The organism is Alteriqipengyuania flavescens, from assembly GCF_030406725.1.
Lineage (GTDB): Bacteria > Pseudomonadota > Alphaproteobacteria > Sphingomonadales > Sphingomonadaceae > Alteriqipengyuania_B > Alteriqipengyuania_B flavescens.
In genome coordinates this window covers 387,899-829,137 of record NZ_CP129107.1, presented here as the reverse complement: position 1 = coordinate 829,137, position 441,239 = coordinate 387,899, and the positions used below count along the sequence as shown (strand labels likewise).

The following is a 441,239-nucleotide window of genomic DNA, read 5'->3' as shown; positions in this document are numbered from 1 at the left end:
GCGCAGCGTTCGCCGATCATGATGCTGGGCGCGTTGGTGTTGCCGCTGACGAGGCGGGGCATGATGCTGGCATCGGCAATCCACAGCCCGTCGACTCCGCGCGCCTTGAGCCGGGGATCGACGACCGAAGCCTCGTCGGCGCCCATGCGGCAGGTGCCGACCGGGTGGTAGACCGTGTCGGCGCGGCTCCGGATGAGATCGTCGAGCTGCCCGTCGTCGTCGAGGTCGATGGGATAGCGGTCCTTCGGCGCATAGTCCGACAGCGGCGGGGCGGACGCGATCCGGTGCGACAGGCGCACGCCTGCGCGCAGCGTCGCGATGTCGCGCTCGTCGTCGAGGAAATTGGGGTCGATCCGGGGCGCGTCGGCGGCGTTGCGACTTCCCAGCCGCACCGTGCCGCGGCTTTCCGGGCGCAGCACGCAGGCGTGGAGCGAGAAACCGTGGCCTTTCACCTTTTCACGCCCGTGATCCTCCAGCATCGCTGGCACGAAATGCCACTGGACGTCGGGAGCGGGCGCATCGGGCATCACGGTCCAGAAGCCGCCGCTTTCGGCATAGGGGGTGGTCATGATCCCGGTGCGCTGGCGGCGGTGCTCGATCATCGCCTTCACCATGCGGATGCTGCCGGCGATGCTGTCGCCGATAGGCTCCTTCGACTCGGTCTCCCAGCTGGAGACGTAGTCGATATGGTCCTGCAGGTCGCTACCAACGGCGGCACGGTCGTCGACCACGTCGATGCCGTGTTCGTGCAGGTGCGCGCCCGGCCCGATGCCCGACAGCATGAGGATTTGCGGCGAATTGAAGGCGCCTGCGCTCAGGATCACGCCGCCGCGCGCCGTGACCGTGCGCTCCTTCTTGCCGACGGAGTAGGTCACGCCGGTGACGCGGCCGTCCGCGATCTCCAGCCGCTGGACCGTCACGCCGATGCGCACGTCGAGATTCTTCCGATTCCGTAGCGGCTCGATATAGGCGCGGCTGGCCGACCATCGCTCGCCGTCTTTCTGGGTCACCTGGTACATGCCGAAACCGGCCTGTTTCTCGCCGTTGAAGTCAGTGTTGCGCGGCAGCTGGAGCGAGGCTGCACTTTCGACGAAAGCCTTGCTGGCGGGGTTCGCGTATTTCTGGTCGCTCACCCACAGCGGCCCGTCGCCGCCATGGTATTCGCTCTGCCCGCGCACGTTGCATTCGGCTTTCTTGAAATAGGGCAAGACATCGTCATAGGCCCAGCCGTCGCAGCCGAGCTCGGCCCACTGGTCGTAATCGAAACGGTTGCCGCGGATATAGAGCATCGCGTTGATCGCGCTCGACCCGCCGAGGCCGCGCCCGCGCGGCTGGTAGCCGATGCGGCCCTTCAGCCCCCTCTGCGGGACCGTGTCGTAGCGATAGTTGGAGCTGTCGCGCAGGAAGGGCATGAAGCCCGGCGTCTTGATCAGGAAATTGTCGTTCCGGCCGCCGGCCTCCAGCAGGCAAACGCTCTTGCCCGCTGCTGCCAACCGCCCGGCCGCCGCACTGCCCGCACTGCCGCCGCCGACGACGATGACGTCGAATTCATCCATGCTCGCTCTCCTCGGCCACAAGGATTAAGCGAGCGATTAAAGGGGCGCAACGATTTAAGCTTGCGGGGAATTTCCGGGTCCGGAGCCTTCGCCCCTCCGTTCCAGCCAGCGCGCGCGGATCGTGTCGCTGGTCTGGCGGCTGCCGTCATGGCTCCAGCCGGGTTCGCGCAGCAGGTAGGATAGCTTGTGCCGCCACGGCGCGCGCCACATGTCCTGCGCGATGCCGACCCATTCGTGGAAGACGGACCACAGGAGGTTGAACGTGCCGAGCTGCCTGACGATGCCGTAGCGGATCGGCTCGTCCGCATCGTCCACCTCGGGCTGGAATGTGCCGAACATCCGGTCCCACACGATGAAGACCCCTGCATAATTGCGGTCGAGATAGCGCGGATTGGTGGCGTGGTGGACGCGGTGGTGGCTGGGTGTGTTCATCACCGCTTCGAACCAGCGCGGCATCCGACCTATCGATTCGGTGTGGATCCAGAACTGGTAGATCAGGTTGAAGCCGCCGCAGATCGCGATCATCACCGGGTGGAAGCCGAGCAGCACCAGCGGCAGCTTGAATGCAAAACCCAGCGTCAGGAACCCGGTCCAGCTTTGACGCAGGGCGGTGGACAGATTGTAATGCTGGCTCGAATGGCGGTTCACGTGGCTCGCCCAGAACCAGCGGATCCGGTGGCCGGCCCGGTGAATCCAGTAATAGGCAAGGTCGTCCAGCACGAAGCACAGCGCCCAGGCCCACCACGCCCAGCCGATATCGAACAGCCGGTATTCCCACAGCGCAAGGTAGAGGAGGAGGAAGAGGCCGCCGAACAGCAACCCCGAAACGGTGCTGCCGAGTCCGAAGACGAGGCTGGTCAGCGTGTCGCGCGGTTCGTAGGCCTCGGGCCGCCGCAGCCGGGCCCAGACCATTTCGGCCAGCACGAGCAGGACGAAGCCGGGCACGGCGTATTCGGTGGGTGAGAAATCGGGCACGGCGTTAGTTTAGAGCGCGAAGCCGCGCGAACCAAGCCTCCGCCTCTTGGTCGTCGAGAGCGAGCCCGACCGAACGGTGCAGCCGCTCGCCGCTGTGCACGGATAGCCCTTCGTCCGTCCGCTCGACCCGGGCAGCCGGGCCGAGCACGCGGCCGACAAACTTGTTGCCGTGCGGCATCAGCAGCATCACCGCCGCGCCGTCGGTCAGCAAAGCCGCGCGGCCTTCGCGATCCACGATCACGTCCCTCGGGGCGAAATGCAGGTCGACCTCGCTCGCCAGCACCATCGCATGCTCGGGACCGTCGATTTGCCCGACCCCGCCGAGCTTCAGCCAGCCCGCCAGGAGGAAAAGGGCCAGGATAGCCGCCAGCGAGCCGCCGAACTGAAGCAACAGGTCTGTCACGGAACGCTAGCCTGCCTCTTGCGCCAATCTGCGTCGCCGGTTCCGCTGGACAATGTTCAGGATTTCGACGCCGACGGAAAAGCCCATCGCAGCGTAGATATATCCCTTCGGCACATGGAACCCGAATCCGTCCGCGACCAAAACCAGGCCGATCATCACGAGGAACGCCAGCGCCAGCATGACCAGCGTCGGGTTCTTCTCGATGAACCTAGCGAGGGGATCGGCGGCGATCATCATGATACCGACGGTAATGACCACCGCAGTGACCATGATCGGGATTTCGTCGGTCATGCCTACTGCGGTCAGGATCGAATCGACGGAAAAGACGAGGTCGATCGCCACGATCTGCGCGATCACGGCGCCGAAGGTGGCAGTCACGGCCGTCTTGCCGGGTGTCTTGTCGAGCAGGTCGCCGGTGTTGTCTTCCGGCTCCATGGAATGGTGGATTTCCTTCGTGGCCTTCCACAGCAGGAACAGGCCGCCTGCCAACAGGATAAGGTCGCGGCCGGAAAAAGCCGTTTCGAAGGACGGCTCGCCATATTCGTTGGCAGCGCCGACCAGGCCGAGATCGAACAGCGGTTGCTGAAGTGTCACCAGCCAGCCGATCAGCATGAGCATCCCGATGCGCAGGACCAGCGCCAGAGCCAGGCCGATGCGGCGTGCACGCTGTTGCTGGTGCTCCGGCAACTTGTTCGACAGGATCGCGATGAAGATGAGATTGTCGACCCCCAGAATGACCTCGAGGACGATCAGGGTGAACAGCGCGGCCCAGGCGGCCGGATCGCTCAGAAGGCTCATGATTTCCATGCCCGCCCCATGGCGTGGGTGCGACTTCCCCACAACAGGTTTCGCCCTCTCCGCATGCGACTTTGGGCTTTTCAGCCAATTTTATTCGCGTGTGGCAACTTCTTGGGTTATGCACAGGCTCACAGCGTGCGTTGTATCGGGCCGGCTGGCCTGTCGTGCGTGACGATCCGGGGGGTTACCGTCTGCTTTCCGGACCGGCGAATCAAGCGGGCGGCGATTTGGGTGTTTGAAGTATTATGGGTTTTGACAGGGGCCGGCGCGGCCGCGGACGCGACAAGCGGGACAATATCGGCGAAGACAATTTCGATCCGTTCGGCGGGCCGTCCGATTTCGGTGGCGGCGACCGTTTTGGCGGTGGTGGTGACCGCTTCGGTGGCGGTGGCGGCGACCGTTTCGGTGGCGGCGACCGTTTCGGCGGCGGCGGCGGCGGCGGCTATCGCGGTGGCGGCGGAGGCGGTGGCTTCCGTGGCGGTGGCGGCGGTGGCGGCCAGCGCGGTGGCATGCCCGCACAGGTCGTCGGCACCGGTTCCGGCAAGGTGAAGTTCTTCAACGCCCAGAAGGGCTTCGGCTTCATCCAGCAGGATGCCGGCGGCGAGGACGTATTCGTCCACATCAGCGCAGTGGAACGCGCAGGCCTCGAAGGGCTCGCCGAAGGTCAGGAACTGCAGTTCAACCTCGTGGACCGCGGCGGCAAGGTGTCGGCAGCGGACCTGCAGGTTGTCGGCGAAGTCATCGCCGTGCAGAACAACGCTGCCCCGCGGCGCGAGCTGACCGGCGAGAAAGCCAGCGGCACCGTGAAGTTCTTCAACTCGATGAAGGGCTTCGGCTTCATCACCCGCGACGATGGCCAGCCGGATGCCTTCGTGCACATCAGCGCGGTGGAACGCTCGGGTCTCAGCGAGATCAACGAGGGCGACCGCTTCGAATTCGACCTCGAAGTCGACCGACGCGGCAAGTATTCGGCGGTCAATCTCGTCCCTGCGCAGGGCTGACCGTCTGCCGTTCCGGGCCGGAATTCCGGTCCAGGACTGCTGCAAGACAGCGCGAATGGCGGCCCGCATGGGGTCGCCATTTTGCGTTTGAAACAGAATTCGAAATGCAAGGATTAGCCCAAGACATGTCCATCACGCCCCTCATGCCCGTCTACCCGCGTTGCGACGTGCGCCCCGTACGGGGAGAGCACTGCCACCTGATCGACGAGGACGGCACACGCTATCTCGATTTCGCCAGCGGGATCGCGGTCAACCTGCTCGGCCACAGTCACGAGGGGCTGATCGGTGCCATCCAGCGCCAGGCCGCCGAACTCATGCATGTCTCGAACCTCTACGGCAGCCCGCAGGGAGAAGCGCTGGCCCAGCGGCTGGTCGACCTGACCTTTGCCGACACGGTGTTCTTCACGAACTCCGGTGCCGAAGCGGTGGAAACTGCGATCAAGACAGTGCGCGCCTATCACCAGCACGACGATGGCGATGCGAACCGGACGGAAATCATCACCTTCGCCAACGCATTCCACGGCCGCACCATGGCCACCATCAGCGCGTCCAACCAGGAAAAGATGCACAAGGGCTTCCAGCCGCTCCTCGGCGGGTTCCGCTATGTCGAATTCGACGATCTTGAGGCCGCGAAGGCAGCGGTCGGGCCGAAGACGGCCGGCTTCCTGGTCGAGCCGATCCAGGGCGAGGGCGGCATCCGCCCGGCCAGCATGGAATTCATGCAGGGCCTGCGTGCCCTGGCGGACGAGCATGACCTGATGCTGGCTCTCGACGAGGTGCAATGCGGCGTCGCGCGCACCGGGACGCTGTATGCCTACGAACAATACGGCATCACGCCCGACGTGGTCGCTACCGCCAAGGGCATTGGCGGCGGTTTCCCGTTCGGCGCCTGCATGGCGACCGAAAAAGCCGCGCGCGGAATGGGTTTCGGCACCCACGGTTCGACCTACGGCGGCAACCCGCTGGCGATGGCCGCGGGCATGGCCGTGCTCGATGCCGTGGCGAATGACGAATTTCTCGCCGAAGTCCGCGCCAAGGGGGAAAAGATCCGCAGCCGGCTCGAACAGTTCATCGGCAACTATCCCGACCTGTTCGACCATGTGCGCGGCATGGGCTTGATGCTGGGCCTGCGCATGAAGGTGGAGAGCCGCCCTTTCATGGTGCATCTGCGCGACAATCATGACCTGCTGACCGTGGCTGCCGGCGACCAGACGTTGCGTATCCTGCCGCCGCTGGTGATCGGCGATGCGGAAATCGACGAATTCTTCGAAAAGCTTTCGGCCGGGGCGGCGGATTTCGTCGTTCCCGCCGGCTAGGGGGTGCCATGACGGCGCGCAGCTTCCTCGACCTTGGCGATGCGGGCGGCGACGGGCTCGCCGCGATCCTCCGCGACGCGCAGGAGCGCAAGGCTGCGCGCGTCATCTTCCCGCGTGGCAGGCCGGACAAGGACGCGCCGCTCGCGGGCCATGTTCTGGGCATGATTTTCGAGAAGAGCTCGACCCGGACACGCGTCAGTTTCGATGTCGCGATGCGGCAGCTTGGCGGCAGCGCGCTGATCCTCGATGCGGGGACGAGCCAGCTCGGGCGCGGGGAGAGTATCGCCGATACGGCGAGGGTACTCAGCCGGATGGTCGATGCGATCATGATCCGGACGGACGATCACGCGAAAGCGGAGGAACTCGCTCGCCATGCCGACGTGCCGGTAATCAACGGCCTGACCGATCGGTCCCACCCGTGCCAGATCGTCGCCGACCTGATGACGCTGATCGAGCAGGGAAAGGCACTGCCGGGGCTTGAGCTCGCCTGGTTCGGGGATGGCAACAACGTGCTGCATTCGATCCTGGAGGCGGCAGGGATCTTCAAGTTCAATGTGCGCGTGGCGACCCCGGCCGGTTACGAGCCGGATGAGGAGTTCGTCGCCATGGCGCGCGCCAATGGCGCCGCGGTCACGCTGACACAGGATGCCGCCGCCGCTGCCCGCGGCGCGGACGTGCTGGTGACCGATACGTGGATTTCGATGGGGCAGGTACACGCCGATTCGAAGCTGGCAGCGATGGAGCCTTTCCGGGTCGATGCCGCGCTGATGGCCGAGGCGAAGGACGACGCGATCTTCCTCCACTGCCTGCCAGCCCATGTCGGCGACGAGGTGAGCGAAGGGGTGTTCGAGAGCGAAGCGTCGGTCGTGTTCGACGAAGCGGAAAACCGTCTGCACGCTCAGAAATCGATCCTGCGCTGGTGTTTCGCGCAAATCTGAACCGCTTTCCGGCCGGGACTTAAAAACGCGCGACGCCGCGCCCATATGCGCGGCATGAACGAACAATCCCCTTCGGCCGAACTGTTTATCGATCACACTCTGTCCTTCAGCCTGCCGGCGCGCAACGCACGTGGCCGTGCGGTGCGTATCGGGCCGGTGCTGGAACGCATCCTTTCGGCGCATAATTATCCGCCGCCCATCCGCCACCTGCTGGGCGAAGCGGTGACCGTGACGGCGCTCGTCGGCAGCCTGCTCAAGGACGAGGGCAGCCAGCTCACCCTGCAGGCGCAGGCGAAGTCGGGACCGGTGTCGCTGCTCGTTTGCGATTACCGTGATGGGGAGCTGCGCGGCTATGTCGACTACGACCCTGCCGCTGTCGCCGATCTGGGGGTCGACCGGTCGTTGGAGCGTTTATTCGGGGAAGGGTACCTCGCCGTGACGTTCGATCTTGCCGTCGCAGAGGAACGGTACCAGGGCATCGTGCCGCTGGAAGGCTCGTCGATTGCCGAGGCGTGCGAAACCTATTTCGACCAATCGGAACAAGTGCCCACCATGCTGCGGATCACCGTCGATTGCGACGGCGACAATTGCATGGCTGCGGGACTCCTGCTGCAGCATCTTGCCGAAGGGGAAGACGGCCGCGATCGCATTGCCACTCGCGAAGAGCACCGCGAGTGGGAGCATGTCTCGATCATGGGCGGCAGCGTGACGGGTGAGGAATTGCTCGACAGCAACCTGTCGCTGGAATCGGTGATCTGGCGGCTTTTTCACGAGGAGGAGCAAGTCCTGGTAGAGCAGGGACCGCTGCTGCATCGCGGCTGCCGCTGCACGGTCGAGCACTTCGAGTCCGTGATTGCGCGCTTCCCGAAAGACGAACAGGCAGAGATGCGTGACGAGGAGGGAACGATAACCGTCGATTGCGCCTTCTGTTCACGCAAGTTCGCGCTTGAAGCTTAAGGCGGAATTGAGGCGCAGACCGGCCAGTTGGTCGCGATTATTCGGCCTCGAGGAAAGGAGGCGATTATGTCCAGACTGACGGCGCTTGCCGCATTCGGCGCCTTGTCTTTCGCCGCGATGCCGGCGTCCGCGCAGGCGCCGGAACTGGCCATGCTGCGCTCGCTGGAAAAGGGCAGCTACGTCCTCAGGTTCCGCGATGGCGAACCGCCACAGCGCGTCTGCCTGCGAACCGGTAGCGAGTTGCTGCAAATCGGCCACCCGGGCCTCACGTGCAGCTATTTCACGGTCAAGGACGGCGCGAAGGAGGTGGATGTGAATTACACCTGCCAGGGACGCGGATACGGCCGCAATCTCGTGCGCAAGGAGACGGACGGCCTCGTCCAGATCGATACCCAGGGGATCCGTGGCGGCATGCCTTTCGCATGGGACGTGGAGGCGCGTCGGACCGGCAGCTGCCGTTGATCTGCCTACCGACGCTTGTCAGGCGCGCGCACCGGGTCTAGCCCAAGTGGCATGAGCAGCGGCCATTCCGAAACCACCGAAAGGCGCGGCGTGCTGCTGCTGTCCGGCGGGCTCGATTCCATGGTCGTCGCCGGGCTGATGCGCGAACGGGGCTATGCGATCCACGCCCTCTCGATCGACTACCACCAGCGCCACCGGCGCGAATTGGACGCGGCGCGGGAAGTCGCTTCAGCCATAGGCGTTGCACGCCATGTCGTCCTGCCGCTCGACCTGTCCAGGTTTGGCGGTTCTGCACTGACTGACGACATCGCGGTGCCTAAGGACGGAGTGGGCGAGGACATTCCCGTCACCTACGTGCCCGCCCGCAATCTGGTTTTCCTTTCGCTGACAATCGCTTTTGCCGAGGCAGCGGGCGCGCGCGACGTTTTCATCGGGGTCAACGCGCTAGATTATTCGGGTTATCCCGACTGCCGTCCGGAATTCATCGAAAGCTTCGCCCGGACCGCGCATCTTGCCACCAGGCAGGGCGTCGAAGGGGAAGGCTTCACCGTTCACGCCCCGCTCCAGTATATGGGCAAGGCCGACATCGCGGCGGAGGCGGCACGGCTTGGCCTGAATGCAGGCATGAGCTGGTCGTGTTACGATCCGCGTGACGACGGGCGCCCCTGCGGCGCCTGCGACAGCTGCCGGCTTCGCCGCGCCGGCTTTGCCAAGGCGGGGCTTGTCGACCCGCTGCCCTATCCGGCCGATGCGCCGCCAATCGGAGAGAACGCCTGATGTCAGCAATGCCCGGACAGGACAGCGAGCACACGCCTGCGACGTCTCCAGCCAATAACAAGGTGCCGACCTACAGCTGGTACGCTCTCAGCGTGCTAGTTCTGGTCTACGTGCTGAATTTCATCGATCGGCAGATCCTGTCCATCCTTGCAAACGACATCAAAGCGGATCTCGGGGTTGCCGACGATTACCTCGGTTTTCTCTACGGCACAGCCTTCGCCGTCTTCTACGCCCTTTTCGGAATTCCGCTGGGTAAGCTTGCCGATAGCTGGAAGCGTGTCCGACTGTTGAGCGTCGGCCTGTTCCTGTGGTCGACGATGACTGCACTGTCGGGCTTCGCAAAGAATGCCACCACGCTGACCATCGCACGGGTCGGTGTCGGCGTCGGGGAAGCGACGGCAAGCCCGTCGGCCTATTCGCTGATCGCCGACTGGTTCCCTGCCCGCCTGAGGGCCACAGCTCTCGCGATCTATTCCAGCGGCCTGTACATCGGCGGCGGTATTTCGCTGCTGATCGGCGGCTTGGTCGTCGAGAACTGGAACGAGGCTTATCCGGGCGGCGGGCCTCTCGGCCTGGCCGGTTGGCAGGCTGCATTTTTGTCTGTCGGCATCCCGGGGCTGCTTCTCGCTCTCTGGGTGGTTTCGCTGAAGGAACCTGTCCGCGGCGCGATCGACGGTCTTCCGACTCCCGAGAACCCCAAGCCCTTCAAGGGTTTCTTCGAAGAATTGCTCGCGGTCATTCCGCCGTTCACGATCTTCGGCGCGGCAAGGCAGGGCGCGGGCGCCCTTTTGCTCAACCTTGCAGGGCTCGCCGGCTTTGCGATCCTCGCCGTCGTTCTGTCCAAGCTGACCGCCGGCGCGACATCGTCGATCGTCCCGGGAATCAGCGACCAGTGGCTGTTCCTCGGTGTCGGCTATTACGCCGTCTTCAGCTGGGCCACTGCCTTGCGCGCCCGGGATTATCCGACCTTCAGCCTTACCTGGGGATCGCCCGCCTTCCTCACCGTGGTCCTCGGCTACGGCACGGTGGCGTTCATGGCCTACTCGGCATCGTACTGGGGTGCCCCCTTCGCCGAGCGCAACCTAGGCGCTGCCAAGACCGAACTGGGCTGGTTCCTCGGCGCGCCTTCCGCTGTCGCCGGTTTTCTCGGCGTGATCCTGGGCGGGCGGATGGCGGACTCCTTGCTCGAACGGTTTGCCAACGGGCGGGTGATGGTCATCATGTTCGGATTGGTGACGTCGCTGCCGCCGATCGTTATCGCATACACGACTACCGATCTGACGACCTTCTACATCGCCAGCTTCGTGGCGCAGATGACGTCCGCATCCGCGCTCGGCGCCGCCGCTGCAAGCAGCCAGGCGCTGGTCCTTCCGCGGATGCGCGGGATGGCGACGGCGATCTTCTTCCTTTCGACCACGCTAGTAGGCCTGGGCATCGGCCCGTTCATGGCCGGCTATGTCTCGGCCGTAACCCCGGGCGGCCTTAGCACCGGGATGCTTTCCACGTTGGTGGTGGCCCCACTCGGCTTCGTTCTGCTGCTGGCAGCACTGAAGCTCGTACCGGCGGCCGGTAACAGTGTCATCGAGCGGGCCCGAGCGGCCGGCGAGGAGATCGACTGAGATTCAGGAGAGCTGGCGCTCAGCGCCGGACGACCACGCCGCAGGCAATGCGGGATCCGGCATCGCCGGCCGGGTCGCTGGAATAGTCGTCTGCGCCTGCGTGGATCATTACGGCCGTGCCATCGCCATCGAAGATCGCTGCAAGCGCGGCGTCTGCATCGTCCGACACGACTGCGGTAATCCGGGCCGTGCCGTCGTCGGCGGCGATCAGGTTTGGCAGGTCGCCCAAATGCGCGCCGGCCGGGTTATCCGTGCCATGCTCCCGACTGTACGGATTGAGGTGGCCTCCGGCGCTCTGGAAGCCGGGCGCATCGCAGGAGCCGGTCGTGTGAAGGTGGAAGCCGTGCGGTCCATCGCTCAACCCCGCGAAGGCACCGGTGACGCGCAACTCCCCGGCGCCGGTCACATAGAACTGGGCTGTGCCAGCTGGTAGGCCGTTAGCATAGCTAAGCCGTGCTTCTGCCGCGCGATCGGTCGGCACTTCCGAGTAAGTGGCGCATGCGGCCGTACCCAGCAGGGCAAGACTGGCAAAACTGGCGGCAATGGTCTGGGGGCGCATGGTCGGCTCCTTGAGGCTGATGGTCATGCCACCAACGAAAAAGGGGCCGGATCGCTCCGGCCCCTTCTCGAATTTTTCGACGTGTCGAAGTGTTACATGCCCGAGTTGGGGCCGTACATGATTTCGACGCGACGGTTCTGCAGTTCGCGAACGCCGTCGGCGGTCGGAACGCGCAGGTTTTCTTCACCGAAGGCTTCGCTGGTGATCCGGCTTGCCGGGACCGAGCGGGCCGTCATGTATTCGCGGACCGAAGCGTTGCGACGGGCTGCGAGACCCATGTTGTATTGCTTCGAACCCGACGTGTCGGTGTAACCGGCGAGCATGATGCGGGCGGTGCCGCAGTTGCCGTAAGCCGCGATAGCCTGGTTCAGCGTCTGGGCCGCTTCCGGAGTGATGTCCGACCGATCCCAGTCGAAGAACACGATGTACGGGCCCGTTTCGCAAGGAGCCTGAACAACCGGCGGCGGCGGCGGCGGGGGCGGCGGGGGCGGGGGCGGCGGCGGCGGCGGCGGCGGCGGTGCGGTCGGCACGACCACCGGAGCCGGGGTCCCGCCGAAGTTCACCAGGAGCTGTGCCAGCACCGAGTGAGTCGAAACGTCGAAGCCAACGGCATCGCCCGCTTCTGTGGCGGTATCGATGTCTTCCACGTTGAAGTAACGATACTTGACCCCGAGATCGACACGATCGCTAAGCGGGAAGCGCAGGCCGGCGAGGAGCTGCCATGCGAATTCGTCGTAATCTTCCTGCACGATGTACGAACCTGCAGGACGATTGGTGAAATCGGTCTGAACTTCGGCGATACCGAGGCCGGCACCTGCGAAGAAGTTGACCCCATCATCGCTACCGAAGTCGACCAGGCCGTTCAGCATGGCGCTGAAGATCTGGAGATCGCCGTCACCGTCGAAGGTGCCTGGAGCAGAGCCCACGTTGGCGATGATCGTGTCGACGTTGGCTTTTTTCCACGAGCCTTCGCCCTCGATGCGGAAACCGCCGAAGTCGTAGCCGACGATACCGCCGACGTCGAAGCCCATGTCGTGGTCGATTTCGACTGCGTTGTCGATTCCGGCCGCTTCGTATTCGATATCGTCAGGGAACACGACGCCCCCTTCGATACCGGCATACGCGCCAGTGTCTTGCGCCATTGCGGGCGCGCCGACGATGGCGCCGAGTGCAACTGCACTCAACAAATACTGCCTCATGTCCAATTCCCCTTGTGATATTACGGACGGCCTTCAACGGTCGCCCTTGCGATTGGTTTCGGACGCGGGAAAAAATTTCCCGTTACGCCCCCTTACGCGAGAAGTCCTGCTTCCCGCAACAGTTGGCATATCTCGCCGATAGCCACCCGTGCTTCGTTGTCAACGCTCGTCCCGCCCGATGGGTCCGAGATATCGGTGGGCTGTTGCCAACCTGCATCGAATCGCCGGAAAATCGCCAAATTGGCGTCGAATACGACCAATCCCGGGGAAGCATCGAGGAAATGCCACGCGCCTGCGGCGTAGAAGGCGACTGCATCGTCACGCCCGGCGAATGCGCCGCCTGCTGCAGGGCCGACAATCCAGGCGTCCCCATCATTCGGATTCGCGGGGTCGGATAGGGCTTCCCCAAGAATGACGGGGTGGACGAGACAGTCGAGACGCACGATCGCTTCGTTGAGGGTCGCCTCCTTGGCCGCCTGGCCCGGGAACAATAGCGGCAGGCTATGCCGGCTCGTGAGGGATGCAAATGCAATGGGTTCGGTCATATCGGGTGTCCTCAGGCCAAAACTGTCAGAAGGGTGGGGGGAGACTGTCCAAAGGTGCCGAGTTGCCGCACCCATAGAGCCAGTCCGGCGTAATCGGTTCGGAAGCTGCCCCACTGATCGATCGAGATATTCAGCTTCGGGGTCTCCACGTCCCAGAACCGCAGCGGGGCGTCGATGTCGCCGATACCGACCCGGTAGGCTTCCCGGTCTTCGACGAGGGGTATTTCCACGGCACCCGACCAGTCCCAGCCTCCCCGCGCGCGCCGCATCCATGACAAGCTCATCTGACCGGTGCCGGACCTGACGATACGCGGATGGACCGGGGCGGGGGGCGCGAAGGAAGCGCCGCGATGGTCGATCTGGGCCAGCACGGGCTCCGCATCGCCGAGGCCGAGCGCGGCGAGTGCCACCGACCAGGATGGCAATGCCTCCTCCGTGATTTCGATTACATTCGCGTTTAGCAGGGCCACATCGGTGCCCGCGGTCGCGCCCGCCATGGCAGCGCCCTCCGTCCCACGCCTTCCGCGAAGCAGGCCGGTGAGGCGCCACACGGAGCCATCCATTCTTTCGGCGTGGACGAATTGCACGATTTCGCCACCGACCCTGAGCGTGTTGGCCCCGAGCATGAGCGATTCCGGCGTCGTGCTGTCGAGCGTGTGTACAGCGTTGGCGAGCTCGATCTCGAGCGTGGCTTGCGGTTCAAGCAGTAAGGATGGTGACGAGGGCAGGTCGGCAGCCAGAATCCCGAGCACCGATTGCCGTGGTCCGATGCCGCCGACGGGCACGAGGCTGTCGGCCACCACATTGTGAAGCGCGGCGCCGGGCCAGCCTGCGCCGGAAGCGCCGGCAGCGACGGTGACGCGGCGGCCCGCGCCGTTTGGAATGGTCGCCGGTGGCACTTCGAACGCCTGGAGGATTGTCGGCAGGGCCGCGAGGTCCTCTATCGGTTGGAATTTTCCAGGGTCTGCCGGCGTTGTCGCAAGCGCGGTTCGCGTCACCTGACGTGTCAGGGCCAGCTCCACCCCGCTGCCGATCCATTCCCAACCGTCGACGCGCCATGTGCCGCGCCGACCGGGAAGCGTGACGATCGCCCCCGGACCGATGGCAGGATCCAGCTCGGCGAGACGCCAGCTCAAGCGTTCGCGCGATTGACGCGCGCGGTCCGCGGCGGCAGCGATAAGTCCGCGCGCATCTTCCGCCGCGATGGTGGCGGGCAGTTCGATAGTCTGCGGGCGACCCGTTTCGCTGCGTCCGCCGGCGCGCTGCACGCCGGGCTGGTAATCGCGCGACGCATCGTAGTGCCTCAGCGCGGTCGGCACGGCTTCTTCGCCGCTTGCGCGCATCCGCGCGCTTCCGTTGCGGGGGGAAAAGCCGTCATCTTCGCCGGATAATGCAGCCGCCTCGGGAAGCTGGTGGACCGGCTGCCCTTCCGCATCCGCCGCAGCGAGGGAAAGCACATCCCCCGAGACATCCAGTGCGATGGGATAGACGCTGTCGAGAGTCTTTAGGATAGACGCGAAGCCCCCGCCGTCATCAGTCATCCCCGCCAGGCCGCTCAGGGGACGGCGGTCCTCGACGGGCCGGCCCAACTTCTCCAGCAACTGCGCGGCTGACACCTCGTCGCCGTCGGCGAGCACTTCGAACGTCAGGGCCGGGATCCGGCTGCCGAATTCCCGCAACTGGAGGTTTTCGAACACGACATAGGCGCAATCGCGGAACGAGGGGCAATGCGCGCCCATGGCGCTGGCGATCAGCGGATCCGGGCCCTGGTCGCCGCTGCCCGTATGAACGCGCATGGTGCCGCCGATCTTCAGGTCGCCCGCAGCGCCCCGCAGCAGATTGCCGTCGGCCCAGACGCGCCCGATCCCGCCGACCTGCCGGCTGGCGACGGCGACCGCGAAGCTGGCTGAATAGCTGTAGCTGGTGGTCGATGGGCTTCCCTTGCCGCCGCCGCTGGTTTCGCTGCTTTCGCGAATCTCGGTCGCCCAGATGATGGTGCCGGGTACCCGCACGCGCCCGAAAACGCGGGGGATAGGCATGCCGTAGCTGGACGTGGTCACCGCCAGTTCGTTGAGGCGCGGCCCTTGGCGCACCGGCGCCTTGAAGATCGCATTGTCGACCTGCTGGCCGAGGAGCGCGCCCAGCGCGCCGCCCACCGGGCCGCCGAGCGCGGTGCCGACCGCGCCGAAGACTACTGTTGCCATGACCGATTATCCTTCTTGCGGGAGCCGCCAGCGGGCCTCGACCGGCCAGGGCACGGGTCCGGGCGTTAGAACCGTTTGCCGCAACGCGGCATGGGCGTGAACGAAGCGGTCCCCGGCGACGTGTATGAGCAAGTGATGCTGGCCGGGGCCGGGCCGGCAAAGCGCGACATCGCCGGCCAGGATCGGCCCGACTGCCACTCGCAATCCTGCCTTGCCTGCGAATGGCAGCCAGCGGGCGATCGAAAGATTGCGCAGGGCATATCCATGCGGCGCCGCCACGGGGAAGCCGGCCCTGAGCAGGCTCTCGGCAACCAGTCCCACGCAGTCGAGACCGGTGGCCTGATCCCGTCCGCCGAGCCGGAAGGGCGTCCCGACCAGCCCAATGGCAGCCTCGGCCAGTCGCAGGCCGGGCGCCGCGTGAGCGATCACCCGCTTGCCGGCGGGCGGCGGACAAGCTGGTCGTTGCCCGGAAGGAAAGGTTCCCCGCGAAAGTTCACGGCATTGCCGAACCGGGTGGCGCATGTCGCCAGCGTATGATCGCAGCCTTCGCACAAGATCACCCGGTCGCCCGGCGCGGGCGGCGGATCGGGCATAACCCTCACAACTAAAGAGTCGCCTTGCACCGCCGCGACCTCAGTCCACAAACCGGCATGCGCGCCGTCGATCCAGCGCAACCTGCCAAGTGCGTAGCGACCCACGTCGGCAATCCCCTCGACTGTCAGCGCCTCGCCATCGGCATCGACGGAAGCGATTGCGGCCTCCTGCGAGAACCGCGCGGCGCTCAGCCCGCATTGCGGCCCGCAGAAAGCGGCGCGGCAGGTGGGGCTGGTACGCGGCACGACATCGCGCAGGAGGTCGTGCTTGGCAGAGCGCAGTTCGGCGGAAAAGCGCGTCCCCTCGCTGGCGATCCCGCCAATCGATCCGTGATAGAGCGCGGCATGGTCGCCTGTTTCCCAGTCGACCACGCCGACGACGATTCGCGCCCCGTCGAAGCGTCCGCTTTCGAGGTCGCTCGCGGTGATCGCGTCGTGAGTCAGCGCCGCCTCGATTTCGGCGCTGTCGCGGCTCAGGTCGGCGCGGCGGCTGATCGCGGTCGGGACCATGCCGGGGGCGGCGCGGTATTCCAGTCCATCGAGCCAGAGCGCTCGGTCGTGCGAGGTGAAGCCCAGCGCCACGCCGTCGCGCCGCTCGATCCGCCAGAAGGTGGCGACGCCTTCGAGCTCGTCGCGGAAGAACACGCGGCTCATCGCACTTCCCGCACTTCGACCAGCGGCACGCTCGGCGCCTCGCCCGCAGCGAAGCTGGTGCCGCTGACATCGAGCCGGTCTTCGGCAAAGCGGACCGGCACGTCGAACAGGAAGCCCGCGCGCACTTCCGCGCCATCCGCGGGCGCGCTGGCGAGCCGGACGATGCCGCCGGGTTCGAGCGTCCAGTCACCCACCACGACTCCGTCGACGCTGACGAGGACCGTGGCGGCGCGCGGGCGGGTGATCGGGCGCAGCTGCGGATCGTCCGCCTCGCCATAGGATTTCATGAGCGGGAAATCGGCGCGCAGTCCGTCACCGGTGCCGAGCAACTGGTCGAAAGCCGTCGGCGTCCCGGTCATGCCGTTGGAGGAGAAGTCGAACGGGTCGCCGAGGCGGAAGCCGCGCGCCGCGCCGCGCCGGGCGCGGAAGAAAGCGATCAGCGTGCCCAGCTCGTTTTCCGAACGGATGCCCGGCCCGACATCGAAATGCAGGCGGCTGTCGCTCCACAGACTTGACCGGCGCTCGTGGCCCGAAGCGGTGACCATGACATTCGTCGAGAATTCGGGCGCCACCGCCGTATCCCGGCCGAGCGCGAGCGGATAAAGCACATCGTCGAAGGCTTGCATGTCGTCTTCCCGTGATGGCGCAAGGCGGGTGTAGCCGTCGCGATTGACCTGCGGCAGCGCCCACACGAAGCGCCGCTCGATATTGCGGCTGCGGGCCTCGTCGAGCCCTGCATCGATCCGCCGCCAGTACGCGTCGGCATTGTCCGCCCTCAGCACGAAGCCGGCGAGATAGTCCTGCAAGTCCGGCGGGTAGCCGAGCCGCGCATCGACGAATGCATAGGCCTGGCGGCGCAAGGCATCGGCGCCCGCGGTCAGCCAGTCGTAATCTTCCAGTTGCAGGCGGGAAAATGCGGGCGAGGCCCAGCCTTCCGGCAGATTGAGGCGATATTGTTCGGGCGTAACCTTCGCGAGGACCGTGGGCGTGAACGCGAGAAGGCGGACATGTCCGGTCCAGCCGAAAATCTTTCGGACCCGGTCGCGGATCGACAGGGTGCTGGTCGCCAGAATCTGGCCTGCCCGATCGAGCAATTCCCTTTCGGATGCGGACAGATCGCGGCGCAACGTGTCGATTCGCGGAGCGGACGCGGCAATGCCCAACGCGGTTCTGGCCGCATCGTCATAGATGCATGGCGCGCCGTCCGGCATGATCCACCACCATGGCTCCCCGATCTGGAATTCCAGCTCCGCCCCGATGTCCCGCAGGATGATGGCAAACAACGCCGCCGTTCCGCGCAGGAAGTCCATCGCTTCGTCGTTGGCCGGAGAGAGCAGGGCGGAAGGGGGATCCCATCCGGTCAGGGCCGGATTGCCAGCCAGGTCGCGTTGCTGCCACGCTGAAGGACAGTGCATCGCCAACAGTTCGTAGGAGAGCGACACGACCGGCGTGTATCCTGCAGCGATTGCGTGCGTAAACAGGTCGCGATGCCAGGCTTCGGCCGGCGTTGCCAAAGCCGCGTTCTGTGTAACGACGAGATTGGTCTCTTCGAGCGTCTTGAGCCGGAAATAGTGGCTCATCCCGACGTAATGGACGAACTCGCCGCGATAGCCGAGACCGCGCATCTGGCGCAGCAGCCGCGCGGGCGTCTGGTTGTAGGCATCGTCGTAAGCGGTGCACATGCCGATATCGTGCGGCGGCAGCATGACGTCGCCGATTTCCAGCATCGCCCGCTCCCCGTCGCAGGCGATCTCGCTCAATTCGACCCAGGCGTTCGCGCGTGATGGCAGGAAGTCGGCCGCGCGCGGATCGTAACCGGTCACGGGCAGCGTAATGAACATGCGGTCGATGTCGCGCGGGTTCACCTGTTCCGACGGCGCATCGCCGGTCCAGCCCCCGAACAGCGCGCCGAAAGGCAAGGTGATGCGCGCATCGTGCGGCGTCCCGCTCGCGTAATTCCACAGCCGCACGAACCAGCTGCGCGCCGCCCCGCCCGCATCGCGCCCCTCGATCGTCAGCGTCGGCCCGTCGACCGCATCGAGCGGCAAGACGCCTTGCGAACGCCAGCGGAAGCTCAGCGTCGTGCGCTCGTAATTGCGGTCCGTGACATAGGCGAGGAGCGGGTGGTCGAGCGTATCCTCGCTCGCCCAGATCAGCCCGGCGAGTGCGTCCTTGTGATGGCATTCGAGATCGACGCGGAGCACATCGGGCGCGGTAGTGATGACGGATCCCATCATCGGGCGCGGGAAATCGACGGTCCAGAAACGCGGGTCGAAGCGCTGGATGAAGTCGGTCTCCTGCCCGTTCCTTTGCCGGGCAAGCCAATAGGCCATGGCGAATTCCTTAGTTGGCGAGGCTGCGCTGGACCGCGGCGGCGACTTGCCGGGCGGAACGCTTGAGGGCGGCAGGCGCGGCCGTCCCGCGCGGGGCGGCGAGGTTGATTGCAACGCGCACGTCGCGCGTCCCGCCTTGCCCTGCGATATCCGGCACCACGCGGCCGGCGGAGGTTGGCACGAACAGTTCCGGCCCCCGCTCGCCGACGAGGTAGGGCGCGCCGGGCGAAACCGGTCCGCCGGTGGCACGGCCGGGCAGGCCGAACAGGGCGCCGAGCGCGGTCCCCATCAGTCCGCCGACACTGCCCCCGCCGCCCTTGCCGGAGCTGCCGAACAGGTCGCCGAGGCCCGACTGCAGCGCCTGGGCGGCGATTTCCGACAGGGTCTGGAAAGCGATCCGCTTCAATTCGTCGAAACCGAGCGAACCCTTGCGGATCGCGCCCAGCAGGCCGCGTTCCAACACGGTCCCGGCCTTGGCGAAGCCGTCCACCAGCGTGGTATCGAGCGTTCCGCGCAACCCTTCCATCTCCGCCCGGAAGCCGGCGGTGTCGGCGCGCACGTCGATCACCAGGGTTTCGAATTCCTCATCCATCGCGCTCAAGCTCCATCAATCGTTCGAATTCGCGGCGGCCGAGCGGTTCGCCCGCTTCCCCCGTGCCGCTGTCGGCAATCGCGGCCAGCTCCGCGGGCGTGGCCTGCCAGAAGCTGTCGGGGCTCCAGCCCAGTTCGCGTGCCGTGATCCCGGCCAGCCGCCGGGCACTGTCGGCAAAGCGCATGGCGCTCAGGCGCGGCCCTGCAGGACTTGCCCGAGCAGGGTCCGCAGGGGTTTGGCTGCGGCGGCAAGGCCCATTGCCATCACCGCTTCGCCCACCGCCTCTCGGTCGGGCCGGTCCCCGGTCGGCAGGCAGTGCCAGAACAGGGTCGCCATTTCGGAGAGGGCCAGGCGGCCTTCACCCGCGCGTTCGACCAGCGCAAACAGCGAACCAAGCTCCTCTTCCGCAGCGACGAGCGCGGTGAAGCTCGGCCGCAAGACAAGTGTGCGCGCGCCGACCACGATTTCCGCCTCGCCGCGCACTTTGTTGGCGCTACCGCCTGCGGCTACTTGAGCGCGGGGATCTGTTTTTGCGCTACCGCCTGCGGCTACTTGAGCGCGGGGATCTTTTTGTGCGCTACCGCCTGCGGCTTCTTGAGCGCGGGGATCTGTCTGTGCGCTACCGCCTGCGGCTACTTGAGCGCGCGTCACGCCGGCACCACTGCGCCGGAGCTTTCCAGTTGCAGCGTGTAATTCCGCTCTCCGTTGAAATCGCCGGCATAGTCGAGGCGCTGGACGAGGAAGCGCCCGCGCAGTTTCTCGCCGCCTTCGAACGACAGTTCATAATCCGCGATAGTGCCTGCCAGCGCATGGGCGCGGATCGCGCTTTCGGCCGCGCTGCCGAGGAAGATCCCCGCCGCGCTGACCGACACCGATCGTGTGCCTGCACCCGACAGCAGGTCGCGCCAGCCGCCGCTTTCCTTGTGGGTGACGACGACCGTGTCGCCGTTGATCGACATCTGCGTGGTGCGCAGGCCGGCGACGGTTTCGAAAGCGGGCGGCTGCGCGCCGTCCGAGATCTTGAGCAGGAAGGCGGAGCCTTTTTGGGCGGTCATGGTGGTTCTCCGGTGATGTCAGGTGAAGCTGCGGCTGCCTTCAGTCGGCAAGGCAGCGGAAACGGTATTCGAGCAGGGTCGCCCGGGCGTTGCGCGGGCGGGCTTCAGTGCGGGCGCGCAGGAAGCGCATCGACACGATGCGGAAGTCCGGCTGGCCCGCCGGCAGCGCTTGCAAGCGCTGTTCGACGGCTCCGACCAGCTGCGCGCCGGTGTCCGCATCGTCGCCGCGCAGGTGCAATTCGATGGCGAAGCGGATTTCGCGCCCGGTCTGCGTCTTGGTGCTCCAGTCGGCAGACGCGCTGGCGACGATGCCCGCCCACGGGGCATGGGCTTCCCTCGGGGACTCCTCGGCGACGATGTTGAGTGTGGCAGCCAGCGCCGGGTCGGCGCGCAGCCAGTCCAGCACGATGCTGCGAAGGGCAATTTCCATCGCCTAGTCCTTTCCGAACAGGGGCCACAGGGCGCGGGCATCGCGCCAGTTGCGGCGGCGGGACGCGCGGGCGGCGGCAAGCTTGCGGGCCATTGCTTCGGCCCGGGCCGGCAGCCGGGATGCGGCGGCGCGGACCTTCATCATCGGCGTGCTCCGTTGCTGCCGAGGCCCATGCGCCGGTAAGGCTGCCACAGGGCGGCGACGGATGCGGGCAGGGCGGCAGGTGCCTCGGCCTCGTCGCGGGCGCGGAACATCGCGGCCGCCAGGCGCACGATACCGTGGCGGATGGCTGCGGGAAGGCCTGCCCAGTCCGGTGCCATCCCGGCACGGAAGTGGACCGCCACTGCTCCGACGCCCGGCTCACGCGCACGGACGCGTCCGACGGCCTCAAGATCGATGTCGATTTCGTACCGGCGCATGTCGAGAGCGCTGCCGACAGAGCCGTCCGACGCCAGGGCCTCCACGCGGTCGATACTGCGCAGTGGCCGGGTCAGGAGCGATTGCCACGTCCCGTCCGCCACCACGGTCTCGCGCATTTCGGCCTCGATCGGCCGCTGGCCGATAAAGGCCTCGCACATGTCGAGTGCGCTGTTCAGGAGGCCGCCGAGGGCCTCGTCCTGGGCGGGGGTGGAGATCGCCAGCCACTGTTTCAATTCGCCCAGAGCCGCGGCAGGCAGGGGCGCGGTGGAAATGACCTGTCGCATAGATAACCTCATCAAGATCCTGTCGGCACGATTGCGCCGCCTTGGCGGTGCCAGAGGCCGACCGGCCGACCGCAGGCACCCCGCAGCGGGAACGAAGTCCCCGCGAAGGGAGCAGTGCCGAGGAAACGCCCGCCAAAGCGGGCGCACAAAAAGGCGAAAACGGCGCGGCCCAAGGGGGCAAGGCCGCGCCGTTCCCCGCGCGGGTTTTGGGCTGCTTACGCTTCGATTCGCAGCAGCTTGATCGCGTTGGAATCCAGCAACTGTCCGCCCACGCGCTTGGTCGCGTAGAAGTGGACGAAGGGCTTGTTGGTGAAAGGATCGCGCAGGATCTGCGTTGCGGTGCGTTCCGTGATCAGATAGCCCGCACGGAAGTTGCCGAAAGCGATCGGGAATTCCCCGGCGCCGATGTCCGGCATGTCCTCGGCCTCGACCACGTTGTAGCCCAGCAGGCGATCCGGCTGGCCTTCCACCAGGCCCGGCTGCCACAGGAACGCGCCGTCGGCCGTCTTGAGCTTGCGGACCTCGGCCAGGGTGGCGGAGTTCATCACGAAGCTGGCCCCCTGGCGATGCCCGGCCTTCAGCGTGTGGACGAGGTCGATAAGCTTGGCATCCGCATTCGCGTCGAACCCGTCCGCATCGCCGCTGGCGACATACTGCAGCGCGCCGAAATTGCGCGTGGCATCCCCGTCGGTGGTGGCCGGCGCGTTGAGGAAGCCGCTCGGTCGGTCGAAGCCGCTGCCGCTGACGAAGGCGGCCCCTTCGGCGCGGGCGAATTCCATGGCGATCTCGCTCGCCAGCCAGCTTTCGAGGTCGAAGCCGGCATCGTCCAGCATCGCCTGGCTGGCCGCCGGGTTGGCGTAGAGCTCGCCCGTCGGCGGGGCGACTTCCTCGAAGCGGGGGCTGTCGGTTTCGGGGCGGCCGGCGGTTTCGGAGACCCAGCCCGACGCGGTGCCACCGGTGGTGACGAGCTTGCGATAGCCCGCGCTGCCGGTCTGGACGACCTGCGAGATGGCACGGATCGGGCTGATTTCCTTCAGCTCGGCGGCGATCATCGCATCGATTTCGCGCGGGACGGCATAACCGCCGTCGCCCGGCACCGCGCCGCTGATCGACTTGATCTCGTGGGTCGAGCCGCGCCGCAGGTAGCCGTCGACGAAGCCTTTCACTTCGGTCGTGACGGTCGAAGCGCCGGCGATGGCTGGGCGGGTCGCGGCGCGGCCGATGCGGTCGACGCGGGCCTTCACCTCGTCGACATCGCTGCGTAGCGCGGTGATGGCCGCATCCGCGCCCTTTTGATTTTCTTCGAGAATGGCCTGCCGCGCGACGATGTCGAAACTCTGTTCGATCGGGTCGGCAGCGATGTCTGCGGCGGGAGTCGTGGGGTTCATGTCCATGGCAATTCCTTCTTGTGGTGGTGGCAAGCAAAAGCCCTTCCCCGCGGGGAAGGGTTGGGATGGGGGTTCGAGGGTAATGGTGGGGAGCGCGTTCGCGGACGTGGAACCCCCACCCCCGGCCCCTCCCCACGGGGAGGGGAGAGGCGAGGCGGATTCCCCCCGCGCGGCCTCACGGTCAGCCGACGAAGTGGACCCGCGCCTGTGGGTGGAGCGGATGGGTGACGAGACTGACTTCGGCGAGGTCGAGCACGTCCAGCTCGCGGCCGTTCGCGGTCTTGCGGAAGGCACGGGCGCGGTAGCCGAAGCTGAGGCCGCGGGCGGCACCGGCGGCCAGCGCGGCTGCCCCGCGGCTTTCCGGCACGTCGATCGCGGCGATCACGCGCAGGCCCCTGTCGTCCTCTTCCGCCCGCTCGATCCAGCCGATCCGCTGGGTCGGGCGGTGTTGCCAGAACAGCGGGATCGGCGCGGTACGCGCGGCCAGCGTCCGGGCGAACGCGCCCTTGCGGATCACGTCGCCGACGCCGTCGGCCGTGTCGAACAGCGCGGCATAGCCGGCAAAGCGCAGGCCTGCCCGGACAGGGCCCGGCCCGTCACCCCGGGCTTGTTCCGGCCCGTCACCCCGGACTTGTTCCGGGGTCACTTGAGCATCTCCGGGACGCCGAGCCGCACGGCGATGCCGATCAGCAGCAAGGCCATGACCGCGCGCACGGCCCATTCGATGATGGCTTTCCACGCGCTCGCCTTGGCGTCGCGCCAGGCCGACAACAGCTCGCGCAACTCGTCGATGTCGTCCTGCGCGTTTGCATCGCCGAGGCCGAGCCGGTCGAGCACGCGCGCTGCGCCGAGCTCGCTCGATTCCTCCACGATGGCGCGCAGCGTCACCAGGTCGCCGCCATCCTGCATCCCATTTGGCAGGGAGGCCTGCGCGATCAGCCGCGCCAGCATGTCTTCACGGGTCATTGCGCCGTCTCCTTGGTAGTGGCGGGTTCGAGGCCGAGCATCGCGCGCTTTTCTTCGGCAGAGAGGAAGTCGGCCGCCGACAGCTGGCTCCACAAGCGCTCGCGATCTTCCGACAGGGCCGGCACGCGGTCGAGATCGACCGTCAGGGCCAGCCCGTTTGATTCTGGCCCTTCGAACCATGGCGAGAGGCCGTGGGCGATGCCGGACAGGATTTTCTCCGCCATCGGCAGCAGGGTCAGCCGCCACAGCGCACGGTTGGCCTCGCGGTAATTGGCATAGGTGTTGTCGCCCGGCAGGCCGAGCAGCATGGGCGGCACGCCGAAAGCGAGCGCGATGTCGCGGGCGGCGGCGGCTTTCAGCTCGGCAAAATCCATGTCGGCGGGCGACAGCGCCATCGACTGCCACTTGAGGCCGCCTTCCAGCAGCATCGGCCGCCCGGCATTCGCCTGCCCGCTGAACGCGGTGGCGAGTTCGGCCTTCAGCCGCTCGAACTGGTCGGGGGTGAGGGTGGATGCGTCCCCGCCGTCATAGACCAGTGCGCCGCTCGGCCGCGCGGCGTTTTCCAGCAGCGCGCGGTTCCAGGCGCTGGCCGCGTTGTGGATCGCCACTGCCTGTTCCGCCGCCGCCAGCGTTCCGGCGCCGTAATGGTCGTCGGTCGGGTGGAAGCTCTTGAGGTGGATGACGTTGGGCCAGCCGTTCTCGTCCTCGACCGCAAGGTCGATGTCGTGCTGGCCGACCGTATAGCGGAAGGCGGCGGGCCAGCCGTCCGGCCCGGGCTTCACCGTCATGCGGTCCGGGCGCAGGGCGAACAGCTCGCATGGGCGACCGCCGCCGTCCTTCATCACCTGCACGAAGGCGTTGCCATGGAGCAGGAGGTGCGCGCTGAGCGTCTCCAGCAGGGACTGCCCCGCGCTCGGCTGGACAAGCAGGGCCAGCGCCGCATCGTCGGACGCGGAGACCGGCGCGCCGCCGACCCCTTCCGCCACGATACGCACGCTGCGCTGCGCAACCGGGTTTTCTGCAAAGGAGCGCCGCACCGCCGCATCGTAATCGAACGGCGCACGCGGCCCGCCCGGCTCGAAGGCGTAAGCCCAGGGCGAAACGAAACTGCGCGCGATAGGCACGCGCGCTGGCCCGCCGCCCTTGAAGGCGGAGGCCAGGGATTGCAGGAATGACATGGGATTTCCTTTGGTTTTGAATTGGCGCGGCTAGCCAGCCAGATGGCTGTTTGCGTTGGCTAGACCTGTATAGGTCACCCCGGACATGTTCCGGGGTAGTGCTTCTTCGTCAGAGAGCCGGAAAACCCAGTCCCTCAGCCAGATCGCGCCAATCGGGATTGGCTTTCTCGATGACGTTGAATTTCCATTGCCGCGGCCAGCGCTTGATTGTTTTCTCTCGCGCGATCGCGACTTCGATGTCCGCATGCGGCTCGAACCAGGCAAGCCGCTTGATGTCCCTTCGTTCGGTATAGCCCCCGAATGTGCCTTTCCGATGCTGGTGGATCCTCGCCATCAGGTCGGAGGTCACGCCGGTGTAGAGTCGCCCGCGATAGTGGCTTGCGAGGATATAGACGACCGGCTCGAAAGTTAGCATCGGTTGACAGTGAATGCAGCGCCACTCGATGTCACCCCGGACTTGTTCCGGGGCGGTGCTGTTCTGCCTTTGGCGCGCGTGAAGGAAGCACTGGCCCGGAACAAGTCCGGGCTGACGACGAAAACTCAGAACCCCCGCACCCGCGGCCTCCCGGCTTTGCCCAGCATCAGTTCCGTGAGCGCCCAGACCAGCGCGTCGGCGCGGTCGGGCGATCTGCCTGATCCTTCGTACCCGCCGCCTGCCATCAGGCCGCACATCTCGTCTTCCAGCTGCGCGAACGTGCCGGCGTGGCGCACGCGGCCCGCTTCGTAGAGCGCGGCGACCGGCTCCGCCCGGGCTGCCTTGCCGCGGCTCGCATGGACCAGCTTCACCGGCAGCGAGACATCCGCTGCTCGCAGCACGCTGGCGACCATCGCGCCGCCCTGGTTCGCTTCCGCGACCACCCGGTCCGCGCTCCACGCCCGGGCCGTTTCCGCCACCGCGCGGGCCCAGCGCTCGGGGGTGGGCTTTTCGAGCGAACAATCGGCCAGCACCACCGCGCCGCCATCGTCCTCGCGCGCGGCCACCACGATGCCGCACGCATCGCCCCGGGCCGAGGCGGGCGGGTCCACGCCCACCACCACGCGGGTCAGCCTGCCTTCGGGCAGCCGGTCCGCCCGGCACCGTTCAAGCAGGCTGCGGCTCCACAGCGCGCCTTCGATATCTTCCAGTAGCTCGCCGTCCAGTTCCTGCCGGCCGAGCGCGCTGTTGCCGAGCTCGCCGCGCATGGCATCGATGAAGGCAGCGGGCAGGTTGCGGGCGTTGTCCTCCGTCCGGCCGCGGGTGATTGCGATCCCCTCGCTGGCGAGCAGCTTGCGCAGGAGCGGGACACTGCGCGGGGTCGTGGTGACGATCACCTGCTGGCGTTGTCCCAGCCGCAATCCCAGCTGCAAATTGCTCCACGCCGCCTCGGCCCGGCCGTGCGTGGAAGGCCATTTGGCCAGTTCGTCGCACCATGCATGGCTGTGCTGCGGCCCGCGCAGGCTTTCGGGCTCTGCTGCTGAATACAGCACCGCTTCGGGCCCGTGTGGCCAGCGCAGGCGCCGCAGCGAAGGTTCGAAAACCGGACGCCTCTCCGGCGGGCCGACCGACATGAGGCCGCTTTCGCCTTCCACCATCACCGCACGCACTTCGCCCAGCGATGCGCCGACCAGCGCGATGCGGGCGTGCTCGTCGGCCTCGGCAACGCTCCTGACCCACTCGGCACCCGCCCTCGTCTTGCCGAAACCGCGACCGGCCATGATCAGCCATATGCGCCAGTCGCCATCGGGCGGGAGCTGCCCGTCATGCGCACTGTGGCCGAAGTGCCAGTCGAATTCATCCCTGTCCGGCTGCGACAGGCTCTTCACGAAGCGGTCCAGTTCGTTCGGCAACGCTGCGGCATAGATTTTCGAGCGACTCATTGCTTTGCGCCGTCCCCGTTGCCGCGCTCGGCGCGCTGACGGGCAGCCACCTGCTTGCGCAGAGCCTCCACCTTGCGGTCGATCGAGGTGCGCACGTCTGCCGCGGTGACATGACTGCGCTTCGCCCCTTCGCGCGCCGCCGTTTCTCGATGCGCACACAGAAGGCGCAGGGCGTTGGCGACGTCCATCTTCCGGTCCGGATCGGGATCGCGCAGATGGCCGAGCACCTCCATTTCGAGGTTCAGGTACCCTTCGTAGAGGGCGGCCTGCCACGCAGCGGCAAAGGCGCGGTCGGTGCGGCGCGCCGCATAGGCCTCGCTCGCCAGCACATTCACGTGCCGGGCGGCTGCCGAAACATTGGAGGTTTCCGCGAGGGCGACCAGAAAGGCCTGCCGCCACTTGCGCAGCGTTGGCTTGCCCACCTGGCCTTGTGTTCCGCCACAAGCTCGCGCGGCGGTTGCTTCGGCTTTCGCCTCGTCCCAGCGTTGTGCGAAGCCGGGACAAGTTTCGCGCCGCTTGTAAGGCGTCGTCTCGGAAACGCCCGCTTCGCGGGCCGCCCGGGCGACAATTCCGGAGCGAGCAAGCGCGTCTATAAATGAGTCTTCCCAAGCCGGCTGGACAGTTTTCGTGCGCGCCATGGTGTGTTTCCTCCCGCCTGGCGACAGCGGACACGAAAAAGGCGGCTGCCCCTGCCGGAGCGCCGCCCAGACCCTTTCGGTCTCGAATCACACTATCGCGATGTTCCGTATCTCTAACCAAAGAGCGTGACGATGTCAATAAAAAAGTGCCAAATAGGTTATACGCTCGCGATTGCCAACGCGCGCTGCCTCGCCTAATCCGCAGCAGACGCTCCCGCCGCGCCGGCGGGCGGGAACACGGGATCGCTGCACATGATCAGCCGCTGGCTGCGCGCCTTGTACGACTGGGTGATGGAAAAGGCCTCGCACCCCCATGCGGAATGGTGGCTGGCCTTCTTCTGCTTCATCGAGGCGAGCTTCTTCCCCGTCCCGCCGCATCCGCTGCTGGGGCTGATGTGCCTGGCAGAGCCGAAAAAGGCGATCCGATTCGGCTTGATCGCCACCGCTGCCAGCGTGATCGGCGGCTTGTTCGGCTATGCGATCGGCTACCTGCTCTTCGATACGTTGGGCGTTCCGCTGCTGACCGCGATCGGGCTGATCGACAGCCTGCCGGCGGCGCAATGCACGTTCGACCAGTACGGCGTCATCGCGGTAATCATCGCGGCCGCGACGCCCGTTCCGTTCAAGCTGCTGACGATTACCGCCGGCTTCCTCGGCATGGCGCTGGTGCCGTTCATCCTCGCCAGCATCGCCGGGCGCGCGCTGATCTTCCTGACGGTGGGTATCCTGTTCCGCGTGTTCGGCCGCCCGATCAAGGCGTTCATCGAGAAGTATCTCGGCCTCGTCACCACCGCCTTCGTCGTGCTGGTGGTCGGCGGGGTGCTGGCCATCACCCAGCTGGGTGGCGGCGGCGAGGATGATCCATGCGCCGCCGCGCCCGCCGAAGTCTCGGGTTCGACGGCCGGCATGTCCGCTTGACCTTTTGTAACTTGACACCTTTGTAACCCTGAGGTTACATGTAACCCATGAGTTACAAACTTGGAGGTTGCAAACGTGTCCGATGATTTCGAAACAGCGGAATACTATTCCCGCACCCGCGCCGTGATGGCGCCGTTTCTGGGGCTGGGCGGCGCTTTCCTGGCCTACGGCATGGCGGAGCTCGCCAGCGATGCCGCCTGATCTGGAAAACGAAGTTCGCTGCTACCGCGAAGCACGTGGGTGGACGCAAGCTCAGCTGGCCGAAGCGATGGGGGTAAGCCGCAAGACCGTGAACACCGTGGAGAACGGAGTCTTCAATCCGTCGGTCGTGGTCGCCCTGAAATTTTCCGCGGCACTAGGTCAGCCGGTCGAAACGCTTTTCCGGCTGACCGGCACCGATTAGCCTTCGAATTTCGCGTCGAGCGTGATCTCGGCGTTCAGCAGCTTGGAGATGGGGCAATTGGCCTTTGCCTTCTCCGCCAGCTCCATGAATTTCGCCTCGTCCAGCCCGGGCACCTTGCCTTTCAGGCTGAGCGCGGACTTCGTCACGGTGAAGCCGTCCCCGTCCTTTTCCAGGCTGACTTGTGCGTCGGTGGTCAGCGTGCCGTCTTCGTGTCCCGTGTCGGCCAGCTGGAACGCCAGCGCCATCGTGAAGCAGCTGGCATGGGCCGCAGCGATCAGCTCTTCCGGGTTGGTGCCGTTGCCGTCTTCGAAGCGGGTGTTGAAGCCATAGGGCTGGGCGGACAGCGCGCCCGATTCCGTTGACACGTGGCCTTTGCCGCTTTTGCCGAGGCCTTCGTAGGTTGCGCTGCCGTGTTTCTTGATTGTCATCGTTTTCTCCTTCGGGGACGAGACGGGCGACGCGCCCTTGCGGTTCCGCGCGCTAAATCCCGAAGGCCTTCAGCGCCGCGTCGAAGGCGCCTTCCAGCCCGGCGCGCACGCCCTTGCGGCGGCCGGCCATCGGCGCTTCCTCGATCACCAGAATGCCGGGCTCGGCCCTGAACGAATCAGCGTCGACATCTGCCACCCGGTCGCGGAACAGCGGCTCCCGCCCGAAGAAATAGGGGAGGAAGGTCTCGCTGCGGGTGACGGTGTAGGCGGTGTGGGCGGAGAAGCCGACCAGCTGGTCCTGGCCGAAGCGGCGCCCGCCGGTCGCAGGCTCGATCCGCACCCCGCGCCCGCCTTTCACGATCAGCGCGCCCGGCCCGTGGAAGACGAGGTAGCGCAGCTGGAAGGTCAGCCAGGCGTGCAGGCTGAACAGCCGCCACCGGCTGCGGATCGGCATCGGCTGCCCTTCCGGCTGGACGATGGCCGCCAGCGCGCGCGGCTGCATGACAAGCGCGGAGCCGCGGGGCAGGTCGATTCGGGCGATCTCCGCAAAGGGATCGTCGCGCGCGGAGATGCCATAGGTGCCGCCCGCCCCGCGTGCCCGGGTGAGGAAGGCCATGCCGCTCGCAAGGCTGGTGAGGATGCTGCCCCAGCTGAGCAGCCACTGCGTGCGCATGTCCGCACCGGCAGGGCTCGATTGCAGATAGCTTTGGCGGACCAGTAATTCCTCGCCCTCCGCAAGCGTGACCGACAGCGTCGGCCGCGATCCGCCCTCGGCCTGCGGCACGATGCCAAGCCCACTCGGCAAGGCAAGCCGGATCGGCGCCCCGCGCGCAACGATGGGGGCGAACACATAGTAGAACAGCACCCTGATCGCGAACGGGATGAGCAGCACGGCAAGCAGCGCCAGCAAGGCGCGCAAGGCGATGTCGCGAAGGGTCGTGTCGGAGACTCCGGCGGCGGGATCGGGCAGCGGCGAAGCGACGATGTCCTGCGCCTCCGCCAGCCGGGCCCGCGCCTCGAACACCGCATCGCGCGCCGCCAGCCCGCGGTCGCGGGTCGTGGCCCGACTCTCCGCCAAATCGCATGTACGCCTGCGCTCGCTTTCGAGACGCGCCCGCTGGAGCAGGAAGATCTGCCGCGCGGCGCGGTCCAGCGCCTCCCGCTCGTCGAAGGCTTCCAGCTCGGCGGTCGCGTCGCGGCACAGCCGGCGCGAGATCGCGATCGCCCGTTCGGTCGGGATGCGGCGGTATTCCTGCAGTTCGGCTGTCGCCCGCGCGACCGCTACTTGCCGCGCGTCCTTTTCGCGCGCCAGGTCGATAGCGGCAAGCTCAGCTTCCACCGCCGCACGGCGCAATTGGAGACGCTTGCGCGCGAGGATGCGCGAGGGGCGAATGGAATCGAGCCAGCCGCCACCTTCGGCAAGTTCGCCGTCGATGGCGGCGCGCTCCTGCACCAGGGCGCCGCGCCGCTCGGCCAGGCTTTTGCTGCCGAGAGTGCCGGCCTCGGCAACCCGCGCTTCCAGCCCGGCCTGCGCCGCTTGCCGGTCTTCGGCCAGCTGTTCGCGCACCGCCTCCACGCTCATCGCGTCCTGACGCAGGCTCTCGCCCGACAGCCCCCCGCGCACGGCGGGCCACGCGAACACGAAGAATGCGATGCCGGCGAACAGCAACAGGTAAAGGAAGCCGGTCCGCCCCAGCCAGGCGAGGACCGCCCTCATCGCACCGGGCCTAAAGGATCCCCACCGCCTTGCCGGCGCGTTCGAACATGCCGAGGATCGTCGTGACTTCCTCTTCGGAATGTTCGGCGCACAGCGAACAGCGTAGCAGGGTCATGTTCGCGGGCGTTGCGGGCGGGCGGGCGAGATTGACGTAGAGGCCTTCCTTCAGCAGCGCCTCCCACATCATCGCGCCCTGCTGCAGGTCGGGCATGATTACCGCGATGATCGCGCTTTGCGGTTCTTCGGTGCCAAGTTGAAAGCCGAGTTCCTTCAGTCCGGCGTGCAGGCTGCGCGAATTATCCCACAGATGCGCACGCTTGTTGCTGCCATGCATCAGCTTGCGGATGCTGGTGGCGGCAGTGGCGACCACCGCGGGCGGCAGGCTGGCGGTGAAGACATAGGGGCGGCAGACCAGCCGCATGATTTCGAACTTCGGGTGGTTGGACACGCAGAAGCCGCCCACCGTGCCGACGCTTTTCGAAAACGTGCCGATGATGAAGTCGCAATCGTCCAACACGCCCTGCTCTTCGCAGACGCCGCGGCCGTTTTCGCCGATGAAGCCCATCGAATGCGCCTCGTCCACCAGCACCATCGCGCCGTTTTCCTTGGCGATGCGGACCATGTCCTTCAGCGGGGCGACGTCGCCCAGCATCGAATAGACGCCCTCCAGGATCACCAGCTTGCCGGCGCCTTCGGGAATGCGCTTCAGGCGCTTTTCCAGCGCTTCGATGTCGTTGTGCTTGAACGGCACGATCTCCGCATCGCCCAGCTTGCAGCCGTCGTAAATCGAGGCATGGCTGTCGATGTCGAGGACGATGTAATCGCCCTTGCCGGCGATGGTGGAGATGATGCCGAGATTGGCCTGGTACCCGGTCGAGAAGACCATGGCATGGTCCATGCCGTAGAATTCGCGCAGCGCGTCCTCGCATTCCTTGTGGCCCTGGTACGTGCCGTTGAGGACCCGGCTGCCGGTGGTGCCGCTTCCGAAATCGCGCAGGGCCTGTTCGCCCGCCTCGATCACTTGCGGATCGAAGGTCATGCCCATGTAATTATAGGTGCCGAGCAGGATCGTGTCGCGGCCGTTGCAGATCGCCCGGGTGGGGCTGAGCACCTTTTCCATCACGAGTGAGAAGGGATCTTCCAGCCCGGAATCGAGCAGGGCCCTGCGCTGTGCGATGATCGGGTCGAACTTGGAGAACAGGTCCTGCTCCCCGCCCTCCAGCTCCTGCGGCTGGTCGGCCTGCGAAACGCCTTCGCTCATGGCGTCAGTCCGCCTGCAGCTTGGTGACGGCGTCGACCAGCTGGCCCCAGGTCTCGATTTCGGCCTGCTGGTTCATCGAGATGAGGATGTCGAATTCGTCCTCGATCGCAGCGACGAAATCCATCACCGTCAGGCTGTCGAATTCGAGGTCGTTCTGGAAAGTGGTGTCTTCGGTGATCGCGATGCCCTTCTTGTTGAAGGGCTCCACCAACGTTCGGATCTTGGCGTCGACTTCGGCTCTGTCCATGGGGAGGATGCTCCTGAAACTGTCTGACCTCGCGCCAAAGCCCCGCCGGCGGCGCAAGTCAAGGAATCCGTCAGGCCGGGGCCGCGCTGAGCGTGGTGCCGGGCGCCGGTGCCAGCAGCGCGTTCACCGCCTGCATGAACGGCCCGATGCTGACCGGCTTGGCGAGGTAATTGTCCGCCCCGGCGTCGCGGATCTTTTCCTCGTCGCCCTTGCCGGCATAGGCGGTTACCGCCAGCACCGGCACAGCCTTCAATGCCGGATCGCGGCGGATTTCCGCAATCAGGTCAAGGCCGGAGATATTGGGCAGCTGGATGTCCATGATGACGAGATCGGGGCCGAAGCGGCGCATCGCCTCCAGCGCCTGGCTGCCGTCGGCGATGGGCATGACGTCGTGGCCGCCCGCCTTCAGCACGTCGCCGAACAGCTTGCGGTTGAGATCGTTGTCCTCGACAAGCAGGATACGCTTCGTCACTCGTGGGTTGCCTCCGGTGATGGGCCTCACCACCTAGCCCCCGAGACAGGAGCTGACAATTCTTCGCGACCGATCTTCACCGACTGCTGCGGACCCGCATGCCCTGGCCCTCGCCGTGCTCGGCTGGGTGCTGGGGGACGATGACCGCGCCCACCGGCTGCTCGCCCTGACCGGGCTGGAAGCTGCCGATTTGCGTGCCGGGCTGGGCGATCCTGCCGTGCTTGGCTCCGTGCTGGAATTCCTGTCGAACCACGAACCCGATCTCGTCGCCTGCGCCGATGCGCTGGGCGTCGATCCGCAGGCGATTGTCGCCGCGAAACAGGAGCTTTGCGCATGAGTCGCCCACTTATCGTTTCCGACTGCGACGAAGTCCTGCTGTTCATGGTCGGCCCGTTCCGCGACTGGCTGGACGAGACGCAGGGTGTCGACTTCACTGTCGGCAGCAACAATTTCGCCGAGGCGATGCGCTGGCGGGACAGCGGCGAGCCGGTCGGCGAAAAGGACATCTGGCGCCTGCTGCGCGCGTTCTTCGATACGGAGATGGGGCGCCAGACACCTATCCCCGGCGCGGTGGAGGCCCTGAATACGCTCAGCGAACACGCCGACATCGTGATCCTGACAAACCTGACGGACAACCACCGCGAGATGCGGGCGCAGCAGCTGGCCGCGCACGGGATCGAGGCGAAGGTCTATACCAACCAGGGTCCCAAGGGCCCGGCGCTGGCGGCCATCGTGGAAGAGCATGCGCCGAGCGAGGTCTATTTCATCGACGACCTGCCGCAGCACCATAAATCCGCGCGCGAGACCGTGCCGCACGTCACCACGCTGCACCTGTGCGGGGAGCCGGAGCTGGCACCGCATATCGATTGCGCGCACGAGGCGGGCCACGCCGATGCGCGGCTCGACAGCTGGGCGGAAGCGCTGCCGTGGTTGCTGGAGCGGGTGGTGAAGAACAGGGAGGCTGCTGCATGAGCATCGAAGACACACTGGCCGCGCGCGGCATCGTGCTGCCGAAGGCCGCGGCCCCGGTCGCCAGCTATCGCCCGGTGATGATCCACTGCGGGATCGCTTATGTTTCGGGCCAGTTGCCGTTCGTGAACGACCAGCTCGTCACCGGCACGCTGGGCAACGATGTCGGGCTCGACCAGGGTGTGGAGGCCGCGCGCGCCTGCGGCCTGATGATCCTCGCCCAGCTGAAAGAGACGCTGGGTTCGCTCGACCGGGTGGAACAGGTGCTCAAGCTCGGCGGCTTCGTCGCCAGCGACCCGCATTTCACCGACCAGCCCAAGGTGGTGAACGGGGCGAGCGACCTGATGGCGGATATTTTCGGCGAGGCCGGGCAGCATGCCCGCAGCGCCGTGGGCGTGCCTGCCCTCCCGCTCGGCGCCGCTGTGGAAGTGGACGCGATCGTTGCCGTCAAGCCTGCTTGATCGCCTGCTTTCCCCTGCGCCCAAGCCATCGCGGGTCGCGTGGCTGACGCAGCAGGAATACGCCCACCGGGGATTGCATGACGACGGGCGGATCGAGAATTCGCGCAGCGCCTTCGCCGCCGCGATCGAATGCGGGCTCGGCATCGAATGCGACGTCCAGCGCTCGGCAGACCGCGAAGTCGTGGTCTTCCATGACTGGACGCTGGAAAGGCTGACCGGCGCGGTGGGCGAGACCGCGAAATACAGCGCGAAAGTGCTCGCCGCCATGCCCCTGAAAGGCAGCAATGACACGATCCCGACGCTCGCTGCTTTCCTCGACCAGGTCGCCGGGCAAGTGCCCGTGCTGGTCGAGATCAAGTCCAAGGACGACCGCCGGGTCGTTACCCCCTGCATGGCCGTGCGCCGCGCGCTGGAGGGTTATCGCGGCAGGGCGGCGGTGATGAGCTTCGATCCGCGCGTGTGCCGCTGGTTCGCGGCGCATGCCCCCCATATCGTGCGCGGGCTGGTAGTGACGGAAGAAGGCCACCGCACGCTCATGGGTCGCCTGCGCCGCCATCTCGCCCTGTGGCACGCGCGGCCCGATTTTCTCGCCTACGACGTCCGCGACCTGCCCAGCCGCTTTGCCGAAAGCCAGCGGCGGCGCGGGCTGCCGCTGCTCAGCTGGACCGTGAAGACGCCCGACTTGCGCCGCGCCGCGCTGGACGCCGGCGCAACGCCGATCGCCGAAGCTCAAGGCTTCTGACCATCATGGCGGACCGCGAATGGACCGTCGAACTGGCGCCCGGCGTGTCGGCCTTCACGGCCGCCGAATGGGACGCGATGGCGGGCACCGCCAATCCTTTCGTGAAACATGGCTTCCTTTCCGCGCTCGAGGATTCGGGCAGTGTCGGCCCCGGGACCGGCTGGCAGGCCATCCCGCTGGTGGTGCGTAACGAAAACGGCGCGCCGCGCGCAGCGCTGCCGGCCTATGCCAAGGGGCACAGCCAGGGCGAATATGTGTTCGACCACGCCTGGGCCGACGCGTGGGAGCGGGCAGGGGGCGATTACTATCCCAAGCTGCAGATCAGCGTGCCGTTCACCCCCGCCACGGGTCCGCGCATCCTTGGCGACACCGACCTCGCCCCGGCACTGCTCGCCGCCGCCCGGCAAGTGGTCGCGCGGCACGACTGGTCGAGCGCGCATGCGACTTTCATCGAACCGGCACAGCAAGCCCTGTTCGAAGATGCCGGCTGGCTTTTGCGCAGCGATATCCAGTTCCACTGGCACAACCGCGACTATGCCGATTTCGACGGGTTCCTCGCCGACCTCGCCAGCCGCAAGCGCAAGGCGATCCGCAAGGAACGCGCCCGCGCTGTCGAGGGATTGGAGATCGTCCACCTCACCGGCGACGAGATAAAGGCCGGGCATTGGGACGCGTTCTGGGTGTTCTACCAGGATACCGGCGCGCGCAAATGGGGCACGCCTTACCTGACGCGCGCGGCCTTCGACCTGTTCGGCGAGCGGATGGGGGAGGATCTCGTCCTTATGCTGGCGCTGGCAGAGGGCGCGCCGGTGGCAGGGGCGCTCAATTTCATCGGCGAGGATGCGCTGTACGGGCGTTATTGGGGCTGCACCGAAGACCGCCCGTTCCTGCATTTCGAGCTATGCTATTACCAGGCGATCGACGTCGCCATCGCGCGCGGCCTCTCGCGGGTGGAGGCGGGGGCGCAGGGCGGACACAAGCTTGCCCGCGGCTATGAACCGGTCGAAACCGTGTCGGCGCACTGGATGCCCGATCCGGGCTTTCGTAGCGCCGTGGCCGATTTCCTCGAGCGCGAGCGCGCCGGGGTGGAAACCGACCGGATGTTCCTTGGCGAACGGACGCCGTTCAGGAAAGGCGGGTAGTCAGGCGGCGCGGCGGCTGGCGGACAGCCATTCGCGGGCGCGGCGCTGGGCTTCGGCAATCTCGCGGGCGGTCATCTCGTCGGAGATGTCGGCGCGGCATTGCGCGGCCTCTTCATGCCCGTCGACTGCGGCGAGGTTGAACCACTTGTGCGCTTCGACAAGGTCGCACGATGCGCCGTGGCTACCGGTCGAAAAGGCGATGCCGAGATCGTAATAGGCGCCCGGATCGCCGTCCCCTGCGGCTGCCAGGCAGCTGGCCACCAATGCGTCGGCGGCGATCTTGCTTTGCGTGTCACAGGCAGATGCGAAGTCCTGCTCGAATGCGATTTTCATGCCCCTGTTCCCCCGGTTCATGCGCGCCCTTTCGGGCTGGTGGCACGACAGTGGAAAGTTATGGTCAATAAATGGTTAACGCAGGTTCGGCTTTGGGTCCTGCCGCTCTCCGCACCCGCTGCGAGCATCCGTCTTGTGCGGCCTTGGCGCAATGCCTATAGGCGCGCCATCCGGGGGAGAACGGATGGCGATTCACCGGCTCACATGGCCGGTACGGGGATGAAACGGGACAGGCCGCCCGCGCGGCCGAAAGGATCGAAGTGGCAGGAAAACAAGCCGTTGCCGAAGACTACGTACCCAGCGAAAGCGAGGAGTACATGTCCGAGCGGCAGCTCGAATATTTTCGAGGCCTGCTGACCGACTGGAAGAAATCGATCCTGTCCGCTTCCGAAGGCACGCTGCAATCGCTCCAGTCCGGCCCCTTGCGCGAACCCGATCCCAACGATCGCGCATCCAGCGAAACCGACTGGTCGATCGAGCTCAGGACCCGCGATCGCCAGCGCAAGCTGATTTCCAAGATCGATTCCGCGCTGCGCCGCATCGACGAAGGCGAATACGGCTATTGCGAGGTAACCGGCGATCCCATCGGCCTCGGCCGCCTGATCGCACGCCCCATCGCCACGATGACCGTCGAAGCGCAGGAAGCGCACGAGCGGCGCGAACGCATTTCCCGCGACGACTGAAATCGCGCGAAGAATACCGCCCGGTTAACCCTTTATTCGATTCTGGCGGCGTAAATCCGCGAAGTGAAACGCTTTGCCGGACAGCCGGCGGAGTCAACGCCAGGACCGGAGATCCATGAGCAACGTCGGCACCCGCAACCTGTCCCGTGACAGCCTGTTCGTCCTCAGCGACCTGACTGTGGCCGGCAGCAGCGACGTGCACCGCGTGAAGGTCCGCAACCTGTCCGAAGGCGGGATGATGGCCGAAGGCTCCGCCCCGGTGCAGCGCGGCGAAAAAGTCAGCGTCGAATTGCGCAATGTCGGCAAGGTCGACGGGGTCGTCGCATGGCTGCAGGGCAACCGCTTCGGCATCGCTTTTACCGATAACATCGACCCCAAGCTGGTCCGTGCCCCGGTGGGGAATAGCGACCTTGCATCGCCGCGCTTCACCCGCCCCGTGCTGGACAGCGCGCGCGACCCTTCCTTGCTCCGCAAGATCTAGCCTGCCCTGGCCGGCCCAGTTTCCGGCTGACCGGCTCGCTCGCGCTTGCTAGCAGGGCGGGATGATCCGCCGGACCCAACGTTACAAAGCGATCGCCGCAGCATTGGCGGTGCTGGCGCTGGCCGCGTGTTCGGGCGGTGCTGACGAGGAAATCGCGGTCGGTATCGTCGGAACACCCGCCAGCGTTTTTGCCGGCGGCATCCGTCTGTCGCCCGCCGCGCAAACCTATCGTGCCGCAGTGGCCGACGGGCTGGTCGGGCTCGACGAGAACGCCAGTGCGGTGCCGGCGCTCGCCGAAAGCTGGATCGTCACCGATGACGGGCGCAGCTACATATTTCGCCTGCGCAACGGCCAGTTCGGCGATGGCGAGCCGGTGACCGCGCGCGCCGTCGCGGGTGCGCTGGAGCGCCGGATCATGGCGCTTTCCGGCACCTCGCTTGGACGCGACCTTGCTATCGTGGACGAGGTGCGCGCGATGGCGGGCAGGGTCGTCGAAATCCGGCTGAAGGCGCCGATGCCGCAATTCCTCGCCCTGTTGGCCCAGCCGGAGCTTGCCATTTCCGACGGCGATCCGCCGCGCGGCGCAATGACGGCGGAACGCAGCGGTGCCGAAGCGATGCTGGCGGCAACCGACCCGCAGCTCCTCGGCATGCCGTTGCCGCGCCGGTGGGAGGACATGGTGCGCCCCGTGCGGCTGGTGCCGGTAGACGCCGCACGCGGGGTGGAAATGTTTTCCGACGGCGCACTCGACGTCCTGCTGGGCGGCACGATCTCGACCTATCCGCTCGCACCGTCGGGCACCCTGTCGCGCGGCACCGTGCGCCTCGATGCGGCGCAGGGCCTCTTCGGCATCCGCGTGCTGCGCCCGACCGGGTTCCTGGCGCTGCCGCAGGGTCGCGAGGCGCTGTCGATGGCGATCGACCGCGACGGGCTGATCGAAGGGTTCAACCTGTCCGGCTGGACGCCGCGCGCCGTCCCGGTCCCGGCCGATCTTTCGCGGCTCGATGCCAGCCAGCAGCCGGGCTGGACCACGCTTACGCTGGACCAGCGGCGGGAAGTGGCCCGGCGGCGCCTGGCCCAGTGGCGTTCCGCCAACGGCGAAAGCACTATCGCCTTCACCATTGCCATGCCGCGCGGTCCGGGCGCGGAGCAGATCTTCAACGCGCTGGCGGGCGATTTCGCGGCCATCGGCGTGCCGCTGCGTCGCGCGGCGGAAGGGCAGACTGGCGACCTCGTGCTGGTCGACCGAGTGGCCCGCTATCCGGCGGCGCGGTGGTACCTCAACCAGCTGGCGTGCGGCGCGGGGCAGGGGGCGTGCTCCGGATATGCCGATTCGCTGGTGGAAGAGGCGCTGGCCGCCGAAACGGACGCGGAATACGAGCGCCTGCTGCGCGAGGCGGAAGCCGAGCTGACCGCAGCGGAGGTGTTCATCAACCTCGGCCAGCCGCTGCGCTGGTCGCTGGCGCGCGCCGCCGTGACGGGTTTCGCGCCCAACGCCGCAGGCTTCCATCCCTTGCCACCGCTGGGTGTCGTCCCCAACTAACACACATGAGCAACCCGCTGACCCCGATCCCCGACGACGACCGCCGCGACGGCTTCGAAAGCGGCCGCGCGCGCCCGATGGGCTTGGACCTGCCGGTCGGCAACGACCCGGCCTCCATCCGCCGCCGGATCGAGGCGATGGAAGCCTTGCTGGAGCGCAGCTTCGTCATCCCGGGCTGGAACCGCCCGGTCGGCCTCGACGCGGTGGCGGGCCTGATCCCGGTGGTCGGCGACTTCGTGACGATGGCGATGGGCGCCTATATCGTGTGGGAAGCGAAGAACCTCGGCATGCCGAAGTGGAAGCTGCTCCGCATGGCGGGCAATGTCGGCTTCGACAGCCTGCTCGGCGCCGTGCCCGTCGTGGGGGATGCGTTCGACTTCTTCTACCGGTCGAACACCAAGAACCTCAAGATCGTGAAGAAGCACCTCGACCGGCACCATCCGGCGGACCGCACGATAGACGGCTGACCGTGTCCGCGCCTATAGCGCGCCCATGGCAGAATCCGCAGACGACGTAACCTACTCCAGCTATCTCGATCTCGATCGGATCCTGAATGCGCAGCATCCCGCATCGGACGCGCATGACGAGCTGTTGTTCATCCTCATCCACCAGGTCAGCGAATTGTGGCTGAAGCTGTGCCTTGCCGAAATCGGCGGGGCGCGCGAGGAGATCGGCAAGGACCGGCTGCGGCCCGCGTTCAAGATGCTGAGCCGCGTAGCCCGCGCGCAGGGACAGCTGATTTCCAGCTGGGACGTGCTCGCCACGATGACGCCCGCCGATTACACCAAGCTGCGCCCGCATCTCGGCAGCTCCTCCGGCTTCCAGTCGGCGCAGTACCGCCTGATGGAATTCATGCTGGGCGGGCGCAATCCCGACCATGTCACGATGCACGAGGCGACACCAGACGTGGCGGCGAAACTGCGCGAGGAGTTGACCCGGCCGAGCCTTTATGACGTGTCGCTCGCCTTGCTCCGGCGGCGCGGGTTCGACATCCCCGACGCGGTACTGAACCGCAAGCTCGACGGGGCCTATGCGCACGACCCGTCGGTCGAGGCGGCATGGGCGGAAATCTATCGCAACGCGGAAGAACACTGGGATCTCTACGAGCTGGCCGAAAAGCTGGTCGATCTCGAATACCATTTCCAGCGCTGGCGGTTCGGGCACCTCAAGACGGTGGAGCGGATCATCGGCTTCAAGACCGGCACCGGCGGGACGCCCGGCGTGCCCTATCTCGCCAAGGTTCTGGAACGGGGCTTCTTCCCGGAGCTTCTTTCTGTGAGAACCGCCCTATGACCAGACGCGCAACCATCCGCGACATCAGCCAGACGTTGAGGCCCGGTCTGCCCGTCTGGCCGGGCGACACGGGTTTCGCGATCGAGCGCAGCTGGAAGATGGAGGACGGCAGCCCCGTCAACGTCGGCCGGATGACCATGAGCACCCATTCGGGCACCCACGGCGACGCGCCGCTCCACTACGCCGCCAGCGGCGTTGATATCGCGAGTGTCTCGCTCGACCCCTATATCGGCGAATGCATGGTGGTCGATGCGCGCGAGGTGAAGGGGCGCCAGATCGATGTCGGCGACCTGCCGCATCTCGAAAGCGCAGACCGCGTGCTTTTCCGCACCTTCGACAGCTTCCCGCACGATGCGTGGGACGAAGGGTTCACCGCCATCGCCGCCGATGCCATCGAATGGCTCGCGCTGCAGGGGGTCCGCCTGATCGGCACCGATGCGCCGAGCGTCGACCCGCAGGATTCCAAGACGATGGACGCGCACAGGGCCGTGCTGAAGCACGACATGCGCATCCTCGAAGGGCTGGTCCTCGATGGGGTCGAGGAAGGCCGCTACGAACTGATTGCCCTGCCGCTGAAGATCGCGGGCGGCGATGCCGGCCTGTGCCGCGCCATCCTGAGGGACCTGCCCGATGCCTGACGCCATGCTCCCCCGGGCCCGCGAACTGGACGAGGCGGATCCGCTCGCCGATTATCGCGACCGCTTCCTGCTGCCCGACGAGGTGATCTATCTCGACGGAAATTCCCTCGGCGCGCTGCCCAGGGCCACGCCGAAGCGGATTGCCGAGGTTGTCGGCACCGAGTGGGGCCACGGCCTGATCCGCAGCTGGAACTCCGCCGACTGGATCGGCCTGCCCCAGCGCGTGGGCGGCAAGATCGCCCCGCTGATCGGCGCCGCGCCGCATGAGGTGGTCGCCTGCGACAGCGTGAGCGTGAACCTTTTCAAGCTGATTTCCGCAGCGCTCGAATTGCGTCCGGGGCGCAACGTGGTGCTGAGCGAGCCCGGCAATTTCCCGACCGACCTCTACATGATCGAAGGCAGCCGGGCCGAGCAGCGGCTGGCGGACCGGGAATCGCTGGCGGGCGCACTGGACGGCGATGTGGCGCTGCTCCTGCTCACCCACGCCCATTACAAGACCGGCGCGTTGTTCGACATGGCCGCGCTGACGAAAGCGGCGCACGATGCGGGTGCGCTGGTGCTGTGGGACCTGTCGCATTCGGGCGGCGCGCTGCCGGTCGACCTGCGCAGCTGCGGAGCCGATTTCGCGGTCGGCTGCGGCTACAAGTATTTGAACGGCGGGCCGGGCGCGCCAGCCTATGCCTTCGTGGCGGAGCGGCATCACGACGCGCTGCGCCAGCCGCTGAGCGGGTGGATGGGCCATGCGCAGCCCTTCGCTTTCGACGACGCGTATCGGCCTGCGCCCGGGGTGGACCGCCTGCTCTGCGGCACGCCCCCGGTGATCCAGATGACCGCGCTGGAAGTGGGCGTCGACCTCGTTGCCGAAATGGGCGTCGAGCGCCTGTGGGCAAAGTCACGCGCGCTGTCGGAATTCCTCCGCGAATGCCTGGGTGAACTCGGGGGCGAGACCGAGTTGGAGCTTGTTTCTCCCACGGACGCGCAGGCGCGGTGCAGCCAGCTGAGCTATCGGCACGAAGAGGCCTATGCGCTGAGCCAGGCGCTGATTGCCCGCGGCATCATCGGCGATTTCCGCGCGCCCGACATCCTGCGCCTCGGTTTTGCGCCAGCGTACCTGACCTTCGAAGACATCGCCCGAGCCGCCGCCGCCCTGCGCGAAATCCTCGACACGGGCGCCTGGGACCGCGACGAGTTCAGGCAACGCGCGGCGGTGACCTGACGCCTCGTCATTGCGAGCGATTGCATAAGTCCGATTGTCCCGCCCCGTCCATTCGCTGACGAGCGCAGCGATTGGGGCGGCTGTCCTACATCCATGCGTTTGTGCCAGATCGCCTAAATGGATGAAATGCGGGCAGGGCCGATGGATTCGGGAAGTTTACAGGCAGTTGCGGCGATTTGGATCCAAGCCACTGCGGCGCAACGGGAATTTCGGCAGCAACCGTTTGTCAAAAACCCCCTGTCGGTGTTCCACCGGCAGCCCTTACTCCTCCAGCTCGATGTCCCAATAGAGCCAGTCGCGCCAGGTTTCGTGGAGGTAGCCGGGCGGGAAGCCGCGCCCCTGTTTCTGCAATTGCCAGCTGGTCGGGCGGATCGGTTCGTTCAGCACCGGCATCGCCGCCTGTTTCGGCGTGCGCCCGCCCTTCTTCATGTTGCACGGCGCGCAGGCGGCGACGATGTTCTCCCACGTCGTCTTGCCCCCCAGCCGTCGCGGCACGACATGGTCGAAGGTCAGGTTCTGCGGGCTACCGCAGTACTGGCAGGCGAAGCGATCGCGCAGGAACACGTTGAAGCGGGTAAAGGCGGGAAACTGGCTCGGCTTCACATATTGCCGCAGGGCGATCACGGACGGCACCTGCATGTCGAGCGATTGCGAATGCACCGCCCGGTCGTAGGTTTCGACGATATCGACCCGCTCCAGGAACACCGCCTTGATCGCCGTCTGCCACGGCCACAGGCTGAGCGGGTAATAGGACAGCGGCGTGTAGTCCGCATTCAGCACCAGCGCAGGGCAGCTTTCCAGCCGCCGGTCCGGATCCTCCGTGGCGCTGCGGAAATTCGCCGCGCGCTCCAGCAATTCGGCCTTGAACAATCCCGTTCTCCCCGATTGACACATGGAATCATGAGCATGGTTAAGCGTCAAGTTTATGACGCGGGTTTCCACAGTGTCGTCCACAGGGTGATCGTGGGGGCATGGGGAGGGCCACGGGGAGGGCCATGGGGAGGGAGAGCGACGCTTCGCATTATGGCGGGGCGCGGCTAGGAACGGGCGCGTGACCACCACCCGTTTCGCCCCCAGCCCCAATGGCCCGCTGCACCTCGGCCACGCGTTTTCCGCCATCGTGGCCCACGACCTTGCGAAGGCGGGCGGCGGGCGGTTCCTGCTGCGGATCGAGGACATCGACGGGCCCCGCTCCCGGCCCGAACTGGCGGATGAATTCCGCCGCGATCTCGAATGGCTGGGGCTAGAGTGGGCCGAGGTCCCGCCGCAGTCCGCGCGGCTTGGCCGCTATGCCGAAGCGGCGCAGGCCCTGCAGGATCGCGGGCTTCTCTACCGCTGCCGCTGCACCCGCGCGGATATCGCCGCGAATGCCACAGAAACCGGCCCCGACGGACCGGTGTATCCGGGCACCTGCAAGGCTGCAGCAATCCCGGAAGCGGAGCCTGCCGCGTCGCGGCTGGACGTGGCCGGGGCGCTCTCTGAAACCGGACCGCTCCAATGGACCGACACGCTTCACGGTGACCAGCCGACGCAGCCGCAGCTGCTCGGCGACGTGGTGCTGGTGCGCAAGGACCTGCCGGCGAGCTACCACCTTGCCGCCACGCTTGACGATGCGGCGGACGGGGTGACCCTCGTCACGCGCGGGGCCGACCTGTTCAATGCAACTCATATCCACCGGCTGCTCCAGGCCGTGCTCGGCCTGCCGGTGCCACAGTGGCATCACCATCCGCTGTTGCTGGGCGATGACGGGCGCAAGCTTGCCAAGCGGCGCGGCTCCCCCTCGCTCGCCGACCGACGGCTGGCGGGGGAGGACGGGCGCGCATTGGCCGACGACTTGCGGCAAGCGCGCTTTCCCGCTGGAATTACCCTGTCGCCTTTCCTATCTGGTGAACCATGAACACGATCTTCATCATCCTCCTCGTCATAGCCTGCGGGTTTGTCCTCTTCTCGCTGGTGAAAGGCATCATCGCCTTCCTGCAGACAACCAAGCTGGACCTGGAGGCGAACGACGACAGCCGGGTGAAGATGATGCAGATGCGCCAGAACCAGGCGATGTTCAGCCGCATCAAGTGGCAGGCTGCCGCCGTTGCGGTCGTGGCCGTCCTGCTGATGCTCAACAGCTGAGGACGCCGGCCCGGCAGGGCTGACAGGGGGCGGCGATGGTCAAGCTCAACAAGATCTACACCCGGACCGGCGACGACGGTTCGACCGGACTTGTCGACGGCAGCCGCACCGCGAAGCACGGCGCGCGCATCGCCGCCATCGGCTCGGTCGACGAGGCGAATTCCGCGATCGGCCACGCGCTGATCGCCGCGAGCGACCATGCCGCCGCGCTGACCCGCATCCAGAACGATTTGTTCGACCTTGGTGCCGACCTTGCGACGCCTGCTGGCGAAAGCGAGGACTTCGCGCCGTCCGAGATGGTGCTGCGCATCGTGCCGGCGCAAGTGACCTGGCTGGAAGATGCCATCGATACGCTCAACGAAACGCTCGAACCGCTGACCAGCTTCATCCTGCCCGGCGGGAGCGAGGCAGCAGCCCGGCTCCACGTTGCGCGCGCAACCGTCCGCCGGGCGGAGCGTGACGTTGTCGCATTGGCCGGTGATGAGCCAGTCAATCCCGCGGCGCTCGCCTATATCAACCGTCTGTCGGATTATCTGTTCACGCTCGCGCGGGCGGTGAACGGGGGCGAGGACCCGCTGTGGACGCCGGGGGCCAATCGCTAGGCCGTATTGCTGCAACTGCGAAGAGCGGCTAGGCCGCCGCCGAGCAATCCGGTATTTCAGGGCAAAGTTACATGAAAAAAGTGGCGGTAATCGGCGCAGGCCAGATGGGTTCAGGCATCGCGCAGGTGGTGGGCCAGCACGGCATCGACGTGCTGCTTTCCGATATCGACCTCGCCGTCGCCGAAAAGGCCAGGCAGGGCATCGAAAAGTCGCTCGGCAAGCTGGTCGGGCGCGGCAAGATCGATCCCGATGCTGCCGAGGCGGCACTCGCCCGGATCACCCCGGTCGCCGACTATGCGCCAATGGCCGAGGCCGACCTCATCATCGAAGCCGCGACCGAGCGCGAGGAAATCAAGAACCGCATCTTCGAGAGCGCCGGCAAGGTCCTCGGCCCCGATGCCATCCTCGCCAGCAACACCAGCTCCATCCCCATCACCCGCATGGCGAACCATTCGCCCGATCCGGCGCGCTTCATCGGCCTGCACTTCTTCAATCCGGTGCCGATCATGGGCCTGATCGAGGTCATCCCCGGCCTCGCCACCGCGAAGGACACGGTTGAGCGGACGCGCGCCTTTGCCGAGCACCTCGGCAAGCAGGTGGTGATGGCGGAGGACGAGCCCGGCTTCGTCGTCAATCGCATCCTGCTGCCGATGATCAACGAAGCGGTCTTCGTGCTGGGGCAGGGGACGGCCAACATCATCGATATCGACAAGGGCTGCCGCCTCGGCCTCAACCACCCGATGGGCCCGCTGGAGCTCGCCGATTTCGTCGGGCTCGACACCTGTCTCGACATCATCAACGTGCTCTACAAGACCACGCGCGACACCAAGTACCGGCCCGCGCCGCTGCTGGTGAAATATGTCGAAGCCGGCTGGCTTGGCCGCAAGACCGGCAAGGGCTTCTACGATTATTCGGGCGAGGAGCCTGTCGCCACGCGCTAGGGAACGCGCGCGGCACCTGTGTCGTTCATGGGGAAAGGAGTTTTCCCATGAGCGATAACAACAACGACAAACGCCCCAGCGATTTCGACGGCGAGCGCAAGCAGACCGACGAGCTCGCCCCTGAAAACGAGAACGCGGAACAGGTCGATGCCTATGCGCAGGCGCAGAACGTCGCCGACCAGGCGATGGACCGCGCGACCAGCGTGCTGGGCGCCGAAAGCGACCACGTGAAGAGCGCCGCCGGGGAGCCGGATGCGCAGGACACGGTCGACCACATGAAGCAGATGGACCGGTCGGGCGAAATCGACATGTCCGCCTACAAGGGCGAGCCGAACCACGACGACAATGTCGACAAATACGGTAAGCCGTCCAAGGTGGACGACCTGCGCGGCGACGGCACCTAACCGGGCGCCAGCGTATCGTTGCTGAGCACCCACAGGGCGACGATCAGCAACGCGGCCCCGGCGGAGATCGAATAGGCGATCAGCTTGATGTTGGGCAGTTTCGGCGCGTCCACCGAATGCGACGAAAGGCGCTCGAACGCGCGGCAAGCGCGCCGTTCCGCCCCTAGCGCGAAGACGATGGCGAGTGCGATGAACATCGTCGCGATCGCCCTCGCCAGCCACGGCGGGTCGAATTCGCCGAACAGCGCGCGGAAACCGATTCCGATGGCGATGGCGGCGAAGGCGGTGCGCATCCAGCCTGCAAAAGTGCGCTCAAGCGCCATCAGCGTGCGATCCTCGGCCCAGTCGGTCCGGTTCTCCGCCCATTTCGTGCTGCGATCGACCTCTTCGTCGTCGCCGGGTCCATCGATAGCCATGTGGCGACGCTAAAGCCTCGCGGCGAAAAGGTAAATCAGGCTTCGCCGGCCTCTCGCTTCAGTTCGTAGAGCTTTTCCAGCGCCTCGCGCGGGGAGAGGGCATCGATGTCGAGCGCGGAGAGCGTTTCGCGCAGCTGGTCGCATTCCTCTTCCTGCGCTTCCATCGCGGCGCTGAACAGCGGCAGGTCACCAAGGCCCGCGGCAAGCCCACCGGTTTCCGCACGGCCTTTCTCCAGCTTGCCGAGAACCGATTTCGCCCGCGCGACGACTTCGGGCGGCACGCCGGCAAGCTTGGCGACGGCGAGCCCGTAGCTGCGGTCCGCCGCGCCTTCCGCCAGTTCGTGCAGCAGCACGAGATCGCCTTTCCATTCCTTCGCGCGGACATGGTGCAGGCTCAGCGCCTCGCAGCTGTCGGCAAGGCGGGAAAGCTCGTGGTAATGGGTCGCGAACAGGCAGCGGCTGCGATTGGTTTCATGGATCGCCTCGGCCACCGCCCATGCCAGCGCGAGGCCGTCGTAAGTCGATGTGCCGCGCCCGACCTCGTCGAGGATCACGAAACTCCGCTCCGTCGCCTGGGCGAGGATGGCGGCAGTCTCGACCATCTCGACCATGAAGGTGGAGCGCCCGCGCGCAAGGTTGTCCGCTGCACCGACGCGGCTGAACAGCCGGTCGACCAACCCGATGCGCGCAGCGTCGGCAGGCACGTAGCCGCCTGCCTGCGCGAGCAGGACGATCAGCGCGTTCTGGCGCAGAAAGGTCGACTTGCCGCCCATGTTGGGCCCGCCGATGAGCCATAGCCGGTCCTGCCGCGACAAAGCACAATCGTTGGCGACGAAGCGTTCGCCCGCCGCATCGAGTGCAGCCTCGACCACCGGATGGCGACCGGCGATGATTTCGAGGCACGGTTCGCCCAGCAGCTCCGGCCGGGACCAGCCGCCTTCCGCCGCCCGTTCCGCCTGGCCCGTCGCAACATCGATCCGCGCCAGCGCCGCCGCGGTCGCGGCGATGGCTTCGCGCCGCGCGGCTACGGCTTCGCACAGCTCCTCGAAATGCGCGTCCTCCGCGGCCAGCGCGTGGCCGCCCGCCTCGGCAATGCGCGTCGCTTCCTCGTGCAGGCTGACCGAATTGAAGCGTACTGCTCCTGCCATCGTCTGGCGGTGGGTGAAGCCGCTGTCCGGTGCCATCAATGCATCGGCGTGCTTCGCCGGAACCTCGATGAAATAGCCGAGCACGCCGTTGTGCTTGATCTTCAGCCGGTCGATACCGGTTTCCTGCCGGTAGCGGGCCTCCATCGCGGCGATCGCGCGGCGCGCGTTGCCCGAGGTCGCGCGCAATTCGTCGAGCGCGGCGTCGTAGCCTTCGGCGATGAAGCCGCCCTTGGCCCGCTCGGTGGGCGGGGCGGGCACCAATGCGCGGTCGAGCAGGTCGGTCAGCGCGCCGTGCCCGCCAAGGTTCGGCAGCAAGCTTTCGAGCAATCCGGGCCGGTCGGGCGCGCTGGCAAGGTGATCGCGCAGCCGCCGCGCTTCGTTCAGCCCGTCGCGCACCTGGCCCAGATCGCGCGGGCTGCCGCGCCCTGCGACCACGCGGCCCAGCGCACGGCCGATGTCCGGCAGCGCCTTCAGCACGCTGCGCATGTCCGCGCGCAGGATCGGGTCGTCGTGGAAGAAGCTCACGAGGCCCTGCCGCGCCAGAATAGCCTCCCGGTCCGTCAGCGGTGCGGCGAGGTCTTCCGCCAGCTGCCGCGCCCCGGCACCGGTCGTGCAGCGGTCGACGGCGGCCAGCAGGCTCCCGGCCCGCGTTCCCTGCTGCGATTGCAACACTTCGAGACTGGCCAGCGTCGCTTCGTCCATGGCGAGGCGGGCGGACCCGCTCGCGGCGACCGGCGGCAGCAACAGGGGCAGCGTGCCGCGCCCGACATGGTCGAGATAGGCGATCAGGCCGCCGGCGGCCGCCAGCATCGCGCGGCTGAAATCGCCGAACCCGTCGAGCGTCGCGACGCCGTGGACCTTGCGCAGCCGATCCGCCCCGCCGTCGCTGCCGAAGTCGGTCTTGCCGCGTTCGATCGCGCCGTCGGGAGCCGCATCCCAGCCTTCCGGCACCACGACCTCGCTCGCCCCGATGCGCGCGAGCATGGCCGAAAGCGCGGCAGACTCGCCATCTTCCAGCATCATGCGCCCGGTGGAGATATCGACGCTCGCCAGCCCGATCCGCTCGCGCACTTCGCAAACCGCGGCGAGCACGTTGGCGCGGCGCGGTTCCAGCAGGGCTTCTTCGGTCAGCGTGCCTGCCGTCACAAAACGCACGATGTCGCGCGCCACCAGTGCCTTCGACACCGGCGTGCCTTCGCGCTTGGCGCGTTCCTTCGCCTCGGCCGGGGTTTCGACCTGTTCGGCAATCGCGACCCGGCGTCCTGCGCGGATCAGGCGGGCGAGATAGCTTTCCGCCGAATGTACCGGCACGCCGCACATCGGCACCGGCTCCCCGCCGTGTTCCCCGCGGGTGGTGAGCGCGATGTCGAGCACCTGCGCCGCGTCGCGCGCGTCATCGAAGAACAGCTCGAAGAAATCGCCCATGCGGTAGAACAGCAGGCAATCCCCGGCCTCGCGTTTCAGCGCCTGGTATTGTTGCATCATCGGGGTGGCGGATCCGGCCATGGCGGGATGCGTAGCGGGGCGCGAGGCGATTCGGGAAGCGGCCCCTTGCGGCTTTCCCCCGCGCGGCCCCGCTGTTAGGGCGAGGGCGCAGACTAAGAAAGGCGCCCCCTTGTCCGAAGACGATACCAACCGGTTCACCACGCGCGAGGCGCTGTTCTACCACGAGACGATCCGCCCCGGTAAGATCGAGATCGTGGCATCGAAGCCGATGGCGACGCAGCGCGACCTCAGCCTGGCCTATTCGCCCGGCGTGGCCGCCCCGGTGGAAGCGATCGCGGAAGACCCGGCCAACGCCGCGCGCTATACCGCGCGCTCCAACCTGGTGGCGGTGATTTCCAACGGCACGGCGATCCTGGGCCTCGGCAATTTGGGCGCGCTGGCTTCCAAGCCGGTGATGGAAGGCAAGGCGGTGCTGTTCAAGCGGTTTGCCGACGTGGATTCCATCGATATCGAGCTCGACACCGAAGACCCGGACAAGTTCATCGAGGCGGTAGCGCTGATGGAGCCGAGCTTCGGCGGCATCAACCTGGAAGACATCGCCGCGCCTGAATGCTTCATCATCGAGCAGGCCCTGCGCGAGCGGATGAACATCCCGATCATGCATGACGACCAGCACGGCACCGCGATCATCGCGGCGGCGGGCCTGATCAACGCCTGCCATTTGACGGACCGCAAGCTGGAAGACGTGAAGATGGTGGTGAACGGCGCCGGCGCCTCCGCGCTTGCCTGCACCGCGCTGCTGAAGGCCATGGGCATCCGGCACGAAAACGTGATCGTATGCGACCGCAGCGGGCCGATCACGCCGGGCCGCGACAACGTGGACCAGTGGAAAAGCGCGCATGCGGTGGAGACCGGGGCGAAGGACCTGCACGAGGCGTTGAAGGGCGCGGACATCTTCCTCGGCCTCAGCGCGGCGGGCGCCCTGAAGCCCGAATGGGTCGAAGAGATGGCCGATCGGCCGATCATCTTCGCGATGGCCAATCCCGTGCCCGAAATCATGCCGGACGAGGCGAAGCGTGTGCGCCCCGATGCGATCATCGCCACCGGGCGCAGCGACTATCCCAACCAGGTCAACAACGTCCTGGGCTTCCCCTTCATCTTCCGCGGCGCGCTCGACGTGCGGGCAACCGCGATCAACGAGGAGATGAAGATCGCGGCGGCGCAGGCGATTGCGGAGCTGGCCCGCCAGCGCGTGCCGGAAGAAGTCGCCGCGGCCTATGGCATCGACCACCAGTTCGGCACCGATTACATCATTCCCGCACCGTTCGATCCGCGGCTGATGGAAGTCGTCTCCAGCGCGGTGGCAAAGGCGGCGATGGATTCAGGCGTCGCGCAAAGTGCGATCGAGGATTTCGACGCTTACCGTCTCGCGCTCCGGTCGCGGCTCAACCCGACGACCTCGGTCCTCACCCGGGTTTACGAGAACGCGAAGGGCAATCCGAAGCGTATGGTGTTTGCGGAAGCGGAGGAAGACGTGGTGCTGCGCGCCGCGATCCAGTTCCGCGATTTCGGTTACGGCACGCCCATCCTCGTCGGGCGGACGGAAAAGGTGCAGGCCAAGCTGAAGGAATTGGCGGTGGACGACATCGACAGTTTCGAGATCGCCAATTCGCGCGTGCACGAGAGCGTGCCGCAAATGGTCGATTTCCTCTACAAGCGGCTGCAGCGGCGCGGCTATACCGAGCGCGACGTGCGCCGGATGGTCAACCAGGAACGCAACGTCTTCGCTGCCCTGCTGGTCGCGCTGGGCGAGGGCGACGGGCTGATTTCCGGCCTCACCCGCACTTTTGCGCAAACCGCGCGCGAGGTGAACCTGGTGCTCGACCCGAAGCCCGACGCGCTGCCTTTCGGCATCCACCTGATGATCGGCAAGAGCCACACGACCTTCATGGCCGACACGACCATCAACGAACGCCCGTCGAGCGAGGAACTGGCCTATATTGCCAGGGAAACCGCTGCCGTGGCCCGGCGGCTGGGCCACGAACCGCGCGTCGCCTTCCTGTCCTACTCAACCTTCGGCAACCCCAGCGGCAAGTGGCTGGAGAATATCCGCGAGGCGGTCCACATCCTCGACCGCGACGGGGTGGATTTCGAATATGAAGGCGAGATGGCGCCCGACGCCGCGCTCAATCACAAGGTGATGGAGCTCTACCCGTTCAGCCGCCTGTCCGCGCCGGCCAACGTCCTGATCATGCCGGGGCTGCAATCGGCCAATTTGTCGGCCAAGATCCTGCGCGAGCTGGGCGGCAATGCCACGATCGGGCCGATGCTGGTCGGCATGGAAAAGCCTGTCCAGATCGCGCCGATGACCGCCATCGCGCCCGACCTGCTGACGCTGGCCGTGTTGGCGAGCGCCGGGGTGGTCGGCTGAGGGCTAGAAGGGCAATTCCTTCCCGCTGTATTCGACGAAGCGGAAGCCCCCGCCGCCGGCCCGCTCGACCACGTCGGCAAGGCCGCTGACACTTTCCTCCACGGTCAGCTTGGCGCTGTGGCCGCCCATGTCGGTCTGCACCCAGCCGGGATGCAGCGCGAGCACCTCGATAGCGCGCGGTCCCGCGTCCTGCTCGGCAATGCCCTTCGCCAGCATGTTGAGCGCGGTCTTGCTGGTGCGGTAAAGCTCGTACCCGCCGGAACTTTCGGCGATCGACCCCATCAGCGAGGACATCACCGCCAGCGTGCCTCCATCCTTCAGCGCCGGCAGCAGCGCCTTGGCGGCGGCGGCCGGACCGAAGGCGTTGGTCATCATCACATCGGCCACCTCGTCACGGGTCGCCTGCTCGGCGGACTGGTGCTGCGCCCCGGTAATACCGGCGTTGATGACGATGGCATCGAGGCTAGCGTCGTCGAAGCCGAGGTCGGCGTATGTCCCCGTATCCGTCACGTCCGCCGTCACGATGCGCAGGCCATCCCCCTCCAGCGCGTGCAGTTCGTCACTGCGGTCGCGCTCGCTCGCGGTGACGTGCCAGCCGCGCTTCATGAATTCGCGCACGAGGCCGAGCCCGATCCCGCGCGAGGCGCCGAGGATGAATACCGATTTGTCTGCCATGAAAGTCTTCCGCTGCTTGAGGATGCGGCACAACAGCGGCTGGATGGCGCCGATGTTCCGAGACGGTCAGCGGCGGCGGTAGCGGAAGTACCAGACCTCGTGTCCGAACACGGTGCGCGCCTTGTGTTCGTAGCGCGTTTCGCACCAGCCGCCGGGCCGGTTTTCCCAGCTCGCGCGGTCCTCTGCCAGCCATTCGAATTCGCCGGTGAAGCGCTGCATCACCATCAGCGCGTGGCGCAGGTAGATGTCGTGATCGGTGCCGAAGCGGAATTCGCCGCCGGGCTTCAGCTTGTCGGCGATCATCCGCACCGGCCCGTCGTTCATCATCCGGCGCTTGGCATGGCGCGCCTTGGGCCAGGGATCAGGATGGAGGAGGTAGACGAAACTGAGCGATCCGTCGGGGATACGCTCCAGCACTTCCAGCGCGTCGCCGTGCTGCAGCCGGACGTTGGCGAGGCCCATGTCGCGGACATGGCCGAGTGCGCCTGCCACCCCGTTGAGGAAGGGCTCGGCCCCGATGAAGCCGTGATTGGGGAGCATGTCTGCGCGATAGGCCAAGTGCTCGCCCGCGCCAAAACCGATTTCGAAATGGAGCGGGCAATCCTCCCCGAACAGGCGGCGCGCGGTAATCTCGCCTTCGTCCGGCACCGCGATCTGCGGGAGCAGCCGGTCGACGAGGTCCTGCTGGGCCTTGCGCAGCGGCTTGCCCTGACTGCGGCCGTACAGCCTGCCGATGGTCGTCGGATCGCCTTCCTTGTGCGCGCTCATGGCAGCCCCTTTAGCGCGCTGGACACCACGCTCAAGCCGCGCATGCGAAAACGCCCCGGAGCATGGCTCCAGGGCGTCCTCGCTGTTCCCGTCCAGGAGAATGGCGGTAAGATTCGTGTCAGGCAGCTTCGGCCTGCTCGTCCGGGTCGCGCAGCACGTAGCCGCGACCCCATACGGTCTCGATGTAATTGTCGCCGCCGCATGCGTGGCTCAATTTCTTGCGCAGCTTGCAGATGAAAACGTCGATGATCTTCAGTTCGGGTTCGTCCATGCCGCCGTACAGGTGGTTGAGGAACATTTCCTTGGTGAGCGTGGTGCCCTTGCGGAGCGAAAGCAGCTCCAGCATCGCATATTCCTTGCCGGTCAGGTGAACGCGGGCGCCATCGACTTCGACGGTTTTCGCATCGAGGTTCACGGCCAGCTTGCCGGTGCGGATGACCGACTGGCTGTGGCCCTTCGAACGGCGCACCACGGCGTGGATGCGAGCGACCAGTTCTTCGCGGTGAAAGGGCTTGGTCACGTAATCGTCGGCACCGAAGCCGAAACTGCGGATCTTGGACTCCATTTCGGAAACGCCCGACAGGATCAGGACCGGCGTCTGCACCTTGGCGACGCGCAGTTTCTTCAGCACGTCATAGCCGTGCATGTCGGGCAGGTTCAGGTCGAGCAGGATGATATCGTAATCATACAGCTTGCCCAGATCGAGGCCTTCCTCGCCAAGATCGGTGGTATAGACATTGAAGCCTTCCGTCGTGAGCATGAGCTCGATCGCTTTCGCGGTCGTCGGCTCGTCCTCGATCAGCAGCACCCTCATATCCGGTCCCCTAATTCTCCCCGGCAACCGTGCCGGTAACCCCATGGCAAACAGTCTTGCCGCTTGTTAACCACACAAGGTGTGAAAGAAAAAGGTTAACAACGGGTAACCGGAGGCTGAGCTTTTACGCTGAGTCTTTCGGGTCACACCCGTGTTTCGGATTTCCTCGGCGCTGCTTCCTCCGCCGGGACTTCGTTCCGGCTGCGGGGCGCCTGCGGGCGGCCGCTTGGCCTTTGGCGGCGCCTTTGCGCCGCTAGGGGTAGCGACGTGCTTCCTTAACCCAGCTTCTTGGCGCGCCGGCGTTGCACGCTGCTGCCGATGCCGGCCGCCTCGCGATACTTGGCCACCGTGCGACGGGCGATGTCGAAGCCTTCGGCCTTTAAAAGCTCGACCAGCTTGTCGTCCGACAGGATCTTCTTCGGATCTTCCGCATCGGTCAGTGCCTGGATGCGCGCCTTCACCGCTTCCGCACTGGCGCCTTCGCCATCCGAGCTGGAGACGCCGCTGCTGAAAAAATACTTCAGTTCGAACGTGCCGCGGTCGCAATGCAGGTACTTGTTGCTGGTCACGCGGCTGACCGTGCTTTCGTGCATGTCGATCGCCTCGGCCACTTCGCGCAAGGTGAGGGGGCGCAGCTGGGACACGCCTTTGCGAAAAAAGCCTTCCTGCAGCTTCACGATCGCCTCGCTCACTTTCAGGATGGTCTTCTGCCGCTGGTCGAGCGCCTTGATGAGCCAGTTTGCGTCGGCCAGCTTCTCGCCCAGCCAGGCGCGGCTTTTCTTGTCGCTCGCGCCGTTTTTCAGGTCGAGGTAATAGTCCCGGTTGACCACCAGCCGGGGGAGCGTCGCGGCGTTCAGGCGAATACGCCAATTAGTACCTTGGCCGGCATCCTGCGCGGAAATCAACACGTCGGGCACCACCGCGCCTGCGGTGTTGTCGCCGAACTTCAGGCCCGGCTTCGGGTCGTATCCGCGGATTTCGGCGATCATGTCGGCGAAATCCTCGTCGTCGACGCCGCAGAACCGCTTTAGCCTGGCGATATCGCCCCGGGCGATCAGGTCGAGGTTTTCGAGCAGCGCCTCCATGCACGGGTCGAAGCGATCGGCCTCCTTCGCTTGCAGGGCGAGGCATTCGGCTAGGCTGCGCGCGCCGACACCCGTGGGATCGAGCGATTGCAGCACCTCCAGCGCCGCTTCCACCTCTTGCTCCTGCGCGCCCAGTTCGCCGGCGATGTGCCGCAGCGGGGTGGCAAGATAGCCCGCTTCGTCGAGCAGCCCGATCATGTGCACGGCGATGAAGGCGGTGCGCGCATCGGGCGATGCCGCGCCCACTTGCGCGTGCAAGTGTTCGGCCAGCGTCGGCCCGCCGTCGCCCTGTTCGGCGATGTCGGGGCCTTCCTCGCCATAGGATGCGCTCGCTGCGCCGAAGTCGCCCGTATCGCGGTCCCGGTCGAGACTGTCGGGATCGATGTCGAGCGCGCTGTCGCCCTCCATCGAATTGTCGGCGGCGGTTTCCTCTGCCGGGGGCACGTCGTCGACCCCATCTTCACGCCGGACCTCGCCTGCTTCGAGCAGCGGATTGCTTTCCAGCGCGTCGGAAATGAAAGTCTCGATCTCGAGGTTCGACAGCGCCAGCAGCTTGATCGCCTGCTGCAGCTGCGGCGTCATCACCAGCGATTGCGACTGGCGCAGGTCGAGCCGTGGGCCCAGTGCCATGATCAGCGCCCCGTTGGCAGGCTCACAGCGTGAACTCTTCGCCGAGGTAAAGGCGGCGCACGTTCTCGTCGGCGACAAGCTCGTGCGGCGTGCCCGCGAACAGCACTTCGCCACCATAAATGATGCAGGCGCGGTCGACGATTTCCAGCGTTTCTCGCACGTTGTGGTCGGTGATCAGCACGCCGATCCCGCGCGTCTTGAGGTCGACCACGAGATCGCGGATGTCGCTGATGGACAGCGGGTCGATCCCGGCGAAAGGTTCGTCCAGCAACATGATAGAAGGCTTGGCCGCCAGCGCCCGGGCGATTTCGCAGCGCCGCCGCTCGCCGCCCGAAAGTGCCATCGCGGCGCTGTCGCGCAGGCGTGTCAGGCCAAATTCGTCGAGCAGACGCTCCAGCTCCTTCTCGCGGAATTCGCGGTCGGGTTCGACCATTTCGAGGACGCTGGCGATGTTCTGTTCCACCGTCATGCCACGAAAGATGCTGGTTTCCTGCGGCAGGTAGCCGAGGCCCAGGATCGCGCGGCGATACATCGGCAGCTTCGTCACATCGACGCCGTCCATCAGGATGCGGCCGGCATCGGGGCGCACCAGGCCCATGATCGAATAGAAACAGGTCGTCTTGCCCGCGCCGTTGGGGCCGAGCAGGCCGAGCACCTCGCCCTTGCCCACGGTAAGGGAGATATCGGTGAGGACCTGCTTCTTGTCGTAGCTCTTGGCGATGGAGACGACTTCCAGCCCGCCCTGCGGAATGGGCGGGGCGGCGCTGGCCGGGATGTCGGCCATGGCCGGGCTGGCATCGGCGGGCGGGGCGTCGTCGAGAGCACTCATGCGAAGCGCCTTAGCACGCTCGGCGGCGCTGAAAAGCCTTGCCGGCGCGGATTGGCCCGAAACGTGCTTAACCGTCGTTGGCAGCGGCCCGAATGGCGGATCAGCCGCGGCCGCCCTGGTTGCGTTGCAGGTTGGCGAGGGCTTCACGCAGGGCGCGTTCGCTTTCCTCGAAATCCATTTTCGGGCGTGCCGGCTGCGCCGTTTCGGTGGGCTGGCGGGCGAAGGGCACCGTGTTGTCGGGCGTCTCGTCCTGCGGTTCGAACATTTCTTCCACGACAGGAGCCGGGCGTGCGGCGAAATCGCTCTGTCCCGGGAAAACGACCATCGGCTGATCGTCTTCATCTTCTTCCGGCAGGTCGATACGGATCGGCTCGGCCTTGGCGTCCGCGAACGGATTGCGCATCGCCAGCAGCGAGCTGTAGCCGCCGTCTTCCTCGTCCTCGGCGTATTCCTCGTCGAAATCCTCGGCGTCGAACGCGTGGCCGAAGTTCACCGGGATCATGGCGGCGGGCATTTTGGTGACGGCTGCTTGTGGTCGCTCGCTCGCCCTTGCTGCGGCATGCTGCGGCTCGTCGGCCCTGAAGTCGAGACGCGGCGAAAGATGCGCGGCTTCCACGGCGTGGAGCGGCAGCGAGAAATCGAGTGCGGAGAGGTCGATGTCGCCCTCTTCCTCGTCTTGGTGGCTTTCGGCAGCCATGCTGTCCGGCGCCGGCGCGGCAATGACAGGCTCTTCCTTTGCCACCTCGGCGCGCGGCGAGGGCCGATCGCGCAGGGCAGCGCCGAGGCGCTCGACGAGATCGCCCAGCGGCGCGTCGGCCAGGGTCTCGCGGGTTTCTTCCAGCCGTTCCTCGGCTGCGGCCTGCGCTTCCGCTGCGCGCGAGGCCTTCTCGGCCTCGCGTTCTTCACGGGCGAGGCGTTCGGCTTCCTCGCGTGCACGGGCTTCTGCCGCAGCGGCTTCGCGCTGTGCGGCGAGCGAAGGGGCGGCAAAGGCGAGGGGCGCGTCTTCGGCGCTGTCCTCGTCGTCTTCGTCACCCTGCTCGATCACTGCGGACAGCGGATCGGCGAGCACCGAGGGGGTCGGCGCGGCAAAGTCCTGCATCGGCGGCTCCGCGAAAGCGGCGCTAGCCGCTTCTGCGGGCGGTGCGAATGGCGCGGATGCCGGCGCTGCGAAATCGGACGGCGGCTCGCTGTCCGCTGCGCCGAATATCTGCCGCGTGTCTTCCTCGGCTTCCTCGGCGGGTTCTTCCTGCGCCGACATGACCGCGAAGTCCTGGATCGGCTCGGCCGGCGCAGCTGCGGCCGGTGCCTCGTTACGGAAGGGGGCCATGGGGTCCTCGTCGTGAGTGGGTTCGGGCGTGGGTTCGGGCATGGGTTCGCTCATGGCCTGGGGCTCGCTTTCGAATTCCTGCGGGGGCGCGAAGGCCCCGAGTTCCAGCGCATCGTCCTCGTAATCGTCCTCGTGCACATCGAGTTCGAAAGGCTCGTCCGCCGCCGCGCTCATGCCGACGGGAAGAGCGGGTGCCGGCTGGGGGCGGGCGAAGGCGCCGACCGGGTCGGCCATTGCCATTGGCGCGGCGGGTTCCGGATCGGAAGACACCATGGCCTCGACGATGTCCTGCGGTCCGGCAGGACCGGTCGCATCCTCGCCGAATTCGCCGCCCGGAACGGGTACGGTATAGAGGAATTCGCTCGGTGTGCTGCTCTCGTCCGTTACCGCGAGGGCCCGGCGGCGACCGGGCAGGGTCGCGCGGCCGAATTCCCTGGGATCGGTGCGTTCGGCGGGCTCATCGTCTGCCGGCGCGGGCGATTCGATGCGGTCGGCCTCAATCTCGTCGACATTGAGCGGCCGCGGCACGGCGAGGCCGCGGGTCTCTGCCACGCGGCGGACCTTGGGCGCTTTCGGCGCGGACTGCATGCCGGCGACCTTGCGGGCCAGCAGGAAGCCGAGGATCGCGCCGACCAGCGCAGCGGTCCCGCCCAGCAGCATGCGGGCCGTCAGCCCCAGCGGCGGCGCAGCTGCGGGCACGATGGCCGGCAGTCCGGTCGCGGCGATCACGCCTTCGAGCAACGCCGCGGGAAGCACGAGGAACCCGATGCCGAGCAGGGCGGCGAACCACAGTGCAACGATCGCCGGAAATGCAGGGTGCGTGGCAACCGACGGCCTTGCCGCCTTGCGCTCCGCTCCGTTCTTCGCAGTCTTGCCCACCAAACCAGCCTTTCGTCCAGGTGCGCGGCCTATGCGGCAGCGCTTGCGACCCCGGAATTCGGCCTCGGAGCTAGCAAGGCTTGGTAAACATCCTGATAACGCTGACTGTTGCGGGCCCAGTCGTGGCGCTCGGCGACATGGCGCCTGGCCGCAGCGCGAATGGCGGGCCAGCTGTCCTTGCGGTCGATCAGGGCGGCAAGGCTGGCGGCGAGCGCGGCGGGATCGTCGGGCGCGAACAGCACGCCGGTTTCGCCGTCCGTCATCAGTTCGCGGTGCCCGCCGATGTCGGAGGCTGCGACCAGCTTGTCCTGCGCCATCGCCTCCAGCGGCTTCAGCGGCGTGACCAGTTCGGTCAGCCGGCTGGCCTTGCGCGGATAGGCCATGATGTCGGCGAGCGCGTAATAGCGTGGCACTTCGCCATGCGGCACGCGGCCGGTGAAGACGATGCTGCCCGAGGCGGAGGATGCGGCGGCCTGCGCTTTGAGCGCTGCCTCTTCCTGCCCCCCACCGACCAGCAGCAGCTTCGAGTCGGGATGGGCTTCCACCAGCGCGGGCATGGCGGCGATCAGGTCGTCGATCCCCTCGTAGGGATAGAAGCTGCCGATGAAGGCGATGACCGGACCTTCGCCGAGGCCCAGTTCCTCTGCCAGCACATCGTCGCGCGGCGCCGCTTCGCCGAACAGCGCCAGGTCGACCCCGTTGGGCATGATGCCGATTTTGCCGCCGTTGTGCCCGCGCGCGACGAGGTCTTCGCGCAGGCCCTTGCAGATGGTGAAGACCGCATCGGCCCCGGCGACGGCGCGGTTCTCCAGCTCGCGCGTCAGGCGGTACTTGAGCGATTGGTCGCGCCCCGTCCCGTTTTCGACCGCGGCGTCTTCCCAGAAGGCGCGGATCTCGTAGACGACCGGGATGCCCAGCGTCCGGCCCGCGCGGATCGCGGCGAGACCGTTCAGCGCCGGGGAATGGGCGTGCAGCACGTCGGGCTTCCAGTCGCGGGCGACGCGCTCGATCGCGCGGGCGAGCGCGCCGATCTCGCGCCATTCGCGCAGACCCGGCGGACCCTTGGCGATGCCGTTCGCGCGATGGAAGGAGAGGCCGTCGACCTCCTCCTCGCGCGGGCCGGGCTCCGGATGGCGCAGGCCGGTAATCCCCGCCACGTCGAGTCCGCTCGCCGCCTGTGCGTGCATGATCGCCCGCGTGCGGAAGGTGTAGCCCGAATGGACGGGCAGCGAGTGGTCGAGGACATGGAGGATGCGAGGGAGGATGCGGGTCATGACCCGATGCGATCTGCCACAGTTTGCTTAACGCGCCGTCAACCGCCCGGTGGTAGGCCGCCCGGGTGATTGACAATCTCGCCATCGGTGTGAGCCATGCGCTCATCCTCTACGTCTGCTGGCAGCTGCTGCTGCGCGACGACCTGGACGATGGCACCGTCGTGCCCCCCGAAGCCGCGGGGGAAATGCCCACGAGGATGAGTGCCGGGGCCCGCCACAGGGCGGCGATGGCGGCACGCGACAAGGCGGACGGGGAGAGCAGAAGCGATGCTTGACCTCGCTCTGGTCCTGTTCGTGCTCGGCCTGATCGCGCTGGGCTTGCGGCGCCCCTTCATTTGGGTACTCGCCTATCTTTACGTCGACATCGTCGCGCCGCAGAAGATCGGCTGGACGCTGATGCCCTCGCTCAAGATCTCGCTGGTCACCTTCGTCCTGGCGTTCGGCGGCTGGCTGTTGTTCGACAACAAGCACGGCAGCCGCCTGTCGGTGCGCATGGGGCTGATGTTCGCGCTGCTGGCGTGGTGCGCTTTTACGACGAGCTTTGCCGATTTCCCCGAAGCAGCGGCGGAAAAATGGTCGTGGGTGTGGAAGTCGATGCTGTTCGCGCTGTTCCTGCCCTTGGCTCTTCGGACCAAGCTGCGGCTGGAGGCGGCGATAACCGTGCTCGTCCTGTCGATGAGCGCGATCGTGATTTCCGGCGGCATCAAGACGATCTTCGGTGGCGGCGGTTACGGCGTCCTCGTTACGCTGACGCAGGACAATTCGGGCATTTACGAAGGCAGTACGCTCTCGACCGCGGCCATCGCGGTGATCCCCCTGATCTGGTGGGTGGCGCGCCACACAACGCTGCTGCCCGCCCGCCACCGGCTGACCATGCTCTATGCCGCGGGCATGACCTTCGCCTGCCTGCTGATCCCGGTGGGCACCTCCACCCGCACGGGCCTGCTGTGCATCGCGGTTCTCGGCCTGCTGCTGCTGCGCACGGTCAGGCACCGGTTCCTCTATATCGGAGCGGCGGCGGCGCTGGGCCTGCTCTCGCTGCCTTTCCTGCCGAACAGCTTCCAGGAGCGGATGGGCACGATCACCAGCTACCAGGCAGACGAAAGCGCCTCCACCCGCGTGCAGGTGTGGAAGTGGACGCTCGATTTCGTGAGCGATAAGCCGCTCGGCGGCGGGTTCGACGCCTTCCTCGGCAACAGCTTCACTTACGAGACGGTGGAGAAGGTCGACGTCGGTGGCGGTGTGGTCGAGATGCAGCGGCAGGAAGTGACCGATGAAGGCCGCGCCTTCCATTCCGCCTATTTCGAGGTCCTGGGCGAGCAGGGCTTCGTCGGCTTCGGCCTGTGGGCGCTGCTCCACCTGACCGGGCTTGTCGGCATGGAGCGATTGCGGCGCAGGCTGCGCAAGTCGGGCGATCCGGCGATGGCGCGCTGGGCCGCGCTCGCCAATGCGCTGCAACAGGTGCAGGTCGTCTTCCTGTTCGGTTCGCTGTTCGTGGGCATCGCCTACCAGCCCTTCATCCTGATCGTCCTGTCGATGCAGATCGCGCTGGCACATGCGATCCGCAGCGACGATGCCCGGCTGGCTGAGGATGAGCGCAAGGCACGGCTGGCGCAGCACCGGGCGCGCAAGATGCCCGGGAAGGCTTTCGGCGGAGCGACCGCGTGATCGCGCCGCCCCTGCCGCAGGGCGGGCGACCCGCGATCCCGCAGTTGCACCAGCTGACGGGGCTGCGCGGTATCGCGGCGTGGTTCGTGGTGTTCTACCACATCCGCCTGGCAAGCCTGGACCTGTTTCCTGGCGATGTGATCGCCGTGTTCGCCCGCGGCTACCTCGCCGTGGACCTGTTCTTCATGCTGTCGGGCTTCGTCATGTGGCTCAATTACGGCGCGCGACTGCGCAGCGAGGGCTGGGGCGGCGCGCCGGCCTTCTGGTGGAAGCGGATCGCGCGCATCTGGCCGCTGCACATGGCGGTTCTCGCCGCGATGATAGCCTTCGTCGCGGTGCTGGTCGCAACCGGCAGGCCGACCGAAGGATACCCGATCGCGGAACTGCCGCTGCACATCCTGTTGCTGCAGAACTGGGGTTTCACGCACGAACTCAGCTGGAACGACCCGGCATGGTCGATCAGCACGGAACTGGCTGCCTATGTCGTATTCCCCGCACTCGTGCTCGTCGCACGGTGGGAGCGGCTGCGGCCCGGCGCGCTGTGTGCGTTGCTGGCCCTGCTGCTCGCTGCGCTGTGGGCCGTGTTCGAGGCGAATGGCCACGACCGGCTGGGGCAGGACATCGCCGGGCTCGGCCTGTGGCGGTGCCTGCTGGGTTTTGCCGCCGGGATGGTTTTGGCGCTTGTCTGGCAAGCAATGTCCGCGCGTGTCAGCGGCCCTGCGATCCCGGCCCTGGGCGCAATTGCAGCACTGGTAGCCGGGTTCGGGCTGGGCCTGCCGGAGACCGCCTTCGTCCCTGCCACCTTCGCTTGCATCCTGCTGGCGCTGGCGCTGGATCGCGGCATCGCCAGCCGGCTGCTCGGCAGCGCGCCGCTGCGCTGGCTGGGCGACGTATCGTACGCGACCTACCTCACGCATTTCTTCCTGTTCATCCTGTTCAAGATCGCCTTTGTCGATGATAGCGGCCAGCTGACCGCGGGCACGCTCGCTCTGTTCCTCGTGCTTGTGTTGGCGGTGTCGGCGGCGGCCTTCCACCTGTTCGAAAAGCCCGCCCAGCGCTGGATGAACGCGCGCCGCCCGCGCCTGTTCGGCGGAACGCCTGCCCGCCTGCCGAATTGATTCATCGATAGAAGCGCCGCCAGACGCCCGATGGGGCGCGCCAGCATGCCGTAACGTCGCCGCAAACGCATTTGCGTGGGCGGGCATGCTGGGCCATGAAGCGCGCAATCCCGCGCGACTCAGCGCAAGATCGGCAGGAAAAGGAGAGAGGCATGAGCCCCCAGGACATCGCAGCCAAGGTCGGCGAAAACATCGGCACCAGTGAATGGGTCGAAATGAGCCAGGAACGCATCAACCAGTTCGCCGAAGCGACCGGCGACCACCAGTTCATCCACGTGAACGAGGAAGCGGCCAAGATGACGCCTTTCGGCGGCACCATCGCCCACGGCTTCCTGACGCTGTCGATGATCCCGTACCTGACCGCGGAAAGCGACGTTCCCCGGCCAGACGGCATCAAGATGGCCGTCAACTACGGCGGCAACAAGACGCGCTTCATCAACCCGGTGCGCAGCGGCAAGAAGATCCGCGGCCACTGGAAGCTCACCGAAATGACCGAGAAGCGCCCCGGCCAGTGGCAGCAGGCATGCGAGATCACCATCGAGATCGAAGGCGAGGAAAAGCCCGCCCTGATCACCGAATGGATGACGATGTACTTCGTCTGATCGCCGCGAGCCGCGAAAACCTCAAAACCATAAAGGAATACCTCCATGTCACGTGACGCAGTCATCGTCTCCACCGCCCGCACCGCCATCGGCCGCGCCTACAAGGGCGGCTTCAACGACACGAAGGGCGCCACGCTCGGCGCCTATTCGCTGAAACCTGCGATGGAACGCGCCGGGATCGATCCGGGCGAGGTGGACGACGTGCTGTGGGGCGCCGCGTTGCAGCAGGGCGCGCAGGCCGGCAACCTAGGCCGCCAGGTCGCGCTGCGGGCGGGCTGCCCCATCGGCGTGTCCGGCATGACCATCGACCGCCAGTGTTCCAGCGGCCTGATGAGCATCGCTACCGCCGCCAAGCAGATCATTACCGACCGGATGGATATCGTCGCTGCCGGCGGCCAGGAATCGATCAGCCTGGTGCAGACGCCGGAAATGCGCGTCATGCCCGACCCCGAACTGATGGCGATGCACGGCGCGATCTACATGCCGATGCTCAACACCGCGGAAACCGTGGCCAAGCGCTATGGCATCAGCCGCGAGGCGCAGGACGAATATGCGCTGCAGAGCCAGCAGCGCACCGCCGCCGCGCAGGCTGCGGGCAAGTTCGATGACGAGATCGTCCCCGTCACCACCACGCACAAGGTGAAGGACCGCGAAACCGGCGAAGTCAGCGATGTCGAAGTCACCATCGACAAGGACGAAGGCAACCGCCCCGAGACCACGCTGGAAGGCCTGTCGAACCTGAAGCCGGTGATGGGCGAAGGCATGACCATCACCGCGGGCAACGCCAGCCAGCTGTCCGATGGCTCCAGCGCCAGCGTGCTGATGGAAGCAAAGGTTGCCGAAAAGCGCGGCCTGACCCCGCTCGGCCGCTATGTCGGCATGGCGGTCGCCGGGACGGAGCCGGACGAAATGGGCATCGGCCCGATCTTCGCCATTCCCAAGCTGCTCGAACGCTTCGACCTCAAGGTCGACGACATCGGCCTGTGGGAGCTGAACGAGGCCTTCGCGGTGCAGGTGATCTATTGCCGCGACAAGCTGGGCATCGACAACGATCTGCTCAACGTCAACGGCGGCTCAATCTCCATCGGCCACCCCTATGGCATGACCGGGGCGCGCTGCACCGGCCACGCGCTGATCGAAGGTAAACGTCGAGGGGCGAAATATGTCGTCGTGACCATGTGCGTCGGCGGCGGCATGGGCGCAGCGGGGCTGTTCGAAGTCCTCTAAGCTCCCCAAAAAGCGAAAAAATATGGCGGCCCGCGGGAAACCCGGGCCGTCTTTTTCGTAAATAACATATGTCAAAAACGCGCATTTCCGGCCGAATGGCAGGCCTTGCCCTTTCGCTGGCCGCACTGACTGCCGCTGCGTGCGACGCACCACCGGACGATCGCTCCGGCCCAGCAAAGACGGAGCGCGTGCAAGTGAGCGGCGCACCCGTTTCCGGCGACGAGGTGGTCGCAGCCCCCGGTGCCCGCCACTCCTCCGCCTACACCAGTCTCGATCTCGATGCGTGCAAGGTGACTGCTTTTGAAAGCGAAGAGGGCCAATGGGTCGAGCGGACCTGCCCCGGCTATCGCGGGATACCCCTGTTCGTCGATGACGGCGACGGTCGGTTCGACATCGATGCCGGCGTGCGTGGAGAAAGCTTCCAGACCCTCGGGGCCTTCAACAATCCACCCGAAACGATTGAGTGGCGGCTGGAAGATGGCGCGCCGTTTGCCATCATCTACCGCCTCTTCGATGCGACCGAACAGGCGCAGGGCCGCACGGTCCTGATGGTCGAGCGCATCGGGACGGAGGAGCAAGCGGGCTGCACGATCGGGCAAGTCGCGGGCAGTGTGGACAAGGCCAATCGCCGGGCACGCGAACTGGCCGATACGCTCGCTGTCGGTTTCGATTGCACCGGAGCCGAACCGCGTATGGTCGGAGATGACGCGCGTTAGACTTGCCATCACTTCGGTGCGGGCGCATCGTGCCGCGCCATGGGCATCATGGAAATCATCGGACTGGCCGGAAGCGTCAGCCTGCTCGCTGGTTGGCGTCTTTACCTTTGCGTGCTCGCCACCGGCCTCGCCATGCGGCTGGGGGCGATCCCATTGCCGGACCATCTCGCCTCGCTCGACGTGCTGGCAAATCCGTGGGTGATGGGCATCGCCGCCATCGGCGCGCTGGCGGAGTTCTTCGCCGACAAGGTCGTATGGCTCGACAGCGTGTGGGACACGATTCACACGCTGGTGCGGCCGGTGGGGGGCGCGCTGCTGGCGCTGGCCATCGTCGATCCCGCAGACCCCGCGATGCAGGTCATTGCCTTCCTGCTCGGCGGAGGCGGCGCCTTGCTGGCCCATGGCGGCAAGGCGAGCGCGCGGGCGGTCGTCAACACCAGCCCCGAGCCGGTCAGCAACGTCGCGGTCTCGACGATGGAAGACGTGGCGACGGCGGGCCTGCTGTATCTAGCCTACGAATACCCGGTCGCGGCGGGGATCATCGCGTTGGTGCTTCTTGCGCTGGTGATCTGGCTGCTGATCGTCGCGCGCCGGGTCATCCGCCGCATCTTCAGCTTCGGCAAGCCGCGGCAGCCTCCGCCAAGCGCGTGATCAGCCGCCCGTGGCAGGGTGTGACGCCATCCATTCCTCGACCACGGGCGCGATCTGTTCGCGCCACTTGCTGCCATTGAAGATGCCGTAATGGCCCGCGCCGGGCGCGAGGTGGTATTTCTTGTGCTTCATCGACAGGCCGGGCGTGATGTCGAGCGCGGCGCGGGTCTGGCCGATGCCGGAAATATCGTCACGCTCGCCCTCGATGGCCAGGATCGCGGTGTCGGTGATGGCGCCGAGGTCCACCAGTTCGCCGCGGTGCATGAATTCGCCCTTCGGCAGCGAGTGCTTCTGGAACACCTCCTCCACCGTCTGGAGGTAGAATTCCGCCGTCATGTCGCAGACGCTGCGGTATTCCTCGTAGAAATCCTTGGTCTTCTCCGCGCTCTCGTCGTCGCCGGCGCGCAGGTGTTTGAACATCTCGTAGTGGCTCATCATGTGCTCGCCCAGGTTCATGGTCATGAACCCGGCCAGCTGCAGGAAGCCCGGATAGACACGCCGTCCGGCGCCTTCGTATTGCAGCGGCACGGTGGTGATCACTTGCGTGCGGAACCACGCGAGCGGGCGCTGCATGGCAAGGTCGTTGACCGTGGTGGGCGACTGGCGCGTGTCGATCGGCCCGCCCATCATGGTGAGCGTCACGGGGCGGTTGGGATCGCCCGACTTGGCCATCACCGCCGTTGCCGCCAGCGCGGGGACGCTGGGCTGACACACGGCGAGCATGTGCGCATCCGGCCCGATCACGCCGAGGAAGTCGATCAGGTAATCAATGTAATCGTCGAGGTCGAAAGTGCCCTTATCGACATTGACGGTGCGCGCATCGGCCCAGTCGGTGACCCAGACTTCCGCGCTTTCCACCATCCGCGCAACCGTGCCGCGCAGCAGCGTGGCGTAATGACCGCTCATCGGGGCGACGATCAGCAGGCGGGGCGCATCTTCGGGCAGGCCGTCGCGCTTGAAATGCCTGAGATCGCCGAACGCGCGGCGCTCGACCACGGTTTCGGTGACCGCCATGTCTTTCCCGTCCACGGGCACGGTCTCGATCCCGAAGGCGGGCTTGCCGTAGCTTGCCGAAGCGTGGGAAAACACGTCGAGCGCGCTCGCCATCATCGGCGTGAAACCAAGGTACCCGAGCGGGTTGCGCGGATTGGTCAGCCACTGCGCGCTAACAGCCGCCCAGGCGCTAGCGCCGGACAGGAACTGCCGCTGCATCTCGTAAGCGTTATAAAGCACTGTAATCCCCTGCTGGCCGCGCGAACTGGCGCTCGCGGGCGGTTCGTAGCCGCTATGTGGCGCTTTGCGTTTTATTGTGCAATGCAGCAGCGCCCGATTTGCTCCGGCAAGCGTGGCTTGTATCGGCGGCGCGAGGCCCCAGCTTTGCAGCGGCCAACCGCTGATGTAAGGCGTCCGTAATGCCCGAAACCCAAGACCAGCCAGAGCCGGACGCCGGCGCCATCGATGCCGCTGCGGCCAAGCCTGCGCGCTCGATCGGGCCGTTGGCGATGGTGTGGAAGGCGGCGCTGGCCTATCCCTCCAAGCTGGCGCTGGCGGGCGCGGCGCTGCTGGTGACGGCCTCTGCCACTCTGGCAATCCCGGCGGGCTTCAAGCTGATCATCGACCGCGGCTTTGCCGAAGGCGGCGATCCCGCCGATATCGGGCGCTGGTTCGAATATCTGCTGCTGATCGTAGTGGTGCTGGCCATCGGCACGGCATTGCGGTTCTATTTCGTCAGCTGGCTGGGCGAGCGCGTGGTCGCCGACATCCGCACCGACGTGCAGAAGAACCTGCTGCGCCTCTCGCCCGGCTTCTTCGAGGAAAATTCGCCGAGCGAGATCGCCAGCCGCCTGACCGCCGATACCGCGCTTATCGAGCAGGTCGTGGGCACCACCGTGTCCGTGGCTCTCCGCAACGTCATCATGGGCATCGGCGGGACGATCTATCTGTTCACTCTGGCGCCGCAACTGACCCTCGGCCTCGTCATCGGTATTCCGCTGGTCGTGCTGCCCATCGCGTGGTTCGGGCGGCGCATCCGCTCCGTCTCGCGGTCGAGCCAGGACCGGATCGCCGATGTCGGCTCGATGGTGGCGGAAACGCTCGGCGCGATGAAGATCGTCCAGGGCTTCAACCAGGAAGCGCGCGAACAGGCCCGCTTCGCCGGCGCGGTGGAGCGCACCTTCGACACGGCCCGGCGGCGCATCCTGCTACGCAGCGCGATGACCGCGATCATCATCCTGTTCATTTTCGGCGCGATCACCCTGCTCATGTGGCGCGGCGCGATCGGCGTGGCCGAAGGCACGATCAGCGGCGGCACCATCGCCGCCTTCGTGCTGACCGGCGGGCTGGTGGCGGGGGCATTCGGCGCGCTGACCGAGGTCTATGGCGAGCTGCTGCGCGGGGCCGGCGCGGCCAGCCGCCTGAATGAGCTGATGAAGGAAGAACCGGCGATCAAGGCGCCGGCGCGCCCGCAAGCCCTGCCGCAGCCACCGCGCGGGTCATTGTCCTTCCGCAACGTCACGTTCCGTTATCCTACGCGGCCCGACACGCCCGCGCTGGCCGATTTCAGCCTGACGGTAGAGCCGGGTGAGACCGTGGCGCTGGTCGGCCCTTCGGGGGCGGGCAAGTCGACCGTGTTCCAGCTGGCCGAGCGGTTCTACGATCCGCAGGCGGGTACCGTCAGGCTCGACGGCATCCCGCTCACGGCCGCCGATCCCGCCGACATCCGCCGGCGCTTCGCGCTGGTGCCGCAGGATGGCCGCCTGTTCGCCGCCAGTGCGCGGGACAACCTGCGCTATGGCAACTGGGACGCGAGCGACGCCATGATCTGGGAAGCGGCGGAGGCAGCGCACGCCAGCCGCTTCTTGCGCGACCTGCCGGAAGGGCTGGATTCGCAGCTGGGTGAAGGCGGCGCGCGCCTTTCCGGCGGGCAGCGCCAGCGCATCGCCATCGCCCGGGCGCTGCTGCGCGATGCGCCAATCCTGCTGCTGGACGAGGCGACCAGCGCGCTCGATGCGGAAAGCGAACGCGCGGTGCAGGCCGCGCTCGACACGCTGATGCAGGACCGCACCACGCTGGTTATCGCCCACCGCCTCGCCACCGTGCGCGCCGCTGACCGGATCGTGGTGATGGACGAAGGCCGGATCGTGGAGCAGGGCACCCATGCGGAGCTCAATGCGGCAGGCGGGCTCTATGCGCGCCTCGCCTCGCTGCAATTCCAGGATGCTGCCTGAGCCCTCGCGTTCGGGCCGCTTCGACGAACAGTGCCGGTTCATCGACGAAGCGTTAGAGAATACGGCAGTTTGCCGCTATTCTTGCGCGCATGCGCGCCGGCGGGGGTCCGGCGCGAGAATTTTTAGGGACAAGGATATTTCTATGCTTCGTACAATGCTCGCCGCAGGCGCCTCGCTCGCCGCGCTGGCCATGGCCGCACCAGCGCTCGCCCAGGACGGCGAAAGCACCACGCCGGAAATGGATTTCGGTAGCTGGGGCGTGCAGCCCGAACTGCTCGACCAGTCGGTCGATCCGGGCGACGACTTCTTCGACTACGTCAATGGCAAGTGGATCGACGCTAACCCGATCCCGTCCGAATATTCGCGCTTCGGTGCCTTCACCCTGCTCGGCGAGAAGTCGCGCGACGATGTGAAGGCGCTGGTCGACGAGCTGGAAGACGGCGATTTCGCCGCCGGCAGCACCGAGGCCCGCATCGCCACCGCCTACAAGTCCTACCTCGACACCGATGCGATCGATGCCGCGGGCATGGCCCCGGCCTATCCGTATCTCGGCGAGATCTACGGCGCTTCGAACCTGACCGAGCTGGCTGCCGTGATGGCGAAGCCCGGCATGCCGTCCCTCATCAGCGGCGGCGTGACCGTGGATAGCAAGGACCCGGACACCTACATCGTGGGCGTCGGCTTCGACGGCATGGGCCTGCCGGACCGCGACTACTACCTCGTCGATAACGAGCGTAACACCGCGATCCGTGCCGCCTACATGGATTACCTCACCTTCCTGCTCGACAAGGCCGGTTACGCCGATGCGGCGACCACGGCGCAGGCCGTCTACGCCTTCGAAAAGCAGGTCGCGATGGTGGAATGGGACCGCACCATGCTGCGCAACGCGGACCTCACCTACAACAAGCTGACCCGCGCGGAACTGGACGCGGCGACGGAAGGCTTCCCGCTCGCCACCATGCTCAATGCGATGGACCTGGGCGACGTCGATGCCTTCGACGTCAGCCAGATGCCGCCGACCGCCGAAGAGATCGAGACGCTCGGCCTCACGGCAGAAGACCTCGCCAAGATTGGCGGCGGCCTGCCGGCAATGGCGAAGCTGATCGCAAGCACCGACCTGCCGGTACTGCAGGCCTATCTCGCCAAGTCCTTCCTTAACAGCAATTCTTCGGTCCTTCCGAGCGACATCGATGCGGCTAACTTCGCCTTTTACGGCAAGACGCTATCGGGTGCGCAGGACCAGCAGCCGCGCTGGAAGCGTGCGATCGCGGCCACGCAGGGCATGCTCGGCGAACAGCTGGGCAAGGTCTATGTCGAGCGATATTTCCCCGCTGCCAGCAAGGAAGCGATGGACGAACTGGTCGCCAACCTGCGGCTCGCCATGGCGGACAGCATCGAGGAAAATGACTGGATGACGGCGGAAACGAAGGCGCAGGCCCTCGCCAAGCTGAATTCGTTCAATCCCAAGATCGGCTATCCCGACAGCTTTGAAACCTATGACGGGCTGACGATCACGTCCGACCCGCTGGCCAACCGCATGGCGGCGGCCGAATGGGGCATGAAGGACAACCTCTCCAAGCTCGGCACCGAGGTCGACAAGACCGAATGGTTCATGCTGCCGCAGACGGTGAACGCCTATTACAACCCGGTCTTCAACGAGATCGTGTTCCCGGCCGCCATCCTGCAGCAGCCGTTCTTCGGCGCCAGCGCCGACCCGGCCGTGAACTATGGCGCCATCGGCGGCGTGATCGGCCACGAAATCGGCCACGGTTTCGACGATCAGGGCGCGAAATACGATGCCACCGGCACGCTGCGCGACTGGTGGCAGCCGGAAGACAAGGCCCGCTTCACCGAGCTCGGCGATGCGCTGGCGGCCCAATATGACGCCTATTGCCCCTATGACGACGGCGAGACCTGCGTGAACGGCCGCTTCACGTTGGGCGAGAACATCGGCGACGTCGGCGGGCTCAGCCTTGCCTACCGCGCCTACCAGCTGTCGCTGAACGGCGAAGAGGCACCGGTGATCGACGGCCTGACCGGCGACCAGCGCTTCTTCCTCGCCTGGGCGCAGGTGTGGCGTGCCATGCAGCGCGAGGAAATCGGTCGGCAGCGCCTGCAGGTCGATCCGCACAGCCCGGAAGAGTACCGCGTGAATGGCGTGGTCCGGAACATCGACGCCTGGTACGATGCCTTCGGTGTCACCCCGGATGATGAACTGTACCTGCCGCCGGAAGAGCGCGTGAAGATCTGGTAAGCCTTCGCTTTTCCGATTAATCGCCGTTTGCGGGCCCGGGTCGCTTGACTCGGGCCCGCTTCGCTTTGAGGGGGTGCGCCCATGAACACCACGCTGACCGCAATCCTCCTCGGCATCGTCGAGGGCCTGACCGAATTCGTGCCCGTTTCCTCGACCGGGCACCTGATCCTGGCCTCTGAACTGTTCGGCTACGATGCCGCGCAGTGGGCCATGTTCAACGTGGTCATCCAGCTGGGCGCGATCCTGGCGGTGGTCTACCAGTACTGGACCACCTTCTGGAATGCCGGGATGGGGGTGCTGAAGCTGGAAAGCGAAGGGCTGCGCTTCGCCCGAAACATCATCCTCGCCTTCGTGCCGTCGGCCATACTCGGCCTGGCGCTGAAGGATTATATCGACATCATGCTCGGCAGCCCGTCGATCGTGGCGTGGGCGCTGATCATCGGCGGCATCGCCATCCTGGGCATCGAGAAGGTCGCCAACCCGCGCGGCGACACCAAGGTGGCCGACCTCCCCATGAAGCAGGTGATCGGCGTGGGCCTTGCCCAGTGCCTGGCGATGGTGCCGGGCGTCAGCCGTAGCGGCGCGACGATCATGGGCGCGCTTGCCATGGGCATCAATCGAAAGACTGCGGCGGAGTTTTCCTTCTTCCTCGCGGTGCCGACGATGATCGGGGCAACCACCCTGGAACTGATCCAGAAGGGGGACGAACTGACTGCCGGCACGATGACCGTCGGCTGGTACGAAATCGCCATCGGTTTCGCGGTCAGTTTCGTGGTCGCGCTGGTCGTGATCCGGGCCTTCGTCGCCTATGTCTCCAAGCACGGTTTCGCGCCGTTTGCGTGGTACCGGATCGTGATCGGCGCCGCCGCCGTCGCCTGGCTGGCGCTTCGTTAGCAACGGGAACACCGCTGCGTGGAACCCATTGCCACCATTCGACGTTATGGAATCACGTAACGCAAGAAAGGTGTCATGGGCATAGCCGTCCTCATATTGCTGGGTGCCGCGATCGGGTGGGCGATGTCCATCGGGTTTGCGGTCGACCGCACCGAAGGCATCGGCCTGTACGCAGGGGCGGCCGCGGCGGGTGCGCTGGTCTTTCCGATCCTGTCGCACGCCGTTTTCGGCACCAGCAATGTCTTTGCGGGCATTGTCGGTCTGGGGGCACTGGCTGCGGCGACCATAGGCTCGGTCCTCGCTGTATTCGCCTTGCGCTTTGCGAAGAAACACACGCTCGCCTGAGCGGCAGGGCCCACTTCACTTTCCGCGAAATCGCGTTCACAACGCCGTCCTCATTTCGACGGGAGGATCGCACGTGACACGCAACTTCATTCCGGCAGCCGCCCTTGTGCTGACGCTGGCCGCATGCAGCGATAGCGGCGACGCCGAGATCGGTGCGGAAGAGACCGACACGAAAGCGGCAGCCGAGGCGGAGGCGATCGGCGATATCAGCCCTTCCAGCGAAGCGCTCGACGTGGCGACCGGTCAGAGCGAGGCCGAACTCGATGCCTTGCAGCAGGCGTCCGACCGGCTGGACGAGGACCCGTCCCCAGTGCCCGCGCCACCCACGGCAGAGCCGGCCACGTCGGCGCCGCCCATCGCTGCGGAATAAGCGGCCCGAAGGCCCTTTTCCCCTTTCCGCGTTGTGCTATCGACCGCGCGAGGGGAGACGGCGATGACCGACGAGACACAGGCCACGCAGCGCAAGACGCCGCTGCGCGTCCGCTCCTACGATGTCGCGGAGCTTGCCGGGGTCAGCCAGTCCACCGTCTCGCGCGCGCTTGCAGGCTCTGCCGCCATAACCGAGGCGACCCGCACCCGCGTGGTGGAGGCCGCTCGCAAGCTCGGCTACCAGATCGACGACCGCGCCGCACGGCTGCGTAGCGGGCGGACCGAGACCATCGCCGTGGTCGTCATCGGCCAAGCGGGGGCGCCGCCGAGTTCGGTCAACCCGTTCAACTTCGCCCTTCTCGGCAGCGTCTGCGCGGAAGCGGCCGACCGCGGCCTGCATTCGCTCGTCTCGTTCCAGTCGGAAGAAGAGCGCTTCTTCTCCCAATTCGTGGAGCGCGGGCAGGCCGACGCCGTCATCGTCATCGGCACCACCACCAATCAGCCCGCGTGGGACTATTTCCGCGCCGCCAACGACGGTCAGCCGCACATGGCGTTCTGGGGCTCTCCCTTCGACGACCACGCCGCGATCCGGTCCGACAACATGGCCGGCGGCCGGCTGGCGGTCGATGTGCTGCTGGGCGCAGGATACCGGCGCATCGCCTTTATCGGCGACACGACCTCCAGCCAGCGCCAGTTTGCCGAACGCTATGGCGGGTATTGCGCGGCCTTGGGTGAAAACGGCCTCGAACCGCTGGCCGCTGCCGCGGGGTCGGGCGAGACGCGGCAGGACCAGGGGCGGACGGCGATCGCGGACCTGCTGGACGGCGGCGAACCGCCCGATGCCGTGTTCGCGGCCTGCGACGCGATGGCATTCGGCGCGGTGGCGGAATTGCGCGCGCGCGGGGTGGCATTGCCGCAGGATTTCGGAATCATCGGTTTCGACGGGCTGGGCGGCGGCGCTTTGTGCGAACCGCCGCTCACCACGATCGAGCCCGATTTCAGCGCGGCGGCCAAGCTGCTGATCGACGCGGGGCTCGACCCCCGGGAAGACGCGCTCAGCGCCCGGGTGCCGGTGCGGCTGATCGAACGCGCCAGCGTGCGAAGGTAAGCCGCGCGCCCGGCGTCAGACCGGTTTCGCGCCCGATCCGCGCCCGCCCCGCAGCGAATATTCCAGCGTCCCGCGCGTGTGCACGTTGTCCACGTCGATCACCGCCGTGTTGGCATAGGTGAAACCGGGGCCGAGATTGCGATAGAGCCGGTCGAAATCGCGCTCCACCGTCTGGCGGAACAGGTCCTCGAAACTCTCGATCACGAAATAGGTTGGCTGCAGGTCGCTGATGACGTAATCGGTGCGCATCACGCGGTCGACATTCAGCATGATCCGGTTGGGGCTTTCCGCCTCTACCGCATAGACCGCCTCTGTCGGGCCGGAGAGGATGCCCGCCCCGTAGGCACGCAAATCCTTGCCGCCTTCCAGCACCAGCCCGAATTCGACAGTGTACCAGTACAGCGAGCCGAGGGCCTTCAGCCGGTTGTATTCCATCGCCCGCCAGCCGGCCTTGCCGTATTCCTGCATGTAATCGGCAAAAGTCGGGTCGGTCAGCATCGGCACGTGGCCGAACACGTCATGGAAGACGTCGGGCTCCTGGATATAGTCGAACGTCTCGCGCGTGCGGATGAAATTGCCCGCCGGGAAGCGCCGGTTGGCAAGGTGCCAGAAGAAGATGTGGTCCGGAATCAGCATCGGCACCGGCACCACGCTCCAGCCCGTCAGCTTGCCCAGCTCTTCAGACATCGCACCGAATTCGGGCACGCCTCCTTTGCCGAGGTCGAGCTTTTCGAGGCCTTCGAGAAACGCGGTTGCCGCGCGGCCCGGCAATATGTCCATCTGGCGCGCGAACAAGTCGTTCCAGATCGCGTCGTCCTCGCTGTCGTACTCGGTCTGCTTCGGCTCCAGCCAGTCTTCGCCCACGTGTTCCGGCCGCTTCAGCGGCGCGGTGAAGACGTCGTCCGGCATTTCGGGGATCGCGCTGTAGTCGCGGCTCAATTCGGGTGCGGTCGCCATAAATTTGCCTTAGCATTGCCAGCGTTGCCGAACAAATGTGCAGGAGACGCGCCGCGATGGGCAAGCTGAAGCGCCGGGACTACGAGAAACTGATCGAGCCGATGGAAGAGGAACTGGTCGGCATGGCCCGCTGGGCCCGCGTGACCGGACAGCGGATCGTCGTGATTTTCGAAGGGCGCGACACGGCGGGCAAGGGCGGCGCGATCCGTGCGGTGAGCGAGCGACTGAACCCGCGCCAGTGCCGCATCGTCGCGCTCGGCAAGCCGACCGAGGAAGAGCGCGGCCAGTGGTATTTCCAGCGCTACGTGAAGCACCTGCCGACCGCCGGCGAGATCGTGCTGTTCGACCGTAGCTGGTACAATCGCGCCGGGGTGGAAAAGGTGATGGGCTTCGCGTCGGACGACCAGGTCGCGCAGTTCCTGCGCCAGGCGCCGACGTTCGAAAAGATGCTGGTCGATGACGGCATCCTGCTGTTCAAGTACTGGCTGACTACCGACCAGGCACAGCAGGAAGAGCGGCTGCGCGAGCGGCTGGAGGATCCGCTCAAGCGCTGGAAGCTGTCGCCCATCGACCTCGCCGCGCGCGAGCAGTACGATGCCTATACCGACGCGCGCCGGACGATGCTGGAGGCGACGCATACGGAATATGCCCCGTGGACGCTGGTCGATTTCAACGATCAGAAGCGCGGGCGGCTGACGCTGGTGCGCGATTTGCTGGACCGGCTGCCGGACACCGATTGCGAGCCCGAGCCGATCACGATGGAACCGCTGGGGCGGGAGCCTGCGGCCGAAACCTATTCGGTGCTCAGGCCGATTGCGGATTATCCGGCAGGCTAGCTTCGGCTTTCGTCACTTGCCGCCCGTCTGCGGCGAATGCGCCCATCTCGATGCCGCTCTCGCCTTCGCGCATCGCAAGGTGGAGCGTCTCGCCCGCGATGGCGGGACTGAGCCCGCGAAAGGTGAACCGGCTCACCGGCTGCGGCAGCATCTGCAGGAGCAGCGAGGCGGTGAGCGGACCATGGACGACGAGGCCGCGATACCGCTCGACCTCCCGCGCATAGGGCGCGTCGTAATGGATCCGGTGCGTATTGAACGTCAGCGCGGAATAGCGGAACAGCAGCACCTCGGGCGGCGCGACCGCCCTGGCCGTGTCCCATGCGCGGTAATCGAAGCGCGCTTCGCCGGTCGGGGGCGGGGATAGCGGCGCATCCGGCGCAAGCGCCTCGAGATAGACGAGCGATTGCACTTCGCGCACCGCGAGGTCGCCATCGGCGCGGATCTCGTGGCCCACTTCGACGAACACCATCTCGCCGCGGCTGCCGCTCTTGGGCGTGATGCTCTCGATGCGGCTCGTCCGCTCGACTTGCGCGCCGATCGAAAGCGGGGCGTGGAAGGCGATGCTGCTGCCCGCCCACATGCGGCGGGGCAGGGGGACGGGCGGCAGGAAGCTGTCCGGCGCGTCGCTGCGCAGCGGGTGGCCGTCGTCGCCCAACATCGCAGTCGGGGCTTCGGGCGTGCAGAGGCAGAAGTGGATGCCCTGCGGCATGACGCCATCCGCGGGCACCTTGCGGTCGAACGTCGCGCACCAGCGCGCGGCGAGCGCTTCGTCCAGCCGGTCGGTCTGGCGCTGTTCGCGCCCGATCCAGTCGCTCCAGTCCCCCTCGCCGGTGTTGGTCACAGGGCGCGCTCGAAGATCGCGGCCATGCCCTGGCCGCCGCCGATACACATGGTTTCGAGGCCATAGCGCACGTCGCGCCGGTGCATTTCGTGCGCCATGTCGGCAAGGATGCGGATACCGGTCGCGCCGATGGGGTGGCCGAGCGAAATGCCCGATCCGTTGACGTTGACGATGTCGCGGCGGCTGTCGTCTTCGGCAAAGCCCCAGCCCGTCAGCACTGCAAGCGCTTGCGGCGCGAAGGCTTCGTTGAGCTCAATCAGGCCGATATCGTCCCAGCCCCTGCCGGTGCGCGCGAACAGCCTTTCGACCGCAAGCACCGGGCCGATGCCCATGCGGCTGGGGTCGCAGCCCGCCGCACTCCAGCAGTCGAACCACAGCATGGGCGTGAGGCCCAGCTCCTCCAGCCTGTCCTCTGCCACCACCAGGCAGGCGGCAGCGGCATCGTTCTGCTGGCTGGCATTGCCTGCGGTGACGATGGCGTCGGGATCGCGCTTGCCGTCGATGGGGCGCAGCGCGCCGAGCGATTCCATGTCCGCATCCTCGCGGAATCCCTCGTCCTTGGCAAAGATCACCGAGTCACCCTTGCGCTGCGGGATCGGGACGGGGACAAGCTGCGCGTCGAACTTGCCCGCCGCCCACGCGGCGGCGGCGTTCCGGTGGCTGCGGACGGCGAATTCGTCCGACGCCTCGCGCGAAATGGCATAATCCTTGGCAAGGTTCTCTGCGGTCTCGATCATGCCGGTGATGATGCCGAAGCGTTCGATCGGCTGGCTCATCAAGCGGCCGCGCGTCAGCCGGTCCCACAGAACCATGTCGCCCATCCGCGCCCCGTGCCGCGCCTTGGTGGTGTAATGCTCGACGTTCGACATGCTTTCCACGCCGCCCGCCAGCACGCAGTCGGCCACGCCCGTCTGGACCATCATCGCGGCGGTTGCGACCGCCTGCAGCCCGCTGCCGCAGCGGCGGTCGAGCTGGAAGCCGGGCACTTCGATGGGATAGCCTGCTGCAAGCCAGCTCCAGCGCCCGATGGCCGGGGCCTCGCCGCTGCCGTAGCCCTGGCTGAAGACCACGTCGTCGACGCGCGAGGGATCGACGCCGGTGCGCTCGACGAGCGCCTTGATGATGACCGCGCCGAGCGCACCTGCTTCGAGCGGGGCGAGGCTGCCGAGGAACTTGCCGACCGGCGTGCGGACGGGGTCGACGATGGCTACGCGGCGCATGGTGCTCATTGGGTTTCCTTGTCGCTGGTGCGGACCGTGCCCGCATCGATCAGTCTGGCAATCGCACCCGACGACAGGCCGAGCTTTTCCGCCAGCACTTCCTCGCTGTGCTGCCCCAGATACGGCGCGGGCAGCGGATCGCCGCGCTCCTCGCCGCCGAGATGGGCGAAGCTGCGGGCGGCGGGATAGTCGAAGCCGCTGGGGTTGTCCGGGGAAGGGCCGAACAGCGGGTTTTCGCCCACCAGCACCGGGTCGGTGGAGGCTTCGTACGGGGTGCGATAGCGTTCGAAGGTAGTGCCCGCCGCGCCCATGCGCCTTTCCAGTTCCGGCCAATCGAGCTGGCCGGCGACGGACTGGAACAGCGCGGCCAGCCGCTCGCGGTTCTCGAAGCGCGGCGTATCTCCGTCGGCGAAGCGGACGCCGAGCTCGGCTTCCAGTGCCGCGATCTCGCTTTCGACGTCGAATGCCTCGACCAGCCCGGCCCACTGCTTCGCCGTGAGGGCGGCGACCATAAAGCGGGTTCCGTCCCGGCTGCGGAAATCGGTGCCGAACGCGCCCCAGATGGCGTTGCCCAGCCGTTCCCGGTCGGCGCCGCGATAAAGCATTTCGGCCATCGTGCCGGAATTGGCGAGCGTGCCGATGGCGACATCGCCCAGCGGGATGCGGATTTCCGCGCCTTCGCCGCTCGCATCGCGGCGGCGCAGCGCGGCGAGCAGGGCGAAGGCGGAATAGGCGCCGGTCAGGAAATCCCAGGCGGGCATCAGCTGGTTGACCGGTGGGGCGCTGGCCTGTTCCCACTCTGCCGGCCCGGTCATCAGCGGGTAGCCGCTGGCGGCGTTGACGGTGAAATCCATCGCCTGCCGCCCATCGTGCCAGCCCATGATGCGCAGGGAGATCATGTCGCCGCGCTTCGCTGCCATGGCAGCGTGGGACAGGAAGCTGGTTTCCGGCACGTTGGTCACGCACTGGCCGACCTTTGCGGCGAGCGCCACGCACAGCTCGCGCCCTTCGCCGCTGCGCAAGTCGAGTGCGACCGATTTCTTCGTGCGGTTGAGGTTTTCCCACGCCAGGCTGCGGCCTTCGCCGGTCAGCAGGTAGCGGTCGTAATCCAGCCCGCCCGCGACATGGTCGACGCGGATGACCTCCGCGCCCATCTGCCCGCAATACAGCCCCACCGTGGGCGAAGCGACGAAGCTGGACACCTCGACGAGCGACAGGCCGGAAAGCAGGTCGTGCATGGGCGCTGTGTCAGAGCCCCGCCGCGTGTTCGCGCAGCATCCGCTTGGCGATCTGGAGCTGCAGGATCTGCGTCGTGCCTTCGTAGATTCGGTAGATGCGCGCATCACGGAAGAAGCGTTCGGCGTCGTATTCGGCAAGATAGCCCGCGCCGCCGTAAATCTGCACCACCCGGTCCACCACGCGGCCGCACATTTCGGATGCGAAGACCTTGAAGGCGGCGGCGTGCTTGACCGTATCCTCGCCCCGGTCGACGCGTGCGGTGACGTCCGCCATCATGCTCTCGGCGGCGTAGATTTCGGTCCAGCTTTCGGCGAGCATCTGCTGGATCAGCTGGAAGTTGGCGATGGGTTCGCCGAAGGCCTGCCGCTCGGTCGCGTACTTCGTCGCGCTGTCCAGCGCGCGGCAGGCGTAGCCCGTGCTGGCCGCACCCACGGAAATGCGTCCGTTGTCGAGGCTCATCATGGCGAAGCGGAAGCCCTGTCCGGTTTCCCCGCCCAGGAGCGCGTCGCCCGGCACGTGGACATCGTCGAGCATCACGTCGGAGATGTGGCTACCCGCCTGGCCCATCTTGTGGTCGGGCGACCCGGTCGAAACGCCGGGCGTATCCATCGGCACGATGAAGGCGGAAACGTGTGCGTTCTTGGGTAGCGCATCCTTTTCGGTGCGCGCCATGATCAGGCCGACATCGGCGTGCGGTGCGTTGGTGATGTAGCGCTTCGTACCGTTCAGGATCCACCCGTTCCCGTCCGGGTCGGGCCGCGCGGTCGTCTGCATCGCGGCGCTGTCGCTGCCGCTGCCGGGTTCGGTGAGGCCGAAGCAGGCGATCTTGCCGCCGGCAATGCGCGGCCACCACTCGGCCTTCTGTGCATCCGTGCCGCCGTTCTTGATGGCAGAGTTGAACATGCCGACGTTGATCGAAAAGATACTGCGGAAGGCGGGCGCAGCATAGGCCATCGTCTTCACCGTCTTCGCATACTGGGTGACATTGAGACCCGCGCCGCCGAATTCTTCCGGCACGGTGAGGCCGAACAGGCCCATGTCCTTCATCTCGGCAAGGATGTCTTCCGGCACGGCGTCGTTTTCGATGACGTCCTTTTCCGCCGGGATCAGCCGCTCGCGGACATAGCGTTCGAGCTGTTCGTGGAACTGTTCGAAGGTTTCGTCATCCATGCCCGAATTGGCGGCGACTGCATTGACAGGAGCGTTCATGGCTGGGTCCTCAAACGGGGTCGTAGGGGAAGACGTGGGCGCTGACTTCGTCGCCGCGCGCAAAGTCGGACTTGAAGGCCGGGACCAGCTCGTCCGCGATCGCCTGCGCGGTCCAGCCTTCGGTCTTGACCATGGAGCGGACCGGGCGGGGCTTCGAAAACAGCACTATCTCGTTGCGGCGTACGGCGAAGATCTGGTTGGTCACCTCCGCGCTCGCATCGCTGCACAGGTAGGCGGCGAGGGGGGCGATCTTTTCCGCGCCCATCGATTGGAGGCGCTTCACGCGTTCTTCGGCGCCTTCGCCGGTGGTGGGGATGCTCGCGGTCATCCGGCTCCACGCGAACGGCGCGATGCAGTTGGAGGTGACGCCATAACGCGCCGCATCGAGCGCGATGGACTGCGACAGGCCGACGATGCCGAGCTTGGCGGCGGAATAGTTCGCCTGGCCGATATTGCCGATCAGCCCGCTGGTGGAAGTGAAATGCACCAACCGCCCGCTGCCCTGGTCCTTGAAATAGGGCGTGGCGGCCTTGGACGTGTTGAAACAGCCGTGGAGGTGGACGTCGATCACCGCCTTCCAGTCCTCGTGGCTCATCTTGTGCCAGATCGTGTCGCGCAGGATCCCGGCGTTGTTCACCACTGCGTCGATCCGGCCGAACTGCTGCACGGCATCCTCGATGATGGATGCAGCACCCGCCGGGTCGGCCACGCTGGCGAGGTTGGCGTGTGCCTTGCCGCCGCCATCGCGAATGTCGCTGGCGGTCTGCTCGGCCGGGCCGGCCTCCCCGCCTTCGCCGCCGCCGCCCACGCCGGGATCGTTGACGATGACCGCCGCGCCTTCCTTCGCGCAGAGGAGCGCAATTTCCCGCCCGATGCCGCGCCCGCTGCCGGTTACTGCGACGACCTTGCCTTCCAGAATGCCCATGTGCCTGCCGACTCCTGCTGTTTTTAATCGCGCGGTTAAACCCTGCCTATGGCGGAGCGACGGGCGATTATCAAGGCGGCGCGGGCGACGGGCAAAGGTCCCCTATTCGCCCGGGTCCTGCCTGAGATCGGCGGGCAGGTCGTCCTCCTCTATCCGCTGGGCATCGACGATGGCCGCAGCCTCGTCCAGCTCGCGCGCCTCGCCTTCGGTCAGGCCGCCGGGGCCTGCCGCATCGTCCCCGCAGGCGGCGAGCACGAGGAGCGGGATAAGGGCGGCGGTCATGCGCATGACGCCATCGTATCCGCTCGCAGCTTATAAGAAAACGGGCGAGATGCGCCGTGCACCCCGCCCACTTTGCAATCAAATATCTAGCAAATTTATTCCATGGATTCTTCGGCGTTCTGCGTGGCCTGTTCGGCGGCGCGCATGGCGGCCTCGCGGGCGCGCGCGGCGACATCCTGCGCATTTTCACTGGCCACTTCGGCATCCACGCCGGCCGCGGTGTCCGCGTCGACCGTCTCTTCCGGGCCGGTGTCGGGCGCGGGGTCTTCGTCGCTCATTTCGACGGGGGTGGGGGTTTCCTCCACCTCCTCGACCGCTTCGTCGGCGGTGACTTCGACCGTATCGGCGGTCGTGTCTTCGGACGCGTCGTCGGACGATCCGCAGGCGGCGAGCGACAGGGCGAGGGCCGCGGTGGTGGCGGTGGCAATCAACTTCTTCATGGGCGGGGTCTCCGTTGAATTCTCGCCCCTGCATCTAGCGCGGCGTGCCGGTGCTGGCAATTCTCCCCAGCATGGCCCGCCGCCCGGTTTGCGCGCGCGATGCGATCTGGCACAGCGGCCCGATGGACGAGATGGTTGCCGATACGCCTGTCGAAGCGCTGGAGGATGCGCGCACCGCCCTGCGCGCCGTGTTCGGGTTCGAAGGGTTTCGCGGCAAGCAGGCCGATGTCGTCGCCCGCGTGCTGGCGGGGCAGCGGACGCTGGCGGTGATGCCGACGGGCGCGGGAAAGTCGCTCACCTACCAGCTGCCTGCCACGATGCTGCCCGGCTGCTGCATCGTCGTCTCCCCGCTCATCGCCCTGATGCACGACCAGCTGCGCAGCGCCCGCGCCAACGGCATCCGCGCCGCGACGCTGACCAGCGTCGACGGCGACTGGCGGGAAACGCAGGCGGCGTTCGAGGCGGGCGAACTCGACCTGCTCTACGTTGCGCCGGAACGTGCCAGCCAGCCCGGTTTCCGCAGCCTGCTGGAACGCGGCCGGGTGGCCCTGTTCGCCATCGACGAAGCGCATTGCGTGTCCGAATGGGGGCACGATTTCCGTCCCGACTACCGCCTGCTGCGTCCGCTGCTCGACGCGTTCCCCGAAGCGGGGCGGCTGGCGCTGACCGCCACGGCGGACGCGCACACTCGCGCCGACATCCTGGCCCAGCTCGGCATTCCGGCGGACGGACTGGTGCTGGCGGGGTTCGACCGGCCCAATATCCGCTATGCCATCGGCCCGCGCGACAACGTGGCGAACCAGCTTGCCCGGCTGCTGGACGCGCAGGCGGGGCCCGGCATCGTCTATGCGCAGACCCGCGCGCAGGTGGAGCGGCTGGCGCAGCAGCTGGGCGCGGGCGGGCGCAGTGTCTCGATCTATCACGCGGGCCTGCCGGCGGAGGAGCGCGCCGCGAACCAGGCGGCCTTCGTCGCCAGCGAGGACATGGTGATGGTCGCCACAATCGCCTTCGGCATGGGGATCGACAAGCCGGACGTGCGCTTCGTCGCCCATGCCGGCTTGCCGAAGTCGATCGAGGCCTATTACCAGGAAACGGGCCGCGCGGGGCGCGACGGCGATCCGGCCCACGCGCTGATGCTGTGGGGGGCGGACGATTTCGCCCGCGCGCGCCAGCGGCTGGCGGAGATCGAGCCGGAGCGGCGGGCCGGCGAGCAGGCGCGGCTGGAAGCGCTTGCCGGGCTGGTCGAGACGGCGGGCTGCCGCCGTGCGGTGCTGCTGCGGCATTTCGGCGAAGACCCGCCAGCCCAATGTGGCAATTGCGACAACTGCCTGGAGCCGCCGACCGTGATCGAGGCGACGGAGCTCGCCCGCAAACTGCTTTCCGGCGTCTACCGGACGGGGCAAAGCTTCGGCCTCGGCCATGTGCAGAAGGTGCTGACCGGGGTGGAGGACGAGCGGGTCCGTCAGCGCGGTCACGACAGGCTGTCCGTGTTCGGCATCGTCGATGCGAAGGAGGCCGCGCTGCTGCGCCCCCTGTCGCGCGCATTGCAAGCCCGCGGCGCGCTGGTGCCGACCGAGCACGGCGGCCTCGCCCTCGGCGGCGATGCGCCGGACATCCTGAAGGGCGAGGTGCCCATCGGCATCGTCGAGCCGCAGAAGAAGCAGCGTCGGCGCCGCGCGAACGCCACGCCCAACCCGGTCGGCGACCCGCTGTTCGAAGCCCTGCGCGACTTGCGCCGCACGCTGGCGGAAGAGGCGCAGGTGCCGCCCTACGTGGTCTTCCACGATGCCGTGCTGCGCGACATGGCGGCCTTCCGCCCCGCGAACCTCGACGAAATGTCGCGCATCGGCGGCGTCGGCGCCAAGAAGCTGGAAGCCTATGGGGAGGCGTTCCTGCGCGCGATCAGGGAGAATTAGGGTCCTGGCCCTCGCTTGGCGGTTTCGCTTGAACGAACACCTCTTCCGATATAAATATGATATCATAATTATATCGAAGGAGAATCGTCATGGTGGCCGAAAACAGGGGCGAGAAGCGCGGGATCAACATCAGCCGCGAGACGGAGGGCCGGGGGCATAACGGCTATGTGATGTTGCTCGTGCTACTGGCGATCGTCGCCATACCGGCGGTGCTCGGACTGTCGGGAATGCTTGCCGGCTCCGGCCCGCTCGGATTCATTTTCGGGCTGGCGCTGCCCTTCGTGCTCTTCCTGTTCGTCGCGGCCGGGTTCTACATGATCCAGCCGAACCAGGCCGCCGTGCTCACCCTGTTCGGCGAGTATCGAGGCAGCGACCGGACGGAGGGGCTGCGCTGGGTGTGGCCGTGGATCGTGCGCAAGAAGATCAGCGCCCGCGCCCACAACATCCATTCGGAGCGGGTGAAGATCAATGACCTGCGCGGCAATCCGATCGAGATCGCCTGCAACGTCGTGTGGCGCGTCGCCGACACCGCGCAGGCGAGCTTCGATGTCGACGATTACAAGGAGTTCGTGAACATCCAAATCGAGGCCGGCCTGCGCACCGTGGGCTCGCGCCATCCCTACGACGATTTCGAAGGCGAGGAAGTCACGCTGCGCGGCAGCGCCGACGTGGTCAACCGCGAGCTGCTGGAGGAGCTGAACGAGCGGCTCGCCGCCGCGGGCATCGTGGTGGACGAGGCCGGCCTTACCCACCTCGCCTATGCCAGCGAGATCGCCAGCGCGATGCTGAAGCGGCAGCAGGCCGACGCGATCATCGCGGCGCGTGCCAAGATCGTGCTGGGCGCGGTCGGCATGGTCGAAGATGCGCTGCTGAAGCTGTCGAGCGACAATATCGTCGACATGGACGACGAGCGCCGCGCGGCGATGGTGAGCAACCTGATGGTCGTGCTGTGCGGCGACCGAGAGGCGCATCCGGTCATCAACGCCGGATCGATCTACTGATCGGCTGCCCCGCCGTGTGAGCTGACCCCGTGGCCGCATCCAAAAAAGCCTTCGCCTTGCGCCTCGACCCGGCCGTGCACGCCGCGGTCGAGCGGCTGGCGGCAGGCGAGCTGCGCAGCGCCAATGCGCAGATCGAGATGCTGCTGCGCGAGGCGCTGGAAAAGCGGGGCATTCCGGTAAAAGCGGCGCAGCCCGCGCGGCGCGGCAGGCCCCCGAAAGACGGGGCCGACAAGTCTTAGCGGCTCGTTAACCCTTTTTCCCTAAGCCGGGCCTCATGCAGAAGTCCGCCCAGCATTCGCCCGCCCGCGTGCAGTTCCGCTTCATCGGAGTGATCGCCGCGCTGGCCGTCGCCGCCATCCCGATGGCCGCGCTCCTCGCGCAGCCCGCACCGCAGGCGTCCGGACCGTTCACCGTCGTGGAGACCGGGCAGGGCTTCCAGCGCTTGCAGGATGCCGTCGATGCCATCGGCGACAACACCGGCAGCATCGCCATCGCGCCGGGCGCCTATCGCCAGTGCGCGGTGCAGACGAAGGGCGACGTATCCTACCTGGCCGAAGAGCCAGGCCGCGCCGTGTTCGACGGGGAAACCTGCGAAGGCAAGGCGGCGCTTGTGCTGCGCGGACGCAGCGCCACCGTGTCCGGTCTTACCTTTGCCGGGATGCACGTGCGCGAATTCAACGGCGCCGGTATCCGGATCGAAAAGGGCAACCTGACCGTGGTGCAGAGCTGGTTCCGCGACAGCGACCAAGGCATCCTGTCCGCCCGCGATGCCAGCGGCACGATCGTGATCGACAAATCGACCTTCACCCGCCTCGGCACCTGCGACGGCGCGGGCGGCTGCGCGCATTCGATCTATATCGGCGATTACGGCGCGCTGCGTGTCACCCGGAGCCGTTTCGAGGAAGGGCGCGGCGGGCACTACGTCAAAAGCCGCACGCCGACCGTCCAGCTTGCCTCCAACAGTTTCGACGACAGCGCCGGGAAGGGCACCAATTACATGATCGACCTTCCCGCAGGTTCGCGCGGGCAGATCACCAACAACTGGTTCGTGCAGGGCGTGAACAAGGAGAACTACGGCGCGCTGATCGCCGTGGCCGCGGAAGGGCGCAAGAACAGCTCCGCCGGGCTGACCATCGCCGCCAACGATGCGCGGCTGGCCCCCGGTGCGCGCAAGACGCTGTTCGTGGCCGACTGGTCGGGCGACACGCTCGGCCTGGGCGAGAACACGCTCGGCGCGCAGATCGAGCGCTACGAACGCATCCGCTAGGGGGAACATTGCCTGCCGCTCGCCCGTTCGAACGGCGAGGAGCATATTATGGCAGGCGGATGGTCGCGCGACGGCGCAGTTCAGGAACAGATCGACGATACGGTCAGCGATGCGGTGGCCCGCGCCCGTGCGGGCCTCGCCTCTACGCGCGAGAGCGCAGAATATTGCGAGGACTGCGGCGAGGACATCCCCGGGCGGCGGCGCGAGGCCCTGCCCGGTGTGCAGACCTGCGTGACCTGCCAATCGCTGCGCGATAAGGCGTTCCGCGCCGCCGGGATCAACCGGCGCGGCAGCAAGGACAGCCAGCTCAGGTGAAGGGCAGGTGACAAGCCCCTTCATTCTCGCCCAGCACCTGGCTCCGCACCAGGGCCTGTCCCGCTTTGCCGGGCGAATCGCCCGCTCCACCCGCCCGTGGCTGAAGGACCGGCTGATCCGGCGCTTCATCGACACATACGATGTCGACATGGGAGAAGCCGAACGGCCGGCAGGCGATTACACCTGCTTCAACGACTTCTTCACCCGCGCGCTGAAGCCCGGTGCCCGGCCGCTCGCCGAGGCCGCAAGCCATGTGCTGTGCCCCGCCGACGGCGCGATCAGCCAGCTCGGCAGGATCACCGACGGGCGCATCGTGCAGGCCAAGCGGCGCGACTACACCGCGCAAGCCCTGTTGGGCGGCGATGCGGAATTGGCAAGCCGGTTCGCACAAGGCGACTTCGCCACGATCTACCTCTCGCCGCGCGACTACCACCGGGTCCACATGCCGGTGGATGGAACCTTGCGTCGCACGATCTACGTGCCGGGCGACCTTTTCAGCGTGAACACCGCGACCGCCGACAGGCTAGACCAGCTATTCGCCCGCAACGAGCGGCTCGTATGCATATTCGACACGCCGCTTGGCACCGTTGCCAGCGTGATGGTGGGCGCGATGATCGTCGCCAGTATCGAGACCGTATGGGGCGGGCTCGTTGAACCGCACGGCAAGCGGGTAGTGAGCCGGGACTACACCGGCATCGACGCCCCGACGCTGAAGGCAGGCGACGAGATGGGCCGCTTCCTCTTGGGCTCCACCGTCATCCTGCTGTTCGAGGAAGGCCGGGTACGCTTCGAAGACCGCTTCGAGGCCGGAACCCCCACCCGCATGGGCGAGGCGCTGGCAAGGAAACTCTAGCGCAGCAGGTGGCCGGACTTGTCGCGTTTGGTGGCGAGGTAGCGGGCGTTGTGCGGGTTGTCGGGCAGTTGGTGGGGCACGCGCTCGGTCACCTGCACCCCTGCGGCTTCCAGCGCCACGACCTTGCGCAAGTTGTTGGTCATCAGCCGCACCTCGCCGATGCCGAGCAGGTCGAGCATGCGCGCGGCGGTGGTGAAATCGCGCGCTTCGTCGGGCAGGCCCAGCCGCTGGTTCGCTTCCACCGTGTCGAAGCCCATGTCCTGCAGGCGGTAGGCGCGCAGCTTGTTGACGAGGCCGATGCCGCGTCCCTCTTGGCGCAGGTAAAGGAGCACGCCCCAGCCGCCCGCCCGCGCGGTATCCGCCATGGCGTGGAGGGCCGCGTCCAGCTGCGGCCCGCAATCGCATTTCAGGCTGGCAAGGACGTCGCCCGTCAGGCACTCCGAATGTAAGCGGACCAGCGGCGCCCGGCCGCTCGGCTCGCCGATCACCAGCGCCACGTGTTCGCGCATGTCGTCGGCCTTGCGGAAGGCGACGATCTCGGCATCCTCCGCCGCGCTCACGGGCAGGCGGGAGCGGGTCGCAATGAACAGGCGGCCGGCTTCGGCCAGCGCATCGAGGTCGCTGGCCGCCACCGGCTGGGCCTCGCCCGCACTTTCGGGATCGACCATGAAGGCGGGCAGGATGCCTGCAATCCGTGCCAGCTCCATCGCCGCGCGCGCATCCTCCCCCCATTCCATCGGCAGGGCGCGGAATGGGCCCTTCAGCGGGGCGGCAAGGTCGAGCGAGGGATCGGCGATCGGGAGCGCGCTGCGCAGATCGAAGCCGTCCGCACCCTCTATCAGCGCGGGGGCTTCAGGTGCGGCGGCCTCGCGCTGGTTGGCAAGCTTCAGCGTCACCGCCCGCGCGTGCGACACCAGCATCCGGGCGGAACGTGCGGCAGGGGCGACGGCGGTTTCCACGGGCAGCAACACCGGCCCGCCATTGAAAGCGATCGGCCACCCGTGGCGCAGCGCGTCGACCGCCTGCGCCGCCCGGCGCGAGGCCGAGGGGCCGCTGCCGGTCAGAGAGTGAACTCCGTGATCACCGGGATATGGTCGGACGGCTTTTCCCACGCACGCGCATCTTCGCGCAGGCGATGGCCGGTCGCCTGTTTCGCCAGATCCGGGCTCGCCCACATGTGATCGAGGCGGCGGCCGCGGTCGTTCGCCGTGTGGTCGCGATTGCGATAGCTCCACCAGGTATAATAGCGCTCCGGATCCAGGATGTGCTCGCGACCGACATCGGTCCAGCCGTGCGCATCCTTGAACCGTTGCAGCGTCTCCACCTCGATCGGCGTGTGGCTGACGACCTTGAGCAGCTGCTTGTGGTTCCAAACATCGCTTTCGAGCGGCGCGATGTTGAAATCGCCGACGATCAGCGTGGGTCTGTCGATGACATCGGCCCAGCGCGTCATGCGGCCGAGGAAGTCGAGCTTCTGGCCGAACTTGGGGTTCTTGTCGCGGTCCGGCTCGTCCCCGCCGGCGGGGATGTACACGTTCTCGATCACCACGCCCTTGGCCGAGCCTTCGGTCAGTTCCACGCCCACGTGGCGCGCTTCGCCGTTGTCCTGCCAGTCGTGGCGGGAGAATTCGGCCAGCGGGATTTTGCTGACCGTGGCGACGCCGTGGTATCCCTTCTGCCCGTGCACCGCCATGTGCTCGTAACCCGCAGCGCGGAAGGCGTCGTAAGGGAACAGGTGCTCCTCGCACTTGATCTCCTGCAGGCACAGCACGTCGGGCGCCTCCTCTTGCAGGAAGCGTTCGACGATGGGCATCCGCAGGCGGACGGAATTGATGTTCCAGGTAGCGACCGAGACCATGGGCGCGTGGTTAGGCAAGGCTGGCGAAAGGCACAACCACCTTCAAAAACAATAAACCCCCATCCCGGGGGCATTGGGATGGGGGTCCACTGTGCGTTCGTCACGCTTGTGCAAGACGGTACCGAAGATTGGCAGGCAACAGGGGGGAAACCCGCCAGGAATGCCGTCTTGAGTTTTGTAAATTAACGACGCGACGCTGACAGACGGATGAACGAAGCCTGCGGATTACCGCGTATTTCGTGCATCTGGCGGACGAAGCGAGTGCCCCTAGCGACGACCCGAGCGGCGCGGGTCGGTGTAGGTGAACGTACGGTCCGGCACGCTCATTCCGTAGCGCTGATTCGCCAGCCGCACGGTGGTGCGCTTGTTCTGCGAATCGAGCGCGACCCAGCTGACGAGTTCCAGCCCACCCGGCGCGCTTGCCTTCTTCACGAAGACCAGCGTGATGGTGCCGAATTCGGGCTTGCTCGAATCCTTGACCTCGACGCTCAGCACGTTCGGGTTGCCGGTCGGCTTCATGGTGCCATAGCGCTTCACGTCGCGGCTGGGGTCGAGCAGGGCGCCCAGCGGGCTGTCGCTTATCGGCCAGCGTTCGACCTGGCGGACTTCGTAATCGACCAGCGTCATCGCCTTGCCGTCGGACACGATCAGCAGCGGCACGCCTTCTTCGTACTGGAAGCGGATGCGGCCCGGGCGCTTCAGCGTGAGCACGCCGGACACGCGCTGGCCGTTGCGATCGGCCTGCGTGAAATTGGCCTTCATCGTGGTGATGCCGCGCAGGGCGGCGACCACCTGGTCGATCTGGGAGGCCTGCTGTGCATGGGCAGCCTGGGGCAGTGCCAGGTAGGCTGCGGGAGCGGATGCAACGCCGAAAGCCGCGAGAATCGCGGCCAGGCGGGTATTGCTGAAGAGTTTTCTGGTCATGCCCGTATCCTTAGGAATTCGGGCTTGAACTCGCACTGAACTGCCCGAGTTCCCACCGTTAATCTTGGCAGGCGATTCTGCCAACGAAAGGGTGGCTTACTTGATCTTCGCTTCCTTGAACTCGACGTGCTTGCGCACGACGGGGTCATACTTGCGGAAGGTCATCTTCTCGGTCGTGTTGCGCGGGTTCTTGCGCGTGACGTAGAAGAAGCCGGTGTCGGCGGTAGAGACCAGCTTGATCTTGACGGTTGCAGGCTTCGCCATGGCGTGTTCCTAAGTTTCCTGATGGGCCATCGCATTGGCCAAAAAACGACAGGCGGCGCGCGAGGGCACCGCCAGTTCGGGCGCGCAATTGGGTGATTCCGGCGCGAAAGTCAAGCGCGAAGGGAGGCCTGGAAGGCAGGTACGGCCCTACCAGTCCACCTTGCCCCGCCGCGCCTTGATCTCCCCGCGTTCCTTCTTCGCCTTCAGGCGCTGGGTCTTGCCGACCCGGTTGAGGCGGGTGCGTGCGCGCCGCCTGGGCGGGGTCATCGCCTCCGTCAGCAGGTCTTCCAGCTTCTCGCGCGCTTCGCCCCGGTTGGCATCCTGCGTCCGGTGGCTGCGTGCGGTGACGAGGATTTCGCCCGCATCGGTCAGCTTGCTTCCGGCAATGTTTTGCAGGCGGCGGAAGGCGAATTGCGGCAAGCGCAGCGCATAGGCGTTGACCCGCAACTGCACCGTGGTGGCGACCTTGTTGGCGTTCTGCCCCCCGGGACCGCTGCCGGCGAGGAAGGCTTCCTCCGCCAGCGTATGAGCGCGGGCGATGACGGCCTCTTTCTCCGCATCGGTCACGGCGGCGTCACACGTCGACGCCGAGCGCCGTGAAATCGGCGGGGAGCGGCGCGCGGGCAAGGATGGGCGCCTTGCCTTCGCGCGTCACTTCCAGCGATTCGGCGTGCAGCATCGTGCGCGGCGCGTCCTTGCCAATACCGTAGACGGGATCGCCGAGCAGCGCGGCACCGAGCCCGGCGAGTGCATGGATGCGAATCTGGTGCGTGCGCCCCGTCACCGGCCGGAAGCGCACGATCGAGAAGGGGCCGGCGGCGCTCTTGCCGCGTCCGATCCGCTCCCAATGGGTGATCGACGGCTTGCCTTTCTTCGCCGCGATCATGCGCCAGCCGCGCTCCGCCGAGCTTACCTTGGCCAGCGCCAGTTCGATCGTGCCTTCATCGTCCGCCAATTCCCCGGCGACAAGGCCGATATAGGTCTTGGCGACCTGCCGCTCTTCGAAAGCGCGGTTGAAGCGCTTCAGCGCCTTGTGATTGCGGGCCAGCAGCAGGCAGCCCGACGTATCCGTATCCAGCCTGTGGACCGCGACCGGCGGGCGTTGGAACCCCAGCTTCAGATCCTCGAGATAATCCTCGAGCGAGGCCCCGCCCTTGCGCGGACGTTCGATGGAAAGTCCGGCGGGCTTGTCGATGACCAGCGCCTCGCCGTCTTCATAAACGATGGTGGGCGCGGTCATACGCCGATCAGCCGGGCAGGCATCAGGCCGCGCAAGGCGTTGCCGAGGAAGAACCCTTCGGCAAGGTCGCCCAGCTTCACTTCGCCTTCTTCCGCCCGCCCGCTGTCAATGAAGGAGCGGCGCAGGACGCCCGGCAGGAGGCCGAGCTCCGCGCGGGGCGTAATCAGGGTGTCGCCGCGCTGCACGAACAGGCTGGTCCAGCTGCCTTCAGTCAGGAGGCCGTCGTCGCGCAGGAACAGCGCCTCGTGCGCCCCGGCATCGCGCGCCACTTCCAGCGCATCTTCGTAGAAGCCCCGGTCCGACGACTTGTGCCGCAGCCGCCAGTCCTCGCTCGCCACCGGCATGGGCAGGACCACGCACAGGGCAGGCTCCGGCAGGCTGTCGGGCAGGGGTCCGGCCTCCAGCGCGATGGAGCCGCGGCGCGAGGCGACGAGGCGCAGCTTCGCCGGGTCCTCCAGTTCGAAACACAGTGCCTGGATCTGGTTGCGCGCGGCATGGCGGTCGAACCCGAAGCCGAGCTGCTCCGCGCTCGCCTTGATCCGTTCGAGGTGAAGTTCGAGCAGCGGGATGCCCTTTTCGGGATCGAACCGCATGGTTTCGATCAGGTCGGCGCCGTTTGCGCCGCTTTCCGCCGAAACCTGCCTCACGAAATTCCCCTTCACCATGGCCTCGCGCCATTCCCCCTGCGCCTCGCTATCGGCCACGATCGCGCCGCCGACGCCGAGGACGGCGCGCCCGCTGCCATTTTCTTCCGGCGTCAGGCGCAGCGTGCGGATTGCCACATTGAACGCGGCGTTGCCATGCCCTTTGCCGTGCGCGGGTGCAATCCGCCCGATCGCCCCGCAATAGGGCCCGCGCGCATCGCGTTCGATATCCGCGAGCAGCTCCATCGCGCGGATTTTCGGCGCGCCGGTAATCGAGCCGCAGGGAAACAGTGCGCGCACGAGATCGGCGGGCGTGTGCCCTTCGGCCAGCGTGGCGGTGACCGTGCTCACCATCTGGTGGACGCTGGGATAGGTCTCGATCGCGAAGGGTGCGTCCACTTTCACGCTGCCCGGCTGAGCCACCCGCGACAGATCGTTTCGGAGCAGGTCGACGATCATCAGGTTCTCGGCCCGGTCCTTCTCGCTTTCCGCCAGGTCGCGGCGCAGGGCGGCATCGGCTTCGGGCGTCGTGCCGCGCGGCCGGGTGCCCTTCATCGGCTTCGTCCGCGCCTGTGCGCCTTTCAGCGACACGAACAGCTCGGGCGAGAAGCTGAGCAGCCAGTGCGACCCGTCGTATATCACCCCGCCATAACCCGCCCGCGCATTGGCGCGCAGTGCGGCGTAGAGCGCCAATGGCTCGCCCGAATAGCTGCCGGAAAGCGGCAGGGTCAGGTTGGCCTGGTAGATGTCGCCCGCGTGGATCGCCTCCTGCAGTGCGGCAAACGCTTCCTCGTAAGCGCCTTGCGACAGGGTCGGCTCCATCGGCCCGATGCGCGCCGGGCCGCAGCCGAGCCAGTCCGGCACCGTGTCCGCGGCGATACTCTCCGGCCCATCGAACGCGCCGAGCCACACCAGCGGGCCCGCAGCGCCCGTCAGGCGGTCGGCCAGCGGGGCAAGCCGCGGCTCCAGCGCAAGGCCCGCTTCGTAAGCGATATAGCCTGCCAGGAGCGCGCCTGCCTGCCGCGCCGCTTCCGCCTCTGCCAGCGCGTGATCCACATCGACCGCGCGCCGCGCCACGAAGATGCGGGACGGCGCGCGGTACAGCTGCGCATCCGCCGCGCCTGCTGCACGCGCATCGTCGAGAAGGACGAAAGGCTCCATGCGCGCCAGCCCTAGCGCCTTTGCTGCCCAAGTCTATCTTGACCCGCCGCGCGCGCTTCCCGAAACAGCGCCTTCATCAATCACGGGAAGGCGGCTGGAATGGGCGAGATTTTCATCGGGCTTGGCGCAAATGGAGAGCGGCAGGTCCTGCGCATGGGACAGGCGAACCGCCACGGCCTGATCGCCGGCGCGACCGGCACGGGCAAGACGGTGACGCTGCAGGGCCTGGCCGAGAGTTTTTCCGCCGCCGGCGTACCCGTCTTCGTCGCCGACGTGAAAGGTGACCTCGCCGGGATTTCCATGCCCGGCAGCCCGCAGTTCAAGCACGCCGACAAGCTGGAAAGCCGGGCGAGGGAACTGGGCATGGACGACTATGCCTATTCCGATAATCCGGCGGTGTTCTGGGACCTTTACGGAGAGAACGGTCACCCGATCCGCACCACAGTTTCGGAAATGGGACCGCTGCTGCTCGCCCGGCTGATGGATTTGAACGAGACGCAGGAAGGCGTGCTCAACATCGTTTTCCGCTTCGCCGACGACGAGGGGCTGCTGCTGCTCGACCTCGAAGATTTGCGCTCCATGCTCGTCTACACGGCGGAACATGCGAAGGAGTTGACGACCAAATACGGCAACGTGTCGAAGCAGAGCATCGGGGCGATCCAGCGCTCGCTGCTCAGCCTGGAAAGCCAGGGCGCGGACATGTTCTTCGGCGAGCCGGCGCTGGAAATCGACGATTTCATCAAGCTGGACGAGCAGGGGCGCGGCAACATCAATGTCCTCGCGGCGGAAAAGCTGATGCGCAGCCCCAAGCTTTACGCCACCTTCCTGCTGTGGCTGCTGGCCGAGCTGTTCGAGACGCTGCCCGAAGTGGGCGACCCCGAAAAGCCGAAGCTCGTGTTCTTCTTCGACGAGGCGCACTTGTTGTTCGACGACGCGCCCAAGGCGCTGGAGGAGAAGATCGAGCAGGTCGTGCGCCTGATCCGTTCGAAGGGGGTGGGCGTTTATTTCGTCACCCAGAACCCGATCGACATTCCCGAAGAAGTGGCCGGCCAGCTCGGCAACCGGGTCCAGCACGCGCTGCGGGCCTTCACGCCCAAGGACAAGAAGGCGATCAAGGCGGCCGCCGACACGTTCCGGATCAATCCCGACCTCGACGTGGAGCAGGCGATTACCGAACTGCGTGTCGGCGAGGCACTGGTCAGCACCTTGCAGGAGGATGGTGCGCCGTCGGTGGTGCAGCGGACGCTGGTGAAGCCGCCGCGCTCGCGCCTCGGCCCGGTGACGGCCAAGGAACGCGCGATCATCAAGTCGATCAGCCCGGTGGAAGGCAAGTACGACAGCGCGGTCGACCGCGAAAGCGCGGCCGAAGTGCTGGAACAGAAGGCCGCCGATGCCGCCGCGACCGCCGAACAGGTGGAAAAGGTCGGCAAGGCCGAAGTCGCCAAGGAAGCGCGCAAGTCGCCGACGATGTGGGAGAAGGCGGGCAAGAGCGCAGCTCGTGCGGCGGCCGGCTCGATGGCCTCTATCGCGGTGGCCACCGTGCTGGGCCGCAAGTCGAGCGCCGATCCGCTGCGGACCGGGGCGACCGCTTTCGTGCGAAATATCCTCGGCGGGCTGATGCGTTAGGGCTTCCCCCGCGGCATCGGCCCGCCGGATCGGATTACTGCGCCATCACCCACGCGGCCACTTCGGCGATCGCGCGCGGCTGGCCCGCCTGGCGCTCCGCAATCGCGTCGAGCGCCTGGTTCACCGGACGCTGCGCGTCGGAGGACAGCGAGTCGCGATAGGCCTCGATCCGGGCGATGGTGGCCGGATCGCGCGCGCCGTAGAACAGGCGGGCGTAGAAGCCGGAGCGCCCGCTGTTGTCGACCAGCGCGTCGATCGTCGCCCGGTTGTCGAGCACGAAGTTTGCGGCGAGGTCGCCGTTGCTCTGCGCCACCGATCCGGCGAGCTGCGCAGCCACCGTCAGCGGCACTTCACCGCTGAGCGCCAGTTGCAGCGTGCGCCGCGCCAGCGCCTCGTCCTCCGCCGCGCCGAGCAGGTTGTAGTAGGTGCGCTGCTCGGCGGTGTTGGTGCTTTCGCTCGCCAGCTTGAGCAGCAGTTCCCACTGCTCCGGCGTTGCCTTGCTGGCGACGATGCCCAGCCAGCGCGACTTGAGCGGGCCGTCGAGCGCGGCGGGGTCCGATGCGAGCAGGGCGAAGCGCCGGCTGGCTTCCGCCTGCACGCTTTCGTCGCCGGCCGCGGCCATGATCCCGAGCAGGGTGGAGCGCAGGTTCGATTCCGGGATCGTTTCATCGGGCGACGGTTCGTAACCGAGCGAATCGAGCACCGGGCGGAAACGGGTGCGGATCAGGCCCGCCAGCTTGGCAGCCGCTTCGTCCTGCCCGCCACTCTTGAGCAAGCCGTGATAGCCGCCCCAGTCGCCCGCCGTGGTCTGGAGAACGACCGGATTGGCATCGACCGGCATGGCGGCCAGCAGGTCGAGCGCGGGGGCGTAGCCCTGGTAACCGCCGACCCCCAGCGCCTGCGCATCGGCAATCATCCCGAGCTGGTCGATGGGTTCCTGCCGCCGCATCGAAGCCGCCAGCTTCGCCTGCTCGGCGGCGGGGTAGAGCGTGCGGAAATAGCCGAGCTGGCCGGCGTTGAGTTCCACCGTGCCGCACCCGTCGAGCGTGTAGGTCGCGCTTTGTTCGCCGAACACGCGGCGCTGCGGCGCGGCGCCGTCGATGGAAATCAGCAGCGGGATGCGCCAGTCCGGTGCAGCCTCGGTCACGCCCGACCAGTCGCCGCGGCGGTATTCGCCCTGGCTGACCGCCAGCGTGGTCTTGCCGCCGCTGCAGGTGGCGCTGTTCAGCGTCACCAGCGGAATGCCGGCCTTGGTGGTGAAATCGCGCGCGACATCGACCAGGCCGGTCGCGCCCGCTTCCTCCACCGCGCGCCACAGGTCCTCGCTCACCGTGTTGCCATACTGGTGGCGTGCCATGTAGCGGCGGATACCGTCGCGCCACACGTCCTCGCCGGCAAAGGCTTCGAACATGGAAATCACCGCCTCGCCCTTCGAATAGGTGATCTGGTCGAAGGCCTGGTTGGTCTGTTCGACCGTGCGGATTTCCTGGATCACCGGGTGGGTGGTGGGAAAGGCGTCGAGCCGCATGGCGCTTTCCCGCGCGCCGACCCGGCCCAGCAGCGGGTACCAGTCCGGATTGAAACGCGCCGTGGTCTTGGTTTCCATCCAGCTGGCGAAGCCTTCGTTCAGCCACAAATCGTCCCACCACGCCATGGTGACGATGTTGCCGAACCACTGGTGCGCGACCTCGTGCGCCTGGACGGCGTAGATCGACTGCCTGGTGGAGGCGGTGGAATTGGCCGGATCGAACAGCAGGATGCTTTCGAAGGTCAGGATGCTGCCCCAGTTCTCCATTGCGCCGAAGAACTGGCTGCTGCCGGGCGCGGCGACGTTATCGAGCTTGGGCAGCGGGTAGTCGACGCCGAAATAGTCGTTGAACCAGCCGTTGAGCGGGGTCAGCGATTCCAGGGCGTAGCGCGCCTGTTCGCCGCTGCCCGCAGGCGAAACGATGCCGGTGACGGTCCCGTCGGCGGCGGTGTCCGTGATCCGTTCGAAGTCGCCCAGCGCGAAGAACAGCAGGTAGCTCGACATCTTCGGGCTGGTGTCGAACGTGACGCGTTTCAGCGCGCCCATCGGTTCTTCCGATTTCACCGGCATGTTGCCGACCGCCATCATGTTCGCGGGCACATCGGCGGAGAGGTCGAACGTCGCCTTGTAGCTCGGCTCGTCGAACATCGGGGCGAAGCGGCGCGCGTCGGGCGCTTCGAACTGGGTGAACAGGCTGCGCGTCGGCTCGCCCGTCCGCTTGTCCGGGTAATCGAGCGCGAACAGGCCGTTCGCCTGCTGGTTGATCGTGCCGGTGTAAACCGTGTCGAAGCGATAGCGCCCCGGCTGGATTATCGTGCCGTCGGAGAAGCTGACGGTCTGCTTTTCGGCATCGAACGCTTGGCTGAAGTCCGACCGCGTGCCGCCCGCGTGGTTGTAAAGCCGAGCCTCGGTAATCTCGAGGTCGTTAGCGTGGAGGACCAGCGCGTCGATCGGCTCGAACACTTCCAGTTCGATCGAACCGCGCCCGGCAAAGGTCAGGTTGGCGATGTCGGGCACGATGTGGATGCGATAGTGGCTGGGCGCCGCGCCGCGCGGCAGGTCGCTGGGGATGCTGGCGGAAAGCGGCTGCGGGCCGGCCGCCTCGGGCATCGCCGGGGAGGCGGTTTGGGCGGGAACGGTGGCGCACGCCGACAGTGCCAGCGCGCTCGAAAGGGCGATCAAGGATATACGCATGTTTGGGCTCCCCCGGATATGGATGGCGGGCAATATCACCCACCGGGCGCGCGGGCGAGCGATTACAGCGGGATGCGAAGCCGTGCGTCGAGCCCGGACGGCATTTCGTCGGTCGCGGCGCGGTTGGCGAGCGTCAGCGTTCCGCCGTGCTGCTGCGCGATGGCACGCGCCAGGGTGAGGCCCAGGCCCGCGCCGCCCGTGTCGCGGTTGCGCGACATTTCGCCGCGGCGGAAGGGTTCCAGCATCGCGACCATGTCCTTATCGGGGATGCCGGGCCCGTCGTCGGACACGGTGAAGACTGCCTCGTTGCCTTCGCGGACGAGCGACAGCCGCACATTTTCGGCATAGCGCAGGCCATTGCCGACGAGGTTGCGCAGCGCCCGCCTGAGCCACGTGGCATGCGCCGGGGCGGCCATGCGCGCGGTTTCGCCCAGTGTCACGGGCTCGCCCATATCCTCATATTCCTCGACCAGCGCGGCGGCGAGGGCGGACAGTTCGATCCGCTCCGCCGCGTCGGTCGGCCGGCCCACGCGCGCCAGCGTCAGTATGTCGTCGAGCGACCGGGCGATATCCTCGATACTGGCGACCATCTTGGCGCGCGCAGCCTCGTTCTCGACGCTTTCGATGCGGACGCGCAGCGCGGCGAGCGGAGTCTTGAGGTCGTGGCCAATCGCGCCGAGCATCACGTCCTTCTCGTCGAGCAGGGCGACGATCCGGCTTTCCAGCGCATTATGCGCGGCGATCAGGCGGCGGCTCTCGTCCGGCCCGGCGGGTTCCAGCGGCGCGGCGGCGGACTGGCTACGGGCGAAATCCTCCACCCGGGCCGTGAGGCCGCGCAAGGGACCGACGATGCGGCGCAGGACCAGCCACAGGATACCGATGAGGACGAGGTAGAGGAGGAGGGTCTGGAGCAGGATCGCCCCCAGCGCGCCGTCCGGCCGTTCGGGCACGGGGACGCGGGCCTGCAGCCACATGGCGCTGCCCTGCGGCAGGATGGAAATGACAGCGAGCCGCCCGGGCAGCGGGCGCCGGGCGGCAAGGCGCGGGCGGTCCTGGAGGAACCGGCGCGCGAGCGGGTCGGCGGTGGTTTCAACGATCTGCGCGCGCAGCTCGGTGACGGCGATGGCCTGCCCGTCGAGACTGTCGCGGACGGCGTTTTCGAGGCGTGGCAGACGCGGCGCGTCGGGCAACTCCGGCGCGGCCGTTTCGATGATCGCGAACCGGCGCAACCCGCGATCCGATCCGCGCCCGCGGCGGCGTTCGAAACGCTGGGGGCGCTCGTCGCCGATCCGCTCGGACCCCACTCGCTCAGCCAGACGCACGGCCACGGTGGTGGCGACGAGGTCGGCGGCGCGCTCTTGCGCCGCGCGATACTGCAGGACGACCGAGATTGACTGCGCCACCAGCAGCGCCAGCGCCACGGCGAGCAGCATCTGGCCGAGCAGACTGCGGGGCCACAGGCGCACGACGTTCAGTCCTTCGGTCCAGCCACACGGCGGACTTCGGCGGCAAGTCGATAGCCGCCGCCCCACACCGTCTGGATCAGCTTCGGATCCTTCGGGTCTGCCTCGATCTTGCGGCGCAGGCGGCTGACCTGGTTGTCGACCGCGCGGTCGAAGGCATGGGCCTCGCGCCCTTTGACCATTTCGAGCAGCCGGTCGCGGTGCATGACCTGGCGCGGATGGTCGAGGAGGACGGTGAGGAGGCGGAATTCGGTCGTGCTGATCGGTACGGTCGCGCCGTCCGGATCGGTCAGGCGCTGTTTCAGCGGATCGAGCTGCCAGCCTTCGAATTCGTAACGCGCCGTCTCGCCGGGATAGGCATCCTCTGCGCTGCGCCCCGCGCGGCGGAGGACCGAGCGGATGCGGGCGACAAGCTCGCGCGGCTCGAACGGCTTGGTGACATAATCGTCCGCGCCGATTTCCAGCCCGACGATGCGGTCGGTCGCTTCGCCCTTGGCGGTCAGCAATATGGTCGGCAGGTCCTGCGCTTCGACCAGGTGCCGCGTCAGCGACAGACCGTCCTCGCCGGGCATCATGATATCGACCAGCGCGATGTCGGCGCGCCCTTCCAGCAGGCGCGAGCGGGCAGCGGCGGCGCTGTCCGCCTCGGTCACGACAAACCCCTGGCCGGTGAGATACTCGGCCAGGGGTTCGCGCAGGGTCCGCTCGTCATCGACGAGCAGGACCCGGACGGGTGCGTCTTCGCTCAATTGCCGCGGCGCTGCTGGCGCGTTTCGCGCATCGCGGCGCGGGCGGACTGCTTCTCGGCCGCGGTGACGACGCCATTGTTGTCGGCATCCGCGCGGTCGAAGCGGGCGAGGGCGGCGGCTTGGAATTCGGCCTGCGAGATCGCGCCGTTGCCGTCGGTGTCGGCGCGGCGCATCATCGCCATGTCGCCGCGATGGCCGCGGCCTCCGCGCCGACCCCATTCACGTTCCTGGCGCTCGCCACGTTCACCGCGACGTTCGGCGCGCTGTTCGCGGCGCTCCGCATGGTGCGTTTCGAACTCGGTGCGGCTGATCATGCCGTCGCCGTTCGCGTCGAGGCGGTCGAACATCTGTCCGGCGCGCGCTTCGCGGTCTTCGGCATCGAGCACGCCGTCATCGTTGGCGTCCATCTTGGCGAACCGTTCTGCGGTGCGCTCGATCGCTTCGGCGCGGGTCGTGTCGGCGTTGCGGTCTGCGCTCTGGGCGTAGGCGGCGCCGCCGGCCAGCAGGGCGGCGGTGGAGATTGCGATGGTCAGTCTCTTCATGGTTTCGGCTCCTTAGAACAAATCGGGGGAGCTGCGAAGCGCCGGACCTTCGGGGGGGGGAGGGAGAGGGGACCGGCCCGGCGACTTCGCAACTCACATTTGCCGTTCTAGGGGCGAGGTGTCGCATGAATTTGCCGGGTCGCTGCGAAAGTGTCGCAAAGTGTCGCAGCACGGGCGCGCCGTTCATGCGAGGGCCAATTTCGCGGCCAGCTACCGGGGCCGATGCTCCGTGCCGAGGCCGGAGGTGATGAAGATCGCCGTGGCGCTTTCGGCCACGTCGGCGGTGTGCCACACGCCGGGCTCGTTGATCGCGTATTCGCCGGCGGCCAGCGTAACCTGTCCGGTGCGTCCGTCGGGCCATTCCTGCGTCAGAACCATTGCGCCTTCGATGCAGATTACCACTTCGCTACCGGCGGGATGGACTTCCCAGCTGTCCCAATCCTCGGTGAAGCGATGCATTGAGACCAGCCTGCCTTCGGCCCCGTCCGCGCCATGCCGCTCGCCATAGGCCTCGTACCACTCCATCCCCGCGAAGGGTGACTGCGGCACGGCTGTGGCGCCAAGGCCGAGGTGGATGAATTCGTCCCTGAGCTTGTGCGTCTTGGCCATCGGTCAGTTCCTTTCCTTCGTCATACAGAACGCGTTGAGCTTGTTGCCGTCGCGGTCGCGGAAATAGGCGGCGTAGAAGAAATTCCCGCCCTCGTCCGCATCGCCGCGCGGACCCGGGGCACCTTCGTCCGTGCCGCCGGCGTTGAGCGCGATAGAGTGCAGTTTGCGCACCTGTTCCGGCCCGCTGCATTCCAGCGCCACCATCGTGCCGTTGCCGACGCTCGCCTCGTTTCCATCGAACGGCTGGGTCAGTGCGACGCCCGGTTTACCGTCCATGCCGCCCCAGGCGATGAACGTGTCGAAATCCATCATCCTTCCGACGCCCAGCTCTTTCGCAATGGCATCGTAAAAGGGCGCGCTACCCTGCAAATCGTTGGTGCCCAGTGTGACGTAACCGATCATCTGCTTGCTCCTGCCGACTCGCAAACCCTTGCGACTGGTTGGAACATTACGCGAACATCGGGCGAGCAGCAAGACGACCCTGCCCGGCAGAGCACGCTTGCGGTCAGATCGGCTGGCAGGCATCCTCCAGCCAAGCCAGCACATCGCCTTCGAGCTGGGGCGCGAGCAGCTCGCGGGTCCGCGCGTGATAGGCGTTCCACCAGTCACGCTCTTCCGAAGTGAGCATTTCTGCATCGACCAGCGTGCGGTCGATCGGGGCGAAGGTCGTGGTCTCGAATTCCAGGAAATCGCCGAAATCGCCGCTCTTGTCGCTCGGCTGGATGATGACGAGGTTTTCGATCCGGATGCCGTATTCGCCGGCCTTGTAGAAGCCGGGCTCGTTCGAACAGATCATGCCGCTGCGCAGCGGCTCGCCGGTTCCAGCCTGCCCGCCCGCGGGCTTGGCAATGCGCTGCGGCCCTTCGTGGACGGCGAGATAGGCGCCGACGCCGTGGCCGGTGCCGTGGGCATAGTCGAGGCCGGCCTGCCACAGGTGCATCCGGGCCAGCACGTCGAGCTGGCCGCCGGTCGTGCCATCGGGGAAGACCTGCCGGGCAAGCGCGATGTGCCCCTTGAGCACACGGGTGAAGCGGTCGACCACTTCGGCGGGCGGCGCATCGGGGCCGATCCACACGGTGCGGGTGATGTCGGTGGTGCCGTCCGGATACTGGCCGCCAGAATCGCACAGGAAGACGCTGTTCGGCTCGATCGGAAGGTTGGAATTCTCGTCCACCCGGTAATGCGGCAGGGCGGCGTGCGGTCCGGCGGCGGAGATCGTGTCGAAGCTGATGTCTTTTAGGTCCGGATATTCCTTGCGGAAGGCGAGCAGCTGCGCGGCGGCCTTCAGCTCGTCGAGCTCGCCCTTCGGACCCTCGACTGAAAGGTAATGGAGGTACTTGGCAATCGCCGCACCGTCGCGGATCTGCGCGTCGCGCTGGCCCTGCTGCTCGACGGCGTTCTTGCGCGCCTTGGGCACGATGGTTGGGTCGCGCTCCGCCACCACGACCGCGCCACCTTCTTCCAGCGCCTGCGGGATCGCGGCGACCGAGAGGGCGGGGTCCACGGCGACGCGCTTGCCCTTCATGTCTTTCAGCGCGCCTTCGAAATCCATCCGCTCGCGGATGCGCACAGCGTTGCCCAGGTGCTGGGTCAGTTCGGGCGAGACCTTCTCGCCGGCGATGAAGAAGTCCGCCGTGCCGTCCGCATGGGCGATGACGTAGGACAGGGTGACGGGCGTGTGCGTCACGTCCTCGCCGCGCAGGTTGAGCAGCCAGGCAACGCTGTCGAGCGCGGAGATGACGGTCGCATCCAGCTTCTCGGCTTTCAGCCATTCGGCGATCTCGGCGCGCTTTTCGGCGCTGGAGCGGCCGGCCAGCTCTGTCTCATAGGGCAGGGCCTTGGCCGGGGAGGGGGCGGGGCGATCGTCCCACACGGCGTCGATGGGATTGCCGTCCACTTCCACGATCTCGCCGCCCTTGGCCTGCAGCACGGCGTGCACCGCTTTCGCAAAGCCGCGGTCGTGCAGCCACGCGTCGTAGCCGATGCGCGCGCCGTCCTTCGCGTTTTCCTTAAGCCACTTCGCGATGCTGGTCTGCGGCACGCTTTCGTATTCCCAATGCGCGGGATCGACCTGCTCGCGCACCTGGATCGTGTAGCGGCCGTCGGTGAACATCACCGCGCGGTCCTGCATCACCAGCGCGCTGCCGGCGCTGCCCGCGAAGCCGGAAATCCATTCCAGCCGCTGGGCATAATCGCCGACGTATTCGCTCATGTGCTCGTCGGAAATGGGGACGATGAAGCCGTCGAGCCCGCGTTTCGCCAGCTCTTCGCGCAGGGCCTTGAGGCGGGCGGCGAGAGTCTGTTCGTCGGGGGTCTTCATCAGCATGGCAATCGGTCCGTGGGTCTCGAGTCTGTGGTTCTCACCAAAGCAGGTGGGCGCTCCCCGCTGCAGGTGCAAGCGGAGTCTGGACCCGGAACATAGCACATTGCGATGCAAACGCCTCCCTTTGCGCATCGCCTTTCAAACAGACGAAGGACGGTTGCAGCAACCCCTCGCCTGCCATAGAGCCTGCCGCACAATCCTCACCTGCGGAGCCGCACCATGCGCATCGCCTTTCCCGCCCTTTTCGCAATACTCGCCTGCGCCGCCATGCCGGCCCTGGCGCAAGAGACATCCATGGACGAACAGACCACCGCCCCCACCGCGCCTCCCGTTGCGGAGCAGCGCGCGCACAGCTTCACCCGCCACGGCGTGACGATCGAGGACCCGTACGACTGGCTGTACGACAAGTCCTATCCCGAGATCGACGATGCCGAGGTGCTGGAATACGTGAAGGCGGAAAACGCCTGGTTCGAAGCGCGGATGGCCCCGCGCGAGGCGCTGGTCGAGGAACTGTTCGAGGAGATGCGGGCGCGCATCAAGGAAGACGACAGCTCCGTGCCCCAGAAGGACGGCGACTGGCTTTACTGGTCCACGTTCGAGGAAGGCGCAGAATACCGCAAGCACTGGCGCCGCCCGGTCGGCGCGGCGGATGACGGCAGCGCCGACGTCCTGATCCTCGACGAAAACGCCCTTGCCGAAGGGAAGGAATATTTCCGCCTCGGGTCCACCTCCGTCAGCGAGGACGGCAATTTCCTCGCCTATAGTTTCGACGACAACGGTTCCGAACGCTTCACCGCGCGGATCAAGGACCTGCGCACCGGCGAATTGCTGGACGACGTGATCCCGGAAACCCTGTCTGGCCTGACCTGGGTCGCGAACGACACGGCGCTCGTTTATGGCAAGGCCAACGCCAACTGGCGCGTCGACAACGCGCGGCTCCACCGCATCGGCACGCCGGTGGAACAGGATGTCGAGCTTTACCGCGAGGAAGACGAGGGCTTTCGCGTCGGCGCGGGGCTGTCCAGCAACCGCGAATGGCTGGTGATCGGCACCGGCGACAACGAGACGAGCGAGGTCCGCTTCGTTTCCGCCGCCGATCCCACGGGCGAGCAGGTGCTGGTCCGCCCGCGGCAGAAGGGCACCGAATACTCCGTCGATATGAAGGGCGACACGCTCTACATCCACACCAACGATACGCATGTGAACTTCCGCCTCGCCAGCGCGAGCATCGACGCACCGGGCGAATGGACCGAAGTGCTGGCAGGATCGGACGAATTCTACCTCACCGATGTCGACCTGTTCGAAGGCTTCATGGTCACCGAAGGCCGCCTCGGCGGGCTCGACCAGGTGCAGATCCGCCGGTACGAAAATCCCGGCGAAGCGCTGCCCATCGCCTTTCCCGAAGCGAGCTACACCGCCGGGCTGTCGAACAATCCCGAATGGGACCAGGACGTGCTGCGCCTGTCGTACCAGAGCATGGTCACGCCCGGCACGGTGTTCGATTACCACCTCACCGACGGGCGGCTCGAAACGCTGAAGGTGCAGGAGATCCCGAGCGGCTACGACCGCGAGCTCTACGTGACCGAGCGGCTGGAGATCGAGGCGCGCGACGGCACGATGGTTCCGGTCAGCCTGGTCTATCGCAAGGACCGGCCCGAAGGTCCCGGCCCCCTCCACCTCTATGCGTACGGCGCATACGGCTATGCCGTGCCGCCGGGCTTTTCGACCTCGCGCCTCAGCCTTGTCGATCGCGGCTTCGTTTACGCCATCGCCCATATCCGCGGGGGGGACGACCTGGGCCGGAACTGGTACCTGCAGGGCAAGCTGATGGAGCGAGTAAACACGTTTACCGACTTCGTCGACGTGGCCCGCGGCCTTGCGGACCGCGGCTATACCGAAGCGGGCAAAATCAGCATTTCCGGCGGCAGCGCCGGGGGCGAGCTGATGGGCGTGGTCGCCAACACCGATCCCGACCTGTGGGGCGCGGTGGTGGCGCATGTGCCTTTCGTCGACGTTCTCAACACCATGCTGAACGAGGAGCTGCCGCTGACGCCGGGCGAGTGGCCCGAATGGGGCAACCCGATCACCGACAAGGCGGCGTTCGACTATATCCGCAGCTACAGCCCCTACGACAACGTGACCGCGCAGGATTATGCGCCGATGCTGGTCACCGCCGGGCTGAACGATCCACGCGTTACCTATTGGGAGCCGGCCAAGTGGGTCGCTCGCCTTCGCGCGACGAAGACGGACGGCAACGAACTGCTGCTGAAGACCAACATGGGCGCCGGCCACGGCGGCAAGTCGGGCCGCTTCCAGAGCCTCTACGAAACGGCGGAGGAATTCGCCTTCATCCTGTGGCAGCTCGGTTTGGAAGATTGAAAGGTTTGCCCGGCATGACGCTGCGACGAATTGGGGGCCTCTGACATGCGCAAATTGCTGCTCGTTCTGTTCATCCTGGTGGTCGTCGTCGGCGCCTGGTGGTGGGAAAGCCCCGTAATGGCGCTGAAGAACCTGCGCGACGCGGCGCAGGATCGCGATGCGGCCAAACTGTCGCGGTCTATCGACCTGCCCGCCTTCCGCGCCTCGCTGAAGAACGAGCTGGGCGAGATGGTTGAAAAGGAAGCCGCCGGCAACCCGATCGCGGGCGTCGCCGGGCGCGTCGCGGTGGACCGGGCGGTGGACCAGCTGATCACGGCTGACGGGATCGCTGCCGCCATGGCGGACGAGCCGCGCGACCCGCTGCTGCGCAACATCGCCGGCGCGCTGGGCGCAGTGGCCATGCAGCAGCAGAACGTCGAGAATTTCGATATCGACCGGGGCTTCAACACCTTTACCGTCTCGCGCGTGAATGGGGAGGGCGCGGCGCTTGCCACGCTGATCTTCCACCGTGACGGTCTGGGCTGGAAGCTGTCCGGGATCGACGTTCCGTGAGCAACAGCCACACGCGCAGCTTCACCGCGCAGGCAGGGCACATCGACGTCAACGGCCACGTCAACAACGCGGTCTGGCTGCAATGGGTGCAGGACATCGCGACCGAACACTGGTTCGCCGTGGCCGCACCCGAATTCCGCGACGATTACGTCTGGTTCGTGACGCGGCACGAAATCGACTATCGCGGCAATGTGGGTCTGGGCGAGACGGTGGAGGCGACGACCTGGATCCCCGACCCGCCGCGCGGCGCACGGTTCGACCGCGCCGTCACCTTTCGCGATGCGGCGGGCAAGGTGCTGGTCGACGTGCGCAGCACCTGGGCGATGATCGAGAAGGAAAGCGGGCGGCTGGTCCGGATCAGGCCCGAAGTCGCCGCGCCGTTCTTTCCCGAGGACTAGGCCAGAACATCCTCGACCGGGCGATAGTCGTAGCCGAGCTCGCTCGCCACGGCTTCGTAGGTCACCTCGCCCTTGTGCACATTGAGGCCCGCGGCAAGGTGCGGGTCCGCCCGCAGCGCTGCCTTCCAGCCGTCGCGCGCGATGCGCATGGCGTGCGGCAGGGTCACGTTGTTGAGCGCATAGGTGCTGGTGCGCGCCACCGCGCCCGGCATGTTGGCGACGCAGTAATGGACGATATCGTCCACGACGTAGGTCGGGTCGGCATGGGTCGTCGGCCGGGAAGTTTCGAAACAGCCGCCCTGGTCGATCGCCACGTCGACCAGCACGGCGCCCGGCTTCATCAGTCCGAGCATTTCGCGCGTCACCAGCTTGGGTGCCGCCGCGCCGGGGATCAGCACCGCGCCGATGACGAGGTCGGCCTGCCGGATCGCGTCTTCGAGGTTGGTCTTGTTGCTGAAGCGGGTGGACGCGCGCGCTTCGAAGAAGGTGCCGACCTTTTCCAGCACTTCTGGGTCGCGGTCGAGGATCTCGACATCGCCGCCGAGGCCCACGGCCATCTGCGCCGCGTTGAAGCCGACGACGCCGCCGCCGATCACCACGACCTTGGCCGGCAGCACGCCCGGCACGCCGCCGATCAGCACGCCGCGCCCGCCATGCGCCTTTTCGAGCGCGCTCGCGCCCGCCTGGATGCTCATGCGGCCGGCCACCTGGCTCATCGGGGTGAGCAGCGGCAGCCGCCCGCGCGGGCCGGTCACGGTTTCATAGGCGATTGCGGTCACGCCGCTTTCCACCAGGTCCTTCGTCTGCTCCGGATCGGGCGCGAGGTGGAGGTAAGTATAGAGGATCTGCCCTTCGCGCAGCTTGGCCCGTTCGACCGCCTGCGGTTCCTTGACCTTCACCACCATTTCGCATTCGGCGAAGATCGGATCCGGCCCGTCGACGATGGAGGCACCCGCATCGCGATATTCCGCGTCGGTCGCCCCGATCCCCAGGCCCGCGCCGCTTTCGATCCACACCTCGTTGCCGCGGCTGGCGAGCTCGCGCGCGCTTTCCGGCGTCAGGCCGACGCGGTATTCGTGATTCTTGATTTCTTTCGGGCAGCCGATCCGCATGGCGCTCTCCAACGGCGATTTCGATTGGAGAGGCCGTTACGGTTGAAACCAGTTGCCCGCAACCTCAATCGAATTCGCCCAGCAGCGCCATCGCCCCGCGCAGGCCCTGCAGAGTGGTGTTCTGGATTTCGATGCCGGGGTGGGCATTTACCTCGATCACCATTGGCCCGTGGTTCTTGTCGTGGACGATGTCGACACCGCAGTACCCCAGCCCGATGGCGGGGCCGGAACGGCCGGCGATGTCGAGCACCTTGTCCCAGTGCGGCACCTGGAAACCGATCAGATTGGCGCCGGTGTCGGGATGGTGGGTCAGCACCTTCGTGCCCTGCTTGGCGCGAAAGATAATCCCCGTGTCCAGCGCAACGCCCGCGCCGATCCCGCCCTGGTGCAGGTTGGCCTTGCCGTCGGATTCGTTGGTGGGAAACCGCATCATCGCCATGATCGGTTCGTTCTTCAGACAGATTACCCGCATGTCCGGCAGCCCGTCGTCGACCAGCGCGGCGATGGTCGGGTCGGCGATGATCAGCGGCTCGATCAGCGCCGCATCCTGCGGCTCGCTGTCGCCGGAAAACTGCCCGTCGACCACTTTCTGGACATGGTTGTAGACGTCCGCCGGGGTCATTTCCTTGCCCGAACCCTTCAGCCAGTTGCGCCCCTTCTTGCCCACGGCCAGCAGGATGCCGTCGCCCTGCGATCCGCGTGCGGGCTTGATCGCCCAGGCCGGCGGCAGGACCTTCTCGGGGTCGAAATTACCGAGTTCCCCATAGCTGGAGATAACGGCTATCGTACCGGTGGTGGCGATGCCGCGTTCGACCAGGGCCACTTTCGCGGCGACCTTGTCGCGGGCCCGCTCGATCGCTTGCCGGCCGTTGTATTTCGCGATGATCGCGTTTCGCAGGTTGATCCCCAGAATCTGGTCCGGTTGACGCACTTTCGGCGACGGTCGCTTCAGGAGCGCCGACGCCGTTATTGACGAGGAGGTCTGCGATGTCGCCGGGCGGCTGTGCTCCACCCGGGTCGAGCCCGGTGTTTTCCGTCCCAGAATCCTGTCCCGAAGCGAGCGGATTGGCGTTGGCATTGCGTCTTCCTTCCAGCCAGATAGGTGCGAAGCGGATAAGTTCGGACAGCCTCAGGCCGCGGTATCGGCCGAGGACTGCGATCGCGACCGCCATGAAGGCGGGCATGAGCAGCGGTGAGAAATTGATGACCGCGAGGGCCACGGGCGAAACCATCACATAGGTGATGATCAGCGAGACGAGGAACGTGCTGCCGGCGTGCCAGACGGAAGGCCACCAGCCGTCCTTCTCCCACGTCTTGCGCCAGCGTTCGACCACCAGCGCGCAGACGACGACGGGGAATGCGTCGACCTGCAGGTTCCGGTCGAGGATGGTCTGCAACGCGACGAGAATGAGCACCACGAGCGAAATCAGCACGCCGAGGAAACCGACGCGGGTCATTCGCAATTTGAGCAGGGCGGGGGCCATCATCATCCCGGCGAGCACCGAGGTGCCGAGCACCACGGGGCCGAAGACGGGGCCGATCTGCAGGAAGGCGAGGGCGATCAGCATCGGGGTGAACAGGCCGAACGCCTTCACGCCCACGAAGCTGCGGGCCAGCACCACCAGGAAGGCGCCGACCGGCAGGACCATCAGCAGGTTGGAAGGCTTCAGGCCCCAGACGGCCTGCGAAACGGCGATCCCGCCGAGCGCGGACGGCATGTCCGTCCAGCGGGAGGTATTCCAGAAACCGAGTACGGTGAGCACGAGCAAGACGGCCCCGACCGCACAGCCGATGTAGAACGGCCGGCGGACTTGGGGCGTCGCCCGCGCAATAATGCGCTTAAAGAGTTGGGCTTGCTTAGAAAACATATCCCGCGGCAATGGTCAGGCGGTAGCCTGCGCGGTCACGGCGTTCGTCGTTGGAATCGATGAAGATAGCCTTGGCCTCGGCCTCGATGCGCCACTGGCCGGGCCACCACAGCAGCTCGACTTCGGGGGCGATGCGGAAATCGCTGCGGACCTCGCCATCATCGCCGGTGCGGCCGCCGAAACGGGTGTGCATCGCTTCCACCCCCGGCCGCACCCGCAGGTCGCGGTTGAGCGGGCGGGTGTAGCTGACCGCGGCGGACTGGCGCGAATAGCGGCGGAACGCATCGTCCGACCCGATGCTCTCGGCGCGCAGGTCTGCCGCGATGTAGTGATAGCGACCCAGCCGGTGGCGGTATTCCGCATCGACACGGGGGCCACGGCCGGTGGTGGCGAAAGCGTCAGGTCCGTCTTCCGGGGAAGGATCGTATTCCCGCTCGCGCCAGCTTGCCGACAGGCGGAAGCGGTGGGCGCGTTCGGGCTCGTAAGTGAACCGCACGAGGCCGGACGTTTCGTCCGTGTCGTTCGCTTCGGCGGTGATGAAATCGTCGTAGCGGCAGGCCTGCAGCCGGATTTCCCAGTCGCTGTCCAGTTCCTGGTCCAGCGTGGCGGTGAAGCGGTCGCGCTGGTAGCTGCTGCGACCCTCGCCCAGCCGGTCGACGTAGATCCGGTCGGCCTCGAGCTGGAAGGTGGTGGTGTCGCTTTCGAGCTCGATGCCTGCCTGCAGGCGCAGCGTCGCCGCATCGCCATCGACCACGATCTGCTCCTCGCGGTCGCCGCTCTCGGCGCTGACGTAGCCGACTTCGACCCGGCCGTAGGGATCGAAGCGCCATCGCGCGTCATCCTGGGCCGCGGCGGACGGTGGAAGCACCAGGCCGAAAATGAGGGAGCAAAGCGCGAAAGCCCCTTTCACGCGAGCGCGGACGGTTGTCTTGCGTTCCATGCAGGGGTTTCTACGGAGCGCGGCGTAAAGAATTTGCTAACCACGCCCGGCAACCACGAGCGCTAACCAGTGTATTTTAGCGGTCTCGGGCGGTGAGAGGGCCGCGGCAGGTCAGGGCTGTCCGGCTCCGTTGAGGGGGATCGTTAACGATTGGCCGGGGCTCGTGCGCCTGGTCCGTGCGCGAGGCGGAGCTGCGAGGGGGGGCGTCGAGCGCAGAAATCTGCCGGGGAAATCTCGTCTGTATTACAGGACGTTGCCGTCGCGGTCGCGATAGACTTCGCGCTTGCCGACGTGGTTGGCGGGGCCGACCAGCCCCTCCTCTTCCATCCGCTCGACCCATTTCGCGGCGGTGTTGTAGCCCACCTTCATCTGTCGCTGGATCCAGCTGGCGGACGCCTTCTGGCTCTCGAAAACGATCTGGCAGGCGGCGCGATATTTTCTTTCCGCCGGGTCGTCGCTTGCGGTCAAATCGTCCTCGAAACCGAATCCGCCGTCTTCCGGCTCCTCGGTCACGCTGTCGATGTATTCGGGGCTGCCCTGGCCGCGCCAGTGGTTGGCGACCTCCTCGACCTCCTCGTCGGACACGAACGGGCCGTGCACGCGCTTGATCGGATCGGTGTTCGGCTTGAACAGCATGTCGCCCTTGCCGAGCAGCTGTTCCGCGCCCTGTTCGCCCAGGATCGTGCGGCTGTCGATGCGGCTGGTGACGTGGAAGCTGATCCGGGTCGGGAGGTTGGCCTTGATGACCCCGGTGATGACGTCCACCGACGGGCGCTGCGTGGCCATGATCAGGTGGATGCCGGCGGCGCGCGATTTCTGGCTAAGCCGTTGAATCAGCACCTCGATATCCTTGCCGACGGTGACCATCAAATCGGCCAGTTCGTCCACGATCAGCACGATCTGAGGCAGGACTTCGTAGTCGAGCTGTTCCTCCTCGAAAATTTCCTCGCCGGTCTCCGGATCGAAGCCGGTCTGAACCCGCCGGCCGAGCGGCTTGCCCTTGGCGATTGCGGCCTTCACCCGTTCGTTGAAACCGTTGAGATTGCGCGCGCCGATGCTCGACATCATGCGATAGCGCCGCTCCATTTCCTCGACCGCCCATTTGAGCGCGCGGACCGACTTCTGCGGCTCCGTCACCACCTGGCTGAGGAGGTGGGGGATGTCGTCGTAGCTCTTCAGTTCCAGCACCTTGGGATCGATCAGGATCAGGCGCAATTCGGCGGGGGTGAAGCGGTACAGAAGGCTCAGCAGGATGGCGTTGAGGCCGACCGACTTGCCCGAACCGGTGGTGCCGGCCACCAGCAGGTGGGGCATGGCGGCAAGGTCGGCGACGATCGGCTCGCCGGCGATATCCTTGCCCAGGATGATCGGCAGGCCGCCCTTGTGCCCGGCGAAGGCTTCCGACGCGATCAGTTCCTTGAAACTGACCATCTGGCGCTTCGCATTGGGCAGTTCGATACCCATCACCGTCTTGCCGGGAATGGGCGAGACGCGGGCGGACACCGCACTCATGTTCCGGGCGATGTCTTCGGCAAGGCCGATCACGCGGCTGGCTTTTATGCCGGGTGCAGGCTCCAGCTCGTACATCGTGACCACCGGGCCGGTGCGCACGGCGGTGATTTCGCCCTTCACGTTGAAATCGTCGAGCACGTTTTCGAGCAGGCGGGCGTTGCGTTCCAGCGCCAGCTTGTCGATCTTCGGCGCGGCATCCTCGGCGGGGTCGGCGAGCAGGTCCAGGCTCGGCAACTGGACGTCGGCGAACAGGTCTTTCTGCTGCGTTTTCCGCACCTTCGCGCGCTGCGGCGGGGCGGTGGGATCGGTGATTTCCGGCGGCCGGCGCGGCGGTGCGTCGGCGACCACGGGCGGGTCCTCGCTCGGCCCGGGCTCGGCGAATTTGGCGCGGGTGGCGGGGATGATGTCGCGCGCGGCGCCGGGGATCGCGCGCGGGCGGCGCAGCAACAGCGGCAGGGTGAGAAGTTTTGCCCAATCGAGCGCGAACACGCGGCCCGCAACGAAGGCCCCGCCGGCCAGCGTCAGCAATGCGGCAAGGCCGATGATCCAGCCCGAAGCGGTATCCCCGGCAAGCCCTGCCAGCCCGCGCACCGCGCCCGCGCCGAGCAAGCCGGTCAGCCCGCCCATCGAAGCCGGCAGCGTGCCGCCGGGGCCGGTAAACACCAGCGACAGCGCGGTGGAGAGCAGCGCCATGCCGCCCACCAGCTTGCCTACGGTGCGCCACCACTTGCCCGCAACCGGGCCGGTGTCCTCGTTACCGGAATCGAGCCACAGCTTGCGGGCAAAGGCATAGAGCAGCGGCAGCAGCAGGACGGCCGGCACGCCGAACAGGAGCAGCGCGCGTTCGGATGCCCACGCGCCCGCGACGCCCATCCAGTTGCGCACGTCGTCGCCCGATGCCGCGGTCGATCCGCTGGGGTCGGTTTGCGTATAGCTGGCGAGCGCGAGGCCGAGGAACAGCATCGCCAGCACCAGAGCGCCGGCCCCTGCCATCTGCCCGGCGCGGCGCAGCGACGCGCGGAATGCGGCGCGCCAGTCCGCCTGGGCACTGCGGGTCATTACGCGGGTCGCCATGATAATTTCGTCCTCGTCCTAAGCGGGCGCCATTTGAGTCCTTGCCGGACTCGCCGTCAAGTGCGCGGTTGGGCTCGCAGGCCCGCTGCCAGCCCGTCGATCGCGCCCCAGCGCGGCCAGCCGAGCAGTTGCGCGCGTTCCGCCGTCATGCCGCCAAGCGCGATGACCGGGGCGAGCGACTGCTGCGCCAGCACCGCGAACCCCATCGGGCCGAGCGCATACGCGCCGGGGTGGGAGCGGGTGGGAAAAACGGGGGAGAGGAAGACGCCGTCGACCCCGGCAGCGTTGGCCGCCTGCAATTCGGCGCCGTCATGCGCGGTGGCGAGCCGCAGGAGGCCGGGGGCTCGCTGGAGCGCTGCGGGGCCATAAACACCGTCCGCACCCCACTCGCGCGCGGTCTCGATGTCTCCGGACAGGACGATGCGATGGCGATGCAGACGTGCCAATGTAGCCAAATAGGTGAAGTGCGTATGGCGCTTCTTACCACGTAGGTGATAGTGCCGGAAGACGAAGCCGGACGCTTCGGGCAGGTTTGCGAAGGCCTCTGCGATCCCGGCATCGTTGCGCTCGTCCGACAGTAGCCAGAGCATCGGGAGGGTCCCGCTGGCAGGGGAGGGGTTCCGCATCGTCACGCGGACGCTATAGCGGCTTTGCCATGGCCGACACACGAGAGAATTCCCCGCTCGAAACCGTTCGCGCGAACATTGCCGCCAAGTGCCGGATCGCCCGGCGCGCACCCGAAGACGTGACGCTCGTCGCGATCAGCAAGACCCATCCGGCAAGCGCGATCGAGCCGCTCCTCCGGCAGGGCCAGCGCCATTTCGGCGAAAACCGCGTGCAGGAAGCGCAAGGTAAATGGCCCGCGTTGCGCGAGGCCTATCCCGATGCGGTGCTGCACATGGTCGGCCAGCTACAGTCCAACAAGGCGGAGGACGCGGTGGCGTCCTTCGACATGATCCATTCGCTCGATCGGCCAAGCCTGCTGAAAGCACTGGCCAAGGCGATGAACAAGGCCGGCCGCCAGGTGCCGTGTTTCGTGCAGGTCGACGTGGGCGACGAGCCGCAGAAGGGCGGCTGCGCGGTGAAGGCGCTCCCCGGCTTCCTCGCCAAGGCGCGCGAGAGGGACGTGCCGGTCGCGGGCCTCATGTGCCTGCCCCCAGCCGACATCGAACCCGCCCCCTTTTTCGCGCTGCTGCACAAGCTGGCGCAGGACAACGGAGTGGAAGGCCTCAGCATGGGCATGAGCGGCGACTACGAAACCGCCGTAATGCTCGGCGCAACCCACGTGCGCGTCGGCAGCGCGTTGTTCGGGGAGCGGGGGTGAGGCTTCCGCAGATGGAGCACCGACCGGGGTGTTCTCCGAAACATTTCCGCCGCTAAAAACCGTGTGACAGCAATGGTTTGCTTCTTTTAAAAGCCAGGCGCGCGTCACTTTCCGTTGCAACAGCGAAAGGACCATCTGCGTGCCGACAAGAACGTTCGTGATAAGCATGGCCAACAGTTGCCCTGCGTAACCGCAAGTAGGAAAGCCATTTTGCCACCGGCTGGCACCGGCGCGTGGCCTTCGACAGGCTCAGGCTGAGCGGGTGAAGGGCGCCGAGTGGGGCTACTAGCCCCGACGCCCAGTCTCAAGCCGCCTCGATCTCGCGCTGCAATTCGTCGCTGGCGGCTTCCAGCAGGCGCGCCTCGACGGCTTTCATCCGGTCGGGCGCGACTACCTTTCCTCCCGTCAGGTCGGTGACGTAGAAGATGTCGACCGCGCGTTCGCCGTAGTGGGTGATGTGGGCGGAATGGACCACCAGCTGGCCTTCGAACAGCGCGCGCGCCAGGCGGTTGAGCAGGGCAGGCCGGTCGCGGGCGGATACCTCGATCACGGTGAAGCGGCTCGATGCGCGGTTGTCGAAGGCAACCGCGGGGCGCACATCGAAATGGCCGGCGCGGGTGCGGGGCAGCGGCCGCTTGGCGAGGCCCTGCACCAGCTCGCTGCGATTGGCGATGGCATCGCGGATCGATTGCTCCAGCCGTTCCAGCTGCGGTGCTTCCGCAAACGGCCGACCGACCGGGTCCTGCACCAGGAAGTTGTCGACCGCCTTGCCGTTGGTGGTGGTATGGATGCGTGCGTCGATGATGTTGCCACCGGCGAGGTGGATGCCGCCTGCGATGCGGTAGAACAGGCCGGGGTGGTCGTCGGCGATGATGGTGACCAGCGTGGCGCCGCGATCTTCTACGAATTCGGTGTGGACCGACAGCATGTGGTCCATTTCTTCCGCCGCGCGGTATTGCACCAGGTTGCGTGCGGCGATGTCCTCGGGCTCGGCGATCCAGTAGCTGTCGGTGAAGAGGTCGGCGATGGCATCGTAATCGACCGCGTCGTCGGCGATGAGTTCGCGCACGGTGCGGCGTTTCATCGCCACGGTTTCCGCGCGCCCGCGGCTCTTGTGGCCCAGCCGCAGCCGTTCCTCCGCCAGTTCGTACAGCTGGCCGATCAGCTGGCGCTTCCAGTCGTTCCACGTGCCGGGGCCGACGGCGCGGATGTCCACCACGGTCAGGATCATCAGCAGCCGCAGGCGTTCCAGTGTGCGCACTTCGGCCACGAAATCGCTCACGGTCTTGGGATCTGACAGGTCGCGCTTCTGCGCGGTACGGCTCATCAGCAAATGCTCGCGCACCAGCCATGCAACCAGCTCCGTCTCGCCCTCGTCCAGGCCGAAGCGGGGGCACAGCTCCTCCGCCACTTCGCCGCCGAGCACCGAGTGGTCGCCGCCGCGGCCCTTGGCGATATCGTGCAGCAGCACCGCGACATAGAGCACGCGGCGATGGGCAAGCTGCGGCATCAGCGCGGTGGAGCGCGGGTGGTCCTCCACCAGCTCGCCGCGCTCGATCCGGCTGAGCAGGCCGATGGCGCGGATCGTGTGCTCGTCCACCGTGTAGTGGTGGTACATGTCGAATTGCATCTGCGCCTCGACTTTACCGAAATCGGGCACGAAACGGCCGAACACGCCCGCCTCGTTCATCCAGCGCAGCACCGCTTCGGGATCGTTGCGCCCGGCCAGCAGCTTGAGGAACAGCGCGTTCGCCCGTGCATCTTCGCGTACGTCGCGGGTGATCAGCTTCATGTCGCGCCGGGCCTGCCGCATCGCGTCGGGATGGACTTCCAGCGCGTGCTCCTCGGCCAGCTGGAAGATCTCGACCAGCCGAACCGGATCGTCCCTGAACCAGCCGTCGGTGCGCGCGGAGATCTTGCCGCCGAACACCTCGTAGCCCTTGAGTTCGCGCGGGCGCGGGCGGAACGTGGCGAGCAGGCCCCGCCGCGCGGTCTTCTTCGCGAACTGTTCGTCCAGCTGGCTGAGGAACACGCCCGTCAGGCTGCCGACCCGCTTCGCCTGCAGGAAATAGAACTGCATGAAGCGTTCGACCGCGCTCTTGCCAGGCCGGTCGGCATAGCGCATCCGCTTCGCCACCTCGCGCTGGAGGTCGAAAGTCAGGCGGTCCTCGGCCCGTCCGGTGATCGTGTGGAGATGCGCGCGCACCGCCAGCAGGAACCGTTCCGCCCGGCGGAAGGCCCGGTATTCGGTCTGGGTGAAAAGCCCCTTCTCGACCAGCTCGGCAGCGTTTTCCACGCGGTGGATATACTTGCCGATCCAGTAGAGCGCCTGCAGGTCGCGAAGCCCGCCCTTGCCTTCCTTCACATTGGGTTCGACGACGTAGCGGCTGTCGCCCATGCGCTTGTGCCGGGCGTTGCGCTCTTCCAGTTTCTCGGCGACGAACTGCTTCTCGCTGCCGGAGACCACTTCCGCCCAGAATCGCGCCGAGGCCGCATCGTAGAGGTCGCGGTCGCCCCACAAATAGCGCCCTTCGAGCAGGGCGGTGCGGATGGTGAGGTCTTCCTTCGCCATGCGGATGACATCGTCGAGCGAGCGACTGGAATGGCCGACCTTCAGGCCGAGGTCCCACAGGAAATAGAGCAGCGCCTCGATTACCTGTTCGCACCACGCGGTCTGCTTGCCGGGGGTGACGAAGGCGATGTCGACATCGGATTGCGGCGCCATCTCCTCGCGCCCGTAGCCGCCGACGGCGATCAGGGCGATCCGCTCCCCGCTGGAACGGTTGGCATTGGGATAGACGTCGGTGGCGATGTGATCGTGCAGCACGCGGATGATCTGGTCGATCAGGAAGGTCTGGCCCGCTGCGATCTCGTGCCCCGCGTTGGGGCTGTCGGCAAGCCGGCGCGCCAGTTCCTCGCGCCCCTCGTCGAGCGCCGCGCGGGCAAGCTTCACCACCTCCTGTCGCGGTGCCCCCTCGGCGGCGAGGGCGGCGATCCGGCTGGCAAGCTGGCGGCGATCGATGATCGCCCGCTGGTCGGGAATTCGGATCGCCGTCAAGCCGTCACCCGGCCGCGAGTTCTGCGGTGTATAGTTCGCGTAAGCGCTTGCGGTCGATCTTCGCCGTGCCGAGACGCGGCAGCGGGCCGTCGGCCTTCCACAGCAATTCGGGCACCTTGAAGCGAGCGATATGCTCGGCCACGAAGGCGCGCAATTCGTCCTCTGTCAGGCTGCTGCCTTCGACCGGCAGCCATACGGCGGCAGGCACTTCCCCCAGCCGTTCGTCCGGCACGCCGAAGACGGAGCATTCGGAAATTTCCTCGTGCGCGTAGATCGCCTGTTCGACTTCGAGACAGGAGATGTTCTCGCCGCCGCGGATGATGATGTCCTTCTTGCGGTCGACGATGTAGAGATAGTCCTCTTCGTCGAGATAGCCGAGGTCGCCGGTGCGGAAGTACCCGTCCTCCATGATCGCGGCTTTGGTCGCCTCGTCGTTGTCCCAGTAGCCGAGGAAGTTGGCGATGGTGCGGATCGACACTTCACCGATTTCGCCCTGCGGCAGGCACTGGCCATCGTCGTCCAGGATGCCGATGTCGACCAGCGGGCGGCTGGGCGTGCCGGTGGAGCCGGGCTTGGCGAGGTAGTTCTCGTTGAAATTGCCGCAGCCAACGCCGTTGGTTTCGGTGAGGCCGTAGCCGAGCAGCGGGAAGCCTTCCGGGAATGCTTCCTTGATGCGGGTGACGTGTTCGACCGGGCGCGGCGCGCCGCCGGCGGCGAAGCTCTGGCAGGCGGACAGGTCGTAATTCGCGCGGTCGGGATGGGTGGCGATTTCGTAGCTCATCAGCGGCACGCCGACGAAATAGGTCACCTCTTCGTCCTCCATCGCCTTCATCGCGGCGACGGGATCCCACTTCGGGATCAGCACCAGCTTGCGGCCCAGGGCGAAGCTTTGCAGGAACAGCGGCACTTCGCCGGTGACGTGGAACAGCGGCACGGCCACCAGCGCGCAGGGCTGGCGCGTCGGCGCCTCGCCCTTGGCAGTGAGATAGCCCAGCGCCATCGCGCTTTGCGCGACATAGCTCATCGTGCCCTGCACCACCCCGCGGTGGTCGGAATAGGCGCCCTTGGACTGGCCGGTGGAACCCGAGGTGTAGAGGATGGTGGCGAGATCGTCCGGCCCCATTTCGGGCAGTGCTTCGGGCTCGCCCGCGCTTGTCATAAGGTTCGACAATCCGTCCTGCCAGCTGGAGTCGTGGTCCATCAGCACGATCTTCGCGCCGTGGTCGAACCCGTCGAGCCGCTTCGCCCGCTGCTCGTCTGCCAGCACCAGCGTGCAATCGGCCAGCGCGATACCGTCGCGCAGTTCCTCGCCAGACCACCAGCCGTTGAGCAGCGTGGCGCAGCCGCCCGCCATCAGCGATGCCATGTAGGCGACGATCCAGTTGGCGGAATTGCGCGCGGCGATGCCGATGCGGTCGCCCTTCTTCACCCCGTGCGTCGCGATCAAGCCGGCGGCGACCGCGCGGGCGGCCATGTAGGTTTCACCGAAGGTCAGGCGGATGTCGCCATCGACAAGGAACGTCTTGTCCTTGTGTTCGCCCATGCAGAAATAGCCGAAGTAATGCGGCAGGCTGGGCGGGGCGTTCACGAAGATCGGCAATTCGCGCCCGAACCGTTCGATGGTGCCAACTTCGAAAGGTCCCCCCTGGTCGAGCAGGTGGTCCATGACGGTATTGAGGGCGACATCGAGCTCGGTCTTCATCCGCATTCTCTCCAGTTTGATTCGTTTTTTACCATTTAGGGCGGCGCGCGGGGTTTTACCAATCCCCTCCCTATGGCAAAGGCCGCGAAATACAGGCGCGGCGGGCCATTCCGTGCGCGCGGGAGGATTGCCCTGGTGCTGGAATTGATGGCCGCCGCAGCCAACGAACCGATCTACTGGTCGGACCTTGGCCTCAAGCCCGGGATCGAACTCGGCTTCTTCACCCTGCGCTATTATTCGCTCGCCTACCTGCTCGGCATATTGTTTGCCTATTGGCACGTGTCGAAGCAGATCAAGGCGCCTGGCGCGCCGATGGGGCAGACCCATGTCGACGACCTGTTTTTCTACTGCACACTAGGCGTGATCTTCGGCGGCCGGCTCGGCTACGCGATGTTCTACGACCAGAGCCTGTTTACCAGCTTCGACGGCGAGGGCTTCGTCAAGTGGCGCCTGCTGCGATTGTGGGACGGGGGGATGAGCTTCCACGGCGGGCTGATGGGCGTGCTGCTGGCGATCGGCTGGGTTTGCCGGCGCGGCGGGCTCAACTTCATCCGCGTGTGCGATTACATCGCCGTGTCGGTTCCGGTCGGCATGTTCCTCGGCCGGATGGCGAATTTCATCAACGGCGAGCTTTGGGGCCGCACCACCGACGTGCCATGGGCCATGGTTTTCCCGGGCGCGGGTCCCTTGCCGCGCCATCCCAGCCAGCTTTACGAGGCCTTGCTGGAAGGTCTGATCCTCGCCATCGTGCTGATCTACCTGTTCTGGCGCACCCGCGCGCGGTTCAAGCCCGGCCTGCTCGTCGGCCTGTTTACCGTCGGCATCGCGGCAGGGCGCTTCACGGTCGAATTCTTCCGTCAGCCAGACGAGCAGCTGACCGAATTCGCCATGCGCACCGGCCTGTCGATGGGCCAGTGGCTCACCATCCCGCTGATGATCGCCGGTCTCGCACTGGTGCTCTACGCCATCCGCAAGCCGGAGCTTGCCAGTGGGGAAGCGATGAAGGCGAAAGCGGAAAAGGCCTGAGGCGGTGTCGTTCGACGACGGGCTGTCCACGGCGGAGCGGTTCCACCGCATCATCGCCCACAGCGGCCCGATCTCGGTCGCGCATTTCATGGGCGAATCGAACGCCCGCTATTACGACAGCCGCGATCCCTTCGGCAGCGCGGGCGATTTCATCACCGCGCCCGAAATCAGCCAGATGTTCGGCGAACTCATCGGCCTGTGGCTGGCCGACCTCTGGATCCGCGCCGGGCGCACCGAGCCGGTCCACTATGTCGAGCTCGGCCCCGGACGCGGCACACTGGCGAAGGATGCGCTGAAAGCCATGGCGCGTTACGGGCTGGAACCTGCCGTCCACCTGGTCGAAGGGTCGCAGGAATTGCGCGACATCCAGCAGGCCAACGTGCCGCGGGCGCGCTGGCACAACGACCTGTCGAGCGTGCCGTTCGACGGGCCGATCCTGCTGGTCGCCAACGAATTCCTCGATGCGCTGCCCGTCCGCCAGCTGGTGAAGACGGCGCATGGCTGGCGCGAGATCATGGTGGCGAGCGACGGCGAGACCTTCTCCCTTGTCGCGGGCGAGCAGCCGATGGAAGGCGCGGTTCCGGAAGCGCGGCGGCAGGCGGAAGAGGGCACGGTGCTGGAAACCAGCCCCGGTGCGGCGGCGACGGTGTTCGAAACCGCCGGCCGCCTGACCGAACAGGGCGGCGCGGCGCTGTTCATCGATTACGGCCATAGCGAGCCGCGCACCGGCTCCACCCTGCAGGCGATCCGCGCGCACGAGAAGGTCGATCCCTTCGCCATGCCGGGGGAGGCGGACCTGACCGCCCATGTCGATTTCCACCATCTCGCCCAGATCGCCCAGAGTCGCGATGCGAAGTGGCTGGGCACGACGACGCAGGGCCGCTTCCTTTCCGCGCTCGGGATCGACGCCCGGGCCAAGGCGCTGGGGGACTATGCGCCGCAACATGCCGAGGCGCTGCAAGCAGCGAAGGAGCGGCTGGTCGCGCCGGGCCAGATGGGCGACCTGTTCAAGGTGATGGCGCTGACCGATCCGGCCTGGCCGGACGGTGCCGGGTTCTAGGCGGCTCCTAGAGCCCGATCCGCTGCGCCAGCATCGCCGCCGCTTCGGCCGGGGTGCGCTTGTCCTCCCCCCGGTCGACCGCGAAATTGGCCTCGCGCATGGCTTCGACGTCGATTGCGCCGATGAGCGGGCGCAGCGCGTCGAGCAGGCGCGCATCCTGTGCCCGGGTCGGGGCGACCATCAGCAGCGCATCGTAATTGGGCAGCGCCTCACGCGGGTCCGCCAGGACCACCAGCCGGTCGGCGGCGATCCGCCCGTCGGACGTGTAGGCGCTGATCGCGTCCGCCTCTCCCGAGCGCAGCGCGTTGTACATGAAGGTGGGCGAGAAATTGCGCAGCCCGGCGAATTCGAAGCCATAGGCATCGCGCACCGCGATCCATTCGGGCCGCTCGAAGAATTCGGGATCGCCGCCGACCACCAGCTGCGGCGATGCGCGGGCAAGATCGTCCAGCGTGGCGATGCCCAGCGCCGCTGCCCGGTCGGCACGCATGGCGAAGGCGTAGGCGTTTTCGAAGCCTAGCCGACCCAGCACCAGCGTGCCGCTCGTCTCGCGCTCCCACTCGGTGATCGCCTCGTACATCGCATCGCGGCCCGGATTGTCCTCGCGCCCCAGCTGGTTGGTCCACAGCGTGCCGGTGTAATCGATGGCGATGTCGATCTGCCCGCTGGTGAGCGCGTTGTGGACCACGGCGGAACCGAGCCCGTCGCGGTATTCCACGGCGTATCCCGCCTCTTCCAGCTGCGCGCCGATCAGCCGGGCGAGGATATATTGCTCGCTGAACTGCTTGGCGCCGATCACGATCGTGTCCTCGTCCTCGCCCGCCCAGTCGACCTGGCTGGCGAAGGCGGCGGCCATGCCCAGCAGCACGGCGATCATCCCGCCCAGCCACAGCGTGCGATTGCGGGCGGCGAAGCCCCGCTCGACGAGGCCGAGCAGCGCGTCGGCCACCAGCGCCAGCGCCGCGCTGGCGATGCAGCCCGCCAGCACCAGCACCCAGTTCTGCGTCTGCAGCCCGGCGAAGATGGGATCGCCCAGGCTCGGCTGGCCGATGGTGGTGGCCAACGTCGCCGCGCCGATGGTCCACACCGCCGCCGTGCGGATGCCTGCCATTACGAACGGCGCGGCGAGCGGCGCTTCGACCAGCCGCAGTCGCTGCCAACGGGTCATGCCGACGCCGTCCGCCGCCTGCAGCACGCCGGGGTCGAGATTGGCCTGCGCTGTCACCGCATTGCGCAGGATCGGCAGCAATGCATAAAGCGAAAGGGCGAGCAGCGCGGGCAGGAAGCCCAGGGTCGGCAGCCCGTCGCCGAACACGGCGCGCAGCGACAGCAGGATCGGGAAGAACAGCGCCAGAAGGGCGAGCGCGGGGACGGTCTGGACGAGACTGGCGAAACCCAGCGCAAAGCGGCTGACCGTTTCCGAACGGCTGGCCCACACCGCCAGCGGCAAGGCCACCGCGATGCCGAGCGCGATGGCAGCCGCCGACAGCACGACATGGGCGGCGAGCTTGTCGCCGAGGCCGAGGAGGGCAGGGGCAAGGCCGCTCACCGCTCCAGCTCCGCCAGCCGCTCTGCCTGGTGACGGGGCACGGCGACCAGGCTTTGCGCCACCGCGCCGCCGCCGCCTGCCAGCAGCGACCGCGGCGTTTCGTCGGCCACGATTTCCCCTGTGTCCATCACCAGCACCCGGTCCGCCAGCAGCAGCGCTTCGGCCATGTCGTGAGTGACCATCACGGTGGTGAGGCCCAGCCGTTCGTGGAGGGCGCGCACCCGATCGCCCAGCGCATCGCGGGTGACGGGATCGAGCGCGCCGAAGGGTTCGTCCATCAGCAGCAGTTCCGGCCCGCCCGCCAGCGCACGCGCCACGCCGACGCGCTGCTGCTGCCCGCCGGACAATTCGGACGGCAGGCGATCCGCCATCGCGGGGTCGAGGTCGACCAGCTCCAGCAGCTCGCCAATGCGGCCCGCATCGGCAGGTTCGCCGGCCAGCCGGGGACCGATGCCGATGTTCTCCGCCACGCTCATGTGCGGGAACAGGCCGATCTTCTGGAACACGTAGCCGATCCGGCGGCGCAGCGCGGGCAGGGGGACCGCAGTGACATCCTCGCCGGCGAAACGCACCGACCCGGCAGTGGGTTCGACCAGCCGGTTGACCGTCTTGAGCAAGGTCGACTTGCCCGATCCCGACGCGCCCACCAGCGCGGTGAAACTGCCGCGTTCGACCGCCAGGTCGACGCCGCGCAGCGCCGCGATGCCGCTATACGACTTCGAAACAGCGTCGAATTCAAGGATTGCCCGGCCCGCCATGGGGGCCATGCTAGCCCGTGATGGCGTCCACCGGAACCGTCAGTTCCACAGTCATGCCGCCATCGGTCCAGCGCCGTTCGATCAGGCCGCGCAATTGCCCTTCCACGCTCATGGTAAGAAGGCGCGACCCGAAACCGGCTTCCGCGTCCTCAGGCTCAGGCACATCGGTTTCCCGCCAGCGAAGCAGCAGTGCTCCGTCCTGCTCGGCGATGGAAAGCGACACATCCCCTTCCGCGCGCGACAGGACACCGTATTTCGCGCTGTTCGTCGCCAGTTCGTGGAAGACCAGCGCCAGCGGCGTCGCCGCGCGCGGGCCGACCGGCACATCGTCGCCGTCGATCGCGACGCGGGGCCGGCCGGCTTCGTCATAGGGGGCGAAAATCCCCGCGAGCAGGTTTTGCAAGCTGGCCCCGGCCGCCGTGCCCTCGGGCCGGACGATGTCGTGCGCCTTGCCCAGCGCGCGGATCTTGCCGTTGATATCGGCGGCGAAATCCTCGTGCTCGGGCAGCTTGCGCGCCGACATGGTGATCAGGCCGGATACGACGGCGAAGATGTTCTTGATCCGGTGCGACAGCTCGTTGGCCAGCAGCTCGCGCGCTTCGTGCAGCTTGTGCGCATCGTCGATGTCGAACAGCGTACCGACCCACTGGATCCCGCCGTCGCCGGACGGCAGTGGCACTGCGCGCGAGACCATCCACCGCCAGCTGCCGTCGGCCATGCGCAGGCGGAACTGGTCGTCCACCTGTTCGCCGCGTTCGACCGCATCGAGGAAGTTCCGGCGCACGATGGGCCAATCCTCGACATGGATCGTCTCCGCGCACTCGTCCATGTCGCTGGGCGCGGGCCGACCGGTATATTCGCCGAAGCGCGCGTTGACGTAATCGAAGCCGAGCTCGGTGTCGGTCGACCAGGCGATGCCAGGGACGGAATCGAGGATCTGCCGCAGCCGTCTTTCGCGCCGCTGGCTGGCGGCCTGCGACAGCCGCTCCAGCCGATTGGCGAGCAGGCGGCGCATGACAGATCCGCCCAGTACCGCCAGCCCCTCGCGCTGGAACTCCGTCAGGCCGCCGGGGCGGGGTTTCGTGTCGATGATGCATAGCGCCCCGATGGGCGCGCCCTCCGTCGAAACCAACGGATGGCCGGCGTAGAAGCGGATGCCGGGCTGGCCGGTGACGAGCGGGTTGTCGCTGAAGCGCTCATCCACCGTCGCATCGGGGATTTCGAGCGGATCGCTCCCCAGCATGGCATGCGCACAGAAGCTGGTCGGCCGCGGGGTCTCGCGTTCGTCGATGCCTTCGGTCGCAAGGAAGCGCTGGCGTTCCTTTTCCACCACCGTGACCAGCGCGACCGGCGCGTCGCACAGCTTGGCGGCGAAGCGGGCGACCCGCTCCAGCTCGCCATCGTCCTGCAGCTGGTCGAGCCCGTACTGGGCCAGCACCTGGGCACGGCTATCCTCGCCGCACATGGCAGCGTCCGGTGCGGCACCGATGGGCCAGGGGATGAAATCAGGCTTCTTCATGTCCTTCGGCGCAGTCGTATAGGCGAATTTCTTCCCGAATTCCAAAAGCTTTGCGCGTCTGCGCAAGAAGTCTCGCTTTACCGTGGTTTGCGTTGCGCCGCCGCGTTGCTATGCGCGCTGGCGAGGAGACAAAGAGCCATGCGCGCAACCCCCGATTTCGACTTCCAGCTCGGCGAAGCGGCCGAGATGATTCGCGAAACGACCGCCCGTTTCGCCGACGAACAGATCGCCCCGCTGGCCAAGAAGATCGACCGCGAGGACTGGTTTCCCAAGGCGGAACTGTGGCCGGCGATGGGCGAGCTGGGCCTGCACGGCATCACCGTGAGCGAGGAAGACGGCGGCCTCGGCCTCGGCTACCTCGAACACGTCGTCGCGGTGGAAGAAGTCAGCCGGGCGAGCGCCAGCGTCGGCCTTTCCTACGGCGCGCATTCCAACCTCTGCGTCAACCAGATCGCGCGCTGGGGCAACGAGGCGCAGAAGGCGAATTATCTGCCGAAACTCATCAGCGGCGAACACGTCGGCTCGCTCGCCATGAGCGAGGCGAGCGCAGGCAGCGACGTCGTCTCGATGAAGGCGAAGGCGGACAAGGTCGAAGGCGGCTATGTCCTCAACGGCACCAAGTTCTGGATCACCAACGCGCCCTATGCGGACACGCTGGTGGTCTATGCCAAGACCGCGCCAGAGGCGGGCAGCCGCGGGATCACGACGTTCCTGATCGAAAAGGACTTCGAAGGCTTCTCGATCGGCCAAAAGATCGAAAAGGTCGGCATGCGCGGCAGCCCTACGGCAGAGCTGGTGTTCGACGATTGCTTCGTGCCGGACGAGAATGTGATGGGCCCCGAAAACGGCGGCGTCGGCGTGCTGATGAGCGGGCTGGATTACGAACGCGTGGTGCTTGCCGGCCTGCAACTGGGCGTGATGCAGGCCTGCCTCGACACGGTCATCCCCTACCTTCGCGAACGCACGCAGTTCGGCAAGCCGCTCGGCAGTTTCCAGTTGATGCAGGCCAAAGTGGCCGACATGTATGTCGCCCTGCAATCGGCCCGCGCCTACACCTATGCCGTCGCCAAAAGCTGCGATGCGAACAAGACTACCCGCTTCGACGCGGCCGGCGCGATCCTGCTGGCATCGGAAAACGCCTTCCGCGTGGCCGCCGAAAGTGTTCAGGCGCTAGGCGGTGCAGGCTACACGCTCGACTGGCCGGTGGAACGCTACATGCGCGACGCCAAGCTGCTGGATATCGGCGCAGGCACGAACGAGATCCGCCGCATGCTGATCGGGCGCGAACTGATCGGGGCGGCGGGATGAGCGCACCCGTCCTCACCTCCGCACTCGACCGCGAAGATCCGCAAGCCAAGGCACTGTTCGCGCATAACGAGGCGCTGGCCGCACAGCTGCGCGAGCGTGTCGCCGAGGCGGCGCTGGGCGGCAGCGAGAAGCATCGCGAGCGCCATGTCAGCCGCGGCAAGCTGCTGCCGCGCGAGCGGGTGGAGCGGCTGCTCGATCCCGGCTCTCCCTTCCTCGAAATCGGGCAGCTGGCCGCGAACGGCATGTACGAAGGCGACGTGTCGGGCGCGAGCATGATTGCGGGCATCGGGCGGGTCAGCGGGCGGCAGGTGATGATCGCCTGCAACGACCCCACGGTGAAGGGCGGCAGCTACTACCCGATGACGGTCAAGAAGCACTTGCGCGCGCAGGAGATCGCGCAGGACAACCGCTTGCCTTGCATCTACCTCGTCGACAGCGGCGGGGCAAACCTGCCCTACCAGGCGGAGGTCTTCCCGGACCGCGACCACTTCGGGCGCATCTTCTTCAACCAGGCGAACATGAGCGCGATGGGCATCCCGCAGATCGCCTGCGTCATGGGCAGCTGCACCGCGGGCGGGGCCTATGTGCCCGCCATGTCCGACGAAACGGTGATCGTACGTAACCAGGGCACGATCTTCCTCGCCGGGCCGCCGCTGGTGAAGGCAGCGACGGGCGAGGAAATCAGCGCCGAGGATCTTGGCGGCGGCGATCTCCATGCCAAAAAATCGGGCGTGGTCGACCATCTGGCGGAAAACGACGAGCACGCGCTCACCATCGTGCGCGATATCGTCAGCCACCTTGGCGACAACCATGAGGCGGCCAGGGACGTGGGCCTGCGCGATCCGCGTCCGCCCAAATTCGACGCGGACGATCTCTACGCCCTGATCCCCGACGATGTCCGCGCGCCCTACGACGTGCACGAGGTCATCGCGCGGCTGGTCGACGGCAGCGAATTCCACGAATTCAAGGCGCAATACGGCTCAACCCTCGTCTGCGGCTTCGCGCATATCTGGGGCATGCCGGTGGCGATCCTTGCCAACAACGGCGTGCTGTTCTCCGAAAGCGCGCAGAAGGGGGCGCATTTCATCGAGCTTGCCTGCCAGCGCCGCATTCCGCTGCTGTTCCTGCAGAATATCTCCGGCTTCATGGTCGGCGGGAAATACGAGGCGGAAGGCATCGCCAAGCATGGCGCGAAGCTGGTGACGGCGGTCGCCACCGCCACTGTCCCGAAAGTCACAGTGGTCATCGGCGGCAGCTTCGGGGCGGGCAATTATGGCATGTGCGGCCGCGCCTATTCCCCGCGCTTTCTGTTCACCTGGCCCAATGCCCGCATTTCGGTGATGGGCGGGGAGCAGGCGGCATCGGTCCTCGCCACCGTCCACCGCGATGCCGACAGCTGGACCGACGAGCAGGCCGAGGAATTCAAGGCCCCGATCCGCCAGAAGTACGAGGACGAGGGCAACCCCTACTACGCCACCGCGCGCCTGTGGGATGACGGGGTGATAGACCCGGTCCAAACGCGCGACGTTCTCGGCCTGGCCTTTGCCGCCACGCTCGAAGCGCCGATCCCCGAACGGCCGCAATTCGGGGTGTTCCGGATGTAGCGGCGCAAACACTCGCATTCCGTAGCGTGACTGCTAGGGCCGCGAGCGGGGAGACAAAAGCTGGCCAGTCGCAATCCGTCCGTCCTGTCGCGCATCGTGCGCTGGATCATCGTGCGCATTTTCAAGGCGAAGGGCTGGCGGATCGTCGGCAACCTGCCCGCGCATCTCGACAAATATGTCATCGCCGGTGCCCCGCATTCGTCGAACTGGGATTTCGTGTTCTTCGTCGGCGCCACCGCGGCGGAAGGGGTGAGGCCCGCCTTCATGGGCAAGCACACGCTGTTCAAGGGCATCATGCGCAATTTCATGTTCGACATGGGCGGCGTGCCGATCGACCGCAGCCGCCGCGCCAACGTGGTCGAGCAGGTGGTCGAGGAGTACAACCGGCGCAGCGACCTTGCGCTGGTGATCGCGCCGGAAGGGACGCGCACTTCGAACGGCGAATGGCGGTCCGGCTTCTACAACATCGCGGTCGCCGCCGGGGTGCCGATCGTGCCGGCCTGGGTGAACCCGCAGGAGCATGTGCTGGGCTTCGGCGAGCCGATCGAGCCGAGCGGCGATTACGGCGCGGACCTGATGAAGATCGCCCGCTTCCTGCGCGATGCGCGCCCCGATTACGATCGCTACAAGGTGCTGGAAGCGCAGGCCCAGGCGCTGATCGACGCGGCCGGCTGACTTCGCCTGCGCACGAGGTCAGGCCGCCTTTCCGGCAGCGCGCGTAACCTGCACATAGGGCCTGACCGCAGCGGCCAGTCGCTCCAGCGTGACGGGCTTGGCGATGTGGCCCTGCATCCCGGCATCAGCGCAGGCCTTCACGTCGTCGGGAAAGGCGTTGGCGCTGATCGCCAGGATCGGCAGGCGTTCGGCATCCCAACCCGCCTCGCGTAGGGCGAGGCACGCTTCCAGACCGGTCATCACCGGCATCTGCAAGTCCATCAGGACGAGGGCGTAGGGCGTGCCGGCCTCATCGGCCGCGCGCACCATGTCGATGGCCACTTGCCCGTTTTCCGCGACATCTACCGCCAAGCCCAGCGCGTACCCCATCTTGACGATCAGCAGCTGGTTGATTTCGTGATCCTCGGCAAGCAGGACGCGGCCGGGCTGCGCTCGCTTCCGGCTTGCCGGACGCGGCGAGGGCGCCGGCTGGCGGGCCGCGGAACGGGCTGGCGGAAGGGCGGGCTCTTGCGGGGGCTCCACCCGGTGCGGCCGCGGCGTCGCCTCGCTCCGCCGGCAGGGGATCGACAGGGTGAACGTGCTGCCGTTGCCCGGCGTGCTATCGACCATCAGCTGCCCGCCGAGCATCCGGGCGAGCTGGCGCCCGATCGGCAGCCCCAGTCCTATGCCGCCCTCTGGCCGCGCGACATTGACCGGAAGCTGGCGGAATTCCTCGAAAATGACCTTGTGCGCGGCCGGGTCGATCCCGATGCCCGTATCGCGCACCGTGATCTTCAGCATCCCGTCCACGGCCTTGGCCGCCACTACGATGAAGCCGCTGTCGGTATAGATAATGGCGTTGGCGACGAGGTTTTCGACGATCTGGCGCAGGCGGCGTTCGTCGGTCAGGATGGCGGCAGGCACGCTTTCGTCGACCCTGAGGGACAGCGACAGGTGCTTTTCGCGGGCGCGCTGGCAGCTGCGGTCCACGATGTCCTTCAGCAGCGCACCGAGATCGGTCGGCGCGACATCGACCGACATCGCGCCTGCCTCCACCTGGGCAAGGTCGAGCACGTCGTCGAGGATTTCGGTAATCCGGCCCGCGCTGCGCGAAACCTGTTCGAGCGAGCGCAGCAGGTTCGGCTCCCCCACCTCGCGCGACAGCATGTCGCTGTAGCCGACCACCGTGGCTGCGGGTTCCCGCAACTGGTGGCTGAGGCGTGAGAGGAAGGCCGCCTTGGCGCGGCTCACCTCGTTGGCGCGGTCGCGCTCGGCCTCCACTTCGCTGCGCATCCGGTATTCGCCGCTGCGGTCGGCCAACATGCCGAACAGGGCGACCGGGTTGCCTTGCGGATCGAGTTCGGGCTGGCCGCGTGCCTCGACATATTTGTGCGTGCCGTCGGCGGCGATCAGGCGGGCGCGGAAAATCCACGGCGTGCCGTTGGCGCGGCCTTCCTCGACGTGGGCTGCCACTGTCTCGCGGTCTTCGGGGTGGTAGAAATCGATCGCTTCGGCCAGCGGCGGCGTCTTGCCGGGCTCAATTCCGTGGATGCGGGCAATTCCGTCGGACCAGAACAGTCCGTTGCTTTCCAGATCCAGCCGCCAGTGGCCGATTTCGGCGATCTCCTCGGTCAGTTCAAGCTGGCGGTTGCGTTCTGCCAAGGACAGGCTGGCCGAGCGCTCGCGGGCGGCGATCCGGTCCACCTCCTTGCGCTGCTCTGCCGTCAGCCGCTCGAAGCGCAGGCTGCCCTGCAGCCACGCCACCAGCATGCCGCACAGCGCCACTGCCAACACCACACCGTCCCAGCGCACGATGAATTCGCCCACGTCTCTTCTCTCCGTTTCCTGACGCAACCAGCGTTAGGCGAGGGGGCTTTGGCCCGTAGCAAACCGCACCATCCGGGATTTTGCGTAGTTACCGGATGCCTTCACGCTGGTGGCGCGGAACATGCCGGGCCGTCAGGGGTTTAGGAGGCAATCGGGAGGGTTCACCAGGGAGATGAACCCATGGACAATACTACAATCCTCGTGATCGCCGCCGTGGCGGTTGTCGTTCTGCTGCTGATCCTGTGGATGGCGATGCGCAAGAAGCGCACCGACGCCCTGCGCGACCAGTATGGCGACGAATACGACCGCACCGTCGAAGATCGCGGAAGCACGGACAAGGCCGAACGCGACCTGATCGAACGGGAAAAGCGGGTCCACCAGTTCGACATCCGCCCGCTTGATGCTTCCGAGCGCGAGCGTTTCACCGGCGAGTGGACCGAAACGAAGGCGCTTTTCGTGGATGCCCCCAACGAAGCGGTGCTGCGCGCCGACCGCCTGCTGACCAACGTCATGCAGACCCGCGGTTTCCCGATGGCCGATTTCGACCGGCGCTATGAAGACCTGACCGTCGATTACGGCGATGTGGCGCGCCATTACCGCGCCGGCCACGAGATTGCCGATCGCCAGCACGATGCCTCGACCGAGGATTTGCGCCAGGCGCTCAACCACTACGAGAAGCTGTTCGCCGAGATGGTGAGCGGCGGAAAGGTCGATCGAGACGGGGACGGTATCGATGACCGCGTCGAGACCCGCCGGATCGACCGTGACGGCGACGGAGTGGACGACCGCGTGGAGGCGGCGCCTGCCAGCGAGCGCCCCCACACGACCAAGTCGCTTCTGGGCTGAACAGCAGCGTCAATTGCAAACGGCGCGGCAGCGACGCCGCGCCGTTTGTGTATGTCGCTCAGACGTCGAGGTTGGCGACGTTCAGCGCGTTATCCTGAATGAACTCGCGGCGCGGTTCGACCACGTCGCCCATCAGCCGGGTGAAGATTTCGTCCGTCACGTCGGCGTCTTCCACCTTCACTTGCAGCAGGGCGCGGTTGTCGGGGTCGAGCGTGGTCTCCCACAGCTGTTCCGCGTTCATTTCGCCCAGCCCCTTGTAGCGCTGTACCGACATGCCCTTGCGCCCGGCGGCAAGGACCGCGTCGAGCAGTTCGGTCGGGCGGGTGATCATGCCGTCGGGCTTGAAAGCGGGCGCTTCCACGTCGGTCTCGTCCTCGGCCGCATCGGCCGCCGCCTGCGCTTCGGCTTCGGCGCTGCCGCGCTTCACCAGCCTCGCGGGATTGGCGTAGATATCGCCCAGCCCGGCGACAAGGCCGTGGAGGCGGCGCGCCTCGGCGCTTTCGAGGAACTTGCCTTCGATGAGATGCACGTCGGTCACGCCGCGCCACACCCGGTCGAGCCGCGCGCCATTATCGGTCAGCGTCCCGCTCCATGTCGCTTCCGGATCGCTCATCTGCATCCGTTCGGCGGCGCGGGTCATGGCGGCTTCCCGCGCTTCGCGCGACGCTGCGGGATCGAACGCGCCGGCCAGCGCCATCGCCTCGATGATCGCCGGATCGTACTTGCGCGGTACGAAGGCAATCAGGTTGCGGATGCGCAGCGCCTGTTCGACCATCGGGCGCAGCTCGGCCTCGTTGCACTCGTCGCTGTCGGACAGCAGGATGCGGTCCTGCAGGCCGCCATCGACCAGGTAGCGGTCCAGCGCCGCCTGGTCCTTCAGGTAAACCTCGCTGCGGCCCTTGCTGACCTTGAACAGTGGCGGCTGGGCGATGAACAGGTGCCCGTTCTTAACGATCTCCGGCATCTGGCGATGGAAAAAAGTGAGCAGCAGCGTGCGGATATGTGCGCCGTCGACGTCGGCGTCGGTCATGATCACGATCTTGTGATAGCGCAGTTTGTCGAGATCGAATTCGTCGCGCAGCCCCGTGCCCATCGCCTGGATCAGCGTGCCGACTTCCTTCGACCCGATAATCCGGTCGAACCTTGCGCGTTCCACGTTCAGGATCTTGCCCTTCAGCGGCAGGATGGCCTGGATCTTGCGGTCGCGTCCCTGCTTGGCGCTGCCGCCAGCGGAATCGCCCTCCACCAGGAACAGTTCGCACTGAGCCGGATCGCGGTTCTGGCAGTCGGCCAGCTTGCCGGGCAGGCTGGCGATGCTCATCGCGCCCTTGCGGCTCATCTCGCGCGCACGGCGCGCAGCCTCGCGCGCGGCGGCGGCATCGATGATCTTCTGGATGATCGCCTTGGCGTGGGCGGGATTTTCCTCCAGCCACTCGGTCATCTTCTCGCCCATCAGGCTTTCCAGCGGCTGGCGCACTTCGGAGGAGACCAGCTTGTCCTTCGTCTGGCTGCCGAATTTGGGATCGGGCAGCTTGACGGAGACGATGGCGGTCAGCCCTTCGCGCATGTCCTCGCCCGACAGGCTGACCTTTTCCTTCTTCATCAGCCCGCTGGCGCTGGCGTAGTTGTTCAGCGTGCGGGTCAGCGCGGCGCGGAATGCGGCGAGGTGGGTGCCACCGTCACGCTGCGGGATGTTGTTGGTGAAGCACAGGACGTTTTCATAATAGCTGTCGTTCCATTCCAGCGCGACGTCGATGCCGATGCCGTCCTTTTCCGCGCTCACCGAAATGGGATCGGGCACCAGCGGCTGCTTGTTGCGGTCGAGATAGGACACGAATGCCGCGATGCCGCCTTCGTAGAACAGGTCGTGCTCGGCCACGTCCTCGCCGCGATTGTCGCGCAGCAGGATGCGCACGCCGGAATTGAGGAAGGCAAGCTCGCGGTAGCGATGCTCCAGCTTGTCGAAATCGAATGTGGTCACGTTCTTGAACGTTTCCGTGCTGGGCATGAAGGTGACGCGGGTGCCCTTCTTCAGGCCGTTATCGTCGCCGTTGCTCGCCACCGGGGGGGCATCGCCGGTAACTTCGAGCGATTTCACCGCCTCGCCATGCTCGAAACGCATTTCGTGAACCTTGCCGTCGCGCCAGATGACCAGCTCCAGCCATTCGGACAGGGCGTTCACCACCGACACGCCGACCCCGTGGAGGCCGCCGGACACCTTGTAGGCGTTGTCGTCGCTCGTATTCTCGAACTTCCCGCCGGCGTGCAGCTGGGTCATGATGACCTCCGCCGCGGAGACGCCTTCTTCCTTGTGCATGTCCACCGGGATGCCGCGGCCGTTGTCTTCCACGCTGACGCTGCCGTCGGCGTTGAGTTCGATCAGCACCAGGTCGCAGTGCCCGGCCAGCGCCTCGTCGATGGCGTTGTCGGAGACTTCGAAGACCATGTGGTGCAGGCCCGATCCATCGTCCGTGTCGCCGATATACATGCCGGGCCGCTTGCGCACGGCATCGAGGCCCTTCAGGACCTTGATGGAATCGGCGCCATAGCTGTTGGAATTGCGGGCGTTTTCGCCCGTCTTTTCGCTGTTCTCGTCCATGCCGATTATATAGGCGCTGCGGGGCGAATTACCAAAGCAAACCGCGCCTTTTGCCCACAGCTTGGAGGAGCCGGCGCGGCCATCGGTTACATTTGAAACCACTTGACCGCATGGGGGCCTGCGCGCATCGCTGCGGCCATGCTTTCCGTGCTCGACATTTTCCGCATAGGGATTGGCCCTTCCAGCAGCCACACGGTGGGACCGATGCGCATCGCGCGCATGTTCGCCGCGGCCGCGCTGCGTTCGAAAAGATGTGCGGACATTGCCCGCGTCACGGTGGAATTGCAGGGCTCGCTGGCGCTGACCGGGGAAGGGCACGGCACGCTCAAGGCGACCATGCTGGGCCTGATGGGCCACCGCCCCGACCGGCTCGACCCGGACGAGGGGGAGGCGGCGCTGGAAGCCCTTGCGGCCGGCGGCGAACTGGTGCTGGGCGGCGAATGCGCGCTTCGTTTCGACCCGCGCCGCGACATTGACCTTGCCGGGCACATCATCCCCGATCTCCATCCCAACGGCATGAAGCTTGCCGCGCACGGCGCAGACGGCGCGGTGTTGCTGGAACGGACCTATTATTCCACCGGCGGCGGTTTCGTGGCGAGCGAGAAGCAGCTGCGCACCAAGCCGACCGACGACCGGGTGGAAAGCGAACCCACCCCGTACGAATTTACCTCCGCTGCCGATCTCCTCGCCCTGTGCGACAGCCACGACCGGCCGATCTGCGAAATCGTGCTCGCCAACGAGGATGCGCGGCGTGACCGGGCGCGCACGATGGCCGGGCTCGACCGGATTGCCGAGGCGATGGACCAGTGTATCGAGCGCGGGTTGACCCAGCGCGGCACGCTGCCGGGCGGGCTGAAAGTCGCGCGCCGTGCGCCCGACATGTGGGATAACCTGTCCGCCAACCCGCTTTCCAACGAACGCGAGCAATTGTTCGACTGGCTCAATTGCTTCGCCATGGCGGTGAACGAGGAGAACGCCGCCGGTGGCCGCGTGGTGACCGCGCCCACCAACGGTGCGGCGGGCATCATCCCGGCGGTGATGCGCTTCTATTGCAAGGATGGCGAAGACCGCGCCTGCCGCGACAGCCGCCGCAGGTTCCTCCTCACCGCGGGCGCGATCGGCCTCCTCTACAAGCAGCGCGCCAGCATTTCGGGCGCCGAAATGGGCTGCCAGGGCGAAGTGGGCGTCGCCTGCTCGATGGCGGCGGGCGGCCTCGCGGCCCTGTGGGGCGGCACGCCGGCGCAAGTCGCCAGCGCGGCGGAAATCGGCATGGAACACAACCTCGGCCTGACCTGCGATCCCGTGGGCGGGCTGGTGCAGGTGCCGTGCATCGAACGCAACGCGATCGGCGCCGTGAAGGCGGTCAACGCGGCGCGCCTCGCCCTCCATCGCACCGGCGCCGAAAGCTGCGTCAGCCTGGACCAGGTGATCGAGACGATGCGCCAGACGGGGATCGACATGTCCAGCAAGTACAAGGAAACCAGCCAGGGCGGGCTGGCGGTGAACGTCATCGAATGCTGACGGTCCTTGCCGTCGTCCTGGTGGTGTCCGGCGCGTTGATCGCCGGGGCCGTGTGGGGCGTTTACGGCAAGCTGTCAGGGCGGCTCGAAGGGTTCCTCGTCGCGCTTGCGGGTGGGGCCTTGCTGCTTTCTGTAACGAGCGAGCTTATCCAGCCGTCGGTCGAACGCGGCGGGCTGTTCCCGGCCATGCTGGGGGTGGCGGCAGGCGCCATCGTGTTCACCGTGTGCGATTACCTGATCGACGAGAAATGGGGCGAGAAATCGGGCGGCGGCCTGCTCGCCGCGATCACGCTGGACGGGATACCGGAGAACCTGGCGCTCGGCGTGGCGCTGATCGGGGCCGGCGGGCTGGAAGTCGCGGCGCTCGCCGGGTCGATCCTGCTGTCGAACCTGCCCGAAGCAGCGGGCGGCGCGCGCGAGATGGCCGACAGCGGACGGGCGAAGGGCAAGGTCGTGGGCCTGTGGGCCGGGACCGCGCTGCTCCTTTCCCTGGCCGCCATTGCGGGCTATCTCGCGCTCGACACGGTCGGGGAAGAGGCGCTGGCGATCATCCGCTGCTTCGCTGCCGGGGCCGTTGTCGCCAGCCTTGCCACCGAGGTCTTTCCCAAGGCCTATCGCGAAGACAGCCACCTTGCAGGCGTGGCCACCGCGCTCGGCGTCATCCTTGCCTTCGGCCTCGGCAGCCTTGGCGGCGGCTAGACACGCGGCGGGCGATGGGTAGTCTGGCGGGCATGCCGCAACCCGTCGATCTTTCCGCGCCTTTCGGCAGCTTCCCCGCCGCAATCGCCTCGATCGCTGCCGCAAAGGGAGAGAATATCGCCCTGCGCGACGATGGCGGGGATCTGTCGTGGCGCGACCTTGCCGACCGGGTCGAGCGGATCGCCGCCCGGTTGCAGGACAGCGGGCTCGAGCAGGGGCAGGCCGTCGCGATCCTCGGCACGTCGTCCATCGCCTATGCGCTGGCTTTCCTTGCTGCCGTGCGCGCGGGCGGGGTCGCCGCGCCGCTGACCACCAGCGCCTCGTCTGCGCAGCTTGCCGCCATGCTCGCCGACAGCGGCGCGCGGCACATCTTCATCGACCGGGGCAAGCTGGCAGAGCTGGGCGAGGCCTTCGGCGGCGAATGCGAGCGTATCGTGCTGGACGAAGGGCTGGACGACTGGATGGCCCCGCAAGGCACATCCGCGCAGCCCTTCGCGCCCGAGCCCGGCGATCCCTTCAACATCATCTATTCCAGCGGGACAACGGGCACGCCCAAGGGCATCGTCCACTCGCACGCCATGCGCTGGCGGCAATTCGCGCCGACCGCGGCATCCTATCTGGGCGCGGGGATCGCAGTGCGCTCGCTCGCGTCGACACCGCTTTATTCGAACACAACGATGGTCGGCTTCCTGCCCGTGCTGCTCGCGGGCGGCACGGTGCGGATCATGGGCAAATTCGACGCCGCGCGCTGGCTCGCCCATGCGGAGGCGGATCGCACGACTGTCGCGATGCTGGTGCCGGTCCAGTACGGCCGCCTGCTGGCAGAGCGGAGCTTCGACCGGGCCGACCTGTCCGCCTTGCGCATCAAGTATTGCACCAGCGCGCCGTTTTCCGCCGAACTGAAGGCGCAGGTCCTGCGCCGGATGCCGGGCGGGCTAATCGAGATCTATTCCATGACGGAAGGCGGGGTGGTCTGCCTGCTGCCGTGCCACGAATTCCCGGACAAGCTGCACACCGTCGGCAGGCCGGCGCCGGGAAGCGAACTGAAGGTGCTCGACGAAGCGGAGAATCCCGTCCCGCCCGGCACGCCCGGCAACCTTGTCGGCCGATCGCACACGATGATGTCGGGCTATCGCGGCAGGCCGGAAGCCACGGCCGAGGCATACTGGACGGATCCCGCGACCGGCGAGACGTGGCAGCGCATGGGCGACATCGGCCGCGTCGATGTTGACGGTTTCGTGGAGCTGGTGGGCCGCGCGAAGGACATGATCATCTCCGGCGGCTTTAATATCTATCCCAGCGACCTCGAGGCCGAGCTGGAGCGCGAAGACGCGGTGATCGAAGCCGCGGTGGTCGGCATCGAGAGCGATCGCTGGGGCGAAACGCCGGTCGGCTTCGCGGTGCTGGAACAGGGCGGGGACGCGCAGGCGGTGCTGGATGCCGTCAATGCGCGGCTGGGCAAGACCCAGCGGCTTTCCGCGCTCCACGCCATCGACGCGATGCCGCGCAGCCATATCGGCAAGCTGCTGAAGACCGAACTGCGCGAGGAAGCGAAGCGGCTGCAGGATTGATCTGGCTGGAAGGTATGGCGGCGGCACCGGGACAGGTGCCGCCGCATCTCCTTGGGTAGCGCCCCGCCGGCTGGGGGAGAGGGGTGCCGGGGACACGGGCCCTAGGGGGAGAGAGTGGCCGGTGTCGCTGCGGCGAGCCGCGGTGCGCTGGAGTTGCCCCCATCTAGTTCGCTGCAGCGCACCATACAAACGCGATAACTGCATTATCCGTTGCAAGAAACGCAACATTCTGGGCGGCCTTGCGGTGTCGGAGTTGGTTTAAAACCCGCTAAGCTACTTTGCGTCTGCGTCCGCCTGTTAACCGTGACAAACCCCGCAAATCCCGCGGTTTTCCGCAATCTGGCACGCGCTGTGCTTAACCCTTGCCGTAACCGCCGCTGAGGGCAGATCTACGGCACAGGACGGAAGACAGGGAAAGTACCATGAAAACACTCGAACTGACCGCACTGGCCGGTGCCGCCGCAATGGCGATGACCGCAATCCCCGCAGCTGCCGACATCATCACCTACGATGTCAGCGACGCCACCTCTGGCAGCTGTTCGCACGGCCTGTGGACCAACAACACCCGCAGCGGCTGCGCGTAGTATTTCTCGTTCCAGGACGGCACCACCTTCACGCTGGACACGGACGCCGGCACCGGCACCTTCACCGGCACGGCGATCAACAGCCTGGGTGAAACCGCGATTCTCGACCTGTCGCTGTCGGGCTATCTCGATGCGCTGAACAGCGGCTTCGACTACAAGGCCGGCGGCGGTGCCTATGACGCTGCGACGCAGGACTTCTTCACCAGCGCAGCCGGCACGATCACCATCGGGAACAAGACCTACACCCTGAACCCGCACGATCCGCTGGCCGGCAGCACGACCTTCCAGTTCGGCGACGGCGCCAACGACAAGACGGGCGATTTCGGCGGTTCGGCCTGGCTCAACGTCCTTCACCCGTGGGGCTATCAGCTGCCGCACTGGGACATCAATTTCGACCTGACGAAGCGCCCGACCGAAGTTCCCGCTCCCGGCGGTGTCGCCCTCTTCGGTCTCGGCCTGATGGGCCTGTGGGCCGGCAGCAAGCGCCGCCGCAAGGTCGCTGCCGCCTAAGCGTACGATCCCGATCGGTTTCGGACTTGGTACCCGGAACACACCACAGGCTGGGCGGGGAGCGATCCCCGCCCGGTTTGCCTTTACGATTTGCCGTGTCGCCACGCCCGGCGGCGCCCGCGATGCTTAGGCAGGCATTGAGCTTTTTGCGCTACGCACCGGCGCCATGAAGACGTTCGCATTCACCCGCATGATCGCTCCCGGCCTGCTGCTGGCCACCGCCGCCTGCAGCCTCGGCGGAGGCGATCCGCTCGCCAACGCCGAAGAGGCGTTCGCTCAGCGCGACTACCACGCCGCGCGGCTGGAGCTTGCCAAGGCGCTGAAGGAAACGCCGGGCCATCCGCTCGCTGTGTTGCTGCAGGCCAAGCTCAACTTTGCGGACGGCAAGCTCGACCCGGTCCGCGCCACGCTGCGCCAGAACGAGCGCCTGGTGGCAGAGCTGCCCGAAGGCCGGCTGCTGATGGGCGAGGTCGCCCATCTCGACGGGCTGCACGAGCAGGCCATCGCCCATTTGCGCGAAGTGCTGAAAGCCTATCCCGGCCATGGGCAGGCCAGCACCGTGTTGGCCCAGTCCTTCGACGCGACGGGTGAAAAGGCAGAGGCGTTTGCGACCATCCGCCCGATCGCCGATCGCGCCACCGCCAGTCCGCAGGCGCTCGCGCTGGCATCGCGGCTGGCCGATTCGACGGGTGCCGACAATCCCTACAGGGCGCGCCGCACGCTCCAGCGCGACGGTGAATATGTCGCCCTGCTGCGCACCGCCGACCGCGCCCTCTCCAATGACGAGAACGAGAAGGCCGCAGCGCAGTGCGACACGCTGCGCGCCCGCGACGGTGACGGCGACCCGCTGGTGCTCAACAACGCCGCGGTCGCGCTCGACCGGCTGGGGCGCAAGGGGGAGGCCTTCTCGCTCGCCCAGCGGGCCCACGCCCTCACGCCCGACGATCCGCAGGTGCAGGACACGCTCGGCTGGGCGATGCTGCGCGCCGGCGGCAACAAGGCGCGCGCGCTTTCGCTGATCCGGTCCGCCAGCAATGCGGTGCCGGGCAACCTGAAGATCCGCTGGCACCTCGCCAATGCGCTGGCGGAGAACGGCCAGCGGGCCAAGGCGAAGCGGCTGATCGCCAACATCCGCGAATTTGCCGCGCCGCAACAGCGCGCCGAATTCGACCGCCTGCTCGCCCGGCTCTAGCCTCGGGATAACCTGGCGGGTGCACAGGGCCGCGTGCTGGACAAGCGCGCGCGGCCCCGCGTAAGTGCGCCCATGCAGCACGACCATCTCCCCGATTCCGTCCTGATCGTCGACTTCGGCAGCCAGGTGACCCAGCTCATCGCCCGCCGGGTGCGCGAAGCCGGGGTCTATTCCGAAATCGCGCCGTTCAGCATGGCCGAAGAGGCGTTTGCGCGGATGCAGCCCAAGGGCATCATCCTGTCGGGCTCGCCGGCCAGCGTACCCGACGATGGCAGCCCCCGCGCGCCGGAGATGCTGTTCGAAGCGGGCGTCCCGATCCTCGGCATCTGTTACGGCCAGCAGGTGATGAGCCACCAGTTGGGCGGCGAAGTGCGGCCGGGCCACGAGACGGGTGAAGGCGGCGAATTCGGCCGCGCCTTCCTGACCGTAACGAAGTCCTGCGCCCTGTTCGACGGCCTGTGGGCGGAAGGCGAGCGCCATCAGGTGTGGATGAGCCACGGCGACAAGGTCACTGAGTTCGCACCCGGTTTCGAAATCGTCGCCACCAGCGACGGCGCGCCCTTCGCGGTGATCGCGGACGAGGCACGGCAATTCTACGGCACGCAGTTCCACCCGGAGGTGGTCCACACGCCCGACGGGGGCAAGCTGCTCGCCAATTTCGTGCACAAGGTCTGCGGGCTGGCGGGCGACTGGACGATGGCCGCCTATCGCGACACCAAGGTCCGCGAAATCCGCGATCAGGTGGGAGACGGCAAGGTTATCTGTGGCCTTTCCGGCGGGGTCGATAGTTCGGTCGCGGCGATTCTCATCCATGAGGCGATCGGCGACCAGCTGACCTGCGTATTCGTCGACCATGGCCTGCTGCGCCTCAACGAGCGCGAGCAGGTCGAGACCCTGTTCCGCGATCACTACAACATCCCGCTGGTGGTGGTGGACGCGGAGGAACGCTTCATGGCGGGCCTCGAAGGCGTCACCGACCCGGAAGCGAAGCGCAAGTTCATCGGGGCCGAATTCATCGCCGTGTTCGAGGAAGAAGCGAAGAAGCTCGGCGGCGCGGACTTCCTCGCGCAAGGGACGCTCTACCCCGACGTGATCGAGAGCGTCAGTTTCACCGGCGGGCCGAGCGTGACGATCAAGAGCCACCACAATGTCGGCGGCCTGCCCGAACGCATGAACATGAAGCTGGTCGAACCCTTGCGCGAACTGTTCAAGGACGAGGTGCGCGAACTGGGGCGCGAGCTGGGCCTCAACGACCAGTTCGTCGGCCGCCACCCGTTCCCCGGCCCCGGCCTCGCCATCCGCATCCCCGGCGAAGTGACGAAGGAACGCTGCGACATCCTGCGCAAGGCGGACGCTATCTACCTCGAAGAAATCCGCAATGCGGGCCTCTACGACGCGATCTGGCAGGCCTTTGCCGTTCTGCTGCCGGTGAAGACCGTGGGCGTGATGGGCGACGCGCGCACCTATGACAGCGTGTGCGGCCTTCGCGCCGTGACCAGCACGGACGGCATGACGGCGGACGTCTATCCCTTCGACGCCGCCTTCCTGACCGGCTGCGCGACCCGCATCGTCAACGAAGTGCAGGGCGTGAACCGCGTGGTCTACGACTATACCAGCAAGCCGCCGGGCACGATCGAGTGGGAATAGGCGATGGCTGATTTCGATGATTTTCAAGACGACTTCGTTGTGCCTCGAGACCCGTCTAAAATTGATATGTGGGAATTGGCTCAGGCTTTGAGCGGCCTCATATTGTTTGATGACACATACCTACGAATGCAGGGCACGAACGTAGCCTTGATTGATCGGTGGCTCATGGATTTGGAAAGCCAAGTAGGTGCGCGATTGGCCGCAGAGGACAGGACACCCATCGATGATGCTATGTTTCTGAATGCCTTCTCACAAATGTGGATGTTCGCTGCTTACGAGCTTTTGAGAACGTGGAGGCAAAGGGCCAAAGATTGCCTAAAGTGGATCGATAGCGGTGGGGTGGATCAAAAAATCGCAAGCTTAAAAGAGGACCGAGGATACATAAACTTCGGCAAAGCCATGCGGGCGTCCCAACTGGAAGCTTTGAAGAAGATCGAGAATGCTTCCGAAAAAATTCGTGACGATTTGCGGAGGGTGCACATCCCTTTCACGGAATTGGAAGTGCTTAGAGTTTCGCTGGCAAAGCATGAAGTGCGGGGCAAACCAAATATGCCGTTTTCTGCGCCGGGTTATGCGCGCATTGATCGCATGACGGGATCGCTAAGCTACGAGTTGGGTGGCGGACGAGTCATACTTGGATATCGCACCAGACGGGAGATTTCTGATGGACTTCGCGCGATACCAAACGGTCCGCCGCCTACGGAAGAAGAAATCAAAGACTTCGACGAGTTCATGAAGGAGCTTGGTAGTGAGGCGGAACTCCCATTGGCTGATATGGATGAGGATCAACCTTTCTGACCCAACTCCCCCTCGGCCCCGACCCGCGCACTGACGTGCTGCGCCGCCTGCAGGCATTGCTTGTCCAGCGGTTCGGGCGGATCGAGCGGGCGGCGGCGGAGTGGCGGCGGCCGGAATGGGTGCTGGTGCAAGGCGTAATCGGGGCGCGGACCAAGTCGCCCGTGTCCAATGCGGCGACCGACCGGCTGCTGAAGCGCTGGGGGAGCTGGGAGGCGGTGGCGCAGGCTCCGCTCGATGAGCTCCAGGCGGAGCTCGCCACGCAAACCTATCCCAACATCGCTGCCGAGCGGCTCAAGGCGAGCCTCACCGCGCTGGTCGAGCGGCGCGGGGCAGTCGACCTGTCGCATCTCGCCGACATGGAGACGCTGCCCGCCATGCGCTGGCTCGAACAGCTCCCCGGCATAGGCCGCAAGATCGCCGCGGGCGTGATGAACGCTTCCACGCTGGATCGTCGCGCCATCGTGCTGGACGGGCATCACACCCGCATTCTCCAGCGGATGGGACTGGTCCCGCCAAAGGCCGATACGAAGCGCGCCTTCGATGCGATCATGCCCGCCATGCCGGAAGAGTGGTCCGGCGCGGACTATGACGAGCATCACCTGCTGATGAAGAAGCTGGGCCAGACATGGTGCCGCCCTGCCGCGCCGCAATGCGGGGACTGCGTGGCGCTGTCGCTCTGCAAGACCGGGCAGGCCCGCGCCGGGGATTGATGCGGAACGCCCCGCGCTCGTCGCACGTTGCACGACAAAACCTGTCCAACAGAGATTCCATGCATCACCTGACCCCCGAAAATCCCGGCCTTGCCCCCTTGTTCGAAAGTGCCAAGATTGGCGCGATCGAAGTGCCCAATCGCGTCTTCATGGCGCCGCTCACCCGTTCACGCTCCGATGCGAAGGTGAATACGCAGACGGGCCTGCATGCCCTGTATTATTCGCAGCGCGCCGGTGCCGGCCTGATCGTGTCCGAAGCGACGCAGATCAGCCAGCAGGGGCAGGGTTATGCCTGGACGCCCGGCATCTTTACCGATGAGCAGGTAGAAAGCTGGAAGCCCGTGACGGACGCGGTGCACAATGCGGGCGGGCGCATCTTTTGCCAGCTGTGGCACGTGGGCGCGGTCAGCCACCCGGTCTTCCAGCCTGGCGGGAAGGCGCCGCTGTCCTCCAGCGCGTGGACCCCGGAAGGCGAAGCGTTCGTGGGCGACCGGCATCCGGACGGACCGCAGGTTCCCTTCGAGGAAGCGCGCGCTATCACGAAGGACGAGATCGCGAAGACGCTGGACGATTACCACCACGCGTCCCGCTGCGCCGCGCGCGCTGGGTTCGACGGGGTGGAGCTCCACGCCGCCAATGGATATCTGATCGACCAGTTCTTGCGCTCCGGCGTGAACAAGCGGGAAGACGAATATGGCGGCAGCCTCGACAACCGCCTGCGCTTTCTTGGCGAGGCAATCGAAGTGGTCACGGCGGAATTGCCGGCCGGCCGCGTCGGCGTGCGCCTGACGCCCATTGGCGGCGCGGGCGGCAGCGCGGACGAGAAGCCGGAGGAAACCTACCCCGCCGCGGCCAAGCTGCTGGCCGGGCGCGGGCTCGCTTACCTCCATACCGTGCGGGCAACCGATCACGGCGGTGCGGACGGGCAGAAGGGCAAAGGCGACCAGGTGCTGCACGACATGCGCGAGGCTTTCGACGGCGCCTTCGTCGCCAACGGCAATTTCTCGCCCGAACAGGCGGCCGAGTGGATCCGCGATGGTCATGCTGATGCCGTGGCCTTCGGCCGAATGTTCCTCGCCAATCCGGACCTGCCCGCGCGCATCGCGCACGGCGGCCCGTATAACGAGGACGATCCGGACACCTATTACGGCGGTGGCATGAAGGGATACACCGACTATCCGAGCCTGGAAAAGGTGGACGACCCGCTGCCGTGCTAAGCGAGCCGCAGGTCGAGGAGGTCTATCGCCGGCCGGCCGGGGCAATGCCCGGGCGCACCAAAAGTGCCAGGGGTCCAGGGGGCCAGCCGCACGCCTTCCGCTACTGCTTATCCTGCATGCTGTCCGCCTAGTCGCTGGACCGGAATACGGCGGCGGCAATCAAAGCGCTCTTCAAGCTCGCGACCACGCCGGAAGCGATCCTGGAGGTGGGCGACAGGGATATCGCGAGGGCGATGAAGCCGTGCGGGCTCTATAACAACAAGACCCGCTCCATCCGCCGGTTCTGCGAGGCCTTTCTGGCCGAACACCGCGGGGTGGTGCCCGATGTGTGCGAAGGGCGGATGGGCCTGCCCGGCATCGGCCGCAAATGCGCCGACATCGTCCTCAGCTTCACGTTCGGCAAGGATACGATTGCGGTCGAAACCCACATCCACCGCGTGCGCAAACGGATCGGCCTGACGGATGCGAAGACGGCGGTAGGCACCGCCCCTTAGATCGAGCAGCGCGCGCCGGAGTGGGCGATGCGCGATGGGCATTTCTGGCTGATCCGGTTCGGCAAGCGCGTGTGCACCGCCCGCGCGCCCAAATGCGAAACCTGCCCGGTCGGCGATCTGTGCTTGTGGTATCGGGAAAGAGGCGTAGGCAACGCCCCATGAGCGAAAGCAAGTCCGCCCGGCTGACCACGGGCTCGATCCGCCGGCATCTCGTCTCGCAGACCGCGCCGATGATCGTGGGCGTTGCGGCGATCATGTCGATCGGCATCATCGACGCCTATTTCATCGGCCAGCTCGGCTCGGCGGAGCTGGCAGCGGTCAGCTTCATCTTCCCGGTCACGCAGGCCCTGTCGAGCCTGGGCGTGGGCGTGATGGTGGGCGTCGCGTCGGTCGTCAGCCGGTCGCTGGGTCGGGGCGACGAGGACCATGCGCGCGGGCTCGCCAACCTGGGCTTCCTGCTGGCCGCGGGCATCGGCGTGGCGCTGGCGGCGATCCTGCTGCTGGTACGCCAGCCGCTGTTCCAGCTGATGCAGGCCGATGCGGAGCTGCTGCCGCTGGTCGATGCCTACATGTTTCCCTACGCGCTCGGTTTCGCCGCCCTGCCGGCGATGATGGGCGTCAACGGCGCGCTGCGGGCGCAGGGCGCGGCCAAGCGGTCGATGGCGATCCTGATCACCATGGCGGTGGTCAACTGGATCTTGGATCCGATCCTGATCACCGGGGCATTCGGCTTCGAAGGCTTCGGCATCGCCGGCGCCGCCTATGCCACCATCGCCAGCTGGATCGTGTCCGTCGTGGTGGGCTTTGCGATGCTGCAGACGAGCGAAATCACTTTTGCACCCGGCGACATCCGGCATTGCAGCGTCAAGCGCGACACCGGCGCGCTGACCCGCGTGGCGGGGCCGGCCGCGTTCTCTAACTCGATCAACCCCGTCGGCCTGTCGATCCTGACCGCTTTCGTTGCCAGCGCCGGGCAGGATGCCGTCGCCGCTTTCGGGGCGGGGGGCCGGGTGCAGAGCTTCGCCATCGTGCCGCTGCTCGGCCTGTCGAGTTCCATCGGCGCGATCGTCGGTCAGAATTACGGCGCCGACAAGGTCGACCGCGCGCGCGCCGCGATCCGCTGGGCGGGCGGTTTCAGCCTCGTCTACGGCCTCGCCGTGGCCGCGCTGATCGTATTGCTGCGCGAGCCCATCGCGAGCCTGTTCAGTGACAATGCGGCGGTGCGCGAGGAACTGGCGCGCTTCATCCTCATCTCCGCGTGGGGCTATGGCGGGTTCGGCGTATTCATCATCGTCAACGGAGCGATGAATGCGATCGACCGCGCGGGGCTGGCGCTGGGCCAGTCCATCGCCCGCGTCGCGTTGGTGATGATCCCGGTCGCCTGGTTCCTCCGCCCGCAATGGGGTGCCGACGCGATTTACGCGAGCGAGCTTGCGGCAAACATCGTCACCGGGCTTGCCGCCGCGCTGCTGGCATGGTGGGTGATGCGCGAACCGGCGGGCAAGGTGCTGCCAAGCAGCGCGTGATTACCGGCTGAAGCCCGCGTCGATGGCCGCCTGCTCTTTCGGCGTCGCCCTGCGGCCCAGCACGTCGTTGCGATGCGGGAAGCGCGCGAAGCGCGCGATCATGCACCAGTGGCTCCGCGCAAACGGCAGGGTGCCGGGATGCCATTTCGCAAAATAGGCAAGGCTCAGCCGTTGGTCGCGAATATCCTCGCTATGCATCAGCGGCATGGCGAGGAACTGGCGCTCGTCCCGGTCCATCGCGCAGTGCCATCCGCGCGTAATGGCGCCGCGGGTGATGGAAACGGCCGGAGGATCGGCGGCAAAGCTGCGCGCGCTGCCGCGCTGCGTGTTGCGCGGGACCTGGTCGAACAGAAGGACGGCGGCCAGCGCCATGCGCGGCGAGGTCAGGAATTCCTGCGCGGGCCGGCCTAGCAATGCTTCCAGCCAGCGGCCGAAGCGCCGCGCCAGCATCGCATCCACCGCGTCGTTCTTGCGGAACCAGTCCGCGCCCGACATCTGGTGGAACCACAGATGCAGAAGGTCCTGTGCCCATGGGGGGAGCGACCCGGCGGGATCGGCCGACAAAGCCATCATGCGCCGGATCGCGCCATTCGATCAATCCCTGTCGACCTGGCCGCGAACGGCGCCGTTCGGGTAATCCGCAGTGTGGACCATGACATAAAAGCCGGTCGGGTCCGCTTCGATGAAGCCCTGGACCCAGTCCGGCGTATCGAGGCAATCCTGGTACCCGTTCTGCTCGTTGCGGTCGAAATTGGCAATCATCGGGCCGTTGGTGCCGGCCGCCCCGCGGTGCAGCATCACGGCGGTCACGGTGCCGAGGTTGCGTTCATCGTTGAGGTCGTAGCAGACCTGGCCGAGCTCGTCCGAAACGGTGACTTCGAAGGTGGCGAAACCATCCGGATCGCCCGCGCCCACGATCTGTCCGCCGGTCAGTTCGGCATCGTAGGTCTGCGCGACGAGTTCGGCCGCGCTTTCTTCCAGCGTGGCGCATGCGCAAAGGCTTGCAGCGGACAAGGCCAGCAGGGAAATAGTCTTCATTTTCATAGCGTTTCCTCCATACCCGATAATCGGGCTTAACGCGCGGGAGGGCAAATTGGCTCCCGCCGGAGCAAACATTTGTCAGCCGTGGCTGCCGTCATCCGCGGGGCCGCCCCTCAGGACGAAACGCCGGTCGCAATAGCCGCAGTCGAAGAAGCCTTCGGCGCCGATTTCGAAATAGGTCTTCGGATGGCCCAGCGCGGCTGCGCGATACAGCTCGCCGCTGCGGATATCGGTCGCCCCGTCGCACCACACGCGGCGCGTTTCGACCAGGCTGGTTTCAGGGGCGGGGATCGACGCGGCGTCTGTCATGGGCCGCGCCGATAGCAAGCGCGGCTGGCCCTGCAAAGCCTTTACAGCACGGCTGCCCGCGGGGCATGGGCAGGCGCATGAGCCACGACACCCCCGCCATCGCCATCCGCGACATCGTCAAGCGTTACAAGGGCGACAAGGGACAGGAGGACAAGCTGGCCCTGAAAGGCGTCAGCTTCGATGTGCCGCAGGGTGGTATCTTCGGCCTGCTCGGCCCGAACGGCGCGGGCAAGTCCACGCTGATCAACATCCTCGCCGGGCTGGTCAACAAGACCTCCGGCAGCGCCAGCATCTGGGGCTTCGACATCGATGACGAGCGGCGCAACGCGAAGGCCAGCATCGGCATCGTGCCGCAGGAAATCGTTTTCGACCCCTTCTTCACCCCGTTCGAGGCGCTGGAACTGCAGGCCGGCCTGTTCGGCGTGCCGGAAAAGCTGCGCCGGTCGGAAGAACTGCTTCGCGCCGTCCACCTCGCCGACAAGCGCGATGCCTATACCCGCCAGCTGTCGGGCGGGATGAAGCGCCGGCTGCTGATCGCCAAGGCGATGGTGCATTCACCGCCGATCCTGGTGCTGGACGAGCCCACCGCCGGCGTCGACGTGGACCTGCGCCGCCAGCTGTGGGAACTGGTGACCGAGCTCAACCGCGACGGCGTCACCGTGGTCCTGACCACGCACTACCTCGAGGAAGCCGAGGAATTGTGCGACCGGATCGCCATCATCAACCACGGCGAATTGATCGCGAACAAGCCGACGCGCGAGATGATCGGCATGGCGCGCGAAAAGATCGTCCGGGTCAGCGTGGACAAGGACCTGGCCGGACCGGTTATGGAAGAAGGCTTCACCAAGGCCGACGTGATCGATCCGCGCACGCTGGAAGTCACGTACAACCGCGACGAGATGACCGCCGGCCAGGTGCTCGCCAAGGTGCAGGGCCACGGTTACGCGATCGAGGACGTGACGACTCGCGAAGCCGACCTAGAGGACGTTTTCGTGGAGCTTACGAAGGAGAGCTAGTCCACCGCGCGGCGATCGAGGCCCGCGTCGTGGATTGCCAGCACCCGCCATCCGGCGCCGTCGTTTTCCAGCGGCTTTCGGCAATGGCGGCAACGGCCGACCTGGTTGGAATAAAGCTGGCGCACGCCGCGTGGGTCGGCGGCATGCTTGCCGACCGCGCAGGCGATCCTCCCCATGAACATGTAAAACGACCCTTCCCGCCCCCGGGATCCCCGTCGCGTCTACCGTTATTGGCGGTTTCGCGCGGGAAAAGCGCGCTGCGACGGGCCGTGGCTTGGCGTCGCCGCGCCGTTAGCGGGCGCGCTTATTCCATATAGGCACCGACCAGAACTTCGGTGCCGACTTCGGTCGCGGCGAACAGCTTGGCGGCGAATTCGCGCGGCAGGCGGATGCAGCCGTGCGAGGCCGGATAGCCGGGAAGCTCGCCAGCGTGCAGCGCGATGCCGTAATTGTCGAGCCGCTGCATGAACGGCATCGGCGCGTCGTTGTACCGGTTGGAGCGGTGCATCCGGCGCTTTTCCATGATCGGAAAAATGCCCGACGGGGTGGGGTTCTTCGCGGTGCCGCTGGAAATGGTCGAGACCGCGACCAGGTCGCTGCCGGAATAGACGAACAGCAGCTGTTCGTTGAGGTTCACGACGACGCGCGACGCCTTGGCGCCATCGTCGCTCCAGCGGAACTGGCCGGGCTTGAGCGCGAGTTCACCGTATTTGTCCTCGACGTCCTCCAGACCGGCAAGCGCCAGTACAGCAGCCTGCTGGCGCGCGTCGAAATCCTCCGATCCGAGGTGGATCGCCTCGGCGGTGAAAGCGGGTGCGGCGGGGACGAGCGAGAGCGTCAGCGCAGCCGCGAGTGCGCAGGAAAGACGGGACATGGAAACCTCTAGATTTGTTTGATCGGGAAACGGCCGGGCGGGCCTTCGGGTTCCGGGAATTGCTGCATCTGCGAAGTGGCGAAGCGGCTTGTCGTGCGCGCCCGTCACGGCCTAAGACGCGGCCATGACCACCCCCCAGACCATCGCCCAATACGACGTCCTCGTCATCGGATCCGGCGCGGCCGGGCTGACCGCCGCGCTGGAGCTTGCCGAACAGCGCAAGGTGCTCGTCCTCGCGAAGGGATCGCTGACTGGCGGCAGTACCGCCTGGGCACAAGGCGGGATCGCCGCCGTGCTCGACGAAGGCGACACGTTCGAAAACCACATCCGCGACACGATGGTGGCCGGCGCCGGGCTGAACGATCGCGACACGGTGGAATTCGTCATCGAGAACGCGCCCAAGGCGATCGACCGCCTGTGCGAGCTCGGCGTGCCGTTCAACCGCGAGAAATTGCCTGACGAAAGCGGCGACGGCGACCTCCACCTGACGCGGGAAGGCGGCCATAGCCACCGCCGCATCGTCCACGTCAACGATGCGACCGGCTGGGCCGTGCAGGATGCCCTGCTGAAGGCGGCGGAGGCCAATCCCAACATCACCCTGCTGCCGAACCGCAGCTGCATCGACCTGATCACCGGGCGCAACGCGGTCAAATATTCGGGCAGCGGACGGGTGTGGGGCGCCTATGCGCTCAACACCGAAACCGGCGAGGTGGAGGCATATGTGGCGCGCGCCACGGTGATGGCGGCGGGCGGTGCGGGGCGCTGTTACCTATTCAGCACCGCTCCGCGTGGCGCAACGGGCGACGGGATCGCGATGGCCTGGCGGGCCGGCGCGCGCGTCTCCAACATGGAGATGATGCAGTTCCACCCGACCTGCCTCTACAACCTGGAGGTCAAGAACTTCCTGATCACCGAGGCGGTGCGGGGCGAGGGCGGGCGCTTGTTCAATCCCGTCACCGGCGAGCGCTACATGGAGAAATACGATCCGGAACGCATGGAGCTGGCCCCGCGCGACATCGTGGCCCGCGCTAACGACGACCAGATCAAGCGCTACGGGCTCGATTACGTCCATCTCGATATCAGCCACCAGCCGCCCGAATTCGTGAAGGAGCATTTCCCCACGATCCACGAGAAGCTGATGGGCCTCGGCATCGACATGACGAAGGAGCCGATCCCGGTCGTGCCGGCGCAGCATTACACCTGCGGCGGCATCCTCATCGGCCTCGACGCGCGGACCGACCTGCCGGGATTGTGGGCCGCGGGCGAATGCACCGAAAGCGGCCTCCACGGCGCGAACCGGCTGGCGAGCAACAGCCTGCTCGAATGTTTCGTCTTTGGCGAGGCGGCGGCGGACGACATCCTCGCGCGCTGGGACACGCTCGACGATCCCCCCGAAATCCGCGCCTGGGACGCGAGCCGCGTGGCCGATTCCGACGAGGAGGTGGTAATCAAGCAGAACTGGACCGAGATCCGCCGCTTCATGTGGAACTATGTCGGTATCGTACGCACCACCAAGCGGCTGGAGCGCGCGGCGCACCGCATCCGGTTGCTGGGGCAGGAGATCGAGGAATACTACGGCTCGTTCCGCGTGACGACCGACCTGATCGAACTGCGCAACCTGCACCAGGCCGCCTATCTCATCGTGCAAAGCGCTCTCAAGCGCCACGAAAGCCGCGGCCTGCATTATACGCTCGACTATCCCGAAACCGACGAGGTCGCGCGCGACACCGTGCTGGTGCCGTAAGTCGGGCGCAAAAAAGCGGCCGCGGCATGATGGACCACCCGCCGTCGCGCCACTGGCCGCAGCCGCTGTTGGCGCAGGGTGCGGAAAAGCGCAGCGCATGGCCGGGGTCGACGCCCAGCGCCTCGATATCGAGCCGGTCGGGCTCGCGCGCCTGCTTGTCGAGATAGGCGACGCGCGGCTGGCCTTCTTCCTCCAGCACGACCCCGAAGAGCTTGGCTTCGGGGAGCTGGTGCGGCGCGCTGGGGCAATCGAGCGCAAGCTTGTCGGTCATGGCGGTCCTCTCCCGATCCGGTTGAATTGAGAGGCGAAACTACGCCGCGGGCGGGCCGGCGAAAATCCGACAGGGGGTCTAGTGCAGTCGGCCTAGCGCCTGCCCAGGGCTCACCGGGCCAGCCGCTTGCCGGGCGGGCGCGCTCTGCTATTCACCGTGGCCGAGGAGAGCGAGAATGCCCGAAGCCACCGCCAACGGAATCACCATCCATTACGAAGATCACGGCGATCCGGGCGACCCGCCGATCCTGCTGATCATGGGCTTCGGCGCGCAGCTGACCCTGTGGCCGATCGAGCTGGTAGAGGCGCTGGTGGCCAAGGGCTTCCGCGTCATCCGCTACGACAACCGCGATGTCGGGCTCAGCCAGAAATTTGACGGGGTGAAGGCGCCCGGCATGCTCAAGATGGTGATCATGTCGAAGATCGGCATGACGCCGCGCGTGCCCTATACGCTGGCGGACATGGCCGACGACGGGATCGGCCTGCTGACCGCACTGGGGATAGAGCGCGCGCATATCGTCGGTGCGAGCATGGGCGGGATGATCGCGCAGCACGTTGCGGCACGCCATGCGGATCGTGCACTAAGCCTCACCTCGATCTTCTCGACCACCGGCAACCCGAAACTGCCGGCCGCCAAGCCGGAAGCGATAAAGGCGCTGGTGAAGCGGCCCAAATCGACCGAGGAGGACGTGCTGGTCGCGCACGGCGTGCACCTGTCGCGCACCATCGGCAGCCCTGCCTACCCCGCCGACGAGGAGCGGCTGCGCGACCGGGTGCGCGAGAATGTGCGCCGCAGCTTCTATCCCGAAGGGCCGACGCGGCACTTGTCCGCCATCGTCGCCGACGGCGATCGCCGCGCGATGCTGAAGGACGTGCGCCTGCCAACGCTGGTCCTGCACGGCGAGGACGATCCGCTGGTGCCGGTGGAAGGCGGGCGCGACACGGCGGCGAGCATCCCGGGCGCCCGGCTGAAGACCATCCCGGGCTGGGGCCACGACCTGCCGCTGGAACTGGTCGACGAAGTGGCCGATGCCATTGCCGACCATGCCCACGGGGCGATGCAGGACGCCTGAGCGGCAGTCGAAGCCCCCTGTCGAGGCAGGAAGGCTACTCGTCCGCCGGGCTCTGTTCGGCGCGCGAGGTGTGTTAGGTGGGCATTACACGCTCAGGGAGAAAGCGATGAAATTCCGCCATTTGCTCGCCGCCGCGCTCGCCGGCGCCAGCCTGGCCCCGCTATCCGTGGCCGCGCAGGACGCGCCGCCCGCCGTCGACGTCACGACCGAGCGGACCGCATTCGACCGGCTGGTTACGGACAGCTACGCCGCAGACGAACCGGGCGTCGCAGTGATCGTCACGCGCGGGGGGGACGTGATTTACACCGGTGCAAGAGGCGTCGCGAACGGGGAAACCGGCGCGCTGCTGACCGACGGGTCGGTCTTCCGCTACGCGTCCATCACCAAGCAGTTCGCTGCGGCCACGCTGCTGCAGATGGTGGACGACGGGCTGCTGTCGCTGGACGATCCGGTCTCGAAATTCCTGCCCGATTATCCGGGCGACGGCGCGGCGGTTACCGTGCGCCAGCTGCTCAACCACACGTCGGGCATCAAGTCCTACACCAACCTGCCCGGCTGGATGGCCGAGACCGACACGGCCCAGCCGCTGACCAACGAGGAGCTGGTGGCGATCTTCTCCGCCGAGCCGATGGAGTTCGCGCCGGGCAGCGCGTGGAACTACAACAACAGCGCCTATTACCTTGTCGGCGTAATCATCGAACAGGTCTCCGGCCGCCCGTGGTACGAGGAAATGGAGCGCCGCATCGCCGCCCCGCTCGGGCTCTCCACGCTGGGCTTCCGGACCGACGAAGCCGCCACCACCGCCTTCGCCACGGGCTACACCTTCGATGGCGAGGATCGCTTTTCTGCCTCCAAGCCGATCCACCCGTCGATCCCCGGCGCGGCCGGCGCGCTGAGCGGGACGGTGCTCGATCTCGCCAAGTGGGCGAGCGCGCTCCACGGCGGCAAGGTCCTGGGCGCCGGGACTTACGCTGCGATGACCGCCCCGACCGTGCTGACCGACGGGGAAGAAATACCCTACGGCTATGGCCTCGGCCTCAGCGACTTGCGCGGCCGCCCGGCCATCGGCCACAATGGCGGCATCTTCGGCTTTTCGACCGACAGCATCTATCTGCCGGACGAGGACGTGTTCGTCGCCGTGCTCGCCAATTCCGATTCGCCCGCGGTCGGCGCCGGCACCACGATGCGCCGGCTCGCCGCCATCGCGATCGGCGATCCTTACGAAAGCTTCGCCACCGTCGATGCCGACATCGCCGCGCTCGCCCCGTATTTCGGCAACTACGCCATCGCGAACGGGGGCGGCACGCGGCTGTTCTTCGAACGCGACGGGCAGCTCTACACGCAGCGCGAGGGGGCGAGCGAGACGCAGGTCTACGCCGCGGGCGGAAACCGTTTCCACTATGGCCCTGACAGCCTCACGTGGTTCGAAATGGTCATGCCCGACGACGGCGTGCCGGTGATGCGGATGCACCAGAACGGAGAGACGGCGGCGGAAATCGCCACGCGGACCGGCGACGTTCCGGAACGGGAGGTCGCCGAAGTGCCCGCCGCGGTGCTGGCATCCTACGTCGGCAATTACGAATCGTCCATCGGCGTACTCGTGGTCGCGATGGGCGAGGACGGCCGGCTGACCGGCAAGCTCGGCCCGCAGAACGCCCTTCCGCTGACGCCTTCAAGCGAGACCGAATTCGCCGTGCGGGGCGTCGATGCGACGGTCACCTTCGAGCTCGAGGCGGGCGCCGTCACCGGCCTCGTCATCCGCCAGGGCGGGCAGGAACTGCCCTTCGTCCGGCAGGCCGGCGAATAGGCCGCGCGAGAAAGCGGAACAGAGGAACATCGAAGCTAAGGCGCCGTTCATTTAAATATGAATATTCCTGAACGGACAATGCCGAACCGATTTTCTCCCTTGCGCCGCCAGGTCCTTGCCGGGCTCGGCGCAGCCGGTGCCTCCTCCGCGCTGCTACCGCGCTCTGTTTCTGCTGCGCCGGCCGCCGTGCCGGCCCGCGAGAGCGGTGCGCGGTTCCAGGCTTCTATCGATCGGGGAGAGCCCATCAGGCTCGACGGTCGCGATCGCCTGGCGGCGCCGCTGCGCGTCCCGCCCGGGGCGACCGTGCGGATCATGGCGGGTCCCGGGGCGCGGCTGGAGGGGGTGTCGCAAACCGGCACGACGCTTTTTACCGGCCCGGCCTATTCCGTTCGTATCGAAGGCGAACCGGTTTTCGCGAACTGTCGCACAGTGTTCCACATGGGCGCAGGCGCATCGGCGGGCACGTTCGACTGGGATCTGGCCGGGGCGCGGTTCGTCGATTTCGGCTATGCCGCCATCCTGCTGGATCGCCAGGGCGGACCTGCACGCATCGGCCAGCTCGACCTGTCGCGAACCTATTTCTCCGCCCGGGCAAGCGGGGGCAATCGCTTCCCTTTCGACTTGTTGCAGTCGCGTGACGGGCCACCGATCGGCCTGCTGGTGGCCGATGGAGCGGTCTTCGAAAACGGCGGTGCGGAGAGCCTGCGCTTGAACAGCGGCCGGAACGGCGGAGTGCGCCTGACCCGGAGCCGCTGGTCGGAATATGTCAATCCGGGGCGCGGCAGGGACCCCGATGCCCATTTCGTGTTCGTGCGCTCCGGGACCAATGTGATTTCGGATTGCCGCTTCACCGGCCTGCGGCCACGCGATCGTTCGGTTTCGATGAACGACAGCGAGGGTCTGCGAGGCGGAGGCGATAGCCTGCTGGTCGAACGCTGCGTTTTCGAAGATGCCGGAGGGGCGGAAGCGGCCCTCGCGCTCAAGGGATGCGGCCGCGCCACGATTGCCGATACGACTGTGCGCTTCACCCCGCGTCACGTGGCCGCCGTTGCCACGAGTGCCGGTGCGCGAAAGGATTGTTCGGGCATTCTGGCGCCGGTCGACGCCCTGACCCTGCGCAACGTCCGCTTGTCCGGAGGAAGCGGCGCAGCGCTCGATTTCCAGGGAAACGCGCAGAACGTCACGGTTCGCGGGGACATCACGCTGGAGGACTGGAGCACCAATCGCGCGCGCGGTGGACGCACCTATTACTCGTCAGGTTCCGCCATTCGACTGGCCGGGCGTGGCCACGATGTGGATCTCTCGGTCGCTTGCATCGGACCCGGCCTGCCGCGCTTCGTCTTGAGCCACGAGGGCGGCGGCAGCCACCGGATCGCCCTGTCGGGGCAGTTGGCCGCCAGCAGATCGCCCGGTTCCTCGATCCTGTTCCTGAATTATGGCGCGGCTATCGACACGCTGCAGATCGATGCCGAAATGAGCGGCACCGACGGGAAACTGTTCGCCGCATCGAAGCAGCCCACCGTTGGAGAATTCGTCCTTCGCGGGCGAATCGATCGCGGAGACGCGCGGGGCGACGCGCTGGCGCTCGGCCTGACGGACCAGGTTACGCGGGCGGCGGATATCGACGTCGTGCTGGGCGGCGCCGGGCGTGCCACCGTGCCGCTGCCTGCCGGCGTCCGGATACGGGATGCAGGCGGCATGCAGCAGGCGCGGGGCAATCTGGTTGCCGGGGCCGACGCCCGCCGCATGACGACACGGTTCGCCGTCATCCGGTAAGGTGTTGAAGGCTTCGCTGCGCAATTTTCGTACCCGCGCGTGGACGATTGATTCACGCGCGGATTCGAATGATTCAATCACCATGTTTTTCTTCACAGATGCGTTTTGGGGCTTGCGCGCTGCGCCAGTCCAGCTTCCTCCACGCGTCGCGGCGTATGCTATGACTAATACACCCCGCCGGCACGCGGAATCACGGTTAATCCGGCATTGACGGTGAGTCGGTGTTGATTCACTATCTAGTGGTTCGAAGGCCGGGGAGCCCCAAAACCTAGGCGAAAAGCCCGAAAGCGTTGCCCCAAAGCGGGGCAGGCGCGCGGCGGGAAAAGATTCGTCAGGGCGGGGTTGGTCACGGGCGCTGTGGAAGAGCTTGTGGGCCTGTCTGTGGACAGGCCGGGGGTAAAAATCGGGCGAAAAGAAGCGGTGTAACCCGCGCGCCCGGTCCCCACACACGCTACATCATTCCCGGCCCGTTCCCGACTCGAACGAAACTGGAACATCCGGCCCTCGCGGGTCGTTCGGAATGAAGGCGGGCAGACAGATGGATTTCAAGGCAGGTGACGACGTTTCGATGGATGATGTGACGAACGAAGCGACGCTGGATGCGCCCGCAACCGATACCCCGAAGAACGGGGCCAAGAAGGCAGTAAAGATGGACAAGCAGGACGACGGCACCGACACGCTGGTGGCGGACAAGGTTGCCGAAGGCGCCGCCGCAGCCATGGGCGAGGCGCTGAAGACTGCGCTCGCCCCGCGCGATTCGCACACCGTGTGCGAGCGCCGCTTCACTATCCAGACCGATGACAGCCGCGATGCGCTGCTCACCGAATTCGGCAAGGAAACGCTGACCGACCGTTACTTGCTGCCGGACGAAAGCTTCCAGGACCTTTTCGCCCGCGTGGCCGATGCCTATGCGGACGACCAGGAGCATGCCCAGCGCCTGTACGATTACATCAGCCGCCTGTGGTTCATGCCGGCGACCCCTGTGCTGTCGAACGGCGGCACGGGACGCGGCCTGCCGATTTCCTGTTACCTGAACTCGGTCAGCGACAGCCTCGACGGTATCGTCGGCACCTGGAACGAGAACGTGTGGCTCGCATCCAAGGGCGGCGGCATTGGCACCTACTGGGGCAATGTCCGCGGCATCGGCGAGCCGGTCGGCCTCAACGGCAAGACCAGCGGCATCATTCCCTTCGTGCGGGTGATGGACAGCCTGACGCTGGCGATCAGCCAGGGTTCGCTGCGGCGCGGATCGGCGGCCTGCTATCTCGACGTCAGCCATCCGGAAATCGAGGAGTTCCTCGAAATCCGCAAGCCGAGCGGCGACTTCAACCGCAAGGCGCTCAACCTGCATCACGGCGTCCTCCTGACCGACGAGTTCATGGAAGCGGTGCGTGCGGGCGAGATGTTCACCCTGCGCAGCCCCAAGGACGGCTCCGAACGCGGGAAGGTGGATGCGCGCAGTCTGTTCCAGAAGCTGGTCGAAACCCGCCTTGCCACGGGCGAGCCCTACATAGTGTTCTCCGACACGGTGAACCGCATGATGCCGAAGCACCACCGCGATCTCGGTCTCAAGGTCTCGACCTCCAACCTGTGCAGCGAGATCACGCTGCCGACCGGTGTCGACCACCTCGGAAACGACCGTACGGCGGTGTGCTGCCTGTCCTCCCTCAATCTGGAAAACTGGGACGAGTGGAGCAAGGACACGATGTTCATCGAGGACGTGATGCGTTTCCTCGACAACGTGCTGCAGGACTATATCGACCGCGCGCCGGACGAGATGGCGCGTGCGAAATATTCCGCCGAGCGCGAGCGGTCCGTCGGTCTCGGCGTGATGGGCTTCCACTCCTTCCTCCAGTCGAAGGGCATCGCGATGGAAAGCGCGATGGCCAAGACCTGGAACCTGAAGATGTTCAAGCACATCCAGTCCAGGGCGTCCGAAGCCAGCATGATGCTGGCGCAGGAACGCGGGCCCTGCCCCGATGCGGCGGAAATGGGCGTGATGGAACGCTTCAGCTGCAAGATGGCGATCGCGCCGACTGCGTCGATCAGCATCATCTGCGGCGGGACCAGCGCCTGTATCGAACCGATCCCGGCGAATATCTACACGCACAAGACCCTGTCGGGCAGCTTCATCGTGAAGAACCCGTACCTGGAAGAGATACTGCGCGAAAAGAGCAAGGATTCCACCAATGTGTGGAACTCCATCCTCGAAAAGGGCGGCAGCGTGCAGCACCTCGACTTCCTCAGCCCGGAAGAAAAGGCGATGTTCAAGACGAGCTTCGAAATCGACCAGCGCTGGCTGCTCGAATTCGCAGCCGACCGCGCGCCCTATATCGACCAGGCCCAGTCACTGAACTTGTTCATCCCGGCCGACGTCGACAAGTGGGACCTCGCGATGCTGCACTTCCAGGCGTGGGAGAAGGGCATCAAGTCGCTCTATTACCTGCGGTCGAAATCCGTGCAGCGCGCCGGTTTCGCCGGCGGGGTTGAGGCGGACAACACCGCCGATGCCGCGAAGTATGAATTGAGCGCAGGCGAAAGCACCGACTACGACGAGTGCCTCGCCTGCCAGTAGGCGGCGTTGGGTTCGCCAACCAATGCAAAAACAGGACACCCGCAGCCGCGCGCTGCGGGTGTCTTGCTGTGCGCTGTCCTTGAAGCGCCGCGGTCCGCCTCGGGCGCGGAAGTGACCGAAATTTCCAATTCCTAGGAAATAAACGCGAAATCCTGCGTCTTCGCCGCGCAGATTGTCGCATAAAGACAACCGCGCCGCCGAACTTGGCGCTACGCTCGCCCGCATCAGTCCGTTCGCCGAGTCGCAAAGTCGCCCGCCCGGATGTCAATTCTGGGGGAACACCAATGACCAAGACTTCGATGCTTCGCGCCGCGTTGTTCGCGGGGGCCGCGACCACTGCGGGCCTCACCTTGCTGCCGACGCAGGAGGCGCGGGCCGACGATTGCCTGCTCGACACCAACAACGACGGCAACGCCGACAGCAATGTCGATACCGACCTGGGGGCGGACTCGGAATTCGAGATAAGCAACGTGGCCTGCGGTGACGATGCCCTCGTTTCGGGGCTCAATTCGGTCGGCGTGGGCGCGAGCTCCGAAGCTACTGGCGGGCAATCGACGGCCGTCGGATCGTTCGCCAGTGCACGCGGGACCGGGGCGAGCTCCGCCTTCGGCTATGCCGCGGAAGCGACGCAGGCCGGATCGGTCGCGCTCGGCAACCGGGCGAGCGCCACTGGCCAGGGGGCTGTCGCCATCGGCGGCGACGACAGTGGGGATCTCGACACGATCGCAGCGCGCGCGCAGGGCGCGGGATCGATCGCCATCGGCGAAGACGCCCGGGCCGCATCGACCGGCAGCATCGCGATCGGCCGCGACAGCGATGCTTCGCAGGCATCCGCCACGGCGGTCGGTGAAAACGCGCAGGCAACCGGGGTGGGAGGTGCTACGGCGCTCGGCGCGCAATCCGACGCGAGCGGCGGCGAATCCACGGCGCTCGGCGAAGCAGCGAAAGCGCAGGGCTTCCAGGCGACGGCCGTCCGCGAACAGGCGACCGCCAATTTCTCCGAAGCGACGGCGCTCGGCAACGAGGCGATCGCGGGTGCAGACACCGCCACCGCAGTCGGAGCCAACGCCAACGCGACCGGCGCCAATTCAATCGCTGTCGGCGCTCGCAGTTTTTCCGGCGGGGAAAACTCGATTGCGATCGGTGCAGACGGGTCAAACGCGAGCGATTCCGGCGCGTCGGCCAGTGGCGCCGGCGCTATCGCGTTGGGTCTCGACTCGCTGGCTTCCGGCGACACGAGCATGGCGCTCGGCGTCACTTCTCGGGCGACAGGTTTCCATTCGCTTGCGCTCGGCTACCAGGCGCAATCGCAGTCGAGTTACGGAATCGCCATCGGGCAAACGGCAGCCGTCCTTGCGGATTCGTCGACAGCAATCGCGATAGGCTATTTATCGACGAGCGACGGCTCGGGCGCGGATTGCTATTGGGCGCGGCAGCGACACTGCGGGTGAGGGGGCAACCGCGCTCGGGTCTTATGCAGCGGCCGACGTTTTTGAGCATTGGCGATGGGGCGTGAGTCCAGCGCCACCGGCGAAAGCGCCTTTGCAGGCGGTAATGCCAGCGTGGCGAATGGGCTTGCCGCGCTTGCTCTTGGCGGGGATGGCGACGATCTCGATGCAATTGGCGCCCAGGCTATCGGATTGGCTGCCGTGGCCCTTGGCGCGGACACGCAGGCCTTGGCCGGAAACAGCGTGGCCATCGGCCGCGAGACACTGGCGAACCAGGTATCCGCCACGGCGATCGGCCTGCGGGCCCAGGCTACGGGCGAGAATGCGACGGCGATCGGTTCGGTTGCCGATGCGGGTGCGCGCTTCGGCACGGCGGTCGGTCGCTCGGCCACGGTCGGCGGGATCGGCTCCACTTCGGTGGGTGCGTTCACCAGCACGTCGGGCAATTCGGCAACGGCGGTCGGTTACCAGGCGACGGCCGGCGGCAACGCGACTGCCATCGGGCGCGAATCCTCGGCGACCGGCGGCGGGGCGACGGCAGTGGGGCGCCTGTCCAATGCTGCCAACGGCCGCGCCACGGCCGTCGGCTTTGCCGCTACCACCACCGCTGACGATCAGGTGATGCTGGGCGGTGCGGGCAGCTCGGTCGCCATCGGCGACATTGCAGCCTCCGACGCGGCGCAGGTGGGCGAGGAGCAGTTCGTCACCATCGACGGCAACGGCACGCTCGGCGTCTCCAACGCCGCGACCGCCGCCTCGGTCGCCACCGTGCGGGCGCAGGTCCAGTCCATCGCCGCGGTCAGCGACATGCAGTTCGCGGCGCTGGAAGGGCGAGTCGACGTGCTGGGGCTCAGGATCGACGAGCTCGACAGCGATATGCGGGCCGGTGTCGCGGCCGCGATGGCACAGGCCGACCCCTCCATACCGAGTGCACCGGGGCGGACGAGCTACCTTGCCAAGGGCGCGACCTTCCGGGACGAAAATGCCTTCAGCCTGGGCCTGGCGCACAGGCTGAACGTGGACGTGCCGCTGGTGATCTCCGCCAGCGTCAGCCACTCCGGCGGCGACAACACCGGCGCCACCATCGGCATCGGCGGCGAGTTCTGACGGCGCAAGGTGAAGCGGGCGGGGCGGTGCCTAGCGTGCCACCCCGCCTTGCTGTGAAGCCGCGAGTTCGGCGGCCGTCACGATACCGTCGAGATTTGTGTCGATCGCATCGAAAGCGCCCAGCATGACGCGGCGATGTTCCACCTGGGTTACGCTGGCGTCTCCATCGAGGTCGACGCGGCCCATGAATTGCGAGGGATCGGCCCGCTGGCCGGTCGCGGCAAGCGCGGCGAATTCCTGCGGCGAAAGCATGCCGTCCTGATTGGTATCCAGCTGCGCGAAGAGTTGGCGGTTCGCTTGCAGCGCCTGCATCTGCAGGGCCTGCTGCAACTTCGCGGCAACCTCCGCCGAAGTGACCACACCATCGCGGTCCGAATCGTAGGCGGCGAACTCCTGATCCATCAGCCGCAGGTAGTCGGCCCGCGCCAACGGCTCGTCGGCCGATTGGGGCGCGGCGACCAGAAGGAGAGGAAGCAGGATCGCGAGGGTCATCGGTGGGTCCTTGAAAAATCGGTACGGTAAGTCACCGTAGGCCGGGGGCGCGCGTCTGACAAACCGCCGTCATTGGCTGGAGAGATACGCCGGACACACGAAAGACCCCGCACCATCGCTGGATAGGCGGGGCCTTTCATCCGTGTCGTGACGGTTAGCACGAAGTGCGACCGCCGGTGCGGCTTGTCGGCCAGCTCGTCGCCATCTGGACCTTGTTGCCCATGCCGGCGGGAAGCTTCGTTCCCTTTTCGAGGTAGATCCGGTTCTCCGCGATCTTCGCGACGCTGTCGAGCTGCAGGTAGTGGTGCTTGTCGTCGGAGCTGTCGGACTTGGTCAGCTTGAGCCGATCGTCTTCGACTTCATCGACCGTGCCGACGTGGTTCCCATCGAAATCGACGACTTCCATATGTTCCTTGATGCGCATCCGTTCGAGCATGTTTTTTCCTTTCGTATGAGTGAGTTACCTATAGAACGGACGTGCGCGTGCGCCGTTCCTCGGCTCGCCGCACGGGAAAGACCGTTCGGGGGCGGCAGGGCGGTTAACCCTGTCCGCCCACGTCCCGGTAACCGAATGGAAACCCTCGCAAACTACGCAGGCTGACCATGAGCCAGATGAACCTCTCGCTTAGCTTGCGGCGCTCCTATCGCGAATGGGGGCCGCTGCGCTTTGTCCTGCTGATCCTGTGCGCCCTGAGCTGGTTGGGGCTGGGAGTCTTCCTGCTCAACACCGCGGTCTATCCCGCGCGCTGTCCGGGTGTGGGCCTGTTCGAGATGTACGAATGCAGCTTCGAACTGCCGACCACGCGCGGCTGGCACGAAAGCGGGCTGTTCCTGTGGCTGTGGGCGACGCCGATCCTGCTGCTGCTGGAGATCAGCCGGCGGGTGAACAAGCCCCAGCGTTAGGCCCAATCGCTAGTCCCAGTCGCCGGCACAAACGAAAAGGCCCCGCAGTGATGCGGGGCCTTTCGCGTTTGGGGGCATATTGCGGTCAGGACTGCTGCAGCGGCCTTTGCGCATCGGCGCGGGCGACCTTCTGCGGCTCGTCCACCAGCAGCGGGTCGTGGTCGGGATCGTCCGAGTTCTCGCCCGCCTGCTTGTCGGCGCCTTTCTTGTCGGCGCGCTCGATGCCGTCGTTGCGGTCGCCATAGCCGAACTTCTGCTGCGACTTGTCGACCTTCGGCTCGGCCGCCGTTTCCTTGTCCGTATCGTGGTGCGCCATGGTGCTGTTCCTTCTGCAATGGGGCTGCGGGGAAAACGGGCGAGCAAGGCCGCAGGTTCCGCGCACCCGGCCATCGCGCCAAGATATCCCGCGCTTATCCCCGCCGAATCATATCTGCTTGCCTTCGTTTCGCAGCCATGATTCCCTATATGAGTCGTTCGCGCCAGATCCAGGAGACCACAAGATGTCGTTGCTCGAAGCCAGAAAGACCTACAAGCCCTTCGAATATCCGTGGGCCTACGACTTCTGGAAACGCCAGCAGCAGATCCACTGGATGCCGGAAGAAGTGCCGCTGGGCGAGGATTGCCGCGACTGGGCGCAAAAGCTGTCCGATCACGAGCGCAACCTGCTCACCCAGATCTTCCGCTTCTTCACCCAGGCCGATGTCGAGGTGCAGGATTGCTACCACGAGAAATACGGCCGCGTGTTCAAGCCGACCGAGGTCAAGATGATGCTGGCCGCGTTCAGCAACATGGAAACGGTCCACATCGCCGCCTATTCCCACCTGCTCGACACGATCGGCATGCCGGAAAGCGAATACGGCATGTTCCTCGAATACGAGGAGATGAAGGACAAGCACGACTACCTGCAGGAATTCGGCGTCGACAATGACGAGGATATCGCCCGCACGCTGGCCATGTTCGGCGGCTTTACCGAAGGGCTGCAGCTGTTCGCCAGCTTCGCCATGCTGATGAACTTCCCGCGCTTCAACAAGATGAAGGGCATGGGCCAGATCGTCAGCTGGTCCGTGCGGGACGAGAGCCTGCACTGCGAAGGCATCACCAAGCTGTTCCACGCCTTTTGCGAGGAACGCGGCTGCCTGACCAAGTCCGTGAAGGAAGACATCATGGACATGTGCCAGAAGACGGTGCGGCTGGAAGATGCTTTCATCGACCTGGCGTTCGACGCGGGTCCGGTGCCGGGGATGACGGCGAAGGAAATCAAGCGCTACATCCGCTACATCGCGGACTGGCGCCTGGGCCAGCTGGGCCTGCAGCCGATCTACATGGTGGAAGACCACCCGCTGCCGTGGCTCACCCCGCTGCTGAACGGGGTGGAGCACGCCAACTTCTTCGAAACCCGCGCGACCGAATATTCGAAGGGCGCGACGAAGGGCAACTGGAACGACGTGTGGTCCAGCTTCGACAAGCGCCGCAGCGCCAAGGCCGCGAACGAGGAAGACGCGGTGGACGACGGCCCGGACATGTTCGGGGAGAGTGGTTCGAGCGAAAGTGTGGCGGCGGAGTGAAATGAATGTTGCGTGGCTTCGAAGTAAAGGCATTTCGGAACTTCGACGCCGCCGGACAGTGGGTCGGTCCTCTTAAAAGAGTAAACATTTTAATTGGCCGAAACAATTCGGGCAAATCAAACGTATTGCGTTATATTGAGAAAGTAATCTCGCCAACGATCGAGCCTGGCCGCACTCAAGCCATTGTTTTGTCTGGGGTGGACTTACCTAGGTCTGGTGATCGACTGTCCACCTTTGATTGGGAGTTTGGCCTTCCTGAGGGGCCTGTATTGGCGTCGTATGACTCCGCCAATATAGATGTATTAGGTCGAATTGGCTTCGATCATCTTAATAAAATCTTTCGATTACCGATTACTACGCAGTCGATTTCGCGCGGCGGCCTTTATGCCGGCGAAGTGCCGACACTAAATCCTCAAGACAGTCGCGACGTTCACGTTCTTTGGAACCGCCTCACGGGTATGAGCGGAGGTTCGATCAATCAGTGGTATCCGGGTATACTGAACAAGCTATTGGAAGCGGCGCGATTTTCGGTACGCCCTTACTTCATCCCTTCCTTTAGGCAGCTTCCAACGAGGTTAGAGGAATTTCATGCCGAGTTGCCTCACGACATTGGGGGTGAACATCTTATTGATCGTCTGGCCGATCTCGCCCATCCACCTTATGACCAACAACAGCTAAAGCAAAAATTTGAGAAGCTCAGAAAATTTGTTGGCAGAATATTGTCAGATGACGATGTTGAGATTGAGATTCCCAATGATAAGCAAACTATAAATGTGCGATCCGGCGGGGCATTCCTTCCAATCGAAGCTTTGGGTTCTGGCGTGCATGAAGTTTTTATGCTCGCGTCGGAACTGATCTTACGTGATGATGAGACAATCCTGCTCGAAGAGCCGGAAACCCATCTACACCCACATCTCCAAAGAAGGTTAATGGAATTTATCGTCAATGAAACGACAGCCCAGTACTTTATTACAACTCATTCGTCTTCAATAATTGAAACTAAAGAAGCTGCTGTCTTCGGTGTGAGCCACGACTCCGCCGCTCGGATCAAGCCTCTGGTAACCAGACAGGAGAAATTTACAGCCTGTCATGATCTAGGCTTCAAAGCTAGCGACCTGTTGCAATCAAATTATGTCATTTGGGTCGAAGGACCATCGGACCGAGTTTACTTGAAAAATTGGATCGAGGGGGTCGATTCCTCTCTGCGGGAAGGTATCGACTATTCAATAATGTTCTATGGCGGGAAGCTGCTCAGTCGGCTGAGTGCGAGCGACGGAATGTTTGATGAGTTCATTTCCCTTTTGCCGCTCTGCAGAAATCTCGCTTTAATTTGTGATAGTGACTTGGGGTCAGCGAGTTCGCAGATTCGGCCCACAAAACTGAGAATTAAACAAGAGTTGGAGGCGGTTGATGGCTTTTTCTGGGTAACAGACGGGCGAGAAATTGAAAACTACTACACTTTCGAAGCGCGCGAGGCTGCTGTGCTTGCTGTCCATCCCCAAGCAGCAAGCTTAAGCGGCGGGCGCAACAGATACTCGAAGCCGTTGAATTTTCGTAGGGACGACGGTTCGCTTGTGGAAGCCGGTTTTGATAAAATGAAGATTGCCCAAAAGCTAATAGAAATGCCCAGCGCACTTAGAACAGAGGTTCGGGAGCCGTTGGATGAAATTGTTTCTCGAATAAGATTAGCAAATAACTAGGGATATGTTTATAACGCCATGAAACTATTTGTTTCTCTGGTTAGTTTCGGTCAAACCTTTAAGGCTACGGTGATGAATAAATCCTCCCTAGTTCGTATCGTGCCTTTTTTCGCAGCCACCGCTGCCTGCACGCCCGCGCCGGTCAGCACGCCTGCTCCGCCAGAGGACGACGCGCCGATCACGCGGTGCGTGGAGCCTTGCTTTACGCTGATGACCGAGCGGGCCTCGCCCGAGCAGCGGGACGTGGCGCGCACTCTCCTCGCGGCGGACATGATCCGGATCGGCCTGACGGTCGAATACCAACCATATACTACCAGTTTCACCCGCCGCGGCGTGGCGACGGAATACACCGGCTCCAACGTCGTCGGCGTGCTGCCCGCGACCGACATTAATGCGGATAACCCCACTTCTTCTGGCCAGCGCCACATCGTCATCGCGGCGCATTACGACACCGTGCCGGGCAGCCCCGGCGTGGACGACAACGGCAGCGGGGTGGAAATCGTGCTGGAGGTCGCGCGCAGGCTTGCCGCCATGCCCCGCCGCACCGCGACCGTGCATTTCGTCATGCTGGACCAGGAAGAGGTCGGCCTGGTCGGCGCGCGGGTGAACGCCGCGCGCTGGAAGGAATCGGGCATCCCTCTCGAATCCATGAACAATATCGACATGGTCGGCTGGGACAGCGACGGCGACGGGGTGATCGAATTCGATTCCAATTCCGAAGACCTGACCGCGCTCTACCTGGAGGTGGCGGAAGGCCTGCCGATCTCGCTGCTGGTGACGACCTATCCCAACACCGACCACGAGGCGTACCGGCGCGAAGGCTTCACCGTGGCCAGCATCAGCCAGGAATTCGAGGACGGCAGCGAGAACCCGGATTACCACAAGCCGGGCGATACCGAAATCCAGCGCCCCTATTACGAAGGATCGCGCGACCTGATGCTGGGCGTGTTCGAACGGCTGGTTTCGCGGTAGCGTTTACCGGCTTTTCAACACTCCGGCCCTATGGCCTTCCGCGATAAAATCACGGGGGTCACGTGCTTACATTGTTCGGCGTCTTCGTGGCCCTGTCCCTCGGCTGGCGCGCTTTCCTCTATTTCCGCAGCGGCAAGCCGATCGCCGGCGGCGAACCGGTCACCGGCGATTTCGACGCCTCGAAGATCAATCGCTAGCGCTTTCCTACTCGCGGCGGGGCGTGGCACACCTGCGCCATGCCCCGCATCACCGGCCCCATTTGCCAGCCTTCACCGCATGAAGGCGGCGTGCGGCCGCGCCGGCGGTTTTGCGCCAGGACCGTGTTCCATGTGTTCCATCGGATAGGAGGCGGCCCGGGCGGTTCCTACTCAGGTCCTACACCAGTCGATGGCGGATGCAGCCCAGCCGGAGCCTTCGGCAAGCCCGGCTTCTACCATGTGATCGGCGAGCAGGCGCACGCGGCCATCGGCGCCGGTACGGCGGACGCTGCGCAGCTCTCTCCCGTAGCGGTCGCGCGGGGGATCGGCGCCGCCATCCCACTCGAACGGCCCGGCGTTGAGCCAGCGGACGAGGGCGCGCGTCGCCTCTTCGGCCTTCGCGCTCTCGGCCGGGCAGGCGCCGCCGCGTTCGGGCGCGTCGAAGCCGGTGAGACGGATGCGGCGGCCTTGCGGCCCGAAGCCGATGGCGAGCGTATCGCCGTCGAGCGCGCACACGGCGCTGCGCCCTTCGCCGCACACGCCGACGCGCACGTCGCTCTGCGTCCAGCTGCGCGGCGGGCCGAGCGTGTTTTCCAGCATCCGCCACGCCAGCACGATGGCCGCGACCAGCAGCAGCCAGCGCCCGCTGCGCCACCAGTCGCCAAGCCGGCGCTGCCGCGCGCGGCGGCGGTTCCACCTGGCATCGAAGCGGGGCGGTCCGGGATTGCGACGGGGCGGGGTGCGGGAAGGGCGGCGGGCCATGGTTCGGGGGACTATCACCACCCGCGCCGCGCGGCCACTTCCCCCCGCGCGCCCCCGCCGCTAAGGCTGGCGCGATGGACCCGGATACCCAGCCGCGCGCTATCGCGCCTTCGCTCTTCCTCACCGCGCTCGTCTATGGCGGCATGGTGGTGCTTGCCGGCGTGCTCGGCTTCAAGCAGGTCGCGCTCGGCCCGCTGGCGGTGGAATCGGGCATCTTTGCCTTCCTGTTGCTGGTCGTCATGTCCAGCGCCACGGCGGAACTGCATGGCCGCGCGGTCGCCAACCGGCTGGTGCTGTGGGGCTTCGTGCCGCTCGGCGTGGCCTTCGCGCTCACCCAGCTGGTCCTGTGGCTGCCGGTGGACGAGAACAGCTACGCGCCAGAGGCGTTCGAGACCGTTCTGTCGGGCACACTGCGCATCTGGATCGCCGGGCCGATCGCCTATGGCGTGTCGATGTTCCTCAACGTCTACCTGTTCAACCGCCTGCGCGGCAACCAGGAGGGCGAGAGCAAGGGCGGCGCGCTGATGGTCCGCGCGGCCATCGCCAGCGCGCTGAGCCAGGCGATCGACACCGTCATCTTCATCACCATCGCCTTTGCCGGCACGCGGCCCATCATGGACCTGATGATCGGCCAGGCAAGTGCCAAGGTCGCGCTCAGCCTGGTCGTCGTGCCGTTCCTGATCCAGGGCGCGGTGATGCTCGGCCGCAAGCTGGACCGCAAGGGCGCCTGAGGTGAGCCGGGAAAGCATCGCCAAGGCACAGGTGCTGATCGAGGCGCTGCCTTACCTGCAGCGCTATGCCGGGCGCACTTTCGTGGTGAAATACGGCGGCCATGCGATGGGCGACGCCGATGCCGCCCGCGACTTCGCCGAGGATATCGTCCTGTTGAAAGCTGTCGGCATCAACCCGGTCGTGGTCCACGGCGGCGGCCCGCAGATCGGCGAGATGCTGGGCAAGCTTGGGGTCGAGACAAGCTTCGTCGATGGGCTGCGCGTGACGGACGAGGCGACGGCCAAGGTCGCCGAAATGGTGCTGTCGGGCGCAATCAACAAGGAACTGGTCGGCTGGATCGCGAACGCCGGCGGCAAGGCCATCGGCATCAGCGGCAAGGACGGCGGGCTGGTGACGGCGGAGAAGCTTCAGCGCACGACGCGCGATCCCGACAGTCTGATCGAAAAGGCGCTCGACCTCGGCTTCGTCGGCGATCCCGTATCAGTCGACACCACACTGCTCGACACGGCCAGTGCCGCGGGCATGATCCCGGTTGTCGCGCCGATCGCGCGCGGGCTGGACGGGCACACTTACAACATCAACGCCGACACGATGGCAGGCGCGATCGCTGCAGCCATCGGCGCGGCGCGGCTGTTCCTGCTGACCGACGTGGCGGGCGTGCTCGACAAGAACGGCGAGCTCGTCACCGACCTGACCCCTGCCCGGATCGCGGAATTGCGCGAGGACGGCACGGTCAGCGGCGGCATGATCCCGAAGCTGGAAACCTGCGTGTCCGCCGTGGAGGCAGGATGCGATGCTGCGGTTGTGCTCGACGGGCGGGTGCCGCACGCGATGCTGCTCGAATTCTTCACCGCGCGCGGCGCGGGTACGCTGATCAGGAGGGAGGCATGAGGCTGCTTGCCATGATGCTCGCGCCGCTGGCGCTCGTCGCCTGCGGGGACGCGGACGAAACACCGGCGACCGGCGAGGAGGCTCCGGGCCTGTCCGGTCCCAATCCGCCGGTGCCCATCGCGCCCGCCGACCAGGCCGCGCTGCGCAGCGAGAAATGCGCGACCGCGGCGCAGTTCTATTTCGAGGCGCTGTCCTCCGGTGAATATCAGCGCGCCGCCTTATTGTGGGACGATCCGGTGATCGACGGCGCCCGGCTGGAAGCGCTGCTGGCCGACTATACCACGCCGCAGATCGCGTGGGAGGAACCGGAAGTCTCTACCGGCGAGGGCATGCCCAGCTGCACCGTCACGGGCACGCTGACCGACGCGGCGAAGGCCGACACGCCGCCCCGGCGCGGCTCGCTGGTGATGAACAGGGTGCTGGAGCCGGAAACGAACGAAGGGCAGGCGACGCGCTGGCGCATCGAGAGCCAGACCTTTATCGAGCCGCTGGAGCGCTCCGGACGAGGGGGCTGAGACCCGCTCCCTTGCGAGGCAGGCGTACGTGACCTATCTCGCTAACACAGTTACGCGCAGGGAATGCAATGACTCAAATACTGATCGCGCTTTACAATATCATGGACCTGCTGACGACGGTGTTCCTGGTGCTGATCATCGCGCAATTCATCATCGGGCTGTTGTTCTCGTTCAACGTGCTTAACCCGTCGAACCAGTTCTTCTCGAACTTCTACACCAGCATCAACCGCCTGCTCGAACCGATCCTGCGGCCCATCCGCCGGATCATGCCGGACACGGGCATGATCGACTTTTCGCCGCTCGTCGTCATCGTCCTCCTGAATGTCATCATGATCGTTCTGGGCGGCATGGTGAACGCATCCATATGACCGCCGTGATCATCGACGGGAAGGGTTTTGCCGAGCGCCTGCGCGGGCGGATCGGCACGCTTGCCGCGCAGTTCGAGGAGCAGGCCGGGCGGAAGGCGGGCCTCGCGGTGGTGCTGGTGGGCGAAGATCCCGCAAGCCAGGTCTATGTGAGGGGCAAGCACAGGGCGACCGTGGGCGCAGGCATGGAAAGCTTCGAGCACCGTCTCGCCGCAGACACGTCGCAGGCCGACCTTTTGGCCCTGGTCGAGAGGCTCAATGCCGACGATGCGGTGGACGGCATCCTCGTCCAGCTGCCCCTCCCGGATCATCTCGATGAGCAGGCGGTGATCGCCGCCATCGCGCCGGAAAAGGACGTCGATGGTTTCCATGTCATCAACGCCGGGCGGCTGGCGACGGGCGGCACCGGCTTCGTGCCCTGCACGCCCTATGGCTGCATCATGCTGCTGCGCGACCGGCTGGGCGACCTGTCGGGAATGGACGCGGTGGTCATCGGCCGCAGCAACATCGTCGGCAAGCCGATGGCGCAGCTGCTGCTGGGTGAGAACTGCACCGTCACCATCGCGCACAGCCGCACGAAAGACCTGCCCGCCGTGGTCGGCCGCGCCGATATCGTGGTGGCCGCGGTCGGTCGCCCCGAAATGGTGAAGGGCGAATGGCTGAAGGACGGCGCGACGGTGATCGACGTGGGCATCAACCGCGTTGCGGCAAGCGAGGAGGGCAAGACGCGGCTGGTCGGGGACGTCGATTTCGGCGGCGCCAGCGAGCGGGCCGGGGCGATCACCCCGGTGCCGGGCGGCGTGGGTCCGATGACCATCGCCGTTCTGCTGCGCAACACGCTGGTCTCCGCCTTCCGTCGCGAGGGGCTGGAGCTGGACGAAAGCGCGCTGTGAGGGCCTTGCTTGCCTTTCCGACACTCGGCGCGCTGGCTGCCTGTGCTTCCGCGCCGCCGCCTGCCGTCTCGCAAAGCCGGGCCGAGCAGGTCCTTTCGAAAGTCGACGTGATCGCCCAGCCGGTCGAGGTCGTCGCGGCCGATATCCGCTTCGCCCGCGCGGCGCGGGAGACAGGGCAGTGGGCCGCATTCCGCGCCTTTGCCGCCGACGGCGCACTGATCCACGGGCGCGGCGGCGCGATTGCCGCGCTGCCGTGGCTCGCCCAGCAGGAAGAACCGGCCGAAGCCGTGCAGTGGGCGCCGTCTGCCGTCTGGGTCAGCTGCACGGGCGACACCGCCGTCACCTACGGCCGCTTCCGCGAGCCCGACGGCAACTGGGGCCAGTATGTTACCGTGTGGCAGCGCCAGTTCGATGGCGATTACAAGTGGGCGTATGACATGGGCGCGGTCGATCCCGAACTGACCGCACGCATGGAAGCCCGGCGCGACGAGGAACCGCTGGAAGAAGGCGCCATCACGGTCGAAGCTTTCGATGATATCGCCGCGCGGGTTGCGGATTGTGGCGGCGCGGAAGCGCTTCCGGCACCGCGCAATTATGTCACTCTGGATGGCAGCGAGCATGGCCAGAACCTGTCGCGCGACAGGAGCCTGGTCTGGCGTTGGGAGCAGCAGCCGGACGGCGCGCGGCGGCTGACGGTCGATTTCGTCAAGAGCGGCGAGTGGGAAGTAGCCCTCGTGTTCCGCGTCACGCCGGAAGGCAATTTCGTCAAATGACCGAGCTGTTCGTTTCCGCCTTCATCACCCTGTTCGTGGTGATCGACCCGCCCGGCTGCGCGCCGATCTACGCCGGGCTGACCAAGGCAGCCTCTGCCGCACAGGCGCGCTCGATGGCCATCCGCGCCTGCTTCATCGCCGCGATCATCCTGCTGATCTTCGCGCTGTTCGGGGAGCAATTGCTGGCCGCGCTGCACATCCAGCTCGACAGTTTCCGCATCGCAGGCGGGCTGATGCTGTTCTGGATCGCGTTCGAGATGGTGTTCGAGAAGCGCACCCAGCGACGCGAGGAACGGGCGGAGAAAATCGCCGCCACACCGGAAGTAGAGGATGTGTCGGTCTTCCCCATGGCCATGCCGATGCTGGCGGGGCCGGGTGCCATCGCGGCGATCATGCTGCTGATGAACAACGCGGAAGGCACGGAAGAAACGCTGGTCGTGCTCGGCGCGCTCGGCGCCGTGCTTCTGCTGACGATGCTGGCGCTGATCGCCGCCGGCCCGCTGATCCGCCTGCTGGGCGACCGGGTCGAAGCGGTCATCACACGGCTGCTCGGCGTCCTGCTGGCCGCGCTCGCCGCGCAATATGTCATCGACGGGCTGAAGGGCAGCTTCGGGATCTGATCCCTATTGCAGCGTGACCCGGTCCTCGTCGCCGCCGGGTGCGCCGAAGAACTGCATCAACTGGACCAGCAATTCACACCGCTCCTTCAGCGATGCCGCTTCGAGCAGCGCCTGCTTGGCCGCCGGATCGAACGGCGCAATCTGCGACACACCGTTGACCAGCGAGACATCGTCCAGCCGCTCCACCGAATCCCAGTCCACCGAGTATCCGCGCACATCGGCGAAGCGGCGCGATTCCTGTTCCAGCGAAGCGCGCTCTACGGAGCTGAGGTACTCGTACTCCGGCTCGTCGATCATCTCCGCCTCGATCTGGCGGAACAGCGTGTCGACATCGAGCTCGCGGATCATGCGGAAGCGCTGCTCGCCTTCCAGCACGATGTTGTAGCGCCCGTCCTCGGTCGTCTCGACATCCTCAATGATGCCGGTGCAGCCGACCGCGAACAGCGGCGAATCCTGGCGCGGTTGCTGCGGCTGTATCATGGCGATGCGCCGGTCGCGGGCGAGCGCGTCGCCCACCAGCGCGCGATATCGTGGTTCGAAGATGTGCAGGGGCAATTGCAGTCCGGGGAACAGGACCGCGCCGGGCAGGGGGAAGATCGAGAGCCGCACGCCTCAGCCGAACAGGATCAGCGACAGGCGGCGGCGGGTGGCGGAAACCCACGGGTCTTCCAGCCCGACCGCTTCGAAGATCTGCAGCAGCTTGGCCTTGGCAGCACCCTCGTTCCATGCGGGATCGGCTTCGATCATCGACAGCAGCGTATCGGCCGCCTCGTCGCGCTGGCCGGCGGCGAAGGCGGCGCCGGCATAGTCGAACCGCGCCTGCGGATCGCCGCCGTCGGCTTTGGTGCGCAAGTCAGCCAGCTGACTATCGTCTGGGCGGTCGGCCGCCAGCTGAAGCGCGCTCTTCGCCTGTTCGAAAGCGGGGTCGTCCTGCATCTCCTGCGGCAGGGAGGCAAAGGCGGCCTGCGCGTATTCCTCGCGGCCGGAGGCGAGCAGCGCGCGGATCAGGCCCGCTTGCGCTGCCTTGTTGTCCGGCGCCATCTCGACGACCTGCGCGAAAATGCCCGCCGCCCGCTCGCCGTCTCCATCGGCCAGCACCTGCTCGCCCATGGCGATGAATTGGTCGATGTCGGCCTGCTGCTGCCCGGCTTCGCCACCGCCCGCCTCGTCCATCGGGAGCTGCTTCAGGATCTGGTCGAGCGCGTCCTTCAGCTGCGATTCGCTGCGCATCGGCGTGAGGTCGGCGACCGGCTGGCCGCGGAACATGGCGTAGACGGTGGGGATGGATTGGACCTGGAACTGGCTGGCGATGAACTGCTGTTCGTCCACGTTGACCTTCACCAGCACGACGTTCTTGTCGGCATATTCGGCCGCGACCTTTTCCAGCACCGGGGTGAGCGCCTTGCACGGCCCGCACCATTCGGCCCAGAAATCGAGGATCACGAGCTTGGTCATCGACGGTTCGACCACGTCCTTGCGAAAGGCGTCGACCGCTTTCTGTTCTTCGAGATTGAGGCCCATGCTAGCCAAGGCGTGCTCCTGTCAGTGCGCGAAAATTGGTGCCCTCCATGTGGGGTAACGCGCGGCGATGTGAAGGGTTCAATTAAAGCGGATCGGCAGGCCGATTTCCTCTTGCAGCCCTGCAGAGGCGCTGCTAACTGCCCGCTTCCCATCGGGGCCCTGCGCCCCGGTTTGCGTCAGTGAGCGGGCGTAGCTCAGGGGTAGAGCACAACCTTGCCAAGGTTGGGGTCGGGCGTTCGAATCGCCTCGCCCGCTCCATTTTCCAGAAATCAAATCCGGTCGGCGGCAACGCCCGCGTCGTGCAGGCGCGGCTTCAGCCTGCCGAAGAACGCCAGCCCCGCCATGTGATGGTCCGCGATGTAGGACCATAGGGGATAGGTGAAGGTCGCCGGCTTGTTCTTCTCGATGAAGAAATGCGCGACCCAGGCAAAGCCATATCCCGCCATGAACGCGCCGAGCAGCCACCACCAGTTGCCGGTCGCCAGCAGCGCGCCGAGGCAGAAGATTTCCGCTGCCGTGCCGCAGTAATGCATGGCGCGGGTCGTGGGTTTGGAATGTTCGCGCAGGTAAAACGGGAAGAAGTCTGCATAGGTGGTGATGCGGTTGCCGCTCATGGCGCGAATTCTCCCGAACTGCTCGTCGCTCGCCGACTGCCGTTCATCGATAGCATGCAAATGCCGCCTTGCGCCAATTGGGCCGTGCCCCTAGCTGCCGCGTTATGTTGTATCATCGAATTACAAAACCGCTCCTGACCGCCTCCCTGCTTGCGTCGACGGGCCTCGTGGCGCCCGCCATGGCGTCCGCGCAGGAGGCGCCGCCGCAGGACAGCGAAACGCCGTCCTATCCGAATGCCGACGACGATTTCCACGGCATCGTCGTGACTGCGGCCGGGCTCGACCGTCTAGATATTCTCGCAGGGACGGACATCCTTGCAGGCACGGCGTTGCAGCGGAACATGGACGGGCAGGTGGGCGAGATCGTCGCCGATATTCCCGGCGTGTCCGCAAGCTCTTTCTCGCCCGGGGCTTCGCGCCCTGTCCTGCGCGGTTTCTCCGGAGAACGAGTGAAAGTCCTCGTCGACGGGATCGGCGCCATCGACGTGTCGAACACGTCCGCCGACCATGCCGTCAGCATCGATCCGCTGACCGCCGACCGGATCGAGGTGCTGCGCGGGCCGGCTGTGCTGCTCTACGGTAGCCAGGCCATCGGCGGGGCGGTGAACATAATCGACAAGCGCATTCCGCTTCGGATGCCGGCGGAACCTGTCCATTTCGACGCCTTCGCTGCAACGGCCACGGCGGACGAACTGCTGACCGGCGGCGGGTCCATCGACGTGCCGATCGGCGACCAGGTCGTATTCCACCTCGACGGATCCTATCGCCAGACCGACGACCTACAGGTGCCCGGCTTCGTCCTGTCCGATGCGCTTCGCGCGGATCTCCTCGCCGACGCAGCGGAAGAGGAAGAGGAAGGCGAATTCGAGGAGGCGGCGGAATTGCGCGAAGCGGCCAACCTCAGCGGGTTCATTCCCAACAGCGGCACGGAAACGTGGTCCGTCGGCGGCGGCCTCGCCTGGCTGGGCGACGGCGCCAACTTCGGCGCATCCTTCGGCATCTACGACACGTTCTACGGCGTGCCGACCGCACCGGGCGCAGGCCATCACCACGGCGAAGAAGGCGAAGAGGGCGCATTCGAGGAAGAGGAGGGGGGCGACGAAACGGTCTCCATCGGCCTGCGCCAGTATCGCGCCGACGTGCGCGGCGGGGTGGACCTCCCTGGACCGTTCTCCGAAATCCGTTTCCGCGGCGGTTACAGTGATTACTTCCACACCGAATTCGAAGGCGACGAAGTCGGCACGACCTTCGATGTGGAAGGCTACGAAGGCCGCCTGGAAATCGTCCAGCGCGAACAGCGCGGCTGGCGCGGATCGACCGGCTTCCAGTACTACCACCGCGATTTCGAAGCGGTCGGTGCGGAAGCCTATATCGCGCCCAACGTCACCGACCAGTTCTCGTCCTTCACGCTGCAGGAATTCACTTTCGGCGGGCTGGGGCTGGAAGCGGCGCTGCGTTACGAGCGGACCGATGTCGCCGCCGACACGCTGGGGATCGAGCGCGGCTTCGATTCCTATTCCGGCGCCATCGGCCTCTCCAACGATCCCGATGCGGCCATGCGTTACGGCGTCAACCTGAGCCGGGCCGAACGCGCGCCCAGCGCCGAAGAGTTGTTTTCCAACGGCCCCCATATTGCCACCCAGCAGTTCGAGATCGGCGATCCCGGTCTCGGCACCGAGGTGGCACTGGGCGTGGAAGCCTTTGCCGCCGGCAAGATCGGCGACGTGCAGTTGCGGCTGGCAGCATACCACCAGTGGTTCGACGATTTCATCTACCTGTCCGGAACGGATGAGGAAGAGGACGAACTGCCGGTGTTCGTGTACCAGCAGGACAACGTGAACTGGTTCGGGCTGGAAGGGCAGGTCATCGCGCCGCTTGCCACTGTCGGCACCTTCGACCTCACGGGCGAGCTTGGCTTCGATTACGTCCGCGCGCGGCGGGACGACACGGGCGAGACGATCCCGCGCCTGCCGCCGCTGAGCACCTATGCCGCGCTGGAGGCGAGCAACGGGCCGTGGACCGGCCGCGTCTCCGCGCGTTATGTGGCAGAGCCCGAAGATCTGGCGGAATACGAAACGCCGACCAAGAGCTTCACGATGCTGGACGCCTCGATCACGTGGAAACCGTGGAGCGGCAACCGCAACCTTGCGATCATCCTTCAGGGCGAGAACCTGCTGGACGAGGATGCGCGCCGCCACGCCAGCTTCACGAAAGCCTTCGTGCTGCTGGCGGGCCGCAATTTGAAGCTGAGCGTGAGACTGAGCCTCTAGCGGCCTACTCTTCCACCTCGAAGGTCAGGGCGGCATGCTCGCGCAGCCGCTCGACCAGCTTTTCGCCCAGGATGGATGCGGGGGTGCCGATGCCGCCCTCGTGCTCGCTTTCGGCAAGCGCGATGCCGGTTTCGGCCAGCATCCGGCTGGTCGAACCGTAGCCAGGATCGTACTGGCCGCGGACGCCGTAATGGATCGTCTCGCCATCGGGCGTGGAGCCGACGAACAGGAGGTCGTAGAAGCCTTCTTCCCGCTCCTTCTCGCTCGGCCCTTCGCCGGGCTTCGGCCCACCGTCGCCCAGCATCGCCTTCATCCCGCCGGCAATCGCCTGAGCGGCTGCCTTGCCGATGTCGCCGGGGCTGGTCAGCACCATCTCGTCGTAGCGGAAGTCCTCGCCGTAAGGATGGCCGAGCAGGAAATTGCTGCGGTGGACGTTCTTGGTGTTGATCGCCGCCATCACGAAAGGCGCGGCCCAGGTATTCAAATCCTTTTCGTATTTCGGGATCAGGCCGTTGGGCTGGTCCGGTCCTTCGAAACCCGGGGTGAGCGCGAAGGGATCGTTGAGGACCTTCAGGATCGATGGCCTCTTGGCCGCCGCGGCCATGGTCGCCTTGAAGCTGGCGGCCGTGCCGCCCGACCATGTGCCCTGCATCTTGCGCACCCGCCCACGCACGCGATTGCACGGCTTGCCGAATTTCTTCTGCGCTTCCTGCTGCAGCATGAAGACGCCCATGTCGAAGGGTATGGAATCGAAGCCGGAGGAGAAACAGATGCGCGCGCCGCTCGCCTTCGCCTGGGCCTGGTGCTGCTCGATCTTCTCGTGCATCCACGCCGGCTCGCCCGACAGGTCGGCATAATGGGTGCCGGTCTTCGCGCAGGCTGCGACGAGGTCGTCGCCGTAGAGCTGGTAGGGGCCGACCGTGGTCAGGACGACCTTGGTCCGCTTGCACATCGCCTCCAGGCTGGCGGGATCGTCCGCATCGGCGACCACCAGCGGCGTATCGCCCGGCGCACTGACAAGGCCGCGCACTTCCTCCAGCTTGGTGAGGTTGCGCCCGCCCATCGCCCACTTCGGGCCGTCCGCCTTGCCGCCGTATTCGCGCACGAAATGTTCGGCGACGAGGCGGCCGGTGTAGCCGGTGGCGCCATAAACGATGATATCGAATTCGCGGGATTGGTCGGGCATTGAAATCCTCCTTCAGCGCGGTCGGTGATGGGCCTGCGCTTGCGGGGAGTCAAAGCTGCTACGGCAGCGCGGGTTCCGCGTCAGAGCTTGGGCAGGGTCACGCCGCGCTGGCCCTGATACTTGCCGGCGCGGTCGGCATAGCTCGTCTCGCACGGTTCGTTGCCCTGCAGGAACAGGAACTGGCACGCGCCTTCGTTGGCGTAGATCTTGGCGGGGAGCGGCGTGGTGTTGGAAAACTCCAGCGTCACGTGGCCTTCCCAGCCCGGCTCCAGCGGCGTGACGTTCACGATGATGCCGCAACGCGCATAGGTGCTCTTGCCGAGGCAGATGACGAGGACGTCGCGCGGGATGCGGAAATATTCGACCGTCCGGGCAAGCGCGAAGCTGTTGGGCGGAATGATGCAGACGTCGGTCTCGCGGTCGACCAGGCTTTTCCCGTCGAAATCCTTCGGGTCGACCACGGCGCTGTCGACATTGGTGAAGATCTTGAATTCCGGCGCGACCCGCGCGTCATAACCGTATGAGCTGAGGCCGTAGGAGATGCAGCCGTCGCGCCGCTGCGCCTCCACGAAGGGCTCGATCATGCCGTCTTCGTGCGCGCGCTGCCGGATCCACTTGTCGGAAAGAATCGCCATGGCGCGACGATTCCCCACCCATCCACCCTGCGCAAGGCAGCCGCGGAATTATACCCCGTGATATTCGCGGAACCAGCGCACGAAGGCGGGCACGCCGTCTTCGATGCTGGTGGTGGGCGCATAGCCGAGGTCGTTTGCGATCGCATCGATATTGGCAAAGGTGCGCGGCACGTCGCCGGCCTGCATCGGCAGCATCTCGACCTCGGCCTTGCGTCCGCACGCCTCCTCGATCACGCCGATGACTTTCATCAAGTGTTCGGACTTGTGGTTGCCGATGTTGTAGATCGCGTGCGGCTTCGTGCTGCCGCCGGCTTTCGCGCTGCCATCGTCGGCGGGCGGATTGTCCAACGCGGCGACCACGCCCGAAACGATGTCGTCGATGTAGGTGAAGTCACGCCACATCTCGCCGTGGTTGAACACCGGGATCGGTTCACCCTTCAGGATGCGGTCGGTGAACTTCCACAGCATCATGTCGGGGCGGCCCCACGGGCCGTAGACGGTGAAGAAGCGCAGGCCCGTCTGCGGGATGCGGTAGAGATGGGCGTAGGTCTCGCTCATCAATTCGTCCGCCTTCTTGGTGGCGGCATAGAGCGACATCGGGTGGTCGACCCGGTCGTCCACGGCGAAGGGCACGCTTTCGTTGCCGCCATAGACGGAGCTTGAACTGGCGTAGACGAGGTGGCCAAGCTCGCGCTGGCGGGCGAGCTCGAGCATTTCGAGGTGCCCGCCGAGATTGGAGTGCAGGTAGGCGCGCGGATTGTCGATCGAATAGCGGACCCCGGCCTGCGCGCCCAGATGGACAATGCGGTCGATGGCGACATTCTCCAGCGCGCGATTGAGCGCATCCTCGTCGGAGAAATCGGCCTCGATGAAGCGGAAGCGGTTAGTGCCCTGGCCCTCGACCCGCGCGATCCGGTCTCGCTTCAGGGAGACCTGGTAATAGTCGTTGAGGTTGTCGATCCCGACCACGCTGTCGCCGCGCGCCAGAAGTCGGTCGGCCACTGCCGCGCCGATGAACCCTGCCGCACCTGTCACCAATATCTGCATGGCGCCCCCTTAGCGGGCAATTCCTGCCACGTCGCACTCTTTTAAAAGTTCAGCCCGCAGCAAGCAGCGTGGCGTTGCCGCCGGCGGCCGTCGTGTCGATGCACACCACCCGCTCGCTGGCGAAGCGCGCCACGTAGTGCGGGCCGCCGGCCTTGGGGCCGGTGCCCGACAGGCCGTCGCCGCCGAAAGGCTGGCTTTCCACCACCGCGCCGATCTGGTTGCGGTTGACGTAGAAATTGCCGACCTTCGCGCGGGCTTCCACGAAGGCGCGCACAGCGTCGATGCGGCTGTGCAGGCCCAGCGTCAGCCCGTACCCCGTCGCGTTGATGTCTTCCATCACCTGCCCCAGGTCTTCCGCCTTGAACCGCGCGACGTGCAGGACCGGGCCGAAATTCTCGCGCCTCAGGTCGTTGATCGAATCCATCTCGATGATGGTCGGGGCGACGAAGCATCCATGGCTCGCGCCGCGCGGCAGCTTGCGCCGCCACACGGTGCGCCCGGCCTTCTTTCGCCGGGCGACGTGGCGTTCCAGCGCGGCCTTGGCATCGGGATCGATCACCGGGCCGATATCGGTCGCAAGGTTCTTCGGATCGCCGATGACCTGCGCCTCGAACGCGCCGCGGATCATCGCCAGCATCTCGTCGTACACATCGTCCTGGATATAGAGCATGCGCAGCGCGCTGCAGCGCTGGCCCGCGCTCTGGAAAGCGCTGGCGACGACATCGCGCGTGACCTGTTCGGGCAGGGCGGAGCTGTCGACGATCATCGCGTTCTGACCGCCGGTTTCGGCGATGAAGGTGGCGATCGGCGCCTCGCGCGCGGCGAGCGTGCGGTTGATCGCCCGCGCCGTCTCGGTCGATCCGGTGAAGGCGACGCCGGCGATGCGCGGGTCGCTGGTGATGTATTCGCCCACATCGCCGGCGCCCGGCAGCAGCTGGAAGACTTCCTGCGGGATGCCGGCTTCGTGCGCCAGCCGCACGGCGAGCGCGGCGATCAGCGGGGTCTGCTCGGCCGGCTTGGCGACCACCGTGTTACCGGCGGCGAGGGCCGCGGCGGCGGGGCCGATGAAGATCGCCAGCGGGAAATTCCACGGGCTGATCGTGGCGAACACGCCGCGGCCGACCAGCGACAAGCGGTTTTCCTCCCCCGTCGGGCCTGGCAGCGGGGTCGAATGCGTGAAGTGGCGGCGCGCCTCCAGCGCGTAATAACGCAGGAAGTCCACCGCCTCGCGCAGCTCCAGCACGCCGTCGACCACGGACTTGCCTGCCTCGCGCCGGCAGAGCGAGAGGAACTCGTCCGTGTGCGCTTCGAACAAATTGGCGGTTTCTTCGAGCAGCAGGGCGCGCTTCTCGCCGCCCAGCGCGTTCCAGCCGGGCTGGATCGCTTCCGCCCGACCGATCGCGTCCGCGACTTCGCCCGGCAATGTGTCGCGCCGCGTGCCGACTTCGTGGGAGAGGTCCTGCGGGGCGTTGATCGGCGCGATTTCCGCTGTGCCGTCATCATCCGACAGGAAGGTCGGCTCGGCATGCCAGCGGACTTTCTCAAGCCGCTCCAGCCGCTCCAGCAAAGGCTCGCGCACCAGGGGGTCGGCCAGGTCCACGCCCGCGCTGTTCTCGCGGCCCGGGAAGATATCGGCGGGCAGCGGGATCGCCGGATTGCGTTTTGGCTCGGTCGCGGCGAGCTCGGCGACGGGATCGGTCACCAGGTCGGATGCGGGCACGTCGGCATCGGCCATGCGGTTGACGAAGGACGAGTTCGCACCGTTCTCCAGCAGGCGCCGGACGAGATAGGCGAGCAGGTCCTTGTGATTGCCGACAGGTGCATAGATGCGCACCGGCGTCTGCGGCTGGCCGTCGCGCGCTTCCTGCGCGGCGAGGGCGGCGAACAGCTCCTCGCCCATGCCGTGCAGGCGCTGAAATTCAAAGGTCTTTTGTCGGCCTACCGCTCCGCTGCTTGAGGCCGATCTCTTTTCGTGGCCTACCGCTCCGCTGCTTGAGGCCAGACCGCCAGCCAGCGCCTTGATCGCGCCGACCGAATAGGCGTTGTGCGTGGCGAAGGCGGGCACAATCACGTCGTCGGCGCGCAGCAGTTTCTCGGCGCAGGCGAGGTAGGATACGTCGGTCGCCACCTTGCGTGTGAAGACCGGAAAGTCGCTGTAGCCGCCGACCTGGCTCAGCTTGATCTCGGTATCCCAGTAGGCACCCTTGACCAGCCGGACCATCAGCTTGCGGTCGTGCTTGCGCGCGGCGGCGACGATCCAGTCGCACAGCGGCGCAGCGCGCTTCTGGTAGGCCTGGATCGCAAGGCCGAAGCCTTCCCAGCGCGAACCGTCGGGCCGGGTGAACAAGGCGTCGTCCGCCAGCAGTTCCTCGATGATGTCGAGGCTGAGCTCCAGCCGCTCTGCTTCTTCCGCATCGATGGTGAACTGGACGTTCGCATCGCGCGCGGCAGCGGCAAGGTCATGGACCATCGGCACCAGCGCATCGGCGGCGGCATCGTGGTGGAGGAAGTCGTATTTCGGATAGAGCGCCGACAGCTTCACCGAAATGCCGGGCGAATCCATCGGGCCGCTGCCCGCGACCTGCCCGACGCGCGCGATGGCGTTTTCGTAGGACGCGCGATAGCGTTCCGCATCGGGATAGGTCATCGCCGCTTCGCCGAGCATGTCGAAACTGTGGGACAGGCCGCGCTCGCGCTCCGGCCGGGCGCGCTTGATCGCCTCGTCGATGGTGCGGCCGAACACGAACTGCCCGCCCAGGATCTTCATCGCCTGCAGCGTGGCCTTGCGGATCACCGGTTCGCCCAGACGGCCGACGGCGCGGCCGAGGCTCTTCGACAGCCCTCTCTGCGTCTCGCGCCGCTGTTCCAGTACCTCGCCGGTCAACATAAGCGAAAAGGTGGCGGCGTTGACGAAGGTGCTGGAGCTTTCGCCCAGATGCTCCGACCAGTCGATGTCGCCCAGCTTGTCGTGGATCAGCGCATCGGCCGTGCGCGCGTCGGGCACGCGCAGCAGCGCTTCGGCAAGGCACATCAGCGCGATGCCTTCGTCCGTATCGAGGCCGTAGGTGTGCAGGAACGCGTCGATCCCGCTCGCCTTGCGTTTGCGGGCATCCTCGATCAGCCCGGCGGCATAGGCGCTGGCGGCATCGTGCAACGCGCTGACCGGGGCGGCCTGCTCGATCCGTTCGCGGTCGACGTCCGCTTCGGCGGCGCGATAGGCGCGGCGCAGCGCAGTGCGGTCGATGGGGGCAGAGCGGCGGAGCATAGGCATTTCCTGCAGGGATCGGTATTCGAGTCGGTTGCGTAAGCGTGCCCCTTGGACCCCGAGGCCTTCCGGTTCAAGAAAAGTCGCTTGGCAGCGGGCGGACGCTACGGCAGGGCGGCCGCCATGCGGATCGTCTTTTCACGCAAGGGCTTCGACAGCGCGGCGGGCGGGGCCCCGTCGCCCATCGTGGACGGTGTGCCCGTCAGCCTGCCGATCCCTGCAGGCGCCGCCTCGCGCACGCGCTACGCCGACATCGGGCTGGGCGCGCTGGTAGAGAGCACGAGCGGCGGCCGCATCGCCAGGGAGGACCTGTGCCATCACGATCCGATGTTCACGGGCGGGGAGTGCCTGTTCGGCCAGTGCGGCGCGGCGCAAACCCACCTCGCGAACCACGGAGTGGGGGTGGGCGACGTGTTCGTGTTCTTCGGCCTGTTCCGCGAGGAAGAAACGGGGGAGCCGCACCACCGCATCTTCGGCTGGATGGAGGTCGCAGAGGTGATCGCCCTTGCGACTGCTCGCGAAGATACGCTCGCCGGATTGCGGGCGCTCGATCACCCGCATGCCATCGCCATGCATGGCCGCAACGATGTGATCTACCGCGGGCCGGGCTGCACCGCCAAGGCCGACCATCCGGACCTGCGCCTGACCGTGTCCGGCGGCCCGCCGAGCCTGTGGTGCATCCCGCAGTGGCTGCGCGAAACCGGGCTAAGCTATCACGACCGCGCGGATCGCTGGCTGCGCGGCCCGCGCCTGCAGAGCGTTGCGCGCGGGCAGGAATTCGTCGCCGATATGGGGCGCCGCAAGGCTCCGCGCGAATGGCTGGAAGCTATACAGCAACTGATCGCGACCTGACTCCCCTCCCCGCGGGGAGGGGCCGGGGGTGGGGGCTCAAGGCTTGAAAGGTGCGCTCCGTCCGGGAAGGCCGTACACCCACCCCTAGCCCCTCCCTCCAGGGAGGGGGATTTGCAGTGTCAGACGCGTTCGATAATGATGGCAGGGGCCATGCCGCCGGCAGCGCACATGGTGACGAGGCCGCGCTTGAGGTCGCGCCGCTCCAGTTCGTCGAGGATGGTGCCGATCAGTATCGATCCCGTCGCACCGATGGGGTGGCCCAATGCGATGGACCCGCCGTTGACGTTGACCTTGTCCCAGTCGAGGTCGAGGTCGCGGACGAACTTGGCCGCGACTACGGCGAAAGCCTCGTTGATCTCCCACAGGTCGATGTCGTCCTTGGTCAGGCCCGCTTTCTCCAGCACCTTCTTCGCGGCGGGCACCGGCGCATTCAGCATCAGCGTGGGATCGTCGCCCATGTTGGCGGTGGCCACGATGCGGGCGCGCGGTTTCAGCCCGTGGCTGTCGGCGTATTCCTTGCTGGTCACCAGCACGGCGGCAGCACCGTCGACAACACCGGAAGAATTGCCCGCGTGGTGGAAGTGCTGGATTTCGAGGTCGGGATACTTGCGGTTGATCAGCCCGGCAAAGGTGGTGCCGTCCTTGTCGATCGGCATCTGGGCCATCTTCCCGAACGCCGGCTGCAATTCGGCCAGCCCCTCGCGCGTCGTTTCGGGGCGCGGATATTCGTCATGGTCGAGGATGACGTTGCCCTCGTCGTCCACCACCGGGACGACCGATCTTGCGAACCGCCCGTCCGCGATGGCTTCGGCCGCACGCTGCTGGCTGCGGTAGCCGACTTCGTCCAGCTCTTCCCGGGTGAAGCCTTCCATCGTCGCGATGGCATCGCCGCACACGCCCTGGTGCGATTGCGGGTGGACCTGTTGCAGCCGCTGGTTGTGCGCGCCCATCATCGGCGGCTTCAGGCCGGCAGCCATTTCCTCCTGCGTCAGCTGCCCGGCATAGCTCATCATTTCCGTGCCGCCGGCGATCACGCAGTCTTCCATGCCGCTCATCACCTGCGCCGCGGCCAGGCTGACGGTCGTGATGCCGCCGCCGCAGAACCGGTCGAGCGTAGTGCCGCTGCTGGTGATGTCGTAGCCCGCATCCAGTGCGGCCATCCGGCCGAGGTCGCCCGCCTGCTTGCCGCGCTGGCTGCTGGTCGACCAGATCACGTCGTCGACCGTGCTCGTGTCGAGATCGTTGCGCTCGGCAATCGCCTTCAGCACCGTCGCGGCGAGATGCTGCGGGTGCTCGTTCGCCAGCGCTCCCTTGCCGACCTTGCCGATCCCGCGCGGGGTACGGACGGCGTCGATGATATAGGCTTCGGGCATGGCGGCGGATTCCTTCGTGAGCGGGGTGGACTTGTTTAATCGCCCGATTAAATATGCCCGTCAAGCACGCTTTCGCGAACGGAAGCGGCACCAAGAGAGGAAACGCACCATGAGCGAAGAAGTCCTGACCGAAGTCGATGACGGCGTCCTCGTCGTCACCATCAACCGGCCCGAAGCCAAGAATGCGATGAGCAAGGCCGCGGCCGAGGGAATCGCGGCGGCGATGGACCGGCTGGATGCGGAAGACGATCTGCGCGTCGGCATCCTGACCGGGGCGGGCGGCACCTTCTGTTCGGGCATGGACCTGAAAGGCTTCCTGCGCGGCGAGAGTCCCAGCGTCGAAGGCCGCGGCTTCGGCGGGGTGGTGCAGAAGCCGCCGCAGAAGCCGCTGATCGCCGCGGTGGAAGGCTATGCGCTGGCCGGCGGGCTGGAACTGATGATCGCCTGCGACCTGGTGGTGGCCAACAGCGGGGCGAAATTCGGCATTCCCGAAGCGAAGCGCGGCCTCGTCGCCGCGGCAGGGGGCGTCATGATGCTGCCCGACCAGATTCCCGAACGCATCGCGATGGAGCTGGCGCTGACCGGCGATTTCATCGGTGCGGAGCGGGCCTACGAGCTCGGCCTGATCAACCGCGTGACGGAAGGCAGCGCGCTGGACGGGGCGAAGGAACTGGCCGCCAGGATCGCCGAGAACGGCCCGCTGGCCGTGAAGGTCTCCAAGCAGATCCTGAAAGAATCGCGCGGCTGGGCGATGGAGGAGCGCTATGACAAGCAGGCCCAGCTGATCGGGCCGGTCTTCGTTTCCGAAGATGCGCGCGAAGGGTCCATGGCCTTTGCCGAGAAGCGCAAGCCCAACTGGAAGGGCAAGTAAGCCGTGGCCGGTCCGCGCTCCGGCCCGCTTTCGGGCATCCGCATCGTCGAGTTCGCAGGGATCGGGCCGGGGCCGTTCTGCGGCATGATGCTGGCCGATCACGGCGCCGAGGTGATACGGATCGACCGAGCGACGGGCGGGCGCGGCGGCAGCACGCCGGTTTCGCAGAAGGACGTGCTCGGGCGCGGGCGCAAGTCGATCGCGCTGAATTTGAAAAGCGAGGAGGGCATCGCGCTCGCCCGCAAGCTGGCGGCCAGCGCCGACGGGATCATCGAAGGCTTCCGCCCCGGCGTGATGGAGCGGCTCGGCCTCGGCCCCGAGGTGCTCCTCGCCGACAATCCGAAGCTGGTCTACGGCCGCATGACCGGGTGGGGGCAGACCGGGCCCTATGCGCCCTATGCCGGGCACGATATCAACTACATCGCGCTGGCCGGGGCGCTCGCGCATTTCGGGCGGGCGGACGAAAAGCCGACCCCGCCGATCAACATGGTCGGCGATTTCGGCGGCGGCGGGATGATGCTCGCCTTCGGGATGGTCAGCGCGCTGCTGGCTGTTGCGAACGGAGGCGAAGGCCAGGTGATCGACGCCGCGATGACCGATGGCACTGCGGTGCTGATGGGCATGATCCACGGCATGAAGAACATGGGCGTGTGGAGCGAGGACCTGGGCGCCAACATGCTCGACACCGGCGCGCATTATTACGACACCTACGAGACGGCGGACGGCAAGTTCGTCTCCATCGGCAGCATCGAACCGCAGTTCTATGCCGAACTGCGCCGGCTGGCGGGCCTCGCCGAGGACGCCGCCTTCGACGCCCAGATGGACCGCCGCGCCTGGCCCGATCTGAAAGCCAGGCTCGCCGAAGTCTTCGCCGCGAAGACGCGCGACGAATGGGACGCGCTGATGGAGCATACCGACGTCTGCTACGCCCCCGTGCTCACGATGAGCGAGGCGGCCGCCCACCCGCACAACCGGGCGCGCGAGACCTTCGTGGAGGTCGCCGGCGATATGCAGCCCGCCCCCGCGCCGCGCTATTCCGCCACCCCCACCGACCGCCCCGATCCCGCCCCCATGCCGGGCGACGACACCGACGCGGTGCTGGCAGGGCTGGGCATGGACGAGGGCGAAATCGCCACGCTCAGGGAAGGCGGCGCGGTGGGGTGACTCGCCTGATGCGAATTTGACGAAGTTGACAGGGTGTCAATTTCACGGCTGATCACCAAACCATTGATATATCACCTAAAAAACCGACTCGGCAGGTCATGCGCCACGTCCGGCCCCGCCCCCCTCAATCCGTGGCGCGTGGACCCCGCCCTTCCAGTTCCGCGTCGCTGTCGTCCAGCCAGTCTCCCGGACCACGTGCAACGCGTTCGATCAGGGCGCCGAGCTCGTCGGGGTCGTAGGCGGTTTCGGGCCGTTCGCTCAGCGCGCAGGTCGTCGGCATCGCCCGTCGCTGCGCCAGCAGGGCCAGCGTCGGCCGCTCGTCAAAGCGGCGCGAGGTGCCGACGAGCTCGCCGTTGTAGTAATGCGGCACCTCCACCCCGTTGATCGCCCGGTCGAGCGCGGCTTCGGCCAGCGCATCGAAGCGGGTGAGGTAGGCCGCCTGCCACGCCGCATCGAACGGCGTGTCCTGCAACCGCGTGCGCAGGGCATAGGCGGACTGCCGGCTCATCCCCACGGCCCGCGCCGCGGCAGAGACGTTGTGGGTGGCCGCCAGCTCGCGCAGGAAAGCCGCCTGCCGCGCGGCCGTCCACCCGTCGTGGCGCACGGGTCTGGCGGGCAGGTTTTCGGCGGGATGGAGCGTGGCCGGGTCGGCCGGCACGAGCGCGCCGCTATCGGCGCTGTCGAACGAACGGGGATCGGGATGCTGCGTCATCCGGCAGGGTAGGGCAGATTTGGCGAGAGTAGGAAAATGGTTTCTTCGGTAGTCACCACACGCTCAGCAACGCTCACAAGCCTGCGATAATTTCCCCCATCGCGGCGGCTGCCTTCTCGCCATAGACCGAGTGCCCGTAATCGTTGGGATGGACGCCGTCGATGGCGAGATTGAAGAACGCAGACTGGTCTCCGGATGGCAACCATCCTGACACGTCGATTGTGTAAGTCGCCTCAACACCCGCCGCCGCAGCGAAAATCGCATCGCGGCATTCGGCAAGATGGGCCGGATAGGGCACACCGCCATTGTAGGAGAATGGCCCCAGCACGAAAATGACCATATCGGGCGCGGCGTTTCTCAGTCCGGTGAAATAGCTTGCGGCCGCATCGCCGATTTCCTGCGGGGTGAAGCCCGTGCCGTCGGACCGGCAATCGTTCAGGCCACCGGCAATGACGACAGCGTCCGGTGGTCCGCCGGCTACCGCTTCCAGCACATCTTCCGGCCGGTCGAGGAAATTGAACTGTTGGCCCCTGCGCTGCAAATAACCCGTGCCGCCGATCGACGCCATGACCGGATTACCGATGCCCAAGCGAGCAGCTACGTGCATGGGCCACGTGTTGACGACGTGGCTGGCGTTCGATCCTTCGGAAATACTGTCGCCGATGAACACCATCGAAGCGGGCGTACCGTCGGGCTTTACTCCCAGGGTTTCACCCGCGGGCAGCCGCAATCCTCCGAAAGCACGGTTGCGCAGCCAGACCCGGACTGTCCGTGCTGACTGCGATTCCGGTATTTCGACCAGGTTGTAGAGCCAGCTTCCCGAGAATGTCTGTCCGCTCGGGTAACCGGCAAGATTGGTCCGCACACCGTCGATTTCGATGATGAGGTTTCCGGGGGTGCCGCCGTCGATGGAGACGAGCTCGAACCGCGATTGCCCGGCGGGCAGGACGAATTCGATGCCGTCGTTGAGGCCGTATCTTGCGGCAGTGTAACCCGCGTCGTCATAAACCGGCTCGCGCGTGGTGACCGCCTGGTTGAGCAGCGTTTCACGATAGGGGTAGCCGGATGCCCGTGTGTGCCGACCGCCAAGCATGGTTATCCGTTCGTCATCCGGCTCGACGAATTGCGCATCGGCAATCCAGCTTTCACGCAAGCGGGACGAAACCGTGAGCGCGATGTCGCCAATTTGTATTGCGCAGCCCGTTGCCAGCGCGGCTTTCAAGCGGGCGACTTCCTCGCTGTAGGTGGGAGGGGGAGGCGGGGGCGGCGCGGGGGTGGCTGTCGGCTGGGCAACCGGCGGCGAGGAACTGCCTTCGTCACCACAGGCGACCAGCGTGACCGCGAGTATTACAGCGACAAATCTGTTTTGAATCATATAAACTACCCGCCCGTTCCGGCCAGACTAACGAATGCCCGCTCAAATAAAAATGGTTAAAGGAAATTTTTCACAAATGCATAAAGCTATGATCAAAGCATTTAAGCGACGAACTCCCTCACCTCCGCCACGAAATCATCGAACCGGTCATGATGGACCCAGTGGCCGGCGCGGTCGTAGTTGGTGAGGGTCACGTTGTCGCCGAAGTGGGCCATGCGGCCATCCTCCGCCGGATTGCTGGCCCAGCTGTCGTTGCCGTAGACGAGGCGCGTGGGGCAGGTGATGCGGGTCCATAGCTCCTCCACCTGCGCCTGCGTCACGTCGTCGGGCGGCCAGGCGTGGAGGTGGGGATCGAACTTCCAGCTCCACGTGCCGTCCTCGTTGCGGATGGCGCCGTGGCGGGTGAGGTATTCGGCCTGCGCGCGGCTGAGATAGCTGTTCGCCTCGTGCATCCGGCTCGCCGCTTCCTCGAACGTGGCATAGCGTTTCGGCTGGCGGGCGGAGGCTTCGCGCTTCCTGGCGATCCAGTCCGTGCGGTGTTCGAACCACGGCTTTTCCGCCATCTTCGCCTGCATCTTCGGGCTGGGGCCGAGCCCCTCGATCGCCACCAGCTTGCGCACGTTGTCGGGGTACATCCCGGCATAGCGCATGGCGATATTGCCGCCGAGCGAGTGCGCCACGATGGTCACGGGCGCCAATTCGAGCTGGTGGACCAGCTGCGCGAAATCATACAGATAGGCGGTCATCGGGTAATGGCCGGTGTTGGTCCATTCGCTGTCGCCGTGGCCGCGCAGGTCGGGGCAGATCACGTGCCAGTCTTCGCGCAGTTCCTCCGCCACCCAGTCCCAGCTGCGGCAATGGTCGCGCCCGCCGTGCTGCAGGATCAGCGGCGGCGCGTCCGGATTGCCCCAGTCGGCGTAATGCAATCTGGTGCGCTGGCTGATGAAGGTCTGGCTGACGGGTCCGATCACATCCATGACGCTATTTCCGCGCGTTATCGATCACCGCAATGGTGATGCGGCCGATGCAGACCGGGCGGTCCTCCTCGTCGGTGACGCGCCAGGTCCAGACCTGGCTGGTGCGGCCGGCGGTTTCGCGCCGGGCGATGCAGGTGACGAAGCCGTCCTTTACCGGGCGGACGTGGTTGGCGTTGATCTCCATGCCCACGGCTGCGTGGCTCGCCGGGTCGAGCGTCCATGCCGCGCCGACCGAGGCGACCGTTTCGCCCAGCACCACCGAGGCCCCGCCGTGGAGCCGGCCGAAGGGCTGGTGGACATCCGGCCCCACCGGCATGCGCGCGGCCAGCCAGTCGTCCCCGTAATCGCAGAATTCGATGCCGAGCAGGCCGGGCATCACGGCCCCGCCGGACGCGGTCATCGCGGCAAGGTCGGGCGCGGCGAACCAGATCGTATCCCCCATCTCAGATGCACCAGTCGAGTTCGTGGCACGGCTCGCCCGCGTCGGCCTTGTGGTGGCGATTGGCCACCATCCGCTCGTGCAGGGAGCGGATCGTCTCGCTACCCGTCCGCTCGAACAGGAAGGGGAACACCCCGTGGACGAGGCAGGCGATGCCGCCCGCGATCATCGGCAGGCCGAAACTCGCCGCGACGCGCAAATGCTGGAGATAGGTTTCACTGACGGTTTGCGGATGGGCGGTAAAGGGCTTCACGGCGCGGCTCCTCCTGTGCTGGCCGCCCAGCGATAGGGGCTGGCCGCGCGGCGCGCAATCGCCCTGCCGCAGCGAATGGCCCCGCTCGACGCCCGCACTCGACGCGGGCCTGCGGGCACGATATGCGCGCCCACAAGTTGCATTTGAAACCGGTTCAAGGATCCGCCGCACCATGAAAGCCCTCGTCAAATCCCGCGCAGAACCCGGCCTGTGGATGGAGGACGTGCCCAAGCCCGAAGTCGGCATCAACGACGTGCTGGTGAAGGTGAAGCGCACTGCCATCTGCGGCACCGACATGCACATCTGGAAATGGGACGAATGGGCGCAGGCGACCATTCCCGTGCCGATGGTGGTGGGCCACGAATTCGTCGGCGAGATTGCCGAGATCGGCAGCAACGTGAAGGATTATTCGGTCGGCCAGATCGTCAGCGGGGAAGGCCATGTCGTGTGCGGCCATTGCCGCAACTGCATGGCCGGGCGCCGCCACATGTGCGCCAACGCGCAGGGGATCGGCGTCAACCGGCAGGGCGCCTTTGCCGAATATCTCAGCCTGCCCGCCGCGAACCTGTGGCTGCATAATCCAGGCATCGACCTCGACGTCGCATCGCTGTTCGATCCGTTCGGCAATGCGGTCCACACCGCGCTGCAGTTCGACATTCTGGGCGAGGATGTGCTGATCGTGGGCGCGGGGCCCATCGGGCTGATGGCGGCGGCAGTCTGCAAGCATGCCGGCGCGCGGCATATCGTGGTCAGCGACCTCAACCCCGAACGGCTGGAATTGGCCAAGACGATGGGCGCGACGCGCACGGTGAACGTGGCCGAAGAATCGCTGGCGGACGTGCAGAAGGACCTCGGCATGACCGAAGGCTTCGACGTCGGGCTGGAAATGTCGGGCAGCGAGGCGGGCTTTGCCTCCATGGTCGACAACATGTGCCACGGCGGCAAGATTGCCATCCTCGGCCTGCCCGCAGGCGACGTGCGGATCGACTGGCACAAGGTCATCTTCAACATGCTGACGCTGAAAGGCGTCTACGGCCGCGAGATTTTCGAGACCTGGTACAAGATGTCGGTCTTCATCGAGAGCGGGCTGGACCTGACGCCGATCATCACCCACCGCCTGCCGGCAACCGAGTTCGAGAAGGGCTTTGCCGCCATGCTCGACGGGTCGGCCACCAAGGTCGTGCTGAACTGGGAGGACATCTGATGGACGCGACATTCTACGACCACCTCGCCAGCGAACTTAAGGATATCGAGGAAGCGGGCCTGACCAAGCACGAGCGGGAGATCACCTCTGCGCAAGGGCCGCAGGTCGCGCTGGGCGAGCGCCGCGTCATCAACCTGTGCGCCAACGACTACCTCGGTCTGGCGGGCGACGAGCGGCTGCGCGATGCGGCACGCGAAGGGCTCGACACGCATGGCTACGGCATGGCGTCGGTGCGCTTCATCTGCGGCACGCAAGACCTGCACAAGGAAGCCGAAGCGCGCCTCAGCCGGTTCCTCGGTTTCGAGGATACGATCCTCTACCCGTCCTGCTTCGATGCCAACGGCGGCCTGTTCGAAGTGCTGCTGGGCGCCGAAGACGCGATCATTTCCGACGAGCTCAACCACGCCAGCATCATCGACGGCGTGCGGCTCTGCAAGGCGCAGCGCTATCGTTACAAGAACAACGACATGGCGGACCTGGAAGCACAGCTGAAGGCCGCCGACGCCGCCGGTGCGCGCTTCAAGATGATCACCACCGACGGCGTGTTCTCGATGGACGGCTACATCGCCCGGCTCGACGAGATCTGCGACCTGGCCGAGAAATACGGCGCAATCGTGCATTTCGACGATTGCCACGCCACGGGCTTTCTCGGCGCGACCGGGCGCGGCACGCACGAATTCCGCGGCTGCATGGACCGGGTGGACATCACCACCGGCACGCTGGGCAAGGCGCTGGGCGGGGCGAGCGGCGGTTATACGTCCGCGAAGAAGGAAGTGGTCGCGCTGCTGCGCCAGCGTTCGCGCCCCTATCTCTTTTCCAACTCCGTCGCGCCCGCCGTGGTCAGCGGCGCGCTGAAGGCGCTGGACATCGCGGAAGACGGCGCGGCGCGCGAACGGCTGTTCGCCAATGCCGCGCATTTCCGCGCCGGGCTGGAGCGGATCGGACTGGAATCTCTGCCCGGCGAACACCCGATCATCCCGATCATGCTCTACGATGCGAAAATCGCCGCCGAATTCGCGCAAAAGGCGCTCGGCAAGGGCGTGTACGTCACCGCGTTCAGCTATCCCGTGGTGCCCCACGGCAAGGCCCGCATCCGCACCCAGATGTCGAGCGGGCTGTCGACCGACGACCTCGACCACGCGCTGGATGCATTCGCCGCGATCAAGGCGGAAATGGGTATCTAGGACTCACCCGTACTGCATCGGCATTGCCGCAATATCGGCGTGGATGCTGGCCGCGTGGGCGGCGGCCATCACCCGCTGCTGGTCCACCTTCTCGTCGAACAGGGCGATGTTGTCGGACAGCGAGCCTCGATGTATAGGTCCCAGAATGGCATCAAGGTTGGCAGGGCGAGAAGGATCCCGAGACTGCCGAGTGCGACAAGCCGCCCTTGAGGTCTGGGAAAACATAGCCATGCAAGCGCCGCGATAACCGCAAGGAGATAGGCAGGCCATGCTCCCAGGTTGGTCGGTCTGCCATCAATCAAAGTTTGCTCCGCCGTCGCATTCGCGCGTCGAAGTCGGCTCGCGGCGACAGGGCTTGTCTCGGACAAGGATTTGGTGCGGTCGAGAAGACTCGAACTTCCACGGCCTTTCGGCCACAACGACCTCAACGTTGCGCGTCTACCAGTTCCGCCACGACCGCACTCAATCGAAAAGGGCCGCGTCTGCGGCGGCCCCCGGAGGTAGGAGCGCGCCCTTAGCAAGCAGGTGAGAGGGCTGCAAGCGGCTTTCGTCCCGCGCCGGCCAGGGGATGGGGCCGGGGCCAGGGCGGGCTCAGGCCAAAGTTAGGCCAGGGTCAGGCGGGCGACCAGCCGATCTCGGCAGAGCGGGCGGTGCGGGGCACGTCGGTCACCGCCTGGTTGATGCTGACGCTTTCCCCCGGCGCGATGGTGCGCTGCCCCGCGTTGATGACCTTGCTGTAGACGATCTTCTGGCGCGCATCGCGCATCACGATCAGGATTTCGGGGAGGCGCTGCGTCGTTTCGCCGACGTTCGTCACGCTGCCGCTGACGCCGAAATACTGCGTGCCGTTGGGCAGCTTGCGCTGGTCCTGCCGGTCCTGCGGGAATTCCAGCAGCAGGTCCGGCTGCGGCTGGGCGAAGGTAGGCCGCTCGATCGGCACCCAGTCGGGCAGGCCCCAGTAGTTCGCCGCGGCAATCAGGCCGATGGCGGAAATGGCGAATATCGCGGCCGCCCAGGTGAGCAGCTTGAGCTTGTTGCGGCGCGGGCGGAAGGGGGGCTCGTGGTCGAATTGCGAACGGTCGTCGTCCGGTTCGTGGATGAACTCGCGCACCGGTGCCGCCTGTGGTGCGGGTGGGACGGGCGGCGGATCGTCGCTTTCGGCCTGAGCGACCGGTTCCTCGCGCGCCGGAGGCGGGGTAGGGGGCGGGGGAGGTGGAGGCGAAGAGGCGGGCGCGGCTGCCGCTTCCTCGCTCCGCCGCACGGCGATCGAGGGGCCGGGCGGCGGCGTGGGCGTCGGCGCGGGGATGGCCGCTTCGCCTCGTGTCGTAGCCGCAGGCGCAGAAGCGGGAGCCGGAGCTGTCCCTGTCGGCGCGGCCTTCGCTTCCGGCCTGCTCTGGCTTGCCAGCGCGTCTTCGGACGGATCCTGGAACCAGCTCGTGCGGCACTGCGCACAGCGTACGGTTCGCCCTTCGGGGCCGATCGCCTTGTCGGGCACGACATAGCGCGTGGCGCAGGCAGGGCAGGAAATGATCATCTTGGCATGGCGTTAAGCACGATTGCGACGAAGCGGGCAAGGTAGTGAAAACCGCCCCATGCGGCGGGATTGGCTTTTTTCCACACCGGCACGCCGCTATAGGCCGTTTTGCCCATGCTCTCCTGCCCCCGAAACCTGCCCTCCTGCGCCCCGACTGGCGCGATATCGTGAACGACCTGCGTGACGATATCATCCAGTTCGACAATGTCGGGCTGCGTTACGGCACCGATCGCGAGGTGTTGAGCGATGTCTCCTTCTCGCTATTCCCGGGCAGCTTCTATTTCCTCACCGGGCAGAGCGGGGCGGGCAAGACGAGCCTGTTGAAGCTGCTTTACCTCGCCCAGCGCCCGTCGCGCGGGGCGATCCGCATGTTCGGCACCGATGTGATCACGCTGGCGCGCGGCCGCCTGCCTGCCTTCCGCCGCCGGATCGGCACCGTGTTCCAGGATTTCCGGCTGGTGAGCCACCTGTCCGCCTTCGACAATGTCGCCCTGCCGCTGCGCGTGGCGGGCGTGCCGGAGGCCGACATCCGCAAGCCGGTGGCCGACATGCTCGACTGGGTCGGGCTGGCCGAACGGATGGATGCGCGGCCGGAAACGCTTTCGGGCGGGGAGCAGCAACGCGTCGCTATCGCCCGCGCGGTGATCGCCCGGCCCGAACTGCTGGTGGCGGACGAACCGACCGGCAACGTCGATCCCGACATGGCGCTGAAACTGCTGCGCCTGTTCGAAGCGCTCAATCGCCTCGGCACCACGGTGGTGGTGGCCACCCACGATGTCCACCTGCTCAAGAAAGTGCCGCAGTCGCTGATCATGCGGTTGGATAAGGGGCGCCTGTCCGATCCCACGGGCGCGCTGCGTTATCCGCCGCGCCAGTCCGAAGGCACCATGCGCGGGGGCCGCCGGTGAAGCCGCCTCCCGCCCGCCGTTTCGCACGGCTGCGCGGCCTGTCCCCTTTCCGCGGGGACCGGGCGGCGGAGATCGTGCCGCACGCGCGGCTTTCCGGACCAATGCCGTGGGTGATGGCGATCATGATCGCGCTGACCAGTGTCGCTGCGGCAGGCGGCCTGTCGCTCAGCAGCCTCGCCTCCGGCGCGCGGGCGGAACTCGACGGCGGGCTGACCGTGCAGGTGATGGAAGCCAACCCCGCCGCGCGCGATCGCAAGGCGGAACAGGCGGTCTCCTTCCTCAGCAACCAGTCCGGCGTGATCGCCGCGCAGCGCGTGCCGCAGGACGAGCTGGCGACCCTGCTCGAACCCTGGCTCGGCGAGATGGGCGGCGACGGCGGGGCGGAAGAGGCGGCCATCCCGATCCCCGCGCTGATCGACGCGCAGCTGGACGGCGCGGCTTCGCCCGAGCGGCTGGAGCGTCTGTCGGAAGCCCTTTCGGCGGCGGTGCCGGGGGCGACGGTCAACACGCAGTCGAGCTGGCTGGAGCCGGTGTTCGGCGCCATCGCCTCGCTGCAATGGCTGTCGCTCGGGCTCGTCGTGCTGCTGTCGCTGGCGACCGTGGCCGCCGTGTGGCTGGCCGCGCGCAGCGCGCTGGGCGGATCGCGCGACACGGTGGAGATCGTCCACCTCCTGGGCGGGACGGATCGCCAGATCGCCGGCGTTTTCCAGCGCTCCATCGCCTATGATGCGATGCTGGGCGGCGCGGTGGGCCTCGCCATCGGCATGGGCGCTATCCTGGTCCTCGGCTCGCAATTCTCGACGCTGAATTCGGGCCTGATTGCGGAAAGTTCGCTCGGTTTGGGCGAGTGGCTGTTGATTGCCGCGATTCCGCTGGTAGGCGTCGCGCTCGCCGCATTGACGGCGCGCGTCACGATCCTGCTGGCGCTGAGGAAGATGTTATGATCGGGCGGCTGATTGCTGCATTCCTGCTTGTCTGGGCACTGGGTTTCGGCTGGTTCGCCGTCGCCCTGCCGCAGCCCGTGGACGACGTTCGCACCGACGCGGTGGTCGTGCCCACCGGTGGCGGCGGGCGCATCCAGCGCGGGCTCGAAGTGCTGGAGCAGGGCCGGGCCGAGCGCATGTTCGTGACCGGGGTCGACCGCGAGGTGAGGGCGGAGGAATTCGCCGCCGAATTCGGCGTGTCCGACGCCCGCATGGAATGCTGCGTGACGTTGGGCTACGCCGCCGTCGACACGCGCGGCAACGCGGCCGAAGCGGCCAAGTGGGTGGAAAGCAACGACGTGGAAAGCATCCGCCTCGTCACCACCGACTGGCACATGCGCCGCGCGCATCTCGATCTCGGCCGCGAATTGCCCGGCGGGGTCACGATGGTGGAGGATGCGGTGGCGTCGGAGCCGTCGCTCTACATCCTCTTCCTCGAATACCACAAGCTGCTGGCGGATTATGCCGGGGGGATCATCCTCAGGTGATCGCGCTGCGCAATATCGTGTTCTACCTGCTGTTCGTGCTGGGCAGTATCGTGTGCATCTCCATGGGCGCGCTGACCTCTCCGTTGGGGCGGGAGCATACGCAGCGCTGGCCCGACCGGTGGAGCCGCTGGCACCGTTGGCTGTGCGAAAACATCCTCGCCATCAGGGTGGTGGTGGAAGGGCCGCAGGAAACCCGCCCGGTGCTTTACGCCCTGCGCCACGAATCCTTTTTCGAAGCGATCGACCTGCCCGTACTGCTCGACAAGCCGGTGCCCTTCGCCAAGGCGGAGCTGTTCCGCATCCCCGGCTGGCGCGCCGCATCGCGCGGCTACGGCGCGGTGGAGGTGAAGCGCGACCAGGGCGCCACGATGCTGCGCCAGATGGTTTCGCAAGCCAAGGGCTACAGCGCGGAGGGGCGACCGCTGTGCATCTTTCCCGAAGGCACGCGGGTGCCGCACGGGGAGGAGCGCGCGCTGCAATCGGGCTTTGCCGGCCTTTACAAGCTGCTGCGCCTGCCGGTTGTGCCGGTCGCGGTCGATTCAGGCCCGCTCTACCACCGCTTCTGGAAGCGCCCCGGCACCATCACCGTGCGCTTCCACGAACAGATCGAACCCGGCCTCCAGCGCGAGGAGATCGAAGAGCGCGTGCGGACCGCGATCAATTCGCTGAACTGATTTCTCCCCTCCCTTGAGGGAGGGGCCGGGGGTGGGTGCTCCACGTCGGCTTGCCGGTACCCCCATCCCGACCCTTCCCCATGGGGAAGGGCAAAAAGCCTCAATGCCCCCGCCCGAAGTCGGGCGAGGCGTCGTCCTGTCCCTGCTCGATGATCGAGCGGCGGATGGCGCGGGTGCGGCTGAAGAGGTCGTGCAGCGCCTCCCCGTCGCCCGAACGGATCGCGCGCTGCATGGCGGTGAGGTCCTCGGTAAACCGGCCGAGCATCTCCAGCACCGCGTCGCGGTTGTTTAGGAACACGTCGCGCCACATCACCGGATCGGACGCGGCGATGCGGGTGAAATCGCGGAAGCCGCCGGCGGAATACTTGATCACCTCGCCGCGCGTGACCTCCTCCATGTCGGACGCGGTGCCGACGATGGTGTAGGCGATAAGGTGCGGGATATGGCTGGTCACCGCGAGCACGAGGTCGTGGTGCTGCGCGTCCATCACCTCCACCTTGGCACCCAAAGAGCGCCACAGGCCGGTCAGCGCCTCGACCGCTTCGGGCGGCGCGTCGGCGGGCGGGGTCAGGATGCACCAGCGATCCTGGAACAGGCTGGCGAAGCCGGCATCCGGGCCGCTCTCCTCGGTCCCGGCGACCGGGTGCGCGGGGATGACGGTGTGATGAGGCAGCGCTTCGGCCAGCGCCTCCACCACCGATTGCTTGGACGATCCGACATCGCTGACGATGGCGCCTGCCGGCAGCGTATCCGCCAGATCGCGGGCCGCCGCGCCGATCGCGCCCACCGGCACGCACAGGATGGCAAGGTCGCATCCGGCCACAGCCTCCGCCGCCGTCTCGCACACGGCAGTGACCAGCGCGCGTTCCGCGGCGCGGCGGCGCACGGCGGGATCGCGGTCGTAACCGCAAGTGACGATGTCGGGCCGCCGCTCCGCCAGCGCGAGGCCGACCGACCCGCCGAGCAGGCCGAGGCCGATGATGGCGATGCGCTGCACGCCTAGCTTGCCTCTGCCAGGTCGCGGATGACCTGCGCGACCGTATCCATTTGCTCGCGCGTGCCGATGGTAATGCGCAGCGCGTGGGCGAGGCCCTGCGAGGGCAAGTGCCGCACCGCGATGCCCGCATCCGCGATGGCCGCCAGCGCGGTCTCTGCGGAAAGGTCGCCTTCGAACAGCACCAGCGCGAAATTGGCGCGGCTGGGGATCATGCGGATGCCGTGATTGTCCAGCGCGGCGATGGCTTGCGCAAAGCGCTGCAATTCTTCGGCATTATGCGCGCGCGAATGTTCGATAAATTGCCTATCGGCCAGCGCGGCAGTGGCGGCGGCCTGTCCGGTGGCGGACACGTTGAACGCACCGCGCAGCCGGTTCAGCATATCGACCAGATGCGGCGCGCCTGTCGCCCAGCCGATCCGCTCCGCCGCGAGGCCATGGGCCTTGGAGAAGGTGCGGGTGACGAGCACGTTGTCGTGCGCCGCCGCCAGCGCCAGCCCGCCGTCGTCCTCGCCGGGAGCGAGATATTCGGCATAGGCCTGGTCGACCACCAGCAGCACATCTGCGGCAAGCCCCGCGTGCAGCCGCGCGACCTCGCCTGCATCCAGCCAACTGCCCACCGGATTGTTGGGATTGTCGAGCAGCACGACCTTCGTGCGCTCCGTCACCGCAGCCAGGATATTGTCGACCGAGGCCGCATAATCGGCATCGTCGGCGAACACCGCCTCGGCCCCGACCCTGTGCGTCAGCAGCGGGTAGAGCGAGAAGGAGTAGCGCGAAAACAGCACTTCGTCGCCGACCCCGGCGAAGGCCTGCAGCGCGCATTGCAGCATCTCGTCCGAGCCCGCACCGCACACGATTCGCGCCGGATCAATGCCGTGGAGCGCGCCGATGGCTTCGCGAAGGGCGCGGCTGTCCGGATCGGGATACAGCGCCAGCGTGCGCGCGTCGGACTTGGCGGCAAGCGCTTGCGGCGAGGAGCCGAGCGGGTTCTCGTTCGCCGACAGCTTGGCCAGCGGCTTGCCGTCAGCGCCCGAAGACTTGCCCGGCACATAGGCATGGATCCGCTCGACATAGGGCTTCGGCGCCGGACGGATTGGGGGGCGGTTGGGCGAACGCTGGGTCATGCGCGCGGCTTTACCCCAAATCCTCCCTTCGACAAGCTTGCGTCGCTGGGTTAGGGCAGGCTTTCCTATCGTCCGCCCCGAGCTTTCCTGCCGACCCGCCCGTGACCGCACCGCGCTCCCTCATCCTGCCCCGCCCCCTGCCGCTCGACAGCGGGCAGTCGCTCGGCCATGTCGAGATCGCGTTCGAAACCTATGGCGACCTCAACGCTGCCAGGGACAACGCCATCCTCGTGTGCCACGCGCTGACGGGGGACCAGCATATCGCCAGCCCGCATCCGGTCACCGGAAAGCCCGGCTGGTGGGAGCGGCTGGTGGGCGAGGGCAAACCCATCGATACCGCGCGCCACCACGTGATCTGCGCCAACGTGATCGGCAGCTGCATGGGCTCGACCGGCCCCGCCACCGTCGCGGATGACGGCGCGCCCTACGCCATGCGCTTTCCCGTCGTGACGATCCGCGACATGGTCCGCGCGCTTGTCGCCCTGCTCGACGAACTGGGCATCGCGCGGCTCCATGCGGTGGTCGGCGGCAGCATGGGCGGGATGCAGGCGCTGAGCCTGGCGGCGAATTTCCCCGACCGGGCGGCACGCGTGCTCGCCATCGCCACCACCAGCCGCCACAGCGCGCAGAACATCGCCTTCCACGAGCTTGGCCGGCAGGCGATCATGGCCGACCCGGGCTGGAACGGCGGGGACTATTACGGCGCGGCGGAAGGCCCGGAGAAAGGTCTCGCCGTCGCCCGCATGGCGGCGCACATAACCTATCTTTCCGAAGCCGGGTTGACCGACAAGTTCGGCCGCCGGTTGCAGGACCGCGAGGCCAAGGGCTTCAACTTCGACGCCGAATTCCAGGTCGAAAGCTACCTGCGTTACCAGGGCCTCGCCTTTACCGACCGCTTCGATGCCAACGCCTATCTCTATATCACCCGGGCGATGGATTACTTCGACCTGGCCGAGGAAGCGGGCGGCTCGCTGGCGGAGGCTTTCCGCCGCAGCGATGCGCGCTTCTGCCTCGTCAGCTTCGACACGGACTGGCTTTATCCCACGTCCGAAAGCCGCCACATTGTCCATGCACTGAATGCGGTGGCGAAGCCCGTCAGCTTCGTCGAACTGTCCGCGCCTTTCGGCCACGACAGCTTCCTGCTCGACGTGCCGGAATTGGACCGCGTGGTTGAGGGGTTCCTCGGATGACCGCCTTGCGCCCGGACCTTGCGACCATCCTGCGCCGGATCGAGCCGGGCGCGCGGGTGCTCGACATCGGCTGCGGGGACGGGGCGTTGATGGCGGCGCTGACGGCGAAGGACGTCGACGCGCGCGGGATCGAGATCGACGGCGGCTGCGTCGCGTCCTGCGTGGCGCAGGGGCTCAGCGTGGTGCAGGGCGATGCCGACCGCGACCTTGCCTTCTATCCCGACGGCGCGTTCGATTACGCCGTGCTCAGCCAGACCTTGCAGACCGCCGCGCGGCCCGACCGCATGATGCAGGAATTGCTGCGCGTCGGGCGGCGGGCCTTCGTCTCTTTCCCCAATTTCGCCTATTGGCGGATGCGCTGGGCGCTGCTGTCGCGCGGCCGGATGCCCGTCACCCGACACTTGCCCGTCAGCTGGTACGAGACCGATAATATCCACCACGTGACGGTACGCGATTTCGAATTGCTGGCCGAAGCCCTCGGCATCGCCATCGAGCGGCGCTGGTTCTTCACCCGCGACCGTGAAATGCCCGCAGGCGGCGCCAACTGGCGCGCGGAATACGCCCTTTTCGAAGTGAGCGGCGGATTGCCAAACCCTTGATACACGACAATACAAAGGTTTCGCTTCGCATCGCGGCATAAGCTGCTATTGCGATGCTTTCGCAAGAACAGGATTCGCAATGCGCAACACGATTTTCGCCGCCGCTCTCGCCGGCACCGCTCTGTCGCTTTCCGCCTGCGCCGAAGCGCCGGAAGAGACGACCACCGCTGAGGAAACCGCTGCTCTCGACGGCGGTGAAGAAGCGACCGTGTCAGCCGACGCGGTGCTCGACCCCAACACCGCGACCGCCGAGGAACTGGCGGTGATCGACGGCATGACGCCGGAACTGGCCGAAGCGATCGTGGCGGGCCGTCCCTACGACAGCGCCATGGCATTCAACACGAAGCTGATGGAAACGCTGGACGAAGGCGCCGCCGCCACGGTGCGCGAGCGGGTGTTCGTGCCGATCAACCTCAATTCCGCCAGCGAAGACGAAATCAGGCTCGTCCCCGGCATGACCGACAAGATGGTCCACGAGTTCGAGGAATATCGCCCCTACGAGAACATGGAGGAATTCGACCGCGAAATCGGCAAGTATGTCGACGAGGCCGAAGTCGCCCGTTTCCGCAAGTACGTGACGCTGTAAGCCGTCACCTGCGGCGCGGTCTTCCCCGCCGCTGCAGCACGATCCTGGCCGTCTCGATGGCGGCCAGGACGGCTGCATGGAACCACGCCGTGGTCGGATCGAAGGCCGACCAGATCCAGTGCAGGAACGTGAGGATCGCCGCCGGATAGACCAGCCGGTGGAGTGTCTTCCATTTTCGCTTGAGCGCCCGCATCGACGCATCGTTGGACGTGATGGCCAGCGGCAGGAACAGCGCCAGCGCCAGCCAGCCGGCGATAAGGTAGCTATCGGACATCTCCGCCACCACCTGCGCCAGCGAGCCCTTCTTCCAGAGATAGACCGCCGTATGCCCCGCGGCATAGGCGAAGCTGGCCACGCCGAGGTCGCGCCGGCGGCGGGCCAGCCATGAAGTCCAGCGTGCGCGCTTGAAAAGCAGCCGCACCGGCGTGACGGCCAGCGTCGCCATTAGCAGCCACGCCGCCCAGTCCCCGCTGTCCGCGATCGCATGGCCATAGCCGTAAGCATCCGGCGTCAACCCCCATCGCCCGAGCATCCATGCGCCCGGCAGGGACAGGGCGAGCCATAAAAGTGGGCGTGGCACTTGTCAGCCCTTCAGCCGCTGCGCGTGCCACGCGACGTGATCAGCCATGAAGGTGGAGATGAAGTAATAGGAGTGGTCGTAACCTTCCTGGAGGCGGATTTCGGCGTCGAGGCCCGCGTTCTCGCAGGCCGCTGCCAGCCGGTGGGTCTGCAGTTGTTCGACGAGGAAGTCGTCCGCCGTGCCCTGGTCCACCAGCAGGTGTTCGATCCGCGCGCCGTCCTCGATCAGGGCGACGGCATCGTATTCGCGCCATGTCTTGCGGTCGTCCCCCAGGTAGCGGCCCAGCGCCTTGTGGCCCCACGGCACTTCGCCGGGCGCGACGATGGGGCTGAAGGCGCTGCAGCTGCGGAAGCGCCCCGGGTTGCGCAGCGCGATGGTCAGCGCGCCGTGGCCGCCCATCGAATGGCCGGTGATCGACTGGCGCGCCGGATCGACCGGGAACTCGGCCGCGACGAGGGCGGGCAATTCCTCCTCGATATAGGTCCGCATGCGGTAATGCTGCACCCACGGCTCCTGCGTCGCATCGACATAGAAGCCCGCGCCCTTGCCGAAATCGTATTCGTCTTCCGCGTCGGGCACCGCCTCCCCGCGCGGGCTGGTGTCGGGCGCGACGAAGACGATCCCGTGCTTCGCGCAAGCCGCGCGGTACTCGCCTTTCTCGGTGACGTTGGCGTGAGTGCAGGTGAGGCCGGAGAGGTACCACAGCACGGGCAGCTTCGCGCCTTCGGCATGATCCGGCACGAAGACGGAGAAGGTCATCTCCGTGCCCGTCGCGTCCGACGGGTGGGAATAAACGCCTTGCGTGCCGCCGTGGCTGCGGGTGGTCGATACGGTTTCCATGGGCAGGTCCTAGAGAATGCGAACGAACAGGCCGACGAGATTGTGGCCGATGATGGGGAAGAGCAGGCTGCCGCTGCGATAGCGCATGTCCGCCAGGATGGCACCAATCAGCCCGACGTAGAACAGCGAGAACACGTCGAAGGATATCTGTCCGCCGGGGCGCAGCGCAAAGGCGTGGCCGCACGCCATGGCAATGACGCCCATCGCGAGGCCCCAGCCGAGATACTTGCGAGCATCCACCATCCGGGCGGACAGGCCGAGCGCGAAGATTGCGGGCAGGACGGCGCGGTACATCAGTTCCTCCTCCAGCCCCGGCACGGTGAGGTGGTAGGCAACCGCGCCCGCATCGATCCCCGCCGGGTTCCAGCCGATGCCGCCGGGCAGGGCGGATATGGCGACGAGGACGCCGAGGCCGAGGATCGAGGTGGGCAGCGAACCGGGCGCCTGTCGCAGCGTCAGGCCCAGCGCCTCGCGCTCGAACACCGGGCCGGAGTTTACCCACTTGCCGATCGCGACCAGCGACACGGCGAGTGCCGACAGGCGGCTGAGCCACCGCTGCTCTGCCGGCATATCGAGAAATGCGGCGGGCAGGGTAAGATAGCTCAGCAGGCCGTATACGGCATAGAGACCCGCGCCGACCAGCAGCCAGCGCCAGCGCAGCGTCGCCTTGCCGGCGGCGGACAGCGCCACCGCCAAGAGCAGCGCCGGCACCGTCCAAGCGGCCACGGCAAGCGCGAAGTTCACGGGGCGGCGTGCGATCAGCCGGGGCGATGCATCGCGCAGATCTTGTTCCCGGCGGGATCGCGCAGGTAAGCCAGGTACAGCTTCATGCCGGCCCCTTCGCGCAGGCCTGGCGGATCCTCGATCTCGGTACCGCCATTGGCCTTGCCCGCTTCGTGCCAAGCGTCGGCCATTTCCTCGCTCGAGGCGGCGAAGCCGATGGTCGAACCGTTGCCGCAGCTCGCCGGCTGGCCGTCGATCGGCTTGGTCAGCAGGAAGATGCCGCCATTGTGCATGTAGATGACACGGCCCTTGGGATCGACCTGCCCCTCGCGCCCGCCCAGCGCCTTGAAGCACGCATCGTAGAATTTCTTGGACGCCTCGATATCGTCGGCGCCCAGCATGACGTGGCTGAACATTCTCGTCTTTCCTTGGTGAAATTCAGTAAACCACCACCGCGCGGATGCTTGTCCCCGCATGCATGAGGTCGAAGCCCTTGTTGATCTCGTCGAGCGAGAGGCGGTGGGTGATCATCGGGTCGATGGCGATCTTGCCGTTCATGTACCAGTCGACGATCTTGGGAACGTCGGTGCGGCCCTTGGCGCCGCCGAAGGCCGTGCCGCGCCAGTTGCGGCCCGTCACCAGCTGGAAGGGGCGCGTCTCGATGGTGTTGCCGGCTTCCGCCACGCCGATGATGATGCTGGTCCCCCAGCCCTTGTGGCAGCATTCCAGCGCCTGGCGCATCACGTCGGTGTTGCCGGTGCAGTCGAAGCTGTAGTCCGCCCCGCCGTCGAGCAGGTCGACGAGGTGCGCGACCACGTCTGACGTCTCTTTCGGATTGACGAAGTCGGTCATGCCGAACTTCTCGCCCCATTCCTTCTTCGACGGGTTGATGTCGACGCCCACGATGCGGTCCGCGCCCGCCATCCTGGCGCCCTGGATCACGTTCAGCCCGATCCCGCCGAGGCCGAAGACCACCACGGTGTCGCCCGGCTGCACCTTGGCGGTGTTGGTCACCGCGCCCACGCCCGTCGTCACGCCGCAGCCGACGTAACAGGTCGTGTCGAACGGCGCGTCCTCGCGAATCTTGGCGACGGCGATTTCGGGCAGCACGGTGAAGTTCGAAAAGGTCGAGCAGCCCATGTAGTGGTAGATCGTCTCGCCCTTGTAGGAAAAGCGGCTGGTGCCGTCCGGCATCAGCCCCTTGCCCTGCGTTTCGCGGATCGCGCTGCACAGGTTGGTCTTGCCCGACAGACACATTTTGCACTGGCGGCATTCCGGCGTGTAGAGCGGGATGACGTGGTCGCCCGGCTTCACGCTGGTGACGCCCGCGCCCACTTCGCGCACCACGCCGCAGCCTTCGTGGCCGAGGATGCTGGGAAACAGGCCTTCGCTGTCCAGCCCACCCAGCGTGTAGGCATCGGTATGGCAGATGCCGGTCGCCATGATTTCCACCAGCACCTCGCCCGCCCTGGGCCCTTCGAGGTCCAGCTCGACGATTTCGAGCGGCTGCTTGGGGGCGAAGGCGACGGCGGCTCTGGTCTTCATGGGCGAAATTCTCCTTTGCCGGTGGGCTAGGCGCAAGCGCGCGGCGCGGCAACAGGCAAGAGGCGCGCCTGCAGCGTTCACCCCAGCTTCAAGCGCATCGTGGCAGGTGTCCTTATACCGAGGAGACCCCACATGCGCCGTTCCCTTATTCTCGCGCCCGCCGCGCTCGCCAGTGCCTTGTTCGCCGCCCAGCCTGCCGCTGCGCAGGACGCCGAAGCCGCTGCGCCGCTAGCTGCCGAGGAGAACATCGCCGAGGTTGCCGAAGGCTTGCGCGATCCCGCCATGCAGCAGCTGGCAATCGGCGTGCTCGGCGCGATGATCGAAGGGCTGATGGAGATGCCCGCCGCGCCGCTGATCGAGGCGGTCGACCGGGCCGACGGCACGCTGGACGAGCCCGTAGACCCCGACACGACCCTGGCTGACCTCGCCGGACCCGAAGCCGCGGAAATCCCCGCGCGCCTGTCCGAAGAGCTGCCGGCCGCGATGGAAACGGCTGCTGACATGAGCGAAAGCCTCACCGCGATGCTGCCCGTCCTGCGCCAGATGGCGGAGCGGCTGGCCGAAGTTGGCGAAGTCGCCCGCCGCTAGGTATTTTTTCACCCTTCTCCCCCAGGATCGCTGCATGTTCAGAACGCTCGCATTCGCCCTCCCGCTCGCTTTGGCCCCGCTTCCCGCGGCGGCGCAGGATTACTCGCTGACCACGGATGAAGCGGACAATTTGCGCTGTGCGGTGGTGTTCGCGCTCACCGCCGGGTTCAACCGCGCCGGGCTCGAAGGCTTCGAACAATACGGCGACATCGACGCGCGCGGCGAAGAATACTTCGTGGAAACGATGGTGAGCATCTCCGAGGCGCACGACATCGAAGGCCCGGCCCTGATGCCGCTGGTCGAAGAACAGGTCGGCGAATTGACGGAAGATCCCGACACGGTCGCGGCGATGATCCCCGAATGCCTCTACCTGCTCGAAGATTTCGAGGCGGGCGTGGTCTAACCTCTGGCAGGCGCTGCGAGTAGCGCCGCCACCAATTCTTTCGCCCAAGCCGCTTTATCTGCGCCGCTGCTGGCGGTAACGGGGTTGCTTCATGTGGCAGCTCCATTCCTTTCCCCTGTGCCCCTTCAGCCGCAAGGTGCGCCTCGCGCTGAGCGAGAAGGGTGTCACCTATGAGATCTGGCGGGAGCATCCGTGGGAAGGGCGCGACGCGTTCCTCGCCCTCAACCCCGCCGGCCGCACGCCGGTGCTGCGACACAAAGGCAAGGACATCACGCTGATCGACAGCCAGGCGATCTGCGAATTCCTCGACGATGCGGTGGAACGCAGCCCGCTGATCCCCGGCAACGCCATCCGCCGTGCGGAAATCCGCCGGCTGGTCGCGCTGTTCGACGGCAATTTCTACGAAGACGTCACCGGGCCGTTACTGGTCGAGAAGATGAAGAAGCGCATTGTCGCCAAGGCCCCGCCGGACTCGCGCACCCTGCGCGAGGTGATGCGGCTGGCGGCGCAGCACCTCGAATATATCGACTGGCTGGTGGACAGCCGCCGCTGGCTTGGTGGCAGCCGGATCAGCCTGGCCGACTTTGCCGCCGCCTCCCACATCTCGGTCGCCGATTACCTCGGCGGGATCGACTGGGACGGGCACGAGGAAGCGCTCGGCTGGTACCGCGTGATGAAGAGCCGGCCGAGCTTCCGCCCGCTCTTGGCCGAACGCATGGAAGGCATCCATCCGCCGGCGCATTACGCGCAGGTCGACTGACCCCCAGCCGCTGTCGCACGCGGGCGGGAACCGGGGCGCTTCGCCAGCGCTTCTCACAGGCACACGCGGAGATACGTTACATGCCCGATAACAAGCTCGACATTTCAGAAGCCGAATGGCGCGAACGGCTGACGCCCGAACAGTACCACGTCCTGCGCGAAGGCGGGACCGAACGGGCCTTCACCGGCGCGCTCGACAAGAACAAGGAGCCGGGCGAGTACCTGTGCGCCGCCTGCGGGCAGAAACTGTTCGAAAGCGAAGCGAAATACGACAGCGGATCAGGTTGGCCGAGCTTCTTCCAGCCGACCGCCGTCGATGCGGTGGACGAGGAACGCGATACCTCCCACGGCATGATCCGGACCGAGGTGAAATGCTCCAACTGCGGCAGCCACCTGGGCCACCTGTTCCCCGACGGGCCGCGCCCGACCGGCATGCGTTATTGCATCAATTCCGCCGCGCTGGAGTTCGACGCGGAGTAAACGCACGCCCTGGGGTCTTGACCCTAGTTGTTCACACCTTGTTACGACAGTCCTATGCAGGTGCGGCGGCGTTGTATAGCTAGGGCCGACCAACTTCGGGGTGACGGGTAACTTGACGGGTATCTCATGGCACGCAAGCGGAGCGTAGGCTCCAGGGCCAGGCCACAGGACAAGGTCCGCGCCGAGGCGCGCGAGCGAGCCGCGCGCCGTCCGCAGAAACCTTCGCGCCGCAAGGCCGAACCGAAGGAGCGCGGTCCTGTCTGGAAATGGACCCGCCGGTTCCTGATCGGCGGGACGTTCGCGGCGCTGCTCGGCGCGCTGGCGCTGGGGCTCGCCGTGTTCTTCGCCGCGCGCAACCTGCCCAGCTTTACCACGCTCAAGGCTTCGCAGGCCGGCCAGACCATCGTCGTGCGGGCGAAAGACGGCACGGAGATGGTCGAGCTGGGGCCGAGCTACGGCCAGTGGCTGCGCTCCGACGAGATACCCGAAGTGATGAAGACCGCGATGATTTCGGTCGAGGACCGGCGGTTCTACAGCCACTTCGGCGTCGACCCGCTGGGCCTCGGCCGCGCGGTCTACAATGCCTTCCGCGACGACAAGCGGGTGGGCGCTACCTCGACCATCACCCAGCAGCTGGCGCGCAACGTCTTCCTCAATAACAACCGCACGCTCGACCGCAAGCTGCGCGAAGGCATCCTGGCGCTGGCGCTGGAAAGCAAGTTTTCCAAGGAACAGCTGCTCGAGCTCTATCTCAACAAGGTCTATTTCGGCGGCGGCGCGTACGGGATCGACAGCGCCAGCCGGAAATTCTTCAGCCATTCCGCCCGCGACCTGACGCTGGCGGAAGCGGCGATCATCGCCGGGCTGGTGAAGGCGCCCAGCCGCTATGCGCCCACCGCCGATATCAACGCCGCCGTAAGCCGCGCCAACGTGGTCATCATGCAGATGCGCAAATACGGCGGCCTCTCGCCCGGCGAGGCGGCGCAGGTCGACGTGTCTTCGGTCAACATCAAGACGGACACCAACCAGAATTCGGTGCGCTATTTCACCGACTGGGTCCTGCCGCAGCTCGACCTCTACCTGCCCGACACGCGCGAGCCGATCGAGGTTTACACCACGCTCGACCTCGGCATGCAGCGCGCGGCGACGGCGGCGATCAAGGACAACGTGCCGTCTGGTGCACAAGGCGCGCTGGTGGGGCTGGACCGCGACGGGGCGATCCTCGCCATGGTCGGCGGCACCGATTACGTCACCAGCAATTACAACCGCGCGACCAAGGCGGTGCGCCAGCCCGGCTCCTCGTGGAAGCTGTTCGTCTATCTCGCGGCACTGGAAGCGGGTTTCGTGCCCGACGACATCGTGACCGACGAAAAGGTGACGATCGACGGCTGGACGCCGCGCAATTCGGGCGGTGGCTATGCCGGCGACATGACGATGCGCACCGCCTTCGCCCTGTCGCGCAACACGGTGGCGGCGCAACTGGGGAACGAGGTCGGCTTTACCAGCGTGGCGGGCATGGCGCGGCGGTTCGGCATCACGACGCCGATCTCCACCTATCCTTCCATGGTGCTGGGCTCTAACGAGGTGCGCCTGATCGACATGGCGCGCGCCTTTGCCAGCGTCTCGGCGCGCGGACGCTCGATCGAGCCCTACGGCATCGTCAAGGTGACCGGGCAGAACGGCAACCTCCTTTACCAGCACAGCAAGCCGCGCACCTACCAGCTGGTGCCCGACCACGTGGCCGCGGGCATGCTCGACCTGCTGCAGGCGGCGGTGCAGACGGGCACGGGCCGCGCGGCGCAGATCGGCCGGCCGGTCGCGGGCAAGACCGGCACCACCAGCTCCAACAAGGACGGGTATTTCGCGGGCTTTTCCAGCGGGATCACGGCGGCGGTGTGGATGGGCCGCGACGATGCGAAGCGCGTCAGCGGCCTGCAGGGCGGCCGCGCGCCGGCCGCCGCCTTCGCCGCCTTCATGCGCTATGCCGTGAAGGACCGTCCGATCGAGGAATTCGATACGGACCTGAACCTGCCGGAATGGCAACTTGAGCCGGACGAACAGGAATACCAGTACACCGAGCCGGAGGATTACTATTTCATCGACGAGCAGGGGAACCTGATCGAGCCCGACCGCAACAGCCCGCGCGGTAACGGCAACCTCGTCGATCCGGACGGCAATCCGATCCAGCCTGGCGCGGGTTCCGGCGGCGGTCAGCCGATGCCGACGGGGCGCCCGGCGCCGCCTGCAGCGGACGACGATTTCCTCGACCGGGCCACGGGCAACACCCGGCGCGTGCCCACCCGCCAGCCGGACGTGCGCAGGCCCGCCCCTGCGCGAACGCCGCCGCCGCCCCAGCCCCTGCCGCCGCCCGACCAGGGCGCGGCGGTCGCTCCGCGGGAAGTGCGGATCATCACCGGACGCAGCGACTAGTCACAGGAAAACGGCGCGGAAGCCATCGCTCCCGCGCCGTTTCCGTCTGTCAGAATTGTCGATCTAGCGCAGGCGGACCGGCACGTAGGCGGGGTTCTGGCCGATCGGCTGGATGCGCAGCAGCAGCGCCGGGCGATCCCGCTCCTTGGCCTCGGCAATGACCTCTTCCAGCTGTTCGACGGTCGTCACCGGCTGGTAGTTGGCAGTCAGGATCACGAAGCCGCGGCGCAGGCCCTTGGTGGCCGCGTCGGAGGCCGGGTCGATCGCGTTGATGACCAGCCCTTCGGTGCCCGCATCCACGCGCAGGCGGCGCGCCAGGTCGGGCGTCAGCGGGAAGACCTGCAGGCCCAGCGCCTCTTCCACCGTGGCGCTGCCTTCGCCCATGCCGGGCATCGGCTGGTCGCTTTCGGGATCGAAGTTCTGCTGCTGCAATTCCTGCTCGCTCGGCCGCTGGCCCACGGTCACGTTCACGGTGCGCTCGCGCCCGTCGCGGAAAATGGTCAGCGGGATGCGCGTGCCCGGTGCGATATTGGCAACGAGGAAGGACAGCGTCTGTTCGCGCGTCACTTCCCGGTTGTTCACTTCCAGCACGATGTCGCCTTCGCGCAGGCCCGCGGCCGCGGCCGGCTGGCCGGGGGTCAGGCTCTGGACGATCTCGCCGCGGTCTTCCGGAATGCCGAGCGCGGCCGCCGTATCCTCGTCTACCGGACGGATGCCGATGCCCAGAAAGCCGCGTTCGACGGAACGGCCCGCCATCAGCGTTTCCACGATAGGCTGCGCGGTTTCAGCCGGTATGGCGAAGCCGATGCCGACATTGCCGCCCGACGGCGAGAGGATATTGCTGTTGATGCCGATCACGTTACCGCTCATGTCGAACAGCGGCCCGCCGGAATTACCCGAATTGATGCTGGCATCGGTCTGGATGTAGCGGTCGTAAGCGCCCCCGCCGGCGGTGCGCAGGACGGCGGAGATGATGCCGCTCGTCACGGTACCGCCCAGTCCGAAGGGGTTGCCGATGGCAATCACCCAGTCGCCGGCCCTCGCATTTGCCGAATCGCCGAATTCAACGAAGGGGAAGTCCTCCCGCCGCGAAATCTTGAGCACGGCAAGGTCGCTCGCCGGGTCGGCGCCGACCAGTTCCGCTTCGTATTCGGTGCCATCGGCCAGGCGCACCGTGATCTCGTCCACGGTGGCGTTGCGGCTACCGGGGGCGATGACGTGATTGTTGGTCACGATGTAGCCATCGGCGCTGATCAGAAAGCCGGAACCCAATGACTGGCCTTCGCGGCGGACCGGGCCGTTGTTGCCGAAGCGGCGCGCCAGGGGCGTGCCCGCGAACGGGTTCTGCACCTCCACGCTCTGGCGCGTGAAGATGTTGACGACCGCGGGCTGCAACTGTTCGGTGAGGTCGGCGAAGCTGGCGGGCGCGCCGGCGCGCGGGACCACGCTGCTCATCCGGGAATCGTCGTTCTGGGCGACCTGAGCGCCCGCAGGCACCCCGGTCAGCAGCGATACGGTCGCCCCGCTCAGCAGCAGGGCAGTGGTGATGGAATAGGCATAGCGCACGGGCTTCACGTCCTTGTCGTTCCTTGTCTCTCCCGCCCGGCGCTGGCGCACGGGCGCATGTTCGTGCCCCTCGTGGCCAGCGCTTTCGCAAAGCGCAGCCGAACGGCGGCTTAACGGCGAGGTAGGTACGCAAGTCCGCGCTGCAAGGACGCATCTGCCCTTGCGCGCGCGAGAGGCCGCCGGCAGCCCCGGCCTTACTGGCCGGGGTTGCGGAAGCGGTTCAAATATTCGTTGTCGGGCGACAGGATGATGCTGCTTTCGCCCGTATTGCCTTCGCCGCGGAAGGTCTGGTCGTAGCTCTGCATGGCCCGGTAGAAGTCGTAGAAGCCCGGATCCTTGCCGAACGCCTCGGCATAGATGCGCGCGGCCTCTGCGTCGGCTTCGGCGCGGATGATGCGGGCATCGCGGTCGCCCTCCGCCCGGATTTCCTGCGCCTCGCGCTGGCGGTCGGAACGCATCCGTTCGAACGCGGCCTGCAGGGGATCGCCTTCGGGCAAGTCGGTGCGCTTGATCTGCACGTCTATCACCTCGGCGCCATATTGCCGCGCCTGCCGGTCGAGGTTGGCGCGCACGTTGGCAAGCGCGCTGCCGCGTTCGGCGGTCAGCATGGCCTGGAACGTGCGCCGGCCCAGTTCCTGCCGCAGCACGGAGTTCAGGATCGGTTCGAGCGCGGTCCGCACGCCATCTTCGTTGCCGGCGCGTTCGACCATCCGGACCGGATTGACGATGCGGAACCGGGCGTAGGCGTTGACGACCAGGCGCTGCTGGTCGCTCGACAACACTTCCTGATCGGTCATGTCGAGGTCGAGGATGCGCTTCTCGACCAGTTCGACCTGGTCGACGATGGGCAACTTGAGCCACAGGCCCGAACCCGTGCTGCCGCCTGCGGTGTTATAGGTATACACCGGCTCACCGGTGCGGATGACGACGGCCTGCTTTTCCTCCGGGACGATGAAGGCGCTCATCGCGAAGAGGACGAGCAGCGCGATCACGGCAATCACGGACAGCTTGTGGTTGGTCCAGAGCTTTTCCATCTTACTGGCCCCCCGTGGCCGGCGCGGCGGGCGTTGCGGTCTGCCCTTCCTGCGCGCGGCGGCGCACTTCGGGCAGCGGCAGGTACGGTGTCACGCCGCGCGGTTCCACGATGGTCTTGTCCGTGTTCGACAGCACTTTTTCCATGGTCTCGTAATACAGGCGGCGGCGGGTCACTTCGGGGGCGAGCCGGTACTGTTCGTAGACCTTGTTGAAGGCCTCGGATTCACCTTCCGCCAGGCTGAGAACCTGCTGCGCATAGCCGCGCGAGCGGTTACGGGCGGCATCGGCGTTCTGTTCGGCGACGGAAACGTCGCGGAAGGCATCGTTGACCTCGGCCGGCGGGTCGGACTTGTCGATTTCCACGCCCAGCACCCGGATACCGGCCTGGTAACCGTCCAGCACGCGCTGCATGCGTTCGCGCACGGCGAGCTCGATTTCGGCACGCCCCTGGCCCGAGAAAGTCTGGTCGAGGGTCTTTTCCGCCACCGATGCGCGCATCGCCGCTTCGGCCACTTCGGTCACCGTTTCTTGCGGCTCGACCAGGCGGAACTTGTAGTTTTCGAGATCCTTGATGTTCCAGCGCACGATATAGGTCAGGTCGACCAGGTTCTGGTCGCCAGTCAGGATCAGCTTCTGCTGCTGGCCGTCTGTCGGGATCCTGACCCCGACCACCGTCTGGACGGGGACGATTTCGACCGTCTCGATGGGTGCGGGCAGGGTGATATGGAGCCCCGGGTCGAGGGTGCGGGAATAGCTACCCAGCGTTTTCACGACGGCCTGTTCCTTCGGCCCGACCTGGTGGAACATCGTCACGACCAGGAACAGCGCGACGAACAGCACCACGATGACCGGAACCCAGCTCTTGCCGCCGGGGCGCTGGGGCATGCGGAAGTTGGGGCCGCCGGGGCCACCGCCGCCGGTGCGGCGCGGGCCTTCGGGGCCGCGGTTCTTGAAGATATCCTCGATGGAGGCGGACCGGCGCTTCCTGCCGTCGTCGCCGCCGCCACCGGGAAGCCAGGGATTGCGCGGGCCGTCACCCCCCGAACCACCACCGGAGCCGGACGGCTTTCCGCCGTCGCCGTTTCCGCCAGAACCGCTGCTGCCCCCCCAGGGATTGCGTTTACCTGCCATGGCGAGCGCGATGCGCCCGAAGAACCCACCCGATTTTGTCATGCCATTCTTATAGGGTCGATTTCTGGCGATAACAGGGGTTGCGGCGCAAAATTGCGTAGGAATGGGCGGGAAGATTGCGCTAGCACGCCGGCCATGGACGAACCCCCCGCAGCGCGCCGCAGTCTTTCCGCAGACGACCTGCCCGATGCCATCGCAGGCCGGGTCCAGCGGCTGACGCTGGAAGGCGGGATTGCGACCTGCATCCTGGATGCAGGCGGCCTCGGCGCGGGCGAGCGGGCGCAGCTGGAGGATGGCGCGCGGGCCGCGCTGCTCGGCGTGGCCGGCGTCGACGACGTGCGGATCGCCCTGACCGGGGAGCGGGTGAAGCGGCAGCTGGTCGCCATCGGATCGGGCAAGGGCGGGGTCGGCAAGTCCACGCTGACTGCCAACCTCGCGGTGGCGCTGGCGCAGATGGGCCACAAGGTGGGCGTGATCGACGCCGATATCTACGGGCCGAGCCAGGCGAAACTGCTCGATTGCGAGGGCGTGAAGGCGGAGGCGCAAGGCAAGCAGCTGGTCGCGCTGGAGAGCCCGCACGGGGTGCGCGTGCTTTCCATGGCCCATTTGATCGAGCCGGGCCGCGCGATCGCATGGCGTGGGCCGATGGCGGCAGGGGCACTGACCCAGCTGGTCGAGGCCGACTGGGGCGATGCGGAAATCCTGCTGATGGATTTGCCGCCCGGCACCGGCGACGTGCAGATCACCATGCTGCAGAAACACCGGCCCGACGGCGCGGTGATCGTTTCCACGCCGCAGGACCTGGCGCTGATCGACGCGATGCGCGCAGGGCAATTGTTCGAGCAGGGGCAGGTGCCGGTGATCGGGCTGGTAGAGAACATGGCGGGCTATGTCTGCCCCCATTGCGGGGAAGCGAGCGACCCGTTCGGGCGCGGCGGGGTGGAAACGGCGGCGCAGCGCCTCGACATCCCCTTCCTCGGCCGCATCCCGCTGACCATGGAGCTGCGGCGGGCGAGCGATGCCGGAACGCCGCTGGCCACGGGGGTGGAAGCGCAGGGCTTTTCCACCATCGCGCAGGCGCTGGCCGGCTGGCTGGCAGTGACTGGACGTTAGTATGCAGGTCACGCGGCGCGGCGTGCTGGTGGGCGTGGCGGCGGCAGGCGGCCTTGCCGCGCTCTACACGCTCGCCCCGCGCGACTACGCGATCCCGCTCGACCCGGCAGACGGCGAAACCGCCTTCGATGCGTGGATTAAGATCGCGACCGACGGGATGGTCACCGTCGCCGTGCCGCAGCTCGAAATGGGGCAGGGCGTCACCACTTTGATCCCGCAGATCGTCGCGATGGAGCTGGGCGCGGACTGGCGCCAGATCGCGGTGCAGGCCGCGCCGGTCAGCGGGGCTTATGCGAACACCGTGCTCGCCGCAGAATGGGCGCCGCTTTGGATGCCTTTCGCCGGCGGGCTGGCGGAGGATGCGGACGATTTCCTCGTGCGGCGGTTCGCCGGGAACGAGCGGTTTACCGCCACGGCGGGCGGCACCTCGCTCGCCGCTTACGAACAGCCGTGCCGCGATGCCGCGGCCAGCGTGCGCGCGTTGCTCTGCATGGCGGCGGCGGATCGCTGGGGCGTCGATTGGGAGGAATGCCGCACGGAAAACGGCTTCGTCATCCACGATGCGGGCCGCCTGAGGTTCGGCGATCTGGCGGAGGAGGCAGCGGGGTTCGCCCCGCCCGATCCGCCGCCGGTCTTCTCCGAACCGCCGGCCGATACGCCCGCCGCCCCATCCGGCCCGGGTATCGGGGAGGAGACCAACGCCTGGCCCCGGCTCGACCTGCCGGCGAAAGTGGACGGCACGTGGCAATTCGCGGGCGACGTGCGGCTGCCCGGCCTCGTCTATGCCGCGATCAAGCACGGCCCGCTCGACAAGGCGGAACTGACCGCGTTCAACCGCTCGGCCGCGGCGGACATGCGCGGCGTGGTCGGGATCGTGGAAGGCAAGCGCTGGCTTGCCGCGGTTGCGGAAACCAGCTGGCTGGCGGAACGCGCGGTCGAGGCGATGAGCCCGCGATTCTCGGTCACGCGGCTGGTCGATAGCGAGTCTATCGCGGTCGCGCTGTCGGATGCGGAGCTGAACGGCACGGGCACCGTCGTCGCCTCGCGCGGGCAGGGCGCGGAAGGCTTCGGCAAGACCGACCTTGCCCTGCGCTACGAAATCGCGCCCGCGCTCCACGGGCAGATCGAACCGACCACCGCCACCGCGTGGTACCGCGACGGCACGCTGGAACTGTGGCTGGCGAGCCAGGCCCCCGAACAGGCCCGCCGCGCGGCGGCCAAGGCGGCGGGCGTCGCGCTGGAAGACACGATCCTCTACCCGATGCCGGCAGGCGGCAGTTTCGACCGGCGGCTGGAGCATGGTCACGCGATCGAGGCGGCGGTGATCGCCCGCGAAATCGGGCGGCCGGTGCAGCTGGTGTGGAGCCGGTTCCAGGAACATCTCGCCGGGTATCCGCGCACACCGGCCTCGCTGCTGCTGTCCGCGCGCCACGGGGACGAGGGGACGATCACCAAGCTTAAAATGCGCGCCAGCCTGCCCGCGACCGCGCGCGAATTCGGCGAGCGCCTGTTCGGCAATGCGACCAGCTGGAGCGCCATCGAGAACACGGCAGGTAAGGCGGACCCGATGGCGCTGGCGGGCGCCATGGCGCCCTATGCCATTCCCGACGTATCGATCACCCACGTGCCCGCCGCCATCGACCTGCCGACGGCGCGGATGCGCGGCAATGCCCACGGATATACCTGCTTTGCGATCGAAAGCTTCATCGACGAGCTCGCCCGCCGCCACGACCGCGATCCGCTGTCCTACCGGATGGCGCTGCTGGGCCAGGACCTGCGGCTGGCCGAATGCATGCAGCGCGCTTCCCGCCTTGCGGGGTGGGACGGCGGCTCGGCGGGTTCGGGGCAGGGGCTCGCCTGCCATGTCATCGGCGGTGCGCGGATCGCAGCCATCGCCAACGCGCAGGCGGGCGAAGGCGGCGTGCGGGTCAAGTCGATCCACGCCGCGGTCGATATCGGCCGCGTGGTCAACCGCGACATCGCGCGCCAGCAGGTGGAAGGCGGGCTGATCTTCGGCCTCGGCCTCGCCGTTGGCAGCAGCACCGATTACCGCGACGGATTGCCGACCAGCCAGCGGCTCGGCGACCTGAACCTGCCGACCCTGGCCAACAGTCCGGAGATAACCGTGGACTTCGTCGACAGCACGCTGCCGCCCGCCGATCCGGGCGAGATCGGGGTCGCGGTGGCGGCGCCCGCCATCGCCAATGCGCTGTTTTCGGCAACGGGGCTTCGCCTTCGCCGCCTGCCGCTGCTATCGGCCGGCCTATGACCTGGCAGACCCAACAGCTTCCCGGCGACCACCCCCCGGTGAAGAGCGGCCGTATCGGCGTGCTCCTCGTCAATCTCGGCACGCCCGATGCGCCGACACCCAGGGCGGTGAAACGCTACCTCGCCGAATTTTTGTCCGACAGGCGGGTGGTCGAAATCCCGCCCATCGCGTGGCAGCCGATCCTGCGCGGCATCATCCTCAACGTCCGCCCGAAGAAGAGCGCCCACGCCTATGCGCAGGTATGGGGCGAAGACGGCTCGCCGCTCGCCGCGATCACGAAGGCGCAGGCCGAAGGGCTGGCAAGGCGACTGGGTGACGCGGTCCATGTGGACTGGGCCATGCGCTACGGCACGCCGTCCATTCCGGAGCGGCTGCAGGCGATGCTGGACGCAGGCTGCGACCGCATCCTGTTCGCCCCGCTTTACCCGCAATATTCCGGTGCGACCACGGCGACCGCGTTCGACAAGGCGGCCGATGCGCTGAAGGCGATGCGCTGGCAACCCGCCTTACGCACCCTGCCGCCCTATCACGACGATCCGCTCTATATCGATGCGCTGGCGGCCGATCTTTCGGGCCAGCTCGATGCGCTCGATTTCGTGCCGGAAGTCCTGCTGCTCAGCTTCCATGGCATGCCGCAGCGCACGCTGGAGCTGGGCGATCCCTACCACTGCCACTGCCGCAAGACCGCGCGGCTGCTGGGCGAGAAGCTGGCCCGCGACGGATTGCGGATCGAAACCACGTTCCAGAGCCGCTTCGGCCCGGCCAAGTGGCTGGAGCCGGCAACCGACGCCACGCTGGAAGCGGAAGGCGCGAAGGGCACGAAACGCCTTGCCATTGCCGCGCCGGGCTTTTCGGCAGACTGCCTGGAAACGCTGGAGGAGCTGGTGATCCAGGGCCGCGAGCAGTTCGTCGGCGCCGGCGGGGAGGCATTCGCGGTGCTCGAATGCCTCAACGCGCGCGAACCCGGCATGACCATGCTGGAGGCGATGGTCCGGCGGGAACTATCGGGCTGGATTTAAGCGTCCGGTTAACTTACATTTATGTAAGTAGATCGCCCGCCCGGAGTCCCTCATGGCCACGCTTGCATCCCACGCTGCCGAACCCGCCCGCTACACCCACTGGTCGCAGGCGATACCCAAGGACGCGTTGGACCACATTCCCGGCGAACACGGCCCGCCGGTCGTCGGTCACACGTTCAGCCTGCTGGGCGGCCCGCACGAATTCACGCGGCGGATGCACGCGAAATACGGCAACATCTACCGCGTGTGGAGCTTCGGGCGCTGGCACGTCAGCCTGCTGGGTGCGGAAGCGAACGAGCTGGTGTTGTTCGACCGAGAGAAGATCTTTTCGAGCGAGCAGGGCTGGGGCCCGGTGCTCGACCAATTGTTCCCGCGCGGGCTGATGCTGATCGATTTCGACCACCACCGGGTCGATCGCCGCGCGCTGTCCATTGCCTTCAAGCCGGGGCCGATGCGCCATTACGCGGGCTCGCTCAACGCCGGTATTGCGCGGCGCGTCACCGAATGGGGTGCGGGCGAGATGGAATTCTACCCCGCGATCAAGCAGCTGACGCTGGATCTGGCCGCCGAAAGCTTCATCGGCCTGCCGTTCGGGCCGGAAGCCGAGCGGATCAACGAGGCTTTCGTCTACATGGTGCAGGCCTCGGTCGCGCCGATCCGCAAGCCCTTGCCCGGCACGCTGATGCGCAAGGGCGTGAAGGGCCGCGAATTCCTCGTCGATTTCTTTACCAGGGAAACACATCGCCGCCGCGCGGAAGGCGGCGGGCAGGACATGTTCAGCCAGTTCGCCACGGCCGAGCGCGAGGACGGCACGCTGTTACCGGTCGACCAGGTGGTCGATCACATGAACTTCCTGATGATGGCGGCGCACGACACCATCACGTCCAGCGCGACCTCGCTCGTCTGGCTGCTCGCCAGGCATCCCGAATGGCAGGAGAAGCTGCGGGAGGAATTTCGCGCGGTGACCGGCGGCGAAGGCCGCGACCTCGATTACGACGATCTCGGCAAGGTCGATCTCACCGAAATGGCGTTCAAGGAAGCGCTGCGCCTGATCCCGCCCGTGCCCGCCATGCCGCGCCGCGCGCTCAAGCCCTTCGAGTTCGAGGGCTATACCGTCCCGGCCGGTACGCCCGTGGGCATCAACCCGCAGTTCGTCCACACGATGGAAGAACACTGGGACGACCCGCGCAGCTTCGATCCCATGCGCTTCACGCCCGACAAGGTGAAGGCGCGCCACAAATACGCCTGGGTCCCCTTCGGCGGCGGCGCGCACATGTGCCTCGGCCTCCATTTCGCCTACATGCAGATCAAGGTGCTGTTGGCGCAGCTGCTGACCCGCTACCGCATCGAGGTCGCGGACGGCTACCAGCCCGAATGGCAGGCCTGGCCGATCCCCAAGCCCAAGGACGGGCTGAAGATTACGCTCAGAAGTCTCTGAGTATCATTTGTTTCATGACCGCGCCTCCGCGCGGTCGTCCTCCCTGCTGTTCCCACCGCTGCGCGGCGGGGCAGGTCCGGGGCGGGCGGTCGCCCTTGCCGCCGCTTGCGCGGCGGAGCTCCGCGACTTGGATTGCTGAGTAGGACTGGCGCACCGTGCAAGCGGTGCCAGAGGCCGACCGGCCGACCGCAGCGGCCTCGCAGCCGGAACGAAGTCCCGGCGGAGAGAATAGCCGCGAGGACGACCGCGCGGAGGCGCGGTCATGAGAAAAAAGTTTGTTCGAGGACGAAGCCGCGGAGGCGGCTTCATGAAACAAACAATCCAACCTTCAAAAATCTATCGCGATGCCGTCTTTCACCCAGTCGCCGTATCGCGTCGGGCTGAGCTTCTCATCCATCTCAGGCTTTTTTGGCGCGGGCGGAGGTTCGCTCGTCCAGTGGACGGGCTTTTCGAAGGTTTCGGGCCGCTTGGTCGCGCGTTTGGTCATGCGGTTGAAATGCGCATGGCGGGCCGGGGTTTCAACCGCTAGAGGGCCGGCATGGCGATCCAGGGACTGAACTCGCGCAAGGCTGCGCTCAAACTGCTCGACGGCGTGCTGCACCGGGGCGAGGTGCTCGACCGGATGCTGCCGCTGGTGACGCGCGAGCTGTCGCCGTCCGACACGGCGCTGGCTCGCGCGATGGCGAGCGAGGCGCTGCGCTGGCTCGCCGATCTCGACGCGCTGATCGACAGCGCAACCAGGAAGCGACTGCCGGACGATGCCAAGGTGCGCAGCGTGCTGCGGCTGATGCTGGTGCAGGTGCTGCGGCTCGACACGCCGCCGCATGCCGCCATCGCCACCGGCCTGCCGTTGCTGGTCGGCGGCCCGCGGCGGCTGGCGCATGGCGTGTTTTCCACCCTGACCAAGGGCGGCGCTTCGCTGCCGGATTATCCCACCCTGCCGGACGGCCCGATGGCGCGCTGGGGTGAAATGGCGGAAGGTGTGGCGAAAGGCCTCGCCCAGCCGCCGCCGCTGGACCTGACGCTGCGCGATCCCGCCGCGACTGGGAAATGGGCGGAGAAGCTGGGGGGCGTCTCGCTGATGCCCGGCCATGTCCGCCTGCCGCGCGGCCAGCGGGTTGAGGATCTCGAAGGGTTTGGCGACGGCGCGTGGTGGGTCCAGGACCTTGCCGCGTCGCTGCCCGCACGGATGCTCGGCGCCACTGCGACCGAGGGGGAGGGGCGCAGCGCGCTCGACCTGTGCGCCGCGCCGGGCGGCAAGACGATGCAGCTGGCGGCGCAGAACTGGCGCGTCACCGCGGTCGACAGCAGCGTGGCGCGCACCGCGTTGATGCGAGACAACTTGCAGCGCACGGGCCTGGCGGCGGAAATCGTCGTCGCCGACGCGCTGGAATGGGAGCCGGAGGAGCCGTTCGACGCGATCCTGCTCGACGCGCCGTGCAGCGCCACGGGCACCTGCCGCCGCCATCCCGACGTGCTGCACCGCATCGGCGGCAAGCAGATCGCGGAACTGGCCGAATTGCAGGCCGCCCTGCTCAAGCGGGCTAGCGGCTGGCTGAAGCCGGGCGGGACGCTGGTCTACGCCACCTGCTCGCTCGAACGCCGCGAAGGGGAGGGGCAGGCAGGCGCGGTGGAAATGACGCCGCAGCCCATCGCACAGTCCGAACTGCCGGAAGGCCTCGCGCCCACTGAAGACGGCTGGCTGCGCACCCATCCCGGCCAGTTGCCGGACGCCGGCGGACTCGACGGTTTCTTCGTCGCGCGGTGGAAGGCCTGATCTCCCCTCCCCGCGGGGAGGGCCGGGGGCGGGGGCTCGACATCACAGCGGTAGTACCCCCATCCCAACCCTTCCCCACGGGGAAGGGCTACTCAGGGGAAGAAGACCGCCTCGTCCCCCGCGCTCCACGGGGCGTGGCGGACCATCACCGTCTTGAATAGCTCGCTGCCGACTTGGCGGGCGAGCCAGGCGCGGACGCGGGGGATGGGCTGGGCGTCGAACCAGTCGCGGTCCGTTGCGGCGAACTGGCGGACGAAGGGGAAGATTGCCGCATCCGCCTTGCCGCGCATTTCGCCGCAGAGGTTGGCGCTGTCTTCAAGCCGGCGCTCCAACTCTTGCAGGAAGGCCAGCCCGTCTGCCCGGTGCTCCAGCGGATCGGTGTCGTAGCGCGTGTGGTATTTGTAACGGTCGAGCGCGTGTTTGAACGGGCCGTCGCAACGCGCAATCAGGTCCGGGGCGTCGCGTTGCAGCCAGCCTTCCGGATCATGCGCGCGCAGGGCATGGTCCATGATGGAAAGGCTCTCGTCGATCACAACATCGCCCGGCAGGACGAGCACCGGCACCGTTCCCTTGGGCGAAGCTTCCAGCATCGCCGCCGGCTTGTCCGACAGCTTCACCTCGCGCAGCTCTATCTGTTCGTTAGCCACTGCCAAAGCCAGCCGCGCCCGCATGGCATAAGGGCAGCGGCGGAAGCTGTAGAGGACGGGCCTTGCGATCAGTCGGTCTCCAGCACGGCGCCGACATGGGCGCGGCCCTTGCTCAGCGCGAGCGCTTCCTGCCGCTGCCGTTCGCGATAAGCGGCGCGCTGTTCCTCGGTGCGTTCGTCGTGGCAGGCGGGGCAGCTGACCCCGTCCTCGTAGAGGGGGGAGCGCCGGTCGACCTCGCTGACCGGGCGGCGGCAGGCGAAGCACAGGCCGTGCGAACCTTCCGCCAGACCATGGCCGAGCGACACGCGCTGGTCGAACACGAAGCATTCGCCGCGCCACAGGCTTTCCTCTTCCGGCACGGTTTCGAGATAGCGCAGGATTCCGCCCTTGAGGTGGTAGACCTCTTCCACCCCTTCGGACTTCAGGAAGGCGGTCGATTTCTCGCAGCGGATGCCGCCGGTGCAGAACATCGCGACCTTGCGCGGTCTGTCACCGTCGCCGAGCAGTGCGGCACGATTGTCGCGGAACCACTGCGGGAATTCGCCGAACTCCTTGGTAGCGGGATCGATCGCGCCTTCGAACGTACCGATGCCGACTTCGTAATCGTTGCGCGTGTCGATCACCACCGTGTCGGGATCGGCGATCAGCGCGTTCCAGTCTTGCGGTTCGACATAAGTGCCGACGCTGGCGGTGGGATCGATATGGGGCTGGCCCATCGTCACGATCTCGCGCTTCAGCCGCACTTTCATGCGGTGGAACGGCATCGTTTTCGCTGACGAGAACTTGACGTCGAGTTCGGCGCAGCCGGGCAGGGCGCGGATATGGGCCAGCACTGCGTCGATGCCTTCGGGCGGCCCGGCGATGGTGCCGTTTACCCCTTCCTTCGCTAGCAGGATCGTGCCGCGCACCCCCGCCGCCTTGCACACGCCGAGCAGCGGCGCGCGAAAGGCGGCAGGGTCCTCGAAGGGGGCAAAGCGGTACAGAGCGGCGACACGGATCACGCGATCAGGCCTTCACCTTGTTCTGGAAGCTCTTGCGCAGCTTCATCAGCTTGGGCGGGATCACCGCGAGGCAATAGGGGTTCCGCTGGCCTTCGCCTTCCCAGTATTCCTGATGGTACCCTTCAGCCGGGTACCAGGTGCCGTCCTCGATCGTGGTGACGACGCCGCCGCCGCGCGTCTCGTTCTCGCGCGCGATGCTGGCTTCGGCCTCGGCCCGCTGCTCGTCGTCGAGCGGGAAGATCGCGCTGCGATACTGCGTGCCGACGTCGCCCCCCTGTCGGTTGAGCTGGGTCGGGTCGTGCGTCGCCATGAAGATGTCGAGCAGCTCGGCATAGGAGATTGTGTCAGGATCGTAGAACACCTTCACCGCCTCGGCGTGGCCGGTGCTGCCGCTGCACACGTCCTTGTACGTGGGGTCGGCCGTCTCGCCGCCGATATAGCCGCTTTCGACGCTGCTGACGCCGATCACGTCGTTCATCACCGCCTCGGTGCACCAGAAGCATCCGCCGGCCAAGATCGCCTGTTTCGTTTCCGCCATGTCGTCAATTCTCCTTCGGCGAGCATGTAGGAAACCGCCTGCGCTTTGTCATCGCACTTGTCTCCCATCCCGCTCTCGGCAATAGCTCGGCGACACGAAACCGGGAGAATTCCATGCGTCGCCTGCTTGCCACTGCCGCCATCCTTGCCATGACCGTTGCCTCCGCGCCCGCGATGGCCAACCATCACGGGGAAATGGCCATGGGGGGCATGCACGCCAGCCACCATGCCTTGCGCGCCGTGCTGGCCAGCGATGCCCGCGGGGAAGACGGCGCGCGCGACGCGTATCGTCACCCGTTCGAAACGCTCGATTTCTTCGGCGTCGAACCGGGCATGACCGTGGTCGACTATATGCCGGCGGGCGGCTGGTACACGCGCATCCTGGTGCCTTATCTGGGCGCGGAAGGCCGCTATATCGGCCTGATGCCGGACCCCGCGGCCGCCGATGCGAGCGGGTTTGCCGATTACTTCGGCGCGCTGCCCGGCCGGTTCGCGGAAGCCTATCCCGGCTGGAGCCTGACCGGGGCGCCGATCGAAGGCTACGCCTCGCAGGACGTTCCCGAAGCGATGGCCGGCACGGTCGACCGGGTGCTCATCTTCCGCGAGATGCACAACCTCCTGCGCTCCGGCACGATGTACACCGAACTCGCCCGCATCCGCAGTATGCTGAAGGACGACGGCAGGCTCGGCATCGTGCAGCACCGTGCGAAGGCCGATGCGCCGGCGGAGTATACGCTCGTCACCAAGGGCTACCTGCGCCAGGACGATGTCATCGCGCTGGTCGAAGCCCATGGCTTCGAGCTGGTCGGCATGAGCGAGATTAACGCCAACCCGGCCGATCCGGCAAACTGGGAAGACGGCGTGTGGATGCTGCCCCCGGGCAACCGCGGCGACAATGCCGAGGCTGCAGCGGTGGGCGAAAGCGACCGCATGACCCTGCTCTTCGCCAAGCGCTGAGGCGAAAATGACGCGCACGCTGACCGTCGCAGCGCTGCAGCTGGCGCTGGGTAGCGAGGACGAGACCGCCAATATCGAGACCGTGTCGGCGCTGGTCGAGCAAGCCGCGGGAGAGGGCGCGCAGGTCATCCTGCCGCCCGAACTTTTCGCCGGCCCCTATTTCTGCAAGGTGGAGGACGAAGCGCTGTTTGCCCGCGCGCGCCCGACCGCCGAACACCCGAGCGTGCTTGCGATGCAGGCGCTGGCGAAAAGGCTAGGCGTGGTGATCCCAACCAGCTTCTTCGAGCGCGACGGCCACCATTACTACAACACGCTGGCGATGGTGGACGCGGGCGGGGAAATCCTCGGCACCTATCGCAAGAGCCATATCCCCGACGGGCCGGGCTACGAGGAAAAGTACTATTTCCGCCCCGGCAACGACGGGTTCAAGGTGTGGGACGTGAACTTCGGTTCGGGGGTGACCCGCATCGGCGTCGGCATCTGCTGGGACCAGTGGTATCCGGAAGCCGCCCGGGTGATGGCGCTGATGGGGGCCGAGGTGTTGTTCTACCCCACCGCCATCGGCTCCGAACCCTATGACGCGGAATTCGACACCAGCGCCATGTGGCAGCGCGCGATGCAGGGGCACGCGGTCTCCAACTGCATGCCGGTCGTCGCGGCCAACCGCATCGGGACGGAAAGCGAAACCGGCTCCGATCAGGCATTCTACGGCCACAGTTTCGTGACCGACGAGTGGGGCGAAAAGCTGGGCGAATTCGGGCGCGAGGAAAGCGGCGTTCTGGTCCACACGCTCGACCTCGACCGGGCGGCGAAGCACCGCGCTGGCATGGGCTTCTTCCGCGACCGCCGCCCGCAGCTCTACGGCCGCATTTGCGAGGACATCTGAGCCACCGCTACCTGATCGCGTTCGGCAGCAACCGGCGCCATGTGCGCCATGGGGGGCCGCGCCGGATCATTGGGGCTGCGCTGGCCGCAATCGGCGCGCTGGATGCCCGCATCATCGCCGTGTCGCCCACGATGACCAGTCGCCCGCTCGGCCCGTCGCAGCGCGATTATGCCAACGCGGCGGCGGTCATCGAAACCGCGCTGCGCCCGCGCGAATTGCTGCGCGAATTGCAGCGTATCGAGCTTGATTTCGGACGGCGGCGGCGAGGCCGGCGCTGGGGTGCGCGCACGCTCGACCTCGATATCGTGCTGTGGGACGGCGGGGTCTTTTCGGACGATGCGCTGGCGATACCCCATCCGCATTTCCGCGAGCGCGGCTTCGTGCTCGGCCCCGCCGTCGCGATTGCGGGCCGCTGGCGCGATCCGGCCACCGGGCTTTCGCTCGCCCATCTTCATGCGCGCTTGACCAAGCCCTGACCCCGCCTTAGGGCGGCGCGCGGTGGATGGGCCCTTAGCTCAGTTGGTAGAGCAACTGACTTTTAATCAGTAGGTCGCTGGTTCGAACCCAGCAGGGCTCACCACCTTTTCTCTTACATTTCAGTAATTTATGCGCCTCTAGCCTTGTCTCCAGCACGGCTATTGGGCATTGAACACCGAATGAATACCGAAAGTGCTAGAGCCAGGAGGGTGCGCCGTCGTTCCCTTCAAAATTATCGCCGCTCTGCCAAACGGTCTCAATTCCCTGATTCGCGAGAAAACCAATGTGATCGTCGCTGGGACGGTGCTCAAAGCAAGCAACTCTCACAATCTCTCGGTCACCAGCCAAGGGCTCGGTCACGAACGCTTCGTAGTAGAGGATTTGGGAGAGGGCGTCGCGAACGCGGTCCCTTTCGTCTGCCTCAGAGCCGTCTAGCGTTTTAACCTCCACTAGGATCGCCCGCTCGTCGTGGGGAGCGAGAATGTCGAATGGATCTTCGTAAAGGTCGCAACCGGCAGAGACCAATTTCCCAGCGAGGGCCTTCACAATTAGATTGTGCCGTTTAACGCGATCGGCACGAGCTGCGATCGCCGTTGCCATTTTTTCGGGATCGAGATCGGGGGGCGGGGCAGGTTCTGATTCTTCCCCGGTGCCTGCTTGGCCGATTGTGTCGGTCGTAACTTTCCGAGGTTTGCGCGAAGCGCGCGACTTCTTCTCGTCCTCCTCCGACGGGGTTGCGACACTAGAGTCTTGGGTAGGCGCAACCTGACCAGGGGTTTGGGAGAGTTTGTAGGACTGCCCAGTCTTGATGACATCACCAAGCTGCTCAGCGAAGCGCGGCAGCATCTTCTTGGCGTTATCCCAGTTTGACTGAAATACCCCGATTTTCTGCCGTATCGCATCCTCCGAAAGATCAGATAGCTCTGCAATCCGGTCAAGCTCAGCCTTGGTGTCGTTCCTTGCCTCTAAAGCAAGTGCGCACTTCGCCCGAGTGATCCCCGGCCGCCGCGCGACGAGCCGTAGGAGGACCTGGTAGGGGTGGGAAATGTCACCATCCCCATCATGGGTCATGTTGCTGAGCGCGGTCCTCCAGAATGTGATCTGATCTTCGTCAAAGTCCTCATCAGCATAGTCGGCGGCTTGAACACCAAGGGGGGTAAGCTCCAGAGAGTCGCCAGTCTCATCAATCAGCCCGAGATGACGGTAAAGCTCCCGCAAGCCGCGCGCCGCTGTCTGATGGCCTTGGTTGCTGGCCGGCTTTCCTTCCTGAGATGCCAAATAATCCTCAACAGGCATCGGGTTATGGCCAGTCCCCGCAACACCCGCACGGACAAGCGCCTCGCCGTAAACCGCGTTAATTCCCGCAATAGCGTTGTCGCCTGCCTCGATTAGGCCGCGTGCGACCTTCAGGCCTTTTGCTAGTTTGCCGAAATCGGCGATCTGGTTGGGGAAGCCCTTCAACGTTCGTCCTCTCAAGTTATTGAGAGGAAGGGCTAACTACATTTGCGTGTTCGGTCCAGACCACTGCGGAGAATGGCTCGAAACGGAAATGGCCGTCACTGCGGCAGCATTCATGTTGACTGGCGTTCGCTCTCTACTTCAGTTTGCGGAACTTCTTTCTGGGCTTCGCGCAAGCGCCTCTCGGCAATATCGATGTAGGATTGGTTGAGCTCAAAGCCGAGGTAGTTCCGGCCTTCCATTACGGCGGCCACGCACTCGCTTCCGCTCCCTGCGAATGGCACAAGAACCGTATCGCCCTCATCGGAGAAATGCTTCACGATCCGCTGCGAAATGGACAATGGCTTTTGAGTGGGGTGGTCGACTTTTTCGTCCCGAAACCGTCGACCGGCAAGGGTCGGAAACGACCAAATATCACCGGCCATCCTTCCGTCGGGATGTGGTTTCCATACCTTCCCGTTCTTGACGATTTTGTGCTTGAGACGCGCTTGGCTTTTATATGGTTCACGAATGGTGTGGTAGATGTAGTCATCCGACTTTGAGAACCACAAGAGCGGCTCGTAAGTGGCATTTAACGAGCGTTTGCCGTAGCCCGCAAACCCGTTCTCGTAGTGCCAAATTATTTGTCGTCGGTAGGTAAGCCCGAGCTCATACATCATGCACTGAACCCAGCACATGTGGTGATGTATTCCATATACGAAGATATTCCCTCGGTCCGAAAGCAGGCGATCAGCTTGCTCCAGCCATTCCCTAGTCCAATCTCGCCATTCGGCCTTCTTTTCGGACTCCTTCCAAGGACCAAAATCTTTGTCGAGATTGTAGGGTGGGTCCGCAACAATGAGATTAAACTCACCATCGGCTCTCGCTTTCATCCCCTTGATGCAATCAGCGAGTAAGATTTGTCCGTTGGGCATTACTTCTGCTTTGGCTTCTGAAGAATGAGGATGAACTGGTTATGGATGTTCGGCACATAGGAATACGGGTATCCGTACGGAAATACCTTCTTGTGCCTTTGATAAAGGGTCTTGAGCCCCTTCATCTCTAAGCCGTATTCTGCCAGAGCTTGGGCAAGGTCGGCATGAAACATGATGTATTTCGACTTGTCGCGAAAGTCGCTGACAATTATCGCCATATAACCGCCAGACTTTAGGGTTCGGGTGCACTCTCCAAAGATTCCCGCTAGCTCAACTAGGAATTTGGGATAGTCGCTGATGTTGCCCAAGTCTCTTGGGTCGGAACCGTAATTAGTCACCAAACCTTTTTCGAGCCGCTCTTGCCGCGCTTTGTGATCTTCCTTCTTTAAGATAGACCAATAAGGCGGACTGGTAACGATGAAGTCTACTGTGTCGTCTGCGATCGAAGGGAGCTGTTCCCGCACATCCCCTTCCAAGATTTTTTGAGTTACATTGCCGTTCGATTGGTCAGTCTCGGCCTTGAGCCTATCTCTACACAGATTGGCAAACTCAGGGTTGAGCTCAATGCCAATCCCGTTCCTTCCGTCGAGCGCACATGCTTTCAATGTTGAGCCGACCCCCACAAATGGGTCGAGAACTGTCTGTCCGGATTTTGTGAAGAACCGAACGAGACGGCCCACGTCAGTGAACGAAAATGGAGCGGGATGCTGTCTCTCAATTCGGGCGTCCGGATGCCCTGCTCCGAGCCCGCGCTGATTCCAAACTGAGATGGTCTCGGGAATCCATTCCCTCGCGGTCAATTCATTCAACTGATTGCGGGGATCGACCGTAGGTTCAGCCTCTTTGCCGGTTTCTTTCTTGTTTCGTGAGGCCACTTCGTTTCCAAGCTAGGGTGTATAAAGTCAGATTGTGGGAGGGCACGATGCCGTATCAGGCATCACTACGAAACAGTTAGCTGACCCGTAAACTCTCAGCTTGCGAAAAGCCGTAGATAGGTTTTGAAACGCTTCGTTAACCATCGTGAAGCAGGGATGAGGCATGACAGCCGAGTGCTGCTGCGATCCGACCGAGGACTTCCACCGAAGGATTCCGGCGCCCACGCTCTATGCCGCCGAGGTAGGTCAGGTCGATCTCGGCCTCGTGCGCGAGCTGCTCCTGAGTGAGCCCGCGTTCGATCCGCAGCCTCTTCACGTTTGCAGCGACGACGGCGTTCCAGTCCATCGGCCCGCTTGGAGACCGGAGGGACTATAATCTCTAGGGACTATAGTCCCTTTTCGTTTGACAACATCAACCGGTCGCGCACGTTGGCCCCATGTTCGATGTATGGGCCCAGGAACACTCGGTGCTACGCGAAAAGGTCGTCGAGCACACCTTCCTTGCCGAGCTTTCACGGGCGCTCTTGCTCGACCTGAGGCTGCCCTTCGAGGTCCTACGCGCAGAGTACGACGCGAATGGCTATGACGTGGCGATAGAAGCAGCGGGGATCCTGCGGCACGTTCAGCTCAAGACCACCGCCACCACTGGCTCGACGGCGGATGTGGCCGTCCAGGTCGCGCTCGCCGACAAGCCGGGTGGCTGCGTCGTATGGATTTTCGTCGAGAAGGAGACGCTCGCTCTGGGGCCGTTTCTGTGGTTCGGGGGCGAGCCTGGCAGGCCGCTGCCGCCGCTGGGCGACCGTGTAGTGCGCCACTCACGCGCCGATGCGACAGGCAAGAAGAAGGTGCGGCAGGGTCTGCGCCGCCTGCCTCGCGGCATGTTCACCCGGATCGAGACGATCGAGGAGCTGGCCCGCGTAATGTTCCAACCGACGGACCACCGGCAAGCGCTCGAATCCCACCTCTCACGCCGATCGGCGCTGCCGCACCTTGGCGAACTGGTCGATGGGCTGACTTGGGAGGGATCGGCGCCCGTTGCCTACATGATCGACGGATACGCCTTGGCGAAGGAGGCGGGGATCAGAGACCCGTTCGCCTTCGCCGAAAGCATGCGGGCGAATGCGGAGCGAGATGGACGTTGGCACGGTAGTGCGTTGGAATTGTGGATCGCCCTCTTCATGGAGCACCGTCGAGACCACTTTGGCGGGCCGGTTGGCGCGCCATTCGAAGTCGCTCCGCTGCCCCTGCGGGACGAGCTCTGCCGGACGCTGTCGTTGGCATTAGCATCGATGAAAGTTTGATCTCAAATTCGAGGGCGGGGATCTGCGCGGCTTGGCGACGCACTCCGAAGCAGAAGAGGCCCGACCGCGATTGCGATCGGGCCTCAACCTCTAGCTGGCGGACAGGTAGGCGGTCGCGCCATTCCGCCTGACCGCGCCGAAGTCTATCGGCCAGGGTCCCCGCACCCATCGGTGCAGCATCGGCCCCTCGTCCGCCCGCACGACCCACTGTGACTCGTATCCAAGCTCATGCAGGAGGTAGCGCAGGTCGTGCCGGTCGAGCGGGGTCATCTCGTCGGGCACGCGCCCGGTGAGCTCGGTCCACGCCCGCTCGAGGGAAACCACCTGATGCCCCGCGAGCCGTGCGACGGCGGCGACGGCGGCCCGGTAGCCGTCGCCGTCGCTGACGCGGTCGAACGGACTGCCGAAGCGGGTCACGCGTTCAGCGCGCGGTCGGCGCGCGTCCGGTCGGGCCAGGTGGCATTGCCGGGCTTGCCGACCGGCAGGCCTTGGACGGCGACCGGGTCGATGCCCGCGCTAACGGGCACGGCGGACCAGCCGTCGATGCCGGGCGCGCCGATCATCGCTCCGGCGGACGCCCGCGCGGCCGCCTCGTCGGCGCCCTCGGCGAGCACAAAGCCGATGCCGTCTGCGCGGCGGTCAGCGTGGTTGGCGGGATGGAAGATGAATATGGCCATGGCCTAATTTCCTTTCGTCGGGGTGTCGGGCTGTATGGGGTTCACTCGGTCGGCTCGGGCGCCGGGGCGCGGCGCGCCCTCAGGCCCGAGGCGATCCGCTCCTCGCCGGTTGGCGAAGCCGCAGGCGCCTCGTCCTCGGCGTCCTCCTCGGTCTGCTCGTCGTCGGGTGCGGGGTCGCCGTAGGCGCCGATCTCGGCCTCGCGCTTCTTGAGCATGGCGATCTGCAGGGCGCGGTGCGCGCTGCCCTTGCCGGTCTCGAACTCGGCGTCCGCCTGCAAAGCTTCGAGAACGCGCCGCTCCGCCTCGACCAAGGCCTGCGACAGCTCGCGGTGCAGCTCGCCGAACATCACGTCGGCCAGTTCGCCGGCGCTGAAGGGTCGGTCGTCGCGCTTCATGTTCCCGACCCGCCCGCACAGCGCGGCGGCCAGCTCCTTGTCCTTCGTCGCGGCGGCAAGCTCAGCGAGGCTGGCGAGTTCGACCGGGCCGGACTGCTCGATCTGCGACTGGATGCGGCTGCGCCGCTCGTCGCCGAGGGTGTCGCGCATCAGCATCTGCATCGGGGAGCGGTAGTGCGCCTCTGCGGACTTGATGCGGTCGGCCAGGGCGGAGAGTTCGCGGGTGAGCGCCAGCCGTGCGTCCTTGCTCTGGCGGGCGAGTTCGGCGCGATACCCGACGAGGGCCTTCCGCACCATCGAGTCGCGGTCGCGCTTGTCGATCCCGTCGAGCGAGCTCTCAAGCTGCTGGCGGCGGCGCGTCAGGTCCAAGTGGGCCTTGCGGACCATGTTGTCGTGCTGGACGCGGTTGTGGTTGATCTTGGCGAGCGCGGCGCGGATGTCGTTGTCGGTCATCCAGGCGGCTCCGAGGTTCGCCTTGGTCTTGCTGGGGGTGGGCATGGTGTTCCTTTCCGTCGAGGTTCAGGCATCTCGCCCGAAGCTGAACGTTTCGACCATGCCCAGGCGCAGCCCAGACGGATGGCCCGCCACCTGCGGACCCGGTCGAAGCGCATTCGCCTCGAACTCGACACGAGATGACGGATGCGCGGGCCGGTCAGCGTTTCGGACCAGCAAACGGTGCCCGCCGCGGTGCTTGGTAGCGACCGCGGCGGGCAAGCCCCTGGTAAAGGAAAGCGAAACCCAGGAGCTCAACTTATTAGTTGTCAGGCGGCCATCGGCAGGATCGACGGGAACTTCACGTTTGCTTCCCGATCGAGTTCGGCTGCCCATGTCATGAATGCCGGTGCGAAGCTGGCCGCTTCGCCGCTGACAAAACGCAGCGCCTCGATGACAACTCCGAGGGCCAGAAGGTTCTTCTGCGCATCGGCATCGCCTCGCTCCGCAGCACCGTCGAGCTTCGCCGCCTCTTCCATGAGCGTGCTTCTGTTAGCATTCCAGAATTGCACCAAGGAACTCTCGGGCAGGTTCACGGAGACTTCACTCCGCTGCCCCTCGATCTCGGCTGCATAGTTTACCCGCAGGAAGGTCTGGGAACTCGGCTCGTCATCGTTGTCAGCCACTCGCAGTTCCATGTGGCCGCTCTTGTACTCGCCACCCGCGGGATCGACACCCGGCTCGCCCTCCATCAGGCCATAAACAAGCTCGCTCAGGAACTCGAAGTCGACGCCCTCCAAGTTCGTCTCGAAGGTCACCACACCCCTGACATTCAGCTCCGCGCTGAAAGGGAAGAAGGTGTAGCTGGTGTTGTCGTCGATCTGGATATTCAGGTTCTTCATTTTTCACTCCATTTAGCCGCAAGCCGCTTTGGGCTGCTTCGGGCCGCCCATCGGCTCGATGGACAGCCCTATTGCCGATTCGCTTGCGGCCGTCAAGGGCCTTCGCTAAAGGCTTCGGGCCGCTTCGAGCGGCCCGAGGAATGGAGTTGATTATGGCTGGCGAAAAGCCGTCCCCCGGACGGAGGCTGAAGCGCATCTCTGTTGCGCTCCAAGAGGATCAGTACATTGGATTAGAGGAAGTGGCCGAAGATATGGGCCTGACTCTCGCCGACGCTGCGCGCGAGGCGATCAACAGCTACCTGCTTACCGAGCACTGGGGTCATACCGTCGGCAGTCTAGCCAAGTCGGAGATAGAGCGAGGCCTCACCAACGAGGAGGTTCTCGAGAAGGTACTGGCGAAGTTCCCACACGCCAGAACCACTCGCGACTCGATCGCTTGGTACCGGAGCCGGATGCGCAGGGATTCGCCGGAACAGGGTATAATGACCGACCGAGAGGCCAGGGAGCGCCGGGGGAAGGATTAGTTCGGTACCCGATGCGGTGCGTGCTCGCGGGTGAACTCCCCTACACTAATTGGATCAGAGGCTTGGCTGGCGACGCTCGCCGATACCAAATCAGCGCGTCTCAGGAGAATACAGTTGAACGGCCGATTTTCACCCTACGTCATTAAGGCACTCGTCGATGTCATAACTGGAGGCGCAGGTAACGATATGGCGCCGCCGATCGGGGTGTATCGCTCCGGTCCGAAAATCGAACAGTTCTTCTTGGACTGCGGCTTCGACATGCGCATCGGCTCGCAGTCTCGCATCCCTGCCACGATCGACGCGCTTCGCCAGATGGCGGGAGGGCAGGAAGGCGACGAACTCGTCAAGCGGGCCATCCTCAAGGTGTGCGATCCGAGGGAGTACCTGAGCGAGCCAGACAAGGCCGCCGCCGTCCGGGAGCACCTCAATCGAGCACTAGAGGCCGATGGTCTCGCGGTGACGGTGGTGGGAGGCAAGGCCCACTTGACCACTCGACAGGGAAGCGGCGTGATCGTCGAGCCCTTCATCAGCAAGGTGGCGGTCCTGGACTTCGACACCGTGCAGGTGGAGGTCGCGCGGGCGATCGCGAACGCGGCTGAAGACCCGGAGGATTGCGTCACGGCCGCCTGCTCCCTGGTCGAGGCGGTATGTCGCTCGATCCTGATAGAGATGGGCCTTCCGCTCCCCGCCCGGAAGGACATCGATGGGCTACTGAAGGCGGTCCAGGAGCCCTTGGGCCTCTCGCCCGGCCGGACAGACTTGCCTCCCGAGATCGAACAGGACGTCCGCCAGGTTCTGGGCGGCCTCACGTCCACGCTCAAGGGGGTCGGTGCGCTCCGGACCCACGGCGGGGACGCGCACGGTCGGGAGAGGGGCTTCCGCAGGGTGGACGCCCGGATCGCCCGTCTCGCTCTCAACGCCGCGAGCACGACCGCTCTGTTCCTGATCGAGACTTGGGAGCGAAAGGAGAGCCGCTCGCTGCCTCAACATGGGGACAACGGTGCTCAGGTCGGTGCTTAGGCAATAGCGAGAGGGCCAAGGTTCTGAAACGGCTCGGCTTCGACCGCCCTCGCCCACCTATACGGTGTCAGCGGGTCGGCTTGACCAGCCGCAGTCCTTCGATGCCGGATGACCCCTTACGCGGGCGATTGTCGCGCCTCGCTTGCTCCGCCCTGTCGGCCAGCTCGTCGGTGACCTCGACCGGTGCCTCCCGGAACTGCTTCTGCTGCTCCGACGCGCGCGCCATCCAGGTGTCGAGGCTCTCCATGCCGGGCACGACCAGGACGCCGCCGCCCTGCACCACTTGGCCCTTGCCGTCGTCGCGGTCTCGCCAGCCGTACTGGCTCTTGCCCAAGAAGATGGCGGCCACGGTGTCGCCCGCCTTCGCCATACCCATCAGGATGTCTCGCAGTTCCGCCTCCTCGGCGTCCTTGCGGGCCTCGACCGCGTCCATCAGCGCCTCGCTGCCGTCCACGATCCGCTTGAGCGTCTTGACGGTCGTGCCGAGCGCGCGGGCGATCTGGTGTCGCGGGTAGCCCTCAGACAGAGCGGCGGCCACGGCGTCGAGCGCCTCGGCGGTTGGCTGGCCGCCGTCGAAGGGGATAGGCGCCAGGGGTGGGCGCGGCGCCGCCTCGTCCAGCGGGTCGGCGATCGCCGCCGCGCGCTCCCGCCTCGCTCGCTTCTTGGGTGAACCTGCCATGCGCGGGCACATGCCGCGCGGGCGTTGGCCCCGGACGCCAGCGAAGGCCTCGATCGGTGCTCGGCGCTGTGTTCGCCGCAGCGGCGGCGGTCCAAGTGCTTGGGAAGGAAGGCTTGGAGAGAGCTCGTCCCGCCTATCGACGATCAGGGGGTCGGCCCACGCGGGCATAATGCGCCCGCGCGCCCGTTTTGCGATAGGACGGAGGGCGGGTCGCGGCGTCGGTAGACAGGGTAGACAGGTAGACAGGTGGTTTCTCGTTTAATCGGGAAGCCGTGCCCGGAGGCCCCTGATCGACCAGGGGTGAGGCCCTAAGTGGCCTATTTCCTCTCTATCTGAATGAACTGAATAACCACTTGTCTACCCTGTCTACCGGAGAGAAAGCGTAAGGAAACGCTCGCCTTTTCGGTAGACAGGCGCCTCGGTCTACCCACCCGTCTACATACACCACCTGTCTACCGGGGCGGCCCCATCACGAGGCTTCCAAGCTAGCAGCTAGGGCGACGACCACCTGTCTACCCGTCTACCCCTCCCAGTGCTTGGTCCAGGCGTCGATGCGCGCTGCCGGTCCGGCCGCCTCCCACTCGGCGTGGTTGTTGAGGGACCAGAGCGCGTAGGCGTATCGGCCGGTGTCATCCTTCTTGGTGTAGCGGCTGTGCTGGACCGCGCCCTTCGACTTGAGCCACTCGATGACCCTGCTGCGGCCGTTGCGCGTGGACTTGAAGTCGCCCTTCACCATCGCCCACACGTCGTCGACCCGCACCAGTTCGTAGGCGAGGGTACCGGCCCCCTCCTCCTTCAGCTCGTCGAGGTACTGCTCGAGGTCGCCCACGCTCATGCTGCGCATCTCGGCCTTGCCGGTGGTCATCGGCGCCACGCCCTTCGGGCTGATCGTCGTCGTCCGGTTCTGGAGCATCCACTTCACGGCGGCGGGGAACTCGTCGCCCTTCAGCCTGTCGAACAACTCTGCGTAGTAGCTCGCGTCCCTCGGCTTGGCTGGCGAGAACAGCGTCAGCCACCGCCTGTCGCCCGCCTCGATCGGCACGGCGTCCTTGAAGTTGGTGAAACAGATGAGGTTCAGCCGGTTCGGCACTTCGTAGGTGTCCGTCCGCATCCGCCTGATGCGGAGCTCGTCGCCGGTGATGACGGTCTTGAGCTCGTTGGCGACCTCCCTGCGCCCGAAGGCCATGATCTCCTCCACGACGGCCAGCTGGGTGTCTTCCTGCCAGCCGGTGTACTCCTTCGTCAGCTCCTGGCTCTTCACCATCCGCACGTTGCGGATGCCGACCATCCGCTCCATCAGCTCGCCGATGAAGCTCTTGCCGCTGCCCGGCTCGCCTTGGAGGAGCATGGCGAAGTGGACCTTCTGCACGTCGTCGGCGACGAGGAAGGACAGGTAGTCGAGGGCGTAGCCCCTCTCGGTCTCGTCAGGCAGCAGGTATGCCATATGGTCGAGGAATGCCTGGGCGAGCGCGTCGTCCCGCTTGGGTTGGACCCCGCCGCGGCGCCAGGTGTTGTAGGCGCCGTCCCACTTGCCCCCCTCGATGACCTCGCCCTCACCGGGCACGTAGACGCAGGCGGCGTACTTGCGGATCGGCAGCTTGCCCTTCCACGCGGCGGCCAGGATGTCGCCCTCCCACCTGTGCTGGTAGTGGGACTTGAACTGGAACGGGCTGAGCCGCTGGCAGTCGGCCCGACTTATGAACTGCTCGGCCTTCGTCACCCAAACCCACTTCTCGGCGAGGGGGTGGACGCCCCTTTCGCCCGCGTCGGCCAGTTCCTCGGCGGTGATCGAGGCGATCTCCTCGGCGAAGTCCTCCTCAGCGGTGGTGCGCGTGACTTCCTCGATCAGGTCGCCGCGACCCGCGTCGTTCAGCGCCCTGTAGAGCGTCCTGGCGGTCACCCGCCTCGCGCCGTCGTCGGCGTGGAGGCTGTCCCACCGGCGCCCGATTATCGCGGCGTCGTCGGCGTACTGCGGGTCGGAAGTGGACCAGGCGATGAACTCCTCGCGCCCGTCGCCGCCCGTGGCGTGGTGGCTGGCCATCATCAACTCGCGCCACCGCGCCTCGTCGCGGTAGGCGGACGGGTCGAGACCCTCCAGCATAGCTTCCAGCTGATCGGGCGTCAGTTCGCCTGCCACGGCGCCGCCGTTCGGCTCGGGCCGCTTGATGAGGTCGAGCAATCGGTCGGGCGCCGGACGCACGTCGTCCGAGATGGGCGTGGCGAGCGGGTCGTCGTCCCATACGTAAGGCTCGCGGGTGTCGGGGTGCGAGGACCCGGGCGCGACGACCTGGCGGCCATAGCCCTTGAACTCGACACCTTGGTACTCGTCCAGGCTGTCGGACGCTAGGAAGCCGTGGGGTACGCGCATGTAGAAGTGGCTGCCGCCCGAGCCGGTCACGACGTGCGGCCAGTCGTCGAGCCGCACGTCCAGCGCCTTCTCCAGCCGCGCGACAGGGTCGTCGCCGGGCGCGAAGTTGCGGGGGTCGACGTCCACGACGAGGTCGATGGGCCGGAGCCGCACCCCCGCGTTGACGCCGCTCGCCATGAGCTCGCTCGCGTCTTCGGCGTCGAGCGGATCGGCGGTGCGCCACCCCTTGCAGGGCGCCTTCCCGATCGTGCGGCCCTTCGCGTCCAGGTCGTTCGGCGCGTGGAGCCGCACAAACTCGTACCCCGTCCCGTCGAAGGCCCGGACCTGTTCGGGCTTGAAGCCGAATGCTGGCGCTTTGGCCCCGTCCGTGGGGCTATTCGTCAATTCGTCAGACACTTCCAAATCCTACTTGCCTGGGGTTGTAGTCGCTGTCTGTTCCTGAGGCCAATCCATTTCATGGCTCTGCAGTTAGGGCGCTCCCGTCAGTCCAGCGGGGGCGCTCTTTCCCTTTCGGGCGGTCACGCCGCCAGCTCGGCGCGGTAGGCGTCGAGGTCCTCACGCATGTAGAACCAACGGCCGCCGTCCTTCTGGGCGCGCGGACCCTTTCCCTTGCAGCGGTACCACCGCAGGGTCGGTTCGGTGAGACCCAGGTATGCGGCGGCCTCGAAGGGGTTCATCACCCCGCACCCGAGGCGGGCCCGCTGCGCGGCCTCCTTCGCCGCCGTGAGGTTGTCGTCGGGTTTCATCTCGCTCGCTCCTTCGTCTTTGCCCGCGCCAAGAGGTCGCGGGGTACGGTGGGGCGATGCGGCGAGCGGGCCGCGGGTGGAACCAACGTTTGCTGCTTGTAGTGCGGTCAGCCCGCCCGGACGAACGCGTCCAGGTCATCGACGTGGTAGCGGACCAGCCGTTCCTGCACGACGTGGTAGCGGGGGCCCTTGCCGGTGGAGCGCCAGTTGCGCAGCGTGCCCGCGGTCGATCCGAGGTACGCCGCGGCCGCCTCGCTGTCGAGCCACGGGCTGCGCGGCCTCGCCAGCTCCTCGCGCACGGCCTCGCGGATTGCCTCTATCGTCAGCTCGGTCACTCGGTCGCTCCTCGATTGCGGAGCGCACCAAGTGACCGAGGATGACGGCGGCCCGTACCATCACTCCGGGGCAGGCAGCGCGTGGACGAAGCCCATCGGGTCCACCAGGTCGCCATCTGGCGTCTCGGTGAACCTCGCCCCGGCTGACCCGAAGACCATGTCCTCGAAGGCCTGCACGTGCGGCCTGAGGTGCTCGACGAGGTGGTCGGCATGGACGTAGCCGCCGCTCGCGCCGGGCAGCTTCTGGCCGAGCAGCAGGGCGCTCTCGGCATAGGGCACGCCCGATTGGATGTAGAGCGTCCTGGCGTGGTGGCGGTACTCGTGCGGGGAGGGCAGCCCATCGTCCCTCGGCTCTGCTATGTGACCCGACCGGCTGGACGGCGACGGCCAGAGCCAGTCGCTGCCGAGCGGCGCGTCTGCCCGCATCCTCGCCTCCAGTATCTTCGCCAGCCGCCACCCGATCGGCAGCTTCAGCGGCTCGTCACTCGTCTTCATGTGGGTCAGGGTCAGCACCCCGTTTGCAAGGTCCACGTCCTCCCTGCGCACGTTGAGGATCGAGGTCCGACGAGCGCCGGTGAGCAGCATGGCGACGTGCAGGTCTCGGCGCTGCGACCTGAGCTCCATCACCCGCTCCCACCAGCAGGGGATGTCCAGCGGGGCCACCTTCCGCCTCTTGTTCGACGGCACGTAAAGCGCGGCCACCGGGTTGCCGGTCAGCGTCTCGTCGATCCGCATAGCGGTGTTCACCACGGCCCTGAGCGTCCGCATGACCGATCCGGCCGTGGTGTCCCCGTGCTTCCGCTTCAGCTCGGCGTACAGGTCACGCACCATCTGGCGCGAGATGTCGGCCACGGCCTTCTTCCGCCAATGCTTGAGGTAGTGGTCTAGATGGTAGCGGTAGCCCTCCTCGGTTCGCGGGCGCAGCGGCTTCTCCTCGATGTGGGCGTCCATCGCCCGCTCGAGGGTGATGCCGGTCTCGTCCGGCCCGTCGGTCGGGTCCACGCCCGACTGTATCTGCGACATGATCGCCTTCGCCCGGTTGCGGGCCTCGCGCAGCCCGATCCTGTCCACCCGGTCGATCTTGACCCGCACGGTCCGCACGTGGCGGCCGTTCCGCCTCACGTCGCCCTGCGCCGCGTAGGTCTTGGTGGTCTTGTGGCAGAGGACCATCAGGCCCTTCACCTGCACGTCCCTGTGTATGCCGCTGCCCAGCGGCAGCTCCCTAATCTTGGCCTCGGTCAGGTTTATCACGGCCATGCGACATTCTCCTTCAAGTACCGCGCCGAGCACCGAACGGCCGCTATCGCTGGCTGCCGTCGGCTGACGCTGATTGACTGAATGTCGCGGGTTTACGCCCTCGCGAGCGCCTGTATGACCATGATTAGCGCCGAATTACTGCGCTATGCGGGGCTTTTAATCAGTAGGTCGCTGGTTCGAACCCAGCAGGGCTCACCACCTTTCCCCTCCCGCCGTCTTGAGCAATCGTTAACCATCCCGCGGCATGGATCGAACCCGATCATTTCGGGGACGATCGATGGACGACTTGCTGGCCGAATTCGTGGCCGAAACACGCGAAATGCTGGACGCGCTGGGCGGCGAGCTCGTCGCATGGGAGGCCGATCCGGCCGACCGCGAACGGCTCGACCAGATTTTTCGCTTCGCCCACACGGTGAAGGGTAGCTGCGGCTTCTTCGACTTCCCCCGGCTCGAAAAACTCAGCCATGCAGCGGAAGAAGCGCTCGACGAAGTGCGCCGCGGCAACCGGCAGGCGAGCCCCGCGCTGGTCACCGCCGTACTGCGGGTGATCGACCGGATCACCGACCACATCAACGCCATCGACGCCGGGCAAGAACTGCCCGCCGGCGGCGACGAGCACCACATCGCCGCGCTGTCCGCGGATGCCGAGGATGTCGATGACGCACCGCTCGATAGCGAACCGGGGCAGGGCGCGGCGGAGGAAAGCGAAGCGGAACGGCCGCGCACACCGGTTATCCAGCGCTCCATCCGCCTGCCGGTGGAATTGCTCGACCGCATGATGAGCGGCGTCTCCGACCTCGTGCTCGCCCGCAACGACCTTGGCCGGGGATTGCGCGACATGGGCGGCGACCCGGTGGTGGACGGCACTTTCGAACGCATGTCCGCGATCCTCGACGAGGTTCGCGACGCCGTGACGCGGATGCGAATGCAGCGGATCGAACTCCTGTTTTCCTCCCTGCCGCGTCTGGTGCGCGACCTTTCGCGCGAGCTCGACAAGCAGGTGCTGGTCGATTTCGAAGGCGGCGACGTGGAACTCGACCGCGAAATGGTGGAATCCATCCGGGACCCGCTGACGCATGCGATCCGCAATGCCGTCGACCACGGGTTCGAGCCTGCTGCCGAGCGCCGCGCCGCCGGGAAGCCCGACGTCGGCACGCTCACCATCGGGGCAACACAGGCGGGTAACCAGATTTACCTGAATGTGCGCGACGACGGCCGGGGCATCGATGCCGAAAAGGTCGCGGCCAAGGCGCTCGAAAAGGGCCTTGTGGACGCGAAACAGCTTGAGGGGATGTCCACGCGCGAGAAAGTCAATCTCGTTTTCCTGCCCGGCTTCTCGACCGCCGAGACCGTTACTGCAGTCAGCGGCCGCGGGGTCGGCATGGACGTGGTTCGTGCCAATATCGAAAAGGTCGGCGGCGGGGTGGAACTGTCCAGCAAGCTGGGCGAGGGCACCTCTCTCGTCATGCGCCTGCCGCTGACGCTCAGCATCATCGACACGCTGAGCGTGGACATCGCCGGCCAGCGCTTTGTCATGCCGCGTTCGGGCGTCGAGGAGATCGTGCTGGGCGCCGACGAAGACCGGCATTTCCACGAACTGGGCGACGGGACCTACCTCGAATTCCGCGGCAAGCGCGTGCCCTGCCTGGAGTTGGAGCGCATTCTCGACCTCGATGGCGGTATAGCGCGTTCCGACCGCACCTACGTGGTCGTGCGATTCTCACGCCAGCACCTGATTGCCTTTGCCGTCGACGCAGTGATCGATCACGAGGAAGCGGTGATCAAGCCTATCGCGCCTGAGCTGACTGCTACGGGTCTCTATACCGGCGCGACTTTGCTCAACGACGGGACGCCGGTCCTGGCGCTGGATATGGCGAGCATCGGCCTACGCAGCGGACTGATGAAGATCGGCAAGGGCGTGGAGGAAATCGCCGGCGAAACCGAGGTGTCGGGCGATACCGACACGGCCGCAGACGTCGAAAGCCAGGTGATGCATTTCATCGGCTTCGACGATGTCGCCCGTTGTATCCCGATGTCCGAACTCGCGCGGATCGAGACCATCGATGCCGCCACGGTCGAGGAACACGCCGGCACGTACCGCGCGGTGATCGAGGGCACGCTTCGCGAAATTGCGGGGCTTGCGGGGGATCCGCCCGCGGATGGCAAGCTGCGGCTGCTGCGCTTCGAGCGCGATGGGCGTGCAGCCTTTTATGCGATCCGGGCCATCGTGGACGTCGCCGAAGCGACCGGCGGGCTCATGGAAGGCTCCGGCGAGGCCTTGACCAAGGGTTACGTGGTGATCGGCAGCAAGCCGGTCCCGATGATCGACACGGCGGCGATCGCGGCCGGGGCCGAACAGGTTGCGGAGGCAGGACGATGAGCGAGCGCGAACCGGTGGGCGCAGGCGACCTTGTCCTGGTGATGGAAATCGGCGGGAGGCTGGCGGCCGTTCGCGCTGTCGAGGTCGCGTCGGTCGACGAGGTGGAGCGGATCGTCCCCGTGCCGGGCGCACCGCCGCATATCCTCGGCCTGGGTGCGCAGCGCAGCCGTGCGCTGACCGTGCTGGATGCGTGCCGCGCCATCGGCGTCGAGGCCGCTTCGGCGCAGGCATCCGACGACGAACGCTGCCTGATCGTGGTGCGCGAGGAATATTTCTACGCGGTCAAGCCCGACCGCGTGCTCGATGTGGGTCCTGCGGCAGGGGACGAAATGCCATTGCCGCAAGGTCTTGGCGACGGTTGGAGCCACACTGCGACGGGCACCATCGAGACAAGCTACGGCGCAGCACTGCTGCTCGATCTCGATGCCTTGCTGGGCGGGTCGGAAGTTACGGCGGGGAACCACATGGCTGCCGCTTAAGGGGATGGTTACCGCCCGCTGCTAGCGCGGCGGTATGAAGAGGGAAGCAACATCATGAAAACCTGCCTCGTCGTCGACGACTCCCGCGTGATCCGCAAGGTATCGCGGCATATTCTGGAGGCGCTCGATTTCACCGTCGACGAGGCCGAGAACGGTCAGGACGCGCTCGACAAATGCGATGCCAGCATGCCGGACGTCATCCTGCTCGACTGGAACATGCCGGTCATGAGCGGGATCGAATTCATCGTGAAATTGCGCGAACGGCCCGATGGCGCCTCGCCCAAGGTGGTCTTCTGCACCACCGAGAACGACGTTGCGCACATTCGCGAGGCGATCGACGCCGGCGCCGACGAATACGTCATGAAGCCGTTCGACCACGAAACGCTGCAGATCAAACTGCAACTCGTCGGCTGCGCCTGACCCAAGGGGCGGCCGGGTGGGTACCATCCAGTCTGGCAAGGCGGGCATCGGCCTCGCCAGGCGCCGCGCGCTGATCCGCGTAATGGTGGTCGACGATTCGATCACCGTGCGCAGCGCCGTGTGCCGGACGATCGACCCTGAACCCGACATCGTCACCGTCGCCACGGCGGGCAGCGCTGAAGTCGCGCTGGAAATCCTCGAAGGCCAGCCGGTCGACGTCATCGTCCTCGACCTCGAAATGCCGGGGATGGGCGGGCTGGCGGCGCTGCCGAAACTCCTGGAAACCGCGCCCGAGGCGCAGGTGCTGGTCGTGTCCTCGCTGACCGCGCGAGGGGCAGAGGCTACCGTCGAAGCGCTCGCGATGGGTGCGGCCGACACGCTCGAGAAACCGTGTTCGGGCCAGTTCGACGATGCCTATCGCAGCCGTTTCCTCGCCCAGCTGAGAGCGCTGGGGGAGCAAGCCCCGCTTGCGTCCGAAGCGCCGCCGGCGCCGCGGGAGAAGACGGCCAAATCGGCGCGTGTCGAAGCGCTCGCGCTGGGCGCATCGACCGGCGGCATCCATGCGCTTTCTACCCTTTTGCGCGCCATGCCTTCGACGGTCGCGGTGCCGATCTTCGTGACGCAGCACCTGCCCTCGTCCTTCATGACCGTGTTTGCCGGCCAGCTGGCTTCCGCATCGGAGCGCCAAGCCGTCATCGCGGAAGACGGGATGGCGGTGCAGCCCGGCCGCATTCACATCGCACCGGGCGACGGGAATCTCGTCGTCAAAGGCGGCCGGGATGCCCCTGTTATCCAGCTCACGCACGAACGATCGGCCAGCCATTGCCTGCCTTCGCTCGATCCGATGTTCGCCTCGCTCGCCAGTGTCTATGGCGACTCGCTGCTGGCGGTCGTGCTGACCGGCATGGGCCGCGACGGTCTGGCCGGCGCGCGCGACGTGGCGGCGACGGGCGGCACCGTCCTGGCGCAGTCGGCGGAAAGCTGCGCCGTCTACGGCATGCCGCGCGGCGTCGTGGAAGCGGGGCTGGTGCGCCAGAGCCTGCCGCCCGCCGAACTCGGTCACGCAATCGGCAAGCTGTGCGGGGTCCCCGCATGGACATGAGCAGTGCTTCGGCGCGCATCATCGCCGATCTCTTGCGCGCGCGAACCGGCCAGCAACTGACCGAAAACCGCCTGTGGCGCATTCCCAGCGCGCTCGCCGGCGTCTTCCGCAAGAACGGCCTCAGCAATCTCGACCAGCTCGTCTGCCTGCTGGCCGAGCCGGGCAACGGCGACCTTGCCACCGAGGTGGTCGAGGCGCTGATAAACAACGAGACCTACTTCTTCCGCGACCGGCAGATGTTCGACGCGCTGCAGCAGCAGGTCCTGCCGGAGCTGCTGAAGAAGCGGGCCGATCGCAAGAGCCTGCGCATCTGGTCGGCGGGATGCTCAAGCGGGCAAGAGCTGCTGTCCATTGCTATGATGCTGCGCGAGCTGCCGCAGGCGCGCGATGGCTGGGCCTTCACGCTTGTCGGTACGGATATTTCGGGCCGGATCATCGATCAGGCGCGTGCGGGGCTTTACTCGCAGTTCGAGATCCAGCGCGGGCTCGCGGTGATCCAGATGCTCGGCAATTTCGAAGAAGAGGATTGCGGCAATTGGCGCGCCGCGCCGGAGCTTCGCCGGATGATGCGCTTCGAACAGCGCAGCCTGCTCGACAGCGCGCCGAACGGCGGGCCGTTCGACCTGGTGCTGTGCCGCAACGTCCTGCTCTATTTCGACGACTGGACCCGGGCGATGATGTTCGACCGGTTGCGCGGCGCACTGGCCGACGATGGCCGCTTGATGCTGGGTGCAGGCGAAACGGTTGTCGGGCAGAGCGTCCTTTTCGAACCGCTCGGCGACGGCAGCGGCCTGTTCGGTCCGGCGGCTGCCGATTGCGAACCGGCCAAGCGCCGCCGCGCTTGACCGGAAAAGTTGTAAAAACCCGACATTCTCGCGCGCATTTTTATACTTAATTAGCGTTTACCTCCTAGCCCGATGTCGACCGTGGACAGGGTCCGACCTGTCCCCACCGAGGGCATGATGAGGTTCATTTCGACATTCGATCCGAAGGAATGGTCGCCGCGGCAGCTGGTGATGCTGCCGCTGGGCGGGATTTCCTTCGTCTTCGGCCTCATCATCCTGTTTTTCGCGCTTGGCCTGCAAACATCGATGCTGCCGGTGTGGGCGATGATCGTCACCGGCGTCGCGCTCTACCTGTTAACCCTCTTCCTGCTCGGCCGGGTCGGCATGGCGAGCGTCGAACGGCTCGAACATCTCGGCCTGACCGACAGCCTCAGCGGCCTGCCCAACCGCCGGGCGCTGCACCGCGATGTGGCGCGCAGGGCGGGGCCTGGCTGCGAAGTGGCAGTAGCCCTGGTCGATCTCGACGGGTTCAAGCAGGTCAACGACACCTACGGCCATGCGGTCGGCGACATGGTGCTCAAGCTTTGCAGCGACCGGCTGGTCGAACTCTGCGGCGACGATTCGCTGTGCTACCGCCTGGGCGGGGACGAATTCGCGGTGGCGGTCGTGGGCCCGATCGCGGGCAACATCCTCGAAGGGATTAGTCGCCGTATCGTGGAGGCTTTCCACCGCCCGATCGATGTGGGCGGACGGCACATTGTCATCGGCACCAGCATCGGCCTCGCCCGGTCAAGCGGCAACGACGGACTGTCGTCGTCCGAACTCCTCCGGCAGGCCGACGTCGCCATGTATGCCTCCAAGCGCGGCGGCAAGATGCGCTGCACCTGGTACATCCCCGAATTCGATGAGAACCGCGAATCCAAGCGCGCGCTAGACGTGGAATTGCGTAAGGCGCTCGGCAACAGCGAGTTCAAGGTCCATTACCAGCCTCTCGTCGATGCCAACGATCGCCGGATAGTGGCCGTGGAGGCGCTGCTGCGCTGGGGGCGGAAGAATGGCCCGCCCATCGGTCCCAATGTCTTCATCCCGATCGCTGAGGAATCCGGCTTCATCAACAATATCGGCCTCTGGGTCCTACGCCAGTCGTGTCTCGATGCGCGCGGGTGGGACGATCTCAAGGTTTCGGTCAACATCTCGGCGGCGCAATTACGCAATCCGGAATTCCCGGTCCAGGTGGGCCATATCCTCGAAGAGACTGGCTTTCTGGCTGACCGACTGGAGCTGGAGGTCACCGAGACATGTCTCGTGCTCGATCCGATCGTGGTCGGGCGCAGCCTCGACGTGCTGCGGCAGTTCGGCGTCAGCGTGGTGCTCGACGATTTCGGCACCGGCTACGCCTCGATCGGTTTCCTGCGCCAGTTCCGCTTCGAGAAGCTGAAGCTGGACCGCTCGCTGATCACCAGCGCTGAAGGTGATGATGGCAGCCGTGCGATGATGCTGTCCAGCATCTCCGTCGCCCGTGCGATGGCGATGGCGGTGACGGCAGAGGGCGTCGAGACCGAGGCGCAGGCCGCGCTGGCGCGCACCGCCGGCTGCGACCAGATCCAGGGCTGGCTCTATTATCGCGCCATGCCGGCGGAAAAAATCGAGGAATTGCTTGCTGCGGCAAGGCTTGAAAACGGCCGCGGGGGCGGCACTGCGGAGGTAGCATGAGTTCAATAGACGATCTCGCCCGGGATCTGCGCCAGCATGTCGATAACGAGCTGGTACAGTCGGATCATGACCCGGAAACCGGTAAGGTTGAAGGATGGTTCTCGCGGCTCGATTCCGACAAGAAGCTGTTCGTGACGACCGGCTTCCCTATCCTTTTCATCCTGGCGCTGGGCGGCACTGCGCTGTTCGGAATGTGGCAGGCTTCCAGCATCAACGGCGATCCGGCCGTCGCCAGCGCGCTTCGCACGGCGTCCTGGAGCGTCATCGGCGTCGCCGCCGCGATGGTCGGCATGATCGCGCTTGGTGGCCGTGTTCTGACCAATGACATCGTCGTGACCGTACGCCAGCTCGCGGCCGTGATGGAACGCATATCGCGCGGTGAGACCGAATTCGAGATCCCTTCGCGCGAGCGGACCGATGAGTACGGCGACATGGCCCGCTCGCTCGAGATCATGCGCCGGGGTACTCGCCGCCTGCTCAAGCTGGCCGCGGACGAGAAAGCGCATGAACGCAAGGCCCGGCTGCGCGAGGAGCAGAAGGAAAAGATGCTGATGCTGGCCGACCGGTTCGACCGGACGGTGGGCGAAGTGGTCGTGAGTGTGGGCGCAGCGGCCAACCAGCTGCACAGCACCGCGACGCAGATGTCGACCTCTGCCAATACCTCGTCTGCGCAGGCCGACGAAGTCTTCGAGGCCGTTTCCGAAGCGGCCACCGGGGCAGCGGCTGCAGCGGCCGCGAGCGACGAGTTTGCCATGTCCATCGGCGAGATCAGCCGCCAGGCTGCCAGCTCCAGCGAGCTCGCCAGCCGCGCCGGCCAGATCGCGGAAGAGGCGGACGGTACCATCGGCGGGCTCGCCACTGCCGCGGAACAGATCGGCGAGATCGTGGGCCTGATCTCCACCATCGCCAAACGGACCAACCTGCTGGCGCTCAACGCCTCGATCGAGGCAGCGCGCGGCGGGGAAGCCGGGCGCGGCTTCGCCGTTGTGGCCAGCGAGGTGAAGGAACTGGCCGCGCAGACCAGTCGCGCGACAGAGGATGTCGCCGCCCAGATCCGCGCAATCCAGGATTCGAGCAAGGCCAGCGTCGAGGCGCTGCGCACCGTGAACGCGCAGATCGCCGAACTGGGCGCGACCTCGATCTCCATCGCCACGGCCGTGGACCAGCAGTCGATCGCCGGGCGCGAACTGGCACAGAGCATCGACCGCGCGTCCAACTCGACGGAGCTGGTGAACAGCCACGTGCGCAAGGTGCGCGACGCGTCCATGACGACCGGTGCGGCGGCAAGCCAGGTGCTCGGCTCGGCTTCCGAATTGCAGGACCAGGCCCATGCGTTGCGCAGCCAGGTGGACGAATTCCTCGCGCACATTCGCGCAGGCTAGGGGTCAGTTTCCGGGCAGGCTCGCCTTTTCGAAGCCGTCCCACACATCGTCGTAATCTGGCTGGCGGCCGGGGCTCGCCATCGCTTCCCGCGTGGGGCGGAACACGAGGTTGCTTTCGAACATGAAGGCCATGGTGCCGTCGATCTTGTGCGGCTTCAGATCGGCCCCGGTCGCCTTCTCCCAACTCGCCTGGTCGGGGCCGTGACCCGCCATCTGGTTGTGGAGCGAGGCACCCCCGGGCACGAAACCGCCGCCTTCCTTGGCGTCGTATTCGCCGTCGATCAGGCCCATGAACTCGCTCATCACGTTGCGGTGGAACCACGGCGGGCGGAACGTGTCTTCCGCCACCATCCAGCGCGGCGGGAAGATCACGAAATCGCAATTCGCGGTCCCGGCGACGGCGGTGGGGCTGGTCAGCACGGTGAAGATCGACGGGTCGGGGTGATCGAAGCTGACGGTGTTCATCGTGTTGAACCGCGTCAGGTCATAACGATAGGGCACCAGGTTGCCGTGCCACGCGACCACATCGAGCGGTGAATGCGGCAGGGTGGTGCACCACAGCGCACCCTGGAACTTGTGGACCACCTCGCAAGGCTCGTCGCGATCTTCGAACCACGCTTCCGGCGTTTCGAAATCGCGCGGGCTGGCGAGGCCGTTCGAGCCGATGGGACCGAGGTCGGGCAGGTGGAACAGCGCGCCGTAATTCTCGCAAACATATCCGCGCGCGCGCCCGCCGGGCAGCATGACGCGAAAGCGCAGGCCGCGCGGGATGACGCAGATGTGGAGCGGGGGCACGTCGAGCCTGCCGAGCTCTGTTTCGATGACCAGCGCGCCTTCCTGCGGCACGATCAGCATCTCCCCGTCGGCGTTGCAGAAAACCCGCCCTTCCATCGAAGCGGTCGCGGCATAGCCGTGGACACCCAGCCCGGTCATCGAAGCGACATCGCCATTGGTGGCATAGGTGAACAGCGCATCGACGAAGTCGCGCGGCTCTTCCGGCCACGCCAGAGGATCCCAGCGCAGGCGGTTGGGCGAGGGCGCGGGATCGCCCGTCGGCGCGGAGCGAACCTGCGAGATGCCGGTATAGCGCGTGAACGGCGCGTGCTGCGCGGTGGGGCGCATGCGGTAAAGCCAGCTGCGCCGGTTATGGTCGCGCGGCGCGGTGAAGGCGGTGCCGGACAGCTGCTCTGCATAAAGCCCGTACGGCACCTCTTGCGGGCTGTTGCGCCCTACGGGCAGCGCGCCGTCCACCGCCTCGGTGCTGAAGTGGTTGCCGAACCCCGGTATGTACGCCGGCTGGTGCTGGGTCATGGATTGGCCTCCTTCAAACCGGTTTCATCTGTAACTATCGACCGGCGTGCAATCAAGCCGCGCCTAGCGGGAGGCTGGCGGTTTGACTTCCTGCTCGATCGCGCCGAAGATCGAGTGGCCTTCATCATCGTCCATCCAGATGCGGACCGTGTCGCCGTGATGCATGAATTCGGTCGAAGGCTTGCCGTCACGGATGGTCTCGATCATGCGCTGCTCGGCGATGCAGCTGTAGCCCTTGCCGCCATTGGCCACGGGGCGGCCCGGCGAATTGTCGGGGTCGCGGTTGGACACGGTGCCTGAACCGATGATGGTGCCGGCGGAAAGGTCGCGCGTCTTGGCGAGGTGGGCCACCAGTGTGCCCATGTCGAACGTCATCTCCTCGCCCGCTTCGGCACGGCCGAAAGGCTGGCCGTTGTAGTCGACATTGAGCGGCCGGTTGAGCTTGCCGCCCTGCCACAGGTCGCCCAGCTCGTCCGGCGTCACGAACACCGGCGACATGGCGCTGGCGGGCTTGGACTGGACGAAGCCGAACCCCTTGCCGAGCTCGGCAGGGATCAAGTTGCGCAGCGACACATCGTTGGTGAGGCCGACGAGGATGATGTGGTCGAGCGCATCGGCGGCGGACACACCCTGCGGCACGTCGTCGGTGACCACCACGATCTCCGCTTCCATGTCGCAGCCCCAGCTTTCGTCCGCCAGCGGGATCGGGTCGCGCGGGGCGAGGAAGCCGTCGCTGCCGCCCTGGTACATCAGCGGGTCTTCCCAGAAACTGTCGGGTAGTTCGGCGCCGCGGGCGCGGCGGACCAGCTCGACATGGTTCACATAGGCCGATCCGTCGGCCCACTGGTACGCGCGCGGGAGGGGCGAGGCGGCTTCGCGTTCATGGAAGCGTTCGCGCGGGATGGCGCGATGTTCGAGGTCTTCGGCCAGCTTTTCCAGCAGCGGGCGGAACCGCTCCCAATCGTCGATCGCCCCCTGCAGGGTGGAAACGATGTGGCTGGCGTCGGCGCACCAGGCGAGGTTTTTCGAGACGACGACGAGGCGGCCGTCGCGGCCCCCCTTCAGGCTGGCAAGTTTCATGGGCTCTCCAATTGCGTATCCGTGCCCTTGGCACACTCGCGAAAGGAATGCACGGGGTGCGCTGTGCGATCCGAAGGCGGATCCGCACACAGGCTCCCGGTCAGGCGGCGCGCAGCAGGGCCTCGGCAGCGGGCGGCGCGGCGATCTCCGCATCCTCGGCCTTCAGCGCCAGTTCGAGATTGCTGGCGAGCTTGCCCAGCTCCTCCTCCCCGAACATCCCGGCCGTGCCTGCCAGCTTGTGCGCGGTGCGCGCGACTTCGAGCGCGCCCTCGCCGGTGAACTGGCCCTCGCGCACGAGCCGGGCCACCGCGTCGAGCGCTTCGCGGCGGCGGGCGAGCCATTTCTCCTGCAGGCTATCCGATGGCGGGGGCGCGGCAAAGCCGGTGGGGAGAGGCGGCGGCGGGGGGGCCTCGCCGCCAGCCGCTGTGCCAGCCATGCCGCCAACCTCGCCGCCATTCTCGACGCCGTCGCCCAGCCAGCGCGAAAGCGCGCCCGCCAAATCCTCGTACCGGATGGGTTTGAACAGGTGGTCCTGCATCCCGGCGCTGCCTGCCGCCGCGCGATCCTCGTCGAAGGCATTGGCGGTCAGCGCGACGATCGGCAGCATGTCGCCATCGATCCCGGCCTCGCGGATTTCGCGCGCGGCCCCGTATCCGTCGAGCCTGGGCATCTGCACGTCCATCAGGACGAGGTCGAAGGGCTCGCCCGCCCTGTGCGCCGCGATTGCCTTGTCCGCCGCCTCGCGACCGTCTTCCGCATGCACGACGCGCTGGCCGCAATTCTCCAGCATGGCGGTGGCAAGGATGCGGTTGATGTCGTGGTCCTCGGCAAGCAGGATGCGCCGCCCGTGCGGCACGTTCATCCCGGTTTGCTCCGGCATCTCGACCGCCGCACCGTCCTCGTTCGCCTCGACCAGCGGCAATTCGAGAGTGAAGCGGGAGCCTTCGCCATAGGTACTCGCCGCGGTCAGCGTCCCGCCGAGCAGCTCGGCGAGCTGGCGGGAGATGGTGAGGCCCAGCCCGGTCCCGCCGAAGCGGCGCGAGGTGGCATTGTAGGCCTGCTCGAAGGGTTGGAAAATCGATTCCAGCCGGTCTTCCGGAATGCCGACCCCGCTGTCGCTGACCGACGCTTCCAGCCTTCCGTCGACCCCGGCGTGCACCGCGATCTTCACCCCGCCTTCGGACGTGAACTTGATCGCATTACCCAGCAGGTTGAGCAGGATTTGCCGCATCCGCAGCCCGTCGGTGCAGATGGTCCGCGGCAGTCCCTCCTCGACCTCGCACGTGAGCGCGATTCCCTTCGCCGCCGCATTGGCCGATTGCAGTTTCACGCAGTTGTCGACGAGATGGCGCAGGTCGACGGGTTCGGGGGACATCACGGTCTGGCCGGCCTCGATCTTCGAGATGTCGAGAATGTCGTTGAGAAGGCGCATCATCGTCTTTCCGCTTTCGGCGATCAGCTGCACCTGGCGCGCTTGTTCCGGCGGCAGGTCGCTGCGCTGGAGCAACTCGGCAAAGCCGAGCACGCCGTTCATCGGGGTGCGGATCTCGTGGCTCATGTTGGCGAGGAATTGCGACTTGGCCGTGGCCGCGTTTTCCGCATGGCGCCTGGCGCGGATCAGCTGCGCTTCCAGCGCGACCCGCTCCGTCACGTCACGGGCGCACACGATAATCGAACGCTCCTCGTATTGCCGGTCATCGACCAGGGCGCAGTCCGCCTCGATGTAAACGGGCGTGCCGTCCGCCGCATCGAGCGGGCGGCGGTAGGTGAAGCGCAGGTTGTCGACCTCGCCGCCGGTCAAACGGGCGAGGGCGTCGGTAATGGAAACTTCTGCGTCGGTATGTAGGCCGGTGTCGGTCCGTTTGCCGATAAAATCGCCCGGCGGACGGCCGAGGACCGTGCGGACGGAAGGCGAGGCATCGATGCACACCCCGTCGAGGTCGAAGCGCATCACCGCATCGGTGAGGTTGTTGGCGAGCAGCGCCAGCTTGCGCTTCTGGTCCTCCAGCGTGCGCAGCAGGCGGCGTTTCTGCCGGAGGGCGGCGGCGACTGGGACACCGGTCAGGAAGACCGAGGCGAGGAAGGCCTGCAACACCATCAGCCGCTGGTCGAGCGGGGCGGCCATCAGCGAGATCGGGCCGCTGTCGTACGCCGTTGCGACGATCGCGACCAACGCAATCCAGATCGTGCCCATCACCGTGGCCAGCAGGCCGAGGTGGTAGGCGAAGACGACCACGACGGTCGCGCAGAAAAACAGCAACGGGTAGGAGCTTTGCGCAAATACGCCCACCACGACCAGCATTCCGAGGGGCATGATCCAGCCCCGCGTGCCGCGCAGGTCCAGCCATTTACGGCCCTCGCTGTCGATGCGCCGGCAGCCGGCGAGGGCGTCCCACAGGATCAGCACGCTCGGCAGGCCGAGCATCATGCCGAGCGAATCCGTCAGGTACCAGCGCAGCGTCTCGCCCCATTCCAGCTGGCCGGTCAGCGGCAGCAGCAGGCCGACCAGCGGAGCGAGTACACAGGCGGCGAGGAGGAACTGGCCGACAAATTCGAGCCGGGAGGGGTCGGGACGCTCCCCGAACCAGCGGCGCAGCAGGAGCACCGCGACGGCGATCTCGGCGACATTGACCGCCGAGAATGCGAGCGAGGTCGCCAGCGCGCTTCCTTCAACCAGGTTGATGGAGACGCCGGCCGCGAAAATCGCTGCCAGGGTCAAGCCCAGTCGTGTCGAGGGAATGCGCAGAATCATCGCCACCGCCACCGCATTGGGCAGCCACACGGCGGCGAACTGTTGATCGCCGCGGGTCAGCTCAATGCTACCCGCGGCGATCGCCAGGAAACCGAGCGCGATGGCTATCGCGCCGGCCATCGACCGCATGATCGGAACAGCGTGCCCGGTCATGCGATCAAACTGCGCTGGCAGGGATGCCGCACGAGCAGCGCGGCAATGCGGCGCGCGAACTCGTGCGGCGAAAACGGCTTGGCGAGGAAATCGTCCGCGCCCGCCCGCAGGATTTCCAGCGTGAAGCGCGGATCGTTTTCCGCCGTGACCATCATAACCGGGATCGCTGCCCTCATCCGCGCCGCACGGATGACCTGCAGCACCTCCAGCCCCGAACGGCGCGGCATGCGATGGTCGAGCACGATCACGTCGGCGGATGCCTGGGCATAGCGATCGAGCAATTCGTCTCCATCGCCGACCACGCGGACTTCGTGACCGCCGTCGATCAGGCAGGCGCGCATGGCGGCCCCCTGCAATCGGTCGTCTTCGGCTATCAGGATACGGCTCAATTCGTTTCCCCCGCTGAGGCTTGCGGGGGTAGGGCTGCCTCCTTAATCGTAGCGAAGCCGAGACTTCGGTAGGAACGCGTAACACGAGGCGGACCCGGACACGATGAGCGATACCGAATTGCCGCAGGAGCGAACCGGATACCTGGGCGCGAAGAAGTGGAACTGGAAGACGATCATCGTGGTCGCCGCGCTCCACGTGCTGATCTTTGCCGGGCTGATCCGGGCACTGGCGCCCAATTTCGTCGCCGATGCGGTGGACAGCGTGGAATCGCTGGTCACGGTGACCGTCAACACGCCGGACGAACCCGAGCCGGAGCCGACGATGGCGCCGACGCGCGAGCCCGATGCAGGCCAGGAAGGCGCTGCGGGCGAGCGGGCCACCCCGCGCGAAGTGACCGCCCCCGAAACCCGCATCACGCCGAGCGCGCGCCCCGCGCCGCGTGCCAGCTCCACCGGCAATGACAACCGCTCCGGCGCCAGCGAAAGTGGCAGCGGCACTGGCTCGGGCAACAGCGGCGACGGTACGGGCGGCGGCGGAACGGGCAATGGCAGCGGCGCCGTGGGGATCGCCACGCGGCCCTCGGTCAGGTCGGGCGCAATCGACGAGGCGCGCGACTTTCCCATCCCCCAGGGCGGGCGCGAAACGCGCTTCGGCAAGCGGGTGGAAGTCATCTTCACGGTGACGACCGACGGGCGGGCGCGCGGCTGTTCGGTCAGGTCTTCCAGCGCGGATGCCGACACCACCGCCCGCGTATGCCCGCTCGTGATGGAGAAGGTCCGCTTCAACCCCGCGATCGACACCAACGGCAATCCGGTGGAGGCGCGCTATGGCTATCGCGTGGATTTCCGGGCACGCTGACTTGCAGTAAACGCACTGGTCGCGGCGCGATCGCGGTCTAGATGGCGGGCATGATCGCCCAGACCATCCAGCTTGCGCTGACGCCCGTGTTCGTCCTCGTCGCCATCGGCAACATTGCCGGCACGCTATCCAACCGCCTCGGCCGGGTGGTCGACCGCAGCCGGGCCCTGCAAGTGCGCCATGCGAACACCGCCGATACGGAACATGACCGCGTCGTGTGGGAATTGCGCGTGGTGAACCGCCGCATCCGGCTGATCAATGCGGCGCTGCTGAGGCTGGTGCTGTCAGGCCTCTCCATCGGCCTCACCGTGCTGGTGCTTTTTGCAGAAGAGACGTTGGCGGCGGACTGGCAGCTGATTGCGGCCGCCACCTTTTCGCTCGCCATCGTGCTGCTGATGTGGTCGCTGCTCCTGTTCCTGCGGGAGACGCGCGCCGCGACCGAGGCGCTTGCGATCCCCGACGACTACCTGGAGCTCGATCGCAAGCTCTAGGCTTTCGGCGGGGCGAGCAGCTTGGGCGCCTGGCTGCGGATCGCGCTCTGGATCATCGGCTCCACAAAGCTCAGCATGCCGGGCAGTTCGATCTGGAAGATGACCTGGTGCTCTTCCACGATGATGTCGCCGGTGATGGCCTGGCCCATCGCGCCGACCTCGATGGCGAGTACGTCTTCGCTCTTCCAGTAATTGCCGACCTTGGCACCGCCGGGGACGAAGTCCTTCAGCTCGCCGATATTCTCGCGCAGGCGGCGGCGCACCTCTTCCTTGGGCAGCTGGTGGGGGATCGCGGCACGCATCAGTCGCGGCCCTCTACCGTGCTATCGACTGGGCCATCAACCGGGCTGGCGGGGTCGCCGTACTTGTATTCGAGGAAGCGTCCGCGGACCGACAGTGCATCGAGGTTACCTTCCGCCAGATTGCGGGTGATCCCGTCGATCTCCTTGCTAATCTTGGCGAGGCTGTCGGTCAGTTGCTCGTCGGGCGTCTTGCCGTCGGCGCGTTTCTCGCTGCGCAAATGCTGCGGGACCTTGCGATAGCTGTCGACCATTTCGGGCAGGTGTTCGCCCACCAGCTTGCGCACTTCGACCGCTTGCGGGGTATTCTGGTCCAGCCCTTCCAGCTGCACGCCGAGCGCATCCAGCTGCACGCCGATGCCGTCCACCACCTTCACCGCTGGCGGCGGCAGGGCGGGGCGCTGCGCTTCCAGCCACAATTCGGTGCGGCCGACCATCGTCTTGACGTCGCCCTTGTTGATATCGGCGCGCCGGGGCGTCTTCACCTTGTTCATCGATACGGCGCCCACGACCACGCCGATGGCCAGCAGCGTCAGCATCACGCCCCAGAAGCCGATGCCGTTCAGGATCGCGCCTGCAACGCCCGCCGCGACCAGCACGGCGACGACGCCCAGCGCCATCTGCACCAGCTTTTTTGCGTAATGCTTCGCCTTCAGTTCGGCCGAGCCGCGCCCGATCGAATGCTGCAGCCGGTGGCGGCCGCCGCTGCGATTGTCGTCGCGCACCCGGCGCGCTTCGGCCAGGATCCGGTCGCTATCGGGCGTGTAGTCGCCCAACTCAGCTCTCCAGTTCCAGCAGCCCGGCGCTTTCCGCCTGCTTCTGGGCCTGCGCCTGGCCTTCCGCGCGGGCGATGTAGCCCTTGGATTTCTCGACCTCGTCCGTCAGCACGTTGACGGTCTGCTTCATGCTGTCGAGCGCCTTCAGCTTGAAGGTGTCGACCTCGTCCATCGTGTCGTAAATGTTCTGGAAAGCGCGCTGCAGCGTTTCCAGCGGGATGGTGCTGGAGGCCGCCTGCTCGTGGATCTTGCCGGTCTGTTCGCGCAGCAGCGTGCCGGTGGAATCGATGATGCCGGCGGTCGTTTCATTGAGGCTGGTGATCTGTTTCAGCACCAGCCGCTGGTTGGTCATCGCCTGCGCCACCGTGACCGCGGTGCGCAGCGCGCCGACGGTGGTGGTGCTGGCGCGGTCGACGCCCTTCACCAGTTCGACGTTGTTCTTCTTGACGAGGTCGAGCGCGAGGTAGCCCTGCACGCTCACCGCCATTTGCGTCAGCAGGTCCTGCGTGCGCTGGCGGACATAGAACAGCGCCGTCTCGCGGATGGCCTTGGCCTTGGCCGGATCGCTCGAATCGAGCTCGGCCGCCTTTTCCTCCAGCCGCTCGTCCAGCGTGCGGGAGATGTGGATCATCTGTTCCAGGTTGCCCATCGCTTCCCACAGCTTCTGGCGCTCCACATCGATGGCGGCATTGTCCATCAACAGTTCGTCCTTGCCGCTGGAAAGCCGCGCCAGGATCGCCTGGATGTGGCCCTGGCTCGACTGGTAGCTGTCGAAATATTTCTTCAGCGAATTGCCGAAGGGGATGACGCCGAACAGCTTGCGGCCGCGCAGCTTGCCCTTGCGGCCGGGATCGAGGTCCTCGACCGTGCGGCGCAGTTCTGCCAGGTCGTTGCCAACGCCGGTATCCTTGTCCATCGCGCGGATCGGCCGGTCGAGGAACCGGTTGGACATCTGCGCCGCCGCCATGATTTCCTTGCGGCCCATGTTGGTGATCTGGTCCACCTTCTTGCCGAATTCGGGCGAGGCGGCATCCTGACTGACGAGGTCGGTGATGAAGCTTTCGACCTTTTCATCGAGCTTGCTCTTCTTCTCGTCCGTCACGGGCACCAGGCCGACGGCCTTTTCGGGCGCGACCTCGGGCACCGGATCGGGCGCGGTCAGCTCGAATTCGACGGCAGTCTTGGTAGCGGTCTCTGTATTGGCCATGGCCCGGATGGTCTCCCGTTGGTATTCGCTTACTGTATTAGTCGCTTAAGACACGCGTTTCAAGCGTAAACGATGGCACGCAGTATGCCTACGGGTTTTGCGGATCGGGCTTCGGGTGGGTGCGGTTGCTGTGGTATCAGGCCGCTTCGCGCAGTTTGAACGGTTCGATTTCGCCACTGAGGTACTGTTTCTTCGCCTTGGCGCGGCTGAGCTTGCCGGAGGAGGTGCGCGGCAGGGTGCGCGGGGGCACAAGTTCCACCACGCAGTTCATGCCGGTGACGCTGCGGACCGTGTCCTTGATCTGCTCGTGCAGGCGGACCCGCTCGTCCGGGTCGCTGACGCGGCAATGGACCAGCACCGCGGGCGCTTCCTCGCCGGTGTCGGTTTCGATCGCGAAGGCGGCGATGTCGCCGTGGTTGAAGCCGGGCAACTGCTCCACCGCCCACTCGATATCCTGCGGCCAGTGGTTCTTGCCGTTGATGATGATCATGTCCTTCGCCCGGCCGACGATGAACAGGTAGCCATCGGCCATGTAGCCCATGTCGCCTGTGTCCAGCCAGCCATCGACCATGCATTCGGCCGTCGATTCCGGATCGCGGAAATAGGAGTGCATGACGGAGGATCCGCGGCACCAGACCTTGCCGATCTGGTGGTCGGGCAGCGCCCTGCCGCCTTCGCCCCGGATCGCCACTTCCATGCCTTCCACGGGCTTGCCGCAGTTCACGATGGCGCGATAGCGGGCCGGGCGGGCGAGGTCGCGGGCGTGGCCCGACAGGCGCTCTTCCTCCACCAGTTCGACGCGAATGCCTTCGCCCGGCGGCATGATGGTGACCGCCAGCGTGGCTTCGGCAAGGCCATAGCTCGGCAGGAAGGCGCTGGCGGAAAAGCCCGCATCGGCAAAGGCGTTGACGAAGCCCTGCATCACGTCGGGCCGGATCATGTCCGCCCCGTTGCCGGCGACGCGCCAGCGCGACAGGTCGAAGCGTTCGGCGACATTGCTCTGGCTGGAGATGCGCCGCGCGCATATGTCGTAGCCGAAGGTGGGCGAATAGCTGAGCGTGGTGCCCGGATTGCGGCTGATCATGTCGAGCCACGCCAGCGGGCGGCGGGCGAAATGTTCCGTCTTCAGGTAATCGGTCGAAACCTGGTTGGCGATCGGCGACAGCAGGCACCCGACGAGGCCCATGTCGTGGTACCACGGCAGCCACGAAACGCAGCGGTCGCCCGGCTGCAGTTTTATGCCGAGCCCGTGCGCGGCAAGGTTGGCGAGCAGCGCCTCGTGAGTCACCGCAACCCCGTGCGGGAAGCGGGTCGAGCCGCTGGAATACTGCAGGTAGCAGATGTCGTCCGGCTTGCTTTGCGGCAGCCCGGCATCGGGCACCTCGCCGGCGCCGAAATCTTTGTAGCTGGCGCCCTTGCAGCCCTGCCGGTCGGCGGCGGCCTGCGTCATTTCGGAAATTTCTGCCGGATAAAGCAGCATCACCGGGTCGCTGCTCGACAACTGGACCGCCAGCTGGTCGACATAGCCTTCCTTGCCGCCGAAGCTGGTCGGCAGTGGCAGGGGCACGGGCCACACGCCGGCATAGACCGCGCCGCAGAAGGCAGCGGCGAAATCGGGCGCTGTCTCGGCGATCAGTGCCAGCCGGTCGCCCGGCTTCAGCCCGGCTGCGACCAGTCGGCGCGCCATGGCGATCGCATCGTCGCGCAATTCGGAAAACGGGTAGGCCCGCTCCAGGTTGCCGCGCGCGTCGTGGAAATTGAGGCCCAGCGTGCCGCTGGCTGCGTAGTCCAGCGCTTCCCCGAATGTCCCGAAATCGGAAAAACGCCGTTCCTGCGAACAGTCATTGGGGGTGGGTTCGATGGTGGAATCGGTGGTCATATTGTGTTTTGATTGTCCTCGAGTTGCTGGCGCCCCCTCGGCTACCCGTGCAAATTCAGCGATTTATGCGTGCAGTGACGCTCCTCACGCTTAACGAGGCCTTTCCCATTCTATACCGACTGTGGCACGAATATGGCCGATTATGACGGCTTCACCATCGTCCCGCCGCGGAAAACGCCCGCCGAAGCCGCTGGATAGCGCGAGTCTGCGCGATCTGGCGCTGTCCTATGTCGCCCGGTTTTCCACCAGCACGGCAAAGCTGGAGGCCTATCTGAAGCGCAAGTTGGGCGAACGCGGGTGGGACGGGGAGGGCCAGCCGGACCCGACGGGACTCGCGGCGCAGTTCGCCGACCTCGGCTATATCGACGACGAGGCCTATGCGCGGATGAAGGCCGGATCGCTGCTGCGGCGTGGCTATGGCGCGCGCCGGATCGAGGGTGCTTTATTCCGCGACGGGATCGACGAGGACGGGAGGCAGCGCGTGGCCCCGAGCGGGCCAGAAGCGCGCCAGGCGGTGCTGGCGCTGGCGCGCAAGCGACGTTTCGGGCCCTTTGCGCTCGAGCGCGGGCAGGAGCTGCCCGACCGGCCCACCCGCGAAAAGCAACTGGCCGCCTTGCTGCGCGCCGGGCACCCTCTCGACTTCGCGCGCGAAATGGTGAATGCGCAGACGGTCGAAAACGCAGAGGATTGGGCCGCACGATGCGAGGATTGAAAATGCTTGATGGGCTGCGCCTGGCAGGCGCCCTGGCCGGGGCCGCGGCCCTGCTGGCGTGTTCGCCGCAATCCGAAGTCGCGCAGGCAGAGCCGACCCAGTCGGCCAGCGTCCATCCCGAATCGGGCCTGGAAATCATTCCCGTGACGGTGGAGACGGCGGACGGGACCTTTACCTTCCGCACGGAAGTGGCGGCAACCGCGCAGGAACAGGCCAAGGGCATGATGTTCCGCACCGAAATGGCGCCGGACGAAGGCATGATCTTCCCCAGCGAGGAACCGCGCGAGCGCAATTTCTGGATGCGCAACACGCTGATCCCGCTCGACATCATCTTCATCGGCCCGGACAGCCGCATCGCCAACATAGAGGCGGACGCGGTTCCTTACGACGAAGGGCAGTACAGCAGCGCCGGCGCCGTGATCGCGGTGCTGGAGATACCCGGCGGCCGCGCAGCCGAGCTGGGCATTGTCCCCGGCGCCAAGGTGGAGTGGTAGGGGAAACCTTGCTTGCAGGCCGCCGTCACGCGGGGTAACGGAGCGCGCATGTCCATTCTCGGCAAGATCTTCACCTGGTGGAACGGCGCCACGATCGGCACCAGCCTGTTCACCATGCGGCGCGGCGAAAAGGTCGGCACCGATGCCGCCGGCAACACCTATTACCGCGCGAAGAACAAGCGCGAGAACACGATTGGCTCCTACATCGGGGACGAGCGGCGCTGGGTCATCTACGAAGGCAACAACGATGCCAGCAATGTGCCCGCCGAATGGCATGGCTGGCTGCACGGCGCGTTCGACGACGTGCCGGAAAGCAACCTGCCACCGCCGCGCATCTGGGAAGCGGACTATTCCCCCAACGCGACCGGCACCGACACGGCATATCTGCCGCAGGGCGCATTGCAGCGCGGCGGCAAGGCTGCGCCGGCGCGCGGCGCCTATGAAGCGTGGACGCCCGACGCGTGACCGGGCGTAGCGCTGCCTGCGCGGCCGCGCTGCTGCTGCAGCTGGCCGCCTGCGGAAGCGGCGAGCCCGATGCCACGCCGACCGAGGAAGCGACTGAAGTCCCAGAAGAATTCGCGCAGAGCGAGGAACCCGAAGCCGTCGAAGACGCGGAAAGCCTTGGCACCCCGCGCGAGGAGCGCGTCGCGACGCTCGGCCTGCTTAACAAGCGCAACAACGTCAGCCGCGAGATCGAGATCAAGCCTGGCGAGGCGAAGCGCATCGGCAATGTCGTGGTGCGCCTGTCCACTTGCGAAAAAAGCCCGCCGTGGGAAATGCCCACCCAGACCGCCGCTTTCGTGCAGGTCGCGGTCCAGCAGCGGCAGGACATCGGCGAGGACCTGGAATGGCAGCGGGTCTTTTCCGGCTGGCTGTTCAAGGAATCGCCGTCCGTGAACGTGGTCGAGCACCCGATCTACGACGTCTGGCTCAAGGAATGCGCGATGAGCTTCCCGGGCGAGGAAGCAGACGAACCGGCTGCGGAGAGCAACGAGGCATAGCCTTGCGGCAAATGCGCGGGCTCGCCGTCGCGCGCCGCCTCGATCAGCGCCAGGTACTCCGCCTGCGGCATTTCGATCGCGCCCAGCGAGGCGAGGTGGTCGGTCATGAACTGGCAATCGAGCACCGCCGCGCCCGCTGCATTCAGGCTCGCCACCAGCCACGCCAGCGCGACCTTGCTGGCATTGGACGCGCGGCTGAACATGCTCTCGCCGCAGAACACCCGGTCGAAGCCCACGCCGTAGAGCCCCCCGACCAGTTTTTCCTCGCCTTCGAAATCCTGCCAGCATTCGATCGAATGCGCATGGCCTTCCATGTGCAGCGCGACATAGCTCGCCTCGATGCGGTGGCTGATCCAGCTGCCCGGATGATCGGGCCGCGGCTCCGCGCATTCGCGCACCACTTGGGCAAACGCCGTGTTGCAGGTGACGCGGAACCTGTCCTGCCGGATGGTCTTGGCAAGACTCTTCGAACAGCGGAAGCCGTCCAGCGGCAGGATCGCCCGCTTGCGCGGTTCGACCCAGAACACCTCGCTGTCCTCGCGGTCGTCCGACATGGGGAAGATACCGCTGCGGTAGGCCAGCAGCAGGACCCGCGAAGGGATGAGGGGCGGCGTGGGGGCGTGCATCGCTCTTGCCGCGCTAGTCCATTGGCGCGGGCAGGGGAAGGGCGGCGCGTCGTGCATGGCATTGGGGCGCAGGGCAGAAGGGGCAGGGCAGAAGGGCGCTTGCCAGCATCGCCGCCAGTGACTAGAGGCACAGCCCGGCCACGCAGGGGTGTAGCTCAGTTGGTAGAGCATCGGTCTCCAAAACCGAGGGCCACGGGTTCGAATCCTGTCACCCCTGCCAGGCCGCCAGGCTAAACGCCTCGTTTCCCGAAATTTTCTGCGATGTCCTCCCTCCCGCCATTTCAGCGGCCTGCGATGGTTAAGCTGGGCCTTCGCGCCATGGTGAAGCATGTCTTGCGGGGAACCTGCGTGGAGTCCCGTGCATTTGATCTTCCGGACGGAGCGGATTGGCAAACAGGGAAGGACTTCCGATGTCAGCATTCAGCTTCAAGAGCAGCAGGCCCGACAGCTGGACCCAGCCGCGCGCGCATCAGGACCCGATACTGCGCGATTACATGTACGGCAAAATCCAGCCGATGGAGGAACCGCGCGGTATCTTCTCGCGCCTCTTCGGCATGCGCTGACCTGAAACTTCAAGAATCACGACAAAGGGGGCCGGCCGCACTGCGCGACCGGCCCCCTTTTCGTGCCTGAAAGGCGCGCCGGGCCTAGTACTCGTTCGGCTCTTCCGGCGTTTCGGCGGTGAAGGTCTTGCCGGCGGTCTTTTCCCCGCGGGCCAGCGCGAACACCACGCCCGACAGCAGCAGCAGGGCCAGCAGGTTGGGCACCACCATCAACGCGTTGGCGATATCGCCCATGCGCCAGATGAGGTCGCTTTCGCGGCTCGCACCCACGAAGATGCCGACGCACCACAAAACGCGCCAGCCCATGTGCAGCACCTTCTCGCCCTTCAGCGTCGAGCCGGGGAACCGGTCGTAGATGAAGGTGATCGCGCGTTCGCCGTAATAGCTCCACGTCAGCAAGGTGGTGAAGACGAACAATAGCAGCGCCACGCTGGCGATCAGCGTGCCGAGCGGGACCGCGGCGATCTCGAACGGGAAGGCCGCGGCAAACGCGCCGCTCGTCACTGCGAACCCGTCGAGGTCGGCCTGCCATGCGTGCAGCACCGGCTGGCCGTTGTGGGTGAAGTTGCCTTCCACCGTCAGGATGACCAGCGCGGTCATGGTGCAGATCACGATCGTGTCGATGAAGGTGCCCAGCATCGCCATCCGGCCCTGGAACTGCGGATCGTCCGTCTGCGCCACGGCGTGCGCGATCGGGGTCGAACCCTGGCCCGCCTCGTTCGAGAACAGGCCGCGGGCGACACCGGCACGGATGGCCAGGATCACCGCCGCGCCCACGAAGCCGCCGCTCGCCGCCTGCGGATTGAACGCGCCGTTGAAGATGCGGCTGAAGGTTTCCGGGATGTCCTGAATGTTGAGCAGGATCGCGATGATCGCCATCACGATATAGGCAGCGGCCATCACCGGCACGACCTTTTCCGCGACATTGCCGATCGACTTGATCCCGCCGATGATGACGATGAAGACGAGGATCGCGACGATCAGCCCGCCGAGCCATTCCTCGATCCCGAACAATTCGTTCAGCCCGTCCGCCACCGCGTTCGCCTGGATGGCGTTGCCGGTCACGAGGCCGCTGATGAGCGTGCCGATGCAGAAGAAGATCGCGAGCCAGGTCCATTTCGGGCCGAGACCCATCATGATGTAGCTCATCGGGCCGCCGCGCTTGGTCCCGTCGCTGGCGGTTTCGCGGTAGCGGATCGCGAGCGCGCCTTCGGCGAAGGCCAGCGCCATGCCGAACAGGGCGGTAATCCACATCCAGAAGATCGCACCCGGGCCGCCCAGTGCGATCGCCGTGGCAACGCCGGCGAGGTTACCGGTGCCGACCTGGCCCGACAGTGCGGTGGAAAGCGCTGCGAACGGCGAAATCTCGCCCTCGCCGCCGCTCTTGCGCCCGGCGAACAGGCCCTTCAGCGCCGGCCAGAGGTTGGTCACCGGATAGGCACGAAGGCCCACCATGAACCACAGGCCCGCACCCAGCAGGATGATGGCGAGCGGCGGGAAGGGCAGCACTTCGGCCCCGTCCCACGTTCCGCCCCAGATGAAATCCGCCACGTTGGTGACGGGGCCGAGCATGCGCTCGTCGAATGTTGCTGCCTCAGTGCTTGCCATTACGTGCAAGTCCCCTCCAGAATTTGTCCCTGCCGCCCTGCTATCGGCGCGGGCGGGCGCTGACTAGGGGCTTGTCCCGCTTTTCTGCCGAAACGCGCAGGGCTGTTGCCGCGCAATCCTTGCAAGGCGGGCATCCACACGCTACATCGCGCGGCGTCTTCCGACATTTTGGAGCCAAGCCCCTCCCGGATCAGCCCGGGGCGGCGCGGAGCCTATGGCGAAAGGCAAAACGACAATTTCTTTGCAAGGCAGCGAGAGCCATGGCCGACAACAGGGCTGACAAACCGAAGGTAACCCCCGGCGAATTCATGCGCCAGGTGCAGGCCGAAACGCGCAAGATCGTTTGGCCCTCGCGCGAGGAGACGGTGAAGATGTCGATCTTCGTCGGCATCATGGTGGTGATCCTGTCGCTGTTCTTCCTCGGCGTCGATTCGCTGTTCGGCGCGGTGGTGAAGTTCCTCCTCACCCTCGCCTGATCGGCCGACGCGCCGAAGCCTGACCCAATTCATTCGCATACGGGAATTTTGAGACAGATGAGCCGCTGGTACATCATCCACGCCTATTCGGGCTTCGAGAACAAGGTGCGCGACGCGATCCTCGCCGAGGCCGAGCGGCTGGGCCTGCAGGAAGGCGTGGAGGAGGTCGAGGTCCCGACCGAGACCGTGACCGAGATCAAGCGCGGCAAGAAGGTGCAGACAGAACGCAAGTTCATGCCCGGCTATGTGCTCGCCAAGCTCAAGATGACCGACGATATCTACCACCTGGTCAAGAACACGCCCAAGGTGACCGGCTTCCTCGGCAACAACAACAAGCCGCAACCGATTTCGGAGCGCGAGGCCGCCCGCTATTTCGGCGGCGTGGAAGAAGCCAAGAACGCGCCCAAGAAGGACATCAGCGTCGATTACGAGATCGGCGATGCGGTCAAGGTTTTGGACGGTCCCTTCGCCAGCTTCAACGGCGTGGTGGAAGAGCTCGACTTCGACAAGAACAAGGTCAAGGTCAGCGTGTCCATCTTCGGTCGCGCGACGCCGGTGGAACTCGACTTCGAACAGGTCGAGCTGGTCAAGTAATCCGGTTGCGTTTCGGCGTCCCGTCGATTAGGGGCGCCGCTTCGCCTGCCACACGGCGGGCGATTCCACGCGGGAGGCGGTCTCCGGGCTGCCGTTTGCACCGCTTACCATGAGCCCGTTTGCGGAAGCGGCGGGCGACAGTGAGAAAGGAGGCCTCTCATGGCCAAGAAGATCGACGGCTATATCAAGCTGCAGGTGCCCGCGGGCGCTGCCAACCCGTCACCCCCTATCGGCCCGGCACTGGGCCAGCGCGGCGTCAACATCATGGAATTCTGCAAGGCGTTCAACGCCGCGACGCAGGACTTGGAAAAGAGCGCCCCGATCCCGACGGTCATTACCGTCTATGCCGACCGTTCGTTCAGCTTTGAGACGAAGACCCCGCCCGCATCCTTCTACCTCAAGAAGGCTGCCAAGCTGAAGTCGGGTTCCAAGGAACCGGGCAAGGTCGTCGCCGGCACCGTGTCGCGCGCTGCCGTCAAGGAAATCGCCGAGGCCAAGATGAAGGACCTCAACGCGAACGACATCGACCAGGCCATGAAGATCATCGAGGGCTCCGCGCGCTCGATGGGCCTCGAAGTGGAGGGCTAAGGACATGGCTACCCTGACCAAGAAGCAGAAGATGGTCGCCGAAAAGGTCGACAGCGAAAAGTTCTACACCGTGGACGAAGCCTTCGCGCTGCTGCGCGAGATCGCCGAAACCACCAAGTTCGACGAAAGCGTCGAAGTCGCCATGAACCTGGGCGTCGACCCGCGTCACGCCGACCAGATGGTCCGCGGCGTGGTCTCGCTGCCGGCCGGCACGGGCAAGGACGTCCGCGTCGCCGTGTTCGCCCGTGGCGACAATGCCGACAAGGCCACCGCCGCTGGTGCCGACAAGGTCGGTGCTGAAGACCTCATGGAAGACATGCAGAACGGCAATCTCGATTACGATCGCGTGATCGCGACGCCGGACATGATGGCCGTGGTCGGCCGCCTCGGCAAGGTGCTGGGCCCCAAGGGCCTGATGCCGAACCCGAAACTGGGCACCGTCACCCCGAACGTGGAACAGGCTGTGAAGGACGCCAAGGGCGGCCAGGTCGAATACCGCGTCGAGAAGATGGGCATCATCCACTCCGGCATCGGCAAGATGAGCTTCAAGGACGAAGACCTGCGCAAGAACTTCGACGCGCTGACCGAAGCGGTCGTGAAGGCGAAGCCGTCGGGCGCGAAAGGCAAGTATGTCCGCAAGGTTACGTTGACCAGCTCGATGGGCCCCGGCCTGAAGATCGACCTCGGCGAAGTCGCCGGCGCGTAATCATTCGCTGCTTGCGCGCTCGCAAGCGCGACGAGAACAAGAAAGGGGCCGGAGGAGAAATCCTCCGGCCCCTTTCGTTACTCCCTCCATGTGGATCGAAAAAACCGGGGCCGGGTTTCCAAGGGAGCGTCACCCGGCCCCGTCCTTCCTGATCCGCAGGAAGAAACCGTAGGACTTACCAGGCGACCTGGAAGCCGCCGCGAGCGCCGACTTCGCCGCTGTTGAAACCGACACCGACGCCGGCCGAAACCGAGGCGTTGTCGCCGACCCGGGCGTCTTCGCCGCAGGCCAGCGCGTCTTCGCCGTGGGCCGTAGCGGTGGCGGTGGTGTTGGACATCGCCGTGTCGTTGTTGAGGACGCACTCATAACCGCCGTCGCCATCGATTTCCTCTGCGCCGGCTGTGGTGGCGAAGCCGAGCGAGGCGGTGTCGACTAGCAGGGCTGCGGCGAAACGTGTGTTGAAATTCGACATATTCTTCCCTCTTCCGAAAATGCGGATCAGAAGCCGGTAATCGTCGATCATTCCCGTCCGGCTTTGGAGAGGGCGGCGCCGGGTTGCACCCGGTCCATTACCCTGTCGTCTCGCCACGATCGCCCATCAACGGCTTGCCATCCAGCGGATGACGCAAGCAGCTACGCAGGATCTGCCGACTGGATGCCGCGGAACGGGAAAGAATTTGCGTGGAAGTCGCAGCCTTTTGAATTGCTGCGGAAAATATCAGACCTGGTCGAGCGGTCCGGCAACGAGGATCGGGGGCGACGGCGCATCATGGGGCGCCCCGCCGCGTTGCTCGATGGTCACGGCGAGCGTTGCACCTTCGACCAGCAAGGCGTGCTCTTCGGCAGAGAGATCGCGCTCGAACTCGCCGCTTGCCGGGATCAGGCCGAGAGAGACCGGCGCGCCGCCTTCGGGGACGACCCACAATTCAGGCGATTGTTCAGGCCCCGGCTCGAAGCCGCGGATCTTGAGCGCCAGCCGCTCTGCCGACGGGTCGATGACGCTGGCGATGCCGAGGGAACCGCTCTCGTCGCTGAGCTGCGCGACGAGCTGCGGTCCGCGCCGGCTTTGCGTCGGCTCCACGGCAGGGCCGACAGCAGCTGGTCGCGGCGTAGCGAGGAACAGGGCAAGCGCAGCGGCGGCCAGGCCTGCGCCGCCTACGGCAAGCGCCACGCTCCAGCCAGCCGTCCGTGACGAAGACGTCTCCGACATGCTGACTGGAGTGTAGCCCGATCGGCGCGCATCGAGACGCTGCTCGATCGCTCGCCAGACGCCTGCGCCAGGCGACATCGCAGCAGCTTGTTCCGCCATCGTGCCCAGACGATTGGCCCACCAGGTGACGGCAGCAGCGAAATCCGGATCGGCCAACTGGTCGCGTCTGGCCGCAGCCAGTTCCTCGCCCTCGAAGACGCCGAGCGACAATTCGCCCGCGCGGACGAAGCGTTCGTCTTCGGGTGAGAGGGCGGCCAGGTCGTCAGCCACCGAGACACCCTTTCAGCCCAAGAAGCCCGCGGCGAATCCAGCTCTTCATCGTGCCCAGCGGCATGCCGAGGCGTTCGGCGAGCTGCGAGTGGGTCAAGCCGTCGAAGAAGGCGAGGCGGATACAGCGGCGATGATCCGGCTTCAGTTCATCCATGCACCGACGCAGCGCGGCATTGCCTTCGGCGGTCGCGCAAGTGGCGCAAGACGATGCCGAACAGTTTCGCGCTGGTGGCGTCATATACGACTTTCAGCGAGTCACGCTCGCCGCGCGCGACGCCGTCCATCGCTCGCACCAAGGCGGCGCGGCGTTGCGCCATGTCGGATGAACCGGTTTCCCCCACCTGCGACAGGGCTAAGAAAAAAACGCTTTTGCGTAAGTGTCTTAACGATTGGGCGTATCAAACCCCGCCCGGCTGCCAGTCCCATCCGGCCTCGCTTAGGCCCTGGCACAGCGCGTCGAGGCATTGGGCGAGCTCCGCCGCATCGGTGCTGCGGATCACGAAATTGGCGCCGACGCGGCCCTCTTTGAAGAAGGGGTAGCTGCCGATCTGGCATTGCTCGTGCGCCTTTTCGACTTCGCGCAGCAGGTCCGACACTTCGCTTTCGGGAATGAAGCCGCCGATGGTTTCGGACAATAGTGGCTCGCCGCCTTCCAGCGTGCCGGTCAGCGCGTCGAGCATCCCGGCGGTGATGTGGGGGACGCCGGCCATGAGGTGGATGTTGCCGATCTTGATCCCCGGCGCCCCGCTCATGCGATTGGGGATGAGGTCGCCGCCTTCGGGCACGCGGGCCATGCGCAGGCGCCCTTCGTTAAGGCCCCCCTTGTCGGCATAATACCGCTCCAGAATGGCGCGCGCTTCGGGGTGGACCACCACATCGACGCCGAGCGCGCGGGCGACGGCATCCACAGTGATATCGTCATGCGTCGGGCCGATGCCGCCGGTGGTGAAGAGATAGTCGTTCGCTTCGCGCAGGGCGTTCACCGCCTCGACGATCCGATCCTCGACATCGGGGACCACGCGCACTTCGGCGAGCCGGATGTTCTGCACCTGCAGCCAGCTGGCGACTTGCGCGATGTTCTTGTCATGGGTGCGGCCGGAGAGGATTTCGTCGCCGATCACGACGAGCCCGGCGGTCCAGATACGCTGTGCCAAGTCCTACTCCGCCGCCTCTAGCGTGTCGTCGGCCTGCGCGATCAGCGCGTTCCCGCTCGTGAAAGCAAGGATGCCATCGTCGATGGGGTCGCTCGCCATGCGCTTGCGGTCGGTCACATATTCCTGGTTCAGCCGCCACGGATATTCGACCGCATTCTTCGGCATGATGTCCTTGGAACGCTGGATATACCCGCTGGAAAAGTCGAAAATGTCGTCTTCCTCCAGCGCCGCCTCGTCGGCCACGGTCAGCACCGGCACGGCAAGATCCGCATCGCGGGCCCGCATCTCGTTCAAAACGCGGCAGATATAGTCGGAATTGATGTCCGCCCGCAGCGTCCAGCTGGCGTTGAGATAGCCAAACACCACCGCAAGGTTCGGCAGGTTCGAGAACATGCAGCCCTTGTAGTAATATCGCTGCGCGAAATCGACTGGCGCGCCGTCATGGCTGACCGCAATCTTGCCCGCGATGGCGAGCTTCAGGCCGGTCGCGGTCACGACGATGTCGGCCTCCAGGAATGTGCCGTCCTTGAGGCGCACGCCGCTTTTTTCGAAGCGTTCGATATGGCCGGTGACGATGTCCGCCTTGCCCGCCTTCATGGCTTCGAACAGGTCGGCATCGGGCACCAGGCACACGCGCTGGTCCCACGGGTCGTAAGGCGGGGTGAACGTCGCCGCATCGTAATCCTTCCCCAGCGCCTTGCGGATGCGCTTGGTCAGGTTCTTCTTCATCTTTTCGGGCTTGTTGCGGGCCAGCTTGAAGCCCAAATCCTGCATCTTCACGTTCTTCCACCGCGTGATCCGGTAGGCGGTTTCCTCGGGCAGGATCTTGCGCAGGAAATTCGCAATCCGGTCCTTTGCCGGGCGGGAGAACATCCATGTCGGCGTGCGCTGCAACATGGTGACCTTTGCCGCCTTGTCCGCCATCGACGGCACGATGGTCACCGCGGTCGCCCCGCTGCCAACGACCACCACCTTCTTGCCCGCGTAGTCGAGGTCTTCGGGCCAGAACTGCGGGTGGATCACCTGCCCCGCGAATTCGCCGAAGTCGAAGCCGGGGTCGTAGGGTTCGTCGTAATCGTAATAACCGCTGCCGAGATACAGCCATCGCGCGGTGATACGCTTGCGCTCGCCATCGGACGTCTCGACGGTCACGGTCCAGCGTGCCGACGCCGTGTCGAAGTCGGCACAAGTTACCGTGTTGCCGAAGCGGATATGCCGGCGGATACCGCGTTCGTCGACGATGCGGTCGAGATATTCGAGGATCGAGGGACCGTCGGCGATGGATTTTTCGTGCTTCCAGGGTTCGAACACGAAGCCCAGCGTGTGCATGTCGCTGTCGGAGCGGACGCCCGGATAGCGGAACAGGTCCCACGTCCCACCCAGGTTCTCGCGCCGTTCCACGATGGCGTAACTATGGTCGGGGCACATCTTTTCCATGTGAACGGCCATGCCGATGCCGGAAATGCCTGCACCGACGATCAGCACGTCGACGTCTGGTTGGGTGTCGCTCACGAAAAGGCTCCGATACTTGGGTTTAATCGACAGGTTAAACGACTGTTCCCGCCATAGCCATAGCGGCGTTGCACGCGCGGACCGCATGGGGCAGGGCGACATCATGCGTCGCATCCTGATACTTGCCCCCGCGTTCCTGCCGTCGCCCGCTGCCGCGCAGGACACCGAGGAGCCGGAAGAGATCGTCGTCACCGCCGGCCTGCCCGCCACGCCGGGGGAGGCCGCCTATGCGACGAGCGAGATCGACCGCGAACAGGTGGTGTCCGCGCCATCGGGCCGGATCGACGAGGTGTTGCAGGGCGTGGCCGGGGTTCAGCAGTTCCGCCGCTCCGACAGCCGCTCTTCCAATCCCACCGCGCAGGGCATCACGCTGCGCGCGCTGGGCGGCAATGCGACCAGCCGCGCGCTGGTGACATTAGACGGGGTGCCGCAGGCCGACCCCTTCTTCGGCTATATCCCCTTTGCCGCCATCGCGCCGGAAACTATCGGCAGCGTGCGAGTGACGCGCGGCGGCGGGGCGGGTCCGTTCGGCAGCGGGGCGCTGGTCGGCACGATCGCGCTGGCGAGCGCCGGGCCGGACCTTATCAACGGGGCGCTCGCCTCCAGCTCCGTCAATAACCGCGGGGAAACCGAGGTCGCCGCAGTATTCGCGCCGCGTATCGGCGAAGGCTACCTGCTCGCCAACGCCCGATGGGACCGGGGCGAGGGGTTCTTTACCGCGCCAGAAGACGACCGTGTGGCCGCCAGCGTGCCAGCCGCTTTCGACAGTCTTTCCGGGGGCGTGCGACTGGTGCAGCCGGTCGGCCCGAACCTCCGGGCAGAGCTTGCCGGCCGAGCCTTCCGCGACGAGCGCACCCTGCGCTTCGCCGGGGCGGACAGCCGAATCGCCGGGCAGGACTTGTCGCTGCGGGTGAGCGGCGGAGGCGACTGGCAGGTGGAGGCGCTCGCCTATGCGCAGTGGCGCGATTTTTCGAACATCGTCGTCAGTTCGACCAGCTTCGTGCCCGTGCTCGACCAGCGGGAGACGCCGTCGACCGGCTTCGGCGGGAAGGTGGAAATCCGGCCGCCCGTCGGCGCCGACGCGATCCTGCGCCTCGGCACAGACCTCCGGGTCGCGGAGGGCGAGATCGCCGAGGACCGGATCAGCGCCGCGAGTGGCAACATCTTCGCGTCGCGCGCCGCAGGCGGGAGGACAAGCGACCTCGGCTTTTTTGCGGAATTCGACCGGCGGTTCGGCCCGCTGGTTCTGACGGCGGGGCTGCGTGCGGATCGCTTCGGCGTTACCGGCGGCTTCCAGTGCGATTTCGATGGAGGCGGGACGCTGTCGGGGGAGGTCTTGCCCGCCGACCGCAGCGACTGGGGCGTCACCTGGCGCGGCGGTGCGGCCTACGAGATCACGCCCCGCCTGTCCGCGCGCGCTGCGGCCTATCGCGGGTTCCGCCAGCCGACACTGAACGAGTTGTATCGCCCCTTCGTGATCTTTCCGCTCGTCACGCTCGCCAATCCCCAGCTCGAGAACGAGGAACTGACCGGCTTCGAAGTCGGCGCGGACTGGCGCGGCGAAGACGGGGCGGAATTGTCCCTCACCCTCTTCGACAACCGGCTGGAGAATGTGATCGCAAATTCCGCCATCGGCCCCAACCTGCGCCAGCGCCGCAACCTCGATGCGATCGAGGCCAGGGGTATCGAGGCTTCGGCGGGCTATGGCGCGGGGCCGCTGCGGATCGATACGTCGCTCGCCTACACCGACGCGGCGCTGGCATTGGATGGCAGCCGCCCGCCGCAAAGCCCTGCCTTTTCCGTCACCGCCTTCCTGCGCTGGGAGGCTTCGGAGAGGGCGCGCGTGATTCTATCGCTGCGCCACGTCGGTGAGCAATTCGAAGATGCCGATGGGGCCGATGTTCTGCCGGCCTTCACTACTTTGGGAGCTACTGCCAGCTATCGCGTCGCAGGCCCGTTGGAGCTGGTGTTGCGGGGCGAGAACCTGACCGACGAAACCATCGTGACGAGCAATTCCGGGGGCTCCGTCGACCTCGGCGTTCCGCGCACCGTGTGGCTCGGAATTCGCTCCGGTTTATGAGCATCGGACCACGCTCGATATCTTATCAAATCATAGGAACCGGCGAAACTGGAAGCGGTTGCCATTGCCATGGGGCCCGAAAGCCAGAAAATCCTCGTGCTGGATGACGAGGCGCTGATCGCCTTCGATCTCGCCGCTACGGTGGCGAATCTCGGCTATGCGGTGGCCGGTCCCGCCATTTCGCTGGACGAGGGTTTCCGCATTTTCGAGGCCGAGAATCCCGATCTCGCCCTGCTCGACGTCGACGTCGCCGGATCTCTCGTATGGCCGCTCGCCCGCAAGCCGGCGGCCAAGGGTTGCCGGCTGGTTTTCGTGTCCGCCGATGTCAGCCATTCGCAGCTTTGCGATGAATTCTCGCGCAGCCCGCTGATCGAAAAGCCGGCATCGCCGGCGCAAATCGGTGAGGCGATCAGCGCAGCGGGCGGCCTGCACTAGATTTCAGGAACGGCGCTCAGGCGAGGTCCGGTGCGTCGGCAAGCTCGAATTGCAGGCGCCGGCAATAGCCGGTGTCTGTCCGCGTGCCGCTGACTTCCGCGTGCAGCTGACGGGCGGTACCGTCGATAAGGTTCGAGCCGAAGCCCGCCTCGCCCTCTTCGGACTGGGTCGTGCCGGTTTCGCCCCAATCGATGGACAGGGCGCCGTCCTTGCAGGTCCAGCTGACGCCGATCCTGCCATCCTTCACCGCCAGCGCGCCGTACTTCGCGGAATTGGTCGCCCATTCGTGAAGGATCAGCGCGATCGAAGTGATCTGGCTGTCAGGGATCACGATTTCCGGTCCCTTGAGATCGACCTCCTGCCCGTCGTGCATCGCCGTGGTGACGGTTTCGATCAGGTCATGTAGCGGAGCCGAGATCGTATCGCTGCGCCGTCCGCTCAGGGCGTGGTTCTGGGCGAAGGCGTGGATCCGTCCGCGCAGGCTCTTGGCCAGTTACGCAGGGGATGGCGAAGCGTTCTTCGGGCTCGTCACTCTCGTAAAGGAATTCGCGGATGCGCGCGCAGACTGGCCCGCCGCCGGTTTCGGGCTGGAGGAAGCGGCAATTCTTGCCGAGTGATTCCTCCGCACTGTATCCGCAGATGTCGAAGAAGGCTTGGTTCAGGCCGATCAGCGGCGCGTCCTCTCGGTCGAGGTCGGCGATAGTGAGCGAAGCCCGGCTCTTCTCGAACAGGCTGCGTATGCCTTCCGGAAGATCGACGTCGGGGAGGAAATGCACCATGGCGGCGGCATTGGCCAGTCCCGTGCCGCCGCCAAGGGCCTGAATTCTAGCGCGTATCCACCAGCACGATTTCGCTGTCTTCCAGCGCCACGATGCGGATCCTTTCGACTTCGGCGACGGCGACACCGTCACGTTCGTTGGCGAATTCGCCGTTCACTTCGATGGAGCCGGTTGCGGGCACGAGATAGGCCTTGCGCCCGTCGCCCAGCGACCACTCCGCGCTCTCGCCGGCGGAAAGGGTAATGCCGGCCACGCGGGCATCGGTGCGGATCATCAGCGCATCCTCATCGCCCATGCCGCTCGCCAGGATCGCCCAGTCGCCGGCGCGTTCGCCTTTGGGGAAAGGCTTGGCGCCCCAGCGCGGCTCGCCGCCCGCTTCGGTCGGCTGGATCCATAGCTGGAACAGGCGGGTCTCCTCGTCTTCCAGGTTCATCTCAGCGTGCTGGATGCCGCTGCCCGCGCTCATCACCTGCACGTCGCCCGCGCCGGTGCGGCCTTCGTTGCCGAGGCTGTCCTTGTGCGTGATCGCGCCCTGGCGGACGTAGGTGATGATTTCCATGTCGCGGTGGGGATGCGGGGGAAACCCGCTCTTCGCCGCGATCTGGTCGTCGTTCCAGACGCGCAAGGCGCCCCAGCCCATGCGGGCGGGATCGTAATAGTTGGCGAAGGAGAAATGGTGCCGCGCGTTGAGCCAGCCGTGGTCGGCATGACCCAGGCTGTCGAAGCTGCGTACGTCGATCATGAGGCAATGCTCCCGATTGGGTATTCGGGATCTATGTAGGATCGAAACGCGGCGTTTGAAGCGGTGGCGGAGACGGAGGGATTCGAACTTCGTCGATAAGGTTATGTTTCGTAACATTAGTTTGATCTAGACAGAGCGTAATACCCCCTTGCATACCCCGAATTAAAATTGGATCCGCCTGCAATTTCCTCAGTTCTGTCCGACTGCCGGTCGATATCGAAATCGGACGATAGAGATTGAACCTATCCGTCTTACCGTTAGACGAAAAACATGAACACCCGACACCCCTCTGACGCTGTCAATTTCTGCCAGGCATGCGCCGTACGGAACCGGGCGATTTGCGCAGACCTCGACAGGGAAGAGATCGACCTGCTCAATGCAATCGGGCGAAGAAAGACAATCACGCCGGGCGAGCAATTGCTCTGGGAAGGCGATAAAGCGGTCCTTGTGGCGAACGTCATCCATGGCATCCTCAAGCTTTCGACGCATTCGGCGGAAGGCAAAGAGCAAATCTTGGGGCTGGCCTATCCATCCGATTTTCTCGGACGCCCGTTCGGTTCCACCACACCCTACAGCGTCGAAGCGCTCACCGATGTTCAGGTCTGCCTGTTTCAGCGTGCCGATTTCGACCGTTTTGCCCGGGAGCATCCGAGACTGGAGCACAAGCTGCTCGAGCGGACGCTGACGGAACTAGACCGGACGCGCCGGTGGATGCTGCTGCTGGGGCGGATGAACGCGGAACAGAAGCTGGCTAGTTTTTTGCTTGAGACCGCGGACAGGCTTCAACCTGCGACGTGCAGTTTCTTTGCCGAGAGTGATGCCAGTGTTATTGAGCTTCCTCTCACTCGCCAGCAGATCGCCGATGTCCTGGGGCTGACAATAGAAACCGTCAGCCGTCAGTTCAGTCGGATGAAAAACGAGGGACTGATCGCTATCCCGTCACGCCGCAGCGTCGAATTGCGCGATCGCCAGCGTCTGGAAGCGATCGCCGCCTAGCCTTCTCCGGACGCCTGATCTGTATATTGATCGTAGGCTTCGAGCGCGTGGGCTGCATACATCGCGCTCGGACCAGTACCCATATACACCGCCAGCCCCATGGTTTCGGCAATCTTTTGGCGCGTTGCGCCGTGCTTGCGAGCGCCCTCGACATGAAACGTGATACAAGGATCGCAGCGCACAGCGACGGAGATCGCCACGGCCAGCAATTCCTTGGTGTTGGAGTCCAGCGCGCCTCCCTCATGCGCAGAGGTCCCCATTTCCCGAAAGGCCTTCAATGTCGGTATTGACGGCCGTGATCCCGCCGTCTGGCAACACGACAGTTGCGAACGCCTTGATCTGGATTCGGCCGGCGTCGTCTTGCGCGCTGGCGATCGAAGGGACTGTAGCGGCCCCCACAGCAAGCATGCCTGCAAGTATCTTCAAGTTCATGGTTTTTCTTTCCTGGTTCAATGGCCGCACGTTGCAATAACGGTGGCTGCGCAACGATGACTCGTCATCACAGACACGGGGGCAATCATTGATCTGAATCAAGGACGACTCGTGTTGCTTGACCCATGGTCAAGCCATGACAAACATGAATCATCACAGCCCACTGCCTGTCGTGAATCCATTCGAGCAATTTGAAGCGGCCATACTTCCGGCGGGCGTCGCGCCGGATGTGCGAGTGCGGTTCCAGTCACTTGCGCGCCACGCCGTTGCGGATGCTGGTGGTGCCCCCTTGGAGCATCAGGAACAGGACCAGATCGTATTCGTGGCGAGCGGCGCTACGAAGCTTGTCGCGCGGGCATCGCTTGGTCGAGAGCAGATCGTGGCGTTTCATTTTGCCGGCGACCTGGTTTCCCTGCCAGCGCGAGGAAGACATTCCTATTCGCTGGTTGCGCTGCAACGGAGTGAATTTCTCTCTTTCTGTGCGACCGATTTCCTTGCATCCGCCCAGGACGCGAGCGGTATCACAAACGAGATCCTCCGGCGTTCGCTTGTATCCCTTTCGCGCTGCCGCGAAAAATCCATCATCCTTGGTCGAAAAACGGCTCAGGAACGCCTCGCAAGCTTTCTTGCGACGATGGCGGACCGCATAGGTGTGCCGCAAGACAGCGGTTGTGTTCTTGATCTGCCGATGTCGCGACGCGACATCGCCGACAGTCTCGGACTGACGATAGAAACAATCAGTCGCCAGTTCACCATTCTTCGCGATCTTACCCTCGTGGAAACCACTGGCCGTTCCACCGTCTCCCTTACCGACATCCCAGCGCTGGAGGATCGAGCCGGGCATCTGCCAGTGGCGGCGTGATTATTTTACCGATTTGACTTGGATCAATGAACGATGCGCGCCGCTGCACTAGTCCTCGCGAAAATGGACGGAGATTCTGATGCAGGCTGAAGCTGCACTAGGCCGGACGGGGCTGTGGTTTTTCGTAATGTTGCTTTCGATCGTTGTTGTTGCAACAGCGGCTGATAGTGGTTTCGCAGCCCATGCGACCATAATCGCCATCGTGGCGTTCGCGCTGATGTTGATGAGCGCGGCGCGGTTTGATCCGGTCAGTAATGGCCGCACATTCTTCAAGATGCCCGACGGCCCTTCGCGGTATGATGACGATGTCGTGCGTTGGGGCGCGATTGCCACGATGTTCTGGGGCATGGCCGGGTTGGCGGCTGGACTTTTCATCGCGTTGCAACTCGCTTTCCCCCAGTTGAACTTCGAACCCTATTTCAACTTCGGGCGAGTGAGGCCGCTGCACACCAGTGCGGTCATATTCGCATTCGGAGGCAATGCCCTGATTGCAACGAGCTTTTATGTGGTTCAGCGCACCTGCCGCACCCAGCTCGCCTTCCCGTCGCTCGCGCGGTTCGTCTTCTGGGGCTACCAGCTTTTCATCGTGCTCGCTGCAACCGGCTACTTGCTGGGTATCACGCAAAGCCGCGAATATGCAGAGCCGGAATGGTATGTCGATCTGTGGCTGACGATCGTCTGGGTTGCTTATTTCGCTGTCTTCGTCGGCACCATTATTCGCCGTCACGAACCGCACATTTACGTCGCCAACTGGTTCTACCTGGCGTTCATCGTCACGATCGCGATGCTTCACATCGTCAACAATCTGGCAGTCCCGGTCAGCTTCCTTGGGTCGCGCAGCTATAGCGCGTTTGCGGGGGTGCAGGATGCGCTGACGCAGTGGTGGTATGGACACAACGCGGTCGGTTTTTTCCTGACCGCGGGATTCCTCGCGATGATGTATTACTTCGTGCCGAAGCAGGCTGAGCGGCCGGTTTATTCCTATCGCTTGTCGATCATCCACTTCTGGTCGCTGATCTTCCTCTACATCTGGGCGGGGCCCCACCACCTGCACTACACCGCTTTGCCGGACTGGGCGCAGACCCTGGGCATGGTCTTCTCGGTAATGCTCTGGATGCCGAGCTGGGGCGGCATGATCAACGGCCTGATGACCCTGAACGGGGCTTGGGACAAGGTGCGAACCGATCCGATCATACGCATGATGGTGATGGCGCTCGCCTTTTACGGAATGAGTACTTTCGAAGGCCCGATGCTTTCGATCAAGAGCGTAAACAGCCTCTCGCACTACACCGACTGGACCATCGGCCACGTCCACTCGGGCGCGCTCGGCTGGAATGGCATGATCACCTTTGCGGCCATGTATTATCTGTTCCCCCGCCTTTGGAAGCGCGAGCGGATGTATTCGCTGCGCATGATCAACTGGCACTTCTGGCTCGCGACGATCGGAATTGTTTTCTACGCGTCCAGCATGTGGGTGGCCGGCATCACCCAGGGCCTGATGTGGCGCGAATACGGGCCCGACGGATATCTGGTGAACAGCTTCGCCGATACGGTCGCGGCACTTCATCCGATGTATATCATGCGGGCGTTCGGCGGTCTCCTCTACCTCTCGGGGGCAGCAATCATGAGCTACAATGTGTGGATGACGCTCGCAGGCAAACTGCGGGATGAAGCACCGATGACGGATACGCCGCATAACGAGGCGGCGGACCGGCCGATCGTCACCCCCCAACCTAATGCCGTTCCGGCAGAATAAGAGAACTCAGACTCATGGGCCTGGCCGAACGCCATAAGAAACTGGAACGCAACATCACCCTGTTGGCGGTGGGAACTTTCATCACCGTCGCCATCGGGGGGATCGTCGAAATCGCTCCTCTGTTCTGGATCGACAACACGATCGAGGAAGTCGAAGGCATGCGGCCTTACACTCCCTTGGAACAGGCAGGCCGTGACATTTACGTGCGCGAGGGGTGCTATTCCTGCCATAGCCAGATGGTGCGTCCCTTCCGCGATGAGGTCGAACGTTACGGGCACTACAGCCTGGCGGCCGAAAGCATGTACGATCACCCGTTCCAATGGGGTTCGAAACGTACTGGACCGGACCTCGCGCGAGTTGGCGGCCGCTATTCCGATGAATGGCACGTTCAGCACTTGCAGGATCCGCAGAGCGTGGTGCCTGAGAGCATAATGCCGCAATATGGCTTCCTGGCCGAGACCAATCTCGAAATGGGTGATCCCGGTGCTCATTTGGGTGCCCTGCGTCGGGTTGGCGTCCCATACACCGACGAAGATATCGCGCAGGCTATGGCCGATCTGATTCTGCAGGCCGATCCGGATGCGGACGGCGATGTCGAAGATTTTATCCAGCGCTACCCGAAGGCGCAGGTGCGTGACTTCGACGGCGATCCCGACCGCATTACGGAAATGGATGCGCTGGTGGCTTACCTACAGATGCTGGGAACCCTCGTCGATTTCGACAGTGCCGCCGCGCAGGAAGAGCTCGCACAAGAGAAGGGCCGCTAACATGTACGAATTCCTTCGCGAGTTTTCTGTCAGTTATGGACTGGTGGCGATGATGATCGTTTTCGTCGCGCTATGTCTGTGGCCGTTCCGGCCAGGTGCTCAAAAGCACAACCACCAGGCCGCACAATCGATTTTCGAGGACGAAGCTCATGGCGAATGAAGGCCCGAACAAGCGGGTGGATCAGCCGACTGGAACCGAGTTTGTCGGGCATGAGTGGGACGGCATCGAAGAACTCGACACGCCCATGCCCCGCTGGTGGGTATGGACTTTCTATCTCACGATCATATTCGCCTTGGGTTACATGATTGCCTACCCCGCATGGCCGATGTTCGAGAAAGCGACCGAAGGCGTCCTTGGGTGGTCGAGCCGGGGCCAGTTGGCGGAAGACATCGACGCCGCTGACCAAGCGCGCGTTTCGGTGCGCGAGGCGCTTGCTCGCATTCCCATCGAGCGTTTGCCTGATGACAGTGCGCTTATGCAGCAGGCAGTCGCGGGAGGTGCAGCTGCGTTTCGCGTCAATTGCGTTCAATGTCACGGTTCCGGGGCTGCCGGTAGTCAGGAGCTCGGCTATCCGAACCTCAATGACGACGACTGGCTTTGGGGTGGTGACCTCAGAGCGATCGAGTACACCCTTGTTCACGGCATTCGTCAGGCAGGCGACGATCAAACGCGTGCGAGTCAGATGCCTCCGTTCGAGGGGGCTTTCGACAGCAATCAGATGGACGCTCTCGTTTCCCATGTCCTTTCGCTGAGCGGTAAGGGGCAATCGACCCCTCTCGGGGCGCAGACATTTTCCGATAACTGTGCCGCCTGTCACGGTTCCAGCGGTGAGGGCAATCGCGAGCTAGGAGCGCCGCGGCTCAACGATGCGATCTGGCTTCGCGGAAGTAGCCGGGAAGCAATCACGCGACAGATACTGAATCCGCGCATGGGAATGATGCCGAAATGGGAGGGGCGCCTTGATCCGGTGACTATCAAGATGCTGGCCGCCTACGTTCATTCTCTCGGAGGTGGCGAAGACTTCTTGGAAGTTGCCGAGGATCCCGAGGCCGAAGTCGATGAGCAACCCTGACGGACAAAAGTCCGGCGGCGATCGCGACTGGTCTGTCGTTGTCGAAGATGGAATTGCCAAGAGCAACGAACCTGTCTCCAGCGCGGTAGCCGAACCCGCAGCGACGACCCGGCGGCACGAACCGCACGAACCGCCCCGGCAGCCTTTGCCGGAGAAGCTCTACAAACCGCGTGAGCCGGTTCACAACAAGCGCGTACGCGGGCCATTCCGCACGTTCAAATGGCTGGTGATGCTGGTAACGCTCGGCATCTATTATGTGACCCCCTGGATACGCTGGGATCGCGGCCCCTACGCACCCGATCAGGCCGTGCTGGTCGACATGGCCAATCGTCGTTTCTACATGTTCGGTATCGAGATATGGCCGCACGAGTTTTACTTCGTCGCCGGTCTGCTCATCATGGCGGGTATAGGTCTTTTCCTCGTGACCAGCGCCGTGGGCCGTGCGTGGTGCGGCTATGCCTGCCCGCAAACCGTGTGGACCGACCTATTCCAGCACGTAGACCGGCTGATCGACGGTGACCGAAATGCCCGCATCCGCCTTGATCGTGCCCCCTGGACATGGGGCAAGGTATTCCGACGCGGATTCAAATGGACAATTTACGCGCTCATCGGGTTGGTGACCGGTGGCGCCTGGATATTGTACTTCGCCGACGCGCCTACATTGTTCCGGGACTTTTTCGCAGGCGAGGCAGCGCCAGTCGCTTACATAACCGTCGCCGTTCTTACCCTCACGACCGTGACGCTGGGCGGGTTCATGCGCGAGCAGGTCTGCATCTACATGTGCCCGTGGCCGCGCATCCAGACCGCCATGCTCGACGAGAAGTCGCTTATTGTCACCTACAAGGACTGGCGCGGCGAACCCCGCGGCAGTGTGAAGAAAGCCAAGAAAGAGCCGGAAAAGTTCGGGGACTGCATAGATTGCACCCAATGCGTGCAGGTTTGCCCGACCGGCATCGATATCCGGGAAGGGCCACAAGTCGGCTGCATAACCTGCGCTCTTTGCATCGATGCATGCGACAAAGTCATGGCCGATATCGGGCGACCGCGCGGATTGATTGATTATGCGACGCTCGAAGATTGCGAGCGCGAAGCCAATGGCGCAGAGCCGCGCTCGCCCTGGCGCACGTTGTTGCGACCGCGAACCATTGCCTACTTCCTGATCTGGGGCAGCATCGGCCTTGCAATGCTCTTTGCACTCGGGGTGCGCAGTCACACGGACCTGACCGTGTCCCCTGATCGCAATCCACCCTTCATGCTCATGAGCGATGGATCCGTGCGCAATTCCTTCACGTTGAAACTGCGCAATATGGAAAGCCGGCCGCGTGATATGGAAATTTCGATCGAAGGTCTGCCGGGCGCAGTGATGTGGTCCGATACAATCAATCGGCGCGATGCCGCAGCGACACAGGTCGTAACAGTTCCCGCGGACCAGACGCGGGCGGTTCGCGCTTACGTGATGGTACCCGAGGGCACAGAGACCCGCGATTTCACCTTCCGCATCACATCGCAGGACGAGCAAGGCGAAACGGATGCTGTCAAAACCCGCTTTTCTGCGCCCGGCGATAGTTGATGCGCCGCGAACTTAAAGGCCGGCATATCGCCGTAATCTTTATCAGTGGCTTCAGCATCGTGATGGCCGTGAATTTCTATATGGCGGCCTTGGCGACGCAAGGTTTCGGCGGAGTAGTTGTCGAAAATTCCTACGTCGCGAGCCAGAAGTTCAACGGCTGGCTCGAAAAGGCCCGGGAACAAGATGAACTTGGCTGGACTGCCGAAGTTTCGCGCAGTCCCGACGGTAAACTGCAGGTGGCGGTAACCGACGCCCCAGTCGACCTACAAGTGTCGGTACAATTGAGGAGGCCGCTCGGCCGTCCGGAAGCGATGGACCTGGTCTTGCGTTCTCTGGAAGGCAGTGCATTCACCTCCGACGAGCCAATTCCTTCGGGCCGCTGGATCGCGCGGGTGTCCATGCGTTCTGCCAACGATCGCTGGACAAGGGAATCGAGGCTGGAATGAACGCGCCCGCCGCCATCGACGTCGCCGCGCATGGGCAGTTGACCGATACCCGGCTGACGGTTCCCGGCATGCGCTGTGCCGGCTGCATTGCGAAGATCGAGCGGGGTCTCGGCGGGGTGGATGGTATCGCCTCGGCTCGCGTCAACTTCTCTGCCAAGCGCGTGGCGGTCCGGCATGACAAGGGCATTTCCGAACAAGATCTCGTCGTTCGGCTGCAAAACCTCGGTTTCGAAGCCCAGGCGATAGCCTCCAATCCGCTGGCGAGAGACGACCGAGAAACGCAAACCCTGTTGCGGGCCCTTGCGGTGGCGGGCTTCGGCATGATGAACATCATGCTGCTATCGGTGAGTGTCTGGTCGGGGGCTGGAGGCGTTACGCGTGAACTGTTCCACTGGCTTTCGGCTCTGATCGCGATACCCGTGGTGGCCTATTCGGGGCGCCCGTTCTTTTCGTCTGCTGCGATGGCATTGCGCTATCGCCGCACGAATATGGATGTGCCGATATCAATCGGTGTGGTCCTCGCAACGGGTCTTAGCATCTACGAAACGTTGATGGGCGGGGAACACGCCTATTTCGACAGCGCGGTGATGTTGCTGTTCTTCCTGCTCGCCGGCCGGGCGCTTGATGACACGATGCGTAACAAGACCCGCTCGGGGATTGGTGCGCTGTTAAGCCGGATGGGACGCAGCGCAGGAGTCGTCCAGCCTGACGGGACCATCGTCCGTATGGACGCTGACGAACTGAAGCCTGGCATGCTGATGCTGCTGGCGGCAGGCGAAGCTCTCCCCGCTGATGGCGTGGTCGAAAAGGGGACCGCATCCATCGACAATTCGATGCTAACCGGTGAAAGTGCGCCGGAAGCGGTCGGGCATGGAGCACTTGTGCATGCCGGGGCGATCAATCTGCTTCACCCGATACATGTTCGGGTGACCGCGACCGGAAGCGACACCGCAATCGCTGAAATCGCCCGCCTGATGGACGAAGCGGGGCAATCGCGCAGCCGATATGTTCGGATTGCCGATCGCGCTTCGCGTCTTTACGCGCCAGCCGTCCATTCCCTTGCACTCCTGGCCTTTGTCGGCTGGATGTTAGCTGGTGCTGGTTGGCACCAATCGCTCGTCATCGCCATTGCGGTGCTGATCATTACCTGTCCGTGCGCGATGGGCCTGGCGGTACCAGCGGCCCAGATCGTTGCCTCCGGGGCGTTGATCCGCAAAGGCTTGCTGGTGAAGGACGGAAGCGCACTGGAGCGCTTGGCAGAAGTCGACGCGGTTGTCTTCGACAAGACCGGCACTCTTACTCTTGGCGACATGCGCGCTGACGTTGCCGCGCTTGATAGCGAGCAACAGTCCATCGCTCTAGCTCTCGCTCAAGCCAGTCTCCATCCTGTCAGCGTGGGCCTTGCGAAAACGCTCAGCGAACGCGGTCAAGGGCCCGCGGACGTCGTCCATATCGAAGAAGTTTCCGGTCAGGGGATCAAGGGTTCCTTTTCGGGACGAAGCGTCGCCTTGCGAAGGCCACGGCAAAGATCCGGCACCACTAGCGTAGATCTGCAGATCGGCGAGGAAACGACGTCGATTGATTTCGCCGATGAATTGCGCCCCGATGCGGGCGAAACCGTGACCCGCTTGCAGGCCATGGGGCTAAGCGCCACTATGTTGTCTGGCGATGCGGAGCAGGCCGTAAGCGACGTGGCCTTGGAACTGGGTATCTCTGGACGGGGCGGAGTGGATCCCGCAGGAAAACTTCGCGCGCTTGATGCGATGAAGGCCAAGGGCCGGCGGCCGCTGATGGTTGGCGACGGGTTGAACGATGGTCCGGCCCTTGCCGCAGCCCATGCCAGCATCGCACCAGGCACGGCCAGCGATGCCAGTCAACAGGCGGCGGATGCGGTTTTTATCGGGGAGCGACTGAAGCCTGTGGCACTCGCAGTCCAGGTTGCTCGCCGGACGATGGCGATCGTCCGTCAGAATTTCGGTTTCGCAATCGGATACAATATTCTCGCCGTGCCACTGGCGCTGGCGGGGTTCGTTACGCCCCTGATCGCTGCGATAGCGATGTCGTTGAGCTCGCTCGTTGTCGTTGGCAACTCGCTGCGTCTCGCCCGGGCAGCGGAAGGTGACGTATGAGCGTCCTGTTATATCTTATTCCCATCGCGCTGGGCATGGGCGGGATCGGGCTTGCCGTCTTCTTCTGGGCGATGCGCGACGGCCAGTTCGAAGATCTCGACGGCGCAGCGAACCGCATCCTTATTGATGACGAGAATGACGCTTCGTGAGTACTTTTTATTCGGCAATGATCGCGTTGCTGCCAGCGCTCGTGGGCCCGCTTCCCGATGCCGCGGACCAATTGACGCTATCCGTCTGCGGAAGCGGAGCAATGGTAACGATAGATCTTGGTCGGGAGGCCCCGGAACCCGCACAGGGTCCTTCATGTCATGGGAAAGCGTGCCATGCAGGCTGCAGCCGCAAGAAGTTTGATCCAGCGCAATGACCGCGAACAATCTCCTGCATAAACCGAGCCGCATGTGGACATATTATCCTGACCTGCTCGCCACGCCGGTGCCGCGATACACCAGCTTCCCCACCGCAGCCGAATTCGGAGAAATGCCTTCCGACGACTATCGGCAGGCACTTTCGAATGTCTCCGGCGCTGTCTCGCTCTACCTGCACATCCCATTCTGCGAAAAAATCTGCTACTATTGCGGGTGCAACACCGGGGCTGCGGGCCGGCGGTGCAGGTTGGAATCCTATCTCGACGCCCTGCATCGTGACATCGAGAGCGTGGCCGCCTTGTTGCCTGCCGGAACCGAAATCAGTCGGGTTTCCCTCGGCGGAGGCAGTCCAAATGCCATCGCGCCGACGGATTTCGTGCGATTGGTCGATGCCCTGACAATCCAATTCGGCCTGACCGACCCGGCCTATTCCATCGAACTGGATCCGCGGACCATGACCCGTGACTGGGCCGAAGCATTGTGCCTGGTTGGTGTGGATCGCGCGAGTCTGGGCGTGCAGACCTTCGCTAGGCACTGCCAGGAGCGTATCGGACGCGTCCAGTCGGAAGATATGATCGTGCAGACCACCGACTGGTTGCGCGAGGCCGGTGTGACCTCGCTCAACTACGACCTGATGTACGGTCTTCCTGGGCAAACCCGCGACGATTTGCATGACAGCCTCAGCCGTACCCGGGTCCTGGGTGCAGACCGGATCGCTCTTTTTGGCTACGCCCATGTCCCGCATATCGTGCCACGGCAACGCGCCATCGATGCGACCGGCCTGCCCGATCAGGCAGAGCGCTTCGCAATGGCGGCTGAAGGATACGCTTATCTTGTGACGCACGGATACACGCCCGTCGGCTTCGATCATTTCGCAATACCCGGAAAGGATGCCGTCGCGAGTGCCGCCCTGTCAGGTCAATTGAAACGAAATTTTCAAGGTTTCACCGATGATCAAGCGCCCAATCTGATTGGTCTGGGTGCGTCGGCCATCAGCGCGTTTCCGCATCTGATCGTCCAGAACGAGAAGAACAGCGGTCGTTACAGAATGCGCGCAAGTGCGGGCAACCTCGCTACCGAGCGCGGTGTTCACCGCTCCGCCGATGATCGTCTTCGTGGAGAAATCATCGAGGCATTGCTTTGCCGTGGAGAAGCCAACGTCGCGCCTAGGCTGCTCGCCGAAGTGCAACCTCATCTTGAACGGTTCGTCGATCGAGGCCTCGCTGCGGTTTGTGGAGGCAGTCTTCAAATTTGCCCTGACGGCCTGCCTTATGCCCGGACAATATCCTCTCTATTCGATCCATATCGCCGACAATCATCGCGCCGCTTCAGCTCTGCGGTCTAATCCTACAGGAAGTATCGTCTATGCCGCTCTGGTTCTTTCCCGCGCTCATGGGACTTCTGGCCACCATAAGTCTCGTCGCCGGTATATGGCTTCTGCTTCATCTTCGCGATGTTGCTGCCGTTTTCGCGGGCCGCGAAGATGGTGAGTTCGTTCGCGGGCCGGGACGACGGCGGGCGTCGAAATCGCGCGTCTGGTTCGCGATCATAGTTTTTAATGCCGGATGGATCGCTTGTCTGCTTATCTGGATATTCGTCATCGGGGGCGATGCGAACGCGATGACCGATGCGGCCTCCTAGAAGCGATAATGACGGATGGTCGTAACCTGCTGTGCTTTAGCTGTGACCTGCTCGTACCAGTCAAATTTTTGCAAGTGGCGATCTGTTGATTTGCAACCCAGACGCTTGAGGTACTGATCGCGAGTAACTAGGCGCTGAGAACTGCCAACCGCGAGAAACCCAATGAAGCGAGCTGTCGTGCTTGCCATTCTCGCACTGATATTGCTGGTGTCCAACGTGTTACCCACAGGCTGGATGCCAGACCGGGAACCCGACGGCACGCTAGTCGTCCGCATCTGTTCGCAAGGATTGACCGAAGCACTGCGCATACGGTTCGAAGCGCTTGCTCAAGCTCGGGCCGACCATGCGATGCATGGTGCTGATGAGCAATCGGGCGACGAGAACCAAGCGGCCAGCGATCCATGCCCATACGGCGTCGTCGCGAACGCCTTCGCGGTCCCGCCAGCTTCTCCTCCGATGGCAGAACCCGTCGAAGCCATTGAAGCGGACCTGCTTCTCCTTGCATCGAATGTCGACATAGGGACGGGGCTGTCGGCACCGCTCTAGGACGTATCGACGGGCGGCACCCGGATTCAGGAAGTGAACGACTATTACCGGGCCCGCGAAGTCCGCATTCGCGAGCGAATGCCCGCCGACGTTCGATACGATAACCCACATGAAGACCTGTGGGCATGGTTTCGTCATTGGGACAGGGAACTTCCCCAATGGAAAGATCGCCGCCTTTACGCTCGCCAGCTTTTCGGACCCGCGATCGAAACGTTGGCGAAACGATCTTCGGTCCCTTTGCCGGAACGGGAAGCTTCAGGATGGCAACGCGTCGATCGGGCATTGTCGAAGGCGCGGGCGCAACTTGGCCTAGCTTCAGCCGAAGAAGACTTTCAACAAATCGGCTTGTTGTGCCGCGAAGTGCTCATATCGCTAGAGCAAGCGGTCTATGACCCGCTTCTTCATTCGTCGCCCGATGGCGTCGAACCTAGCGAAAGCGACGCCAATCGGATGATCGGCGCATACATCGCATTCGCGTTCGGCGGTTCAAGCAACGAGGAAGTGCGCGCCCATGCCAAAGCATCGCTTCGGCTGGCGCTTGCCTTACAGCATCGGCGCACCGCAAACCGCAAACTCGCGGCGCTATGTCTCGAAGCGTCGTCGTCAACAGTCGCCGTAATTTCGATCATTGCCCGGCCAACGTAACGCCGGATCGTGCCCAAATCCTATGAGGGAAAGGAAGGGGTAAGTCTGGCGATTTGGCCGCTAAGTCGTTGAATTCAACGAAAGGTGGCGGAGACGGAGGGATTCGAACCCTCGATACCCGTTACCAGGTATGGTTCCTTAGCAGGGAACTGGTTTCAGCCACTCACCCACGTCTCCGGACCGATGCGGCGTGGGCGGGCCTATAGCGAGCGGGCTGGCATGCTTCAAGCGCGCTGTGGGCACGGGGTGAAAACACTTGGCAGGATATGTGTGCGAACTCGGTTCGCCGCAGAATCGATTCGGTTCGGCGCGCATTCATTGCCGCTTCAGCGTCCAGGGACTCTGATCGCCCGCGGACAGGCGCGCATGACGCGCCGCGGGATCGTCCCTCGGAGGAACATATGGCTCACTCGCTCAAGCACATGGCCCGGTCGCTGGCACTGGCGGCGGCGGCATTCGGCCTCGCGGCAGGTGCGCCCGCGCTCGCGCAGGGGATCGCGACGATCGATCCCGACACGATGATCGACGGCGACCTGGCTCAGCCGCAGACCCCGCCTGCCGACGGGCCGGATGCGCCCATCATCACCGCGCAGCCGGTGTACGAGCAGGACGCGCCCGAAGATTACGCCGATGATTACGACGACGGCGGGGCAGAAGTCGACACGTCCGGCGGCGTCGCCACATGGTCGGGCGAGGATTTCGCCCAGCCGGCCGGCGCATCGGAAGCGGCTGCCGAAGCCGCCGCCGATCCCGCCGACAGTCAGACCTACCAGTCCGACGATTTGATCGGCGCGGCGGAAGGCCTGTTCGGGGAGGGCGCGGAAGGTGTCGCCCGGCTAATCGAGGACCTGCTGAAGGAACAGGGCGAACCCAACGGCTACATCGTCGGCCGCGAAGGCGGCGGTGCGTTCATTGTCGGGGTACGCTACGGTTCCGGCACGCTGTACCACAAGGTCGAAGGCGAGCGGAAAGTCTACTGGACCGGGCCGTCGGTGGGCTTCGATGCCGGCGCGAATGCGGGCTCCACCTTCGTCCTCGTCTACAACCTGTTCGACACGCAGGACCTGTTCCGGCGCTTCCCCGCGGGCGAAGGACAGGCCTATCTCGTCGGCGGCATGTCGGTGTCCTACGTCCGGCGCGGCGACATCGTGCTGATCCCGATCCGCGCGGGCGCCGGGCTCAGGGCTGGGGTCAATGCGGGCTACCTGCGCTTTTCCGAAAAGCAGCGCTGGCTGCCCTTCTAGACCGCTCGCGAATAGCTATCCACGGCGGCGCCCTGCCGATTGCCGCTTGAAGCGTGCGCGCGGGCGCGGCATTGGGCCTGCATGCTCGAAAACCTCTCTGCGCAGGCGCCCGACGCCCTCCTCGCCCTGATAAAGCTCTATGGCGCCGACACGAGGCCCGACAAGATCGACCTAGGCGTGGGCGTGTACCGCACGGACGAGGGCGCCACGCCCGTGTTCCGCTCGATCAAGGGCGCGGAACGCCAGCTGGTCGAGGAACAGGACAGCAAAAGCTATCTCGGCCCTGAAGGCGACACCGGCTTCGTCGATGCGCTGAAGCCCTATATCTTCGGCAAGGACGAGGCACGCGGAGGCTCGATCGAAGGGATGCAGACCCCCGGCGGCACCGGCGCCGTGCGGCTGGCACTGGCGGTGGCGCAGGCGGCAGGCGTGACCCGCGTGCTGATGGGCACGCCGAGCTGGCCCAACCATGCGCAAATCCTGAAGGACCTCGGCCTGGAGCTGGCGGGCTTCAACCACGCGACGGTGGAAGGCAAGGCCGACCTTGCCGCGCTGGAAGAGGCGCTGGCGGGAGCCGGCGCGGGCGATGCGCTGCTCCTCCACGCATCGTGCCACAACCCCACCGGCGTCGACTACACGATGGACCAGTGGGAGCGGATCGCCGCGCTGGCAAAGGACAGCGGCGTGCTGGTGATCATCGACAGCGCCTACCAGGGCTTGGGGCAGGGCATGGAGGAAGATGCCGCCGGCCTGCGCCTGATGGTCGATGCGCTCGACGAACTGCTCACCTGCTACAGCTGCGACAAGAACTTCGGCCTCTACCGCGACCGCGTCGGCGCGCTCTACATCAAGGCGAACGACGACGAGGTGCTGGAGCGGACCTTTTCAAACTGCAATTCGCTCGCCCGAGCCAGCTGGTCGATGCCGCCCGACCATGGCGCCGCCGCCGTGCGCCACGTGCTGCGCGACAGCGACCTGACCCGGCAGTGGCAGGACGAGGTGGACGAAATGCGCACCCGCATGCGCAGCGTCCGCGCAAAGCTGGCGGCCGCCGACAACCGCGTGCCCGGCCTCGACCTCAAGCAGCTCGAAAACCAGAACGGGCTGTTCGCCATGCTCAAGCTGGACAAGGACCAGATCGAGCGTCTGCGCAAGGATCACGGCGTCTACATGGCGGGTTCCGGCCGTATCAACATCGCCGGCCTGACCAGCGGCAATGTCGGAAAGTTCATCGCCGCACTGGAAGACGTGACGGGATAAGCGTGCTGGATCGGCAACCGGTCCTGCAGGACGACCGCGTCCGATTGCGACCCTTGCATGCGTACGACTGGCACGCCCTGTATGCGGTAGCCGGCAGCCGCGAGCTATGGGCCCTGCACCCGCGCAGCGACCGGTGGCAGGAGCCGGTGTTTCGCGAATTCTTCGATGACGCGCTGGCGAAACAGGGTGCGCTCGCCATCATCGACCGGAACGGCGACCGCATCGTCGGGTCGAGCCGGTTCCAAAGCTACGACCCGGCGGATGGCGGGGTGGTGGAAATCGGCTGGACCTTCATCGCCCGGAATCTTTGGGGAAGCGGCATGAATGCCCGCGTGAAGCGGTTGATGCTGTCCCATGCGCTGGCATCCGTGGAACGCGTGGTGTTCCGGGTCGGCGAGAACAACCTCGTCTCTCGCAGGGCGATGGAGAAGATCGGCGGCCGCCTGACTGGCCGCATCGAAGAGGCCGAAGGGGCGACCGGCCCCCAGCGGAATGTCATCTACGAAATCGACCGCGCCGCGTTCGCGCAAGGGCCGCTGGCCTAGCCCCGCAGCGCGACCATCCGCTGGAGGTAGCGGGCCAGAGTGTCGATCTCCAGGTTCACGCTGTCGCCGGATGCGAGGGTGCCCAGTGTCGTCACTTCGGCGGTGTGGGGGATGATGTTGAGCCCGAACTGGCAGCCATCGTCCGTATCCTCGACCGAATTCACAGTGAGCGAGCAGCCGTCCACGGTGATCGAGCCCTTGGCCGCGATATAGGGCGCGAGGCCAGCCGGGGCGAGGATGGTGAGGCGGGTCGAATCCCCCTCGTCTTCCGCCGCGATGACGCGCCCGACGCCATCGACATGGCCGGTGACGATATGGCCGCCCAGCTCGTCGCCCATCTTCAGCGCGGGTTCGAGATTGAGGCGCGCGCCTTCCGCCCAGCGCGCGGCGTTGGTCAGGCCCACGGTCTCTGCCGAAAGGTCGACGGTGAACCACGCGGCGCCCGCATCCCCGCCCTTGCTCACCACGGTCAGGCAGCAGCCGGAGCAGGCGATCGAAGCGCCGATGGCGATGTCCGCCGGGTCCCACGGGCAGGCGATGGTGAGGCGCAGGTCGCCGCGCTCTTCGCGGTTGGTGACGGTGCCGATGGCGGTGACGATGCCGGTGAACATGGACGCTCCTGTCAGGCCGGATTGCGGCTGCGGGTCCGCTCGTAGACTTCGAGCATATCGCTGCCAAGCGCCGCGGTTGCGATCCGCTGCCAGCGGCCATGCGCTTGCGCCAGGTCGGCAAGGCCGATGTCGCCGACGGAAGCCATGCCGCCGCCGATGACGATGGGCGCGCGGTAGACCAGCAAGCGGTCGACATGGTCGGCGGCAAGGAAGGCTGCCGTGGCCCCTGCGCCGCCTTCCACAAAGAGATATTGCGCGGGCGCAAGCGGCGACAGGTCGGCAGGATCGCGCAGCGCCTGCCAGCCATCCGGCGTCTCGCCGCGCGTCAGCACCCAGCGGGTTGGCGAGCGATCCTCCAGCCCTTCCAGCCGCACGTCGAGCGATGGCGTATCGGCGCGCAAGGTCCCGCCGCCGACGAGGATGGCGTCCGCTCGTGCCCGCTCGCGGTGCGTGTGGGCGCGCGCGGCAGGTCCGGTGATCCATTGGCTGGTCCCGTCGGCGAGCGCGATGCAGCCGTCGATGGAAAGCGCGAGTTTCAGCGTGACGTGCGGGCGGCCCAGCGCGGCGCGGGTCAGGTAACCGGCAAGGCTATCCGCGCAGCGCGGGCAATCGGCCAGCACGGTCTCGATCCCGGCAGCCTCCAGCCGGGCGATGCCGCCGCCTGCCGTGCGCGGGTCCGGATCGCCGGCGCCGATCACCACGCGCGCCAGTCCGGCCGCTGCGACCAGCGCGGAGCAGGCCGGGCCGCGCGCGCTGTCATGGGCGCAGGGTTCGAGCGTGACATACAGCGTGGCACCTGCCGCATCGCTGCCGGCCTGCGCCAGAGCGACAGCCTCCGCATGCGGGCGGCCGCCAGCTTGCGTCCAGCCGCGACCGATGACGCGGCCCTCCTTTACGATGATGGCGCCGACGGACGGGTTGGGCGCACTGACGGGGCGACCGCGCTCCGCCAGCGCGGCAGCCGCGGCGAGCCAGCGCAGGTCGGCCTTACTGGCCGTCAAGCAGCGCCCTTTCGGCATCGCGGCGGCGTGCGTCGAGCCGCTGCTGCTCGGCGGCCTTTTCTGCCGCCTCTTCCGCTGCCAGTTCGCGCTCCATCTCGTCCACGTCGAGCCCGGTGGCGCGGCCCAGTTCGCGGTAGAGGCTCTTGCGCAATTCGACCCGTTCCTCGGCTTCGGCGCGCAATTCGTCCTGCCGCTTCTGGTTCTCGACGTTGGAGGCCATGATCTGCTCGTCGGTCCGGCCGGGCTCGAAGAATTCGATGTAGTCCACTTCGGGGCTTTCCGGCTCCATCGGCTGGTCTTCGGGCAGGAAGGTATAGAAAATCGCGAAAGTCGCCGCGCCCGCAACGCCGAGGATATGCCAGCGATAGGGGTTGGGTCGGCGCCATTGCCCGGCGAAATCGGACACTGCGCGCCTGGGCGAGAGGTTCTGCAGGAAGGTGCGGAAAATGCTCATCTTCCGCACAAGATAGGGATTTGTGCCCGCGCGCGCCAGTCTTAGCCGAACTGCGCGTAAAGGCTGCGACCGTGCGCTTTCAGCCAGCGGTCTGCGGCCCCGATGTCGGCGTCATAGATGTGCCCCAGCAGTGCGTGAAAGGCGGGGCTGTGATCGAAATGCACGAGATGCGCGACCTCGTGGGCGACCACGCTGCGGCGGACATGCGCGGGTGCCTGCACCAGCCGCCAGTTGATCCGCACGACCTGCTTGCCCGAGCAGCTGCCCCATCGGCTTTTCGCACGGCTGAGGCGGATTTCGGGCAGCGGCACCCCGGCGCGTTCGGCGTAGAAGGCGAGATCGGCGGCGCACAGGCGCAGCGCCTCGCTCTCCAGCCAGCGCTGCAGGCGCGCGGGCAAGCGGTCCTGCGGCCCGCCGAGGGTGAGCGTGCCGGCGTCCGTATCGGCGCGCGGGGTGCGCGGGTGGGCGGCGTGCCAATCGATCCGCCAGTCTTCCCCGCAATAGCGGAAAGTCCCGCCGGCCTGCGGCGGATCGCGCTGCGGGATTTTCTCGAGCTGGCCAGCCAGCCATTCCGACTTCGCATGGGCAAAGGCGATCGCCTCGCGCGTCGGGGCCCAGCGCGGCACGGTGAGGTGCACCGCGCTGCCGTCACGCGCCAGCCGCAGGGTCAGCCGCCGGGCGCGGGCATTGCGCTTGAGAAGGATGGGGAGGGGCCGTCCGGCGAGGACGATTTCGTGATCGCCCGGCGCGCCCTGCAGCCATTCGATCACGGTTCCTCCTCCCAGTCGACCATGTGGTGCTCCAGCGGTCCCGCATCGGTTTCGCTGATCACGCGGTTGTGGACGGACACGCCGGCCTTGCGCACCGCGTCGCGGTCACCGCTGAGGAGGTAGTGCCAGTCGGGCAATGCCTCGCCCCGTGCGCGGCGGCGATAGGCGCAGGTCTGCGGCAGCCACGGCAAATCGTTCACATTGCCCGCGGTCAGGCGCAGGCAATCGGGTACACGCGCCTTGCGATGGCGATAATCGCTGCACAGGCCGGTCGCCGTGTCGAGCAGCTTGCAGGCGACATTGGTGTCGTAGATCCGGCCCGTGTCGGCATCCTCGACCTTGTGCAGGCAGCAGCGCCCGCACCCGTCGCACAGGGCTTCCCATTCCGCGCGAGTCAGCTCCGCCAGATCGAGCTGCCAGAACCTGTCCCTCAGCTCACCCACTGCTTCAGCTCTGCCTCGACCGCCTTGCCGCCCTGGTCTACGGAAATCGGCGCGATCGGTTCGCCCGACGGGCTAAACAGGATTGCGGACCGGCTGTGATCCATCAGGTAGCCGCCATCCGGCGTTTCCTCGCCCTTCGCAAAATAGACGGCGAACTTCTTGGCCGTGGCGGCGACCTGTTCGGGCGTACCGGTCAGCCCGACGATGTCCGGCGAAAAGGCGCCGGCGAATTCGGCGACCACGTCCGGCGTGTCGCGTTCCGGATCGATGGAGATGAAGATCGGCACCAGCGCCTGCGCGGCGGCGGGATCGCTTTCCTTCAGCGCCTTGTAACCGCGCGCAAGGTTGGCGACGTCGTTGGGGCAGATGTCGGGGCAGAAGGCGTAGCCGAAATAGACGAGCCGGTATTTGCCCTCGAAATCGGTCCACGACACGTCCGCGCCATCGGTGCCGGTGAGCGTGAAATCGCCGCCGATCGACGCACCGGCCAGCGGCGGTTCGGCAGGCGGGGGCGCTTCGGCGCAGGCGGTGGCCGTGAGGAGGATTGCGGCAGCTGAGGCGAAGATCGGTCGCATGTCTCTATTCGAATGGGTTGTTGTGTCGTATCGCGCAAGTCTTGAACGCTGCCCTATACGCAGGCCTGCGCGCAGTCGTCGCTGGTTTCGACCTGGATGGTGGCGTGGCCGATGCGGTGATGGTGCTTCAGTTCCTCGGCCACTTCCATCAGGAAGCTGTCCCCCGGATGGCCGCCCGGCATCACCAGGTGCGCGGTCAGCGCGGTTTCGGTTGTGCTCATCGGCCAGATGTGGAGGTCGTGGACCCGCGCCACGCCGTCGATCCCGCCAAGATAGCCGCGCACCGCGCCTTCATCGATGCCGGCGGGCACGCCGAGCAGGCTCATGCGGATGGAATCCTTAAGCAGGCCCCACGTACCCCACGCGATCAGGGCGACGATCAGCAGGCTGGTGACGGGGTCGATCCACAGTGCGCCGGTGTACCAGATCAGCGCGCCGGCGATGACCACACCCAGGCTGACGAGCGCGTCGGCGGCCATGTGCAGGAACGCGCCGCGGATGTTGATGTCGCTCTTGCGGCCGGACATGAAGAGCAGCGCGGTAGCGGTGTTGATGACGATGCCGATCCCGGCGACGATCATAACCGTGCCCGGCTCGATCGGCTGCGGGTCGGCAAAGCGGTGCAGCGTTTCCCACAGGATCACGCCCAGCGCGGCGAGCAGCAGCAGCGCGTTGGCGAGCGCGGCAAGGATGGTGGAGCTCTTGTAGCCGAAGGTGAAGCGGTTGCTCGGCGGTTTCTTCGCCAGCGTCGCCGCGCCCCAGGCAAGGATCAGGCTGAGGACATCGGATAGGTTGTGGCCAGCATCCGCGACCAGCGCCATCGAACCGGACAGGAAGCCGTAGACCGCCTCCACGACGACGAAGGCGGTGTTGAGGACGATGCCGATCGCAAAGGCGCGGTCATAGTCGCCCGGGCCGTGGTCGTGGCCATGCCCGTGCCCGCCGCCATGGCCATGCCCATGCCCGCTACCGTGTGAGTGTCCCGCCCCCATGGCGCTCAGTTGTAGACGCAGGCGTCGAGCGCGTCACGCCTGACGACGCCGATGCGGGCGGAAATCGTGTTGCCGTGGCGGCGCAGCCAACCGCCCGGGTTCTTCACGCTGCGCTTCTTGGGCAGGGGCAGGGCGGCTGCCATGCGCGCCGCCTCAATCCGCGTCAGGCTGGCAGCGGACTTGCCGAAATAGCGCTGCGCCCCGGCCTCGGCTCCATAGGTGCCGATGCCGGTTTCCGCGACGTTGAGGTAGACTTCCATGATCCGCCGCTTGCCCCAGATATTCTCGATCAGGAATGTGAACCAGGCTTCCAGCCCTTTGCGGAAATAGCCTCCGCCCTGCCACAGGAACACGTTCTTGGCGGTCTGCTGGCTGATGGTGGAGCCGCCGCGGATGCGCCCGCCTTCCATGTTGCGCCGCATCGCATTCTCGATCGCCTTGCGGTCGAAGCCGTCGTGGCTGCAGAACTTGCCGTCCTCCGCCGCGATCACCGCATCCACCAGGTTGCGGTCGATCTGGCTCAGGCTTTCCCAGTCCTTGGTGATGCCGTTTTCGTCCATCACCATGGTCGCGGTGACCGGCGGCGGGACGAAGCGGAACACGATCACCAGCAGCAGGCTGAGCGCGACGAAACCGACGACGAACTTGGCAAGGAACCTGGCGACCCGAAGCATGGGCCGGAATTAGCGGCGTGGCACCCCCGGTGCAAACAAAAGGCCGGGTGCAAACAAAAGGGCGAGCAAATGCCCGCCCTCCCGTCTCCGCTATGTTGAGTGGATCAGCCCGTAACCGCTGCCGGCAGGAAGCGTTCGCCGGCGATGCGGAGCATGGCCTTCTGCAGCTTCTCGAACGCGCGCACCTCGATCTGGCGGATGCGTTCGCGGCTGACGTCGTACACCTGCGACAGTTCTTCCAGCGTCTGCGGATTGTCCGTCAGGCGCCGTTCGGTGAGGATGTGCTGTTCGCGCTCGTTCAGCGATTCCATCGCTTCGGTCAGCATCTCGCGGCGCACCGTCGCTTCTTCTGCGTCGGCGACGGTTTCGTCCTGCAGCGGGCGATCGTCGGTCAGCCAGTCCTGCCACTGGCCGCTGCCGTCCTCGCCGTTGCGCATCGGCACGTTCAGCGATCCGTCCCCGCCCATCATCATCCGGCGGTTCATGTTGATCACTTCCTGCTCCGGCACGCCGAGATCGGTGGCGATCTTGGCGACGTCTTCCGGATGGAGGTCGCTGTCCTCGTAGGCTTCGAGCTGCTTCTTCATCCGGCGCAGGTTGAAGAACAGCTTCTTCTGCGCGGCGGTGGTGCCCATTTTCACGAGGCTCCACGACCGCAGGATGAATTCCTGGATCGATGCCTTGATCCACCACATCGCATAGGTGGCGAGGCGGAAGCCGCGATCGGCCTCGAACTTCTTCACGCCCTGCATCAGGCCGACGTTGCCTTCGGAAATGAGATCCGACACCGGCAGGCCGTAGCCGCGGTAACCCATGGCGATCTTGGCCACGAGGCGCAGGTGCGAGGTGACGAGCTGCGCTGCAGCTTCGCTGTCCTCATGCTCCTCGTACCGCTTGGCGAGCATGTATTCCTGCTCTGCCGTCAGTACGGGGAACTTCTTGATTTCGGATAGGTAGCGGTTGAGGCTCTGCTCCCCGCCCAGTGCTGGCACTGTTGGTCGTTTCGTATTGCTCACGTCTTTCCCTGACCTTTCATTGTCGACCGCTGGTGCAAGGACCCCTGATGGGCATCCTGCGTGCACGGTCACTCGGTGAAATCCTTATACGATATTTCTTGCGCGATGGCCCGCAAATTTCCTTAATAAGAACCAGAAACCCGCTCGATCAGTTCCGCCATGTCGGGCGGTAAATCGCTGATAAAATGCAACTCGTCGCCGGTGACGGGATGGACGAAACCGAGCTCGGCTGCATGGAGCGCCTGGCGGGTGAACGCCAAGTCTCTGAGAAGGCGGCGTAATGGGGCGGGAGTCCGGCCATAGACAGGGTCCCCTAATAGCGCATGGCCGATTGACGCGCAGTGAACGCGGACCTGGTGGGTGCGCCCTGTTTCCAGCCGGCATTCAAGCAGACTTGCTGCGGGAAAAGTTTTTATGGTCCGGTAATGGGTTACGGCATGCTTCCCGCGCTGCGAATCGGGCGCAAGGACGGCCATTTTCTTACGATCCCGGTCGCTGCGGCCGAGCCGCGCATCGATCGTGCCGGATGGCGGCACCGGCACCCCGCCGACCAGCGCGAGGTACGCGCGGGTGAGCGAATGGTCGGCGAACTGCCGCGCCAGCCCTTCGTGCGCCGCATCGCTCTTGGCCACCACCAGCAGGCCCGACGTGTCCTTGTCGATCCGGTGGACGATGCCGGGCCGCGCGACTCCGCCGATGCCGCTGAGGCTGCCGCGGCAATGGTGCAGCAGCGCGTTGACCAGCGTACCGTCCGGATTGCCGGCGGCGGGGTGCACCACCATGCCTGCAGGCTTGTCGACCACCACGAGATGCGCGTCCTCGAACACGATGGGCACGGGGATGTCCTGCGGGATCGCTGCCAGCGGTTCGGGAGGGGGCAGTTCGACAGCGTACGTCGCGCCGGCGCGCACCTTCGCCTTGGCGCTCGTCGCCGGCTCCCCGTCCACCGTGACGGCGCCGTCGGCGATCAGCGCCTGAACCCGTGCGCGCGACAGGCCGGTCGCCTCGGCCAGCGTCTTGTCGAGCCGGTCCGTGGTGGCAATCGTGCCGTCTATGTGCGTCTCGTTCGCCATTGCGCCGCGCGCCATAGCGCGCCAGCGTTGGGCTTGTCGAAGCCTGCGTGGGTCAGGGCGCGATCCACAGCCGCAGGATCCATGCGACGAGGCCGAGCACGGCCACGCCGATCGCCCAGATCGCGGCCATCCAGGCGAGGCGCTGCCACAGGGGTGCCTCGGTTTCCTGAGTCGGCTCCTTTCGCGCTACCGCTTCGGTGCATGAGCGCATGTCAGTGATACCCTTCGCCGGCCACCTTGCCGCGGAAAACCCAGTAAGCCCAGGCGGTGTAGGCGATGATCAGCGGCATGGTGATCGCAACGCCTACCAGCATGAAAATCTGGCTGCGCTCCGGCGCGGCGGCGTCCCAGATGGTGAGGCCGGGCGGGACGACATAGGGCCACATGGTCACTCCGAGCCCCGCCATGCCGAGGAAGAACAGCGCGAGGCTGAGCCAGAAAGGCTTGCTGTTGCGCTCCGTCCTCACGGCACGCACGATGCTCCACGCGACGAAGCCGGTGAGGATCGGCACCGGGGCGGCGAAATAGATCTCCGGCGCGGTCAGCCAGCGCTCGGCATACTCGGCGTTGAGGAACACGTTGTAGAGGCTGACCGCGCCCATCAGCGCAATGGTCGCCAGTGCCGCCTTGAAGGCCAGCGTGCGGGCATGGGCCTGCCCTTCGCCGTCCAGCTTCCAGATCAGCCACGTGCTGCCGAGCAGGGCGTAGCCCGCCACCGTGCCCAGCCCGCACAGGAGCGTGTAGGGGGTCAGCCAGTCGAACCAGCTGCCCGCGTAGGCGCGGCCGGACACTTCCACGCCCTGCAGCAGCGCCCCCAGCACCATGCCCTGCGCCAGCGCGGCGACGAAGGACCCGCCGGTAAAGGCCGCGTCCCAGAAGCCGCGGTGCGCGGGGTCGCGCCAGCGGTATTCGAAGGCCACGCCGCGGAAGACGAGGCCCAGCAGCATGGCGATGATCAGCGGATAGGTCGCCGGGAGGATCACCGCATAGGCCAGCGGGAAGGCGGCAAACAGCCCGCCGCCGCCCAGCACCAGCCAGGTCTCGTTGCCGTCCCACACGGGCGCGATGGAATTCATTGCCCGGTCGCGCTCCCGCCCGGGGGCGAAGGTGGGGAATAGGATGCCGATGCCGAGGTCGAACCCGTCCATCACGACATAGGCGAAGACGGCAAAGGCGATGATGAAGGCCCAGACGACGGTGAGGTCCATTATTCCGCCTCCTCCTTCGAACGCGGCAGCGCATCGTCGTCGCCCGGGTTCTGCGTCGGGCCCGGCGTGATGCCGGCGGTGCGGATCGGTCCGGTGTCGCCGCGCTTGACGCCGCTCTCGCCCACATGCGGCGTTTGGCTCATCAGGCGCAGGATGTACCACACGCCGATGCCGAACACGGTGAAATAGACGAGGATGAAAGCCAGCAGCGAAGCGGCCACGGCCGGCGCGTCGAGCGGGCTGGCCGCGTCCGCGGTGCGCAGCACGCCGTAGATGACATAGGGCTGGCGGCCGACTTCGGTGGTGATCCAGCCGGCCAGGACGGCGGCGAAGCCCGACGGTGCCATCAGCAGCGCGGCGCGGTGCAGCCAGGTCCACTCGTACAGTTTCTTCCGGGTGCGGGCGTAGAGGCTCCACAGCCCGATGCCGAGCATCGCGAAACCGATGCCGACCATCACCCGGAACGACCAGAAGACAACGCCGACGGGCGGCTCCTCGTCATCGGGGATCGTGTCGAGCCCGGCGAGCGGCGCGTCGAGGTCGTGCTTCAGGATCAGTGAGGACAGCTTGGGTATCTCGATCGCGTAACGCACCGTCTTCGCCTCGCTGTCCGGGATGCCGAACAGGATCAGCGGCGCGCCGTCCGGATGGCTCTGGAAATGGCCTTCCATGGCCATGACCTTCTGCGGCTGGTGCTCCAGCGTGTTGAGGCCGTGTGCATCGCCCGCCGCGATCTGCAGCGGCGTGACGATGGCGGCCATCCACATGGCCATGGAGAACATCTTGCGCGCGTGGGCGTTCGTCCGGTCCTTGAGCAGGTGCCACGCGCCGACCCCGCCGACCACGAATGCGGTGGTGAGGTAGGCCGCCATCACCGTGTGGACGAGGCGGTAGGGGAAGCTGGGGTTGAAGATGATGTCCCACCAGCTCGCGCCCGGCATGAACTGCCCGTTTGCGCCCATCTCGTACCCCGTCGGCGTCTGCATCCAGCTGTTGACCGACAGGATCCAGAAGGCGGACACGAACGTGCCGAGTGCGACCATGCAGGTGGCAGCGAAGTGCAGCTTCTTGCCGACCTTGTTCATCCCGAACAGCATCACGCCGAGGAAGCCTGCCTCCAGGAAGAAGGCGGTCAAAACCTCGTAAGCCATCAGCGGCCCGATCACCGGGCCGGCAAGGTCGGAAAAGACCGACCAGTTGGTGCCGAACTGGTAGCTCATCACGATGCCGGAGACGACGCCCATGGCAAAGGCGATGGCGAAGATCTTCAGCCAGTATTTGAACAGGTCGAGATAGAGCTGCTTGCCGGTCTTCAGCCACAATCCTTCCAGCACCATCAGGTAGCTGGCGAGGCCGATGGAAAAGGCCGGGAAGAAGAAATGGAAGCTGACTGTAAAGGCGAACTGGATCCGCGCGAGCAGCAGGGCGTCGAGGTGTTCGAACATGAGCCGATCCCTTACATCAGTTGCGGTTCGCGCGGCAGCGCAAAGCAGGCAACCGCGCTTGCCTGGAGTGCAACTGTCAGATCATCCCGCGGGCCAGGAAATGGTCCTGCGGCAGCCCCGGCGCGCCATCGTCGCGCACCAGTTCGTCGAAGGCGCGGTTCTGCGACAAGTAAACCTTGCCGTTAAGCTCTTCGAGGAAGTCGGTGCGCTTCAGCCGGTCCATGACCGGGCCTTTCACTTCGGACAGGTGGAGGCCTATCCCGCCATCTTCCAGCCGGTGGTTGATCGCCTCCAGGCTTTCGAGGCCTGAGGCGTCGATCTCGTTCACCGCGTTGCACATCAGGATGACGTGGCGCAGCTCCGGCTTCTCGGCCACCCGCTCCAGCACGTATTCCTCCAGCCAGCGGGCGTTGAGGTACGTCAGCGCCTCGTCGATGCGGATGGAAAGGACGTGCGGCACGGTGAAGACCTCGTGCCGCTCCACATTGCGGAAATGCTCGGTCTCCGGCACGCGGCCGACGATGGCAGCATGGGGGCGGCTCGCCCGCCACAGGTAAAGCAGCAGGCCGACCGCGACCCCGGCGATCACGCCCAGTTCCACGCCCGCGACCAGCGTGATACCGATGGTGGCGACATGGGCCGCGAAATCGGCCTTGGAATAGCGCCACAGCTGGCCGGGTGTCTTCAGGTCGACGAGGCTGAGCACCGCCACGATGATCGTCGCCGCCAGCGTGGCGATGGGCAGGCTGAACAGCAGCGGGGTGAGGAACAGCGTGGCAAGCGCGATGCCGACGGCGGTGAAGGCGCCGGCCGCGGGTGTCTCCGCGCCAGCGTCGAAATTCACTGCCGAGCGGGCGAAACCGCCGGTGACCGGGTAGCCGCCGGAAAAGGCGCTGGCGATATTCGCGGCGCCTAGGCCGATCAGCTCCTGGTCCGGCGAAATGCGCTGGCGGCGCTTGGCGGCCAGCGTCTGCGCGACCGAGACGCTTTCGACGAAGCCGATGATCGAGATCAGCAGCGCGGGTACCCACATCTTCTCGATCAGGGAGAGGTCGGCAGAGGGCAAGGCGAAAGGCGGCAGGCCCTGCGGGATCGCGCCGACGAGGTTCACGCCCTTGTCGCCGAGGTCGAGCAGCACCGCCGCGAGGATCGTCAGCGCGACGGCTGCGACCGGTCCGGCCTTGGCGGTCATGTCGGCCGCGCGCGGAGGCAGGCCGAGGTGCTGCAGGGCGGGCTTGCCGCCCTTGCGGACCCAGAACAGGAACAGCGTGGCGGGGATGCCGATGGCGAGCGTCCACGGGTCGGTCTGCGCGATCCCGGCGGCCAGCGAGCCGAGCATGTCGGGCCAGTTGTCGCCGCCCGCCTTGATGCCCAGGATATGCTTCAGCTGGCTCGTCGCGATCAGGATACCGCTGGCGGTGATGAACCCGCTGATGACGGGGTGGGACAGGAGATTGGCAAGAAAGCCTGCGCGCAGCAGCCCCAGCACCGCCAGCATCACGCCGGACAGCATGGCGAGCGTCACCGCCGCCTCCAGATACTCCGCCGTCCCCTGCGCCGCGACCGCGCCTGCCGCGCTGGCGGTCATCAGGCTGATCACCGCCACCGGGCCCACGGCAAGCGTGCGGCTGGTGCCGAAAAAGGCATAAAGCACCAGCGGCAGGATGCTGGCATACAGGCCCACGACCGGCGGCAGCCCCGCCAGCAGCGCATAGGCGAGGCTCTGCGGGATCAGCATGATGGTGACGATCACCGCCGCCATCAGGTCGTTCGTCAGCACCGACCGGTTGTAGCTCCGCCCCCACTCGAGGATCGGGAAATAGCGCGACAGCATGGGGGCAGGTCTTTCCGCGTTCAGGCCATGCCGACGGGTTTGGCCATCCACTCGCGGCCCTTGAGCATGGCGTTCCAGTAGATCGAGGGCAGGACATTCGCTTTCAGCTTCCATGCCGCTTTCGACGGGCGCGTCCCGTCGAGCAGCCAGCGCGGGAAGCTGGGTTTCAGCACGCCGCCATAGCCGAATTCGGCCAGCACGATCTTGCCGTTCTCGACCGTCAGCGGGCAGCTGCCATAGCCATCGTATTGCGCCGCCATCGGCTTGCCATCCAGCTGCGCGAGGGCGTTGACCGCCGCCACAGGCGCCTGCTTGCGCGCGGCGGCCATGGTCTTGGCATTGGGGGTGCTGGAACAATCGCCGAGCGCGAAGACATCGGGATATCTCGTGTGCTGCAGGCTATGCTGGTCGACATCGGCATAGCCGGCCTCGTTCGCGAGCGCGCTGGCGGCGACTACCGCGTTGCCCTTTTGCGGCGGGCAGACGTGGAGCATGTCGAACGTGCGCTCGACTTCGCCGTCCTCGGTCGCGAACCACGCGGTCTTCGCCGCACCGTCCACCCGCACGAGGTTGCTGCCGAAATTGAGATCGACGCCGTAGCGTTCGATATATTCCATCAGCGCGGGCACATAGTCGCCCACGCCGAACAGCACGCCGCCCTGGTTGTGGAACTCGACCTCTATATCGCCGAGCACGCCCCGCTTTTCCCATTCGGAGCAGGACAGGTACATCGCCTTTTGCGGCGCGCCTGCGCATTTGATCGGCATCGGCGGCTGGGTGAACAGCGCGCGGCCCTTGCGGGTCTGCTGCACCAGCTCCCAGGTATAGGGGGCAAGGTCGTAGCGGTAATTGGACGTGACGCCGTTCTTGCCGAGCGTCTCCTCCAGCCCCTCGACCTCTTCCCAGGCGAGGCGGTTGCCCATCGCCACGATCAGCAGGTCGTAGGCGAGGCGGGTTCCATCGGCGAGATCGACGGTCTTAACCTCGGGGTCGAAGCCCCGGACGGCCTGTTTGATCCACGTGACCGCCTCCGGCATGACCGAGGCTTCGCTGCGGCAAGTCTCTTCCTTGACGAACACGCCGCCGCCGACCATCGTCCAGCCGGGCTGGTAGTAGTGCTCCTCGCGCGGTTCGACGATGGCGATGTCGAGCCCGGCGCGCCGCTTCAGCAGCGATGCAGCCGTGGCGATCCCGGCCGAGCCGCCCCCTGCAATCACGATCTGGTGCTTCTTCGTCTCGGTCATGCCTGCTCTCCTCAATCCTTTTCGACCAGCCGGACGATGCCCATGCCGGCAAGCATGGCGGCTACGAAGAACGCGGCCGATGCCGGTTCGATCACCAGCGCGGCGAGGCCGGGTCCGGGGCACAGGCCGGCGATACCCCAGCCGATCCCGAACAGGGCTGCGCCGCCGATCAGTTTCGGGGTCAGGTCGCTGCGGTCGGGCAGGGCGAATTTCTCGGCGAACAGCGGATGGGCCATGCGTGGCTGGAAGCGCCACGCGATCGCCATCACGATGACTGCGCCGCCCATCACGAAGGCCAGTGTCGGATCCCAGTCGCCGAACAGGTCGAGGAAGCCGCGCACGCGCGCCGGATCCGTCATCCCGCCAAGCGCAAGGCCGGCGCCGAACAGCGTTCCCGAAAGCAGCGGGGGAAGGATGCGGCGGATCATGGCAGGACCTCCATGCCCAGCGTGTTCATCAGCGCCACAGTGGCGATGCCGGCAGCCATGAAAGTGACCGTCGCGACGAGCGACCGCTGCGACAGGCGGCTGACCCCGCACACGCCGTGGCCGCTGGTGCAGCCGCTGCCGAGACGGGTCCCGATGCCGACCAGCAGGCCGGCGACGACGAGGTAGGCCGGACTGGCGAAGTTCGCCGGCAGGCCGCCGGTTGCGAGCGCGACGATGAAGGCGCCGAGCGGTAGGCCGAGGACGAACATCCATGCGCCGGGTTTCGACATGCCGCTGTCGCTGAGGCCGGTTGCGCGCGCGAAGATGCCGGACACGCCGGCAATGCGGCCTGCGCCCAGCAGCATCAGTGCAGCGGCGAGGCCGATGAGGATGCCGCCGCCGAGCCCTGCGAGCGGAGCCGCGTCGGGAAAACCGGGCAGGCTCATACCGCGTTCACCGGAATCTTGATGTAGCTGACGCCGTTATCCTCCGGCTCCGGCAGGCGGCCGCCGCGAATATTGACTTGCACCGACGGCATGATGAGTTCGGGCATGGCGAGCGTCTTGTCCCGCGTCGTGCGCATCTGGAAGAACTCGTCCTCGGTCACGCCGTCCTTCACATGCACGTTCTCGCGCCGCTGCTGGCCCACGGTGGTCTCCCACGCATATTCGTCGCGACCCGGCGCCTTGTAATCGTGGCACAGGAACAGCCGCGTGTCGTCGGGCAGGGAAAGCAGGCGGCGGATAGACCGGAACAGCTCGCGCGCATCGCCGCCCGGGAAGTCCGCCCGCGCCGTGCCGAAATCGGGCATAAAAATCGTGTCGCCCGCGAAGGCCGCATCGCCGATGATGAAGGCCATGTCGGCCGGCGTATGGCCAGGGACGTGGAGCGCGATGCCCTCGATCTGGCCGAGCGAGAAGGTCTCGCCGTCCGAGAACAGCTTGTCGAATTGCGATCCGTCGCGCTCGAAATCGGTGCCGGCGTTGAACAGCTTGCCGAAGACTTCCTGCACGCGAACGATGTCCTTGCCGATGGCAAGCTTCCCGCCGAGCTTGTCCTGTAAATAGGGCGCGGCAGAGATGTGGTCGGCATGGGCGTGCGTCTCGATCAGCCATGTTACTTGCAGATTGCTCGAAGTGACGTAGTCGATGATGCGCTCCGCCGAGCCATGGGACGTGCGCCCGGCGGCCGCTTCGTAGTCCAGCACCGAATCGATAATCGCGGCTTCGCATGTTTCCGGGTCGTGGACGACGTAGCTTACCGCATTGGTGGCCTCGTCGAAAAAGCCCGCGATCGAGGGGCGGAGCGTCTTTTCGCCCGCGGCGCGCCCGATCTGGTCGCGGGCCGCCTGGAGCGCTGCGTCTGCGTCAGACATGAAATAACTCCTTCGATTTCATAAATCGTGTATATGTATTGCAATCCGCGAGTCAAGGGGATAGATCGTCCGTCATGGACAACGCAGCCCCTACCGGCCCGGCTCTGCGGCCTTTGCGCATCGGCGATACCGCGCCCGATTTCGAGGCGCGCAGCACGGCGGGGCCGGTGCGCCTTTCCGATTTTCGTGGTCGCTGGCTGGTCCTGTTCTCCCACCCGGCGGATTTCACGCCGGTCTGCACGACCGAATTCGTCGCCCTGGCGCGCGAGGCGGCGGCCTTCGATGCACGCGACTGCGCGCTGATGGCCCTGTCGGTAGACAGCCTCTTTTCCCACTTCGCGTGGCTGCGCATGATCCGCGACCGGTTCGATGTCGAAGTGCGCTTTCCGATCGTGGAGGACCCGACGCTGGTCGTCGGCCGCGCCTATGGCATGGTCTGCGCGCAGGACAGCGACAGTGCGACGGTGCGCACGACCTTCTTCATCGACCCTGCCGGCACGATCCGTGCGTTGAGCTGTTATCCCGCCAGCGTCGGGCGTTCGATCCCCGAAATGCTGCGCACGCTCGACGCGCTGCAGGCGATCGACGCCGCCGAAGGCGTGGCCCCGGCCAATTGGCAGGCGGGCGATGCGCTGTTGCGGCCGCCTGCGCAGGATATCGACGAGGTCTTCGCGGCCGAGGGGCAGGCGGACTGGTTCCTGCGCGAGGCGACGCCGCGGAAGGGCGAGCGCCGGTGAGCGATGCCGCTCTCACCGAGGACGAGGCGGTCGATGCTTTCAAGGCCATCGGCCACCCTTCGCGCCTGCGCATCCTCGACCTGCTGAAAGCCGGCGAGCGCAACGTCGGGGAGATCGAGGCCGCGACCGGCATCGGCCAGCCCGCGTTGTCGCAGCAGCTCGGCGTGCTGCGCAAGGCCGGGCTGGTGGAAACGCGCAAGGAAGCCAAGCTGGTATTCTACCGCCGCTACGAGGAACGGCTGGCGGACCTCGCCGACATGCTCGGTGCGGAGCCGGGCCGCGCGCCTGAGCCTACGGCCACGCGCAAGCCCGCGCCCGGGGCGGCGAATTTCGCGCGCCTCTCCTGACCGGCACAGAGCGGAGGCGCGCAAAAGGACGGGTGGCAGCGCGGCAAATTTCCTCTAGGACGTCGGGGATGCGAATTAGCCGATCAAGCGGACCTGTTTTTCCATGAGCGATATCGATCCCGTCCAGCTGGCCAGCCTGCTGTGTTCCAAGCTTTGCCACGACCTGCTCAGTCCTGTCGGCGCGCTGTCGAACGGGCTGGAACTGCTCTCGGACGAGAAGGACCCGGACATGCGCGACCGGTGTTTCGAACTGCTCGAACAGAGCGCGCAGATATCGACCGACAAGCTCAAGTTCTTCCGCCTCGCATTTGGGGCCGCGGGCGGTTTCGGCGACATGATCGACGTGGACGAGCCGCGTGCGCTGGTGGATGCGCTGGTCGCCAAGAACGAACGGGTCGAGGCCAACTGGGCGCTCGCCACCGCGCGCCTGCCGAAGGGCGCAGTGAAAGTGCTGCTCAACTTCGCGCAGATGGGCCTCGATGCGCTGGTGCGCGGCGGCACGCTCGACATCGGGGCGGAAATGCGCGGAGGCGCGACGGAGATCGTGGTGCGCGCGACCGGCCCAAAGATCGCCTTCGACCAAACCATCGGCAAGGCGCTGTCGGGCGAAGGCGAGCTGACCAGCCGAACCGCGCCCGCCTTCATGCTGTGCGAACTGGCCGAAGCGGACGGCGGCGGACTCCAATACCACCTCGGCGAAGGCTCGCTCGTCCTCGGTGCGGAATTGCCGACCGATACCGACGGGCTGATCGGATAGCGCCGTGGCCGACGAGCTGGTCCACCGCGAAGCGCTGTCGCCCAATTACGACGAGCGGTCGGAGGCGATCTCGATGGTTGTGCTCCACTATACCGAGATGGAGGACGCGGCGAGTGCCGAGGCGCGGCTGTGCGATCCCGACGCCAAGGTTTCGGCCCATTACCTGATTTCCGAAAGCGGGGAGGTCACGCGGCTGGTGCCGGAAGACAAGCGCGCCTGGCATGCCGGCGTGTCCTACTGGCGCGGACACACGGACGTGAACGGTATCTCCATCGGGATCGAGCTCGACCATCCGGGCCATGCGCTGGGCTATCGCCCGTTTTCCGACGCGCAGTTCGAAGCGCTGGTGCCGCTGCTGGCGCGCATCGTGAAGGAATACGACATCCCGCGCGCCAACGTGGTCGGCCATTCCGATGTCGCCCCGCCGCGCAAGATCGATCCGGGCGAGCTGTTTCCGTGGGACCGGCTGGCCGAATACCACCTGTGCCTGCCCAAGCCGGAAAAGTTGGAGCTGGGCGACCCGTTCGACAACGACGGCGCGTTCTACCTCGCGCTCGAACGGTTCGGTTACGACATTTCCGATGGGCACAAGGCGGTAGAGGCGTTCCAGCGCCGCTGGCGGCCCGAGAAGATCGACGGCGAGATCGACGGACAGATCCGTGCCATCCTGTTCCAGCTGCTGCTCGACCGCGACCGCGGGCAGACGCGATAGGCCGTTCTATTCGCGCATCTCGCGTGCTATGGCGCGCGTGCCAGAGGGCCGGGCAGCCGCGTCCTTCGACAGGCTCAGGATGAGCGGGTCGTTGGACGAGGAAAGTCCGGGCTCCACCAACCGAGGGTGGCGGGTAACGCCCGCCGTGGGCGACCACAGGGAAAGTGCCACAGAGAGCAGACCGCCTGACCCGGTCAGGCAAGGGTGAAAGGGTGCGGTAAGAGCGCACCGGGGCGGCGGCAACGCAGCCCGCATGGCAAACCCCACCCGGAGCAAGGCCGAATAGGGGCGGCGCGCCTTTCCGCAAGGGAGGGTAGGGACCGGTTGGTCCCGTGACCGCCCGGGTTGGCTGCTTGAGCGCGGGAGCGATCCCGCGCCCAGACGAATGGCTGCCCCCGCGTGGCTATGATGCGTTCGCGCATATCGCACGCGGGACAGAACCCGGCTTATAGGCCCCCTGGCGCATTTTCTCCGGCAGCCGCCGCTGCGCTGGTAGTGGTCGCGGCGCTCTTCGCGCTCGGCAAGGCGCAAAACCGCGCCCGCTGGTTTGGTTAGCGATGTGCGATACCGGGGGCGCCCGGTAATCAGCCGCGGCCGATACTCGTGTAGGTGAAGCCCTTGGCCGCCATTTCGTCGGCGCGGTAGACGTTGCGCAGGTCGACCAGCACGGGGCTGGCGGCGATGTCCTTCACCCGGTCGAGGTCGAGCGCGCGGAATGCGTCCCATTCCGTCACCAGCGCGATGGCATCGGCGCCGTCGATCGCGGCGTAGGGATCGTCCTTCATCTCGACGTCGGGCATCAGCGGCTTGGCGAGCTCCATGCCTTCGGGATCGTAGGCAGCCACTTTCACGCCTGCATCGACCAGCGCCTGCGCGATGGCGATCGCCGGGCTGTCGCGCATGTCGTCGGTGTTCGGCTTGAAGGTAAGGCCCAGCAGCGCCACGCGCTTGCCGCGCGCGTTCTCGGCGCCGCCCAGCGCATCGATGACCTTGCGCCCCATCGCCCGCTTGCGGTGGTCGTTTACCTTGACGACCGCTTCGACGATGCGCGTCGGGCTGTCGTAATCTTCCGCCGTCTTAAGCAGCGCGAGCGTATCCTTGGGGAAGCACGATCCGCCATAGCCCGGGCCTGCGTTGAGGAACTTCGACCCGATGCGGTTGTCCATGCCGATGCCGCGGCTGACGTCCTGCACGTTGGCGCCCACCTTTTCGCAGAGGTCGGCCATCTCGTTGATGAAGGTGATCTTGGTGGCGAGGAAGGCGTTGGCGGCATACTTGATCAGCTCCGCACTGCGGCGCGAGGTGAACAGGATCGGCGCCTCGTTGAGGAACAGCGGGCGATAGACTTCGCGCATGACTTCGCGACCCAGATCGCTATCGGCGCCGATGACGATGCGGTCGGGACGCTTGAAATCGCCGATGGCCGCGCCTTCGCGCAGAAATTCGGGGTTGGAGACGACGGCAAAGTCGACGCCGCTGCCCTGTTCGCCGACGATCCGCTCAACTTCGTCGCCCGTGCCGACCGGCACGGTCGACTTGGTCACGATGACGGCCGGGGTCTTCAGGTTGCCGCCGACTTCCTCGGCCACCTGGTAGACGAAGGTGAGGTCGGCGTGCCCGTCGCCCCGGCGGCTGGGCGTGCCCACGGCGATGAAGATCGCGGCGGCATCGGCCATGCCTTCGGCTAGGTCGGTGGTGAAACTGAGTCGGCCGGCCTTCACGTTGCTTTCGACCAGTTCGGCAAGGCCCGGCTCGTAGATCGGCATCACGCCGTCCTTCAGCTTGGCGATCTTGCCCGGATCCTTGTCGATGCAGACCACCTCGTGCCCGAAATCGGCGAAGCATGCGCCCGACACCAGGCCGACATAGCCCGAACCAACCATTGCAATCTTCATGTGCTCAAACCTCTTGCGACAGCACCTTGATGCCGCCCTTCTTCGTCTTGGTAGACAGGATGCGCCGCTCGGTGCCTTCCAAAACGAGGGCGGTCAACACCCCGCTGTCGTATGCGCCCGTATCGACGCCGATCCGATTGCGCCGCACGTCGATCCCGTCGGTGATCGTATGGCCGTGGACGATCACCGCCTCGTGGTCGCCATCGAAGCTGAGGAAGGGTTCGCGAATCCAGCGCATGTCGTGGGTGCGCTGTTCGGCGAGCGGAATGTCGGGATCGATCCCGGCGTGCACGAAGACATAGTCGCCGATGCGCAGCTGGTCGCCGAGGCCCTTGAGGAACTTGCGGTGCTTTTTCGGCACCCGCTCTTCCATCATCGCCTGCAGTTCCTCAACTTCGCTTTCCCGCAATTCCTGTTTGGATACACCGTAGCTCAGCAGCGTTTCGCGTCCGCCGTAACGCAGGAAGCTGCGCAGCGCGCTCGGCTTCTTGAAGGCGAGCAGGAACATGTCCTCGTGATTGCCGCCCAGGACGCGGGCACCGCGCTCTTCTGCCAGCTGCATCGCGCGCTTCACCACGCCTTTGGAATCCGGCCCGCGGTCGACCAGATCGCCGAGGAGGATCAGGTGTACGTTGTCCACCGGATGGGCGGCGATGTCGGCATCGATCCCTTCGATCAGGGCATCGAGGTGTTCGAGGCAGCCGTGGATGTCGCCGATCGCGTACACGCGCTCGCCCGGCGGCACTGCCGGCAGCGGGCGGGACGAACCGCCCATCAGTTTGCGCAAACCCTTCAACATGGCGCCCATATCGCTCCGCCGTTGCGGAACTGCAACTGCCGCGCGACCTGAATCGCGATATGCGCAATTTTCCTTGTGCGGCGCAGCAAAAACCGCCAAGTTTGTTGCGTTCGAGGTACAGGATCGCCCATTCGACAACGAGGCGGCCGGCCCCGGCTGCAGGTGGGACGAAGCGATCTTTTCCGTAACAGGAGCATAATATGCGCACGTCCATTCGCGGTATCCTCGCCGCAGCAACTCTCTCCACCGGCATGCTTGCCGCCCCCGCCGCCTTTGCGCAGGACACCGACGTACCGGGTCCGGTCGAAGTGTCCGCCAACATCGGCGTGGTGACCGACTACCGCTTCCGCGGCGTTTCGCTGACCGAAGGCGATCCGGCCGTGCAGGGCGGCCTCGATATCGCGCACGAAAGCGGCTTCTACATCGGCACCTGGGCCTCCAACATCGTGGGCGGCGATACGTTCGGCGAAGTCGAGGTGGATCTTTATGCCGGCTTCGCGACGCAGATCACCCCGCTGGTAAGCCTCGATGTCGGTGCGACCTATTATGCCTATCCCACCGGCGACGGTCCGGCCGATTACTACGAGCCCTATGCCAAGCTCGGCGCGCAGCTCGGCCCGGTGGAAGCGGGCGTGGGCGTCTATTATGCGCCGGACCAGGAATCGCTGGGTGACGAGGACAATCTCTACGTCTCGCTCGATCTCGGCGCGGGCATCCCGAACACGCCGCTGAGCGTCAGCGCGCACGCCGGCTATACCGACGGCATCCTCGCGCCCGACCTGCTCGCCGGCGGGACCAGCGACGACGGCTGGGACTATTCGGTCGGCCTCGGCTATTCGACGCCCTTCGGGCTCGACTTCGGCGTCAGCTACATCGCGACCGACGGGCTCGACGTCGAAGACTTCACCGACGATGCGGTGGTCGGCTCGGTGAGCTACTCGGTCACCTTCTGACCCATTCTCTTGGCCTTGCCAGCCGGCCTGCTCTTCGCCTAGCGCGGTGACCACTATCACCGCAACTTCCGGGCGAAAGGGCAGGCCGATGGCCAAATATCTCCACACCATGATCCGGGTCGCCGATCCGGATGCCGCCATCGAATTCTTCCGGCTGATCGGGCTGGAGGAGGTGCGCCGCGCCGACAGCAAAGGCGGGCGCTACACGCTGGTCTTCATGGCCGCGCCGGGACAGGACGGCGTGGCCGAGCTGGAGCTCACCTACAACTGGCCCCCGGAAGACGGCAGCGCGCCGGAAGAATATTCGGGCGGGCGCAATTTCGGCCACCTCGCCTACCGCGTCGAGAATATCTACGACACCTGCCAGCGGCTGATGGATGCCGGGGTGACGATCAACCGTCCCCCGCGCGACGGGCACATGGCCTTCGTCCGCTCGCCCGACGGGATTTCGGTGGAGCTGCTGCAGGAAGGCTATCTCGAGCCGCAGGAACCCTGGGCCAGCATGGAGAACACCGGGAGCTGGTAGGCAACCGGCGAACGGGGATCAGCCCGCCTGCGGGTTCGCCATTTCCGGGTGCGTTGTAGTCAGACGCAGCACGCCGTAACCGAGCAGAGCCGATATCAGCGAGCCGAGCAGGATGCCGATCTTGGCTTCCTCCACCAGCACCGGGAAGCCGGGGAAGGCGAGGCCGCTGATGAACAGCGACATGGTAAAGCCGATGCCGCACAGGATCGTCACGCCCCACATTTCCACCCAGTTGCAGCCATCAGGCTTGCGCGCGAAACCGACGCGGTCGGCGGCGTAGACGGCGGAGAATATGCCCAGCTGCTTGCCCGCCACCAGGCCGGCAGCGACGGCGAGCGGCAGAGGATCGAGCAGCGCGTCGAGCCCCAGTTCGCGGATATCGACCCCGGCATTGGCGAAGCCGAACACGGGCACCACGAGATAGGCGTTCCAGCCCACCAGCGCGTGTTCGATATTCTCCAGCATCGACCGGCCGTCGCGGCGCTTCATGGGGATGGTCAGGGCGGCGACGACGCCTGCAATCGTGGCGTGGACGCCCGAAAAGAGCACGCAGACCCACAGCACGAGCGCAGCCAGGATATAGGGCGCGATGCGGCTTACATGCGCGCGGTTCATCCCGATCATGACCGCCAGCACCACCAGCGAGGCGATCAGCCATACCAGCTTGATATTGGGCGTGTAGGCGAGCGCGATGATCGCGACCGCGCCGATATCGTCCACGATGGCGACTGTCAGCAGGAACAGGCGCAGCGGGCCGGGCACGCGCGTGCCCAGCAACCCGACGACGCCCATCGCAAAGGCGATGTCGGTCGCGGCCGGAATGGCCCAGCCGGAATGCAAATTGGCGTTGCCGCCGACGAGGAACAGGAAGATTGCGGCTGGCGCCGCCATGCCCGCAGCAGCGGCCAGCACCGGCAGGCGGCGCGCCCTGGGATCGGCCAGGCTGCCCGCAATCAGCTCGCGCTTCACTTCCAGCCCGACGACGAAGAAGAAAATCGCCATCAGCCCGTCGTTGATCCACAGGTGAAGGGTGTCGAGCTTGGGGATCGGCGTCCACGCAAGGCGTCCGTGGAACAACTCGTGATAGGCGTGCGACAAGCCGGTGTTGGCCACGATCATGGCGGCGGCGGCCACGAAAATGAGCAGGATGCCGGCAAAGGCATCGCTGACGAACAGCGCCTTGAAGGGCCGGATGGCCCGGGCGAAAAATACAGGTGCGGCAGCCATGGCGGCCCCTCTTTCGCAAATGCCGCGCCAATGCAAGCCCGGACCGCGCCGCCCGGGCCTACACCTGTCCTATCTCGCCGCGGTTGCCTTGCGCCCCAATGACGTTACTACGCTGAGCTAAGGGGATTTACGGGGGTGGCGCTTTGGAAATCGACGGGTCGCAGCTGCTCGCCGCACTGGCGCTGGTCGAGCGTGAGCTGGTACTGTTTGCCGGCACGTTTTTCATCATCGGCGCGCTCGACGACCTGGGCGTGGATTTCGCATGGGCGTGGCTGCGGCTCAAGGGGCGGGTGCGGACCGAGAGTATCGAGACTGCAATCGCGCGCGATACCGCACTGATTGGCCCCGCGGCCGTCGTCATTCCTGCCTGGCGGGAGGCAGCCGTGATCGGGACTACCGTTCGCCACATGCTTGCCGTCTGGCCTTATGCTGAAATGCGGGTCTACGTCGGCACCTATCGCAACGATCCGGCGACGATCGCCGCAGTCCAGCGGGCAGCGAGAGGCGATCCGCGCGTACGGCTGATCGTGCATTCCGCATTTGGCCCGACGACCAAGGCCGATTGCCTCAACCGGCTGTACCGGGCGATCGCGCAGGACGAAGAGCGCGAAGGTGCACGCATGCGCATGGTGGTGATGCACGATGCGGAGGACATGGTGCATCCCGCTGCCCTGGCGCTGCTCGACCGTGCCTTGAACAGCGCGGACTTCGTCCAGCTTCCCGTGCTGCCCGCCATCCCTGCGGATGGCCAGTTCATTGCCGGCCACTACGCCGACGAATTCGCGGAAGCCCACGCGAAGGCCATGGTGGTCCGCTCCGCGCTGGGGGCCGGCCTGCCCGGTGCCGGGGTCGGCTGCGCGATCGACCGGACGGCGCTGGAACGTGTGGCTCGCGCCGCCGGACGGCATGGCGCGCCCTTCGCCGCCGACTCGCTGACCGAGGATTACGAGCTCGGCCTGTCAATCGCGCAAGGGGGCGGCCGTACCATGTTCTTGCGCGCGCGTGACGAGAACGGGCGGCTGGTTGCCACCAGCTCCTATTTCCCCGCCGAACTGGGCGATGCGGTCCGGCAGAAGACGCGTTGGCTGCACGGGATCGCCTTCCAGGGGTGGGACCGGCTCGGCTGGGCCCGTTCCGCGCGCGAATTGTGGATGCGGCTGCGCGACCGGCGCGGGCCGTTCACCGCGCTGGTGCTGGCGGCGGCCTATGCGCTGCTAGTGGTGTCGGGCATCCTGATGCTGGCAGGCTTTGCAGGGGCGGATCGGCCTTACCGTCTCGATCCGGTTGCAGAGACGATCGTGGTCGTGAATATCGCCTTCTTCGCATGGCGGGCGCTCAACCGGCTCGCCTTTACCGCGCGGGAATACGGGCTTGTGCAGGGCCTGCTGGCGCTGGCGCGCATACCCATCGCAAACATTATCGCAATCATCGCCGCGCGCCGCGCGATGGTGGCTTACTGGCGTACCTTGCGGGGCGGCCCCGCGATCTGGGACAAGACCGAGCATTTCGATCATCCGGCTCACTTGCGCTCCGGAGACGCGCGGGCATGAGCTCAGAAGGCGTCGTCACACGCCGCGGACAGCCGCTATTCGCCGTTGCTGCGATTGGCCTCGCATGGATTGCGATCCGCCTTGCCGCATGGGACGGCCCCCCGCCCCAAGCGCCCGAATTCTTTGCTCCGCCGCCGCCCTTTGCCGGGACCGGCGCTGAAGGAGCGGCGCGCCCTGCGGTGCCTCTGCGTATAGTCCCCTCGGCCAAGCGCGGGTGGGCGCAGAAAGCCGTGCCGCCACAGCCACTGGACCCGACCGTGTTTCGGTCCCACGTCGCCCGGTTTTCGCCGCCGCCCGGCCGGCTGGCTCCTCGCGTTGCGGGGGCGCACCTGTCTTTCCCCGCAGCGGGGCCTGTGGGCCTGCCGCAAATCTGGTCGCCGGGTGCAAGGGCCCCCTATTCGCAGCCTGCAGCGATGTCGCTTTCGTCGATCCGTCCCGCCGGCCCGCTGTCGCCAGCCTATGTCATCGACCAACGTCCCGCGAGCCGCTGGTCCGCCGGCGTCTGGCTGCTGGCCCGCGATGGTTCTTCCGCCGCCCTATCGTCGCTTTCGCCGCCCTACGGGGGCAGCCAGGCCGGCGCCGTCGTGCGTTACCGGCTAGGCGGCAGCGACAATCGCCCGACCGCTTACGCGCGGGTCAACCGCTCGCTGGCGCGCAACGCTGCGGATAGCGAGCTCGCGCTCGGCCTGAGCGCACGGCCGCTTGCCCGTGTGCCGGTGGTGGCCGCGGTCGAAGGGCGCGTGCGGGACGTCCGCGGCGGCACGGACACGCGCGCGGCGGCGCTCGCGTGGACCGAATTGCCCGTACAGAGCTTGCCGCTCGGCTTGCGGGCCGAAGCGTACCTGCAGGGCGGCTACGTCACGGGCCGCGACGCGACCGCTTTCGTCGACGGGCAGGTGCGGATCGACCGCGAGGTCGCTGCGCTCGGCGGCGGCAGGGTGCGCCTGCGGGCCGGCGGCGGCGCGTGGGGCGGGGCGCAGGAAGGCGCGGCAAGGCTCGACGTCGGTCCTGGTGCGACGATGCAACTGGACCTCGGCCAGCCTGCCGCGCAGGTGGCGCTCGACTGGCGCTTTCGCGTTGGAGGCGATGCCGCGCCCGCATCGGGGCCGGCCGTGACCGTGACGATCGGCTTCTGACTGGGCGGGCGAGGCACGAAAACCCGCTCACAAAGGCGCTTCGCCGCTTCCGTTAGCGGGCTGCGGCGGTTACGGCTGGGCGGCCCATGGATATCTACCTCCCCATCGCCAATCTCGCCGTCAACGGCTGGGTGATCCTGGCTCTGGGCGGGGTGACCGGCATCCTGTCCGGCATGTTCGGCGTGGGCGGCGGGTTCCTGACGACGCCGCTGCTGATCTTCTACGGCGTGCCGCCCACCGTGGCCGCCGCCTCCGCTGCCAGCCAGGTGACCGGCGCCAGCGTCTCCGGCGTGTTCGCCCACACGCGGCGCGGCGGAGTCGATTACCGGATGGGCCTCGTCACCGTCGCGGGCGGCGTGCTGGGCACCGGGATCGGCGCGCTGCTATTCAACTTCCTCCGCTCGCTCGGCCAGATCGATACGGTAATCAACATCCTCTACGTGATCCTGCTCACCAGCATCGGCACGCTGATGGCGCGCGAAGGGATGGACGCGCTGCGCCGCCAGCGCGGGGGCGAAGTGCGCAGGGCCGCGCGCCGCCGGCACCACCCGCTGGTGGCGAACTTGCCGTTCCGCTGGCGCTTCTATTCCTCGGGCCTCTACATCTCGCCCATCGCCCCGCTGGTGCTGGGCATACTGGTCGGCATCCTGACGATGCTGCTGGGGGTAGGCGGCGGCTTCATCATGGTCCCGGCGATGCTGTATATCCTCGGCATGAGCGCGGGCGTAGTGGTCGGCACCTCGCTGTTCGTCATCCTGTTCGTGACGATGGCGACCACGATGATGCACGCGCTGACCACCCGGGCGGTGGACATCGTGCTCGCCGCGATCCTGCTGTTCGGATCGGTCACCGGCGCGCAGCTGGGCGCCAAGTTCGCCGCGCGCGCCAAGCCCGAAATCCTCCGCCTGGTCCTGGCCGCCATCGTCCTGGCGCTGGCCCTCAAGATGGTGTTCGACCTTGGTGTGACGCCGGCGGACATCTACACGGTCGACCCGCTATGAGGGTGCTGCTCGCCATTCTCGCGCTCGTCCTGTGCACCGCCCAGCGCGAGCCGATCCTGGTGCCCGAAGTCTCACAGCACGAAGTCGCGCTGCAGCAGGGCTTTACCGGCACCGAACTGCTCCTCTTCGGCGCCATCCTCGATCCCGCCGGCACCCGCGCCGGTGGGCAATACGATATCGCCGTGGTCCTGAAAGGCCCGACCGAGGCGATCCGGCTGCGTGAAAAGGACCGCATCTTCGGCGTGTGGATGAATGCGGATTCCACCGAATTCCGGTCCGCCCCCAGCTTTTACGCCGTGGCATCCTCGCGCCCCATCCCGGCCATCGTCGACGACAAGACGGCGGCGATCTACGAACTCGGCCTGCGCTGGCTGCAGCTGTCGCCGGTCGGCGCCATCGACCCCGAAGAACAGGCGCGCTTCGCCGCGGGACTGGTCGATTTGCGCAGCGAACAGGGCCTGTTTTTCGAGCAGGCTAGCGGCGTGACGATCAGCGACGACGTGCTTTACCAGGCGCGCATCCCGCTGCCGTCGAACGTGTCAGCCGGCACTTACACGGCAGAGACTTTCGCCATCCGCGACGGCCGCGTCCTCGCCTCCGCCGTGTCGGAGGTGGAGGTGCGCAAGACGGGGTTCGAGCGGGACGTGGAGCTTTTCGCGCTCGACAACGGGTTCTGGTACGGGCTGCTGGCGATCTGCCTGTCGATCCTGCTTGGCTGGATCGCGGGCCGCCTCTTCGCATTCATCTAGGCGATTTGCGGTCGGCGCAAGCCGCCAAATCTTAGCGCCAATTTAACCAATCCCGCCGTAACCGATGGCGAATACGGGTAATCGTCAGGAAGGTTTTTCGATGACCGACATGGGGCACCAGCGTTTTTCCCCCGCCGCGCACGGTACCGCTCCCACGGGCGAAGCGGACACCGGGCGGCCTGCCGCGCAGCCGGCGGGCGGACTGGGTTCCGCGATCCGCCTCGCACCTTCGGGTGAAGCGCCGCAGCCTGCACCGGCCCGCGCCGAAGCGCCCGCGCAACCTGTCGCCAAACCTGTGCCTGAACCTGCGCCTGCCACTGCCGCGCCGAAAAGCGTCGACCAGGCCGAACCGGCGGACAATGTGAAGCCCATCGGCGTCGTCCTCGAAATCGCCGGATCCGGTTCGCAGATCGCGCTCGACCCGAAGCGCCTCAACGAATGTGCCAGGGATGGCGACCCGTCCATTGCGCTGGCCGGGCAAGTGGGTAGCCAGGTCAAGATCCGCGCCGCCGATGGCTGGTTGCTCGCCAATGTGCGCGACCAGCGCCAGGAACGGCGCCAGGGCGGCGGGATCATCGCCGGCATCGACTTTCTCGGCGAAGGGCAGGAAGAGAAGCTGACCGGGCGCATCCACGGCTTCCGCCGCGGTGTGACCCGCTACCCGATCCCCGGCGCGATGGTCTATCCCGCCACCACGGCCGACCTCAAGCAGATCTACGCGTCGGACGGGCGCAGCTCGATCCGCGTCGGCACCGTCTATCCCACCAAGGACATCCGCGCCGGCATCTACATCGACGCCATGCTGGGCAAGCATTTCGCGCTGCTGGGCTCGACCGGTACCGGTAAGTCGACCAGCGCCGCGCTGATCCTGCACAAGATCTGCGATGCCGCGCCGGAAGGTCACATCGTGATGATCGACCCGCACGGCGAATATTCGGCGGCGTTCCGCAACACCGGCGTGATCTTCGACGTCGACAACCTCCAGATGCCGTACTGGCTGCTCAATTTCGAGGAACATTGCGAAGTCCTGCTGTCGACCGAGGGCAAGGAGTTCCAGGAAGACAGCGACATCCTCGCCAAGTGCCTGCTGAAGGCGCGGTCGAAGAACCGGCTGGCCGAACAGCTCGGCAAGATCACGGTGGATTCGCCGATCCCATACCTCCTCAGCGACCTGACCGGCATCATCCAGGACGAGATGGGCAAGCTCGACAAGGCGTCCAGCTCCGCCCCGTTCATGCGCATCAAGACCAAGATCGATGAGCTGAAGGCCGATCCGCGTTACCAGTTCATGTTCTCCGGCATGCTGGTGGGCGACACGATGGCGGACTTCATCTCGAAGATCTTCCGCATGCCTTCGGACGGCAAGCCGATTTCCATCATCGACGTGTCGGGCGTGCCGTCGGACATCACCAGCACGGTGGTCGCGGTGCTCAGCCGCCTGGTGTTCGACTTCGCGATCTGGGGCCGGAACGAGGCGACCAAGCCCATCCTGCTCGTGTGCGAGGAGGCCCACCGCTACGTACCGAACGAGAAGAACGCGGACGGTTCCTCCGTCGGCACGATCCTCAGCCGCATCGCCAAGGAAGGCCGCAAGTACGGCATCAGCCTGGGCCTCATCACCCAGCGCCCCTCCGACCTTGCCGAAGGCGTGCTGTCGCAGTGCGGGACGATCATTTCGATGCGCCTCAACAACGACCGCGACCAGGATTTCGTGCGCGCTGCCATGCCGGAAGGCAGCCGCGGGTTCCTCGATTCGATCCCGGCGCTGCGCAACCGCGAATGCATCATCTGCGGCGAAGGCGTATCGATCCCGATCCGCGTCAGCTTCGACAATCTCGAGGAAGTGAAGCGCCCGGCATCCGACGATCCCAGCTTCGTCGATCTGTGGAGCAAGTCGGGCGGCGAGGAAGACCTTGTCATCCGCACGGTCGACCGCTGGCGCAGTCAGGGCAAGTAAGCGCTATTGCCGCGGGGCCAGCGCCTCCAGCGCGGGCCGTAGCCATGCAGCACGATGGCGCGTGCATTGCCGAGGTTGCGATAGTCGCCCACGCGCGCAGCGATATTGCGCAGCGTGTCGGTGCCGATCGCGTAATTGCGCACCGGCCGGCCGAAGAGGGCAGGGTCCAAGCCTTCAAGATGGCTCGTGCCGATCAGCACGATACCGCCCGGTTCGCCCTGCGCGTCGAGATTGACGAGATAGCGATGCCGCTCCGCCACATAGGCGGTCGGCTCCGGCGGATCGAGGCCGAGCCGCTAGGTCTGGTCCGCCAGCAAGTGCGGCGCGAAGAAGGTGAGCGCCGCAATCCCATGCAGCGCCGCCACCCAGATGATGCCCAGCGCGATGACCGCGCGTTTCACCTCAGGTCCCCCGCGTGTCACCGTGGATATGGATGTGCAGGCGGTCGCTGAAGCGCAAACCGTGCTTCAGGCAAAGTTGCTCCAGCCAGGTGGCGCGCCAGCGCAGCATGTCGCTGCTGGTGCCTTCGGGCATCAGGAACGTGCGTTCGTTCGGGAACCGATAGCGTTCCTTCAGCGCCAGCACCTCGTCAAGGTCCTCCTCGCGCTGGATCACGAACTTGAAGAACGCGCGCGGATCGGTAGCGTAGGCGTCCAGCCGCTCGGCGACCAGCGCCAGCTCGCGCGGGTTGCCGCTGTGGGCGAGCTTGGGGCTGACGTTGTACTGGTCGATGCGAATGTCGAGCGGCGGCGGCGCGGTGGTGGTGCCGTTGGTCTCGATCTCCACGGTCATGTCGGGCAGCAGGGCGACCAGTTCCGCCAGCGCCGCGCCCTGGAGCAGCGGTTCGCCGCCCGTTATGACGAGCCGGTCCTGCCCCAAAGAAAGGATGCGCTCCGCCACGTCGGCCACGTCCAGCGTGACCTGGTTGGGCTTGCGCGGCCATTCCTCCCCGCTTTCGTGCGGGCGTTCGTCGCCTTCGAAATGCCAGGTGTAGGGCGTGTCGCACCACACGCAGGCAAGGTTGCAGCGCGACAGGCGCACGAAGGCGACGGGCCGACCCGCGCTCGCCCCTTCGCCCTGCAATGCGGCGAAGATCTCCGGCCCGCCACCGGGCTCCATTGCGGCGAGGACAAGCTTCACGCGCCTGTTATCCCAGCCGCGAGAGCGCCGCGTCGAACCGTTCGACCTCGGCGGTGTGGTGGGCGAGGTCGGCGCGCGCCTTTTCGACGGCTTCCGGCTTGGCGCGTTCGACGAAGTTCGCGTTGCCGAGCCGGCCTTCGAGCGATTTCGCTTCCTTGGCGGAGGCTTCCCGCGCTTTCGACAGGCGGCTGCGTTCCGCATCGATATCGATCACGCCTTCCAGCGGCACGATGACGACATCGTCGCCTGCGATGACCTGCATTGCGGGCCCGGCCGGCGCATCGCCCACGGTAACGGGGGTGAGCCGCGCCAGCCGCTCGATCGCGGCGCTGCTGCGCTCGATCACGCCGGCTGCGACCGGGGAGGGGCTGGCGATGAAGGCCGCCAGCTTCTCGCCCGGCGAAATGCCCAGCTCGTTGCGCGCACCGCGGGTCGCCGTGGTCAGGGTGATGACCCAGTCGATCGCCGCGACCGCCCGCGAGTTCACCGATGCCTGCGGCTGCGGCCACTTGGCGGTGATGAGCGGATAGTTCGCCCTGTCCCCCTGCTTGGACCACAGCTCTTCGGTGATGAAGGGCATGAAGGGGTGCAGCATGACGAGGATCTGGTCGAGCGCCCAGCCGGCGACGGCCCTCGTTTCCGCGGCCGCTGCCTCGCTCGCGCCGTCCGCGAAGACCGGCTTGATAAGCTCCAGATACCAGTCGCAGAACCGGTCCCACGTGAAGTGGTAGATCGTGTTGGCCGCCGCATCGAACCGCAGGTCGGCCATAGCCGCTTCGAGCACCTCGATCGTCTTTGCGACCTCGCCGATGATCCACTGGTTGGCGGCCAGCTTCGCTTCAGGCGCAGCGATTGTCTCGCTCGCGCCGATGCCGTTCGACTGGCAGAAACGCGTCGCGTTCCACAGCTTGGTGGCGAAGTTGCGATACCCCTCCACCCGCTTGTCATCCATCTTGATGTCGCGGCCCTGGCTTTCCATCGCCGCCATGAAGAAACGCAGCGCATCGGCGCCGTAGGTGTCGATCAGGCCGAGCGGATCGACCACGTTGCCTTTCGACTTCGACATCTTGGACCCGTCGGCGGCGCGCACCAGCCCGTGCAGGTAGAGGCGCGGCCACGGGTCCTGCCCGGTCAGGTAGCGCCCCATCATCATCATCCGCGCATCCCAGAAGAACAGGATGTCGAAGCCGGAAACCAGCAGGTCGTTGGGGTAGTGCTTGGCGAGCAAACTCCCACTCCCCTGCGGGGAGGGGGTTGGGGGGTGGGGGTTCGACGCTTGCCGGTCTTGGCCTACCCCTGCATCCGCCGGAGACCCATCCCCCGACCCCTTCCCTTCAGGGAAGGGGAGTGATTCGTCCGGCCAGCCCAGCGTGGCGAAAGGCCACAGGGCGGAGGAGAACCACGTGTCGAGGACATCGTCGTCGCGCGTCAATTCCACGCCTGACCCGGCGAGCGCCTGCGCTTCATCTTCCGTTTCGGCGACGAACACGTTGCCGTCACCATCGTACCACGCCGGGATCCGGTGTCCCCACCATAGCTGGCGGCTGACGCACCACGGCTGGATGTTCTCCATCCAGTTGAAGAAGGTCTTCTCCCAGCTTTTCGGGACGATCTCGACCGCGCCGGTCTTCACCGCTTCGATCGGTTTGACCGCCAGCTTCGCCGCATCGACATACCACTGGTCGGTCAGCCACGGTTCGATGACCACGCCGCCGCGGTCGCCGAAGGGGGTGGCGATGGTGCGCGGTTCGGCGTCGAGCTCCTGCTCCTCGCCCTTCTTCGTCTTCGCGATGTGCGGGATCAGGTAGCCCTGTTCCTTCATCCGCTGGACCACGAGCTCGCGCGCGCCCTTGCTTTCGCCCGCAAGGTGGATGTTGCGGAAGCGGTGGAGGCCGATGAATTCGTCCGGCACCAGGCCGTCCGCCGTCTGGCAGACGTTCGCTTCGGCATCGAGCATGTTGAGCATGTCGGCCGGCTGGAAGCCCGCACGCTTGCCGACCTCGAAGTCGTTGAAATCGTGCCCCGGCGTGATTTTCACCGCGCCGCTGCCGAGTTCGGGGTCGGCATGCTCGTCCGCCACGATGGGTACGCGGCGGCCGGTCAGCGGCAGGACCACGTGCTTGCCGACGACGCTGGCATAGCGTTCGTCGGTCGGGTGGACGGCCACGGCCATGTCGGCCAGCATCGTCTCTGGGCGGGTGGTGGCAACCTCGATGTAGTCCTGCCCGTTCGCCAGCGTCACGCCGTCTTCGAGCGGGTACTTGAAGTGCCAGAAATGCCCTGCGACGTCCTGCGTCTCGACCTCCAGGTCGCTGATCGCGGTCTTCAGCTTGGGGTCCCAGTTCACCAGCCGCTTGTCGCGGTAGATGAGGCCATCGTTATACAGGTCGACGAAGGTCTTCAGCACGGCACGGCTGAAATGCTCGTCCATCGTGAACTGCTCGCGGCTCCAGTCCATCGAACAGCCGAGGCGGCGCAATTGCTTCGTGATCTGGCCGCCGCTTTCGGCCTTCCAGTCCCAGACCTTGCCGACGAATTCCTCGCGGCTGTAGTTCGTCCGCTTGTCCTGCGCGGCTTCCATCTGGCGTTCGACCACCATCTGCGTGGCAATGCCGGCGTGGTCCATGCCGACGACCCATAGCGCGTCCTTGCCGCGCAGCCGCTCGTACCGCACGATGATGTCCTGCAGCGTGTTGTCGAGCGCGTGGCCGATGTGCAGGCTGCCCGTCACGTTCGGCGGGGGGTTCACCAGCGTGAAGGCTTCCGCATCGGGCCGTTCCGGCCGGAATAGGCCGTTTTCCTCCCAGTGCGCATACCAGCGAGCCTCGATCTCCGCCGGATCGAAGGTCGTGGCGAGGGTGTTGCCGGATGCGGTATTCGTTTCGCTCGTCATACGATCGGCATTGCCAGCGGCCCTGCGCCATTACAAGCAGGGCCGTGCAAACGCTTGTAAGGCCCTGCGAAACGCCGCATAAGCGCCCGCGATGAGCGACGGGGCACTTTTCCGGCAGGACGACGACGGCACGCTTGTGCTGGAAGGCAACTGGCTGGTCAGCACGGTGGGCGAGGTGGACCAGTCGGTCCGCGCGCTCGACGGCGAGGTGCGCCGCGTGGACCTGTCGGGCGTGGAGGAGATCGACACCGTCGGCGCCTATCTCGCCTGGTCCGTGGCCGATCGGCACGATGCATCGATCGAAGGCGCGGACGAACGCGCCACCCGCCTGATCGAAGCGGTGCAGAGCGACGAGGGCGAGGAGATCGATGTACGCGCCGAGCGCGCGCCGGTCATGCAGCGCGTGATGGGCGAAACCGGCGACAAGGTGATCAATTTCGGCTACGGCACGCGCGACATGGTCGCCTTCTTCGGTGCGGCGATATCCGCATTGGGCGCCGTGATCCGCCACCCCAGCCGTTTCCGCAGCAAGGCGCTGGTTCGCCAGATGGAACTGATCGGCGTTTCCGCGCTCGGAATCGTCGGGTTGATGAGCTTCCTGATCGGCATCGTCGTGGCGCAGCAGGGCGCGGTGCAGCTGCGCCAGTTCGGCGCGGAAATCTACACCATCAACCTCACCGGCAGGTTGTGCCTGCGCGAACTGGGCGTGCTGATGACCGCGATCATGGTCGCGGGCCGGTCCGGCAGCGCCTTTGCCGCGCAGATCGGCACGATGCAGCTGACTGAGGAAGTGGACGCGATGCGCACGATCGGCATAGCGCCGATGGAAGCGCTGGTGGTGCCGCGCATCCTTGCCATCGTGTTCATGATGCCGCTGCTCGGTTTTTACGCCAGCGCGATGGCGATCATCGGCGGCGCATTCGTGTCCGCGCTGACGCTGGGCATCCCCTTCGCCACTTTCCTTTCGCGCGTGCTGGAAGTGGTCCCGAGCTACGACCTGTGGGTCGGCCTCATCAAGGCGCCGCTGTTCGGCCTCATCATCGCGCTCACCGGCTGCTACCAGGGCATGCAGGTGAAAGGCGATTCCGAACAGGTCGGCCTGCGCACCACCACCGCCGTGGTGCAGGGCATCTTCGCCGTCATCGTGCTCGACGCGTTCTTCGCGGTCTTCTTCAGCGAAGTGGGCTGGGCATGACCAGGCTGATGGATCCCAAGTCCGCCGACGTCCTGCGCCACCGCCACGGGCGCTTCCGCGGCGAATACCCGATCCGCGTGCGGGGCCTGCGCAACGCCTTTGGCGAACAGGTGGTGCACGAAGGGCTCGACCTCGATGTGAAGCGGGGCGAGATCATCGGCGTTGTCGGCGGCTCGGGCACCGGCAAATCGGTTCTGATGCGCTCCATCATCGGGCTGCAGCAGCCGAGCGAAGGCGATATCGAGGTCTTCGGCAAGTCGATGACCGATGCGGAGCCGGACGAGGAAATCGGCGTGCGCAGCCGCTGGGGCGTGCTGTTCCAGGGCGGCGCTCTGTTCTCCACCCTGACGGTGGGTGAAAACGTGCAGGTGCCGCTCAAGCAGTTCTATCCCGACATCGAACCGTGGCTGATGAACGAGATCGCGCGCTACAAGGTGCGCCTGTCGGGGCTGCCGGAAGAGGCGGCGAACAAGTATCCGAGCGAACTTTCGGGCGGGATGAAGAAGCGCGCCGGCCTCGCCCGTGCGCTCGCGCTCGATCCGGAACTGCTGTTCCTCGACGAGCCGACCGCCGGCCTCGACCCGATCGGCGCGGCCAAGTTCGACGAGCTGACCCGCAACCTGCAGCAGACGCTGGGGCTTACCGTCTTCCTCATCACCCATGACCTCGATTCGCTCTACGAGATCTGCGACCGGGTGGCGGTGCTGGCGGACAAGAAGGTCATCGCGGTCGGCACGATCCCGGAGTTGAAGCAGACCGGCCATCCGTGGATCGAGGAATATTTCAACGGGCCGCGCGGACGCGCCGCTCTCGCAGGCAAGACCACCGGCGATGCCGACAAGTTGGATGCACAGCGGGCGGGGACCGCGAAAGCGGATGCCGCAGCCATGGACAAGCGTCCGGAAAACGGGGAATAGGGCCGCAATGGAAACTCGCGCAAACCATCTGTGGGTCGGTGCCGTCACGCTCGCCCTGCTGGCGGCACTGGCGGCGGCGATCATCGTCCTCGCCGGGCTCGGCAAGGACGACCAGCAGCGTTACGACATCTTCTTCAAGACCAGCGTCGACGGGCTCGCCAACGGCAGCCAGGTCAGCTTTTCCGGCGTGCCCGTGGGCCAGGTCGAGGAAATCGAATTGTGGCCGCAGGACCCCGAATTCGTGCGCGTGCGGATCCGGGTGAAGGACAACGTGCCGATCCTGCAAGGTACCACCGCGACCGTGCTGGGCAGCTTCACCGGCGTATCCACCATCCAGCTCGACGGGGCGCGCAAGGATGCGCCGCCGATTACCGAACCGGGGCCGGAAGGTGTGCCGGTCATCCCGTACAAGCCCGGCGGCTTCGGCGAATTGCTGGCGAACGCGCCGCTGCTGCTCGAACGGGTGGCCACGCTGACGGAGCGGCTGACGATGCTGCTGTCGGACGAGAACCAGGCCTCGATCGCCGGCATCCTCAACAACACGCAGCGCCTGACCGACCAGATCGCCGACCAGGCGCCCGAAATCACCGAGACGCTGAACGCCCTGCAGCGGGCCACCGACCAGGGCACGCAGACGCTGGCAGAGGCCGAAGGCCTGCTCCGCAGCGCGACCGTCTCCGTCGATGGCGTCAGCGCAGAAGCGCCCGCTATCGCTGCCAGCCTGCGCCAGACGCTGCAGGCAGCGGAAGGCGCCACGCGCGAACTGGAAGCGACGCTTGCCTCCGTGCAGCCAGCCGCCGCGCGGGTGAACAACGAAACGCTGCCCGCTGCCGAAGCCACGCTGCGCGACCTGCAGCGCACCAGCCAGTCGCTGCGCGCGATCGTCGAACGGCTGGAGGGCGAAGGTGCGACCAGCCTGATCGGGAGCGAGAAGCTGCCGGATTACAAGCCATGACCACGACCGGGAACAAGACCATGAAATCGATCCGCATGCTGGTTGCCTTGCCGGTCATCGCAGCGCTTTCCGCCTGCATCAGCTTCGGCGACGATCCGCCCGAAAGCCTCTTCGACCTCACCCCGCAAGTCATGCGCCCGGCAGGTTCGGGCAGCAGCGGCCTGATCGAACAGGCCATCGGCGTGAGCGAAGTCGACGCGCCCAAGAAGCTCGCCGTACAGCGCGTACCGGTGCAGATCGATGCGGCGAACGTCGCCTATCTGCAAGACGCGCTGTGGGTGGAACGCCCGACGCGCCTGTTCACCACGCTGCTTGCCGAAACGCTGCGCGCGCGGACCGACCGGCTGGTGGTCGACACCGGCAATGCGCAGGTCCTGCCCGACACCAAGCTGACCGGCACCTTGCGCGAAATGGGGTACGATGTGGCCACCAGCTCCGTCATCGTGCGGTTCGACGCGATGCTGACGACGGGCGAAAACGTGGTCCGCACCCGCCGCTTTGAAAGCCGTATCTCAGGCGTCGCGCCGCAGGCCGCAGCGGTCGGCCCGGCGCTCAACCAGGCGGCCAACGAAGTGGCGATTGGCGTGGCCGACTGGGCCGGCGGTGCCTAGCCCTTCCTGCTCAATTCGATAAACCGCGCGGCGGCCGCGAATTGCGCCTCGCGCCCGTCACGCCGTTCGCGCGCGGCCGGGTCCCAGCCCCATTGCTCCGCCTGCCAGTCTTCTTCGAGATTGGCTGCGGCGAACAGGCTTTGCGTATCCCCGCCCTCGCTGGCTTCCAGCGCGACGCAAAGCGACGCGGCGAGCGAGGCCAGGGTCTGCAGCCCGGCCAGCGTGAATGCGTCGCGTTTCGCCAGGCTCTCGGCCAGTGCGGTCTTCGTCTCTTCCGGGTGCGCGCGGTAGCCGACGCCGCTGACCCTCTCCAGCCGCACGCCTTCGCGCGCTTCGAAGGCGGATAGCAACGGCTCCCAAACGTCTGCCTGCTTGCGCCACAACGGCTCGTCCGGGTCGGCGCGGTAGCAGAGCGTGTCGGTTTCGAGGAACTGCAGTAGCTTGTCCGTCACGGCGGCGCGGTCGCGCGCGACATGGTCGATGGCATAGTCCGCCATGTCGCGCAGCGGGAAGGCGGCGGGGTCGACCTTGTCTCCCTGCGCCCGCCATTCGTCGGCCAGCGCCTGCGCCAGCGCATGGGTCGGCACGATCTGCGGCGCGCCGCCTTGCGTGCGAATGCGCCGCCCGTCGAGCGCCACCTGCCAGCCGCCGTCGACCTGCTCGACCGTGGTTTCCTTCCAGAAACGCTTCATTCCTTCGGGCTCCGGAACTGCTTCGCCATGATGACGGGGATCACGAAGGTTTCGACCATGCCGGCGAGGATAAGGACGTAACCGACTACCGGGTCCGGCCCGATCACGCCGTTCGCCATGGCGAGGCCCGCCAGAACCATGACGATGCCGACCAGCCGGCTCAGCTGGATCAGCATGAAGCGCGCGAAGGCCGGATCTTTCTCCTGCTGCTTCGGGTCGTCAGCCACGGATCATCGCCTCCAGTTCCTCCATATCGCGCGCCACGCCGATGGCGCCGGCGCCCAGCAATTCGTCCGCCTCGTGATAACCCCACTCGACCCCGATGGCGCGCACGCCCGCGTTGGCGGCGGCGGCGATATCGTACGTCGTATCGCCGATCATCACCGTGTCGGCAGGCGGGGTGGCCGAATCGAACATCGCTTCGGCCAGCATCGCGGGATCGGGTTTCGACGGATGGCGGTCGGCCGTCTGCAGGGAGGAGAACAGGTCGATAATGCCGTGCGCAGTCAGGCAGCTGACCAGCCCGCGGTCGGACTTGCCGGTCGCGACAGCCAGCGCCCAGCCATCCGCATGCAGGCGGCGGAGCAGCGCCTCGATCCCGTCGAACAGCGGTTCGTCCAGGCGGCCTTCGGTGCGCGCGGCGCGGAAATTTTCCTTGTAGGCTTCCACCACTTCGGCCCGTTCCGCATCCTGGCCATCCGGCATCAGGTGGCGGACTGCCTGTGGCAGGCTGAGGCCGACGATGCGGCGGATGGCGCTGCGCGGCGGGGGCGGGGCGCCGATCCGGGCGAAGGCCTGCTCCATCGCCTCGCACACGACCGCCTGCCCGTCGACGAGCGTGCCGTCGCAATCGAAAATGGCGAGGCGGCCGCTCACGGCAGCGTCCGCATCAGTTCGGCAACGCCGAGCGAGCCTTCGGCTTCCAGCGCGGCAGCGACCCGTTCGCGCTCGTCCGCCGGCTGGTTCTGCGACAGCTTGACCGTCTCGCGCCAGGCCATGACTTCCATCTCGAAGCCCACGATGCCTCGCAGCGGAGCGCGCATCGCCTGCGGGGTCAGCTTGTCCATCGTCCACGGCTTGCCGCCGGTAGCGATGCGACCTTCATGCCGCGAAGACAGGGTTTCGAGCAGGCCGAGCAGCCCTTCTTCCTCCATCTGCCGCACCGGCCCTTCCAGCTCGATCGCGACGTAGTTCCACGTCGGCACCTTGTTCGGATCGTCGTACCAGCGGCTGGAGACATAGGCGTCCGGCCCGTTGACCACGGCCAGCGCGGTCGCGCCCGGCAAGTGGCGGGTCAGGGCGTTGGCGCGGGCGAGGTGGAATTGCACCGCGCCGTCTCCCGTCGACACGAGCGGGGTGTGGGCGACGCGCGGTCCGTCGGGCGTGGTCAGGAAAACCGTGCCGAAGCCGACCTGGTCGATCAGCGCCTCGTGCAATGCGCGTTCGTCGCGCCGGAAGGCGGGATTGGGATGCATCAGCGCTTCTTGGGCGGCTTCTTCTTCGCGGCCCCCTTGGCCGGGGAGGTCACGCGGCTGCGGCGCTCGCCCCGGCGCGACTTGCGGTATTGCTTGGCGTGCTGGCGCGCCGCTTGCTTCTTTTCCGCCTTGCTGCGTTCGGGCGGGCCCTGTTCCGGCGCGGCATCGGACAGGGAAGGGTCGAAGCCCAGCTGCTCCATCGATTCCGCAAAATGATCGGGCAGCTCGGCGGTGACGTCGATCTTTCCGGAACTCTTACCGTCATTGGGACTGTCGATGATCAGGCGGCGCGCGTGAAGGTGCATCTTGCGGCTGATGCTGCCGGTCAGGAAGGCATCCTGCCCGCCGTACTTGCCGTCGCCCACGATCGGGTGGCCCATCGCCGCGCAGTGGACGCGCAGCTGGTGGGTGCGCCCGGTCAGCGGCTCCAGCTCCAGCCAGGCGGCTCGGTTGCCGGCCCTCTCGACCACGCGGTAGCGCGTCCTGGCCGGTGCGCCCTCGTCGTCGACATGCATCTTCTCGCCGCCGGTGCCGGGCTGCTTGGCGAGCGGGGCCTCGATCAATCCTTCGTGGATATCGGGTACGCCGACCACCAGCGCCCAGTAGATCTTCTTGGCGCTGCGCCCGGAAAAGCGCTTGGAAAAGAACGCCGCGCTGCCCGGCGTGCGGGCGATCAGCAGGACGCCGCTGGTATCCTTGTCCAGCCGGTGGACCAGCCGCGGGCGCGGTGCATCGCCATCCACGTAGGCATCCAGCAGCCGGTCGACATGGCGCGTGGTGCCGGTGCCGCCCTGCGTGGCGAGGCCCGGCGGCTTGTTCAGCACCAGCGCGGCCTTGGTTTCCTTTATGAGGATATCGGCGGCAAGGCTGCGATCTTCCTCCGACAGCTCGACCGGCTTACGCGGTTTGGCTGCCGCCCCGCCCGGTGGCACGCGCAGCACCTGCCCTGCGGCGAGGCGATCGTCCGGTTTCACCCGCTTGCCGTCCACCCGCACCTGTCCGGTACGCGCCCAGCGGCTGACCATGCCGAAACCGATCTGCGGCAGGTGGCGCTTGAACCAGCGATCGAGGCGGATGCCGTCGTCGTCCGACGCAACGGTAAACTGGCGCACCTCGTCTTCGGGGTTTTTCGTGCCGTCGGCGCTCATCCTGCCACCCGCATCATCGTGAGGCTGAAGAACAGCGCCGAAATGCCCAGCGCCACGCTCAGCAGGGCATAGAGCACGGCAAGGCCAAGCTGGCCGCGCTCGATCAGCAGCACGCATTCCAGGCTGAATGCGCTGAAGGTGGTAAACCCGCCCAGCAGGCCCACGCCGAGCAGTAGCCGCGCCTGGTCCCCGCCCGCGCCGTGCCGCGCGAGATAGCCGGCGAGGATGCCCATCAGCAGGCTGCCCGCGGCGTTCGCCACCAGCGTCGCCCACGGGAAGTCGCTGACCATCTCCGGCCCCAGCCAGCGGGTCATGCCGCGCCCCAGCTGGTAGCGCGCGGCAGCGCCCATCGCGCCGCCGAGGGCGACCGACAGGGTGGGGATGAAGGAAGGGGCGGCAGACATATGTTCGCGCCTTAGCGGCGCCGCGATGGGCTGACTAGTCGCGTGTGCCGCCGCGCGGCGAGCGAGCGCCTTGCGTTTTCCGGCGATTCGGCATATACAGCGCGCTGTCGGGCCCGATCCGGAACGGATGCGGTGCCTTTTTTGTTGTCTAATCAGACAGGAATACAACGGCAACCCCGCCACTGCAGGCGGGCTCTGCCCGCATCGTTTTGAAAGAGGTTGAGTAATTTATGCAGATCATGGTTCGCGATAATAATGTCGACCAGGCCCTCCGCGCGCTCAAGAAGAAGCTGCAGCGGGAGGGGGTGTATCGCGAAATGAAGCTGCGTCGCCACTACGAAAAGCCGAGCGAGAAGCGCGCCCGTGAAAAGGCCGCTGCCGTGCGCCGTGCCCGCAAGATGGAGCGCAAGCGGATGGAACGCGAAGGCTGAGCCATCGTTCGAATAGGCGCTTGCGGGCACCTTTCGACTAAGCCATGAGGGCGCGGAATTTTCCGCGCCCTTTTGCGTATCAGGACATGTGTTGAAATGACCGAGATCACCCGCGTACCCCTCCGCCCGATCAAGCAGGGCTCGCTCACCAAGCTGTGGGTGGCGATCGCCGTGCTGGTGCTGGCCGCGGCCGGCCTTGCCTGGGCCTCCATGCCCAAGGTCCAGACGCTGGATGGCGGCACCGCGGTGCAGGTGATCGAGGAAGGCGAGGGCGACAGTCCGGCGTCCAACGATTTCGTCCGCGTCGCCTACACCGGCTCGCTGGAAGACGGCACGGTTTTCGACCAGAACGACGATGCGGCCTTCCCGGTCGACGGCGTGGTCCCGGGCTTTTCCAAGGCGCTGCAGGTCATGCAGCCGGGTGGGAAGTACCGCGTGAAGATTCCCGCCGCCGAAGGCTATGGCGAAGCGGGCAGCGGCCCGATCCCGGGCGGCGCGGACCTCAATTTCGAAGTCGAACTGCTGGAATTCCGCACCCGCGCGGAGATCGAGGCGATGCAGCAGCAGATGCAGATGCAGCAGGAACTGCAGCGCCAGTTGCAGGAACAGCAGCAGGGCGCGACTCCGGCTCCGGCAGAATAACCCGCCGCGGCGAATAACTCGCGGCGCCCACTTGCGCAAAGATGCGGGCGGGTGAAAACTTGCGCCCCATGGAAAGCGATTTCGAACCGCAAGGGCCGCAGGCGGCTGCCCTGAACGACTGGCCGCTGCGGCCGTGGATCCTCGCAAGCCTGCTGGCGGTCGCCGGCTTCATGATCTTCGCGGTCACGCGCGGAGACGGCGCGGGCGACGATCCCACGAAGATGGCGCTCGCCGCCTTCGCCCTGTTCGGTGGGCTTGCCGCGGCCTTTGCCATGGACGAGGGGCGGGAGCTGCGCGCCGCGCTGTTCGGCTTCGTTGCCGGTCTGGTGATGGCGGGGATCGCCTATCGGGCCGTCAGCGCCGGTGACAACACGGCCGATGCGCCGTTCTGGGTCGCGGCGGGTATCCTCGCCCTCGGCCTCGCCCTGCCGCTGTTCCAGGCGGGCTTCCTGCGCGATCGCTGGCGTACCTCGTATGAGGCGATGCATTTCCACGTCTGGACGGATGCGCTGAGCGCCGCGGGGGCTTTCGCCTTTACCGGCCTTTCGTGGCTGCTGCTGGTCCTGCTCGCGGCGTTGTTCCGCGCGATCGATATCGACATCCTCGACGACCTCATGCACGAGCCCGCCTTCGGCTGGATGTTCTCAGGCGCGGCATTCGGCGGGGCGCTCGGTGTCCTGCGCAACCAGCGCCGCGTGCTCGGGACGGTACAGCATGTCGCGATGCTGGTGCTCTCGATCCTCGCCGTGCCCTTCGCCGCCGCGCTGACGCTGTTCCTGATCGCGCTGGTCGTGTCGGGGCCGCAGGTGCTGTGGAACGCCACGACAAGCGCCACGCCGCTGCTGCTCGCCTGCGCTGCGGCAAGCTTTGTGCTCGCCAACGCGATCCTGCGGGATGACGACCGCGCGATGACAGGCAATGCGGTGCTGCGCTGGTCCGCGCGCGTGCTGGCTGCGCTGATCCTGCCGCTGACGGTGTTCGCCGCCGTCTCCATCGGCCTGCGCATCGGGCAGCACGGCCTCAGCCCCGAACGCATCTGGGCGCTGCTGACCGTGGCGGTCGCCACCGCCTATGGCCTGGCCTACGCCGTATCGCTCGTGCGCGGATGGAAATCCGGCACCTGGCGCGACACGCTGCGGCAGGCGAACCTGCACCTCGCCGTCGGCACCAGTGCGCTCGCGCTGCTGCTGGCGCTGCCAATCCTCGACTTCGGCGCGATCAGCACGCGCGACCAGCTCGCCCGGCTGGAAAGCGGGGCGGTAAGCGCGGAGGAGTTCGATTACGCGGCGCTGAAGTGGGAATTCGGCGATGCCGGTCGCGCGGCGCTGGCGCGGCTTGCACGGTCGGAAGACACCGCCATCGCGACGCGGGCCGGCAACGCGCAGGCGGTTGCCAATCGCTACGATGTGGAGCTGGAGCCGGTGCGGCCCGACCGCTACGGCGAAGTGGGCTTCGCATTCGAGGACACGGCCTTGCGCGAAGCCGTGCACGGCTATCTCGCCAACAACCCGTGGCAGTGCGAGCAAGGCTGCGTCGCTCTCGATGCGGGCGAACGCGACGGGCGGCGCATGGTCGTGCTGACGGAAGGCTATTCCGCGCGGCAGATCTATTTCCGCCCGTCCGACCTCGTGCCGTTCCCGCCCGATCCGCCCGCTGCCCCGCCGAGCGGCGAGGACGGGAGCCTCGAAGTGGAGGCAGTCGACCCTGCGAGCGCCGAAATTCGCGAGGTCACCGGGCGGCGTGTCTATGTGGACGGCAAGCCGGTCGGCGACATCTTCGAATAGGTTTGCTGCGCCCGCTAACACCGCTTGAAGCAAAGCCTGCGCAAGGCTAACGCCCTCGCCATGTCCGTAGATAAGGAAACAGTGGCCAAGATCGCCTCTCTGGCGCGCATCCGGCTCGACGATGCGCAGTGCGAGGCGATGGTGCCCGAACTCAACAACATCCTCAGCTGGGTGGACCAGTTGGGCGAAGTCGACTGCAGCGACGTGGAGCCGATGACGGCGGTCATCCCCAACCAGCTGCGCCTGCGCGACGACGTGGTCGATGCCGACCCGCTGACCGGCGGCGGCGTGCGCGACAAGGTGCTGGCAAACGCGCCCAACGCGGAACACGGCTTCTTCGCCGTGCCCAAGGTGATCGAATGACCGACCTTACCCAGCTGGGCGTGCGCGCCATTCGCGACGGTGTGCGCGGCGGCGAATTCACCGCGCGCGAAGTGACCGAGGCGTACAACGCCAATGTCGCCGCCGCATCGGCGCTCAACGCCTTCATCGTCGCCACGCCGGAAAAGGCGCTGGAACAGGCGGACGCGGTCGACACCGCGCGCAGCGATGGCAAGGACCTGCCCGCCATGGCCGGCGTGCCGATCGGCATGAAGGACCTGTTCTGCACCATGGGCGTGCAGTCCACCGCGGCGAGCCACATCCTCGAAGGCTTCGTGCCCGAATACGAAAGCACCGTGTCGCAGAAGCTGTGGGACGCGGGCTGCACCATGCTGGGCAAGCTCAACATGGACCAGTTCGCCATGGGCTCTTCGAACGAGACGAGCTATTTCGGCAACGTCATCTCGCCGTGGCGGCGCGGCAATGGCGACAATGCGGCGCTCGCCCCCGGCGGCTCGTCCGGCGGATCGAGCGCGGCGGTCTCCGCCCGGCTGTGCCCCGCTGCGACCGGCACCGACACCGGCGGATCGATCCGCCAGCCCGCCGCCTTTACCGGCATCACCGGCATCAAGCCGACCTATGGCCGCTGCTCGCGCTGGGGCGTGGTGGCGTTCGCCTCCAGCCTCGACCAGGCCGGGCCGATGGCGCGCGACGTCGCCGACTGCGCGATCATGCTCGGCGCGATGGCCGGCTTCGACCCAAAGGACGCGACCAGCCTGAAGATGGACGTGCCCGACTGGTTCGGCGGCCTGTCGGACGACCTTGCGGGCAAGCGCGTCGGCATTCCGCGCGAATACCGGATGGACGGGATGGACGCGGAAATCGCGGCCAGCTGGGACCAGGGGATCGCGTGGCTGAAGGATGCGGGGGCCGAGATCGTCGACATCTCCCTGCCGCACACGAAATACGCGCTGCCGGCCTATTACATCATCGCCCCGGCGGAAGCCTCCAGCAACCTCGCGCGGTATGACGGCGTGCGCTACGGCCTGCGCGACCTGCCGGAAGGCGCGGGGCTGCAGGACATGTATGCCGCGACCCGCGCCGATGGCTTCGGCGACGAGGTGAAGCGCCGCGTGATGATCGGCACCTATGTGCTCAGCGCCGGGTTCTACGATGCCTATTACACGCAGGCGCAGAAGATCCGCACGCTGATCGCGCGGGACTTCCAGCAGGCGTGGGAGCATTGCGACGTGATTCTGGCGCCCACTGCGCCGAGCGCGGCCTTCGCGCTGGGCGAGAAGAGCGACGATCCGCTGGCGATGTACCTGAACGACGTGTTCGCCGTGCCCGCCAGCCTTGCCGGCCTGCCCGCGATGAGCGTTCCCGCCACGCTGACCGCCGACGGCCTGCCGCTGGGCCTCCAACTGGTCGGCCCGGCGATGGACGAGCAGATCGTGCTCAACGCCGGCCTTGCTATCGAACAGCGCGCCGGGTTCACCGCGCAGCCGGAGAAGTGGTGGTGATTGGCATTTTGGCGACCTGGAAATGAAAGCCGGTTGCCTGATCGGTCTCGCGTTACCGGTCTGCTTGGGCCTCTGGGTTTGGAGCGAAGATCGGGCAATGAATGCGGATAATCTGGTCGCTAAGGAAGCGTTTGCGGAGTTGTGCCGGACGGAGAACATCTTCGTTTCCGGCACGTTTGCTGACTGGGACCGGACGCTTGAGGAGATCAGGGAAGGCACATTCTCGGATTCAGTGCATCTGCGACAATGGAAAGAGCGTTCGCCTCATGAAACGGAATGGCCGGTGGCCGAGAACAAACACGTGCTGATGTCGGAGTTTGTCGTCACATTCATGGATAGCGATAACGAAGTTGTTCTCAGAGACTTCGCGTTGCTTCAAAAGAACGCTCTCTTTTCTATCTCCGCCGAGGGCACCAGCAAGGAATATTGCATCGCGCAGATTGAGCCGGAGTTGGAGCGGCTGTTATGGTCGTGACACTGAGGCAGGGCCGTTTTGCAGGATAGAGAGTCAAATATGAGTACATACCGCATCCACGGCGCCACAGGCGACTGGGAGGTCGTCATCGGCCTCGAAGTCCACGCGCAGGTCTCGACGCAGGCGAAGCTGTTCTCCGGCGCCTCGACCGAATTCGGGGCGGAGCCGAATACGCAGGTCTCCCTCGTCGATGCGGCGATGCCGGGCATGCTGCCGGTGCCGAACCGCGAGTGCATCCGCCAGGCGGTGCGCACCGGCCTCGCCATCGATGCGAAGATCAACAAGTGGAGCCGGTTCGACCGAAAGAACTATTTCTACGCCGATTTGCCGCAGGGCTACCAGATCAGCCAGCTCTACCACCCGCTGGTGGGCGAGGGGCAGCTGGTCATCGATGCCGACGAGAAGGCCGGCATTCCCGAGGACAAGACCATCGGGATCGAGCGCATCCACGTGGAGCAGGATGCGGGCAAGCTGATGCACGACCAGCATCCCAGCTTCTCCTATGTCGATCTCAACCGCAGCGGCGTGGCGCTGATGGAAATCGTGTCGAAGCCCGACATGCGCTCCCCCGCAGAAGCGGGCGCCTATGTCCGCAAGCTGCGCTCCATCCTGCGCTACGTCGGATCGTGCGACGGCAACATGGAGCAGGGCTCGATGCGTGCCGATGTCAACGTTAGCGTTCGCAAACCGGGCGATGAGTTCGGCACCCGCACGGAAACGAAGAACGTCAATTCGGTGCGCTTCGTGATGGCGGTGATCGAACAGGAAGCCCGCCGCCAGGTCGACTTGATCGAGGACGGCGGCACGGTGGTGCAGGAAACGCGGCTGTATGATCCTGATCGCAACGAAACCCGCTCCATGCGGTCGAAAGAAGACGCGCACGACTATCGCTACTTCCCCGATCCCGACCTGCTGCCGCTGGAACTGGACGACGATTTCGTGGCCGAATGCCGCGAGTCCTTGCCCGAACTGCCCGACGCCAAGCGCGACCGCTATGTGAACGAGCTCGGCCTGTCGGCCTACAACGCCAATGTGCTGACCGCCGAAGTCGACACCGCCGCGTGGTTCGAACAACTGCTGGAAGCGACCGCGCGCCGGGCGAACAAGGGCAAGGGCGATGTCGCGAAACAGGCGGCCAACTGGCTCACCAGCGAATTGTTCGGCGCGCTCAACCGCGTGGACAAGACGCTGGAGACCAGCCCCGTCACGCCGGACAAGGGCGCAGAGCTGCTCGCGCTGGTGGCCGACGGCACGATCAGCGGTTCCATCGCCAAGCAGGTCCTCGAAAAGATGCTCGAGACCGGCGACGGTGCACAAGCCATCGTGGAACGCGAAGGGCTGAAGCAGGAAAGCGACACCGGCGCCATCGAGGCGGAGATCGACCAGGTCCTCGCCGCGAACCAGGACAAGGTGGAACAATACCGCGCGGGCAAGGACAAGCTGTTCGGCTTCTTCGTCGGCCAGACGATGAAGGCGATGCAGGGCAAGGCCAACCCGCAGGTGGTGAACGAACTCCTGCGCAAGAAGCTGGACGGGTAGGGGACCAGCCTGTGCGCTATTCCATGGTCATGGTCGAGTGCGATCGGGGCCAATGGATGATGCTGCTGCCTTGGCTAATTTGTCTTTCGGCGTGTGCTACTGACGCGGAAACGGAAACCGAACGACTCATGACCCAGATCGAGTCCTCTGTTGTTCTTCCGTCAAATGCCTTCGAGCTTGAAGAGTACGCCAGATACTACACTTTCTACCGCGGGAAGGTGCACGGCGCTTACACCATGGAGGTGGCTTCACCCCTGTCCGCAGACGAAGTCTGCAAGCAGGAAAACATCGACGGGTCGACCAGGTCTGTCAGTTGCCCGGACGCAGCGGACTTGCCGTTGGGTGAGCGGCGTTGGGTAAAATTCGAAGATTATCCAGCCGTTTCCGGGAGTGACTGCACGGCAATCCAGCTGGAATACGATCCACGAAGTATGCGTTTCGATTACATTGAGTGTGCAGAACCGCTTCATTAAGCTCGAAGCAACAGAAAGGCCCGCCGGATCGTCTCCGGCGGGCCTTTTCCCTAGCTGCGGCTGCGCGTCAGTTCACGCGGGTGCCGGTCATGGCCATGTCGCCGAAGGCGCCGGCGTTGACGGTGCCGTTGAGCTGGTCGCCCTCCACCGTGGCAGTGGCGTTCAGGGTCATCGGCATCGGCACGACCATGTCCATCTTCCAGGTCAGCGTGTTGCCGTCGATCGTGCCGTCCTTGACTTCCAGCTCGCCCATCTGGCCCTTGTTGGTGCCGGTAAAGGTCTTGCCGTCGTCGCCCGGGATCACGGTCAGCGTGCTGGTCTGGTCGCCCATCGGGCTCTTGGTCACGCAGTCGTACTTGCCACCAACATCGGTCATTCGAATTCTCCTGTTATCGTTCTTGGGTAGGGGTCTTCTTATCAATCCGCAGAGGCCTTGCGAAGTTCCACGTCGTAGCCGAGATCGGCCAGCTGCGGCATCACCACGTCAGCATCGCCGACGATCACGAACACGAGGTCGCCGAAGCTGAAGTTCTCGCGCGCGAGATCGCCCAGCGTATCGGCGGTCAGCGCCTCGTACTTGCCGGCCAGCGTTTCGTAGTAATCGTCCGGCCGGCCGTATTTCACGATGTTGACCAGCCCGTTGAGGACGGAGTCGGACGTTTCGAACTGGCCCGGCAATTCGCGCACGTTGCCGTTGACGGTCCGCTCCAGCTCTGCAGCGGTGACGCCGTTGTCGCCGGAGTAACCGGTCAGTTCCTTCTCGATTTCCAGCAGCGAGGCACCGGTCTTGTCGGCCTGGATTTCCGCGACGACCACGTAGCTGAGGCGGTCGACGGCCGACTGGACGAAGGAGCGTGAGCCGTAGGACCAGCCCTTGGTCTCCCGCAGGTTCATGTTGATCCGGCTGAGGAAGCTTCCGCCGAGGATCTCGTTCGAGGCGAACAGCGCGGTGTTGTCGTCCGTGCCGCGCACATCGAGCACGCGGCCGGCGGTCAGCACCGATTGCGGCGAATTCGGCCGGTCGATGAGGACGATCCGCTGGCGCGCATCCGGCACGGCGACGTCGAGGTTCTTGGCCGGCAGCGGCGTGGCGGGCGCGGCCCACGACCCGAAGGCCCCTTCCAGCTGCGCGGTAACCTCGGCCAGCGTGGTATCGCCGACCACGAAGACCTTCGCGTTGTCGGGCCGCAGCCACTTGCCGTGGAAGGCGGCAAGGTCGCCGCGCGAAAGCCCGCGCACGACGTCGATATCGCCGGTCCCGCTGGGCGGTACGGCATAGGGATGCTCCCCGAACAACACCTCGGCCATGGCGCGCTGCCACATCGCCTGCGGGTTCTTCAGCTCCGACTCGATCCGGTTGAGCTGCTGGGCGCGCACGCGCTCCAGGTCGCTGTCCGCAAAGGCGGGGTTGCGGATGTAGTCCGCCAGCAGCGCCAGCGAAGGGGCGAGGTTGGGGGCGAGGGCGGACAGTTCGAACGTGGTCCAGTCCCCGTCGGCGGAGCTGCCGATATCGGCGCCGAGCACTTCCTGCACGGTCGCCAGCGCGACGGAATCGAGCGAGGTGGTGCCTTCCTCCATCAGCTCCAGCATCAGCGACTGGGTGCCGAGCGCATCGCGCGGATCGGCGGAGAAGCCTACATCGAAAGCAACCTCGACGGACACGGTCGGCACCGCGTCGCGGCGGGCGAAATAGACTTCCATGCCGTTCGACAGCGTGGCGCGTTCGATATCGGGGAAGTCGAGGTCGGTCAGCTGGCCGACCGGCGGCAGCTGCGAACGATCCTGGAACGACAGTTCGGCCAATTGTTCGTCCGAACAGCTGGCGGCACCGCAGAAATAATCGAGCGCGGCCGCGTCGAGCCCGCCGATATCTTCGGGGATCGCCGCACCGCCGCGGCTTTCGCCGCCTTCGGTCCGCTCGCCCGGTTCGTAGACGAGGGCGAAGCGCGGCTTGGTCAGCCAGCGCTGCAGGAAGGCGGTCACGCTTTCGGGCGTGGCGGCGACCATGCGCTGCAGGTCGACCGCATACTGGCCGGGGTTGTCCTTGTAGAGCGCGCCGCCGGCCAGCGTCACTGCCTTGCCACCGGTCGATTCGAGGCCGGAAATGGTGCCCGATGCGATCGAGACCTTGCTGCGCTCGAGCTCGCCCGCGGTCGGCCCGCCGGCGATGTAGTTGGCGACTTGTGCATCCAATGCGGCTTCCACCGTGGCGCGGTCGGTGCCCGGCTTCACGTCGGCCTGCACGATGAAGACGCCTGCGTCCTCGTTGCTCCAGGTCCAGCTCGACACGCTCACGGCGACCTGCTGATCGCGCACCAGCGCGTTGTCGAGGCGGCTGCTGGCGAGCCCGCCCAGCGCATAGGCGGCGAGCTCGATCGTCATGTTGTCGGCGCTGCCCGAACCCGGGATCGGCCACATGCGATAGATGCGGGTGGTGGAAATCTGGTCCTTCACCACCTTTTCGGTGTTCGCGGCGAGGGTCGGCACCGGCACGTCCGGATGGACGACCTCCGGACCGCGGTCGATCGCGCCGAACCATTTCTCGACCATTGGGCGCGCTTCGGCGGCGTCGATGTCGCCGGCCAGCACGAGCACCGCGTTGTTGGGGCCGTAGTGGTCGCGGAACCACTGCTTCACATCGTCCAGCGTGGCATTCGACAGGTCGTCCATCGAGCCGATGGTGGAGTGGTGGTAGGGGTGGCCGCGCGGGAAGATGTTCTCGACCACTTCGTAGCGCAGCAGGCCATAGGGACGGTTGTCGCCGCGCCGCTTTTCGTTCTGCACGACGCCGATCTGGTTATCGAGCTTCTCCTGCGTCACCGCGCCGAGCAGGTAGCCCATGCGATCCGATTCCAGCATCAGCGCCCGGTCGAGCGCGGCGGTCGGCACCGTCTCGTAATAGTTGGTGCGGTCGGCGTTGGTGGTGCCGTTGAAATTGGTCGCGCCGACCTGTTGCAGCGGCTCGAAGAAGTCGCCCGGCGCGTTCTCGCTGCCGTTGAACATCAGGTGTTCGAACAGGTGGGCAAAGCCGGTCTTGCCGGCGGGTTCATGCTTGGAGCCGACATCGTACCAGACGCTCAGCGCGACCACCGGGGCCTTGCGGTCCTCGTGCACCACCACGGTCAGCCCGTTGTCGAGCGTGAATTGTTCGTAGGGAATGTCGATCGCATCGACCAGTTGCGACAGCGGCGCGGCCTGTTCGCTATAGGCTTCTACCGTGCTCGGTGGTGCAACGAGCTCTGCTTTCAGAGCGTCTGCCCCGGCGGCAAGGTCGGCGGCGCTGTCCATCGTAGTGCAGGCGCTCAGCAGCGCGATGGCGGATACGGCAGGCAAAAGGTGGCTCAAACGGCGTGTCATCGATGTCTCCCCCGTGGCAAGCCGCACCGTCCGGCCCGACTCGCCTTCGTTCGTTATGGCGCGCAGGATAGTCGCTGCGCCCCGCGCGGCAAAATCCCTTACGGAAATCAGCGGCTGCTGACGGTGTAGCGAACCCGCGAGTTCGCGCGCGCATCGCTACGCCAGAAATGCACGGGCTTCAGCCGGTGCATGACGAACAGCGCAGCCTGATCGGCGAAATGCATGGAATCGGGCCGGGTGATGGCCTGGCCGTAGGGCTGGATCGATTCGGACGACACGGGTTTGCCCGGCGCCCACTCCACGAACATCAGGAAGCTGTCGCCATGGCGCACGGCCAGCCTGCCGTCGTCTTCCACGTCCCAAAGGGTGGAGGCGCGCAGCGTGTCGCTGCCGCCGTCAAGCGGCAGGTCGGTATCGCCCTGGCGCAGCCGCAAAAGCTCGCCCTGCGGCACGTCGAGATGGCCGAAATGGGTCATCAGGTGGTCCACGGCGGCTTCCAGCTGTTCGCGCGTGTCGGGTGCGGCCTCGTTGTTGTAGCGATTGCCCATCGCCTCGCGGATCATCAGCAGCGCGAGCGCGTCGCCCGTGCCTATCCCGTCCGCCTTGAAATCCCACCCGGCGAGCAGCGACTGGGCTTCGAGCAGCTGCGGGTCGTCCGACACGTCGAGCCCGGCGATCGCATCGAACAGGTCCGCGACGTAATCCTTGCGTTCGTAGCCCGTGTCGTACTTGATCCGCTCCAGCGTCTCGCGGTCGATCGTGTCGGCCTCGCGCATCAGCTTGTCGGCGCGAAAGGCGCGGTTGGTCATCGTCAGCTCCACGCCCATTTCGGGCGCCACGCTGTCGGGGGACTGGTCGCTGGACCCGGCGGCGAAAAACGGCTGGTTGTTGGCGTTGTAGAGATAGCCGGAGCCGGGGTTTTTGTACTGCGGCAGCGCATCGTAATCGACCAGGGCGTTCCAGATCGCCGCGCTCTCGTCGCCCGGCAGGATCCCGCGCCAGTCGTAACCTTCGGGCCGGTCGGGGATGGATGCGTTGTAGATATAGGCGATGTTGCCGGCCTCGTCGGCATAGATGAAGTTGGTGGAAGGGATTGCGTGGGTCGCCAGGATGCCGCGCCATTCCTCGAAGCTTTGCGCCTTGGGCAGGCGGTAATAGGCATCGAGCATCGCGATCGAATACATCCCGCCATAACGGATGGCGTAGAAATCGCCGTCGTCCTGCCGGATCACGGGGCCGTGCATGCTGCGATAGATGGTCCGGCTGGCGGGCACCGTCAGCGGGCCGATTTTCGCCGCCAGCGTCACATCCTCCCGCTCCAGCGGCAGCCACTTGCCGTCGAGCCGGTATTCGGTCTCGTCCTCGTTCACCACCAGCTTGTAGACATCGGTCATGTCGGGGCGGTTGACCGTGTTGGTCCAACCCAGCTTCTCGTTATGACCGAGGAAGATGAAGGGGCTGCCGGGGAAAGTCGCGCCGGCGAAGTGCAGGCCTTCCTCGCTTTCGACCACCGCCTCGTACCACGCCACGCCGCCGCGCCACGGCTGGTGCGAATTGGACACGAGGCGGGTGACCCCATCGCCCGATTTCTGCGGCGCGATGGCAAAGGCGTTGGAGCCGACGTTGGCCGCATCCTCGCCCTGCGGCAGCGGTGCGGGCGGGGCGCTTTCGGCATCCAGGATGATACGGGGTCCGAATTCGCGGTTGAGGGGCTCGTCCGCCACCAGCGGTCCCACGGTGTTGAACAGGCCGAAGAACAGCGGCTGGCGCAGCGCGAAGCCGGCGGCGATATCCTTGCCGTTCACCGGGAACAGGTTGGCCAGCTTCAGCTCCCCCGGATGGGCGGCGGCATGATCGTTGAGGCCGCTGGCATAGGCTTCCAGCACGGCGCGGGTGTCGGCGGGCAGCTGCGGATAGTCGCGCTGTGCCGTGCCGCGCGCATCGAGCAGGGCGAGCGCGAAATCGAGCTGCGCGCCTTCCGTGCCGGCAATCGCGCCGTAACGGCCGCGGGTCATCGCCACCACGTCCTGCAGGGTGAAGAAATCGTCCTCTGCATGAGCGCGGGCAAGGCCGTAGGCGACATCGGCATCGGTCTTACCGTAGATATGCGGGACGCCGAACTGGTCGCGGATGATCTCCGCCCGGTAATCGCGCTCCGGCGGCGGCGGGCTCGCCTCTGCAGCGATCCCTTCCCACACCAGCAGCACCAGCAGCGTCAGCGCCAGCAGCGCGAGCGCGCCCCAGCCGATCCAAGCGCGCAGCTTATTAGTTCGCCTCCCCTCTGCAAGTGGATCGGCAATCGTGGCAAGCGTGCGGGGCGGGGTGCTCATGCCCCGCTGCCTAGATGCAGGGGGCAGCGATGCCAAGCCGCAGCGCGGGGGAGGTCGACCCTAGAAAGAGCCTTCCATGCCGAACAGCAGCACATTGGTCAGCGCATCCTGGCGCGACCAGGTGGCGCCGCCCGGCAGGTTGCCACCGATGAGGAAATTGAGCGGGACGAAGCCGTCGGCGCGGATGAATTCGCCGAACGGGTTTATGTTGCTGACCGGGAACCACGACAGGCCGGCTACGAACTGGCCCTGCGCTTCCCACGCGAACCGTCGTCGCCCGCGATGAAGCGGCTGAATTCCGCCGACACCACGAATTCGCAGCGGGCCTGGTCTTCCTCGTTCGCGCCGAAGCCGTAGCGCCCGCCGAAGGTGAAGCTTGTGACCTTGACCGCTTCGAATTCGCTCAGCGGGTTGGTCGGGTCTGGCACGGCCGTGGGGGCCCGAACGGGCTTGCTTTCGGCGCGAGGTGAGTTAGTTTTGCAACACAGCGTAAAAATGCGCGCGTCCGGCACTTGTGTTGCAATTTTGCAACATTATCTCCGTCGGGACATTTAACGAGGGATTTTCGATGAACCTGGAAAAATTCACCGACCGCGCGAAGGGTTTCCTGCAGGCCGCGCAAACCGTGGCGATCCGCATGAACCACCAGCGGATCAGCCCCGATCACATCCTGAAAGCGATGATCGAGGATCCCGAAGGCATGGCCAGCGGGCTGATCGCACGCGCCGGCGGCAATCCGCGCGCGGTGGAAGACGGTGTCGATGCCGCGCTCGCCAAGGTCCCGGCCGTCAGCGGCGGCGGGGCGCAGGGCACCCCGGGGCTCGACAACGATGCCGTGCGCGTGCTCGACCAGGCGCAGCAGGTCGCCGACAAGGCGGGCGATAGCTACGTCACCGTGGAGCGGCTGCTGGTCGCCTTCGCTCTCGCCACCACGACCTCGGCCGGGCAGGCGCTCAAGAATGCCGGGGTGACCCCGCAGGCGCTCAACGATGCGATCAACGAACTGCGCAAGGGCAAGACCGCGGACACCGCCAGCGCCGAGGAATCCTACGACGCGATGAAGAAATATGCCCGGGACCTGACGCAGGCGGCCCGCGACGGGAAGCTCGACCCGGTGATCGGACGCGACGAGGAAATCCGGCGCACGGTGCAGATCCTCGCGCGGCGGACCAAGAACAACCCGGCGCTGATCGGCGAACCCGGTACCGGCAAGACCGCCATCGCCGAAGGCCTCGCGCTGCGCATCGCCAATGGCGACGTGCCCGACAGCCTGAAGGACCGCACTCTGATGTCGCTCGATCTCGGCGCGCTGATCGCGGGCGCGAAATATCGCGGCGAGTTCGAGGAGCGGCTGAAGGCCGTGCTGGACGAGGTGAAGGGCGCGGACGGGCAGATCATCCTGTTCATCGACGAGATGCATACGCTGATCGGCGCGGGCGCGTCGGAAGGCAGCATGGATGCATCCAACCTGCTCAAGCCCGCCCTGTCGCGCGGCGAACTGCACTGCATCGGCGCCACCACGCTCGACGAGTACCAGAAATATGTCGAGAAGGACCCCGCGCTCCAGCGGCGCTTCCAGGCCGTCTATATCGACGAGCCGAGCGTGGAAGACACGATCAGCATCCTGCGCGGCATCAAGGAAAAATACGAGCTGCACCATGGCGTGCGCATCACCGACGGTGCCATCGTGGCCGCGGCGCAGCTGTCCGACCGCTATATCCAGAACCGTTTCCTGCCCGACAAGGCGATCGACCTGATGGACGAGGCGGCAAGCCGCATCCGCATGGAAGTGGAATCGAAGCCGGAGGAGATCGAGAATCTCGACCGCCGGATCATCCAGCTGAAGATCGAGGAATCCGCGCTGCAGAAGGAAACCGACAGCGCTTCGAAGGACCGGCTGGAAAACCTGCGCAAGGAATTGTCGGAACTGGAACAGCAGTCGAGCGAGCTCACCACCCGCTGGCAGAACGAGCGCGACAAGATCCACGCCGAGGCCAAGGTCAAGGAACAGCTCGACGCTGCACGGCTGGAGCTGGAGCAGGCGCAGCGCGCCGGCGACCTGCAGAGGGCGGGCGAGCTGTCCTATGGCCGCATCCCCGAGCTTGAAAAGCAGCTGGAGGAGGCCGCCGGCCAGACCGACAACGCGCTACTGAAGGAAGAGGTCACCGAAGAGGATATCGCCGGTGTCGTCAGCCGCTGGACCGGCATCCCGATCGACAAGATGATGGAGGGCGAGCGCGACAAGCTGCTGCAGATGGAGCAGCTGCTCGGCAAGCGCGTGATCGGGCAGGAAGCGGCAGTCACCGCCGTGTCCAAGGCCGTGCGCCGCAGCCGGGCCGGCTTGCAGGACCCGAACCGCCCGCTCGGCAGCTTCCTGTTCCTCGGCCCCACCGGCGTCGGCAAGACCGAGCTGACGAAAGCCCTCGCCGGCTTCCTGTTCGACGACGACGACGCGATGGTCCGCATCGACATGAGCGAGTTCATGGAAAAGCACGCCGTGTCCCGCCTGATCGGCGCGCCTCCGGGCTATGTCGGATACGACGAGGGCGGGGTGCTGACCGAAGCGGTGCGCCGCCGCCCCTACCAGGTCGTGCTGTTCGACGAGGTGGAGAAAGCCCACGCCGACGTGTTCAACGTGCTGCTCCAGGTGCTCGACGACGGGCGGCTGACGGACGGGCAGGGCCGCGTGGTCGACTTTTCCAACACGCTCATCATCCTCACCAGCAACCTCGGCAGCCAGTTCCTGACGCAGTTGACCGACGAGCAGACGGTGGACGATGTCGAACCGCAGGTGATGGACGTGGTCCGCGGGCATTTCCGCCCCGAATTCCTCAACCGGCTGGACGAGATCATCCTGTTCCACCGCCTCGCGGCAGAGCACATGGCGCCGATCGTCGATATCCAGGTCGCGCGGGTGCAGAAGCTGCTGAAGGATCGCAAGATCACGCTCGACCTCACCGACGGGGCGCGCAAGTGGCTCGGCCGCGTGGGCTACGACCCGGTGTACGGCGCGCGGCCGCTGAAGCGTGCGATCCAGCGATATTTGCAGGATCCGCTCGCCGACAAGCTGCTGCAGGGCGACATTCCCGACGGCAGTACCGTCCATATCGACGAAGGCGACGGCGCGCTGGAAATGACCACCGACGCCGGTTGAGAGGGCGGTTGCGGTGCGCGGCGATTGAGCCGGCGGATGGGGCGCGCTAGGGCAGGGGCGTGACGTCGCCACCTCCTGCCAACCGCGTGCTCGCCGCCGTGGAGGCGCTGAAGCGCCTCGACCGCGATGCGGCGGTCGCGCTCCTGCGCGAAGAGGTGCGCGACGGGCCGCCACATGGCGAGCGGTGGCAGAGTATCGGACGGCTCGCGAAGCAGATCGGCGCGGTCGAAATCCAGCGCGAGGCTGCGCGCCGTTTCGCCGCCACGCCGCCGCCCACGCTCAGCCGCCTGCTCTATGGCTGGGGCGAGCTGGTCGAGACCGGGCGCAGCCGCGAGGCGCGCGAGCAGGTCGCCCGGCTGGCGGAACAGCACCGGCAGATCCCGCAGGTGCAGCACTTTCTCGGCACGCAGGCTGTGGGCGAGGGCAAAGCGGAGGAAGGCGCGGCGTATTTCCGCGCCGCGCTGGCGCAGAAGCCGGCGATGATCGAAAGCTGGTCGGCGCTGGCGATGACCAGGACATTCGCGCCGGGAGACCCGGACATCGCTTCGCTCGAAAAGCTGCGCAGCACGCCGGGCCTCACCGATCCGATGCTGCGCAGCCGGCTGCTCTATACACTGGGCAAGGCCTATCACGACTGCCGCGATTTCAGTGCTGCCTTCGAAGCCTATTCCGAAGGCGCGGCCCTGCGCCGGGGCACCGAGACATTCGATTACGAGGCGATGGAGCGGCAGGCGACGCAGGCGCTGACCGACTTCACGCCCGAGCGGATGGCGAGGCTGCGTCCCTCTGGCCATTCGGGCAGCCGCGCGATATTCGTCAACGGCCTGCCGCGTTCGGGCAGCACGCTGACCGAGACGATCCTGACCGCCCACCCGGAGGTCGCCGACGGGGGCGAGATCAACCTGCTGCGCCCCGCGCTGATCCCGGTGGCGGGCGAGACCATGATCGGCGCGCAGGAGTTCGAAGCGGCGATGGGCGATCATCCCGATCCGTGGGGCACGCTGGCGCGGACATACGAAGGGCTGCTGGCGGAACGCTTCGGGCCGGAAGGGCGCATCGTCGACAAGACACTGCAGCAATCGCTGCGCATGGGGCTGCTGCTGCACACGCTGCCCGATGCGCGGGTGCTGTGGATGCGGCGGAGCCCGGAAGATACGGCGCTGTCGTGCTTCCGCACCTATTTCACCGCCGGTGTGCCGTGGAGCTGGTCGCTGGCCGATATCGGCCGCGTCTTCGCGCTGGAGGACCGGTTGTTCGCCCACTGGGTGAAGCTGTTCCCAGGGCGGATCATGACGGTGCCCTACGAGGAACTGGTTAGCGCGCCCGACGCCTGGATTCCGAAGATCGCGGAGCATGCCGGCGTTTCATACGACCCGGCGATGGCGCAATTCCACCGGCAGGAGCGGGTGGTGCGTACGGCGAGCGCGATGCAGGTGCGCGAACCGATGCGGACCGACCGTGTGGGGCAGGCGGAGGCTTACGGCCCCCTGCTCGACGAATTCCGCGCAGCCTACGCCGGGTAAGGCATTTACGGCGCGGCGCCGCCGCCTGCTTTCACATATCGATTACGCAAAAAGAAAGGGGCGGTCCGAAGACCGCCCCTCCCTGTTTTCGGTTCGTGTTCCGATCTTGCGATTAGAACAGGATGTCGATGCCGAAGCGGACACTGCGCGGAGCCTGGTAGCCCGTCACGATGTCGTAGTTCGGGTTGACGACGATGGCGTCCGGCAGATCGTCGGTGTTGTCGCCACGATAGATCGCGTCTTGGTCCCCAAATTCGTTACGCGAGGTAGCGTTCTGGAAGTTGAAGATGTTGAACACGTCGGCCGTGAAGCTGATCTGACGATCCTGGCCCGCATCGACGTTGTAGCGGAACGACATGTCTACGTTGTAGAGCCAGTCGGTTTCGCTGCCTTCACCGCGGGGAGCAGGCTGGAACGAGCAGTAGTGCGACGCAGCGCCGTAACCGCCGGCAAACACGTCCGTCGGGTGCCAGCCGAAGCAGCTGAGCGGACGGGGCGAGTCGACCGAGATGTTCGTACCAACGACGAACTGTTCCGTCGGCGCATAGGCCCCGAACAGCTTGAAGCGGTGCGTACGATCGTTCGGCAGACGGCCGGTTGCGAAGTCGACGAAGCCCGGCTGGTCGAAGTCCTGCGTAATGCCGGCATCGTCCTGACCGAAGTCCGACTGCACGTAGCCTTCCGAGTTACCGTAGCTGCGCGACCAGGTGTAGGAACCGGTAAGGCTCCACTTGCCATCCCACGGGCGTTCGAACGTCAGTTCGACCGCGTCGTATTCACGGATCGCTTCACCGAAGCCGAGTTCGTCAGCGGTAAAGGTCACGACACGACCGTCAAGCGCTTCGCTGGTCACAGTATCGTCACCCAGCAGGGCAACAGTCAGCGGACCACCCACGTTGTAGGTCACGTACTGGTGATAACCGGTCCACACGGTTTCACAACCAGTGATGCCGTTTTCGTTACAGTAGTTGATGACCGCCAGGTCGATCGCAGCATCTTCCGCCGTACGGTCGAGGTTGCGATGGATGTAGGCGAGACCAACCGTGAAACCGCCGAAGTCATGGTCGTAGCCGACGATGTATTCGGACTGCTTCGTTGCCTTGAGGTTCTGGCCGACGAACGCAACCGAAGGCGGCACGGAGCCATCACCGGTGGTCAGGCAGTTGGAACCGCTGGAGAACGGCGTAAGCGGGCTCGGACAAGCATTCTGGTACTGACCGTTGTCGGTAACCTGATCGGCACGACCGAACAGCGGCACACCGTCGCTGTTGAAGCCGGTGTATTCGAACCGCTCGCGGTAGAAGAACTCCGCACCGGCACCTCGGAACGCGGTGTTCGAAGCGACCGGCAGGAAGTACTGGCCGAAGAAGCCGTAGAAGCGACCGTTGTCCCCGACATCGTAGCTGAAGCCAACGCGCGGAGCGTAGTTTTCATCGAGATCGAAGAAATCGGTACCATCGGCCTTCTTCACCAGGAAGTCGTCACGACGCAAGCCAAGGTTCAGCGTCAGGCGATCGGTCACGTTCCATTCGTCCTGAATGTAGAACGCACGGTTGATCGATTCGAACTCACCACCCGAGTTGAAGTAGTTCAGTTCGACAATACCACCCGGACGCAGGACGTAAGCGATACCTGCACCGCCGGCCCCTGCGTCGTACGCAGCCTGCGAAATCAGGCCGTTACCGAGCAGGTAGTCACCGCCGGTACGGACCGTACCACGGGTCAGCGTGTTGATTTCGGTATCAAAGCCGGCACGGATGTGGTGCGAACCGAGGAGGTCGAAAAACAGGTCGACGTCAGCGCGATAGAATTCACGCTTGGTTTCGTACGGCGTGGAGATCGACGAGGCACGCTGGTCGTTCAGCAGACCACCGTTGGGCGTGCCATTGACCGTGACGCCCGACGCGTTGACGACGTACGGAAGCGTTGCAGCAGAACCGACCGGTGCGTTGTCGAAACGGTCTTCCATCACACCGTAGGCAGCCGAAACGGTCAGCCAGTCCGTGAACGTGCCGGTGTACTTACCGACGTAGCTGATGCCGCCGAAGTTGAACACACCGGTGGTCTGGTAATCGCCGATGTTGAAACCTTCGTCGCCCGAACCTTCGGTATAGGGCGCAGTCGACTGCACGGTCTGACGACGGGTGTCGAAGATCGTGAATTCGAAGTGCTGCAGGCCGTTACCGAGCAGGTAGTCACCGCCGGTACGGACCGTACCACGGGTCAGCGTGTTGATTTCGGTATCAAAGCCGGCACGGATGTGGTGCGAACCGAGGAGGTCGAAAAACAGGTCGACGTCAGCGCGATAGAATTCACGCTTGGTTTCGTACGGCGTGGAGATCGACGAGGCACGCTGGTCGTTCAGCAGACCACCGTTGGGCGTGCCATTGACCGTGACGCCCGACGCGTTGACGACGTACGGAAGCGTTGCAGCAGAACCGACCGGTGCGTTGTCGAAACGGTCTTCCATCACACCGTAGGCAGCCGAAACGGTCAGCCAGTCCGTGAACGTGCCGGTGTACTTACCGACGTAGCTGATGCCGCCGAAGTTGAACACACCGGTGGTCTGGTAATCGCCGATGTTGAAACCTTCGTCGCCCGAACCTTCGGTATAGGGCGCAGTCGACTGCACGGTCTGACGACGGGTGTCGAAGATCGTGAATTCGAAGTGCTGGCTGTCGATCGGGTATGCATCGACCTTCACGCCCCAGAACGGATCGTCCTGCGTGTTGCGGGTCGAAAGGCCCGAAGCGCGGCTGACGGTGTTCGATTCCGTTTCGCGGAATTCGAGAAGGCCGTAGACGAACAGGCGGTCTTCGATGATCGGGCCGCCAGCCTCGACGACTGCCGAGTAGCTCATGGCTTCGTCGGCATCGCGGTTGGTCAGGTCTTCGCAGGTCGAAGCCGGATTGATGATCGTGCCACGCGGGGAAAGGTTGTTCTCGACATCGTCGATCAGCGCCTGCAGTTCACCCTGATTATATTCACAGGTGATCAGCTCTTCACCATCCGTACGACCGAACTTCGGCGCCCAGTCGAGGTGGATGCCGCCGAAGAAGTCGTTCGAGCCCGACTTGGTCACGGCATTGACGATACCGCCGGTCGCACGACCGAATTCGGCCGGGTAACCACCGGTCTTCGCTTCCACCGAACGGTAGAAGTCGAACGGCACGCGGGCCGAACCGAGGTAGTTGTCGAAGTTCGTCGTGTTGAGGCCGTTCACGTAGTAGGCGTTTTCAGCGACCGACGAACCGCCGATGGAGGCGAGGTTGCCGAATGCGCTGTCGCCCTGCGTGGTGCCCGGTGCGAGCAGCACGACCGAAGTCAGGTCGCGCGGCAGCGGAACGCGCTTGGTCAGCTCTTCCACGTCGACGTTGAGGCCCTGGGTGGTGCCTTCGAAGTCGCGGACGATGGTGGTGCCGATAACGGTGATGACGTTGGCCGAAGACACCGAGATGTCCACGCCGACAGCCTGCGAAGCCAGCACGTTCACGCCGGTGGCGGTGAAGTCCTGGAAGCCGCCGCCGGTGACGACGATGTCGTACGAGCCGGTCGGCAGGGCGTTGAGGCGGAAAGTACCGTTCGAGCCGGTCGTCGCGGTACGGGTCTGGCCCGTGGCGTTCGAGGTTGCGACGACGGTCGCACCGGCAACGGGCGCACCCGTTTCGTCGGTGACGGTACCGGCGATGGCACCGGAGGTGTAGTCCTGCGCTGCGGCCGGAGCGATGGCCCCGGTCGAAGCGGCAACACCAGCACCCACCAGTGCGAGAGCCTTCAGCGCCGAGCTCGACGCCAGCAGACCCTTGCGGAAAGTGGTATTCTGCATGTTTGCTAGTCCCCTAAGACAGCCACCCGGCAGCATGCAGGGCGGCAGTTTTACCATCCAAATATCGAAACCCGCCGGAACGGGAGCGTTGGATGCATCGCTGACTAGCGCAGCCCTGCCTTCACGCAAAAGGATTCGCAGGCGGTTTCCGCCATCGGTTCATGACTGTGACATTCCGGTTACAGGTGGAACGGTCTCGCAGTCGCACAATACCCGCACCATTTCCCGTGCCTTCGTATGCACAGGCGGCAGAGGCGACAACGCAAACTTCGCGCGCACGCGTATGCACGCGGGGACTTGACCGTGCGCCCCCTGCTTCACTAGGCGCTGCGGGAAGCGGATTTAATCGATCGATTAGGAAGGCGGTTTTCCATGGCAACGGCATATATCGTGGAGGCGGTGCGCACCGCGGGCGGCAAGCGCGGCGGCAGGCTGGCGGGGGTCCATCCGGTCGACCTTGCGGCAAAGTCGCTCGATGCCATCGTGGAGCGCAGCGGGATCGACCCGAACGCCGTCGATGACGTGGTGATGGGCTGCGTCAGCCAGGGCGGGGAGCAGGCCATGCAGGTCGGGCGCAACGCCGTGCTGGCGGCGAAGAACCTGCCGCAGTCGACCCCGGCAGTGACCATCGACCGGCAGTGCGGCTCCAGCCAGCAGGCGATCCAGTTCGCCGCGCAGGCGGTGATGAGCGGCACGCAGGACGTCGTCATCGCCAGCGGGGTGGAAAGCATGAGCCGCGTGCCGATGGGCTCGACCGCGATGTTCCACATGAAGGAGGGCTTGGGGAACTACAAGTCGCCCGGGCTGGAGGAGAAATATCCCGGCATCCAGTGGTCCCAGTTCATGGGCGCGGAGATGATCGTCAAGAAGCACGGCTTCACCAAGGACCAGCTCGACAGCTTCGCGCTCGGCAGCCACGCGAAGGCGGCGAAGGCCACCGAAGCCGGCGCTTTCGCGGACGAGATCGTGCCGGTCGAGGTGGAGACGCCCGAAGGCACCGAAATGCATACGGTGGACGAAGGCATCCGCTTCGACGCGACGCTGGAGGGCATCGCATCGGTCAAGCTGCTGAGCCCGGAAGGCACGATCACCGCCGCCACCAGCAGCCAGATCTGCGACGGGTCGAGCGCGGTGCTGGTGGTCAGCGAGCAGGCGCTGAAGGACCACGGGCTCACCCCCATGGCGCGCATCCACAACCTGACCGTCACCGCCGGCGATCCGGTCATCATGCTGGAAGAACCGCTGTTCGCCACCGACCGCGCGCTGGAGCGGGCGGGCATGAAAATCGGCGATATCGACCTTTACGAAGTCAACGAGGCATTCGCCCCGGTACCGCTCGCGTGGCTGAAACACACGGGCGCGGACCCGGACCGCTTGAATGTGAACGGCGGCGCGATCGCGCTCGGCCACCCGCTGGGTGCGAGCGGGACGAAGCTGATGGCGACGCTGCTCCACGCTCTGAAGCGAGGCGGCAAGAAATACGGCCTGCAGACGATGTGCGAAGGTGGCGGCGTCGCCAACGTCACCATCGTTGAATCGCTGTGAGCGAATTCACGGTTTTTGGCGTCGAGGCGCTGTAAGCCCATTCACGAATACCGGCGTTGAGGCGCCGTAATCCGACGCGTTCAAGAGAGGATATTTTCATGGAAGTCAGCAGCAACACTCCCGCCGTCGTCACCGGCGGCGCATCGGGCCTCGGTGCCGCGACCGCACGCGCGCTTGCGGCCAAGGGCGCGAAGGTCGCCATTTTCGACATGAACGAGGAGAAGGGCGAGGCGATGGCCGCCGAACTCGGCGGCGTCTTCTGCAAGGTCAACGTGACGAGCGAGGAAGAGGTCGACGCCGGCTTCGCCAAGGCGCGCGAGGCCCACGGGCAGGAGCGTATCCTCGTCAATTGCGCGGGCATCGGCAATGCCATCAAGACCGCCAGCCGGGACAAGCAGACGGGCGAGATCAAGCACTACCCGCTGCAGGCCTTCGAATTCGTGATCCAGGTCAACCTGATCGGCACTTTCCGCTGCATCGCCAAGTCGGCGGCGGGGATGATGACGCTCGACCCGCTGAGCGACGACGGCGACCGCGGCGCAATCGTCAACACCGCGTCGGTCGCTGGCGAGGACGGCCAGATCGGCCAGGCAGCCTATTCCGCATCCAAGGGCGGCGTCATCGGTATGACCCTGCCGATCGCGCGCGACCTGATGCAGGAAGGCATCCGCGTGAACACGATCCTGCCGGGCATTTTCAACACCCCGCTGATGAACGCCGCCCCGCCGCAGGTGAAGGACGCGCTGGCCGCCAGCGTCCCGTTCCCCAAGCGGCTCGGCAATCCGGACGAATACGCCATGCTCGCCATGACCATGATCGAGTGCGGCTATTTCAACGGCGAGGACGTCCGCCTCGACGGCGCGATCCGCATGGCCCCGCGGTAAAGACCCAAGCGAAAGGGCGGCCGGAGTGGCCGCCCTTTTTTCTTTCCGCAGAGGACAGCATGACCGACTACAACCAGATCCTCGTCGACAAGGCGGATGGCATCGCGACCATTACGCTGGACCGCCCGGAAAAGATGAACGCCTACACGCCGGTGATGATGCAGGAGATCATCGCCGCGATGGACGATATCGATGCGGACGACGCGGTAAGGGCGGTAATCTTTACCGGCAGCGGCGACCGCGCGTTCTGCGCCGGGGCCGACCTGACGCCGGAAGACGGCAGCGGGCCGTTCAGTTCCGACCGTCCCGATGCCGACCTGTCGGACGAGATCGTGCGCGACGGCGGCGGGCGGCTGACCTTGCGCCTGTTCAATTCCACCAAGCCGCTGATCGCCGCCTGCAACGGCGTGGCGGTGGGCGTGGGCGCGACGATGCAGCTGGCGATGGATATCCGCCTCGCCGCCGACAGCGCGCGTTATGGCTTCGTGTTCGCGCGGCGGGGCATCGTGCCGGAAGCATGCTCCAGCTGGTTTCTGCCGAAGATCGTCGGCATCCAGCAGGCGCTCGAATGGACCTACACCGGCCGTATCTTCGATGCGGCGGAGGCGAAGGAGGGCGGCCTTGTTCGCTCCGTCCACCCGCAGGGCGAACTGATGGATGCGGCGCGCGCCCTTGCGCGGGAAATCGCCGACAACACTTCTGCCGTTTCCATCGCCATGACCCGCGCGATGATGTGGCGCTTGTCTGCCGCCGACCATCCGATGATGGCCCACCGGGTCGACAGCAGGGCGATCTATCGCATGTCGAAAGCCCCCGACGCCGCCGAAGGTGTGCGCAGTTTCCTGGAAAAGCGGCCCCCGGACTTCCCCGGCAGGCCATCGGGCGATATGCCGGACTTTTACCCGTGGTGGGACGAACCCGGGTACGAATGACACCATCGTGCCGCCGGGGAGGGTGGCCGGGGACATGAGCCTGCAGGGGAGCGTTGGACAATGAACGCAAAGGCCATCGACAATCCGCCCGACGGCGCGCGGGAAAAGCTGCTGGAAACGGCCTCCGCGATCATGCGCGAAGGCGATGCGGTGGATATCTCGCTGTCCGAACTTTCTCTGCGTTCCGGCCTCAATTCCGCGCTGGTGAAGTATTATTTCGGCAACAAGGCAGGGCTGCTGAAGGCGCTGCTGGACCGGGACATGGAAAGCATCGTGCAGTCGGTGCAGGCGCTGATGCACAAGGACATGGAGCCCGAAGCCAAGCTGCGGCGGCACATCTCCGCCATGGTCGATACCTATTACGCCACGCCCTATCTCAACCGGCTGCTGATGCGGCTGGTGCGCGACAGCGACGACGAGGAAGCGCAGCGCATTGCCGACAGCTATCTCACCCCGCTGAACGAAGCCTACCAGCAGCTGATCGCCGAAGGGGTGGAGCACGGCGTGTTCCGCGACGTGGACCCGCAGCTGTTCTATTTCACCGCCACCGGCGCGTGCGACCGGTTTTTCTCAGCACGGCTGGTACTGCGCCATTGCTATGGCCAGGACACGCTGACCGAAGGCTTGCGCGATGCCTATCGCGAACACGTGATCGAATTTTTGACCTCCGGCCTGAAGCGCTGATCCGATGAGCGAGACGACACGTCTGGCGCGCTTCGTGCCGTACCTGCTTTCCATCACCTCCAACGCGGTGAGCGAGCGGATCGCGCGCGAATATCACAGCCGCTTCGGACTGAAGATCCCGGAATGGCGGATCATGGCGGTGCTGGGCGACACGGGCGAGGCGACGCAGCGGGAGCTGACCGAGCTGACGGTGATGGACAAGGTCGCGGTTAACCGGGCGGTGAAGGCGCTGGCGGAACGCGGGCTGGTCGACCGTGCCCCCAACCGCAGCGACGGGCGTTCCCACATGCTGGAACTGACCGCCACTGGCCGCGAACTGCACGACGAAATCCTGCCGCTGGCGCTCGGGATGGAAGAGCGGATGCTGGACGGGCTGGACGGTGCCGAACGCGAGGCGCTGGTTTCCGCGCTGGCCAAGATAAGAGAGGCGGCAACCGGATAACCGGCGCCGCCTCGTCTTGTTTGCGGCCTTTCGGGAAGGCCGGGTTTCTTTCAGTCGCTAGACACTGCCGCTGTTCGCCGGGCCATTGGCTGCGAAGGCATCGGAAATGTCGCAGGCTGCTGGACCGAGGATGACGATGAACAGCGTCGGCAGGATGAACAGGATCAGCGGCACGGTCATGATCGCCGGCAGGCGGGCGGCCTTTTCTTCCGCGCGCATCATGCGCTCGTTGCGGAATTCGGCCGACAGCACGCGCAGCGCCGAAGCCAGCGGCGTACCGTAGCGTTCGGTCTGGATCATGGTCGTTACCACGCCCTTCACCGAATCGAGATCGACGCGGTAGGCGAGGTTTTCGAACGCCTGGCGCCGCTCGGTCAGGAACGACAGTTCGATCGCGGTGAGGGCGAATTCGTCACCCAGTTCCGGATAGGCGCGGCCCAGTTCCTTGGCGACGCGGTTGAAGGCGGCGTCCACGGTCAGGCCGGCCTCGGCGCAGATGACCAGAAGGTCGAGCGCATCCGGCAGGCCCTTGCGGATTTCCGCGGTCCGCTTCGTCACCATGTTCGTCACGAAGACATCCGGTGCCTTGTAGCCGATCAGCAGGGCGACGGCGAACGCGGCGACGCGCTTGGTCGTGCCCCAGTCGGGGAACATGTCGGACCAGAACACCACCATGATGGCGATGAAGCCCAGCACGATCGGCGCGACCATGCGCGCGCCGATGACCACCGGGGCCCAGTCCTTGTCGCGGATGCCGGCCTGGGCGAGGCGCTGCTGTACCTGCTTGAGCTGGCTTTCCTGAAGGACGTTGATGCCTTCCAGCGATTCGCGGACCTTGTCGCGGGTCTCGTTCTTCTTGACCAGGCTCTGGCGCTTGCGGGCGCTGCCGGTGACGATGCCCGCCTTCAGCTCTTCGCGCCGGGCGTTGAGCGACTTCACGCGCTTGGCCATCGGGTCCTTGATCGTGACCGCGGCATAGACCGCCATCATCACGGCAAGGGCGGCGACGCCGGCGAGTATGGAGCCGACGAAGATCACGTCGACGCCCATCAGGGTCGGGCCGGAGGATGTCTGCAACATTGTTATCGTCCCCCGCTCAGATCTCGAAGCTTACCATCTTGGCCATGATGAACACGCCGATGCTCATCCACACCAGGCCGCCGAGGCCGGTGATGATCAGGCGTTCCTCGACGAAGAAGCCGCCGATGTAGTCCGGGTTGATCCACCAGATCATCGCGAACACGATGAAGGGCAGGGCGCCCACGATATAGGCGGAGGCCTTGGATTCCGAGCTCATCGCCTTGATTTTCAGCTTCATCTGGCCGCGCTTGCGCAGCACGTCGGCAAGGTTGGAAAGCGTTTCGGCAAGGTTGCCGCCCGTTTCCCGCTGGATCGCCAGGGTGATGCAGAAGAAGCTGAATTCCGGCGTGTTGAGCTTGTCGGCGGTTTCCTGCAGCGCCTCTTCCATCGTGCGGCCGATCTTGATGCGTTCGACCACGCTCTTGAATTCGATGCCGACAGGGCCGGGGATTTCCTGCGCGACCACGGCCAGCGTTTCCGTGACCGGGAGGCCCGAACGCAGGCCGCGTACCAGCAGCTCGATCGCGTCGGGGAACTTCGCCGTGAAGGCGTTCGAACGCTTCTTGATGAAGTGGCCGACCACCAGGTGCGGAATGCCCGCGCCGAACACGATGCCGAGCGCCAGGCCGAGTATCAGGCTGCCCGATTTCATGTAGATGATCAGCATGACGGCGAGCGTGATGCCGATCGTCGCATACATATACTGCGTCAGCGTCCAGCCCTTGCCGGTCCGATCCAGCCGCAGTTCCAGCGCCTGCACGCGCGAGCCGGAGCCGGCGAGCTTGTGCGCCTTGGGCTTGCGCGCCGCGATCGCCTTTTTCAGCTGCGATTCGACCTTGGTTTCCGCGTCCTGCGAATGGCGGAAGCGCACGGCCTGCAGGCGGCGCTGGCTTTCCTTGGCGGCAGAGGGCGCGGCGATGAAGGCATATCCCAGCACCATCAGCGCCATGATGCCTGCCGCGATCAGTGCCAGCGTGAAGATATCCATGGTCTATTCGCCTCTTGCGTTCGGATGGGCGGGATGGCGGGGAAGGCCGGGCGCACGCGGCACCCGGCCTGCCACCTCATTCCGCAGCTTCGGTTTCGGCTTCGGACTTGGCGCCCTTGGCCTTCTTGGGCGTAAGGAACGACTTGATGTCGAACTTGCCGAGCAGCGACTTGTCGCCCGCTGCCGCCAGTTCCTCGGCGCCGTCCCCGTCGCCCGCGCCGACGATCGCCTTGGCGATGTCGCGCACGACCGAGCCGGACTTGGCCGAGCGGTTCGCATTGGCAAAGGTCTGGCCGAGCTTGGCGGCATTGGTCGCAGCCTTCACGTCGTAGGGGATCGTGAAGTTGATCTTGCGTTCGATCGACGCTTCGAAATCGGCCTTGCTGATTTCGCCGGCACCGCCTTGCACCTTGTTCGCGACCACCAGCGGGGTGGCGTGCGGGGCATTGGCGTTCAGCCACGACAGGATGCGGATCGCATCGCGCGCACTGGCCAGCGTCATTTCGGTCACCACCACCACCACGTTCACTTCGTGCAGCAGGTGCGGGAAATTGATCAGGATGTTGCGCGGCATGTCGACCACGGTCATCTCGAAGGCTTGCTTGAACTCTTCCTGGAGCTGGGCGAAGGCCGCACCGTCGGTCATCAGCGGCGCATTGATCGGCGCTTCTGCGGACAGGATGGCGAGATTGTCGTTGGCGCGGATCATGGCGCGTTCGATAAACAGGCCGTCGATGCGGCTGGGGTTGTCGATCGCGTCGGTCAGGCCGCGGCCCGGCTCCAGGTCCAGCGTCAACGCGCCGGTGCCGAAGTGCACGTCGAGATCGAGCAGCGCCGTGGGCGATGCGTGATCGGTGCTGAACAGCCAGGCGAGCGAGGTCGCCAGCATCGAGGAACCGACGCCGCCACGCGTGCCGACCACTGCGGTCGAGACGTGCTTCTTGCCGACCGATCCGTCACCGCTCTTGGGCGCGGCGAACACGGCCTGCGCCTGGCTGAGCGAATCGCGCAGCTGGCCCGCCGACAGCGGCTTCAGCAGGTAATCGTGGATGCCGCTCGACAGCAGGTCGCGGTACAGGCGAACGTCGTTCACCTGGCCGACCGCGATCACCACCGTGCCGGGTTCGCATACCTCGGCCAGGGCGTTGATATCGTTCAGCGGGTCGCCGCATTCCGACAGGTCGACCATGAGGATGGCAGGGCTCGCGGCGATCGAGAGCGACTGCACCGCGTTGCGCAGGCCGCCCTTGTTGCACTTTTCGGGCTGCCAGCCCATTTCGACCACGACGGGCCGCAGCACGTCGAGCGAGGTTTCGTCGCAGATGAATGCGGAAAACGGATCGCGATTGCCGCCTGCGCCGGGTTTCCAGGGTGCGTTCATGGCTCAGTTCCCCCCTTCGCCGAAGCTTTCGCCCTGCAGGCCGCCGGCGCCGGTCGGTTCGGCGTCGCGATAGCTCTGGATGGCGCGATTGGATGTGGCGACCACGGTTTCGCCGGTGCCCTTTTCACCTTCGATCAGGTGCTGCGGGTTGGCGACCATGGCGGCCAGGTTCGAATTGACGGCGCAGCCGTATCCGGGGCTGGTCCCGTTGGTCCAGTTGAAGCCGTCCTTCGACGACCAGTCCGGACAGCCCGGCACATAGGCCCGTGCGCGGCTGACGACGACGCGGGTCGTGCCCGGATCGACGTACCCCGGGGTGACCGGGGCGCCTTGCGAAATCAGCACGCCGTGGCGGCCGGCGATCTGGGCCACGGCCTCGCGGGTCGCGCCGCTCGACAGCGGATCGTCGACATAGACGCTGTCGCCATAGCCGAGTTCGAGCGTTTCGAACCACGAATTGAGGCGGGCCTGTTCGGCCACTGTCAGCCCGCCCGCGCCGCTGGCGAGGTCGAGCGAGTAGTTCGAGCGTTCCACGACCGGCTGCTTGGTCGAATAGAGCGAGCGGTTCTGCGGCTGGCCGCTGCAGGCGCCCAGTGCGAGGCCGAGCGAGACGGCGATGGCCACGAAGCCGGTTTTCTTGTTGAAGTTGGACATGGTGGTCACCTTTCTCAGTCGTTCAGGCTGAAGCCGGGGGTGGGCAGGGCGGCGGTGCGCGCGGGCGCAGTGTTGCCCTGCTGGGCGGCACCGACCTGCGGCGCCTGCTCAACGATGGCTTCGGTCGGGCCGGGGCGGCGCACGCCGCTCTGGCCGTCCTGGTCCTGGTTCAGCAGCAGCTGCTGGGCCACGTTCGGGGCGCGGAAGCCGTCGGTCGGCAGGATGATGTCGCGGTCGTTGACCGGGTTCACCAGGTACGGCGTCACCACGATCACCAGCTCGGTTTCGCCGCGGCGGAATTCGGTGCTGCGGAACAGGTTGCCGAGGATCGGCAGGTCGCCGAGGCCCGGGGCCTTCTCGATCGAGTTCTGCGAGCTGTTGCTCATCAGGCCGGCGATCATGAAGCTCTGGCCGGAGCCGAGTTCCACGGTCGTCTCGGCGCGGCGGATGGTCAGCGCCGGGACCTGGAAGCCGTTGAGCGTCACCGCCCCCTGGCTCGATAGTTCGGACACTTCCGGCCGCACGCGGATCGAGATCCGGCCGTTGGCGAGGACGTAGGGCGTGTAGGACAGGCTGACGCCGAACTTGCGATATTCGATCGACGTGCTGCCGAGGCCCTGGCTGATCGGGATCGGGAATTCGCCGCCGGCGAGGAAGCTGGCGGTTTCGCCCGAAAGCGCGGTCAGGTTGGGCTGCGACAGCGTGGTCACCAGGCCCTGGCGTTCGGCAAGGTCGAGCGCGCCGGCAAGGTCGAGGCCGAGGAATTCGCCGACACCGGCAATGGTCGTGCCGAGCGAGGCGGGGGGGATGTTCGTCCCGTCGACCTCGATGAACTTACCGGGGTTGTTGGGATCGGGAATCTGCGTCTTGATGCTGCTGCCCACGCCCGTGGCCGAACCCGGCCGGAAGGTGGTTGGGCCGCGTCCCTGTCCGATGCCAAACTGGAAACCATCGGTCCCGTCGATGCTGGCCAGGTTGGCGCCCAGCGTGCGGACCAGCGAGCGGCTGACCTCGGCAAAGCGAACTTGCAGGTTCACCTGCAGCGGCGTCGCCATGCGCAGGCGGCTGACGACATTGGCGTCCTCGCCCACGAAGGCTTCGACCAGACGTTCGGCTTCGGCCGCATCTTCCGGCGAAGCGATGGTGCCGGTCAGCAACACCGTGTTGGTGCCCATCGTGGCGACCGAGATGCGGGCATCCGGCATGGCCAGCGCCAGCATCTGGTCGACGCTGTCGATGTTGGAACCGACGCGCACGTTGGCGGACCAGATGACATCGCCGGCGGCATTGCTGGCATAGACCGTGGTAGTCCCGCCCGACTTGCCGAAGACGTACAGCTGGCGCTGCGATTTCACCTGGACATCGGCAATCGCCTCGTTGGCGACGAAGATGTCGGTCATCGCGCCGGGCACGGTGATCAGTTCGCCGCGACCCACCGACAGGACGATGTCCGAAGCGGGGCGAATGACCGACTGGGCCCGGGCCGGCGCCGTCGGCGCCAGGGCCAGCGGTGCGAGCGCGCAGGTGGCGGTCAGCATGGTTGCAAACAGGCGTTTCATGGTCTTGCCCCTCGAAGTCGTGCCCGTGTGGGCGGCGATTGCGGTTGTCGTGTTCATGGCCACCCTCAATCCACCGGTACTGCGGTGGTGCTCTTGCCGCGGGTCACCCGGACCACGGAGCCGCGCGGAACGGCGACGGTGGTGGTCGTGGCGGCCTCGGCTGCGCGGGGCGGGCGGGCAACGGAGCGCGGCGCGTAGCTGCTCTGTTGCGACAGGCGGGCCTTCTCGGCCTGCACCCGCAGGCGGTCGCGCTCGCTGGTCTGCGACGGAACGGTGGAGCGCTGGAAGCGCGACACGTCGCCGCCGGTCGAGAAGGTGGCGCGGCCATCCAGCGGGCGGCTCATCGCGGCGCGCAGAATTTCCTCTTCCTCTTCGGGCGTGGCGCCTTCCGGCAGGGTCACGTCACCGCTGGCGATGGCGCGTTCTAGTTCGGACTGGCTATCGGCGATCGAGCGCAGCGACAGGCTGAGCGTTCCGATCGTCTGGGCGACGAAGATCTTCTCCGCGATCGTCGGGGTCACTTCCAGCGTCACCGTGCGGAACGCGGTGACCACGGTCTTGCCTTCGACGATCTCCTGCTCGGTCGACTGGTCGGTGGCGAGCACGCGGACGTTGCGCAGGATGGTTTCGGTCGCCTGCAGCGGCGGGCCCTCTGCGCCCTTGACCGTCTGCGTCAGCATCAGGTCGACACGGTCGCCCGGGAACACGAAGCCGGCAACGCCGGTCTTGGCCGAAACGGGGACGGTGACGGCGCGCATGCCCGGGCCGAGTGCAGCCGCCAGGAAGCCGCGGTCGCCCGGCGCGACGAGCGCGCCCTGAGTCACCGGCTCGCCGGCCGTGATCGGGTGGCGGACCACCGTGCCGAGCAGCTTTGTCATGTCGGCCTCGCCGTCGATGAAATAGGCATCGCGGACCATTTCCTGCGGCCACAGCTGGAAGCCGACCGAATCCGCACTGATGATCGTGCCGACGGGGAGAGCGCGCTGCGCCACCAGGACCTTCGGACCCTGCGGCTCGACCGGACCGGCCTCCGCCTGGGGTGCGCTGGCACCGGCAATCAGACTACGGGCTGCAAATGCGGTGCCGATGGCGATCAACACAGCCCCAACGAGCAAAATAAGCTTCTTCCTGTCCATGGCGCGTTATGCCCCCTCGATTGGCCAAGCGTTACGAATGGTGCGCTTATCGGCCGGATTGGTTAAAATCGGGTTCACCCCGCTATGCCGCCCTGCATCTGGGGAATGTAATGGGAGCCGAGCACCCAGAGCCCGGCAGACGAGATTGCGACCCCGTAGGGAATGGCCAGCCGCTCACGCTGGCGGCGCATGATGTGCCACATGCCCATCAGCAGCGTCAGGACGCCGCCGATCAGCGCCATGAACACGATCAGGCGCAGGAACATGGTCGGCTCCACCCACAGGGCGAGCGCGGTCAGCAGCTTCACGTCGCCGCCGCCCATCCACTTCATCGCGAACAGCGCGGCGAAGACGGCGAAGGCGGCGATGGCGACGCCGAATTGCAGCGCTACGCCGGGCCACAGCGACAGTCCCGTCGCCCACCAGAACAGCGGCGCGCAAACGGCGATGGAGCCGGTCAGCCAGTTGGCGATCCGGCGCTCCTTGATGTCGGTAAATGCAGCGATGACGAGTGCGATTGCCAATGCGGCAAGCAGCACGTACTGCACGTCAAATCCTGGCATGATGCCCCCCTGGCGGTCCCACGGAAGGCATCGTTACGGGGAAGGGCTTACCAAAAAGTAACCATGGCCGAGGAGGTTGGAATTAGCCAAACCAGTAACACCGATGCCGCGGGGCGCACGGCGGGCCGCGTAATTCCCGCAATCGCGCGGGAAAGCGTCTGGAAAGCAGCCGACGGCCACGCGATCCGGCGGATCGATTTCGCCGCCGTAAATCCGCGCGGTTCGCTGCTGTTCTGCCCCGGGCGCGGCGATTTCTACGAGAAATACCTCGAAACGCTGGAACACTGGGCGGCGCGGGGCTGGCACGTCACCGCGATCGACTGGCGCGGGCAGGCGCTGTCCGGGCGGCTGGGCGGCGACGAGGTAACCGGTCACGTGGACGACTTCGGCACCTGGATCGCGGACCTGGCGGGCTTCTGGCAAGGCTGGGTTGCGGAGACGCCCGGCCCGCATGTCCTGTGCGGCCATTCGATGGGCGGCCACCTTGCCCTGCGCGCCGTGGTGGACGGTGCCGCCGCGCCCGACGCGCTGGTGCTGTCCGCGCCCATGCTCGGCTTCACCGGCCCGCCGCTGCCGCTTCCCGTCGCCCACGGGTTTGCGAAGCTGATGACGGCAATCGGCGATCCCAAGCGGCCGGCGTGGAAGTGGAGCGAGAAACCGGGCGAAATACCGGCCGGGCGCGAAAAGCTGCTGACTCACGACGACGATCGCTATGGCGACGAGCAGTGGTGGCGGACCGAGCGGCCCGGCCTCGTCATGGGGCCTGGCAGTTGGGGCTGGGTCGAACGCGCCTATGCCTCGGTACGCGGCCTCAACCGAACTGGTGTACTGGAGGCGGTGACCGTGCCGACCGTCGCGATCTCCACCTCGAACGACAAGCTGGTCAGTCACGCGGCAGTGGAGCGCGCCATCGAGCGGATGCCCAATGCCACGCTGGTCCGCTTCGGCACGGAAGCGCGGCACGAGATCCTGCGCGAAGTGGACGGCGTGCGCGACCGCGCGCTGGGCGAGATCGACGCCTTCCTCGACGAGACGCTGCCGAAACAGTGACCCTGCGCTTCGACATCGCCATCGTCGGTGCGGGCATGGCGGGGGCCAGCCTCGCCGCCGAATGCGCGCGTACGGCCCGTACGGGCGGTGCCAAGCTCTCCATCGCGCTGCTCGAGGCGGAGGATACGCCCGGCTACCACGCCACGGGCCGCAGCGCGGCTTTCTGGGAAGAATGCTACGGCGGGCCGGAGATTGTGCCGCTCACGCTCGCCTCAGGGTCCTACCTGCGCGAAGGCGGTTTCCTCGGCCGCCGCGGCGCGCTCTATCTTGCGCGCGAAGGGGACGAAGGGGCGCTCGACCGCTTCGAAGAGCGGTTCGCGGACACCGGCGCGACCTTCTCCCGCATCGACCGGGCGGCGCTCGAAAACCGCGTTCCCGGCCTCAGGGCCGAATGGGACCGCGCCATCGACCAGCCGGACTGTGCCGATATCGATGTCGGCGGGCTCCACGCGCATTATCTCGGCGCGGCGCGCAAGGGCGGGGTGACGCTGCTGACCCGGTTGCGGGTCGTCGCGGCGAACAGGAGCGCCGACTGCTGGAGGCTCGACCTCGCCGGCGGCGACACGCTGTCCGCAGGGACGCTCGTGAACGCGGCAGGCGCCTGGGCCGATACGCTGGCGCAAATCGCCGGCGCGCGCCCGCTCGGCATCGCCCCGCTGCGCCGCACGGTCGTGCAGCTGCAGACCGATCCCGCGCCGCCCGCCGACATGCCGCTATGCCTCGGCATCAATGGCGACTTCTACTTCAAGCCGGAGAATGGCCGCTTGTGGCTGAGCCCGCATGACGAAACGCCGTCCGCCCCCTGCGATGCCGCGCCGGAGGAAATGGACGTGGCGCTCGCCATAGACCGGCTGGAGGCGGTGACCACGTGGAAGCCGCTGCGGGTGGAGCGCAAATGGGCCGGCCTGCGCAGCTTTGCGCCCGACCGCCTGCCGGTCTACGGCTTCGACCCACGAGTTGGCGGGTTCTTCTGGTTCGCGGGGCAGGGCGGTTACGGCATCCAGACCGCGCCGGCCGCCGCGCGGCTGGGCGCGCAGCTGCTGCTCGGAAAGCCGCGCGATACGATGACGGAAAGGCTGGACGCGATCCTGTACGCACCGTCGCGCTTCGCGCCCTAGCCAACTTCATGTCATTTGATAGGGTGTCGCCGGATCAACAACCAAGGGAGACCCGCAGATGGCGCATCATTTCAAGATCAAGAAGAACAAGGCCGGCGAGTTCGTGGCCTACTTCATGTACAATTCCGAGCCGATCTTCTGGACCGAGGGTTACGCGTCAAAGACCGGCGCGAAGAACGCCATCGAGTCGATCAAGAAGAACGGTCCGGGCGCCGAGACGATGGACGACATCTGACGGGTTTTTCGATACTTCGGGCGTCGAACCCCCACCCCTGACCCCTCCCCACGGGGAGGGGAGATAATAGTGTAACTTTTCGACTCTAGCGCCTCCAAGCCCTTCCCCGGGGGGGAGCCGTAGGCGTGGCGCAGCCACAACGGTTGGCATGGGGGTATGAGAGTTGCGGCCCTACCGCCGGCCGGCGCGGGCGATCTCGTCTGCGGCGTCGCTTGCCAGCCGGTCAACCCGCTCGTTTTCCGGGTGGCCCGAATGGCCCTTCACCCAGTTCCACGCGACGTCGTGCCGCTCGGCCAGTTCGATCAGTTCGTGCCACAGGTCGGCATTGCGCACCGGTTTCTTGCTGGCGTTGACCCAGCCGCGCTTCTGCCAGCCGCCGATCCACTTGGTCATGCCGTCGATCAGGTACCTGCTGTCGGTATAGAGAGCCACGCCGCACGGTTCGGTCAGCGCGCGCAGCCCCTCGATCGCGGCGGTCATTTCCATGCGATTGTTGGTCGTCTCCGCTTCCGCGCCCGCCAGTTCCTTTTCGTGGCGGCCAAGGCGCAGCAGTGCGCCCCAGCCGCCGGGGCCGGGATTGCCCTTGCACGCGCCATCGGTGAACAATTCGACCTGCTTCACTACGAAACTCCGAATGCCGCCGTGCCGAGCCTTGCGTAGGCCTGCCCGCGGCGGACGAAATCCATCGGGTCCTTGCGCGGGGCGAGGACCGATCCGTCATGCGCCAGCCAGTCCTGCGCACGGGTGGCGACGAAGCGCAGGCAGGCCTGCCGCGCAAGGGCGGGCAGGGCGAGCCGTTCGGGGCCAGGGATGGGCCGCGCCCCTTCGTACCCCTGCACCAGCGCCGCCGCGATTGCGGGCCGGAATTCGCCGTCCGGGTCGAACGCCCAGGCGGCGTGAGTGGTGGCAAGGTCAAGCGCGAGGTGATCGGTGCAGGCGAAGTAGAAATCGATCAGGCCGCCGACTTCGGTTCCGCGCATCAGCACATTGTCGGGAAACAGGTCGGCGTGGATGGTGCCGCGCGGCAGCTCCGCGAAAGACTGCGTGGCGACGAAAGCGCGCTCGCCGGCAACGAAGGCGGGCAGGGCGGGATCGATCTGCCCGAGCGCATCCTCGCCCATAGCATCGAACATCGCGGCCACCTGCTCCGGGCCGAGCGAATTGGCGCGCTCCCCGGCAAAGCCTTGTGCGCCGGAATGGATGCCCGCCAGCGCCGCGCCGACGCTGCGGGCCTGCGCCTCGTTCGGATCGTCGATGGACAGGCCGGGCAGGAATTCGATCAAGGCCGCCGGGCGCCCGGCAAGCTCTGAAATCGATTCGCCCGCCGCATCGTGGATCGTGCGCGGCACCGGGCAGCCGCGGGCCGACAGGTGGTCCATCAGGCCGAGGAAATAGGGCAGGTCCGCCGGGTCCGTGCGATGTTCGTAGCGGGTGAGGATGAAGCGCGCTTCGGTGGTTTCCACCAGCCAGTTGCTGTTGGAAACGCCTTCCGCGATGCCCTTCACCGATTGCAGCTCGCCGACGTCGTAGCTGGCCAGGAAAGCCGCGATCTCTCCCGCCGAAAGCTGGGTGTAGACCGCCATCGCGGCGTCAGGCCATCAGCTGGCGGGGCAGCTTGAAGACCATCTTTTCTTCCGCCGTACGGACCTTTTCCTCGTCGACGACACGGAACTCCGCCAGCCGGTCGATCACTTCGCGGACCAGCTTTTCCGGCGCGGAGGCCCCGGCGGTGAGGCCGAGCGTGCCGACCCCGTCGAGCCACGAAGGATCGATCTCCGCCCCGCGCTGGACCAGCTTCGCATCCGTGCCGCAGCGTTCGGCCACTTCGACCAGCCGCAGCGAGTTGGAGGAGTTGGGCGCACCGATCACCAGCATCAGGTCGCACGAGGGCGCGATGGCCTTGACCGCAGCCTGCCGGTTGGAAGTCGCGTAGCAGATGTCCTCCGCCTTCGGGCCGACGATGTTCGGGAAGCGCGTCTGCAGCGCGCTGATGATCTCCGCCGTGTCATCCACCGACAGGGTCGTCTGGGTGAGGAAGGAAAGCCCCTCCTCGGCCGGGAAATGCAGCCCGGCGACGTCCTCGACCGTTTCGACCAGCGTCATCGTACCTTCGGGCACCTGGCCCAGCGTGCCGATGACTTCTGGATGGCCGGCGTGGCCGACGAAGATGATGTGGCGCCCCTTTTCCATCTGGCGTTCGGCCTGGCGGTGGACCTTGCTGACCAGCGGGCAGGTGGCGTCGAGATAGTCGAGCCCGCGCTCTTCCGCCTTGGCCGGCACCGCCTTGGGCACGCCGTGCGCGCTGAAGACCACGGGCACGCCGTCGGGCACCTCGTCCAGTTCCTCCACGAAGACGGCGCCCATCGCCTTCAGTTCGTCGACGACATAGCGGTTGTGCACGATCTCGTGCCGGACATAGACCGGGGCGCCGTAACGTTCGATCGCGCGTTCGACGATCTCGATGGCGCGGTCCACCCCGGCGCAGAAACCGCGCGGGGCGGCGATCAGGACTTTCAGCGCAGGTTTGCCGCGCGCATCCGGGTTCGCTTGCAGTGTGTCGGGATTTGGAAAGGGGGCGTTCATGGACCCGCCTCTAGCGGTTGTGGCGCGCCTGCGAAAGGGCTAGGACGCGCGCCGTCGCGCTCCGATGACCGGCCGCGCGATACGCTAGAAGGAATTGTCCCGGAATGATCGCTCGTAACGCCGCACTTGCTGCCATCGTCCTAGCTGCCACGCTCGGCGCGTGCCGGTCGAGCGGCGATATCGTGCTGGAAGACGGCGTCGGCATCCAGACCGCGCGCTCGCTGTGCCCGGCGGTGGGCGTGCCCGATTTCACCGGCGACATCACGACCTTCAACGGCACGGGCCGGACGCTGGCGGACATGGACGTGACCGCGACCATCACCAACGTGCGCACCACTTGCGACGAGACGGGCGACCAGATCTACGCCGGCGCCACGTTCGACGTGCTCGCCCGCCGTACCGACACGCGCGGGGCACGCAGCGTGCAGCTGCCCTATTTCTCCACGGTGCTGCAGGCGGGCCGCTCGGTCGTCTCCAAGCAGGTCGGCACGGTCACCGTGAACTTCGCTGACGGGCAGGAGCGTGCGCAGGCGAGCGGCCAGGCCGGCGCCTTCGTGAACCGCGCCGCAGCATCGCTGCCCGCCGATATCGAGCAGGAAATCACCCGCCGCCGCCGTCCGGGCGAAGTGGAAGCCGCAGTCGACCCGCTGTCGAAGCCCGAAGTGCGCGCCGCCATCGCCCGCGCCACTTTCGAACTGCTGGTTGGATTCCAGCTCGACGAAAGCCAACTGCGCTATAACGCCACACGCTGAGCGATACCGCCTTCGCGCAGCCCGATCTGCGCGTAAGCTTCCCTCCCTGTCGTTAAGCCGCTACCGCGCGCGGCCATGACCGATAGCCAGATGACCGACACACTCACGATCCACGCCCGCCTCGCCGCCCGCGTCGATGCCGCGCTCGATGCGCTGGTCGATGGCGGCATGCTGCCCACAGGCCTCGACCGCCGTAACGTGAGCGTCGAACCGCCGCGCGATCCCTCCCACGGCGACCTTGCCACCAACGCCGCGATGGTCCTCGCCAAGCCTGCCGGGACGAACCCCCGCGCGCTGGCAGAGGCGATCGCCGACAGGCTGCGCGCCGAAGATGGCGTCGCCGGGGTCGAGATCGCCGGACCCGGCTTCCTCAACCTGCGGCTCGACCGGTCGATGTGGCTGGGCGAGCTGGCCGCGATAGAGGCGCTGGGCGACAATTATGGTCGCAGCGCGATGGGCGGGGGCAAGCGGGTGAACGTGGAATACGTCTCCGCCAACCCGACCGGGCCGATGCACATGGGCCATTGCCGCGGTGCGGTGGTCGGCGATGCGCTCGCCAGCCTGCTTGAATACGCAGGCCACAACGTCACGCGCGAATATTACGTCAATGATGCCGGCGGCCAGGTCGACGTGCTCGCCCGCTCCGCCCACCTGCGCTACCGCGAGGCACTGGGCGAGGATGTCGGGACGATCCCCGAAGGCCTTTATCCCGGCAGCTACCTGCAGCCGGTCGGCATGGCGCTGGCGAAGGAATTCGGCGATCGCTACGCCGACCAGCCGGAAAGCGAGTGGCTGGAGATTTTCCGCACCGCATCGGTCGCGGCCATGATGGAAGTGATCCGGCAGGACCTCGCCTCGCTCGGCATCCATCACGAAACCTTTGCGTCGGAAGCCGAATTGCAGGCCGCCGGAAAGCCGGCCGAGGCCGAGGCCAAGCTGCGCGAGGCAGGGCTGGTCTACGACGGTATCCTCGAAGCGCCCAAGGGCAAGACGCTCGACGACTGGGAGCCGGTGGAACTGCCCTTGTTCCGCAGCACGCAGTTCGGCGACGACCAGGACCGCCCGATCCGCAAGTCCGACGGCAAGTGGACCTATTTCGGCGCCGACCTCGCCTATCACATGCAGAAGGCGGAAAGCGCCGACGCGCTGATCGACATCTGGGGCGCGGACCATTCGGGCACGGTGAAGCGGATCAAGGCCGCCGTCGCCGCGCTGGCGCAGATGGAAGGGCGCGAGGTGCCTTTCGACGTCAAGCTGGTCCAGATGGTCCAGTTGCTGCGCGACGGCGAACCGGTGAAAATGTCCAAGCGTTCGGGCAATTTCGTCACGCTCGCCGAAGTGGTCGAAGAAGTCGGCAAGGACGTGGTTCGCTTCACCATGCTGACCCGCAAGCCCGAAGCGCAGATGGACTTCGACTTCGCCAAGGTGGTGGAAGCCTCGAAGGACAACCCGGTGTTCTACGTGCAATATGCGCATGCGCGGATCCATTCGACACTGCGCAAGGGGGAAGAGGCAGGCGTGCGGCCCGATCCCGCCGCGATCGACCGGCTGGGCGAAGACGAAATCGCGCTCGTGAAGCAGGCCGCGCAATTCCCGCGCATCGTGGAGCAGGCGGCCAAGGCGCGCGAGGCGCACCGCATCGCGTTCTTCCTCGGCGACCTCGCGGCGGCCTTCCATGCCTTCTGGAACGCGGGCAACGACGACCCCGAAAAGCGCATCATCGTGGCACAGGATGACGCCCTGACGGCAGCGAGGCTTTATCTCGCCGACCAAATCGGGCAGGTTTTCCGCAATGGCCTCGCCATTTTGGGGGTGCAGGCGGTCGAGGAGCTGTGACCATGACGTCCTGGGGCGACGAGAACGAGCACGAATACGACGATGCGGAACGCGAGGAAGAACGCCTCGAATTCGCGGACGAGGACGAACATCTCCCCTGGCTAGAAGGTGACGAGGACGAGGAGGCCGGCACGGTCGATACGGGTCGGATCGTCGGGATTGCGGTCATCGGCTTGCTGGTGGTGGCCGCGGTCGTCGGCGCGATCTGGGCCCTGACCCGCGCCGGACCCGATCCGGAAATGATTGCCGACGGCAGCACCATCGAAAGCCCCGAAGGCCCGATCAAATCCCGTCCCGAAGATGCCGGCGGCCAGCTGGCGGCAGGCACCGGCGACGTCGCCCCGCAACAGGGCGAGGGTCGCGAAACCGAAGGCCGGATTGCCGCCAGCGAAACCGCGCGCCCCAGCATCGATCGCCGCCAGCCGGGCGAGGAGGAAGCTCCTGCCGCTGCGGCCAGCGGTGTCGGCGTGCAGGTGGGCGCCTTCTCCTCGCGCCAGAATGCCGAAACCGCGTGGAATGCGCTGCGCAGCAAGACCGACGCGCTGAACGGCGTCAGCCGCTCGATCGTGCAGGTGGAGGTCGACAACGGCACGCTATACGCACTTCGCGCGATGGCCGGCAATGCGGGCGAGGCGAATGCGCTGTGCGGCCGCCTGAAGAACGCCGGCATCGACTGCCAGGTCAAGAACTGAGCGCACTCGCGGCTCGGCGGCCCGGTTTTTGAACAGCCGGGGCGCGGGGCGCGCTTGTCGGCCCGCATCGCCTGTGCCAGCGTCACGGCGATGACACCGGCGATTTTCGGCCTTTCCGGCACTAGCCTGACCGACGCGGAACGCGGCTTTTTCCGCGAGGTCGATCCGGCGGGCTACATCCTGTTCGGTCGCAACATCGACACGGCGGACCAGCTTCGCGCTCTGACGGACGACGTGCGCGCAATCCACGGCCGCGACGTGCTGGTATCCATCGACCAGGAAGGCGGCCGCGTGCAGCGGATGAAAGCACCCAATTGGCCGCCCTATCCCGCCGGCGAGAAGTTCGACGCGCTCTACCGCCTCGCCCCTGCGAGCGCGATCGAGGCAGCCCGCGTAAACGCCGAAGCGCTGGGCGCGGACCTCGCGGAGGTCGGCATCAATTGCACCTACCACCCGCCGCTCGACGTGCGGCGGCCGGGGACCCACGACGTGATCGGCGACCGCGCGCTGGGGAGCGAGCCGATGCAGGTCGCCGCGCTCGGCCGCGCAATCCTGCAGGGGCTGGAGCGCGCAGGGGTGGTCGGCTGCATCAAGCATATGCCGGGGCACGGCCTGACCTATGTCGACACGCACAAGTCGATGCCCACGGTCACCGCCGGGGCGGAGGAACTGGAGACCGACATCGCGCCCTTCCGTTCCCTCAACGATTGCCCCGTCGGCATGACCGGCCACCTGCTGTTCACCGAATGGGATGCGGACAATCCGGCGACCCTGTCCGAAACGGTGATCCGCGAGATCATCCGCGGGCGGATCGGTTTCGACGGGCTGCTGCTGACGGACGATATCGACATGCAGGCGCTGGAGGGCACCGTGCCGGAACGCGGCGCGCGCGCCATCGCGGCGGGATGCGACATCGTGCTCAACTGCTGGGCGAAGATGGAGGACCAGCAGGGCCTCGTCGACCGACTGCCCGCACTGTCGGACGCCGGCAAGGCGCGGCTCGATCGGGCGCTGGCTGCCACAGGCTCGCCCGCCCGCACGGCCGATCATGCGGAATTGCTCGCCAAGCGGGACGCGCTGCTCGCGCTCACGGAGGCAGCGTGAACGACGGCGATCTCCTCTTCACCGCTGCCGACGAGGCGCAGCCGCAGGAGGACTGGGACGGTATTGCTTCCTCCCCAGGCGCCGACGAGGCGCTGTATCTGGAGCTTGACGGGTGGGAAGGCCCGCTCGACCTGTTGCTCGACCTCGCGCGGCGGCAGAAGGTCGACTTGCGGCAGATCTCGATCCTCGCGCTGGTGGACCAGTACCTCAACTATATCGAGCGTGCCGAGGCGCTGCGGCTGGAGCTGGCGGCGGATTACCTCGTGATGGCAGCGTGGCTGGCCTATCTCAAGTCGGCCATGCTGCTCCCCAAAGAGGAGCAGGAGGACCCTTCGCCCGAAGAGATGGCGCTGCGCCTGCAACTGCGGCTCCAGCGGCTGGGCGCCATGCGCGAGGCGGCGGCGCGGCTGATGGGCGGCGACCGGATCGGGCGCGACGTTTTCCTGCGCGGCGCACCGGAGGGCCTGCGCATCGACCGCAAGACCGCGTGGCGCTGCGAATGGTACGACATCGTGCAGGCTTACGGGCAGGTGAAGGCGCGCACGCAGCCGGCGATCCACATGGTCCGCGAACGGCCGGTGATGACGCTGGAAACCGCGCTGGAGCGCGTATCCTCCATGCTCGGCCTCAAGCTCGACTGGTTCGAGATCAGGGACTTCATCCCGCCCGGCAGCGAGCCCCGGTTGCGCAAGTCGGCGCTCGCCAGCAGTTTCGTCGCCATGCTGGAACTGGCGCGCATGGGCCGCGCCGAATTGCGGCAGGAAACGACCTTCGGCCCGTTGCACGCACGGCGCATTCAGTGACGGAGATGTCCGATCTCGAACGCTCGGTCGAAGCGACGCTGTTCGCTTCCGAAGAGCCGATGAGCGCGGAGGCGATTTCCACCCATCTCGGCGGGGCAGACGTGCGCGATGCGCTACGCAGCCTGGAAGCGCATTACGAAGGGCGCGGGATCCGGCTGGTCGAACGGGGCAAGCGCTGGCAGTTCCAGACCGCGCCCGACCTTGCCCACCTGCTGCGGCGGGAGCGGGAGCAGGTTCGCCGCCTGAGCCGCGCGGCCACCGAGGTTTTGGCGATCGTCGCCTATCACGAGCCCGTGACCCGCGCCGATATCGAATCCATTCGCGGGGTGCAGACCTCCGGCGGCACGCTCGATGTGCTGATGGAAGCGGGCTGGGTGCGCGTTGCCGGACGGCGCGAGGTGCCGGGCCGCCCCGTGATCTATGCCACGACGCCGGAATTCCTCAGCCACTTCGGCCTCAAGAGCCGGCGCGAACTGCCCGGCATCGACGAGCTGAAGGCGGCCGGACTACTGGATCCGGTGGATGACGCGTTCGATGCGCTGATGGGGCCGGACGAGAACCCCGACCGGCCATCGGCGGAAGAAGAAGAAGAAGATTCCAACGAGGGCGAAAACTAGGCTTCGCTGGTCAAGCGGCGCGGCAACGCCTATGTTTCGCGCCGACCAATCAATTTCGGAAGATTTCCCATGGGTAGCATCGGACCGCTGCAGCTTATCATCATCGCCATCGTCATCCTCGTCCTGTTCGGGCGCGGCAAGATTTCGGAGATGATGGGCGATTTCGGCAAGGGCGTGAAAAGCTTCAAGGACGGCATGAAGGAAGGCGAGGACACGCCCAGCGAAGGTGCGCAAAAGGCGATGCAAAACCGCATCGAAGGCCCGCAGCACGATGCCAAGCCCGCGTCCGAAGCTGCCGCCGACCCGCGGCCTGCCGACAAGACCGAAGGCTGACCGGCACCGGCTGACGCCCGCGGGACGCGAACATGTTCAATATCGGTGCGGAGGAACTGCTGCTGATCGTGGTGGTCGCGATCCTGGTGATCGGGCCCAAGGACATGCCGCTCGCCCTGCGCACCGCCGGGCGCTGGATCGGCAAGATCCGCCGCGTCTCCGGCCATTTCCGCGCCGGTCTCGATTCCATGATCCGCGAGGCGGAAATGGAAGAGATGGAAAAGAAGTGGAAGGCGCAGAACGAGGCGATCATGAAAGCCCATCCCGGCGCCGCTGCGGATGTGCGCAAGACGGCGGGGGAGCCGACCAACCTGCTGCCTGACGAAAACGGCGAAGGGCCGCAGATGCAACCGCTGGCCGCCAATCCCGATCCGGAGCGGGACCAGGCGGCCGATGCCGCCCGCGAGCGTGCCCGCCCCAAGCCGCCGTCCGCCGACGAGGCAGCCCCGCGCCTGCCGCTGGGCGGGGAGGACGAGGTGTAATGGGGATCATCAAGGATCTCGACGATACGCAGGCCCCGCTGCTCGATCACCTGATCGAACTGCGTACCCGGCTGGTGCGTGCGGTGCTGGCGCTGATCGTGGCGTTCGGCGGGTGTCTGTTCGTGGCCGATGACATTTTCGGCATCCTCGTGCGCCCGCTGACCAATGCGTTTCCCGCAGGCGAGGGGCGGCTGATCTACACCAAGCTCTACGAAGCGTTCTTCGTGCAGGTGAAGGTGGCGCTGTTCGCCGGCTTCTTCATCAGCTTCCCGATCATCGCCAACCAGCTGTGGGCCTTCGTCGCCCCGGGTCTCTACGCGAAGGAAAAACGCGCTTTCCTGCCCTTCCTTCTCGCCACGCCCATCCTGTTCTGCGCGGGCGCGGCGCTCGCCTATTTCGTGGTGATGCCCAACGCCTTCAAATTCTTCATCGGCTTCGAAGGGCAGGTCGCCGACATGCCGATAGAGGCGCTGCCGGCGGCGGGCGATTACCTCAGCCTGGTGATGCAGTTCATCCTCGCCTTCGGGATCAGCTTCCTGCTGCCGGTGCTGATGATGCTGCTGAGCCGCGCCGGGTTGGTGACGCGGGATCAGTTCGTGAAGTCGCGGCGCTTCGTGATCGTCGGCATCGTGATACTGGCGGCGGTAATCACCCCGCCCGACTGGGGCAGCCAGGTCGTGCTCGCCCTGCCGCTGATGCTGCTTTTCGAAGGATCTCTGGTGCTGATGCTGCTGACCGAAAAGCGTGCCGCCAGGGCGCGCGAGCGGGCAGAAGCCGAAGAGGCTGAGACAGAGGCGGCGTCGAAGACCTAGCGGACGATCTCCGCTTCCTCCCCGGCCACGATCTCCGGCGCGTCGCCGCTGCGGGTTCGGGCATCATAGACCTTGCGCCCGCCGATCCACGTTTCCAGCACCTGCGTTTCGCGGATTTCGGCGGGGGAGGAGATCATCGGATCACGGTCGACCACCACGAAGTCCGCCTGCTCGCCCACTGCCAGCTGGCCGAAACGCCCTTCCGCGAACCCGGCATAGGCGCCGCCCGCCGTGTAGGCTGCCAGCGCCGCGCCGCGATTGACGGCCTCTTGCGGATACCAGCCGCCGAAAGGCTGGCCGTCCGCATCCTCGCGGCTGATGGCCACCGCGAGGCCGGTCCACGGATCGGGCAGCTCGACCGGCGCATCGGAGCCGAAAGCGAGCGGCGCGCCGGTTGCAGCGATGGAACGCCATGCATAGGCACCGTCGAGCCGGTCAGGGCCCAGCCGTGCTTCGGCCATCAGCCGGTCGCTCGTCTGGTGGACCGGCTGCATCGATGCGACGATGCCGTGGTTGCCGAACATGTCCATGTCGGCGGGATCGACGACCTGTGCGTGTTCGATCCGCCAGCGGATATCGCCGGGATAGACGGGAGCGACATCGTCGATGGCGCGCAGTGCTTCCATGTTGGCGCCGTCGCCGATGGCGTGGACCGCGGGCTGGTACCCGTCGATGGCCGCGCGGGTCAGGGCGTTGCGCAGTTGCGCCGGCGTCATCAGGGCGAGGCCGCGATTGCCGGGATGGTCGGCGTAATCCTCTTTCAGCACGGCTCCGCGCGATCCGAGCGCGCCATCGAGAAAGAGCTTTACGCCGTTGAGACGCAGCTTGTCGTCATACAGCCAGGGGGACGGGCCGGTGCCGCCGATCAGCACGGTCTGGTCGATACCCGCGCCATAGCTCATGATACGGATATAAAGCCCGCCGGTGTCGCCCGCGCGGCGGAAGGTCTGCCAGTCCTCGATCGACGTACCCATGTCGGCGATCGCCGTGACACCGCGCGCAACCAGCAGCCGCTGCGCCTCGCTGAGCGCCGCGTCACGGTCGCTGCCGCGCGGAGGCGGGATCTTGCCGGAGACGAGTTCCATCGCCGAATCGACCAGCACGCCGGTCGGGTTGCCCGCCGCATCGCGCTCGATCCGGCCGCCGGCGGGGTCGCGCGTGTCCTTCGTGATGCCCGCCAGCCGCAGCGCGGCCGAATTTGCCCAGCCGGCGTGGCCGTCGACTCGTTCCATCCATACCGGACGCTCGCTTTCGGCAAGGTCGAGCTCGGCGGCGGTGGGGAAGCGGCCAAGGCCCCAGGTTTCCTGGTTCCAGCCGCGCCCCAGCAGCCAAGGCCGACCGGGGAAGCGCGCAGCATAGGCGGCGATTTCGGCCTGCGCCTCGCCCAGCGACGCGGTCTGCATCAGGTCGAGCGACAGCGCGGAGAGGCCGATGCCCATGACATGGCCGTGGCTGTCGATCATGCCCGGCAGGACGATGCGGCCTTGCCCGTCTTCGCGATAGTCGGTCTGCGGCCGCCGCTCCCCGCGCGCGAGCACGTGGGTGATGCGCCCGTCGTCGCCGATCACCAGCGCTTCGAAGCGGGTCACGTTGCCTTCGCGGTCCACGGCGATGCCCTGGACATTGTCGAGCAGCACATCGGCCTCGGCGGGCGCAGCGATCAGGGCGATGGCCGCAGTGGCGGCGGAAAGTAGCGTCTTCAGCACGAAATCATCCTTCGAGGTGTTTGATGAGGGCACTGGTATCCAGCCGCCCGCCGCCCCGGCTTTGCACCTGGGCATAGAATTGGTCGACCAGCGCGGTCACCGGCATGGACAGGCCGCGGCTGCACGCTTCCGCCAGCGCGATGGCGAGGTCCTTGCGCATCCAGTCGATCGCGAAACCGAAGTCGAATACGCCTTTCGCCATCGTGTCCCAGCGGTTGACCATCTGCCAGCTTTGCGCCGCGCCGCCACTGATCGCTTCCAGCACTTTCGCCATGTCGAGCTCGCTCGCCTGTGCCAGTTGCACGCCTTCGGAAAGCCCGGCGAGGATGCCGGCGATGCACGCCTGGTTGACCATCTTGGTGGTCTGCCCCGCACCCGGTCCGCCAACATGGACGATCCGCGCGGCATAGGCTTCCATTACCGGGGTCGCGGCGGCCATCGCCTCTGCGCTGCCGCCGCACATGATGGAGAGCTGCCCGTTTTCCGCGCCTGCCTGCCCGCCCGAAACCGGCGCGTCGACTGCCAGCAGGCCGCGCGCCTCAGCTTCCGCCGCGATTTCGCGGGCGATGGCGGCGGATACGGTGGTGTGATCGACGAAGCAGGCGCCCTGCTTCATGGCGGCAAGCGCGCCGTCTTCGCCCAGCACGACGCTGCGCAGGTCTTCATCATTACCGACGCAGGTCAGCACGACATCGGCTTCGGCGGTTGCTGCGGCGGGTGAGCCTGCGGACCTGCCGCCATGCTCTGCAACCCAGGCATCGGCCTTCGCACCCGTGCGGTTGTAGACGGTGACCGCGTGTCCGGCCCTGGCGAGATGCCGCGCCATCGGCGCGCCCATGACGCCCAGGCCGAGGAAAGCGACTGATTTTCCTGTGCTCATGGCCAGCCTGATGGCGGCCCGCGCGCGGCAAAGCAAATCTTTCGCGCGGCCAAATTGCGCGGCGATAGGCAGTGCGGCGGATTTCCGGTAGGCAGGGCGCCCTATGACGCAGCCCCTGACCGACGCGGAGCATCGCGCCCAGCCGCTTACCATCGACGACGTCCGCGCCGCGGCGGCACGGATCGATGGCGCGATCGTGCGCACGCCCATGGCGCTGTCGAAGACGCTGTCCGATATCACCGGCGCGGAAGTGTGGCTGAAATTCGAGAACCACCAGTTCACCGCCGCTTACAAGGAACGCGGCGCGCTCAACGCACTGCTGCAGCTGACGGAAGAGCAGCGGGGCCACGGGGTCATCGCGGCAAGCGCCGGCAACCATTCGCAGGGCCTGTCCTACCACGGCAGGCGGCTCGGCGTGCCCGTCACCATCGTGATGCCGAAGACCACCCCGGCAGTGAAGGTCATGCAGACCGAAAGCGTCGGCGGCCAGGTCACGCTGCACGGCGAGACCTATGACGAGGCCTATGCCCACGCGCGCCATCTCGAAAGCAAGCTGGGCCTCACTTTCGTCCACCCGTTCGACGATCCCAAGGTGGCGGCGGGGCAGGGTACCGTGGCGCTGGAAATGCTGGACGAGCAGCCGGATCTCGACCTGTTGGTGATCCCCATCGGTGGCGGCGGATTGGCCACCGGGATGGCGACGGTCGCCCGTGCGCTCAACCCGAGGATCGAGATCATCGGCGTACAGGCGGAACTTTATCCCTCGATGCACAACCGCGTGAAAGGCGCCGATGGCGCTTGCGGGGGCGACACGATTGCGGAAGGCATCGCGGTCAAGGAACCGGGCGGCTTTACCGCAACCCGGCTCGCCGAACTGCTCGACGATATCGTCCTGGTACCCGAACCGGCGCTGGAGCAGGCGGTGTCGCTGCTGCTGCAGATCGAGAAGACAGTTGTCGAAGGCGCAGGTGCGGCGGGCCTCGCGGCAATGCTTACTTTCCCGGAGCGCTTCGCCGGCAAGAAGGTCGGCACGGTGCTGTGCGGCGGGAACATCGACACGCGCCTGCTCGCCAACGTCCTGCTGCGAGACTTGGCGCGCTCGGGACGCCTCGCGCGGTTGCGGGTAACGCTGCAGGACCGGCCGGGTTCGCTGTTCAAGCTGATGCGGCAATTCGATGCGCACGACGTCAACATCATCGAAATCTACCACCAGCGCATTTTCACCCACCTGCCGGCCAAGGGCCTTATCACCGACATCGAGTGCGAGGCACGCGACGAACGCCAGATCGCCGACCTCGTCGAGCGCCTGCTCGATCTCGGCTACGAGACGAAGATGGTCCAGCTCGCCTGATCCAAGGCGCTGATTTCACGCGTTAACACTTGACCCGCACCCCTGACCCAAAGCGGGCCATGGCGGGGGTTGATCGGGTGGACTGTGCAAAATAACCTCAGGTTAACCATGATTCTTGGTTAAGACGGTTCTACCGGGCGACTCGCTCGGGCAGAGAGGTGGTGCGGCGCGGCGACGAACCGGTCGATGCGCGCAGACCATGCACCCGCAGGCCCGCCTGGGCAGAGAGGATTTTTTGCGAAGTGACGGCTCCGGTACGATTTCCGCGATTTTTCGTCACTGCCCCGGCGCCGTGTCCGTACCTGCCCGGTCGGACGGAGCGAAAGGTCTTCACCGAGCTAAAGGGCGAGCATGCCGATGCCCTGAACGATGCGCTCGGCCGGATCGGCTTCCGCCGCAGCCAGACCGTTGCTTATCGTCCGTCCTGCGCCAATTGCCGCGCCTGCGTGTCGGTGCGCGTGGTGGCAAACGAATTCCGGCCCTCGGCCACGCAGCGCAAGAACCTGCGCCGCAATTCCGACTTGGTGGCGACCGAGTGCCGCCCCTGGGCTACCGACGAGCAGTACCAACTGCTCCAGAAGTACCTCGGCGCGCGCCATCCCGGCGGGGGCATGACGGCGATGGACGACATCGATTTTGCAGATATGGTGGAACACACGCCTGTATCCAGCTATGTAATTGAATACAGGGAGCCCTCCGACGGGGAGCGGCCCGGCCGTCTGGTCGGTGCCTGCCTCACCGACCGGCAGGGGGACGGGTTGTCGATGATCTACAGTTTCTTCGACCCCGAGCATGAGGATCGTACGGGTCTTGGTAACTATATCATCCTGGACCATATCCGGCGCGCCGCTGACAGCGGGCTGGGCTATGTCTATCTCGGCTATTGGGTCGATGGCTCGCCGCGTATGCAGTACAAGGTGCGCTACCGCCCGCTCGAACGGCTCGGCCCCGATGGCTGGGTGCGCATGTCGGAAGACGAGCAATCCGGCCTCATCGCAGCAGCCACTCGCCCGCGCGACCGGTCCGGCGATTTCGTGGGCAACAAGGACGGGTTGCCCGAGCAAGTCGAAAGCTTTTCGCCTGTCGAATGACTCCACGCGACGCGTAGCCGCCATCTCGCCGCGCGCCCTGACCGGCGCGCTGGCGATGGCGCTGGCCGCCACCGCTTCGCCCGCCCTCGCGCAGGATCGCGATACGTCTGCCGAGCTCGAGGAATTGATCCCCGACAGCGCGATCGACAATCCCGACGGGTGGGCGGGCGAAGGTGTGCCGGCGGAAAACGCCGCGCCTGACGCTTTGCCTCCGCTGGCCGCCGACGCACCGCTCGACGACTTGCCTGAAATCACCGTGCCGTGGCCGGACGAGATCGAGCTGGCAGACGTGCCCGACCTCGAACCGCCGGACGACATCCAGTTCGCAGAAAACCCGTTCGAAGTGCTGCCGGTGCTGGAAGACGGGTTCGAGGTCCGTGTTTCCGACACGACAACTCTTGTCTTCCCCTCGGAACGCTCGCTGTTCCCCGAGCAGGACGAATTCATCGACCGGTTCCAGGCCCTCTCGCAGGTCGAGGCGCTCGACAGCGACGAGGACAGCCTCGCCCAACTCGCCGCACGGGCTCGCGCCGACGAGGAACTGCTCATCCGGCTGATGCGCATTTACGGCTACTACGATGGCGAAGTCCTGCGCTCCGTCGGCGGGATCAGCCCGGGCGAGGAGGCAGCCTCGCTGGCCGAAGGCGCCGTGCGTTTCGATGTCCTGCCCGGCCCCCAATACACGATCGGCGCGGTCGACCTGGGCGAATTGGCGCAGGCCGACGATTCCCACCTCCTGCGCGATGCTTTCGAAATCCGCGCCGGCGATCCCGTGTTGCAGGACAAGATCGTCGAGGAGCAGTTCGATCTCGACACCGCGCTTGGCGCCAACGGTTATGCCTTTGCCGAGATCGACGCGCCCGAACTGCTAATCGATCATGCGCGCGACGAAGGCGATCTCACCATGATCGTCCGTCCCAACGGCAAGTACAACTTCGGCGTGGTCACAAGCGACCGGCCGGATTTCCTGTCCGGAAATCACCTGGGCGACATCGCCCGCTTCGATCCGGGCGACCTCTACACGCGCGAAGACGAGCTGGACCTGCGCCGTGCGATCCTGGCCACCGGCCTCGTCTCCTCGGTCACCATCACCAAGCGCGAAGTCGTTGCGCCGCAGCCGGGGCAGCCTGGCACGGTCGACCTCGACGTGGGTATCACGCCTGCACCCGTGCGGACGCTGGCCGGGTCGATCGGCTACGGCAGCCAGGAAGGCTTCAAGATCGCCGCGAGCTGGGAGCACCGCAACTTGTTCCCGCCCGAAGGCTCGCTGCGCGTGCGCGGCATTCTCGGCACGCAGGAGCAGTTGCTCGGCGTGACCTTCCGCCGCAATAACGTGGCCGGACGCGACCGCATCCTGACCATCGACGCCTACGCCAGCACGATCGACACTGTCGCTTACGACCGGCAGGCCATCGCGCTGACCGGCGTGTTCGAGCGTATTTCCACCCTGCTTTACCAAAAGCCGCTGACGTGGGGCGTGGGCGCTGAACTCCTTGCGACGCAGGAAAGCGCGGTCGATGTGGACGGCAACCGCCTGCCGCGGGAAACCTATTTCGTCGGCTCTGTCTTCGGGCGCACGGAAATCGACACGACCGACTCCCTGCTCGATCCGCGCAAGGGCTTCCGCCTCGGCGGCTTCGTCGCGCCGGAAATCTCGCGCAACAATGACATCAAGACGAACAGCTTCTACGTCCGCACCGAAGCGACCGGCAGCTATTACCAGCCGGTGAGCGAGAAAGTGGTCGCAGCCGGCCGTTTCCGCCTCGCCAGCATCAACGGCGCGCCGCTGGAGGCCATTGCGCCGTCGCGCAGGCTCTACGCCGGTGGCGGGTCGTCGGTGCGCGGCTATGGCTACCAGGCGATCGGTCCGATCACCGCCGACGGCGTGCCGACCGGCGGTCTTTCCGCTTTTGAACTGAGCGCGGAGGCACGCATCACCACCCCGCTGCTGAACGGGCTGGTCGAGGTCGTGCCCTTCGTCGACGCCGGCACAGTCGCCCGCGGGACAACGCCGGACTTCGACGAGATCAAGATCGGCGTCGGCATCGGGGCGCGGTACAAGACCGGCTTCGGCCCCATCCGCGTGGATGTGGGCGTGCCGCTCAATCCCGGCGAATTCGATAGCTCCTTCGCGGTCTATGTCGGCTTGGGGCAGGCCTTCTGATGAGTGACGCCGAAGTAGCAGAAGTAGCCGAAGAACCGGCAGCCGAGCGGCGCAAGGGCGGCTGGCCGAAGCGCGTTGCCAAGTGGCTGCTCGGCCTGTTCGCCTTTGTGCTCGCCGTGCTGGCAATCGGCGTGGCGGTGCTCAACAGCCCCATCGGCAAGCGCTTCGTCACGGAACAGATCGGCAAGGTCGCGCCGGCGTCCGGCCTGCGCTTCGAAGTCGGCCGGATCGAGGGATCGCTCTACGAAAGAGCCACGTTGCACGACGTTTCGGTCTACGACACCGAAGGGCTGTTCCTGGAAATCCCGGTCATCGAACTGGATTGGCGGCCCCTGTCGTGGTTCAGGAGCGGGCTCGATGTCCGAGAACTCATCATCCGCCGCGGGCGGCTGATGCGCACGCCTGTTCTGTTGCCGGGCGACCCAGACGCGCCGATACTGCCCGATTTCGATATCCGCGTGGACCGCCTGATCATCAACGACCTGACCGTCGACGGCGATATTTTCGGCGGCGAGGACCAGCAATTGAACCTGTTCGCCCGTGCCGACATTCGCGATGGCCGAGTCGACTTGCTCACCAACGCGATGGTCGGGACGGAAGACCGCGCGCTGTTCAAGCTGATCAACGTGCCTGCCGAAGGGACGTTCGACCTCAACCTTTATTACAATGCGCCCGCAGATGGCTTTTTCGCGGCGATGACCGGCATGAATGCGGACATTCGCGCCATCGGCTATGGCGACGGAAGCTGGGCCGCCTGGAAGGGTGGGCTTTATGCTACGCGCAATGGTGAAGACTTCGCCGCGTTTCGCCTGACCAATTCCGAAGGGCGGATCGGCCTGCTGGGACAGGCACGGGTCGCGTCGATGCTGGAGGGGATACCGGCGCGCGCGGTTGGAGAGGTTCTCAATTTCAAGGGCCTCGGCACGCTCGACCAGAGCGTCCTGTCGGGCGAATTTACCGCCGTCAGCCCGTCCTTGCGCGTCAGCGGCGACGGCGGCGTCGACCTGGCCGACAAGGTGGTCGACGCGCTCAGTCTTAGCGGGCGATTGAAGGATCCGAACCTGTCCGGTGACAGCTTCACGCTGCGTGGCACGCGTTTCGATGCGCTTGTAAACGGCGATTTCCGCGACCTCACCATCGAACACGACGTGGATGTGGCCGAATTCGTCACGGGCGACACGCGGATCGTCGATCTCGCTCAGCGCGGCACGGCGACCTACGATGGCTCGCGCTGGGTCGTCCCGCTCGATGCGCGGGTGCAGCGACTGGTCACCAACACCGACTTCATCGACCCGCGACTTGTCGGCGGCACCGCGACCGGCACGCTGGTTTACACCGGGCGCGACCTGCTGGCGGACGACCTTTCGGTGCGCTTCCCCGGCCTCGCGGCCGACGTGGCGCTCAACGCCAATCTCGCCGACGGAATCTATCGCATCCGCGGGCCGGTGAGCGCAGACGATCTCGCCATCGAGAACCTCGGCGCGATGTCCGGCAATGCGAATATCGATTTCGTCTTCGACAACGCCGGATGGCGCGTCAGCGGGCAGGTCGAGGGGCGCATGACCCGCATCGACAACGCCACGCTGGCCGACCAGACGGGCGGCAATATCCGCTTCGACGGCGGCTTCGCATTGGGCAGCGCGCAGCCGATCCGCTTCAATAACGCCACTTTCCGGTCGGCCAAGATCACCGCGAATCTCGATGGGCGTTACCAGAACGGCAATTCCACCATCGTCGGACGCGGTCGCCACGTCGATTACGGACCGTTCACCGTGCAGGCATCGCTCGATGCGGGCGGACCGCGTGCCGACCTTGTGTTCGCCGAACCTGCTGGCGGATTTACCGATGTGGCGGTGGCGCTGCGCCCGATTGACGACGGCTTCGGGATCGAGACCAGCGGCATCTCTCCGCTCGGGGACTTTGCCGGGACCGTGAACCTCTATTCGACCCCAGGCACCGACACGCGGCTGGTCTTTCAGGAATTCCGCGTTGCGCAAACTGATGTGGCGGGCGAAATCGCGCTGGTGGAAGGCGGCGCGGCGGGCGACCTGCAACTGGCCGGCGGCGGTCTCGACGGCACCATCGTGCTCGCGCCGCGCGAAGGTAGACAGGGCTTCGACGTCAATCTCGTCGCCAATGGCTTCGACATCGCGAGCCCCAGCCGGATCCAGATCCGCAGCGGGACCATCGATGCAAGCGGGCTTGTCGGCGGCGACGAACCGCCCACGGTGGAGGCCGACATCGACCTCACCGGCGTGCGCTATGGCGGGCTCGTCATCAATCGCCTGCGTGCCGAAGCCGACCTCGTCGATGGTGTCGGCACTTTCGAAGGCGCGCTGGCCGGGCGCCGCCGCAGCCGCTTCGCGCTGCAGTTCAAGGGGCAAGCGACGTCCGAGCAGGTCCGTTTCGTGGCCGGGGGCGAGTATGCGGGGCGCGACATCGTGATGCCGCGCTACGCCGTGCTCGACAAGGACCCGGACGGCACCTGGACCCTGATGCCCACGCAGCTGCGCTATGCCGGTGGGGCGCTTACGGTGGAAGGCGGCTTCGGCGGACCGCGCGAGCCGCGTATCGATCTCGCCGTCTCGAACATGCCGCTCTCGCTCGCCGACGTGGCGGGGGCCGATCTCGGCCTTGGCGGGACCATCTCGGGCCGGATCAACTACGCACCGAGCGCAGGCGGCCAGCCGACGGGCGAGGCGCGGGTAAAGATTTCCGGGCTCACCCGCTCGGGTCTCGTCCTCACCAGCCGCCCGATCGACGTGAACCTGGTCGCAAATCTCACCCCGACGCGCCTCGACACGCGCGCGCTGATCAAGGCCGACGGCGGCATCAGCGGGCGCTTGCAGGGGCGGATCACGGGCCTGCCGGGTAGCGGCGGGTTGCTTGACCGGCTCTATGCAGGCGATCTGCTGGCCCAGTTCCGATACAGCGGACCGCCCGAAGGCGTTTGGCGTCTCGCTGCGCTGGACGCGTTCGACATCACCGGCCCGCTGAATGCGGCGGCGGATGTAACCGGTAGCCTCGGCCAGCCGCGCTTCCGCGGATCGGTGGCGGGCGACAACCTCCGCCTGCGCAGCTCGCTATCGGGCACCGACATCACCAATATGCGCATGCGCGGCGAGTTCGACGACGCGCGCCTGCTGCTGCGCAGCTTCAGCGGCACCGCCCCTAACGGCGGGACAGTGAGCGGCAGCGGCTACATCGACCTCGCCAATCTAGGCACCGGGCGCGGACCGGATATCGACCTGCGCATCGCCGCTCGCAACGCCGAACTGATTGAGCGGGAGGGGCTGGGCGCGACCGTCACGGGTCCGCTCCGCATCGTCTCCAACGGTATCGGCGGGACTATTGCCGGGCGCGTGCGCCTGAACGGTGCGAACTGGTCGCTCGGCGGGCCGGCCGCGGCGCAGCGCCTGCCGGACATCCAGATCCGCGAAATCAATCTGCCGCAAGACCGCCGCGCCGCCGTGTCGGTTGCTGCACCTTGGCGCTTCCTGATCGATGCGGAGGCCCCGCTGGGTGGGATCGACGTGAAGGGCCTCGGCCTCGAAAGCGAATGGCGCGGTAATATCCGGCTGCGCGGGACGACCGACGAGCCGCGGATCGGCGGCCAGGTCAGCGTCGTGCGAGGCGACTACACCTTTGCCGGCACGCGGTTCGAACTGACGAAGGGCGAGATCGGCTTCACCGAGGATGCGCCGATCGATCCGTTGCTGGACATCGTGGCGGAAACGAGCGTGCCGGGGCTGGACGTCACGGTCACCATCGGCGGCTCGGCAACGCGCACCGACATCGACTTCAGTTCGACACCGCCGCTGCCGCGCGAGGAAATCCTCGCCCGGCTGCTGTTCGGCGGTTCGATCAGCGACCTGTCGGCCACCGATGCCCTCCAACTGGGCGCAGCAATCGCCTCGCTCAACAGCAGCGGGGGCGGCGGGCTGGACCCGATCAACCGCCTGCGCACCGCTGTAGGCCTCGACCGGCTTCGCATCGTTGCCGCCGACCCGGCGCTCGACCGCGGCACGGCTGTGGCGCTGGGCAAGAACATCACCGACCAGCTCTATGTGGAGATTATCACCGACGGGCAGGGCTATAGCGCGACCGAGCTCGAATACCGGGTGACGCGCTGGCTGGTGCTTCTGGCCAGCGTATCGACAATCGGCCGCGAGAGTGTCGCGGCCGAGTACCGACGGGATTATTAAGATTTATTCGGCGGCGGTTGTCGCGGCGGGAATATCGACCAGCACGCCATCGATGGGAATGACCACGCCGTTGCTGGCGGTGCTGGCAGAGCCGTCAAGACGGGCGGACTTTCCGCCCGGCCCGGCCACCATGATCGTTTCACCGTCGATAGTGAAGGTCAGGTCTTCCCCGCCATAGCTGGCCATGGTGACCGACCCGCCGCCGGCACTTTCGACCGCCTTGCGTATATCGTCCGGGCTCAGGTAACCCGGCACGATATGCTGCCGGACCACGGCGATCGCTAGCGGCCGGCCATCCGCGCCGGTGAGGGACGTACCTTCCGGAACAGCAGCCTCGAAGGCAGCATCGCTGGGTGCGAGCACGGTGTAGGAAGCAGCACCGTCGAACACGCCCGACAAGCCGCTATCCGAAAGCGTCGACGCAACCGTCGAAATCCCGTCGGCCTGACCGATCACAGTGGCCAGAGTTGACGATTCGCTAGCGGTTCCTGCGGGTTCGCTCGTGCCGTCTTCGGCGCTGCATCCGGTAAGGACTAGGGCACCTGCGGTGCAGGCAAGGAACCACTGTTTCATTCCGGGCCTCCTCAGAGGATCATTTCGATGGCGGATGCGATGAGGCGCGTTTCCGGATCGACCTGGTAGATATAGCCATCCGAGTAACGGTAATTCGCCTGCGGAGTGTCGTAGTAGCGGTCGCGATAAGGCGGCGGCACGTTGTAGACGTCGTACCCGCGCGGCATCGGCTGGCCGATGCGGAAGTCGTCTCCGGTCAGCAGCGCCGCGATCGAGGTGATCGCTGCCGTTTCCGGATCGACGCGGTAAAGGACATTGTCGGAATAGCGATAGCTGTCGCGGCCGCCGAGAGACCAGTAATCCTCGTAATAGGAGGGTACGGCGGTACGCTGATAGCTGCTCGGCCAGACATTGCCGATCGACAGGGCTCCGCCCAGCAACGGCAAGTACGAACCGATGCCGCCATCGCGGCCAAGCCGCACCAGATAGCCGTCGTCGTAGTAGTAGCGCCTGTCATTCAGGCCGCGATAGCCGAAGAAGTCGGGATCGTAGTCGCGCTGCTTCGCGAGACCAGGAGGGGTGCAGCCGTTGCGCTTCTTGGCGAGACCCGGGGGGCACCCGTCGAGCAGGCTGGTGCGCCGCGTATCGCGGATTCCGAAGACTTCGCCGACCGTGCCGATGATGCCGTCGTTACCGCGGCGGTCCGGCCCACGATCGACCGCGACGGCGCGATTTCCGTTGCCGTTGCCGTTATTCCTGACCCGGATGCGATCGTCCCCGTTGCCCCGGTTGCCCTTGTTCCCGTTTCCGCGAGCATAGTCATTGCCACGGTTGCTGTTTCCGGCATTCGCATTGCCGCGATTTCCGTTGCCTTTGCCGCGCACGGCCTTGTCGGGTCCGCCGCGCTGCTGCACGGCACCTCCACCGCGGTTGCCGTTGCCGTTGTTATTCTTCGCAGACTGGGCAGCGGTTGGTCCCTTGCCGTTGCCGTTACCATTACCGTTGCCCTTACCCTGGGCGTAGGCACCGCCGGAAATGGCGAGGGCCGCGCAAGCGCATGCAAGTGCCAGATTTCTCATGTCACAACTCCTTTGTCGATCAACGCTTGTCGGCTTGGGAGTGTTCCTGCCGGCCTCTCAGCCTTGATAAAGCGCCGCTTCGGCAGCGCGCCTGCGCACGAGGCCTTTCAGCACCCTTCCGCCCGCCCGGTTCCAGCGGGCAAATTCCCGGACAGCGTCGTCGTGGCGACCTGCCCGATGACGCTTGGTCAGCGTGGCCCGGCGGATCGCACCTGTGTTGAAATGGAAGGATACCAGCGCGTCGAACTGGGCCTGCGTGGTCGCGGCATCGCCGATGGCAGTATCGACATCCTGCGCGTGGCGGGCGACGTCCTCTTCCAGCCGCGCATCGCATTGCGCGCGGGTCCATACGGTTCGCGGGCCGATGTCGGGCCCGGTCGCGCCCCAGCCGATAGTCCATGGCGCGCCCCCCGTGCCTGGGTCTGGATAGGCGGCGTAGCTGCCATCCGCCCGCCGTTTCGCGCAGCCTTCGAATCGCTGGATCAACGCAATACCCCGCGGGGAAACCCTGCGTTCGCCGGTAATCGTAAGAGCGGGGCAAGACCCGAACGCTTCGTCCAGCGCCTCGCTCAATCGCCTGCTTTCTTCGGCATCGAGGCCGCGCCCGGCGATTGCGCGGACGGTTTCGAAAATCAGGGAATGATGCATCGTATGCCCTCGTCGTCGGATTGGGGCCGGGTCAGCTATCGTGTCTTTCTCGTGTAGGAAAACGGTTTCAAGCGGGTCGGACAGGAGCGGCCTGATTGCCGGACTTGCTCATCGACGGTTAAACTCCATATGAGCACCGCGTCGGCGACGATTGCATTTGAAACCTATACGCAGTCCGGGCCGTAGCTGTCAGGGTCTGCAAACCTGAAGACTGGAACCGCGATGCCCGGCTCGGCTAAGCCACTGCTGATCTGCGACCTGACGCAAAGCTACTCCGCGCACGGCGGCGGGGGCATCAGCACCTACTTGCGCGAGAAGCGCGAATATCTCGCCGCCAAGACGCCGCATCGCCACCTGCAGATCGTTCCCGGCCCGGAAGATCGCATCGTCGAGCGCGGCAATCATATCTGGTGCGAAATCGGCTCCGACCCGGTGCGCGGCAGCCCCAATTACCGCTTCATCCTGCGCACTTCGAAAGTGCGCGAGGTGCTGGCGCACTACCAGCCGGACGTCATCGAATCGCTCTGCCCGTGGATCCTCCCGTGGACCGCGATCCGCCATCGTCGCGCCTTTCCCGGCACCGCGCTGGTGGCCGGATACCGGACGGATTTTCCCGAAGCGCACGTTCACCGCGTCGCCACCGATGTCGGCGGCAAGTGGTTCGGGAAATTCATGCGCTTTATGAGCATTTGCTACGGCGAGATCACCTACCGCGAATTCGACCGTATCTACACGCTCGGCCGGGACAATTTGCCGGCCTTGGCGGAAATGAAGGTCGACAGGGTCGACATGCTCAACCTGGGCGTCGACACGAACCTGTTCTCTCCCGAGGCCCGCGACCCGGCTTTCCGGAGCGAGCTTGGCTTGTCCGGCCCTGGCCCACTGCTCGCCTATGCCGGGCGTATCGACAACGAGAAGAAGGCCGATCGCTTGGTCGAATTGATGCGCCGCCTGCCGCGTGACATGGGCGCGGGTCTCGTCATGCTGGGCGACGGAAAGCTGCGCGAGCCGCTGGAGGAGGTTGCCCGCGCGGAAGGCTTGCCGATCGCCTTTACCGGCTTCATCGGTGACAGGGCGCAGCTCGCCCGCGCGCTGGCATCGTCGGACATCTACGTGTCGGCCATGGCGGACGAGACTTTCGGCATTTCGATCATCGAAGCGCAGAGCTGCGGGTTGCCTGTGGTGGGCGTGCATTCGGGTGCCATGCCGGCACGGGTCACCCCGCAGCTTGGCCGGCTCGGTCCGGTCGACGATATCGACGCCATGGCGGGCTTCGTTCAGGAAATATGGCGCGGCGAGATCGAAGCAATGGGGCAGGCCGCGCGTGACCACGTGCTCGCCAACTTCAGTTGGGACCGCACTTTCGAGCGTCTCTTGGGAACGGTCTATCCCCCCGCGCTGGCCCGCGCAGCCCGCCGCGTTGGCCGTCCGGCGCCGACTGCCGTGCTTACCGGCGCACCGCTTCCCGAAGCTTCCTGATCTGTCGGGCTTCTCCCTGTCGAATGGCGCAAACCGTCTTCGCTATGTAAAGAGCTCTTGACTGACAAGAGTTCTTTACAGTAAAGAGATCTTTACATCGGGAGATTCGGATTTGCGGAACACCGTGCGCGATTATCGGGAGCAGGCGGGCTGGAGCCAGGGCGAACTTGCCCGGCGCCTCGGCGTGTCGCGCCAGACGATCAACGCGGTCGAAACCGACAAGTACGATCCCTCGCTGCCGCTGGCCCTGCGCATGGCGAAATTGTTCGCTCTCCCGGTGCCGACGCTGTTCATCGACGATTGGGAGCCGAGTGATGATGAGTGACACCAAACCGAAGAATAAGACCGGAAAAACGCTTCTGGCGGGAGCACTTGGCGCGTTTGCCGGCTTTCTGGCGATGTACGGGTTCCTGCAACTCGAAGACCGCTACGAGCTAACCGACGGCGCCGTGGCGCTGGGTGGGGTCGGACTGATCTACCTTCTAACCGGGGGCATGGTGCTGGTCGGAACGCTTGCCCCTGCAGCTGGAGCAAAGGTGCTGAATGCCGAAGATGTCGAGGAATGGCGCGAAATGCGCTCCGTCCTGTTCGGCAGTTGCGCTGCTTTCATCATCAGCGGTATCGCGATGGTAGCCCTCTCGCTGGCCGCGCCGGCGGGGCCTGTAGCGCCCATTGTCGCTGTGAGTCTGATCGTGATCGCCTTGGTAGCGGCTTTCGTGATCTCGAAGCTTCAATGGGACCAATACGACGAATTGTATCGCGCAATCAGCTGGGAAGGGTCGGCGTATGCGCTCGGCCTCTTGCTGCCCATCCTGTTCGTGTGGGGCGCCCTTGTACAGGTCGGATGGCTGGACAGCTTCGAGCCGCTGATGGTCCTTGCGGTTGCGGCCCTGCTCATACTCGTCGGGACCTTCATCGCTGCCGGTCGTCGGGGGATGCTCAAACAGCGCTGAGCAACGGTTTTCCCGTCCAAAAATTGGGGCGCCCGGTGTGAAACCGGGCGCCCTTATTGTGTCCAGAGCGTAGTTTAAGCGCTGTAATACATGTCGAATTCTGCGGCCGTCGGCGTGGTTTCCCAGCGGCTGACGTCTTCCCACAGCAATTCGGCATAGGCGAGGATCTGGTCTTGGCTGAAGACATCCCCTTCCAGCAGGAACTGGTGATCGGCTTCCAGCGCTTCGAGCGCCTCGCGCAACGAACCTGCGACGGTGGGCACGTCGGCCAATTCGGCCGGCGGCAGGTCGTAGAGGTTCTTGTCCATCGCCTCGCCAGGATGGATCTTGTTCCGGATCCCGTCGAGACCGGCCATCAGCAGCGCCGAATAGCACAGGTACGGATTGGCCATCGCATCGGGGAAGCGGAATTCCACGCGCTTCGCCTTCTCGCCCGCACCGTAGGGGATGCGGCACGCTGCCGAACGGTTGCGCGCCGAATAGGCGAGCAGCACCGGCGCCTCGAAGCCCGGCACCAGCCGCTTGTAGCTGTTCGTGGTCGGGTTGGTGAAGGCGTTCAGCGCCTTGGCGTGCTTGATGACGCCGCCGATGTAATAGAGGCAGGTTTCCGAAAGGCCGGCATATTCGTTGCCCGCGAACAACGGCTTGCCGTCGTCCCAGATCGACATGTGGGTGTGCATCCCGCTGCCGTTGTCGTCCTTGATCGGCTTGGGCATGAAAGTCGCCGTCTTGCCGTAAGCGTGGGCGACCTGGTGCACCACGTACTTGTAGATCTGCATCTCGTCGGCAGTCTTCACCAGCGTGGAGAAGGTCAGGCCAAGCTCGTGCTGGGCGGCGGCAACCTCGTGGTGGTGCTTGTCGCAGTCGAGACCCATTTCGAGCATCGTGGCGACCATTTCGCCGCGGATGTCCATCGCGCTGTCGACCGGCGCGACGGGGAAGTAGCCGCCCTTGGCGCGCGGGCGGTGGGCCATGTTGCCGCCGGGCAGTTCTGCGCCCGAATTGGTCGGCAGTTCGACATCGTCGATCTGGTAGCCGCTGCCGGCATAACCGTCTTCGAAGCGGACGTCGTCGAACATGAAGAATTCGGCTTCCGGACCGACGTAGATCGTGTCGCCGATGCCGGTCGACTTCAGGAACGCTTCGGCACGCTTCGCGGTGGAACGCGGGTCGCGCGCGTAGAGATCGCCGGTGGAGGGTTCCAGCACGTCGCAGAACAGGACCATCATCGGCGTTGCGCTGAACGGATCGAGATAGGTGCGCTCCAGGTCCGGCTTCAGGATCATGTCGCTTTCGTTGATGGCTTTCCAGCCGGCGATGGAAGAACCGTCGAACATCAGACCGTCTTCCAGCGTGTCTTCGTTCATTGCGCCCGCCGTCATGGTCAGGTGCTGCCACTTGCCGCGGGGATCGGTGAAACGCAGGTCGACCCATTCGACCTCGTTGTCCTTCATTTCCTTCAGAACGTCGCTAACCTTGGACATGCAAATGCTCCTGCTTTGGTGTTCGTTCGGGCCAGCGGCTGGTCCGCCGCGCCCCTGTTTCCGGTATTGAACTTTGGTGCGTCAGATCGCGTCGTCGTCGCGCTCTCCGGTGCGGATGCGCAGCGCGCTCTCGATGTTGGTGACGAAAATCTTGCCGTCGCCGATGCGGCCGGTCTGGGCAGCCGATGCGATCGCTTCGACACAGCGTTCGGCGATGTCGTCGCCCACGATCACGTCGAGCTTCACCTTGGGCAGGAAGTCGACGACGTATTCCGCCCCGCGGTAAAGCTCGGTGTGGCCCTTCTGCCGGCCGAAGCCCTTGGCCTCCGTCACGGTGATGCCGGACACGCCGACTTCGTGGAGCGCCTCCTTCACCTCGTCCAGTTTGAATGGCTTGATGATGGCTTCGATCTTTTTCATCGCCGGCCGTGGCCCCTCTCGTGTGTCCCTGATTTTCCGACCCTGACCGACCAACGCAGCGAAGCGGTGATTCGGTCCCGTCGCGTGCGCATGGTATCAAGATTCGTGCCAGAAAGCGGGCAGTCGTTTTACGGATGGGCGTGGCCAGATCGCGGGGAATGGCGGCAAAGACTGCCCGATTCTTGCGCGGGGCGCTGCCGCGTTTTTGGGCAGGTCAGAGCCGCAGCCCGGCCGTTTCTTCCAGCCCTGCCATCAGGTTCAGGTTCTGCACCGCGGCGCCGCTCGCCCCCTTGCCGAGGTTATCGAGCCGCGCAACGAGCCGCGCGTGCCATCCGCCCGCATTGCCGAACACGAACAGTTCCATCCCGTCGTGTGGAGCGGCGTCGACGTCCAGCAACAGTTCGCCAACCGGTTCTTGCCGATGGACGGTGACGATGCGGGAACCGGCGTAGAACGCAGCCAACGCCTCCCGCAGGTTGTCTGCGGTCGGATCGCCCGCCATCGCGGCGAGATGCAGCGGCACCTCGACGATCATCCCGCGATAGGCCGGCACGACCGCGGGGGCGAAGATCACCGGATGGGCGAGGCCCGCATGGACCTTCATTTCCGGCAAGTGCTTGTGCGCAAGATCGTATCCATAGGCGCGGAATGCAGGGGCGCCGCGCCCTTCGTACCGTTCGATCAGCGCCTTGCCGCCGCCGGAATAGCCGCTGACGGCGTTTATCGTGAAGGGCCAGTCCGCAGGCAGGAGGCCGGCGCGGACCAGCGGCGCGACGAGGCCGAGGAAGCCGGTCGGGTAGCAGCCTGGATTGCTGACGAAGCGGGCGCCGGCCACGGCCTCGCGCCCGACCAGTTCGGGAAAGCCGTAGGTCCAGCCATCGGCCACGCGGTGGGCGCTGGAGGCGTCGATTACGCGCGTCGAGTCGTTGTCGATCACGGCGATCGCTTCGCGCGCCGCGTCATCGGGCAGGCAGAGGATCGCGACATCGCACTCGTTCAGCGCCTCGCGCCGAGCGGCGGCATCCTTGCGCCGGGCATCGTCGAGCACGATCAGGGAAAATTCGCTGCGCCCCTGCAGCCGCTCGGCGATCTCGAGGCCGGTGGTGCCGGCTGCCCCGTCGATGAAAACCTGCATCAGCCCGCCGGCTCGATCCGGTCGAGCGCGACATAGCCGACCGGACCGTCGAGGGAGACGCAGCCCCAGGCATAGCCGCGCGCCACGTCGAGCACTTCGAACGGGCTGCCCGACTCGAGATGGGTGCGCTTGTCCGACGCGCTGTCGCAGTCTGCGAGCAAGTCCGCTCCGCCTTCTGCGATAAAGTGCGGTTCGGCCTCGGCGTAATGGGGCACGAAATAGCGCCCGGCGAGGCCGATATGCGCCAGGTCGCCGCGCAGCGGAACGCGCGCAGGGTCGGGCTTTTCGACCTTGCCGCCGAGGATGAACGGCCCCAGCGGATCGATTCCGGCGTCTTCGCTCAACTGTCTTCCTGCCCCTTGGTCCTTGCGCTGCAAACCCAGCGTTTCCGCCGCTTATACAGGCGAGGCGTTACGCACAAGTTCACGCGGCGTAGCGTCCACGGAGCATGTGGTAGGCAGCGCGAAGGCCAAGCGCCTCGCCGCCCTTGGGCCGGCCGGGCTTGGCAAACGGCCGCCACGCGAAGGTGTCGAAATGCGCCCAGTCGATCCCGTCACCGACGAACTTGTCGAGGAACAGGCCCGCGACGCTCGCACCGGCATAGGGGTTCGTATGTGCGTTGTTGGTGTCCGCGATATCGGACTTCAGATATTCGCGATAGGCATCGGGCAGGGGCAGGCGCCACGGCTCGTCGTCATGCGCCTTGCCCGCCGCGACCAGCGCGTCTGCCGTCGCGTCGCGCCGCGCCATCAGCGCAGGCAAATCGGGGCCGAGGGCTACGCGCGCCGCGCCCGTCAGGGTCGCAAAATCGATGATAAGGTCGGGGTCGTGTTCGCTCGCCAGCGTCAGCGCGTCGCCCAGGATCAGGCGGCCTTCTGCATCGGTGTTGCCGATTTCAACCGTCAGGCCCTTGCGACTTTCGAGGACGTCGCCGGGGCGGAAGGCGTTGGAGGAGATCGCGTTCTCCACCGCCGGCACGATGCAGTGCAGCCGCACGGACAGTTCGGCCTGCATGATTAGTTCGGCCAGTGCGAGCGCGTGCGCCGCGCCGCCCATGTCCTTCTTCATCAGCTTCATACCGGCTGCGGATTTGACGTCGAGACCGCCGGAATCGAAGCAGACCCCCTTGCCGACGATGGCGAGGCGCGGATTGCCCTTCTTGCCCCATTCGAATTCGATGAGGCGCGGTGCGTGATGGCGGCTGGCGGCGCGGCCGACCGCGTGGACCATCGGGAAGCCCTGTTCCAGCGCGTCGCCGCGCACGACGTTCAGCTTCGCCCCGAAGCGCTTGGCGAGCTTTTCCGCATGCTCTTCCAGCGCGGCGGGACCCATGTCCTCGGCCGGCGTGTTGACGAGGTCGCGCACTGTGCACACTGCCTGCGCTTCCGCCTTGGCGCCGTCGATCGCCTTGACCTGCTTGGTCAGCAGGACGCGCGGGCCCTGCGCCTTGTCGTCTTTCGTATAGCGGTCGAAGCGGTATTGCGCGGTTTGCCAGCCGTGCAGTGCGGGCCCGGCATCGCCGGTATTCAGGCGATAGGTACCGGCGGGAAGGACTTCTGCCAGCCGGGCGAGGCACCAGCTCGACAAGGATTGCGGGTCGGCGACGCCGCCGACGGCGAACCAGCCGTCGCCGTCCGGCACGATGGCGGTTTCGTAACCCCCGCCGGTGAATTTCTGCGCATCGAGGGCGGCACGCTGGCCGCCGCTCAGGCCCTTTTTCCAGTCGCTGAAGCTCGTTTCGTTGACGAGATGGATGGCAACCGCGTCCTGGTCGCGATCTGGCTGGATGAAATCGATCTTGTCTGTCATAGTTTCCCCTAACGCCCTTTAGGAGAAGAAATCCAATGCGCCGTATCCTGTTCCCCCTGTTGGCTGCGCTGCCTTCAGCGATGATGCTCACGGCCTGCCAGCAACCGGATGGGCAGGCGACGGGGAAGGACGGCGCGGCAGAGACCTCGGTGCAGACGACCGCATCGGCCATCGCGTCGTCGAGTGCGGATCCCGATTCGCCCGGGCCAGCGCCCGCTGCGACCGCGAGCGCCACTTCGATCTCTGAAAAGCTGCAGGGCGGCGAATTCACCATGGAATATTCCTGGCCTGCCGCCGTCTCCGCCATCCCCGCACTCGCACGGCGGCTGGGCGATGAGCGGGATCGTATCGCGGCCGAGGAGAAGGCCGAGTGGCGCGACATGATCGACGATTGCCCCAAGGATGCCGTGTCGTGCCGGAACCGCAGCTTCGGCAAGGAATGGAAGGTCGTCGCCAACCTGCCGTCCTATCTCAGCCTGTCCGCCGACGTCTCGACCTATCGCGGCGGGGCGCACGGCGATTATGGCATGGAATCGCTGGTGTGGGACAAGCGCCGGGGCGAGGCCGTGGACGGGATCGACCTCTTCCGCTCTCCCGAAGCGCTCGGCGAGGCGGTGGCCGCGCGGTATTGCAAGGCGCTCGACCAGAAACGCTTCGGCCGCCGCGGGATCGAGCTTCCTTCGGACGATCCCTTTTCCGATTGCCCGACGATGGACGAGCTTGCCGTGTTGGTCGGCTCCTCGAACGGAAAGACCTTCGACCGGATCACGCTGTACGCCGCGCCCTACGTGGCGGGCAGCTACGCCGAAGGGGCTTACGAGGTCGATCTCGACATCGACAGGGCCGTCATCGCGGCAGTCAAGCCTGCCTATCGCCGGGATTTCAGCGTCCGGCACTAGCGCACTCGCAATTTGCCGCCCGGATCGCTACATGTTGGCACATGAATTTGTACCAGACAGTCGATAGCACCCAGACCGTCCTGCGCGACGGCACGATCAAGCTGCATGACGAGGCAGGCTTCGAAGGCATGCGCAAGGCAGGCCGGCTGGCCGCCGAAATCCTCGATGCGATTGCCGAACACGTGGTGCCGGGCGTCTCGACGGAAGAGCTCGACACGCGCATCCGCGAGATGATGCTGGATGGCGGCGCGGTGCCGGCGACGCTGGGCTATCGTGGCTACACACATTCCAGCTGCATCTCGATCAACCACGTGATCTGCCACGGAATCCCGTCGGGCAAGGTGCTGCGCGACGGCGACATCCTCAATATCGATGTCACCCCGCTGCTGGACGGCTGGCATGGCGATACCAGCCGGATGTATTTCGCCGGCGAACCGCCGCTAAAGGCGAAAAAGCTGGTCGACGTGACCTACGAATGCCTGATGAAGGGTATCGAGGTTGCGCAGCCCGGCGCGCGGCTGGGCGATATCGGTGCGGCGATCCTCGAACATGCGCAGAACCACCGCTATGGCGTGGTGCGCGAATTTTGCGGGCACGGCCTCGGCCGACTGTTCCACGATGCGCCCGAAGTGGTCCATGCGGCAAAGGCCGGCACCGGACCCGAACTGAAGCCGGGCATGTTCTTCACGATCGAGCCGATGATCAACCTCGGCAAGCCGTGGGCGAAGATCCTCAAGGACGGCTGGACCGCCGTGACCCGCGACAAGTCGCTTTCGGCCCAGTTCGAACACTCGATCGCCATCACCGAGACCGGCAACGAGATTTTCACGAAAAGCCCGACCGGCAAGGACCGACCGCCCTATTGACGCGAGGGTTTCAGCGGGCGGCGCGGATAGCCGCCGCGCCGGCAAACGGCGACAGGGCGACTAGGACGAGGCTGGCAGCCGCCGTGTAGGCGAGCGTCGCCGGATCATCGTTCGCCAGCGACCCCGCGCCGAAAATCAGCACCGGCACCGCAAGCGGTATCAGCAGCAATCCGGCAAGCGCAGTCCCGCCGCGCAGGCCCGCGGTGATGGCGGCGATGGCAACGCCCAGCGCGGCTAGACCGGGTGTGCCGGCAAGCAGGCTCAGAATCAGGCGCGGCAGGGTCTCGGCTGGCACTCCGAGAAGGGCCGAAGCGGGCAAAGCAGCGACCAGCAGGGCAGGGCCAAAAGAGAGCCAGTGGGCAAGGATGCGAGTCGCAAGGACGCTTTCCTCGCTCAGCCCCCGCAAGCGCCACTGGTCGAAGAAGCCCGCGTCGAGATCGGGCCCGACCAGCCGGTCGAGCGGCAGCAGGGCGGCGAGCAGGGCGGCGATCCAGACGATCGCACCGCCGGATTGCGCAAGCAATGTGGGCCGCGCACCGATGGCGAAGGGGTAGAGCATCGCCACGGCGAGGAAGAACAGCACGGGCATCACCGTACCCGGCACCAGCCGCGCAAGGTCGCGTCTGAGCAGCGCGGCGATCACGGGGCGAAATCCGCGATGGCGAGGGACTTCGCGCCGGGCAGGCTCAGCGGCTGGTGCGACGCGACCACGCAAATGCCGCCACGGCCGCAATGCAAGGCGACCAGGCTCTCGACCCTCGCCCGCGCTTCGTCGTCCAGTCCGTTGAGCGGCTCGTCCAGCAGCCAGATCGGGACGCCGCGATTGAGCAGGGCGGCAAAGGCGGCGCGCTTTCGCTGGCCGGTCGAGAGAAAGCGTACGGGAACATCAAGCAGCGGAGCAAGACCAAGGACCGCAAAAGCGCCCGATGGATCGCCGCAACCATCCAGCCGCTGCCAGAAACCGAGCGCCTTGCCGAGCGGACGGTTTTCGTCGAGCGCCAGCCGCTCGTCGATCAGCCCGACCGCTCCGTCCGCCTCGCAGGTGCCTTCGAACGGGCGGGCGAGGCCGGCGAGGATACGGATCAGGCTGGTCTTGCCGCTGCCGTTGGGACCGGTCACATGCAGCGCCTCGCCCGGCGACAGGGCCACGTCGACCCCGCGAAACAGCAAGCGGTCGCCCTTGCGGCAGGCGAGATTGCGCGCGGTGAGAGTGGCCCCTTGCATGGCCGCGCGGGTTAGGGGAAAGCGGGGCTGCTCACAAGCACGCCGGGTATGAGGAGAGCGAACCGATGGCGGTAGCCGAACTGATCGAAGCTGAACGCCAATCTGCACTGGCGGACCTGTCCGAATGGTCGCTTTCCCGCGAAGGAAAGGCCATAGAACGCAAGCTGGAATTCGGCGATTTCAGCGAGGCGTGGGGCTTCATGAGCCGCGTCGCGCTGCTCGCTGACAGTCACGACCACCATCCGGAATGGTTCAATGTCTACAACACAGTCGAGATCACGCTGACCACCCACGACGCGGGCGGGCTGAGCGAGCGAGACGTGAAAATGGCAAAGGCGATCGACGCGCTGCTTTAACGCCCCAGCGCGCCCTGCCGCCCGTGCATCTGCTTGCGCACCGCTCCGGGGAACCAGCGTAGCGCGAAGGCGAGCTTCTTCGCCGTCTTGCCCACCGTAGTGTGGATGCGGTCGCCATGGACGGCGGCCCAGGCGGCTTCGGCCACGTCCCCGACCGGCGTGATCTCCAGCCCGGCATCCCTGACCCGCTGGCGGATGGAATTGTTCTCGCGCGCATTGGGATTGTGATCGAGCAGCGGGGTCTCGATGAAACTGGGCATGATGGTGCGCGCCTTGATGCCGCTTTCCGCCCATTCGCTGTCGAGGGATTCCGTCAGCGCCCGCACGCCGAACTTGGTCGCCGAATAGACGCTCGCGCCCGGCGAACCATAGAGCCCCGCCGCGCTGCTGGTGGTGAGCAGGCAACTGCCCGGTGCGGTCTTTTCGAGGAACGGCTGGCTTGCCTGCGCGCCGTAGATCGCGCCGCGCAGGTTGATGTCGAGGCAGCGGTCGATCTCTTCCTGCGAATTCTCCGACAGCGATCCGCCAAGCGGGATGCCCGCGTTGTTGGCGACCACGTCGATCCGCCCGCCGGCGGCCATCTCGAAGCTTTTCAGCGCATGGTCCCAGGCCGCGCGGTCGCGGACATCGAATGTGTGGGCGTAGTTGAAGCCGTTGTTCAGCAGGCCCTGGGTTTCCGCCATCCCGGCTTCGTCGATATCGCCGAGCCCGACGAACCAGCCTTCGCTGCCGAACTTGAGGGCGATGGCGCGGCCGATGCCGGAGCCGCCGCCGGTGATGAAGATCGATTTGCGGGTGGTCACCGAAGGCTCCTTACAAACAGATAGGGCTGCGCGAGGGAGCTATCCCTTACGCGCAGCCCCGTGTCTGTAGGAAATATCCTACAAGGCCGACAAGCCTTACTCTGCCGAGAGGCCTTTCACATATTCCGCACCGGTCACGATCTGCGCGGTGGAACCTGCCACCGTGTCGCCGATCGGTTCCGCACGCCCGCCGAGGCAGGTGGCGAGGAAATTCTCGGTCACCGCGTTGAAAGCGATGTTGTTGGTCGGCTTTGCAAACCCGTGCCCTTCGTCGGGGAATAGGACGTAGGTCACCGGAATGCCCGATTCCTGCATCGCGGAAACAATCTGGTCGCTTTCGGCCTGCTTCACGCGCGGATCGTTGGCGCCCTGGCCGATGATCAGCGGCTTGGTGATCCGGTCCGCCTTGTAGAGCGGGCTCGCGTCTTTCAGCAGTTGCAGACCTTCGGGCGTGTTCGGGTCGCCCATGCGGGTGTGGAACTGCTTCACCATCGGCTCCCAATAGGGCGGGATGGTTTCCAGCAGCGTCTCGAGGTTCGACGGGCCGACGATGTCGACCCCGCAGGCGAATTCGTCGGGCGTATACGTAAGGCCGACCAGCGTGGCATAGCCGCCGTAGGATCCGCCCATGATCGCCACGCCGTCTTCCCTGGCGACGCCGCGTTCCACCGCCCAGTTCTTAGCATCGATCAGGTCGTCATGCATCGCGCCCGACCATTCGAGGTTGGCGGCGTTGACGAAGTCCTTGCCAAGCCCGGTGGAGCCGCGGAAGTTGACGCTGAGCACCGCGTAGCCCCGGTTGGCGAGCCACTGGTGGTAGGAGTTGTAGCCGTAAGCATCGCGTGCCCACGGGCCGCCGTGGACCAGCATGACCATCGGCACGGCTTCGTCCGGCACGCCGTCGCCATCGGGATCCGAACCGGGCGGCAGGGTGAGGTAGCTGACCAGCGTCATCCCGTCGCGGCTGGGAATTTCCAGCGCGTGCATCGGTTGCAGCGGCGCGCCGGCAAGTTCGGGGCGCGAGGTGTAGAACTTCGTCAGCGTGTTCGCATCGCGGTCGTAGACATAGGTGCTGGCTGGAGCGGTCACCGGGTCGTTCCAGACGAGCCAGGTCCGGTCGTCCTCGGTCCGGCTCTGTACGCCGTATTCACCGTCCAGCTGGGTGCCCAGCCAGTCGAGCGAGGCCTTGATTTCCGGGTCGGTCGCGGTCCATTCGTTCTTGAGATAATTGACCGAATAGGCCTCGACATAGCCGGTCTTGCGGTCGGTCAGGATGCCGCCGATGTCCGCCTTGTCGCTTTCGGCGACGATGGTCTTCTCGCCCGTTTCCACGTTTTCGGCGATCAGCGCGGCGGTGTTGCGGCCGCGGCTGTCGAGCCAGTAGATGATCTTGCCGTCATTGGTGAAGCCGGCGGCGCCGGTGGACAGCGAATCTTCCATCGTGGTGCTGTCGCTCGGCGTATCCTCGACCACGCCGTCCACGATCTTGAACATGTCCATCCCGCCCGCGGCGTTCTGGCGAATGGCGAACCTTAGGTCGAGATTGTCGTCCGCCATGAACCCGGCATAGCCCGCGTTTTCCAGCACCAGGTCGAGCTCGCCTGTGTTGAGGTTGAGCATGTAGACATCGTGCAGGCGCGGATCGCGGTTGTTGAGGCCGACGAGGACCTTGTCCTTGATGCGCGTGGAGCCGCCGATCATCTGGACTCGCGTATTCTCGAACGGGGTGAGGGTGGTCTCGGTCCCGCTTTCGACATCGATGCCGTAAAGCAGGAAATTCTCGTCCCCGCCCTTGTCCTGGATGTACAGCACGCTCTTGCTGTCGGGCGCCCAGAAATAGCTGCGGATCGGGCGGTCGTCGGCCGAGGTGATCAGCCGCGCCGCGTCGGGATCGTCAGCCGGGGCGACCCACACGTTGAGTACGCCGTTATTGGGCGCGAGCCAGCTGACCCACTTGCCGTCCGGGCTGATCTGCCCGCCGGCGCGCGTCGGGTTGCCGAACAGGCTGTCGCGCGGAATCATCGGTGCCGCCTGGGTGGTGGTGGATGTGGCGGTCATGGTTTCTCCGTGATGTTTTGCCGCGGCAGGCGCTGCGACGCCCGCAATGGCGAGGCTGGCGCAGGCGGCGAAAAGTAAAGGCTTGGCTGGTCGTTGCATCGTCTCTCTCCCGTCCGTGTATTGCCTTGGTGATACACGAAGGGAGGGCCGGTTTGAAGTGGTTCGTCGATTACAGCGTGAAGTTCGAATAATAGTGCCAGGTGAAAATCGCCGCGGCGCCGCGGTGGGGCGACCAGCTTTCGGCAAGCGCTCGCGCCTCTTTCTCCGATGGCCGCGCGTCCAGCGACAGGATGCGCGCCATGCCTTCCTGCACGGCAAGGTCGCCGGCGGGGAAGATGTCAGGGCGCCCCTCGGCAAAAAGGAGGTAGATTTCCGCCGACCAGCGCCCGATCCCCTTGATGCGGGTGAGTTCGGCGATGGCGGCCTCGTCGTCCGCCGGCAGGTCTTCGAAATCGACGGCGCCGGCCTCCACCAACTCGCACAGCGACCGGGCATAGGACTGTTTCTGGCGCGACAGGCCGCAGGCCCGCAGCGTGTCGAAATCGCGCTTAAGCAGGCTGGCCGGGGTGAAGCCTTCGCCCAGTTCCGCCTCCAGCTTGTTCCACATGGAGGATGCCGCCGCCACGCTGACCTGCTGGCCCACGATGGTGCGCAGCATGGTCATGTATCCGCGCTCGCGGATGCGCGGTTCGGGATAGCCGACCGCTTCGATCGCCTTCGCCATCGCCGGTTCGCGCGATGCAATGGCATCGAGCCCGCCGACGATCTGTTCCCTGGTCAGGCCCACGTAGGCGCCCCTCCTGCATGGACTTGCGCGATTCTTGCCAAGCCTTCGCCCTTCGCCTAGCAGCCGCGACACAGCCCGCATACAGCGGGGGCCGAATGAAGGAAGCACGCCCGATGCCCAAACTGATCGTCACCACCCGCGAAGGCGAAACGTCGGAAATCGACGCCGGCAACGGCCTCACCGTGATGGAAACGATCCGCGACAACGGCATCGACGAGCTGCTGGCCCTGTGCGGCGGGTGCTGTTCCTGCGCCACGTGCCATGTGCATGTCGACCCGGCCTTTATGGACAGGCTGCCTGCCATGAGCGAGGACGAGGACGACCTGCTGGAATCGAGCGACCACCGCGCGGACAACAGCCGCCTGTCGTGCCAGATCCCCTTCACCGACGACCTCGACGGATTGAAAGTAACTATCGCGCCGGAAGATTGATCTTCGTTGCGGGCATGGGGCGGAGCGCCTAGCTGGTTACCGATGAAACCGCCTGCCTCGCTCTCCAACACTCTCCCCAATACGCTCGACCTTATCGGCAACACCCCGCTCGTGCGGCTGGCCGGGCCCAGCGAGGCGGCGGGCTGCGACATCTACGGCAAATGCGAATTCGCCAACCCCGGCGCCTCGGTAAAGGACCGGGCGGCGCTGGGCATCATCCGCGATGCGGAAAGCAGCGGCGAACTGAAGCCGGGCGGCACGGTGATCGAAGGTACGGCGGGCAACACCGGCATCGGCATCGCGCTGGTCGCCAACGCGCTCGGCTACAAGACCGTGATCGTGATGCCGGATAACCAGAGCCGGGAGAAGATGGACACGCTGCGGGCCCTCGGCGCGCGACTGGTGCTGGTCCCGCCCACGAAGTTCGCCAACCCGGGGCATTTCGTCCACACATCGCGCCGGCTCGCGGAAGAAACGCCGGGCGCGATCTGGGCCAACCAGTTCGACAATATCGCCAACCGCCGCGCCCATATCGAAACGACCGCGCCCGAAATCTGGGAGCAGATGGGCGGCAAGGTGGACGGCTTCACCTGTGCCGCGGGCACCGGCGGGACGATCGCCGGCGTGGGCATGGGCCTCAAGGCGAAGAGCGAGAAGATACGCATCGCGCTGACCGACCCGCATGGCGCGGCGCTCTATTCCTATTACGCGGAAGGCGAATTGAAGTCCGAAGGCTCTTCGGCGGCGGAGGGTATCGGGCAGGGCCGGATCACCGCCAATCTCGAAGGCGCGCCGATCGACACGCAGTTCCGCATCTCGGACGAGGAAGGCCTCGTCTGGGTGGGCCGCCTGCTGCAGGAAGAAGGCCTGTGCCTCGGCCTGTCGAGCGGCATCAACGTGGCGGGCGCCATCGAACTCGGCAAGCAATTGAAGGCGGACGGCCTCGCCAACCCGCAAGTCGCGACCATCCTGTGCGATACCGGCTTCCGCTATCTCTCCAGCCTCTACAATCCCGAATGGCTGGCGGAGAAGGACCTGCCGGTCTTTGACTGGCTGAAGTCTGGCGCTAACGCTGACAGCGACGATTAAGGCGGCGCGGATTATGGGGCAGGGGATGGACAGCAGCGAACCCGTGATGGACGCGCCCGCCCGGCAGCCCCGCTTGCGACCGGAGTCGGTCTACCGACTGCAGGTCGGCGCGATCGGGCTGGGCGCGATGCTGCTGCTGGTCAGCCTTGCCAACATCATCATGGACCGCGCGCGCGAAAGCGATGCCGCCGCCGTGCCCGATACGGTCGCGACCGTGGCCGCACCTGCGGCGAGCGAGGCCCCGCAGGATCCGCTCGCCGATACAGGCGTGGTGCCCGAAGTCGCGCCGACGCCGACGCCGAGCTCCGAAGCGACCGCGGCAACTGGCGGTCCCGTCCGGAACCCGATGGAAGCGCGGGCAAGCCCTGCTCCCGGGACCGGCGCCCGGTGATGCTGCGCCACGTTGCGGCGCTGTTGCTCGCCGCCCTTTCCACCCCCGCCCTTGCGCAGGACCAAGCTCCTGCCGAGCGGCCTGCGCTGGGCGTCTTTACCACCTTGCCGCTCGCTTGGGGCGAGGCGAGCGATTTGGGTGCGGTGATCCGCGGTGAGACCGAGAGCCACTGGCTGCGCGGCGCACTGGATGCCGAATATACCTATGTCGCGCTCGACACGCTGGACGAGGAGCTCGCCGGGCTCGATTACCTGCTGATGGCCCAGCCGCGCGGGCTGGGCGGGGCGGAGAATGTCGCGCTCGACGATTGGGTGCGCGGCGGCGGGCGGCTGCTGCTGTTCGCCGACCCGATGATGACAGGGGAGAGCCACTACGGCATCGGCGACCGCCGCCGGCCGCAGGATGTCGCGCTGCTCTCGCCCATCCTCGCGCGCTGGGGCCTGACCATGACGATGGACGAGGCGCAGGAGAGCGCCGATGGCAAGATGCTGGACGGCACCATGCTACCGGTTGCGCTCTACGGCACCTTCGCCCTGCGCGATCCCGCCGGCGGTGCGCCGGCCGACTGCACGCTTTCCGCCGAAGCCGTGGTGGCCGAATGCACCGTCGGGGAAGGGCGGGTCGTGATCCTCGCCGATGCGGCCATGCTCGATCCCGGCATGGGCGAATTCGCCGGAGTGCGCACCGCGCTTGCGGTGCTGCTCGGCCGCGCCTTCGCCGCCGACTCGCAATAGGCCGGGGAATTTGCGGGACGGCGCGGGTCGCCGTGGCGGTTCCTTACAAAAATCCAGCAAATACAGTCTTGAAGATTCGCGAGCGGAGACCGTTTGCGCGCTACGGCTCGCAAGTCTGTGCGAAAAATGCATAGGTTAAACATAGGTTTACCAATCATTCCCCTGAATTCCCGTAATTTTCCCTTCCCTCCCGCCAGTGTGAAAGGTAAACGGTCTTTCCATCGACACGATTGTTGTCTCGCGCCCGCAGCCCACCGGCTCGGGAGCCCGGATGCGGCTGGCCGCTTTCGGGGGCGGGAAAGCCGTGTCGCCAGGCCGCAGGGGAGCGGCGTTCGAAGGGCGAGGAACGGGGCCAGGTGGCGACGGGAGCAGGCACGGATTTCAACGGACAGGGCTTTTCGCTGCGCGGCGAAAAGAGCCGGTTCGTGCTGCCCGTATCCCTGCGCAAGCAAGTGGCAGCCGAATCCGACGGGCGCATCCTGTGCGTCGGGAAGCACGAACGCTGGGACTGCCTGATCGGCTTCGGCCTGTCGCGCATCAAGAGCTTCGCCGACCAGATCGACCGCGAGGAAGAGCGCGCCCTGCGACTGGGCCGCGATTACGACCCCGAATTGCGCCGCATGCAGCTGTTCGCCTTCACCGAAATCCCCTTCGACGCCAGCGGCCGCTTCATCCTGCCCGACCACCTGTCGAAGCTCGGCGGGATCGAGGGCGGGGTCTATTTCCACGGCGCGGGCGATTTCATCCACATGTGGAACCCGGACCTGCTCGCCAAGATGGGCGCGGGCTGGGAAAGCGCGCAGGCCTATTGCGAAACCACCATGGCCGAAGCGCAGGCGAAGGCGGCGAAATGACGGCGCCCGGAACCACAACTCAGGATGCCCCGCACATCCCTGTCCTGCTGGACGAGGTGATCGAGGCGCTGGACCCGCGCGAAGGCGACGTGATCGTCGACGCGACGTTCGGGGCCGGCGGATACAGCCGCGCCATTCTGGCGCGCGGCGCGCAGGTCCACGGGTTCGACCGCGATCCCGATGCGATCGCCGCCGCCCGCACATTGGCCGATGCGGAAGAGCGCCTGACGCTCCACCCCCGCCGTTTCTCCGAAATGGTCGCCAGCCTTGCCGAGGCGGGCGTGGGGCAAGTGGACGGCGTGGTCATGGATATCGGCCTGTCGTCGATGCAGATCGACCAGGCGGAGCGCGGTTTCGCCTTTTCGCACGACGGCCCGCTCGACATGCGCATGAGCCAGAGCGGCGAGAGCGCGGCCGACTTCCTCAACACGGCAGACGAAGCCGCGATTGCCGACGTGCTTTACGAATATGGCGAGGAGCGCCAGTCCCGCCGCGTCGCCCGCGCCATCGTGGCGGCGCGCCCGCTGGAGACCACCGGCGACCTCGCCCGCGTGGTGCGCAAGGCGCTGGGCCACCGCCCGCACGACAAGAAGGACCCGGCCACCCGCAGCTTCCAGGCCGTGCGCATCCACGTGAACGGCGAGCTGGACGAATTGCGCGAAGGGCTTGCCGCGGCCGAAACGCTGCTGCGCGAAGGCGGGAGGCTCGCCGTGGTCAGCTTCCACAGCCTGGAAGACCGCATCGTGAAGCGCTTCCTGCGCGAGGCATCGGGTGCGGGCCGCGTCGTGTCGCGCCATCTGCCGGGCGAGCCCGAGGCTGCCGCCCCCACCTTTGGCAAGCCCGCCAAGGCCGTTCGCCCCTCCGCAGCCGAGGAAGCGCGCAACCCCCGCGCCCGCTCGGCCACGCTGCGCTCCGCCATCCGCACCGCCGCACCTGCCCGCTTGGAGGTCGCATGACACTGAACCGTCTTCGCCAGATCGGATGGGCCAGCCTGCTATTTGGCTGTACCGCGTTGTTCGTGGTCCTGTGGGTGCAGGTGAACAGCGTGAAGAGCGACGTGCGCATGGCCGAACGCGAAATCGTGCGGCTGCAGAACCAGAAGCTGGCGCTGGAAATGGAATTCCAGACCCGCGCCAACCAGTCCCAGCTTGCCGCATGGAACGCGGTCGATTTCGGTTATGAGCCGCCGGCGGCCGACCAGTTCCTGGACGGGGAGCAGGCGCTGGCCGAATTCGGCGTGCCGCGCGCGGAAGGTGCGCCGCACCCGATCCGCGTCGCGCAAAGCGAAGCGGATGCGAAGGTCCCTGAATTTCCGAAAATGGTCTCCCCGGTCGGAGAGCCGCAGCAGGCCGACCTCCCGGCGAAGATCCAGAACAACGCCATTCGCGTGGACTTCGGCCGGAACGTATCCGCTTCGGGTAGCGGCCGCGTAGCATTGAAGGCGACCCTGCCATGACGTTCTACGCGCCGGTCGGCACGGCCGGCATTTCCGCACGCTCCACCGGTCGCCCGCGCAACCTGACTTCGCTCGGCCAGCGCGAACGTTCGCTGCTGGTGGCACGGATGCGGGTCCTGTTCCTGATCGGCGCCTTCTGCCTGGTGGCTTTCGCCGCGCTGCTTCGCATCGCCTATTTCGGCATCGCCCATCCGGGCATCGAGGCGCGCTCCATGGCCGAAGCGCTGCTGCCGCCGCGGGGCGACATCGTCGACCGCAACGGCGTGCCGCTGGCCCGCGCATTCCCCGCCCACGCGCTGTGGTTCAACCCGGCGGCGATGGATGACGGGGGCGATCCGCTGGTGCGCGGCGCACAAGACGTTGCGCGGGAACTGGTCGCCATCTTCCCCGACATGGACCTGGCGGAAACCACCGAATTCCTCGCTTCGGGCCGCGCCGGGTACCTGCGGCGCCGCGTGCTGCCGGAAGAAGCCAACCGCATTCACGCCATCGGCGAAATCGCGCTGGAGACCCCGCGCGAAACGGACCGCTATTACCCGCAAGGGTCCATGGCGGCGCACGTCCTGGGCTATGTCGCGGCGGACGGTCATGGCCGTGTCGGCATGGAAGCCGCGCTGGACGAACACCTTGTCGACCCGGCGCTGCGCAGCCAGCCCGCCATGCTCTCCATCGACAGCCGGGTGCAGGGCGCGCTGGAAGACGAATTGCGCCGCGGCATGCTGGCGGTGGACGCGAAGGGCGCAGCCGGCATCGTGCTGGACGTGGATTCGGGCGAAGTGCTTGCGCTCGCCTCCCTGCCCGAATTCAACCCGAACAAGATCGATGCCGCAGGGCAGGACCTGATGTTCAACCGGGTGACCAACCAGGTTTACGAACTCGGCTCCACCTTCAAGCCGCTGGCCGTGGCGGTTGCCATCGACAACGGCGTGGTCACGAACATGTCGCGCCGCTATCCCGCCGCGCCGGTCAAGATCGGCGGCTTCGCCATCAAGGACAGCCACCCGCTGGGTGACAGCCTCAACGTGCCGGAAACGCTGATCCATTCGTCCAATACCGTGACCGCGCGCATCGCGGACGAGGTTGGGCCGATCGTGATGAAGCGCACGATGGTCGAACTCGGCATGTCGGAGCGCCCCTTCATCGAACTGCCCGCGCGCGGGGCGCCGATCTGGCCCAGCGGCGAATGGCCGCGACTGCGCAACATGACGGTCAGCTACGGCCACGGGATTGCGGTGACCCCGCTGCACCTCGCCAGCGCCTATGCCGCGATGGTCAACGGCGGCATCTGGCGCCCCGCAACGCTGAAGAAGATCGAGCCCGGCTATGCCCCCAAGGGCCGCCGCGTGTTCAAGGCCAGCACCAGCGCCCGGATGAACCAGCTGCTGCGGATGATCGCGCTTTACGGCACTGGCAAGAACGCCGACGCGCCCGGTTTTCGCGTCGGCGGCAAGACCGGCTCTGCCGAAAAGCCAGGTGCGGGCGGCTATCGCCGGACCACGCTGGTTTCCACCTTTGCCGCCGCCTTCCCGATGGACCGCCCGCGTTACGTGATCGTGGCCATGATGGACGAGCCCAAGGGCACGCTCGCCAGTTCCTTCCAGCGGACCGCCGCGTGGAACGCCGCGCCGGTCGTCGGCCGGCTGGTGCCGCGCATCGGCCCGATGCTGGGCGTGCTGCCCGACGAGAGCCGCGATATCGACCTGTCCGACCTGCGCCCGCTGATCAAGGCGAACGACTGATGCGGCTGGCGAAGATCCTCGAACGTGCCGGCCTCGATGGTTCCGGTGCGGCGGACGCAGACGTGACCGGCTTCGCCATCGACCACCGCAAGGTTGCCCCCGGCACCGTGTTCGGCGCCTTCCAGGGCGCGAGCGTCAATGGCGAGGATTTCATCGCCGCCGCGGTCCGGTCCGGTGCCGTGGCCGTGGTCGCCCGGCCCGAGGCAAGGGTGGAAGGCGCGCTCCACATTGCCGACGATACCCCGCGCCGCGCCTTTGCCCGCGCCGCCGCGCAGTTCTTCACCCCCGTGCCGCAGCAGGTGGTCGCGGTGACCGGCACCAACGGCAAGACCTCCACGGTCGAGATGACGCGGCAGATCTGGCGCATGTGCGGCGAGCGCGCGGCCAGCATCGGCACGCTGGGCGTGACCACCCCCGAAGGCAGCACCTCCACCGGCCTCACCACGCCCGACATCGTCACGTTCCTGTCCAACATGACAGGGCTCGCGCGCGAAGGCGTGAGCCACGTTGCCTACGAGGCGTCGAGCCACGGGCTCAGCCAGTATCGCAACGAAGGCCTGCCGGTGGCGGCAGGCGCCTTCACCAATTTCAGCCGCGACCACCTCGATTACCATGGCACGATGGGCGAATATTTCGAAGCCAAGATGCGGCTGGTCGACGAGGTGGTGTCCGGCGGCGGCAGCATCGTCGTCTGGGCGGACGATCCCAAATCGGGCGAAGTGATCGAGCGCGCGGGCCGCCGCGGCCTCACCGTGTTCTCGGTGGGCGAGAAGGGCGAGGATATCGCCCTGCTGCGGCGCGAGGCGACCCAGCTCGGGCAGGAACTCACCATTCGCCATGGCGGGACCGAGCGCAGCTTCCGCCTGCCGCTGATCGGGGCGTACCAGGTGGCCAATGCACTGACGGCGGCCGGACTGGCGCTCGCCACGGGAAGCGATGCGGCGCAGGTCTTCGATGCCACCGCGCGGCTGCAGCCCGTGCGCGGCCGGCTGGAACGGGCGGCGATCACGCAGGCCGGCGCGCCTGCCTATGTCGATTACGCCCACACGCCCGACGCGCTGGAAGCCGCCATCGCCGCGCTGCGGCCGCATACGTCGGGCCGGTTGATCGTGGTGTTCGGCGCCGGCGGCGACCGGGACGAAGGCAAACGCGGCCCGATGGGCAAGGTCGCTTGCGAAAACGCCGACGTGGTCATCGTGACCGACGACAATCCGCGCGGCGAGGACCCCGCCGCCATCCGCGCCGCGATCCTGGCCGACGCACCGGACGCGCGCGAGATCGCCGGCCGGCGCGAGGCCATTGCCGCCGCGCTCGCCGAAGCCGGGCCGCAGGACATCGTCCTCATCGCCGGCAAGGGCCACGAAACGGGCCAGATCGTGGGCTCGGGAGAAGCCATGCGCGTGTTGCCATTCGAGGATGTGGAGGTGGCGCGCGAATGCGCCGCCGTGCAGGAGAGCCAGTGATGAGTGCCCACCCCGCCTTGCTCCAGTGGCCCGTCCGCGCCGCCGACAGCCTGCCGCTCGCCCTGTGGACTTCCGCCGCGATCGCCGAAGCGACCGGCGGCGTGCCGAGCGCCGAATTCCAGTGCTCCGGCGTCGAGATCGACAGCCGCGACGTGATGGAAGGCGACCTGTTCGTGGCGCTGCAAGGCGAAAGCACCGACGGTCATCGCTTCATCGAAAAGGCATTCGAGAACGGTGCCGCCGCCGCGCTGGTGGATCGCCCGGTCGATTATCCGCACGTTCTGGTGGAAGACACGTTCGCCGCGTTGCAGGCGCTGGGCGCGGCGGCGCGCGCGCGTGCAAACATGGTGGCGATCGGCGTGACCGGCTCGGTCGGCAAGACCGGCGTGAAGGAAGCCCTGTTCGCCGCGCTCGACCGTTCCAGCCGGGGCCGCGCTCATCGCAGCGTCAAGAGCTACAACAACCACGTCGGCGTGCCGCTCAGCCTTGCCCGCACCCCGGCGCGCAGCCGCTTCGCCGTGTACGAGATGGGCATGAACCACGCGGGCGAGATCGACGCGCTCACCCGCCAGGTGCGCCCGAACGTCGCGGTCGTCACCACCGTCGCGCCCGCGCACATCGAAAATCTCGGCAGCATGGAGGCGGTTGCCGACGCCAAGGCGGAAATCTTCGCCGGGGTCGAGCCAGGCGGCACCGCGATCATCCCCGCCGACAACGCCCATCACGCGCAGCTGAAGGCGGCGGCCGAAAAGCTCGGCCTGAAGACCGTGTCCTTCGGCACCGCGGCGGATGCCGACGCGCGGCTGCTCGACGCGATCCCCGTCGGCAGCGGCGGCTCCCTCGTCACCGCGATGCTCGGTGCAACGCGCGTCTGCTATACCGTGGCGGAGCCGGGCGAACACTGGATCGGCAATTCGCTCGCCGTGATGGCGGCGGTGCAGGCCGCCGGCGGCGATCTCGGCACGGCCGGGCTGGCGCTCGCCGAAATGGGCGGACTGAAAGGGCGCGGCGCGCGCCACCGGATCAAGGCGCCGGGCGGCAGCGCGCTGCTGATCGACGAAAGCTACAACGCCAACCCCGCCTCGATGCGCGCCACGCTCGCGCAGCTGGGCAACACGCCCGCCCACCGCCGCATCGCGGTGCTCGGCCAGATGGGCGAACTCGGCGATTTCAGTGCGAAATTCCACGCCCAGCTTGCCGAACCGATCGTGGAGGCCAAGGTCGATCACGCGATCCTGGTGGGCGAGGGGATGACCGCCCTTGCGCGCGAACTGGGGAAACCGAATGCGGCAACGCTTGCGGGCGGGCTGACCTTCACCCATTGCGATACCCCCGAAGCTGCCATCGCGGCGCTGGAAGACCACGGGCTGGTCGGCGGCGATGCGGTGCTGGTGAAGGGATCGAATGCCGTCGGGCTCGCCCGGCTCGTGGACCATTTCGCCGCTGCGGAAGACTGAATGCTTTACTGGCTCGCCCAGCTGCTGGATTTCGAGGGGCTCCTGAACCTCGTCCGCTACCAGACCTTCCGGGCTGGGGCGACGCTGATGACCGCGCTCGTCATCGGGCTGATCATCGGGCCGAAATTCATCGACATGCTCCGCGTGCGCCAGGGCAAGGGCCAGCCGATCCGCGAGGACGGGCCGCAAAGCCATCTCGCCAAGCGCGGCACCCCCACGATGGGCGGGCTGATGATCCTGGTCAGCGTGGTCCTGTCCATGCTGATCTGGATGGACCTGTCGAACCCCTTCGTCTGGGCCTGCCTCGCGGTCACGATCGGCTTCGGCATCATCGGGTTCCTCGACGATTACGACAAGGTATCGAAGAACAGCCACCGGGGCGTGTCGGGCAAGGTGCGCCTGCTGGCCGAGTTCGCCGTCGCCGGCGTGGCCGCGTGGCTAATCGTCAGCGAAATCCACACCTGGCTTTACGTGCCCTTCGTGTCCGACCGCGCAATCCCGCTGGGCCCGTTCTATTACGTCTTCGCCGCCATAGTGATCGTGGGGGCGGGCAATGCGGTAAACCTGACCGACGGGCTGGACGGGCTGGCCACCATGCCGGTCATCATCGCGGCAGGCACCTTCGCGATCATCTGCTACCTTGCCGGGCGCGTCGACTATTCCGAATATCTCGGCATTCCGCACGTGCCGATGGCGGGCGAGCTGGCGATCTTCTGCGCTGCGATCATGGGGGCCGGGCTCGCTTTCCTGTGGTTCAACGCACCGCCCGCCGCTGTCTTCATGGGGGACACCGGATCGCTGGCCCTGGGCGGGGCGCTGGGTGCCATCGCGGTCGCCAGCCACCACGAGATCGTGCTCGCCATCGTCGGCGGCCTGTTCGTGTTCGAGGCGCTGTCCGTCATCATCCAGGTCTTCTGGTTCAAGCGCACCGGCAAGCGCGTGTTCCGCATGGCGCCGATCCACCACCATTTCGAACAGCTGGGCTGGAGCGAGAGCAAGGTCGTGATCCGGTTCTGGATCGTCGCCATCGTGCTGGCGCTGGTCGGCCTTTCGACGTTGAAGCTGCGGTGAAGCGGGAGTGATCACGGGAACCGCCTTCAAGGACAAGCGATACGCCGTTCTCGGCCTTGCCCGCTCGGGCCTCGCCACGGTCGAGACGCTGCTGGCGAGCGGGGCGCACGTCACGGCTTGGGACCGGCAGGACGAGGCGCGTAAGGCGGTGGACGGCCGCGCGGTGCTGGCCGATCCGCTCACGATCGACCTTGCCGGGTTCGACGGCATCGTGGTTTCCCCCGGCGTGCCGCTGAACACCCACCCGATTGCGGAGCGTGCCGCGGCTGCGGGCGTGCCGGTGATCGGCGACGTCGAGCTGTTCGCGCTCGCGCGGTCGGATCTGCCGCCGCACCGCGTGGTCGGCATCACCGGTACCAACGGCAAATCGACCACGGTCGCGCTCATCACCCATTTGCTGAAACAGGCCGGCGTGCCCGCGCTGATGGGCGGCAATATCGGCCTGCCGGTCCTGAGCCGCGAGCCCTTGCAGCCGGGTGACAGGGGCGCGGGCGTCTACGTGCTCGAATTGTCGAGTTACCAGATCGACCTCACCCGCTCGCTGGCTTGCGAGGCGGCGGGGCTGACCAACATCACCCCCGACCATCTCGACCGCTATTCAGGGTTCGAGGAATATGCCTTTTCCAAGGGCCGGCTGTTCGCGATGCAGGGCAGCGGGCAATTCGCGGCTTTCGGCTGCGGCGATCCGTCCACCCGCGCCATTCGCGACGGGGCGGCAGCGCGCCGGGCAGACGGGCGGGCGGTGTGCGCCGACCTTGGCGCGTTCGAGGCGGAAGCCGACCGCTGGCCTTCGCTGCAAGGGCCGCACAATCGCGAGAACGCGGCCATCGCCATCACCATCGTCCGCGAGCTCGGCCTGAACGACGCGGAAATCTCCGCCGGTCTCGCCAGCTTCACGGGCTTGCCGCACCGGATGGAGCGGCTGGGCCGCCATGAGGGCGTGGAATTCGTCAACGACAGCAAGGCGACCAACGCCGCATCCGCCGCACCGGCGCTGGCGGCGTTCCCGCCCGAACCGCGCCCCCGCGTCCACTGGATCGTCGGCGGACTGTCCAAGTCCGACAGTCTTGAGGAATGCGCCGACCAGCTCGGCAATGTCGCGGCGGCCTATACCATTGGGGAGGCCGGGCCGATGTTCGCCGAATTGCTGGACGGGCAGGTCCCGGTCGAGAATTGCGAGATGCTGTGCGAGGCTGCGCGGCGCGCATTCGGCGCGGCGGCACCCGGCGATGTCGTGCTGCTGTCCCCCGCCTGCGCCAGCTTCGACCAGTTCCGCGATTACGAGGCGCGCGGCGAGGCCTTCCGCTCCATCGTCAACGCGGTGGCGGAAACCGGCAAGGTGCGCTGCGCACAGGACGAAGAAGAATGACCCCCGGCCAACCCTACCTGCCACGCGGCGCCGAACGGCTGCACAGCGCATTCAGCCCGCCGAAGAACTGGCGCAGCGAGCTGAAGATCTGGTGGCGCGAGGTCGACCGCGTGCTGCTCGGTCTGATTGGCCTCCTGATGGTCTGCGGCCTGTTCGCGGTTGCCGCGGGCTCCCCCGCCAGCGCCGCGCGGCTTTCGACTGCCGAGGTTACGCTTTCGCCGCTGCGCTTTTTCTGGATGCACGCGGCCTTCCTCGCGCTCGGCGTCGGCGTGATGCTGGGCATTTCGATGTTGCCGCAGAAAACCGTGCGGCAGGGCGGCATCTTGCTGGGCGCGGTGATGATCGTCCTGCTGCTGCTGGTCCCGGTCATCGGCAGCGAGGTCAACGGGGCGAAGCGCTGGATCAACCTGGGCATCCGCTTCCAGCCGAGCGAGTTCCTGAAGCCGGCCTTCGCCATCATGCTGGCATGGATCCTGTCGTGGCGGCTGCGCGATCCGACGATGCCGGTCATGGCTCTTGCCGGCATCCTTACCGGGCTGGTCGCGCTGCTTTTGATGCTGCAGCCCAATTTCGGGGATGCGGTGCTGTTCGCGGGCGTCTTCGTTATCGCGGTGTTCCTTTCCGGCCTTCCCTTGCAATTGCTCGCGTGGCTGGGCGGGTTCGGCCTGCTGCTGGTCAGTGCGGCCTATATTTTCTACGACAATGCCCGCCACCGGATCGACAGCTTCCTTGGCGGCGGCACCGCATTCGACCAGGTCGACCTTGCCGAACGCGCACTGCTGGGCGGCGGGTGGACGGGCACCGGCATGCGGCTGGGTACGGAAAAGATGCGCCTGCCCGAAGCGCATACCGACTATGTCTTTTCGGTCATCGGCGAGGAATTCGGCCTTGTCGCTTGCGCGGTGATCGTGGTGCTGTTCCTCGCCATCATCCTGCGCGTCCTGTCGCGCCTGATGGACGAGGAGAATTTGTTCACCATCCTCGCGGCGACCGGGTTGACTGCGCTGTTCGGTGGGCAGGCTTTCATCAACATCCTCGTCAACCTGCAGCTCTTCCCCTCCAAGGGCATGACGCTGCCGCTGGTGTCCTACGGTGGATCGTCGACCGTCGCGATCTGCCTGACCGTTGGCGCCCTGCTGGCGATCACCCGCCGGAACCCGTTCCTCCAGCGCGAAAGATTTGACTGGCGCGCCTTGCTGCCCAAGGGACGGGCGCGATGAACGATATCGTACGCCACTTCGTACTCGCCGCCGGGGGCACCGGCGGCCACTTGATCCCCGCTTTCGCACTGGCGGAGGAGCTGATCGCGCGCGGCCACCACGTCGCGCTGATCACCGACGATCGCGGCGCGAAGATACCCGGCAAGCCCGAGGCGCTGACCGCGCATGTCCTGCCCGCCGGCAAGATCGGCAAGAACCCATTGAAGTGGGTCGGCGGGGTCAAGGCGATCCTGCAGGGCCGCAACATGGCAAAGCGGCTGTACGAAAGCTTTGAGCCGACGGCGGTCGTGGGCTTCGGTGGCTATCCGTCCTTCCCCGCGGTGCTGGCTGCGCGCTCCGCCGGCGTGCCCGCCGTGCTGCACGAACAGAACGCCGTGCTCGGCCGGGTGAACCGCTTCTTCGCGCGGGGCGTGGAAGCGATTGCGACCTCCTATGAAAAGGTCGACCGGCTCGATGCCAAATATGCGGGCAAGGTCCACCTCGTCGGCAATCCGGTACGCGGCGAGGTCCTCTCCCTGCGCGACAAGCCGTTCCCGCATTTCGCGGAGGAAAGCCTGCTGCGGGTGCTGGTGACCGGCGGCAGCCAGGGCGCGCGGGTGCTGAGCGAAGTGGTGCCGGACGGGCTGGCGATGCTGCCCCCCGCGCTGCGCGCAAGGCTGCAAGTGACGCAGCAATGCCGGGCAGAGGATCTGGACGCGGTGCGCCACCGCTATTCCGAACACGGCATCCCGGCAGAGCTCGGCACCTATTTCGAGGACATGCAGGACCGGCTGGCCGACACGCATATCTTCATCGGCCGCGCGGGCGCGAGCACGATTGCGGAACTGACCGCCGTGGGCCGTCCCGCTATTCTCGTGCCGCTGCCGATCGCGACCGACGACCACCAAGCCGCCAATACGCGCGAGCTGACGAACTCGGGCGGCGCGCGGATGATCCGGCAGGAAAAGTTCACGGCCAAGGAACTGGCGAAACAGATCCAGGCGCTGGCCATGAAACCCTCCACCCTTGCCAATGCGGCCCATGCGGCGTGGAATTGCGGGCGGCCCGATGCGGCGATCGCGCTGGCGGACCTCGTCGAAAGCTTCGGCGGGGCGGGCTTGCAGGACGTGATCCGCGTCGGCGGCAACAACGCCCGCGGGGCCACGCAGGGCGCACCCGTGGGCCAGGCCCTTCGACAGGCTCAGAATGAGCGCGCCGCGCGGGAGGCTGCGCGATGAAGGGCGTCCCGACAAACATCGGCGTGGTCCACTTCGTCGGCATCGGCGGCATCGGCATGTCCGGCATCGCCGAGGTCATGCACAACCTCGGTTACACCGTGCAGGGGAGCGACCTTTCCGAAGGGCCGAGCGTGGAGCGGCTGCGCGAACGCGGCATTTCGGTGCATATCGGCCATGCGAAGGAAAACGTGGAAGGCGCATCCGTGGTGGTCACCTCAACCGCCGTAAAGCGCACCAATCCCGAAGTCGCCGCCGCGCTCGAAAATCGCACGCCGGTAGTCCGCAGGGCGGAAATGCTGGCGGAACTGATGCGGCTGAAATCCACCGTCGCGGTAGCCGGCACGCACGGCAAGACGACCACCACCAGCATGATCGCCGCGCTGCTCGATGCGGGCGGGATCGACCCCACCGTCATCAACGGCGGCATCATCGAACAATACGGCTCCAACGCCCGGCTCGGCGACAGCGAGTGGATGGTGGTGGAAGCCGACGAGAGCGACGGCAGTTTCCTGCGCCTCGACGGGACGATCGCGGTCGTCACCAATATCGATCCCGAACACCTTGACCATTACGGCGATTTTGACGGCGTGAAGAAGGCGTTCGTGGAATTCATCCATAACGTGCCGTTCTACGGCGCGGCGATCCTGTGCATCGACCATCCTGAAGTGCAAGCGGTGATCGGCCAGGTGCGCGACCGGCAGGTGATCACTTACGGCCTGTCGCTGCAAGCCGACATCTGCGGCGTGAACCTGCGCACCGAAGGCGGGGCGAGCGTGTTCGACGTCGTCATCCGCCAGCGCGCGGCAGAGGACCGCCGGATTGAATCCGTCCGCCTGCCGATGCCGGGCCGCCACAATGTCCAGAACGCGCTCGCCGCCATCGCGGTCGCGGTGGAGATGGGTTGCAGCGACGACATCATCTGCAACGGTTTCGACAAGTTCGGCGGGGTGCGCCGGCGCTTCACGAAAACAGGGACCGCGCGCGGCGCGACCATCATCGACGATTACGCCCACCACCCGGTCGAAATCCGCGCCGTGCTGCAAGCCGCGCGCGAGGCCGCGCAGGGCCGGGTCATCGCGGTGATGCAGCCGCACCGCTATTCCCGCCTCGGCGACCTGATGGACGATTTCCAGAGCTGCTTCGACAACGCCGACCGCGTCTATGTGACCCCGGTCTATGCCGCGGGCGAGGATCCCATCGAGGGCGTGAACCAGGATGCGCTGGTGGAAGGGATCAAGGCGCGCGGCCACCGCTCCGCAGAGGCGGTTGCGGACCGGGCGGAACTGGTCGCGACGCTGTCCGAAACGCTGGAGGAAGGCGACATGGTCGTGTGCCTCGGCGCGGGCGACATCACGAAGTGGGCCGCCGCCCTGCCGCAGGAACTCGGGGGCGCGGCATGATGCAGCCCGGCGAGGACTGGATGTGGGGCGACAGCGGCATGGCGGCCGAAGCCGATGCGGGCGAGGCCCCCACGGGCGCTGCGCCTGCGGGAGAATGGCGCGGCAAGTTGCGGCAGGACGCGCCGCTCGCCAAGTATACCTGGTTCAAGACCGGCGGCCCGGCGGACTGGCTGTTCGAGCCTGCGGACGTGGACGAATTGCGCGAATTCCTTACCCGGCTGGGCGGTTCGCTGCCGGTCATGCCGCTCGGCCTTGGCTCCAACCTGATCGTGCGCGACGGGGGCATCCCCGGCGTCGTCATCAAGCTCGGCAAGCCTTTCGCACAGGTCCGCCAGCTGGACGAGACGACGCTGGAATGCGGCGGCGGGGCGCACGGCATCCTCGTGGCGTCCGAAGCGCGCGATGCGAGCATCGCGGGGCTGGAATTCCTGCGCGGCATTCCCGGCACGGTCGGCGGCTTCGTGCGGATGAACGGCGGCGCTTACGGGCGCGAGGTGGCCGACATCCTCGTCGATTGCGACGTCGTGATGGCGGACGGGCAATGCCATTGCCTGACGCTTGCCGATCTCGACTATTCCTATCGCCATTCCGCCTTGCCGGACGGCGCCGTAGTGGTCGCCGCGCGCTTTCGCGGCACGCCCGGCGATCCCGAAGCCATCGGAGCGGAGATGGACCGCATCGCCGAAGAGCGCGAGAATTCGCAGCCCCTGCGCACCAAGACGGGCGGCTCCACGTTCAAGAATCCCGAAGGGGGCAAGGCCTGGCAGCTGGTCGATGCCGCCGGCTGTCGCGGCCTGACGCTGGGCGGCGCGCAGGTGAGCGAGAAGCACACCAATTTCCTGATCAACACCGGCGATGCGACCAGCGCCGATATCGAAGGGCTGGGCGAGGAAGTGCGCAACCGCGTCCGCGCCAGCCAGGGCGTCGCCCTGGAATGGGAGATCAAGCGGGTGGGCCGGCCATGAGCACCTTGGGCAAACTCCACGTGGCCGTCCTGATGGGCGGCTGGGCCGCGGAACGCGAGGTTTCGCTGATGAGCGGCAACGGCGTTGCCGATGCGCTGGAATCGCGCGGCCACCGGGTGACCCGGATCGACATGGGCCGCGATGTCGCGGCGCGTATTGCCGAAGCGAAGCCCGATGTCGTGTTCAACGCGCTTCACGGTGTGCCGGGGGAAGACGGCACGGTGCAGGGCATGCTCGATCTTATGGGCGTGCCCTACACGCACTCGGGCCTCGCCACCTCTGTCATCGCGATCGACAAGGAACTGACCAAGCAGGCGCTGGTCCCCCACGGCATCCCCATGCCGGGCGGCCGGATCGTGGACTGCGAAACCCTGTATCAAGGCGACCCGCTGGCCCGGCCCTATGTGCTCAAGCCCGTCAACGAAGGCAGCAGCGTGGGCGTGGCCATCGTCACCGACGAAAGCGACTACGGCAATCCCATCGCGCGCGATGCGAAGGGCCCGTGGCAGGATTTCGAGCGGCTGCTGGCAGAGCCGTTCATCCGCGGGCGCGAACTGACCACCGCGGTGATCGACCGTGCAGGCGGGCCGGAGGCGCTGACCGTGACCGAGCTCGTCGTCGCATCGGGCTTCTACGATTACGAGAACAAGTACACCGACGGGAAGACCGAGCATATCTGCCCGGCGCAAATCCCCGACCGGATCGCCGAACTGTGCCGCGAATACGCGGTGCGCGCGCATACGGTGCTGGGCTGCAAGGGCACCAGCCGCACGGACTTCCGCTGGGACGACGAGCAGGGCGAGGATGGCCTGTTCGTGCTGGAAACCAACACCCAGCCGGGCATGACCCCGCTCAGCCTCGTTCCCGAACAGGCGAAGCATTGCGGCATGGATTACGCAACGCTGGTCGAAGCGATCGTGGCGGCCGCACTGGAAGGGAGGGCGGCGTGAGCCAGAAGATCCGCCGGGGCGGCACGGGGGCGCGCAAGGTTGCGCGGCGGCAGGGCACGCAGGCCCGCGTGCGCCAGACGAAGAAACAGGCGAGCGGCGCGATGGGCGCAGCGATCCGTTTCCTGCCGTTCACCGAAGAACAGCTGCAGCGGGTGTTCCTCGCCATCATCCTGGGCGGCGCGGCGGCGCTTGCATGGTTCGTGGCCAGCCTCGCCGGGGTGCCGGCCATGGCGCAGCAGCAGCTCGCCAGCCTGGCCGGCGATGCCGGTTTCGAGGTGAAGAACGTGGAAGTCCGCGGGACAGAGCGGATGAATGTGCTCACCGTTTACGAACGCGTGCTGGGCGAACAGGACCAGGCGATGCCGTTGGTCGATGTGGAGGCCCTGCGCGCCGAACTGCTCGACCTCGACTGGGTCAGGGATGCCCGCGTTTCGCGCCAGCTTCCCGATACGCTGGTGATCGACATCGTCGAACGCGTGCCCCACGCCGTTCTGCGCAAGCCCGGCCGGCTGGTGCTGATCGACGCGACCGGCCACGCGCTGGAGCCGATTTCCGCCGCCAATGCCAAGCCATACCTGATGATCGAAGGGCCGGGCGCGCAGCGGCAGGTGCCCGCGCTCGCAACGCTGCTGGAAGCCGCGCCCGCGCTGAAACCCCAGGTGGCGGAGGCCGAGTGGGTTGGCAACCGGCGCTGGGACATCACGTTCAAGACCGACCAGGTGCTCGCCCTGCCGGAAGGGGAGGAAGCCTCTGCCAAGGCCCTGATGAGCTTCGCCCGGCTGGACGGGGTAAACCGCCTGCTCGGCGGCAAGGTCGCCAGCTTCGACATGCGCGCGCCGGAACGCATTTACATGCGCTGCCCCGGCTGCGGCGAAGGGGAGGGCGAAGGCCTGGCCTCGGGCGAAGGCGAGGTCCGCAGCGAATGAGCGACACGCCCCGCCTCGACCAGGTTTTCGGCTGCATCAACATCGGCAGTTTCCGCATCGCCGCGATGGTCGCCGCGCTGACGGAGGACGGCAATATCCTCGTACTCGGCTCCCACCACCGGCAGGCCCAGGGGATCAAGCGCGGCTATGTCACCGACATGGCGGCCGCAACCTTTGCCGTGCGCGAGGCGATGGAGCGGGCAGAAAAGATCGCCGGGCAAAGCGTGCGCAAGGTCCATATCGGTGCCTCGGGCGCAGGGCTCACCAGCCGCATCGCGCAGGTGGAAATCGACATCGGCGGGCGGCGGATCGAGGAAGAGGATATCGAGCACCTCCTGCTCGAAGCGCGGGAGGGGCTGGAGCCCGACGGGCGCATGGTCCTGCACGCGCAGCCCGCGCATTACACGCTCGACGGGGCGCACGGCGTCGCCAATCCCACCGGCCTGCATGCCGAACGGCTGGGGGTCGACGTCCACGTCATGCTCGCCGACGGCGCGCCCATCCGCAACATCACCGAATGCGTGCAGAACGCGCATCTGGAGGTGTCCTCCGTGGTCGGCTCGCCCGTCGCTGCCGGGCTTGCCTGCCTGTCGGAAGAAGAGCGCGAGCTCGGCGTGGCGCTGGTCGAATTCGGCGCGCAGGTCACCAATGTCTCGGTCTTCGCGGCGGGGATGCTGCTGGGCCTAAAGTCCATTCCGATCGGCTCTGCCGACATGACCGATGCCATCGCCTCTGTCTTCGGCATCAAGCGTTTCCAGGCGGAGCGGCTGAAGTGCCGCTATGGCAGCGCCGTCGCCAGCCCCAGCGACCACCGCGAGATGATCCCGGTGGACGGCCCCGGCGATCCGCGCGGCGGCGAACCGGCCCGCGGCGCGGACGACCACGGCCGAATCCCGCGCGCGCAGCTGATCTCGGTCATCGCCGACCAGCTCGACCGGGTGCTGAAAGAAGTCGACCGCGCGCTGAAGGACATGGGCTTTTCCGGCGCCGGCGGGCGGCAGGTCGTCATCACCGGCGGCGGGGCGGAACTGGCGGGCATCGCCGACTATGCGCAAGGATCGCTCGGCTCGCCCGTGCGGATCGGCAAGCCGCCGGAACTGGACGGGTTGGCGGAGGCGCACCGCGTGCCCGCTTTCGCCACGCTGGCGGGCCTTGCGCTCTATGCCGCGCGCGATCCGGTCGACATCCGCGTGCTGCGTCCGCGGCACCAGCAGCAGGACGTAATCGGCTTCCCCGCGCTCGCCGGAAAGGTTTGGCGTGCCATGCGCGAGTATTTCTGATGAATTTCGCCGCCGATTTTCGGGCACAAGCCGCTGTGGATAAGGGTTTACCCCCTGTCCCGCGCGGAATCGCTTTGTGTCACAACCGCATCAACCATAATTTCCCCGCGTCCAGCCCTGAAAGGGAACGCATATGAGCATCAATATCGGCCCGCCCTCTGTTGAAGAACTGCGCCCGCGCATCACCGTGATCGGTGTCGGCGGGGCGGGCGGCAACGCCATCGCCAACATGATCGACGCGCAGATCGAAGGCGTCGATTTCGTCGTCGCCAACACCGACGCGCAGGCGCTGAACAACTCGGTTGCGGAACAGCGCATCCAGCTCGGCCCGGAAATTACCCAGGGCCTGGGCGCAGGATCGCGGCCCGAAGTCGGGCGTGCGGCGGCCGAAGAGACGATCGAGGAAGTCGAGCGGCTGCTCGACGGCGTGAACATGGTCTTCATCGCGTCCGGCATGGGCGGCGGCACCGGCACCGGCGCAGCGCCCGTGATCGCGGAGGCCGCGCGCAAGATGGGCGTGCTGACCGTGGGCGTGGTGACCAAGCCCTTCATGTTCGAAGGTGCGCGCCGCATGCGGGCCGCCGAAGCGGGTATCGAGGAACTGCAGAAGCACGTCGATACGCTTATCGTCATCCCCAACCAGAACCTGTTCCTGGTCGCCAAACCCGATACCACGTTCAAGCAGGCGTTCCAGCTGGCCGACGAAGTGCTGCAACAGGGCGTGCGCTCGATCACCGACCTGATGGTGATGCCGGGCCTCATCAACCTCGATTTCGCCGACATCCGCTCGGTGATGCAGGAAATGGGCAAGGCGATGATGGGCACGGGCGAGGGCGAGGGCGACAACCGCGCGCTCGAAGCCGCCGAACGCGCCATCGCCAACCCGCTGCTCGACGGTGTCAGCATGGCCGGCGCGAAGGGCGTCATCATCTCGATCATCGGCGGGGAGGACATGCGCCTGCTCGAAGTGGACGAGGCGGCGAACCACATCCGCGAACTCGTCGACAACGATGCCAACATCATCTGGGGCAGCGCCTTCAACCCCGACCTCGACGGCAAGATCCGCGTGTCGGTGGTCGCCACGGGGATCGAGGACAGCGCGGAAGGCACCGTCGCCCCGGCGCAATATTCGCAGCGGCCCGTCGACCTCGGCGCCTCGCGCGGGCCGAAGACCCCGGTCCTGCCGGTGCCGAGCGCCGAGGAAATGGCCGCGGACGGCGAGGACGAGGACGACCAGTTCGCCATCGGCAGCAGCGATGCCGGCAATAGCGACGACGGGCTGTCCGGCTTCTCCGGCCTTACCGGCGGCTACGACTATGACGATGAAGAAGACGAGGACGATGTCGACGATATCGTCGATCCGCTGGCAGGCCTGCGGCAGGACGACGAGGACGAGGATCTGTCCTCGCCCCGCGTGCCGAGCGGCTACGATGCGGAACCCGCACCCGTCGAGGAACCGGCAGCCGATCAGGCGCACATGAATCCCGGCGATGGCGGCTTTGCCGCCGGCGCGGAAGCGGACGACGACGATGGCCCGCTCGAACTGAGCGGCGGTTCGTCCCCGGGCGACAGCGACGACGAGGCGAGCAGCGACGAACTGCTCCTCGACGCGACCCGCCTTGCCGAGGCGGACGAGGACGTGCGGCCCCCCGCACCGGGCGGGCGCAGGCGCGGCCTTGTTGCCGGGTCCGGCCAAGCGGGCGCGGAATCCGGTGGTGGAGCCGCCGGCGGCGCAGGCTCGGGCGGTTCGGGCGGCGAAAGCGGCGGCGGCAGCACGCTGTTCGAACGCATGGCCAACCTGTCGCGCGGTGGCGGTTCGGGCGCATCGGGATCTTCCGATGACGAGGACGATGACGACGACAAGAAAGACGGCGGCGGCATCAACATCCCGCGTTTTCTTGGTCGCCAGAACAACCAGTGACGCATGACGCGGGCGGCTTGCGGGCCGCCCGCGCACGCGATTTGCCGGCGTTCAGGCCTTCGCAAGCCGCGATTCGTACTGCATAAACGCGGACCTATGGGACATTCCGGCCTGATCTTGTGTTTCGGCGCATTCGCGCTCGCTCTTGGCGTCATGGCGCCGCCTGCCTACGCGCAGGTGCCGGATTATACCGACACGGCCTCCACCGAAGAGGCGCAAGAGAGCCTGCGCGCCGCGACCCGCCGGCTGGCGCAGGACCCGCGCGACCTCAACGCCCTGCGCATGGCCGGCTTCGCCGCGCTCGACCTCAATGACGACGAGGCCGCGCAGGATTATTTCAGCCGCGCCCAGGCGCTCGCTCGCGGCGATGCGCGCATCCTCCTCGGCCTTGCCGTGGTCGCGGTGCGCACCGAGGATCCCTACCAGTCGCTGTCCCTGTTTGAACGCGCCGAGGCATCGGGCGCGCAGCTCGGCAAATACTGGGGCGACCGGGGCCTTGCCTACGATCTGGTCGGCGATACAGCCCGCGCGCAGCAGGCCTACCGGGCTGCCCTGTCGAGCGGCGAGGACGCGGTCGTCAGCCGCCGTATGGCGCTCAGCCAGGCGATCGACGGCAACATCGTCGGGGCGGAATCGACGCTCCTCCCGCTGCTCCAGCGCGGCAATCGCGCCGCCTTCCGCACCCGGGCCTTCGTGCTGGCGATCGCCGGCCGCGCGGACGAGGCCATGGCCATCGTCAAGGCGCTCCAGCCGCCGGCGGCCGCGGCGCGATTCGAGCCTTACCTGCGGCAAATGCCCGCATTGACCGCAGCGCAACAGGCGGCAGCGGCCAATTTCGGCCATTTCCCGCGCAGCGAGGCAGTTGCCTTCGCGCCTGCCGACCCCACCCGCTCGCGCTACGAACGGGCGCTGGCCGCGCAGCGCGGGGAAGAAGCGCCGAGCAGGCTTGAGCCGCAAGGGCCGCAGCTTGGCCCAGCGGTCGCGCAGGTAGAACCTGCACCTGCGCAGCCCGCGCCTGCCGCCACCCCGCCACCAGCCCGGCAGCCGGCGCTCGCGACAGCCGAGCTTCCCCCGATCTCCCGGACGCCGGTTGCGGAAACTCCGATAGCGCAAGCCCCCGCGGCATCGCCGGTGACGCAGCCTGTCCAGCAACCGGTCGAGACCGCCGCGCAGCCAGCTGCCGAAACGGTTGTCGCGGCGATCGAGGAAGAGGCTGACGAGGTGATCGGGCCGACCGAAGCCGAGACACCGCGTCCCACCATCGAGATCGTGCGCGCGGACATGCCGCCTGCTACCGACGATGTGCCGCCGCGGGACCCGGATCCGGCCGCGACTGTCGCGGTAGCAGAGGAGCCCGCGTCGCTGGACGAGGCGTTCAGCAGCTTCCGCCTGGCAGCTGCCGCGCCGGCCGCGCCCACCGGCGGCGTCGACATCACCGCTATCCAGCCCCCGCGCGAGCGCGCCGCACCGCCTCCGCCTGCCGCGCCTTCGCGCCAGTGGGTGCAGGTGGCCACGGGCCGCGACCGCGACGCGCTGCGCTTCGACTGGCGGCGCATCCGCCGTGCGGGCGGCGATTTGCTCAAGGGCCGCGAGGCCTATGTCGCCACCTGGGGCGAGACCAACCGCCTCGTCTTCGGTCCCTTCGACAGCGTCGCCGCAGCTAACAAAATGGTCAGCGATTTGAAGGCGTTGGAGATCGACAGCTTCCGCTTCACCAGCGCCGAGGGCGAGGCGGTCGACAAGCTTCCCTGAGGCCGCTCACACCGTCCGCGCGATACTGGCGGGTCCGGCTTTTGCACAAGGTTTGAACAAGCGAAAACGGTTGTGCACCGCTGCGCGATGCCGCGCGATTGCGCGGCGGGGCGGGCCTGCGCCATGTCACCCTGCATGAGGTTCGCAGGACTATCCGCCCGATGATCGACCGCCAGCAAAGGCAGGCCACCACCGTCGACCAGTCGCCCCCGGTCGACATGCTCGCGCAGCTGTTCGAAGCGCGCGGCTGGCCGTGCGAATTCGTCGAGGAGAACGAAATCACCGGCGAGGTGCAGGGCAGCTGGGCGACTTACCAGCTGCGCGCGATCTGGCGGCAGGAAGACCACGTGCTGCAGCTGCTCTGCCTGCCCGATATCAGGGCCACGGAGGGCCGCCGCGCAAACTTGCACGAGCTCATTTCGCTCATCAACGAGCAGGTCTGGCTCGGCCATTTCGAAACGTGGTCGAAAGGCGGGATGATCCTCTACCGCAACGCGATGATGCTGGGCGACGACGGGATGCTGGACCTGAGCCAGGCACAGGCGCTGGTGGAGAACGCCGTCGCGGAATGCGACCGCTTCTATCCCGCGTTCCAGTTTTCCCTGTGGGGCGAGAAATCCCCGCGCGAGGCGCTCGATTCCGCATTGATCGACCCCGCCGGCGAGGCTTAGTCCGGGTGGACGGCTTCGCGCGCATCCTGGTCGCGGGATACGGCGCGATGACCGGCGCGATGGTGGAAGGCTGGCTGCACGCCGGCCTGCCCGCGGACCGCTTTACGATCTACAACCCTCGCCCGAAGCCGGCGCCGGAAGGCGCGCGGTTCACGACCGAATGGCCAGCCGGACCGTTCGATGCCGTGGTGATCGGGATGAAGCCGCAGCAGCTCGCCGACGCCGCCCCGGCCATCGATGCGGTGTGCGATCCGCACACGGTGCTGCTGTCGGTGCTGGGCGGGGTGGATCTAGGGACGCTGGCCGACGCCGCTCCCTCGGCCGGCGCGTGGGTGCGCTTCATGCCGAACCTCGCCTGCGCGATTGGCAAGTCGCCCAACGTGCTGGTCGCCCGCGATCTGGATGCCGCCGGGCGCGACAAGGTAACGGCGCTCGCGGTAGCGCTGGGCAGCGCCGAATGGCTGGCGGACGAGGCGCAGTTCGACCTCGGCACCGCGCTTGCCGGATCGGGTCCGGGCTTCGTCTATCGCATCATCGATGGCATCGCGGCGGCGGCGCAGCACTTGGGGCTCGAGGCTGAACAGGCGGAGAGACTGGCGGTGCAAATGATGGAAGGGGCCAGCGCACTCGCCGCCCGGTCCGACCTGTCCCCGCGGGATCTTGCCGCCCGCGTCGCCAGTCCCGGCGGCATGACGCAGGCGGGTCTCGACGTGCTCGACGAAGGCGGCGCGCTGGAGGCATTACTTGCTGAAACCTTGCGAAAGACGCGCGACAGGGGCGCCTATCTGGCTGGAAAGGCGCGCAAACAGGGTTAATAGCGGCGCGTACCGATTTCCTCCGGTTTTCCTTGAAATCGGCGGCGAAAATGCCGATATTTCCCTTGAACCGGCCCCCTTCTGGCGACCGGAACCGTAAAGGGATCAAACATGGCAAACTGGAACGACCCCCGTCAGGCCCAGCAGGGCTACGGCGTGTCGCCGGGCCTCGATCGCACCGAAGGGCGCGTGACCTTCGACGAAGGCCTGCGCAAGCACATGCTGTCAATCTACAACTACATGGCCAGCGGCGTGCTGCTGACCGGTATCGTCGCGATGCTGGCTTCCACGTCGGAAGCTTTAATGCAGGCCATTTTCGGCGGCGGGATCCTTCGTTGGGTTGTGCTGCTGGCACCGCTCGGCTTCGTCCTGGCTATGAGCTTCGGCGCGAACAAGTTCTCCAGGCCGGCGCTGCAGGCGATGTTCTGGGGCTTCGCGGTCGCGATGGGCCTGTCGCTCTCGTCGATCTTCCTCATCTACACGGGCGCGTCGATCGCGCAGACCTTCTTCGCCACGGCGGCAGCCTTCGCCGGTCTCAGCCTGTTCGGGTACACCACGAAGAAGGACATCTCCGGTTGGGGCAGCTTCCTCATCATGGGCGTCGTCGGCCTCATCGTCGCATCGCTGCTCAACGCTTTCCTGATCGGTTCGCCCGGTCTGGAACTGGCGATCTCGGCCCTCGGCGTGCTGATTTTTGCGGGCCTGACCGCCTATGATACGCAGCGTCTGAAGACCGAATACCAGTACCTGCGCGGTACCGAATTCGCCGGCAAGGCGGTGATCCTCGGGGCGCTGACGCTGTACCTCGACTTCATCAACATGTTCCTGTTCCTGCTGCGTTTCATGGGCACCGCCCGCGAATAATCCGCAACGCAGAGCAGACGAAAAACACCCCGGGTCGCATGCTTGCGGCCCGGGGTTTTCTTTTGCCCTTGCCCGGCGCATCATGCGGCTTCATGACGAGGTCAGGTCGCGCCGCTATACCATGCGGGTGAACCGACCGCCGAGAGAGAGGTTGCCCCGATGTCTTCCCGTTTCGCCGCCCGCCTTCGCCTTGCTTCCCTGGGGGGCATCGCGCTCGCCATGGCCGGCTGCACCGTCGCCCCGCCGCCCGTGCTGCAAACGACGCAGCTGGCCGCGCCGCCGCTCGTCTCCGTGCCGCCGCTGCGACCGACCCCGCCGTTCAGCGCCTCGCCCTACACCGAAATCCCGCAGCGTGACGCGCTCGGCAACCGGCAGACGATCAACACCGGCATCACTTCGACCGAGACGCTGTGGAACCTGCGCTCCGCTTGGAACGTGGCGGCACTCAACTGCCTGTCCGGCCGGTACCAGCCGATCGGTGAGGGCTACCGCCTGCTGCTGGAGAACAACGAAAGCGCGCTGTCGGCAGCCAATACGGAGCTCGACGCGCAGTTCCGCCGCGACTTCGGCGGCAATTTCAAGCGCACGCGCGACACCCATTCGACCCGCGTCTACAACTATTTCGCCCTGCCGCCGGCGCGCACCTATTTCTGCGAGGCGCTGCTGGATACGGCCAATCGCTACCAGGCGGCCCCGCCCGAAGACATCTCCAGCTTCGCGGCCGCCGAGCTTGCACAGATCGAGCGGGCGTTCGACCGCTTCTACGGCGAGTTCGAACAGTACCAGAGCGACGTGGTGACGTGGGACAATGTCTATGGCCCGCAATACGGCGCGGTCTACGCCACCATCGTCCCCACCGTCATCCCGAACGCCGGCGGCGAGGTGGTCCAGCCGGTTCCGGACGAGAGCGGCACGGCGCAATAGGGCGACGCCGCTTGTCCTTGCCGGTCCCCGCGCCTAGGGGCGGGACACCATGCATTTCCTCGACCAGGCCAAGATCTATCTGAAATCCGGCGCCGGCGGCCCCGGCGCCGTCAGCTTCCGGCGCGAGAAATATGTCGAGTTCGGCGGGCCGGACGGCGGCAACGGCGGCAAAGGCGGCGACATCGTGTTCCGCGCGGTCGGCGGTCTCAACACGCTGATCGACTTCCGCTACACCCAGCATTTCAAGGCCAAGCGCGGCATGCACGGCCAGGGCCGCGACCGCACCGGGGCGGGCGCGCCCGATCTCGTCATCGACGTTCCGGTCGGCACGCAGATACTCGACGATGACAGGGAAACCGTCCTCGCCGACCTGACCGAGGAAGGCCAGGAAATCACCCTGCTCGAAGGCGGCATGGGCGGGCGCGGCAATGCCAGCTACAAGACCAGCACCAACCGCGCCCCGCGCCAGCACCAGCCTGGCGAACCGGCGCAGGAAATGTGGGTCTGGCTGCGACTGAAGCTGCTCGCCGACGTCGGCCTCGTCGGCCTGCCCAATGCGGGCAAGTCCACCTTCATCAACCAGGTCACCAATGCGCGGGCCAAGGTCGGCGAATACGCCTTTACCACGCTGGTGCCCAAGCTCGGCGTGGTCCGCCACAAGGGCCGCGATTTCGTGCTGGCGGACATTCCCGGCCTGATCGAGGGCGCGGCGGACGGCGCGGGCATCGGCGACCGCTTCCTCGGCCATATCGAACGCTGCCGGGTGCTGATCCACCTGATCGACATGAGCCACGAAGACCCGGTGGAAGCGATGCAGATCGTCGACGAGGAACTGGCCGCATACGGCGCCGGGCTGGAGGACAAGCCCCGCCTCGTCGCGCTCAACAAGCTCGACCTGGGGGATGCGGAACTGGCTGAAGACTTCGGCAAGCTGCTGGTCGAAGCCGGGGCCGAGCGGGTCTTTCCCATCTCCGGCGCGACGGGTGCCGGGATAGAGGCGCTGCTGGACCAGGTCATCGGTTACCTCCCGGCCAAAACCTCCACCGAAACGAAGCGCGCAGGCGTGGAGAACGAGGACGACGAGCCGGAGGAATGGTCGCCGATCTGACGCGCGGCTTTGCAGCCACTGCGCGCGCCGCTAGGGGCGGGGGCACGATGGCGATCACCGGACATTCCCAGCTTGAGGATGCGCAGGTTTGCGCGCGGGTGGTCGTCAAGATCGGCTCGGCGCTGCTGATCGGTGCGAACGGCGCGCCGGATGCCAGCTTCATGGCGGCGATTGCCGGCGACATCGCGGGCCTTCGCGCACGCGGGCAGGCGGTGGTGGTCGTGACTTCCGGCGCGATCGCGCTGGGTGCGGCGCGGCTCGGCCTCGCGCAGGCGAAGCGCAATCTTGCCGATGCACAGGCGGCGGCCGCCGTCGGCCAGATCCGCTTGGCCTCGGCATGGGCGGACGCGCTGGAGCGGAAGGGGCTGGTGGCGGCACAAATGCTGCTGTCGCTGGACGATTTCGAGGATCGCGCGCGCTATCTCAACGCCTCCGCCACGCTCCAGAGACTGATCGAAGGCGGGGCGGTGCCGGTGGTGAACGAGAACGACAGCGTCGCGACGGAGGAAATCCGTTTCGGCGACAACGACCGGCTCGCCGCGCGCGTCGGGCAGGCGGCTCGGGCGCAGGCCGTGGTGCTGCTGAGCGACGTGGACGGGCTCTACACCGCCGCTCCGGGCACGGCTGGTGCGGAGAAGATCGAGCGGGTCGAGGGCGTGACGCCCGATATCCTTGCCATGGCGGATGCGAGCAGCGGTTCCGGCCTCGGCACGGGCGGAATGCTGTCCAAGCTGCGCGCCGCGGAGATCGCCGAGCGGGCCGGGATCGCGCTGGTCATCGCGAAAGGCGCGGGCGACCATCCGCTGGCCGATGCGCTGGTGCCGGGCGGGGGCACGCTGTTCGTGCCGCAAGGCGATGCCGATGCACGGCGCAGCTGGCTCGGCGGCAGGCAGCGCGCGGCCGGGCGGCTAAACGTCGATGCCGGATGCGTCGAGGCGCTGCGCAGCGGGAAAAGCCTGCTGGCGGCAGGCATAACCGGCGTGGAGGGTGAATTCGCCCGCGGCGACCTGCTCGAAGTCAGCGGGCCCGATGGCGTGGCAGTGGCGAAGGGCCTGTCGGAATATGCTGCCAACGCCTGCCGTGCGATCATGGGCCGCCGCAGCGATGCGCTGGAGGCTGTACTGGGCCACGCGCCGCGCTCCGCTGTCATCCACCGCGACCACATGGTGCTGCTATGACGGTGGCGATTACCGGTGCGACCGGCTTCGTGGGCCAGTCGCTGCTCGACGAGGCGGCGCGGCGCGGCATCGAGGTACAAGCCCTCACGCGCAGCAAGCAGAAACCGCGCGACGGGGTGCGGTGGATATCAGGCCACCTTGCCGACGAGGCCGCGCTGTTCGACCTCGTGGACGGATGCGAGGCGGTGATTCACGTCGCAGGCGTCGTCAACGCGCCCGATGCCGCCGGTTTCGAAGAAGGGAACGTGCGCGGTACCGTCCGCCTGATCGACGCGGCGCGCAAGGCGGGCGTGCAGCGCTTTGTCTTCGTCTCCTCCCTGTCGGCCCGCGCGCCGGAGCTGTCGAACTACGGCGCATCGAAAGCGCGTGCGGAACGGCAGGTGCGGGCGAGCGGGCTGGACTGGACGATCGTCCGCCCGCCGGGAATTTTCGGGCCGCGCGACCGCGAGGTGCTGGAGATGTTCAAGGCGGCGAAATGGGGCGTGGTCCCGATGCCGCCGCCGGGCCGCGCGTCGTGGATCCACGTAGATGACCTCGCGCGGCTGCTGCTGGCGCTGGTCCCCGGCGGGGAGGATGTCAGCCACCGCATCTTCGAACCCGACGACGGGCGGCGCAACGGCTGGAGCCACCGCGAATGGGGCCGCGCGATCGGCTGGGCGGTGGGGCGGCGGCCGTGGGTCCCGCATCTTACGCAAGGCCTGCTGGAAAAGGCGGCAAAGGCCGACCGGATGCTGCGCGGCGGCAAGGCGAAGCTGACGCCAGACCGCGTCGGCTACATGGTCCATCCCGACTGGACGGTCGATCCGGGTAAGGCGGTGCCGCAGGCGCGCTGGATGCCTCAGGTCGATCCGCGAAAGGGGCTGAAGGACACCGCCCGCTGGTATCGCGAGCACAAGTGGCTCTGACCCAAGTCTAGAGGAAGGGTTCGATCCCCGGCTGGTGGATGCCGCATTCGGTCTTGTCCCAGCCGCGCCAGCGCCCGGCGCGCGGGTCTTCACCGGGCTTGACGGGTGAGGTGCACGGTGCGCAGCCGACCGAGAGGAAGCCGTCGGCTTCCAGCGGATGGCGCGGCAGGTCGTGTTCCTCGAAATAGGCATCGAGTTCCGCTTTCACCCAGTCGCCAAGCGGATTGAGCTTCAGGCGGCCCTGTTCGACCTCGAAACGCGGAATGTCCTGCCGCGTCACGCTCTGGAAAGCCTTGCGTCCCGAAATCCAGCTGTCGAGCCCCTCCTTGGCGCGGGCCAGCGGCTCCACCTTGCGGATCGCGCAGCACCCGTCCGGATCGAACGACCAGCGCAGGCCATTCGCATCGCTATCCGCCAGCACCTGTGGGTCGGGCTGGACGACGCGCGGGTTCAATATGCCGAAGCGCTCGACTAGCGTGTCGCGATAGGCGAGCGTTTCGGGAAACATCTTCAGCGTGTCGACGAAGACGACGGGGATTGCCGGGTCGGCCTGCGCGACCAGGTGCAGCAGCACGGCGCTTTCCGTGCCGAAACTGGAAACCACGGCCGTGCGGCCGAGGATGTCTTCCGCAAACAGCGCCTGCAACATCGCAGAGGTGTCGGTGCCGGCGAAGCGGGCGTTGAGCGCGTCGGCGTCTTCCTGCAGGAACCCAGGCGCGGTGTCGATCCGGTCGACGTTGCGGGCAGGCTCACCCATGGCGCAGTGTCCAGATGGGCACGGCGGAAGCGGCGGCCGGTTGGTAGACATGCGGGAAGCGCGACAGGGCTGCCTCGACCTCTGCCGGATCGAGCGGCGCGTCGGGCTGGAACGCGTCGAAGCCGCAGCGCCGCATGTATGCGATCTGGTCCACCAGCACGTCGCCCACGGCGCGCAGTTCGCCCCGGTAGCCGGCTTCGCGCAAGATGCGGGCGGCGGAGTAGCCGCGCCCATCGCCGAAGACCGGGAAATTGATCTCGACGAGTGCAAGGCGGCTTAGGTGTGGCAGCAGGTCGCGCGCATCCTCGCCTGGTTCGATCCGCACGGCCGTCGCCGCCGACTGCGACAGAAACGCCTCGACCGTCACGGCGGGCTCGCCGGGCAGGGCGTCGTTGCGGAAACGCAGGTCAGCCATACAGCGCCTCCTTGAAGGGAGCCATGCCGACACGGCGGTAGGTATCGATGAAGCGTTCGTCCCCGCTGCGTTCGCGCAAATATACGTCGGCTGCCGTCTCGACCGCGTCGACGATGCCGTCGGCGTCGAAGCCGGGGCCGGTGATCCGAGCGAGGCTGACGTCCTCCGCCTCGCTGCCACCGAGAAGAAGCTGATAGTTTTCGACCCCCTTCTTGTCGACGCCGAGGATGCCGATGTGGCCCGCATGGTGGTGGCCGCAGGCGTTGATGCAGCCCGATATCTTCAGCTTTAGTTCGCCCAGCGTATCCTCCTTGCCGGACGCGGCGAAGCGCCGGGAAATGGCCTGCGCGATGGGAATGGAGCGGGCGTTGGCGAGGCTGCAGTAATCGAGACCGGGGCAGGCGATGATGTCGCCGATCCGGTCGAGGTTCGACGTGCCGAGACCGGCCGCCTCCAGCTTCTGCCACAAGGCCGGCAGGTCGGCCTTGTGGACATGCGGCAGGACGATGTTCTGCGTGTGCATGACCCGCAGTTCGTCATGGCTGTATTCCCTGGCGAGGTCCGCCATCAGCCGCATCTGGCCTGCCGTCGCATCGCCCGGAATTCCGCCGACAGGCTTCAGGCTGATGACGGCTGAGACATGGCCGGGTTGCTTGTGGGGCACCGTATTGCGATCTATCCAGACCGCGAAATCGGGATCCGACCGGTCGGGATCGGCGGGCGCGGCGTCCGCATAGTCAGGTGCCGCGAAATACTGCGCGATGCGCTCCAGTTCCGCGCGGGGCGGCACCACGCCTACTTCCAGCAAATGCGCGAATTCCTCCTCGACCTGGCGCGTGTATTCCTCCGCGCCGAGTTCGTGGACAAGGATCTTGATGCGCGCCTTGTACTTGTTGTCGCGCCGGCCGTGGCGGTTGTAGACGCGCAGACAGGCCTCCGCGTAAGTCACCAGCTGGTCGATCGGGACGAAGTCGCGGATCAAGGGGGCGATCATCGGAGTGCGGCCCATGCCCCCGCCGACGTAGAATTGCGCGCCTGTCTCGCCACCGCGCTCCACGATGCGGATGCCGATGTCGTGCAGCCGCATCGCCGCGCGGTCCTGTTCGCTGGCGATCACCGCGATCTTGAACTTGCGGGGCAAGTAGCTGAATTCGGGATGGAAGCTGGACCACTGGCGCAGCAGTTCCGCATAGGGACGCGGGTCGGTGACCTCGTCCGCCGCAGCGCCGGCGAAGTGGTCCGAACTGATATTGCGGATGCAGTTGCCGCTGGTCTGGATGGCGTGCATCTCCACCTTGGCAAGGTCGGCAAGTATGTCGGCCGCATCCTCCAGCTTGATCCAGTTGTACTGGATGTTCTGCCGCGTGGTGAAGTGGCCGTAACCACGGTCGTACTTGTCCGCGATGTCGGCCAGCGCGTCCATCTGCCGGCTGTCCAGCGTGCCATAGGGGATGGCCACGCGCAGCATGTAGGCATGCAGTTGCAGGTACAGGCCGTTCATCAGGCGCAGCGGCTTGAACTGGTCCTCGGTCAGCTTGCCTTCGATGCGGCGCTGCGCCTGGTCGCGGAATTCCGCAACGCGCGCGTCGACTATCGCCTGGTCGTATCGATCGTATTGGTACATCAGATCACCTCCCGGATCGCAGCCGGGTTTTCGGGTTGCAGGGTCAGGTCGGGGCGCACCGTTGGGCCGAGGCCGCGGATGCGGTCCTTCACGTGCAGCGGGCGGGGGATACCTTCGGCTGTTTTCTCGGCAGGCACTACGTAGGGCGCGTTGACGCGGCGCGCGGCTTCCTCGCGCGCCATGATGGCCTCGCCTTCTTCGCCCGCGTCCGCCGCTTTCGCGATGTCGGTCGTCCAGCTCTCGCCGTCCCACCACACGACGGCGCCGCTCAACAGGTCGTTTCCGGTGAGGAGGTTCATGCCGCCAGGTCGCTTGCTAGCGCGGACACCGCGGCATTCTCGCGCGCAGTCACATCGCCGATCACGATGAGGGCGGGGCTGACGACGGCCTCGCGCTCAACGAGGTCGCGCAGGCCTGCAAGCATACCGCGCAGCACGCGCATTTCGGGTCGCGCCGCGTTCTCGATCACCGCGACCGGCGTTTGCGGGGCTAGCCCGTCCGCCATGAGTTTCTCGGCAATCTGCGGTGCGGTTTTCACGCCCATGTAGATCACCAGCGTGCGGCCCTTGCCGGCGAGACCGGCCCAGTCCTGATCGGAAAGCCCCTTGCACTGGCCGGCGACGAAGCTGACGATGCTGGCCGCGTCGCGGTGGGTGAGGGCGATCTGCGCGGCCGCGGCAGCGCCGTTGGCAGCGCTGATGCCGGGCACGATTTCCACGGGCACGCCTGCGGCATGGCAGGCCTCCGCTTCCTCGCCGCCGCGACCGAAGACCAGCGGATCGCCGCCTTTCAGCCGCACGACATCGTGGCCGCGCAGCGCCTCGCGCAC

452 protein-coding genes, 5 tRNA genes and 1 other RNA gene (2 of these 458 running past the window's edge) are annotated in these 441,239 nt (G+C 66.1%); 243 read left to right on the top strand and 215 right to left on the bottom strand.

All coding sequences use genetic code 11. The features are described 5' to 3' along the window. The 4 genes in view from QQW98_RS04375 to QQW98_RS04360 are tightly spaced (at most 54 nt apart) and all read right to left on the bottom strand, a layout consistent with a single transcriptional unit that may run on beyond the window. A protein-coding gene (locus QQW98_RS04375) for a GMC family oxidoreductase (RefSeq protein WP_290136326.1) crosses the window boundary here: on the bottom strand, window positions 1–1,556 show its 5' portion. It extends 28 nt beyond the left edge of the window; only the first 1,556 of its 1,584 coding nucleotides appear in the window; the start codon lies at window positions 1,554–1,556; its stop codon lies beyond the left edge, outside the window. A 54-nt stretch (window positions 1,557–1,610) separates the two neighbouring features. Next, complete coding sequence (locus QQW98_RS04370) at window positions 1,611–2,531, bottom strand: sterol desaturase family protein (protein ID WP_290136325.1); 921 nt, start codon at window positions 2,529–2,531, stop codon at window positions 1,611–1,613. Window positions 2,532–2,535: 4 nt separating this feature from the next. Beyond that, window positions 2,536–2,934, bottom strand: a complete 399-nt coding sequence (locus QQW98_RS04365; protein WP_290136324.1) for a hypothetical protein — start codon at window positions 2,932–2,934, stop codon at window positions 2,536–2,538. A gap of 6 nt (window positions 2,935–2,940) precedes the next feature. Beyond that, entirely contained in the window at window positions 2,941–3,741 is an 801-nt protein-coding gene (locus QQW98_RS04360) for a TerC family protein (protein WP_290136323.1), read from the bottom strand. A gap of 236 nt (window positions 3,742–3,977) precedes the next feature. On the opposite strand from QQW98_RS04360, the gene QQW98_RS04355 reads away from it, so the two are divergent. The 7 genes from QQW98_RS04355 (at window position 3,978) to QQW98_RS04325 (ending at window position 10,802) form a co-directional block, all read left to right on the top strand. Further along, the gene (locus QQW98_RS04355) at window positions 3,978–4,733 is read left to right on the top strand and encodes a cold-shock protein (RefSeq protein ID WP_290136322.1); all 756 of its coding nucleotides are present in this window, start codon (window positions 3,978–3,980) and stop codon (window positions 4,731–4,733) included. A 125-nt stretch (window positions 4,734–4,858) separates the two neighbouring features. Beyond that, window positions 4,859–6,049: an aspartate aminotransferase family protein gene (locus QQW98_RS04350; protein ID WP_290136321.1), complete on the top strand. Its 1,191-nt coding sequence runs from the start codon at window positions 4,859–4,861 to the stop codon at window positions 6,047–6,049. Window positions 6,050–6,057: 8 nt separating this feature from the next. Then, on the top strand, window positions 6,058–6,987 hold the full coding sequence (argF, locus tag QQW98_RS04345; protein ID WP_290136320.1) for an ornithine carbamoyltransferase: 930 nt from the start codon (window positions 6,058–6,060) through the stop codon (window positions 6,985–6,987). 54 nt (window positions 6,988–7,041) lie between these two features. Further along, window positions 7,042–7,944, top strand: a complete 903-nt coding sequence (hslO, locus tag QQW98_RS04340) for an Hsp33 family molecular chaperone HslO (protein ID WP_290136319.1) — start codon at window positions 7,042–7,044, stop codon at window positions 7,942–7,944. Window positions 7,945–8,010: 66 nt separating this feature from the next. Then, window positions 8,011–8,406: a hypothetical protein gene (locus QQW98_RS04335; RefSeq protein ID WP_290136318.1), complete on the top strand. Its 396-nt coding sequence runs from the start codon at window positions 8,011–8,013 to the stop codon at window positions 8,404–8,406. A gap of 51 nt (window positions 8,407–8,457) precedes the next feature. Beyond that, window positions 8,458–9,183 (top strand): 7-cyano-7-deazaguanine synthase QueC, encoded by a 726-nt coding sequence (queC, locus tag QQW98_RS04330; RefSeq protein ID WP_290136317.1) that lies wholly within the window; start codon window positions 8,458–8,460, stop codon window positions 9,181–9,183. Between the two features lie 8 nt (window positions 9,184–9,191). Further along, the gene (locus QQW98_RS04325; RefSeq protein ID WP_290136316.1) at window positions 9,192–10,802 is read left to right on the top strand and encodes an MFS transporter; all 1,611 of its coding nucleotides are present in this window, start codon (window positions 9,192–9,194) and stop codon (window positions 10,800–10,802) included. Between the two features lie 19 nt (window positions 10,803–10,821). Here the strand turns inward: QQW98_RS04325 and QQW98_RS04320 are convergent, their stop codons facing one another. From QQW98_RS04320 to QQW98_RS04220, 21 genes are all read right to left on the bottom strand, one after another. Then, window positions 10,822–11,361 (bottom strand): superoxide dismutase family protein, encoded by a 540-nt coding sequence (locus QQW98_RS04320; protein ID WP_290136315.1) that lies wholly within the window; start codon window positions 11,359–11,361, stop codon window positions 10,822–10,824. A gap of 92 nt (window positions 11,362–11,453) precedes the next feature. After that, entirely contained in the window at window positions 11,454–12,560 is a 1,107-nt protein-coding gene (locus QQW98_RS04315) for an OmpA family protein (protein WP_290136860.1), read from the bottom strand. 92 nt (window positions 12,561–12,652) lie between these two features. Then, window positions 12,653–13,105, bottom strand: a complete 453-nt coding sequence (locus QQW98_RS04310) for a DUF2793 domain-containing protein (RefSeq protein ID WP_290136314.1) — start codon at window positions 13,103–13,105, stop codon at window positions 12,653–12,655. Window positions 13,106–13,116: 11 nt separating this feature from the next. After that, entirely contained in the window at window positions 13,117–15,309 is a 2,193-nt protein-coding gene (locus QQW98_RS04305; RefSeq protein ID WP_290136313.1) for a phage tail protein, read from the bottom strand. A gap of 6 nt (window positions 15,310–15,315) precedes the next feature. Continuing rightward, entirely contained in the window at window positions 15,316–15,738 is a 423-nt protein-coding gene (locus QQW98_RS04300) for an NlpC/P60 family protein (protein ID WP_290136312.1), read from the bottom strand. Then, on the bottom strand, window positions 15,735–16,556 hold the full coding sequence (locus QQW98_RS04295) for a DUF2163 domain-containing protein (RefSeq protein WP_290136311.1): 822 nt from the start codon (window positions 16,554–16,556) through the stop codon (window positions 15,735–15,737). Before QQW98_RS04295 ends, QQW98_RS04300 begins: the two co-directional genes overlap by 4 nt. Continuing rightward, window positions 16,553–18,889: a DUF2460 domain-containing protein gene (locus tag QQW98_RS04290; protein ID WP_290136310.1), complete on the bottom strand. Its 2,337-nt coding sequence runs from the start codon at window positions 18,887–18,889 to the stop codon at window positions 16,553–16,555. The genes QQW98_RS04295 and QQW98_RS04290 overlap by 4 nt, the downstream gene beginning before the upstream one ends. Before the next feature lie 10 nt (window positions 18,890–18,899). Then, complete coding sequence (locus QQW98_RS04285; RefSeq protein WP_290136859.1) at window positions 18,900–19,481, bottom strand: tail tape measure protein; 582 nt, start codon at window positions 19,479–19,481, stop codon at window positions 18,900–18,902. Next, entirely contained in the window at window positions 19,474–19,665 is a 192-nt protein-coding gene (locus QQW98_RS04280; protein WP_290136309.1) for a phage tail assembly chaperone, read from the bottom strand. The genes QQW98_RS04285 and QQW98_RS04280 overlap by 8 nt, the downstream gene beginning before the upstream one ends. A 5-nt stretch (window positions 19,666–19,670) precedes the next feature. Beyond that, window positions 19,671–19,964 carry a gene transfer agent family protein gene (locus tag QQW98_RS04275; RefSeq protein WP_290136308.1) on the bottom strand — a complete coding sequence of 98 codons (294 nt, stop codon included), beginning with the start codon at window positions 19,962–19,964 and terminating at the stop codon, window positions 19,671–19,673. A gap of 164 nt (window positions 19,965–20,128) precedes the next feature. Beyond that, window positions 20,129–20,536, bottom strand: a complete 408-nt coding sequence (locus QQW98_RS04270) for a phage major tail protein, TP901-1 family (protein WP_290136307.1) — start codon at window positions 20,534–20,536, stop codon at window positions 20,129–20,131. A 40-nt stretch (window positions 20,537–20,576) separates the two neighbouring features. Next, the gene (locus tag QQW98_RS04265) at window positions 20,577–20,966 is read right to left on the bottom strand and encodes a DUF3168 domain-containing protein (RefSeq protein ID WP_290136306.1); all 390 of its coding nucleotides are present in this window, start codon (window positions 20,964–20,966) and stop codon (window positions 20,577–20,579) included. A gap of 3 nt (window positions 20,967–20,969) precedes the next feature. Beyond that, window positions 20,970–21,110, bottom strand: a complete 141-nt coding sequence (locus tag QQW98_RS04260) for a hypothetical protein (RefSeq protein WP_290136305.1) — start codon at window positions 21,108–21,110, stop codon at window positions 20,970–20,972. After that, entirely contained in the window at window positions 21,107–21,670 is a 564-nt protein-coding gene (locus QQW98_RS04255) for a head-tail connector protein (protein ID WP_290136304.1), read from the bottom strand. Before QQW98_RS04255 ends, QQW98_RS04260 begins: the two co-directional genes overlap by 4 nt. Window positions 21,671–21,885: 215 nt before the next feature. After that, complete coding sequence (locus QQW98_RS04250; RefSeq protein WP_290136303.1) at window positions 21,886–23,058, bottom strand: phage major capsid protein; 1,173 nt, start codon at window positions 23,056–23,058, stop codon at window positions 21,886–21,888. A 181-nt stretch (window positions 23,059–23,239) separates the two neighbouring features. Next, complete coding sequence (locus QQW98_RS04245; protein WP_290136858.1) at window positions 23,240–23,629, bottom strand: HK97 family phage prohead protease; 390 nt, start codon at window positions 23,627–23,629, stop codon at window positions 23,240–23,242. Window positions 23,630–23,700: 71 nt separating this feature from the next. Further along, window positions 23,701–24,024 carry a DUF6127 family protein gene (locus tag QQW98_RS04240; RefSeq protein ID WP_290136302.1) on the bottom strand — a complete coding sequence of 108 codons (324 nt, stop codon included), beginning with the start codon at window positions 24,022–24,024 and terminating at the stop codon, window positions 23,701–23,703. Continuing rightward, window positions 24,021–25,202: a phage portal protein gene (locus QQW98_RS04235; RefSeq protein ID WP_290136301.1), complete on the bottom strand. Its 1,182-nt coding sequence runs from the start codon at window positions 25,200–25,202 to the stop codon at window positions 24,021–24,023. The genes QQW98_RS04240 and QQW98_RS04235 overlap by 4 nt, the downstream gene beginning before the upstream one ends. Before the next feature lie 109 nt (window positions 25,203–25,311). Continuing rightward, complete coding sequence (locus QQW98_RS04230; protein ID WP_290136300.1) at window positions 25,312–25,617, bottom strand: GIY-YIG nuclease family protein; 306 nt, start codon at window positions 25,615–25,617, stop codon at window positions 25,312–25,314. A gap of 125 nt (window positions 25,618–25,742) precedes the next feature. Further along, window positions 25,743–27,059, bottom strand: coding sequence for a DNA-packaging protein (locus QQW98_RS04225; RefSeq protein WP_290136299.1), 1,317 nt, complete (start codon window positions 27,057–27,059; stop codon window positions 25,743–25,745). Next, on the bottom strand, window positions 27,056–27,697 hold the full coding sequence (locus tag QQW98_RS04220) for a hypothetical protein (RefSeq protein WP_290136298.1): 642 nt from the start codon (window positions 27,695–27,697) through the stop codon (window positions 27,056–27,058). The genes QQW98_RS04225 and QQW98_RS04220 overlap by 4 nt, the downstream gene beginning before the upstream one ends. Before the next feature lie 252 nt (window positions 27,698–27,949). On the opposite strand from QQW98_RS04220, the gene QQW98_RS04215 reads away from it, so the two are divergent. The 3 genes from QQW98_RS04215 to QQW98_RS04205 all read left to right on the top strand — a co-directional run bounded on the left by QQW98_RS04215 (window position 27,950) and on the right by QQW98_RS04205 (window position 29,018). Further along, entirely contained in the window at window positions 27,950–28,615 is a 666-nt protein-coding gene (locus QQW98_RS04215; RefSeq protein ID WP_290136297.1) for a YqaA family protein, read from the top strand. 75 nt (window positions 28,616–28,690) lie between these two features. Beyond that, on the top strand, window positions 28,691–28,816 hold the full coding sequence (locus QQW98_RS04210) for a hypothetical protein (RefSeq protein ID WP_290136296.1): 126 nt from the start codon (window positions 28,691–28,693) through the stop codon (window positions 28,814–28,816). Continuing rightward, window positions 28,806–29,018: a helix-turn-helix transcriptional regulator gene (locus QQW98_RS04205; protein ID WP_290136295.1), complete on the top strand. Its 213-nt coding sequence runs from the start codon at window positions 28,806–28,808 to the stop codon at window positions 29,016–29,018. The genes QQW98_RS04210 and QQW98_RS04205 overlap by 11 nt, the downstream gene beginning before the upstream one ends. On the opposite strand, the gene QQW98_RS04200 is transcribed toward QQW98_RS04205, so the two are convergent. The 5 genes from QQW98_RS04200 to QQW98_RS04180 form a co-directional block, all read right to left on the bottom strand. Next, window positions 29,015–29,446 carry an OsmC family protein gene (locus QQW98_RS04200; protein WP_290136294.1) on the bottom strand — a complete coding sequence of 144 codons (432 nt, stop codon included), beginning with the start codon at window positions 29,444–29,446 and terminating at the stop codon, window positions 29,015–29,017. The genes QQW98_RS04205 and QQW98_RS04200 overlap by 4 nt on opposite strands. A 52-nt stretch (window positions 29,447–29,498) precedes the next feature. Next, entirely contained in the window at window positions 29,499–31,163 is a 1,665-nt protein-coding gene (locus QQW98_RS04195; protein WP_290136293.1) for an AIM24 family protein, read from the bottom strand. A gap of 10 nt (window positions 31,164–31,173) precedes the next feature. Continuing rightward, window positions 31,174–32,424 carry a serine palmitoyltransferase gene (gene spt / locus QQW98_RS04190; RefSeq protein ID WP_290136292.1) on the bottom strand — a complete coding sequence of 417 codons (1,251 nt, stop codon included), beginning with the start codon at window positions 32,422–32,424 and terminating at the stop codon, window positions 31,174–31,176. 4 nt (window positions 32,425–32,428) lie between these two features. Next, a complete protein-coding gene (locus tag QQW98_RS04185; RefSeq protein WP_290136291.1) occupies window positions 32,429–32,671 on the bottom strand; it encodes an acyl carrier protein in 243 nt (80 codons plus the stop codon). Between the two features lie 70 nt (window positions 32,672–32,741). Further along, window positions 32,742–33,143 carry a response regulator gene (locus tag QQW98_RS04180; protein ID WP_290136290.1) on the bottom strand — a complete coding sequence of 134 codons (402 nt, stop codon included), beginning with the start codon at window positions 33,141–33,143 and terminating at the stop codon, window positions 32,742–32,744. A gap of 115 nt (window positions 33,144–33,258) precedes the next feature. Between QQW98_RS04180 and QQW98_RS04175 the strand changes: the two genes are divergently transcribed. The 5 genes from QQW98_RS04175 to QQW98_RS04155 are packed head-to-tail and all read left to right on the top strand — an operon-like array spanning window position 33,259 to window position 36,457. Further along, window positions 33,259–33,480 (top strand): DUF3572 domain-containing protein, encoded by a 222-nt coding sequence (locus QQW98_RS04175; protein WP_404800861.1) that lies wholly within the window; start codon window positions 33,259–33,261, stop codon window positions 33,478–33,480. Further along, window positions 33,477–34,115, top strand: a complete 639-nt coding sequence (locus tag QQW98_RS04170; protein WP_290136289.1) for an HAD family hydrolase — start codon at window positions 33,477–33,479, stop codon at window positions 34,113–34,115. Before QQW98_RS04175 ends, QQW98_RS04170 begins: the two co-directional genes overlap by 4 nt. Beyond that, window positions 34,112–34,573, top strand: a complete 462-nt coding sequence (locus QQW98_RS04165) for a RidA family protein (protein WP_290136288.1) — start codon at window positions 34,112–34,114, stop codon at window positions 34,571–34,573. The genes QQW98_RS04170 and QQW98_RS04165 overlap by 4 nt, the downstream gene beginning before the upstream one ends. Beyond that, window positions 34,554–35,315 (top strand): glycerophosphodiester phosphodiesterase family protein, encoded by a 762-nt coding sequence (locus QQW98_RS04160; RefSeq protein WP_290136287.1) that lies wholly within the window; start codon window positions 34,554–34,556, stop codon window positions 35,313–35,315. The genes QQW98_RS04165 and QQW98_RS04160 overlap by 20 nt, the downstream gene beginning before the upstream one ends. A 5-nt stretch (window positions 35,316–35,320) precedes the next feature. Then, window positions 35,321–36,457, top strand: a complete 1,137-nt coding sequence (locus QQW98_RS04155; protein ID WP_290136286.1) for a GNAT family N-acetyltransferase — start codon at window positions 35,321–35,323, stop codon at window positions 36,455–36,457. Here QQW98_RS04155 and QQW98_RS04150 read toward each other — a convergent pair whose 3' ends face one another. Continuing rightward, window positions 36,458–36,790 carry a hypothetical protein gene (locus tag QQW98_RS04150; protein WP_290136285.1) on the bottom strand — a complete coding sequence of 111 codons (333 nt, stop codon included), beginning with the start codon at window positions 36,788–36,790 and terminating at the stop codon, window positions 36,458–36,460. 317 nt (window positions 36,791–37,107) lie between these two features. Between QQW98_RS04150 and dksA the strand changes: the two genes are divergently transcribed. From dksA to kynU, 7 genes are all read left to right on the top strand, one after another. Further along, window positions 37,108–37,473 (top strand): RNA polymerase-binding protein DksA, encoded by a 366-nt coding sequence (dksA, locus tag QQW98_RS04145; RefSeq protein ID WP_290136856.1) that lies wholly within the window; start codon window positions 37,108–37,110, stop codon window positions 37,471–37,473. Window positions 37,474–37,588: 115 nt separating this feature from the next. Continuing rightward, complete coding sequence (locus tag QQW98_RS04140) at window positions 37,589–37,954, top strand: PilZ domain-containing protein (protein WP_290136284.1); 366 nt, start codon at window positions 37,589–37,591, stop codon at window positions 37,952–37,954. A 61-nt stretch (window positions 37,955–38,015) separates the two neighbouring features. Continuing rightward, window positions 38,016–39,497, top strand: a complete 1,482-nt coding sequence (locus QQW98_RS04135) for an ABC transporter substrate-binding protein (protein ID WP_290136283.1) — start codon at window positions 38,016–38,018, stop codon at window positions 39,495–39,497. Window positions 39,498–39,574: 77 nt separating this feature from the next. Further along, entirely contained in the window at window positions 39,575–39,964 is a 390-nt protein-coding gene (locus tag QQW98_RS04130) for a DUF4112 domain-containing protein (protein ID WP_290136855.1), read from the top strand. Window positions 39,965–39,989: 25 nt separating this feature from the next. Next, the gene (locus tag QQW98_RS04125; protein ID WP_290136282.1) at window positions 39,990–40,790 is read left to right on the top strand and encodes a tryptophan 2,3-dioxygenase; all 801 of its coding nucleotides are present in this window, start codon (window positions 39,990–39,992) and stop codon (window positions 40,788–40,790) included. Next, on the top strand, window positions 40,787–41,428 hold the full coding sequence (gene kynB / locus QQW98_RS04120; protein WP_290136281.1) for an arylformamidase: 642 nt from the start codon (window positions 40,787–40,789) through the stop codon (window positions 41,426–41,428). Before QQW98_RS04125 ends, kynB begins: the two co-directional genes overlap by 4 nt. Before the next feature lie 4 nt (window positions 41,429–41,432). After that, window positions 41,433–42,644 carry a kynureninase gene (kynU, locus tag QQW98_RS04115; protein ID WP_290136854.1) on the top strand — a complete coding sequence of 404 codons (1,212 nt, stop codon included), beginning with the start codon at window positions 41,433–41,435 and terminating at the stop codon, window positions 42,642–42,644. Between the two features lie 261 nt (window positions 42,645–42,905). Here the strand turns inward: kynU and QQW98_RS04110 are convergent, their stop codons facing one another. Beyond that, window positions 42,906–43,514: an HNH endonuclease gene (locus QQW98_RS04110; RefSeq protein WP_290136280.1), complete on the bottom strand. Its 609-nt coding sequence runs from the start codon at window positions 43,512–43,514 to the stop codon at window positions 42,906–42,908. Window positions 43,515–43,695: 181 nt separating this feature from the next. On the opposite strand from QQW98_RS04110, the gene gluQRS reads away from it, so the two are divergent. The 5 genes from gluQRS (at window position 43,696) to QQW98_RS04085 (ending at window position 46,715) form a co-directional block, all read left to right on the top strand. Next, window positions 43,696–44,541 (top strand): tRNA glutamyl-Q(34) synthetase GluQRS, encoded by an 846-nt coding sequence (gene gluQRS / locus QQW98_RS04105; protein WP_290136279.1) that lies wholly within the window; start codon window positions 43,696–43,698, stop codon window positions 44,539–44,541. Beyond that, on the top strand, window positions 44,538–44,768 hold the full coding sequence (locus QQW98_RS04100; RefSeq protein ID WP_290136278.1) for a hypothetical protein: 231 nt from the start codon (window positions 44,538–44,540) through the stop codon (window positions 44,766–44,768). Before gluQRS ends, QQW98_RS04100 begins: the two co-directional genes overlap by 4 nt. A gap of 35 nt (window positions 44,769–44,803) precedes the next feature. Then, a complete protein-coding gene (locus tag QQW98_RS04095) occupies window positions 44,804–45,370 on the top strand; it encodes a cob(I)yrinic acid a,c-diamide adenosyltransferase (protein ID WP_290136277.1) in 567 nt (188 codons plus the stop codon). A gap of 71 nt (window positions 45,371–45,441) precedes the next feature. After that, window positions 45,442–46,311: a 3-hydroxyacyl-CoA dehydrogenase NAD-binding domain-containing protein gene (locus QQW98_RS04090; RefSeq protein WP_290136276.1), complete on the top strand. Its 870-nt coding sequence runs from the start codon at window positions 45,442–45,444 to the stop codon at window positions 46,309–46,311. 47 nt (window positions 46,312–46,358) lie between these two features. After that, entirely contained in the window at window positions 46,359–46,715 is a 357-nt protein-coding gene (locus QQW98_RS04085; RefSeq protein ID WP_290136275.1) for a hypothetical protein, read from the top strand. Here QQW98_RS04085 and QQW98_RS04080 read toward each other — a convergent pair. Both QQW98_RS04080 and mutS read right to left on the bottom strand, forming a co-directional pair. Further along, window positions 46,712–47,131 carry a YidH family protein gene (locus QQW98_RS04080; RefSeq protein WP_290136274.1) on the bottom strand — a complete coding sequence of 140 codons (420 nt, stop codon included), beginning with the start codon at window positions 47,129–47,131 and terminating at the stop codon, window positions 46,712–46,714. The genes QQW98_RS04085 and QQW98_RS04080 overlap by 4 nt on opposite strands. A gap of 35 nt (window positions 47,132–47,166) precedes the next feature. Beyond that, entirely contained in the window at window positions 47,167–49,785 is a 2,619-nt protein-coding gene (mutS, locus tag QQW98_RS04075; RefSeq protein WP_290136273.1) for a DNA mismatch repair protein MutS, read from the bottom strand. Between mutS and QQW98_RS04070 the strand changes: the two genes are divergently transcribed. After that, complete coding sequence (locus QQW98_RS04070; RefSeq protein ID WP_404800860.1) at window positions 49,784–52,156, top strand: NADP-dependent malic enzyme; 2,373 nt, start codon at window positions 49,784–49,786, stop codon at window positions 52,154–52,156. The two genes, mutS and QQW98_RS04070, sit on opposite strands and share 2 nt — an antisense overlap. A 3-nt stretch (window positions 52,157–52,159) precedes the next feature. On the opposite strand, the gene QQW98_RS04065 is transcribed toward QQW98_RS04070, so the two are convergent. The 7 genes from QQW98_RS04065 to QQW98_RS04035 all read right to left on the bottom strand — a co-directional run bounded on the left by QQW98_RS04065 (window position 52,160) and on the right by QQW98_RS04035 (window position 60,437). Beyond that, on the bottom strand, window positions 52,160–52,831 hold the full coding sequence (locus QQW98_RS04065) for an SDR family NAD(P)-dependent oxidoreductase (protein WP_290136271.1): 672 nt from the start codon (window positions 52,829–52,831) through the stop codon (window positions 52,160–52,162). Between the two features lie 66 nt (window positions 52,832–52,897). Beyond that, window positions 52,898–53,599, bottom strand: a complete 702-nt coding sequence (gene trmB / locus QQW98_RS04060) for a tRNA (guanine(46)-N(7))-methyltransferase TrmB (protein WP_290136270.1) — start codon at window positions 53,597–53,599, stop codon at window positions 52,898–52,900. A gap of 118 nt (window positions 53,600–53,717) precedes the next feature. Next, window positions 53,718–54,413 (bottom strand): response regulator transcription factor CtrA, encoded by a 696-nt coding sequence (ctrA, locus tag QQW98_RS04055; RefSeq protein ID WP_290136269.1) that lies wholly within the window; start codon window positions 54,411–54,413, stop codon window positions 53,718–53,720. A 275-nt stretch (window positions 54,414–54,688) separates the two neighbouring features. Then, window positions 54,689–56,128: an RNA polymerase factor sigma-54 gene (rpoN, locus tag QQW98_RS04050; protein WP_290136268.1), complete on the bottom strand. Its 1,440-nt coding sequence runs from the start codon at window positions 56,126–56,128 to the stop codon at window positions 54,689–54,691. A 22-nt stretch (window positions 56,129–56,150) separates the two neighbouring features. Next, a complete protein-coding gene (lptB, locus tag QQW98_RS04045; RefSeq protein WP_290136853.1) occupies window positions 56,151–56,912 on the bottom strand; it encodes an LPS export ABC transporter ATP-binding protein in 762 nt (253 codons plus the stop codon). 145 nt (window positions 56,913–57,057) lie between these two features. Continuing rightward, window positions 57,058–59,163: a hypothetical protein gene (locus QQW98_RS04040; RefSeq protein WP_290136267.1), complete on the bottom strand. Its 2,106-nt coding sequence runs from the start codon at window positions 59,161–59,163 to the stop codon at window positions 57,058–57,060. Between the two features lie 29 nt (window positions 59,164–59,192). Next, complete coding sequence (locus QQW98_RS04035; protein ID WP_290136266.1) at window positions 59,193–60,437, bottom strand: TIGR04063 family PEP-CTERM/XrtA system glycosyltransferase; 1,245 nt, start codon at window positions 60,435–60,437, stop codon at window positions 59,193–59,195. Between the two features lie 65 nt (window positions 60,438–60,502). On the opposite strand from QQW98_RS04035, the gene QQW98_RS04030 reads away from it, so the two are divergent. The 7 genes from QQW98_RS04030 to QQW98_RS04000 all read left to right on the top strand — a co-directional run bounded on the left by QQW98_RS04030 (window position 60,503) and on the right by QQW98_RS04000 (window position 66,419). Further along, window positions 60,503–60,712: a hypothetical protein gene (locus tag QQW98_RS04030; protein WP_290136265.1), complete on the top strand. Its 210-nt coding sequence runs from the start codon at window positions 60,503–60,505 to the stop codon at window positions 60,710–60,712. Next, window positions 60,705–62,105: a putative O-glycosylation ligase, exosortase A system-associated gene (locus QQW98_RS04025; protein WP_290136264.1), complete on the top strand. Its 1,401-nt coding sequence runs from the start codon at window positions 60,705–60,707 to the stop codon at window positions 62,103–62,105. Before QQW98_RS04030 ends, QQW98_RS04025 begins: the two co-directional genes overlap by 8 nt. Further along, on the top strand, window positions 62,102–63,223 hold the full coding sequence (locus QQW98_RS04020; protein WP_290136263.1) for an acyltransferase family protein: 1,122 nt from the start codon (window positions 62,102–62,104) through the stop codon (window positions 63,221–63,223). Before QQW98_RS04025 ends, QQW98_RS04020 begins: the two co-directional genes overlap by 4 nt. A gap of 152 nt (window positions 63,224–63,375) precedes the next feature. Continuing rightward, window positions 63,376–63,825: a MaoC family dehydratase gene (locus QQW98_RS04015; protein WP_290136262.1), complete on the top strand. Its 450-nt coding sequence runs from the start codon at window positions 63,376–63,378 to the stop codon at window positions 63,823–63,825. A gap of 45 nt (window positions 63,826–63,870) precedes the next feature. Beyond that, window positions 63,871–65,052, top strand: coding sequence for an acetyl-CoA C-acyltransferase (locus QQW98_RS04010; protein ID WP_290136261.1), 1,182 nt, complete (start codon window positions 63,871–63,873; stop codon window positions 65,050–65,052). Window positions 65,053–65,147: 95 nt separating this feature from the next. Beyond that, window positions 65,148–65,768 carry a hypothetical protein gene (locus QQW98_RS04005; protein ID WP_290136260.1) on the top strand — a complete coding sequence of 207 codons (621 nt, stop codon included), beginning with the start codon at window positions 65,148–65,150 and terminating at the stop codon, window positions 65,766–65,768. Window positions 65,769–65,807: 39 nt separating this feature from the next. After that, complete coding sequence (locus QQW98_RS04000; RefSeq protein WP_290136259.1) at window positions 65,808–66,419, top strand: DUF4126 domain-containing protein; 612 nt, start codon at window positions 65,808–65,810, stop codon at window positions 66,417–66,419. Here QQW98_RS04000 and QQW98_RS03995 read toward each other — a convergent pair whose 3' ends face one another. Next, window positions 66,420–67,652 (bottom strand): polyhydroxyalkanoate depolymerase, encoded by a 1,233-nt coding sequence (locus tag QQW98_RS03995; RefSeq protein ID WP_290136258.1) that lies wholly within the window; start codon window positions 67,650–67,652, stop codon window positions 66,420–66,422. It abuts the gene before it with no gap. A gap of 179 nt (window positions 67,653–67,831) precedes the next feature. On the opposite strand from QQW98_RS03995, the gene QQW98_RS03990 reads away from it, so the two are divergent. The 6 genes from QQW98_RS03990 (at window position 67,832) to QQW98_RS03965 (ending at window position 74,616) form a co-directional block, all read left to right on the top strand. Beyond that, entirely contained in the window at window positions 67,832–69,646 is a 1,815-nt protein-coding gene (locus tag QQW98_RS03990) for an ABC transporter transmembrane domain-containing protein (protein ID WP_290136257.1), read from the top strand. Between the two features lie 142 nt (window positions 69,647–69,788). Then, a complete protein-coding gene (locus QQW98_RS03985) occupies window positions 69,789–71,900 on the top strand; it encodes a M13 family metallopeptidase (RefSeq protein ID WP_290136256.1) in 2,112 nt (703 codons plus the stop codon). 81 nt (window positions 71,901–71,981) lie between these two features. Further along, complete coding sequence (locus tag QQW98_RS03980; protein WP_290136255.1) at window positions 71,982–72,794, top strand: undecaprenyl-diphosphate phosphatase; 813 nt, start codon at window positions 71,982–71,984, stop codon at window positions 72,792–72,794. 75 nt (window positions 72,795–72,869) lie between these two features. Continuing rightward, window positions 72,870–73,139, top strand: coding sequence for a hypothetical protein (locus QQW98_RS03975; protein WP_290136254.1), 270 nt, complete (start codon window positions 72,870–72,872; stop codon window positions 73,137–73,139). Window positions 73,140–73,212: 73 nt separating this feature from the next. After that, entirely contained in the window at window positions 73,213–73,509 is a 297-nt protein-coding gene (locus QQW98_RS03970) for a hypothetical protein (RefSeq protein ID WP_290136253.1), read from the top strand. A 63-nt stretch (window positions 73,510–73,572) separates the two neighbouring features. Continuing rightward, the gene (locus tag QQW98_RS03965; RefSeq protein WP_290136252.1) at window positions 73,573–74,616 is read left to right on the top strand and encodes a LacI family DNA-binding transcriptional regulator; all 1,044 of its coding nucleotides are present in this window, start codon (window positions 73,573–73,575) and stop codon (window positions 74,614–74,616) included. Window positions 74,617–74,631: 15 nt separating this feature from the next. Here the strand turns inward: QQW98_RS03965 and phhA are convergent, their stop codons facing one another. Next, the gene (phhA, locus tag QQW98_RS03960; RefSeq protein ID WP_404800885.1) at window positions 74,632–75,525 is read right to left on the bottom strand and encodes a phenylalanine 4-monooxygenase; all 894 of its coding nucleotides are present in this window, start codon (window positions 75,523–75,525) and stop codon (window positions 74,632–74,634) included. A 104-nt stretch (window positions 75,526–75,629) separates the two neighbouring features. Between phhA and ppk2 the strand changes: the two genes are divergently transcribed. After that, the gene (gene ppk2 / locus QQW98_RS03955; protein WP_290136250.1) at window positions 75,630–76,409 is read left to right on the top strand and encodes a polyphosphate kinase 2; all 780 of its coding nucleotides are present in this window, start codon (window positions 75,630–75,632) and stop codon (window positions 76,407–76,409) included. Here the strand turns inward: ppk2 and QQW98_RS03950 are convergent. The 7 genes from QQW98_RS03950 to QQW98_RS03920 form a co-directional block, all read right to left on the bottom strand. Continuing rightward, on the bottom strand, window positions 76,378–77,250 hold the full coding sequence (locus QQW98_RS03950) for an FAS1-like dehydratase domain-containing protein (RefSeq protein WP_290136249.1): 873 nt from the start codon (window positions 77,248–77,250) through the stop codon (window positions 76,378–76,380). The genes ppk2 and QQW98_RS03950 overlap by 32 nt on opposite strands. After that, a complete protein-coding gene (locus QQW98_RS03945; protein ID WP_290136248.1) occupies window positions 77,247–78,479 on the bottom strand; it encodes an acetyl-CoA C-acetyltransferase in 1,233 nt (410 codons plus the stop codon). The genes QQW98_RS03950 and QQW98_RS03945 overlap by 4 nt, the downstream gene beginning before the upstream one ends. After that, window positions 78,476–79,708, bottom strand: coding sequence for a CoA transferase (locus QQW98_RS03940; RefSeq protein ID WP_290136247.1), 1,233 nt, complete (start codon window positions 79,706–79,708; stop codon window positions 78,476–78,478). The genes QQW98_RS03945 and QQW98_RS03940 overlap by 4 nt, the downstream gene beginning before the upstream one ends. Window positions 79,709–79,718: 10 nt before the next feature. Further along, window positions 79,719–80,918, bottom strand: a complete 1,200-nt coding sequence (locus QQW98_RS03935) for an acyl-CoA dehydrogenase family protein (RefSeq protein WP_290136246.1) — start codon at window positions 80,916–80,918, stop codon at window positions 79,719–79,721. A 10-nt stretch (window positions 80,919–80,928) separates the two neighbouring features. Beyond that, on the bottom strand, window positions 80,929–81,843 hold the full coding sequence (locus QQW98_RS03930; protein WP_290136245.1) for an SDR family NAD(P)-dependent oxidoreductase: 915 nt from the start codon (window positions 81,841–81,843) through the stop codon (window positions 80,929–80,931). Window positions 81,844–81,945: 102 nt separating this feature from the next. Beyond that, window positions 81,946–82,125, bottom strand: coding sequence for a hypothetical protein (locus QQW98_RS03925; protein ID WP_290136244.1), 180 nt, complete (start codon window positions 82,123–82,125; stop codon window positions 81,946–81,948). A 95-nt stretch (window positions 82,126–82,220) separates the two neighbouring features. Beyond that, window positions 82,221–82,565 carry a hypothetical protein gene (locus QQW98_RS03920; RefSeq protein ID WP_290136243.1) on the bottom strand — a complete coding sequence of 115 codons (345 nt, stop codon included), beginning with the start codon at window positions 82,563–82,565 and terminating at the stop codon, window positions 82,221–82,223. Between the two features lie 131 nt (window positions 82,566–82,696). Between QQW98_RS03920 and recQ the strand changes: the two genes are divergently transcribed. The 6 genes from recQ to asd all read left to right on the top strand — a co-directional run bounded on the left by recQ (window position 82,697) and on the right by asd (window position 87,917). Beyond that, window positions 82,697–84,481, top strand: coding sequence for a DNA helicase RecQ (gene recQ / locus QQW98_RS03915; RefSeq protein ID WP_290136852.1), 1,785 nt, complete (start codon window positions 82,697–82,699; stop codon window positions 84,479–84,481). An 89-nt stretch (window positions 84,482–84,570) separates the two neighbouring features. Then, entirely contained in the window at window positions 84,571–85,482 is a 912-nt protein-coding gene (locus tag QQW98_RS03910; protein WP_290136242.1) for an SPFH domain-containing protein, read from the top strand. Window positions 85,483–85,511: 29 nt separating this feature from the next. After that, window positions 85,512–85,721: a toxin-antitoxin system HicB family antitoxin gene (locus QQW98_RS03905; RefSeq protein ID WP_290136241.1), complete on the top strand. Its 210-nt coding sequence runs from the start codon at window positions 85,512–85,514 to the stop codon at window positions 85,719–85,721. Window positions 85,722–85,756: 35 nt separating this feature from the next. After that, entirely contained in the window at window positions 85,757–86,749 is a 993-nt protein-coding gene (locus QQW98_RS03900) for a right-handed parallel beta-helix repeat-containing protein (protein ID WP_290136240.1), read from the top strand. A 48-nt stretch (window positions 86,750–86,797) separates the two neighbouring features. Continuing rightward, window positions 86,798–87,064: a DksA/TraR family C4-type zinc finger protein gene (locus tag QQW98_RS03895; RefSeq protein ID WP_290136239.1), complete on the top strand. Its 267-nt coding sequence runs from the start codon at window positions 86,798–86,800 to the stop codon at window positions 87,062–87,064. Window positions 87,065–87,071: 7 nt separating this feature from the next. Beyond that, window positions 87,072–87,917 carry an archaetidylserine decarboxylase gene (asd, locus tag QQW98_RS03890; RefSeq protein ID WP_290136238.1) on the top strand — a complete coding sequence of 282 codons (846 nt, stop codon included), beginning with the start codon at window positions 87,072–87,074 and terminating at the stop codon, window positions 87,915–87,917. On the opposite strand, the gene ribA is transcribed toward asd, so the two are convergent. The 7 genes from ribA to pabB all read right to left on the bottom strand — a co-directional run bounded on the left by ribA (window position 87,914) and on the right by pabB (window position 94,008). Continuing rightward, on the bottom strand, window positions 87,914–88,981 hold the full coding sequence (gene ribA / locus QQW98_RS03885; RefSeq protein ID WP_290136851.1) for a GTP cyclohydrolase II: 1,068 nt from the start codon (window positions 88,979–88,981) through the stop codon (window positions 87,914–87,916). The two genes, asd and ribA, sit on opposite strands and share 4 nt — an antisense overlap. Then, window positions 88,978–89,775 (bottom strand): exodeoxyribonuclease III, encoded by a 798-nt coding sequence (locus QQW98_RS03880; protein WP_290136237.1) that lies wholly within the window; start codon window positions 89,773–89,775, stop codon window positions 88,978–88,980. The genes ribA and QQW98_RS03880 overlap by 4 nt, the downstream gene beginning before the upstream one ends. A 267-nt stretch (window positions 89,776–90,042) precedes the next feature. Continuing rightward, window positions 90,043–90,699, bottom strand: coding sequence for a LolA family protein (locus QQW98_RS03875; protein ID WP_290136236.1), 657 nt, complete (start codon window positions 90,697–90,699; stop codon window positions 90,043–90,045). Window positions 90,700–90,795: 96 nt separating this feature from the next. Continuing rightward, window positions 90,796–90,963, bottom strand: a complete 168-nt coding sequence (gene rpmG, locus QQW98_RS03870; protein ID WP_290136235.1) for a 50S ribosomal protein L33 — start codon at window positions 90,961–90,963, stop codon at window positions 90,796–90,798. Between the two features lie 147 nt (window positions 90,964–91,110). Then, window positions 91,111–91,530, bottom strand: coding sequence for an alternative ribosome rescue aminoacyl-tRNA hydrolase ArfB (gene arfB, locus QQW98_RS03865; protein WP_290136234.1), 420 nt, complete (start codon window positions 91,528–91,530; stop codon window positions 91,111–91,113). A gap of 7 nt (window positions 91,531–91,537) precedes the next feature. After that, window positions 91,538–92,203: an RluA family pseudouridine synthase gene (locus QQW98_RS03860; RefSeq protein WP_290136233.1), complete on the bottom strand. Its 666-nt coding sequence runs from the start codon at window positions 92,201–92,203 to the stop codon at window positions 91,538–91,540. Further along, window positions 92,200–94,008: an aminodeoxychorismate synthase component I gene (gene pabB / locus QQW98_RS03855; RefSeq protein WP_290136232.1), complete on the bottom strand. Its 1,809-nt coding sequence runs from the start codon at window positions 94,006–94,008 to the stop codon at window positions 92,200–92,202. The genes QQW98_RS03860 and pabB overlap by 4 nt, the downstream gene beginning before the upstream one ends. A gap of 99 nt (window positions 94,009–94,107) precedes the next feature. Here pabB and QQW98_RS03850 point away from each other — a divergent pair, with 99 nt between their 5' ends. Continuing rightward, window positions 94,108–95,634 carry a helicase HerA-like domain-containing protein gene (locus tag QQW98_RS03850; protein WP_290136231.1) on the top strand — a complete coding sequence of 509 codons (1,527 nt, stop codon included), beginning with the start codon at window positions 94,108–94,110 and terminating at the stop codon, window positions 95,632–95,634. 34 nt (window positions 95,635–95,668) lie between these two features. On the opposite strand, the gene QQW98_RS03845 is transcribed toward QQW98_RS03850, so the two are convergent. From QQW98_RS03845 to QQW98_RS03815, 7 genes are all read right to left on the bottom strand, one after another. Continuing rightward, complete coding sequence (locus QQW98_RS03845) at window positions 95,669–98,356, bottom strand: M1 family metallopeptidase (protein ID WP_290136230.1); 2,688 nt, start codon at window positions 98,354–98,356, stop codon at window positions 95,669–95,671. Between the two features lie 62 nt (window positions 98,357–98,418). After that, window positions 98,419–99,822, bottom strand: coding sequence for a sensor histidine kinase (locus QQW98_RS03840; RefSeq protein WP_290136229.1), 1,404 nt, complete (start codon window positions 99,820–99,822; stop codon window positions 98,419–98,421). A gap of 5 nt (window positions 99,823–99,827) precedes the next feature. Next, the gene (locus QQW98_RS03835; protein ID WP_290136228.1) at window positions 99,828–100,568 is read right to left on the bottom strand and encodes a response regulator; all 741 of its coding nucleotides are present in this window, start codon (window positions 100,566–100,568) and stop codon (window positions 99,828–99,830) included. After that, window positions 100,565–101,110 (bottom strand): EF-hand domain-containing protein, encoded by a 546-nt coding sequence (locus QQW98_RS03830; RefSeq protein WP_290136227.1) that lies wholly within the window; start codon window positions 101,108–101,110, stop codon window positions 100,565–100,567. Before QQW98_RS03830 ends, QQW98_RS03835 begins: the two co-directional genes overlap by 4 nt. A gap of 210 nt (window positions 101,111–101,320) precedes the next feature. Beyond that, window positions 101,321–101,719: a cupin domain-containing protein gene (locus tag QQW98_RS03825; protein WP_290136226.1), complete on the bottom strand. Its 399-nt coding sequence runs from the start codon at window positions 101,717–101,719 to the stop codon at window positions 101,321–101,323. A 3-nt stretch (window positions 101,720–101,722) separates the two neighbouring features. Further along, complete coding sequence (locus QQW98_RS03820) at window positions 101,723–102,121, bottom strand: VOC family protein (RefSeq protein ID WP_290136225.1); 399 nt, start codon at window positions 102,119–102,121, stop codon at window positions 101,723–101,725. A 103-nt stretch (window positions 102,122–102,224) separates the two neighbouring features. Beyond that, window positions 102,225–104,045, bottom strand: coding sequence for an aminopeptidase P family protein (locus tag QQW98_RS03815; protein ID WP_290136224.1), 1,821 nt, complete (start codon window positions 104,043–104,045; stop codon window positions 102,225–102,227). 291 nt (window positions 104,046–104,336) lie between these two features. On the opposite strand from QQW98_RS03815, the gene QQW98_RS03810 reads away from it, so the two are divergent. From QQW98_RS03810 to QQW98_RS03800, 3 genes are read left to right on the top strand one after another with little or no spacing between them, the layout of a single operon-like run. After that, entirely contained in the window at window positions 104,337–106,421 is a 2,085-nt protein-coding gene (locus QQW98_RS03810; RefSeq protein WP_290136223.1) for a S9 family peptidase, read from the top strand. A gap of 45 nt (window positions 106,422–106,466) precedes the next feature. Beyond that, window positions 106,467–106,973, top strand: a complete 507-nt coding sequence (locus tag QQW98_RS03805) for a DUF2939 domain-containing protein (RefSeq protein ID WP_290136222.1) — start codon at window positions 106,467–106,469, stop codon at window positions 106,971–106,973. Further along, window positions 106,970–107,371, top strand: coding sequence for an acyl-CoA thioesterase (locus QQW98_RS03800; RefSeq protein WP_290136221.1), 402 nt, complete (start codon window positions 106,970–106,972; stop codon window positions 107,369–107,371). Before QQW98_RS03805 ends, QQW98_RS03800 begins: the two co-directional genes overlap by 4 nt. On the opposite strand, the gene ald is transcribed toward QQW98_RS03800, so the two are convergent. From ald to QQW98_RS03770, 6 genes are all read right to left on the bottom strand, one after another. Further along, window positions 107,368–108,483 carry an alanine dehydrogenase gene (gene ald / locus QQW98_RS03795; RefSeq protein WP_290136220.1) on the bottom strand — a complete coding sequence of 372 codons (1,116 nt, stop codon included), beginning with the start codon at window positions 108,481–108,483 and terminating at the stop codon, window positions 107,368–107,370. The two genes, QQW98_RS03800 and ald, sit on opposite strands and share 4 nt — an antisense overlap. Window positions 108,484–108,547: 64 nt before the next feature. Next, window positions 108,548–109,339, bottom strand: coding sequence for a sugar-transfer associated ATP-grasp domain-containing protein (locus tag QQW98_RS03790; RefSeq protein ID WP_290136850.1), 792 nt, complete (start codon window positions 109,337–109,339; stop codon window positions 108,548–108,550). Next, window positions 109,233–110,246 (bottom strand): 7TM domain-containing protein, encoded by a 1,014-nt coding sequence (locus QQW98_RS03785; RefSeq protein ID WP_290136849.1) that lies wholly within the window; start codon window positions 110,244–110,246, stop codon window positions 109,233–109,235. Before QQW98_RS03785 ends, QQW98_RS03790 begins: the two co-directional genes overlap by 107 nt. A 94-nt stretch (window positions 110,247–110,340) precedes the next feature. Next, a complete protein-coding gene (locus tag QQW98_RS03780) occupies window positions 110,341–111,291 on the bottom strand; it encodes a TonB-dependent receptor (RefSeq protein WP_290136219.1) in 951 nt (316 codons plus the stop codon). A gap of 243 nt (window positions 111,292–111,534) precedes the next feature. Continuing rightward, window positions 111,535–113,877 carry an FtsK/SpoIIIE family DNA translocase gene (locus QQW98_RS03775; protein ID WP_290136218.1) on the bottom strand — a complete coding sequence of 781 codons (2,343 nt, stop codon included), beginning with the start codon at window positions 113,875–113,877 and terminating at the stop codon, window positions 111,535–111,537. 56 nt (window positions 113,878–113,933) lie between these two features. Then, on the bottom strand, window positions 113,934–114,467 hold the full coding sequence (locus QQW98_RS03770) for a thiamine phosphate synthase (protein ID WP_290136217.1): 534 nt from the start codon (window positions 114,465–114,467) through the stop codon (window positions 113,934–113,936). A gap of 65 nt (window positions 114,468–114,532) precedes the next feature. On the opposite strand from QQW98_RS03770, the gene QQW98_RS03765 reads away from it, so the two are divergent. After that, window positions 114,533–115,201, top strand: coding sequence for a YggS family pyridoxal phosphate-dependent enzyme (locus QQW98_RS03765; RefSeq protein WP_290136216.1), 669 nt, complete (start codon window positions 114,533–114,535; stop codon window positions 115,199–115,201). 304 nt (window positions 115,202–115,505) lie between these two features. On the opposite strand, the gene QQW98_RS03760 is transcribed toward QQW98_RS03765, so the two are convergent. Together QQW98_RS03760 and QQW98_RS03755 are read right to left on the bottom strand one after the other, a co-directional pair. Then, on the bottom strand, window positions 115,506–118,259 hold the full coding sequence (locus tag QQW98_RS03760; RefSeq protein ID WP_290136215.1) for a [protein-PII] uridylyltransferase: 2,754 nt from the start codon (window positions 118,257–118,259) through the stop codon (window positions 115,506–115,508). A gap of 4 nt (window positions 118,260–118,263) precedes the next feature. Further along, window positions 118,264–119,961 (bottom strand): class I adenylate-forming enzyme family protein, encoded by a 1,698-nt coding sequence (locus QQW98_RS03755; RefSeq protein WP_290136214.1) that lies wholly within the window; start codon window positions 119,959–119,961, stop codon window positions 118,264–118,266. A 147-nt stretch (window positions 119,962–120,108) separates the two neighbouring features. Between QQW98_RS03755 and lgt the strand changes: the two genes are divergently transcribed. Continuing rightward, the gene (gene lgt / locus QQW98_RS03750; RefSeq protein ID WP_290136848.1) at window positions 120,109–120,987 is read left to right on the top strand and encodes a prolipoprotein diacylglyceryl transferase; all 879 of its coding nucleotides are present in this window, start codon (window positions 120,109–120,111) and stop codon (window positions 120,985–120,987) included. Window positions 120,988–120,991: 4 nt separating this feature from the next. After that, the gene (locus QQW98_RS03745) at window positions 120,992–122,047 is read left to right on the top strand and encodes a class I SAM-dependent methyltransferase (protein WP_290136213.1); all 1,056 of its coding nucleotides are present in this window, start codon (window positions 120,992–120,994) and stop codon (window positions 122,045–122,047) included. A gap of 7 nt (window positions 122,048–122,054) precedes the next feature. Here QQW98_RS03745 and QQW98_RS03740 read toward each other — a convergent pair whose 3' ends face one another. Genes QQW98_RS03740 through QQW98_RS03730 form a run of 3 tightly spaced genes read right to left on the bottom strand, consistent with a single transcriptional unit; the run spans window position 122,055 to window position 125,939 of the window. Then, entirely contained in the window at window positions 122,055–123,596 is a 1,542-nt protein-coding gene (locus tag QQW98_RS03740) for a glycine betaine ABC transporter substrate-binding protein (RefSeq protein ID WP_290136212.1), read from the bottom strand. Beyond that, window positions 123,593–124,363, bottom strand: coding sequence for an ATP-binding cassette domain-containing protein (locus tag QQW98_RS03735; protein WP_404800859.1), 771 nt, complete (start codon window positions 124,361–124,363; stop codon window positions 123,593–123,595). The genes QQW98_RS03740 and QQW98_RS03735 overlap by 4 nt, the downstream gene beginning before the upstream one ends. 1 nt (window position 124,364) lies before the next feature. Next, window positions 124,365–125,939 carry a sensor histidine kinase gene (locus QQW98_RS03730; RefSeq protein ID WP_290137077.1) on the bottom strand — a complete coding sequence of 525 codons (1,575 nt, stop codon included), beginning with the start codon at window positions 125,937–125,939 and terminating at the stop codon, window positions 124,365–124,367. 72 nt (window positions 125,940–126,011) lie between these two features. Between QQW98_RS03730 and QQW98_RS03725 the strand changes: the two genes are divergently transcribed. From QQW98_RS03725 to QQW98_RS03715, 3 genes are all read left to right on the top strand, one after another. Beyond that, complete coding sequence (locus QQW98_RS03725) at window positions 126,012–127,181, top strand: acyl-CoA dehydrogenase family protein (RefSeq protein ID WP_290136210.1); 1,170 nt, start codon at window positions 126,012–126,014, stop codon at window positions 127,179–127,181. Further along, window positions 127,178–128,785 (top strand): carboxyl transferase domain-containing protein, encoded by a 1,608-nt coding sequence (locus tag QQW98_RS03720; RefSeq protein WP_290136209.1) that lies wholly within the window; start codon window positions 127,178–127,180, stop codon window positions 128,783–128,785. The genes QQW98_RS03725 and QQW98_RS03720 overlap by 4 nt, the downstream gene beginning before the upstream one ends. A gap of 96 nt (window positions 128,786–128,881) precedes the next feature. Next, on the top strand, window positions 128,882–129,460 hold the full coding sequence (locus QQW98_RS03715) for a 1-acyl-sn-glycerol-3-phosphate acyltransferase (RefSeq protein ID WP_290136208.1): 579 nt from the start codon (window positions 128,882–128,884) through the stop codon (window positions 129,458–129,460). 18 nt (window positions 129,461–129,478) lie between these two features. Here QQW98_RS03715 and QQW98_RS03710 read toward each other — a convergent pair whose 3' ends face one another. Then, a complete protein-coding gene (locus tag QQW98_RS03710) occupies window positions 129,479–131,266 on the bottom strand; it encodes a PAS domain-containing hybrid sensor histidine kinase/response regulator (protein WP_290136207.1) in 1,788 nt (595 codons plus the stop codon). Window positions 131,267–131,446: 180 nt separating this feature from the next. On the opposite strand from QQW98_RS03710, the gene QQW98_RS03705 reads away from it, so the two are divergent. Then, window positions 131,447–132,112 carry a hypothetical protein gene (locus QQW98_RS03705; protein WP_290136206.1) on the top strand — a complete coding sequence of 222 codons (666 nt, stop codon included), beginning with the start codon at window positions 131,447–131,449 and terminating at the stop codon, window positions 132,110–132,112. A 58-nt stretch (window positions 132,113–132,170) separates the two neighbouring features. On the opposite strand, the gene gyrB is transcribed toward QQW98_RS03705, so the two are convergent. Continuing rightward, on the bottom strand, window positions 132,171–134,711 hold the full coding sequence (gene gyrB, locus QQW98_RS03700) for a DNA topoisomerase (ATP-hydrolyzing) subunit B (RefSeq protein ID WP_290136205.1): 2,541 nt from the start codon (window positions 134,709–134,711) through the stop codon (window positions 132,171–132,173). Window positions 134,712–134,849: 138 nt separating this feature from the next. On the opposite strand from gyrB, the gene QQW98_RS03695 reads away from it, so the two are divergent. The 13 genes from QQW98_RS03695 to QQW98_RS03640 all read left to right on the top strand — a co-directional run bounded on the left by QQW98_RS03695 (window position 134,850) and on the right by QQW98_RS03640 (window position 147,179). Continuing rightward, window positions 134,850–136,232, top strand: a complete 1,383-nt coding sequence (locus tag QQW98_RS03695) for an L-serine ammonia-lyase (protein WP_290136204.1) — start codon at window positions 134,850–134,852, stop codon at window positions 136,230–136,232. Further along, complete coding sequence (locus QQW98_RS03690; RefSeq protein ID WP_290136203.1) at window positions 136,226–136,930, top strand: ZIP family metal transporter; 705 nt, start codon at window positions 136,226–136,228, stop codon at window positions 136,928–136,930. The genes QQW98_RS03695 and QQW98_RS03690 overlap by 7 nt, the downstream gene beginning before the upstream one ends. A gap of 14 nt (window positions 136,931–136,944) precedes the next feature. Next, a complete protein-coding gene (locus tag QQW98_RS03685; protein WP_290136202.1) occupies window positions 136,945–138,501 on the top strand; it encodes a class I adenylate-forming enzyme family protein in 1,557 nt (518 codons plus the stop codon). Between the two features lie 422 nt (window positions 138,502–138,923). Continuing rightward, complete coding sequence (locus QQW98_RS03680) at window positions 138,924–139,085, top strand: hypothetical protein (protein ID WP_290136201.1); 162 nt, start codon at window positions 138,924–138,926, stop codon at window positions 139,083–139,085. Window positions 139,086–139,118: 33 nt separating this feature from the next. Next, window positions 139,119–139,595: a PEP-CTERM sorting domain-containing protein gene (locus QQW98_RS13945; protein WP_404800884.1), complete on the top strand. Its 477-nt coding sequence runs from the start codon at window positions 139,119–139,121 to the stop codon at window positions 139,593–139,595. Between the two features lie 166 nt (window positions 139,596–139,761). Then, complete coding sequence (locus QQW98_RS03675; protein ID WP_290136200.1) at window positions 139,762–140,787, top strand: tetratricopeptide repeat protein; 1,026 nt, start codon at window positions 139,762–139,764, stop codon at window positions 140,785–140,787. A 72-nt stretch (window positions 140,788–140,859) separates the two neighbouring features. Further along, a complete protein-coding gene (gene guaA, locus QQW98_RS03670) occupies window positions 140,860–142,434 on the top strand; it encodes a glutamine-hydrolyzing GMP synthase (protein WP_290136199.1) in 1,575 nt (524 codons plus the stop codon). Window positions 142,435–142,437: 3 nt separating this feature from the next. Further along, window positions 142,438–143,232, top strand: coding sequence for a hypothetical protein (locus QQW98_RS03665; RefSeq protein ID WP_290136198.1), 795 nt, complete (start codon window positions 142,438–142,440; stop codon window positions 143,230–143,232). A 35-nt stretch (window positions 143,233–143,267) separates the two neighbouring features. Next, on the top strand, window positions 143,268–143,942 hold the full coding sequence (locus tag QQW98_RS03660; RefSeq protein WP_290136197.1) for an endonuclease III domain-containing protein: 675 nt from the start codon (window positions 143,268–143,270) through the stop codon (window positions 143,940–143,942). Between the two features lie 59 nt (window positions 143,943–144,001). Next, complete coding sequence (locus QQW98_RS03655) at window positions 144,002–145,159, top strand: alkene reductase (RefSeq protein WP_290136196.1); 1,158 nt, start codon at window positions 144,002–144,004, stop codon at window positions 145,157–145,159. Window positions 145,160–145,293: 134 nt separating this feature from the next. After that, window positions 145,294–145,653, top strand: a complete 360-nt coding sequence (locus QQW98_RS03650) for an endonuclease III domain-containing protein (RefSeq protein ID WP_290136846.1) — start codon at window positions 145,294–145,296, stop codon at window positions 145,651–145,653. A gap of 27 nt (window positions 145,654–145,680) precedes the next feature. Then, entirely contained in the window at window positions 145,681–145,815 is a 135-nt protein-coding gene (locus QQW98_RS03645) for a hypothetical protein (protein WP_290136195.1), read from the top strand. Then, window positions 145,812–147,179 carry an MATE family efflux transporter gene (locus QQW98_RS03640; protein WP_290136194.1) on the top strand — a complete coding sequence of 456 codons (1,368 nt, stop codon included), beginning with the start codon at window positions 145,812–145,814 and terminating at the stop codon, window positions 147,177–147,179. Before QQW98_RS03645 ends, QQW98_RS03640 begins: the two co-directional genes overlap by 4 nt. Here the strand turns inward: QQW98_RS03640 and QQW98_RS03635 are convergent, their stop codons facing one another. The 3 genes from QQW98_RS03635 to QQW98_RS03625 form a co-directional block, all read right to left on the bottom strand. After that, window positions 147,180–147,752 carry a DUF924 family protein gene (locus tag QQW98_RS03635; RefSeq protein ID WP_290136193.1) on the bottom strand — a complete coding sequence of 191 codons (573 nt, stop codon included), beginning with the start codon at window positions 147,750–147,752 and terminating at the stop codon, window positions 147,180–147,182. Window positions 147,753–147,773: 21 nt separating this feature from the next. After that, window positions 147,774–148,223, bottom strand: a complete 450-nt coding sequence (locus QQW98_RS03630) for a CHRD domain-containing protein (RefSeq protein WP_290136192.1) — start codon at window positions 148,221–148,223, stop codon at window positions 147,774–147,776. A gap of 75 nt (window positions 148,224–148,298) precedes the next feature. Further along, the gene (locus QQW98_RS03625) at window positions 148,299–148,529 is read right to left on the bottom strand and encodes a zinc-finger domain-containing protein (RefSeq protein WP_290136191.1); all 231 of its coding nucleotides are present in this window, start codon (window positions 148,527–148,529) and stop codon (window positions 148,299–148,301) included. A gap of 77 nt (window positions 148,530–148,606) precedes the next feature. Here QQW98_RS03625 and QQW98_RS03620 point away from each other — a divergent pair, with 77 nt between their 5' ends. Continuing rightward, window positions 148,607–149,545 (top strand): ABC transporter ATP-binding protein, encoded by a 939-nt coding sequence (locus tag QQW98_RS03620; protein ID WP_290136190.1) that lies wholly within the window; start codon window positions 148,607–148,609, stop codon window positions 149,543–149,545. Here QQW98_RS03620 and QQW98_RS03615 read toward each other — a convergent pair. Both QQW98_RS03615 and QQW98_RS03610 read right to left on the bottom strand, forming a co-directional pair. Next, on the bottom strand, window positions 149,542–149,727 hold the full coding sequence (locus QQW98_RS03615; protein WP_290136189.1) for a hypothetical protein: 186 nt from the start codon (window positions 149,725–149,727) through the stop codon (window positions 149,542–149,544). The two genes, QQW98_RS03620 and QQW98_RS03615, sit on opposite strands and share 4 nt — an antisense overlap. A gap of 122 nt (window positions 149,728–149,849) precedes the next feature. Further along, window positions 149,850–150,419, bottom strand: coding sequence for a L,D-transpeptidase family protein (locus QQW98_RS03610; protein ID WP_290136187.1), 570 nt, complete (start codon window positions 150,417–150,419; stop codon window positions 149,850–149,852). Window positions 150,420–150,543: 124 nt separating this feature from the next. Here QQW98_RS03610 and nadB point away from each other — a divergent pair, with 124 nt between their 5' ends. The 8 genes from nadB (at window position 150,544) to QQW98_RS03570 (ending at window position 162,219) form a co-directional block, all read left to right on the top strand. Continuing rightward, on the top strand, window positions 150,544–152,163 hold the full coding sequence (gene nadB / locus QQW98_RS03605) for an L-aspartate oxidase (RefSeq protein WP_290136186.1): 1,620 nt from the start codon (window positions 150,544–150,546) through the stop codon (window positions 152,161–152,163). A gap of 97 nt (window positions 152,164–152,260) precedes the next feature. Next, entirely contained in the window at window positions 152,261–152,464 is a 204-nt protein-coding gene (locus QQW98_RS03600) for a hypothetical protein (protein ID WP_290136185.1), read from the top strand. A 145-nt stretch (window positions 152,465–152,609) separates the two neighbouring features. Next, window positions 152,610–153,506 (top strand): alpha/beta fold hydrolase, encoded by an 897-nt coding sequence (locus QQW98_RS03595; protein WP_290136184.1) that lies wholly within the window; start codon window positions 152,610–152,612, stop codon window positions 153,504–153,506. 106 nt (window positions 153,507–153,612) lie between these two features. Next, window positions 153,613–155,313: a serine hydrolase gene (locus tag QQW98_RS03590; protein ID WP_290136183.1), complete on the top strand. Its 1,701-nt coding sequence runs from the start codon at window positions 153,613–153,615 to the stop codon at window positions 155,311–155,313. A 99-nt stretch (window positions 155,314–155,412) separates the two neighbouring features. After that, a complete protein-coding gene (locus QQW98_RS03585) occupies window positions 155,413–157,089 on the top strand; it encodes a hypothetical protein (protein WP_290136182.1) in 1,677 nt (558 codons plus the stop codon). A gap of 538 nt (window positions 157,090–157,627) precedes the next feature. Continuing rightward, window positions 157,628–159,664: a ribonucleoside-diphosphate reductase subunit alpha gene (locus QQW98_RS03580; RefSeq protein ID WP_290136181.1), complete on the top strand. Its 2,037-nt coding sequence runs from the start codon at window positions 157,628–157,630 to the stop codon at window positions 159,662–159,664. 284 nt (window positions 159,665–159,948) lie between these two features. After that, window positions 159,949–161,115 carry a hypothetical protein gene (locus QQW98_RS03575; RefSeq protein ID WP_290136180.1) on the top strand — a complete coding sequence of 389 codons (1,167 nt, stop codon included), beginning with the start codon at window positions 159,949–159,951 and terminating at the stop codon, window positions 161,113–161,115. Window positions 161,116–161,169: 54 nt separating this feature from the next. Further along, window positions 161,170–162,219, top strand: coding sequence for a YadA-like family protein (locus QQW98_RS03570; protein WP_290136179.1), 1,050 nt, complete (start codon window positions 161,170–161,172; stop codon window positions 162,217–162,219). Window positions 162,220–162,249: 30 nt separating this feature from the next. Here the strand turns inward: QQW98_RS03570 and QQW98_RS03565 are convergent, their stop codons facing one another. Both QQW98_RS03565 and QQW98_RS03560 read right to left on the bottom strand, forming a co-directional pair. Beyond that, window positions 162,250–162,711, bottom strand: a complete 462-nt coding sequence (locus QQW98_RS03565) for an EF-hand domain-containing protein (RefSeq protein ID WP_290136178.1) — start codon at window positions 162,709–162,711, stop codon at window positions 162,250–162,252. Between the two features lie 154 nt (window positions 162,712–162,865). Next, entirely contained in the window at window positions 162,866–163,147 is a 282-nt protein-coding gene (locus QQW98_RS03560) for a DUF2171 domain-containing protein (protein ID WP_290136177.1), read from the bottom strand. A gap of 167 nt (window positions 163,148–163,314) precedes the next feature. Here QQW98_RS03560 and QQW98_RS03555 point away from each other — a divergent pair, with 167 nt between their 5' ends. Continuing rightward, complete coding sequence (locus QQW98_RS03555; protein ID WP_290136176.1) at window positions 163,315–163,614, top strand: hypothetical protein; 300 nt, start codon at window positions 163,315–163,317, stop codon at window positions 163,612–163,614. Between the two features lie 85 nt (window positions 163,615–163,699). On the opposite strand, the gene QQW98_RS03550 is transcribed toward QQW98_RS03555, so the two are convergent. Further along, entirely contained in the window at window positions 163,700–163,930 is a 231-nt protein-coding gene (locus QQW98_RS03550) for a hypothetical protein (RefSeq protein WP_290136175.1), read from the bottom strand. Window positions 163,931–164,114: 184 nt separating this feature from the next. On the opposite strand from QQW98_RS03550, the gene QQW98_RS03545 reads away from it, so the two are divergent. The 4 genes from QQW98_RS03545 to QQW98_RS03530 all read left to right on the top strand — a co-directional run bounded on the left by QQW98_RS03545 (window position 164,115) and on the right by QQW98_RS03530 (window position 168,048). Further along, window positions 164,115–165,179, top strand: coding sequence for a ribonucleotide-diphosphate reductase subunit beta (locus QQW98_RS03545; RefSeq protein WP_290136174.1), 1,065 nt, complete (start codon window positions 164,115–164,117; stop codon window positions 165,177–165,179). Window positions 165,180–165,184: 5 nt separating this feature from the next. Beyond that, window positions 165,185–166,879, top strand: coding sequence for an ATP-dependent nuclease (locus tag QQW98_RS03540; RefSeq protein WP_290136173.1), 1,695 nt, complete (start codon window positions 165,185–165,187; stop codon window positions 166,877–166,879). 72 nt (window positions 166,880–166,951) lie between these two features. After that, a complete protein-coding gene (locus tag QQW98_RS03535) occupies window positions 166,952–167,851 on the top strand; it encodes a M28 family metallopeptidase (protein ID WP_290136172.1) in 900 nt (299 codons plus the stop codon). Window positions 167,852–167,913: 62 nt separating this feature from the next. Further along, the gene (locus QQW98_RS03530; RefSeq protein ID WP_290136171.1) at window positions 167,914–168,048 is read left to right on the top strand and encodes a hypothetical protein; all 135 of its coding nucleotides are present in this window, start codon (window positions 167,914–167,916) and stop codon (window positions 168,046–168,048) included. Window positions 168,049–168,219: 171 nt separating this feature from the next. Here the strand turns inward: QQW98_RS03530 and QQW98_RS03525 are convergent, their stop codons facing one another. Next, complete coding sequence (locus QQW98_RS03525; protein WP_290136170.1) at window positions 168,220–168,810, bottom strand: thermonuclease family protein; 591 nt, start codon at window positions 168,808–168,810, stop codon at window positions 168,220–168,222. Between the two features lie 74 nt (window positions 168,811–168,884). On the opposite strand from QQW98_RS03525, the gene QQW98_RS03520 reads away from it, so the two are divergent. The 7 genes from QQW98_RS03520 (at window position 168,885) to QQW98_RS03490 (ending at window position 173,599) form a co-directional block, all read left to right on the top strand. Beyond that, complete coding sequence (locus QQW98_RS03520; RefSeq protein ID WP_290136169.1) at window positions 168,885–169,541, top strand: queuosine precursor transporter; 657 nt, start codon at window positions 168,885–168,887, stop codon at window positions 169,539–169,541. A gap of 1 nt (window position 169,542) precedes the next feature. Then, a complete protein-coding gene (argB, locus tag QQW98_RS03515) occupies window positions 169,543–170,433 on the top strand; it encodes an acetylglutamate kinase (protein ID WP_290136168.1) in 891 nt (296 codons plus the stop codon). Next, window positions 170,430–170,948, top strand: a complete 519-nt coding sequence (locus QQW98_RS03510; protein ID WP_290136167.1) for a hypothetical protein — start codon at window positions 170,430–170,432, stop codon at window positions 170,946–170,948. The genes argB and QQW98_RS03510 overlap by 4 nt, the downstream gene beginning before the upstream one ends. Window positions 170,949–171,016: 68 nt before the next feature. After that, on the top strand, window positions 171,017–171,316 hold the full coding sequence (locus QQW98_RS03505) for a YggT family protein (RefSeq protein WP_290136166.1): 300 nt from the start codon (window positions 171,017–171,019) through the stop codon (window positions 171,314–171,316). Beyond that, window positions 171,313–172,206, top strand: a complete 894-nt coding sequence (gene folD / locus QQW98_RS03500) for a bifunctional methylenetetrahydrofolate dehydrogenase/methenyltetrahydrofolate cyclohydrolase FolD (RefSeq protein ID WP_290136165.1) — start codon at window positions 171,313–171,315, stop codon at window positions 172,204–172,206. The genes QQW98_RS03505 and folD overlap by 4 nt, the downstream gene beginning before the upstream one ends. Beyond that, window positions 172,203–172,979, top strand: coding sequence for a Cif family virulence factor (locus tag QQW98_RS03495; protein WP_290136164.1), 777 nt, complete (start codon window positions 172,203–172,205; stop codon window positions 172,977–172,979). Before folD ends, QQW98_RS03495 begins: the two co-directional genes overlap by 4 nt. Continuing rightward, window positions 172,976–173,599 carry a MarC family protein gene (locus tag QQW98_RS03490; RefSeq protein ID WP_290136163.1) on the top strand — a complete coding sequence of 208 codons (624 nt, stop codon included), beginning with the start codon at window positions 172,976–172,978 and terminating at the stop codon, window positions 173,597–173,599. Before QQW98_RS03495 ends, QQW98_RS03490 begins: the two co-directional genes overlap by 4 nt. A 3-nt stretch (window positions 173,600–173,602) precedes the next feature. Here the strand turns inward: QQW98_RS03490 and QQW98_RS03485 are convergent, their stop codons facing one another. Together QQW98_RS03485 and QQW98_RS03480 are read right to left on the bottom strand one after the other, a co-directional pair. Further along, window positions 173,603–174,208, bottom strand: coding sequence for an LON peptidase substrate-binding domain-containing protein (locus tag QQW98_RS03485; RefSeq protein WP_290136162.1), 606 nt, complete (start codon window positions 174,206–174,208; stop codon window positions 173,603–173,605). Window positions 174,209–174,211: 3 nt separating this feature from the next. Then, window positions 174,212–175,120: a tetratricopeptide repeat protein gene (locus QQW98_RS03480; protein ID WP_290136845.1), complete on the bottom strand. Its 909-nt coding sequence runs from the start codon at window positions 175,118–175,120 to the stop codon at window positions 174,212–174,214. Between the two features lie 183 nt (window positions 175,121–175,303). Here QQW98_RS03480 and QQW98_RS03475 point away from each other — a divergent pair. Further along, window positions 175,304–175,378, top strand: a tRNA-Gly gene (locus QQW98_RS03475). An 11-nt stretch (window positions 175,379–175,389) separates the two neighbouring features. On the opposite strand, the gene QQW98_RS03470 is transcribed toward QQW98_RS03475, so the two are convergent. Continuing rightward, complete coding sequence (locus QQW98_RS03470) at window positions 175,390–175,734, bottom strand: DUF962 domain-containing protein (protein WP_290136161.1); 345 nt, start codon at window positions 175,732–175,734, stop codon at window positions 175,390–175,392. Window positions 175,735–175,913: 179 nt separating this feature from the next. On the opposite strand from QQW98_RS03470, the gene QQW98_RS03465 reads away from it, so the two are divergent. Next, a complete protein-coding gene (locus QQW98_RS03465; protein WP_290136160.1) occupies window positions 175,914–178,004 on the top strand; it encodes a TonB-dependent receptor in 2,091 nt (696 codons plus the stop codon). A gap of 4 nt (window positions 178,005–178,008) precedes the next feature. On the opposite strand, the gene QQW98_RS03460 is transcribed toward QQW98_RS03465, so the two are convergent. The 4 genes from QQW98_RS03460 to putA form a co-directional block, all read right to left on the bottom strand. Beyond that, entirely contained in the window at window positions 178,009–179,190 is a 1,182-nt protein-coding gene (locus tag QQW98_RS03460; RefSeq protein ID WP_290136159.1) for a saccharopine dehydrogenase family protein, read from the bottom strand. Window positions 179,191–179,270: 80 nt separating this feature from the next. Then, window positions 179,271–179,825 (bottom strand): dCTP deaminase, encoded by a 555-nt coding sequence (gene dcd, locus QQW98_RS03455; RefSeq protein WP_290136158.1) that lies wholly within the window; start codon window positions 179,823–179,825, stop codon window positions 179,271–179,273. Between the two features lie 48 nt (window positions 179,826–179,873). Then, window positions 179,874–180,872, bottom strand: coding sequence for an SDR family NAD(P)-dependent oxidoreductase (locus QQW98_RS03450; RefSeq protein WP_290136157.1), 999 nt, complete (start codon window positions 180,870–180,872; stop codon window positions 179,874–179,876). Window positions 180,873–180,921: 49 nt separating this feature from the next. Continuing rightward, window positions 180,922–184,137 (bottom strand): bifunctional proline dehydrogenase/L-glutamate gamma-semialdehyde dehydrogenase PutA, encoded by a 3,216-nt coding sequence (gene putA / locus QQW98_RS03445; RefSeq protein WP_290136156.1) that lies wholly within the window; start codon window positions 184,135–184,137, stop codon window positions 180,922–180,924. 87 nt (window positions 184,138–184,224) lie between these two features. On the opposite strand from putA, the gene QQW98_RS03440 reads away from it, so the two are divergent. Beyond that, window positions 184,225–184,989 carry an Nmad3 family putative nucleotide modification protein gene (locus tag QQW98_RS03440; RefSeq protein WP_290136155.1) on the top strand — a complete coding sequence of 255 codons (765 nt, stop codon included), beginning with the start codon at window positions 184,225–184,227 and terminating at the stop codon, window positions 184,987–184,989. Window positions 184,990–185,108: 119 nt separating this feature from the next. Here the strand turns inward: QQW98_RS03440 and QQW98_RS03435 are convergent, their stop codons facing one another. Continuing rightward, window positions 185,109–186,362 carry an acetyl-CoA C-acetyltransferase gene (locus QQW98_RS03435; RefSeq protein WP_290136154.1) on the bottom strand — a complete coding sequence of 418 codons (1,254 nt, stop codon included), beginning with the start codon at window positions 186,360–186,362 and terminating at the stop codon, window positions 185,109–185,111. Between the two features lie 109 nt (window positions 186,363–186,471). On the opposite strand from QQW98_RS03435, the gene QQW98_RS03430 reads away from it, so the two are divergent. After that, window positions 186,472–187,233: a crotonase/enoyl-CoA hydratase family protein gene (locus QQW98_RS03430; protein ID WP_290136153.1), complete on the top strand. Its 762-nt coding sequence runs from the start codon at window positions 186,472–186,474 to the stop codon at window positions 187,231–187,233. Window positions 187,234–187,236: 3 nt separating this feature from the next. Further along, window positions 187,237–188,397 carry a CaiB/BaiF CoA transferase family protein gene (locus QQW98_RS03425; protein ID WP_290136152.1) on the top strand — a complete coding sequence of 387 codons (1,161 nt, stop codon included), beginning with the start codon at window positions 187,237–187,239 and terminating at the stop codon, window positions 188,395–188,397. Window positions 188,398–188,521: 124 nt separating this feature from the next. Here QQW98_RS03425 and QQW98_RS03420 read toward each other — a convergent pair whose 3' ends face one another. From QQW98_RS03420 to QQW98_RS03400, 5 genes are all read right to left on the bottom strand, one after another. Further along, the gene (locus QQW98_RS03420) at window positions 188,522–189,109 is read right to left on the bottom strand and encodes a hypothetical protein (RefSeq protein ID WP_290136151.1); all 588 of its coding nucleotides are present in this window, start codon (window positions 189,107–189,109) and stop codon (window positions 188,522–188,524) included. Window positions 189,110–189,182: 73 nt separating this feature from the next. Continuing rightward, on the bottom strand, window positions 189,183–190,484 hold the full coding sequence (locus QQW98_RS03415) for an SGNH/GDSL hydrolase family protein (RefSeq protein WP_290136150.1): 1,302 nt from the start codon (window positions 190,482–190,484) through the stop codon (window positions 189,183–189,185). Window positions 190,485–190,585: 101 nt separating this feature from the next. Further along, entirely contained in the window at window positions 190,586–191,461 is an 876-nt protein-coding gene (locus QQW98_RS03410; protein ID WP_290136149.1) for an alpha/beta fold hydrolase, read from the bottom strand. Between the two features lie 4 nt (window positions 191,462–191,465). After that, window positions 191,466–191,903 (bottom strand): hotdog fold thioesterase, encoded by a 438-nt coding sequence (locus QQW98_RS03405; protein WP_290136148.1) that lies wholly within the window; start codon window positions 191,901–191,903, stop codon window positions 191,466–191,468. A 1-nt stretch (window position 191,904) separates the two neighbouring features. Beyond that, entirely contained in the window at window positions 191,905–192,153 is a 249-nt protein-coding gene (locus tag QQW98_RS03400) for a DUF6356 family protein (RefSeq protein ID WP_290136147.1), read from the bottom strand. A gap of 172 nt (window positions 192,154–192,325) precedes the next feature. Between QQW98_RS03400 and tdh the strand changes: the two genes are divergently transcribed. After that, window positions 192,326–193,357, top strand: a complete 1,032-nt coding sequence (gene tdh, locus QQW98_RS03395; protein WP_290136146.1) for an L-threonine 3-dehydrogenase — start codon at window positions 192,326–192,328, stop codon at window positions 193,355–193,357. Further along, window positions 193,357–194,541 carry a glycine C-acetyltransferase gene (locus QQW98_RS03390; protein ID WP_290136145.1) on the top strand — a complete coding sequence of 395 codons (1,185 nt, stop codon included), beginning with the start codon at window positions 193,357–193,359 and terminating at the stop codon, window positions 194,539–194,541. The genes tdh and QQW98_RS03390 overlap by 1 nt, the downstream gene beginning before the upstream one ends. A 3-nt stretch (window positions 194,542–194,544) precedes the next feature. On the opposite strand, the gene QQW98_RS03385 is transcribed toward QQW98_RS03390, so the two are convergent. The 3 genes from QQW98_RS03385 to QQW98_RS03375 all read right to left on the bottom strand — a co-directional run bounded on the left by QQW98_RS03385 (window position 194,545) and on the right by QQW98_RS03375 (window position 196,075). Then, window positions 194,545–194,772, bottom strand: coding sequence for a hypothetical protein (locus QQW98_RS03385; RefSeq protein WP_290136144.1), 228 nt, complete (start codon window positions 194,770–194,772; stop codon window positions 194,545–194,547). Between the two features lie 142 nt (window positions 194,773–194,914). Next, window positions 194,915–195,001, bottom strand: a tRNA-Leu gene (locus tag QQW98_RS03380). 153 nt (window positions 195,002–195,154) lie between these two features. Further along, window positions 195,155–196,075, bottom strand: a complete 921-nt coding sequence (locus QQW98_RS03375; protein WP_290136143.1) for an MJ0042-type zinc finger domain-containing protein — start codon at window positions 196,073–196,075, stop codon at window positions 195,155–195,157. 167 nt (window positions 196,076–196,242) lie between these two features. Here QQW98_RS03375 and ftsE point away from each other — a divergent pair, with 167 nt between their 5' ends. The 4 genes from ftsE to QQW98_RS03355 are packed head-to-tail and all read left to right on the top strand — an operon-like array spanning window position 196,243 to window position 199,128. Beyond that, the gene (ftsE, locus tag QQW98_RS03370; RefSeq protein ID WP_290136142.1) at window positions 196,243–196,983 is read left to right on the top strand and encodes a cell division ATP-binding protein FtsE; all 741 of its coding nucleotides are present in this window, start codon (window positions 196,243–196,245) and stop codon (window positions 196,981–196,983) included. Further along, window positions 196,980–197,927 (top strand): cell division protein FtsX, encoded by a 948-nt coding sequence (locus QQW98_RS03365; RefSeq protein ID WP_290136141.1) that lies wholly within the window; start codon window positions 196,980–196,982, stop codon window positions 197,925–197,927. Before ftsE ends, QQW98_RS03365 begins: the two co-directional genes overlap by 4 nt. Further along, window positions 197,924–198,454 (top strand): YdcF family protein, encoded by a 531-nt coding sequence (locus QQW98_RS03360; protein ID WP_290136140.1) that lies wholly within the window; start codon window positions 197,924–197,926, stop codon window positions 198,452–198,454. The genes QQW98_RS03365 and QQW98_RS03360 overlap by 4 nt, the downstream gene beginning before the upstream one ends. Further along, entirely contained in the window at window positions 198,451–199,128 is a 678-nt protein-coding gene (locus QQW98_RS03355) for a lysophospholipid acyltransferase family protein (RefSeq protein WP_290136139.1), read from the top strand. The genes QQW98_RS03360 and QQW98_RS03355 overlap by 4 nt, the downstream gene beginning before the upstream one ends. Before the next feature lie 100 nt (window positions 199,129–199,228). Here the strand turns inward: QQW98_RS03355 and QQW98_RS03350 are convergent, their stop codons facing one another. Continuing rightward, a complete protein-coding gene (locus QQW98_RS03350) occupies window positions 199,229–200,125 on the bottom strand; it encodes a prephenate/arogenate dehydrogenase family protein (protein ID WP_290136138.1) in 897 nt (298 codons plus the stop codon). Window positions 200,126–200,127: 2 nt separating this feature from the next. Further along, a complete protein-coding gene (locus QQW98_RS03345) occupies window positions 200,128–201,249 on the bottom strand; it encodes a pyridoxal phosphate-dependent aminotransferase (protein WP_290136137.1) in 1,122 nt (373 codons plus the stop codon). 101 nt (window positions 201,250–201,350) lie between these two features. Between QQW98_RS03345 and metX the strand changes: the two genes are divergently transcribed. The 3 genes from metX to QQW98_RS03330 all read left to right on the top strand — a co-directional run bounded on the left by metX (window position 201,351) and on the right by QQW98_RS03330 (window position 203,624). Then, complete coding sequence (gene metX / locus QQW98_RS03340) at window positions 201,351–202,439, top strand: homoserine O-acetyltransferase MetX (RefSeq protein WP_290136136.1); 1,089 nt, start codon at window positions 201,351–201,353, stop codon at window positions 202,437–202,439. Beyond that, window positions 202,436–203,038, top strand: a complete 603-nt coding sequence (metW, locus tag QQW98_RS03335) for a methionine biosynthesis protein MetW (RefSeq protein ID WP_290136135.1) — start codon at window positions 202,436–202,438, stop codon at window positions 203,036–203,038. Before metX ends, metW begins: the two co-directional genes overlap by 4 nt. A 79-nt stretch (window positions 203,039–203,117) precedes the next feature. Next, window positions 203,118–203,624, top strand: coding sequence for a hypothetical protein (locus QQW98_RS03330; RefSeq protein WP_290136134.1), 507 nt, complete (start codon window positions 203,118–203,120; stop codon window positions 203,622–203,624). 4 nt (window positions 203,625–203,628) lie between these two features. Here QQW98_RS03330 and QQW98_RS03325 read toward each other — a convergent pair whose 3' ends face one another. The 5 genes from QQW98_RS03325 to QQW98_RS03305 are packed head-to-tail and all read right to left on the bottom strand — an operon-like array spanning window position 203,629 to window position 207,312. Then, complete coding sequence (locus tag QQW98_RS03325) at window positions 203,629–204,204, bottom strand: protein-methionine-sulfoxide reductase heme-binding subunit MsrQ (RefSeq protein ID WP_290136133.1); 576 nt, start codon at window positions 204,202–204,204, stop codon at window positions 203,629–203,631. A gap of 3 nt (window positions 204,205–204,207) precedes the next feature. After that, window positions 204,208–205,044: an S-formylglutathione hydrolase gene (gene fghA / locus QQW98_RS03320; protein ID WP_404800858.1), complete on the bottom strand. Its 837-nt coding sequence runs from the start codon at window positions 205,042–205,044 to the stop codon at window positions 204,208–204,210. A 9-nt stretch (window positions 205,045–205,053) separates the two neighbouring features. Beyond that, window positions 205,054–205,788 (bottom strand): CPBP family glutamic-type intramembrane protease, encoded by a 735-nt coding sequence (locus tag QQW98_RS03315; protein WP_290136132.1) that lies wholly within the window; start codon window positions 205,786–205,788, stop codon window positions 205,054–205,056. Window positions 205,789–205,802: 14 nt separating this feature from the next. Next, a complete protein-coding gene (locus QQW98_RS03310) occupies window positions 205,803–206,183 on the bottom strand; it encodes a VOC family protein (protein ID WP_290136131.1) in 381 nt (126 codons plus the stop codon). 22 nt (window positions 206,184–206,205) lie between these two features. Beyond that, window positions 206,206–207,312, bottom strand: coding sequence for an S-(hydroxymethyl)glutathione dehydrogenase/class III alcohol dehydrogenase (locus tag QQW98_RS03305; protein ID WP_290136130.1), 1,107 nt, complete (start codon window positions 207,310–207,312; stop codon window positions 206,206–206,208). A 132-nt stretch (window positions 207,313–207,444) separates the two neighbouring features. Between QQW98_RS03305 and QQW98_RS03300 the strand changes: the two genes are divergently transcribed. The 5 genes from QQW98_RS03300 to QQW98_RS03280 all read left to right on the top strand — a co-directional run bounded on the left by QQW98_RS03300 (window position 207,445) and on the right by QQW98_RS03280 (window position 211,972). Continuing rightward, window positions 207,445–207,900, top strand: coding sequence for a hypothetical protein (locus QQW98_RS03300; RefSeq protein WP_290136129.1), 456 nt, complete (start codon window positions 207,445–207,447; stop codon window positions 207,898–207,900). A 34-nt stretch (window positions 207,901–207,934) separates the two neighbouring features. Beyond that, complete coding sequence (locus QQW98_RS03295) at window positions 207,935–208,303, top strand: hypothetical protein (protein WP_290136128.1); 369 nt, start codon at window positions 207,935–207,937, stop codon at window positions 208,301–208,303. A 91-nt stretch (window positions 208,304–208,394) separates the two neighbouring features. Beyond that, complete coding sequence (locus QQW98_RS03290) at window positions 208,395–209,063, top strand: glutathione S-transferase family protein (protein ID WP_290136127.1); 669 nt, start codon at window positions 208,395–208,397, stop codon at window positions 209,061–209,063. Between the two features lie 80 nt (window positions 209,064–209,143). Beyond that, entirely contained in the window at window positions 209,144–209,542 is a 399-nt protein-coding gene (gene msrB, locus QQW98_RS03285) for a peptide-methionine (R)-S-oxide reductase MsrB (protein ID WP_290136126.1), read from the top strand. A 126-nt stretch (window positions 209,543–209,668) separates the two neighbouring features. Further along, window positions 209,669–211,972 carry a transglycosylase domain-containing protein gene (locus QQW98_RS03280; RefSeq protein ID WP_290136125.1) on the top strand — a complete coding sequence of 768 codons (2,304 nt, stop codon included), beginning with the start codon at window positions 209,669–209,671 and terminating at the stop codon, window positions 211,970–211,972. A gap of 63 nt (window positions 211,973–212,035) precedes the next feature. Here the strand turns inward: QQW98_RS03280 and QQW98_RS03275 are convergent, their stop codons facing one another. From QQW98_RS03275 to hflK, 3 genes are all read right to left on the bottom strand, one after another. Then, on the bottom strand, window positions 212,036–213,589 hold the full coding sequence (locus QQW98_RS03275; RefSeq protein WP_290136124.1) for a Do family serine endopeptidase: 1,554 nt from the start codon (window positions 213,587–213,589) through the stop codon (window positions 212,036–212,038). 143 nt (window positions 213,590–213,732) lie between these two features. Then, complete coding sequence (gene hflC, locus QQW98_RS03270; RefSeq protein ID WP_290136123.1) at window positions 213,733–214,572, bottom strand: protease modulator HflC; 840 nt, start codon at window positions 214,570–214,572, stop codon at window positions 213,733–213,735. 1 nt (window position 214,573) lies between these two features. Next, a complete protein-coding gene (gene hflK, locus QQW98_RS03265; RefSeq protein WP_290136122.1) occupies window positions 214,574–215,746 on the bottom strand; it encodes a protease modulator HflK in 1,173 nt (390 codons plus the stop codon). Between the two features lie 93 nt (window positions 215,747–215,839). Here hflK and QQW98_RS03260 point away from each other — a divergent pair, with 93 nt between their 5' ends. From QQW98_RS03260 to QQW98_RS03245, 4 genes are read left to right on the top strand one after another with little or no spacing between them, the layout of a single operon-like run. Beyond that, window positions 215,840–216,817, top strand: a complete 978-nt coding sequence (locus tag QQW98_RS03260; RefSeq protein WP_290136121.1) for an Mrp/NBP35 family ATP-binding protein — start codon at window positions 215,840–215,842, stop codon at window positions 216,815–216,817. 1 nt (window position 216,818) lies between these two features. Then, window positions 216,819–219,086 (top strand): molybdopterin cofactor-binding domain-containing protein, encoded by a 2,268-nt coding sequence (locus QQW98_RS03255; RefSeq protein WP_290136120.1) that lies wholly within the window; start codon window positions 216,819–216,821, stop codon window positions 219,084–219,086. Next, a complete protein-coding gene (hemH, locus tag QQW98_RS03250; protein ID WP_290136119.1) occupies window positions 219,083–220,105 on the top strand; it encodes a ferrochelatase in 1,023 nt (340 codons plus the stop codon). Before QQW98_RS03255 ends, hemH begins: the two co-directional genes overlap by 4 nt. A gap of 52 nt (window positions 220,106–220,157) precedes the next feature. Continuing rightward, window positions 220,158–221,543: a cytochrome P450 gene (locus QQW98_RS03245; RefSeq protein ID WP_290136118.1), complete on the top strand. Its 1,386-nt coding sequence runs from the start codon at window positions 220,158–220,160 to the stop codon at window positions 221,541–221,543. Between the two features lie 328 nt (window positions 221,544–221,871). Here QQW98_RS03245 and QQW98_RS03240 read toward each other — a convergent pair whose 3' ends face one another. Beyond that, window positions 221,872–222,030: a DUF1674 domain-containing protein gene (locus QQW98_RS03240; RefSeq protein WP_290136117.1), complete on the bottom strand. Its 159-nt coding sequence runs from the start codon at window positions 222,028–222,030 to the stop codon at window positions 221,872–221,874. Window positions 222,031–222,081: 51 nt separating this feature from the next. Here QQW98_RS03240 and QQW98_RS03235 point away from each other — a divergent pair, with 51 nt between their 5' ends. Then, window positions 222,082–223,320, top strand: coding sequence for an RsmB/NOP family class I SAM-dependent RNA methyltransferase (locus tag QQW98_RS03235; RefSeq protein ID WP_290136116.1), 1,239 nt, complete (start codon window positions 222,082–222,084; stop codon window positions 223,318–223,320). 92 nt (window positions 223,321–223,412) lie between these two features. Here QQW98_RS03235 and QQW98_RS03230 read toward each other — a convergent pair whose 3' ends face one another. The 3 genes from QQW98_RS03230 to msrA are packed head-to-tail and all read right to left on the bottom strand — an operon-like array spanning window position 223,413 to window position 225,506. Continuing rightward, complete coding sequence (locus QQW98_RS03230) at window positions 223,413–224,036, bottom strand: glutathione S-transferase (protein WP_290136843.1); 624 nt, start codon at window positions 224,034–224,036, stop codon at window positions 223,413–223,415. After that, the gene (gene trhO / locus QQW98_RS03225; RefSeq protein WP_290136115.1) at window positions 224,036–224,968 is read right to left on the bottom strand and encodes an oxygen-dependent tRNA uridine(34) hydroxylase TrhO; all 933 of its coding nucleotides are present in this window, start codon (window positions 224,966–224,968) and stop codon (window positions 224,036–224,038) included. The genes QQW98_RS03230 and trhO overlap by 1 nt, the downstream gene beginning before the upstream one ends. Window positions 224,969–224,972: 4 nt before the next feature. Continuing rightward, window positions 224,973–225,506 carry a peptide-methionine (S)-S-oxide reductase MsrA gene (gene msrA / locus QQW98_RS03220; protein ID WP_290136114.1) on the bottom strand — a complete coding sequence of 178 codons (534 nt, stop codon included), beginning with the start codon at window positions 225,504–225,506 and terminating at the stop codon, window positions 224,973–224,975. 113 nt (window positions 225,507–225,619) lie between these two features. Between msrA and QQW98_RS03215 the strand changes: the two genes are divergently transcribed. The 4 genes from QQW98_RS03215 to QQW98_RS03200 all read left to right on the top strand — a co-directional run bounded on the left by QQW98_RS03215 (window position 225,620) and on the right by QQW98_RS03200 (window position 227,928). Beyond that, window positions 225,620–226,462 (top strand): class I SAM-dependent methyltransferase, encoded by an 843-nt coding sequence (locus QQW98_RS03215; protein ID WP_290136113.1) that lies wholly within the window; start codon window positions 225,620–225,622, stop codon window positions 226,460–226,462. A gap of 7 nt (window positions 226,463–226,469) precedes the next feature. Continuing rightward, entirely contained in the window at window positions 226,470–227,348 is an 879-nt protein-coding gene (gene aguB / locus QQW98_RS03210) for an N-carbamoylputrescine amidase (RefSeq protein ID WP_290136112.1), read from the top strand. Further along, window positions 227,333–227,824: a 2-amino-4-hydroxy-6-hydroxymethyldihydropteridine diphosphokinase gene (gene folK / locus QQW98_RS03205; protein ID WP_290136111.1), complete on the top strand. Its 492-nt coding sequence runs from the start codon at window positions 227,333–227,335 to the stop codon at window positions 227,822–227,824. Before aguB ends, folK begins: the two co-directional genes overlap by 16 nt. A 28-nt stretch (window positions 227,825–227,852) precedes the next feature. Then, window positions 227,853–227,928 (top strand) — tRNA-Lys (locus QQW98_RS03200). Window positions 227,929–228,020: 92 nt separating this feature from the next. Here the strand turns inward: QQW98_RS03200 and QQW98_RS03195 are convergent. The 4 genes from QQW98_RS03195 to QQW98_RS03180 all read right to left on the bottom strand — a co-directional run bounded on the left by QQW98_RS03195 (window position 228,021) and on the right by QQW98_RS03180 (window position 231,418). After that, window positions 228,021–229,286: a hypothetical protein gene (locus QQW98_RS03195; RefSeq protein WP_290136110.1), complete on the bottom strand. Its 1,266-nt coding sequence runs from the start codon at window positions 229,284–229,286 to the stop codon at window positions 228,021–228,023. Between the two features lie 110 nt (window positions 229,287–229,396). Next, complete coding sequence (locus QQW98_RS03190; protein WP_290136109.1) at window positions 229,397–230,197, bottom strand: DNA-methyltransferase; 801 nt, start codon at window positions 230,195–230,197, stop codon at window positions 229,397–229,399. Further along, window positions 230,197–231,072, bottom strand: coding sequence for a DNA methyltransferase (locus QQW98_RS03185; RefSeq protein WP_290136108.1), 876 nt, complete (start codon window positions 231,070–231,072; stop codon window positions 230,197–230,199). The genes QQW98_RS03190 and QQW98_RS03185 overlap by 1 nt, the downstream gene beginning before the upstream one ends. Before the next feature lie 136 nt (window positions 231,073–231,208). Next, a complete protein-coding gene (locus tag QQW98_RS03180) occupies window positions 231,209–231,418 on the bottom strand; it encodes a helix-turn-helix domain-containing protein (protein ID WP_290136107.1) in 210 nt (69 codons plus the stop codon). 91 nt (window positions 231,419–231,509) lie between these two features. Between QQW98_RS03180 and QQW98_RS03175 the strand changes: the two genes are divergently transcribed. After that, window positions 231,510–232,373, top strand: a complete 864-nt coding sequence (locus QQW98_RS03175; RefSeq protein ID WP_290136106.1) for a hypothetical protein — start codon at window positions 231,510–231,512, stop codon at window positions 232,371–232,373. A gap of 90 nt (window positions 232,374–232,463) precedes the next feature. On the opposite strand, the gene QQW98_RS03170 is transcribed toward QQW98_RS03175, so the two are convergent. From QQW98_RS03170 to QQW98_RS03155, 4 genes are all read right to left on the bottom strand, one after another. Beyond that, entirely contained in the window at window positions 232,464–232,790 is a 327-nt protein-coding gene (locus tag QQW98_RS03170; protein WP_290136105.1) for a hypothetical protein, read from the bottom strand. Further along, window positions 232,787–233,050 carry a hypothetical protein gene (locus QQW98_RS03165; RefSeq protein ID WP_290136104.1) on the bottom strand — a complete coding sequence of 88 codons (264 nt, stop codon included), beginning with the start codon at window positions 233,048–233,050 and terminating at the stop codon, window positions 232,787–232,789. Before QQW98_RS03165 ends, QQW98_RS03170 begins: the two co-directional genes overlap by 4 nt. 41 nt (window positions 233,051–233,091) lie before the next feature. After that, window positions 233,092–233,943 carry a hypothetical protein gene (locus QQW98_RS03160; RefSeq protein WP_290136103.1) on the bottom strand — a complete coding sequence of 284 codons (852 nt, stop codon included), beginning with the start codon at window positions 233,941–233,943 and terminating at the stop codon, window positions 233,092–233,094. A gap of 263 nt (window positions 233,944–234,206) precedes the next feature. Then, window positions 234,207–234,779 carry a hypothetical protein gene (locus QQW98_RS03155; RefSeq protein ID WP_290136102.1) on the bottom strand — a complete coding sequence of 191 codons (573 nt, stop codon included), beginning with the start codon at window positions 234,777–234,779 and terminating at the stop codon, window positions 234,207–234,209. Between the two features lie 152 nt (window positions 234,780–234,931). On the opposite strand from QQW98_RS03155, the gene QQW98_RS03150 reads away from it, so the two are divergent. Together QQW98_RS03150 and QQW98_RS03145 are read left to right on the top strand one after the other, a co-directional pair. Then, a complete protein-coding gene (locus QQW98_RS03150) occupies window positions 234,932–235,303 on the top strand; it encodes a ribbon-helix-helix domain-containing protein (RefSeq protein WP_290136101.1) in 372 nt (123 codons plus the stop codon). Window positions 235,304–235,489: 186 nt separating this feature from the next. Next, window positions 235,490–236,323, top strand: coding sequence for an abortive infection family protein (locus QQW98_RS03145; RefSeq protein ID WP_290136100.1), 834 nt, complete (start codon window positions 235,490–235,492; stop codon window positions 236,321–236,323). Window positions 236,324–236,390: 67 nt separating this feature from the next. On the opposite strand, the gene QQW98_RS03140 is transcribed toward QQW98_RS03145, so the two are convergent. From QQW98_RS03140 to QQW98_RS03120, 5 genes are all read right to left on the bottom strand, one after another. Further along, window positions 236,391–237,002, bottom strand: coding sequence for a hypothetical protein (locus QQW98_RS03140; RefSeq protein ID WP_290136099.1), 612 nt, complete (start codon window positions 237,000–237,002; stop codon window positions 236,391–236,393). Window positions 237,003–237,522: 520 nt separating this feature from the next. Further along, entirely contained in the window at window positions 237,523–239,754 is a 2,232-nt protein-coding gene (locus QQW98_RS03135) for a DUF5906 domain-containing protein (protein WP_290136098.1), read from the bottom strand. Between the two features lie 134 nt (window positions 239,755–239,888). Next, a complete protein-coding gene (locus tag QQW98_RS03130) occupies window positions 239,889–240,116 on the bottom strand; it encodes a helix-turn-helix domain-containing protein (RefSeq protein WP_290136097.1) in 228 nt (75 codons plus the stop codon). 107 nt (window positions 240,117–240,223) lie between these two features. After that, complete coding sequence (locus QQW98_RS03125) at window positions 240,224–240,451, bottom strand: helix-turn-helix transcriptional regulator (protein WP_290136096.1); 228 nt, start codon at window positions 240,449–240,451, stop codon at window positions 240,224–240,226. 60 nt (window positions 240,452–240,511) lie between these two features. Continuing rightward, entirely contained in the window at window positions 240,512–241,708 is a 1,197-nt protein-coding gene (locus QQW98_RS03120; protein WP_290136095.1) for a tyrosine-type recombinase/integrase, read from the bottom strand. Between the two features lie 277 nt (window positions 241,709–241,985). Between QQW98_RS03120 and QQW98_RS03115 the strand changes: the two genes are divergently transcribed. The 7 genes from QQW98_RS03115 (at window position 241,986) to QQW98_RS03085 (ending at window position 249,969) form a co-directional block, all read left to right on the top strand. Next, the gene (locus QQW98_RS03115; RefSeq protein WP_290136094.1) at window positions 241,986–244,088 is read left to right on the top strand and encodes a chemotaxis protein CheA; all 2,103 of its coding nucleotides are present in this window, start codon (window positions 241,986–241,988) and stop codon (window positions 244,086–244,088) included. Next, a complete protein-coding gene (locus tag QQW98_RS03110) occupies window positions 244,085–244,567 on the top strand; it encodes a chemotaxis protein CheW (protein ID WP_290136093.1) in 483 nt (160 codons plus the stop codon). Before QQW98_RS03115 ends, QQW98_RS03110 begins: the two co-directional genes overlap by 4 nt. A 54-nt stretch (window positions 244,568–244,621) precedes the next feature. Next, complete coding sequence (locus QQW98_RS03105) at window positions 244,622–244,987, top strand: response regulator (RefSeq protein ID WP_290136092.1); 366 nt, start codon at window positions 244,622–244,624, stop codon at window positions 244,985–244,987. Between the two features lie 16 nt (window positions 244,988–245,003). Continuing rightward, the gene (gene cheB / locus QQW98_RS03100; RefSeq protein WP_290136091.1) at window positions 245,004–246,089 is read left to right on the top strand and encodes a chemotaxis-specific protein-glutamate methyltransferase CheB; all 1,086 of its coding nucleotides are present in this window, start codon (window positions 245,004–245,006) and stop codon (window positions 246,087–246,089) included. After that, entirely contained in the window at window positions 246,086–246,934 is an 849-nt protein-coding gene (locus QQW98_RS03095) for a CheR family methyltransferase (protein ID WP_290136090.1), read from the top strand. The genes cheB and QQW98_RS03095 overlap by 4 nt, the downstream gene beginning before the upstream one ends. A 117-nt stretch (window positions 246,935–247,051) precedes the next feature. Continuing rightward, window positions 247,052–248,587: a putative bifunctional diguanylate cyclase/phosphodiesterase gene (locus QQW98_RS03090; RefSeq protein WP_290136089.1), complete on the top strand. Its 1,536-nt coding sequence runs from the start codon at window positions 247,052–247,054 to the stop codon at window positions 248,585–248,587. Continuing rightward, complete coding sequence (locus QQW98_RS03085; RefSeq protein ID WP_290136088.1) at window positions 248,584–249,969, top strand: methyl-accepting chemotaxis protein; 1,386 nt, start codon at window positions 248,584–248,586, stop codon at window positions 249,967–249,969. The genes QQW98_RS03090 and QQW98_RS03085 overlap by 4 nt, the downstream gene beginning before the upstream one ends. Before the next feature lie 3 nt (window positions 249,970–249,972). Here the strand turns inward: QQW98_RS03085 and hmgA are convergent, their stop codons facing one another. The 4 genes from hmgA to QQW98_RS03065 all read right to left on the bottom strand — a co-directional run bounded on the left by hmgA (window position 249,973) and on the right by QQW98_RS03065 (window position 255,654). Continuing rightward, window positions 249,973–251,280 (bottom strand): homogentisate 1,2-dioxygenase, encoded by a 1,308-nt coding sequence (hmgA, locus tag QQW98_RS03080; RefSeq protein ID WP_290136087.1) that lies wholly within the window; start codon window positions 251,278–251,280, stop codon window positions 249,973–249,975. A 63-nt stretch (window positions 251,281–251,343) separates the two neighbouring features. Further along, window positions 251,344–252,360, bottom strand: coding sequence for a fumarylacetoacetate hydrolase family protein (locus tag QQW98_RS03075; RefSeq protein WP_290136086.1), 1,017 nt, complete (start codon window positions 252,358–252,360; stop codon window positions 251,344–251,346). 100 nt (window positions 252,361–252,460) lie between these two features. Beyond that, window positions 252,461–255,265 carry an ATP-binding protein gene (locus QQW98_RS03070; protein WP_290136085.1) on the bottom strand — a complete coding sequence of 935 codons (2,805 nt, stop codon included), beginning with the start codon at window positions 255,263–255,265 and terminating at the stop codon, window positions 252,461–252,463. Beyond that, entirely contained in the window at window positions 255,262–255,654 is a 393-nt protein-coding gene (locus QQW98_RS03065; protein ID WP_290136084.1) for a response regulator transcription factor, read from the bottom strand. The genes QQW98_RS03070 and QQW98_RS03065 overlap by 4 nt, the downstream gene beginning before the upstream one ends. A 103-nt stretch (window positions 255,655–255,757) precedes the next feature. Between QQW98_RS03065 and QQW98_RS03060 the strand changes: the two genes are divergently transcribed. Continuing rightward, window positions 255,758–256,513 carry a hypothetical protein gene (locus QQW98_RS03060; protein ID WP_290136083.1) on the top strand — a complete coding sequence of 252 codons (756 nt, stop codon included), beginning with the start codon at window positions 255,758–255,760 and terminating at the stop codon, window positions 256,511–256,513. A 50-nt stretch (window positions 256,514–256,563) separates the two neighbouring features. Continuing rightward, a complete protein-coding gene (locus QQW98_RS03055) occupies window positions 256,564–257,004 on the top strand; it encodes a DUF2721 domain-containing protein (protein WP_290137076.1) in 441 nt (146 codons plus the stop codon). Here QQW98_RS03055 and QQW98_RS03050 read toward each other — a convergent pair. The 4 genes from QQW98_RS03050 to QQW98_RS03035 form a co-directional block, all read right to left on the bottom strand. Continuing rightward, window positions 257,001–257,306 carry a polyhydroxyalkanoic acid system family protein gene (locus QQW98_RS03050; RefSeq protein WP_290136081.1) on the bottom strand — a complete coding sequence of 102 codons (306 nt, stop codon included), beginning with the start codon at window positions 257,304–257,306 and terminating at the stop codon, window positions 257,001–257,003. The genes QQW98_RS03055 and QQW98_RS03050 overlap by 4 nt on opposite strands. Then, window positions 257,306–258,079 (bottom strand): hypothetical protein, encoded by a 774-nt coding sequence (locus tag QQW98_RS03045; RefSeq protein ID WP_290136080.1) that lies wholly within the window; start codon window positions 258,077–258,079, stop codon window positions 257,306–257,308. The genes QQW98_RS03050 and QQW98_RS03045 overlap by 1 nt, the downstream gene beginning before the upstream one ends. Before the next feature lies 1 nt (window position 258,080). Next, on the bottom strand, window positions 258,081–259,286 hold the full coding sequence (locus QQW98_RS03040; protein WP_290136079.1) for a toxic anion resistance protein: 1,206 nt from the start codon (window positions 259,284–259,286) through the stop codon (window positions 258,081–258,083). A 136-nt stretch (window positions 259,287–259,422) separates the two neighbouring features. Next, complete coding sequence (locus QQW98_RS03035; RefSeq protein ID WP_290136078.1) at window positions 259,423–261,165, bottom strand: fatty acyl-AMP ligase; 1,743 nt, start codon at window positions 261,163–261,165, stop codon at window positions 259,423–259,425. 142 nt (window positions 261,166–261,307) lie between these two features. On the opposite strand from QQW98_RS03035, the gene QQW98_RS03030 reads away from it, so the two are divergent. The 4 genes from QQW98_RS03030 to QQW98_RS03015 are packed head-to-tail and all read left to right on the top strand — an operon-like array spanning window position 261,308 to window position 263,372. Next, window positions 261,308–261,877, top strand: coding sequence for a regulatory protein RecX (locus tag QQW98_RS03030; RefSeq protein ID WP_290136077.1), 570 nt, complete (start codon window positions 261,308–261,310; stop codon window positions 261,875–261,877). A gap of 2 nt (window positions 261,878–261,879) precedes the next feature. Then, window positions 261,880–262,371 (top strand): DUF192 domain-containing protein, encoded by a 492-nt coding sequence (locus QQW98_RS03025; protein WP_290136076.1) that lies wholly within the window; start codon window positions 261,880–261,882, stop codon window positions 262,369–262,371. Between the two features lie 48 nt (window positions 262,372–262,419). Next, a complete protein-coding gene (locus tag QQW98_RS03020) occupies window positions 262,420–262,836 on the top strand; it encodes an NADH:ubiquinone oxidoreductase subunit NDUFA12 (protein ID WP_290136075.1) in 417 nt (138 codons plus the stop codon). Then, entirely contained in the window at window positions 262,833–263,372 is a 540-nt protein-coding gene (locus QQW98_RS03015) for a DUF2155 domain-containing protein (protein WP_290136074.1), read from the top strand. Before QQW98_RS03020 ends, QQW98_RS03015 begins: the two co-directional genes overlap by 4 nt. Here QQW98_RS03015 and aat read toward each other — a convergent pair. Then, window positions 263,288–263,998, bottom strand: a complete 711-nt coding sequence (gene aat / locus QQW98_RS03010; RefSeq protein ID WP_290136073.1) for a leucyl/phenylalanyl-tRNA--protein transferase — start codon at window positions 263,996–263,998, stop codon at window positions 263,288–263,290. The genes QQW98_RS03015 and aat overlap by 85 nt on opposite strands. Window positions 263,999–264,142: 144 nt before the next feature. On the opposite strand from aat, the gene QQW98_RS03005 reads away from it, so the two are divergent. Further along, window positions 264,143–264,218: transfer RNA gene (locus QQW98_RS03005), tRNA-Trp, on the top strand. 190 nt (window positions 264,219–264,408) lie between these two features. Continuing rightward, window positions 264,409–264,561, top strand: a complete 153-nt coding sequence (locus QQW98_RS03000; RefSeq protein WP_290136072.1) for a hypothetical protein — start codon at window positions 264,409–264,411, stop codon at window positions 264,559–264,561. Between the two features lie 84 nt (window positions 264,562–264,645). On the opposite strand, the gene QQW98_RS02995 is transcribed toward QQW98_RS03000, so the two are convergent. Beyond that, on the bottom strand, window positions 264,646–266,169 hold the full coding sequence (locus QQW98_RS02995) for an alanine/glycine:cation symporter family protein (protein ID WP_290136071.1): 1,524 nt from the start codon (window positions 266,167–266,169) through the stop codon (window positions 264,646–264,648). 260 nt (window positions 266,170–266,429) lie between these two features. Between QQW98_RS02995 and secE the strand changes: the two genes are divergently transcribed. The 4 genes from secE (at window position 266,430) to rplA (ending at window position 268,533) form a co-directional block, all read left to right on the top strand. Beyond that, window positions 266,430–266,645, top strand: a complete 216-nt coding sequence (gene secE, locus QQW98_RS02990) for a preprotein translocase subunit SecE (protein WP_290136070.1) — start codon at window positions 266,430–266,432, stop codon at window positions 266,643–266,645. Between the two features lie 57 nt (window positions 266,646–266,702). Then, window positions 266,703–267,239, top strand: a complete 537-nt coding sequence (nusG, locus tag QQW98_RS02985; RefSeq protein WP_290136069.1) for a transcription termination/antitermination protein NusG — start codon at window positions 266,703–266,705, stop codon at window positions 267,237–267,239. 159 nt (window positions 267,240–267,398) lie between these two features. Then, window positions 267,399–267,827, top strand: a complete 429-nt coding sequence (gene rplK / locus QQW98_RS02980) for a 50S ribosomal protein L11 (protein WP_290136068.1) — start codon at window positions 267,399–267,401, stop codon at window positions 267,825–267,827. A 4-nt stretch (window positions 267,828–267,831) separates the two neighbouring features. Next, window positions 267,832–268,533 (top strand): 50S ribosomal protein L1, encoded by a 702-nt coding sequence (rplA, locus tag QQW98_RS02975; RefSeq protein ID WP_290136067.1) that lies wholly within the window; start codon window positions 267,832–267,834, stop codon window positions 268,531–268,533. Between the two features lie 175 nt (window positions 268,534–268,708). Here rplA and QQW98_RS02970 read toward each other — a convergent pair whose 3' ends face one another. The 5 genes from QQW98_RS02970 to QQW98_RS02950 form a co-directional block, all read right to left on the bottom strand. Then, window positions 268,709–269,005: a YadA-like family protein gene (locus tag QQW98_RS02970; protein ID WP_290136066.1), complete on the bottom strand. Its 297-nt coding sequence runs from the start codon at window positions 269,003–269,005 to the stop codon at window positions 268,709–268,711. A 246-nt stretch (window positions 269,006–269,251) separates the two neighbouring features. Further along, entirely contained in the window at window positions 269,252–270,013 is a 762-nt protein-coding gene (locus QQW98_RS02965) for an anti-sigma factor (RefSeq protein ID WP_290136065.1), read from the bottom strand. Then, window positions 270,006–270,167, bottom strand: coding sequence for a sigma factor-like helix-turn-helix DNA-binding protein (locus QQW98_RS13900; RefSeq protein WP_319023302.1), 162 nt, complete (start codon window positions 270,165–270,167; stop codon window positions 270,006–270,008). Before QQW98_RS13900 ends, QQW98_RS02965 begins: the two co-directional genes overlap by 8 nt. A 244-nt stretch (window positions 270,168–270,411) precedes the next feature. Continuing rightward, entirely contained in the window at window positions 270,412–271,167 is a 756-nt protein-coding gene (locus QQW98_RS02955) for a competence/damage-inducible protein A (RefSeq protein ID WP_290136064.1), read from the bottom strand. A 3-nt stretch (window positions 271,168–271,170) separates the two neighbouring features. Continuing rightward, window positions 271,171–272,679: a flavin-containing monooxygenase gene (locus QQW98_RS02950; RefSeq protein WP_290136063.1), complete on the bottom strand. Its 1,509-nt coding sequence runs from the start codon at window positions 272,677–272,679 to the stop codon at window positions 271,171–271,173. Between the two features lie 103 nt (window positions 272,680–272,782). Between QQW98_RS02950 and QQW98_RS02945 the strand changes: the two genes are divergently transcribed. Together QQW98_RS02945 and QQW98_RS02940 are read left to right on the top strand one after the other, a co-directional pair. Beyond that, window positions 272,783–274,759, top strand: coding sequence for a TonB-dependent receptor (locus tag QQW98_RS02945; RefSeq protein ID WP_290136062.1), 1,977 nt, complete (start codon window positions 272,783–272,785; stop codon window positions 274,757–274,759). A 69-nt stretch (window positions 274,760–274,828) separates the two neighbouring features. Next, complete coding sequence (locus QQW98_RS02940; protein WP_290136061.1) at window positions 274,829–275,194, top strand: response regulator; 366 nt, start codon at window positions 274,829–274,831, stop codon at window positions 275,192–275,194. A gap of 16 nt (window positions 275,195–275,210) precedes the next feature. Here the strand turns inward: QQW98_RS02940 and QQW98_RS02935 are convergent, their stop codons facing one another. From QQW98_RS02935 to QQW98_RS02925, 3 genes are read right to left on the bottom strand one after another with little or no spacing between them, the layout of a single operon-like run. Then, complete coding sequence (locus tag QQW98_RS02935; protein WP_290136060.1) at window positions 275,211–275,567, bottom strand: sensor histidine kinase family protein; 357 nt, start codon at window positions 275,565–275,567, stop codon at window positions 275,211–275,213. Between the two features lie 25 nt (window positions 275,568–275,592). Beyond that, a complete protein-coding gene (locus tag QQW98_RS02930) occupies window positions 275,593–275,973 on the bottom strand; it encodes a PAS domain-containing protein (RefSeq protein WP_290136059.1) in 381 nt (126 codons plus the stop codon). A gap of 46 nt (window positions 275,974–276,019) precedes the next feature. Then, window positions 276,020–276,715, bottom strand: coding sequence for a pirin family protein (locus QQW98_RS02925; protein WP_290136058.1), 696 nt, complete (start codon window positions 276,713–276,715; stop codon window positions 276,020–276,022). A gap of 270 nt (window positions 276,716–276,985) precedes the next feature. Here QQW98_RS02925 and QQW98_RS02920 point away from each other — a divergent pair, with 270 nt between their 5' ends. After that, window positions 276,986–277,711 carry a Crp/Fnr family transcriptional regulator gene (locus tag QQW98_RS02920; RefSeq protein ID WP_290136057.1) on the top strand — a complete coding sequence of 242 codons (726 nt, stop codon included), beginning with the start codon at window positions 276,986–276,988 and terminating at the stop codon, window positions 277,709–277,711. Here the strand turns inward: QQW98_RS02920 and QQW98_RS02915 are convergent. Together QQW98_RS02915 and QQW98_RS02910 are read right to left on the bottom strand one after the other, a co-directional pair. After that, on the bottom strand, window positions 277,708–277,971 hold the full coding sequence (locus QQW98_RS02915) for a carboxymuconolactone decarboxylase family protein (RefSeq protein ID WP_290136056.1): 264 nt from the start codon (window positions 277,969–277,971) through the stop codon (window positions 277,708–277,710). The two genes, QQW98_RS02920 and QQW98_RS02915, sit on opposite strands and share 4 nt — an antisense overlap. Next, entirely contained in the window at window positions 277,952–278,245 is a 294-nt protein-coding gene (locus QQW98_RS02910; protein WP_290136055.1) for a hypothetical protein, read from the bottom strand. Before QQW98_RS02910 ends, QQW98_RS02915 begins: the two co-directional genes overlap by 20 nt. A 43-nt stretch (window positions 278,246–278,288) precedes the next feature. Here QQW98_RS02910 and QQW98_RS02905 point away from each other — a divergent pair, with 43 nt between their 5' ends. From QQW98_RS02905 to QQW98_RS02845, 13 genes are all read left to right on the top strand, one after another. Beyond that, window positions 278,289–279,005: a helix-turn-helix domain-containing protein gene (locus QQW98_RS02905; protein WP_290136054.1), complete on the top strand. Its 717-nt coding sequence runs from the start codon at window positions 278,289–278,291 to the stop codon at window positions 279,003–279,005. A 79-nt stretch (window positions 279,006–279,084) separates the two neighbouring features. Continuing rightward, window positions 279,085–280,761, top strand: coding sequence for a cytochrome-c oxidase, cbb3-type subunit I (ccoN, locus tag QQW98_RS02900; protein ID WP_290136053.1), 1,677 nt, complete (start codon window positions 279,085–279,087; stop codon window positions 280,759–280,761). 14 nt (window positions 280,762–280,775) lie between these two features. Next, window positions 280,776–281,528, top strand: coding sequence for a cytochrome-c oxidase, cbb3-type subunit II (gene ccoO, locus QQW98_RS02895; RefSeq protein WP_290136052.1), 753 nt, complete (start codon window positions 280,776–280,778; stop codon window positions 281,526–281,528). Between the two features lies 1 nt (window position 281,529). Then, the gene (locus QQW98_RS02890; RefSeq protein WP_290136051.1) at window positions 281,530–281,688 is read left to right on the top strand and encodes a cbb3-type cytochrome oxidase subunit 3; all 159 of its coding nucleotides are present in this window, start codon (window positions 281,530–281,532) and stop codon (window positions 281,686–281,688) included. Beyond that, on the top strand, window positions 281,678–282,601 hold the full coding sequence (gene ccoP / locus QQW98_RS02885; RefSeq protein ID WP_290136050.1) for a cytochrome-c oxidase, cbb3-type subunit III: 924 nt from the start codon (window positions 281,678–281,680) through the stop codon (window positions 282,599–282,601). Before QQW98_RS02890 ends, ccoP begins: the two co-directional genes overlap by 11 nt. Beyond that, complete coding sequence (gene ccoG / locus QQW98_RS02880; RefSeq protein ID WP_290136049.1) at window positions 282,588–284,171, top strand: cytochrome c oxidase accessory protein CcoG; 1,584 nt, start codon at window positions 282,588–282,590, stop codon at window positions 284,169–284,171. Before ccoP ends, ccoG begins: the two co-directional genes overlap by 14 nt. After that, a complete protein-coding gene (locus QQW98_RS02875) occupies window positions 284,171–284,617 on the top strand; it encodes a FixH family protein (protein WP_290136048.1) in 447 nt (148 codons plus the stop codon). The genes ccoG and QQW98_RS02875 overlap by 1 nt, the downstream gene beginning before the upstream one ends. Then, complete coding sequence (locus QQW98_RS02870) at window positions 284,614–286,746, top strand: heavy metal translocating P-type ATPase (RefSeq protein WP_290136047.1); 2,133 nt, start codon at window positions 284,614–284,616, stop codon at window positions 286,744–286,746. Before QQW98_RS02875 ends, QQW98_RS02870 begins: the two co-directional genes overlap by 4 nt. Then, on the top strand, window positions 286,743–286,895 hold the full coding sequence (gene ccoS / locus QQW98_RS02865; RefSeq protein WP_290136046.1) for a cbb3-type cytochrome oxidase assembly protein CcoS: 153 nt from the start codon (window positions 286,743–286,745) through the stop codon (window positions 286,893–286,895). Before QQW98_RS02870 ends, ccoS begins: the two co-directional genes overlap by 4 nt. A gap of 247 nt (window positions 286,896–287,142) precedes the next feature. After that, window positions 287,143–288,456: a radical SAM protein gene (locus QQW98_RS02860; protein WP_290136842.1), complete on the top strand. Its 1,314-nt coding sequence runs from the start codon at window positions 287,143–287,145 to the stop codon at window positions 288,454–288,456. A gap of 20 nt (window positions 288,457–288,476) precedes the next feature. Beyond that, window positions 288,477–288,752 carry a hypothetical protein gene (locus QQW98_RS02855; RefSeq protein WP_237451936.1) on the top strand — a complete coding sequence of 92 codons (276 nt, stop codon included), beginning with the start codon at window positions 288,477–288,479 and terminating at the stop codon, window positions 288,750–288,752. A 177-nt stretch (window positions 288,753–288,929) separates the two neighbouring features. Next, the gene (locus QQW98_RS02850; RefSeq protein WP_290136045.1) at window positions 288,930–289,298 is read left to right on the top strand and encodes a DUF2946 family protein; all 369 of its coding nucleotides are present in this window, start codon (window positions 288,930–288,932) and stop codon (window positions 289,296–289,298) included. A 33-nt stretch (window positions 289,299–289,331) separates the two neighbouring features. Beyond that, the gene (locus QQW98_RS02845) at window positions 289,332–289,943 is read left to right on the top strand and encodes a hypothetical protein (protein ID WP_290136044.1); all 612 of its coding nucleotides are present in this window, start codon (window positions 289,332–289,334) and stop codon (window positions 289,941–289,943) included. Between the two features lie 85 nt (window positions 289,944–290,028). Here QQW98_RS02845 and QQW98_RS02840 read toward each other — a convergent pair. After that, window positions 290,029–290,120, bottom strand: a tRNA-Ser gene (locus tag QQW98_RS02840). 224 nt (window positions 290,121–290,344) lie between these two features. Between QQW98_RS02840 and QQW98_RS02835 the strand changes: the two genes are divergently transcribed. The 3 genes from QQW98_RS02835 (at window position 290,345) to QQW98_RS02825 (ending at window position 292,992) form a co-directional block, all read left to right on the top strand. Next, on the top strand, window positions 290,345–291,187 hold the full coding sequence (locus QQW98_RS02835) for a DUF1134 domain-containing protein (protein WP_290136043.1): 843 nt from the start codon (window positions 290,345–290,347) through the stop codon (window positions 291,185–291,187). A gap of 81 nt (window positions 291,188–291,268) precedes the next feature. Further along, a complete protein-coding gene (locus QQW98_RS02830) occupies window positions 291,269–292,447 on the top strand; it encodes an amino acid aminotransferase (RefSeq protein ID WP_290136042.1) in 1,179 nt (392 codons plus the stop codon). Between the two features lie 2 nt (window positions 292,448–292,449). After that, window positions 292,450–292,992, top strand: a complete 543-nt coding sequence (locus QQW98_RS02825) for a GNAT family N-acetyltransferase (protein ID WP_319023301.1) — start codon at window positions 292,450–292,452, stop codon at window positions 292,990–292,992. Here QQW98_RS02825 and QQW98_RS02820 read toward each other — a convergent pair. The 18 genes from QQW98_RS02820 to QQW98_RS02735 all read right to left on the bottom strand — a co-directional run bounded on the left by QQW98_RS02820 (window position 292,989) and on the right by QQW98_RS02735 (window position 308,135). Continuing rightward, window positions 292,989–293,603 carry a riboflavin synthase gene (locus QQW98_RS02820; RefSeq protein ID WP_290136041.1) on the bottom strand — a complete coding sequence of 205 codons (615 nt, stop codon included), beginning with the start codon at window positions 293,601–293,603 and terminating at the stop codon, window positions 292,989–292,991. The two genes, QQW98_RS02825 and QQW98_RS02820, sit on opposite strands and share 4 nt — an antisense overlap. A gap of 11 nt (window positions 293,604–293,614) precedes the next feature. Then, on the bottom strand, window positions 293,615–294,604 hold the full coding sequence (gene ribD / locus QQW98_RS02815) for a bifunctional diaminohydroxyphosphoribosylaminopyrimidine deaminase/5-amino-6-(5-phosphoribosylamino)uracil reductase RibD (protein ID WP_290136040.1): 990 nt from the start codon (window positions 294,602–294,604) through the stop codon (window positions 293,615–293,617). Then, window positions 294,591–295,058 carry a hypothetical protein gene (locus QQW98_RS02810; RefSeq protein WP_290136039.1) on the bottom strand — a complete coding sequence of 156 codons (468 nt, stop codon included), beginning with the start codon at window positions 295,056–295,058 and terminating at the stop codon, window positions 294,591–294,593. The genes ribD and QQW98_RS02810 overlap by 14 nt, the downstream gene beginning before the upstream one ends. 41 nt (window positions 295,059–295,099) lie before the next feature. Continuing rightward, window positions 295,100–295,828: a M48 family metallopeptidase gene (locus QQW98_RS02805; protein WP_290136038.1), complete on the bottom strand. Its 729-nt coding sequence runs from the start codon at window positions 295,826–295,828 to the stop codon at window positions 295,100–295,102. After that, window positions 295,825–296,271, bottom strand: coding sequence for a YcgN family cysteine cluster protein (locus QQW98_RS02800; RefSeq protein WP_290136037.1), 447 nt, complete (start codon window positions 296,269–296,271; stop codon window positions 295,825–295,827). The genes QQW98_RS02805 and QQW98_RS02800 overlap by 4 nt, the downstream gene beginning before the upstream one ends. After that, the gene (locus QQW98_RS02795) at window positions 296,259–296,846 is read right to left on the bottom strand and encodes an SCO family protein (protein WP_290136036.1); all 588 of its coding nucleotides are present in this window, start codon (window positions 296,844–296,846) and stop codon (window positions 296,259–296,261) included. Before QQW98_RS02795 ends, QQW98_RS02800 begins: the two co-directional genes overlap by 13 nt. Before the next feature lie 53 nt (window positions 296,847–296,899). Beyond that, a complete protein-coding gene (locus QQW98_RS02790) occupies window positions 296,900–297,838 on the bottom strand; it encodes a cation diffusion facilitator family transporter (RefSeq protein WP_290136035.1) in 939 nt (312 codons plus the stop codon). A 5-nt stretch (window positions 297,839–297,843) separates the two neighbouring features. Further along, the gene (gene mtgA, locus QQW98_RS02785) at window positions 297,844–298,512 is read right to left on the bottom strand and encodes a monofunctional biosynthetic peptidoglycan transglycosylase (RefSeq protein WP_290136034.1); all 669 of its coding nucleotides are present in this window, start codon (window positions 298,510–298,512) and stop codon (window positions 297,844–297,846) included. Between the two features lie 104 nt (window positions 298,513–298,616). Further along, on the bottom strand, window positions 298,617–299,528 hold the full coding sequence (rpoH, locus tag QQW98_RS02780; RefSeq protein WP_290136033.1) for an RNA polymerase sigma factor RpoH: 912 nt from the start codon (window positions 299,526–299,528) through the stop codon (window positions 298,617–298,619). 122 nt (window positions 299,529–299,650) lie between these two features. Beyond that, window positions 299,651–300,601 (bottom strand): RluA family pseudouridine synthase, encoded by a 951-nt coding sequence (locus tag QQW98_RS02775; RefSeq protein WP_290136032.1) that lies wholly within the window; start codon window positions 300,599–300,601, stop codon window positions 299,651–299,653. Between the two features lie 52 nt (window positions 300,602–300,653). Further along, window positions 300,654–300,812, bottom strand: a complete 159-nt coding sequence (locus tag QQW98_RS13940; protein ID WP_404800854.1) for a DUF2474 domain-containing protein — start codon at window positions 300,810–300,812, stop codon at window positions 300,654–300,656. A 1-nt stretch (window position 300,813) separates the two neighbouring features. Further along, window positions 300,814–301,809, bottom strand: coding sequence for a cytochrome d ubiquinol oxidase subunit II (gene cydB / locus QQW98_RS02765; RefSeq protein WP_290136031.1), 996 nt, complete (start codon window positions 301,807–301,809; stop codon window positions 300,814–300,816). Then, window positions 301,809–303,254: a cytochrome ubiquinol oxidase subunit I gene (locus tag QQW98_RS02760; RefSeq protein ID WP_290136030.1), complete on the bottom strand. Its 1,446-nt coding sequence runs from the start codon at window positions 303,252–303,254 to the stop codon at window positions 301,809–301,811. Before QQW98_RS02760 ends, cydB begins: the two co-directional genes overlap by 1 nt. Before the next feature lie 76 nt (window positions 303,255–303,330). Then, complete coding sequence (locus QQW98_RS02755; RefSeq protein ID WP_290136029.1) at window positions 303,331–305,088, bottom strand: SulP family inorganic anion transporter; 1,758 nt, start codon at window positions 305,086–305,088, stop codon at window positions 303,331–303,333. Between the two features lie 20 nt (window positions 305,089–305,108). Next, window positions 305,109–306,332: an NAD(P)/FAD-dependent oxidoreductase gene (locus QQW98_RS02750; RefSeq protein WP_290136028.1), complete on the bottom strand. Its 1,224-nt coding sequence runs from the start codon at window positions 306,330–306,332 to the stop codon at window positions 305,109–305,111. 11 nt (window positions 306,333–306,343) lie between these two features. Next, window positions 306,344–306,760 (bottom strand): DUF6691 family protein, encoded by a 417-nt coding sequence (locus tag QQW98_RS02745; protein ID WP_290136027.1) that lies wholly within the window; start codon window positions 306,758–306,760, stop codon window positions 306,344–306,346. Next, on the bottom strand, window positions 306,757–307,206 hold the full coding sequence (locus tag QQW98_RS02740; RefSeq protein ID WP_290136026.1) for a YeeE/YedE family protein: 450 nt from the start codon (window positions 307,204–307,206) through the stop codon (window positions 306,757–306,759). Before QQW98_RS02740 ends, QQW98_RS02745 begins: the two co-directional genes overlap by 4 nt. Continuing rightward, a complete protein-coding gene (locus tag QQW98_RS02735) occupies window positions 307,203–308,135 on the bottom strand; it encodes an MBL fold metallo-hydrolase (RefSeq protein ID WP_290136025.1) in 933 nt (310 codons plus the stop codon). The genes QQW98_RS02740 and QQW98_RS02735 overlap by 4 nt, the downstream gene beginning before the upstream one ends. A 74-nt stretch (window positions 308,136–308,209) precedes the next feature. Here QQW98_RS02735 and QQW98_RS02730 point away from each other — a divergent pair, with 74 nt between their 5' ends. The 5 genes from QQW98_RS02730 to rnpB all read left to right on the top strand — a co-directional run bounded on the left by QQW98_RS02730 (window position 308,210) and on the right by rnpB (window position 311,153). Beyond that, complete coding sequence (locus tag QQW98_RS02730) at window positions 308,210–308,872, top strand: peroxiredoxin (protein ID WP_290136024.1); 663 nt, start codon at window positions 308,210–308,212, stop codon at window positions 308,870–308,872. After that, window positions 308,869–309,219 (top strand): ArsR/SmtB family transcription factor, encoded by a 351-nt coding sequence (locus QQW98_RS02725; protein ID WP_290136023.1) that lies wholly within the window; start codon window positions 308,869–308,871, stop codon window positions 309,217–309,219. Before QQW98_RS02730 ends, QQW98_RS02725 begins: the two co-directional genes overlap by 4 nt. 103 nt (window positions 309,220–309,322) lie before the next feature. After that, window positions 309,323–309,976, top strand: a complete 654-nt coding sequence (locus QQW98_RS02720) for a histidine phosphotransferase family protein (RefSeq protein ID WP_290136022.1) — start codon at window positions 309,323–309,325, stop codon at window positions 309,974–309,976. Between the two features lie 73 nt (window positions 309,977–310,049). Continuing rightward, a complete protein-coding gene (locus tag QQW98_RS02715) occupies window positions 310,050–310,688 on the top strand; it encodes an N-acetylmuramoyl-L-alanine amidase (protein ID WP_404800883.1) in 639 nt (212 codons plus the stop codon). A gap of 40 nt (window positions 310,689–310,728) precedes the next feature. Next, window positions 310,729–311,153, top strand: an RNA gene (gene rnpB / locus QQW98_RS02710) — RNase P RNA component class A. Between the two features lie 119 nt (window positions 311,154–311,272). Here the strand turns inward: rnpB and QQW98_RS02705 are convergent. Both QQW98_RS02705 and QQW98_RS02700 read right to left on the bottom strand, forming a co-directional pair. Then, complete coding sequence (locus tag QQW98_RS02705) at window positions 311,273–312,583, bottom strand: UDP-glucose dehydrogenase family protein (protein ID WP_290136020.1); 1,311 nt, start codon at window positions 312,581–312,583, stop codon at window positions 311,273–311,275. A 4-nt stretch (window positions 312,584–312,587) separates the two neighbouring features. Continuing rightward, on the bottom strand, window positions 312,588–313,382 hold the full coding sequence (locus QQW98_RS02700) for a metallophosphoesterase family protein (RefSeq protein WP_290136019.1): 795 nt from the start codon (window positions 313,380–313,382) through the stop codon (window positions 312,588–312,590). Between the two features lie 200 nt (window positions 313,383–313,582). Between QQW98_RS02700 and QQW98_RS02695 the strand changes: the two genes are divergently transcribed. Beyond that, entirely contained in the window at window positions 313,583–314,335 is a 753-nt protein-coding gene (locus tag QQW98_RS02695; RefSeq protein ID WP_290136018.1) for a TorF family putative porin, read from the top strand. An 88-nt stretch (window positions 314,336–314,423) separates the two neighbouring features. Then, on the top strand, window positions 314,424–314,861 hold the full coding sequence (locus QQW98_RS02690) for a VOC family protein (RefSeq protein ID WP_290136017.1): 438 nt from the start codon (window positions 314,424–314,426) through the stop codon (window positions 314,859–314,861). Between the two features lie 18 nt (window positions 314,862–314,879). On the opposite strand, the gene nhaA is transcribed toward QQW98_RS02690, so the two are convergent. Then, complete coding sequence (gene nhaA, locus QQW98_RS02685) at window positions 314,880–316,088, bottom strand: Na+/H+ antiporter NhaA (protein WP_290136016.1); 1,209 nt, start codon at window positions 316,086–316,088, stop codon at window positions 314,880–314,882. A gap of 143 nt (window positions 316,089–316,231) precedes the next feature. Between nhaA and QQW98_RS02680 the strand changes: the two genes are divergently transcribed. The 5 genes from QQW98_RS02680 (at window position 316,232) to QQW98_RS02660 (ending at window position 322,481) form a co-directional block, all read left to right on the top strand. Further along, window positions 316,232–317,638, top strand: coding sequence for a glycosyl transferase family protein (locus QQW98_RS02680; RefSeq protein ID WP_290136015.1), 1,407 nt, complete (start codon window positions 316,232–316,234; stop codon window positions 317,636–317,638). Window positions 317,639–318,051: 413 nt separating this feature from the next. Continuing rightward, the gene (locus tag QQW98_RS02675; RefSeq protein ID WP_290136014.1) at window positions 318,052–318,774 is read left to right on the top strand and encodes a hypothetical protein; all 723 of its coding nucleotides are present in this window, start codon (window positions 318,052–318,054) and stop codon (window positions 318,772–318,774) included. 86 nt (window positions 318,775–318,860) lie between these two features. Further along, window positions 318,861–319,775, top strand: coding sequence for a sulfite exporter TauE/SafE family protein (locus tag QQW98_RS02670; protein WP_290136013.1), 915 nt, complete (start codon window positions 318,861–318,863; stop codon window positions 319,773–319,775). Continuing rightward, window positions 319,772–320,524 (top strand): TIGR02186 family protein, encoded by a 753-nt coding sequence (locus tag QQW98_RS02665; RefSeq protein WP_290136012.1) that lies wholly within the window; start codon window positions 319,772–319,774, stop codon window positions 320,522–320,524. Before QQW98_RS02670 ends, QQW98_RS02665 begins: the two co-directional genes overlap by 4 nt. 100 nt (window positions 320,525–320,624) lie before the next feature. Further along, window positions 320,625–322,481, top strand: coding sequence for an ATP-binding protein (locus QQW98_RS02660; protein WP_290136011.1), 1,857 nt, complete (start codon window positions 320,625–320,627; stop codon window positions 322,479–322,481). Here QQW98_RS02660 and QQW98_RS02655 read toward each other — a convergent pair. The 3 genes from QQW98_RS02655 to QQW98_RS02645 form a co-directional block, all read right to left on the bottom strand. Beyond that, complete coding sequence (locus QQW98_RS02655) at window positions 322,469–322,741, bottom strand: hypothetical protein (protein WP_290136010.1); 273 nt, start codon at window positions 322,739–322,741, stop codon at window positions 322,469–322,471. The genes QQW98_RS02660 and QQW98_RS02655 overlap by 13 nt on opposite strands. 142 nt (window positions 322,742–322,883) lie before the next feature. Beyond that, window positions 322,884–323,621, bottom strand: coding sequence for a 7-carboxy-7-deazaguanine synthase QueE (locus QQW98_RS02650; RefSeq protein ID WP_290136009.1), 738 nt, complete (start codon window positions 323,619–323,621; stop codon window positions 322,884–322,886). 7 nt (window positions 323,622–323,628) lie between these two features. Beyond that, entirely contained in the window at window positions 323,629–326,514 is a 2,886-nt protein-coding gene (locus tag QQW98_RS02645) for a valine--tRNA ligase (RefSeq protein ID WP_290136008.1), read from the bottom strand. Window positions 326,515–326,605: 91 nt separating this feature from the next. Here QQW98_RS02645 and QQW98_RS02640 point away from each other — a divergent pair, with 91 nt between their 5' ends. The 4 genes from QQW98_RS02640 to QQW98_RS02625 are packed head-to-tail and all read left to right on the top strand — an operon-like array spanning window position 326,606 to window position 330,192. Then, the gene (locus tag QQW98_RS02640) at window positions 326,606–327,709 is read left to right on the top strand and encodes an ABC transporter permease (RefSeq protein WP_290136007.1); all 1,104 of its coding nucleotides are present in this window, start codon (window positions 326,606–326,608) and stop codon (window positions 327,707–327,709) included. An 8-nt stretch (window positions 327,710–327,717) separates the two neighbouring features. Beyond that, window positions 327,718–328,626: an ABC transporter ATP-binding protein gene (locus QQW98_RS02635; protein ID WP_290136839.1), complete on the top strand. Its 909-nt coding sequence runs from the start codon at window positions 327,718–327,720 to the stop codon at window positions 328,624–328,626. Between the two features lie 7 nt (window positions 328,627–328,633). Beyond that, on the top strand, window positions 328,634–329,581 hold the full coding sequence (locus tag QQW98_RS02630; protein WP_290136006.1) for an MlaD family protein: 948 nt from the start codon (window positions 328,634–328,636) through the stop codon (window positions 329,579–329,581). Further along, complete coding sequence (locus QQW98_RS02625) at window positions 329,578–330,192, top strand: ABC-type transport auxiliary lipoprotein family protein (RefSeq protein WP_290136005.1); 615 nt, start codon at window positions 329,578–329,580, stop codon at window positions 330,190–330,192. The genes QQW98_RS02630 and QQW98_RS02625 overlap by 4 nt, the downstream gene beginning before the upstream one ends. Here the strand turns inward: QQW98_RS02625 and QQW98_RS02620 are convergent. The 6 genes from QQW98_RS02620 to crcB are packed head-to-tail and all read right to left on the bottom strand — an operon-like array spanning window position 330,189 to window position 333,911. Further along, window positions 330,189–330,884 (bottom strand): ATP12 family chaperone protein, encoded by a 696-nt coding sequence (locus QQW98_RS02620; protein ID WP_290136004.1) that lies wholly within the window; start codon window positions 330,882–330,884, stop codon window positions 330,189–330,191. The genes QQW98_RS02625 and QQW98_RS02620 overlap by 4 nt on opposite strands. Next, window positions 330,881–331,111: a hypothetical protein gene (locus QQW98_RS02615; protein ID WP_290136003.1), complete on the bottom strand. Its 231-nt coding sequence runs from the start codon at window positions 331,109–331,111 to the stop codon at window positions 330,881–330,883. Before QQW98_RS02615 ends, QQW98_RS02620 begins: the two co-directional genes overlap by 4 nt. Then, window positions 331,104–331,760 (bottom strand): HAD-IA family hydrolase, encoded by a 657-nt coding sequence (locus tag QQW98_RS02610; RefSeq protein WP_290136002.1) that lies wholly within the window; start codon window positions 331,758–331,760, stop codon window positions 331,104–331,106. Before QQW98_RS02610 ends, QQW98_RS02615 begins: the two co-directional genes overlap by 8 nt. Further along, a complete protein-coding gene (locus tag QQW98_RS02605; RefSeq protein ID WP_290136001.1) occupies window positions 331,757–332,359 on the bottom strand; it encodes an FMN-binding negative transcriptional regulator in 603 nt (200 codons plus the stop codon). Before QQW98_RS02605 ends, QQW98_RS02610 begins: the two co-directional genes overlap by 4 nt. Further along, complete coding sequence (locus QQW98_RS02600) at window positions 332,359–333,507, bottom strand: RluA family pseudouridine synthase (RefSeq protein ID WP_290136000.1); 1,149 nt, start codon at window positions 333,505–333,507, stop codon at window positions 332,359–332,361. Before QQW98_RS02600 ends, QQW98_RS02605 begins: the two co-directional genes overlap by 1 nt. Then, window positions 333,504–333,911, bottom strand: a complete 408-nt coding sequence (gene crcB / locus QQW98_RS02595; protein ID WP_290135999.1) for a fluoride efflux transporter CrcB — start codon at window positions 333,909–333,911, stop codon at window positions 333,504–333,506. Before crcB ends, QQW98_RS02600 begins: the two co-directional genes overlap by 4 nt. 230 nt (window positions 333,912–334,141) lie before the next feature. On the opposite strand from crcB, the gene rpsU reads away from it, so the two are divergent. From rpsU to QQW98_RS02555, 8 genes are all read left to right on the top strand, one after another. Beyond that, window positions 334,142–334,342 (top strand): 30S ribosomal protein S21, encoded by a 201-nt coding sequence (rpsU, locus tag QQW98_RS02590; RefSeq protein ID WP_290135998.1) that lies wholly within the window; start codon window positions 334,142–334,144, stop codon window positions 334,340–334,342. A gap of 96 nt (window positions 334,343–334,438) precedes the next feature. Then, window positions 334,439–334,984, top strand: a complete 546-nt coding sequence (locus tag QQW98_RS02585) for an FKBP-type peptidyl-prolyl cis-trans isomerase (RefSeq protein ID WP_290135997.1) — start codon at window positions 334,439–334,441, stop codon at window positions 334,982–334,984. A gap of 68 nt (window positions 334,985–335,052) precedes the next feature. Further along, window positions 335,053–336,768: a DUF4153 domain-containing protein gene (locus QQW98_RS02580; protein ID WP_290135996.1), complete on the top strand. Its 1,716-nt coding sequence runs from the start codon at window positions 335,053–335,055 to the stop codon at window positions 336,766–336,768. Window positions 336,769–336,828: 60 nt separating this feature from the next. Beyond that, on the top strand, window positions 336,829–337,131 hold the full coding sequence (gene gatC, locus QQW98_RS02575) for an Asp-tRNA(Asn)/Glu-tRNA(Gln) amidotransferase subunit GatC (protein ID WP_290135995.1): 303 nt from the start codon (window positions 336,829–336,831) through the stop codon (window positions 337,129–337,131). Then, entirely contained in the window at window positions 337,128–338,612 is a 1,485-nt protein-coding gene (gene gatA, locus QQW98_RS02570) for an Asp-tRNA(Asn)/Glu-tRNA(Gln) amidotransferase subunit GatA (protein WP_290135994.1), read from the top strand. The genes gatC and gatA overlap by 4 nt, the downstream gene beginning before the upstream one ends. Then, the gene (locus tag QQW98_RS02565; protein WP_290136959.1) at window positions 338,560–339,087 is read left to right on the top strand and encodes a hypothetical protein; all 528 of its coding nucleotides are present in this window, start codon (window positions 338,560–338,562) and stop codon (window positions 339,085–339,087) included. The genes gatA and QQW98_RS02565 overlap by 53 nt, the downstream gene beginning before the upstream one ends. Before the next feature lie 39 nt (window positions 339,088–339,126). Then, on the top strand, window positions 339,127–340,626 hold the full coding sequence (gene gatB, locus QQW98_RS02560) for an Asp-tRNA(Asn)/Glu-tRNA(Gln) amidotransferase subunit GatB (protein ID WP_290135993.1): 1,500 nt from the start codon (window positions 339,127–339,129) through the stop codon (window positions 340,624–340,626). 128 nt (window positions 340,627–340,754) lie between these two features. Then, entirely contained in the window at window positions 340,755–341,099 is a 345-nt protein-coding gene (locus tag QQW98_RS02555; protein ID WP_290135992.1) for a hypothetical protein, read from the top strand. Window positions 341,100–341,166: 67 nt separating this feature from the next. Here the strand turns inward: QQW98_RS02555 and QQW98_RS02550 are convergent, their stop codons facing one another. The 4 genes from QQW98_RS02550 to QQW98_RS02535 form a co-directional block, all read right to left on the bottom strand. Further along, window positions 341,167–341,475, bottom strand: a complete 309-nt coding sequence (locus tag QQW98_RS02550; protein WP_290135991.1) for a hypothetical protein — start codon at window positions 341,473–341,475, stop codon at window positions 341,167–341,169. A gap of 41 nt (window positions 341,476–341,516) precedes the next feature. Beyond that, window positions 341,517–344,456, bottom strand: a complete 2,940-nt coding sequence (locus QQW98_RS02545; protein WP_290135990.1) for a M16 family metallopeptidase — start codon at window positions 344,454–344,456, stop codon at window positions 341,517–341,519. A gap of 107 nt (window positions 344,457–344,563) precedes the next feature. Then, a complete protein-coding gene (locus QQW98_RS02540) occupies window positions 344,564–346,786 on the bottom strand; it encodes an acylase (RefSeq protein ID WP_290135989.1) in 2,223 nt (740 codons plus the stop codon). A gap of 236 nt (window positions 346,787–347,022) precedes the next feature. Continuing rightward, on the bottom strand, window positions 347,023–347,214 hold the full coding sequence (locus QQW98_RS02535; protein WP_290135988.1) for a hypothetical protein: 192 nt from the start codon (window positions 347,212–347,214) through the stop codon (window positions 347,023–347,025). A gap of 140 nt (window positions 347,215–347,354) precedes the next feature. Here QQW98_RS02535 and clpB point away from each other — a divergent pair, with 140 nt between their 5' ends. Both clpB and QQW98_RS02525 read left to right on the top strand, forming a co-directional pair. Next, window positions 347,355–349,940 carry an ATP-dependent chaperone ClpB gene (gene clpB, locus QQW98_RS02530; RefSeq protein ID WP_290135987.1) on the top strand — a complete coding sequence of 862 codons (2,586 nt, stop codon included), beginning with the start codon at window positions 347,355–347,357 and terminating at the stop codon, window positions 349,938–349,940. A 59-nt stretch (window positions 349,941–349,999) separates the two neighbouring features. After that, window positions 350,000–351,463, top strand: a complete 1,464-nt coding sequence (locus QQW98_RS02525) for a tetratricopeptide repeat-containing sulfotransferase family protein (RefSeq protein WP_290135986.1) — start codon at window positions 350,000–350,002, stop codon at window positions 351,461–351,463. Window positions 351,464–351,575: 112 nt separating this feature from the next. On the opposite strand, the gene QQW98_RS02520 is transcribed toward QQW98_RS02525, so the two are convergent. Further along, the gene (locus tag QQW98_RS02520) at window positions 351,576–355,289 is read right to left on the bottom strand and encodes a TonB-dependent receptor (RefSeq protein WP_290137075.1); all 3,714 of its coding nucleotides are present in this window, start codon (window positions 355,287–355,289) and stop codon (window positions 351,576–351,578) included. Window positions 355,290–355,661: 372 nt separating this feature from the next. On the opposite strand from QQW98_RS02520, the gene QQW98_RS02515 reads away from it, so the two are divergent. The 5 genes from QQW98_RS02515 to QQW98_RS02495 all read left to right on the top strand — a co-directional run bounded on the left by QQW98_RS02515 (window position 355,662) and on the right by QQW98_RS02495 (window position 359,776). Next, complete coding sequence (locus QQW98_RS02515; protein ID WP_290135984.1) at window positions 355,662–356,834, top strand: acetyl-CoA C-acetyltransferase; 1,173 nt, start codon at window positions 355,662–355,664, stop codon at window positions 356,832–356,834. 98 nt (window positions 356,835–356,932) lie between these two features. After that, window positions 356,933–357,718 carry an SDR family NAD(P)-dependent oxidoreductase gene (locus QQW98_RS02510; protein ID WP_290135983.1) on the top strand — a complete coding sequence of 262 codons (786 nt, stop codon included), beginning with the start codon at window positions 356,933–356,935 and terminating at the stop codon, window positions 357,716–357,718. A gap of 59 nt (window positions 357,719–357,777) precedes the next feature. Beyond that, window positions 357,778–358,650: a crotonase/enoyl-CoA hydratase family protein gene (locus QQW98_RS02505; protein ID WP_290135982.1), complete on the top strand. Its 873-nt coding sequence runs from the start codon at window positions 357,778–357,780 to the stop codon at window positions 358,648–358,650. A gap of 60 nt (window positions 358,651–358,710) precedes the next feature. After that, the gene (locus tag QQW98_RS02500) at window positions 358,711–359,334 is read left to right on the top strand and encodes a TetR family transcriptional regulator (protein WP_290135981.1); all 624 of its coding nucleotides are present in this window, start codon (window positions 358,711–358,713) and stop codon (window positions 359,332–359,334) included. 4 nt (window positions 359,335–359,338) lie between these two features. Next, a complete protein-coding gene (locus QQW98_RS02495; RefSeq protein WP_290135980.1) occupies window positions 359,339–359,776 on the top strand; it encodes a MarR family winged helix-turn-helix transcriptional regulator in 438 nt (145 codons plus the stop codon). A 57-nt stretch (window positions 359,777–359,833) separates the two neighbouring features. On the opposite strand, the gene QQW98_RS02490 is transcribed toward QQW98_RS02495, so the two are convergent. The 7 genes from QQW98_RS02490 to QQW98_RS02460 all read right to left on the bottom strand — a co-directional run bounded on the left by QQW98_RS02490 (window position 359,834) and on the right by QQW98_RS02460 (window position 367,137). Further along, a complete protein-coding gene (locus tag QQW98_RS02490; RefSeq protein WP_290135979.1) occupies window positions 359,834–360,856 on the bottom strand; it encodes a type II secretion system F family protein in 1,023 nt (340 codons plus the stop codon). A 16-nt stretch (window positions 360,857–360,872) separates the two neighbouring features. Next, a complete protein-coding gene (locus QQW98_RS02485) occupies window positions 360,873–361,844 on the bottom strand; it encodes a type II secretion system F family protein (RefSeq protein WP_290135978.1) in 972 nt (323 codons plus the stop codon). A 76-nt stretch (window positions 361,845–361,920) separates the two neighbouring features. After that, entirely contained in the window at window positions 361,921–363,225 is a 1,305-nt protein-coding gene (locus QQW98_RS02480) for a pilus assembly protein CpaE (RefSeq protein WP_290135977.1), read from the bottom strand. A gap of 3 nt (window positions 363,226–363,228) precedes the next feature. Further along, a complete protein-coding gene (locus QQW98_RS02475; RefSeq protein ID WP_290135976.1) occupies window positions 363,229–363,879 on the bottom strand; it encodes a CpaD family pilus assembly protein in 651 nt (216 codons plus the stop codon). 14 nt (window positions 363,880–363,893) lie between these two features. Continuing rightward, entirely contained in the window at window positions 363,894–365,495 is a 1,602-nt protein-coding gene (locus QQW98_RS02470) for a type II and III secretion system protein family protein (RefSeq protein WP_290135975.1), read from the bottom strand. Window positions 365,496–365,503: 8 nt separating this feature from the next. Continuing rightward, window positions 365,504–366,574, bottom strand: a complete 1,071-nt coding sequence (cpaB, locus tag QQW98_RS02465; RefSeq protein ID WP_290135974.1) for a Flp pilus assembly protein CpaB — start codon at window positions 366,572–366,574, stop codon at window positions 365,504–365,506. Window positions 366,575–366,648: 74 nt separating this feature from the next. Then, window positions 366,649–367,137 (bottom strand): A24 family peptidase, encoded by a 489-nt coding sequence (locus QQW98_RS02460; protein WP_290135973.1) that lies wholly within the window; start codon window positions 367,135–367,137, stop codon window positions 366,649–366,651. Window positions 367,138–367,200: 63 nt separating this feature from the next. Between QQW98_RS02460 and QQW98_RS02455 the strand changes: the two genes are divergently transcribed. Genes QQW98_RS02455 through QQW98_RS02445 form a run of 3 tightly spaced genes read left to right on the top strand, consistent with a single transcriptional unit; the run spans window position 367,201 to window position 369,540 of the window. Continuing rightward, the gene (locus tag QQW98_RS02455) at window positions 367,201–368,187 is read left to right on the top strand and encodes an alpha/beta fold hydrolase (protein WP_290135972.1); all 987 of its coding nucleotides are present in this window, start codon (window positions 367,201–367,203) and stop codon (window positions 368,185–368,187) included. 2 nt (window positions 368,188–368,189) lie between these two features. After that, a complete protein-coding gene (locus QQW98_RS02450) occupies window positions 368,190–369,305 on the top strand; it encodes an NAD(P)/FAD-dependent oxidoreductase (RefSeq protein WP_290136838.1) in 1,116 nt (371 codons plus the stop codon). A 58-nt stretch (window positions 369,306–369,363) separates the two neighbouring features. Beyond that, window positions 369,364–369,540, top strand: a complete 177-nt coding sequence (locus QQW98_RS02445) for a YegP family protein (protein ID WP_290135971.1) — start codon at window positions 369,364–369,366, stop codon at window positions 369,538–369,540. Window positions 369,541–369,711: 171 nt separating this feature from the next. Here the strand turns inward: QQW98_RS02445 and rnhA are convergent, their stop codons facing one another. From rnhA to ispH, 3 genes are read right to left on the bottom strand one after another with little or no spacing between them, the layout of a single operon-like run. Further along, window positions 369,712–370,161, bottom strand: coding sequence for a ribonuclease HI (gene rnhA, locus QQW98_RS02440; protein WP_290135970.1), 450 nt, complete (start codon window positions 370,159–370,161; stop codon window positions 369,712–369,714). After that, complete coding sequence (gene thrB / locus QQW98_RS02435) at window positions 370,161–371,123, bottom strand: homoserine kinase (protein WP_290135969.1); 963 nt, start codon at window positions 371,121–371,123, stop codon at window positions 370,161–370,163. The genes rnhA and thrB overlap by 1 nt, the downstream gene beginning before the upstream one ends. Window positions 371,124–371,130: 7 nt before the next feature. Further along, window positions 371,131–372,123: a 4-hydroxy-3-methylbut-2-enyl diphosphate reductase gene (gene ispH / locus QQW98_RS02430; protein WP_290135968.1), complete on the bottom strand. Its 993-nt coding sequence runs from the start codon at window positions 372,121–372,123 to the stop codon at window positions 371,131–371,133. A gap of 104 nt (window positions 372,124–372,227) precedes the next feature. On the opposite strand from ispH, the gene QQW98_RS02425 reads away from it, so the two are divergent. The 9 genes from QQW98_RS02425 (at window position 372,228) to tatC (ending at window position 379,554) form a co-directional block, all read left to right on the top strand. Beyond that, window positions 372,228–372,875: a hypothetical protein gene (locus QQW98_RS02425; RefSeq protein ID WP_290135967.1), complete on the top strand. Its 648-nt coding sequence runs from the start codon at window positions 372,228–372,230 to the stop codon at window positions 372,873–372,875. Window positions 372,876–372,965: 90 nt separating this feature from the next. Continuing rightward, entirely contained in the window at window positions 372,966–374,711 is a 1,746-nt protein-coding gene (gene argS, locus QQW98_RS02420) for an arginine--tRNA ligase (protein WP_290136837.1), read from the top strand. Window positions 374,712–374,713: 2 nt separating this feature from the next. Next, window positions 374,714–375,403: an SPOR domain-containing protein gene (locus QQW98_RS02415; RefSeq protein WP_290135966.1), complete on the top strand. Its 690-nt coding sequence runs from the start codon at window positions 374,714–374,716 to the stop codon at window positions 375,401–375,403. Between the two features lie 90 nt (window positions 375,404–375,493). Beyond that, window positions 375,494–376,507 carry a beta-N-acetylhexosaminidase gene (gene nagZ, locus QQW98_RS02410; RefSeq protein WP_290136836.1) on the top strand — a complete coding sequence of 338 codons (1,014 nt, stop codon included), beginning with the start codon at window positions 375,494–375,496 and terminating at the stop codon, window positions 376,505–376,507. Continuing rightward, window positions 376,504–377,310: a segregation and condensation protein A gene (locus QQW98_RS02405; RefSeq protein WP_404800852.1), complete on the top strand. Its 807-nt coding sequence runs from the start codon at window positions 376,504–376,506 to the stop codon at window positions 377,308–377,310. Before nagZ ends, QQW98_RS02405 begins: the two co-directional genes overlap by 4 nt. A 5-nt stretch (window positions 377,311–377,315) precedes the next feature. After that, on the top strand, window positions 377,316–377,927 hold the full coding sequence (gene scpB, locus QQW98_RS02400) for an SMC-Scp complex subunit ScpB (protein ID WP_290136834.1): 612 nt from the start codon (window positions 377,316–377,318) through the stop codon (window positions 377,925–377,927). A 69-nt stretch (window positions 377,928–377,996) separates the two neighbouring features. Beyond that, on the top strand, window positions 377,997–378,260 hold the full coding sequence (gene tatA, locus QQW98_RS02395) for a twin-arginine translocase TatA/TatE family subunit (protein ID WP_290135965.1): 264 nt from the start codon (window positions 377,997–377,999) through the stop codon (window positions 378,258–378,260). A gap of 32 nt (window positions 378,261–378,292) precedes the next feature. Next, window positions 378,293–378,742, top strand: a complete 450-nt coding sequence (gene tatB, locus QQW98_RS02390) for a Sec-independent protein translocase protein TatB (protein WP_290135964.1) — start codon at window positions 378,293–378,295, stop codon at window positions 378,740–378,742. Beyond that, window positions 378,742–379,554, top strand: coding sequence for a twin-arginine translocase subunit TatC (tatC, locus tag QQW98_RS02385; protein WP_290135963.1), 813 nt, complete (start codon window positions 378,742–378,744; stop codon window positions 379,552–379,554). Before tatB ends, tatC begins: the two co-directional genes overlap by 1 nt. Here tatC and QQW98_RS02380 read toward each other — a convergent pair. After that, window positions 379,551–381,257, bottom strand: coding sequence for an amidohydrolase (locus QQW98_RS02380; RefSeq protein WP_404800882.1), 1,707 nt, complete (start codon window positions 381,255–381,257; stop codon window positions 379,551–379,553). The genes tatC and QQW98_RS02380 overlap by 4 nt on opposite strands. A 7-nt stretch (window positions 381,258–381,264) precedes the next feature. Next, the gene (locus tag QQW98_RS02375) at window positions 381,265–382,140 is read right to left on the bottom strand and encodes an NAD(P)-dependent oxidoreductase (protein WP_404800851.1); all 876 of its coding nucleotides are present in this window, start codon (window positions 382,138–382,140) and stop codon (window positions 381,265–381,267) included. Between the two features lie 103 nt (window positions 382,141–382,243). On the opposite strand from QQW98_RS02375, the gene QQW98_RS02370 reads away from it, so the two are divergent. From QQW98_RS02370 to QQW98_RS02355, 4 genes are all read left to right on the top strand, one after another. After that, window positions 382,244–383,491 carry a threonine ammonia-lyase gene (locus QQW98_RS02370; protein ID WP_290135960.1) on the top strand — a complete coding sequence of 416 codons (1,248 nt, stop codon included), beginning with the start codon at window positions 382,244–382,246 and terminating at the stop codon, window positions 383,489–383,491. Between the two features lie 242 nt (window positions 383,492–383,733). Continuing rightward, window positions 383,734–384,582: an arginyltransferase gene (locus QQW98_RS02365; protein ID WP_290135959.1), complete on the top strand. Its 849-nt coding sequence runs from the start codon at window positions 383,734–383,736 to the stop codon at window positions 384,580–384,582. Between the two features lie 55 nt (window positions 384,583–384,637). Continuing rightward, window positions 384,638–386,746 (top strand): autotransporter assembly complex protein TamA, encoded by a 2,109-nt coding sequence (locus QQW98_RS02360; protein WP_290135958.1) that lies wholly within the window; start codon window positions 384,638–384,640, stop codon window positions 386,744–386,746. Continuing rightward, on the top strand, window positions 386,746–390,951 hold the full coding sequence (locus tag QQW98_RS02355) for a translocation/assembly module TamB domain-containing protein (protein ID WP_290135957.1): 4,206 nt from the start codon (window positions 386,746–386,748) through the stop codon (window positions 390,949–390,951). Before QQW98_RS02360 ends, QQW98_RS02355 begins: the two co-directional genes overlap by 1 nt. A gap of 3 nt (window positions 390,952–390,954) precedes the next feature. Here QQW98_RS02355 and QQW98_RS02350 read toward each other — a convergent pair whose 3' ends face one another. Genes QQW98_RS02350 through QQW98_RS02340 form a run of 3 tightly spaced genes read right to left on the bottom strand, consistent with a single transcriptional unit; the run spans window position 390,955 to window position 393,191 of the window. Then, window positions 390,955–391,524 (bottom strand): fasciclin domain-containing protein, encoded by a 570-nt coding sequence (locus QQW98_RS02350; RefSeq protein WP_290135956.1) that lies wholly within the window; start codon window positions 391,522–391,524, stop codon window positions 390,955–390,957. A gap of 11 nt (window positions 391,525–391,535) precedes the next feature. Further along, a complete protein-coding gene (locus QQW98_RS02345; protein WP_290135955.1) occupies window positions 391,536–392,543 on the bottom strand; it encodes a hypothetical protein in 1,008 nt (335 codons plus the stop codon). Window positions 392,544–392,600: 57 nt separating this feature from the next. Beyond that, window positions 392,601–393,191 (bottom strand): lysozyme, encoded by a 591-nt coding sequence (locus QQW98_RS02340; RefSeq protein ID WP_290135954.1) that lies wholly within the window; start codon window positions 393,189–393,191, stop codon window positions 392,601–392,603. A 222-nt stretch (window positions 393,192–393,413) separates the two neighbouring features. Between QQW98_RS02340 and QQW98_RS02335 the strand changes: the two genes are divergently transcribed. The 3 genes from QQW98_RS02335 to QQW98_RS02325 all read left to right on the top strand — a co-directional run bounded on the left by QQW98_RS02335 (window position 393,414) and on the right by QQW98_RS02325 (window position 395,623). Then, entirely contained in the window at window positions 393,414–394,670 is a 1,257-nt protein-coding gene (locus tag QQW98_RS02335; RefSeq protein WP_290135953.1) for a glycosyltransferase, read from the top strand. A 124-nt stretch (window positions 394,671–394,794) separates the two neighbouring features. Beyond that, complete coding sequence (locus QQW98_RS02330) at window positions 394,795–394,995, top strand: helix-turn-helix transcriptional regulator (RefSeq protein ID WP_404800850.1); 201 nt, start codon at window positions 394,795–394,797, stop codon at window positions 394,993–394,995. Continuing rightward, window positions 394,988–395,623: a hypothetical protein gene (locus tag QQW98_RS02325; RefSeq protein WP_290137074.1), complete on the top strand. Its 636-nt coding sequence runs from the start codon at window positions 394,988–394,990 to the stop codon at window positions 395,621–395,623. The genes QQW98_RS02330 and QQW98_RS02325 overlap by 8 nt, the downstream gene beginning before the upstream one ends. A 74-nt stretch (window positions 395,624–395,697) precedes the next feature. On the opposite strand, the gene glnA is transcribed toward QQW98_RS02325, so the two are convergent. The 5 genes from glnA to QQW98_RS02300 form a co-directional block, all read right to left on the bottom strand. Beyond that, complete coding sequence (gene glnA, locus QQW98_RS02320; RefSeq protein WP_290135950.1) at window positions 395,698–397,107, bottom strand: type I glutamate--ammonia ligase; 1,410 nt, start codon at window positions 397,105–397,107, stop codon at window positions 395,698–395,700. An 81-nt stretch (window positions 397,108–397,188) separates the two neighbouring features. Then, window positions 397,189–397,527 (bottom strand): P-II family nitrogen regulator, encoded by a 339-nt coding sequence (locus QQW98_RS02315; protein WP_290135949.1) that lies wholly within the window; start codon window positions 397,525–397,527, stop codon window positions 397,189–397,191. Window positions 397,528–397,741: 214 nt separating this feature from the next. Further along, window positions 397,742–398,662, bottom strand: a complete 921-nt coding sequence (argC, locus tag QQW98_RS02310) for an N-acetyl-gamma-glutamyl-phosphate reductase (RefSeq protein WP_290135948.1) — start codon at window positions 398,660–398,662, stop codon at window positions 397,742–397,744. Further along, on the bottom strand, window positions 398,662–399,006 hold the full coding sequence (locus QQW98_RS02305; protein WP_290135947.1) for a hypothetical protein: 345 nt from the start codon (window positions 399,004–399,006) through the stop codon (window positions 398,662–398,664). The genes argC and QQW98_RS02305 overlap by 1 nt, the downstream gene beginning before the upstream one ends. 79 nt (window positions 399,007–399,085) lie before the next feature. Next, window positions 399,086–400,471 (bottom strand): leucyl aminopeptidase family protein, encoded by a 1,386-nt coding sequence (locus tag QQW98_RS02300; protein ID WP_290135946.1) that lies wholly within the window; start codon window positions 400,469–400,471, stop codon window positions 399,086–399,088. 35 nt (window positions 400,472–400,506) lie between these two features. On the opposite strand from QQW98_RS02300, the gene QQW98_RS02295 reads away from it, so the two are divergent. Next, the gene (locus QQW98_RS02295; protein ID WP_290135945.1) at window positions 400,507–401,370 is read left to right on the top strand and encodes a polysaccharide deacetylase family protein; all 864 of its coding nucleotides are present in this window, start codon (window positions 400,507–400,509) and stop codon (window positions 401,368–401,370) included. A gap of 41 nt (window positions 401,371–401,411) precedes the next feature. After that, window positions 401,412–402,236, top strand: coding sequence for a type I methionyl aminopeptidase (map, locus tag QQW98_RS02290; protein WP_290135944.1), 825 nt, complete (start codon window positions 401,412–401,414; stop codon window positions 402,234–402,236). Between the two features lie 10 nt (window positions 402,237–402,246). Here map and QQW98_RS02285 read toward each other — a convergent pair whose 3' ends face one another. After that, a complete protein-coding gene (locus tag QQW98_RS02285) occupies window positions 402,247–402,879 on the bottom strand; it encodes a heme exporter protein CcmB (RefSeq protein ID WP_290135943.1) in 633 nt (210 codons plus the stop codon). Beyond that, window positions 402,876–403,460 (bottom strand): heme ABC exporter ATP-binding protein CcmA, encoded by a 585-nt coding sequence (ccmA, locus tag QQW98_RS02280; protein ID WP_290135942.1) that lies wholly within the window; start codon window positions 403,458–403,460, stop codon window positions 402,876–402,878. The genes QQW98_RS02285 and ccmA overlap by 4 nt, the downstream gene beginning before the upstream one ends. Before the next feature lie 65 nt (window positions 403,461–403,525). On the opposite strand from ccmA, the gene QQW98_RS02275 reads away from it, so the two are divergent. Further along, on the top strand, window positions 403,526–403,816 hold the full coding sequence (locus QQW98_RS02275) for a 4a-hydroxytetrahydrobiopterin dehydratase (protein ID WP_290135941.1): 291 nt from the start codon (window positions 403,526–403,528) through the stop codon (window positions 403,814–403,816). Here the strand turns inward: QQW98_RS02275 and QQW98_RS02270 are convergent. From QQW98_RS02270 to QQW98_RS02260, 3 genes are all read right to left on the bottom strand, one after another. After that, window positions 403,813–404,619 (bottom strand): SDR family oxidoreductase, encoded by an 807-nt coding sequence (locus QQW98_RS02270; protein WP_290135940.1) that lies wholly within the window; start codon window positions 404,617–404,619, stop codon window positions 403,813–403,815. The two genes, QQW98_RS02275 and QQW98_RS02270, sit on opposite strands and share 4 nt — an antisense overlap. Window positions 404,620–404,715: 96 nt before the next feature. Further along, on the bottom strand, window positions 404,716–406,677 hold the full coding sequence (locus QQW98_RS02265; RefSeq protein ID WP_290135939.1) for a S9 family peptidase: 1,962 nt from the start codon (window positions 406,675–406,677) through the stop codon (window positions 404,716–404,718). 169 nt (window positions 406,678–406,846) lie between these two features. Continuing rightward, window positions 406,847–407,464 (bottom strand): DNA-3-methyladenine glycosylase family protein, encoded by a 618-nt coding sequence (locus tag QQW98_RS02260; RefSeq protein WP_290135938.1) that lies wholly within the window; start codon window positions 407,462–407,464, stop codon window positions 406,847–406,849. Window positions 407,465–407,577: 113 nt separating this feature from the next. Here QQW98_RS02260 and QQW98_RS02255 point away from each other — a divergent pair, with 113 nt between their 5' ends. The 28 genes from QQW98_RS02255 to QQW98_RS02120 all read left to right on the top strand — a co-directional run bounded on the left by QQW98_RS02255 (window position 407,578) and on the right by QQW98_RS02120 (window position 437,614). Further along, complete coding sequence (locus QQW98_RS02255; protein WP_290135937.1) at window positions 407,578–407,895, top strand: 2Fe-2S iron-sulfur cluster-binding protein; 318 nt, start codon at window positions 407,578–407,580, stop codon at window positions 407,893–407,895. A 42-nt stretch (window positions 407,896–407,937) separates the two neighbouring features. Beyond that, a complete protein-coding gene (locus tag QQW98_RS02250) occupies window positions 407,938–408,984 on the top strand; it encodes a cysteine synthase A (RefSeq protein WP_290135936.1) in 1,047 nt (348 codons plus the stop codon). 25 nt (window positions 408,985–409,009) lie between these two features. Further along, window positions 409,010–409,375: a hypothetical protein gene (locus tag QQW98_RS02245; RefSeq protein ID WP_290135935.1), complete on the top strand. Its 366-nt coding sequence runs from the start codon at window positions 409,010–409,012 to the stop codon at window positions 409,373–409,375. Continuing rightward, window positions 409,375–410,109, top strand: a complete 735-nt coding sequence (locus QQW98_RS02240) for a motility-associated ABC transporter substrate-binding family protein (RefSeq protein ID WP_290135934.1) — start codon at window positions 409,375–409,377, stop codon at window positions 410,107–410,109. Before QQW98_RS02245 ends, QQW98_RS02240 begins: the two co-directional genes overlap by 1 nt. Before the next feature lie 356 nt (window positions 410,110–410,465). Continuing rightward, window positions 410,466–410,963 carry a division/cell wall cluster transcriptional repressor MraZ gene (locus tag QQW98_RS02235; protein ID WP_290135933.1) on the top strand — a complete coding sequence of 166 codons (498 nt, stop codon included), beginning with the start codon at window positions 410,466–410,468 and terminating at the stop codon, window positions 410,961–410,963. Continuing rightward, window positions 410,960–411,919: a 16S rRNA (cytosine(1402)-N(4))-methyltransferase RsmH gene (gene rsmH, locus QQW98_RS02230; RefSeq protein ID WP_290135932.1), complete on the top strand. Its 960-nt coding sequence runs from the start codon at window positions 410,960–410,962 to the stop codon at window positions 411,917–411,919. Before QQW98_RS02235 ends, rsmH begins: the two co-directional genes overlap by 4 nt. Next, window positions 411,916–412,419 (top strand): hypothetical protein, encoded by a 504-nt coding sequence (locus QQW98_RS02225; RefSeq protein ID WP_290135931.1) that lies wholly within the window; start codon window positions 411,916–411,918, stop codon window positions 412,417–412,419. The genes rsmH and QQW98_RS02225 overlap by 4 nt, the downstream gene beginning before the upstream one ends. Then, entirely contained in the window at window positions 412,416–414,158 is a 1,743-nt protein-coding gene (locus tag QQW98_RS02220) for a peptidoglycan D,D-transpeptidase FtsI family protein (RefSeq protein ID WP_290135930.1), read from the top strand. Before QQW98_RS02225 ends, QQW98_RS02220 begins: the two co-directional genes overlap by 4 nt. Then, window positions 414,158–415,621 carry a UDP-N-acetylmuramoyl-L-alanyl-D-glutamate--2,6-diaminopimelate ligase gene (locus QQW98_RS02215; protein ID WP_290135929.1) on the top strand — a complete coding sequence of 488 codons (1,464 nt, stop codon included), beginning with the start codon at window positions 414,158–414,160 and terminating at the stop codon, window positions 415,619–415,621. Before QQW98_RS02220 ends, QQW98_RS02215 begins: the two co-directional genes overlap by 1 nt. Next, window positions 415,621–417,078 (top strand): UDP-N-acetylmuramoyl-tripeptide--D-alanyl-D-alanine ligase, encoded by a 1,458-nt coding sequence (locus QQW98_RS02210; RefSeq protein ID WP_290135928.1) that lies wholly within the window; start codon window positions 415,621–415,623, stop codon window positions 417,076–417,078. Before QQW98_RS02215 ends, QQW98_RS02210 begins: the two co-directional genes overlap by 1 nt. Then, entirely contained in the window at window positions 417,079–418,149 is a 1,071-nt protein-coding gene (gene mraY, locus QQW98_RS02205) for a phospho-N-acetylmuramoyl-pentapeptide-transferase (RefSeq protein WP_290135927.1), read from the top strand. A 7-nt stretch (window positions 418,150–418,156) separates the two neighbouring features. Continuing rightward, window positions 418,157–419,518, top strand: a complete 1,362-nt coding sequence (gene murD / locus QQW98_RS02200) for a UDP-N-acetylmuramoyl-L-alanine--D-glutamate ligase (RefSeq protein WP_290135926.1) — start codon at window positions 418,157–418,159, stop codon at window positions 419,516–419,518. Continuing rightward, window positions 419,515–420,738, top strand: a complete 1,224-nt coding sequence (locus QQW98_RS02195; RefSeq protein ID WP_290135925.1) for an FtsW/RodA/SpoVE family cell cycle protein — start codon at window positions 419,515–419,517, stop codon at window positions 420,736–420,738. Before murD ends, QQW98_RS02195 begins: the two co-directional genes overlap by 4 nt. Beyond that, window positions 420,735–421,955 (top strand): undecaprenyldiphospho-muramoylpentapeptide beta-N-acetylglucosaminyltransferase, encoded by a 1,221-nt coding sequence (gene murG / locus QQW98_RS02190; protein ID WP_290135924.1) that lies wholly within the window; start codon window positions 420,735–420,737, stop codon window positions 421,953–421,955. The genes QQW98_RS02195 and murG overlap by 4 nt, the downstream gene beginning before the upstream one ends. Next, window positions 421,952–423,355 carry a UDP-N-acetylmuramate--L-alanine ligase gene (gene murC / locus QQW98_RS02185; protein ID WP_290135923.1) on the top strand — a complete coding sequence of 468 codons (1,404 nt, stop codon included), beginning with the start codon at window positions 421,952–421,954 and terminating at the stop codon, window positions 423,353–423,355. Before murG ends, murC begins: the two co-directional genes overlap by 4 nt. 38 nt (window positions 423,356–423,393) lie before the next feature. Continuing rightward, window positions 423,394–424,320, top strand: a complete 927-nt coding sequence (murB, locus tag QQW98_RS02180) for a UDP-N-acetylmuramate dehydrogenase (protein WP_290136833.1) — start codon at window positions 423,394–423,396, stop codon at window positions 424,318–424,320. Continuing rightward, window positions 424,317–425,270: a D-alanine--D-alanine ligase gene (locus QQW98_RS02175; RefSeq protein WP_290135922.1), complete on the top strand. Its 954-nt coding sequence runs from the start codon at window positions 424,317–424,319 to the stop codon at window positions 425,268–425,270. The genes murB and QQW98_RS02175 overlap by 4 nt, the downstream gene beginning before the upstream one ends. Next, window positions 425,267–426,196, top strand: coding sequence for a cell division protein FtsQ/DivIB (locus QQW98_RS02170; RefSeq protein WP_290135921.1), 930 nt, complete (start codon window positions 425,267–425,269; stop codon window positions 426,194–426,196). The genes QQW98_RS02175 and QQW98_RS02170 overlap by 4 nt, the downstream gene beginning before the upstream one ends. After that, on the top strand, window positions 426,193–427,476 hold the full coding sequence (ftsA, locus tag QQW98_RS02165) for a cell division protein FtsA (RefSeq protein ID WP_290135920.1): 1,284 nt from the start codon (window positions 426,193–426,195) through the stop codon (window positions 427,474–427,476). The genes QQW98_RS02170 and ftsA overlap by 4 nt, the downstream gene beginning before the upstream one ends. Before the next feature lie 133 nt (window positions 427,477–427,609). Next, entirely contained in the window at window positions 427,610–429,397 is a 1,788-nt protein-coding gene (ftsZ, locus tag QQW98_RS02160) for a cell division protein FtsZ (RefSeq protein ID WP_290135919.1), read from the top strand. 96 nt (window positions 429,398–429,493) lie between these two features. Then, window positions 429,494–431,149: an SPOR domain-containing protein gene (locus tag QQW98_RS02155; protein WP_290135918.1), complete on the top strand. Its 1,656-nt coding sequence runs from the start codon at window positions 429,494–429,496 to the stop codon at window positions 431,147–431,149. Window positions 431,150–431,310: 161 nt separating this feature from the next. Next, on the top strand, window positions 431,311–431,820 hold the full coding sequence (locus QQW98_RS02150) for a type III secretion system chaperone family protein (RefSeq protein ID WP_290135917.1): 510 nt from the start codon (window positions 431,311–431,313) through the stop codon (window positions 431,818–431,820). 5 nt (window positions 431,821–431,825) lie between these two features. After that, window positions 431,826–432,635, top strand: a complete 810-nt coding sequence (locus QQW98_RS02145; protein ID WP_290135916.1) for a pyrroline-5-carboxylate reductase family protein — start codon at window positions 431,826–431,828, stop codon at window positions 432,633–432,635. Between the two features lie 111 nt (window positions 432,636–432,746). Beyond that, on the top strand, window positions 432,747–433,499 hold the full coding sequence (locus tag QQW98_RS02140) for a Bax inhibitor-1/YccA family protein (RefSeq protein ID WP_290135915.1): 753 nt from the start codon (window positions 432,747–432,749) through the stop codon (window positions 433,497–433,499). Window positions 433,500–433,658: 159 nt separating this feature from the next. Continuing rightward, entirely contained in the window at window positions 433,659–434,423 is a 765-nt protein-coding gene (locus tag QQW98_RS02135) for a flagellar basal body L-ring protein FlgH (protein ID WP_290135914.1), read from the top strand. A gap of 49 nt (window positions 434,424–434,472) precedes the next feature. Next, window positions 434,473–435,531 (top strand): GTPase ObgE, encoded by a 1,059-nt coding sequence (gene obgE / locus QQW98_RS02130; RefSeq protein ID WP_290135913.1) that lies wholly within the window; start codon window positions 434,473–434,475, stop codon window positions 435,529–435,531. 47 nt (window positions 435,532–435,578) lie between these two features. Then, window positions 435,579–436,709 carry a glutamate 5-kinase gene (proB, locus tag QQW98_RS02125; protein WP_290136832.1) on the top strand — a complete coding sequence of 377 codons (1,131 nt, stop codon included), beginning with the start codon at window positions 435,579–435,581 and terminating at the stop codon, window positions 436,707–436,709. Then, window positions 436,706–437,614 (top strand): NAD-dependent epimerase/dehydratase family protein, encoded by a 909-nt coding sequence (locus QQW98_RS02120; protein ID WP_290135912.1) that lies wholly within the window; start codon window positions 436,706–436,708, stop codon window positions 437,612–437,614. The genes proB and QQW98_RS02120 overlap by 4 nt, the downstream gene beginning before the upstream one ends. A gap of 7 nt (window positions 437,615–437,621) precedes the next feature. On the opposite strand, the gene QQW98_RS02115 is transcribed toward QQW98_RS02120, so the two are convergent. The 5 genes in view from QQW98_RS02115 to cobA are tightly spaced (each overlapping or abutting the next) and all read right to left on the bottom strand, a layout consistent with a single transcriptional unit that may run on beyond the window. Next, window positions 437,622–438,371 (bottom strand): phosphoadenylyl-sulfate reductase, encoded by a 750-nt coding sequence (locus QQW98_RS02115; protein WP_290135911.1) that lies wholly within the window; start codon window positions 438,369–438,371, stop codon window positions 437,622–437,624. Continuing rightward, entirely contained in the window at window positions 438,364–438,786 is a 423-nt protein-coding gene (locus QQW98_RS02110; protein ID WP_290135910.1) for a DUF934 domain-containing protein, read from the bottom strand. Before QQW98_RS02110 ends, QQW98_RS02115 begins: the two co-directional genes overlap by 8 nt. Continuing rightward, window positions 438,779–440,410, bottom strand: coding sequence for a nitrite/sulfite reductase (locus QQW98_RS02105; RefSeq protein WP_290135909.1), 1,632 nt, complete (start codon window positions 440,408–440,410; stop codon window positions 438,779–438,781). The genes QQW98_RS02110 and QQW98_RS02105 overlap by 8 nt, the downstream gene beginning before the upstream one ends. Beyond that, a complete protein-coding gene (locus QQW98_RS02100; RefSeq protein ID WP_290135908.1) occupies window positions 440,410–440,709 on the bottom strand; it encodes a DUF2849 domain-containing protein in 300 nt (99 codons plus the stop codon). The genes QQW98_RS02105 and QQW98_RS02100 overlap by 1 nt, the downstream gene beginning before the upstream one ends. Then, a protein-coding gene (gene cobA, locus QQW98_RS02095) for a uroporphyrinogen-III C-methyltransferase (RefSeq protein ID WP_290135907.1) crosses the window boundary here: on the bottom strand, window positions 440,706–441,239 show its 3' portion. Its footprint extends 225 nt past the window's final position; only the last 534 of its 759 coding nucleotides appear in the window; its start codon lies beyond the right edge, outside the window; the stop codon is at window positions 440,706–440,708. Before cobA ends, QQW98_RS02100 begins: the two co-directional genes overlap by 4 nt.

What these genes read in the sequence shown, in the direction of transcription:
- QQW98_RS04360 (WP_290136323.1), bottom strand. Translation starts at nt 3,741, where the DNA reads ATGGAAATCATGAGCCTTCTGAGCGATCCGGCCGCCTGGGCCGCGCTG.
- QQW98_RS04355 (WP_290136322.1), top strand. Translation starts at nt 3,978, where the DNA reads ATGGGTTTTGACAGGGGCCGGCGCGGCCGCGGACGCGACAAGCGGGAC.
- QQW98_RS04350 (WP_290136321.1), top strand. Translation starts at nt 4,859, where the DNA reads ATGTCCATCACGCCCCTCATGCCCGTCTACCCGCGTTGCGACGTGCGC.
- argF (WP_290136320.1), top strand. Translation starts at nt 6,058, where the DNA reads ATGACGGCGCGCAGCTTCCTCGACCTTGGCGATGCGGGCGGCGACGGG.
- hslO (WP_290136319.1), top strand. Translation starts at nt 7,042, where the DNA reads ATGAACGAACAATCCCCTTCGGCCGAACTGTTTATCGATCACACTCTG.
- QQW98_RS04335 (WP_290136318.1), top strand. Translation starts at nt 8,011, where the DNA reads ATGTCCAGACTGACGGCGCTTGCCGCATTCGGCGCCTTGTCTTTCGCC.
- queC (WP_290136317.1), top strand. Translation starts at nt 8,458, where the DNA reads ATGAGCAGCGGCCATTCCGAAACCACCGAAAGGCGCGGCGTGCTGCTG.
- QQW98_RS04325 (WP_290136316.1), top strand. Translation starts at nt 9,192, where the DNA reads ATGCCCGGACAGGACAGCGAGCACACGCCTGCGACGTCTCCAGCCAAT.
- QQW98_RS04320 (WP_290136315.1), bottom strand. Translation starts at nt 11,361, where the DNA reads ATGCGCCCCCAGACCATTGCCGCCAGTTTTGCCAGTCTTGCCCTGCTG.
- QQW98_RS04315 (WP_290136860.1), bottom strand. Translation starts at nt 12,560, where the DNA reads ATGAGGCAGTATTTGTTGAGTGCAGTTGCACTCGGCGCCATCGTCGGC.
- QQW98_RS04310 (WP_290136314.1), bottom strand. Translation starts at nt 13,105, where the DNA reads ATGACCGAACCCATTGCATTTGCATCCCTCACGAGCCGGCATAGCCTG.
- QQW98_RS04305 (WP_290136313.1), bottom strand. Translation starts at nt 15,309, where the DNA reads ATGGCAACAGTAGTCTTCGGCGCGGTCGGCACCGCGCTCGGCGGCCCG.
- QQW98_RS04295 (WP_290136311.1), bottom strand. Translation starts at nt 16,556, where the DNA reads ATGAGCCGCGTGTTCTTCCGCGACGAGCTCGAAGGCGTCGCCACCTTC.
- QQW98_RS04290 (WP_290136310.1), bottom strand. Translation starts at nt 18,889, where the DNA reads ATGGCCTATTGGCTTGCCCGGCAAAGGAACGGGCAGGAGACCGACTTC.
- QQW98_RS04285 (WP_290136859.1), bottom strand. Translation starts at nt 19,481, where the DNA reads ATGGATGAGGAATTCGAAACCCTGGTGATCGACGTGCGCGCCGACACC.
- QQW98_RS04280 (WP_290136309.1), bottom strand. Translation starts at nt 19,665, where the DNA reads ATGCGCTTTGCCGACAGTGCCCGGCGGCTGGCCGGGATCACGGCACGC.
- QQW98_RS04270 (WP_290136307.1), bottom strand. Translation starts at nt 20,536, where the DNA reads ATGACCGCCCAAAAAGGCTCCGCCTTCCTGCTCAAGATCTCGGACGGC.
- QQW98_RS04265 (WP_290136306.1), bottom strand. Translation starts at nt 20,966, where the DNA reads ATGGAAATTGCCCTTCGCAGCATCGTGCTGGACTGGCTGCGCGCCGAC.
- QQW98_RS04260 (WP_290136305.1), bottom strand. Translation starts at nt 21,110, where the DNA reads ATGATGAAGGTCCGCGCCGCCGCATCCCGGCTGCCGGCCCGGGCCGAA.
- QQW98_RS04255 (WP_290136304.1), bottom strand. Translation starts at nt 21,670, where the DNA reads ATGCGACAGGTCATTTCCACCGCGCCCCTGCCTGCCGCGGCTCTGGGC.
- QQW98_RS04250 (WP_290136303.1), bottom strand. Translation starts at nt 23,058, where the DNA reads ATGAACCCCACGACTCCCGCCGCAGACATCGCTGCCGACCCGATCGAA.
- QQW98_RS04240 (WP_290136302.1), bottom strand. Translation starts at nt 24,024, where the DNA reads ATGACCCGTGAAGACATGCTGGCGCGGCTGATCGCGCAGGCCTCCCTG.
- QQW98_RS04235 (WP_290136301.1), bottom strand. Translation starts at nt 25,202, where the DNA reads ATGTCATTCCTGCAATCCCTGGCCTCCGCCTTCAAGGGCGGCGGGCCA.
- QQW98_RS04230 (WP_290136300.1), bottom strand. Translation starts at nt 25,617, where the DNA reads ATGCTAACTTTCGAGCCGGTCGTCTATATCCTCGCAAGCCACTATCGC.
- QQW98_RS04225 (WP_290136299.1), bottom strand. Translation starts at nt 27,059, where the DNA reads ATGAGTCGCTCGAAAATCTATGCCGCAGCGTTGCCGAACGAACTGGAC.
- QQW98_RS04220 (WP_290136298.1), bottom strand. Translation starts at nt 27,697, where the DNA reads ATGGCGCGCACGAAAACTGTCCAGCCGGCTTGGGAAGACTCATTTATA.
- QQW98_RS04215 (WP_290136297.1), top strand. Translation starts at nt 27,950, where the DNA reads ATGATCAGCCGCTGGCTGCGCGCCTTGTACGACTGGGTGATGGAAAAG.
- QQW98_RS04205 (WP_290136295.1), top strand. Translation starts at nt 28,806, where the DNA reads ATGCCGCCTGATCTGGAAAACGAAGTTCGCTGCTACCGCGAAGCACGT.
- QQW98_RS04200 (WP_290136294.1), bottom strand. Translation starts at nt 29,446, where the DNA reads ATGACAATCAAGAAACACGGCAGCGCAACCTACGAAGGCCTCGGCAAA.
- QQW98_RS04195 (WP_290136293.1), bottom strand. Translation starts at nt 31,163, where the DNA reads ATGAGGGCGGTCCTCGCCTGGCTGGGGCGGACCGGCTTCCTTTACCTG.
- spt (WP_290136292.1), bottom strand. Translation starts at nt 32,424, where the DNA reads ATGAGCGAAGGCGTTTCGCAGGCCGACCAGCCGCAGGAGCTGGAGGGC.
- QQW98_RS04185 (WP_290136291.1), bottom strand. Translation starts at nt 32,671, where the DNA reads ATGGACAGAGCCGAAGTCGACGCCAAGATCCGAACGTTGGTGGAGCCC.
- QQW98_RS04170 (WP_290136289.1), top strand. Translation starts at nt 33,477, where the DNA reads ATGAGTCGCCCACTTATCGTTTCCGACTGCGACGAAGTCCTGCTGTTC.
- QQW98_RS04165 (WP_290136288.1), top strand. Translation starts at nt 34,112, where the DNA reads ATGAGCATCGAAGACACACTGGCCGCGCGCGGCATCGTGCTGCCGAAG.
- QQW98_RS04155 (WP_290136286.1), top strand. Translation starts at nt 35,321, where the DNA reads ATGGCGGACCGCGAATGGACCGTCGAACTGGCGCCCGGCGTGTCGGCC.
- QQW98_RS04150 (WP_290136285.1), bottom strand. Translation starts at nt 36,790, where the DNA reads ATGAAAATCGCATTCGAGCAGGACTTCGCATCTGCCTGTGACACGCAA.
- dksA (WP_290136856.1), top strand. Translation starts at nt 37,108, where the DNA reads ATGTCCGAGCGGCAGCTCGAATATTTTCGAGGCCTGCTGACCGACTGG.
- QQW98_RS04140 (WP_290136284.1), top strand. Translation starts at nt 37,589, where the DNA reads ATGAGCAACGTCGGCACCCGCAACCTGTCCCGTGACAGCCTGTTCGTC.
- QQW98_RS04135 (WP_290136283.1), top strand. Translation starts at nt 38,016, where the DNA reads ATGATCCGCCGGACCCAACGTTACAAAGCGATCGCCGCAGCATTGGCG.
- QQW98_RS04130 (WP_290136855.1), top strand. Translation starts at nt 39,575, where the DNA reads ATGGGCTTGGACCTGCCGGTCGGCAACGACCCGGCCTCCATCCGCCGC.
- QQW98_RS04125 (WP_290136282.1), top strand. Translation starts at nt 39,990, where the DNA reads ATGGCAGAATCCGCAGACGACGTAACCTACTCCAGCTATCTCGATCTC.
- kynB (WP_290136281.1), top strand. Translation starts at nt 40,787, where the DNA reads ATGACCAGACGCGCAACCATCCGCGACATCAGCCAGACGTTGAGGCCC.
- kynU (WP_290136854.1), top strand. Translation starts at nt 41,433, where the DNA reads ATGCTCCCCCGGGCCCGCGAACTGGACGAGGCGGATCCGCTCGCCGAT.
- QQW98_RS04100 (WP_290136278.1), top strand. Translation starts at nt 44,538, where the DNA reads ATGAACACGATCTTCATCATCCTCCTCGTCATAGCCTGCGGGTTTGTC.
- QQW98_RS04095 (WP_290136277.1), top strand. Translation starts at nt 44,804, where the DNA reads ATGGTCAAGCTCAACAAGATCTACACCCGGACCGGCGACGACGGTTCG.
- QQW98_RS04090 (WP_290136276.1), top strand. Translation starts at nt 45,442, where the DNA reads ATGAAAAAAGTGGCGGTAATCGGCGCAGGCCAGATGGGTTCAGGCATC.
- QQW98_RS04085 (WP_290136275.1), top strand. Translation starts at nt 46,359, where the DNA reads ATGAGCGATAACAACAACGACAAACGCCCCAGCGATTTCGACGGCGAG.
- QQW98_RS04080 (WP_290136274.1), bottom strand. Translation starts at nt 47,131, where the DNA reads ATGGCTATCGATGGACCCGGCGACGACGAAGAGGTCGATCGCAGCACG.
- QQW98_RS04070 (WP_404800860.1), top strand. Translation starts at nt 49,784, where the DNA reads ATGGCGGGATGCGTAGCGGGGCGCGAGGCGATTCGGGAAGCGGCCCCT.
- mutS (WP_290136273.1), bottom strand. Translation starts at nt 49,785, where the DNA reads ATGGCCGGATCCGCCACCCCGATGATGCAACAATACCAGGCGCTGAAA.
- QQW98_RS04065 (WP_290136271.1), bottom strand. Translation starts at nt 52,831, where the DNA reads ATGGCAGACAAATCGGTATTCATCCTCGGCGCCTCGCGCGGGATCGGG.
- trmB (WP_290136270.1), bottom strand. Translation starts at nt 53,599, where the DNA reads ATGAGCGCGCACAAGGAAGGCGATCCGACGACCATCGGCAGGCTGTAC.
- ctrA (WP_290136269.1), bottom strand. Translation starts at nt 54,413, where the DNA reads ATGAGGGTGCTGCTGATCGAGGACGAGCCGACGACCGCGAAAGCGATC.
- rpoN (WP_290136268.1), bottom strand. Translation starts at nt 56,128, where the DNA reads ATGGCACTGGGCCCACGGCTCGACCTGCGCCAGTCGCAATCGCTGGTG.
- lptB (WP_290136853.1), bottom strand. Translation starts at nt 56,912, where the DNA reads ATGGCCGACATCCCGGCCAGCGCCGCCCCGCCCATTCCGCAGGGCGGG.
- QQW98_RS04035 (WP_290136266.1), bottom strand. Translation starts at nt 60,437, where the DNA reads ATGACCCGCATCCTCCCTCGCATCCTCCATGTCCTCGACCACTCGCTG.
- QQW98_RS04025 (WP_290136264.1), top strand. Translation starts at nt 60,705, where the DNA reads ATGCTTGACCTCGCTCTGGTCCTGTTCGTGCTCGGCCTGATCGCGCTG.
- QQW98_RS04015 (WP_290136262.1), top strand. Translation starts at nt 63,376, where the DNA reads ATGAGCCCCCAGGACATCGCAGCCAAGGTCGGCGAAAACATCGGCACC.
- QQW98_RS04010 (WP_290136261.1), top strand. Translation starts at nt 63,871, where the DNA reads ATGTCACGTGACGCAGTCATCGTCTCCACCGCCCGCACCGCCATCGGC.
- QQW98_RS04005 (WP_290136260.1), top strand. Translation starts at nt 65,148, where the DNA reads ATGGCAGGCCTTGCCCTTTCGCTGGCCGCACTGACTGCCGCTGCGTGC.
- QQW98_RS04000 (WP_290136259.1), top strand. Translation starts at nt 65,808, where the DNA reads ATGGGCATCATGGAAATCATCGGACTGGCCGGAAGCGTCAGCCTGCTC.
- QQW98_RS03990 (WP_290136257.1), top strand. Translation starts at nt 67,832, where the DNA reads ATGCCCGAAACCCAAGACCAGCCAGAGCCGGACGCCGGCGCCATCGAT.
- QQW98_RS03985 (WP_290136256.1), top strand. Translation starts at nt 69,789, where the DNA reads ATGCTTCGTACAATGCTCGCCGCAGGCGCCTCGCTCGCCGCGCTGGCC.
- QQW98_RS03980 (WP_290136255.1), top strand. Translation starts at nt 71,982, where the DNA reads ATGAACACCACGCTGACCGCAATCCTCCTCGGCATCGTCGAGGGCCTG.
- QQW98_RS03975 (WP_290136254.1), top strand. Translation starts at nt 72,870, where the DNA reads ATGGGCATAGCCGTCCTCATATTGCTGGGTGCCGCGATCGGGTGGGCG.
- QQW98_RS03965 (WP_290136252.1), top strand. Translation starts at nt 73,573, where the DNA reads ATGACCGACGAGACACAGGCCACGCAGCGCAAGACGCCGCTGCGCGTC.
- phhA (WP_404800885.1), bottom strand. Translation starts at nt 75,525, where the DNA reads ATGCCGGACGACGTCTTCACCGCGCCGCTGAAGCGGCCGGAACACGTG.
- ppk2 (WP_290136250.1), top strand. Translation starts at nt 75,630, where the DNA reads ATGGGCAAGCTGAAGCGCCGGGACTACGAGAAACTGATCGAGCCGATG.
- QQW98_RS03945 (WP_290136248.1), bottom strand. Translation starts at nt 78,479, where the DNA reads ATGAGCACCATGCGCCGCGTAGCCATCGTCGACCCCGTCCGCACGCCG.
- QQW98_RS03940 (WP_290136247.1), bottom strand. Translation starts at nt 79,708, where the DNA reads ATGCACGACCTGCTTTCCGGCCTGTCGCTCGTCGAGGTGTCCAGCTTC.
- QQW98_RS03935 (WP_290136246.1), bottom strand. Translation starts at nt 80,918, where the DNA reads ATGAACGCTCCTGTCAATGCAGTCGCCGCCAATTCGGGCATGGATGAC.
- QQW98_RS03930 (WP_290136245.1), bottom strand. Translation starts at nt 81,843, where the DNA reads ATGGGCATTCTGGAAGGCAAGGTCGTCGCAGTAACCGGCAGCGGGCGC.
- QQW98_RS03925 (WP_290136244.1), bottom strand. Translation starts at nt 82,125, where the DNA reads ATGACCGCCGCCCTTATCCCGCTCCTCGTGCTCGCCGCCTGCGGGGAC.
- QQW98_RS03920 (WP_290136243.1), bottom strand. Translation starts at nt 82,565, where the DNA reads ATGAAGAAGTTGATTGCCACCGCCACCACCGCGGCCCTCGCCCTGTCG.
- recQ (WP_290136852.1), top strand. Translation starts at nt 82,697, where the DNA reads ATGGTTGCCGATACGCCTGTCGAAGCGCTGGAGGATGCGCGCACCGCC.
- QQW98_RS03910 (WP_290136242.1), top strand. Translation starts at nt 84,571, where the DNA reads ATGGTGGCCGAAAACAGGGGCGAGAAGCGCGGGATCAACATCAGCCGC.
- QQW98_RS03900 (WP_290136240.1), top strand. Translation starts at nt 85,757, where the DNA reads ATGCAGAAGTCCGCCCAGCATTCGCCCGCCCGCGTGCAGTTCCGCTTC.
- QQW98_RS03895 (WP_290136239.1), top strand. Translation starts at nt 86,798, where the DNA reads ATGGCAGGCGGATGGTCGCGCGACGGCGCAGTTCAGGAACAGATCGAC.
- QQW98_RS03880 (WP_290136237.1), bottom strand. Translation starts at nt 89,775, where the DNA reads ATGGTCTCGGTCGCTACCTGGAACATCAATTCCGTCCGCCTGCGGATG.
- QQW98_RS03875 (WP_290136236.1), bottom strand. Translation starts at nt 90,699, where the DNA reads ATGACCAGAAAACTCTTCAGCAATACCCGCCTGGCCGCGATTCTCGCG.
- rpmG (WP_290136235.1), bottom strand. Translation starts at nt 90,963, where the DNA reads ATGGCGAAGCCTGCAACCGTCAAGATCAAGCTGGTCTCTACCGCCGAC.
- QQW98_RS03860 (WP_290136233.1), bottom strand. Translation starts at nt 92,203, where the DNA reads ATGACCGCGCCCACCATCGTTTATGAAGACGGCGAGGCGCTGGTCATC.
- pabB (WP_290136232.1), bottom strand. Translation starts at nt 94,008, where the DNA reads ATGGAGCCTTTCGTCCTTCTCGACGATGCGCGTGCAGCAGGCGCGGCG.
- QQW98_RS03850 (WP_290136231.1), top strand. Translation starts at nt 94,108, where the DNA reads ATGGGCGAGATTTTCATCGGGCTTGGCGCAAATGGAGAGCGGCAGGTC.
- QQW98_RS03845 (WP_290136230.1), bottom strand. Translation starts at nt 98,356, where the DNA reads ATGCGTATATCCTTGATCGCCCTTTCGAGCGCGCTGGCACTGTCGGCG.
- QQW98_RS03830 (WP_290136227.1), bottom strand. Translation starts at nt 101,110, where the DNA reads ATGAAGAGACTGACCATCGCAATCTCCACCGCCGCCCTGCTGGCCGGC.
- QQW98_RS03825 (WP_290136226.1), bottom strand. Translation starts at nt 101,719, where the DNA reads ATGGCCAAGACGCACAAGCTCAGGGACGAATTCATCCACCTCGGCCTT.
- QQW98_RS03820 (WP_290136225.1), bottom strand. Translation starts at nt 102,121, where the DNA reads ATGATCGGTTACGTCACACTGGGCACCAACGATTTGCAGGGTAGCGCG.
- QQW98_RS03815 (WP_290136224.1), bottom strand. Translation starts at nt 104,045, where the DNA reads ATGCTGATGAAGACCCCCGACGAACAGACTCTCGCCGCCCGCCTCAAG.
- QQW98_RS03810 (WP_290136223.1), top strand. Translation starts at nt 104,337, where the DNA reads ATGGACGAACAGACCACCGCCCCCACCGCGCCTCCCGTTGCGGAGCAG.
- QQW98_RS03805 (WP_290136222.1), top strand. Translation starts at nt 106,467, where the DNA reads ATGCGCAAATTGCTGCTCGTTCTGTTCATCCTGGTGGTCGTCGTCGGC.
- ald (WP_290136220.1), bottom strand. Translation starts at nt 108,483, where the DNA reads ATGCGGATCGGCTGCCCGAAAGAAATCAAGAATCACGAATACCGCGTC.
- QQW98_RS03780 (WP_290136219.1), bottom strand. Translation starts at nt 111,291, where the DNA reads ATGGAACGCAAGACAACCGTCCGCGCTCGCGTGAAAGGGGCTTTCGCG.
- QQW98_RS03775 (WP_290136218.1), bottom strand. Translation starts at nt 113,877, where the DNA reads ATGGCGACCCGCGTAATGACCCGCAGTGCCCAGGCGGACTGGCGCGCC.
- QQW98_RS03770 (WP_290136217.1), bottom strand. Translation starts at nt 114,467, where the DNA reads ATGCTCTGGCTACTGTCGGACGAGCGCAACGATGCCGGGATCGCAGAG.
- QQW98_RS03765 (WP_290136216.1), top strand. Translation starts at nt 114,533, where the DNA reads ATGGCCGACACACGAGAGAATTCCCCGCTCGAAACCGTTCGCGCGAAC.
- QQW98_RS03755 (WP_290136214.1), bottom strand. Translation starts at nt 119,961, where the DNA reads ATGAAGACCGAGCTCGATGTCGCCCTCAATACCGTCATGGACCACCTG.
- lgt (WP_290136848.1), top strand. Translation starts at nt 120,109, where the DNA reads ATGGCCGCCGCAGCCAACGAACCGATCTACTGGTCGGACCTTGGCCTC.
- QQW98_RS03735 (WP_404800859.1), bottom strand. Translation starts at nt 124,363, where the DNA reads ATGGCCCCCATGGCGGGCCGGGCAATCCTTGAATTCGACGCTGTTTCG.
- QQW98_RS03725 (WP_290136210.1), top strand. Translation starts at nt 126,012, where the DNA reads ATGCGCGCAACCCCCGATTTCGACTTCCAGCTCGGCGAAGCGGCCGAG.
- QQW98_RS03720 (WP_290136209.1), top strand. Translation starts at nt 127,178, where the DNA reads ATGAGCGCACCCGTCCTCACCTCCGCACTCGACCGCGAAGATCCGCAA.
- QQW98_RS03705 (WP_290136206.1), top strand. Translation starts at nt 131,447, where the DNA reads ATGGACAATACTACAATCCTCGTGATCGCCGCCGTGGCGGTTGTCGTT.
- gyrB (WP_290136205.1), bottom strand. Translation starts at nt 134,711, where the DNA reads ATGGACGAGAACAGCGAAAAGACGGGCGAAAACGCCCGCAATTCCAAC.
- QQW98_RS03695 (WP_290136204.1), top strand. Translation starts at nt 134,850, where the DNA reads ATGCTTTCCGTGCTCGACATTTTCCGCATAGGGATTGGCCCTTCCAGC.
- QQW98_RS03690 (WP_290136203.1), top strand. Translation starts at nt 136,226, where the DNA reads ATGCTGACGGTCCTTGCCGTCGTCCTGGTGGTGTCCGGCGCGTTGATC.
- QQW98_RS03685 (WP_290136202.1), top strand. Translation starts at nt 136,945, where the DNA reads ATGGGTAGTCTGGCGGGCATGCCGCAACCCGTCGATCTTTCCGCGCCT.
- QQW98_RS03680 (WP_290136201.1), top strand. Translation starts at nt 138,924, where the DNA reads ATGAAAACACTCGAACTGACCGCACTGGCCGGTGCCGCCGCAATGGCG.
- QQW98_RS03675 (WP_290136200.1), top strand. Translation starts at nt 139,762, where the DNA reads ATGAAGACGTTCGCATTCACCCGCATGATCGCTCCCGGCCTGCTGCTG.
- guaA (WP_290136199.1), top strand. Translation starts at nt 140,860, where the DNA reads ATGCAGCACGACCATCTCCCCGATTCCGTCCTGATCGTCGACTTCGGC.
- QQW98_RS03665 (WP_290136198.1), top strand. Translation starts at nt 142,438, where the DNA reads ATGGCTGATTTCGATGATTTTCAAGACGACTTCGTTGTGCCTCGAGAC.
- QQW98_RS03655 (WP_290136196.1), top strand. Translation starts at nt 144,002, where the DNA reads ATGCATCACCTGACCCCCGAAAATCCCGGCCTTGCCCCCTTGTTCGAA.
- QQW98_RS03645 (WP_290136195.1), top strand. Translation starts at nt 145,681, where the DNA reads ATGCGCGATGGGCATTTCTGGCTGATCCGGTTCGGCAAGCGCGTGTGC.
- QQW98_RS03640 (WP_290136194.1), top strand. Translation starts at nt 145,812, where the DNA reads ATGAGCGAAAGCAAGTCCGCCCGGCTGACCACGGGCTCGATCCGCCGG.
- QQW98_RS03635 (WP_290136193.1), bottom strand. Translation starts at nt 147,752, where the DNA reads ATGATGGCTTTGTCGGCCGATCCCGCCGGGTCGCTCCCCCCATGGGCA.
- QQW98_RS03630 (WP_290136192.1), bottom strand. Translation starts at nt 148,223, where the DNA reads ATGAAAATGAAGACTATTTCCCTGCTGGCCTTGTCCGCTGCAAGCCTT.
- QQW98_RS03625 (WP_290136191.1), bottom strand. Translation starts at nt 148,529, where the DNA reads ATGACAGACGCCGCGTCGATCCCCGCCCCTGAAACCAGCCTGGTCGAA.
- QQW98_RS03620 (WP_290136190.1), top strand. Translation starts at nt 148,607, where the DNA reads ATGAGCCACGACACCCCCGCCATCGCCATCCGCGACATCGTCAAGCGT.
- QQW98_RS03615 (WP_290136189.1), bottom strand. Translation starts at nt 149,727, where the DNA reads ATGTTCATGGGGAGGATCGCCTGCGCGGTCGGCAAGCATGCCGCCGAC.
- QQW98_RS03610 (WP_290136187.1), bottom strand. Translation starts at nt 150,419, where the DNA reads ATGTCCCGTCTTTCCTGCGCACTCGCGGCTGCGCTGACGCTCTCGCTC.
- nadB (WP_290136186.1), top strand. Translation starts at nt 150,544, where the DNA reads ATGACCACCCCCCAGACCATCGCCCAATACGACGTCCTCGTCATCGGA.
- QQW98_RS03600 (WP_290136185.1), top strand. Translation starts at nt 152,261, where the DNA reads ATGGCCGGGGTCGACGCCCAGCGCCTCGATATCGAGCCGGTCGGGCTC.
- QQW98_RS03595 (WP_290136184.1), top strand. Translation starts at nt 152,610, where the DNA reads ATGCCCGAAGCCACCGCCAACGGAATCACCATCCATTACGAAGATCAC.
- QQW98_RS03590 (WP_290136183.1), top strand. Translation starts at nt 153,613, where the DNA reads ATGAAATTCCGCCATTTGCTCGCCGCCGCGCTCGCCGGCGCCAGCCTG.
- QQW98_RS03580 (WP_290136181.1), top strand. Translation starts at nt 157,628, where the DNA reads ATGGATTTCAAGGCAGGTGACGACGTTTCGATGGATGATGTGACGAAC.
- QQW98_RS03575 (WP_290136180.1), top strand. Translation starts at nt 159,949, where the DNA reads ATGACCAAGACTTCGATGCTTCGCGCCGCGTTGTTCGCGGGGGCCGCG.
- QQW98_RS03570 (WP_290136179.1), top strand. Translation starts at nt 161,170, where the DNA reads ATGGGGCGTGAGTCCAGCGCCACCGGCGAAAGCGCCTTTGCAGGCGGT.
- QQW98_RS03565 (WP_290136178.1), bottom strand. Translation starts at nt 162,711, where the DNA reads ATGACCCTCGCGATCCTGCTTCCTCTCCTTCTGGTCGCCGCGCCCCAA.
- QQW98_RS03560 (WP_290136177.1), bottom strand. Translation starts at nt 163,147, where the DNA reads ATGCTCGAACGGATGCGCATCAAGGAACATATGGAAGTCGTCGATTTC.
- QQW98_RS03555 (WP_290136176.1), top strand. Translation starts at nt 163,315, where the DNA reads ATGAGCCAGATGAACCTCTCGCTTAGCTTGCGGCGCTCCTATCGCGAA.
- QQW98_RS03550 (WP_290136175.1), bottom strand. Translation starts at nt 163,930, where the DNA reads ATGGCGCACCACGATACGGACAAGGAAACGGCGGCCGAGCCGAAGGTC.
- QQW98_RS03545 (WP_290136174.1), top strand. Translation starts at nt 164,115, where the DNA reads ATGTCGTTGCTCGAAGCCAGAAAGACCTACAAGCCCTTCGAATATCCG.
- QQW98_RS03540 (WP_290136173.1), top strand. Translation starts at nt 165,185, where the DNA reads ATGTTGCGTGGCTTCGAAGTAAAGGCATTTCGGAACTTCGACGCCGCC.
- QQW98_RS03535 (WP_290136172.1), top strand. Translation starts at nt 166,952, where the DNA reads ATGAATAAATCCTCCCTAGTTCGTATCGTGCCTTTTTTCGCAGCCACC.
- QQW98_RS03525 (WP_290136170.1), bottom strand. Translation starts at nt 168,810, where the DNA reads ATGGCCCGCCGCCCTTCCCGCACCCCGCCCCGTCGCAATCCCGGACCG.
- QQW98_RS03520 (WP_290136169.1), top strand. Translation starts at nt 168,885, where the DNA reads ATGGACCCGGATACCCAGCCGCGCGCTATCGCGCCTTCGCTCTTCCTC.
- QQW98_RS03510 (WP_290136167.1), top strand. Translation starts at nt 170,430, where the DNA reads ATGAGGCTGCTTGCCATGATGCTCGCGCCGCTGGCGCTCGTCGCCTGC.
- QQW98_RS03505 (WP_290136166.1), top strand. Translation starts at nt 171,017, where the DNA reads ATGACTCAAATACTGATCGCGCTTTACAATATCATGGACCTGCTGACG.
- folD (WP_290136165.1), top strand. Translation starts at nt 171,313, where the DNA reads ATGACCGCCGTGATCATCGACGGGAAGGGTTTTGCCGAGCGCCTGCGC.
- QQW98_RS03490 (WP_290136163.1), top strand. Translation starts at nt 172,976, where the DNA reads ATGACCGAGCTGTTCGTTTCCGCCTTCATCACCCTGTTCGTGGTGATC.
- QQW98_RS03480 (WP_290136845.1), bottom strand. Translation starts at nt 175,120, where the DNA reads ATGGGCCTCAATCTCGAAGAACAGAAAGCGGTCGACGCCTTTCGCAAG.
- QQW98_RS03470 (WP_290136161.1), bottom strand. Translation starts at nt 175,734, where the DNA reads ATGAGCGGCAACCGCATCACCACCTATGCAGACTTCTTCCCGTTTTAC.
- QQW98_RS03465 (WP_290136160.1), top strand. Translation starts at nt 175,914, where the DNA reads ATGGCGTCCGCGCAGGAGGCGCCGCCGCAGGACAGCGAAACGCCGTCC.
- QQW98_RS03460 (WP_290136159.1), bottom strand. Translation starts at nt 179,190, where the DNA reads ATGCCCGACCAATCCCGCGAATTCGATATCATCGTTTATGGCGCCACC.
- dcd (WP_290136158.1), bottom strand. Translation starts at nt 179,825, where the DNA reads ATGGCGATTCTTTCCGACAAGTGGATCCGGCAGCGCGCGCACGAAGAC.
- QQW98_RS03450 (WP_290136157.1), bottom strand. Translation starts at nt 180,872, where the DNA reads ATGCAGATATTGGTGACAGGTGCGGCAGGGTTCATCGGCGCGGCAGTG.
- putA (WP_290136156.1), bottom strand. Translation starts at nt 184,137, where the DNA reads ATGCTCCGCCGCTCTGCCCCCATCGACCGCACTGCGCTGCGCCGCGCC.
- QQW98_RS03435 (WP_290136154.1), bottom strand. Translation starts at nt 186,362, where the DNA reads ATGCCCGAAGCCTATATCATCGACGCCGTCCGTACCCCGCGCGGGATC.
- QQW98_RS03430 (WP_290136153.1), top strand. Translation starts at nt 186,472, where the DNA reads ATGAGCGAAGAAGTCCTGACCGAAGTCGATGACGGCGTCCTCGTCGTC.
- QQW98_RS03420 (WP_290136151.1), bottom strand. Translation starts at nt 189,109, where the DNA reads ATGACGCAGCATCCCGATCCCCGTTCGTTCGACAGCGCCGATAGCGGC.
- QQW98_RS03415 (WP_290136150.1), bottom strand. Translation starts at nt 190,484, where the DNA reads ATGATTCAAAACAGATTTGTCGCTGTAATACTCGCGGTCACGCTGGTC.
- QQW98_RS03410 (WP_290136149.1), bottom strand. Translation starts at nt 191,461, where the DNA reads ATGGATGTGATCGGACCCGTCAGCCAGACCTTCATCAGCCAGCGCACC.
- QQW98_RS03405 (WP_290136148.1), bottom strand. Translation starts at nt 191,903, where the DNA reads ATGGGGGATACGATCTGGTTCGCCGCGCCCGACCTTGCCGCGATGACC.
- tdh (WP_290136146.1), top strand. Translation starts at nt 192,326, where the DNA reads ATGAAAGCCCTCGTCAAATCCCGCGCAGAACCCGGCCTGTGGATGGAG.
- QQW98_RS03390 (WP_290136145.1), top strand. Translation starts at nt 193,357, where the DNA reads ATGGACGCGACATTCTACGACCACCTCGCCAGCGAACTTAAGGATATC.
- QQW98_RS03385 (WP_290136144.1), bottom strand. Translation starts at nt 194,772, where the DNA reads ATGGCTATGTTTTCCCAGACCTCAAGGGCGGCTTGTCGCACTCGGCAG.
- QQW98_RS03375 (WP_290136143.1), bottom strand. Translation starts at nt 196,075, where the DNA reads ATGATCATTTCCTGCCCTGCCTGCGCCACGCGCTATGTCGTGCCCGAC.
- QQW98_RS03360 (WP_290136140.1), top strand. Translation starts at nt 197,924, where the DNA reads ATGATCGGGCGGCTGATTGCTGCATTCCTGCTTGTCTGGGCACTGGGT.
- QQW98_RS03345 (WP_290136137.1), bottom strand. Translation starts at nt 201,249, where the DNA reads ATGACCCAGCGTTCGCCCAACCGCCCCCCAATCCGTCCGGCGCCGAAG.
- metW (WP_290136135.1), top strand. Translation starts at nt 202,436, where the DNA reads ATGACCGCCTTGCGCCCGGACCTTGCGACCATCCTGCGCCGGATCGAG.
- QQW98_RS03330 (WP_290136134.1), top strand. Translation starts at nt 203,118, where the DNA reads ATGCGCAACACGATTTTCGCCGCCGCTCTCGCCGGCACCGCTCTGTCG.
- fghA (WP_404800858.1), bottom strand. Translation starts at nt 205,044, where the DNA reads ATGGAAACCGTATCGACCACCCGCAGCCACGGCGGCACGCAAGGCGTT.
- QQW98_RS03310 (WP_290136131.1), bottom strand. Translation starts at nt 206,183, where the DNA reads ATGTTCAGCCACGTCATGCTGGGCGCCGACGATATCGAGGCGTCCAAG.
- QQW98_RS03305 (WP_290136130.1), bottom strand. Translation starts at nt 207,312, where the DNA reads ATGAAGACCAGAGCCGCCGTCGCCTTCGCCCCCAAGCAGCCGCTCGAA.
- QQW98_RS03300 (WP_290136129.1), top strand. Translation starts at nt 207,445, where the DNA reads ATGCGCCGTTCCCTTATTCTCGCGCCCGCCGCGCTCGCCAGTGCCTTG.
- QQW98_RS03295 (WP_290136128.1), top strand. Translation starts at nt 207,935, where the DNA reads ATGTTCAGAACGCTCGCATTCGCCCTCCCGCTCGCTTTGGCCCCGCTT.
- QQW98_RS03290 (WP_290136127.1), top strand. Translation starts at nt 208,395, where the DNA reads ATGTGGCAGCTCCATTCCTTTCCCCTGTGCCCCTTCAGCCGCAAGGTG.
- msrB (WP_290136126.1), top strand. Translation starts at nt 209,144, where the DNA reads ATGCCCGATAACAAGCTCGACATTTCAGAAGCCGAATGGCGCGAACGG.
- QQW98_RS03280 (WP_290136125.1), top strand. Translation starts at nt 209,669, where the DNA reads ATGGCACGCAAGCGGAGCGTAGGCTCCAGGGCCAGGCCACAGGACAAG.
- hflC (WP_290136123.1), bottom strand. Translation starts at nt 214,572, where the DNA reads ATGGAAAAGCTCTGGACCAACCACAAGCTGTCCGTGATTGCCGTGATC.
- hflK (WP_290136122.1), bottom strand. Translation starts at nt 215,746, where the DNA reads ATGACAAAATCGGGTGGGTTCTTCGGGCGCATCGCGCTCGCCATGGCA.
- QQW98_RS03260 (WP_290136121.1), top strand. Translation starts at nt 215,840, where the DNA reads ATGGACGAACCCCCCGCAGCGCGCCGCAGTCTTTCCGCAGACGACCTG.
- QQW98_RS03255 (WP_290136120.1), top strand. Translation starts at nt 216,819, where the DNA reads ATGCAGGTCACGCGGCGCGGCGTGCTGGTGGGCGTGGCGGCGGCAGGC.
- hemH (WP_290136119.1), top strand. Translation starts at nt 219,083, where the DNA reads ATGACCTGGCAGACCCAACAGCTTCCCGGCGACCACCCCCCGGTGAAG.
- QQW98_RS03245 (WP_290136118.1), top strand. Translation starts at nt 220,158, where the DNA reads ATGGCCACGCTTGCATCCCACGCTGCCGAACCCGCCCGCTACACCCAC.
- QQW98_RS03240 (WP_290136117.1), bottom strand. Translation starts at nt 222,030, where the DNA reads ATGACCAAACGCGCGACCAAGCGGCCCGAAACCTTCGAAAAGCCCGTC.
- QQW98_RS03235 (WP_290136116.1), top strand. Translation starts at nt 222,082, where the DNA reads ATGGCGATCCAGGGACTGAACTCGCGCAAGGCTGCGCTCAAACTGCTC.
- msrA (WP_290136114.1), bottom strand. Translation starts at nt 225,506, where the DNA reads ATGGCGGAAACGAAACAGGCGATCTTGGCCGGCGGATGCTTCTGGTGC.
- QQW98_RS03215 (WP_290136113.1), top strand. Translation starts at nt 225,620, where the DNA reads ATGCGTCGCCTGCTTGCCACTGCCGCCATCCTTGCCATGACCGTTGCC.
- aguB (WP_290136112.1), top strand. Translation starts at nt 226,470, where the DNA reads ATGACGCGCACGCTGACCGTCGCAGCGCTGCAGCTGGCGCTGGGTAGC.
- QQW98_RS03190 (WP_290136109.1), bottom strand. Translation starts at nt 230,197, where the DNA reads ATGCCCAACGGACAAATCTTACTCGCTGATTGCATCAAGGGGATGAAA.
- QQW98_RS03180 (WP_290136107.1), bottom strand. Translation starts at nt 231,418, where the DNA reads ATGGACTGGAACGCCGTCGTCGCTGCAAACGTGAAGAGGCTGCGGATC.
- QQW98_RS03175 (WP_290136106.1), top strand. Translation starts at nt 231,510, where the DNA reads ATGTTCGATGTATGGGCCCAGGAACACTCGGTGCTACGCGAAAAGGTC.
- QQW98_RS03165 (WP_290136104.1), bottom strand. Translation starts at nt 233,050, where the DNA reads ATGGCCATATTCATCTTCCATCCCGCCAACCACGCTGACCGCCGCGCA.
- QQW98_RS03160 (WP_290136103.1), bottom strand. Translation starts at nt 233,943, where the DNA reads ATGCCCACCCCCAGCAAGACCAAGGCGAACCTCGGAGCCGCCTGGATG.
- QQW98_RS03155 (WP_290136102.1), bottom strand. Translation starts at nt 234,779, where the DNA reads ATGAAGAACCTGAATATCCAGATCGACGACAACACCAGCTACACCTTC.
- QQW98_RS03150 (WP_290136101.1), top strand. Translation starts at nt 234,932, where the DNA reads ATGGCTGGCGAAAAGCCGTCCCCCGGACGGAGGCTGAAGCGCATCTCT.
- QQW98_RS03145 (WP_290136100.1), top strand. Translation starts at nt 235,490, where the DNA reads ATGGCGCCGCCGATCGGGGTGTATCGCTCCGGTCCGAAAATCGAACAG.
- QQW98_RS03140 (WP_290136099.1), bottom strand. Translation starts at nt 237,002, where the DNA reads ATGGCAGGTTCACCCAAGAAGCGAGCGAGGCGGGAGCGCGCGGCGGCG.
- QQW98_RS03130 (WP_290136097.1), bottom strand. Translation starts at nt 240,116, where the DNA reads ATGAAACCCGACGACAACCTCACGGCGGCGAAGGAGGCCGCGCAGCGG.
- QQW98_RS03120 (WP_290136095.1), bottom strand. Translation starts at nt 241,708, where the DNA reads ATGGCCGTGATAAACCTGACCGAGGCCAAGATTAGGGAGCTGCCGCTG.
- QQW98_RS03115 (WP_290136094.1), top strand. Translation starts at nt 241,986, where the DNA reads ATGGACGACTTGCTGGCCGAATTCGTGGCCGAAACACGCGAAATGCTG.
- QQW98_RS03110 (WP_290136093.1), top strand. Translation starts at nt 244,085, where the DNA reads ATGAGCGAGCGCGAACCGGTGGGCGCAGGCGACCTTGTCCTGGTGATG.
- QQW98_RS03105 (WP_290136092.1), top strand. Translation starts at nt 244,622, where the DNA reads ATGAAAACCTGCCTCGTCGTCGACGACTCCCGCGTGATCCGCAAGGTA.
- QQW98_RS03095 (WP_290136090.1), top strand. Translation starts at nt 246,086, where the DNA reads ATGAGCAGTGCTTCGGCGCGCATCATCGCCGATCTCTTGCGCGCGCGA.
- QQW98_RS03090 (WP_290136089.1), top strand. Translation starts at nt 247,052, where the DNA reads ATGAGGTTCATTTCGACATTCGATCCGAAGGAATGGTCGCCGCGGCAG.
- QQW98_RS03085 (WP_290136088.1), top strand. Translation starts at nt 248,584, where the DNA reads ATGAGTTCAATAGACGATCTCGCCCGGGATCTGCGCCAGCATGTCGAT.
- hmgA (WP_290136087.1), bottom strand. Translation starts at nt 251,280, where the DNA reads ATGACCCAGCACCAGCCGGCGTACATACCGGGGTTCGGCAACCACTTC.
- QQW98_RS03075 (WP_290136086.1), bottom strand. Translation starts at nt 252,360, where the DNA reads ATGAAACTTGCCAGCCTGAAGGGGGGCCGCGACGGCCGCCTCGTCGTC.
- QQW98_RS03070 (WP_290136085.1), bottom strand. Translation starts at nt 255,265, where the DNA reads ATGACCGGGCACGCTGTTCCGATCATGCGGTCGATGGCCGGCGCGATA.
- QQW98_RS03060 (WP_290136083.1), top strand. Translation starts at nt 255,758, where the DNA reads ATGAGCGATACCGAATTGCCGCAGGAGCGAACCGGATACCTGGGCGCG.
- QQW98_RS03055 (WP_290137076.1), top strand. Translation starts at nt 256,564, where the DNA reads ATGATCGCCCAGACCATCCAGCTTGCGCTGACGCCCGTGTTCGTCCTC.
- QQW98_RS03050 (WP_290136081.1), bottom strand. Translation starts at nt 257,306, where the DNA reads ATGCGTGCCGCGATCCCCCACCAGCTGCCCAAGGAAGAGGTGCGCCGC.
- QQW98_RS03040 (WP_290136079.1), bottom strand. Translation starts at nt 259,286, where the DNA reads ATGGCCAATACAGAGACCGCTACCAAGACTGCCGTCGAATTCGAGCTG.
- QQW98_RS03035 (WP_290136078.1), bottom strand. Translation starts at nt 261,165, where the DNA reads ATGACCACCGATTCCACCATCGAACCCACCCCCAATGACTGTTCGCAG.
- QQW98_RS03030 (WP_290136077.1), top strand. Translation starts at nt 261,308, where the DNA reads ATGACGGCTTCACCATCGTCCCGCCGCGGAAAACGCCCGCCGAAGCCG.
- QQW98_RS03025 (WP_290136076.1), top strand. Translation starts at nt 261,880, where the DNA reads ATGCTTGATGGGCTGCGCCTGGCAGGCGCCCTGGCCGGGGCCGCGGCC.
- QQW98_RS03020 (WP_290136075.1), top strand. Translation starts at nt 262,420, where the DNA reads ATGTCCATTCTCGGCAAGATCTTCACCTGGTGGAACGGCGCCACGATC.
- aat (WP_290136073.1), bottom strand. Translation starts at nt 263,998, where the DNA reads ATGCACGCCCCCACGCCGCCCCTCATCCCTTCGCGGGTCCTGCTGCTG.
- QQW98_RS03000 (WP_290136072.1), top strand. Translation starts at nt 264,409, where the DNA reads ATGTCAGCATTCAGCTTCAAGAGCAGCAGGCCCGACAGCTGGACCCAG.
- QQW98_RS02995 (WP_290136071.1), bottom strand. Translation starts at nt 266,169, where the DNA reads ATGGCAAGCACTGAGGCAGCAACATTCGACGAGCGCATGCTCGGCCCC.
- secE (WP_290136070.1), top strand. Translation starts at nt 266,430, where the DNA reads ATGGCCGACAACAGGGCTGACAAACCGAAGGTAACCCCCGGCGAATTC.
- nusG (WP_290136069.1), top strand. Translation starts at nt 266,703, where the DNA reads ATGAGCCGCTGGTACATCATCCACGCCTATTCGGGCTTCGAGAACAAG.
- rplK (WP_290136068.1), top strand. Translation starts at nt 267,399, where the DNA reads ATGGCCAAGAAGATCGACGGCTATATCAAGCTGCAGGTGCCCGCGGGC.
- rplA (WP_290136067.1), top strand. Translation starts at nt 267,832, where the DNA reads ATGGCTACCCTGACCAAGAAGCAGAAGATGGTCGCCGAAAAGGTCGAC.
- QQW98_RS02970 (WP_290136066.1), bottom strand. Translation starts at nt 269,005, where the DNA reads ATGTCGAATTTCAACACACGTTTCGCCGCAGCCCTGCTAGTCGACACC.
- QQW98_RS13900 (WP_319023302.1), bottom strand. Translation starts at nt 270,167, where the DNA reads ATGGATGAACTGAAGCCGGATCATCGCCGCTGTATCCGCCTCGCCTTC.
- QQW98_RS02945 (WP_290136062.1), top strand. Translation starts at nt 272,783, where the DNA reads ATGCGTCGCATCCTGATACTTGCCCCCGCGTTCCTGCCGTCGCCCGCT.
- QQW98_RS02940 (WP_290136061.1), top strand. Translation starts at nt 274,829, where the DNA reads ATGGGGCCCGAAAGCCAGAAAATCCTCGTGCTGGATGACGAGGCGCTG.
- QQW98_RS02935 (WP_290136060.1), bottom strand. Translation starts at nt 275,567, where the DNA reads ATGCACGACGGGCAGGAGGTCGATCTCAAGGGACCGGAAATCGTGATC.
- QQW98_RS02930 (WP_290136059.1), bottom strand. Translation starts at nt 275,973, where the DNA reads ATGGTGCATTTCCTCCCCGACGTCGATCTTCCGGAAGGCATACGCAGC.
- QQW98_RS02925 (WP_290136058.1), bottom strand. Translation starts at nt 276,715, where the DNA reads ATGATCGACGTACGCAGCTTCGACAGCCTGGGTCATGCCGACCACGGC.
- QQW98_RS02920 (WP_290136057.1), top strand. Translation starts at nt 276,986, where the DNA reads ATGAACACCCGACACCCCTCTGACGCTGTCAATTTCTGCCAGGCATGC.
- QQW98_RS02915 (WP_290136056.1), bottom strand. Translation starts at nt 277,971, where the DNA reads ATGGGGACCTCTGCGCATGAGGGAGGCGCGCTGGACTCCAACACCAAG.
- QQW98_RS02905 (WP_290136054.1), top strand. Translation starts at nt 278,289, where the DNA reads ATGAATCATCACAGCCCACTGCCTGTCGTGAATCCATTCGAGCAATTT.
- ccoN (WP_290136053.1), top strand. Translation starts at nt 279,085, where the DNA reads ATGCAGGCTGAAGCTGCACTAGGCCGGACGGGGCTGTGGTTTTTCGTA.
- ccoO (WP_290136052.1), top strand. Translation starts at nt 280,776, where the DNA reads ATGGGCCTGGCCGAACGCCATAAGAAACTGGAACGCAACATCACCCTG.
- QQW98_RS02890 (WP_290136051.1), top strand. Translation starts at nt 281,530, where the DNA reads ATGTACGAATTCCTTCGCGAGTTTTCTGTCAGTTATGGACTGGTGGCG.
- ccoP (WP_290136050.1), top strand. Translation starts at nt 281,678, where the DNA reads ATGGCGAATGAAGGCCCGAACAAGCGGGTGGATCAGCCGACTGGAACC.
- ccoG (WP_290136049.1), top strand. Translation starts at nt 282,588, where the DNA reads ATGAGCAACCCTGACGGACAAAAGTCCGGCGGCGATCGCGACTGGTCT.
- QQW98_RS02875 (WP_290136048.1), top strand. Translation starts at nt 284,171, where the DNA reads ATGCGCCGCGAACTTAAAGGCCGGCATATCGCCGTAATCTTTATCAGT.
- QQW98_RS02870 (WP_290136047.1), top strand. Translation starts at nt 284,614, where the DNA reads ATGAACGCGCCCGCCGCCATCGACGTCGCCGCGCATGGGCAGTTGACC.
- ccoS (WP_290136046.1), top strand. Translation starts at nt 286,743, where the DNA reads ATGAGCGTCCTGTTATATCTTATTCCCATCGCGCTGGGCATGGGCGGG.
- QQW98_RS02860 (WP_290136842.1), top strand. Translation starts at nt 287,143, where the DNA reads ATGTGGACATATTATCCTGACCTGCTCGCCACGCCGGTGCCGCGATAC.
- QQW98_RS02855 (WP_237451936.1), top strand. Translation starts at nt 288,477, where the DNA reads ATGCCGCTCTGGTTCTTTCCCGCGCTCATGGGACTTCTGGCCACCATA.
- QQW98_RS02835 (WP_290136043.1), top strand. Translation starts at nt 290,345, where the DNA reads ATGGCTCACTCGCTCAAGCACATGGCCCGGTCGCTGGCACTGGCGGCG.
- QQW98_RS02830 (WP_290136042.1), top strand. Translation starts at nt 291,269, where the DNA reads ATGCTCGAAAACCTCTCTGCGCAGGCGCCCGACGCCCTCCTCGCCCTG.
- QQW98_RS02820 (WP_290136041.1), bottom strand. Translation starts at nt 293,603, where the DNA reads ATGTTCACCGGCATCGTCACCGCCATCGGCACCGTCACCAACCGCGAA.
- QQW98_RS02810 (WP_290136039.1), bottom strand. Translation starts at nt 295,058, where the DNA reads ATGAGCATTTTCCGCACCTTCCTGCAGAACCTCTCGCCCAGGCGCGCA.
- QQW98_RS02795 (WP_290136036.1), bottom strand. Translation starts at nt 296,846, where the DNA reads ATGCGACCGATCTTCGCCTCAGCTGCCGCAATCCTCCTCACGGCCACC.
- QQW98_RS02790 (WP_290136035.1), bottom strand. Translation starts at nt 297,838, where the DNA reads ATGGGGGCGGGACACTCACACGGTAGCGGGCATGGGCATGGCCATGGC.
- mtgA (WP_290136034.1), bottom strand. Translation starts at nt 298,512, where the DNA reads ATGCTTCGGGTCGCCAGGTTCCTTGCCAAGTTCGTCGTCGGTTTCGTC.
- QQW98_RS02775 (WP_290136032.1), bottom strand. Translation starts at nt 300,601, where the DNA reads ATGGCGAACGAGACGCACATAGACGGCACGATTGCCACCACGGACCGG.
- QQW98_RS13940 (WP_404800854.1), bottom strand. Translation starts at nt 300,812, where the DNA reads ATGCGCTCATGCACCGAAGCGGTAGCGCGAAAGGAGCCGACTCAGGAA.
- cydB (WP_290136031.1), bottom strand. Translation starts at nt 301,809, where the DNA reads ATGGACCTCACCGTCGTCTGGGCCTTCATCATCGCCTTTGCCGTCTTC.
- QQW98_RS02760 (WP_290136030.1), bottom strand. Translation starts at nt 303,254, where the DNA reads ATGTTCGAACACCTCGACGCCCTGCTGCTCGCGCGGATCCAGTTCGCC.
- QQW98_RS02755 (WP_290136029.1), bottom strand. Translation starts at nt 305,088, where the DNA reads ATGCTGTCGCGCTATTTCCCGATCCTCGAGTGGGGGCGGAGCTACAAC.
- QQW98_RS02750 (WP_290136028.1), bottom strand. Translation starts at nt 306,332, where the DNA reads ATGACCGAGACGAAGAAGCACCAGATCGTGATTGCAGGGGGCGGCTCG.
- QQW98_RS02745 (WP_290136027.1), bottom strand. Translation starts at nt 306,760, where the DNA reads ATGATCCGCCGCATCCTTCCCCCGCTGCTTTCGGGAACGCTGTTCGGC.
- QQW98_RS02740 (WP_290136026.1), bottom strand. Translation starts at nt 307,206, where the DNA reads ATGAGCCTGCCCGGTTTTCCCGACGCGGCTCCGCTCGCAGGGCTCGGC.
- QQW98_RS02735 (WP_290136025.1), bottom strand. Translation starts at nt 308,135, where the DNA reads ATGTCTGACGCAGACGCAGCGCTCCAGGCGGCCCGCGACCAGATCGGG.
- QQW98_RS02730 (WP_290136024.1), top strand. Translation starts at nt 308,210, where the DNA reads ATGGACAACGCAGCCCCTACCGGCCCGGCTCTGCGGCCTTTGCGCATC.
- QQW98_RS02720 (WP_290136022.1), top strand. Translation starts at nt 309,323, where the DNA reads ATGAGCGATATCGATCCCGTCCAGCTGGCCAGCCTGCTGTGTTCCAAG.
- QQW98_RS02715 (WP_404800883.1), top strand. Translation starts at nt 310,050, where the DNA reads ATGGTTGTGCTCCACTATACCGAGATGGAGGACGCGGCGAGTGCCGAG.
- QQW98_RS02705 (WP_290136020.1), bottom strand. Translation starts at nt 312,583, where the DNA reads ATGAAGATTGCAATGGTTGGTTCGGGCTATGTCGGCCTGGTGTCGGGC.
- QQW98_RS02700 (WP_290136019.1), bottom strand. Translation starts at nt 313,382, where the DNA reads ATGTTGAAGGGTTTGCGCAAACTGATGGGCGGTTCGTCCCGCCCGCTG.
- QQW98_RS02695 (WP_290136018.1), top strand. Translation starts at nt 313,583, where the DNA reads ATGCGCACGTCCATTCGCGGTATCCTCGCCGCAGCAACTCTCTCCACC.
- QQW98_RS02690 (WP_290136017.1), top strand. Translation starts at nt 314,424, where the DNA reads ATGGCCAAATATCTCCACACCATGATCCGGGTCGCCGATCCGGATGCC.
- nhaA (WP_290136016.1), bottom strand. Translation starts at nt 316,088, where the DNA reads ATGGCTGCCGCACCTGTATTTTTCGCCCGGGCCATCCGGCCCTTCAAG.
- QQW98_RS02675 (WP_290136014.1), top strand. Translation starts at nt 318,052, where the DNA reads ATGTCGCTTTCGTCGATCCGTCCCGCCGGCCCGCTGTCGCCAGCCTAT.
- QQW98_RS02670 (WP_290136013.1), top strand. Translation starts at nt 318,861, where the DNA reads ATGGATATCTACCTCCCCATCGCCAATCTCGCCGTCAACGGCTGGGTG.
- QQW98_RS02665 (WP_290136012.1), top strand. Translation starts at nt 319,772, where the DNA reads ATGAGGGTGCTGCTCGCCATTCTCGCGCTCGTCCTGTGCACCGCCCAG.
- QQW98_RS02660 (WP_290136011.1), top strand. Translation starts at nt 320,625, where the DNA reads ATGACCGACATGGGGCACCAGCGTTTTTCCCCCGCCGCGCACGGTACC.
- QQW98_RS02645 (WP_290136008.1), bottom strand. Translation starts at nt 326,514, where the DNA reads ATGACGAGCGAAACGAATACCGCATCCGGCAACACCCTCGCCACGACC.
- QQW98_RS02640 (WP_290136007.1), top strand. Translation starts at nt 326,606, where the DNA reads ATGAGCGACGGGGCACTTTTCCGGCAGGACGACGACGGCACGCTTGTG.
- QQW98_RS02635 (WP_290136839.1), top strand. Translation starts at nt 327,718, where the DNA reads ATGGATCCCAAGTCCGCCGACGTCCTGCGCCACCGCCACGGGCGCTTC.
- QQW98_RS02630 (WP_290136006.1), top strand. Translation starts at nt 328,634, where the DNA reads ATGGAAACTCGCGCAAACCATCTGTGGGTCGGTGCCGTCACGCTCGCC.
- QQW98_RS02625 (WP_290136005.1), top strand. Translation starts at nt 329,578, where the DNA reads ATGACCACGACCGGGAACAAGACCATGAAATCGATCCGCATGCTGGTT.
- QQW98_RS02620 (WP_290136004.1), bottom strand. Translation starts at nt 330,884, where the DNA reads ATGAAGCGTTTCTGGAAGGAAACCACGGTCGAGCAGGTCGACGGCGGC.
- QQW98_RS02605 (WP_290136001.1), bottom strand. Translation starts at nt 332,359, where the DNA reads ATGCATCCCAATCCCGCCTTCCGGCGCGACGAACGCGCATTGCACGAG.
- QQW98_RS02600 (WP_290136000.1), bottom strand. Translation starts at nt 333,507, where the DNA reads ATGAGCGCCGACGGCACGAAAAACCCCGAAGACGAGGTGCGCCAGTTT.
- crcB (WP_290135999.1), bottom strand. Translation starts at nt 333,911, where the DNA reads ATGTCTGCCGCCCCTTCCTTCATCCCCACCCTGTCGGTCGCCCTCGGC.
- rpsU (WP_290135998.1), top strand. Translation starts at nt 334,142, where the DNA reads ATGCAGATCATGGTTCGCGATAATAATGTCGACCAGGCCCTCCGCGCG.
- QQW98_RS02585 (WP_290135997.1), top strand. Translation starts at nt 334,439, where the DNA reads ATGACCGAGATCACCCGCGTACCCCTCCGCCCGATCAAGCAGGGCTCG.
- QQW98_RS02580 (WP_290135996.1), top strand. Translation starts at nt 335,053, where the DNA reads ATGGAAAGCGATTTCGAACCGCAAGGGCCGCAGGCGGCTGCCCTGAAC.
- gatC (WP_290135995.1), top strand. Translation starts at nt 336,829, where the DNA reads ATGTCCGTAGATAAGGAAACAGTGGCCAAGATCGCCTCTCTGGCGCGC.
- gatA (WP_290135994.1), top strand. Translation starts at nt 337,128, where the DNA reads ATGACCGACCTTACCCAGCTGGGCGTGCGCGCCATTCGCGACGGTGTG.
- gatB (WP_290135993.1), top strand. Translation starts at nt 339,127, where the DNA reads ATGAGTACATACCGCATCCACGGCGCCACAGGCGACTGGGAGGTCGTC.
- QQW98_RS02555 (WP_290135992.1), top strand. Translation starts at nt 340,755, where the DNA reads ATGACCCAGATCGAGTCCTCTGTTGTTCTTCCGTCAAATGCCTTCGAG.
- QQW98_RS02550 (WP_290135991.1), bottom strand. Translation starts at nt 341,475, where the DNA reads ATGACCGATGTTGGTGGCAAGTACGACTGCGTGACCAAGAGCCCGATG.
- QQW98_RS02545 (WP_290135990.1), bottom strand. Translation starts at nt 344,456, where the DNA reads ATGACACGCCGTTTGAGCCACCTTTTGCCTGCCGTATCCGCCATCGCG.
- QQW98_RS02540 (WP_290135989.1), bottom strand. Translation starts at nt 346,786, where the DNA reads ATGAGCACCCCGCCCCGCACGCTTGCCACGATTGCCGATCCACTTGCA.
- clpB (WP_290135987.1), top strand. Translation starts at nt 347,355, where the DNA reads ATGAACCTGGAAAAATTCACCGACCGCGCGAAGGGTTTCCTGCAGGCC.
- QQW98_RS02520 (WP_290137075.1), bottom strand. Translation starts at nt 355,289, where the DNA reads ATGCAGAATACCACTTTCCGCAAGGGTCTGCTGGCGTCGAGCTCGGCG.
- QQW98_RS02515 (WP_290135984.1), top strand. Translation starts at nt 355,662, where the DNA reads ATGGCAACGGCATATATCGTGGAGGCGGTGCGCACCGCGGGCGGCAAG.
- QQW98_RS02510 (WP_290135983.1), top strand. Translation starts at nt 356,933, where the DNA reads ATGGAAGTCAGCAGCAACACTCCCGCCGTCGTCACCGGCGGCGCATCG.
- QQW98_RS02505 (WP_290135982.1), top strand. Translation starts at nt 357,778, where the DNA reads ATGACCGACTACAACCAGATCCTCGTCGACAAGGCGGATGGCATCGCG.
- QQW98_RS02500 (WP_290135981.1), top strand. Translation starts at nt 358,711, where the DNA reads ATGAACGCAAAGGCCATCGACAATCCGCCCGACGGCGCGCGGGAAAAG.
- QQW98_RS02495 (WP_290135980.1), top strand. Translation starts at nt 359,339, where the DNA reads ATGAGCGAGACGACACGTCTGGCGCGCTTCGTGCCGTACCTGCTTTCC.
- QQW98_RS02490 (WP_290135979.1), bottom strand. Translation starts at nt 360,856, where the DNA reads ATGTTGCAGACATCCTCCGGCCCGACCCTGATGGGCGTCGACGTGATC.
- QQW98_RS02485 (WP_290135978.1), bottom strand. Translation starts at nt 361,844, where the DNA reads ATGGATATCTTCACGCTGGCACTGATCGCGGCAGGCATCATGGCGCTG.
- QQW98_RS02480 (WP_290135977.1), bottom strand. Translation starts at nt 363,225, where the DNA reads ATGAACGCACCCTGGAAACCCGGCGCAGGCGGCAATCGCGATCCGTTT.
- QQW98_RS02475 (WP_290135976.1), bottom strand. Translation starts at nt 363,879, where the DNA reads ATGTCCAACTTCAACAAGAAAACCGGCTTCGTGGCCATCGCCGTCTCG.
- QQW98_RS02470 (WP_290135975.1), bottom strand. Translation starts at nt 365,495, where the DNA reads ATGAACACGACAACCGCAATCGCCGCCCACACGGGCACGACTTCGAGG.
- cpaB (WP_290135974.1), bottom strand. Translation starts at nt 366,574, where the DNA reads ATGGACAGGAAGAAGCTTATTTTGCTCGTTGGGGCTGTGTTGATCGCC.
- QQW98_RS02460 (WP_290135973.1), bottom strand. Translation starts at nt 367,137, where the DNA reads ATGCCAGGATTTGACGTGCAGTACGTGCTGCTTGCCGCATTGGCAATC.
- QQW98_RS02455 (WP_290135972.1), top strand. Translation starts at nt 367,201, where the DNA reads ATGGCCGAGGAGGTTGGAATTAGCCAAACCAGTAACACCGATGCCGCG.
- QQW98_RS02445 (WP_290135971.1), top strand. Translation starts at nt 369,364, where the DNA reads ATGGCGCATCATTTCAAGATCAAGAAGAACAAGGCCGGCGAGTTCGTG.
- thrB (WP_290135969.1), bottom strand. Translation starts at nt 371,123, where the DNA reads ATGGCGGTCTACACCCAGCTTTCGGCGGGAGAGATCGCGGCTTTCCTG.
- ispH (WP_290135968.1), bottom strand. Translation starts at nt 372,123, where the DNA reads ATGAACGCCCCCTTTCCAAATCCCGACACACTGCAAGCGAACCCGGAT.
- QQW98_RS02425 (WP_290135967.1), top strand. Translation starts at nt 372,228, where the DNA reads ATGATCGCTCGTAACGCCGCACTTGCTGCCATCGTCCTAGCTGCCACG.
- argS (WP_290136837.1), top strand. Translation starts at nt 372,966, where the DNA reads ATGACCGACACACTCACGATCCACGCCCGCCTCGCCGCCCGCGTCGAT.
- QQW98_RS02415 (WP_290135966.1), top strand. Translation starts at nt 374,714, where the DNA reads ATGACGTCCTGGGGCGACGAGAACGAGCACGAATACGACGATGCGGAA.
- nagZ (WP_290136836.1), top strand. Translation starts at nt 375,494, where the DNA reads ATGACACCGGCGATTTTCGGCCTTTCCGGCACTAGCCTGACCGACGCG.
- scpB (WP_290136834.1), top strand. Translation starts at nt 377,316, where the DNA reads ATGTCCGATCTCGAACGCTCGGTCGAAGCGACGCTGTTCGCTTCCGAA.
- tatA (WP_290135965.1), top strand. Translation starts at nt 377,997, where the DNA reads ATGGGTAGCATCGGACCGCTGCAGCTTATCATCATCGCCATCGTCATC.
- tatB (WP_290135964.1), top strand. Translation starts at nt 378,293, where the DNA reads ATGTTCAATATCGGTGCGGAGGAACTGCTGCTGATCGTGGTGGTCGCG.
- tatC (WP_290135963.1), top strand. Translation starts at nt 378,742, where the DNA reads ATGGGGATCATCAAGGATCTCGACGATACGCAGGCCCCGCTGCTCGAT.
- QQW98_RS02375 (WP_404800851.1), bottom strand. Translation starts at nt 382,140, where the DNA reads ATGAGCACAGGAAAATCAGTCGCTTTCCTCGGCCTGGGCGTCATGGGC.
- QQW98_RS02370 (WP_290135960.1), top strand. Translation starts at nt 382,244, where the DNA reads ATGACGCAGCCCCTGACCGACGCGGAGCATCGCGCCCAGCCGCTTACC.
- QQW98_RS02360 (WP_290135958.1), top strand. Translation starts at nt 384,638, where the DNA reads ATGGCGCTGGCCGCCACCGCTTCGCCCGCCCTCGCGCAGGATCGCGAT.
- QQW98_RS02355 (WP_290135957.1), top strand. Translation starts at nt 386,746, where the DNA reads ATGAGTGACGCCGAAGTAGCAGAAGTAGCCGAAGAACCGGCAGCCGAG.
- QQW98_RS02350 (WP_290135956.1), bottom strand. Translation starts at nt 391,524, where the DNA reads ATGAAACAGTGGTTCCTTGCCTGCACCGCAGGTGCCCTAGTCCTTACC.
- QQW98_RS02345 (WP_290135955.1), bottom strand. Translation starts at nt 392,543, where the DNA reads ATGAGAAATCTGGCACTTGCATGCGCTTGCGCGGCCCTCGCCATTTCC.
- QQW98_RS02340 (WP_290135954.1), bottom strand. Translation starts at nt 393,191, where the DNA reads ATGCATCATTCCCTGATTTTCGAAACCGTCCGCGCAATCGCCGGGCGC.
- QQW98_RS02335 (WP_290135953.1), top strand. Translation starts at nt 393,414, where the DNA reads ATGCCCGGCTCGGCTAAGCCACTGCTGATCTGCGACCTGACGCAAAGC.
- QQW98_RS02325 (WP_290137074.1), top strand. Translation starts at nt 394,988, where the DNA reads ATGAGTGACACCAAACCGAAGAATAAGACCGGAAAAACGCTTCTGGCG.
- glnA (WP_290135950.1), bottom strand. Translation starts at nt 397,107, where the DNA reads ATGTCCAAGGTTAGCGACGTTCTGAAGGAAATGAAGGACAACGAGGTC.
- QQW98_RS02315 (WP_290135949.1), bottom strand. Translation starts at nt 397,527, where the DNA reads ATGAAAAAGATCGAAGCCATCATCAAGCCATTCAAACTGGACGAGGTG.
- argC (WP_290135948.1), bottom strand. Translation starts at nt 398,662, where the DNA reads ATGCAGGTTTTCATCGACGGGGCAGCCGGCACCACCGGCCTCGAGATC.
- QQW98_RS02300 (WP_290135946.1), bottom strand. Translation starts at nt 400,471, where the DNA reads ATGACAGACAAGATCGATTTCATCCAGCCAGATCGCGACCAGGACGCG.
- QQW98_RS02295 (WP_290135945.1), top strand. Translation starts at nt 400,507, where the DNA reads ATGCGCCGTATCCTGTTCCCCCTGTTGGCTGCGCTGCCTTCAGCGATG.
- map (WP_290135944.1), top strand. Translation starts at nt 401,412, where the DNA reads ATGAATTTGTACCAGACAGTCGATAGCACCCAGACCGTCCTGCGCGAC.
- ccmA (WP_290135942.1), bottom strand. Translation starts at nt 403,460, where the DNA reads ATGCAAGGGGCCACTCTCACCGCGCGCAATCTCGCCTGCCGCAAGGGC.
- QQW98_RS02275 (WP_290135941.1), top strand. Translation starts at nt 403,526, where the DNA reads ATGGCGGTAGCCGAACTGATCGAAGCTGAACGCCAATCTGCACTGGCG.
- QQW98_RS02265 (WP_290135939.1), bottom strand. Translation starts at nt 406,677, where the DNA reads ATGACCGCCACATCCACCACCACCCAGGCGGCACCGATGATTCCGCGC.
- QQW98_RS02255 (WP_290135937.1), top strand. Translation starts at nt 407,578, where the DNA reads ATGCCCAAACTGATCGTCACCACCCGCGAAGGCGAAACGTCGGAAATC.
- QQW98_RS02250 (WP_290135936.1), top strand. Translation starts at nt 407,938, where the DNA reads ATGAAACCGCCTGCCTCGCTCTCCAACACTCTCCCCAATACGCTCGAC.
- QQW98_RS02245 (WP_290135935.1), top strand. Translation starts at nt 409,010, where the DNA reads ATGGACAGCAGCGAACCCGTGATGGACGCGCCCGCCCGGCAGCCCCGC.
- QQW98_RS02240 (WP_290135934.1), top strand. Translation starts at nt 409,375, where the DNA reads ATGCTGCGCCACGTTGCGGCGCTGTTGCTCGCCGCCCTTTCCACCCCC.
- rsmH (WP_290135932.1), top strand. Translation starts at nt 410,960, where the DNA reads ATGACGGCGCCCGGAACCACAACTCAGGATGCCCCGCACATCCCTGTC.
- QQW98_RS02225 (WP_290135931.1), top strand. Translation starts at nt 411,916, where the DNA reads ATGACACTGAACCGTCTTCGCCAGATCGGATGGGCCAGCCTGCTATTT.
- QQW98_RS02220 (WP_290135930.1), top strand. Translation starts at nt 412,416, where the DNA reads ATGACGTTCTACGCGCCGGTCGGCACGGCCGGCATTTCCGCACGCTCC.
- QQW98_RS02215 (WP_290135929.1), top strand. Translation starts at nt 414,158, where the DNA reads ATGCGGCTGGCGAAGATCCTCGAACGTGCCGGCCTCGATGGTTCCGGT.
- QQW98_RS02210 (WP_290135928.1), top strand. Translation starts at nt 415,621, where the DNA reads ATGAGTGCCCACCCCGCCTTGCTCCAGTGGCCCGTCCGCGCCGCCGAC.
- mraY (WP_290135927.1), top strand. Translation starts at nt 417,079, where the DNA reads ATGCTTTACTGGCTCGCCCAGCTGCTGGATTTCGAGGGGCTCCTGAAC.
- QQW98_RS02195 (WP_290135925.1), top strand. Translation starts at nt 419,515, where the DNA reads ATGACCCCCGGCCAACCCTACCTGCCACGCGGCGCCGAACGGCTGCAC.
- murG (WP_290135924.1), top strand. Translation starts at nt 420,735, where the DNA reads ATGAACGATATCGTACGCCACTTCGTACTCGCCGCCGGGGGCACCGGC.
- murC (WP_290135923.1), top strand. Translation starts at nt 421,952, where the DNA reads ATGAAGGGCGTCCCGACAAACATCGGCGTGGTCCACTTCGTCGGCATC.
- murB (WP_290136833.1), top strand. Translation starts at nt 423,394, where the DNA reads ATGGCGGCCGAAGCCGATGCGGGCGAGGCCCCCACGGGCGCTGCGCCT.
- QQW98_RS02175 (WP_290135922.1), top strand. Translation starts at nt 424,317, where the DNA reads ATGAGCACCTTGGGCAAACTCCACGTGGCCGTCCTGATGGGCGGCTGG.
- ftsA (WP_290135920.1), top strand. Translation starts at nt 426,193, where the DNA reads ATGAGCGACACGCCCCGCCTCGACCAGGTTTTCGGCTGCATCAACATC.
- ftsZ (WP_290135919.1), top strand. Translation starts at nt 427,610, where the DNA reads ATGAGCATCAATATCGGCCCGCCCTCTGTTGAAGAACTGCGCCCGCGC.
- QQW98_RS02155 (WP_290135918.1), top strand. Translation starts at nt 429,494, where the DNA reads ATGGGACATTCCGGCCTGATCTTGTGTTTCGGCGCATTCGCGCTCGCT.
- QQW98_RS02150 (WP_290135917.1), top strand. Translation starts at nt 431,311, where the DNA reads ATGATCGACCGCCAGCAAAGGCAGGCCACCACCGTCGACCAGTCGCCC.
- QQW98_RS02140 (WP_290135915.1), top strand. Translation starts at nt 432,747, where the DNA reads ATGGCAAACTGGAACGACCCCCGTCAGGCCCAGCAGGGCTACGGCGTG.
- QQW98_RS02135 (WP_290135914.1), top strand. Translation starts at nt 433,659, where the DNA reads ATGTCTTCCCGTTTCGCCGCCCGCCTTCGCCTTGCTTCCCTGGGGGGC.
- obgE (WP_290135913.1), top strand. Translation starts at nt 434,473, where the DNA reads ATGCATTTCCTCGACCAGGCCAAGATCTATCTGAAATCCGGCGCCGGC.
- proB (WP_290136832.1), top strand. Translation starts at nt 435,579, where the DNA reads ATGGCGATCACCGGACATTCCCAGCTTGAGGATGCGCAGGTTTGCGCG.
- QQW98_RS02120 (WP_290135912.1), top strand. Translation starts at nt 436,706, where the DNA reads ATGACGGTGGCGATTACCGGTGCGACCGGCTTCGTGGGCCAGTCGCTG.
- QQW98_RS02115 (WP_290135911.1), bottom strand. Translation starts at nt 438,371, where the DNA reads ATGGGTGAGCCTGCCCGCAACGTCGACCGGATCGACACCGCGCCTGGG.
- QQW98_RS02110 (WP_290135910.1), bottom strand. Translation starts at nt 438,786, where the DNA reads ATGGCTGACCTGCGTTTCCGCAACGACGCCCTGCCCGGCGAGCCCGCC.
- QQW98_RS02105 (WP_290135909.1), bottom strand. Translation starts at nt 440,410, where the DNA reads ATGTACCAATACGATCGATACGACCAGGCGATAGTCGACGCGCGCGTT.
- QQW98_RS02100 (WP_290135908.1), bottom strand. Translation starts at nt 440,709, where the DNA reads ATGAACCTCCTCACCGGAAACGACCTGTTGAGCGGCGCCGTCGTGTGG.